The sequence below is a fragment of the Pseudomonas sp. P2S-1 genome (assembly GCF_057197725.1).
In genome coordinates this window covers 6,096,208-6,548,350 of the sequence record NZ_CM170068.1, presented here as the reverse complement: position 1 = coordinate 6,548,350, position 452,143 = coordinate 6,096,208, and the positions used below count along the sequence as shown (strand labels likewise).

414 protein-coding genes, 5 tRNA genes, 1 other RNA gene, 6 pseudogenes and 1 riboswitch (2 of these 427 running past the window's edge) are annotated in these 452,143 nt (G+C 63.5%); of the genes and pseudogenes, 170 read left to right on the top strand and 256 right to left on the bottom strand.

What is annotated here, in order from left to right; translation table 11 throughout:
- Nucleotides 1–96, bottom strand: the beginning of a protein-coding gene (locus tag AC2CQI_RS29535) for an electron transfer flavoprotein subunit alpha/FixB family protein (protein ID WP_484578680.1). It extends 834 nt beyond the left edge of the window; the window shows 96 of its 930 coding nt (coding positions 1–96); the start codon lies at nt 94–96; its stop codon lies beyond the left edge, outside the window.
- Nucleotides 97–846 (bottom strand): electron transfer flavoprotein subunit beta/FixA family protein, encoded by a 750-nt coding sequence (locus tag AC2CQI_RS29530; protein ID WP_075802521.1) that lies wholly within the window; start codon nt 844–846, stop codon nt 97–99.
- A gap of 544 nt (nt 847–1,390) precedes the next feature.
- Here AC2CQI_RS29530 and AC2CQI_RS29525 point away from each other — a divergent pair.
- Complete coding sequence (locus AC2CQI_RS29525) at nt 1,391–3,055, top strand: electron transfer flavoprotein-ubiquinone oxidoreductase (protein ID WP_484578679.1); 1,665 nt, start codon at nt 1,391–1,393, stop codon at nt 3,053–3,055.
- 181 nt (nt 3,056–3,236) lie between these two features.
- Here AC2CQI_RS29525 and AC2CQI_RS29520 read toward each other — a convergent pair whose 3' ends face one another.
- Both AC2CQI_RS29520 and AC2CQI_RS29515 read right to left on the bottom strand, forming a co-directional pair.
- Complete coding sequence (locus AC2CQI_RS29520) at nt 3,237–4,547, bottom strand: MFS transporter (RefSeq protein ID WP_484578678.1); 1,311 nt, start codon at nt 4,545–4,547, stop codon at nt 3,237–3,239.
- 89 nt (nt 4,548–4,636) lie between these two features.
- Nucleotides 4,637–5,122, bottom strand: coding sequence for a histidine kinase (locus AC2CQI_RS29515; protein WP_075802524.1), 486 nt, complete (start codon nt 5,120–5,122; stop codon nt 4,637–4,639).
- Nucleotides 5,123–5,467: 345 nt separating this feature from the next.
- On the opposite strand from AC2CQI_RS29515, the gene AC2CQI_RS29510 reads away from it, so the two are divergent.
- The 3 genes from AC2CQI_RS29510 to AC2CQI_RS29500 are packed head-to-tail and all read left to right on the top strand — an operon-like array spanning nt 5,468 to nt 10,006.
- Nucleotides 5,468–6,637 (top strand): efflux RND transporter periplasmic adaptor subunit, encoded by a 1,170-nt coding sequence (locus tag AC2CQI_RS29510; RefSeq protein WP_484578677.1) that lies wholly within the window; start codon nt 5,468–5,470, stop codon nt 6,635–6,637.
- A complete protein-coding gene (locus AC2CQI_RS29505; protein WP_484578676.1) occupies nt 6,638–8,602 on the top strand; it encodes a MacB family efflux pump subunit in 1,965 nt (654 codons plus the stop codon).
- A gap of 3 nt (nt 8,603–8,605) precedes the next feature.
- Nucleotides 8,606–10,006, top strand: coding sequence for an efflux transporter outer membrane subunit (locus AC2CQI_RS29500; RefSeq protein WP_484578675.1), 1,401 nt, complete (start codon nt 8,606–8,608; stop codon nt 10,004–10,006).
- 88 nt (nt 10,007–10,094) lie between these two features.
- Here the strand turns inward: AC2CQI_RS29500 and pvdP are convergent, their stop codons facing one another.
- The 3 genes from pvdP to AC2CQI_RS29485 all read right to left on the bottom strand — a co-directional run bounded on the left by pvdP (nt 10,095) and on the right by AC2CQI_RS29485 (nt 13,967).
- On the bottom strand, nt 10,095–11,714 hold the full coding sequence (pvdP, locus tag AC2CQI_RS29495; protein ID WP_075802528.1) for a pyoverdine maturation tyrosinase PvdP: 1,620 nt from the start codon (nt 11,712–11,714) through the stop codon (nt 10,095–10,097).
- A 250-nt stretch (nt 11,715–11,964) separates the two neighbouring features.
- Entirely contained in the window at nt 11,965–13,287 is a 1,323-nt protein-coding gene (locus AC2CQI_RS29490; RefSeq protein WP_484578674.1) for an ATP-binding protein, read from the bottom strand.
- Nucleotides 13,284–13,967 (bottom strand): response regulator, encoded by a 684-nt coding sequence (locus AC2CQI_RS29485; RefSeq protein ID WP_075802530.1) that lies wholly within the window; start codon nt 13,965–13,967, stop codon nt 13,284–13,286. The genes AC2CQI_RS29490 and AC2CQI_RS29485 overlap by 4 nt, the downstream gene beginning before the upstream one ends.
- A 168-nt stretch (nt 13,968–14,135) precedes the next feature.
- On the opposite strand from AC2CQI_RS29485, the gene dsbD reads away from it, so the two are divergent.
- The 4 genes from dsbD (at nt 14,136) to AC2CQI_RS29465 (ending at nt 18,304) form a co-directional block, all read left to right on the top strand.
- Nucleotides 14,136–15,848 carry a protein-disulfide reductase DsbD gene (dsbD, locus tag AC2CQI_RS29480; RefSeq protein WP_484578673.1) on the top strand — a complete coding sequence of 571 codons (1,713 nt, stop codon included), beginning with the start codon at nt 14,136–14,138 and terminating at the stop codon, nt 15,846–15,848.
- Entirely contained in the window at nt 15,848–16,693 is an 846-nt protein-coding gene (locus AC2CQI_RS29475; protein ID WP_484578672.1) for a TlpA family protein disulfide reductase, read from the top strand. Before dsbD ends, AC2CQI_RS29475 begins: the two co-directional genes overlap by 1 nt.
- Nucleotides 16,690–17,448 carry a thiol:disulfide interchange protein DsbG gene (dsbG, locus tag AC2CQI_RS29470; RefSeq protein ID WP_484578671.1) on the top strand — a complete coding sequence of 253 codons (759 nt, stop codon included), beginning with the start codon at nt 16,690–16,692 and terminating at the stop codon, nt 17,446–17,448. Before AC2CQI_RS29475 ends, dsbG begins: the two co-directional genes overlap by 4 nt.
- Nucleotides 17,449–17,758: 310 nt before the next feature.
- Nucleotides 17,759–18,304 (top strand): RNA polymerase factor sigma-70, encoded by a 546-nt coding sequence (locus tag AC2CQI_RS29465; RefSeq protein WP_075802533.1) that lies wholly within the window; start codon nt 17,759–17,761, stop codon nt 18,302–18,304.
- 24 nt (nt 18,305–18,328) lie between these two features.
- Here AC2CQI_RS29465 and AC2CQI_RS29460 read toward each other — a convergent pair whose 3' ends face one another.
- Nucleotides 18,329–19,081 carry a substrate-binding periplasmic protein gene (locus tag AC2CQI_RS29460; protein ID WP_484580684.1) on the bottom strand — a complete coding sequence of 251 codons (753 nt, stop codon included), beginning with the start codon at nt 19,079–19,081 and terminating at the stop codon, nt 18,329–18,331.
- Nucleotides 19,082–19,303: 222 nt separating this feature from the next.
- On the opposite strand from AC2CQI_RS29460, the gene AC2CQI_RS29455 reads away from it, so the two are divergent.
- Nucleotides 19,304–19,855: a 3'-5' exonuclease gene (locus AC2CQI_RS29455; protein ID WP_075802535.1), complete on the top strand. Its 552-nt coding sequence runs from the start codon at nt 19,304–19,306 to the stop codon at nt 19,853–19,855.
- Nucleotides 19,856–19,929: 74 nt separating this feature from the next.
- The gene (ppnP, locus tag AC2CQI_RS29450; RefSeq protein WP_009396232.1) at nt 19,930–20,214 is read left to right on the top strand and encodes a pyrimidine/purine nucleoside phosphorylase; all 285 of its coding nucleotides are present in this window, start codon (nt 19,930–19,932) and stop codon (nt 20,212–20,214) included.
- 105 nt (nt 20,215–20,319) lie between these two features.
- Here ppnP and AC2CQI_RS29445 read toward each other — a convergent pair whose 3' ends face one another.
- On the bottom strand, nt 20,320–21,009 hold the full coding sequence (locus AC2CQI_RS29445) for an alpha/beta family hydrolase (RefSeq protein ID WP_484578670.1): 690 nt from the start codon (nt 21,007–21,009) through the stop codon (nt 20,320–20,322).
- A gap of 49 nt (nt 21,010–21,058) precedes the next feature.
- On the opposite strand from AC2CQI_RS29445, the gene ccoN (AC2CQI_RS29440) reads away from it, so the two are divergent.
- The 14 genes from ccoN (AC2CQI_RS29440) to hemN all read left to right on the top strand — a co-directional run bounded on the left by ccoN (AC2CQI_RS29440) (nt 21,059) and on the right by hemN (nt 35,291).
- The gene (gene ccoN, locus AC2CQI_RS29440; RefSeq protein ID WP_075802537.1) at nt 21,059–22,483 is read left to right on the top strand and encodes a cytochrome-c oxidase, cbb3-type subunit I; all 1,425 of its coding nucleotides are present in this window, start codon (nt 21,059–21,061) and stop codon (nt 22,481–22,483) included.
- Nucleotides 22,484–22,493: 10 nt separating this feature from the next.
- Complete coding sequence (gene ccoO, locus AC2CQI_RS29435) at nt 22,494–23,102, top strand: cytochrome-c oxidase, cbb3-type subunit II (RefSeq protein ID WP_075802538.1); 609 nt, start codon at nt 22,494–22,496, stop codon at nt 23,100–23,102.
- 6 nt (nt 23,103–23,108) lie between these two features.
- Nucleotides 23,109–23,306 (top strand): cbb3-type cytochrome oxidase subunit 3, encoded by a 198-nt coding sequence (locus tag AC2CQI_RS29430; RefSeq protein WP_075802539.1) that lies wholly within the window; start codon nt 23,109–23,111, stop codon nt 23,304–23,306.
- On the top strand, nt 23,303–24,238 hold the full coding sequence (gene ccoP / locus AC2CQI_RS29425) for a cytochrome-c oxidase, cbb3-type subunit III (protein WP_075802540.1): 936 nt from the start codon (nt 23,303–23,305) through the stop codon (nt 24,236–24,238). Before AC2CQI_RS29430 ends, ccoP (AC2CQI_RS29425) begins: the two co-directional genes overlap by 4 nt.
- Nucleotides 24,239–24,730: 492 nt before the next feature.
- Entirely contained in the window at nt 24,731–26,173 is a 1,443-nt protein-coding gene (ccoN, locus tag AC2CQI_RS29420; RefSeq protein WP_484578669.1) for a cytochrome-c oxidase, cbb3-type subunit I, read from the top strand.
- Nucleotides 26,173–26,781 carry a cytochrome-c oxidase, cbb3-type subunit II gene (gene ccoO, locus AC2CQI_RS29415; RefSeq protein ID WP_075802542.1) on the top strand — a complete coding sequence of 203 codons (609 nt, stop codon included), beginning with the start codon at nt 26,173–26,175 and terminating at the stop codon, nt 26,779–26,781. The genes ccoN (AC2CQI_RS29420) and ccoO (AC2CQI_RS29415) overlap by 1 nt, the downstream gene beginning before the upstream one ends.
- Nucleotides 26,782–26,786: 5 nt before the next feature.
- Nucleotides 26,787–26,984 carry a CcoQ/FixQ family Cbb3-type cytochrome c oxidase assembly chaperone gene (locus AC2CQI_RS29410; protein ID WP_009396218.1) on the top strand — a complete coding sequence of 66 codons (198 nt, stop codon included), beginning with the start codon at nt 26,787–26,789 and terminating at the stop codon, nt 26,982–26,984.
- The gene (ccoP, locus tag AC2CQI_RS29405) at nt 26,981–27,961 is read left to right on the top strand and encodes a cytochrome-c oxidase, cbb3-type subunit III (RefSeq protein WP_484578668.1); all 981 of its coding nucleotides are present in this window, start codon (nt 26,981–26,983) and stop codon (nt 27,959–27,961) included. The genes AC2CQI_RS29410 and ccoP (AC2CQI_RS29405) overlap by 4 nt, the downstream gene beginning before the upstream one ends.
- 364 nt (nt 27,962–28,325) lie before the next feature.
- Entirely contained in the window at nt 28,326–29,744 is a 1,419-nt protein-coding gene (gene ccoG, locus AC2CQI_RS29400; RefSeq protein ID WP_484578667.1) for a cytochrome c oxidase accessory protein CcoG, read from the top strand.
- A gap of 12 nt (nt 29,745–29,756) precedes the next feature.
- Nucleotides 29,757–30,296 carry a FixH family protein gene (locus tag AC2CQI_RS29395; protein WP_484578666.1) on the top strand — a complete coding sequence of 180 codons (540 nt, stop codon included), beginning with the start codon at nt 29,757–29,759 and terminating at the stop codon, nt 30,294–30,296.
- Nucleotides 30,297–30,470: 174 nt separating this feature from the next.
- Nucleotides 30,471–32,924, top strand: a complete 2,454-nt coding sequence (locus AC2CQI_RS29390) for a heavy metal translocating P-type ATPase (RefSeq protein ID WP_484578665.1) — start codon at nt 30,471–30,473, stop codon at nt 32,922–32,924.
- A gap of 9 nt (nt 32,925–32,933) precedes the next feature.
- Nucleotides 32,934–33,149 (top strand): cbb3-type cytochrome oxidase assembly protein CcoS, encoded by a 216-nt coding sequence (ccoS, locus tag AC2CQI_RS29385; protein WP_075802547.1) that lies wholly within the window; start codon nt 32,934–32,936, stop codon nt 33,147–33,149.
- Entirely contained in the window at nt 33,142–33,825 is a 684-nt protein-coding gene (locus AC2CQI_RS29380; protein WP_484578664.1) for a sulfite exporter TauE/SafE family protein, read from the top strand. The genes ccoS and AC2CQI_RS29380 overlap by 8 nt, the downstream gene beginning before the upstream one ends.
- A gap of 83 nt (nt 33,826–33,908) precedes the next feature.
- A complete protein-coding gene (gene hemN / locus AC2CQI_RS29375) occupies nt 33,909–35,291 on the top strand; it encodes an oxygen-independent coproporphyrinogen III oxidase (protein ID WP_484578663.1) in 1,383 nt (460 codons plus the stop codon).
- Here the strand turns inward: hemN and AC2CQI_RS29370 are convergent.
- Entirely contained in the window at nt 35,288–35,743 is a 456-nt protein-coding gene (locus tag AC2CQI_RS29370; RefSeq protein ID WP_484578662.1) for a hypothetical protein, read from the bottom strand. The two genes, hemN and AC2CQI_RS29370, sit on opposite strands and share 4 nt — an antisense overlap.
- 157 nt (nt 35,744–35,900) lie before the next feature.
- Between AC2CQI_RS29370 and fnrA the strand changes: the two genes are divergently transcribed.
- Both fnrA and AC2CQI_RS29360 read left to right on the top strand, forming a co-directional pair.
- A complete protein-coding gene (gene fnrA / locus AC2CQI_RS29365) occupies nt 35,901–36,635 on the top strand; it encodes a Crp/Fnr family transcriptional regulator FnrA (RefSeq protein ID WP_009396203.1) in 735 nt (244 codons plus the stop codon).
- 56 nt (nt 36,636–36,691) lie between these two features.
- Nucleotides 36,692–37,240 carry an adenine phosphoribosyltransferase gene (locus tag AC2CQI_RS29360; protein ID WP_075802551.1) on the top strand — a complete coding sequence of 183 codons (549 nt, stop codon included), beginning with the start codon at nt 36,692–36,694 and terminating at the stop codon, nt 37,238–37,240.
- Nucleotides 37,241–37,363: 123 nt separating this feature from the next.
- On the opposite strand, the gene recR is transcribed toward AC2CQI_RS29360, so the two are convergent.
- From recR to AC2CQI_RS29340, 4 genes are all read right to left on the bottom strand, one after another.
- Complete coding sequence (gene recR / locus AC2CQI_RS29355; RefSeq protein WP_075802552.1) at nt 37,364–37,966, bottom strand: recombination mediator RecR; 603 nt, start codon at nt 37,964–37,966, stop codon at nt 37,364–37,366.
- Nucleotides 37,967–38,061: 95 nt separating this feature from the next.
- The gene (locus AC2CQI_RS29350; protein WP_075802553.1) at nt 38,062–38,388 is read right to left on the bottom strand and encodes a YbaB/EbfC family nucleoid-associated protein; all 327 of its coding nucleotides are present in this window, start codon (nt 38,386–38,388) and stop codon (nt 38,062–38,064) included.
- Between the two features lie 60 nt (nt 38,389–38,448).
- Entirely contained in the window at nt 38,449–40,500 is a 2,052-nt protein-coding gene (gene dnaX, locus AC2CQI_RS29345) for a DNA polymerase III subunit gamma/tau (protein ID WP_484578661.1), read from the bottom strand.
- Between the two features lie 194 nt (nt 40,501–40,694).
- Entirely contained in the window at nt 40,695–41,156 is a 462-nt protein-coding gene (locus tag AC2CQI_RS29340) for a DUF2938 domain-containing protein (protein WP_484578660.1), read from the bottom strand.
- A gap of 85 nt (nt 41,157–41,241) precedes the next feature.
- Here AC2CQI_RS29340 and AC2CQI_RS29335 point away from each other — a divergent pair, with 85 nt between their 5' ends.
- The gene (locus AC2CQI_RS29335) at nt 41,242–41,619 is read left to right on the top strand and encodes a helix-turn-helix domain-containing protein (protein ID WP_484578659.1); all 378 of its coding nucleotides are present in this window, start codon (nt 41,242–41,244) and stop codon (nt 41,617–41,619) included.
- A gap of 57 nt (nt 41,620–41,676) precedes the next feature.
- Nucleotides 41,677–42,021 (top strand): hypothetical protein, encoded by a 345-nt coding sequence (locus AC2CQI_RS29330; protein WP_484578658.1) that lies wholly within the window; start codon nt 41,677–41,679, stop codon nt 42,019–42,021.
- Nucleotides 42,022–42,303: 282 nt separating this feature from the next.
- Here the strand turns inward: AC2CQI_RS29330 and AC2CQI_RS29325 are convergent, their stop codons facing one another.
- Nucleotides 42,304–42,816, bottom strand: coding sequence for a hypothetical protein (locus tag AC2CQI_RS29325; RefSeq protein WP_484578657.1), 513 nt, complete (start codon nt 42,814–42,816; stop codon nt 42,304–42,306).
- A 345-nt stretch (nt 42,817–43,161) separates the two neighbouring features.
- Between AC2CQI_RS29325 and AC2CQI_RS29320 the strand changes: the two genes are divergently transcribed.
- The 4 genes from AC2CQI_RS29320 to AC2CQI_RS29305 all read left to right on the top strand — a co-directional run bounded on the left by AC2CQI_RS29320 (nt 43,162) and on the right by AC2CQI_RS29305 (nt 45,788).
- Nucleotides 43,162–43,941, top strand: coding sequence for a sulfite exporter TauE/SafE family protein (locus tag AC2CQI_RS29320; RefSeq protein WP_484578656.1), 780 nt, complete (start codon nt 43,162–43,164; stop codon nt 43,939–43,941).
- A gap of 508 nt (nt 43,942–44,449) precedes the next feature.
- Nucleotides 44,450–44,692 (top strand): hypothetical protein, encoded by a 243-nt coding sequence (locus AC2CQI_RS29315; protein ID WP_075802560.1) that lies wholly within the window; start codon nt 44,450–44,452, stop codon nt 44,690–44,692.
- A gap of 87 nt (nt 44,693–44,779) precedes the next feature.
- Complete coding sequence (locus AC2CQI_RS29310) at nt 44,780–45,064, top strand: TSUP family transporter (RefSeq protein WP_484578655.1); 285 nt, start codon at nt 44,780–44,782, stop codon at nt 45,062–45,064.
- Nucleotides 45,065–45,545: 481 nt separating this feature from the next.
- On the top strand, nt 45,546–45,788 hold the full coding sequence (locus AC2CQI_RS29305; RefSeq protein WP_075802561.1) for a hypothetical protein: 243 nt from the start codon (nt 45,546–45,548) through the stop codon (nt 45,786–45,788).
- 351 nt (nt 45,789–46,139) lie between these two features.
- Here the strand turns inward: AC2CQI_RS29305 and AC2CQI_RS29300 are convergent, their stop codons facing one another.
- From AC2CQI_RS29300 to AC2CQI_RS29265, 8 genes are all read right to left on the bottom strand, one after another.
- On the bottom strand, nt 46,140–47,561 hold the full coding sequence (locus AC2CQI_RS29300; protein ID WP_484578654.1) for a hypothetical protein: 1,422 nt from the start codon (nt 47,559–47,561) through the stop codon (nt 46,140–46,142).
- Nucleotides 47,562–47,695: 134 nt separating this feature from the next.
- The gene (locus AC2CQI_RS29295; RefSeq protein WP_484578653.1) at nt 47,696–48,004 is read right to left on the bottom strand and encodes a hypothetical protein; all 309 of its coding nucleotides are present in this window, start codon (nt 48,002–48,004) and stop codon (nt 47,696–47,698) included.
- Between the two features lie 414 nt (nt 48,005–48,418).
- The gene (locus tag AC2CQI_RS29290; RefSeq protein WP_484578652.1) at nt 48,419–49,501 is read right to left on the bottom strand and encodes a type I restriction endonuclease; all 1,083 of its coding nucleotides are present in this window, start codon (nt 49,499–49,501) and stop codon (nt 48,419–48,421) included.
- Between the two features lie 168 nt (nt 49,502–49,669).
- Nucleotides 49,670–49,766: signal recognition particle sRNA small type (gene ffs / locus AC2CQI_RS29285), an RNA gene on the bottom strand.
- Nucleotides 49,767–50,093: 327 nt separating this feature from the next.
- Entirely contained in the window at nt 50,094–52,451 is a 2,358-nt protein-coding gene (gene ligA / locus AC2CQI_RS29280) for an NAD-dependent DNA ligase LigA (protein WP_484578651.1), read from the bottom strand.
- 224 nt (nt 52,452–52,675) lie between these two features.
- Nucleotides 52,676–53,554 carry a cell division protein ZipA gene (zipA, locus tag AC2CQI_RS29275; protein WP_484578650.1) on the bottom strand — a complete coding sequence of 293 codons (879 nt, stop codon included), beginning with the start codon at nt 53,552–53,554 and terminating at the stop codon, nt 52,676–52,678.
- A gap of 201 nt (nt 53,555–53,755) precedes the next feature.
- On the bottom strand, nt 53,756–57,244 hold the full coding sequence (gene smc / locus AC2CQI_RS29270; protein ID WP_075802569.1) for a chromosome segregation protein SMC: 3,489 nt from the start codon (nt 57,242–57,244) through the stop codon (nt 53,756–53,758).
- Nucleotides 57,245–57,246: 2 nt separating this feature from the next.
- Nucleotides 57,247–57,906 carry a GntR family transcriptional regulator gene (locus tag AC2CQI_RS29265; RefSeq protein ID WP_075802570.1) on the bottom strand — a complete coding sequence of 220 codons (660 nt, stop codon included), beginning with the start codon at nt 57,904–57,906 and terminating at the stop codon, nt 57,247–57,249.
- 403 nt (nt 57,907–58,309) lie between these two features.
- Here AC2CQI_RS29265 and xdhA point away from each other — a divergent pair, with 403 nt between their 5' ends.
- The 4 genes from xdhA to guaD all read left to right on the top strand — a co-directional run bounded on the left by xdhA (nt 58,310) and on the right by guaD (nt 64,470).
- The gene (xdhA, locus tag AC2CQI_RS29260) at nt 58,310–59,764 is read left to right on the top strand and encodes a xanthine dehydrogenase small subunit (RefSeq protein WP_484578649.1); all 1,455 of its coding nucleotides are present in this window, start codon (nt 58,310–58,312) and stop codon (nt 59,762–59,764) included.
- Nucleotides 59,757–62,156: a xanthine dehydrogenase molybdopterin binding subunit gene (gene xdhB / locus AC2CQI_RS29255; protein WP_484578648.1), complete on the top strand. Its 2,400-nt coding sequence runs from the start codon at nt 59,757–59,759 to the stop codon at nt 62,154–62,156. Before xdhA ends, xdhB begins: the two co-directional genes overlap by 8 nt.
- A 150-nt stretch (nt 62,157–62,306) precedes the next feature.
- Complete coding sequence (gene xdhC, locus AC2CQI_RS29250) at nt 62,307–63,152, top strand: xanthine dehydrogenase accessory protein XdhC (RefSeq protein ID WP_484578647.1); 846 nt, start codon at nt 62,307–62,309, stop codon at nt 63,150–63,152.
- A gap of 10 nt (nt 63,153–63,162) precedes the next feature.
- On the top strand, nt 63,163–64,470 hold the full coding sequence (gene guaD / locus AC2CQI_RS29245) for a guanine deaminase (RefSeq protein ID WP_484578646.1): 1,308 nt from the start codon (nt 63,163–63,165) through the stop codon (nt 64,468–64,470).
- A gap of 146 nt (nt 64,471–64,616) precedes the next feature.
- On the opposite strand, the gene AC2CQI_RS29240 is transcribed toward guaD, so the two are convergent.
- Nucleotides 64,617–65,387 (bottom strand): GntR family transcriptional regulator, encoded by a 771-nt coding sequence (locus tag AC2CQI_RS29240; protein WP_075802575.1) that lies wholly within the window; start codon nt 65,385–65,387, stop codon nt 64,617–64,619.
- Nucleotides 65,388–65,855: 468 nt separating this feature from the next.
- Here AC2CQI_RS29240 and AC2CQI_RS29235 point away from each other — a divergent pair, with 468 nt between their 5' ends.
- Nucleotides 65,856–67,091 carry an NCS2 family permease gene (locus AC2CQI_RS29235; RefSeq protein ID WP_484580683.1) on the top strand — a complete coding sequence of 412 codons (1,236 nt, stop codon included), beginning with the start codon at nt 65,856–65,858 and terminating at the stop codon, nt 67,089–67,091.
- A 273-nt stretch (nt 67,092–67,364) separates the two neighbouring features.
- On the opposite strand, the gene uraH is transcribed toward AC2CQI_RS29235, so the two are convergent.
- Nucleotides 67,365–67,718 carry a hydroxyisourate hydrolase gene (uraH, locus tag AC2CQI_RS29230; RefSeq protein ID WP_009396156.1) on the bottom strand — a complete coding sequence of 118 codons (354 nt, stop codon included), beginning with the start codon at nt 67,716–67,718 and terminating at the stop codon, nt 67,365–67,367.
- Between the two features lie 386 nt (nt 67,719–68,104).
- Here uraH and puuE point away from each other — a divergent pair, with 386 nt between their 5' ends.
- The 7 genes from puuE (at nt 68,105) to AC2CQI_RS29195 (ending at nt 75,139) form a co-directional block, all read left to right on the top strand.
- The gene (gene puuE, locus AC2CQI_RS29225) at nt 68,105–69,034 is read left to right on the top strand and encodes an allantoinase PuuE (RefSeq protein WP_075802577.1); all 930 of its coding nucleotides are present in this window, start codon (nt 68,105–68,107) and stop codon (nt 69,032–69,034) included.
- The gene (gene uraD, locus AC2CQI_RS29220; RefSeq protein ID WP_484578645.1) at nt 69,031–69,546 is read left to right on the top strand and encodes a 2-oxo-4-hydroxy-4-carboxy-5-ureidoimidazoline decarboxylase; all 516 of its coding nucleotides are present in this window, start codon (nt 69,031–69,033) and stop codon (nt 69,544–69,546) included. Before puuE ends, uraD begins: the two co-directional genes overlap by 4 nt.
- A 71-nt stretch (nt 69,547–69,617) precedes the next feature.
- Nucleotides 69,618–70,121: an ureidoglycolate lyase gene (locus tag AC2CQI_RS29215; RefSeq protein ID WP_075802579.1), complete on the top strand. Its 504-nt coding sequence runs from the start codon at nt 69,618–69,620 to the stop codon at nt 70,119–70,121.
- A gap of 48 nt (nt 70,122–70,169) precedes the next feature.
- Nucleotides 70,170–71,540: a urate hydroxylase PuuD gene (locus tag AC2CQI_RS29210; RefSeq protein WP_075802580.1), complete on the top strand. Its 1,371-nt coding sequence runs from the start codon at nt 70,170–70,172 to the stop codon at nt 71,538–71,540.
- Nucleotides 71,541–71,722: 182 nt separating this feature from the next.
- Entirely contained in the window at nt 71,723–73,078 is a 1,356-nt protein-coding gene (locus AC2CQI_RS29205; RefSeq protein ID WP_484578644.1) for a nucleobase:cation symporter-2 family protein, read from the top strand.
- Between the two features lie 139 nt (nt 73,079–73,217).
- Nucleotides 73,218–74,006 (top strand): outer membrane protein OmpK, encoded by a 789-nt coding sequence (locus tag AC2CQI_RS29200; protein ID WP_075802582.1) that lies wholly within the window; start codon nt 73,218–73,220, stop codon nt 74,004–74,006.
- A gap of 350 nt (nt 74,007–74,356) precedes the next feature.
- Nucleotides 74,357–75,139, top strand: a complete 783-nt coding sequence (locus AC2CQI_RS29195) for an outer membrane protein OmpK (RefSeq protein ID WP_075802583.1) — start codon at nt 74,357–74,359, stop codon at nt 75,137–75,139.
- A gap of 92 nt (nt 75,140–75,231) precedes the next feature.
- Here the strand turns inward: AC2CQI_RS29195 and AC2CQI_RS29190 are convergent, their stop codons facing one another.
- Nucleotides 75,232–76,143 carry a DUF808 domain-containing protein gene (locus tag AC2CQI_RS29190; protein ID WP_484578643.1) on the bottom strand — a complete coding sequence of 304 codons (912 nt, stop codon included), beginning with the start codon at nt 76,141–76,143 and terminating at the stop codon, nt 75,232–75,234.
- A 190-nt stretch (nt 76,144–76,333) separates the two neighbouring features.
- Between AC2CQI_RS29190 and AC2CQI_RS29185 the strand changes: the two genes are divergently transcribed.
- Nucleotides 76,334–76,942 carry a TetR/AcrR family transcriptional regulator gene (locus AC2CQI_RS29185; protein WP_484578642.1) on the top strand — a complete coding sequence of 203 codons (609 nt, stop codon included), beginning with the start codon at nt 76,334–76,336 and terminating at the stop codon, nt 76,940–76,942.
- Nucleotides 76,943–77,010: 68 nt separating this feature from the next.
- On the top strand, nt 77,011–78,351 hold the full coding sequence (locus AC2CQI_RS29180) for a Fic family protein (protein ID WP_484578641.1): 1,341 nt from the start codon (nt 77,011–77,013) through the stop codon (nt 78,349–78,351).
- A 108-nt stretch (nt 78,352–78,459) separates the two neighbouring features.
- Here the strand turns inward: AC2CQI_RS29180 and AC2CQI_RS29175 are convergent, their stop codons facing one another.
- Nucleotides 78,460–78,900, bottom strand: coding sequence for a GlcG/HbpS family heme-binding protein (locus AC2CQI_RS29175; RefSeq protein WP_075802587.1), 441 nt, complete (start codon nt 78,898–78,900; stop codon nt 78,460–78,462).
- A gap of 256 nt (nt 78,901–79,156) precedes the next feature.
- On the opposite strand from AC2CQI_RS29175, the gene gcl reads away from it, so the two are divergent.
- The 9 genes from gcl to AC2CQI_RS29130 all read left to right on the top strand — a co-directional run bounded on the left by gcl (nt 79,157) and on the right by AC2CQI_RS29130 (nt 90,964).
- Nucleotides 79,157–80,932 (top strand): glyoxylate carboligase, encoded by a 1,776-nt coding sequence (gene gcl / locus AC2CQI_RS29170; protein WP_484578640.1) that lies wholly within the window; start codon nt 79,157–79,159, stop codon nt 80,930–80,932.
- A 57-nt stretch (nt 80,933–80,989) separates the two neighbouring features.
- Nucleotides 80,990–81,772 (top strand): hydroxypyruvate isomerase, encoded by a 783-nt coding sequence (gene hyi, locus AC2CQI_RS29165; protein ID WP_075802589.1) that lies wholly within the window; start codon nt 80,990–80,992, stop codon nt 81,770–81,772.
- 142 nt (nt 81,773–81,914) lie between these two features.
- The gene (locus tag AC2CQI_RS29160; protein WP_484578639.1) at nt 81,915–82,808 is read left to right on the top strand and encodes a 2-hydroxy-3-oxopropionate reductase; all 894 of its coding nucleotides are present in this window, start codon (nt 81,915–81,917) and stop codon (nt 82,806–82,808) included.
- 166 nt (nt 82,809–82,974) lie between these two features.
- On the top strand, nt 82,975–84,255 hold the full coding sequence (locus tag AC2CQI_RS29155) for a glycerate kinase type-2 family protein (RefSeq protein WP_075802591.1): 1,281 nt from the start codon (nt 82,975–82,977) through the stop codon (nt 84,253–84,255).
- Complete coding sequence (gene pyk, locus AC2CQI_RS29150) at nt 84,245–85,660, top strand: pyruvate kinase (protein ID WP_484578638.1); 1,416 nt, start codon at nt 84,245–84,247, stop codon at nt 85,658–85,660. The genes AC2CQI_RS29155 and pyk overlap by 11 nt, the downstream gene beginning before the upstream one ends.
- Nucleotides 85,661–85,792: 132 nt before the next feature.
- Nucleotides 85,793–86,662 carry an urea transporter gene (locus tag AC2CQI_RS29145; protein WP_484578637.1) on the top strand — a complete coding sequence of 290 codons (870 nt, stop codon included), beginning with the start codon at nt 85,793–85,795 and terminating at the stop codon, nt 86,660–86,662.
- Nucleotides 86,663–86,829: 167 nt separating this feature from the next.
- Nucleotides 86,830–87,654, top strand: a complete 825-nt coding sequence (locus tag AC2CQI_RS29140) for an ion transporter (protein WP_484578636.1) — start codon at nt 86,830–86,832, stop codon at nt 87,652–87,654.
- Between the two features lie 96 nt (nt 87,655–87,750).
- On the top strand, nt 87,751–88,752 hold the full coding sequence (locus AC2CQI_RS29135) for a sulfate ABC transporter substrate-binding protein (protein WP_075802595.1): 1,002 nt from the start codon (nt 87,751–87,753) through the stop codon (nt 88,750–88,752).
- Between the two features lie 193 nt (nt 88,753–88,945).
- Nucleotides 88,946–90,964 (top strand): mechanosensitive ion channel family protein, encoded by a 2,019-nt coding sequence (locus tag AC2CQI_RS29130; RefSeq protein ID WP_484578635.1) that lies wholly within the window; start codon nt 88,946–88,948, stop codon nt 90,962–90,964.
- A 107-nt stretch (nt 90,965–91,071) separates the two neighbouring features.
- Here AC2CQI_RS29130 and AC2CQI_RS29125 read toward each other — a convergent pair whose 3' ends face one another.
- Both AC2CQI_RS29125 and AC2CQI_RS29120 read right to left on the bottom strand, forming a co-directional pair.
- Nucleotides 91,072–91,980, bottom strand: a complete 909-nt coding sequence (locus AC2CQI_RS29125; protein ID WP_484578634.1) for a class I SAM-dependent methyltransferase — start codon at nt 91,978–91,980, stop codon at nt 91,072–91,074.
- A gap of 32 nt (nt 91,981–92,012) precedes the next feature.
- Entirely contained in the window at nt 92,013–92,915 is a 903-nt protein-coding gene (locus tag AC2CQI_RS29120; protein WP_484578633.1) for a DMT family transporter, read from the bottom strand.
- Between the two features lie 135 nt (nt 92,916–93,050).
- Between AC2CQI_RS29120 and AC2CQI_RS29115 the strand changes: the two genes are divergently transcribed.
- The 3 genes from AC2CQI_RS29115 to AC2CQI_RS29105 all read left to right on the top strand — a co-directional run bounded on the left by AC2CQI_RS29115 (nt 93,051) and on the right by AC2CQI_RS29105 (nt 96,264).
- Complete coding sequence (locus AC2CQI_RS29115) at nt 93,051–93,488, top strand: Lrp/AsnC family transcriptional regulator (RefSeq protein WP_075802599.1); 438 nt, start codon at nt 93,051–93,053, stop codon at nt 93,486–93,488.
- Nucleotides 93,489–93,950: 462 nt separating this feature from the next.
- On the top strand, nt 93,951–95,480 hold the full coding sequence (locus AC2CQI_RS29110; protein WP_484578632.1) for an NCS1 family nucleobase:cation symporter-1: 1,530 nt from the start codon (nt 93,951–93,953) through the stop codon (nt 95,478–95,480).
- 55 nt (nt 95,481–95,535) lie between these two features.
- On the top strand, nt 95,536–96,264 hold the full coding sequence (locus tag AC2CQI_RS29105) for an aspartate/glutamate racemase family protein (protein WP_075802601.1): 729 nt from the start codon (nt 95,536–95,538) through the stop codon (nt 96,262–96,264).
- Nucleotides 96,265–96,966: 702 nt separating this feature from the next.
- Here AC2CQI_RS29105 and AC2CQI_RS29100 read toward each other — a convergent pair.
- The 3 genes from AC2CQI_RS29100 to AC2CQI_RS29090 form a co-directional block, all read right to left on the bottom strand.
- A complete protein-coding gene (locus tag AC2CQI_RS29100; RefSeq protein WP_484578631.1) occupies nt 96,967–97,548 on the bottom strand; it encodes a hypothetical protein in 582 nt (193 codons plus the stop codon).
- Nucleotides 97,549–98,106: 558 nt separating this feature from the next.
- Nucleotides 98,107–98,784, bottom strand: coding sequence for a histidine phosphatase family protein (locus tag AC2CQI_RS29095; RefSeq protein WP_075802602.1), 678 nt, complete (start codon nt 98,782–98,784; stop codon nt 98,107–98,109).
- A 209-nt stretch (nt 98,785–98,993) separates the two neighbouring features.
- Nucleotides 98,994–99,341 carry an FKBP-type peptidyl-prolyl cis-trans isomerase gene (locus AC2CQI_RS29090; protein WP_075802603.1) on the bottom strand — a complete coding sequence of 116 codons (348 nt, stop codon included), beginning with the start codon at nt 99,339–99,341 and terminating at the stop codon, nt 98,994–98,996.
- Between the two features lie 166 nt (nt 99,342–99,507).
- On the opposite strand from AC2CQI_RS29090, the gene AC2CQI_RS29085 reads away from it, so the two are divergent.
- Nucleotides 99,508–100,014, top strand: a complete 507-nt coding sequence (locus AC2CQI_RS29085; RefSeq protein WP_484578630.1) for a M15 family metallopeptidase — start codon at nt 99,508–99,510, stop codon at nt 100,012–100,014.
- On the opposite strand, the gene AC2CQI_RS29080 is transcribed toward AC2CQI_RS29085, so the two are convergent.
- From AC2CQI_RS29080 to ccmA, 12 genes are all read right to left on the bottom strand, one after another.
- The gene (locus AC2CQI_RS29080; protein ID WP_484578629.1) at nt 100,007–100,417 is read right to left on the bottom strand and encodes a GFA family protein; all 411 of its coding nucleotides are present in this window, start codon (nt 100,415–100,417) and stop codon (nt 100,007–100,009) included. The genes AC2CQI_RS29085 and AC2CQI_RS29080 overlap by 8 nt on opposite strands.
- 153 nt (nt 100,418–100,570) lie before the next feature.
- The gene (locus AC2CQI_RS29075) at nt 100,571–101,509 is read right to left on the bottom strand and encodes a 2-hydroxyacid dehydrogenase (protein WP_484578628.1); all 939 of its coding nucleotides are present in this window, start codon (nt 101,507–101,509) and stop codon (nt 100,571–100,573) included.
- Nucleotides 101,510–101,551: 42 nt separating this feature from the next.
- Nucleotides 101,552–101,965 carry a hypothetical protein gene (locus AC2CQI_RS29070; RefSeq protein ID WP_484578627.1) on the bottom strand — a complete coding sequence of 138 codons (414 nt, stop codon included), beginning with the start codon at nt 101,963–101,965 and terminating at the stop codon, nt 101,552–101,554.
- A 14-nt stretch (nt 101,966–101,979) separates the two neighbouring features.
- Nucleotides 101,980–103,182 (bottom strand): c-type cytochrome biogenesis protein CcmI, encoded by a 1,203-nt coding sequence (gene ccmI, locus AC2CQI_RS29065; RefSeq protein WP_484578626.1) that lies wholly within the window; start codon nt 103,180–103,182, stop codon nt 101,980–101,982.
- Nucleotides 103,175–103,651 (bottom strand): cytochrome c-type biogenesis protein, encoded by a 477-nt coding sequence (locus AC2CQI_RS29060; protein WP_075802609.1) that lies wholly within the window; start codon nt 103,649–103,651, stop codon nt 103,175–103,177. Before AC2CQI_RS29060 ends, ccmI begins: the two co-directional genes overlap by 8 nt.
- Nucleotides 103,648–104,184 (bottom strand): DsbE family thiol:disulfide interchange protein, encoded by a 537-nt coding sequence (locus AC2CQI_RS29055; RefSeq protein ID WP_484578625.1) that lies wholly within the window; start codon nt 104,182–104,184, stop codon nt 103,648–103,650. The genes AC2CQI_RS29060 and AC2CQI_RS29055 overlap by 4 nt, the downstream gene beginning before the upstream one ends.
- On the bottom strand, nt 104,181–106,154 hold the full coding sequence (locus AC2CQI_RS29050; protein WP_484580682.1) for a heme lyase CcmF/NrfE family subunit: 1,974 nt from the start codon (nt 106,152–106,154) through the stop codon (nt 104,181–104,183). The genes AC2CQI_RS29055 and AC2CQI_RS29050 overlap by 4 nt, the downstream gene beginning before the upstream one ends.
- 11 nt (nt 106,155–106,165) lie before the next feature.
- On the bottom strand, nt 106,166–106,618 hold the full coding sequence (gene ccmE / locus AC2CQI_RS29045; protein ID WP_075802612.1) for a cytochrome c maturation protein CcmE: 453 nt from the start codon (nt 106,616–106,618) through the stop codon (nt 106,166–106,168).
- Entirely contained in the window at nt 106,615–106,791 is a 177-nt protein-coding gene (ccmD, locus tag AC2CQI_RS29040) for a heme exporter protein CcmD (RefSeq protein WP_484578624.1), read from the bottom strand. Before ccmD ends, ccmE begins: the two co-directional genes overlap by 4 nt.
- On the bottom strand, nt 106,788–107,558 hold the full coding sequence (locus AC2CQI_RS29035) for a heme ABC transporter permease (RefSeq protein ID WP_075802614.1): 771 nt from the start codon (nt 107,556–107,558) through the stop codon (nt 106,788–106,790). The genes ccmD and AC2CQI_RS29035 overlap by 4 nt, the downstream gene beginning before the upstream one ends.
- A gap of 42 nt (nt 107,559–107,600) precedes the next feature.
- Nucleotides 107,601–108,269: a heme exporter protein CcmB gene (gene ccmB, locus AC2CQI_RS29030; RefSeq protein ID WP_009399927.1), complete on the bottom strand. Its 669-nt coding sequence runs from the start codon at nt 108,267–108,269 to the stop codon at nt 107,601–107,603.
- Complete coding sequence (gene ccmA, locus AC2CQI_RS29025) at nt 108,266–108,898, bottom strand: cytochrome c biogenesis heme-transporting ATPase CcmA (RefSeq protein ID WP_484578623.1); 633 nt, start codon at nt 108,896–108,898, stop codon at nt 108,266–108,268. Before ccmA ends, ccmB begins: the two co-directional genes overlap by 4 nt.
- A 187-nt stretch (nt 108,899–109,085) precedes the next feature.
- Here ccmA and fliK point away from each other — a divergent pair, with 187 nt between their 5' ends.
- The 3 genes from fliK (at nt 109,086) to AC2CQI_RS29010 (ending at nt 114,153) form a co-directional block, all read left to right on the top strand.
- Entirely contained in the window at nt 109,086–110,654 is a 1,569-nt protein-coding gene (gene fliK, locus AC2CQI_RS29020; RefSeq protein WP_484578622.1) for a flagellar hook-length control protein FliK, read from the top strand.
- Entirely contained in the window at nt 110,651–110,986 is a 336-nt protein-coding gene (locus AC2CQI_RS29015) for an EscU/YscU/HrcU family type III secretion system export apparatus switch protein (RefSeq protein ID WP_075802617.1), read from the top strand. The genes fliK and AC2CQI_RS29015 overlap by 4 nt, the downstream gene beginning before the upstream one ends.
- A gap of 431 nt (nt 110,987–111,417) precedes the next feature.
- On the top strand, nt 111,418–114,153 hold the full coding sequence (locus tag AC2CQI_RS29010) for a dermonecrotic toxin domain-containing protein (protein WP_484578621.1): 2,736 nt from the start codon (nt 111,418–111,420) through the stop codon (nt 114,151–114,153).
- Nucleotides 114,154–114,303: 150 nt separating this feature from the next.
- Here AC2CQI_RS29010 and AC2CQI_RS29005 read toward each other — a convergent pair whose 3' ends face one another.
- The 70 genes from AC2CQI_RS29005 to flgB all read right to left on the bottom strand — a co-directional run bounded on the left by AC2CQI_RS29005 (nt 114,304) and on the right by flgB (nt 187,919).
- Nucleotides 114,304–114,696 (bottom strand): DUF2802 domain-containing protein, encoded by a 393-nt coding sequence (locus tag AC2CQI_RS29005; protein ID WP_075802619.1) that lies wholly within the window; start codon nt 114,694–114,696, stop codon nt 114,304–114,306.
- Between the two features lies 1 nt (nt 114,697).
- Nucleotides 114,698–115,177: a chemotaxis protein CheW gene (locus tag AC2CQI_RS29000; protein WP_042123150.1), complete on the bottom strand. Its 480-nt coding sequence runs from the start codon at nt 115,175–115,177 to the stop codon at nt 114,698–114,700.
- A gap of 67 nt (nt 115,178–115,244) precedes the next feature.
- Nucleotides 115,245–116,153, bottom strand: coding sequence for a CheW domain-containing protein (locus tag AC2CQI_RS28995; RefSeq protein WP_484578620.1), 909 nt, complete (start codon nt 116,151–116,153; stop codon nt 115,245–115,247).
- On the bottom strand, nt 116,153–116,944 hold the full coding sequence (locus AC2CQI_RS28990; protein ID WP_075802621.1) for a ParA family protein: 792 nt from the start codon (nt 116,942–116,944) through the stop codon (nt 116,153–116,155). The genes AC2CQI_RS28995 and AC2CQI_RS28990 overlap by 1 nt, the downstream gene beginning before the upstream one ends.
- Before the next feature lie 42 nt (nt 116,945–116,986).
- Nucleotides 116,987–117,877: a flagellar motor protein MotD gene (gene motD, locus AC2CQI_RS28985; RefSeq protein ID WP_075802622.1), complete on the bottom strand. Its 891-nt coding sequence runs from the start codon at nt 117,875–117,877 to the stop codon at nt 116,987–116,989.
- Between the two features lie 2 nt (nt 117,878–117,879).
- On the bottom strand, nt 117,880–118,620 hold the full coding sequence (locus tag AC2CQI_RS28980; protein ID WP_075802623.1) for a flagellar motor protein: 741 nt from the start codon (nt 118,618–118,620) through the stop codon (nt 117,880–117,882).
- Entirely contained in the window at nt 118,620–119,750 is a 1,131-nt protein-coding gene (locus AC2CQI_RS28975; protein ID WP_484578619.1) for a protein-glutamate methylesterase/protein-glutamine glutaminase, read from the bottom strand. The genes AC2CQI_RS28980 and AC2CQI_RS28975 overlap by 1 nt, the downstream gene beginning before the upstream one ends.
- 45 nt (nt 119,751–119,795) lie before the next feature.
- Nucleotides 119,796–122,042 (bottom strand): chemotaxis protein CheA, encoded by a 2,247-nt coding sequence (locus AC2CQI_RS28970; RefSeq protein ID WP_484578618.1) that lies wholly within the window; start codon nt 122,040–122,042, stop codon nt 119,796–119,798.
- Nucleotides 122,043–122,054: 12 nt separating this feature from the next.
- Nucleotides 122,055–122,843 (bottom strand): protein phosphatase CheZ, encoded by a 789-nt coding sequence (locus AC2CQI_RS28965; RefSeq protein WP_075802626.1) that lies wholly within the window; start codon nt 122,841–122,843, stop codon nt 122,055–122,057.
- A gap of 18 nt (nt 122,844–122,861) precedes the next feature.
- The gene (locus tag AC2CQI_RS28960; protein WP_178391976.1) at nt 122,862–123,236 is read right to left on the bottom strand and encodes a chemotaxis response regulator CheY; all 375 of its coding nucleotides are present in this window, start codon (nt 123,234–123,236) and stop codon (nt 122,862–122,864) included.
- 105 nt (nt 123,237–123,341) lie between these two features.
- Nucleotides 123,342–124,082, bottom strand: coding sequence for an RNA polymerase sigma factor FliA (gene fliA / locus AC2CQI_RS28955; protein WP_484578617.1), 741 nt, complete (start codon nt 124,080–124,082; stop codon nt 123,342–123,344).
- On the bottom strand, nt 124,079–124,912 hold the full coding sequence (fleN, locus tag AC2CQI_RS28950) for a flagellar synthesis regulator FleN (RefSeq protein ID WP_075802629.1): 834 nt from the start codon (nt 124,910–124,912) through the stop codon (nt 124,079–124,081). Before fleN ends, fliA begins: the two co-directional genes overlap by 4 nt.
- Nucleotides 124,913–125,032: 120 nt before the next feature.
- Nucleotides 125,033–126,346: a flagellar biosynthesis GTPase FlhF gene (gene flhF / locus AC2CQI_RS28945; RefSeq protein ID WP_484578616.1), complete on the bottom strand. Its 1,314-nt coding sequence runs from the start codon at nt 126,344–126,346 to the stop codon at nt 125,033–125,035.
- A gap of 11 nt (nt 126,347–126,357) precedes the next feature.
- Nucleotides 126,358–128,487: a flagellar biosynthesis protein FlhA gene (gene flhA, locus AC2CQI_RS28940; protein WP_075802631.1), complete on the bottom strand. Its 2,130-nt coding sequence runs from the start codon at nt 128,485–128,487 to the stop codon at nt 126,358–126,360.
- 192 nt (nt 128,488–128,679) lie between these two features.
- On the bottom strand, nt 128,680–129,816 hold the full coding sequence (flhB, locus tag AC2CQI_RS28935) for a flagellar biosynthesis protein FlhB (protein ID WP_075802632.1): 1,137 nt from the start codon (nt 129,814–129,816) through the stop codon (nt 128,680–128,682).
- A 2-nt stretch (nt 129,817–129,818) separates the two neighbouring features.
- A complete protein-coding gene (gene fliR / locus AC2CQI_RS28930; RefSeq protein ID WP_075802633.1) occupies nt 129,819–130,595 on the bottom strand; it encodes a flagellar biosynthetic protein FliR in 777 nt (258 codons plus the stop codon).
- A 7-nt stretch (nt 130,596–130,602) separates the two neighbouring features.
- Nucleotides 130,603–130,872, bottom strand: a complete 270-nt coding sequence (gene fliQ, locus AC2CQI_RS28925; RefSeq protein WP_075802634.1) for a flagellar biosynthesis protein FliQ — start codon at nt 130,870–130,872, stop codon at nt 130,603–130,605.
- A 16-nt stretch (nt 130,873–130,888) separates the two neighbouring features.
- Entirely contained in the window at nt 130,889–131,641 is a 753-nt protein-coding gene (gene fliP / locus AC2CQI_RS28920; RefSeq protein ID WP_075802635.1) for a flagellar type III secretion system pore protein FliP, read from the bottom strand.
- Nucleotides 131,641–132,102: a flagellar biosynthetic protein FliO gene (gene fliO, locus AC2CQI_RS28915; RefSeq protein ID WP_075802636.1), complete on the bottom strand. Its 462-nt coding sequence runs from the start codon at nt 132,100–132,102 to the stop codon at nt 131,641–131,643. The genes fliP and fliO overlap by 1 nt, the downstream gene beginning before the upstream one ends.
- Complete coding sequence (gene fliN, locus AC2CQI_RS28910; RefSeq protein WP_075802637.1) at nt 132,103–132,573, bottom strand: flagellar motor switch protein FliN; 471 nt, start codon at nt 132,571–132,573, stop codon at nt 132,103–132,105.
- A gap of 45 nt (nt 132,574–132,618) precedes the next feature.
- Nucleotides 132,619–133,587, bottom strand: a complete 969-nt coding sequence (gene fliM / locus AC2CQI_RS28905; protein ID WP_075802638.1) for a flagellar motor switch protein FliM — start codon at nt 133,585–133,587, stop codon at nt 132,619–132,621.
- A gap of 9 nt (nt 133,588–133,596) precedes the next feature.
- Nucleotides 133,597–134,097 carry a flagellar basal body-associated protein FliL gene (gene fliL / locus AC2CQI_RS28900; RefSeq protein ID WP_075802639.1) on the bottom strand — a complete coding sequence of 167 codons (501 nt, stop codon included), beginning with the start codon at nt 134,095–134,097 and terminating at the stop codon, nt 133,597–133,599.
- 187 nt (nt 134,098–134,284) lie between these two features.
- Nucleotides 134,285–135,574 (bottom strand): flagellar hook-length control protein FliK, encoded by a 1,290-nt coding sequence (locus AC2CQI_RS28895; RefSeq protein ID WP_484578615.1) that lies wholly within the window; start codon nt 135,572–135,574, stop codon nt 134,285–134,287.
- 98 nt (nt 135,575–135,672) lie between these two features.
- Complete coding sequence (locus AC2CQI_RS28890) at nt 135,673–136,020, bottom strand: Hpt domain-containing protein (protein ID WP_075802641.1); 348 nt, start codon at nt 136,018–136,020, stop codon at nt 135,673–135,675.
- Between the two features lie 27 nt (nt 136,021–136,047).
- Nucleotides 136,048–137,751 carry an ATP-binding SpoIIE family protein phosphatase gene (locus tag AC2CQI_RS28885; RefSeq protein WP_484578614.1) on the bottom strand — a complete coding sequence of 568 codons (1,704 nt, stop codon included), beginning with the start codon at nt 137,749–137,751 and terminating at the stop codon, nt 136,048–136,050.
- An 8-nt stretch (nt 137,752–137,759) separates the two neighbouring features.
- Nucleotides 137,760–138,065, bottom strand: a complete 306-nt coding sequence (locus AC2CQI_RS28880; RefSeq protein ID WP_075802643.1) for an STAS domain-containing protein — start codon at nt 138,063–138,065, stop codon at nt 137,760–137,762.
- Between the two features lie 94 nt (nt 138,066–138,159).
- Entirely contained in the window at nt 138,160–138,612 is a 453-nt protein-coding gene (gene fliJ / locus AC2CQI_RS28875) for a flagellar export protein FliJ (RefSeq protein ID WP_075802644.1), read from the bottom strand.
- 6 nt (nt 138,613–138,618) lie between these two features.
- Nucleotides 138,619–139,977, bottom strand: coding sequence for a flagellar protein export ATPase FliI (gene fliI / locus AC2CQI_RS28870; RefSeq protein ID WP_075802645.1), 1,359 nt, complete (start codon nt 139,975–139,977; stop codon nt 138,619–138,621).
- On the bottom strand, nt 139,967–140,758 hold the full coding sequence (gene fliH, locus AC2CQI_RS28865; protein WP_484578613.1) for a flagellar assembly protein FliH: 792 nt from the start codon (nt 140,756–140,758) through the stop codon (nt 139,967–139,969). Before fliH ends, fliI begins: the two co-directional genes overlap by 11 nt.
- Nucleotides 140,759–140,865: 107 nt before the next feature.
- Complete coding sequence (gene fliG, locus AC2CQI_RS28860) at nt 140,866–141,885, bottom strand: flagellar motor switch protein FliG (protein ID WP_075802647.1); 1,020 nt, start codon at nt 141,883–141,885, stop codon at nt 140,866–140,868.
- Complete coding sequence (fliF, locus tag AC2CQI_RS28855; RefSeq protein WP_484578612.1) at nt 141,878–143,662, bottom strand: flagellar basal-body MS-ring/collar protein FliF; 1,785 nt, start codon at nt 143,660–143,662, stop codon at nt 141,878–141,880. Before fliF ends, fliG begins: the two co-directional genes overlap by 8 nt.
- A gap of 15 nt (nt 143,663–143,677) precedes the next feature.
- Nucleotides 143,678–144,007 carry a flagellar hook-basal body complex protein FliE gene (fliE, locus tag AC2CQI_RS28850; protein ID WP_075802649.1) on the bottom strand — a complete coding sequence of 110 codons (330 nt, stop codon included), beginning with the start codon at nt 144,005–144,007 and terminating at the stop codon, nt 143,678–143,680.
- 118 nt (nt 144,008–144,125) lie between these two features.
- On the bottom strand, nt 144,126–145,523 hold the full coding sequence (locus AC2CQI_RS28845; RefSeq protein WP_075802650.1) for a sigma-54-dependent transcriptional regulator: 1,398 nt from the start codon (nt 145,521–145,523) through the stop codon (nt 144,126–144,128).
- Entirely contained in the window at nt 145,520–146,713 is a 1,194-nt protein-coding gene (locus AC2CQI_RS28840) for a sensor histidine kinase (protein WP_484578611.1), read from the bottom strand. The genes AC2CQI_RS28845 and AC2CQI_RS28840 overlap by 4 nt, the downstream gene beginning before the upstream one ends.
- Nucleotides 146,714–146,893: 180 nt before the next feature.
- Nucleotides 146,894–148,369 carry a sigma-54 dependent transcriptional regulator gene (locus tag AC2CQI_RS28835; protein WP_484578610.1) on the bottom strand — a complete coding sequence of 492 codons (1,476 nt, stop codon included), beginning with the start codon at nt 148,367–148,369 and terminating at the stop codon, nt 146,894–146,896.
- A gap of 169 nt (nt 148,370–148,538) precedes the next feature.
- Nucleotides 148,539–148,835 carry a flagellar protein FliT gene (gene fliT / locus AC2CQI_RS28830; RefSeq protein ID WP_075802653.1) on the bottom strand — a complete coding sequence of 99 codons (297 nt, stop codon included), beginning with the start codon at nt 148,833–148,835 and terminating at the stop codon, nt 148,539–148,541.
- A gap of 23 nt (nt 148,836–148,858) precedes the next feature.
- Complete coding sequence (gene fliS / locus AC2CQI_RS28825; protein WP_484578609.1) at nt 148,859–149,242, bottom strand: flagellar export chaperone FliS; 384 nt, start codon at nt 149,240–149,242, stop codon at nt 148,859–148,861.
- A gap of 125 nt (nt 149,243–149,367) precedes the next feature.
- A complete protein-coding gene (gene fliD / locus AC2CQI_RS28820) occupies nt 149,368–150,774 on the bottom strand; it encodes a flagellar filament capping protein FliD (RefSeq protein WP_484578608.1) in 1,407 nt (468 codons plus the stop codon).
- 79 nt (nt 150,775–150,853) lie between these two features.
- On the bottom strand, nt 150,854–151,225 hold the full coding sequence (locus AC2CQI_RS28815; protein ID WP_484578607.1) for a flagellar protein FlaG: 372 nt from the start codon (nt 151,223–151,225) through the stop codon (nt 150,854–150,856).
- Nucleotides 151,226–151,292: 67 nt separating this feature from the next.
- A complete protein-coding gene (locus AC2CQI_RS28810) occupies nt 151,293–152,147 on the bottom strand; it encodes a flagellin domain-containing protein (protein WP_484578606.1) in 855 nt (284 codons plus the stop codon).
- A 218-nt stretch (nt 152,148–152,365) separates the two neighbouring features.
- Nucleotides 152,366–152,626 carry a hypothetical protein gene (locus tag AC2CQI_RS28805; protein WP_075802657.1) on the bottom strand — a complete coding sequence of 87 codons (261 nt, stop codon included), beginning with the start codon at nt 152,624–152,626 and terminating at the stop codon, nt 152,366–152,368.
- Nucleotides 152,623–153,912, bottom strand: a complete 1,290-nt coding sequence (locus tag AC2CQI_RS28800; protein WP_484578605.1) for a motility associated factor glycosyltransferase family protein — start codon at nt 153,910–153,912, stop codon at nt 152,623–152,625. The genes AC2CQI_RS28805 and AC2CQI_RS28800 overlap by 4 nt, the downstream gene beginning before the upstream one ends.
- Nucleotides 153,913–153,967: 55 nt before the next feature.
- The gene (locus AC2CQI_RS28795) at nt 153,968–154,894 is read right to left on the bottom strand and encodes a ketoacyl-ACP synthase III (RefSeq protein WP_484578604.1); all 927 of its coding nucleotides are present in this window, start codon (nt 154,892–154,894) and stop codon (nt 153,968–153,970) included.
- Between the two features lie 517 nt (nt 154,895–155,411).
- A complete protein-coding gene (gene pseI, locus AC2CQI_RS28790) occupies nt 155,412–156,464 on the bottom strand; it encodes a pseudaminic acid synthase (protein ID WP_484578603.1) in 1,053 nt (350 codons plus the stop codon).
- A gap of 80 nt (nt 156,465–156,544) precedes the next feature.
- Nucleotides 156,545–157,585, bottom strand: a complete 1,041-nt coding sequence (gene pseG, locus AC2CQI_RS28785; RefSeq protein ID WP_484578602.1) for a UDP-2,4-diacetamido-2,4,6-trideoxy-beta-L-altropyranose hydrolase — start codon at nt 157,583–157,585, stop codon at nt 156,545–156,547.
- Complete coding sequence (gene pseF, locus AC2CQI_RS28780) at nt 157,582–158,298, bottom strand: pseudaminic acid cytidylyltransferase (RefSeq protein ID WP_484578601.1); 717 nt, start codon at nt 158,296–158,298, stop codon at nt 157,582–157,584. The genes pseG and pseF overlap by 4 nt, the downstream gene beginning before the upstream one ends.
- Nucleotides 158,295–159,449: a UDP-4-amino-4,6-dideoxy-N-acetyl-beta-L-altrosamine transaminase gene (gene pseC / locus AC2CQI_RS28775; RefSeq protein ID WP_484578600.1), complete on the bottom strand. Its 1,155-nt coding sequence runs from the start codon at nt 159,447–159,449 to the stop codon at nt 158,295–158,297. The genes pseF and pseC overlap by 4 nt, the downstream gene beginning before the upstream one ends.
- Nucleotides 159,446–160,447, bottom strand: a complete 1,002-nt coding sequence (gene pseB / locus AC2CQI_RS28770) for a UDP-N-acetylglucosamine 4,6-dehydratase (inverting) (protein ID WP_075802663.1) — start codon at nt 160,445–160,447, stop codon at nt 159,446–159,448. The genes pseC and pseB overlap by 4 nt, the downstream gene beginning before the upstream one ends.
- Before the next feature lie 210 nt (nt 160,448–160,657).
- Entirely contained in the window at nt 160,658–163,543 is a 2,886-nt protein-coding gene (locus AC2CQI_RS28765; protein WP_484578599.1) for a TIGR00180 family glycosyltransferase, read from the bottom strand.
- Between the two features lie 42 nt (nt 163,544–163,585).
- Complete coding sequence (locus tag AC2CQI_RS28760; protein WP_484578598.1) at nt 163,586–164,317, bottom strand: cephalosporin hydroxylase family protein; 732 nt, start codon at nt 164,315–164,317, stop codon at nt 163,586–163,588.
- Nucleotides 164,318–164,327: 10 nt separating this feature from the next.
- On the bottom strand, nt 164,328–165,197 hold the full coding sequence (locus tag AC2CQI_RS28755) for an NAD-dependent epimerase/dehydratase family protein (protein WP_484580681.1): 870 nt from the start codon (nt 165,195–165,197) through the stop codon (nt 164,328–164,330).
- A 5-nt stretch (nt 165,198–165,202) separates the two neighbouring features.
- Nucleotides 165,203–166,426, bottom strand: coding sequence for a methyltransferase domain-containing protein (locus AC2CQI_RS28750; protein ID WP_484578597.1), 1,224 nt, complete (start codon nt 166,424–166,426; stop codon nt 165,203–165,205).
- Complete coding sequence (locus tag AC2CQI_RS28745; protein ID WP_484578596.1) at nt 166,423–166,983, bottom strand: dTDP-4-dehydrorhamnose 3,5-epimerase family protein; 561 nt, start codon at nt 166,981–166,983, stop codon at nt 166,423–166,425. The genes AC2CQI_RS28750 and AC2CQI_RS28745 overlap by 4 nt, the downstream gene beginning before the upstream one ends.
- Nucleotides 166,980–168,062 (bottom strand): CDP-glucose 4,6-dehydratase, encoded by a 1,083-nt coding sequence (gene rfbG, locus AC2CQI_RS28740; protein WP_075802669.1) that lies wholly within the window; start codon nt 168,060–168,062, stop codon nt 166,980–166,982. Before rfbG ends, AC2CQI_RS28745 begins: the two co-directional genes overlap by 4 nt.
- Nucleotides 168,044–168,817, bottom strand: coding sequence for a glucose-1-phosphate cytidylyltransferase (gene rfbF, locus AC2CQI_RS28735; RefSeq protein WP_075802670.1), 774 nt, complete (start codon nt 168,815–168,817; stop codon nt 168,044–168,046). The genes rfbG and rfbF overlap by 19 nt, the downstream gene beginning before the upstream one ends.
- A 127-nt stretch (nt 168,818–168,944) precedes the next feature.
- Nucleotides 168,945–170,246 (bottom strand): transposase, encoded by a 1,302-nt coding sequence (locus tag AC2CQI_RS28730; RefSeq protein ID WP_484578524.1) that lies wholly within the window; start codon nt 170,244–170,246, stop codon nt 168,945–168,947.
- A 459-nt stretch (nt 170,247–170,705) separates the two neighbouring features.
- A protein-coding gene (locus AC2CQI_RS28725) for an IS3 family transposase (protein WP_484577124.1) occupies nt 170,706–172,057 on the bottom strand; the annotation gives its coding sequence in 2 pieces (ribosomal slippage) (nt 170,706–171,577 and nt 171,577–172,057; 1,353 coding nt in all).
- A gap of 335 nt (nt 172,058–172,392) precedes the next feature.
- Nucleotides 172,393–175,980, bottom strand: a complete 3,588-nt coding sequence (locus AC2CQI_RS28720) for a glycosyltransferase (RefSeq protein WP_484578595.1) — start codon at nt 175,978–175,980, stop codon at nt 172,393–172,395.
- Nucleotides 175,981–176,095: 115 nt separating this feature from the next.
- Complete coding sequence (locus AC2CQI_RS28715) at nt 176,096–177,667, bottom strand: flagellar hook-associated protein 3 (RefSeq protein ID WP_075802671.1); 1,572 nt, start codon at nt 177,665–177,667, stop codon at nt 176,096–176,098.
- A gap of 14 nt (nt 177,668–177,681) precedes the next feature.
- A complete protein-coding gene (gene flgK / locus AC2CQI_RS28710) occupies nt 177,682–179,730 on the bottom strand; it encodes a flagellar hook-associated protein FlgK (protein ID WP_075802672.1) in 2,049 nt (682 codons plus the stop codon).
- Nucleotides 179,731–179,740: 10 nt separating this feature from the next.
- Nucleotides 179,741–180,943, bottom strand: coding sequence for a flagellar assembly peptidoglycan hydrolase FlgJ (flgJ, locus tag AC2CQI_RS28705; RefSeq protein WP_484578594.1), 1,203 nt, complete (start codon nt 180,941–180,943; stop codon nt 179,741–179,743).
- 12 nt (nt 180,944–180,955) lie between these two features.
- The gene (locus tag AC2CQI_RS28700) at nt 180,956–182,065 is read right to left on the bottom strand and encodes a flagellar basal body P-ring protein FlgI (RefSeq protein WP_075802674.1); all 1,110 of its coding nucleotides are present in this window, start codon (nt 182,063–182,065) and stop codon (nt 180,956–180,958) included.
- Between the two features lie 12 nt (nt 182,066–182,077).
- Complete coding sequence (gene flgH, locus AC2CQI_RS28695) at nt 182,078–182,773, bottom strand: flagellar basal body L-ring protein FlgH (protein WP_484578593.1); 696 nt, start codon at nt 182,771–182,773, stop codon at nt 182,078–182,080.
- A 54-nt stretch (nt 182,774–182,827) separates the two neighbouring features.
- Nucleotides 182,828–183,613, bottom strand: a complete 786-nt coding sequence (gene flgG, locus AC2CQI_RS28690) for a flagellar basal-body rod protein FlgG (RefSeq protein ID WP_075802676.1) — start codon at nt 183,611–183,613, stop codon at nt 182,828–182,830.
- Between the two features lie 46 nt (nt 183,614–183,659).
- On the bottom strand, nt 183,660–184,400 hold the full coding sequence (locus AC2CQI_RS28685; RefSeq protein WP_484578592.1) for a flagellar basal body rod protein FlgF: 741 nt from the start codon (nt 184,398–184,400) through the stop codon (nt 183,660–183,662).
- Nucleotides 184,401–184,719: 319 nt separating this feature from the next.
- Entirely contained in the window at nt 184,720–184,902 is a 183-nt protein-coding gene (locus tag AC2CQI_RS28680) for a hypothetical protein (protein WP_075802678.1), read from the bottom strand.
- Nucleotides 184,903–184,976: 74 nt separating this feature from the next.
- On the bottom strand, nt 184,977–186,299 hold the full coding sequence (gene flgE, locus AC2CQI_RS28675; RefSeq protein ID WP_484578591.1) for a flagellar hook protein FlgE: 1,323 nt from the start codon (nt 186,297–186,299) through the stop codon (nt 184,977–184,979).
- Between the two features lie 27 nt (nt 186,300–186,326).
- Nucleotides 186,327–187,049 carry a flagellar hook assembly protein FlgD gene (gene flgD, locus AC2CQI_RS28670; RefSeq protein ID WP_075802680.1) on the bottom strand — a complete coding sequence of 241 codons (723 nt, stop codon included), beginning with the start codon at nt 187,047–187,049 and terminating at the stop codon, nt 186,327–186,329.
- Between the two features lie 15 nt (nt 187,050–187,064).
- Nucleotides 187,065–187,505, bottom strand: coding sequence for a flagellar basal body rod protein FlgC (gene flgC / locus AC2CQI_RS28665; protein ID WP_009402938.1), 441 nt, complete (start codon nt 187,503–187,505; stop codon nt 187,065–187,067).
- 3 nt (nt 187,506–187,508) lie between these two features.
- The gene (gene flgB, locus AC2CQI_RS28660; protein ID WP_075802681.1) at nt 187,509–187,919 is read right to left on the bottom strand and encodes a flagellar basal body rod protein FlgB; all 411 of its coding nucleotides are present in this window, start codon (nt 187,917–187,919) and stop codon (nt 187,509–187,511) included.
- Between the two features lie 337 nt (nt 187,920–188,256).
- On the opposite strand from flgB, the gene AC2CQI_RS28655 reads away from it, so the two are divergent.
- Entirely contained in the window at nt 188,257–190,854 is a 2,598-nt protein-coding gene (locus tag AC2CQI_RS28655; protein WP_484580680.1) for an autotransporter family protein, read from the top strand.
- Nucleotides 190,855–191,038: 184 nt separating this feature from the next.
- Here AC2CQI_RS28655 and cheR read toward each other — a convergent pair whose 3' ends face one another.
- Both cheR and AC2CQI_RS28645 read right to left on the bottom strand, forming a co-directional pair.
- The gene (cheR, locus tag AC2CQI_RS28650) at nt 191,039–191,866 is read right to left on the bottom strand and encodes a protein-glutamate O-methyltransferase CheR (RefSeq protein ID WP_075802683.1); all 828 of its coding nucleotides are present in this window, start codon (nt 191,864–191,866) and stop codon (nt 191,039–191,041) included.
- Nucleotides 191,867–191,918: 52 nt separating this feature from the next.
- The gene (locus tag AC2CQI_RS28645) at nt 191,919–192,851 is read right to left on the bottom strand and encodes a chemotaxis protein CheV (protein WP_075802684.1); all 933 of its coding nucleotides are present in this window, start codon (nt 192,849–192,851) and stop codon (nt 191,919–191,921) included.
- A 68-nt stretch (nt 192,852–192,919) separates the two neighbouring features.
- Between AC2CQI_RS28645 and flgA the strand changes: the two genes are divergently transcribed.
- The 4 genes from flgA (at nt 192,920) to AC2CQI_RS28625 (ending at nt 195,502) form a co-directional block, all read left to right on the top strand.
- On the top strand, nt 192,920–193,672 hold the full coding sequence (gene flgA, locus AC2CQI_RS28640) for a flagellar basal body P-ring formation chaperone FlgA (protein ID WP_075802685.1): 753 nt from the start codon (nt 192,920–192,922) through the stop codon (nt 193,670–193,672).
- A gap of 180 nt (nt 193,673–193,852) precedes the next feature.
- A complete protein-coding gene (gene flgM / locus AC2CQI_RS28635; protein WP_075802686.1) occupies nt 193,853–194,170 on the top strand; it encodes a flagellar biosynthesis anti-sigma factor FlgM in 318 nt (105 codons plus the stop codon).
- 45 nt (nt 194,171–194,215) lie between these two features.
- A complete protein-coding gene (locus AC2CQI_RS28630; protein WP_075802687.1) occupies nt 194,216–194,683 on the top strand; it encodes a flagella synthesis protein FlgN in 468 nt (155 codons plus the stop codon).
- 75 nt (nt 194,684–194,758) lie between these two features.
- Nucleotides 194,759–195,502 (top strand): flagellar brake protein, encoded by a 744-nt coding sequence (locus tag AC2CQI_RS28625; protein WP_075802688.1) that lies wholly within the window; start codon nt 194,759–194,761, stop codon nt 195,500–195,502.
- A gap of 48 nt (nt 195,503–195,550) precedes the next feature.
- Here the strand turns inward: AC2CQI_RS28625 and AC2CQI_RS28620 are convergent, their stop codons facing one another.
- The 3 genes from AC2CQI_RS28620 to bkdR form a co-directional block, all read right to left on the bottom strand.
- On the bottom strand, nt 195,551–196,894 hold the full coding sequence (locus AC2CQI_RS28620; RefSeq protein WP_484578590.1) for an MFS transporter: 1,344 nt from the start codon (nt 196,892–196,894) through the stop codon (nt 195,551–195,553).
- A 151-nt stretch (nt 196,895–197,045) separates the two neighbouring features.
- Complete coding sequence (locus AC2CQI_RS28615; protein WP_484580679.1) at nt 197,046–198,287, bottom strand: glutamine synthetase family protein; 1,242 nt, start codon at nt 198,285–198,287, stop codon at nt 197,046–197,048.
- A gap of 348 nt (nt 198,288–198,635) precedes the next feature.
- Nucleotides 198,636–199,127, bottom strand: a complete 492-nt coding sequence (bkdR, locus tag AC2CQI_RS28610; RefSeq protein ID WP_075802692.1) for a Bkd operon transcriptional regulator BkdR — start codon at nt 199,125–199,127, stop codon at nt 198,636–198,638.
- 199 nt (nt 199,128–199,326) lie between these two features.
- On the opposite strand from bkdR, the gene AC2CQI_RS28605 reads away from it, so the two are divergent.
- From AC2CQI_RS28605 to lpdA, 4 genes are read left to right on the top strand one after another with little or no spacing between them, the layout of a single operon-like run.
- Nucleotides 199,327–200,559: a thiamine pyrophosphate-dependent enzyme gene (locus AC2CQI_RS28605; RefSeq protein WP_484578589.1), complete on the top strand. Its 1,233-nt coding sequence runs from the start codon at nt 199,327–199,329 to the stop codon at nt 200,557–200,559.
- Nucleotide 200,560: 1 nt separating this feature from the next.
- Nucleotides 200,561–201,619 carry an alpha-ketoacid dehydrogenase subunit beta gene (locus AC2CQI_RS28600; RefSeq protein ID WP_484578588.1) on the top strand — a complete coding sequence of 353 codons (1,059 nt, stop codon included), beginning with the start codon at nt 200,561–200,563 and terminating at the stop codon, nt 201,617–201,619.
- The gene (locus AC2CQI_RS28595) at nt 201,620–202,888 is read left to right on the top strand and encodes a dihydrolipoamide acetyltransferase family protein (protein ID WP_484578587.1); all 1,269 of its coding nucleotides are present in this window, start codon (nt 201,620–201,622) and stop codon (nt 202,886–202,888) included.
- Nucleotides 202,889–202,890: 2 nt separating this feature from the next.
- The gene (gene lpdA, locus AC2CQI_RS28590) at nt 202,891–204,279 is read left to right on the top strand and encodes a dihydrolipoyl dehydrogenase (protein ID WP_484578586.1); all 1,389 of its coding nucleotides are present in this window, start codon (nt 202,891–202,893) and stop codon (nt 204,277–204,279) included.
- 167 nt (nt 204,280–204,446) lie between these two features.
- On the opposite strand, the gene AC2CQI_RS28585 is transcribed toward lpdA, so the two are convergent.
- On the bottom strand, nt 204,447–205,169 hold the full coding sequence (locus tag AC2CQI_RS28585; protein WP_075802697.1) for a TylF/MycF/NovP-related O-methyltransferase: 723 nt from the start codon (nt 205,167–205,169) through the stop codon (nt 204,447–204,449).
- Nucleotides 205,166–206,032 carry a 2OG-Fe(II) oxygenase family protein gene (locus tag AC2CQI_RS28580; RefSeq protein ID WP_075802698.1) on the bottom strand — a complete coding sequence of 289 codons (867 nt, stop codon included), beginning with the start codon at nt 206,030–206,032 and terminating at the stop codon, nt 205,166–205,168. Before AC2CQI_RS28580 ends, AC2CQI_RS28585 begins: the two co-directional genes overlap by 4 nt.
- Nucleotides 206,033–206,376: 344 nt before the next feature.
- On the opposite strand from AC2CQI_RS28580, the gene AC2CQI_RS28575 reads away from it, so the two are divergent.
- A complete protein-coding gene (locus tag AC2CQI_RS28575) occupies nt 206,377–206,979 on the top strand; it encodes a hypothetical protein (RefSeq protein ID WP_484578585.1) in 603 nt (200 codons plus the stop codon).
- 129 nt (nt 206,980–207,108) lie between these two features.
- Here the strand turns inward: AC2CQI_RS28575 and AC2CQI_RS28570 are convergent, their stop codons facing one another.
- The gene (locus AC2CQI_RS28570) at nt 207,109–208,296 is read right to left on the bottom strand and encodes an NAD(P)/FAD-dependent oxidoreductase (protein WP_484578584.1); all 1,188 of its coding nucleotides are present in this window, start codon (nt 208,294–208,296) and stop codon (nt 207,109–207,111) included.
- Nucleotides 208,297–208,448: 152 nt separating this feature from the next.
- On the opposite strand from AC2CQI_RS28570, the gene AC2CQI_RS28565 reads away from it, so the two are divergent.
- The gene (locus AC2CQI_RS28565) at nt 208,449–208,988 is read left to right on the top strand and encodes an RrF2 family transcriptional regulator (protein WP_075802701.1); all 540 of its coding nucleotides are present in this window, start codon (nt 208,449–208,451) and stop codon (nt 208,986–208,988) included.
- Nucleotides 208,989–209,114: 126 nt separating this feature from the next.
- Here AC2CQI_RS28565 and AC2CQI_RS28560 read toward each other — a convergent pair whose 3' ends face one another.
- Together AC2CQI_RS28560 and AC2CQI_RS28555 are read right to left on the bottom strand one after the other, a co-directional pair.
- A complete protein-coding gene (locus AC2CQI_RS28560) occupies nt 209,115–209,798 on the bottom strand; it encodes a TraX family protein (RefSeq protein ID WP_484578583.1) in 684 nt (227 codons plus the stop codon).
- A complete protein-coding gene (locus AC2CQI_RS28555) occupies nt 209,798–210,613 on the bottom strand; it encodes an AraC family transcriptional regulator (protein WP_086937209.1) in 816 nt (271 codons plus the stop codon). The genes AC2CQI_RS28560 and AC2CQI_RS28555 overlap by 1 nt, the downstream gene beginning before the upstream one ends.
- A gap of 85 nt (nt 210,614–210,698) precedes the next feature.
- On the opposite strand from AC2CQI_RS28555, the gene AC2CQI_RS28550 reads away from it, so the two are divergent.
- Nucleotides 210,699–211,589 (top strand): DMT family transporter, encoded by an 891-nt coding sequence (locus tag AC2CQI_RS28550; protein WP_075802704.1) that lies wholly within the window; start codon nt 210,699–210,701, stop codon nt 211,587–211,589.
- Nucleotides 211,590–211,697: 108 nt separating this feature from the next.
- Here the strand turns inward: AC2CQI_RS28550 and AC2CQI_RS28545 are convergent, their stop codons facing one another.
- A complete protein-coding gene (locus AC2CQI_RS28545) occupies nt 211,698–213,821 on the bottom strand; it encodes a TonB-dependent receptor family protein (RefSeq protein WP_484578582.1) in 2,124 nt (707 codons plus the stop codon).
- Nucleotides 213,822–213,954: 133 nt separating this feature from the next.
- Here AC2CQI_RS28545 and AC2CQI_RS28540 point away from each other — a divergent pair, with 133 nt between their 5' ends.
- Nucleotides 213,955–215,145 (top strand): MFS transporter, encoded by a 1,191-nt coding sequence (locus tag AC2CQI_RS28540; protein ID WP_484578581.1) that lies wholly within the window; start codon nt 213,955–213,957, stop codon nt 215,143–215,145.
- Here the strand turns inward: AC2CQI_RS28540 and AC2CQI_RS28535 are convergent.
- The 5 genes and pseudogenes from AC2CQI_RS28535 to AC2CQI_RS28515 form a co-directional block, all read right to left on the bottom strand.
- Nucleotides 215,142–215,441, bottom strand: a complete 300-nt coding sequence (locus AC2CQI_RS28535) for a hypothetical protein (RefSeq protein WP_484578580.1) — start codon at nt 215,439–215,441, stop codon at nt 215,142–215,144. The two genes, AC2CQI_RS28540 and AC2CQI_RS28535, sit on opposite strands and share 4 nt — an antisense overlap.
- 191 nt (nt 215,442–215,632) lie before the next feature.
- On the bottom strand, nt 215,633–216,400 hold the full coding sequence (locus tag AC2CQI_RS28530; protein WP_484580678.1) for a methyl-accepting chemotaxis protein: 768 nt from the start codon (nt 216,398–216,400) through the stop codon (nt 215,633–215,635).
- 87 nt (nt 216,401–216,487) lie between these two features.
- Nucleotides 216,488–217,573 (bottom strand): annotated as a pseudogene (locus AC2CQI_RS28525) (cache domain-containing protein); the annotation flags it as partial.
- A 121-nt stretch (nt 217,574–217,694) separates the two neighbouring features.
- Nucleotides 217,695–218,051 carry a Rieske (2Fe-2S) protein gene (locus tag AC2CQI_RS28520; RefSeq protein ID WP_075802709.1) on the bottom strand — a complete coding sequence of 119 codons (357 nt, stop codon included), beginning with the start codon at nt 218,049–218,051 and terminating at the stop codon, nt 217,695–217,697.
- Nucleotides 218,052–218,168: 117 nt separating this feature from the next.
- A complete protein-coding gene (locus tag AC2CQI_RS28515; protein WP_484578579.1) occupies nt 218,169–219,293 on the bottom strand; it encodes an FAD-dependent oxidoreductase in 1,125 nt (374 codons plus the stop codon).
- A gap of 144 nt (nt 219,294–219,437) precedes the next feature.
- On the opposite strand from AC2CQI_RS28515, the gene AC2CQI_RS28510 reads away from it, so the two are divergent.
- On the top strand, nt 219,438–220,361 hold the full coding sequence (locus AC2CQI_RS28510) for a LysR family transcriptional regulator (protein WP_484578578.1): 924 nt from the start codon (nt 219,438–219,440) through the stop codon (nt 220,359–220,361).
- A gap of 120 nt (nt 220,362–220,481) precedes the next feature.
- Here AC2CQI_RS28510 and AC2CQI_RS28505 read toward each other — a convergent pair whose 3' ends face one another.
- Complete coding sequence (locus tag AC2CQI_RS28505) at nt 220,482–221,192, bottom strand: methyl-accepting chemotaxis protein (protein ID WP_484580677.1); 711 nt, start codon at nt 221,190–221,192, stop codon at nt 220,482–220,484.
- 198 nt (nt 221,193–221,390) lie between these two features.
- Nucleotides 221,391–221,456: pseudogene (locus AC2CQI_RS28500) on the bottom strand (hypothetical protein); the annotation flags it as partial.
- Between the two features lie 1,227 nt (nt 221,457–222,683).
- Between AC2CQI_RS28500 and AC2CQI_RS28495 the strand changes: the two are divergent.
- Nucleotides 222,684–223,841 carry an alpha/beta hydrolase family protein gene (locus AC2CQI_RS28495; RefSeq protein WP_484578577.1) on the top strand — a complete coding sequence of 386 codons (1,158 nt, stop codon included), beginning with the start codon at nt 222,684–222,686 and terminating at the stop codon, nt 223,839–223,841.
- A 15-nt stretch (nt 223,842–223,856) separates the two neighbouring features.
- Nucleotides 223,857–224,792, top strand: a complete 936-nt coding sequence (locus tag AC2CQI_RS28490; RefSeq protein ID WP_484578576.1) for a VOC family protein — start codon at nt 223,857–223,859, stop codon at nt 224,790–224,792.
- A gap of 158 nt (nt 224,793–224,950) precedes the next feature.
- On the opposite strand, the gene AC2CQI_RS28485 is transcribed toward AC2CQI_RS28490, so the two are convergent.
- Genes AC2CQI_RS28485 through AC2CQI_RS28440 form a run of 10 tightly spaced genes read right to left on the bottom strand, consistent with a single transcriptional unit; the run spans nt 224,951 to nt 237,765 of the window.
- Nucleotides 224,951–226,570, bottom strand: coding sequence for an arylsulfatase (locus AC2CQI_RS28485; RefSeq protein WP_484578575.1), 1,620 nt, complete (start codon nt 226,568–226,570; stop codon nt 224,951–224,953).
- Between the two features lie 17 nt (nt 226,571–226,587).
- A complete protein-coding gene (locus AC2CQI_RS28480) occupies nt 226,588–227,376 on the bottom strand; it encodes a cyclase family protein (RefSeq protein ID WP_484578574.1) in 789 nt (262 codons plus the stop codon).
- Between the two features lie 11 nt (nt 227,377–227,387).
- Entirely contained in the window at nt 227,388–228,374 is a 987-nt protein-coding gene (locus tag AC2CQI_RS28475; RefSeq protein WP_484578573.1) for an NAD-dependent epimerase/dehydratase family protein, read from the bottom strand.
- Nucleotides 228,365–229,357 (bottom strand): fumarylacetoacetate hydrolase family protein, encoded by a 993-nt coding sequence (locus AC2CQI_RS28470; protein ID WP_484578572.1) that lies wholly within the window; start codon nt 229,355–229,357, stop codon nt 228,365–228,367. The genes AC2CQI_RS28475 and AC2CQI_RS28470 overlap by 10 nt, the downstream gene beginning before the upstream one ends.
- Nucleotides 229,354–229,926 (bottom strand): cupin domain-containing protein, encoded by a 573-nt coding sequence (locus tag AC2CQI_RS28465; RefSeq protein ID WP_484578571.1) that lies wholly within the window; start codon nt 229,924–229,926, stop codon nt 229,354–229,356. The genes AC2CQI_RS28470 and AC2CQI_RS28465 overlap by 4 nt, the downstream gene beginning before the upstream one ends.
- A gap of 13 nt (nt 229,927–229,939) precedes the next feature.
- On the bottom strand, nt 229,940–231,136 hold the full coding sequence (locus AC2CQI_RS28460) for an MFS transporter (protein ID WP_484578570.1): 1,197 nt from the start codon (nt 231,134–231,136) through the stop codon (nt 229,940–229,942).
- Nucleotides 231,126–233,546: an efflux RND transporter permease subunit gene (locus AC2CQI_RS28455; protein WP_484578569.1), complete on the bottom strand. Its 2,421-nt coding sequence runs from the start codon at nt 233,544–233,546 to the stop codon at nt 231,126–231,128. Before AC2CQI_RS28455 ends, AC2CQI_RS28460 begins: the two co-directional genes overlap by 11 nt.
- 5 nt (nt 233,547–233,551) lie before the next feature.
- Nucleotides 233,552–234,652 (bottom strand): WD40/YVTN/BNR-like repeat-containing protein, encoded by a 1,101-nt coding sequence (locus AC2CQI_RS28450; RefSeq protein ID WP_484578568.1) that lies wholly within the window; start codon nt 234,650–234,652, stop codon nt 233,552–233,554.
- 58 nt (nt 234,653–234,710) lie between these two features.
- On the bottom strand, nt 234,711–236,075 hold the full coding sequence (locus tag AC2CQI_RS28445) for a DUF1329 domain-containing protein (protein ID WP_484578567.1): 1,365 nt from the start codon (nt 236,073–236,075) through the stop codon (nt 234,711–234,713).
- Between the two features lie 10 nt (nt 236,076–236,085).
- Entirely contained in the window at nt 236,086–237,765 is a 1,680-nt protein-coding gene (locus AC2CQI_RS28440; protein WP_075802723.1) for a DUF1302 domain-containing protein, read from the bottom strand.
- 318 nt (nt 237,766–238,083) lie between these two features.
- Here AC2CQI_RS28440 and AC2CQI_RS28435 point away from each other — a divergent pair, with 318 nt between their 5' ends.
- From AC2CQI_RS28435 to AC2CQI_RS28425, 3 genes are all read left to right on the top strand, one after another.
- Entirely contained in the window at nt 238,084–239,016 is a 933-nt protein-coding gene (locus tag AC2CQI_RS28435) for a LysR family transcriptional regulator (protein WP_484578566.1), read from the top strand.
- Nucleotides 239,017–239,244: 228 nt separating this feature from the next.
- Nucleotides 239,245–240,594 carry a metal-dependent hydrolase family protein gene (locus tag AC2CQI_RS28430; RefSeq protein WP_484578565.1) on the top strand — a complete coding sequence of 450 codons (1,350 nt, stop codon included), beginning with the start codon at nt 239,245–239,247 and terminating at the stop codon, nt 240,592–240,594.
- Entirely contained in the window at nt 240,591–241,034 is a 444-nt protein-coding gene (locus AC2CQI_RS28425) for a GlcG/HbpS family heme-binding protein (RefSeq protein ID WP_484578564.1), read from the top strand. Before AC2CQI_RS28430 ends, AC2CQI_RS28425 begins: the two co-directional genes overlap by 4 nt.
- Here AC2CQI_RS28425 and AC2CQI_RS28420 read toward each other — a convergent pair.
- The 5 genes from AC2CQI_RS28420 to AC2CQI_RS28400 form a co-directional block, all read right to left on the bottom strand.
- The gene (locus AC2CQI_RS28420; protein WP_484578563.1) at nt 241,025–241,963 is read right to left on the bottom strand and encodes a LysR family transcriptional regulator; all 939 of its coding nucleotides are present in this window, start codon (nt 241,961–241,963) and stop codon (nt 241,025–241,027) included. The genes AC2CQI_RS28425 and AC2CQI_RS28420 overlap by 10 nt on opposite strands.
- Before the next feature lie 76 nt (nt 241,964–242,039).
- Nucleotides 242,040–243,317, bottom strand: a complete 1,278-nt coding sequence (locus tag AC2CQI_RS28415) for an OprD family outer membrane porin (RefSeq protein ID WP_484578562.1) — start codon at nt 243,315–243,317, stop codon at nt 242,040–242,042.
- 35 nt (nt 243,318–243,352) lie between these two features.
- Nucleotides 243,353–244,648 (bottom strand): MFS transporter, encoded by a 1,296-nt coding sequence (locus AC2CQI_RS28410; RefSeq protein WP_484580676.1) that lies wholly within the window; start codon nt 244,646–244,648, stop codon nt 243,353–243,355.
- A 157-nt stretch (nt 244,649–244,805) separates the two neighbouring features.
- The gene (locus AC2CQI_RS28405; RefSeq protein WP_484578561.1) at nt 244,806–245,885 is read right to left on the bottom strand and encodes a Rieske 2Fe-2S domain-containing protein; all 1,080 of its coding nucleotides are present in this window, start codon (nt 245,883–245,885) and stop codon (nt 244,806–244,808) included.
- Nucleotides 245,886–245,918: 33 nt separating this feature from the next.
- On the bottom strand, nt 245,919–246,872 hold the full coding sequence (locus tag AC2CQI_RS28400) for a PDR/VanB family oxidoreductase (RefSeq protein WP_484578560.1): 954 nt from the start codon (nt 246,870–246,872) through the stop codon (nt 245,919–245,921).
- Between the two features lie 256 nt (nt 246,873–247,128).
- On the opposite strand from AC2CQI_RS28400, the gene AC2CQI_RS28395 reads away from it, so the two are divergent.
- Complete coding sequence (locus tag AC2CQI_RS28395) at nt 247,129–247,593, top strand: MarR family winged helix-turn-helix transcriptional regulator (RefSeq protein WP_075802729.1); 465 nt, start codon at nt 247,129–247,131, stop codon at nt 247,591–247,593.
- Between the two features lie 13 nt (nt 247,594–247,606).
- On the opposite strand, the gene AC2CQI_RS28390 is transcribed toward AC2CQI_RS28395, so the two are convergent.
- The 5 genes from AC2CQI_RS28390 to AC2CQI_RS28370 all read right to left on the bottom strand — a co-directional run bounded on the left by AC2CQI_RS28390 (nt 247,607) and on the right by AC2CQI_RS28370 (nt 253,098).
- A complete protein-coding gene (locus AC2CQI_RS28390; RefSeq protein WP_075802730.1) occupies nt 247,607–248,362 on the bottom strand; it encodes an amino acid ABC transporter ATP-binding protein in 756 nt (251 codons plus the stop codon).
- Complete coding sequence (locus tag AC2CQI_RS28385; RefSeq protein ID WP_075802731.1) at nt 248,359–249,471, bottom strand: amino acid ABC transporter permease; 1,113 nt, start codon at nt 249,469–249,471, stop codon at nt 248,359–248,361. The genes AC2CQI_RS28390 and AC2CQI_RS28385 overlap by 4 nt, the downstream gene beginning before the upstream one ends.
- A 10-nt stretch (nt 249,472–249,481) precedes the next feature.
- Nucleotides 249,482–250,660 carry an amino acid ABC transporter permease gene (locus AC2CQI_RS28380; RefSeq protein WP_484578559.1) on the bottom strand — a complete coding sequence of 393 codons (1,179 nt, stop codon included), beginning with the start codon at nt 250,658–250,660 and terminating at the stop codon, nt 249,482–249,484.
- A gap of 63 nt (nt 250,661–250,723) precedes the next feature.
- Nucleotides 250,724–251,770: an amino acid ABC transporter substrate-binding protein gene (locus AC2CQI_RS28375; RefSeq protein ID WP_075802733.1), complete on the bottom strand. Its 1,047-nt coding sequence runs from the start codon at nt 251,768–251,770 to the stop codon at nt 250,724–250,726.
- Nucleotides 251,771–252,198: 428 nt separating this feature from the next.
- Nucleotides 252,199–253,098 (bottom strand): LysR family transcriptional regulator, encoded by a 900-nt coding sequence (locus tag AC2CQI_RS28370; RefSeq protein WP_075802734.1) that lies wholly within the window; start codon nt 253,096–253,098, stop codon nt 252,199–252,201.
- A 132-nt stretch (nt 253,099–253,230) separates the two neighbouring features.
- Here AC2CQI_RS28370 and glyA point away from each other — a divergent pair, with 132 nt between their 5' ends.
- From glyA to folK, 6 genes and pseudogenes are all read left to right on the top strand, one after another.
- Nucleotides 253,231–254,502, top strand: coding sequence for a serine hydroxymethyltransferase (gene glyA, locus AC2CQI_RS28365; protein ID WP_484578558.1), 1,272 nt, complete (start codon nt 253,231–253,233; stop codon nt 254,500–254,502).
- Nucleotides 254,503–254,565: 63 nt separating this feature from the next.
- Entirely contained in the window at nt 254,566–255,897 is a 1,332-nt protein-coding gene (gene dsdA / locus AC2CQI_RS28360; RefSeq protein ID WP_484578557.1) for a D-serine ammonia-lyase, read from the top strand.
- Nucleotides 255,898–255,950: 53 nt separating this feature from the next.
- Nucleotides 255,951–256,853: a bifunctional methylenetetrahydrofolate dehydrogenase/methenyltetrahydrofolate cyclohydrolase FolD gene (gene folD / locus AC2CQI_RS28355; protein ID WP_484578556.1), complete on the top strand. Its 903-nt coding sequence runs from the start codon at nt 255,951–255,953 to the stop codon at nt 256,851–256,853.
- A gap of 10 nt (nt 256,854–256,863) precedes the next feature.
- The gene (gene purU / locus AC2CQI_RS28350; protein WP_075802738.1) at nt 256,864–257,760 is read left to right on the top strand and encodes a formyltetrahydrofolate deformylase; all 897 of its coding nucleotides are present in this window, start codon (nt 256,864–256,866) and stop codon (nt 257,758–257,760) included.
- A gap of 165 nt (nt 257,761–257,925) precedes the next feature.
- Nucleotides 257,926–259,269, top strand: coding sequence for a GntT/GntP/DsdX family permease (locus tag AC2CQI_RS28345; protein ID WP_484578555.1), 1,344 nt, complete (start codon nt 257,926–257,928; stop codon nt 259,267–259,269).
- A gap of 14 nt (nt 259,270–259,283) precedes the next feature.
- A pseudogene (folK, locus tag AC2CQI_RS28340) lies at nt 259,284–259,613 on the top strand (2-amino-4-hydroxy-6-hydroxymethyldihydropteridine diphosphokinase); the annotation flags it as partial.
- Between the two features lie 85 nt (nt 259,614–259,698).
- On the opposite strand, the gene AC2CQI_RS28335 reads toward folK, so the two are convergent.
- Nucleotides 259,699–260,910, bottom strand: coding sequence for an aminotransferase-like domain-containing protein (locus AC2CQI_RS28335; protein WP_484578554.1), 1,212 nt, complete (start codon nt 260,908–260,910; stop codon nt 259,699–259,701).
- Nucleotides 260,911–260,991: 81 nt separating this feature from the next.
- Between AC2CQI_RS28335 and AC2CQI_RS28330 the strand changes: the two genes are divergently transcribed.
- Nucleotides 260,992–261,435 (top strand): MarR family winged helix-turn-helix transcriptional regulator, encoded by a 444-nt coding sequence (locus AC2CQI_RS28330; protein ID WP_075802742.1) that lies wholly within the window; start codon nt 260,992–260,994, stop codon nt 261,433–261,435.
- A 120-nt stretch (nt 261,436–261,555) separates the two neighbouring features.
- Here the strand turns inward: AC2CQI_RS28330 and AC2CQI_RS28325 are convergent, their stop codons facing one another.
- On the bottom strand, nt 261,556–262,938 hold the full coding sequence (locus tag AC2CQI_RS28325; protein WP_484578553.1) for an aspartate aminotransferase family protein: 1,383 nt from the start codon (nt 262,936–262,938) through the stop codon (nt 261,556–261,558).
- Between the two features lie 334 nt (nt 262,939–263,272).
- On the opposite strand from AC2CQI_RS28325, the gene AC2CQI_RS28320 reads away from it, so the two are divergent.
- The gene (locus tag AC2CQI_RS28320) at nt 263,273–264,622 is read left to right on the top strand and encodes an APC family permease (protein WP_484578552.1); all 1,350 of its coding nucleotides are present in this window, start codon (nt 263,273–263,275) and stop codon (nt 264,620–264,622) included.
- 12 nt (nt 264,623–264,634) lie between these two features.
- On the opposite strand, the gene AC2CQI_RS28315 is transcribed toward AC2CQI_RS28320, so the two are convergent.
- The 3 genes from AC2CQI_RS28315 to AC2CQI_RS28305 all read right to left on the bottom strand — a co-directional run bounded on the left by AC2CQI_RS28315 (nt 264,635) and on the right by AC2CQI_RS28305 (nt 266,944).
- Nucleotides 264,635–265,435, bottom strand: coding sequence for a helix-turn-helix domain-containing protein (locus AC2CQI_RS28315; protein WP_484578551.1), 801 nt, complete (start codon nt 265,433–265,435; stop codon nt 264,635–264,637).
- Nucleotides 265,436–265,634: 199 nt separating this feature from the next.
- Nucleotides 265,635–266,531: a LysR substrate-binding domain-containing protein gene (locus AC2CQI_RS28310; RefSeq protein WP_075802746.1), complete on the bottom strand. Its 897-nt coding sequence runs from the start codon at nt 266,529–266,531 to the stop codon at nt 265,635–265,637.
- Nucleotides 266,528–266,944, bottom strand: a complete 417-nt coding sequence (locus AC2CQI_RS28305; protein ID WP_484580688.1) for a hypothetical protein — start codon at nt 266,942–266,944, stop codon at nt 266,528–266,530. The genes AC2CQI_RS28310 and AC2CQI_RS28305 overlap by 4 nt, the downstream gene beginning before the upstream one ends.
- Here AC2CQI_RS28305 and AC2CQI_RS28300 point away from each other — a divergent pair.
- Genes AC2CQI_RS28300 through AC2CQI_RS28290 form a run of 3 tightly spaced genes read left to right on the top strand, consistent with a single transcriptional unit; the run spans nt 266,841 to nt 270,973 of the window.
- The gene (locus AC2CQI_RS28300; protein WP_075802747.1) at nt 266,841–268,157 is read left to right on the top strand and encodes an APC family permease; all 1,317 of its coding nucleotides are present in this window, start codon (nt 266,841–266,843) and stop codon (nt 268,155–268,157) included. The genes AC2CQI_RS28305 and AC2CQI_RS28300 overlap by 104 nt on opposite strands.
- Before the next feature lie 46 nt (nt 268,158–268,203).
- Complete coding sequence (locus tag AC2CQI_RS28295; protein WP_484578550.1) at nt 268,204–269,823, top strand: D-aminopeptidase; 1,620 nt, start codon at nt 268,204–268,206, stop codon at nt 269,821–269,823.
- Nucleotides 269,824–269,863: 40 nt separating this feature from the next.
- Nucleotides 269,864–270,973, top strand: a complete 1,110-nt coding sequence (locus AC2CQI_RS28290) for a polyamine ABC transporter substrate-binding protein (RefSeq protein WP_484578549.1) — start codon at nt 269,864–269,866, stop codon at nt 270,971–270,973.
- Between the two features lie 15 nt (nt 270,974–270,988).
- On the opposite strand, the pseudogene AC2CQI_RS28285 reads toward AC2CQI_RS28290, so the two are convergent.
- Both AC2CQI_RS28285 and AC2CQI_RS28280 read right to left on the bottom strand, forming a co-directional pair.
- Nucleotides 270,989–271,204 (bottom strand): annotated as a pseudogene (locus AC2CQI_RS28285) (Fic family protein); the annotation flags it as partial.
- A 706-nt stretch (nt 271,205–271,910) separates the two neighbouring features.
- Nucleotides 271,911–271,987 (bottom strand) — tRNA-Arg (locus AC2CQI_RS28280).
- A 296-nt stretch (nt 271,988–272,283) separates the two neighbouring features.
- Between AC2CQI_RS28280 and AC2CQI_RS28275 the strand changes: the two genes are divergently transcribed.
- Nucleotides 272,284–272,481, top strand: a complete 198-nt coding sequence (locus AC2CQI_RS28275; protein WP_484578548.1) for a hypothetical protein — start codon at nt 272,284–272,286, stop codon at nt 272,479–272,481.
- Here AC2CQI_RS28275 and phnN read toward each other — a convergent pair.
- The gene (phnN, locus tag AC2CQI_RS28270) at nt 272,469–273,071 is read right to left on the bottom strand and encodes a phosphonate metabolism protein/1,5-bisphosphokinase (PRPP-forming) PhnN (RefSeq protein ID WP_484578547.1); all 603 of its coding nucleotides are present in this window, start codon (nt 273,069–273,071) and stop codon (nt 272,469–272,471) included. The two genes, AC2CQI_RS28275 and phnN, sit on opposite strands and share 13 nt — an antisense overlap.
- Before the next feature lie 340 nt (nt 273,072–273,411).
- Between phnN and AC2CQI_RS28265 the strand changes: the two genes are divergently transcribed.
- Entirely contained in the window at nt 273,412–273,738 is a 327-nt protein-coding gene (locus tag AC2CQI_RS28265; protein WP_003254499.1) for an Arc family DNA-binding protein, read from the top strand.
- Between the two features lie 216 nt (nt 273,739–273,954).
- Here the strand turns inward: AC2CQI_RS28265 and mgtE are convergent, their stop codons facing one another.
- From mgtE to alaS, 8 genes are all read right to left on the bottom strand, one after another.
- On the bottom strand, nt 273,955–275,397 hold the full coding sequence (mgtE, locus tag AC2CQI_RS28260) for a magnesium transporter (protein WP_484578546.1): 1,443 nt from the start codon (nt 275,395–275,397) through the stop codon (nt 273,955–273,957).
- 377 nt (nt 275,398–275,774) lie between these two features.
- Nucleotides 275,775–275,851, bottom strand: a tRNA-Arg gene (locus AC2CQI_RS28255).
- 77 nt (nt 275,852–275,928) lie between these two features.
- Nucleotides 275,929–276,005, bottom strand: a tRNA-Arg gene (locus AC2CQI_RS28250).
- Between the two features lie 76 nt (nt 276,006–276,081).
- Nucleotides 276,082–276,158: transfer RNA gene (locus tag AC2CQI_RS28245), tRNA-Arg, on the bottom strand.
- A 108-nt stretch (nt 276,159–276,266) separates the two neighbouring features.
- Nucleotides 276,267–276,357, bottom strand: a tRNA-Ser gene (locus AC2CQI_RS28240).
- A 72-nt stretch (nt 276,358–276,429) separates the two neighbouring features.
- Nucleotides 276,430–276,618 carry a carbon storage regulator CsrA gene (gene csrA / locus AC2CQI_RS28235; protein WP_003175645.1) on the bottom strand — a complete coding sequence of 63 codons (189 nt, stop codon included), beginning with the start codon at nt 276,616–276,618 and terminating at the stop codon, nt 276,430–276,432.
- Nucleotides 276,619–276,788: 170 nt separating this feature from the next.
- Nucleotides 276,789–278,024, bottom strand: coding sequence for an aspartate kinase (locus AC2CQI_RS28230; RefSeq protein WP_075802752.1), 1,236 nt, complete (start codon nt 278,022–278,024; stop codon nt 276,789–276,791).
- A gap of 87 nt (nt 278,025–278,111) precedes the next feature.
- Nucleotides 278,112–280,736: an alanine--tRNA ligase gene (gene alaS / locus AC2CQI_RS28225; RefSeq protein WP_484578545.1), complete on the bottom strand. Its 2,625-nt coding sequence runs from the start codon at nt 280,734–280,736 to the stop codon at nt 278,112–278,114.
- A 227-nt stretch (nt 280,737–280,963) separates the two neighbouring features.
- Nucleotides 280,964–281,117, top strand: a riboswitch (FMN riboswitch).
- Nucleotides 281,118–281,211: 94 nt separating this feature from the next.
- Here alaS and AC2CQI_RS28220 point away from each other — a divergent pair.
- On the top strand, nt 281,212–281,718 hold the full coding sequence (locus AC2CQI_RS28220; protein WP_484578544.1) for a 6,7-dimethyl-8-ribityllumazine synthase: 507 nt from the start codon (nt 281,212–281,214) through the stop codon (nt 281,716–281,718).
- Nucleotides 281,719–281,852: 134 nt separating this feature from the next.
- On the opposite strand, the gene astE is transcribed toward AC2CQI_RS28220, so the two are convergent.
- The 13 genes from astE to acs all read right to left on the bottom strand — a co-directional run bounded on the left by astE (nt 281,853) and on the right by acs (nt 296,670).
- Nucleotides 281,853–282,863 (bottom strand): succinylglutamate desuccinylase, encoded by a 1,011-nt coding sequence (astE, locus tag AC2CQI_RS28215; RefSeq protein ID WP_484578543.1) that lies wholly within the window; start codon nt 282,861–282,863, stop codon nt 281,853–281,855.
- A gap of 10 nt (nt 282,864–282,873) precedes the next feature.
- Nucleotides 282,874–283,164: a topoisomerase II gene (locus AC2CQI_RS28210; RefSeq protein WP_075802756.1), complete on the bottom strand. Its 291-nt coding sequence runs from the start codon at nt 283,162–283,164 to the stop codon at nt 282,874–282,876.
- 14 nt (nt 283,165–283,178) lie between these two features.
- On the bottom strand, nt 283,179–284,528 hold the full coding sequence (gene astB, locus AC2CQI_RS28205) for an N-succinylarginine dihydrolase (RefSeq protein ID WP_484578542.1): 1,350 nt from the start codon (nt 284,526–284,528) through the stop codon (nt 283,179–283,181).
- 25 nt (nt 284,529–284,553) lie between these two features.
- Nucleotides 284,554–286,017 (bottom strand): succinylglutamate-semialdehyde dehydrogenase, encoded by a 1,464-nt coding sequence (astD, locus tag AC2CQI_RS28200; RefSeq protein WP_484578541.1) that lies wholly within the window; start codon nt 286,015–286,017, stop codon nt 284,554–284,556.
- Nucleotides 286,014–287,042 (bottom strand): arginine N-succinyltransferase, encoded by a 1,029-nt coding sequence (gene astA, locus AC2CQI_RS28195; protein WP_484578540.1) that lies wholly within the window; start codon nt 287,040–287,042, stop codon nt 286,014–286,016. Before astA ends, astD begins: the two co-directional genes overlap by 4 nt.
- Nucleotides 287,043–287,093: 51 nt before the next feature.
- A complete protein-coding gene (gene aruF, locus AC2CQI_RS28190; RefSeq protein ID WP_075802760.1) occupies nt 287,094–288,113 on the bottom strand; it encodes an arginine/ornithine succinyltransferase subunit alpha in 1,020 nt (339 codons plus the stop codon).
- 135 nt (nt 288,114–288,248) lie between these two features.
- Nucleotides 288,249–289,469 (bottom strand): aspartate aminotransferase family protein, encoded by a 1,221-nt coding sequence (locus AC2CQI_RS28185; protein WP_484578539.1) that lies wholly within the window; start codon nt 289,467–289,469, stop codon nt 288,249–288,251.
- Nucleotides 289,470–289,854: 385 nt separating this feature from the next.
- Nucleotides 289,855–290,835 (bottom strand): transcriptional regulator ArgR, encoded by a 981-nt coding sequence (gene argR, locus AC2CQI_RS28180; RefSeq protein WP_484578538.1) that lies wholly within the window; start codon nt 290,833–290,835, stop codon nt 289,855–289,857.
- Nucleotides 290,836–290,970: 135 nt separating this feature from the next.
- Complete coding sequence (locus tag AC2CQI_RS28175) at nt 290,971–291,735, bottom strand: ABC transporter ATP-binding protein (RefSeq protein ID WP_075802763.1); 765 nt, start codon at nt 291,733–291,735, stop codon at nt 290,971–290,973.
- A 66-nt stretch (nt 291,736–291,801) separates the two neighbouring features.
- Nucleotides 291,802–292,500 carry an ABC transporter permease gene (locus tag AC2CQI_RS28170; RefSeq protein WP_075802764.1) on the bottom strand — a complete coding sequence of 233 codons (699 nt, stop codon included), beginning with the start codon at nt 292,498–292,500 and terminating at the stop codon, nt 291,802–291,804.
- The gene (locus AC2CQI_RS28165; protein ID WP_075802765.1) at nt 292,497–293,186 is read right to left on the bottom strand and encodes an ABC transporter permease; all 690 of its coding nucleotides are present in this window, start codon (nt 293,184–293,186) and stop codon (nt 292,497–292,499) included. Before AC2CQI_RS28165 ends, AC2CQI_RS28170 begins: the two co-directional genes overlap by 4 nt.
- A gap of 89 nt (nt 293,187–293,275) precedes the next feature.
- Nucleotides 293,276–294,061 carry an ABC transporter substrate-binding protein gene (locus AC2CQI_RS28160; protein ID WP_484578537.1) on the bottom strand — a complete coding sequence of 262 codons (786 nt, stop codon included), beginning with the start codon at nt 294,059–294,061 and terminating at the stop codon, nt 293,276–293,278.
- 653 nt (nt 294,062–294,714) lie between these two features.
- Nucleotides 294,715–296,670 (bottom strand): acetate--CoA ligase, encoded by a 1,956-nt coding sequence (acs, locus tag AC2CQI_RS28155; RefSeq protein ID WP_075802767.1) that lies wholly within the window; start codon nt 296,668–296,670, stop codon nt 294,715–294,717.
- Nucleotides 296,671–297,074: 404 nt separating this feature from the next.
- On the opposite strand from acs, the gene AC2CQI_RS28150 reads away from it, so the two are divergent.
- A complete protein-coding gene (locus AC2CQI_RS28150; protein WP_484578536.1) occupies nt 297,075–297,335 on the top strand; it encodes a DUF2790 domain-containing protein in 261 nt (86 codons plus the stop codon).
- Between the two features lie 80 nt (nt 297,336–297,415).
- Here AC2CQI_RS28150 and AC2CQI_RS28145 read toward each other — a convergent pair whose 3' ends face one another.
- The gene (locus AC2CQI_RS28145; RefSeq protein ID WP_075802769.1) at nt 297,416–298,975 is read right to left on the bottom strand and encodes a sigma-54-dependent transcriptional regulator; all 1,560 of its coding nucleotides are present in this window, start codon (nt 298,973–298,975) and stop codon (nt 297,416–297,418) included.
- A gap of 273 nt (nt 298,976–299,248) precedes the next feature.
- Here AC2CQI_RS28145 and phhA point away from each other — a divergent pair, with 273 nt between their 5' ends.
- The 4 genes from phhA to AC2CQI_RS28125 all read left to right on the top strand — a co-directional run bounded on the left by phhA (nt 299,249) and on the right by AC2CQI_RS28125 (nt 302,005).
- The gene (phhA, locus tag AC2CQI_RS28140; RefSeq protein ID WP_075802770.1) at nt 299,249–300,034 is read left to right on the top strand and encodes a phenylalanine 4-monooxygenase; all 786 of its coding nucleotides are present in this window, start codon (nt 299,249–299,251) and stop codon (nt 300,032–300,034) included.
- 45 nt (nt 300,035–300,079) lie between these two features.
- Nucleotides 300,080–300,436 carry a 4a-hydroxytetrahydrobiopterin dehydratase gene (locus AC2CQI_RS28135; RefSeq protein ID WP_009405104.1) on the top strand — a complete coding sequence of 119 codons (357 nt, stop codon included), beginning with the start codon at nt 300,080–300,082 and terminating at the stop codon, nt 300,434–300,436.
- The gene (locus AC2CQI_RS28130; RefSeq protein ID WP_484578535.1) at nt 300,436–301,614 is read left to right on the top strand and encodes an amino acid aminotransferase; all 1,179 of its coding nucleotides are present in this window, start codon (nt 300,436–300,438) and stop codon (nt 301,612–301,614) included. The genes AC2CQI_RS28135 and AC2CQI_RS28130 overlap by 1 nt, the downstream gene beginning before the upstream one ends.
- Before the next feature lie 259 nt (nt 301,615–301,873).
- The gene (locus AC2CQI_RS28125; RefSeq protein WP_256721153.1) at nt 301,874–302,005 is read left to right on the top strand and encodes a hypothetical protein; all 132 of its coding nucleotides are present in this window, start codon (nt 301,874–301,876) and stop codon (nt 302,003–302,005) included.
- An 81-nt stretch (nt 302,006–302,086) separates the two neighbouring features.
- Here AC2CQI_RS28125 and arfB read toward each other — a convergent pair whose 3' ends face one another.
- The 7 genes from arfB to AC2CQI_RS28090 form a co-directional block, all read right to left on the bottom strand.
- Nucleotides 302,087–302,500: an alternative ribosome rescue aminoacyl-tRNA hydrolase ArfB gene (gene arfB / locus AC2CQI_RS28120; protein WP_484578534.1), complete on the bottom strand. Its 414-nt coding sequence runs from the start codon at nt 302,498–302,500 to the stop codon at nt 302,087–302,089.
- Nucleotides 302,501–302,661: 161 nt separating this feature from the next.
- Nucleotides 302,662–304,068, bottom strand: coding sequence for an amino acid permease (locus tag AC2CQI_RS28115; RefSeq protein WP_075804236.1), 1,407 nt, complete (start codon nt 304,066–304,068; stop codon nt 302,662–302,664).
- A 674-nt stretch (nt 304,069–304,742) separates the two neighbouring features.
- Nucleotides 304,743–305,801, bottom strand: a complete 1,059-nt coding sequence (gene rluB, locus AC2CQI_RS28110; RefSeq protein ID WP_484578533.1) for a 23S rRNA pseudouridine(2605) synthase RluB — start codon at nt 305,799–305,801, stop codon at nt 304,743–304,745.
- A gap of 150 nt (nt 305,802–305,951) precedes the next feature.
- Nucleotides 305,952–306,740: an SMC-Scp complex subunit ScpB gene (gene scpB, locus AC2CQI_RS28105; RefSeq protein ID WP_484578532.1), complete on the bottom strand. Its 789-nt coding sequence runs from the start codon at nt 306,738–306,740 to the stop codon at nt 305,952–305,954.
- 15 nt (nt 306,741–306,755) lie between these two features.
- Complete coding sequence (locus AC2CQI_RS28100; protein ID WP_178392016.1) at nt 306,756–307,454, bottom strand: segregation and condensation protein A; 699 nt, start codon at nt 307,452–307,454, stop codon at nt 306,756–306,758.
- Between the two features lie 128 nt (nt 307,455–307,582).
- A complete protein-coding gene (locus AC2CQI_RS28095) occupies nt 307,583–308,212 on the bottom strand; it encodes an L-threonylcarbamoyladenylate synthase (RefSeq protein ID WP_086937240.1) in 630 nt (209 codons plus the stop codon).
- 13 nt (nt 308,213–308,225) lie between these two features.
- The gene (locus AC2CQI_RS28090) at nt 308,226–309,089 is read right to left on the bottom strand and encodes a PHP domain-containing protein (RefSeq protein ID WP_484578531.1); all 864 of its coding nucleotides are present in this window, start codon (nt 309,087–309,089) and stop codon (nt 308,226–308,228) included.
- A 67-nt stretch (nt 309,090–309,156) separates the two neighbouring features.
- Between AC2CQI_RS28090 and AC2CQI_RS28085 the strand changes: the two genes are divergently transcribed.
- The 6 genes from AC2CQI_RS28085 to AC2CQI_RS28060 all read left to right on the top strand — a co-directional run bounded on the left by AC2CQI_RS28085 (nt 309,157) and on the right by AC2CQI_RS28060 (nt 313,208).
- Nucleotides 309,157–309,753 carry a septation protein A gene (locus tag AC2CQI_RS28085; RefSeq protein WP_484578530.1) on the top strand — a complete coding sequence of 199 codons (597 nt, stop codon included), beginning with the start codon at nt 309,157–309,159 and terminating at the stop codon, nt 309,751–309,753.
- A 1-nt stretch (nt 309,754) separates the two neighbouring features.
- A complete protein-coding gene (locus AC2CQI_RS28080; protein WP_075804243.1) occupies nt 309,755–310,054 on the top strand; it encodes a YciI family protein in 300 nt (99 codons plus the stop codon).
- 122 nt (nt 310,055–310,176) lie between these two features.
- Entirely contained in the window at nt 310,177–310,569 is a 393-nt protein-coding gene (locus AC2CQI_RS28075; protein WP_075804244.1) for an SH3 domain-containing protein, read from the top strand.
- Between the two features lie 7 nt (nt 310,570–310,576).
- A complete protein-coding gene (locus tag AC2CQI_RS28070) occupies nt 310,577–311,254 on the top strand; it encodes a response regulator transcription factor (protein ID WP_075804245.1) in 678 nt (225 codons plus the stop codon).
- Between the two features lie 126 nt (nt 311,255–311,380).
- Complete coding sequence (locus AC2CQI_RS28065) at nt 311,381–311,812, top strand: Spy/CpxP family protein refolding chaperone (protein ID WP_484578529.1); 432 nt, start codon at nt 311,381–311,383, stop codon at nt 311,810–311,812.
- 55 nt (nt 311,813–311,867) lie between these two features.
- Nucleotides 311,868–313,208: a sensor histidine kinase gene (locus AC2CQI_RS28060; protein ID WP_484580675.1), complete on the top strand. Its 1,341-nt coding sequence runs from the start codon at nt 311,868–311,870 to the stop codon at nt 313,206–313,208.
- Between the two features lie 128 nt (nt 313,209–313,336).
- Here AC2CQI_RS28060 and AC2CQI_RS28055 read toward each other — a convergent pair whose 3' ends face one another.
- Nucleotides 313,337–313,891: an NAD(P)H nitroreductase gene (locus AC2CQI_RS28055; RefSeq protein WP_484578528.1), complete on the bottom strand. Its 555-nt coding sequence runs from the start codon at nt 313,889–313,891 to the stop codon at nt 313,337–313,339.
- Between the two features lie 148 nt (nt 313,892–314,039).
- Here AC2CQI_RS28055 and AC2CQI_RS28050 point away from each other — a divergent pair, with 148 nt between their 5' ends.
- Entirely contained in the window at nt 314,040–315,494 is a 1,455-nt protein-coding gene (locus AC2CQI_RS28050) for a TrkH family potassium uptake protein (RefSeq protein ID WP_075804289.1), read from the top strand.
- Here AC2CQI_RS28050 and AC2CQI_RS28045 read toward each other — a convergent pair.
- Nucleotides 315,451–316,527: an AraC family transcriptional regulator gene (locus tag AC2CQI_RS28045; RefSeq protein WP_484578527.1), complete on the bottom strand. Its 1,077-nt coding sequence runs from the start codon at nt 316,525–316,527 to the stop codon at nt 315,451–315,453. The genes AC2CQI_RS28050 and AC2CQI_RS28045 overlap by 44 nt on opposite strands.
- A 145-nt stretch (nt 316,528–316,672) precedes the next feature.
- Here AC2CQI_RS28045 and AC2CQI_RS28040 point away from each other — a divergent pair, with 145 nt between their 5' ends.
- Nucleotides 316,673–316,984 carry an Mpo1-like protein gene (locus AC2CQI_RS28040; RefSeq protein ID WP_484578526.1) on the top strand — a complete coding sequence of 104 codons (312 nt, stop codon included), beginning with the start codon at nt 316,673–316,675 and terminating at the stop codon, nt 316,982–316,984.
- A 127-nt stretch (nt 316,985–317,111) separates the two neighbouring features.
- On the opposite strand, the gene AC2CQI_RS28035 is transcribed toward AC2CQI_RS28040, so the two are convergent.
- Complete coding sequence (locus AC2CQI_RS28035; protein WP_484578525.1) at nt 317,112–317,933, bottom strand: UDP-2,3-diacylglucosamine diphosphatase; 822 nt, start codon at nt 317,931–317,933, stop codon at nt 317,112–317,114.
- 131 nt (nt 317,934–318,064) lie between these two features.
- On the opposite strand from AC2CQI_RS28035, the gene AC2CQI_RS28030 reads away from it, so the two are divergent.
- Entirely contained in the window at nt 318,065–318,829 is a 765-nt protein-coding gene (locus AC2CQI_RS28030; protein ID WP_075804252.1) for a helix-turn-helix transcriptional regulator, read from the top strand.
- A gap of 77 nt (nt 318,830–318,906) precedes the next feature.
- Entirely contained in the window at nt 318,907–319,788 is an 882-nt protein-coding gene (locus tag AC2CQI_RS28025) for a DMT family transporter (RefSeq protein ID WP_075804253.1), read from the top strand.
- On the opposite strand, the gene AC2CQI_RS28020 is transcribed toward AC2CQI_RS28025, so the two are convergent.
- Nucleotides 319,785–320,066 (bottom strand): Rdx family protein, encoded by a 282-nt coding sequence (locus AC2CQI_RS28020; RefSeq protein ID WP_075804254.1) that lies wholly within the window; start codon nt 320,064–320,066, stop codon nt 319,785–319,787. The two genes, AC2CQI_RS28025 and AC2CQI_RS28020, sit on opposite strands and share 4 nt — an antisense overlap.
- A gap of 67 nt (nt 320,067–320,133) precedes the next feature.
- Between AC2CQI_RS28020 and AC2CQI_RS28015 the strand changes: the two genes are divergently transcribed.
- Both AC2CQI_RS28015 and AC2CQI_RS28010 read left to right on the top strand, forming a co-directional pair.
- Nucleotides 320,134–322,323 carry a patatin-like phospholipase family protein gene (locus AC2CQI_RS28015; protein WP_075804255.1) on the top strand — a complete coding sequence of 730 codons (2,190 nt, stop codon included), beginning with the start codon at nt 320,134–320,136 and terminating at the stop codon, nt 322,321–322,323.
- 69 nt (nt 322,324–322,392) lie between these two features.
- On the top strand, nt 322,393–323,694 hold the full coding sequence (locus AC2CQI_RS28010; protein ID WP_484578524.1) for a transposase: 1,302 nt from the start codon (nt 322,393–322,395) through the stop codon (nt 323,692–323,694).
- A 112-nt stretch (nt 323,695–323,806) separates the two neighbouring features.
- Here the strand turns inward: AC2CQI_RS28010 and AC2CQI_RS28005 are convergent, their stop codons facing one another.
- Together AC2CQI_RS28005 and recQ are read right to left on the bottom strand one after the other, a co-directional pair.
- Complete coding sequence (locus AC2CQI_RS28005) at nt 323,807–324,247, bottom strand: MarR family transcriptional regulator (protein ID WP_075804256.1); 441 nt, start codon at nt 324,245–324,247, stop codon at nt 323,807–323,809.
- A 113-nt stretch (nt 324,248–324,360) separates the two neighbouring features.
- Nucleotides 324,361–326,496 carry a DNA helicase RecQ gene (recQ, locus tag AC2CQI_RS28000; RefSeq protein WP_484578523.1) on the bottom strand — a complete coding sequence of 712 codons (2,136 nt, stop codon included), beginning with the start codon at nt 326,494–326,496 and terminating at the stop codon, nt 324,361–324,363.
- A 245-nt stretch (nt 326,497–326,741) separates the two neighbouring features.
- Here recQ and AC2CQI_RS27995 point away from each other — a divergent pair, with 245 nt between their 5' ends.
- Together AC2CQI_RS27995 and AC2CQI_RS27990 are read left to right on the top strand one after the other, a co-directional pair.
- Nucleotides 326,742–327,329, top strand: a complete 588-nt coding sequence (locus tag AC2CQI_RS27995) for a UPF0149 family protein (RefSeq protein ID WP_075804258.1) — start codon at nt 326,742–326,744, stop codon at nt 327,327–327,329.
- A gap of 10 nt (nt 327,330–327,339) precedes the next feature.
- Nucleotides 327,340–327,705 (top strand): YbaN family protein, encoded by a 366-nt coding sequence (locus AC2CQI_RS27990; RefSeq protein ID WP_075804290.1) that lies wholly within the window; start codon nt 327,340–327,342, stop codon nt 327,703–327,705.
- Between the two features lie 105 nt (nt 327,706–327,810).
- On the opposite strand, the gene AC2CQI_RS27985 is transcribed toward AC2CQI_RS27990, so the two are convergent.
- The gene (locus AC2CQI_RS27985; protein ID WP_484578522.1) at nt 327,811–338,562 is read right to left on the bottom strand and encodes a retention module-containing protein; all 10,752 of its coding nucleotides are present in this window, start codon (nt 338,560–338,562) and stop codon (nt 327,811–327,813) included.
- 516 nt (nt 338,563–339,078) lie between these two features.
- Between AC2CQI_RS27985 and AC2CQI_RS27980 the strand changes: the two genes are divergently transcribed.
- From AC2CQI_RS27980 to AC2CQI_RS27970, 3 genes are all read left to right on the top strand, one after another.
- Nucleotides 339,079–340,452, top strand: coding sequence for a TolC family outer membrane protein (locus AC2CQI_RS27980; protein WP_484578521.1), 1,374 nt, complete (start codon nt 339,079–339,081; stop codon nt 340,450–340,452).
- Between the two features lie 36 nt (nt 340,453–340,488).
- Nucleotides 340,489–342,642 carry a type I secretion system permease/ATPase gene (locus AC2CQI_RS27975; protein ID WP_484578520.1) on the top strand — a complete coding sequence of 718 codons (2,154 nt, stop codon included), beginning with the start codon at nt 340,489–340,491 and terminating at the stop codon, nt 342,640–342,642.
- A gap of 147 nt (nt 342,643–342,789) precedes the next feature.
- Complete coding sequence (locus AC2CQI_RS27970; RefSeq protein ID WP_075804261.1) at nt 342,790–344,136, top strand: HlyD family type I secretion periplasmic adaptor subunit; 1,347 nt, start codon at nt 342,790–342,792, stop codon at nt 344,134–344,136.
- 128 nt (nt 344,137–344,264) lie between these two features.
- On the opposite strand, the gene AC2CQI_RS27965 is transcribed toward AC2CQI_RS27970, so the two are convergent.
- From AC2CQI_RS27965 to AC2CQI_RS27950, 4 genes and pseudogenes are all read right to left on the bottom strand, one after another.
- A complete protein-coding gene (locus AC2CQI_RS27965) occupies nt 344,265–344,864 on the bottom strand; it encodes a tRNA-uridine aminocarboxypropyltransferase (RefSeq protein ID WP_484578519.1) in 600 nt (199 codons plus the stop codon).
- 78 nt (nt 344,865–344,942) lie between these two features.
- Complete coding sequence (locus AC2CQI_RS27960; protein WP_372239125.1) at nt 344,943–346,070, bottom strand: methyl-accepting chemotaxis protein; 1,128 nt, start codon at nt 346,068–346,070, stop codon at nt 344,943–344,945.
- Nucleotides 346,071–346,226: 156 nt separating this feature from the next.
- Nucleotides 346,227–346,508, bottom strand: a pseudogene (locus tag AC2CQI_RS27955) (PAS domain-containing protein); the annotation flags it as partial.
- A gap of 133 nt (nt 346,509–346,641) precedes the next feature.
- Nucleotides 346,642–347,538 carry a LysR family transcriptional regulator gene (locus AC2CQI_RS27950; RefSeq protein WP_075804264.1) on the bottom strand — a complete coding sequence of 299 codons (897 nt, stop codon included), beginning with the start codon at nt 347,536–347,538 and terminating at the stop codon, nt 346,642–346,644.
- Between the two features lie 223 nt (nt 347,539–347,761).
- On the opposite strand from AC2CQI_RS27950, the gene speB reads away from it, so the two are divergent.
- Together speB and AC2CQI_RS27940 are read left to right on the top strand one after the other, a co-directional pair.
- Nucleotides 347,762–348,712, top strand: coding sequence for an agmatinase (gene speB / locus AC2CQI_RS27945; RefSeq protein WP_075804291.1), 951 nt, complete (start codon nt 347,762–347,764; stop codon nt 348,710–348,712).
- A gap of 142 nt (nt 348,713–348,854) precedes the next feature.
- Complete coding sequence (locus AC2CQI_RS27940) at nt 348,855–350,234, top strand: sodium:solute symporter family protein (RefSeq protein ID WP_075804265.1); 1,380 nt, start codon at nt 348,855–348,857, stop codon at nt 350,232–350,234.
- A gap of 104 nt (nt 350,235–350,338) precedes the next feature.
- Here the strand turns inward: AC2CQI_RS27940 and AC2CQI_RS27935 are convergent, their stop codons facing one another.
- Both AC2CQI_RS27935 and ptrR read right to left on the bottom strand, forming a co-directional pair.
- Nucleotides 350,339–350,461 carry a PA1414 family protein gene (locus tag AC2CQI_RS27935; RefSeq protein WP_256721154.1) on the bottom strand — a complete coding sequence of 41 codons (123 nt, stop codon included), beginning with the start codon at nt 350,459–350,461 and terminating at the stop codon, nt 350,339–350,341.
- A 112-nt stretch (nt 350,462–350,573) separates the two neighbouring features.
- Complete coding sequence (gene ptrR / locus AC2CQI_RS27930) at nt 350,574–351,467, bottom strand: putrescine utilization regulator PtrR (RefSeq protein ID WP_484578518.1); 894 nt, start codon at nt 351,465–351,467, stop codon at nt 350,574–350,576.
- A gap of 110 nt (nt 351,468–351,577) precedes the next feature.
- Between ptrR and AC2CQI_RS27925 the strand changes: the two genes are divergently transcribed.
- Entirely contained in the window at nt 351,578–352,759 is a 1,182-nt protein-coding gene (locus AC2CQI_RS27925) for an MFS transporter (RefSeq protein WP_484578517.1), read from the top strand.
- Here AC2CQI_RS27925 and AC2CQI_RS27920 read toward each other — a convergent pair.
- Both AC2CQI_RS27920 and AC2CQI_RS27915 read right to left on the bottom strand, forming a co-directional pair.
- Nucleotides 352,704–353,636 carry a DMT family transporter gene (locus tag AC2CQI_RS27920; protein WP_075804268.1) on the bottom strand — a complete coding sequence of 311 codons (933 nt, stop codon included), beginning with the start codon at nt 353,634–353,636 and terminating at the stop codon, nt 352,704–352,706. The two genes, AC2CQI_RS27925 and AC2CQI_RS27920, sit on opposite strands and share 56 nt — an antisense overlap.
- 110 nt (nt 353,637–353,746) lie before the next feature.
- Nucleotides 353,747–354,142, bottom strand: a complete 396-nt coding sequence (locus AC2CQI_RS27915; RefSeq protein WP_484578516.1) for a transcriptional regulator — start codon at nt 354,140–354,142, stop codon at nt 353,747–353,749.
- A gap of 117 nt (nt 354,143–354,259) precedes the next feature.
- On the opposite strand from AC2CQI_RS27915, the gene AC2CQI_RS27910 reads away from it, so the two are divergent.
- The gene (locus AC2CQI_RS27910) at nt 354,260–354,529 is read left to right on the top strand and encodes a hypothetical protein (protein WP_075804270.1); all 270 of its coding nucleotides are present in this window, start codon (nt 354,260–354,262) and stop codon (nt 354,527–354,529) included.
- Nucleotides 354,530–354,645: 116 nt separating this feature from the next.
- Here the strand turns inward: AC2CQI_RS27910 and AC2CQI_RS27905 are convergent, their stop codons facing one another.
- Nucleotides 354,646–355,965, bottom strand: a complete 1,320-nt coding sequence (locus AC2CQI_RS27905; protein WP_075804271.1) for a DEAD/DEAH box helicase — start codon at nt 355,963–355,965, stop codon at nt 354,646–354,648.
- Between the two features lie 146 nt (nt 355,966–356,111).
- Here AC2CQI_RS27905 and AC2CQI_RS27900 point away from each other — a divergent pair, with 146 nt between their 5' ends.
- The gene (locus tag AC2CQI_RS27900) at nt 356,112–357,428 is read left to right on the top strand and encodes a mechanosensitive ion channel family protein (RefSeq protein WP_484578515.1); all 1,317 of its coding nucleotides are present in this window, start codon (nt 356,112–356,114) and stop codon (nt 357,426–357,428) included.
- 5 nt (nt 357,429–357,433) lie between these two features.
- Here the strand turns inward: AC2CQI_RS27900 and AC2CQI_RS27895 are convergent, their stop codons facing one another.
- Nucleotides 357,434–358,114 (bottom strand): GntR family transcriptional regulator, encoded by a 681-nt coding sequence (locus AC2CQI_RS27895; RefSeq protein ID WP_484578514.1) that lies wholly within the window; start codon nt 358,112–358,114, stop codon nt 357,434–357,436.
- A 197-nt stretch (nt 358,115–358,311) separates the two neighbouring features.
- On the opposite strand from AC2CQI_RS27895, the gene AC2CQI_RS27890 reads away from it, so the two are divergent.
- Together AC2CQI_RS27890 and AC2CQI_RS27885 are read left to right on the top strand one after the other, a co-directional pair.
- The gene (locus AC2CQI_RS27890) at nt 358,312–360,051 is read left to right on the top strand and encodes an IlvD/Edd family dehydratase (RefSeq protein ID WP_075806032.1); all 1,740 of its coding nucleotides are present in this window, start codon (nt 358,312–358,314) and stop codon (nt 360,049–360,051) included.
- A gap of 93 nt (nt 360,052–360,144) precedes the next feature.
- Nucleotides 360,145–361,494, top strand: a complete 1,350-nt coding sequence (locus AC2CQI_RS27885; RefSeq protein ID WP_484578513.1) for an MFS transporter — start codon at nt 360,145–360,147, stop codon at nt 361,492–361,494.
- A gap of 8 nt (nt 361,495–361,502) precedes the next feature.
- Here the strand turns inward: AC2CQI_RS27885 and AC2CQI_RS27880 are convergent, their stop codons facing one another.
- The 3 genes from AC2CQI_RS27880 to AC2CQI_RS27870 all read right to left on the bottom strand — a co-directional run bounded on the left by AC2CQI_RS27880 (nt 361,503) and on the right by AC2CQI_RS27870 (nt 363,669).
- Nucleotides 361,503–362,372, bottom strand: a complete 870-nt coding sequence (locus tag AC2CQI_RS27880; RefSeq protein WP_484578512.1) for a carboxylate/amino acid/amine transporter — start codon at nt 362,370–362,372, stop codon at nt 361,503–361,505.
- 267 nt (nt 362,373–362,639) lie between these two features.
- A complete protein-coding gene (locus tag AC2CQI_RS27875) occupies nt 362,640–363,239 on the bottom strand; it encodes an FMN-dependent NADH-azoreductase (protein WP_484578511.1) in 600 nt (199 codons plus the stop codon).
- A 100-nt stretch (nt 363,240–363,339) separates the two neighbouring features.
- Complete coding sequence (locus AC2CQI_RS27870) at nt 363,340–363,669, bottom strand: 3-phosphoglycerate kinase (RefSeq protein ID WP_075806036.1); 330 nt, start codon at nt 363,667–363,669, stop codon at nt 363,340–363,342.
- Between the two features lie 50 nt (nt 363,670–363,719).
- Here AC2CQI_RS27870 and AC2CQI_RS27865 point away from each other — a divergent pair, with 50 nt between their 5' ends.
- The 4 genes from AC2CQI_RS27865 to AC2CQI_RS27850 all read left to right on the top strand — a co-directional run bounded on the left by AC2CQI_RS27865 (nt 363,720) and on the right by AC2CQI_RS27850 (nt 367,921).
- Nucleotides 363,720–364,643 (top strand): PA3225 family LysR-type transcriptional regulator, encoded by a 924-nt coding sequence (locus AC2CQI_RS27865; protein ID WP_009405168.1) that lies wholly within the window; start codon nt 363,720–363,722, stop codon nt 364,641–364,643.
- 12 nt (nt 364,644–364,655) lie between these two features.
- Nucleotides 364,656–365,471: an alpha/beta fold hydrolase gene (locus tag AC2CQI_RS27860; protein WP_484578510.1), complete on the top strand. Its 816-nt coding sequence runs from the start codon at nt 364,656–364,658 to the stop codon at nt 365,469–365,471.
- Entirely contained in the window at nt 365,465–366,022 is a 558-nt protein-coding gene (locus tag AC2CQI_RS27855) for a peptidylprolyl isomerase (protein WP_484578509.1), read from the top strand. The genes AC2CQI_RS27860 and AC2CQI_RS27855 overlap by 7 nt, the downstream gene beginning before the upstream one ends.
- A gap of 63 nt (nt 366,023–366,085) precedes the next feature.
- The gene (locus AC2CQI_RS27850) at nt 366,086–367,921 is read left to right on the top strand and encodes an ABC transporter ATP-binding protein (protein ID WP_075806039.1); all 1,836 of its coding nucleotides are present in this window, start codon (nt 366,086–366,088) and stop codon (nt 367,919–367,921) included.
- A 9-nt stretch (nt 367,922–367,930) separates the two neighbouring features.
- Here AC2CQI_RS27850 and AC2CQI_RS27845 read toward each other — a convergent pair whose 3' ends face one another.
- Nucleotides 367,931–369,055 (bottom strand): GNAT family N-acetyltransferase, encoded by a 1,125-nt coding sequence (locus AC2CQI_RS27845; protein ID WP_484578508.1) that lies wholly within the window; start codon nt 369,053–369,055, stop codon nt 367,931–367,933.
- A gap of 159 nt (nt 369,056–369,214) precedes the next feature.
- Nucleotides 369,215–370,528, bottom strand: a complete 1,314-nt coding sequence (locus tag AC2CQI_RS27840; RefSeq protein WP_075806041.1) for an OprO/OprP family phosphate-selective porin — start codon at nt 370,526–370,528, stop codon at nt 369,215–369,217.
- A gap of 498 nt (nt 370,529–371,026) precedes the next feature.
- On the opposite strand from AC2CQI_RS27840, the gene AC2CQI_RS27835 reads away from it, so the two are divergent.
- From AC2CQI_RS27835 to AC2CQI_RS27805, 7 genes are all read left to right on the top strand, one after another.
- Nucleotides 371,027–371,734, top strand: a complete 708-nt coding sequence (locus AC2CQI_RS27835) for an SDR family NAD(P)-dependent oxidoreductase (protein WP_484580674.1) — start codon at nt 371,027–371,029, stop codon at nt 371,732–371,734.
- Nucleotides 371,735–371,738: 4 nt separating this feature from the next.
- Complete coding sequence (locus AC2CQI_RS27830; protein ID WP_484578507.1) at nt 371,739–372,938, top strand: hypothetical protein; 1,200 nt, start codon at nt 371,739–371,741, stop codon at nt 372,936–372,938.
- Complete coding sequence (locus AC2CQI_RS27825) at nt 372,938–374,167, top strand: hypothetical protein (protein WP_075806044.1); 1,230 nt, start codon at nt 372,938–372,940, stop codon at nt 374,165–374,167. The genes AC2CQI_RS27830 and AC2CQI_RS27825 overlap by 1 nt, the downstream gene beginning before the upstream one ends.
- A gap of 2 nt (nt 374,168–374,169) precedes the next feature.
- The gene (locus AC2CQI_RS27820) at nt 374,170–374,793 is read left to right on the top strand and encodes a 2OG-Fe(II) oxygenase (protein WP_484578506.1); all 624 of its coding nucleotides are present in this window, start codon (nt 374,170–374,172) and stop codon (nt 374,791–374,793) included.
- A gap of 66 nt (nt 374,794–374,859) precedes the next feature.
- Nucleotides 374,860–375,759 (top strand): DMT family transporter, encoded by a 900-nt coding sequence (locus tag AC2CQI_RS27815; RefSeq protein ID WP_075806046.1) that lies wholly within the window; start codon nt 374,860–374,862, stop codon nt 375,757–375,759.
- Nucleotides 375,760–375,824: 65 nt separating this feature from the next.
- Entirely contained in the window at nt 375,825–376,586 is a 762-nt protein-coding gene (locus tag AC2CQI_RS27810) for a class I SAM-dependent methyltransferase (protein WP_075806047.1), read from the top strand.
- 42 nt (nt 376,587–376,628) lie between these two features.
- On the top strand, nt 376,629–376,919 hold the full coding sequence (locus AC2CQI_RS27805) for a hypothetical protein (protein WP_075806048.1): 291 nt from the start codon (nt 376,629–376,631) through the stop codon (nt 376,917–376,919).
- Here the strand turns inward: AC2CQI_RS27805 and AC2CQI_RS27800 are convergent.
- From AC2CQI_RS27800 to hrpA, 3 genes are all read right to left on the bottom strand, one after another.
- Nucleotides 376,870–378,282 (bottom strand): aminotransferase-like domain-containing protein, encoded by a 1,413-nt coding sequence (locus AC2CQI_RS27800; protein ID WP_075806049.1) that lies wholly within the window; start codon nt 378,280–378,282, stop codon nt 376,870–376,872. The two genes, AC2CQI_RS27805 and AC2CQI_RS27800, sit on opposite strands and share 50 nt — an antisense overlap.
- A gap of 227 nt (nt 378,283–378,509) precedes the next feature.
- Nucleotides 378,510–379,631 carry a beta-ketoacyl-ACP synthase III gene (locus AC2CQI_RS27795; RefSeq protein ID WP_484578505.1) on the bottom strand — a complete coding sequence of 374 codons (1,122 nt, stop codon included), beginning with the start codon at nt 379,629–379,631 and terminating at the stop codon, nt 378,510–378,512.
- Nucleotides 379,632–379,833: 202 nt separating this feature from the next.
- Nucleotides 379,834–383,745, bottom strand: a complete 3,912-nt coding sequence (gene hrpA / locus AC2CQI_RS27790; RefSeq protein ID WP_484578504.1) for an ATP-dependent RNA helicase HrpA — start codon at nt 383,743–383,745, stop codon at nt 379,834–379,836.
- Between the two features lie 284 nt (nt 383,746–384,029).
- Between hrpA and AC2CQI_RS27785 the strand changes: the two genes are divergently transcribed.
- From AC2CQI_RS27785 to AC2CQI_RS27775, 3 genes are all read left to right on the top strand, one after another.
- A complete protein-coding gene (locus AC2CQI_RS27785) occupies nt 384,030–384,188 on the top strand; it encodes a hypothetical protein (protein ID WP_484578503.1) in 159 nt (52 codons plus the stop codon).
- An 80-nt stretch (nt 384,189–384,268) separates the two neighbouring features.
- Nucleotides 384,269–385,633 carry a glutamine synthetase family protein gene (locus AC2CQI_RS27780; protein WP_484578502.1) on the top strand — a complete coding sequence of 455 codons (1,365 nt, stop codon included), beginning with the start codon at nt 384,269–384,271 and terminating at the stop codon, nt 385,631–385,633.
- A 32-nt stretch (nt 385,634–385,665) separates the two neighbouring features.
- A complete protein-coding gene (locus AC2CQI_RS27775; RefSeq protein WP_484578501.1) occupies nt 385,666–386,973 on the top strand; it encodes an NAD(P)/FAD-dependent oxidoreductase in 1,308 nt (435 codons plus the stop codon).
- Between the two features lie 91 nt (nt 386,974–387,064).
- Here the strand turns inward: AC2CQI_RS27775 and fadD1 are convergent, their stop codons facing one another.
- A complete protein-coding gene (fadD1, locus tag AC2CQI_RS27770; RefSeq protein WP_075806054.1) occupies nt 387,065–388,762 on the bottom strand; it encodes a long-chain-fatty-acid--CoA ligase FadD1 in 1,698 nt (565 codons plus the stop codon).
- A 297-nt stretch (nt 388,763–389,059) separates the two neighbouring features.
- Nucleotides 389,060–390,748 (bottom strand): long-chain-fatty-acid--CoA ligase FadD2, encoded by a 1,689-nt coding sequence (gene fadD2 / locus AC2CQI_RS27765; RefSeq protein WP_484578500.1) that lies wholly within the window; start codon nt 390,746–390,748, stop codon nt 389,060–389,062.
- 199 nt (nt 390,749–390,947) lie between these two features.
- Between fadD2 and AC2CQI_RS27760 the strand changes: the two genes are divergently transcribed.
- Nucleotides 390,948–391,892, top strand: a complete 945-nt coding sequence (locus tag AC2CQI_RS27760) for a lysophospholipase (protein ID WP_484578499.1) — start codon at nt 390,948–390,950, stop codon at nt 391,890–391,892.
- A 38-nt stretch (nt 391,893–391,930) separates the two neighbouring features.
- Nucleotides 391,931–392,401 carry a MaoC family dehydratase gene (locus tag AC2CQI_RS27755; protein WP_075806057.1) on the top strand — a complete coding sequence of 157 codons (471 nt, stop codon included), beginning with the start codon at nt 391,931–391,933 and terminating at the stop codon, nt 392,399–392,401.
- A gap of 8 nt (nt 392,402–392,409) precedes the next feature.
- Here AC2CQI_RS27755 and AC2CQI_RS27750 read toward each other — a convergent pair whose 3' ends face one another.
- From AC2CQI_RS27750 to AC2CQI_RS27730, 5 genes are all read right to left on the bottom strand, one after another.
- Nucleotides 392,410–393,645: an RNA polymerase sigma factor gene (locus AC2CQI_RS27750; protein WP_075806058.1), complete on the bottom strand. Its 1,236-nt coding sequence runs from the start codon at nt 393,643–393,645 to the stop codon at nt 392,410–392,412.
- Nucleotides 393,645–394,136, bottom strand: a complete 492-nt coding sequence (locus tag AC2CQI_RS27745) for an SRPBCC family protein (protein ID WP_484578498.1) — start codon at nt 394,134–394,136, stop codon at nt 393,645–393,647. Before AC2CQI_RS27745 ends, AC2CQI_RS27750 begins: the two co-directional genes overlap by 1 nt.
- 18 nt (nt 394,137–394,154) lie before the next feature.
- Nucleotides 394,155–394,499, bottom strand: a complete 345-nt coding sequence (locus tag AC2CQI_RS27740) for a YciI family protein (RefSeq protein ID WP_484578497.1) — start codon at nt 394,497–394,499, stop codon at nt 394,155–394,157.
- A gap of 19 nt (nt 394,500–394,518) precedes the next feature.
- Nucleotides 394,519–394,944 carry a YybH family protein gene (locus AC2CQI_RS27735; RefSeq protein ID WP_484578496.1) on the bottom strand — a complete coding sequence of 142 codons (426 nt, stop codon included), beginning with the start codon at nt 394,942–394,944 and terminating at the stop codon, nt 394,519–394,521.
- A 97-nt stretch (nt 394,945–395,041) separates the two neighbouring features.
- Nucleotides 395,042–395,536: a GyrI-like domain-containing protein gene (locus AC2CQI_RS27730; RefSeq protein ID WP_484578495.1), complete on the bottom strand. Its 495-nt coding sequence runs from the start codon at nt 395,534–395,536 to the stop codon at nt 395,042–395,044.
- A 107-nt stretch (nt 395,537–395,643) separates the two neighbouring features.
- Between AC2CQI_RS27730 and AC2CQI_RS27725 the strand changes: the two genes are divergently transcribed.
- The gene (locus AC2CQI_RS27725; RefSeq protein WP_484578494.1) at nt 395,644–396,444 is read left to right on the top strand and encodes a helix-turn-helix transcriptional regulator; all 801 of its coding nucleotides are present in this window, start codon (nt 395,644–395,646) and stop codon (nt 396,442–396,444) included.
- Here AC2CQI_RS27725 and AC2CQI_RS27720 read toward each other — a convergent pair.
- From AC2CQI_RS27720 to AC2CQI_RS27710, 3 genes are all read right to left on the bottom strand, one after another.
- Nucleotides 396,422–397,066, bottom strand: a complete 645-nt coding sequence (locus AC2CQI_RS27720; RefSeq protein WP_484578493.1) for a LysE family translocator — start codon at nt 397,064–397,066, stop codon at nt 396,422–396,424. The two genes, AC2CQI_RS27725 and AC2CQI_RS27720, sit on opposite strands and share 23 nt — an antisense overlap.
- Nucleotides 397,067–397,186: 120 nt before the next feature.
- A complete protein-coding gene (locus AC2CQI_RS27715; RefSeq protein ID WP_484578492.1) occupies nt 397,187–397,363 on the bottom strand; it encodes a hypothetical protein in 177 nt (58 codons plus the stop codon).
- A gap of 82 nt (nt 397,364–397,445) precedes the next feature.
- A complete protein-coding gene (locus tag AC2CQI_RS27710; protein WP_484578491.1) occupies nt 397,446–398,402 on the bottom strand; it encodes a threonine dehydratase in 957 nt (318 codons plus the stop codon).
- Between the two features lie 91 nt (nt 398,403–398,493).
- Here AC2CQI_RS27710 and AC2CQI_RS27705 point away from each other — a divergent pair, with 91 nt between their 5' ends.
- The 3 genes from AC2CQI_RS27705 (at nt 398,494) to ada (ending at nt 401,785) form a co-directional block, all read left to right on the top strand.
- Nucleotides 398,494–399,855, top strand: coding sequence for an aminotransferase-like domain-containing protein (locus AC2CQI_RS27705; protein ID WP_484578490.1), 1,362 nt, complete (start codon nt 398,494–398,496; stop codon nt 399,853–399,855).
- Between the two features lie 5 nt (nt 399,856–399,860).
- Nucleotides 399,861–400,520 (top strand): DNA-3-methyladenine glycosylase family protein, encoded by a 660-nt coding sequence (locus AC2CQI_RS27700; protein WP_484578489.1) that lies wholly within the window; start codon nt 399,861–399,863, stop codon nt 400,518–400,520.
- 188 nt (nt 400,521–400,708) lie between these two features.
- On the top strand, nt 400,709–401,785 hold the full coding sequence (gene ada / locus AC2CQI_RS27695) for a bifunctional DNA-binding transcriptional regulator/O6-methylguanine-DNA methyltransferase Ada (protein ID WP_484578488.1): 1,077 nt from the start codon (nt 400,709–400,711) through the stop codon (nt 401,783–401,785).
- Between the two features lie 84 nt (nt 401,786–401,869).
- Here the strand turns inward: ada and AC2CQI_RS27690 are convergent, their stop codons facing one another.
- Nucleotides 401,870–402,115, bottom strand: a complete 246-nt coding sequence (locus AC2CQI_RS27690; RefSeq protein WP_075806068.1) for a DUF2790 domain-containing protein — start codon at nt 402,113–402,115, stop codon at nt 401,870–401,872.
- A 260-nt stretch (nt 402,116–402,375) separates the two neighbouring features.
- On the opposite strand from AC2CQI_RS27690, the gene AC2CQI_RS27685 reads away from it, so the two are divergent.
- Nucleotides 402,376–402,831: a GNAT family N-acetyltransferase gene (locus AC2CQI_RS27685; RefSeq protein ID WP_484578487.1), complete on the top strand. Its 456-nt coding sequence runs from the start codon at nt 402,376–402,378 to the stop codon at nt 402,829–402,831.
- Here the strand turns inward: AC2CQI_RS27685 and def are convergent.
- The 3 genes from def to AC2CQI_RS27670 all read right to left on the bottom strand — a co-directional run bounded on the left by def (nt 402,783) and on the right by AC2CQI_RS27670 (nt 404,602).
- Entirely contained in the window at nt 402,783–403,322 is a 540-nt protein-coding gene (gene def / locus AC2CQI_RS27680; protein WP_484578486.1) for a peptide deformylase, read from the bottom strand. The genes AC2CQI_RS27685 and def overlap by 49 nt on opposite strands.
- Nucleotides 403,312–404,286, bottom strand: a complete 975-nt coding sequence (locus AC2CQI_RS27675; RefSeq protein WP_484578485.1) for a YihY/virulence factor BrkB family protein — start codon at nt 404,284–404,286, stop codon at nt 403,312–403,314. Before AC2CQI_RS27675 ends, def begins: the two co-directional genes overlap by 11 nt.
- A 136-nt stretch (nt 404,287–404,422) precedes the next feature.
- Nucleotides 404,423–404,602, bottom strand: coding sequence for a CsbD family protein (locus AC2CQI_RS27670; RefSeq protein ID WP_075806071.1), 180 nt, complete (start codon nt 404,600–404,602; stop codon nt 404,423–404,425).
- Between the two features lie 297 nt (nt 404,603–404,899).
- On the opposite strand from AC2CQI_RS27670, the gene AC2CQI_RS27665 reads away from it, so the two are divergent.
- The gene (locus tag AC2CQI_RS27665) at nt 404,900–405,277 is read left to right on the top strand and encodes a hypothetical protein (protein ID WP_075806073.1); all 378 of its coding nucleotides are present in this window, start codon (nt 404,900–404,902) and stop codon (nt 405,275–405,277) included.
- Between the two features lie 21 nt (nt 405,278–405,298).
- On the opposite strand, the gene AC2CQI_RS27660 is transcribed toward AC2CQI_RS27665, so the two are convergent.
- On the bottom strand, nt 405,299–406,135 hold the full coding sequence (locus AC2CQI_RS27660; RefSeq protein WP_075806074.1) for a CvfB family protein: 837 nt from the start codon (nt 406,133–406,135) through the stop codon (nt 405,299–405,301).
- A gap of 165 nt (nt 406,136–406,300) precedes the next feature.
- On the opposite strand from AC2CQI_RS27660, the gene AC2CQI_RS27655 reads away from it, so the two are divergent.
- Together AC2CQI_RS27655 and AC2CQI_RS27650 are read left to right on the top strand one after the other, a co-directional pair.
- Nucleotides 406,301–407,167, top strand: coding sequence for a DUF6279 family lipoprotein (locus AC2CQI_RS27655; RefSeq protein ID WP_484578484.1), 867 nt, complete (start codon nt 406,301–406,303; stop codon nt 407,165–407,167).
- 133 nt (nt 407,168–407,300) lie between these two features.
- Nucleotides 407,301–407,924, top strand: coding sequence for a hypothetical protein (locus AC2CQI_RS27650; RefSeq protein WP_484578483.1), 624 nt, complete (start codon nt 407,301–407,303; stop codon nt 407,922–407,924).
- Nucleotides 407,925–408,271: 347 nt separating this feature from the next.
- Here AC2CQI_RS27650 and aceK read toward each other — a convergent pair whose 3' ends face one another.
- Nucleotides 408,272–410,002: a bifunctional isocitrate dehydrogenase kinase/phosphatase gene (gene aceK / locus AC2CQI_RS27645; RefSeq protein ID WP_484578482.1), complete on the bottom strand. Its 1,731-nt coding sequence runs from the start codon at nt 410,000–410,002 to the stop codon at nt 408,272–408,274.
- A 100-nt stretch (nt 410,003–410,102) separates the two neighbouring features.
- Here aceK and AC2CQI_RS27640 point away from each other — a divergent pair, with 100 nt between their 5' ends.
- Nucleotides 410,103–411,011 (top strand): DMT family transporter, encoded by a 909-nt coding sequence (locus AC2CQI_RS27640; RefSeq protein ID WP_484578481.1) that lies wholly within the window; start codon nt 410,103–410,105, stop codon nt 411,009–411,011.
- Here AC2CQI_RS27640 and AC2CQI_RS27635 read toward each other — a convergent pair.
- The 4 genes from AC2CQI_RS27635 to cysK form a co-directional block, all read right to left on the bottom strand.
- Nucleotides 410,968–411,837 carry a DMT family transporter gene (locus tag AC2CQI_RS27635; RefSeq protein WP_484578480.1) on the bottom strand — a complete coding sequence of 290 codons (870 nt, stop codon included), beginning with the start codon at nt 411,835–411,837 and terminating at the stop codon, nt 410,968–410,970. The genes AC2CQI_RS27640 and AC2CQI_RS27635 overlap by 44 nt on opposite strands.
- 95 nt (nt 411,838–411,932) lie before the next feature.
- A complete protein-coding gene (locus AC2CQI_RS27630; protein ID WP_484578479.1) occupies nt 411,933–412,067 on the bottom strand; it encodes a hypothetical protein in 135 nt (44 codons plus the stop codon).
- A gap of 148 nt (nt 412,068–412,215) precedes the next feature.
- A complete protein-coding gene (locus AC2CQI_RS27625; protein WP_075806080.1) occupies nt 412,216–413,151 on the bottom strand; it encodes an aspartyl/asparaginyl beta-hydroxylase domain-containing protein in 936 nt (311 codons plus the stop codon).
- A gap of 270 nt (nt 413,152–413,421) precedes the next feature.
- Nucleotides 413,422–414,396, bottom strand: a complete 975-nt coding sequence (gene cysK / locus AC2CQI_RS27620) for a cysteine synthase A (RefSeq protein ID WP_484578478.1) — start codon at nt 414,394–414,396, stop codon at nt 413,422–413,424.
- A gap of 127 nt (nt 414,397–414,523) precedes the next feature.
- Between cysK and AC2CQI_RS27615 the strand changes: the two genes are divergently transcribed.
- From AC2CQI_RS27615 to AC2CQI_RS27605, 3 genes are all read left to right on the top strand, one after another.
- On the top strand, nt 414,524–415,597 hold the full coding sequence (locus tag AC2CQI_RS27615; RefSeq protein WP_075806082.1) for a DUF748 domain-containing protein: 1,074 nt from the start codon (nt 414,524–414,526) through the stop codon (nt 415,595–415,597).
- A 139-nt stretch (nt 415,598–415,736) separates the two neighbouring features.
- Nucleotides 415,737–416,582 (top strand): AAA family ATPase, encoded by an 846-nt coding sequence (locus tag AC2CQI_RS27610; RefSeq protein WP_075806083.1) that lies wholly within the window; start codon nt 415,737–415,739, stop codon nt 416,580–416,582.
- Between the two features lie 19 nt (nt 416,583–416,601).
- A complete protein-coding gene (locus AC2CQI_RS27605; protein WP_075806084.1) occupies nt 416,602–417,780 on the top strand; it encodes a vWA domain-containing protein in 1,179 nt (392 codons plus the stop codon).
- A gap of 92 nt (nt 417,781–417,872) precedes the next feature.
- Here the strand turns inward: AC2CQI_RS27605 and AC2CQI_RS27600 are convergent, their stop codons facing one another.
- The 6 genes from AC2CQI_RS27600 to AC2CQI_RS27575 are packed head-to-tail and all read right to left on the bottom strand — an operon-like array spanning nt 417,873 to nt 422,066.
- Nucleotides 417,873–418,793, bottom strand: a complete 921-nt coding sequence (locus AC2CQI_RS27600) for a 5-oxoprolinase subunit C family protein (protein ID WP_484578477.1) — start codon at nt 418,791–418,793, stop codon at nt 417,873–417,875.
- Complete coding sequence (pxpB, locus tag AC2CQI_RS27595; protein ID WP_484578476.1) at nt 418,790–419,485, bottom strand: 5-oxoprolinase subunit PxpB; 696 nt, start codon at nt 419,483–419,485, stop codon at nt 418,790–418,792. Before pxpB ends, AC2CQI_RS27600 begins: the two co-directional genes overlap by 4 nt.
- Nucleotides 419,482–420,207, bottom strand: coding sequence for a 5-oxoprolinase subunit PxpA (locus AC2CQI_RS27590; RefSeq protein WP_484580673.1), 726 nt, complete (start codon nt 420,205–420,207; stop codon nt 419,482–419,484). The genes pxpB and AC2CQI_RS27590 overlap by 4 nt, the downstream gene beginning before the upstream one ends.
- 52 nt (nt 420,208–420,259) lie before the next feature.
- Nucleotides 420,260–420,781, bottom strand: coding sequence for a DUF2937 family protein (locus AC2CQI_RS27585; RefSeq protein WP_075806088.1), 522 nt, complete (start codon nt 420,779–420,781; stop codon nt 420,260–420,262).
- Nucleotides 420,782–420,791: 10 nt separating this feature from the next.
- Entirely contained in the window at nt 420,792–421,568 is a 777-nt protein-coding gene (locus AC2CQI_RS27580) for a class II glutamine amidotransferase (RefSeq protein WP_075806089.1), read from the bottom strand.
- Between the two features lie 15 nt (nt 421,569–421,583).
- Nucleotides 421,584–422,066, bottom strand: a complete 483-nt coding sequence (locus AC2CQI_RS27575; protein WP_075806090.1) for an MFS transporter — start codon at nt 422,064–422,066, stop codon at nt 421,584–421,586.
- An 82-nt stretch (nt 422,067–422,148) separates the two neighbouring features.
- Here AC2CQI_RS27575 and AC2CQI_RS27570 point away from each other — a divergent pair, with 82 nt between their 5' ends.
- Together AC2CQI_RS27570 and AC2CQI_RS27565 are read left to right on the top strand one after the other, a co-directional pair.
- Nucleotides 422,149–424,200, top strand: a complete 2,052-nt coding sequence (locus AC2CQI_RS27570) for a S9 family peptidase (RefSeq protein ID WP_484578475.1) — start codon at nt 422,149–422,151, stop codon at nt 424,198–424,200.
- Between the two features lie 84 nt (nt 424,201–424,284).
- Nucleotides 424,285–424,758, top strand: coding sequence for a Crp/Fnr family transcriptional regulator (locus AC2CQI_RS27565; RefSeq protein ID WP_075806092.1), 474 nt, complete (start codon nt 424,285–424,287; stop codon nt 424,756–424,758).
- Here the strand turns inward: AC2CQI_RS27565 and AC2CQI_RS27560 are convergent.
- Nucleotides 424,755–425,024: a hypothetical protein gene (locus AC2CQI_RS27560; RefSeq protein ID WP_075806093.1), complete on the bottom strand. Its 270-nt coding sequence runs from the start codon at nt 425,022–425,024 to the stop codon at nt 424,755–424,757. The genes AC2CQI_RS27565 and AC2CQI_RS27560 overlap by 4 nt on opposite strands.
- A 124-nt stretch (nt 425,025–425,148) precedes the next feature.
- On the opposite strand from AC2CQI_RS27560, the gene AC2CQI_RS27555 reads away from it, so the two are divergent.
- From AC2CQI_RS27555 to AC2CQI_RS27545, 3 genes are all read left to right on the top strand, one after another.
- Entirely contained in the window at nt 425,149–425,520 is a 372-nt protein-coding gene (locus tag AC2CQI_RS27555) for a YajD family HNH nuclease (RefSeq protein ID WP_075806094.1), read from the top strand.
- 61 nt (nt 425,521–425,581) lie between these two features.
- A complete protein-coding gene (locus AC2CQI_RS27550) occupies nt 425,582–426,052 on the top strand; it encodes an RNA methyltransferase (RefSeq protein ID WP_075806095.1) in 471 nt (156 codons plus the stop codon).
- 67 nt (nt 426,053–426,119) lie between these two features.
- Complete coding sequence (locus tag AC2CQI_RS27545) at nt 426,120–426,482, top strand: YgaP family membrane protein (protein ID WP_075806096.1); 363 nt, start codon at nt 426,120–426,122, stop codon at nt 426,480–426,482.
- Nucleotides 426,483–426,596: 114 nt separating this feature from the next.
- On the opposite strand, the gene AC2CQI_RS27540 is transcribed toward AC2CQI_RS27545, so the two are convergent.
- Nucleotides 426,597–427,817: a hypothetical protein gene (locus AC2CQI_RS27540; RefSeq protein WP_484578474.1), complete on the bottom strand. Its 1,221-nt coding sequence runs from the start codon at nt 427,815–427,817 to the stop codon at nt 426,597–426,599.
- Nucleotides 427,818–427,853: 36 nt separating this feature from the next.
- Entirely contained in the window at nt 427,854–428,303 is a 450-nt protein-coding gene (locus AC2CQI_RS27535; RefSeq protein ID WP_075806098.1) for a YcgN family cysteine cluster protein, read from the bottom strand.
- 155 nt (nt 428,304–428,458) lie between these two features.
- On the opposite strand from AC2CQI_RS27535, the gene AC2CQI_RS27530 reads away from it, so the two are divergent.
- Nucleotides 428,459–429,052, top strand: a complete 594-nt coding sequence (locus AC2CQI_RS27530) for a nitroreductase family protein (protein ID WP_075806099.1) — start codon at nt 428,459–428,461, stop codon at nt 429,050–429,052.
- A gap of 85 nt (nt 429,053–429,137) precedes the next feature.
- Here the strand turns inward: AC2CQI_RS27530 and AC2CQI_RS27525 are convergent, their stop codons facing one another.
- The 5 genes from AC2CQI_RS27525 to AC2CQI_RS27505 form a co-directional block, all read right to left on the bottom strand.
- Nucleotides 429,138–430,070, bottom strand: coding sequence for a D-2-hydroxyacid dehydrogenase (locus tag AC2CQI_RS27525; RefSeq protein ID WP_484578473.1), 933 nt, complete (start codon nt 430,068–430,070; stop codon nt 429,138–429,140).
- A gap of 62 nt (nt 430,071–430,132) precedes the next feature.
- Nucleotides 430,133–430,426, bottom strand: a complete 294-nt coding sequence (locus AC2CQI_RS27520; protein ID WP_484578472.1) for a YcgL domain-containing protein — start codon at nt 430,424–430,426, stop codon at nt 430,133–430,135.
- Nucleotides 430,423–431,556, bottom strand: a complete 1,134-nt coding sequence (gene rnd / locus AC2CQI_RS27515) for a ribonuclease D (protein ID WP_075806293.1) — start codon at nt 431,554–431,556, stop codon at nt 430,423–430,425. The genes AC2CQI_RS27520 and rnd overlap by 4 nt, the downstream gene beginning before the upstream one ends.
- A gap of 111 nt (nt 431,557–431,667) precedes the next feature.
- Complete coding sequence (locus tag AC2CQI_RS27510) at nt 431,668–433,302, bottom strand: phosphoethanolamine transferase (RefSeq protein ID WP_484578471.1); 1,635 nt, start codon at nt 433,300–433,302, stop codon at nt 431,668–431,670.
- A gap of 272 nt (nt 433,303–433,574) precedes the next feature.
- Nucleotides 433,575–433,940, bottom strand: a complete 366-nt coding sequence (locus AC2CQI_RS27505) for a 5-carboxymethyl-2-hydroxymuconate Delta-isomerase (RefSeq protein WP_075806103.1) — start codon at nt 433,938–433,940, stop codon at nt 433,575–433,577.
- A 113-nt stretch (nt 433,941–434,053) separates the two neighbouring features.
- On the opposite strand from AC2CQI_RS27505, the gene AC2CQI_RS27500 reads away from it, so the two are divergent.
- Nucleotides 434,054–434,284, top strand: coding sequence for an HP1242/YdcH family protein (locus AC2CQI_RS27500; RefSeq protein WP_075806104.1), 231 nt, complete (start codon nt 434,054–434,056; stop codon nt 434,282–434,284).
- A gap of 27 nt (nt 434,285–434,311) precedes the next feature.
- On the opposite strand, the pseudogene AC2CQI_RS27495 reads toward AC2CQI_RS27500, so the two are convergent.
- Together AC2CQI_RS27495 and AC2CQI_RS27490 are read right to left on the bottom strand one after the other, a co-directional pair.
- A pseudogene (locus tag AC2CQI_RS27495) lies at nt 434,312–435,093 on the bottom strand (aspartyl/asparaginyl beta-hydroxylase domain-containing protein).
- 157 nt (nt 435,094–435,250) lie between these two features.
- Complete coding sequence (locus AC2CQI_RS27490; protein ID WP_075806105.1) at nt 435,251–436,027, bottom strand: IclR family transcriptional regulator; 777 nt, start codon at nt 436,025–436,027, stop codon at nt 435,251–435,253.
- Nucleotides 436,028–436,194: 167 nt separating this feature from the next.
- Here AC2CQI_RS27490 and AC2CQI_RS27485 point away from each other — a divergent pair, with 167 nt between their 5' ends.
- The 7 genes from AC2CQI_RS27485 to AC2CQI_RS27455 all read left to right on the top strand — a co-directional run bounded on the left by AC2CQI_RS27485 (nt 436,195) and on the right by AC2CQI_RS27455 (nt 442,148).
- Nucleotides 436,195–436,953 (top strand): ABC transporter substrate-binding protein, encoded by a 759-nt coding sequence (locus AC2CQI_RS27485; RefSeq protein ID WP_484578470.1) that lies wholly within the window; start codon nt 436,195–436,197, stop codon nt 436,951–436,953.
- Between the two features lie 63 nt (nt 436,954–437,016).
- Nucleotides 437,017–437,673, top strand: a complete 657-nt coding sequence (locus AC2CQI_RS27480) for an amino acid ABC transporter permease (RefSeq protein ID WP_484578469.1) — start codon at nt 437,017–437,019, stop codon at nt 437,671–437,673.
- Nucleotides 437,670–438,413: an amino acid ABC transporter ATP-binding protein gene (locus tag AC2CQI_RS27475; RefSeq protein WP_075806108.1), complete on the top strand. Its 744-nt coding sequence runs from the start codon at nt 437,670–437,672 to the stop codon at nt 438,411–438,413. The genes AC2CQI_RS27480 and AC2CQI_RS27475 overlap by 4 nt, the downstream gene beginning before the upstream one ends.
- A complete protein-coding gene (locus AC2CQI_RS27470; RefSeq protein ID WP_484578468.1) occupies nt 438,410–439,687 on the top strand; it encodes an NAD(P)/FAD-dependent oxidoreductase in 1,278 nt (425 codons plus the stop codon). Before AC2CQI_RS27475 ends, AC2CQI_RS27470 begins: the two co-directional genes overlap by 4 nt.
- Nucleotides 439,688–439,704: 17 nt before the next feature.
- Nucleotides 439,705–440,040 carry a cupin domain-containing protein gene (locus tag AC2CQI_RS27465; RefSeq protein ID WP_484578467.1) on the top strand — a complete coding sequence of 112 codons (336 nt, stop codon included), beginning with the start codon at nt 439,705–439,707 and terminating at the stop codon, nt 440,038–440,040.
- A 67-nt stretch (nt 440,041–440,107) separates the two neighbouring features.
- Nucleotides 440,108–441,586, top strand: a complete 1,479-nt coding sequence (gene pdxR, locus AC2CQI_RS27460) for a MocR-like pyridoxine biosynthesis transcription factor PdxR (protein WP_484578466.1) — start codon at nt 440,108–440,110, stop codon at nt 441,584–441,586.
- Between the two features lie 100 nt (nt 441,587–441,686).
- Nucleotides 441,687–442,148, top strand: coding sequence for a GNAT family N-acetyltransferase (locus AC2CQI_RS27455; RefSeq protein ID WP_484578465.1), 462 nt, complete (start codon nt 441,687–441,689; stop codon nt 442,146–442,148).
- A gap of 172 nt (nt 442,149–442,320) precedes the next feature.
- Here the strand turns inward: AC2CQI_RS27455 and AC2CQI_RS27450 are convergent, their stop codons facing one another.
- From AC2CQI_RS27450 to AC2CQI_RS27435, 4 genes are all read right to left on the bottom strand, one after another.
- A complete protein-coding gene (locus AC2CQI_RS27450; protein ID WP_484578464.1) occupies nt 442,321–442,854 on the bottom strand; it encodes a hypothetical protein in 534 nt (177 codons plus the stop codon).
- Between the two features lie 176 nt (nt 442,855–443,030).
- On the bottom strand, nt 443,031–445,433 hold the full coding sequence (locus tag AC2CQI_RS27445; RefSeq protein ID WP_081430348.1) for a TonB-dependent siderophore receptor: 2,403 nt from the start codon (nt 445,431–445,433) through the stop codon (nt 443,031–443,033).
- A gap of 96 nt (nt 445,434–445,529) precedes the next feature.
- A complete protein-coding gene (locus AC2CQI_RS27440; RefSeq protein WP_484578463.1) occupies nt 445,530–446,477 on the bottom strand; it encodes a FecR domain-containing protein in 948 nt (315 codons plus the stop codon).
- Complete coding sequence (locus AC2CQI_RS27435; RefSeq protein WP_484578462.1) at nt 446,474–446,980, bottom strand: sigma-70 family RNA polymerase sigma factor; 507 nt, start codon at nt 446,978–446,980, stop codon at nt 446,474–446,476. The genes AC2CQI_RS27440 and AC2CQI_RS27435 overlap by 4 nt, the downstream gene beginning before the upstream one ends.
- A 1,004-nt stretch (nt 446,981–447,984) precedes the next feature.
- Between AC2CQI_RS27435 and AC2CQI_RS27430 the strand changes: the two genes are divergently transcribed.
- The gene (locus AC2CQI_RS27430; protein ID WP_484578461.1) at nt 447,985–448,233 is read left to right on the top strand and encodes a hypothetical protein; all 249 of its coding nucleotides are present in this window, start codon (nt 447,985–447,987) and stop codon (nt 448,231–448,233) included.
- 428 nt (nt 448,234–448,661) lie between these two features.
- On the opposite strand, the gene AC2CQI_RS27425 is transcribed toward AC2CQI_RS27430, so the two are convergent.
- Together AC2CQI_RS27425 and AC2CQI_RS27420 are read right to left on the bottom strand one after the other, a co-directional pair.
- Complete coding sequence (locus AC2CQI_RS27425) at nt 448,662–449,069, bottom strand: hypothetical protein (RefSeq protein ID WP_484578460.1); 408 nt, start codon at nt 449,067–449,069, stop codon at nt 448,662–448,664.
- Nucleotides 449,066–449,950: a ParA family protein gene (locus tag AC2CQI_RS27420; protein ID WP_484578459.1), complete on the bottom strand. Its 885-nt coding sequence runs from the start codon at nt 449,948–449,950 to the stop codon at nt 449,066–449,068. Before AC2CQI_RS27420 ends, AC2CQI_RS27425 begins: the two co-directional genes overlap by 4 nt.
- Nucleotides 449,951–451,235: 1,285 nt before the next feature.
- Here AC2CQI_RS27420 and AC2CQI_RS27415 point away from each other — a divergent pair.
- Nucleotides 451,236–451,979 carry a hypothetical protein gene (locus AC2CQI_RS27415; protein WP_484578458.1) on the top strand — a complete coding sequence of 248 codons (744 nt, stop codon included), beginning with the start codon at nt 451,236–451,238 and terminating at the stop codon, nt 451,977–451,979.
- 77 nt (nt 451,980–452,056) lie between these two features.
- Nucleotides 452,057–452,143: the beginning of a tyrosine-type recombinase/integrase gene (locus AC2CQI_RS27410; protein WP_484578457.1), read on the top strand. Its footprint extends 204 nt past the window's final position; 87 of the gene's 291 nt are visible here — the first part of the coding sequence; it begins with the start codon at nt 452,057–452,059; its stop codon lies off the right edge, out of view.

Genomic DNA, 452,143 nt, shown 5'->3' with positions numbered 1-452,143 from the left:
CACGTCGCCACCGATCTTGGCGGCAGCGGCAACGGTGTTCAGGGTAGCGGGTGCAACGGCACCGTTTTCGTGTTCAGCGATAACCAGGATAGTCATTTAGATTACCTTCGCCTCGTTCTTCAGTTTCTCGACCAGTTCAGCAACCGACTTGACCTTGATGCCCGCGCTGCGTGCAGCCGGCGCTTCGACTTTCAGGGTCTTGTTGGTCGAGGCGGTGGAAACGCCCAGCGCGTCCGGAGTAACGGTCTCCAGCGGCTTTTTCTTGGCCTTCATGATGTTCGGCAGCGACGCGTAGCGCGGCTCGTTCAGGCGCAGGTCGGTGGTGACGATCGCCGGCAGGTTCAGGGCAACGGTCTGCAGGCCGCCGTCGATTTCGCGGGTGACGTTGACCTTGTCGCCAGCCAGTTCGACTTTCGAGGCGAACGTGCCCTGGGCGTAGCCGGTCAGCGCAGCCAGCATCTGGCCGGTCTGGTTGTTGTCGCTGTCGATGGCCTGCTTGCCGAGGATCACCAGCTGAGGCTGTTCCTTGTCGACAACGGCCTTGAGCAGCTTGGCCACGGCCAGGGAGGTCAGCTCTTCGGCGGACTCCACCAGCACGGCGCGGTCGGCACCCAGGGCCAGGGCGGTACGCAGTTGTTCCTGGGCAGTGGCCGGGCCGACGGTAACGACGACGATCTCGCTGGCCACGCCTTTTTCTTTCAGGCGTACGGCTTCTTCGACGGCGATCTCGCAGAAGGGGTTCATGGACATTTTGACGTTGGCGAGGTCGACGCCGGAGTTGTCCGCCTTGACGCGAACCTTGACGTTGTAGTCGACCACTCGTTTGACAGCTACAAGAACCTTCATGGATTCCTCGTTACTCTCCGGTGAAAAGAATGTCGCCTGGGCCGAACCCGGCGATTGCGCGTGGGTACAAGGGCACCTCTTAAAAACGTTCGCAGCGGGAGAAAGTTAGACTGACTAGTCAGTCTCGTTTCGACCCTTCATCGCAAAACCCGTGAGTCATTTTTTGTGGTGACGTGTAAACTTCACTACAAACCCCGGTTTGGCGTAACTGCCCTGCTTGTAGCGAGGTCTTTAGGGGTGCTCCTGCATCCGACGGTCAGCCTACGGCGAGCGTAAAACCGCCCGTATCTTGACCGTAACGCCCAATCCGGTCAATACGGCAAAACCGCCAGCTTCAAGCCGCGCCTCTTTGATTTTACTGGGCTCCGGCAAATTCAAACAAACGTTTGTATTGGACCGCACAAGTGGTGTAGATATAATGCGCGGCCAAGAGAAAGCGGTGTAGTACGTCATCCCCCGAAGCTACAGAATCGCCCCCTTCGAAGTGACCGCCTTGCACCCACATTAGAAAGAAAAACCGAGAGCCTTGAGTAGGAGAGAACCTGTGGAACGCGAATACATGGAATTCGACGTGGTCGTCGTCGGCGCAGGCCCGGCGGGCCTGTCCGCTGCCTGCCGACTGAAGCAGAAAGCCGCCGAAGCCGGTAATGAAATCAGCGTCTGCGTGGTCGAAAAAGGCTCCGAGGTCGGCGCGCACATCCTCTCCGGCGCGGTGTTCGAACCCCGCGCACTGAATGAACTGTTCCCGGACTGGAAAGAGCTGGGCGCGCCGCTGAACACCGAGGTCAAGCGCGACGATATCTACGTGCTCAAGGACGGCAGCAGCTCGGTCAAGGTGCCCGACCTGTTCGTGCCGAAAACCATGCACAACCAGGGCAACTACATCATCTCCCTGGGCAACCTGTGCCGCTGGCTGGCCCAGCAGGCCGAGAACCTGGGCGTCGAGATCTACCCGGGCTTCGCCGCCCAGGAAGTGCTGTTCGACGACAACGGCGTGGTTCGCGGGATCATCACCGGCGACATGGGTGTCGACCGCGAAGGCCAGCCGAAGGACGGCATGTACACCCCGGGCATGGAACTGCGCGGCAAGTACACCCTGTTCGCCGAAGGCTGCCGTGGCCACCTGGGCAAGCAGCTGATCAAGCGTTTCAACCTGGACAGCGATGCGGACGTGCAGCACTACGGCATCGGCCTCAAGGAAATCTGGGAAATCGACCCGGCCAAGCACGAGCAAGGCCTGGTGGTGCACACCGCCGGCTGGCCGCTGGACGTGATGAAGAAGGACAACACCGGTGGTTCCTTCCTCTATCACCTGGAAAACAACCAAGTGGTGGTCGGCCTGATCGTCGACCTGTCCTACCGCAACCCGTTCCTGTCGCCGTTCGACGAATTCCAGCGTCTGAAGCACCATCCGGTGATCAGCCAGTACCTCGAAGGCGGCAAGCGCATCAGCTATGGCGCCCGCGCCCTGGCCAAGGGCGGCATCAACTCGCTGCCGAAGATGGTCTTCAACGGCGGCGCCCTGATCGGTTGCGACCTGGGCACCATGAACGTGGCCAAGATCAAGGGCAGCCACACCGCGATGAAGTCCGGCATGCTCGCCGCCGAAGCCGTGGCTGACGCCCTCCTCGCTGGCAGCGAAGGTGGCGACCAGCTCAACAGCTACGTCGAGGCGTTCAAGGCCAGCTGGCTGCATGAAGAACTGTTCGCCAGCCGCAACTTCGGCCCGGCCATGCACAAGTTCGGCCCGATGCTCGGTGCGGCGTTCAACTATGTCGACCAGAACTGGTTCGGCGGCAAGCTGCCGTTCACCCTGCACGACACCAAGCCGGACTACGCCTGCCTCAAGCTGGCGGCCGACTCGACCAAGATCGAGTATCCAAAACCTGACGGCAAGCTGAGCTTCGACAAGCTGAGTTCGGTGTTCCTCTCCAGCACCAACCATGAAGAAGAACAGCCGTGCCACCTGAAGCTGGCCGATGCCGGCATCCCGATCGGCACCAACCTGCCGCTGTACGACGAACCGGCGCAGCGCTACTGCCCGGCCGGGGTGTACGAAGTCGTCGCCCAGGAAGACGGCAGCAAGCGCTTCCAGATCAACGCGCAGAACTGCGTGCACTGCAAGACCTGCGATATCAAGGATCCGTCGCAGAACATCACCTGGGTTACCCCGGAAGGTGCGGGCGGGCCGACTTACCCGAACATGTAAGTCGCCAGCCATGAAAAAGCCCCTCTGCCGCAAGGCATGAGGGGCTTTTTATTGCATCTCGACAGAGCGACGCTGAACCCTGTGGGAGCTGGCTTGCCAGCGATGAGGCCAGCCGGAGCAATGATGTTGTCATGTCGGGCCCTATCGCTGGCAAGCCAGCTCCCACAGGGTCCGAGTCGCCTCAACTATTGGCGAGAGCCAGATCCTCTTCCGTACTCAGCCGCTCCCGCGCCCCGAAGTACATCGCCGTCAACACCCCGACCAACCCCATCGCCGCGCAGAACACCACGCATACCCACGGGCTCCACGGCATCAGCGCGATCAGCATCAGCGGCGTGGTACTCGCCCACAGCGCATAGGCGACGTTGTAGGTGAAGGAAATCCCCGACACCCGGATCCGCGCCGGGAACAGCCCGACCATCACCGACGGCACCACCCCCACCACGCCGCAGGCCAGGCCGGCCAGGGCATAGGCCACGCCCACCGTGTCCCAGCCCGCCACCAGACTGGCATACAGCGCGCCGATGCCCAGCGGCAGCAGCAGCGAATAGAGGATCAACGCACGCCAGGCGCCAATGCGATCCACCAGCATCCCGGCCAGCACACAGCCGATATTGAGGAAGACGATGCCGATACTGCTCAGGGCAAACGTGTGGCTGGCACTCATGCCGAAACGCTGCTGCATCACGGTCGGGGTGATCACCACCAGTACCACCACCGCCGAGGTCAGCACGCAGGTCAGCAACGCGGCGGGGATCAACGCCCGGCGATGCTCGCGCAGCACCGCACGCAGGGGAAACTCCACCGGCTTGTCATTACGCTGGCGTTCCAGGGCGAGGAAGATCGGGGTCTCGCTGAGCCAGCGGCGCAGCCATACGCCGATCACACCGAACACGCCGCCGAGCAGGAAAGGGTACCGCCAGGCGTAATCGAGGATCTCCTGCGGGGTGTAGATCCGCGCCAGCAGCGTCGCGGTCAGGGCCCCGAGCAGATAACCGAAGGTCAGGCCGGCCTGGAGAAAGCCTAGGGCGTAACCGCGCCGCCCGACCGGCGCATGTTCGGCAACGAAGGTCCAGGCACTCGGCACCTCGCCACCCACCGCCGCACCTTGCAGGATGCGCAGCGCCAGCAGGATCAGCGGCGCCGCATAACCGATCTCGGCATAGGTCGGCATCACCCCGATCAGCAGGCACGGCAGCGCCATCATCAGGATGCTCAGGCTGAAGACCTTCTTGCGCCCCAGGTGATCGGCGAAATGGGCCATGAGGATGCCGCCCAGGGGCCTGGCCAGGTAACCGGTGACGAAGATCCCGAAACTTTGCAGCAGACGCAGCCACTCGGGCATTTCCGGCGGGAAGAACAGCTGGCTCAGGGTCAGGGCGAAGAACACGAAGATGATGAAATCGTAGATCTCCAGCGCACCGCCCAGGGCCGCCAGGCCGAGGGTCTTGTGGTCGCCGCGCGAAAGCCGCGTGGAGTCGTTGGCAGTCATAGGGAGTTCCGCAGGAATGAACGGGGCCGCGCCAGGCGCGCCAGAACGAGGCGCAGAGCATATCAAAAATGCGCGAGGAAGCAGGTGCCTCAGGAAGGCCGGGAGAACACCGTCTGGCCGAGGTTCTGCAAGCGCTTCGCCGAGCCGCGCAGGCCGGGCTTGCCCTGTGGGCGCGGCAACTGGCCGATCACCCGCGGCCCATCCACCAGGGCCATGAAGGCATGCAGGGTTTCGTCATCGGGCACCTTGGGCAGGCTGATGCTCACCGCCTGGCGCTGCCCCGGAGGCACCACGGGCATCTTCAGGTGCTGGGATTCATACAGCAGCGCATGCTGGATCTGCACATTGACCCGACAGAACCGCTCCAGGTCCACCCCGGCATGGCTGGCCAGGTCGATATTGCCGATCAGCAGGTTGAACGGCAGCAAGGCGTTCTGCACCAGGTGCTGGAGGTCATCGAAGGACTGCACCGGGGCGATACGGAAGTAGCCCATGCGGTTGAGCATTTTCTCCAGTTGCAGAAGCTGCATCGGATGCGCGTCGGCGAGGAGGATTCGCAAGGACTTGTCGGGCATCGTCGGTGACCAGGGGCAGTGGTTGAAGGGCAACGATCCTTGGTCGATTAGCCGCAGGAAGCGGCTTTCCTTCGCAGCTCTCCTTGATAGTTGACGGGAAACCGTCGGAAATCAAGAAGGCGTCAATATATTGTTGAACTAGCCGATTCGCTTGTTGCTCCGAAACGCAAGATTATATCGGGCAACTGTAAATGACTCTCACATGCACTTAGCCCTTTCAGCCTAGTATTGCCCGCCCTCGCCCGCCACCGGCGGGTAAATCAGGGCACACGCCCTTCGTTTATCTGGGAGTCTCCCGTGCCGCCCCGGCGCCGCACGGGCCGAACCCATTGGCTGGAACCCCGCATGAGACGTCCGACATTCAAACGCCGCCTGCTGCTGTGCGCCCTTGGCCTGGCCAGCGTCGGCGCCCTGGTGGCCTGGAAAGCCCTGCCGGGCCACGACCCGCTGAGCACCGTCACCGTCACCCGCGGCGATATCGAAAGCAGCGTGACCGCCCTTGGCACCCTGCAACCGCGGCGCTATGTGGATGTCGGTGCCCAGGCCTCCGGGCAGATCCGCAAGCTGCATGTCGAGCCCGGCGACCAGGTCCGCGAAGGCCAGTTGCTGGTGGAAATCGACCCTTCGACCCAGCAGGCCAGGCTCGACGCCGGCCGCTACTCCATCGACAACCTCAAGGCACAACTGGCCGAGCAGCAGGCCCAGTACACACTCGCCGAGCAGCAGTTCAAGCGCCAGCAGAGCCTCGCCGCCGGCGGCGCCACCCGCGAGGAAGACGTGCAGACCGCCCAGGCCCAGCTCAAGGTGACCCAGGCGCGCATCGACATGTACCGTGCGCAGATTCTCCAGGCCCAGGCCAGCCTGCGCAGCGATGAGGCGGAGCTGGGCTATACGCGGATCTACGCGCCGATGTCCGGCACCGTGGTCGCCGTGGATGCCCGCGAAGGCCAAACCCTCAATGCCCAGCAGCAGACCCCGCTGATCCTGCGTATCGCCCGGTTGTCGCCAATGACCGTCTGGGCCCAGGTGTCCGAAGCCGATATCGGCCACGTCAAACCGGGCATGCAGGCCTACTTCACCACCCTGGCCGGCGGCAAGCGGCGCTGGGTCAGCACGGTGCGGCAGATCCTGCCGATCCCGCCCAAGCCCCTCGACCCGTCGATGCAGAGCAGCGGCGGCAGCACCTCCGGGAGCAGCAGCGGCGGCAAGGTGGTGCTCTACACCGTACTGCTCGACGTGGATAACCCGGACAACAGCCTGATGGCTGAAATGACCGCCCAGGTGTTCTTCGTCGCCGGCCAGGCCAGCGACGTGCTGACCGCGCCCCTGGCGGCCCTGGAGGAAGACGGTGACCAGCCCGACCAGCGCCTGGTCCAGGTGGTCGACCGCGACGGCCATGTGCAGCAGCGCCATGTGCGTACCGGGATCAGCGACCGCCTGCGGGTGCAGATCCTCGACGGCCTGGCCGAAGGCGATCACCTGCTGATCGGCGCACCTGTCGCCAGCGGGGGTTGAATGAGCACCCCGCTGATCGAACTGCGCGATATCCGCAAATCCTACGGCGGCATCGACACGCCGAAGGTCGAGGTGGTGCGGGGCGTGAACCTGGCCATCCACCCGGGTGAGTTCGTCGCCATCGTCGGTGCCTCCGGCTCCGGCAAATCGACCCTGATGAACATCCTCGGTTGCCTCGACCGTCCCACCAGCGGCCAGTACCTGTTCGCCGGCAAGGACGTTGCCGAACTGGACAGCGACGAACTGGCCTGGCTGCGCCGCGAGGCCTTCGGCTTCGTGTTCCAGGGCTATCACCTGATCGCCTCCGGGTCGGCCCAGGAGAACGTCGAGATGCCGGCGATCTACGCCGGCACCCCGGCCGACGAACGCCACGCCCGCGCCGCCGCCCTGCTGGAGCGCCTGGGCCTGGCCGGGCGCACCGGCAACCGCCCGCACCAGTTGTCCGGCGGCCAGCAGCAACGGGTGTCCATCGCCCGGGCGCTGATGAACGGCGGGCATATCATCCTCGCCGACGAACCCACCGGCGCCCTCGACAGCCAGAGCGGCGCCGAGGTCATGGCCCTGCTCGACGAGCTGGCCAGCCAGGGCCATGTGATCATTCTCATCACCCACGACCGCGAGGTCGCCGCCCGCGCCCAGCGGGTCATCGAGATCCGCGACGGCCTGGTGATCAGCGACTCGGTCAATGACCAGCATGAGCGCGAACCGGCCAGGGCCGGCCCCCAGGCCGAGGAATTGCGCCAGCACCTGGACCGCGGCGCGACCCAGACCGGCGCTTGGAAAGGCGAGCTGCTGGAAGCCCTGCAGGCGGCCTGGCGGGTGATGTGGATCAACCGCTTCCGCACCGCCCTGACCTTGCTCGGCATCGTCATCGGCGTCGCCTCGGTGGTAGTCATGCTCGCCGTTGGCGAAGGCAGCAAGCGCCAGGTGGTGGCGCAGATGGCCGCGTTCGGTTCGAACATCCTCTACCTCAGTGCCAAGTCCGCCAGCCTGCATGCGCCGGCCGGGCTGGTGACCCTCGACGATGTCGAAGCCCTGTCCGGGCTGCCCCAGGTGAAGAAGATCATGCCGGTGATCGGCAGCGAGCTGACCGTGCGCTACGGCAATGCCAGCAACAAATTCTACGTCGGCGGCAACAACACCTACTTTCCGGGGATCTTCAACTGGCCGGTGGTCGAGGGCAGCTTCTTCACCGATGCCGACGAGCGTGCCGGTGCCGCCGTGGCGGTGATCGGGCAGAAGGTCAGGGAAAAACTGTTCGCCGAGCGCAACCCCATCGGCGAATACATCCTGATCGGCAACGTGCCGTTCCAGGTGCTCGGCATCCTTGCCGCCAAGGGCGCCAGCTCCGGCGATACCGACAGCGACGGGCGCATCGTGGTGCCCTACTCCGCCGCCTCGGTGCGCCTGTTTGGCAGCCGCGACCCGGAATACGTGACCATCGCCGCCGTCGACTCGGCCCGGGTCAAGGAAACCGAACTGGCCATCGACCACCTGATGCGCAAGCTGCACCACGGCAAGCAGGACTACGAACTGACCAACTTCGCCGCGCTGATCCAGGCCGAGGCGCGCACGCAGAACACCCTGTCGCTGATGCTCGGGGCGATCGCGGCGATTTCCCTGCTGGTGGGCGGTATCGGGGTGATGAACATCATGCTTATGACCGTGCGCGAGCGGACCCGCGAGATCGGCATCCGCATGGCTACCGGGGCCCGCCAGCGCGACATCCTGCGCCAGTTCCTCACCGAGGCGGTGCTGCTGTCGATGGTCGGCGGGGTCACCGGGATCGGCCTTGCCGCGCTGATCGGCGGCGGCCTGATGCTGGCGGATATCGCCGTGGCCTTCTCCCTCGGCGCCGTGCTCGGCGCCTTTACCTGCGCCGTGATGACCGGCGTGGTGTTCGGCTTCATGCCGGCCCGCAAGGCGGCCCGGCTGGATCCGGTCAAAGCCCTGACAAGCGAATAAGCGATGAACTCCAGCCGTCTCAGTCTTCTTACCCTCAGCCTGCTGCTCGCCGCCTGCAGCAGCCAGGCGCCCGACAGCTCGCTGCCCGCCGCCCCTGCGCAATGGCAGGGCCAGCCGCAAACCAGCGCACCGATCGCCGATGGTCCGTGGTGGCAGGCGTTCGCCAGCCCGCAGCTCGATGCCCTGATCGAACAGGCTCGGGCCAATAGCTTCGACCTTGCTGCAGCCATGGCGAGGGTCCGCCAGGCCCAGGCCAGCGCGGTGATCGCCGGGGCGCCGTTGCTGCCGGAGGTGAAGTTCGGTCTCGATGCCAGCCGCCAGCGTCTGCTGCGAGGCAAAGGCTACGGCGGCATCGATGCGAGCAGCAGCGAGCGTACGTATACCTCCTACGGCACCGCCCTCAACGCCAGTTATGAAGTGGATTTCTGGGGTGGCAAGCGGGCGGCGCGGGACAGCGCCTTGCGCAGCCTCGATGCCAGCCGCTTCGACCGCCAGACCGTGGAACTGACCCTGTTCAGCGGCGTCGCCAGCAGCTACCTGCAAAGCCTGGCGCTGGTCGAACAGCTGGATATCGCCCGGCTCAACCTGACCAATGCCCGGGATGTGCTCAAGGTCGTGCAGACCCGGCATGACGCGGGTTCGGCCACGGCCCTGGAACTGGCCCAGCAGCGCAGCCTGGTGGCAGCGCAGGAGCGGCAGATTCCCTTGCTGGAGCAGCAACTGCAGGACACCCGCATCACCCTGGCGACCCTGCTGGGCGAGCCGGTGCAGCAATTGCCGGCCAGTCGCGAGCCCTTCGCGGCCATCCACTGGCCCGACATCGGCAGCGGCGTGCCCAGTGACCTGCTGGGGCGGCGGCCGGATATCGCGGCGGCGGAAGCGCGTCTGGCGGCGGCAAAAGCCAATGTCCAGGTGGCGCGGGCGGCGATGCTGCCAAGCCTGACCCTCGGGGCCAATCTCGGCTCGGGCGCGCAGGTGTTCGATCAGTTGCTGCGCAGCCCGTATTACAGCCTGACTGCCGGGCTGGCAGCGCCGATCTTCGACAATGGCCGGCTGGGGGCGGAGCGGGATAGAGCCCAGGCCGAGCAGGAGGAGTTGCTGGAGGTGTATCGCGGGAGCATCGTTTCTGCGTTCGGTGACGTGGAAAAGGCCCTGAACGGGATTGGCGGGGTGGATCGCCAGCGCCAGTGGCAGGATGAGGAAGTGCGTCAGGCACGGACGGCGTTCGAGCTGGCGGAAAGTCGTTACCGGGCGGGGGCGGAGACGCTGCTGACGGTGCTGGAGACGCAGCGGACCTTGTATCAGGCGCAGGATCAGCAGGTGCAATTGCGGTTGGCGCGGGTGCAGGGGAGCGTGGCGTTGTACAAGGCTTTAGGAGGAGGTTGGCAGATAGCTTCTCGCTAGGCTTCATGGCCTCATCGCTGGCAAGCCAGCTCCCACAGGGACTGCATGCACCGGACCTGTGGGAGCTGGCTTGCCAGCGATGAGGCCCTCAGGCAATTCCCTTCATCGACAGGTGCCGCGCATACCACGGCCGCTGCGGCACGCGCTTGAACAGCGGCTCCAGCAGGTCATCCTTGGCAAACACGATACGCAGCGCCAGCTTCATGGTCTCGATATCCATCTCCACCGACTTGCCCGGCAGCAGCCCCGGCGTGGTGCTGCAGCCGTGGGTATCCGGCCCCAGCCAGGGGTCGTCCACCTCGTTCCAGCGCCCCGGCGCGAACCAGTCCACACCACTGACCTGCAACCGCTGCACCTGCCCCGGATTGTGCCGCTCATGGGCGCGGTACCAGTCGTCGATACGGTCGTCGATCCAGCCATGGAAGCCCCAGAACACCGGGTTCACATGGGACGAGAAAGGATCACCGAGAAAGTCGTTTTCCGGCTCGTACCAACGCGCGGCGAAGTCCGCCGGATCGCGGGCGAACGGCACCGGTGCACCATTGGACGGATCACGCGGCACCGACGCCCAGCACATGTGCAGCCAGTCGTGCAGGTTCATCTCCAGCTCCGAGCCCAACTGGCCGAGGGTCATCTTCGACAGGTAGTGCGGGTCCTGGTACTGCGATTCCCAGACCTGGAAGTTGGAGCAGAAGGTCTCCTGCGCCTTGATCGCCGCAACCCACTGGGTGTAGTCGCTGTCGCCCGGCGCACGCCAGGTCGGCGGCACGCTGTAGCCGTCGTGGTTGTCGAAGTAGCGGGCAAAGCCATGGCGGTCATATTCCACGTTCGGCTGCGGCAGGGGGAAATGCGCCCAGGACTCGAGCGGCTGGATCCTGCGCGCGGCGTTGAGCATATGCCGGTGCATGAACAGGAAGTCCACACCCGAGCCATTGCGGTGCTTCTTCGGCCCCCGGGCATCGCGCTCCTTGTCCCTCGGCCCGGGCTGCCAGCCGAGGCCGCGCAGGGCACCATGACGCTCTTCGGAGAGGCGATGCCATTTGTCCCGGGTCGCGTGCCAGAGCTGGTGGAACAGGCGATGTTCGGCGCTGATCAGCCAGGCGTGCATTTCCGGGGTATAGGCGATGCGCTCGCGGGCCTCGGGGAACATCCGCTTGACCGCGACGAAATGGCTGTCCTGCAAGGGCAGCGCCAGGGAGCGGTCGAGGCGCTGCATGCGCCCGGTCAGGGTGCCGCTGCCGGCGTTGCCGTATTCGCCCCAGACCTCGTCGAGGGTGGCGATGCACTCGAAGCCGGGGCCGCCCTGGTTGCTCAGCAGACGCCAGCGCACCTCGGCGGTAGAGGCGCCGACCAGGTCGCCAAGCACGCGGTACATGGCCGGGCCGGGTTGTTCGAGGTTGTCCCGGGTGCCCAGCACGCCGCGCAGGCCACGGCCCTTGGCAGCGATGTCGAGGTAGAGCTGGATGCCGTCGCGGGGCAGACCGGGCAGGCCGCCGTCGGCGCCGGTGAAGCGGATATCCCAGACGCCGCGCAACTGGTTGCCCAGTTGCTGGCCGGCGATATCGGCCAGCTCGACGCTGGCTTCGCCAGGGGTGACGATGTCGTCCTCGGGGTCATGGGTCAGCTTCTGATGGGCGTAGTAGACGGCCGGCACCGCCGCACCCGTCACCGCCAGACCTGCCAGGAACCCTCGCCGCGATATCGTCATTCCCCACCCGTGTCAGCCATGGAAACTGCTTATGTCCAAGCTAGAACGTTGGGTTGGCAAAGAAATTTAGGCAGAAAGACCGAATAGTGAATGCACCACAAAACCCTGTGGGAGCTGCGGTGCGGCGATCCGACTTGCCGGCGATGAGGCCAGACCAGGCAACATCATTGCCCTTGCCGGCCCTATCGCTGGCAAGTCGGATCGCCGCACCGCAGCTCCCACAGGGGCCAGTCCCACAGGGAGATCCGGGTCAGGCAGAGGCCTTGAGTGGCATCCTCAGCAACACCCGCAGCCCGTCGCTGCGGCTGTCGAAGTTCAGCGAGCAGGCACAGCGCTGGACGATGGCCTGGACGATCGCCAGCCCCAGCCCACTGCCCTCGCTCTGCCCATTGCGCCAGAAACGCTGGGTCAGGTGTTGCAGGTCCTGCTCGGGGATCCCCGGTCCATGGTCACGAACCAGGAAGCCGACACCCTCCTCTTCCACCCGCACCTCCAGCTCCACCGGCGCCTCGCCGCTGCTATGGCGCAAGGCGTTGTCCAGCAGGTTGCGCAACGCCGCCACCGCCAGCGCCCCGGGCATGTCCAGCAGGGCCTTGCCCGCCTGCGCCGGGGCGTTGAGGACGATACGCCGGTCATCACCGGTATCCTGGATCGCCTGCCGCGCCACCTGGTCGGCACTGCACTGCACGCCATCATCGAACGACAGGCTGCCCTCGACCCGCGCCAGCAACAGCAACTGCTCCAGGGTCCGGTGCAGGCGATCGGCGCCCTCCTCGGCATGCGCCAGGGCCTGCTCGCGCACCCGCCCGTCAGTCATCCGCGCCACCTGAAGGTGGGTCTTGATCGCCGTCAGCGGGCTGCGCAGCTCGTGGGCCGCATCGCCGGTCAGGCGCCGCTCGCGTTCGATGGTCTGACCGATCCGCAGGAACAGCTGGTTCTGGGTATCCAGCAAGGGCTGCAACTCGCTGGGCACCGCCTTGATCTGCAACGGTTCCACCGAGTCCGGACTACGCCGGCGCAGGGCCTCGCGCATCCAGTTCAGCGGCGCCAGGCCCTTGCCGATGCCGATCCAGAGCAGACCGAGACTGCCGAGCAAGGCCACCAGCACCGGCGCCGAAGCGGCCAGCAGGATCGAACGGTTGAGCGCCTCGCGCTCCAGATGGCGATCCGCCGTGGTGATGCGGATATCGCCATGGGCAAAGGTAAAACTGCGCCAGCGCGCACCGTCGATGATCTGGTCGTGGAAACCGCCGCGACCGTCGTCCATATGCTGGTCGGCGTTCTGATGACTGCGGGCAAGGATCTCCCCGCGCAAGGAGGTAACCTGGCAGGCCATGCCGTCCGGCACGCTGAGCTGGTCGGCGCTGAGGTGGGTGCCGTCGCCCTTGCTGGTCAGGGGTTGCGGCAACTGGTCGATCAGCCCGGCGACCATGCGCGCCGAGGCGACCAGGCGCTGGTCGAGGGAAAACATCATCTGCTGGCGCAGGTCACGGAGCATCCAGGCCGCGGCCAGGGCCCAGATCAGGACGAAGGCGGTGCCGAGGATCAGGCTCAGGCGCAGGCGCAGGCTCATTGCCCGGACTCCTCGGGCAGCCGCGCGGGGCCGAGGCGATAGCCAAGGCCCCGCACGGTCTCGACGATGCCATTGCCCAGCTTGCGCCGCAGATGGTGGATATGCACGTTGAGGGCGTTGCTTTCCACCTCGTCGCCGAAGCCGTAGACGCTGTCCTTGAGCTGCTCGCTGGACAGCACCCGCCCCGGGTTGTTGAGCAGGGCCTGGAGCAGCGCCTGTTCACGGCGGGACAGGTCCACCGGCTGGCCGCCGAGGCTGGCGTCGCAACTGCTCGGGTCGAAACTCAGCGGACCGTGCTCGATGATGTTCACGCAGCGCCCGGCGCTACGCCGCACCAGGGTGTGCAGACGCGCCGCCAGTTCACGCAGGTCGAAGGGCTTGAGCAGGTAATCGTCGGCCCCCGCCTGCAGACCATCGACCCGGTCGGTCACCGCGTCGCGGGCGGTGAGGATCAGCACCGGCAGGCTGTGGCCCTGCTGGCGCAGGCGCTGCAGCAGTTTCAGGCCGTCTTCGTCGGGCAGGCCGAGGTCGAGCACCATCACGTCGAAATGCGCGGCCTGGAGCATGGCCCGCGCCGCGCTGGCGTTGGCCACGCGGTCCACGTTCAGGCCCTGGGCGCTCAGGCCGGCAATGATGCCGCTGGCGATCAGGTCGTCGTCTTCACAGAGCAGTACATGCATGGGCGCGCTTCGGTCACGGAAAGAGGAAAGCCTGCATTGGGCCTGAGCAGGATTAACCGGGGATTATGCCCTGCCCCGCAGGCCCCGTCGCCTGCCGGCCGACGGCTTAACAATGGGTTAATCCATGGGGGGCAGCCTTGGCCACTCATGAAATTGCAAGGCTTCGACATGCGTGCATTGATCCTGGCGCTTCTCTGCCTGTTCAGCTCCCTGAGCCTGGCGCAGAACTTCGCCAACCCCTTCGCCCAGAGCGACTTCCTGCCGGTGGAAAAGGCCTTCGTCTTTACCAGCGAACGCCTGCCGTCCGGCGAGACCCGCCTGCACTGGACGATCACCAAGGATTACTACCTCTATCAGAAGCGCCTGAAATTCGATGGCCTGACCCCGGAGCAAATCCCGCAACTGCCTCCCGCCGTCGATCACCATGATGAGTTCTTCGGCGACCAGCCGGTGTATCGCGGCGCCCTCGAACTGATCATCCCCGCCTCGGCCCAGGGCACCCTGCGCATAGGCTGGCAGGGCTGCGCCGATGCCGGGCTGTGCTACCCGCCGCAGACCTCGGTGGTCGAACTTGGCGGCACGGCCAAAAGCGCCACCCAGGCCGACGACCAGGCCCTGGCCGGGACCCTGCAACAGGGCCAGTTGGCCTGGGGCCTGCTGGTGTTCTTCGGCCTCGGCCTGCTACTGGCGTTCACCCCCTGCTCGCTGCCGATGCTGCCGATCCTCGCCGGGCTGGTGATGGGCAACAACGTCAGCAGCCGGCGCGGCTGGGTCCTGGCTGGCACCTACGTGCTGAGCATGGCGCTGGTGTATGCCGCCCTCGGGGTGATCGCCGCGCTGCTCGGTGCCAACCTCCAGGCCTGGCTGCAACAGCCGTGGTTGCTGGGCAGCCTGGCAGCGCTGTTCGTGTTGCTGGCCCTGCCGATGTTCGGTGCCTTCGAACTGCAATTGCCGATGTTCCTGCGCGATCGCCTGGAGCGTGCCGGCAGCAAGACCCGCGGCGGCAACCTGGCCGGCGCGGCCCTGCTCGGCGCGCTGTCCGGTTTGCTCATGGGCCCGTGCATGACCGCGCCACTGGCCGGTGCCCTGCTGTATATCGCCCAGAGTGGCAATGCCGTGCACGGCGGCCTGGTGCTGTTCAGCCTCGGCCTGGGCATGGGCCTGCCGCTGTTGCTGCTGGTCACCGTGGGCAATCGCTACCTGCCGCGCCCCGGGGCCTGGATGAACCTGGTCAAGGGCCTGTTCGGCTTCGTCTTCCTCGGCATGGCCCTGTACACCCTGCGCGTGGTCCTGGCACCGAGCCTGTGGCTGGCCCTGGCCGGCGCCTGGCTGCTGGCCCTGGCCTGGAGCGCCTGGCCGGCCTTGAAGCGCTTCCGTGCGCTGCAGCCGGTGATGCTGATCGCCGGGTTGTGGGGCGTGCTGGCGCTGGCCGGTGCCGCCGGTGGCGGTAGCGATCCGTGGCGCCCGCTGGCGCCGTTCAGCGGCGGCGGCACCCCGCTCGTGGCCCACGAAGACGCCTTCACCACGGTCAGCACCCCGCAGGCCTTGCAGGCCGAACTGGACGCCGCGCGCAGCCAGGGCCAATGGGTGTTCCTCGACTACTATGCGGACTGGTGCGTGTCGTGCAAGGTCATGGAGAAGCAGGTCTTCACCCGCCCTGACGTCCTCGCGGCCCTGGCCGGGGTCCGCCTGGTGCGCCTGGACGTAACCGCCGACGCCGCCCCCGCCCGCGAGCTGCTCAAGCGTTACCAGGTCCCGGGCCCACCGAGCATGCTGTGGATCGGCCCCGACGGCGAAGAGCGCCGCGCCCGGCGTATCGTCGGTGAAGTGGACGCGACCACCTTCCTGCAACACTGGAACGCCACCCGGAGCGAAGGCTGATGCTGACGGTGAATATCGGCCCGATCGCCGTGGCCCTCGACCACCTGCTGCTCCTGCTGGCCCTGGGCCTGGCGACCCTGGTCGGCTGGCGCGTGGCCAGGCGCGGTGGCGATAACCCCGAGTCGTCGCTGTTCAACCTGTTCATCCTCGGCCTGCTCTGCGCGCGGATCGGTTTCGTCATCGCCTACTGGCCGCTGTACCGCGACGACCTGCTGCAGATCGTCGATATCCGCGATGGCGGCTTCCTGCCCTGGGTCGGCCTGCTGACCGTGGTGCTCGGGGCGATCTGGGCCGGCTGGCGCAGGCCGGCACGCCGCAAGCCGCTGGGCTGGGGCCTGGCCAGCGGCGCGCTGTTCTGGATCCTCGCAAGCTGGGCCAGCCACCTGTACGAACAGGGCACGCAACTGCCCCACCTCACGCTGAAGAATGCCCAGGGCCAGGAAGTGGCGCTGGACAGCCATCGCGGCAAGCCGCTGGTGATCAATATCTGGGCCACCTGGTGCCCGCCGTGCCGGCGCGAGATGCCGGTGCTGCAACAGGCCCAGCACGAGTACCCGGACGTCACCTTCCTGTTCGTCAACCAGGGCGAGACGCCGCAGATCGTCACCAACTTCCTCGCCACCACCGGGCTGAACCTGTCCCACGTACTGTTCGACGCCGGTGGCCGGCTGGCCAGCGCGGTCGGCTCGATGGCCCTGCCCACCACGCTGTTCTACGACGCCGACGGACGCCTGGTGGGCAGCCACCTGGGCGAACTGTCCAGGGCCAGCCTGCACCATGCGTTGCAGTCCCTCGACGAGGACCTGCGCCGTGCCCCCACACCCGCAACAAGGAATGCACCATGAGGATCCCCCTGTACCTGAGCCTGGCCGCCGGCCTGATCGCCAGCCCGCTGGTCGTCGCCGAAGAACTGCCCGCCGCCGTGCGCCAGATCGAAGCCAAGGGCGCCAAGGTCGTCGGCAGTTTCGATGCGCCCAACGGCATGAAGGGTTATGCCGCGCAGTTCCGCAACCAGGGCGTGGCCATCTACCTGACTGCGGACGGCAAGCACGCGCTGGTGGGCAGCCTGTTCGACGAGCAGGGCCAGGACCTCAGCGAGCCGCAACTGGAAAAGCTGGTCTACGCGCCGATGGCCAAGGAGGTCTGGGCGAAGATGGAAAAGGCCGCCTGGATTGCCGACGGCAAGGCCGAGGCGCCGCGCATCGTCTACCTGTTCAGCGACCCCAACTGCCCGTACTGCAACATGTTCTGGGAGCAGGCGCGGCCCTGGGTCGAGTCGGGCAAGGTGCAACTGCGCCATATCATGGTCGGCATCATCCGCGCCGACAGCCCTGGCAAGTCCGCCGCCCTGCTCGCCGCCAAGGACCCGCAAAAGGCCCTGCTGGAGCATGAAAAGGCCGGCAAGGCGAGCACCCTCAAGGCGCTGGACAAGGTGCCCGCCGAGGTCCAGGCCAAGCTCGACGCCAACCAGGCGCTGATGGACGAGCTGGGCCTGTCCGCCACCCCGGCGATCTTCTATCTCGACGAGCAGCAGCGCCTGCAACAACAGCAAGGCGCGCCGCGTCCGGAATTGCTGGGCAAGATCCTCGGCAAGCGCTGAGACCGTCCTCCCGCCCGGAGCGAATTCAGCCCGCGCTCCGGGTTGCTTGACCGCCCATTGTGGCGGTCTTTTTTTGCCTGTGCGGCAGACCCCGATTCGTCATTTGCCTGTGCGATAAGGAAAGCCTTCCCCTGCCTGAGCGGCCCGATTCATGCGGCGCATCACAGACCGGGCCTTAGATCCAAATCGCAGGACGTCTCATCTACTTTCGCATTTGACAATAATTATCATTAATACTAGTTTGTCGCACGTCGCAGCGAATGGTCCCGTAAGGCCATTCGCTATCCACTTAGAGAAAAGGTGATTTTCCATGGCGGAACAACTATCCACAGGTAAGTGCGATTCACCGTTACTCCAAGCGTTCGTCGACAATCGCGGCATCCTCGTCAAGATCGCAGCCCGCATCACCGGCTGTCGCTCGCGGGCAGAGGACGTCGTCCAGGACGCTTTCTTTCGCCTCAATTCCGCGCCGCAGATCACCTCGTCGTTCAAGGCACAGCTGAGCTACCTGTTCCAGATCGTGCGCAACCTGGCCATCGACCATTACCGCAAGCAGGCGATGGAGATGAAGTATTCGGGAAGTGAAGAAGAAGGCTTGAACGTGGTGGTCCAGGGCGCTTCGCCCGAGGCCGCACATATCAACTTCGCCACCCTCGAGCACATTGCCGACGCGCTCACCGAACTGCCGCCACGTACCCGCTATGCCTTCGAGATGTACCGCCTGCACGGTGTGCCACAGAAGGATATCGCCAAGGAACTCGGCGTCTCGCCGACCCTGGTCAACTTCATGATCCGTGATGCCCTGGTGCATTGCCGCAAGGTCTCCAGCGCGCGCAGCGCCGGCCTGCCCCACTGATACCGCCAGGTGAGCCGGCACCGCTCAATGGGTATGCGGGCCGATCACCTGGATCTGGTACGGCTGGAAAATCCTCAGCAACTCGCCGCTTGCCCGCAACTGCTCCAGCAGCGCAGCGAACTCCTCGCCGCTGATCTTCGCCTGCGGGCGCAACAGCGCGTAATGGTGATAGACCTGATCGATGCGCTCCGAGGCCAGCAGCTCGGCGACGCTGCCCGGGTTGCGCTTCATGTAGTCACTCAGGTACGAGCGGGTAACCAGGGCGATATCGGCGCGATCGCGCTGGACCATCAGCAGATTGCTGTCGTGGGAATAGGTCAGGGTGGCGTTGTAGGTGGTGGCGAGATAGCGCGGGTCGGGATTGAAGTTGGCAAAGGCGTAGTGGTAACCGCTGAACAGGGCCAAGCGCTTGCCCTTCAGGTCTTCGAAGTAATGCTGGTCGCGTCCCTCGGAACGGTGGGTGACGAAGACTTCGGCATCTTCCAGGCCCATGTCGACGCTGACATGCTTGATGTTCTGCCAGCCCCAGTCGGGGTTCTCGAAGATCGCCATGTCCACCCGCCCCTGCTCGAAATCGCGAAAGCGCCGCGGAATCGAAGTGGGCACGAGCACGAAATGGAAGCGGTCCTGGGCCTTGTTCAACGCTTCGGCCAGTTGCGGCAACAGGCCGGTGTCGGCGCCCTGTTCGGGGCGCACGGTATACGGCGGGAAGTGCGCCGCGCCGATCCTGATGTCGACGCTTTCCACAGCGAAAGCCGCGTCTGCCTGCCAGGTCAGGAAAAGACACAGCAACGAAGGCAATACCCGTGGTATTGGCGCAAGAATCAAGGCAACACTCTCAAGGATTTCCAACCTGAATCTGACTAAGCTAGGTGTTTTCCCGGGGTAGCACAACCCGGGACAAGCGCCATTTTCGCGCACTGGGGGCAAAATGCCATGGGATACCGGCGACGGCCGGGTTTGGCTACGCTTGAGCCTCTACCTGTCAGGGAAACAATTATGGGCCATTGGTTGGTGATCGACCTGGAAGCCACCACCGACGACGGCGGTTGGCCGCTCACGGAAATGGAAGTGATCGAAATCGGCGCGAGCCTGGTCAATCGGGAAGGACGCGAGGTGGATCATTTCCAGCGCTTCGTCAAACCGCGGCGGCGTCCGCAACTGACGCCGTTCTGCCGGCAGTTGACCCACATCACCCAGGCCAACGTCGACAGTGCGGCGCCCTTCGCCGAGGTCTGGGGCCAGTTCGAGCGCTGGCTCGGCAACTACCAGCCGCGCCTGGAGGGCTGGACCAGCTGGGGCGACTACGACCGCAAGCAATTGCTGCAGGAATGGCAGGCCAATGGCATCGACAGCCTGCTGGCCCACGTGACGCATCTCAACCTCAAGCAGCGCTTCGCCAAGGCCCGCCACCTGAGCCGGCCGCTGGGGTTGAATGGTGCGCTGCAACTGGCTGGATTGCAGTTTCACGGGCAGCAGCATCGTGCCCTTGAGGATGCGCGCAACACCGCGCGTTTGCTGCCGCTGACCCTGCCGTTGCAGGGCACCTGAAAGCGGATGACGGGACCACGGGGGTTGGGCATACTGGCCGGCCTTTTTGGTCCCTTTCTTTTCAGGAGTCGCCCATGTTCAAAGTCAACGAGTACTTCGATGGCACGGTCAAATCCATCGCCTTCACCGGCGCTGAAGGTCCGGCCACTATCGGCGTCATGGCCCCGGGCGAATACGAGTTCGGCACTGCCCAGCGTGAAATCATGCACGTGGTCTCCGGCGCCCTGACCGTCAAGCTGCCGGACAGCGACAACTGGGAAACCTTCTCCGCCGGCAGCCAGTTCAATGTCCCGGCCAATGCCAAGTTCCAGCTGAAGGTCGCGGTGGATACCGCTTACCTGTGCGAGTACCGCGACTGACTCAGCGGCTTGCACAAGTCCCTGTGGGAGCTGGCTTGCCAGCGATAGGGCCCGAATCCTTGCCGGCCTCATCGCTGGCAAGCCAGCTCCCACAGGGTTCTCGGCTCACTTCAGGAATTGTGCAACCCGCTCTGCCGCCGTCTGCAAATGCCCGGAATGAGTAAACCCTGAAGCCTTCAACGGCTTGAGGTCATGGTCCCCCGCCTCCAGCCAGCACAGCTCGATCGCCGGCGACAGTTCATAGCCTTGCACCGTCTCCCGGTTGCCCAGCGCATCCCGCGTACCCTGGACAATAAGCGTCGGCGTCTTCAGCCCGGCCAGGTGCGCCACCCTTGGCTTCTCCGGCTTGCCCGCCGCATAGAACGGATACCCCAGACACACCAGCCCGTCCGCACCCAGCTCATCCGCCAGCAAACTGGCCATGCGCCCACCCATGGACTTGCCGCCAATCGCCAGCGGCCCAGCGACCAATGGTCGCACCTCCTGCCACACCTCCCGCCAGCACCCCAGCAAAACCGCCTGCGGATTCGGCGGCCTTTTGCCACCACTGAGCCGCCGTTCAGCCATGTACGGAAACTCGAAGCGCAGCACGCCAACCCCTTGCCCGGCAAGCCTTTGCGCCATGTCCTCCATGAACCCGCTGTCCATCGGCGCACCCGCCCCGTGGGCCAGGATCAGGCACCCGCGCACGCCGCCATCTGCCTGATTTTGCGGGGCATTCCATAGCCACCCCCGCACGTTCGCCCTGTTCGCCAGTTGATCCCCGTCAATACCGGCGATCTGCCCATTAATCATGCTTGCCTCGCTGTCTAGCCTGCCTATAACCGTGGATGGGAACCCATACATGAACACAACCAGCAGTACCGCCTACAACTACAAGGTGGTCCGCCAATTCGCCATTATGACGGTGATATGGGGAATCGTCGGGATGGGGCTCGGCGTTTTCATCGCCGCTCAACTCGCCTGGCCCGCCCTTAACTTCGACCTTCCCTGGACCAGCTTCGGGCGCCTGCGCCCGCTGCATACCAACGCGGTGATCTTCGCCTTCGGTGGTTGCGCGCTGTTCGCCAGTTCGTACTACTCGGTCCAGCGTACCTGCCAGACCACCCTGTTCGCGCCCAAGCTCGCGGCGTTCACGTTCTGGGGCTGGCAACTGGTGATCCTGCTCGCCGCCATCACCTTGCCGCTGGGCTACACCAGCTCCAAGGAATACGCCGAGCTGGAATGGCCGATCGACATCCTCATCACCATCGTCTGGGTGGCCTATGCCGTGGTGTTCTTCGGTACGCTGATCAAGCGCAATACCAAGCACATCTACGTCGGCAACTGGTTCTTCGGCGGGTTCATCCTGACCGTGGCGATGCTGCACATCGTCAACAACCTGGAACTGCCGGTCAGCCTGACCAAGTCCTACTCGCTGTACAGCGGCGCCACCGATGCCATGGTCCAGTGGTGGTACGGCCACAACGCCGTGGGCTTCTTCCTCACCGCCGGCTTCCTCGGGATGATGTACTACTTCGTGCCGAAACAGGCCGAACGTCCGGTGTATTCGTATCGCCTGTCGATCGTGCACTTCTGGGCGCTGATCACCCTGTACATCTGGGCCGGTCCGCACCACCTGCACTACACCGCCCTGCCCGACTGGGCCCAGTCCCTCGGCATGATCATGTCCCTGGTGCTGCTGGCGCCAAGCTGGGGCGGCATGATCAACGGCATGATGACCCTCTCCGGTGCCTGGCATAAGCTGCGCTCCGACCCGATCCTGCGTTTCCTGGTCGTGTCCCTGGCGTTCTACGGCATGTCGACCTTCGAGGGTCCGATGATGGCCATCAAGACCGTCAACGCCCTGTCCCACTACACCGACTGGACCATCGGCCACGTACACGCCGGTGCCCTCGGCTGGGTGGCGATGATCTCCATCGGCGCCCTGTACCACATGATTCCGAAAGTCTTCGGCCGCGCCCAGATGCACAGCATCGGCCTGATCAACGCGCACTTCTGGCTCGCCACCATCGGCACCGTGCTCTACATCGCCTCGATGTGGGTCAACGGTATCGCCCAGGGCCTGATGTGGCGTGCAGTCAACGCCGACGGCACCCTGACCTACTCGTTCGTGGAAACCCTGGTGGCCAGCCACCCCGGCTTCATCGTGCGCTTCGTCGGCGGTGCGATCTTCCTGACCGGCATGCTGCTGATGGCCTGGAACACCTGGCGCACCGTGCGTGCTCCAGCCCAGGCAACCGCAGACGCTTCCGCGCAGCTGGCCTGAGGAGTACGAGATGAAACACGAAGCCATTGAAAAGAACGTCTTCCTGCTGGTCCTGCTGATGGTGTTCGCCGTGAGCATCGGCGGCCTGACCCAGATCGTTCCGCTGTTCTTCCAGGACGTCACCAACAAGCCGGTGGAAGGCATGAAGCCCTACACCGCGCTGCAACTGGAAGGCCGCGATATCTACATTCGCGAAGGCTGCGTCGGCTGCCACTCGCAGATGATCCGTCCGTTCCGCGCCGAAACCGAGCGCTATGGCCACTACTCGGTCGCCGGTGAAAGCGTCTGGGACCACCCGTTCCTGTGGGGCTCCAAGCGTACCGGTCCTGACCTGGCCCGCGTGGGCGGCCGCTACTCCGACGACTGGCACCGTGCGCACCTGTACAACCCGCGCAACGTGGTACCGGAATCGAAGATGCCGTCGTACCCATGGCTGGTTGCCCAGCCAGTGGATACCAGCCACACCGAAGCCAAGATCAAGGCCATGCGCACCCTCGGCGTGCCGTACACCGACGACGACATCAGCGGTGCCGTCGCCTCGGTCAAGGGCAAGACCGAAATGGACGCCCTGGTCGCCTACCTCCAGGTGCTTGGCACCGCGATCAAGAACAAGAGGTAAGCAACCATGGAATTCAGCCTGGATATCGGCCAGTTGCGCGGCCTCGGCACCCTGATCGTGGCAATCGCCTTCATCGGCCTGTCGCTGTGGGTGTTCAACCGCCGCCGTGACCGCGAATTCGCCGAAGCGAGCCTGCTGCCCTTCGCCGATGAACGCCTGCCCAACGCCGAACAAGAAAACGCCACGAGGAGTAATCGGCAATGACCACCTTCTGGAGTACGTATATCAGCGTACTGACCATCGGTAGCCTGATCGGCCTGACCTGGTTGCTGCTGTCCACCCGCAAGGGCGAGACACCCGGCAGCACGGACCAGACCATGGGTCACGCCTTCGATGGCATCGAGGAGTACGACAACCCGCTGCCGCGCTGGTGGTTCTGGCTGTTCGTCGGCACCCTGGTGTTCGCCGCCGGCTACCTGGTGCTCTACCCGGGCCTGGGCAACTGGAAAGGCCTCCTGCCCGGCTATGAAAATGGCTGGACCGGCGCCAACGAATGGCAGAAAGAGATGGAGCGCGCCGACGCCAAGTACGGGCCGATCTTCGCCAAGTTCGCCGCCATGCCGGTGGAAGAAGTGGCCAAGGACCCGCAAGCGCTGAAGATGGGCGGTCGTCTGTTCGCCTCCAACTGCTCGGTGTGTCACGGTTCCGACGCCAAGGGTTCCTACGGCTTCCCCAACCTGACCGACAAGGACTGGCGCTGGGGCGGCGAGCCGGAAACCATCAAGACCTCGATCATGCTCGGGCGTCATGGTGTGATGCCGGCCTGGTCGGAAGTCATCGGTGAGCAGGGCGTGGCCGACGTGGCCGCCTTCGTCCTGACCAGACTGGATGGCCGCAGCGTGCCGGAAGGCACCAAGGCTGACCCGGCCAATGGCGAGAAGATCTTCGCCGCCAACTGCGTGGCCTGCCACGGTGCAGAAGGCAAGGGTACTCCAGCGATGGGCGCACCTGACCTGACCCACCCGCAAGCCTTCATCTACGGCTCGAGCTTCGCCCAGTTGCAGCAGACCATCCGTTACGGCCGCCAGGGCCAGATGCCTGCCCAGCAGGACATCCAGGGCAACGACAAGGTCCACTTGCTGGCCGCGTACGTCTACAGCCTTTCGCAGGAAGGCGACAAGACTTCTGCACAGTAAGACTTCAATCCATCTGAGGATTGACTGAAACCGCCGCATCCGACCCGGATGCGGCGGTTTTTTTTGCTGCTGCGACAGAGTGTCGCACCCCTCCGGCGTACCGCCTTGCACCCCCTCCGAACGGGACTAAGCTTGTTGCCTCATGCGGCTTCAGGCGATGTCGGCCCTACACCCCTGTTGGGTAATCTCACTTCGCCACACCCGCGCAAAGGCCGATGGCTCTTTGCTTTCCCCTATTTTTCGCAGGGAGAAAGCGCGGATTGTCGGCAGGTTTCCAAGCCTTGTTGAGCGTGCAATCCACAATAAAAATGGTGCACATAAATAATTGATTATTGTGTACAATTTGCGCGGTAGTTGGGTCGGAAGGGCCGGAACAAAGGCCCGGGAGAGCCGTGGGACGGTACCCCTTGCGTTGCAATACCCACACTCCCTGTAGATACTTGCGCCGATTTCTCTACCTACAAAAACACCTAAAAACCGTGGAACCTTAGAATGAGCACAGCAATCAGTCCGACTGCTTATAACTATAAGGTCGTCCGCCAGTTCGCCATCATGACGGTGGTCTGGGGGATCCTTGGCATGGGCCTCGGTGTCTTCATCGCCTCGCAACTGGTCTGGCCGCACCTGAACCTTGACCTGCCGTGGACGAGCTTTGGACGCCTGCGCCCCCTGCACACCAACCTGGTGATCTTTGCCTTCGGTGGTTGTGCACTGTTCGCCACTTCCTACTATGTCGTGCAGCGAACCTGCCAGACCCGACTGATCTCCGACAGCATGGCGGCCTTCACCTTCTGGGGTTGGCAAGCGGTCATCGTCGGTGCGCTGATCACCCTGCCCATGGGCTACACCACCACCAAGGAATACGCCGAGCTGGAATGGCCCCTCGCCATTTTGCTGGCCATCGTCTGGGTGACCTACGCGGTTGTATTCTTCGGCACCATCGTAAAGCGCAAGACCAAGCACATCTATGTCGGCAACTGGTTCTACGGTGCCTTCATCCTGGTCACCGCGATGCTGCACATCGTCAACCACATCTCGCTGCCGGTGAGCTTCTTCAAGTCGTACTCGGCCTATGCCGGCGCCACCGACGCGATGATCCAGTGGTGGTACGGGCACAACGCCGTGGGCTTCTTCCTGACCACCGGCTTCCTCGGCATGATGTACTACTTCGTACCGAAGCAGGCCGAGCGTCCGATCTACTCCTACCGCCTGTCCATCGTGCACTTCTGGGCGCTGATCACCCTGTACATCTGGGCAGGTCCGCACCACCTGCACTACACCGCCCTGCCGGACTGGGCCCAGTCCCTCGGCATGGTGATGTCGATCATCCTCCTGGCCCCGAGCTGGGGCGGCATGATCAACGGCATGATGACCCTCTCCGGCGCCTGGCATAAGCTGCGCACCGACCCGATTCTGCGCTTCCTCGTGGTGTCCCTGGCGTTCTACGGCATGTCGACCTTCGAAGGCCCGATGATGGCGATCAAGACCGTCAACTCGCTGTCCCACTACACCGACTGGACCATCGGCCACGTGCACGCCGGCGCCCTCGGCTGGGTCGCGATGATCTCCATCGGCGCCGTGTACCACATGATTCCGAAACTCTACGGTCGCGCGCAGATGCACAGCGTCGGCCTGATCAACGCGCACTTCTGGCTCGCCACCATCGGCACCGTGCTCTACATCGCCTCGATGTGGGTCAACGGCATCACCCAGGGCCTGATGTGGCGTGCGATCAACGATGACGGCACCCTCACCTACTCCTTCGTCGAAGCGCTGCAAGCCAGCCATCCGGGCTACATCGTCCGCGCCCTGGGCGGTGCGTTCTTCGCCTCGGGCATGCTGCTGATGGCCTGGAACGTCCTGCGCACCGTGCGCGAGTCGAAACCGGCCGAAGCGGCAGCCGCCGAACAGATCGTCGTCGTGGGAGCGCACTGATGAAGCACGAAGTAGTCGAGAAGAATATTGGCCTGCTGGCCTTCTTCATGGTCATCGCCGTGAGCATCGGCGGCCTGACCCAGATCGTTCCGCTGTTCTTCCAGGACGTCACCAACAAGCCGGTCGAGGGCATGAAGCCGCGTACCGCGCTGGAGCTGGAAGGCCGCGACGTGTACATCCGCGAAGGCTGCGTCGGCTGCCACTCACAGATGATCCGTCCGTTCCGCGCCGAGACCGAGCGTTACGGCCACTACTCGGTGGCCGGTGAAAGCGTCTGGGACCACCCGTTCCTCTGGGGTTCCAAGCGTACCGGTCCGGACCTGGCGCGGGTCGGCGGTCGTTACTCCGATGACTGGCACCGTGCGCACCTGTACAACCCGCGCAACGTGGTGCCCGAGTCGAAGATGCCGGCCTATCCATGGCTGGTGGAAAACAAGCTCGACGGCAAGGACACCGCGAAGAAGATGGAAGTCCTGCGCACCCTCGGCACCCCGTACACCGACGCCGACATTGCCGGCGCCCGTGACGCGGTCAAGGGCAAGACGGAAATGGACGCCCTGGTCGCGTACCTCCAGGGTCTTGGCACCATCATCAAAAGCAAACGGTGACTGCGATGGATATCGGGATGATTCGTGGCCTGGGCACCGTCGTGGTGATGGTGGCCTTCGTGGGCCTGGCGTTGTGGGTGTTCAGTTCTCGGCGCAAGTCCGAGTTCGACGAAGCGACCATGCTGCCCTTCGCGGATGATCCCGAGGCCAGCAAGCACGTCGAGCAAGCGCAAGAGAAAGCGTCTAGGAGTAACAACGAATGACTACCTTCTGGAGTCTGTACGTCACCGTTCTGAGTCTGGGCACCATCTTTGCCCTGACCTGGCTGCTGCTCTCCACCCGCAAGGGCCAGCGCAGCGAAACCACCGAGGAAACCGTCGGCCATTCCTTCGACGGCATCGAGGAATACGACAACCCGCTGCCGAAGTGGTGGTTCATGCTGTTCGTCGGCACCATCATCTTCGCCCTGGGTTACCTGGCGCTGTACCCGGGCCTGGGCAACTGGAAAGGCATCCTGCCGGGCTACCAGTACCTGGATACCGAGAAGCAAGTGCAGTTCGCCAACGGCCAGGCCGGCTGGACCGGCGTGCACGAGTGGGAAAAGGAAATGGCCCGGGCTGATGCCAGGTTCGGTCCGATCTTCGCCAAATTCGCGGCCATGCCAATCGAAGAAGTGGCGAAGGACCCGCAAGCGCTGAAGATGGGTGGCCGCCTGTTCGCTTCGAACTGCTCGGTCTGCCACGGCTCCGACGCCAAGGGTTCCTACGGCTTCCCCAACCTCACCGACAACGACTGGCGCTGGGGCGGCGAGCCGGAAACCATCAAGCAGACCATCATGGCCGGCCGTCACGGCGTGATGCCGGCCTGGGCCGAAGTGATCGGCGAGCAGGGCGTGGCGGATGTCGCCGCGTTCGTGCTGACCAACCTCGATGGCCGCACCCTGCCGGAAGGCACCAAGGCCGACCCGGCGGCCGGGCAGAAGATCTTCGCGGCCAACTGCGTGGCTTGCCATGGTCCGCAGGGCAAAGGCACGCCGGCCATGGGCGCGCCTGACCTGACCCACCCGCAGGCGTTCATCTACGGTTCCAGCTTCGCCCAGCTGCAGCAGACCATCCGTTACGGCCGTCAGGGCCAGATGCCGGCGCAGCAGGAAATCCAGGGCAACGACAAGGTCCACCTGCTGGCGGCCTATGTCTACAGCCTGTCGCACAAGGATGAGAAGCCGGCCGAGGCGCAGTAAGGCCCGGCGGTAGACAAGGCCCCGTCAGTGCAGGCTGGTGGGGCCTTTTTTCTTGGCGGGTGGATGCAGTGGTGTTCTTCAGGGCCCTATCGCTGGCAAGCCAGCTCCCACAGGGTGGTGCGACGCGGTCACTGTGGGAGCTGGCTTGCCAGCGATGAGGCCCGAAAGAACACCCTCAATTGACCTGCATCAATTGACATCGCCAATACACCATTGCCCGCCCCAAACCAACGCGACCTAAGGTCGCACCCGCGCCCCGGGGCCCCTGCACAGGCGTATGATGCGGGCCAGAGCAGCAACACTTCTGACTGCGGTTGGCATGCACTGGCCGCGGCATTTTTCCACTGCCGTGGGACTGTAAACGATGAGCAAACAGATTCCTGTACAAGACATCACCCCACCCGCCAAGAATAAAAAAGACACTGGCGTCGACCTCTACGCCGCCCGGGAAAAAATCTACACCCGGGCCTTCACCGGTATCTTCCGCAACCTGCGCATGGCCGGTGGCGCCCTGCTCTTCCTTCTCTATTTCGGCACCGTCTGGCTCAACTGGGGCGGGCACCAGGCCGTCTGGTGGAACCTGCCGGAGCGCAAGTTCTACATTTTCGGCGCAACCATCTGGCCGCAGGACTTCATCCTCCTCTCCGGCATCCTGATCGTCGCCGCCTTCGGCCTGTTCTTCATCACCACCTTCGCCGGACGCATCTGGTGCGGCTACACCTGCCCGCAGAGCGTGTGGACCTGGATCTTCATGTGGTGCGAAAAGGTCACCGAAGGCGACCGCAACCAGCGCATGAAACTCGACAAGGCGCCGATGAGCGCCAACAAGCTGGTGCGCAAGTCGGCCAAGCACAGCCTGTGGCTGCTGATCGGCTTCGTCACCGGGATCACCTTCGTCGGCTACTTCGCGCCGATCCGCGAGCTGCTGGTGGACTTCTTCACCGGCGAAGCGGATGGCTGGTCGTACTTCTGGGTCGGTTTCTTCACCCTCGCCACCTACGGCAACGCCGGCTGGCTGCGCGAACAGGTGTGCATCTACATGTGCCCGTACGCGCGCTTCCAGAGCGTGATGTTCGACAAGGACACCCTGATCGTCTCGTACGACCCGCGCCGCGGCGAGACCCGTGGCCCGCGTAAAAAGGACGCGGACTACAAGGCCCAGGGCCTCGGCGACTGCATTGACTGCACCATGTGCGTCCAGGTCTGCCCGACCGGCATCGACATCCGTGACGGCCTGCAGGTCGAATGCATCGGCTGCGCCGCCTGCATCGACGCCTGCGACAACATCATGGACAAGATGAACTACCCGCGCGGGCTGATCAGCTACACCACCGAGCACAACCTGTCCGGGCAGAAGACCCACATGATCCGGCCGCGCCTGATCGGCTACCTGGTGGTGCTGCTGACCATGATCGGCCTGCTCGCCACCGCCTTCTTCATGCGCCCGCTGGTCGGTTTCGACGTCAGCAAGGACCGCGTGCTGTACCGCGAGAACGCCCAGGGCTGGATCGAGAACGTCTACAGCCTGAAGGTCATGAACAAGGACCAGCACGACCACGTCTACGTCCTCGAAGCCAAGGGCCTGCCGAACCTGCGTCTCGATGGCGCCAGGGAAATCCGTGTCGCGGCCGGCGATATCGTCAGCCTGCCGGTGCAGTTGTCGGTCTCCCCCGAGCAGTTGCCGTCGACCACCAACGAAGTCATCTTCGTGCTTCGTGACGCTGACGACAGCGGTTCCGAAGTCGAAGCCAAGAGCCGGTTCATCGGCCCGCAAATCCGTTAAGAGAGCACGCCAATGCCTGCAACGCCCACCGTTCACAGCGTCTGGTACAAGAACCTCTGGCCCTGGATCATCATCGGCATCCTCGCCACCTCGGTGACCCTGAGCCTGACCATGGTCAGCATCGCGGTGAACAACCCGGACAACCTGGTCAACGACAACTACTACGAGGCGGGCAAGGGCATCAACCGCTCGCTGGACCGCGAGCTGCTGGGGCAGACCCTGAAGCTCAAGGCCGATGTGCACCTGGACGAGGTCACTGGTGAAGTGGAACTGCGCCTGAGCGGCGACAGCCAGCCGCAGACCCTGGAGCTGAACCTGATCTCGCCGACCCAGCCGGAGAAGGACCGCAAGGTGGCGCTGACCCTGAGCGGCGAGCCGGGGCGCTACCTGGGGCAACTGGAAGACAAGGTCGAAGGCCGGCGCTTCGTCGAACTGCTGGGCGCCGAGAAGGGGCAGACCTGGCGGTTGTTCGAGGAAGAGGATGTGGCCCATGGGGTGACCCTGGTGCTGGGTGATGAAGAGCTGAAGGGAGCCGAGCATCTGGACAAGTGAAATTGTGCTGTTGCTAATGGCCTCATCGCTGGCAAGCCAGCTCCCACAGGTTTTGTGTACACCGCGAACCCTCTGGGAGCTGGCTTACACAGGTTTTGTGCACGCCACGAACCCTGTGGGAGCTGGCTTGCCAGCGATTGGGGTCACCACCGAAAGACCTGCGATAAGACAGTCATGACGACCCTCACGCCTTGCTACCACTGCGCCCTGCCCGTCCCTGCCGACAGCCACTTCACCGCCGTCGTCCTCGGCGAGCCCCGGCCATTCTGCTGCCCCGGCTGCCAGGCCGTGGCCGAGGCCATCGTCGCCGGCAAGCTGGAGAGCTACTACCAGCACCGCAGCGAAGCCAGCGCCAACCCCGACGCCCTACCCCGCCAGCTCAGCGACGAACTGGCCCTGTACGACCGCGCCGACGTCCAGCAACCCTTCGTCCGCCATGAAGGCGAACTGGCGGAAACCACCCTGCTCATCGAAGGCATCAGTTGCGCCGCCTGCGGCTGGCTGATCGAGAAACACCTGCGCAGCCTGCCCGGCGTCGCCGAGGCCCGCCTGAACCTGTCCAACCACCGCCTGCTGGTGAACTGGGCCGACAGCCAGTTGCCCCTGTCCAAGCTGCTCGCCGAACTGCGCCAGATCGGCTACGCCGCCCACCCCTACCAGGCCGACCGCGCCGCCGAGCAACTGGCCAGCGAAAACCGCACCGCCCTGCGCCAGCTCGGCGTCGCCGGCCTGCTGTGGTTCCAGGCGATGATGGCGACCATGGCCACCTGGCCCGAATTCAATATCGACCTCAGCCCGGAGATGCACACCATCCTGCGCTGGGTGGCGATGTTCCTGACCACGCCCATCGTGTTCTACAGCTGCGCACCGTTCTTCCGTGGCGCCGCCCGCGACCTGCGCACCCGCCACCTGACCATGGATGTCTCGGTGTCCCTGGCCATCGGCCTGGCCTATGTCGCCGGGATCTGGACCGCCATCACCGGCAGCGGCGAGCTGTATTTCGATGCGGTGGGCATGTTCGCCCTGTTCCTCCTGGCCGGCCGCTACCTGGAACGCCGCGCCCGCGAGCGCACCGCCGCCGCCACCGCACAACTGGTCAACCTGCTGCCGGCCTCGTGCCTGCGCCTGGATGCCACCGGCAACAGCGAGCGCATCCTACTGCGCGAACTGCAGATCGGTGACCGCGTGCAGGTCCAGCCCGGCGCGGTGATGCCGGCGGACGGGCGCATCGTCGACGGCCAGTCGAGCATCGACGAGTCCCTGCTCACCGGCGAATACCTGCCCCATCCGCGGCAGACCGGTGACAGCGTCACCGCCGGCACCCTCAATGTGGAAAGCGTGCTGACCGTCGAAGTCCAGGCCCTCGGCCATGACACCCGACTGTCCGCCATCGTCCGCCTGCTGGAGCGGGCGCAGTCGGAGAAACCGCGCCTGGCCGAGATCGCCGACCGCGCCTCGCAATGGTTCCTGCTGTTCAGCCTGGTCGCCGCCCTCGGCATCGGCCTGCTGTGGTGGCAGATCGACGCTGAGCGGGCCTTCTGGATCGTCCTGGCGATGCTGGTGGCGACCTGCCCGTGCGCCCTGTCCCTCGCCACCCCGACCGCCCTGACTGCCGCCACCGGTACCCTGCACAGCCTCGGCCTGCTGCTCACTCGCGGCCATGTGCTGGAAGGCCTGAACCAGATTGACACAGTGATCTTCGACAAGACCGGCACCCTCACCGAAGGCCGCCTCACCCTGCGGGCGATTCGTCCGCTGGCCGGGCTGGATGCCGATCACTGCCTGCGCCTTGCCGCGGCCCTGGAAAACCGCTCCGAACACCCGATCGCCCGCGCCTTTGGCCGTACCGTGGCGGTGGCCGAAGCGGTCCAAAGCACGCCGGGGCTGGGCCTTGAAGGCCAGGTGGAAGAGCGCTTGCTGCGCATCGGCCAACCGGCCTTCGCTTGTGAATTGAGCGCTGCCGCAGTCCCGCCCATGCCCGACGAGCCCGGCCAATGGCTGTTGCTCGCCGACCGACAAGGCCCGCTGGCCTGGTTCGTCCTCGACGACCGCCTGCGCCACGACGCCGCCGACCTGCTCGACGCCTGCCGCGCCCGGGGCTGGCGGACCCTGCTGCTGTCCGGCGACAGTTCGCCGATGGTCGCCAGCGTCGCCGCCGAACTGAAGATCGACCAGGCCATCGGCGGCCTGCGCCCCGACGACAAGCTGCAACGCCTGAAAGCCCTGCAGGCCGAAGGCCGCAAGGTGCTGATGCTGGGTGACGGGGTCAACGACGTGCCGGTGCTGGCAGCAGCGGATATCAGCATCGCCATGGGCTCGGCCACCGACCTGGCCAAGACCAGCGCAGACGCTGTGCTCCTGTCCAACCGCCTCGACAGCCTGGTGCAGGCCTTCGTCCTGGCCCGGCGCACGCGGCGGATCATCATCGAGAATCTGTGCTGGGCCGCGCTCTACAATGGCCTTATGCTGCCCTTTGCCGCCCTTGGCTGGATTACCCCGGTGTGGGCGGCGATCGGCATGTCGGTCAGTTCGCTGATCGTGGTGCTCAATGCCCTGCGCCTGACCCGGCTGCGCGGCGCCGTGGCGGCGCAACCCGCACCCGCCGCGCCCCATGCCGCGACCGCCTGAGGAACTGCCATGCCCGCGCTCTATGTAATGATTCCCGCCGCCCTGGTCCTGGTCGGCATCGCCGTGTACATCTTCTTCTGGGCGGTGGACAGCGGCCAGTACGAGGACCTCGACGGCCCGGCCCACAGCATCCTGTTCGATGACCAGGACCCGAAGCACCAGGCTGCGGTGAAAGGCGAGGAAAGCGCCGAAGACGACCAGCCAGAGCCGCCTGCCCGTGGTTGAACTGCTGCCCCTGCTCAGTTCTGCCCTGATCCTCGGCCTGCTCGGCGGCGGCCATTGCCTGGGCATGTGCGGCGGCCTGATGGGCGCCCTGACCCTGGCCATCCCGCCTGAACAGCGTGGCCGCCGCCTGCGCCTGCTGATCGCCTACAACCTTGGCCGGGTGCTCAGCTATGCCAGCGCCGGTTTGCTGCTGGGTCTTGCCGGCTGGGCCCTGGCCGGCAGCCCGCTGGCCACGGCCATGCGCGTGGTCGCGGCGCTGCTGCTGATCACCATGGGCCTGTACCTGGCCGGCTGGTGGAGCGGCCTGACCCGCGTGGAAAAACTCGGGCGCGGCCTGTGGCGGCATATCCAGCCGGTGGCAACGCGCCTGCTGCCGGTCTCCAGCCTGCCCCGCGCCCTGCTGCTCGGTGCGCTCTGGGGCTGGCTGCCCTGCGGCCTGGTCTACAGCACCCTGCTCTGGGCGGCGAGCCAGGGCAGCGCGATCAACAGCGCCCTGTTGATGCTGGCCTTCGGCATCGGCACCTGGCCGATCCTGCTGGCCACGGGCCTGGCCGCCGAGCGCAGCAACGCCCTGTTGCGCAAGCGCGGGGTGCGGGTGGCCGGGGGGCTGCTGGTGATCCTGTTCGGCCTGTGGACCCTGCCCGGGCCGCACCAGCACTGGCTCATGGGCCACTGACGGCGGGCTTGATACAAATCAACACCCATGTACGTGTCGCTCCCTAGACTCCGGACACTGCCGTAATTCCTGGGACTGCCACCATGTACGACGCCCTCCAATGGGACTCTGACCTGATCCGCCGCTACGATCTGGCCGGCCCGCGCTACACCTCCTACCCGACCGCGGTGCAACTGCACAGCGAGATCGGCTCCTTCGACCTCCTCCACGCCCTGCGTGACAGCCGCCGCACGGCGCGTCCGCTGTCCCTCTATGTGCATGTGCCGTTCTGCGCCAACATCTGCTACTACTGCGCCTGCAACAAGGTCATCACCAAGGACCGCGCCCGCGCCCAGCCCTACCTGCAACGCCTGGAACAGGAAATCCAGCTGATCGCCTGCCATCTCGACCCGGGGCAGACGGTCGAGCAGTTGCACTTCGGCGGCGGCACCCCGACCTTTCTCAGTCACGTCGAACTGCGCGAGCTGATGGCCCACCTGCGCCAGCACTTCAACCTGCTGGATGACGACTCCGGCGACTACGGCATCGAGATCGACCCGCGCGAGGCCGACTGGTCGACCATGGGCCTGCTCCGCGAGCTGGGCTTCAACCGCGTCAGCCTCGGCGTGCAGGACCTCGATCCGGCCGTGCAGCGGGCGATCAACCGCCTGCAGACCCTGGAGCAGACCCGCGCCATCATCGAAGCGGCGCGCACCCTGCAATTCCGCTCGATCAACCTCGACCTGATCTACGGTCTGCCCAAGCAGACCCCGGAAGGCTTCGCCCGCACCGTCGAGGAAGTGATCAAGCTGCAACCGGACCGCCTCTCGGTATTCAACTACGCGCACCTGCCGGAGCGCTTCATGCCCCAGCGGCGCATCGACAGCGCCGACCTGCCGGCGCCGGCGGCCAAGCTGGAAATGCTCCATCGCACCATCGAGCAACTGACCAACGCCGGCTACCGCTACATCGGCATGGACCACTTCGCCCTGCCCGACGACGAGCTGGCCATCGCCCAGGAAGAAGGCACCCTGCAACGCAACTTCCAGGGCTACACCACCCACGGCCACTGCGACCTGATCGGCCTGGGCGTGTCGTCCATCAGCCAGATCGGCGACCTGTACTGCCAGAACAGCAGCGACCTGGCCGACTACCAGAACGCCCTCGACGCCGCGCAACTGGCGACCCGTCGCGGCCTGATCTGCAATCAGGACGACCGTGTGCGCCGAGCCGTGATCCAGGACCTGATCTGTCATTTCGAGCTGGATTTCGAGCGTATCGAACGAGCCTTCACCCTGGACTTTCGTGGCTACTTCAAGGACCTGTGGCCCGCATTGGAAGGAATGGCCAAGGACGGCCTGATCGAGCTGCGCAGCGATGGCATCAGCGTACTGCCGGCCGGGCGCCTGCTGGTGCGCTCGGTGTGCATGGTGTTTGACGCCTATCTGGACCTGACCAATCGCCAGCGTTTCTCGCGGGTGATCTAGGCTAGCAGCTTCATCGCCTTGCCCACCTGGTCCGGTGTCAGATCGGCCTGACTCATGGCCCGGACCAGTCCGAAGTTGACGGTGTTCAACGACGCGGACAAGGCGCTGACCCGGGCCTGCAGGGCCGCGGTCTTTTTCTGCATTTGTACCGGATCGAGGGATCGATCCCGCATCAACGCCTGGAGCTGGCGGTTGGCCTCGGCCAGTTCCTTTTGCAGTTTGCGAATCATCTTGAGCAACTGACGAACGGACTCGGGCAGCCCGCTTTCGTCGATATCGGCGTCGCCCGATTGTTTGCTGGCGACTTCCAGGCCCTTGAGGGACAGATCGACCTTGATTCCCTCGGACGGCACTGCACCGCTCTGCCGGGCGTCTTCAGCCTGATTGGCGCGGTTTTCCGCCTGATTGGCGAGGATCGCCTGGCGAGTGTTCTTGATATCGACGGTCAGCATGGCGAGGCCTGCCTGAGGTAAAGATCCATGAGGTTTTATCGGCAACAAACCCGCGAACTTGAGCGGAGCGCGCACCAGAACAGAGCAAGCTGGCCTACAGTAGCCCGGCTGGGTTACCCTTGCGTTCTATGTGTGCTTTCCCACAAGGATCGATGAAATGTCTGAGCCAGTTAAACTGCGTCCTCACAACCAGGCTCATTGCAAGGATTGCAGTCTCGCGCCCCTGTGCCTGCCCCTGTCGCTGAACCTGGAAGACATGGACGCACTGGATGAAATCGTCAAACGCGGGCGACCCCTGAAGAAAGGCGAGTTTCTGTTCCGGCAGGGTGACAACTTCGGCTCTGTCTACGCGGTGCGCTCCGGCGCCCTGAAAACCTTCAGCCTCAGCGATGGCGGCGAAGAGCAGATCACCGGCTTCCACCTGCCCAGCGAGCTGGTCGGGTTGTCCGGCATGGACACCGAGGCCTACCCGGTCTCCGCCCAGGCCCAGGAAACCACCTCGGTCTGCGAGATTCCCTTCGAGCGCCTGGACGAACTGTCGGTGCAACTGCCGCAACTGCGCCGCCAGTTGATGCGAGTGATGAGCCGGGAGATTCGCGACGACCAGCAGATGATGCTGCTGCTCTCGAAGAAAACCGCCGACGAACGGATCGCCACCTTCCTGGTCAACCTCTCCGCACGTTTCCGTGCCCGGGGGTACTCGGCCAACCAGTTCCGCCTGAGCATGTCGCGCAACGAGATCGGCAACTACCTGGGCCTCGCGGTGGAAACCGTGTCCCGGGTGTTCACCCGCTTCCAGCAGAACGGTTTGATCGAAGCCGAAGGCAAGGAAGTGCGGATCCTCGACCCGATCCAGCTGTGTGCGCTGGCCGGTGGTGCACTGGAAGCCTGACCCTCGCGACAAACGGGTATACTGACGGGCGTTTTGCCCATCAGGATACCCGCTCCATGCCCAGCGAAAGCTTTGACCTCAAATCCCTCATCCGCCCGGTCGTGGACTTCCCCAAGCCCGGCGTGATCTTCCGTGACATCACCCCGCTGTTCCAGTCGCCGCGCGGGCTGCGTCATGTCATGGACCAATTCATCGAGCGCTATGTCGAAGCCGATTTCAGCCATATCGGCGCGATGGATGCCCGCGGCTTCCTGATCGGCTCGATCATTGCCCATGAGCTGAACAAGCCGCTGATCCTGTTCCGCAAGCAGGGCAAGCTGCCGGCCGACGTGATCAGCCAGGGGTACCAGACCGAGTACGGCGAGGCGTTTCTGGAAGTGCATGCGGACAGTCTGTGCGAAGGGGATCAGGTGCTGATCTTCGACGACCTGATCGCCACCGGCGGGACCTTGCTGGCCGCGGCGAGCCTGGTGCGGCGCATGGGCGCGGCGGTGTATGAAGCGGCGGCGATCATCGACCTGCCGGAGCTGGGTGGCTCGCAGAAGCTGCGGGATGCGCAGGTGGAGACGTTCTGCCTGACCGAGTTTTCGCTTAGCGAATACTGATTGGCTTCAGGGCCTCATCGCTGGCAAGCCAGCTCCCACAGGTTCACTGCAAGGCTCTGGCCTGAGGTGATCCCTGTGGGAGCTGGCTTGCCAGCGATAGGGCCCTGAAGAGCAACACAAGACTCAGAGAGAGATTGGTTTACGCCCGGCAAACGAGTGAGCCAAAGTCCCACCATCCACCAACTCCAGCTCCCCACCCAGCGGCACCCCATGGGCAATCCGCGACGCCACCAGCCCCTTGTCCGCCAGCAACTGCGCGATGTAATGCGCCGTCGCCTCGCCTTCCACCGTCGGATTGGTCGCCAGGATCACCTCGGCAAAGGTCCCCTGCTCCTCGATCCGCGCCATCAGTTGCGGAATCCCGATCGCCTCAGGCCCCAGGCCATCCAGCGGCGACAGATGCCCCTTGAGCACGAAATAACGCCCGCGATAGCCGGTCTGCTCCACCGCATACACGTCCATCGGCCCTTCCACCACGCACAGCAGCGTGTCGTCACGGCGTGGATCGGCGCATTGCGGGCACAGCTCCTGCTCGGTCAGGGTGCGGCACTGGCGGCAATGCCCGACCCCTTCCATGGCCTTGGTCAACGCCTCGGCCAGGCGCGTGCCGCCGCTGCGGTCGCGCTCCAGCAGTTGCAAGGCCATGCGCTGGGCGGTTTTCTGACCCACGCCCGGCAAGGTGCGCAGGGCGTCGATCAACTGGCGAATCAGGGGACTGAAGCTCATGGTAAAAGGCCCGGCAAATCATCGAATGGGAGAAACGACGATGGGAGCGACAGCCTCGCGGCCGTGCTCCCACCGTGGGTACAACGGATACTGTCTTAGAAAGGCATCTTGAAGCCAGGCGGCAACTGCATGCCAGCGGTCATGCCGCCCATCTTTTCCTGGCTGCTCTGCTCGACCTTGCGCACGGCGTCGTTGACGGCAGCGGCGATCAGGTCTTCCAGCACTTCCTTGTCTTCCTGCATCAGGCTGTCGTCCAGGCTGATGCGCTTGACGTCATGACGGCCGGTCATCACCACGCTGACCAGACCGGCGCCGGATTGACCGGTCACTTCGGCGTTGGCCAGTTCTTCCTGCATCTTGGCCATCTTTTCCTGCATCTGCTGCGCCTGCTTCATCAGGCCGGCCATGCCACCTTTCATCATGAGAATCACCTCGGTAGTTGTCTGACGCACCACGCGCGAAGCGCGGCGCTGGATATAGGGTTATGCGCCTTGGGTCACCACGGCGTCGACAGGTTCAATAGTATCGTGGCGCACGCTGGCACCGAACTTCTGGATCATCTGCTGGATGAACGGGTCGTTGTCGATCGACTCCTCGGCCTCGCGCTGGCGGTTGGCCCGCTTGCGCGCCGCAGCCTGGGCCGGGGTTTCCTGCTCGGGACGGATCAGCTCGATGCTCAGGTTCAGGGTGCGGCCCAGGTGCTGGTTCAGCGCCTCGTTCAGGCGGCGCTGCTGGGTGGCGTTGAACAGGGCACTGTGGTTCGGGTCCAGGTGCAGCAGCCAGTTGTCGCCTTCGGCGCTGATCAGCGTGCAGTTGGCCGCGATGCTCCCGGTCATGCCGGAAATCGGCAGGTGCGGGAACAGCTCCAGCCATTGCAGGGCCAGGCCGGTGGCCGGCTGTGCGGCCGGCTCGGGCTCAGGTTCGGCAACCGGCTCGTCGCTGAGTTCGGCGGCGTGCTCGGTGGCCAGCTCGTCCAGGTAGCTGTAGCCCGCCGGGTCGGCTTCGCCCATGTAGTAATCGTCGTCCGGCGGCGGTTCGTCGTCACGGTCCATGCCGGCCGGGGCGTAGGCCTGGTCGTCGTGGGGCGGTTCTTCACGCGGGGCGGCAGGCGGCGCGGCGGCGACAGGGGCCGGGGCGGGCTCGGGCTCTGGGGTAGCGACAGGCGCGGGAATCGGGTCTTCCCAGGGCAGGTCGGTGACTTCCTCGATTTCCGGCTCTGGCTCAGGCTCAGCTGCGACAACGGGCTCGGGTTCCGGCTCGGGCTCAGGTTGCGGCGCAGGCTCAGGCTCAGGCTCGGGCACCGCCTCGACAACCGGCACGGGAGCTGGTGCTGCGACGGGCTCCGGGGCGGGTGCGGCGATCGCCGCCGGGGCCACCGGTGCCGGGGAATCAGTCGTGGCCTGGCTGATCCCCACTGGCTTTAGCGTCGTGCCCGGGGCATCGCCGCTGTCGGCCGGACGGAAGGCCAGCATGCGCAGCAACACCATCTCGAAGCCGCCCCGCGGGTCCGGCGCCAGGGGCAGGTCGCGGCGACCGATCAGGCCCATCTGGTAGTAGAACTGCACATCCTCGGCCGGCAATGCCTGGGCCAGGGCCAGCACGTTCTCGCGATCGCCCTGGCCGTTGTCCACCGCCTCCGGCAGCGCCTGGGCGATGGCCACGCGGTGCAGCACGTTGAGCATTTCCGACAGCACGCCATTCCAGTCCGGCCCCTGCTCGGCCAGATGGCGCACGGCCTCCAGCAGCGCCCGGGCATCGCCTTCCAGCAGGGCCTGGAGCACGCCGTAGACCTGGCCATGGTCGAGGGTACCGAGCATGGCCCGCACATCGGCGGCCAGGACCTTGCCCTCACCGAAGGCGATGGCCTGGTCGGTCAGGCTCATGGCGTCGCGCATCGAGCCGTCGGCGGCGCGGCCCAGCAGCCACAGGGCGTCGTCCTCGAACGGCACGTTCTCCACGCCGAGCACATGGCTCAGGTGCTCGACCACGCGCTCGGGGGTCATGTTCTTCAGGGAGAACTGCAGGCAGCGGGACAGGATGGTTGCCGGCAGTTTCTGCGGATCGGTGGTCGCCAGGATGAATTTGACGTAGGGCGGCGGCTCTTCCAGGGTCTTCAGCAGGGCGTTGAAGGAATGGCTGGACAGCATGTGCACTTCGTCGATCAGGTAGACCTTGAAGCGCCCGCGGCTTGGTGCGTACTGCACGTTATCCAGCAGTTCGCGGGTGTCTTCGACCTTGGTCCGGCTCGCGGCGTCGATCTCGATCAGGTCGACGAAGCGGCCCTCGTCGATCTCCCGGCACACCGAGCAGGTGCCGCAGGGGGTCGAAGTGATGCCGGTTTCGCAGTTCACGCACTTGGCGATGATCCGCGCGATGGTGGTCTTGCCGACCCCGCGGGTCCCGGTGAACAGATAGGCGTGGTGCAGGCGCTGGTTGTCCAGCGCGTTGATCAGGGCCTTGAGCACATGGGTCTGGCCGACCATTTCGCGGAACGAGCGCGGACGCCATTTACGTGCAAGGACCTGATAACTCATGAAAAACGTCGCAACCTGAACGAGCGGGGAGAGACCGCTAATGCTAGCGGAGCGGGGGCAAAATTGCATCCTGCCATTCAGGGGCCGGATCTGCGACCGCTGACCCTGTGGGAGCTGGCTTGCCAGCGATTGCGATGGTGAATTCACTACAGCAATCGCTGGCAAGCCAGCTCCCACAGGGTTCGCGGTGCTCTTCAGAGAAGGTATGCCGCCAGGAACAGCCCACAGCCAAACACCGCGTGCGTCACCAGACTCCGCCCCCGGTTCCGCCAGGGCGTCGGTGTTTTACTGGCAAAGAACCCCGCCCCCATGGCCGGCTGCATCACGCACCAAGGCGCCAGCACGGTCACCACACCAAAGACCAAGGCGGGAACCAGCGTCGGCTCGCGCAACCACCCTTCCCCCGCCAGCCCCACCAACCCGGCCGCGAACACCAGCCCGATGGCGTAATGCAGCACCCAGCCCCACACCCGCTCATTGGCGATCGGGTCACTTTTGGCGATCCCCTGATGATGCACACGTACCTTCAGCAGATGCCCGGCCCAGCGCCCGAGCATCGCGTAGTTCAAGGTCACGACCCCAAGCCGCTTGAGCAACAGCGTCCACAGGTCCATGAGCAGCGTCGCGCCCACTCCGATCAACACAATGGAAAACATGGCAAAAACCCTCGGCACGTTGACGAAATCGAAACATGCCGCGCAGGATAGAAGTTGAAGTCAACTTCAAGTCAAGGGTCAGCCCATGGACATTGCCGATGTCGCCAAACGCACCGGAGTACCGGCTTCGACGCTGCGTTACTACCAGAAGATAGGTTTGCTCCAGTCCCTCGCCGGGCATGGCCAGCGCCGCCAGTTCGCGGCGGATGTGGAGGACCGTCTGGCATTGATCGCGCTGGGCCAGGCGGCGGGGTTTTCCCTGGATGAGGTCGGGGCGATGCTGGTGGATCTGCAGGTGGATCGGCAGATGCTGGTGGCCCGGGCGGAGGAGATCGATATGCAGGTGAAGCGGCTGCAGGCGATGAGCAAGGGGTTGCGGCATGCGGCGCAGTGTCCGGAGAAGGATCACCTGGCGTGTCCGACGTTTCGGCGGTTGATGAAGGTGTCGTTGCTCAAGCGCTGAACCGAACCTGTCAAACCAAGTCGAAACGGCAGACTCGACTTTGGATGGACCCAACCAATGCCTACCCGTTTTGCCGCTCTACTCCTGCCCCTGCTCCTGACCGCCTGCACCCACTACCGCTACATCGACCCCCAGACCCCGGAAGGGCTTGAATGCCTGCGTAAGCTCGACGCCAAGGTCAGCGCCTGCGAAGCCAAGGTCAAGGCCCAGCAGGACAACTTTGACGGCCTCCACGAGTTCCAGGTCAGGAACAACCAGCAGTGCGAGCACTTCAACAGCAACAACACGCCTAACGCCTGTGTGCCTGCGCCGCCGCCAACCACGGTGGCGAACTATTGTCGCAGTGGGTATGACGACAAATATGTCGCCTGCGGTGGCAGGATCGAGGAGATCAAGGATTAGCGCCTCCAAGTACTGCTAATGGCCTCATCGCTGGCAAGCCAGCCCAGATAGAACACAACTCTGTGATTTTGCGGGGACCTTGTGGGAGCGAGCTTGCTCGCGAACGGCGGCGAAGCCGTCGTAAAACCTGAGTCCGGGCCTTACCTGACACACTGAAGTGGATGGGTTTACGGCCCTGCGCGACGGTTCGGCGCTCCGACAAGCCCGCTCCCCCAGCGATTGCGGCGAAACTCAATAACTGTTCTCTGCGCGACAGTGCAGCCTGGAAGGTTTAGCGGACTCTCATGGCTTTCCTTTAGAGTCACGTAAAGCATGAATCTCGGTAGTAATCCCAGCCTGCTTGGATTCACCCCACGCCCTCAGCATCCTTCGCGTGGTGCTGTCGCTCAGCGAAATGGGGTTGTGTTCGAAGATCGTAAGCGTTGGCGTCTTGTCACATTTGCCTTTAGTACACTTATTGCTTATGACCGCTGCGCCGAGCACTTTACGATCCTGATAAACGACAGCCGCTTTTTCTGGACATGAGTGTGGCCTGCACCCCTGAAGAAGTTTCAGCGGACCGACGTCAGAAAAAGTGGGGATCGGAGCATCATTGGCATTTCCAGGATGCAGCAGGGCTTGGTAAACCTGCCGGGATAACGGCCATCCAGGAACGACATAATCGCCCCTCTCATTCCCAAAGTATTGCTTGATCCCGTTTTCGAGCCTTGGCGCTGCACTGGGGTCATACACCTCGGAAGCAAAAACAGGCGCAGCGACCAACAAGGCGGTGAAGGCAAGAATGAAGTAACGCATATTTTTCCCTTGGCAGGAGGTTGAGTGGTGCTGAAAGCTTGAAGCCACCTTGCTCTTCTTTCAGCAGTCCAGCCTTTCTCAGCGTTCGTGCCCCATACTTATCACCGAACTCCTGCAGACGTGCCAAAGCATCGCTCCAGACTTAAAAATTTCATATTTATCGGCAAGATCTGCACGATTTCCGGAGCTGCTGTAGGCAACTTCTGTGCGTGTGGGCACCTTAGGGTGCGCCGGGTTGCCAATGTCCTGGTCTGCTAACTCACGTACAGTCGCCACCCCTCGTTCAGCAGCGCCGCGCGCACTGCAAAACCGGCACCGCAACGCCCACCATTGGACGGTACCTACATGCTCGACCTCGACACCACCTTATTGATGCTCGCCCTCTTCGCCTTCTGCGGCGGCCTCATCGACGCGGCCGTCGGCGGTGGTGGCCTGGTCCAGGTTCCCGCCCTGCTCCACGCCCTCCCCCAGCAAAGCGTCGCCACCGTCCTGGGCACCAACAAACTGGCCGTGCTGGGCGGCAACCTCGCCTCGATCTTCAGCTACGCGAAGCGCATCCGCATCGTCTGGAAACTGATGTTGCCGACCATGCTCTCAGCCTTTCTATTCGCCTTCCTCGGCGCCTGGTCGGTGTCCCTGATTCCCAAGTCGGTCATGGAGCCGGTGGTCTTCGTCATCCTGATCGCCATGGCGGTCTACACCTTCGCGAAAAAGGACCTGGGCCAGACCCATGCGGATCTGACGCTGGGCAGCAAGCAGGTGATCCTGGGCGTGTTGATGGGTGGCCTGATTGGTTTCTACGACGGCCTGTTCGGCCCCGGCAGCGGCAGCCTGCTGCTGTTCGCCTTCGTCAAATGCTTCGGCTTCGACTTCCTCAATGCCTCCGCCTCGGCCAAGCTGGTCAACCTCGCCACCTTTACGGCGGCGCTGCTGTTTTTCATTCCGGCAGGTCATGTGCTGTGGGCCATTGGTGGGCTGGTTTGCCTGAGCAATATGGCCGGGTCCGTGACCGGGACCTTTCTCGCGCTGCGCTATGGCAGCGGGTTTATTCGGGTGTTCTTTTTGATCCTGTTGGTTTTCCTGATTGGGCGAATGGCGCTGTCGATTTTCGGTGTCACTGCATGACCCGCTGCAGACAGAACTGCAGCGACGCGGAATTCACCCAAATCATGGATGCCGCTCAACGCGTACTGATCGGGTGACAACCCAGCGCCGAACAGCAACCGGTGGAGGAAAAACTGGTCAAGCTGATGCAGGAGCGATTCAAGGGGCGGACCACCTGAATAGCTGATTCCGATCGCCAGAAGATGTCGCATTTAGCGGCAAAACTTCCTCGATTTCCGACTTTCTTGTAGGCAATTTCCCAAGCATACTCCCCGACCCATCTTGGTGGTTGCGTCCCGTGGAAACGGTGCCTAGTCTGCGTCAGTCGTCGCTCATCGACGACACGGATTAGCAGTCCGTCGAAATGATGAAACCACCAGCAACCAGTTAATGGCGGCTGTGCGTGTGGGCACCCTCGGGTGCGCCGGGTTTTCTCATTTCACCGGTCTGCTAACCCACGTGCAGTCGCCACCCTTCGTTTAGCAGCGAATCAAGTGGCGAATTCATCGATGAAATGAGGAAACACGCCATGAAAAAGCTCGTACCCGATCCACCGCCCGTACTCTGCGTCGGCCCCGGACTCTCCCATGAAGAAGCCATCAAGCGCGCAGCGGAGCATCTCAACAGAGCCATTCTTGACTCTGCTTATCTCCCCGACCCTCCCGGTGCTCGCCACAAGGAAATGCTCGACAGCGCACGGCTGAACATGAGGATTACCAAGGCGTTGCTGGCGCTTGCAGTGGCGGCGTCACCGGTGACCGTGGCTGTATAAGTAAAGGCCGCGGAGCTCAGCTCTGCGGCTTTCTTGCGTCTCCGCTCGGCCCAAACGAAGGACCATGGCTGAGAGGGAAAAGGGTTAATGTTCCAACTGAAAGTAAATCTGTCCCCGTTTTCTGTGATCGGTTTCTACGACGGCCTGTTCGGCCCCGGCAGCGGCAGCTTGCTGCTGTTCGCCTTCGTCAAATGCTTCGGCTTCGACTTCCTCAATGCCTCCGCCTCGGCCAAGCTGGTCAACCTCGCCACCTTTACGGCTGCCCTGCTGTTCTTCATTCCGGCGGGTCATGTGCTGTGGGCCATTGGTGGGCTGGTGTGCCTGAGCAATATGGCAGGGTCGGTGACCGGGACCTTTCTCGCGCTGCGCTAAGGCAGCGGGTTTATTCGGGTGTTCTTTTTGATTCTGCTGGTTTTCCTGATTGGGCGGATGGCGTTGTCGATTTTCGGTGTCACTGCATGACCCGCTGCAGACAGAACTGCAGCGACGCGGAATTCACCTAACTGATCCTGGATAGCTAATCCCGATCTGCAAAAGATGTCGCATTTAGCGGCAAAACTTCCTCGATTTCCGACTTTCTTGTAGGCAATTTCCCAAGCATACTCCCCGACCCTTCTTGGTGGTTGCGTCCCGTGGAAACGGTGCCTAGTCTGCGTCGGTCGTCGCTCATCGACGACACGGATTAGCAGTCCGTAATGTGGACGCAGCAGCACGCCTGTCATGGCGGCTGTGCGTGTGGGCACCTTCGGGTGCGCCGGTTTCCATGTTCCGGTCTGCTAACCCACGTACAGTCGCCACCCTTCGTTTAGCAGCGATCCGTGGTGCATCCATCCACCAACATGGAGATTCACCATTGAAAAAGCTCGTACCCGATCCACCGCCCGTACTTTGCGTCGGCCCCGGACTCTCCCATGAAGAAGCCATCAAGCGCGCAGCGGAGCATCTCAACAGAGCCATTCTTGACTCTGCTTATCTCCCCGACCCTCCCGATGCTCGCCACAAGGAAATGCTCGACAGCGCACGGCTGAACATGAGGATTACCAAGGCATTGCTGGCGCTAGCAGTGGCGGCGTCGCCGGTGACCGTAGCTGTATAAGTCAAGGCCGCAGAGCTCGCCTCCGCGGCTTTCTTGCATCCCCGCTCGCATCCAACCAAGGACCATGGTTGAAAAGGGAAGGGTTAATTTTCCAACTGAAAATGAATCTGTCCCCGTTTCCGAAAATGAATCTGTCCCCGTTTCCGCTGAGTTAAATCCCTCACAGTTTCCGCAGGCTTTTGATCGACATAAGTACAAGCGGGAGCAACATCATCCGAACGCATATTAGGCTAGCCCAAAGAGAACCGCGGGATCATAATGCGCATCGACAAGCTTACGAAACGCCACACCATGATGGTCTCACTGGCTTGTTCCATGCAATGTTTTCGGCATCTCTTTCTCATACAAAGCCTATGAAAGCTTTAGCTGACGCAGGTGGTAAGATGTGATTTCCTTGGAGAACCATTCATAATTTCTTGAGGGTTTGATTTGCCATGTTTCATTAGCGCACTTCAGCTCGATCAAGGGCCTATAGTTGAAACCTTGAAGCTTACCAACAAAGCATTCTAATCTTGCGTAGACTTCATCGTACCCGAGGACGTAGACATAATCGTTTAGCTGCTCTAATGCCGAGCTCCCAAGACCTGTTTTTAAAGGGCAATGACGTTTTTCTTTAAGAGCCTGCTGGCGAATACCAATTAGAAGTTGTTGTAGCTCTGCCTCCTTCCCATTAAAACAGGCTGTGCGAGAAACCTTATCCCAAGTTTTAAGCTCACTAAGATCAAGCTTAGCAAACGCTATAAACCTGGTTATTTTATCGCGAAGCTCGACCGAACTGAAAGACAAGGCCATACGAGTGCTCAGGTTTTTTCGCGCATTGGCTTCGGAGATTGTAGTGCCTAGTGATTTAGCAAAAGCTTCCTGATACACGTCAACAGCTCGATCTTCATCCCACCACGCCCAAAAAAAACATACAATTATAGCAATTCCGGGCGATTCATTGCTAAATAGATCGACGACATCTTGAACGTTAAACGTGGGAAATATATCTGAAATTCTGAGTTCGTTTGCTGGACAGGCTTCCCAGTAGGCGAAACAGGTCGGCCATTCTTGAGTGATCTCCGTTAACACCTTGGCAAAAAAAAGCTCATTAAGGGCGAGGGTGATCGAATCGTTTGCGTGCCCGAGAAGTTCGTTTACTCTAACTATTTTTTCTTCTTCGCTGCTGTAGGAGGTGGTACCCCCTCCTGGATAAGGTAGTTCTAGCCGGCCATGCAAACTGTCATCGACATCATCGAACTTGTAGTGATTGATCGGCTGGAGAAAACGTTGAAACAATCTCACAAAAGACATTTGAAAATAGCGCGCTGCTAAAAACCAACCTTTTCCGTTATCGGCAGATAAAAGATTGCTTTCTATTCGTGCACTGTTGAAAATCTCAAACTTGAATTTCTCACTGTAACGCTCTATATCGAGCAGAGTCCGCTGGAGAGAGGCCGTAGCGATATGGGAATAGAAGCACACAAAAACATCAGCACCTGAGGCTGCAAAACGATCGGAAATATTTCTCTCTTCCTCTCCGACAGCATTTCCTGAATGCGCCGTATGCTTACAACTAACGACCCACTTCTGCTTATTCCCCCCGATGACAATTTCGAATAGTAGATCCCTTCCACCATCCGGTCCTCGTGACGCCACCTCTATAAAGCGCGCACCAAATATTTCTGAGAAGAACTCTTGTGCAAATTTTTCGAAATCATCGAGACATCCCCCATAATCTTTTTTGGTAGGCTTGGTGGGTGGTGCAATTTCACGAAAATCCAAGATTGCCAATTAAATATCCTTTACCTGAGATTTTAGACCTAAAGACGAAAAATCTATTTTCAGTTATGTTGCGTGCATGCCTAGAAATAAATCCCTTCCCCTGCCTCCCCATTTCCCCCGGCCGGCCCTCACCGGAAGCCTCACTAGCGACTGACTTCCCCCGAGTACACGTTGAGGTACAACCGGTTCGCTAAGGTCATACCACCGCAGTACATGAAATACACGCCCTTACCTTTAGCGGGAGAAGACATCCACCCGCCGACCTCTTCAAAGTCACTTGCTGTGCAAGCGCCCTTGCTTATTAGCTCACGAGCTGCTTTTGCAAACTGGATACGATAGAGACGGTAATCGTCCGAGCCTTTGACCAGCGCATCGTCACCAGTTGCTCCTTCGCCAGGATCAGCGGGCCTGTTTCTCACGAGCGACTTTTTAGGCACCCATTCTGCGAACATACCATTGCTAATTCCATTACTCGCAATACAGCTAGCGTTTCCGCTCTTTACATATTCACTAACACCACCGACACAAGACGCTGAGTAAGGTTTTGTTATGCGAACCCAGCCACCTTTCTCTTCAAGTATCTCAACTCCCTCCCGGAACATAAGCTGACCAGCAACTCCACATTTTTCCGATGGACAAGTATGGCGCGCGACCCGATCAGTAGACACCCAAAGATCCGGATTCGCCAAGGCAGTATTGACGACCACCAACAATGCGAACGCAGCCAAGACACTGAGCTGACGGGGGTGTTGAAAATTTGTTCCTCTGATCACACTCCAACCTCTTGCTTGGTGAACAAGAACTAAATATCAGCGCAGTAAGCAGAGTGATTGCTTTTCACGACCATCGCTCTGGCCTGTGGAAGCTTACTCGTATAAAGAAATAGTTCCCTTTAGCTGCTCTGCAAAACCGTAAATATCATCAACCGACTCAATCGGATGTCGCGTTTCTTTTTTCTCTGGATCAAAAATACCAATATATTTCTGACCTCTATTGAAGTGCAAACGGCATATCGGCTTACGATTATTATCATCAAGCAATATCCCAAAATAGCTTTGAGTATCACGATGAACAATCCGCTTCGCATCAACAATGGCACGGACAATTGCCTTGACGATATGGAATCCCTCCAATTCCTCTAGCGTCGTCTGAATACGGTCCTCACCACTGTCTACAGCCGACTCACTTTGGGCTTCTGCCTGGACAGGAGCCATCGCAAATGAAAGCTCCGGAGCCCCACTCATCGCCGACTTCAAGCGATCATTTACCTGGTCACCCAAAAACTGAATAGCAGCCTTTCGCGTCAGGGAGGTGAACTGGTCCCTGACCTTCTGAGTGATCATTCCTTCATAGACCCGAGACGCAAAGAACTTAACAAAGTCCTCATTAGGCTGACTGAACTGAGCAGCCATCTCTTTCTTGATCTGCCCAACATACTTCAACTCCCCCGCCGCGTTGATAATCGAATCAACATCAAATGCGGACTTGGTAAGCTTCTGAAGCTCAGGAAGCGCATGCTCATCCACATCAAGCAGATCGAGTTCCAGAAACGGCTTCTCGTCCATCTTGTTGGGCGCATCAAGGTCGGTGAAGAATTTATAAACCTGACCGTTAGTCAGAATCGAGATACGAGCACTGGTGACATGGAAATACCGGAAAAGCTGGCTCGCGTGATTGATATTCAGCGGCTCACCAATCTTCTTACACTCGATCAAGATCTGGATTTCGCCCCCTTTGCGGATGGCGTAGTCGATCTTCTCACCCTTTTTCGTGCCGACGTCGCACACATACTCAGGCGTCACCTCGGACGGGTCGAAGACGTCGTACCCAAGGACGGAGCTGATGAAAGGCATGACAAAGGCGATCTTGGTCGCCTCTTCTGTCTGGATTGCGAGTCCTTGCTGGCGGATCTTTGCCGATAACGCGTTCAGTCGCTCTACGAATTCCATATCTAGCTCCTTGCACAGAAGCCTCATCGTAGTAGCAGCGTCACGCTGCTGGCAATTGCAAATCACAGGGAAACGAGCACCCCAAATAAACGGGCGCAAGAGAAATGGACGTAGAAGCGAGGAGATACAGCAGCTGAGGCGATTTTCCAACCCCAGAAATGGAGGCAGCCCCAGCAGCCACACCCCGGCACACAATGTTCCCGCTATGGCTGCTCCCTTCCGGGCCTGACCAGGTTTACGGGTAATCGTTGCGGGGGGACCGATGGGGCCACCATTACGCAGCTCGCCATCTGGTGACGAGCCGCGCCATTGTACCGGTCTTAGGCAGAGTTACAACCTTTGGGTGAGAAAAAATCATCATTTCTCAAGGACTTGTCCGAAGCCAGGGGCCAACTGCGGGTCTTTTTGCAATGGGTGACGACGCTGTCGGAGAGCCTGAGCGCCAGTTGTGTCAGGCATACCGAAAGGGGGGCTGACTGTGAGGTCGGCGGAGCGCTGCGATTACGAGGCTAAATTCACCGACGCAATCGCTGGCAAGCCAGCTCCCACAGGGTCCGCGTCGCCCATGGGAACGCGGACACCGCGAGGGGTCTTAGATAGCGATGCCCTGCCCCGCCAGAAACTCGATGAACGCATCCTCATCCAGCACCTTGACCCCCAGCTCATTGGCCTTGGTCAGCTTGGACCCCGCACCCGGCCCCGCCACAACACAATGCGTCTTGCCCGAGACCGAACCCGCCACTTTGGCACCCAGGCTTTCCAGCTTGTCCTTGGCGATATCCCGGTTCATGCGCTCCAGCGTACCGGTGAGCACCCAGGTCTGGCCGGCCAGGGGCAGACCTTCGGCAACCTTTTCCTCGCTGGTCCAGTGCATGCCGAACTCCAGCAACTGCGCTTCGATCGCTCGGGCCAGGTCGCGGTTGGCCTCGATGAGGAAGAATTCGCGCACCGCTTCGGCTTGCTTGGCCGCCAGGGCCTGGCGCAGGTCGATGCCGTCGGCGGCGAAAATCGCGTCCAGGCTGTCGAGCTTGGCCACCAGCTTTTCCGCGCCAGTCGGGCCGACAGAGGAAATATCCAGCTTGGCAATCAGGCCAGCCAGGGTGGTGCTGCGGGCGAACTCGGCCGCCAGGTCGCCTTCGTCCTGCAGGACCATGCCGCAGTCCAGCAGTTGCTGGATGACGCTGCGGTTGTGCTCGTCCTCGAAGAAGTTGTGAATCTCGTACGCCACTTCCAGCCCGATATCCGGCAGGTAGGTGAGCACCTGCGGCAAGGCCTTCATGACCCGCTGCAAGGAGCCCAGCGAGCGAGCAAGGACCTTGGCGGTCTCTTCGCCAACATCCGGAATACCAAGCGCGTAGATGAAGCGAGCAAGGCTCGGACGCTTGCTGGCTTCGATGGCAGCCAGGAGCTTGTTGCTGGACACCTCGGCAAAGCCTTCCAGCTCGACCACCTGCTCGAAGGTGAGCCGGTAGAGGTCCGCCGGAGAGGCAATCAGACCTTCATCCACCAGTTGCTCAACGCTCTTTTCACCCAGACCTTCAATGTCCATAGCCCGACGCGAGACGTAGTGGATGATCGCCTGCTTGAGCTGCGCGGCACAGGCAAGACGGCCGACGCAGCGATACACGGCACCCTCACTGACGGTTTCCTTGCCCTTGCTGCGCTTGACCAACTGCGTGCGCTCGACCTGTGAACCACACACCGGGCATTCGGTAGGAATCTGCACCGGCCGCACCGCCTCGGGGTCGCGGCGCTCCAGCACCACCTGCATGACCTGCGGGATGACGTCGCCAGCACGGCGGATGATCACGGTGTCGCCGATCATCACGCCCAGGCGCGCGACTTCGTCCATGTTGTGCAGGGTGGCGTTGGCGACGGTGACGCCGGCGACCTTGACCGGCTTGAGCCGCGCCACCGGGGTGACGGCGCCGGTGCGGCCGACCTGGAATTCGACGTCGAGGACTTCGGTGAGCTCTTCCATGGCCGGGAATTTGTGGGCGATGGCCCAGCGCGGTTCGCGGGCGCGGAAGCCGAGCTCGCGCTGCGAGGCGAGGCTGTTGACCTTGAAGACCACGCCGTCGATTTCATACGGGAGGTCGTTACGCCGGGCGCCGATGTCGTGATAGTAGGCCAGGCATTCTTCGATGCCGGCGGCGTGCTTGAGCTCGCGGCTGATGGGCATGCCCCAGGCCTTGAGCTGTTCGAGGATGCCGATATGGGTGTCGCCCACCGGTGCGGACACCTGGCCGATGCCGTAGCAGCAGAATTCCAGCGGGCGGCTGGCGGTGATCTTCGAGTCGAGCTGGCGCAGGCTGCCGGCGGCGGCGTTGCGCGGGTTGGCGAAGGTCTTGCCGCCGAGCTCGGCCTGGGAAGCGTTGAGCTTTTCGAAACCGGCCTTGCTCATGAAGACTTCGCCGCGCACTTCGAGCACGTCCGGCCAGCCTTCGCCCTGCAGCTTGAGCGGGACGTTGCGGATGGTGCGGACGTTGACACTGATGTCTTCGCCGGTGGTGCCGTCGCCGCGGGTGGCGCCCTGGACCAGTTGGCCGTTGCGATAGAGCAGGCTTACGGCGAGGCCGTCGAGCTTGGGTTCGCAGCTGTAGTCGACCGGGGCGCCGCCGCCGAAGAGGTCGCCGGCCGGGAGGTCGAGGCCTTCGACGACGCGGCGGTCGAATTCGCGCAGGTCGGTTTCCTCGAAGGCGTTGCCGAGGCTGAGCATGGGGATTTCATGGCGGACCTGGGTGAAGGCCGAGAGCGCCGTGCCACCGACGCGCTGGGTCGGGGAGTCCTCGGTGACCAGCTCCGGGTGCTCGGCTTCCAGGGCCTGGAGTTCGCGGAACAGGCGGTCGTACTCGGCGTCGGGGATGCTGGGTTCGTCGAGCACGTAGTAGCGATAGTTGTGCTGGTCGAGTTCGGCGCGCAGTTCGAGGATTCGGGTTTCGGCATTCATGGTTCTGGGTCTCTTGCTATGAAGAGCAGTCGGGCGATGGTCGGTTGAAATGGAAAACCAGAGAACGGCGCTGACCCTGTGGGAGCTGGCTTGCCAGCGATTGCTGTGGTGAATTCACTGCCGCTATCGCTGGCAAGCCAGCTCCCACAGGGTTCATCGGTGCTCGCACCAGCGCAACAAGCACAAGGGCCGCTAAGCGGCCCCTGTGGTATCAACTGCGTGTTTCAGCGTTTCTGGGTCAGCGCGCGGCGCTCGAATTCGACGATGCGCTGGCGGTAGTGTTCGATGGTCTGCGCGGTCATGACGCTGCGCTGGTCATCCTTGAGTTCGCCATTGAGTTCGTGGGCCAGCTTGCGTGCGGCAGCCACCATCACGTCGAAGGCCTGCTTCGGATGACGCGGGCCCGGCAGGCCGAGGAAGAAGCTGACGGCACGGGTGCTGAAGTGATCGATGTCGTCCAGATCGAAGACGCCCGGCTTGACGGCGTTGGCCATGGAGAACAGGACCTCGCCATTGCCGGCCATGCTTTCGTGACGGTGGAAGATGTCCATCTCACCGAAACGCAGGCCGCTTTCCAGGATGTTCTGCAGCAGCGCCGGGCCCTTGAAGCCACCTTCGTCACGGGAGATGACGCTGATCACCAGCACTTCTTCAACCGGTGGCAGTTCCTTGCCTTCAGCCGCAGTGCCGTAGCCGGTGGTCGTGGTGGTGCGGGTGTTCTCGGCCGGGAAGTCGTCTTCTTCATCGGCGAACAGGTCCGGCTCGCGCTCGCGCGGTTCGGCGCTGAGGTTGAGGTCGCCCTGTTGCGGCTCGCCGCGCTTGCCACGCTTGCTGGCCTTGCCCGCCTTGGGCTCGCGAGCCGGGGCGCTCATCGACGGCAGGTCGTCCTCGTCGAGTTGCGGCTCCTGGTGCGTATCCAGCACGCGGGACGGGCCGAGCACTTCGGCGTTGCTTTCTTCGTCAGGAAGATTGGAGAAACTGCGGTCCAGACGGAATTTCAACTTGCCCTTGCCACCGCGCATGCGGCGCCAGCCGTCGAAGAGAATACCGGCGATAACTATGATGCCGATGACGATCAGCCATTCGCGCAGACCGATTTCCATGTAATCCCGTGCCTCTGTAAAAAATGCTGAAAAATAAAAGGGTTAAAACCCTTTAAAACGTGGCGCCAACTCTATGTTCTGACTGACGTTTTACCCACGCACGAAAAATTGACATTAAGCTAGCACGACCAAAGATAACTTTACACCGTCTATGACACTTGACCGGTGCATTTGCCCGAAGATCGTGCACTGATTCCCCTCTCAGGCGTCGACCATGGCCATCGCCTCCTCCACATCCACCGCCACCAGCCGCGAACAGCCGGGCTCGTGCATGGTCACCCCCATCAGTTGATCGGCCATCTCCATGGCGATCTTGTTGTGGGTGATATAGATGAACTGAACGGTCTGACTCATCTCTTTCACCAGTCGCGCGTAGCGGCCGACGTTGGCATCGTCCAGCGGCGCGTCGACTTCATCGAGCATGCAGAACGGTGCCGGGTTCAATTTGAAAATGGCAAATACCAGGGCCAGGGCCGTCAGCGCTTTTTCACCGCCGGAGAGCAAATGAATGGTGCTGTTCTTCTTGCCCGGCGGGCGCGCCATGATCGTCACCCCTGTATCGAGTAAATCTTCGCCCGTCAGTTCCAAGTAAGCGCTGCCACCACCGAAAACTTTCGGGAAAAGTGCCTGCAATCCGGCATTTATCTGATCGAAGGTATCCTTGAAGCGGTTGCGGGTTTCCTTGTCGATCTTGCGAATGACGTTCTCGAGGGTGTCCAGGGCTTCCACCAGGTCGGCGTCCTGGGCATCCAGATAGCGCTTGCGCTCGGATTGCTGCTGGTATTCCTCGATGGCCGCGAGGTTGATCGCGCCGAGACGCTGAATACGACCGTCAAGGCGCTCCAGTTCGGCTTCGGCCTCCTGCTCGTTGGCTTCCGCGGTCAGGGTGGCGATCACGCCGTCGAGGTCGTAGCCGTCGGCGTGCAGTTGTTCGTGCAGGGTCTTGCGCCGCACACTGAGGCCCTGCCATTCCATGCGGTGCTGTTCGAGCTGGCCGCGCAGCAGTTGTGATTGCTGCTCGGCCTGGCTGCGGCGCTTCTCGGCGTCGCGCAGTTCGCGGTCGGCGTCTTCCATATGCAGGCGCGCCTGACGCATTTCCTCGTCGACGCTCATGCGTTTTTCCAGCAGCTCTTCCAGCTTCAGGCGCAGCTCTTCCAAGGGGGCTTCGCCCTCCTCCAGGTTGAGGCTGAGCTGCTCGCGCTTTTCGGTGAGGCGTTCGGATTGCAGCTCCAGGCGCTCGAGGGCCTGGCGCGTGGAGTCGTGCTGGGCGCGCAGCGAGCCAAGGCGCACGGCGAGCTGGTGGGCGTGGTCCTTGTGCTGGCGGGCTTCCTGGCGAACGCGGTCGAGGTGCTCGCGCAGGCCGTCGCGCTTGGCCAGCAGCAGCTCGCGCTGTTCGGTGTCCTGGGCCATGAGGTCCAGGGACTCCTGCAGGATCAGCCGGGATTCGCCCAGTTGCTCCTGTTCGATGGAGCGCTGTTCGGCGGCTTCGGTGAGTTCGTCTTCGAGACGCTGGCGACGCAGGTTGAGCTGTTCGGCGCGGGCCTTGCCGGCGGACAGCTTGGCTTTCAGTTCGCCCTGTTGACGAGCCTCTTCCTGAGCCCGGCGACGCAGTTGCTCGCGGCTGTCTTCGAGATGACGCTGCTGCTCGCGGACATCGTTCAGTTGCTCGTCGAGCTGGGCCAGACGGGCTTCCTGCTCTTCCTGCTCCAGCCCGAGACGCTCCAGCTCCTGACCACGGGCCAGCACGCCGCCCTGGGCATCGCTGGCGCGGCTGACCCGCAGGAAATGCCGGCCGACCCAGTAGCCATCACGGCTGACCAGGCTTTCGCCCTCGCCCAGTTGGGCACGCTGCGCCAACGCCTGGTCCAGGGTTTCCACCGGACGCACCCGGCCCAGCCATGGCGCCAGGTCCACCGCGCCCTCGACCTTGTCCAGCAGGCTGCCCGGCAGGCGGGGCGCGCCGGCCTTGGCGTCGAGCAGGCGCAGTTCGCCCTGGTCGAAACCGTCGAAGGCCAGCCCGTCGAAGCCATCCACCAGCACCGCTTGCAGATCGGCGCCGAGCACGGTTTCCACCGCCAGTTCCCAGCCGGATTCGACCCGCAGGCCCTCGGCCAGACGCGGGCGCTGTTCCAGGCCATGCTCGCGCAGCCACTCGGCGGCGCCCTTGCCCGGTTCCAGCGCGGCTTGTTGCAGGGCTTCGAGCGAGGCCAGACGCCCGCCCAGGCGCTGCAATTCGCCCTGGGCCTGCTGCTGGGCCTGGGTGGCCTGCTGCAGTTGCTCACGCAGCGTGTCGAGACGCTCCGCAGCCTGTTGTTCTTCCAGTTGCAGGTCTTCCAGCACAAGTTCGCTGCTGGCGACCTGTTCGGCCAGTTCGAGGATGGCCGCGTCTTCCGGGTCGGCGCTGAGCTGGTCACGCTCTTCATTCAGCTTGCGCTGGCGCTCGGACAGCCGCTCGATACTGTTTTCCAGTTGCTGGATCCGCGACTGCTGCACCTCGGCCTGACGCCGCGGTTCGGCGGAGCTGGAGTTGAAGCTGTCCCACTGCTCCTGCCAGCCGTGCATGGTGGTTTCCGCTTCCTCAAGGGTCGCGGAGGCTTCCTCGGCGGCGGCCAGGGTCATTTCCTGTTCCGGCTCGAGCATTTCCAGCTCTTCGCCGAGGGTCGCCAGCAGCGTGCGGTCGTGGCCGAGGTGGGATTCGGTTTCCTGGCGCGAGCGCTCGGCTTCCTTGAGGTCGTCCTGCAACTGGCGCAGGCGCTGCTGGCCGTGCTGGATGCTCTGCTCGATCCGGGCGATATCGCCGCCCACCGAATAGAAGCGGCCTTGCACCAGATTGAAGCGCTCGGACAGCTCATGGTGCCCGTCACGCAGCCTTTCGATGCTCGCGTCGGCGTTGCGCTGATCGGCCACCAGTGCCTCAAAGGACACTTCCTGGTCGCCGATCACGCTTTCGCGCTGACGCACCTGCTCGTCCAGCGCGCGCCAGCGCAGGGCCGACAGTTGCGCCTTGAGCTGGCGCTCCTCGGCCTTGTATTCCTTGTATTTCTCCGCCGCCTGGGCCTGGCGGTGCAGGCGCTCCAACTGGCGCTCCAGCTCTTCGCGCAGGTCGGTCAGGCGCTCGAGGTTTTCCTGGGTGCGGCGGATGCGGTTCTCGGTTTCGCGGCGGCGCTCCTTGTACTTGGAGATGCCTGCGGCTTCCTCGATGAAGTTGCGCAGCTCTTCCGGCTTGGCCTCGATCAGCTTGGAGATCATGCCCTGCTCGATGATCGAGTAGCTGCGCGGCCCCAGGCCGGTGCCGAGGAAGATGTCGGTGATGTCCCGGCGCCGGCACTTGGTGCCGTTGAGGTAGTAGGTGTTCTGCCCGTCGCGGGTGACCTTGCGACGGATCGAGATCTCGGCGTAGGCGGCGTATTCACCCACCAGGGTGTTGTCGCTGTTGTCGAAGACCAGCTCGATGCTCGCCTGGCTCACCGGCTTGCGGCTGGTGGAGCCATTGAAGATGACGTCGGTCATCGACTCGCCGCGCAGGTTCTTCGCCGAGCTTTCGCCCATCACCCAGCGCACCGCGTCGATGATGTTGGACTTACCGCAGCCATTGGGCCCGACCACGGCGGCCATGTTGCTGGGGAAGTTGACCGTGGTCGGGTCGACGAAGGACTTGAAGCCCGCCAGGCGGATGCACTTGAGGCGCATGGTCAGTCAGTCACCAGGGCCGAGAGCACCAGTTCGCAGCTGCGGCTGCAATAGGTGCTGAGCACTTCGCGGACCTGGCCCAGGTCGCGGGCGACCACGGCCTGCAGCAACTGCGCGAAGAGCACGAGGAAGTCGTTCATTTCCGCCTTGCGTCGGTCCAGCGCCAGGTAATAGGCACGGCTCATGGCCGGCTGGAGGTTCTCGACGGTTTCCTGCAGGTACGGGTTGTTGGCGAAGGGATAGGCGGCGCGCATCACGGCGAAGCTTTCTTCGACGAAGGCCTGGATGTCCTTGCGCTCGCAGGCGCTTTTCAGGCGCTGCTGGATGGCCAGGAACGGCGCCAGGTCGGCCTGGGTCTGGTAGCCGGTGGCCACGGTGTTGCCGAGCAGGATGTACAGCTCGCCCATCAGCGCGCAGAGGCTGCGCAGGTGGTGCTCGTTGAGCACGGTCACGTGGGCGCCACGGCGCGGCAGGATGGTCACCAGGTGACGGCGTTCGAGGATCAGCAGGGCTTCGCGCACCGAGCCGCGGCTGACATTCAGGGCCTGGGTGACCTTCTGTTCCTGGATGCGTTCGGCAGGCTTGAGTTCACCCCGGATGATCCGCTCGGCCAGGTAGTGGGCAATTTGCTCGGAGAGGCTGTCCGGCGCCTTGAACGTCATGGTTTTCCTTCGCAATCGTTGAACGGCTAAAAACCCGGAAGTGTACCGCAAATGCCGGGTGTCAGCATGAAAGGCGCCGTCAACTCGCACGAGCGTTTGCTGTCTGGCGTACGACTTTTCATGCGATTAAGCGCATTCCTCAGCGTACGCCCAACTCCCCGCGAAGGTTTCAGTCAAGGCTAGTCGATGATTGGGCATGTTGCTTGCAGCTGTTCACTCATCCATCTCAGGGTTTTCCTACATGATCAGTGCTTAACTGAAGACAGGGGAAAGCGCTGCGGATGACCGACCGTGGAAAATTTCCTGACCCTTAGGTCAGAAAATCATTGACCGGAAAGTCAAGGCTGAATACATTCCGCCTCAGTCCGCTCAACAACAATAAATTCGCTTGTGAGGCCCTTCCGTGATCCAGTTTCTCTTGAACCAGGAATTGCGCAGTGAGCATGCCCTGGACCCCAACATGACGGTGCTTGAGTACCTGCGTACGCACCTGGGAAAAACCGGTACCAAGGAGGGCTGCGCCAGCGGTGACTGTGGTGCCTGCTCGGTGGTGGTCGCCGAGCTCGATGCCAATGCCGACGGCAGGGAGAGCCTGCGCTATCGCAGCCTGAACTCCTGCCTGACCTTCGTTTCCTCCCTGCACGGCAAGCAATTGATCAGCGTCGAAGGCCTGAAGCACCAGGGCCAGCTGCACAGCGTGCAACAGGCCCTGGCCGACTGCCATGGCTCGCAGTGCGGCTTCTGCACCCCGGGCTTCGTCATGTCGCTGTTCGCCCTGCAGAAGAACAGCGACGCCCCGGACCTGCACAAGGCCCAGGAAGCCCTGGCCGGCAACCTCTGCCGCTGCACCGGCTACCGCCCGATCCTCGCCGCCGCCGAACAATCCTGCTGCCAGGCCAAACCTGACCAGTTCGATGCCGCCGAGGCGCAGACCATCCAGCGCCTGAAAGCCATCGCCCCGAGCGAAACCGGCGAGCTGAACAGCGGCGACAAGCGCTGCCTGGTGCCACTGACCGTGGCCGACCTGGCCGAGCTCTACGGCTCGCATCCGGAAGCCCGGCTGCTGGCCGGCGGCACCGACCTGGCCCTGGAAGTGACCCAGTTCCACCGCACCCTGCCGGTGATGATCTATGTGGGCAACGTCGCCGAACTGAAGCGCGTCGAACACTTCGACGACCGTATCGAGATCGGCGCCGCCACCCCGCTGACCGACTGCTACGAAGCGCTGAGCGCCGAGTACCCGGACTTCGGCGAGCTGCTGCACCGCTTCGCCTCCCTGCAGATCCGCAACCAGGGCACCCTCGGCGGCAATATCGGCAACGCCTCGCCCATCGGCGACTCGCCGCCCCTGCTGATCGCCCTCGGTGCGCAACTGGTGCTGCGCAAGGGCGACAGCACCCGCACCCTGAAGCTGGAAGACTATTTCATCGACTACCGCATCACCGCCCGCCAGGACAGCGAGTTCATCGAGCGCATCATCGTGCCGAAGGCCCGCAACAACTGGACGTTCCGCGCCTACAAGGTGTCCAAGCGCCTGGACGACGATATCTCGGCGGTGTGCGCGGCGTTCAACCTGCGCATCGAGAACGGTGTGATCGAGCAGGCCCGGGTCGCCTTTGGCGGCATGGCGGCGATCCCGAAACGTGCCCGCGCCTGTGAAGCGGCGCTGACCGACAAGCCGTTCAACCAGGCGACCCTTGAGAAGGCCTGCCAGGCCCTGGCCGAGGACTTCACCCCGCTCTCGGACTTCCGCGCCAGCAAGGAATACCGCCTGCTGGGCGCGCAGAACCTGCTGCGCAAGTACTTCATCGAACTGCAAACACCGCACATCGAGACCCGGGTGACCGCTTATGTCTAACCATCATCACGTGGCCAAGAGCCAGGCCGAATTGGCCGAACTGTTCAGCCAGGACCTGACCACCGGGGTCGGTCGCAGCGTCAAGCACGACAGCGCCGACAAGCAGGTGTCCGGTGAAGCGGTGTATATCGATGACCGCCTGGAATTCCCGAATCAACTGCACGTCTATGCCCGTACCGCCGACCGTGCCCATGCGCGGATCCTCAAGGTCGATACCAGCCCGTGCTACGCCTTCGAGGGTGTGCGCATCGCCATCACCCACGAGGATATTCCCGGCCTCAAGGACATTGGCCCGGTGGTCGCCGGCGACCCGCTGCTGGCCAGCGACAAGGTGGAGTTCTTCGGCCAGCCGGTGATCGCCGTGGCCGCCCGCGACCTGGAGACCGCACGCCGTGCGGCGATGGCGGCGATCATCGAGTACGAGGACCTGGAGCCGGTACTCGACGTGGTCGAGGCCCTGCGCAAGAAGCATTTCGTGCTCGATAGCCACACCCACCAGCGCGGCGACTCGGCCAGCGCCCTGGCCAGCGCCCCGCACCGCCTGCAGGGCACCCTGCACATCGGCGGCCAGGAACACTTCTACCTGGAAACCCAGGTGTCTTCGGTGATGCCCACCGAAGACGGCGGCATGATCGTCTACTGCTCGACCCAGAACCCCACCGAGGTGCAGAAGCTGGTGGCCGAGGTACTGGACGTGCCGATGAACAAGATCGTCCTCGACATGCGCCGCATGGGTGGCGGTTTCGGCGGCAAGGAAACCCAGGCGGCCAGCCCGGCCTGCCTGTGCGCGGTGATCGCTCGCATCACCGGCCAGCCGACCAAGATGCGCCTGCCGCGGGTCGAAGACATGACCATGACCGGCAAGCGCCACCCCTTCTACGTCGAATATGACGTGGGCTTCGACGACAGCGGCCGCCTGCACGGGATCAACTTCGACCTGGCCGGCAACTGCGGTTATTCGCCGGACCTGTCCGGCTCGATCGTCGACCGCGCCATGTTCCACTCCGACAACGCCTACTACCTGGGCGATGCCACGGTGCACGGTCATCGCTGCAAGACCAACACCGCGTCGAACACCGCCTACCGCGGCTTCGGTGGCCCGCAGGGCATGGTCGCCATCGAGGAAGTGATGGACCGCATCGCCCGCCACCTGGCGCTCGATCCGCTGGAGGTGCGCAAGGCCAACTACTACGGCAAGACCGAGCGCAACGTCACCCATTACTACCAGACCGTCGAGCACAACATGCTCGAAGAGATGACCGCCGAGCTGGAGGCCAGTGCCGACTACGCCGAGCGCCGCGAGTCGATCCGCCGCTTCAACGCCAACAGCCCGGTGCTGAAGAAGGGCCTGTCGCTGACCCCGGTGAAGTTCGGGATCTCGTTCACCGCCACCTTCCTCAACCAGGCCGGTGCGCTGATCCATATCTACACCGACGGCAGCATCCACCTGAACCATGGCGGCACCGAGATGGGCCAGGGCCTGAACACCAAGGTGGCGCAGGTAGTGGCCCAGGTGTTCCAGGTGGATATCGACCGTATCCAGATCACCGCGACCAACACCGACAAGGTGCCGAACACCTCGCCGACCGCAGCTTCCAGCGGTGCGGACCTGAACGGCAAGGCGGCGCAGAATGCGGCCGAGATCATCAAGAAGCGCCTCGTCGAGTTCGCTGCGCGGCACTACAAGGTGACCGAGGAAGACGTCGAGTTCCGCAACAACCATGTGCGGGTGCGGGAGGAAATCCTCACCTTCGAAGCGCTGATCCAGCAGGCGTATTTCGCCCAGGTGTCGCTGTCCAGCACCGGCTTCTACCGCACGCCGAAGATCTTCTACGACCGCAACCAGGCGCGGGGCCGGCCGTTCTACTACTTCGCCTTCGGTGCGGCGTGCTGCGAGGTGATCGTCGACACCCTGACCGGCGAGTACAAGATGCTGCGCACCGACATCCTGCATGACGTCGGCGCCTCGCTGAACCCGGCCATCGATATCGGCCAGGTCGAGGGCGGTTTCGTCCAGGGCATGGGCTGGCTGACCACCGAGGAACTGGTGTGGAACGCCAAGGGCAAGCTGATGACCAACGGCCCGGCCAGCTACAAGATCCCGGCGGTGGCGGACATGCCGATCGACCTGCGGGTGAAGCTGGTGGAGAACCGCAAGAACCCCGAGGACACGGTGTTCCATTCCAAGGCCGTGGGTGAGCCACCGTTCATGCTCGGGATTGCGGCGTGGTGTGCGATCAAGGACGCCGTGGCGAGCCTGGCGGATTATCGCGAGCAGCCGAATATCGATGCCCCGGCTACACCGGAGCGGGTGTTGTGGGGTTGTGAACAGATGAGAAAGAAGGTGGCGCAGCAGCAGGCCTCGGTCGAGGTCGAGGCGGTCACCGAGTAACAGGCTGGCCTGTTTGTGAAGGCTGCTGGCCCTATCGCTGGCAAGCCAGCTCCCACAGGTATCGCGTACACCGCCGAACCTTGTGGGAGCTGGCTTGCCAGCGATGAGGCCAGCACAAGCACCACAAGATTCCTGGAGAGGACTCACATCATGCACCAATGGATCAACGCCCTCGCCGACCTGCAAGCCCAGGGCGAGCCCTGCGTCCTGGTGACCATCATCGAGGAGCGCGGCTCGACCCCGCGCAACGCCGGTTCCAAGATGGTGGTCAGCGCCTTCCAGCTGTTCGACACGATCGGCGGCGGCCATCTGGAATTCAAGGCCATGCACATCGCCCGGCAGATGCTCGCCGAAGGCCGCGAATCCCCGCACCTCGAACGCTTCAGCCTCGGCGCCAGCCTCGGCCAGTGCTGCGGCGGCGCCACCGTGCTGCTGTTCGAACCCATGGGCGCGGTCCAGGCCCAGATCGCGGTGTTCGGCGCGGGCCATGTCGGCCGCGCTCTGGTACCCTTGCTCGCCGCCCTGCCCTGCCGGGTGCGCTGGATCGATTCCCGCGAGCAGGAGTTCCCCGACACGCTGCCCGCCGGGGTCAGCAAGATCGTCGCCGAAGAGCCGGTGGACGAGGTCGACGAACTGCCCCCGGGCAGCTACTGCATCGTCATGACCCACAACCATCAGCTCGACCTGGAACTGACCGCCGCCATCCTCAAGCGCAATGACTTCACCTGGTTCGGCCTGATCGGCTCGAAGACCAAGCGCGCCAAGTTCGAACACCGCCTGCGCGACCGCGGCTTCGATGCCGAACGCATGCAGCGCATGCGCTGCCCGATGGGCCTGGCCGAGGTCAAGGGCAAGCTGCCGATCGAGATCGCCGTGTCCATCGCCGCCGAGATCATCGCCACCTACAACGCCAGTTTCGGCCAGCACAACCCGGCCGTGAACGCCGAACCCATCGCCCAACTGCTGCCGCCGTCGCGGCGCAGCCACGCCATTTGACGAGACCGTTATGAGCGCAACCCGCAAAGCCTACCGTTCCGCCATCCTGCACAGCATCGCCGACCCCGCCGAGGTGGGCATCGAGGCTTCCTTCGAGTATTTCGAGGACGGCCTGCTGGTGGTGGACAACGGCAAGATCAGCCGCGTCGGCCACGCCGCCGACCTGCTGCCGACCCTGCCCGCCGATATCGAGGTGGAGCACTACCACGACAAGCTGATCACCCCGGGCTTCATCGACACCCATATCCATTTCCCGCAGACCGGCATGATCGGCTCCTACGGCGAGCAGTTGCTGGACTGGCTGAACACCTACACCTTCCCGTGCGAGAAGCAGTTCGCCGACAAGGCCCATGCCGACAAGGTGGCGAAGATCTTCGTCGAGGAACTGCTGCGCAACGGCACCACCACCGCCCTGGTGTTCGGCAGCGTGCACCCGGAATCGGTGAACGCCTTCTTCGAGGAAGCCGAGCGCCTCGACCTGCGGATGATCGCCGGCAAGGTGATGATGGACCGCAACGCCCCGGACTACCTGACCGACACCGCCGAGTCGGGCTATGCCGAAAGCAAGGCACTGATCGAGCGCTGGCACGGCAAGGGCCGCCTGCACTACGCGGTCACCCCGCGCTTCGCGCCGACCAGCACACCGGAGCAACTGCAACTGGCCGGGCAACTGCTGAGCGAGCATGACGGCCTGTACATGCACACCCACCTGAGCGAGAACCTCAAGGAAATCGACTGGGTGAAATCGCTGTTCCCGGAGCGCAGTGGTTACCTGGATGTGTACGACCACTTCAAGCTGCTCGGCGAGCGCTCGGTGTTCGCCCATGGCGTGCACCTGTGTGATGCCGAGTGCCAACGCCTGGCGGAGACCGGGTCGGCGGTGGCGTTCTGCCCGACGTCGAACCTGTTCCTCGGTAGCGGGTTGTTCAACCTGCCGCAGGCCGAGCAGTTCAAGGTCAAGGTGGGCCTGGGGACCGACGTTGGTGCCGGCACCAGCTTCTCGCTGCTGAATACGCTGAACGAGGCGTACAAGGTGATGCAGTTGCAGGGCGCGCGGTTGCATCCGTTCAAATCGCTGTACCTGGCGACCCTGGGTGGCGCGCGGGCTCTCAGTCTGGATGACAAGATCGGTAGCCTGAAGGCCGGCAACGATGCGGACTTCGTGGTGCTGGACTACAAGGCGACGCCGTTGCTGGATTACCGCCTGCAGCAGTCCAACAGTATCGAGGAGACCCTGTTCGTGCTGACCACCCTGGGTGACGACCGCACCATCAGCCAGACCTTTGCGGCGGGCGTCTGCGTCCATCAGCGAGGCTGAACACTGAACCTGTGGGAGCTGGCTTGCCAGCGATAGCTATGGTGAATTCACCACTGCAATCGCTGGCAAGCCAGCTCCCACAGGGTTACTCATTGCCCACAAAAAAGGGGCTCATTCATGAGCCCCTTTTCGCATCTGTGCAGTTTTCAGCCCTTGGCTGACACCGCCCCGCCGCGCTTCTTGCTCTGCAACAAATGCGAAAACACCGCATGCAGATCATCCGAAGCACTTTCCTCATCCAGGTTCAGCTTGCTGTCGATGTGGTCCATGTGGTGCATCATCAGGTCCACGGCCTTGGCCGCATCCCGCGCTTCCAGGGCATCGATCAATTGCATGTGCTCGTCATAGGAACAATGCGAGCGGTTGCCGCTTTCGTACTGGGCGATGATCAGCGAGGTCTGCGACACCAGGCTGCGCTGGAAGCTGATCAGCGGCGCATTGCCCGCCGCTTCGGCCAGCTTGAGGTGGAACTCACCGGAAAGACGGATACCGGCACCACGATCGCCACGGGAGAAGCTGTCGCGCTCCTCGCGGACCATCTCGCGCAGTTCGTTCAGTTGCTCGGCAGTGGCGTGCTGGATCGCCAGCTCGGTGATCGCGCGCTCGACCATGCGACGGGAGAAGAACACCTGGCGCGCTTCCTCGACCGTCGGGCTGGCCACCACTGCACCGCGATTCGGCCGCAGCAGGACCACGCTTTCATGGGCCAGGCGGGACAGGGCGCGGCGAATGATGGTGCGGCTGACGCCGAAGATCTCGCCCAGTGCTTCCTCACTCAACTTGGTACCCGGGGCCAATCGCTGTTCGAGAATGGCTTCGAAGATATGCGCGTAGACAATATCGTCCTGGGTGCCGCTGCGACCGCCGGTCTTGCCGGCTCGCGGGGCTTTCTTGAGGGGTTGTAACTGTTCGTTCATGGGCACTCGCGCACGAAGATTCACCTATCGGGCCTCGACTGTAATACCAGCCAGTGGGGCGATGGCAAGTCCTGGGTAGAAAAATGACGGCATAAGGTATTGCCGCATTGTACACAGCAATCGGCATTTCTGCAGGCGCCATCATTCGTTATAGCCCTTGTGACAAACAAACTGCGCACATCCAATAAAACAGTATTTGCATTCTTTGTATACAAAAGCATAATCCACCGGGCAACTTCCTGACCCAAAAGTCAACTCGCGGTCCGGAGTCGCCGACAACCTTCCCTCGCAGAGCCCCCAGTGATCGTGCAGGACCAGCTCTGAAAAACAAGAAAGACTTGAGGAGTACACGCTGTGGAAAGCCGCAAATCCGACGCCCCTACGCTGGATCTTGCTCCACCGCTCGAAACGAGCTGGCTGGAACGGATTTTCAAACTCAAGCAACACGGCAGCACCGTCAAGACCGAGATGATCGCGGGCCTGACGACCTTCATCACCATGGCCTACATCATCTTCGTCAACCCCAACATCATGGCCGATGCCGGCATCGATCACGGGGCGGCGTTCGTCGCCACCTGCATCGCCGCCGCCCTTGGCTGCCTGTTGATGGGGCTGTACGCCAACTGGCCGGTGGGCCTTGCCCCGGGCATGGGCCTGAACGCCTTCTTCACCTATACCGTGGTCGGGACCATGGGCTACACCTGGGAAGCCGCGCTGGGCGCGGTGTTCGTCTCCGGGGTGCTGTTCATGTTCCTGACCCTTTCCCGCGTGCGCGAATGGCTGCTCAACAGCATCCCGGTCAGCCTTCGCCACGCCATGGGCGCCGGCGTCGGATTGTTTCTCGGACTGATCGGCCTTAAAACCGCGGGCATCGTCGTCGACAGCCCGGCCACCCTGATCAAGCTCGGTCACCTCAACGAGCCCGGTCCGCTGCTCGCGGCGCTGTGCTTCCTGATGATCGCGGTACTCAGCTACCACCGGGTGTTCGGCGCAATCCTCATCAGCATCATCACCGTGACCCTGGCCGGCTGGGGCCTGGGCCTGGTGGAATACGGCGGAGTGTTCTCGCTGCCTCCGAGCCTGGCACCGACCTGGATGGCCATGGATGTGGCCGGGGTGTTCAACGTCAGCATGATCGCCGTGGTCCTGGCCTTCCTCTTCGTGCATATGTTCGACACCGCCGGCACCCTGATGGGCGTGGCGCAACGTGCCAACCTGGTGAATGCCGACGGGCGTATCGAAAACCTGTCGCGGGCGTTGAAGGCGGACAGTGCCTCGAGCGTGTTCGGTGCCGTGGTCGGTGTGCCGCCGGTGACCAGCTATGTGGAAAGTGCCGCGGGCGTCGCGGCAGGTGGTCGTACCGGTTTGACGGCGGTGGTGGTCGGCTTGCTGTTCGTCGCGGCGATGTTCTTCGCCCCGCTGGCCGGCATGATCCCGGCCTATGCCACCGCGGGTGCGCTGATCTACGTGGCGATGCTGATGATGGGCAGCATGGCCCATATCGAATGGGATGACGCCACCGACAGCATTCCGGCGATCGTCACGGTGATCATGATGCCGCTGACCTTCTCGGTCGCCGACGGTATCGCCCTGGGCTTCATCACCTTCGTGGTGCTCAAGGCCTTCACCGGCAAGCACAAGGAGATCTCGGCCAGCCTGTGGGTGCTGTGTGCGATCTTCATTGCCAAGTTCATCTTCCTGTAAAGGGCAGATACTGGGCAGAGAGCCTCACCTTCGGGTGGGGCTTTTTTGTGGATCAGACACTGCAAACCAGGTAGGAGCGTGGCTTGCCCGCGAAGGAGTGCGAAGCGCTCCCGAAAATGGTGCTGCCATCGAAATCCTGGGACCGCTGCGCGGTCCTTCGCGGGCAAGCCACGCTCCTACGGGGCCTTATACAGCCTTTGAAAAACAGCAGACGAAAAAAAGCCCGCCAGTGTGAGCGGGCCAAAGACCTACGAAGATTCTTCTAGCGACCAACTAGCTTCCGCGATAGGTCGAGTAACTGTAAGGCGAGATCAGCAGCGGTACGTGGTAGTGGTCCTGCTTGTCGTTGATGCCGAAACGCAGCACCACCACATCCAGGAACGCCGGTTCCGGCAGTTGCACACCACGGGCGCGGTAGTAGTCGCCAGCGCTGAATTGCAGCTGGTACACACCGCTGCGGTAGTCATCGCCCTGCAGCAGCGGCGCGTCGACCCGGCCGTCGCTGTTGGTCAGCGCGGTGGTCACCAGCTCCAGCTGCTGGCCTTCGACCCGGTACAGCTCGACCTTGATCGAGCTGCCAGGGCAGCCATGTGCGGCATCCAGTACATGCGTGGTCAAACGTCCCATTGCTCGATCGCCTCTTGTTCACTCTATGGGCAAAAAATACCCGCCTGCACCAGAGGGAAACACGGCAGCAAGCGGCTGTGAAAGCATTAAGACACTTTATCGAAAAATTGTACACAATTTTTCTGGCAATTTTACGATTCAGCGCTACGGGCCGCCGTGAATCCCCCATTAGTCGCAAAGCCAGGGCCCATAACGACGCCAACGTCATTAGCTGACCAATCAGGCAGGTTTCTTGCTAGGCATATAGAGGCACGCACGACGAAGAAATGGAAAAAAACAGGCTTACAAATCGTAAATAAAGTTGTATACAATTGCTTCATCGTCGTGGCCCAACGCAACCTGCGCATTCGCCACCCCCGCATTCACGTACAAGAAGGAAGACTGCAGTGAGCGCTGATTATCCTCGCGACCTGATCGGTTATGGCAATACCCCTCCCCATCCGCACTGGCCGGGGAATGCGCGCGTCGCGTTGTCTTTCGTGCTCAATTACGAAGAAGGTGGCGAGCGCAACATCCTCCACGGTGACAAGGAATCCGAAGCCTTCCTGTCCGAGATGGTCGCTGCCCAGCCGCTGCAGGGCGCGCGCAACATGAGCATGGAATCGCTCTACGAATACGGCAGCCGCGCCGGCGTGTGGCGCCTGCTCAAGCTGTTCAAGGACAGCGGCGTGCCACTGACCATCTTCGCCGTGGCCATGGCCGCCCAGCGCCACCCGGACGTGATCCGCGCCATGGCCGAGGCCGGCCACGAGATCTGCAGCCACGGCTACCGCTGGATCGACTACCAGAACATGGACGAGGCCCAGGAGCGCGAGCACATGCTCGAAGCCATCCGCATCCTCACCGAACTGACCGGCGAGCGCCCGGTCGGCTGGTACACCGGCCGCACCGGCCCGAACACCCGCCGGCTGGTGATGGAGGAAGGCGGCTTCCTCTACGACAGCGACACCTACGACGACGACCTGCCCTACTGGGAACCGAACAACCCGACCGGCAAGCCGCACCTGGTGATCCCCTACACCCTGGACACCAACGACATGCGCTTCACCCAGGTCCAGGGCTTCAACTGCGGCGAGCAGTTCTTCCAGTACCTGAAGGACGCCTTCGACGTGCTCTACGAAGAAGGCGCCACCGCCCCGAAAATGCTCTCCATCGGCCTGCACTGCCGCCTGGTCGGCCGTCCGGCACGCCTGGCTTCGCTCAAGCGCTTCATCGATTACGCCAAGAGCCATGACCAGGTCTGGTTTGCCCGTCGCGTGGACATCGCCCGCCACTGGCACGCCACCCACCCTTTCCAAGCCGAGATTTCGAAATGACCGCTTTCAAGACCCTGACCCCTTCGTCCCTGGACCGTGCCGCATTCATCGAGGCGTTCGCCGACATCTACGAGCACTCGCCGTGGGTGGCCGAGAAGGCCTACGACCTGGGCCAGCTCGGCGAAGTGGACCAGATCGAGAACCTGCACCAGCGCATGAGCGACATCCTCCTCAGCGCCGATCACGCCGCCCAGCTGGCGCTGATCAACGCTCACCCGGACCTCGCCGGCAAGGCCGCGATCAAGGGTGAACTGACCGAGTCGAGCACCAACGAGCAGGCCGGCGCCGGCATCCACCAGTGCACCGCCGAAGAGTTCGAGCGCTTCACCTCGCTCAACGACGCCTACAAGGACAAGTTCGGCTTCCCGTTCATCATGGCGGTCAAGGGCAGCAACCGGCACCAGATCCTCGCCGCCTTCGAAACCCGCATCCACAACGATGCCGAAGCCGAGTTCAAGGAAGCCCTGGCGCAGATCAACCTGATCGCCCTGTTCCGCCTGCTGCAACTGTAAGACCCGCGCCGGCCCGGCCGGCGCCACACAGCCTGACGATTTGAACAACACAGAATTCAGAGAATAAAAGCATGCGTACTCTAGTGATCGAGCCCCTGACCAAAGAAGCCTTCGCCCCCTTCGGTGACGTGATCGAAACCGACGGCAGCGACCACTTCATGATCAACAACGGCTCGACCATGCGCTTCCACAAGCTGGCGACGGTGGAAACCGCCCAGCCGGAAGACAAGGCGATCATCAGCATCTTCCGCGCCGACGCGCTGGACATGCCGCTGACCGTACGCATGCTGGAACGCCATCCGCTGGGCAGCCAGGCTTTCATCCCGCTGCTCGGCAACCCCTTTCTGATCGTGGTCGCGCCAGTTGGCGATGCACCTGTATCAGGTCACGTCCGTGCCTTCATGAGCAATGGCAGGCAGGGCGTCAATTACCATCGCGGCGTCTGGCACCACCCGGTGCTGACGATCGAAAAGCGGGATGACTTCCTGGTGGTTGATCGCAGTGGTTCCGGCAACAACTGCGACGAGCATTTCTTTACCGAGGATGAGCAGCTGATCCTCAATCCCCACCAATAAGAGAAGGCTGGCCACCGGATTCCGGTGACCGGCAAGAGGTACAAGACTGTGGAAGCACATCTGTTGGAATGGCTGAACCTGAGCGTGCGCTGGGTTCACATGATTACCGGCGTGGCCTGGATCGGCGCGTCGTTCTACTTCGTCTGGCTGGAAAACAACCTGAACCGCGCCAACCCGCGCGAAGGGCTGTCGGGTGACCTTTGGGCGATCCACGGTGGCGGTATCTACCACCTGGAGAAGTACAAGCTGGCACCGCCGAAAATGCCGGACAACCTGCACTGGTTCAAATGGGAAGCCTACTTCACCTGGATGTCCGGGATCGCCTTGCTGTGCCTGGTGTTCTACTGGCAGCCGACCCTGTACCTGCTGAAACCGGGCAGCACCCTGACCGGCTTCGAAGGCGTGACCATCGGTGTCGCCTCGCTGATCGCCGCCTGGTTCATCTACGACTTCCTGTGCGACTCGCCACTGGGCAAGCACCCTGCCCTGCTCGGCCTGGTGCTGTTCGTCCTGGTGATCGCGGCGTGCTTCGGTTTCAGCCAGGTGTTCAGCGGTCGTGGTGCGTACCTGCACACTGGCGCCATCATCGGCACCATCATGGTCGGTAACGTATTCCGCATCATCATGCCGGCCCAGCGCCAGCTGGTGGCGGCGATCGAAGCCAACACCACCCCCGATCCGGTCCTGCCGGCCAAGGGCCTGTTGCGCTCGCGCCACAACAACTACTTCACCCTGCCGGTGCTGTTCATCATGATCAGCAACCACTTCCCGAGCACCTACGGCAGTGAATACAACTGGCTGATCCTGGCCGGTATCGCCATCGCTGCGGTGTTGATCCGTCACTACTTCAACACCCGCCACGACAGCAACAAGTTCGCCTGGGCCCTGCCCGCCGGCGCACTGGCGATGATCTGCCTGGCCTACGTCACAGGTCCTGCGCGCATGCCGAGCACTGCACCGGAACAGGCCGCGGCCAAGATCGAGTACCAGCCGCTGCCGGAAACCGCGCTGGGTGGCAAGACTGCCGCCGAGAAGGAAGAGGAAGCCAAAGCCGCCGCCTGGCAGGCCGCCCAGGCCAAGCCCGCCGAACCGGCTGCGCCTGCCGCCCCGGCCGCTGCCGCCGAAGCCCCGGCGCAAGCGACCGCTGCCGCGACCGGCGGTGGTTTCGAGAAGATCCACAGCGTCATCCAGGAGCGTTGCACCGTGTGCCATTCGGCCAAGCCGACCAGCCCGCTGTTCAGCACCGCGCCGGCCGGCGTGATGCTCGACACCGCGCAGCAGATCCAGGCCATGGCCCCGCGTATCCAGGCCCAGGCCGTCGCCAGCCAGATCATGCCGCTGGGCAACATCACCCAGATGACTGCCGAAGAACGCAAGCTGGTCGGTGACTGGATCGCCAGCGGTGCCAAGGTGAATTGAGCTTCAAGCTTTAAGCCATAAGCTGCAAGTCAGAGCGGTTTTGCTTCGTCTGGAAGTGCGTCGTTCTGGCTTGCGGTAGTGACAAGCAAAAAAACTGCAAGTCCGGTGCACGCGGCTTCTTCTTGAAGCTTGCGGCTTGAGGCTTGCAGCTAAAAACAAGAACAAAACCGTAGAGGTGCTGCATGTCCGAGTCTCGCAAGGCGTACATCCCCGATGCGCCGCCACGACAGCCCCTGCCCCTGCTGCAACTCATCCTGGTGGGTCTGCAACATGTGCTGCTGATGTACGGAGGCGCCATCGCGGTGCCGCTGATCATCGGACAGGCTGCCGGACTCTCCCGAGAAGAAGTCGCTTTCCTGATCAATGCCGATCTGCTGGTCGCCGGTGTCGCCACCATCGTCCAGTCGTTCGGCATTGGTGCTGTGGGTATCCGCATGCCGGTGATGATGGGTGCCAGCTTTGCCGCCGTGGGCAGCATGGTGGCCATGGCCGGGATGCCCGGCGTCGGCCTGCAGGGGATCTTCGGCGCGACCATCGCCGCCGGGTTCTTCGGCATGCTGATCGCACCGTTCATGTCCAAGGTCGTGCGGTTCTTCCCGCCGCTGGTCACCGGTACGGTGATCACCTCCATCGGCCTGTCGCTGTTCCCCGTGGCGGTGAACTGGGCCGGCGGCGGTGCCGAGGCGACCACCTTCGGCTCGCCGATCTACCTGACCGTCGCCGCCCTGGTGCTGGCCACCATCCTCCTGGTCAACCGCTTCATGCGCGGGTTCTGGGTCAATGTGTCGGTGCTGATCGGCATGGGCCTGGGCTATATCCTCGCCGGCTCCATCGGCATGGTCGACCTGTCCGGCCTGGACGAAGCACCGTGGCTGCAAGTGGTCACCCCGCTGCACTTCGGCATGCCGACCTTCAGCCTGGCGCCGATCCTGTCGATGTGCCTGGTGGTGGTGATCATCTTCGTCGAGTCCACCGGCATGTTCCTCGCCCTGGGCAAGGTCACCGACCGTGAAGTCACTCCGGGCATGCTGCGTCGCGGCCTGCTGTGCGATGCCGGTGCGTCCTTCGTCGCCGGGTTCTTCAACACCTTCACCCACTCCTCCTTCGCCCAGAACATCGGCCTGGTGCAGATGACCGGGGTGCGCTGCCGTTATGTCACGGTGGTGGCGGGTGGCCTGTTGATCCTCTTGAGTCTGCTGCCGAAAGCGGCCTTCCTGATCGCCTCGATTCCGCCGGCGGTACTGGGCGGCGCGTCGATCGCCATGTTCGGCATGGTGGCCGCTACCGGGATCAAGATTCTCCAGGAAGCCGATATCAGCGACCGGCGCAACCAGTTGCTGGTGGCGGTGAGCGTCGGCATGGGCCTGATTCCGGTGGTCCGTCCGGAGTTCTTCGCGCAGATGCCGCAATGGATGGAACCCATCACCCATAGCGGTATCGCCATGGCAACGGTCAGCGCGCTGGTGCTGAACCTGTTGTTCAACATCCTCGGCGGCGCCGAACGCGCCTCGCACAACGAAGCCGCCGCGCACCATTGATGCCTTTTGGGTGGTCCCATGACCACCCGGCAGACCCCGAGCAACATGCAGTACCGCCGACCCGTGGGAGCGGGTCGGTCGGGGCGCTTCGCGCCAAAGAAAGCGCAACGAACAACAATAATTAGCCGGGAATCACAACATGAAACGCACCACCACTTCCCTCCTCCTGGGCAGCAGTTTGCTGGCGAGCCTTCCAGCGGTAGCGGGGGATCTTTTGCTGTGGCAATCCAACAGCCTCAGCTATTTGTACGGCAAGGACTTCCAGGTAAACCCTGCGATCCAGCAGACCATTACCTTCGAACACGCCAACAAGTGGAAATACGGCGACACCTTCCTGTTCGTCGACAAGATCTTCTACAACGGCCAGGCCGACCGCGGCAAAGGCTATCGCACCTACTACGGCGAGTTCACCGAGCGCTTCTCGTTCGGCAAGATCTTCGACAAGAAGATCGAGCTGGGCCCGATCAAGGACGTGCTCCTGGCGGTGAGCTACGAATCCGGCGAAGGCGACAACGAGGCCTACCTGATCGGCCCGGGCTTCGACCTGGCAATTCCCGGCTTCAACTACTTCACCCTGAACATCTACAACCGCCATACCGAGGGCAGCCGTCCGGGCGACAACGTCTGGCAGATCACCCCGACCTTCTCCTACACGATTCCCGTGGGTTCGTCCGACATCCTCATCGATGGCTACATGGACTGGGTGGTGGACAACGACGAGACCAAGCGTCGCGGCACCTACCACGCCAACCTGCAGTTCAACCCGCAGGTCAAGTACGACCTGGGCAAGGCCCTGAAGCTCGGCGCCAAGCAGCTCTACGTGGGTATCGAATACAGCTACTGGAAAGACAAATACGGTATCGAGAACAGCAGTCGCCTCGACACCAACCAGAGCGTCACGAGTGCGTTGGTCAAAGTGCACTTCTAAAAAAACCTGATCTGCGTCAGGTGCTCCCTGGAAGGAGTACTTGAGGGCCAGCGCGCAAGTCAGTAATCTGCGCGCCCCCTCGACCCGGGCGGAGGGATTCCGCCCGCGTTTGCTGACCGTCCAGTCAATGAATACGGGCGGTTGGCACGCGCAAGCGCTAACAGTCGTAACCGTTTGAACTGTTCAGAAAGATGTCGAGCAGGATTGCTGCACCCTTCCGGGAAGGTTGGCTCAGCTCTTGCCATTTTGCTGTGGCCGGTCGCAAAAACCTGACCCGAAAGACAAACCTTTCATACCGACGGCGCCAACCCAAGAGCGCCGCAAACAGAATCAATCAAGGGAGCAACGCGATGCGTTTCAACAACAGCCTGATCCTCGCCGGGGGCCTGCTGGCCGCCAGTTCCGCGATGGCCGACGACCTGCTGCTGTGGCAGAACAACAGCCTGACCTACCTGTACGGCAAGGATTTCGCCGTCAACCCGGAAATCCAGCAGACCTTCACCTTCGAGCACGCCGATGCCTGGAAGTACGGTGACAACTTCCTGTTCATCGACAAGATCTTCTACAACGGCCAGAAGGACGCCAACAACGGCCCGAACACCTACTACGGCGAATTCAGCCCGCGCCTGTCGTTCGGCAAGATCCTCGGCCAGGACCTGTCGTTCGGCCCGGTCAAGGACGTCCTGCTGGCCATGACCTACGAGTTCGGCGAAGGCGATACCGAGTCGTACCTGATCGGCCCGGGCTTCGACCTGGACGTGCCGGGCTTCGACTACTTCCAGCTGAACTTCTACAACCGTCAGACCGAAGGCAGCCGTGCCGGCGACAACGTCTGGCAGATCACCCCGGTGTGGGCCTACACCATTCCCGTGGGCAAGTCCGACATCCTGATCGACGGCTTCATGGACTGGGTGGTCGACAACGACGAGAACAAGAACGGCACCTACCACGCCAACCTGCACTTCAACCCGCAGATCAAGTACGACCTGGGCAAGGCCATGAGCCTCGGCGAGAAGCAACTGTACGTCGGTATCGAGTACGACTACTGGTCGGACAAGTACGGGATCAAGGACAGCAAGTTCTTCGATACCAACCAGAACACCGCCAGCCTGCTGGTGAAAGTGCACTTCTAAGTGCATGAGGGTCCGCATCCGGACCCTGGGTTGTTGCTGATGGCCTCATCGCCGGCAATCGGATCACCGGCGATGGGGACATCAGCGGCAACTCAGCTTCCCCGAACCGCTTTCCACAGCTTGCCCACCCCACTGACCACCGCCAGCACCACGGCCCCGGCCACCACGCCCAGCACACCGTTGATCAAGGCAGCGGTCACCGCTCCGCCATTGGCATCGCTGAAGCCCTGCACCGCATGATGCAGCGGCTCGATGCCATGCACGAGAATGCCACCACCGACCAGGAACATCGCCGCCGTGCCCACCACCGACAGGGTCTTCATCAGGTACGGCGCGGCACGCAGGATGCCGTGGCCGATGCTTTTGCCGACACCCTTGCAGGTCTCGGTCATCCACAGCCCCAGGTCATCCAGCTTGACGATCCCGGCCACCAGGCCATACACGCCGATGGTCATGACCAGGGCGATGCCGGACAGCACGATGATCTGCTGGGTCAGTGGCGCATCGGCGACGGTGCCGAGGGTAATGGCAATGATTTCGGCGGAGAGGATGAAGTCGGTGCGGATCGCGCCCTTGATCTTGTCCTTCTCGAAGGCCACCAGGTCCACGGCCGGGTTGGCGGCGGCTTCACTCAGCGCCGCATGATCGGCCTGCTTTTCCTCGGCGCCATGCAGGTACTTGTGCGCCAGCTTCTCGAAGCCCTCGAAACACAGGTAGGCACCGCCAAGCATCAGCAGCGGCGTCACCGCCCAGGGAATAAAGGCGCTGATCAGCAGCGCCGCCGGCACCAGGATCAGCTTGTTGAGCAGTGAGCCCTTGCACACCGCCCACACCACCGGGATCTCCCGCTCGGCGCGCACGCCGGAGACCTGCTGCGCGTTGAGCGCCAGGTCGTCACCCAGTACACCGGCGGTTTTCTTGGCCGCCACCTTGGTCATCACGGAAACGTCATCGAGTACTGCGGCGATATCGTCGATCAGTAAAAGAAGGCTGCTTCCTGCCATGTTCTGTGACTCTCGTGTAAGGGGATGTTGCCAAAGAATAGCTGCTTGCCTGACTGAAAACATCCGCTATTACTGGCACAGACGTGCTGCAAGCCCCCGCCTTGAGCGCCCTGCGAGCCCGGTGCTACCATGCGCCACCGCCTGCCCGGGCCTGCCTGGGGCGGGCCGAGACCAAGGAACAGCGCCAACCATGAGCAGCATTCGCGAGCGCAACAAAGAACTGATCCTGCGCGCGGCCAGTGAAGAATTCGCCGACAAGGGTTTCGCCGCCACCAAGACCAGCGATATCGCGGCCAAGGCCGGCTTGCCCAAGCCCAACGTCTACTACTACTTCAAGTCCAAGGAAAACCTCTACCGCGAGGTGCTCGAGAGCATCATCGAGCCGATCATGCAGGCCTCGACGCCGTTCAATGCCGAAGGTGATCCGGAAGAAGTGCTGAGCGCCTACATCCGCTCCAAGGTGCGCATCTCCCGCGACCTGCCCTTCGCCTCCAAGGTGTTCGCCAGCGAGATCATGCACGGCGCCCCGCACCTGAGTACGCGCCAGGTCGAGCAATTGAACGTCCAGGCCCGGTACAACATCGCCTGCATCCAGCGCTGGATCGACAACGGCCAGATCGCCCCGGTCGACCCGCACCACCTGATGTTCAGCATCTGGGCCGCGACCCAGACCTACGCCGATTTCGACTGGCAGATCTCGGTGGTGACCGGGAAGGCGAAGCTGGACGAGAGCGATTATGAGGCGGCGGCGCAGACGATCATTCGGCTGGTGCTGAAAGGTTGTGCGCCGGACGCCTGACCGCGCTTTTTGACGCTATTTCCCTCCTGATATAGGCTCAACTCAATTTTCCAGAAATTGAGTTGAGCATGCCCCGGATCAACAGACCCAAGCCCTACACGGAGATTTTCGCGCGCCATGCCGGCGAGATTCTGGGGCTCATCTCGACATTTTCCGCCGTCGACGACAAGGGCCGTTATCTGCACTGGCACGACTTCCGCCACCGGGTGCCCTCCGGCATCAACGCGGAAGCGGCCTGGTGCACGGTGAAGCTGTCCAGAACCCTGATGCAGAAGTTCATCGGCCTGCGCGCCGAGGATGACTCCCCGTTCAAATACTGCCTCCCGGAATACGCCCAGACGGTCATCCACGCCATCGAGCACATCAACGCCAGGCTCGGGCTGGTGGTGTCGAAAGACTCGCCCGTCAACGAGAACAACCTGTTCCTGGTCGAGTCACTGATGATGGAAGAAGCGATTTCCAGCGCACAGTTGGAGGGGGCTGCGACCACCAGGAAGGTCGCCAAGGAAATGCTCGAAAAGGAACGCGAACCGGTCAACGACGACGAGCGGATGATCTTCAACAACTTCCTGCTGATGAAGCTGGCCAAGCACAGCAGCGAGATGCCCCTGTCCCTTGAGCTGATCAGGCGCTTCCACGCCGAAGCCACCCGGGACATTCAGGAAGAGCACGCCTGCCCGGGAGAAATCAGAAGGACCAATGACATCCACGTCAAAGACCGTGACGAGGAAATCGTCCACCAGCCGCCGGATGCCGCCCTGCTCCTGGAACGCCTGGAAAGACTCTGCGATTTCGCCAACCAGAAGCATGACGGCCACGACGGGCGAACCTTCATCCACCCCGCCGTGAAGGCGATCATCCTGCACTTCATGATCGGCTACGAGCATCCCTTCAACGATGGCAACGGCAGGACGGCAAGGTGCCTGTTCTACTGGTACATGCTGAAAAGCGGCTATTGGGCGTTCGAGTACATCTCGATCAGTACGCTGTTGAAGCAGGCGCCGGTGCAGTATGGCGAGTCGTACCTGTTCACCGAGACCGATGAGTTCGACCTGACCTATTTTGTGTACCACCAACTGAAAATCATCGAGCGGGCGATGGACGGGTTCCTGGTCTACATCGAGAACAAGCGCAACGAGCTGCGTGACGTCATGGGGCTGCTGATGCAGTCCGGCTTCGACAAGGACCTGAATTTCAGGCAGGTGCAGTTGCTGAAAAAGGTACTGCGAGACCCCGGTCGGCTGTTCGTCGCCAAGGAAGTGAAGAATGACTTCGAGGTTTCGGAGGGGACTGCCCGGGCTGATCTGGAGAAGCTGGTGAAGCTGAAGCTGCTGGCCAAGGTCAGGGAGGGCAAGACCTGGTGCTATGTGGCTAGAGGGGACGCAGCGGACCAGATCAGAAAAAAGTGAGGGCCCCATCGCTGGCAAGCCAGCTCCCACAGGGTTCAGCGGCGCTGCGGACACTGTGGGAGCTGGCTTGCCAGCGATGAGGCCAGTGGTTACACCACAAGCTTCAGATCAAGCAGCAACCCCCGCATCCGCCCGCAGCCCCGCCTCTTCGATCGCACTGATCGCACACTGCTCATCGATATCCGAGGTATCCCCGCTGATCCCGATCGCCCCCAGCACCACGCCCGCCTCGTTGCGAATCAGCACGCCACCCGGCGCTGGCACCACCGGGCTCTGACCCAGGCCATTCAGCGCGGCAAAGAACGCCGGCCGCTGCTGGGCGTCCAGCGCCAGCAGGCGCGAGCCCTTGCCCAAGGCAATCGCACCCCACGCCTTGCCCATCGCCACCTGCGGCCGCAGCAGGCTGGCGCCATCTTCCCGTTGCAAGGTCAGCAGGTGACCACCGGCATCCAGCACCACCACGGTCAGGGGCGCGGCGGAGATCTTGCGACCTGCGGCCAACGCGCCATTCACCAGGCTGACGGCGACTTTCAAGCTCAATGCGTTCATCAAAAGGTCCTCTTGTTGTTATGAAGCCCTGTGGGCAAGTGAAAAATTGATAGACCAAATAGAACACAATGGCGAATATTTTTGTATACAATAATTCGATTCCAGCCACCTGATCGTCCGCCGAGCCCGTTTCCACGGCATTTCGACGAAAGCGCAGGCCACGGACGAAAATGGATTGACCAGAGCTGCATCCCGTGAATACACTCTGGCAAAAGCTGTTTTGTATACAATTACAACATCGATGAGGCACAAAGCCATGAGCAAAATGAGAGCAATTGATGCAGCCGTTCTGGTGATGCGCCGCGAAGGTGTGGAAACCGCGTTTGGCATTCCGGGTGCAGCGATCAACCCGCTGTATTCGGCCCTGAAGAAAGTCGGCGGTATCGATCACGTCCTCGCTCGCCACGTTGAAGGCGCCTCGCACATGGCCGAGGGTTACACCCGTACCAAGGCCGGCAATATCGGCGTGTGCATCGGCACTTCCGGCCCTGCCGGCACCGACATGGTCACCGGCCTGTACAGCGCCTCCGCCGACTCCATCCCGATTCTCTGCATCACCGGCCAGGCTCCACGTGCCCGCCTGCACAAGGAAGACTTCCAGGCCGTGGACATCACCAGCATCGTCAAGCCGGTGACCAAGTGGGCAACCACCGTTCTGGAACCAGGCCAGGTGCCTTACGCCTTCCAAAAAGCCTTCTATGAAATGCGCACCGGCCGCCCAGGCCCCGTGCTGATCGACCTGCCGTTCGACGTGCAGATGGCCGAGATCGAATTCGACATCGATGCCTACGAGCCCCTGCCGGTCACCAAGCCAGCCGCGACCCGCAAGCAAGCGGAAAAAGCCCTGGCCATGCTCAATGAAGCCGAGCGTCCGCTGCTGGTCGCCGGTGGCGGCATCATCAACGCCGACGCCAGCGCCAAGCTGGTCGAGTTCGCCGAACTGACCGGCGTGCCGGTAGTCCCGACCCTGATGGGCTGGGGCACCATCCCTGACGACCACGAGCTGATGGTCGGCATGGTCGGCCTGCAGACCTCGCACCGCTACGGCAACGCGACCCTGCTGAAATCCGACCTGGTGTTCGGTATCGGCAACCGCTGGGCCAACCGTCACACCGGTTCCGTCGACGTCTACACCGAAGGCCGCACCTTCATCCACGTCGATATCGAACCGACCCAGATCGGCCGCGTGTTCACCCCGGACCTGGGCATCGTGTCCGACGCCGGCTCCGCACTGGATGCCTTCCTCGAAGTGGCCCGCGAGTGGAAAGCCGCCGGCAAGCTGAAATGCCGCGGCGAATGGCTGAAAGACTGCCAGGCCCGCAAGTCGAGCCTGCAGCGCAAGACCAACTTCGACAACGTTCCGGTCAAGCCACAGCGCGTGTACCAGGAAATGAACGAAGTGTTCGGCAAGGACACCACCTACGTCAGCACCATCGGTCTGTCGCAGATCGCCGGCGCCCAGTTCCTCCACGTGTACAAGCCACGCCACTGGATCAACTGCGGCCAGGCCGGCCCGCTGGGCTGGACCATTCCGGCTGCCCTGGGCGTGGTCAAGGCCGACCCGAGCCGCAAGGTCGTCGCGCTGTCGGGCGACTATGACTTCCAGTTCATGATCGAAGAGCTGGCCGTGGGCGCGCAGTTCAACCTGCCGTACGTCCACGTCCTGGTGAACAACGCCTACCTGGGCCTGATCCGCCAGGCGCAGCGTGGTTTCGAGATGGATTACTGTGTACAACTGGCGTTCGAGAACATCAACTCGCCAGACCTCAACGGCTACGGCGTCGATCACGTGGCCGTGGTCGAAGGCCTGGGTTGCAAGGCGCTGCGCGTGTTCAACCCGTCCGAGATCGCCCCGGCGCTGCTCAAGGCCCAGAAAATGGCCGAAGAGTTCCGCGTACCGGTGGTGGTCGAGGTGATTCTCGAGCGCGTCACCAACATTTCCATGGGTACCGAAATCAACGCGGTCAACGAGTTCGAAGACCTGGCGCTGGTCGGCAACGACGCGCCAACCGCGATTTCGCTGCTCGACTGATTGCCTGTGCGGCCCCGCGCTTCACCGCGCGGGGCCCAACCCAGCAAGGAGACACACATGCCACGCTTTGCCGCCAACCTGTCCATGCTGTTCACCGAACAGGACTTCCTGCCGCGCTTCAAGGCGGCTGCCGACGCCGGCTTCAGCGGTGTCGAGTACCTCTTCCCGTACGACTACGCCGCCACCGAGATCAAGCAGCAGCTCGACGCCCATGGCCTGACCCAGGTGCTGTTCAACCTGCCGGCCGGCGACTGGGCCAAGGGTGACCGCGGCATCGCCTGCGACCCGGCCCGGGTCGAGGAGTTCCGCAGCGGTGTCGACCTGGCCATCGCCTACGCGCAAGTGCTGGGCAACACCCAGGTCAACTGCCTGGCCGGTATCCGTCCACAGGGTCCGGACTGCGCCACCGTGCGCAAGACCTTCGTGGAAAACCTGCGCTTTGCCGCCGACAAGCTCAAGGCTGCCGGGATCAAGCTGGTCATGGAAATGATCAACACCCGCGACATCCCGGGCTTCTACCTGAACACCACCCAGCAGGCCCTGGAGATCCAGGCCGAAGTGGGCAGCGACAACCTGTTCCTGCAGTACGACATCTACCACATGCAGATCATGGAGGGCGATCTGGCCCGCACCATGGAAAGCAACCTGGCGAAGATCAACCACATCCAGCTGGCCGACAACCCGGGCCGTCACGAACCGGGCACCGGCGAGATCAACTACCGCTTCCTGTTCGAGCACCTGGACCGCATCGGTTACCAGGGCTGGGTGGGCGCGGAGTACAAGCCCAAGACCACCACTGAAGAAGGTCTGGGCTGGTTGAAGACCCATAACGCGATCTAACAAGCACCGCCCTCCCCTGTGGGAGCTGGCTTGCCAGCGATAGGGCCGGCAGCAGCAATGATGTTGTCAGTTCTGGCCTCATCGCTGGCAAGCCAGCTCCCACAGGGACTGCGGTGACCCCAATTACAAGAGGCAAATTCTCATGGCTAAAATCGGTTTCATCGGCACCGGCATCATGGGCCGCCCAATGGCGCAGAACCTGCAGAAAGCGGGTCACAGCCTGTTCGTTTCCACCCACCACGATGCCGCCCCGGCCGACCTGATCGCCGCTGGCGCCGTGGCCCTGGAAAATCCGAAGGAAGTGGCCCAGGAAGCCGAGTTCATCATCGTCATGGTCCCGGACACCCCGCAGGTCGAAAGCGTCCTGTTCGGTGACAACGGCGTGGCCCAGGGCGTTGGCCCGAACAAGGTGGTGATCGACATGAGCTCGATCTCCCCTACCGCTACCAAGGCCTTCGCCGAGAAGATCAAGGCTACCGGCGCTGCCTACCTGGACGCCCCGGTCTCCGGCGGCGAAGTCGGGGCCAAGGCCGCGACCCTGAGCATCATGGTCGGTGGCTGCCCGAAAGCCTTCGAGCGCACCCTGCCGCTGTTCCAGGCCATGGGCAAGAACATCACCCGCGTCGGTGGCAACGGTGACGGCCAGACCGCCAAGGTCGCCAACCAGATCATCGTCGCCCTGAACATCCAGGCCGTCGCCGAAGCCCTGCTGTTCGCCGCCAAGAACGGCGCCGATCCGGCCAAGGTCCGCGAGGCACTGATGGGTGGCTTCGCCTCGTCGAAGATCCTCGAAGTGCACGGCGAGCGCATGATCAAGGGTACCTTCGATCCAGGCTTCCGCATCAGCCTGCACCAGAAGGACCTGAACCTGGCCCTGCAAGGCGCCAAGGAGCTGAACATCAACCTGCCCAACACCTCCAACGCCCAGCAAGTGTTCAGCACCTGCGCGGCCATCGGCGGTGCCAACTGGGACCACTCGGCGCTGATCAAGGGCCTGGAACACATGGCCAACTTCTCGATCCGCGACGAGAAATAAGCTTCAAGCCGCAAGCTTTAAGCTGCAAGACAAAGCAGTTCCGCTTTTTCTTGCGGCTTGTAGCTTAAAGCTTGCAGCTGCGAAGAGCGCCCCTGGTTCAGCCTGCACGGAGGCCGTTCCAGGGGCGTTTTTGATTCTGCAGAACAATAAGATTTGGAGGCCTGAGATGTCGGTCGATCCGCAACACTTTCTCCGCGACCTGTTCGCCACGGCCATCGACGCCGCGCACCCGCGTCAGGTTCTTGAAGCCCATCTGCCCGCCGACCGCACCGGTCGGGTGATCGTCATCGGCGCCGGCAAGGCGGCCGCCGCCATGGCCGAAGTGGTCGAGCGCGCCTGGCAGGGCGAAGTCCGCGGCCTCGTCGTGACCCGCTACGGCCACGGCGCCAGCTGCTCGAAGATCGAAGTGGTGGAAGCCGCCCACCCCGTCCCCGACGCCGCCGGCCTGGCCGTGGCCAAGCGCGTGCTGGAGATGGTCAGCGACCTGAGCGCCGACGACCGGGTGATCTTCCTCCTGTCCGGCGGCGGCTCGGCCCTGCTGGCCCTGCCTGCCGAAGGCCTGACCCTGGCCGACAAGCAACAGATCAACAAGGCCCTGCTCAAGTCCGGCGCAACCATCGGCGAGATGAACTGCGTGCGCAAGCACCTCTCGGCGATCAAGGGCGGCCGCCTGGCCAAGGCCTGCTGGCCGGCCACCGTGTACACCTACGCGATTTCCGATGTGCCGGGCGACCTCGCCACGGTCATCGCCTCCGGCCCCACCGTGGCCGACCCGAGCACCTCGGCCGAAGCCCTGGCGATCCTCAAGCGCTACAACATCGACGCGCCCAAGGCCGTGATCGACTGGCTGAACAACCCGGCTTCCGAGACCGTCAAGGCCGACGACCCGGCCCTGGCCCGCAGCCACTTCCAGCTGATCGCCCGGCCCCAGCAGTCGCTGGAAGCCGCTGCGGTGAAAGCCCGACAAGCCGGCTTCAGCCCGCTGATCCTCGGCGACCTGGAAGGCGAATCGCGGGAAGTGGCCAAGGTCCACGCCGGCATCGCCCGCCAGGTGGTCCTGCATGGCCAGCCGCTGGCCGCGCCCTGCGTGATCCTCTCCGGCGGTGAAACCACCGTGACCGTGCGCGGCAATGGCCGTGGCGGGCGCAACGCCGAGTTCCTCCTGAGCCTGACCGAAAGCCTCAAGGGCCTGCCTGGGGTGTACGCCATCGCCGGCGACACCGACGGCATCGACGGTTCCGAAGACAACGCCGGCGCCCTCATGACCCCGGACAGCTACGCCCGCGCCGCGGCCCTGGGCCTGTCGGCCACCGACGAGCTGGACAACAACAACGGCTACGGCTACTTCGCCGCGCTCGACGCGCTGATCGTCACCGAGCCGACCCGCACCAACGTCAACGATTTCCGCGCCATCCTCATTCTTGAGACTGCCCACCATGACGCCTGACAAAAAAGTCAAAATCCTCGCCACCCTCGGCCCTGCGATCAAGGGCATCGACGATGTCCGCCAATTGGTGGAAGCCGGGGTGAACATCTTCCGCCTCAACTTCAGCCACGGCGAGCATGATGACCATGCGATGCGCTACCAGTGGATCCGCGAAGTGGAGGCCCAGCTCAACTACCCGCTGGGCATCCTCATGGACCTGCAAGGGCCGAAGCTGCGCGTTGGCCGCCTGGCCGAAGGCAAGGTCATGCTCCAGCGTGGCCAGGCCCTGCGCCTGGACCTCGACCCGACCCCGGGCGATGCCACGCGGGTCAACCTGCCGCACCCGGAAATCATCGCCGCGCTGGAGCCGGGCATGGACCTGCTGGTGGATGACGGCCGCCTGCGCCTGCGGGTGACCGCCAAGCACGCCGACGCCATCGACACCGAAGTGCTCAACGGCGGCGAGCTGTCCGACCGCAAGGGCGTGAACGTGCCACAGGCAGTGCTGGACCTCAGCCCGCTGACCGCCAAGGACCGCCGCGACCTGACCTTCGGCCTGGAACTGGGCGTGGACTGGGTGGCGCTGTCGTTCGTCCAGCGTCCCGAGGACATCGCCGAAGCCCGCGAGCTGATCGGTGACCGTGCCTTCCTGATGGCCAAGATCGAGAAGCCGTCGGCGGTGACCCAACTGCGCGAAATCGCCGAACTGAGCGACGCGATCATGGTTGCCCGTGGCGACCTGGGCGTGGAAGTGCCGGCCGAAGCCGTGCCGCAGATCCAGAAGAACATCATCGCCACCTGCCGCCAGTTGGGTCGGCCGGTGGTTGTGGCGACGCAGATGCTCGAATCCATGCGCTTCTCCCCTGCCCCGACCCGCGCCGAGGTCACAGACGTGGCCAATGCCGTGGCCGAAGGCGCCGATGCGGTGATGCTGTCGGCGGAAACCGCCTCCGGCGACTACCCGCTGGAAGCCGTGCAGATGATGAGCAAGATCATCCGCCAGGTCGAAGCCGGCCCGGACTACCAGACCCAGCTCGACGTCGGCCGGCCGAAAGCCGAAGCCACCGTCTCCGACGCCATCAGCTGCGCGATCCGCCGGATCAGCGGCATCCTGCCGGTGGCGGTGCTGGTCAACTACAGCGAATCGGGCAACTCGACCCTGCGCGCCTCCCGCGAGCGGCCACGGGCGCCGATCCTCAACCTGACCCCAAACCTGGGCACCGCCCGGCGCCTGAGCGTGGTCTGGGGCGTGCACTCGGTGGTCAACGACCGCCTGCGCCAGGTCGACGAGGTGTGCTCCACCGCGCTGGAAATCGCCCAGGCCCAGGGCATGGCCAACCGCGGCGACACGCTGCTGATCACCGCCGGTGTGCCTTTTGGCCAGCCGGGATCGACTAACTCGCTGCGTATCGAAACCCTGCTTTGACGTCTTCGCGAGGCAGGTTGGCGGCCATCGATTCATCCGCGTGAATCCGTGATCACCCGCCTGCTTCGCGATCCATAACCGTGGGACAAGACCCGCCCAAAGAGGCGACCCACTTCATTCAGACCTACTGCCATGTACACGAAAAACTTCGTCAATCCGTGCCCGGACTGGGCGACCGCGTTGCTCAACGGGTTCAGTCAGGTGTTGCTCCAGCGTAATCCGCTGTGCGGCCTGTGCTGCCTGCTGGCAATCCTTATCACGGCTCCACAACTGATCGGTGGCGCGCTGCTCGGCGCCCTCGCCGGCCTGCTCACCGCCCAGCGCCGCGGCTACAACCGCGCCGACCGCCAGGCCGGGCTGTACAGCTACAACGGCGTGCTGATCGGCGTGCTGTTCAGCTACCTGCTGCCCTGGTCGCCGATTCTCCTGCCGCTGATCATCGCCGTTGCCGGGCTGAGCAGCATGCTGGTGCATCAATGGCTCAAGCGTGGCGGGTCGGTGTTGTTGCCGGCCTATACCCTGCCCTTCGTCCTGGCGGGCTGGGCCTTGCTGCTGGTGGCCGAACCAGCCGCGCAGGCCAGCGCACCGGTGCAGGCCAATGCCCTGGATGCCCTCGCCCGGGGGCTGGGGCAGATCTTCCTGCTGGACCAGCCGCTGGCCGGGTTGCTGATTGCCCTGGGGCTGCTGCTCTCGGACCGCTATGCGGCGGCCTGGGCCTTCGTCGGCGCGGCGATTGGCGGCAGCGTTGCGCTGATCGGCGGGGAAGCCACGGCGGCGTATATGGGGCTGCATGGCTTCAATGCGGCGCTGGCGGCCCTGGCCTTCAGCGGCACCCGTGCACAACCGTGGAAGCCGTTGCTGGCGATCGCCCTGGCGATCGCGGTGCAGCCGCTGTTCAATATGTTGCCGATTCCGGGGCTGACGGCGCCGTTTATCGTGGCGTGCTGGGTGGTGCGGCTGGGGGATGTGAAAGGGACCGGGGTGCAGAGTCGCTGCATCTGAAGTCATCGCTGCGGTTCGGCGCTCCGACAAGCCAGCTCCCACAGGTTCGGCAGCGACGCGGACACTGTGGGAGCTGGCTTGCCAGCGATTAGGCCCTGGAAACTTGCACAACTGCCGGATCCCACCCTAGGCTTCGCATCACCACCCGCCTCGGAACCACCACCTTTATGGACACCCCCCAGAGCCTGCGCCAGCGGCTCTTCGTCATCGTCTTCCAGACCGACACCGTCGCCGGACGCCGCTTCGATACCATCCTGCTGCTGATCATCCTCGCCAGCCTGGTCACCGTGATCCTCGACTCCATCGACGAGGTGCACCAAAGCTACGCCGGCCTGCTCGCCGCCATCGAGTGGGGCTTCACCGCGGTGTTCCTGGTCGAATACCTGCTGCGCCTGTACTGCTCGCCCAAGCCGCTGCGCTATGCCTTCAGCTTCTACGGCCTGGTCGACCTGCTGGCGATCGTGCCGGGGATCATCGCCCTGTACTACAGCGATGCCCAGTACCTGCTGATCGTCCGGGTCATCCGCATGCTGCGGATCTTCCGCGTGCTCAAGCTCAGTCCGTACCTGAAACAGGCCCACTACCTGCTCGACGCCCTGCGCGGCAGCAAGCAGAAGATCATCGTGTTCCTGGTCAGCGTGTCGACCCTGGTCACCGTGTTCGGCACCCTGATGTATGTGGTCGAAGGCCCGGAGCACGGCTTTACCAGCATCCCCAAGGGCATCTACTGGGCCATCGTCACCCTGACCACCGTCGGCTTCGGCGATATCGTGCCCAAGACCCCGCTGGGCCAGGTGATTTCCTCCCTGGTCATGATCACCGGCTACTCGATCATCGCCGTGCCCACGGGTATCTTTACCGCCGAACTGGCCAATGCCATGCGCGGCGAACAACTGCGCCACGACTGCCCGGTATGCCGCAAGAACAGCCACGAACACGGCGCCGCCTTCTGCTCGCGCTGTGGTAATGCGCTGTTCCCGAAGCAGGAATAAGCAAAGTCGTTTTTAATCTTTTTGTGCCTAAGGGCCATTGGCTATAGTCGCTGGCACAATGCTTTCAATCCAACCAAGTCCAACAAGGAATGCACAGTGAAAAAACTCTTTGGTGCCTCGCTCCTCGCCGCGAGCCTGGTCGTGGGCAATATCGCCCAGGCCGCGCCCGCGCCGCTGCTGAACGTCTCCTATGACGTGATGCGCGACTTCTACAAGGACTACAACGTCGCCTTCCAGAAGCACTGGGAAGCCGAGCACAAAGAGAAGATCACCGTGCAGATGTCCTTCGGCGGTTCGAGCAAGCAGGCGCGCTCGGTGATCGATGGCCTGCCGGCGGATGTCATCACCATGAACATGGCCACCGACATCAACGCCCTGGCCGACAACGGCAAGCTGGTCCCGGACAACTGGGTCACGCGCCTGCCGAACAACAGCGCGCCGTTCACCTCGGCCACGGTGTTCATCGTGCGCAAGGGCAACCCGAAAGCCCTGAAGGACTGGCCGGACCTGCTCAAGGATGGCGTCCAGGTGATCGTGCCGAACCCGAAGACTTCGGGTAACGGCCGCTACACCTACCTGTCGGCCTGGGGCTATGTGCTGAAGACCGGTGGTGACGAGGCCAAGGCCAAGGACTTTGTCGGCAAGCTGTTCAAGCAGGCGCCGGTGCTGGATACCGGTGGCCGGGCCGCCACCACTACCTTCATGACCAACCAGATCGGCGACGTGCTGGTGACCTTCGAGAACGAAGCGGAAATGATCGCCCGCGAGTTCGGTCGTGATCAGTTCGAAGTGATCTACCCGAGCGTTTCCGCTGAAGCCGAGCCACCGGTGAGCGTGGTGGACAAGGTGGTCGACAAGAAGGGCAGCCGGGCTACCGCCGAGGAATACCTGAAGTTCCTGTGGTCGCCTGAGGCCCAGGAGATCGCCGCCAACAACTACCTGCGTCCGCGGGACCCGGCGGTGCTGGCCAAGTACACCGACCGCTTCCCGAAAGTGGAATTCCTCTCGGTGGAGAAGACCTTTGGTGACTGGCGTACCGTGCAGAAGACCCACTTCAATGATGGCGGGGTGTTCGACCAGATCTATACCGGCAAGTAAGCCCGGCATCGAGGCCTGACTTTCGGGCCTCATCGCTGGCAAGCCAGCTCCCACAGGGTCCGTGGTGCACGCAAATCCCTGTGGGAGCTGGCTTGCCAGCGATAGGGCCCTCACAGATTGCAAATCCCTCGCAGAAAAACCCCAAAGATCATTGTCTACCCTTTCCGTCACCCCACGGCTGAAGGAGTACCCCGTGATCCGCCCCCTGCTCACTCTCCTCTTCTGCACCCTGCTGAGCCTGCCGGCACTGGCCGGCCCGCTGGCCGCCGTCACCGAGGAACAACCGGCCAAGGAGCCGGAACCGGTCGTCCAGGGCGGTCTGCTCGGCACCCTCGCCAGCGGCCTCGACGACGTTTCCCAGGAACTCAATATCGACCACCACCTGCTCGACAGCTGGCGCCTGCGCACCGACCGTGCGGCGAAGGAGGTCAACCAGCTGGTCACCCGCCATGACGCCGGCGACCTGATGTCGATGACCTGGGACTTCCTGATCCTCACCGCCACCTGGGCCGCAACCTTCGCCGTGCTCTGCTACCTCGGCCGCCTCGCCGCCCGCGCCAGCCAGCGCAGCCGCCTGCTGCGCGAGCGCCCGCGCCCGCAAAAGCTCCTCGGTTACCTGCTGCCCTACACCCTGCCGGCCATCGCCAGCCTGCCCGCCGCGCTGTTCATCAGCCGCCAGCTCGACCCGTCGGTGGGCCGCGCCCTGGGCATGAGCCTGGCCTATGCCACCAGCAGCGGGATCTTTTCCACCACCCTCATCCTGTGCCTGATCACCCTGTTCGACGTCGGCCACAAGCGCACGGCGGTGCGCATCATCCGCGAGGCCGCGCCGCGGCCGCTGTTCATGATCGGCTTCCTCGCCGCCTGGAGCGACGCCCTGACCAGCCCGCAGATTTCCCGTCAGATCGGCGGCAACCTGACCAGCAGCATCGCGGTGATCACCGGCCTGCTGGCGACCCTGATCTTCGCCGTGGTGGTGCTGCGTTCCCGGCGCCCGGTGGCGCACCTGATCCGCAACCGCAGCCTCAAGGACCGCCTGCAACACCGCGCGGTGCAGGAGACCCTGCGGATCTTCTCGGCGATCTGGTACCTGCCGATCCTGATGATGATCATGGTCTCGGGGATCAACCTGATCGGCGCCGGCGAAGAAAGCCAGCGCGCCCTGCAAAAGGCCCTGCTGACCACGGTGCTGCTGATCGGCACGGTGTTCCTGAGCATCACCCTGCAGCATTTCCTCAACCCGCCGCGCAACCCGGAACAACGCCTGCGCCCCTACAAGGAGCTGCTCTACAGCCTGGCCCACGCCCTGCTGCGCATCGCCATGGCGGTGGCCTTCATCGAACTGCTGGGGCGTATCTGGGGCTTCTCGGTGCTGGACTTCGCCTTGCGCAACAGCTTCGGCCGGGCGATCAGTGATTCGCTGAGCAGCATCGGCCTGATCCTGCTGGTGACCTGGCTGCTCTGGGTGGTGATCGACACAGCGATCCAGGAAGCGCTCAAGCCGACACCGGGCCGGCGCAACACGCGCCAGCCGAGCACCCGCACGCGGACCATCCTGCCGATGCTGCGCAACGCCACCAAGGTGGTGCTGGTGGTGATCTGCACCATCACCACCATGGCCAACCTGGGGATCAATGTCGCGCCGTTCCTCGCCGGTGCCGGGGTGGTCGGCCTGGCCATCGGCTTCGGCTCGCAGCAACTGGTGCAGGACGTGATCACCGGGCTGTTCATCCTGATCGAGGACACCATCGCCATCGGCGACTGGGTGGTGCTCGACTCCGGGCATGCCGGTACCGTGGAAAGCCTGACCATCCGCACCCTGCGCCTGCGCGACGGCAAGGGCTTCGTGCACTCGGTGCCGTTCGGGCAGATCAAGGCCGTCACCAACCAGTCGCGGCAGTTCGCCTATGCGTTCTTCTCGGTGCAGTTCAGTTATGACTCGGACGTGGATGCGGCGCTCAAGCTGATTCGCGAGGCGGGGCAGTCGATCAGCGAGGACCCGATCCTGCGGCACAATTTGCAGGGGCCGTTGCAGGTGTTCGGGGTGGACAGCATGAACCTGAACGGGATGACCCTGACGGCGCAGTTCAGGACGACTTCGGGCGGGCAGTACGCGGTGAACCGGGCGTTCAACGAGCGCTTGAAGAAGCTGGTGGACAAGACGGACGAGGTGAGTTTTGCGCAGTACAGTCCGGTGCCGGCAACCCAGTAATTGATGGTGCTCTCAAGGGCCTCATCGCTGGCAAGCCAGCTCCCACAGGTTTCGCGGCGCACACATACCCTGTGGGAGCTGGCTTGCCAGCGATAGGGCCCTCAAACTCACCGAAAAACCAGGGCCTTGAGCCCCCCAGCCACATCCACATCCGGAAACTCCGGCGCATTCTCCAGCCGCTCGACGAACTTCAACCCCGGCGCCTGCTCCGCCATCCCCTCGATCAGAAACTCCGCCCCGATCCCCGGATCATTGACACAAGCCAGCACCGTCCCGCCCTCGCTCAACAGCTCCGGCAGACGGCGGAGGATCTTCGCGTAGTCCTGGGTCAGGGCAAAGCTGCCCTTCTGGAAGCTCGGCGGGTCGATGATGATCAGGTCATAAGGCGCCGTCTTGCGCACCTTGCCCCAGGACTTGAACAGCTCATGCCCAAGGAAGCCGACCTTGCCCAGGTCATGCCCGTTGAGCCGGTGATTGTCCCGCCCGCGGGACAGCGCCGCCTTGGACATGTCGAGGTTGATCACCTGCTCCGCCCCGCCGGCAATCGCTGCCACCGAAAAGCCGCAGGTATAGGCGAACAGGTTGAGCACCCGCTGCCCCGCCGCCTGCGCACGCACCCAGCGCCGGCCGTAGCGCATGTCGAGGAACAGGCCGTTGTTCTGCTTCATGCCCAGGTCAAGCTGGTAGCGCAGGCCATCCTCGTCGATGACCTTGTGTGTGCAAGGCTCACCCAGCAGCCAGTAACCGGGACGGTCCGGCAGATAACGATGCTGGATCAGCACCGCCATCTCCCCCGTCGCCAGCCCGCGCAGCATGGTTTGCAGTTCGTCCTGTTGGCCCTCGGGCGGCTCGCGGAACAGCGCCACCAGCAGCACGCCCTGCAGCCAGTCCACGGTGATCTGCTCCAGCCCCGGCCAGCAGCGCCCGCGGCCATGGAACAGCCGCCGGGTTTCAGCCGGCGGCGGGTTCAGGGCGGTGAGCAGGTGGCGGTGCAGGGTTTCGATGGCGGAGGTCATGGCGGGTTTTCGGTGAACTAAAGCGGCGCATTCTACGCTTTTGCACCGCTGGCGCGGGCAGCGGATTTGAACCACCAGCCCCGCTGCATCCCGGCCGCCGCCAGCAGGATCGCCGCCACGCCCAGCCATTGCAGAGGCTCCAGGCGATGGCCGAAGGCGACCCAGTCCACTGCGATCGCCGCGATCGGGTAGATGAACGACAACGCGCCGGTCAGCGCCGTCGGCAGTTTCTGGATGGCGCCGTAGAGCAGCACGTACATCACGCCGGTATGCACGATGCCCAGGGTGACCAGGCTACCCAGTTCACCCGGCACGGTGGGCAGGCCGCCGAGATTGGCGAACGGCGCCAGCAGCAACACCCCGGTACTCACCTGGACCAGCGCGATCAGGTGCGGTGGCGTGCCACTCAGGCGCTTGATGATCAGCGCGGCCACCGCATAGAGGAACGCCGCACCAAGGGCCAGGGCGATGCCCATCAGGTAGTCCTCGCCACTTTCGCCCTGGCTGCCATGGGCACTGACGATGGCCAGCATCCCGGCGAAGGAAACACCAAGCCAGAACAGCTTGGGCACGGTGATCTTCTCGCCGAGGAACAGCGCCGCCAGCCCCACCAGCATGAACGGCTGGACGTTGTACACCGCCGTGCCGATGGCGATGGACGCCCGCGAGTAGGAGGCGAACAGCAGCACCCAGTTGCCGACGATGGCCACGCCGCTGAGCACGGCCAGGGCGAAGGTCATGCGGGTCAGGAGGCCCGGGCGCAGGAAGCCCATGGCGGCGCAGATCAGCAGCAAGGTCCCGGCGCCGAACAGGCAGCGCCAGAACACCACGTCCAGCACCGGTTGCCCGGATACCAGGACGAACCAGCCAATGGTGCCGGAAATCAGCATGGCGCCGATCATTTCCAGGGAACCGCGACGTATCGAATTGTCCATCACTCACCTCCAGGCAGATGTGACAAAGTATGCCGAGGGTGCCTGGGACCATTCCAGTGGATAAATCAGGCAGGAATGACCTGCGACCTTTCTTATCAAGGTGATTTCATTGAATCGCCTAACCGGAGCCTTTTCATGACCGATGCCATCGACCAACTGCTGCTCAATGCCCTGATGGAGGATTCGCGGCGCTCGCTGAAGGCGCTGGCGAGCCTGACCGGGTTGTCCTCACCCAGCGTCAGCGAGCGCCTGCGCCGCCTGGAAGAACGCGGTGTGCTCAAGGGCTACACCGTGGAAGTGGATGCCCGCAGCTTCGGCTACCAGTTGCAGGCCATCGTGCGCATTCGCCCGCTGCCGGGGCAGTTGCATGAGGTGGAGCGGCAGATCATCGCCATTCCCGAGTTCACCGAGTGCGACAAGGTGACCGGGGATGACTGCTTCATCGCGCGCCTGCATGTGCGCTCGATGGAGCAGCTGGACACCTTGCTGGACAAGCTCAACAGCCAGGCCGAGACCAGTACGGCGATTGTGAAGAAGACCCCGGTGAAGCGGCGGTTGCCGCCGATGGATTGAGATCTGGAAGCTGGACGCGAACCCTGTGTGTCCAATCCAATATCCATACAAACAAAAAGTGTACACAAGCATGTAACCGAAAGTGCCTTTTTTGTGTGCAATCACCCCACACCCTGCCCCATATCGTTACATCCTCCCGCTCTATTAACTTGACCAATCAATCAGAATTTAACTAAGCGAAAAAATAAAACCTGTTTAATTGGTCAATTTATAAATTCCAGCTTTCAATAACTTACAAAAATACTAAGCAACTTCAACAAGATACGACTTCTGCCTACGAACTTCCCGTGGCATGGATCTGGCTTGAGTGGTCTCGCTCTTTGTATACAACTCAACGAAATCAAGAGCACACTTCAGATCCGCCCACCTGCCGTCGCCGGGTAGCGGAATGCCCCTAACCAATTGGTTCTCGTGGTTGATGACCAGGCTTCCCCACGCCACGAGTATCAGGAGCACGCCGGAATGAGCATGAGTCTCTACAACAAGACAGAACTGGACTTTTCCTCGGCTATACCCGAATCGACGACGCAACCGCAGCAACCCGTGACCCTGAGCCCGCGCCTGCACAACCACGACCTCGCCCCGACCAAGGCCGAGGGGCGCCGCTGGGGGCGCTACAGCATCTTCGCGTTGTGGACAAACGATGTGCACAACATCGCCAACTACTCCTTCGCCATGGGTCTTTACGCCATGGGCCTGGGCGGCTGGCAGATCCTCCTCTCGCTAGGGATCGGTGCCGCACTGGTGTACTTCTTCATGAACCTGTCCGGCTACATGGGCCAGAAGACCGGCGTGCCGTTCCCGGTGATGAGCCGGATCGCCTTCGGTATCCATGGTGCGCAGATCCCGGCGCTGATTCGCGCAGTGATCGCCATCGCCTGGTTCGGCATCCAGACCTACCTGGCCTCGGTGGTCCTGCGGGTGCTGCTGACGGCCGTCGCGCCGGGCATGGCCGCCTATGACCAGGACTCGATCCTCGGCCTGTCGAGCCTGGGCTGGGTGTGCTTCGTGGCGATCTGGCTGGTGCAGCTGGTGATCCTCGCCTACGGCATGGAGATGGTCCGGCGCTACGAAGCCTTCGCCGGCCCGGTGATCCTGCTCACCGTGACCTGCCTGGCGGCGTGGATGTACGTCCAGGCCGACTTCGCCATCGCCTGGTCGGTGCGCGAACCACTGACCGGCGCGGCCATGTGGCACAACATCTTCGCCGGCGGCGCGCTGTGGCTGGCGATCTACGGCACCCTGGTGCTGAACTTCTGCGACTTCGCCCGTTCCTCGCCGTGCCGCAAGACCATCCGCTCCGGCAACTTCTGGGGCCTGCCGGTGAACATCATCGCCTTCGCGGTGATTACCGTGCTGCTGTGCGGTGCGCAGTTCAAGATCAACGGCCAGATCATCGACAGCCCGACCCAGATCATCGCCAGCATCCCTAGCACCTTCTTCCTCGTACTCGGCTGCCTGGCCTTCCTGATCGTCACCGTGGCGGTGAACATCATGGCCAACTTCGTCGCCCCGGCCTTCGTCCTCAGCAACCTGGCGCCACGCCTGCTCAACTTCCGGCGCGCCGGGCTGATCAGCGCCACCCTGGCCGTGCTGATCCTGCCGTGGAACCTCTACAACAGCCCGCTGGTGATCATGTACTTCCTCTCCGGCCTCGGCGCCCTGCTCGGCCCGCTGTACGGGGTAATCATGGTCGACTACTGGCTGATCCGCCGCGGTCGCATCAACGTGCCCGAGCTGTACAGCGAAGACCCCAAGGCGGCCTATCACTACCGCCGCGGCGTCAACCCGCGAGCACTGATCGCCTTCGTCCCGGCCGCGCTGCTGGCCATTGTCCTGGCCCTGGTGCCCAACTTCGAAACCATCGCACCGTTCTCCTGGATGATCGGCGCCGGTATCGCCGGCCTGCTCTACCTGCTGTGCGCCCCGCGCAACCAGCAGTACCAGGACGTGAGCGGCGAATCCATCGCCGTCGACAGCGTCAGCCACTGATTGCCTCTTGCGACCCGGCGCTGCCGGGTCGGTCTACTGCCTAGCGAGTCCCGATATGCGAATCCTGATAGTCAACGTCAACACCAGCGAAGCCATTACCGAAGCCATCGCCCGCCAGGCCCAGGCCGTCGCGGCGCCGGGCACCGAGATCATCGGCCTGACCCCGTACTTCGGCGCGGAATCGGTGGAAGGCAATTTCGAAAGCTACCTGGCGGCCATCGCGGTGATGGACCGCGTGCTCGCCTACGACGGCCCGTACGACGCGGTGATCCAGGCAGGTTACGGCGAGCACGGCCGGGAAGGCCTGCAGGAACTGCTCGACGTACCGGTGGTGGATATCACCGATGCCGCCGCCAGCACTGCCATGTACCTCGGTCATGCCTACTCGGTAGTCACCACCCTGGATCGCACCGTGCCGCTGATAGAAGACCGCCTGAAGCTGTCCGGCCTGCTCGACCGCTGCGCCTCGGTGCGCGCCAGCGGCATGGCCGTGCTGGAGCTGGAAGCGGAGCCGGAGCGCGCCCTGGAAGCCATCGTGCGCCAGGCCGAACTGGCGGTCAGCGAAGACAAGGCGGAAGTGATCTGCCTGGGCTGCGGCGGTATGGCCGGGCTCGACGAGAAGATTCGCCAGCGCACCGGTGTGCCGGTGGTGGATGGGGTCAGTGCGGCGGTGAAGATGGCCGAATCGCTGGTGCAGCTCGGGCTGTCCACCTCGAAGACCCGCACCTACGCCAAGCCGCGGCCCAAGCGCGTGATTGGCTGGCCGGCGCAGTTCGGCCGGTAAAACGTTAGTCCCTTTTGCGAGGCGCGATCAACGGTGCCAGGACCTGAACAGGTCATCTCCCCTGGTACCCGCGCCTCGGTTTTTTTCCAGCAGCAACCCGGTCACTCTGTAGGAGCTGGCTTGCCTGCGATGGACCGCATAGCGGTCCCAAAACCTGCCACACCGAATATCTGACTGGATGCGGTCTACCCGGCGCTGAATCAGAAATATCCACCAACCATCGCTCGTGCTGGATGGTTTTGGGACCGCTACGCGGTCCATCGCAGGCAAGCCAGCTCCTACTGATCTGTGCCATCGCCTTTGGAACACCGACGTGACATAACTGACCCTCAAATGGAAATTAAAGGAGTTCATGGTCCTGATCGATGAGCCAACATAAAGCAGGTAAAGAAGCTTCCAGCCATAATTATAAAAATCAAAAAACCCACTAGTAGAAATAACAGACCGACAGCCCAAGACGGCAGGAGGTCCCTCCCCGACTCATCTCGCTTGCTGGCAAGCCATCCCAAAATAAGAATCCCGACAACAACAATAATAGCGAAAAAGACAAACAGGCCTGGACCAAACTGTAAGATATCGATACACAGATAATCTACCAAACCACCCATACCCACCTCCGAAACAAGTCAAGCTAAAGCACAGGCTCTCCAACCAGCCAACTCGAGCAACATTCAAGACTTTCCAACTACAGAAAAGCCAAAGTCAAAAGCCTCTCATAGCCCACCAAAACAAAAACGACAAGAAAAAAACAAACAAATACATCAACCAAAAAACCCCTCCAAGAAGAGTAATCGCCCGCTCATTGAAAGACAGTCTAAAATTGATTTTCTTACCCTCGGGATCTCCCTCACAAAAATTTATCGCATGTTGAACAACACCCAGCAGATAAACTCCAACCGAAAACACTATTACCGGGAGCGCCAAAGTTCGCAGCAAAGCGTCCGAATTAGCTTTTGCATTCCCCCAGCGACCCAGGCTGGGATGGTTGCTCGTAAGCCATTCTGGAATCAGCACCCAAAGTGCGACTGCGCTGGCCATGACCAAGATAAAACCAATGCTCAACGACAACGGCGACCAATCATAAACTCGTCGGGAACTACTTATTTCCAAATCAATCTTTCTCATCAATGAATAGAGAAAAACTGGCATCAACAACGATCGTACTGCTGGGTTAATTTCAGTTTTGCCATGTGCTCTATAAGCCTGCCAGTTCCGGTAAGCCCAATAAAAACCATATCCCCCCAGGGAGCAGTAGCTCAATAGGGTGAGCTTTTTGACCGACACTACATAAAACCTCATACCACCTCCAAATTCAGATCCTATTTGTACTTCTGATTAGCGAAACATCAAGTAGCAGACCACAAGGAGGGCTAACATCAGCACGGGAATCAAAAAATTAGAAATACAGCCAGCAGAAAACCACCCAGAGGTGATAGAAGCTTTTCCCCAGAAGCCATTTTCCTATCATCAATCCTGGAAAACACCCACTTGGCACCAATAGCCAAAAAGGTAAAGACGACGAGCCACGCTACAGCATCAAAACACAACCACCCCAATGATCCACCTCAGACAGCCATTAAATAATTAGATCTCGCTTATCGCGAGGCGCAATAAAACCCTGAGACCGAAATAAATGATGTAGTCCAATTCCGATACAGAAGGCGGAGATTTCGACTATTAGCGAAAGATAAGACAGCGACAGCCATCAGAAGACTGGGCGACGGAGATGAGATTGGGGCGCGCCGAAGCCCCGCGATCACATCGGTGAATTCCATATTGCAATCGCGGAAAGAAACTACAGCCTCTGCGTGGAGCTCTATTTGAGGGTTTGGGTGGTTGAGATCAACCCTGAGAGAGGGTATGCGGACAACTCAAGTCCCCGCCATCCAGCCCCTGCTTCACATTCCGGCTCAGCATCGTCGCCTTGCCGTCGCGCCAGGTCAGGGTCAGCACATACAGCGAGTCGAAATCGCTGTTCTCCCAATCCTCGGTAATCACCCGCTCCTCGCCCAGGGCCTTGCCGGCCACGGCGTTGATCAGTTCGGGCAGATAGCCGTGGGACCAGGCAGTATACACGGTCGAATTCCGGTACTTGTTGCTGGTCAGCTCGCGGGCCAGGGCGTTGGTGTCATTGGCGCCGTATTCGATATTCACCGGCAAGCCGAGCTTGATCGCGCTGGGGCTGATGGTCATCAACGGCCGCAGGTAGCTGTAGCTGTCGTCATTGGCGCCCTCTTCCACTTCACGGGTCGGGTCGGCGGCGAACACGTAGTCGGCGTCGCCGAACTTCTCCGGGAGCAAGGTCGCCAGGTCGAGGGCGCGATTGAGGCCCTGGCAGTTCAACTGGCCGAGACCTTCACCGGGCTTTTCCGCATGGCGCAGGAAGACCAGGGTCTGGGTGCCATCGACCGGTTTGGCCAGGCTGTCGAAGGTGGTGAATCCAAGGAGGGCGGCGCCTGCTACGAGCACGGTGCCGAGCAGCGCCTGACGGCGCGAAGGCAGGAATGCGGGGAACTTCATGATCAACCCTTAAGGACAAAAGACTGTGAACCAACCCGCCAGTGCTGCCCCGCGGCCGGAGCCGCGGAGCATCCCTGTCTATCACTCCATCCGTGGATACGGGCGTCCTTGAGAGTGCAGCAAGCCCGATTGGTTCTGTCCTTGGGGTGCTTGTCCTTAAGCTGGGAGTGAATCTACCGCTCCCCTGTTACGAAATTAAGACGGCGTTTTCAGTCGTCGCGGGTCAGCACTTCCAGTACTTCGATCTCGAAATACAGGTCCGAGCCCGGCGGGATGGCGCCCACGGCACGCGTGCCATAGCCCAGATGCTGGGGCACGAACAGCTTGCGCTTGCCGCCGACCTTCATGCCCATCAGGCCGAGGTCCCAGCCCTTGATCACCCGCCCGGTGCCGATCACGCACTGGAACGGCTTGCCGCGCCGGTGCGAGGAATCGAAAACCGTGCCATCGGCCAGGGTGCCGGTGTAATGGGTGGTGATCAGGGCGCCCTTGACCACTTCCTTGCCGTCGCCGAGCTGGACGTCGGTGACCAGGAGTTCATCGTTCAGGATATTCATGACAACCTCTTTTGCGCAGCTGTGACCTAAGTCGCAGCGTTTTCTCAGGATTATCAGTAATTTGCAACAAGAGCATGGACAAACTCCGACCGTTGGGAACCTGCGTCAAAGCAGATTCATCGCAATCAGCTAGGATCACCCGGACAAGCGTCACAAGGACATAACAATGAACGAAAAAAGCAAGGCGCTGTGTGAAGAGCTGGGGATCAGCGAGGAACTGCTGATTGCCCGTGGCTTCGTCGAGTACCCGGAGGCACGGGTGCTGGCCACCGCCGAGGTCGATGAGGACGGGCGCCGCTTCGAGCTGGAACCGGAGGCGGCGGCCGCCTGGAAGCAACTGCGGGCAGCGGCGGCGCGGGATCATGTGGAACTGCGCCTGGTGTCGGCATATCGCAGTGTCGAGTACCAGGCCGGCATCGTGCGGCGCAAGCAGCAACGCGGGCAGAGCCTGGAGCAGATCCTCGCGGTCAATGCGCCACCCGGCTTCAGCGAGCATCACACCGGCCGGGCGGTGGATATCAACTCACTCGAAGCCGAATTCGAGCACAGCGGGGCCTATGCCTGGTTGCTGCTCAATGCCGAACGCTTCGGTTTCCACCTCTCCTACCCGCGAGATAACGCCCAGGGCTATGCGTTCGAGCCCTGGCACTGGTGCTACCGGGCAACTAGCTGAACTGCGCGACCACTTCGGCGCCAGTCATGTTTTTCGTCTGGTTGGAGAAGCAGTAGAAGGACGGTTTTTCGTCGATATAGACCTGCAGGTCCAGGCTCCAGGCCTGCTCGCCGTCCAGCAGGCCCACCGGGATGGCGAAGAAGTTGCCGCCCTTGAGGCGATAGAACAGATGGCTACCGCATTTGGCGCAGAAGCCGCGCTCGGCCCAGTCGGAGGAGCCGTACACCGCAGGCGTGGCGCCGCTGAACTGCGGGGCGCTGCTGCTGTGCACGGTGAGCAGCGGGCCACCGTTCCACTTGCGGCACATGCTGCAATGGCAGGCGCCGACGCTGGCGTCGTCGAGGGTGACGCTGAGCTGGATGGCGCCGCAGAGGCAGGTGCCCTGATGGGTTTGGCTGGACATGGGGGGAGCTCCTTGCAGGCTGAGGTTGCTGAGTGTAGCCAAGATCCATCGAACACCCGAGAACCCTGTGGGAGCTGGCTTGCCAGCGATTGCTGTAGTGAATTCACCATAGCTATCGCTGGCAAGCCAGCTCCCACAGGGTATGCGGGGCTCTTAAGCATTCACCGGGGTCAGCACCGGTTCACCGGCGAAGAAGGCCTGCAGGTTCTTGAGCACCAACGCCACCATATCCCTGGCCGCTTCCGGCGTCTGCGCCGCCACATGCGGCGTCAGCACCACATTGTCCAGCGTCTTCAACTCATCCGGCACCGACGGCTCGTCATCGAACACATCCAGCCCCGCCCCGGCGATCCGCCCTTCGCGCAGCGCCGCGACCAGCTCGGCCGTGGACACCACGCTGGCCCGCGAGATATTCACCAGGAACCCCTGCGGCCCCAGCGCATCCAGCACCTCGCGCCCGACCAACGCACGGGTATTGGCCCCACCCGGCGTGGCGACGATCAGGAAATCCGACACCCGCGCCAGCTCCAGCACGCTCTCGCAGTACTGATACGGCACGCCCTCGCGCGGCGAACGGTTGTGATAACGCACGTCCATGTCGAAGCCAAGCGCGCCACGCCTGGCAATCGCCATGCCCACCGCGCCTAACCCGAGAATCCCCAGGCGCTTGCCCGCCAGTGACGGGCTGATCACCCGGTTCCACTGGCCTTGCCGAGTGGTGCTGTCAGCCCGGCAGATATCCCGGACCACGGCGAACAACAGGGCCATGGTGTGATCCGCCACCGCCGAGGCATTGGCCCCGGCACCATTGGTGACGACGATGCCCCGCGCCGCAGCGGCGGCCAGATCCACGGCCTCGTAGCCGGCACCGATCACACAGATCAGCCGCAGCAACGGCAGCGCAGCGATTTCCTCGGCGGTGATGCCCAGCGGCCCCCGGGTCAGCACTACATCGATCTCGCCAGCATGCCGGGCAATCGCCTCGGCGCGCAGCGCCGGCGTCTTCGCCCGGATCAGTCGGTATCCGTGGTCTTCCAGCAAGGGCAGGTAGTCATCGACCGTTTCGACCAGCACCAGTACCGTCTTCGTCATCTCATGCTCCCAGGCGTTCAGCGAGGGGGCATTATGCCGGCATTACTGGGCGAACGCGCGGCCCAGACCGCCCGGGACGCCACTGGAGTCGGTGTCCTGCCACGGCCCTTCGGGGTTGGTGGCCCAGCTCCAGCCGTTGTTCCAGCGGTAATAGGTGCGCTGGCGGTAGAAGGTGTTGGTCTTGCCTTCGAGCACGTAGACCCCGAGTTTCGGGTCCCAGTGGCTGGCGCCACCCGGTGGCGGGGCGAAGCTGGCGGAGGTGCGCGGCATGGGTTTCGGCGTCGGGGTGACGGTAGGCTTGGGTACGCTTGGGCCCGGCTTGATCACCGGGCCCGGCGGGGGGGCAGTCTCGATCGGCGGCAGCGGTTCTCGCTCCGGCTCCCGAGGCTGATGCACCGTACATGCGCTCAACCCCAGGGCCAGTGAAATCAGGGTCAGGCGTACGGTGCTGTTCATGGGGTCGCTCTCTTCTACTGGTCCGGACTGTCGATGGTGAGGTGTTGCGGCGCCTGGGTGTCATTCGCCAGCGGCGAACCGCGGCCGATCCATTCGCCCTTGCCGGGCTGACCGGCACGGGAGACGCGCGCCATCAGTTGGACTTCAGGGAAGTTCGACAGTTTCATGTTCGGCATCATCGCGTCGCTGTCACTGAGCACCACCTCGATCGGCAACTGCGCCACGGTGATGCGCTTGGCCGCCAGCGGCAGGCTCGGACCGGACGCAGCACGGGCGAAGATGAACACCACATCGTCCGGCTTGACCTTGTCCTTCAGCGCGTCGGCCAGTTCGACCTTGACGGTGAGCTTCGCACCCGAAGGTGCGGTGGCCGCCGTGGAAGCCTTGCCCTCGCCCGCCGCGAGCTTCTCCTTGGCCCGCTCGATACCGCCCACCAGGGCATTGCGCGAGCTGTCCCCCTCCGGCAACTGCACCAGCAGACGGTTCCAGTAGTCCACGGCGTCCTGGTAGCGCTCATCCTCGAAGGCGGCGATACCCAGCAGGCCGAGGCTGGTGACTTCGTTCGGGTCGCCTTTCAACGCCTCGTCGGTCAGCGCCTGGATCTGCGGCGTCCACTGCTTGTTGTTGGCGAAGTAGCGCGCCTGGGCCAGTTGCCCCAGCAGCTCCGGTGCGCGACCGGCCACCACCGTGGCGCGCTCGAAGACCCTGGCCGCATCCGCCGCGCGCTCCTGGGCCATGTAGGCACGCCCGAGGAAGTACAGGCCTTCGGCATTGTCCGGCTGGGCCTCGACACTACGCTCCAGGCGCGAGGTCATCTCTTCGATGGACTGCGGCGCACTGGCGAACTCCTGGGTCAGGGCGACCTTGTCGCTGGCGCCGAAATGCAGGTACAGCCCCACCGCCATGGCCGGTACCAGGAATGCCGCGACGATCGGCAGCGCCTTGCCCAGCCGCGCACTGCGCGCCGGCTCGGCATTCTCGGTGTCGTCGAGCAGTTCGCGGGCCGCTTCATCGCGGCCACGGGCCAGTTGCACGGCGTTGAGCACACCGGCGGCCTCCTGGGCCTGGAGTTCGGCAACACGCTCCTGATAGAGCGCAACGTTAAGGGCAGTACGGTCTTCTTCCTGCTGCGCACGACGGCCACGCAACACCGGAATCAGCAAAAAGCTCAGGGCTACCAGCAACAGCAGGCCTGAAGCGAGCCAGAAATCAGTCATGGGTCTGTTCTTTGTCCAGCAGTTTGGCGAGGCGCTCACGCTCCTCGGGGGAAAGGTCGGCCGAGGTGGCGCCCGCCGGCACGCGGCGCTTGCGCACGATCACCGCCATGACGCCGATACCGCCCAGCAGCAGCGCCGCAGGGCCGAACCAGAGCAGCCAGGTTTTCGCGGTCAGGGCCGGCTTGTAGCGGACGAAATCACCGTAGCGATCGACCATGAAATCGACGATCTGCTGGTTGCTCTTGCCTTCGCCAAGCATGCGGAATATTTCCCGGCGCAGGTCGGCGGCAATCGGCGCGTTGGAGTCGGCAATGTCCTGGTTCTGGCACTTGGGGCAGCGCAGTTCCTTGGTCAGCTCGCGGTAACGCTCGCGCTCGGCATCGTCGGCGAACTGGTAGGTGTCGATGGCCGCCTTGGCCACGCCGGTCAGGCTCAGGCCGAGGACGGCGGCAGCAAGCCAGCGCTTCATTGTTTGGCCTCGTCCACCAGGCCTTGGTAGACCGGCGCCAGCTTCTCGCGCCAGACGGTTTCGTCGATCACCCCGACGTACTTGTCGCGGATCACGCCCTTGGCGTCGATGAAGAAGGTTTCCGGCGCACCGTACACACCCAGGTCCAGGCCGAGGGTGCCCTGCTCGTCGCGGATGTCCATCTGGTAGGGGTTATGGAACTCGGCCAGCCATTTCAGCGCCGAGGCGTTCTCGTCCTTGTAGTTGACCCCGTAGATGGCCACGCCCTGCTGGGCCAGCTTGTTCAGCACCGGGTGCTCGACCTTGCACGAGATGCACCAGGTGGCCCAGACGTTGACCAGCGCCGGCTTGCCCTTCAGGTCCGCCTCGGTGAGGGTGCGGTCACCCTGCACATTGGCCAGGGAGAAGGCCGGGAACGGCTTGCCGATCATCGCCGAGGGCAGCTCGGCCGGATCGAGGAACAGGCCGCGGTAGAGAAACACCGCCACCAGCAGGAACACTGCCAGCGGCAGCACCATGATCCAACGCTTCATGCAGTGGCTCCTTGCAGACCGAGGACATCACGCACCTTGGTCCTGACCTTGATTCGATAACGCCGATCCAGTGCCGCGAGGAAACCGCCGAGGCCGGTCAGCAGACCACCCAGCCAGATCCAGCGAACGAACGGCTTGACGTGCACCCGTACCGCCCAGGCGCCGTTTTCCAGGGGCTCGCCGAGGGCGACATAGAGGTCGCGGGTGAAACCGGCGTCGATACCGGCTTCGGTCATCATCGACTGCTGCACGGTGTACAGGCGTTTTTCCGGGTGCAGCACGCTGATCTCGCGGCCGTCCTTCAGCACCCGGACGGTGCCCTTGTCGGAGGTGAAGTTCGGGCCTTCATGGTGCTTGGCGCCCTCGAAGACGAAGTGATAACCGGCCAGCTCCACCGACTCGCCCGGCGCCATGCGCAGGTCGCGTTCGGCGCTGTTGTTGCTCGACAGCACCACGCCCATGGCGCACACCGCCAGGCCCAGGTGGGCGACGTGCATGCCCCAGTAGCTGCGGTTCAGGCCGCGAAGGCCCTTGAGCAGGCCCTTGTGGCGGGTCTTGTCGAAGATATCGCGCAGTCCGCCGAGGATGATCCACGCCGCCAGGGCGAAGGTGGTCAGCACCTGCCAGTCGAAGTCGTCCACCAGCAGGCCGCAGATCGGCGCCAGCACCGCGCTGCCCACCAGCACCGGGGTCAGCATGCCGGCCAGCCAGCGGCCGGGGGTGTCTTTCCAGCGCACCAGCACGCCCACCGCCAGCACTACCATCAGCAGGGCCATCAGCGGGATGAACAGCGCGTCGAAGTACGGCGGGCCGACCGACAGCTTGGCGCCGCTCAGGGCATCGAGAATCAGCGGGTAGAGGGTGCCGAGCAGGATCATCGAGGCCGCCACCACCAGCACCAGGTTATTGGCCAGCAGCAGGGTCTCGCGGGACCACAGGGCGAAGCCGACCTGGCTCTTGACCACCGGCGCGCGCAGGGCGAACAGGGTCAGCGAGCCGCCGACCACGATCAGCAGGAAGAACAGGATGAAGATGCCGCGCTCAGGATCGGAGGCGAAGGCATGCACCGAGGTCAGTACGCCGGAGCGGACCAGGAAGGTGCCGAGCAGGCTGAGGGAGAAGGCGGCGATGGCCAACAGCACGGTCCAGCTCTTGAACACGCCACGTTTTTCAGTGACCGCCAGCGAGTGGATCAGCGCCGTGCCCACCAGCCAGGGCATGAACGAGGCGTTTTCCACCGGGTCCCAGAACCACCAGCCGCCCCAGCCGAGTTCGTAATAGGCCCACCAGGAGCCGAGGGTGATACCGATGCCGAGGAAGGCCCAGGCAACGATGGTCCACGGCCGCGACCAGCGCGCCCAGGCAGCATCGAGGCGACCGCCAAGCAGCGCGGCGATGGCGAAGGCGAAAGCCACCGAGAAGCCGACATAACCCATGTACAGCATCGGCGGGTGAACGATCAGGCCGATGTCCTGCAGCAGCGGGTTGAGGTCGCGGCCATCACCCGGCATCTGCGGCAGCAGGCGGCTGAACGGGTTGGAGGTGACGATCAGGAACGACAGGAAGCCGACGCTGATCATGCCCATCACCGCCAGCACCCGGGCGAGCATGACCTGCGGCAACTGCCGGGAGAAGATCGACACGGCGAAGGTCCAGCCGCCGAGGATCAGCGCCCAGAGCAGCAGCGAGCCTTCGTGGGCGCCCCACACCGCACTGAACTTGTAGTACCAGGGCAAGGCGCTGTTGGAGTTGCTCGCGACATAGGCAACCGAGAAGTTGTCGGTCATGAAGGCGTGGGTCAGGCAGGCGAAGGCAAAGGCCAGGAAGGCGAACTGCCCCCAGGCCGCCGGGCGTGCCAGGCTCATCCACAGGCTGTCGCCGCGCCAGGCGCCGAGCAGCGGGACCGTGGCCTGCACGCAGGCGAAGCAGATGGCCAGGATCATCGACAGTTGGCCGAGTTCGGGAATGATCAGTGCAGCATTCATTGCGCTTGTGCTCCGCTGGCCGCTTGCCCGCTTTCCTGGAGAGCCTTGGTGACCTCCGGCGGCATGTATTTCTCGTCGTGCTTGGCCAGCACTTCATCGGCCACCACCACGCCCTCGGCGTTCAGCTTGCCGAGGGCGACGATGCCCTGGCCTTCGCGGAACAGGTCGGGAAGGATGCCGCGGTAGGTGATCGGCACGGACTTGTTGAAGTCGGTGACCACGAAGCGCACGTCCAGCGAGTCGCCGGAACGCTGCACCGAGCCCTTCTCGACCATGCCGCCGGCACGGATGCGCGTGTCCAGCGGCGCTTCGCCGTTGGCGATCTGGGTCGGGGTGTAGAACAGGTTGATGTTTTCCTGCAGCGCGCTCAGGGCCAGGCCCACGGCGACACCGAGGCCGGCGAGCAGGCCGAGGATGATGAACAGGCGCTTCTTGCGTTGCGGATTCACTTGGCGTTCTCCCGGCGCAGGCGGCGCGCCTCTGCTTGCAGGTAACGACGACGGGCCATCAGCGGCGCGGCGACGTTGATGGCCAGCACCGCCAGGCTGATGCCGTAGGCCGACCAGACATACAGGCCGTGATGGCCCATGGCGAGAAACTCGCCGAAGCTTGCGAAGCTCATCGGGTCCCTCCCAGGCTGTTCAGCACTTCGTCGCGGACCCAGCTGGCGCGGGCTTCGCGCTTGAGCACTTCGAGGCGCATGCGCATCAGCAGCACGGCGCCGAAGAAGCAGTAGAAGCCCAGCACCGTGAGCAGCAGCGGCAACCACATCTCCGCCGGCATCGCCGGTTTCTCGGTGAGGGTGAAGGTCGAGCCCTGGTGCAGGGTGTTCCACCACTCCACCGAGTACTTGATGATCGGGATGTTGATCACCCCGACGATGGCCAGCACCGCGCAGGCCTTGGCCGAGCTCTCACGATTGCTGATGGCGTGGCCGAGGGCAATGAGACCGAAGTACAGGAAAAGCAGGATAAGCATGGACGTAAGGCGGGCATCCCAGACCCACCAGCTGCCCCAGGTCGGCTTGCCCCAGATGGCCCCGGTGACCAGCGCCACGGCGGTCATCCAGGCGCCGATGGGCGCGGCGCTCTGCAGGGCGACGTCGGCGATCTTCATCTTCCAGACCAGGCCGACCACACCACAGACCGCCAGCATCACGTAGCAGGACTGGGCCAGCATGGCCGCCGGCACGTGGATGTAGATGATCCGGAAGCTATTGCCCTGCTGGTAGTCCTGCGGGGCGAAGGCCAGGCCCCAGACCACGCCGGTGCCGATCAGCAGCACGGCGGCGACCGCCAGCCAGGGCAGCATGCGCCCGCTGATGGCATAGAACCATTTGGGGGAACCGAGCTTGTGAAACCACGTCCAGCTTATTGCGCTGCTTTTCATCACGGTACATCCAGGGTCTTTCTGGGCGTGGCCCAGACCTCATTATTCGCCGACGCTGATCTTCAGGCCGGCGGCTATCGCGAAAGGTGCAAGGGTGACTGCCAGGGCGGCCAGACTGCCGAGCCAGAGCAGATATCCGGTTGCGGGCATAGCTTGCACTGCTGCTTGTAAGGCGCCACTGCCCAGGATCAATACCGGGATATATAACGGCAGAATCAGTAGCGCCAGAAGCAGACCACCACGTTTCAAACCAACGGTCAGGGCCGCTCCCACGGCGCCCAACAGACTCAATACCGGGGTACCGAGCAAGAGCGATGCCAGCAAAACCGGCAGGCATTCCACTGGCAGGCCAAGCATCACCGCCAGCAGCGGCGACAACAATACCAGCGCAAGCCCGGAAAAAATCCAGTGTGCCAGCACCTTGGCCAGCACCAGAAGCGGCAGGGGGTGCGGCGAAAGGACCCACTGTTCGAGGGATCCATCCTCGAAATCACTGCGAAACAGCCCGTCCAGCGAGAGCAGGACCGACAAAAGTGCGGCGACCCAGACTAACCCTGGAGACAAGATTTGCAACAATTGTGTCTCAGGACCGACCGCAAGTGGAAACAATGCGATGACGATCGCGAAGAAAACCAGCGGATTGGCCAGTTCTGCCGGACGTCGGCAGAGCAGACGCGCTTCGCGGCGCAACAACAGGACGAAAACACTCATGCGGCCCACTGCCCCAGGTTGATATCGCGATAGCCGGAGGGCGTGCGCTCCAGCGTGTGGTGGGTGGTCAGCACGACCATGCCGCCCTGCTCGCAATGCTGCGCCAGGTGCGCTTCGAGCTGGGTCACGCCCTGTTTATCGAGGGCGGTGAAGGGTTCGTCGAGGATCCACAGCGGCGGGCTGTCCAGGTACAGCCGGGCCAGGGCCACGCGGCGCTGCTGGCCGGCGGACAGGGTGTGGCAGGGCACGTCCTCGAAACCGCGCAGGCCGACCGCTTCCAGGGCCTGCCAGATCGCCTCGCGGGAGGCTGGACGGTGCAGGGCGCAGAGCCAGGTGAGGTTTTCCTCGGGGGTGAGCAGGTCCTTGATCCCGGCGGCGTGGCCGATCCACACCAGGCTGCGGGCCAGTTCCGCGCCCTGCTCGGCCAGCGGCTTGCCGTTGAGCAGGATCTCGCCCTGGGTCGGTTGCATCAGGCCGGCCAGCAGGCGCAGCAGGCTGGTCTTGCCGCTGCCGTTGGGACCGCTGATCTGCAGCATGTCGCCGGCTGTCACCTGCAAGTGCAGGTGTTCGAAGAGCATTCGCCAGTCGCGCTCGCAGGCCAGGCCCACGGCTTGGAGATGAGGAGTCACAGATTCGCCTTATTGGTTCGGGACTGTCTCAAGTCGGTTCGACCCTGGCCGTTATAGAGACAACGAAAACCTGGCCGACCGGTCTGGTCGCGCGCGCCCGGATCCTGCGCTCGCGAAAGAAATCGGGCGGCATTATACATGCCATGTCCTACTGTAAAGAGGGCTATTTGAACAGGTCGCAAGAGCAATGACGGGCGAAATCAACAGCCTTGGCCCACAGGCATCGGCCAACCCGCAGGTCCGCGCCGCGGCCATGACCGGCGAGATGGTCAAGCTGCTGGAAACGCAGCCGGACCTGCTGGCAAAGGGCGAAACGGCCAAGGGTGAAGTGGTGTCCCTGCGCCAGGTGGGCGAGGAGTTCCAGATGCTCCTGCGCCTGCTGCGCGCCGGTGGCCAGCAGACCCTGGTGCAGGCCAGCGCCAGCCAGCCACTGCCCCTGGGCACCCAGGTCACGGTCAGCCAGCCCAATGCCAGCCAGTTGAACCTGGCGGTGCAGCAAGCGGCGGCCAACAACGTCAACACCCTGACCAGCCTCGATACCAAGCAACTGCCGGTCGGCACCTTGCTGCAAGGCAAGGTGCTGACCACGCAACTGCAAGCCCAACCGGGCAACCTGCCGCCGGTGTACCGTTCGCTGGTGACCCTGCTCAACACCTTGCAGGCCGGCGCCACCCTGAGCATCGACTCCCCTCGCCCGCTGCCGCTGGGCAGCCTGCTCAGTGCCCGGGTCATGGGCGACCAGCAGATCGCCTTCGTGCCGCTCAGTGGTCGCCAGGACCAGATGGCCATTGCCCAGAACCTCAGCGTCCAGCAGAACCGCCAGGCGTCCTTGCAGAACCTGCTGGCGGCGATGCAGCAGCTCAGCCGCAGCGACGACTCGCCGGCGAATGTGCGCGCCAGCGTCGACAAGCTGCTGGCCAGCCTGCCGGATATCCGCCAGTTCAGTGATTCACGCTCGGTGGCCCAGGCCCTGAACAACAGCGGTGCCTTTCTCGAAGCGCGGTTGCTCAGCGGTGCAGGCAGCCAGCTGGCCCCGGACATCAAGGCGCAAGTGGTGCGGCTGATCGCGCAACTGCTGCCCAACGTGCCGGGGGGCACGCCGTTTTCCCCGACTATCCAGACCAGCCTGGCCCAGGCCTTGCCGGGGATGGTCCGCAGCTACCTTGGCGCCCTCGGCCAGGTCGCGCCCAAGCCGCACCCGACGGGCTTCCCGCTGCCAACCCGGCTATTGCAGGCGGCCGAGGAAGAAGGCGACCTGCAACACCTGTTGCGTCTTGCCGCAGCCGCCATCTCGCGGATGCAGAGTCATCAATTGGCGAGCCTCGACCAGACCGGCAGCACTCCGGACGGTAACCTGCAGACCACCTGGCAACTGGAAGTACCGTTGCGGGTCGGGCCGGAGTTCATGCCGCTGCAGGTCAAGGTACAGCGCGAGGAGACCAGGGAACAGCAGGCCGACCCCGAACGGGAGCGTCGTGATCCGCTGGAGATGCTCTGGTGCGTGGACCTGGCGTTCGACCTGCATCCGCTGGGGCCGCTGCAGGTGCAAGCGCAGATTGCCCGGGGCAGCCTGTCCAGCCAGCTCTGGGCCGAGCGGCCGGAAACGGCCGAGCTGATCGAGCGGGAACTGGGTGGCCTGCGGGCGCGGCTGGTGGCGCGCGGGGTCAATGTCGGCGAACTGCATTGCCATCAGGGTGTGCCACCGCAGGGTCCGAGGACGCATCTGGAACAACGCTGGGTGGATGAAAACGCATGAGCAAACGACCACCGCGCCAGGCCATCGCTCTCAGCTACGACGGCGCCCAGGCCCCGACCCTCACCGCCAAGGGCGACGACGACCTGGCCGAAGCCATCCTCGCCCTCGCCCGCGAGCACGAAGTACCGATCTACGAGAATGCCGAGCTGGTCCGGTTGCTGGCGCGCATGGAACTGGGGGACAGCATTCCCGAGGCGCTGTACCTGACCATTGCCGAGATCATCGCCTTCGCCTGGCAGTTGAAGGGCAAGATGCCCATGGGCTTCCATGACGAACCGATCGCAGAGCGGGATATCACGCCGGAGCTGAAAAGGTTGCCCGGGCCGGAGTGATCGGGCGCCTTCGAGGGCCTCATCGCTGGCAAGCCAGCTCCCACAGGTTCCTCGACCAGCCGCAGGTTTTATGTTCGATGCGGTCACTGTGGGAGCGGGTTTACCCGCGATTGCGATGCTGAAGCCACTACTGCAATCGCGGGTGAACCCGCTCCCACAGGTTTCTCGGCCAGCCGCAGGTTTTATGTTCGATGCGGTCACTGTGGGAGCGGGTTTACCCGCGATTGCGATGCTGCAGCCACTACTGCAATCGCGGGTAAACCCGCTCCCACAGGTTCCTCGACCAGCCGCAGGTTTTGTGCCCGGCACGGACCCTGTGGGAGCTGGCTTGCCAGCGATGAGGCCCGGATGAACGACAAATAACTAACACTGCTGCACAGGTGCAAGCCCCTACCTTGACCGGCCCCACCGCCAACACGAGGCAGGCAACCATGCGCCATCCGCAGATCAATCCCCAGGGCCGACTCTTCGCCCGCGAACACTTCAACCACTTCCCGCGCCCCGACCAGGCCGCCAACCACGCCCTCATCCAATGGGCCAGCCAGCACGGGCTGGACATCGACCCTGGACAACTCGACGTGGTTACCCTGCGCTACCAGTGGTGGCCCAGACGCGGCTGGCAAGGCGTGATCATGCAGAAACTCGGGCTGACCGACGCCATGCTGAGCAACTGGCAAGGCGAGTCGGCCAACAACTGGCTGGGCGCGCTGGTCCACCAACCCTGGGGCGGCCACCTGCCGGGGCGCATCAACCTGGTGGATGCCCTGCTTCCCGGCCCCTATTCGGTGTACAACGGCCTGTTCCAGCGCAGCGATCCGCAGCAGTACGGGCCCGAGACCCGGGTCAACGTCGCCATCGAGACCCTGCAGCGCTTTATCTGGAACCTGGATTTCCACGCCACCTACCGCACCCAGCTGGACCAGTACTGGGCGCAAGCCCGCAGCGGCCACCGCAGCCTGGCGCTGATGGCATTCATCGCGGCCTGCAACCATCAGGTCGTCGAAGGCACGCTCGACGAGCCCGGCCGCCTGCTGGCCTGGCAGGCGGCGGACCTGTTGCCGCGCAACCAGGGATTCCACGCCCGGCCCCTGAATATCTATGGCTACGCGGCCACCGACATCCTCTGCCTGCAAGACGGGCAGTCGCCACACGTCTTGCTGTACATCCCGGGCAATGCCTCGCCGCTGCACAGCTTCGCCAGTGAAGACGCGCTGAAGACCTGGGTCGCCCGGCAGTGCCAGGCACCGGCGCGGCGCGACAGCCTCGCCCGCCACTTCGCCCTCGCCGACCAGCCCGACGGCCTGGATTTCAGCGGCCTGCACACCGCCCTCGAAGGCCTCGGCGCCTGGCCCGCCATCCACCACCTGTCACCCGACCGGCCGGGCTTCACCACCGACGGCCGCTGGTCTCCGGCCGATTACGTCAACTACCGTCCAGACACCTATAGCCCGCTGCTTGGCGACGACCTGTTCGCCGCCCTGACCGAGCGCCAGCACCAGCGCACCCTGGCCGACGCCGGCAGCCTGATCACCACCCGCAGCGATGTGCGCAAGGCCAACTGGCGCGACTACATGGTCTGCACCAGCAACATCCTGGCGCCATTGGTGATCGTGGTACCGGAACTCGGCCTGCTGTTCGCCTCCAGCAGCCTGGCGCAGTTTTCCCTGGCCCTGGACCGGGTGGTCAACGGACACAACCTGGAAGATCAGGCCGACAACGTGGAAATCGCCACCTACGGCCTGCTCAATGCGCAGCCACTGATCCTCGACGGCGCACGCCGGGCCAGCGCGCTGCTGCGTCTGTATGCACCGGAGTTCGTGGTGCCTGGGCGCGTCAACGGGCGCCCGGGCTACCGCCTGAGCCCCCTGAAACCGCCGCACCTGCGCCCGGAGCCGGCACTCGACTACTTCCACATCCCCGCCGACATTGCGCCCCTCGCCGAGTGCGACAGCGCCATCGCCGGCGCAGTGATCCGCACCCCGCGCTTCGATGGCGGGCTCGACCTGCTGCGCGCCAGCGTCAATGGCTACCTGTCCGAAGTGGTCTACGACCTGGAGAGCGACGGGTTCTTCTGCGCCAGCGACCTGAACCAGATCGACCCGCCGGCCTACGTCGCCCGCCCCGGTAGCCGGGCGCTGGTGCCGGCGCCGGAAGGACGCCTGATCGACCACTCGACCCGCACCGCCAGCCTGCGTGCGCTGGGCGTCGACCTGCCGTTGCCGGTGGCCATCCCCGCGCCCTTGCCCGCCGCGCAACTGCGCGAGATTCCGCGCCACGCCATGAGCCTCTGGCTCGGCCACAAGACCCTCGGCGAAGAACTGCTGGCCAATATCGCCAACAATGCCGAGCGCCTGCACGAAGCCGGCTATGCCTACCGCTTCTACCTGTCGCGGGCCTGGCCCGAGGCCTTCGAGGAAAACCTGCGTTTGCTCAGGCAGCGGGCACCGACCCTGACCGTGCTGCCGCTGGAGGACCAGGCCGTGTACGAGTCCTTCACCCGCACGCCCGGCTTCGAGCAGTACCAGGCGGCGATCGATGGCAATGGCGGCCTGGCCCGCAACTACTCGGCAGCGTCGGACGTGCTGCGTTACCACCTGCTCTATCACGAGGGCGGGCTGTACATGGACGTGGATGACACGCTGCTGGCGGAAGGCTTGCGCAGCGTGCTGATCGCCGGCGTCGAGCAGCAGGTACACGGCGAGTCGCTGCGCACGGTGCCGCTCAGGACCACGGCAGATGGCCTGCTGCTGCACCCGCCGGTCTCCAATGAACTGCTGGGAATGAACATCGAATACAACGGCAGCATGATCGGCAGCCATCCCGGCAATCCGGTGCTGGTGGAGGTCATGAAGGAACTGCGTAGCCGCTACCTGGCCAACCCGACGTTCTTCGACAGCCGCCCGGACCGGGCGCTGGACCCACAGGCCTTCCACCAGTACAGCACGACCCTGAACCGCCTGTGCGGGCCGGGCATGTTGTCCGATACGGCGATGCGCGAGCTGCCGGTGTTGCGGCGCCTGCGGGAGATCAACAACTTCTTTGTGATGCCGAACTTCAATGCCACGCCGTTCATCGATTTGCCGGCGTATGAAGCGGCGGTGCGGGAATGGCTGCCGCTGAACCGCATTGCGCGGATCGGCAGTGCCAATACCTGGGTGAACACCTGAAGAGTACTGCCGTCCCCTGTAGGAGCGTGGCTTGCCCGCGAAGGAGTGCGAAGCGCTCCCAAAATGGTGTTGGCAATGAGATTTTGGGACCGCTGCGCGGTCCTTCGCGGGCAAGCCACGCTCCTACAAGGTTCAGTGCAGGAATCGCTATCAGCTTTTGTGCAACTTGCGCATCAACTCCGCCTCCGCCTGGGTCAAGCCACAGGTCTGGGTCAGTTCGTCGACGCTCGCGCCCATCCCCACCAGCCGCGCCGCCTGAGCAAACGACAGGCTGTTGGGATCACGCTGTTCCAGTTGCAGCAACTTCTCCGGCAACGGCGAAACCGTCGCGCGCAGTTCGTGCAAGGCATCGCCCATGGACACCGACAGGTTCTGGTAATCGTCCAGGCGTTTGTGCAGGTCCTTGATGCGCTGGTCGCGCAGCGCATCACCCTGGGCCTGTTGCGCGGCGATCTCGCGCTGGCGCTTGCTGTAGTTCAGGAACAACCAGGCACTGGCTGCCCACAGCACCGCCAGGAATACGACCGCAACCTCCAGGATCAACTCAGATGTTCTCCAGCTCGGACCATTCTTCCTCGGTCATCATCTTGTCCAGCTCGACCAGGATCAGCAGCTCGCCGTTCTTGTTGCACACGCCCTGGATGAACTTGGCCGATTCCTCGTTACCGACGTTCGGCGCGGTTTCCACTTCGGACTGACGCAGGTAGACCACTTCGGCCACGCTGTCGACCAGGATACCCACCACCTGCTTGTCCGCCTCGATGATGACGATGCGGGTGTTGTCGGTGACGTCGCTCGGCACCAGGCCAAAACGCTGGCGGGTGTCGATCACGGTGACCACGTTGCCGCGCAGGTTGATGATGCCCAGCACGTAGCTCGGCGCGCCCGGGACCGGAGCGATCTCGGTGTAGCGCAGCACTTCCTGGACCTGCATCACGTTGATGCCATAGGACTCGTTGTCCAGGCGGAAGGTAACCCACTGCAGGATCGGATCTTCGGAACCTTGTCCAGACGTCTTTTTCATTCCCCTAACCCTCAAAAACCGCCGTCGGCGGAGTGCTCAGTGCGATCGCGCCGGTAGGCACGACCGATCATTTATGTCCCAGTTGCATGTTCTTGACGGCGCCACTGGCGATCAGCTCGGCCAGCTCGGCGACATCCAGCAACGCGCACATGTGTTCGATGACGGTGCCCGCCAGCCATGGCCGCTGGCCACGCTGGGAACGCCATTTGATCTCGCTCGGGTCCAGGCGCAGCGAGCGGCTGACCTGATGCACCGCCAGCCCCCATTCGTAGCCCTGCACCGAAATCACGTATTGCAGGCCTTCGCGGAAATCGTCGCGATAGCGCTCGGGCATGACCCAGCGCGCCGTGTCCAGCACCTTCAGATTGCCGGCATGGCTCGGCAGGATGCCGAGGAACCAGTCCGGCTGGCCGAACAGCGGGGTCAGTTCCTGGCCGGCCAAGGCATAGATCGAGCCCAGGCACACCAGCGGCACCGCCAGGGTCAGCCCGGCGACGTCGAACAGCAGGCACTCGAACGGCTCGGCAGCCCATTCCGGACGGCCATCGACCGTCTTCGGCGGCTGCGGTGGTGCCGGCAGGTGGACTTCCACCAGCGGCTCGACCTTGGCAATCACCGGCTCGGCGATCTTCTCTACCACCGGTTCGACGACAGGCGCTACCTTCAGCACCGGCGGCGCCACCGGCACGCGAACCGGCGCCGGCTCGGCGAAGATCACCGGCGCGCTACGCGCAGCAATGGTTTCGCGGCGGGCATCACGGGCCTGCTCTTCCAGCACGGCGGCCTGGAATTCGTCGAGGACTTCGCTGGTGACCGGTACTTCCACCGGCTTGACGACGACCGGTGCAACGACAACAGGAGCCGGTGCAACCACCGTCTCCACGACACTTTCTTCGGTGGCCTCCTGCAGCAGTCCGTCGAGGTAGGACTGCAGGGCCAGTTGCGGCTTGGTCGCCAGGGGTTGCGGTCGATTCATCAAGCCACCTGCGCCACGGCTTTCTGCTGGGTCAGCAGGTGCTTGAGCAGCGCCCGGTAGGCCACCACGCCGCGGCTCTTCGGATCGTACTGCGACGGCGTCACCCCGGCCCGGCTGGCATCGCGCAGGCGGGTATCGACCGGGATATAGCCCTGCCAGATGTTTTCCGGATAGGCGTCGCGCAGCACCTTGAGGGTGCCCATGGACGCCTGGGTACGGCGGTCGAACAGGGTCGGCACGATGTGGTACGGCAGCGCCTGGCGGCGCGAGCGGTTGACCATGGCCAGGGTACTGACCATGCGCTCCAGGCCTTTCACCGCGAGGTATTCGGTCTGCACCGGGATCACCAGTTGCTGGCTGGCGGCCAGGGCGTTGACCATCAGCACGCCAAGCAGCGGCGGGCTGTCGATGATGGCGTAGTCGAAATCCTGCCAGAGCTGCGCCAGACTCTTGGCGATCACCAGGCCCAGGCCGTTCTGCCCCGGGGACTGGCGCTCCAGCACCGCCAGCGCGGTGCTGGACGGCAACAGCGAGATCTTTTCGTTGCTGGTGGGCAGCAGCAGTTGCCCGGGCAGGCCGTCGGGCACCGTGCCCTTGTGCTGGAACAGGTCGAAGCTGCTGTGCTCCAGGGTGTCAGGGTTATGGCCGAAATAGCTGGTCATCGACCCGTGCGGGTCGAGGTCGACGACGACCACGCGCCGGCCGGCGTCGGCCAGCAGGCCTGCCAGGGCGATGGACGTGGTGGTCTTGCCTACGCCACCTTTTTGATTGGCTACTGCCCAGACTCTCATGCGCTGCTTCCTCCCGGTCAGACCGTGGCCAGCCGGGATCGATTAAAAGGTCGACGACGACGGGGTTTTGACGCTGTTGTTGCCCGAGGTCGGTGATACCGTGGGCGGTGCAGTTTGTGTGCCAGCCCGCTTCAATGCCGCATCCGGCTGCGCATTGGCGGTCCCGGTGCCGGTCAGGCTGCGACGCACATCCAGGTTGCGCGAGATCACCAGCACCACCCGGCGGTTCTTCGCCCGGCCATCGGCGGTGGTGTTGCTGGCGATCGGCTGGAACTCACCGTAGCCCACGGACGCCAGTCGCGCCGGGTTGACCCCTTCCATGGCCAGCAGGCGGACGATGCTCGCCGCCCGGGCCGACGACAGCTCCCAGTTGGTCGGGTACTGCGCGGTGCGGATCGGCTGGTCGTCGGTAAAGCCTTCGACATGCACCGGGTTGGCGAACGGCTTGATGATGTTCGCCACCTTCTCGATCAGGTTGAACGCGATATCGCTGGGCATGGCATCGCCACTGCCGAACAGCAGCGAGGAGTTGAGCTCGATCTCGATCCACAGCTCGTTGCCGCGCACCGTCATCTGGTCGCTCTTGATCAGGTCGCCGAAGGCTTCCATGACCTGGTCGGTGATGGTCTTCAGCGGATCGGCGGTGGACTGGGCGAGACCTGCGTCGGTCTGCTCGCTGTCCTTGACCAGCGGCTGCGCCGGCCGGGTGCTGAGCGGGCGCTCCTCGCCGATGGGGATCGGCCGGGTGCTGCGCTCGGACTCGCTGAACACCCCGATCAGCGCCTGCGACATGATCTTGTACTTGCCCTCGTTGATCGAGGAAATCGAGTACATCACCACGAAAAAGGCGAACAGCAGGGTGATGAAGTCCGCGTAGGACACCAGCCAGCGTTCGTGATTCTCGTGTTCCTCGACCTTGCGACGACGGGCCATGCCTACTCCATGAAGCCTTGCAGCTTCAGTTCGATCGAGCGCGGGTTCTCGCCTTCGGCGATGGACAGCAGCCCTTCCAGGAGCATTTCCCGGTAGCGCGACTGGCGCATGACCTGGGCCTTGAGCTTGTTGGCCACCGGCAGCAGGATCAGGTTGGCACTGGCCACGCCATAGATGGTCGCGACGAAGGCCACGGCGATGCCGCTACCCAGCTGGGACGGATCGGCCAGGTTGCCCATCACGTGGATCAGGCCCATCACCGCACCGATGATGCCGATGGTCGGCGCGTAGCCGCCCATGCTCTCGAACACCTTGGCCGCCTGGATATCCCGGGATTCCTGGGTCAGGAAGTCCACTTCGAGGATGCTGCGGATGGCCTCCGGCTCGGAGCCGTCCACCAGCAGTTGCAGGCCCTTGCGCGCATACGGATCGGGCTCGGCGTCAGCCACCCCTTCCAGGCCCAGCAGGCCTTCCTTGCGCGCGGTGAGGCTCCAGTTGACGACACGATCGATGCCACCGGCTAGGTCGACCCGTGGCGGGAAGAGGATCCAGCCGACGATCTGCAGGGCGCGCTTGAACGAGCTCAGCGGCGATTGCAGCAGTGCCGCCGCCAGGGTACCGCCGAGCACGATCAGAGCCGCCGGGCCGTTGACCAGGGCGCCGACGTGACCGCCTTCGATCAGGTTGCCACCGATGATCGCGACGAAGGCCAGGATAATGCCGAGAAGGCTGAGAACATCCATCAGACGCAGGCCTCGACCAGGTGACGGCCGATATCGTCGAGCCCGTAGACCGCGTCGGCCAGGTTGGCCTTGACGATGGCCATGGGCATTCCGTAGATCACGCAGCTGGCCTCGTCCTGGGCCCAGACCTGGCTGCCGCCCTGCTTGAGCAGGCGCGCGCCTTCGCGGCCATCGGCGCCCATGCCGGTGAGGACCACCGCCAGGACCTTGTCGCCGAAGGACTTGGCCGCCGAACCGAAGGTGATGTCCACGCAGGGCTTGTAGTTGAGACGCTCGTCACCCGGCAGGATCTTCACCATGCCACGGGCGTCGACCATCATCTGCTTGCCGCCAGGGGCCAGCAGGGCCAGGCCGGGACGCAGCATGTCGCCGTCCTCGGCTTCCTTGACGTTGATCTTGCACAGTTTGTCGAGGCGTTCGGCGAAGGCCTTGGTGAAGGCCGCCGGCATGTGCTGGATCAGCACGATGGGCGCCGGGAAGCCGGCCGGCAGTTGGGTCAGGACCCGCTGCAGGGCCACCGGACCACCGGTGGAAGTACCGATGGCGAGCAATTTGTAGGCCTTGCGCTTGGGCGCCGGCGAGTGGCTGGCCGCCGGGGCTGGCGCGGGTGCCGGAGCGGCGCTGCGGGTCGGCAGCGGCGACGGTGCACGGGCCGAACCCAGCGACGACACCGGGCTGGACGAGGTGGTGCTGACCGCGGGCAGCGCGCTGGAATAGCTGCTGAAACGGCGGTTGCTGCGGGAGATGGTGTGGACCTTCTCGCACAGCAGTTGCTTGACCTTGTCCGGGTTGCGCGAGATGTCCTCGAAGTTCTTCGGCAGGTAATCCACCGCACCGGCGTCCAGGGCATCCAGGGTCACCCGGGCGCCTTCGTGGGTCAGCGAGGAGAACATCAGCACCGGGGTCGGGCAGCGCTGCATGATGTGGCGAACCGCGGTGATGCCGTCCATGGTCGGCATCTCGTAGTCCATGGTGATGACGTCGGGCTTGAGCGCCAGGGCCTGGTCGATCGCTTCCTTGCCGTTGGTGGCGGTACCGACCACCTGGATGGTCGGGTCCGCCGAGAGAATTTCCGAGACGCGGCGGCGGAAGAAACCGGAATCATCCACCACCAGGACCTTGACTGACATAAACACTCCATTAGGCGGCGCAACCGCGAGGTCGCGCCGCCGGGATCAGATTCGCCGAGCGGCGTAACGCTTGAGCATGCTCGGTACATCGAGGATCAGCGCGATGCGCCCGTCACCGGTGATGGTGGCGCCCGACATGCCCGGGGTGCCCTGGAGCATCTTGCCCAGCGGCTTGATGACCACTTCTTCCTGGCCCACCAACTGGTCGACGACGAAGCCGATGCGCTGGGTGCCGACGGAAAGGATCACCACGTGGCCTTCATGCTGCTCTTCGTGAGCGGCGGAACTGACCAGCCAGCGCTTGAGGTAGAACAGTGGCAGCGCCTTGTCGCGGACGATCACCACTTCCTGGCCGTCGACCACGTTGGTGCGCGACAGGTCGAGGTGGAAGATCTCGTTGACGTTGACCAGCGGGAAGGCGAAGGCCTGGTTGCCCAGCATCACCATCAGGGTCGGCATGATCGCCAGGGTCAATGGCACCTTGATGACGATCTTCGAGCCCTGGCCCTTGGCCGAGTAGATGTTGATCGAGCCGTTGAGCTGGGAAATCTTGGTCTTCACCACGTCCATGCCGACGCCACGGCCGGACACGTCGGAAATCTCGGTCTTGGTCGAGAAGCCCGGGGCGAAGATCAGGTTGTAGCAGTCCGACTCGCTCAGGCGGTCGGCCGCATCCTTGTCCATCAGGCCCTTTTCCACGGCCTTGGCGCGCAGCACCGCCGGGTCCATGCCCTTGCCGTCGTCGGAGATGGACAGGAGGATATGGTCGCCCTCCTGCTCCGCCGCCAGGATCACCTTGCCGCCACGGGGCTTGCCCGAGGCTTCACGTTCTTCAGGCGTCTCGACGCCGTGGTCGACCGCGTTGCGCACCAGGTGGACCAGCGGGTCGGCCAGGGCCTCGACCAGGTTTTTGTCGAGGTCGGTTTCTTCGCCGACCAGCTCCAGGGCGATCTCCTTCTTGAGCTGGCGGGCCAGGTCGCGAACCAGGCGCGGGAAGCGCCCGAAGACCTTCTTGATCGGCTGCATGCGGGTCTTCATGACCGCGGTCTGCAGGTCGGCGGTGACCACGTCGAGGTTGGACACGGCCTTGGACATGGCCTCGTCGCCGCTGTTCAGGCCCAGGCGGACCAGGCGGTTACGCACCAGCACCAGCTCACCGACCATGTTCATGATCTCGTCCAGCCGCGCGGTATCGACGCGCACGGTGGTTTCTGCCTCGCTGGCCGGCGGGTGCTTGTCGCCACCGGCTGCGGCGGGCGCGGCAGCCTGGCGCGCAGGTGCAGCGGCAGGCGCCGGCTTGGCCACGGGCGCCGGAGCGGGCCTGGCGGCCGGCTTGGCCACGGCCGCAGCCGCAGGCGGCGCCGCGACCGGCGCAGCAGTGCCGCCCAGCGCATCGGCGGCGAACTTGCCCTTGCCGTGCAACTGGTCGAGCAGTGCTTCGAATTCGTGTTCGGTGATTTCGTCGCCACCCGCGGCAGCGGCAGGCAACGCGTCGACCGCGGCGACAGCGACCGCGTCCGGCAGCGCATCGGCAGAGAACGAGCCCTTGCCGTGCAACTGGTCCAGCAGGGCCTCGAACTCGGCATCGGTGATTTCGTCGCTCGGCTCGGCGCTGGCCTCGCTATTGGCTTCGGCAACCGGTGCCGGCGTGCTGGCCGCCGACAGGTTGTCGGCAGCGAACTGGCCCTTGCCGTGCAACTGGTCGAGCAGGGACTCGAATTCGGCGTCGGTGATCTCGTCGCTGCCGGCGTCGGCGGCAGGCGCCTCGTCAGGCATGGCGCCGAGGGAATCGAGCAACTGCTCGAACTCGCTGTCGGTGATATCACCCGAGGCCGCCACCGGCTCCGCGGCGGCGACCACGACAGGCTCGGGCGCGGCGACCGGCGCCGCCGGCGCGGCACCCGCAGGTTCGGCCAGGCGCGCCAGGGCGCCCAGCAACTCAGGGGTGGCCGGGGTGATATCGGTGCGCTCGCGCACCTGGCCGAACATGCTGTTGACCGTGTCCAGGGCTTCCAGGACCACGTCCATCAGTTCGGAATCGACCCGGCGCTCTCCCTTGCGCAGGATGTCGAAAACGTTCTCGGCGATATGACAGCACTCCACCAGCTCGTTGAGCTGGAGGAAGCCGGCGCCCCCTTTTACAGTGTGAAAACCGCGAAAGATTGCATTGAGCAGGTCCGCATCGTCCGGACGGCTTTCCAGCTCGACCAGTTGTTCGGACAGTTGCTCAAGAATTTCGCCGGCCTCTACCAGGAAATCCTGAAGGATTTCTTCATCGGCGCCGAAGCTCATCAAACGTGCTCCCTAAAAACCCAGGCTGGACAGCAGATCATCGACATCGTCCTGACCGGACACGACATCTTCACGTTTATCGGCATGAATCTGTGGTCCTTCACCCCGAGTCGGATGTTTACTTTCGTCTTTTTCAGCATGTAGCTCGCGGCGGTCATGCTCGATCCCGGCGAAGCGATCGACCTGGCTGGCCATCAACACCAGCTTGAGCAGGTTCTTCTCGACTTCGGTGACCAGCGAGGTCACCCGCTTGATCACCTGGCCGGTCAGGTCCTGATAGTCCTGGGCCAGGAGAATATCGTTGAAGTAGCCACTGACGGTGTGACTGTCCTCGACGCTGCGCGCCAGGAACCTGTCGACACGCTGGACCAGATCACGGAACTCCGACGCTGCCACTTCCCTGCGCATGAAGCGCTGCCAATCGGCGTGCAGCGCCTTGGCTTCGTCACCCAGCTCGTGGAGCACGGGTGTCCCTTGTTCGACCAGGTCCATGGTGCGGTTCGCCGCCGCCTCGGTGAGCTTGACCACATAGGCCAGGCGCTCGGTGGCGTCGGTGATCTGGGATATTTCCTCGGCCTGCGGCATGTGCGTGTCGATCTGGAAACTGACGATCGCACTGTGCAGCTCGCGCGTGAGCTTGCCGACTTCCTGGTACAGGCCGCGGTCACGGGTCTGGTTCAGCTGATGGATCAGTTGCACCGCGTCGCCGAACTGGCCTCGCTCGAGGCTCTCGACCAGCTCCTGGGCATGTTTCTTCAGGGTGACTTCGAAGTCGCCCAAAGATGATTCTTTATGGTCCATAGCGCCCCCGTTCACGCATCAAGCGTTGACGCGTTCGAAGATCTTTTCGATTTTCTCTTTCAGCACCTGGGCGGTGAAAGGCTTCACGACGTAGCCGTTGACCCCGGCCTGGGCGGCTTCGATGATCTGCTCGCGCTTGGCTTCGGCGGTCACCATCAGCACCGGCAGGTGCTTCAGGCGCTCGTGTGCACGGACGGTGCGCAGCAGGTCGATACCGGTCATGCCCGGCATGTTCCAGTCGGTGACCAGGAAGTCGAAATTACCGCTTTCAAGCATGGGTAGCGCGGTCGTGCCGTCATCCGCCTCGGACGTGTTGGTGAAGCCCAGGTCACGCAGCAGGTTCTTGATGATCCGCCGCATCGTCGAAAAGTCGTCGACGATGAGGATTTTCATATCTTTGTTCAATTAGACCTCCAAGCAGTCTTTAACGCGCCCAGCGCTGAGCGCGCATTCAATCAATTCCGGCTACCACGTTGTCACGACTGCATCGAACCAGGTTCAACGCGCCCGCCACTCCCCCAGCCGGCTGCGCAGACGGGCCGCGCACTGGCTATGCAACTGGCTGACGCGCGATTCGCTGACCCCCAGGACCTCACCGATTTCCTTGAGGTTCAGCTCTTCGTCGTAGTACAGGGCCAGGACCAGACGCTCGCGTTCCGGCAGGTTGGCGATGGCATCGGCCAAGGCTGCCTGGAAGCGCTCGTCTTCCAGATCGCGCGAAGGCTCGAGCTGGGCACTGGCGCCATCCTCGTGCAGTCCTTCATGCTCGCCGTCCTGCAACAGGTCGTCGAAGCTGAACAGGCGACTGCCCAAGGTATCGTTCAAAATCCCGTAGTAATCATCGAGACTCAATTGAAGTTCGGCAGCAACCTCGTGATCTTTAGCGTCACGGCCGGTTTTTGCTTCAATTGCACGAATCGCGTCGCTGACCATGCGGGTATTGCGGTGTACCGAGCGCGGTGCCCAGTCGCCTTTACGGACTTCGTCGAGCATGGCGCCGCGGATACGGATGCCGGCATAGGTCTCGAAACTGGCGCCCTTGCTCGAGTCGTACTTGTTCGAGACTTCGAGCAGGCCGATCATCCCGGCCTGGATCAGATCCTCCACCTGCACACTGGCCGGCAAGCGCGCCAGCAGGTGGTAGGCGATACGCTTGACCAGCGGTGCATAGCGCTCGATCAGCTCGTACTGGGCGTCACGCGAAGACTTGCTGTACATCCGGTAGCCGCTGGCGTTCATAGCACGGGTCCTGCACTGGTCGGCTGTACCAGACGCTCGACGAAGAACTCCAGGTGGCCGCGCGGGTTGGCCGGCAGCGGCCAGGTATCGACCTTCTGGGCGATCGCCTTGAACGCCAGCGCGCACTTGGAACGCGGGAAGGCTTCATAGACCGCTCGCTGCTTCTGCACAGCCTTGCGCACGCACTCGTCGTAGGGCACGGCACCGACGTATTGTAGGGCGACATCGAGGAAGCGATCCGTGACCTTGGTCAACTTGGCGAACAGGTTGCGCCCTTCCTGCGGGCTCTGCGCCATGTTGGCGAGGACGCGGAAACGGCTCATGCCGTAGTCGCGGTTGAGCAACTTGATCAGGGCGTAGGCGTCGGTGATCGAGGTGGGTTCGTCGCAGACCACCAGCAGGACTTCCTGGGCCGCACGGACGAAGCTGACCACCGAGTCACCGATACCCGCGGCGGTGTCGATCACCAGCACGTCGAGGTTGTCGCCGATTTCGCTGAAGGCCTGGATCAGGCCGGCGTGCTGGGCCGGGGCCAGGTGCACCATGCTCTGGGTGCCCGAGGCCGCCGGAACGATGCGCACGCCGCCGGGCCCCTGCAGGAGCACGTCGCGCAGCTCGCAGCGGCCTTCGATGACGTCGGCCAGGGTGCGTTTGGGGGTGAGCCCGAGCAGTACGTCGACATTGGCCAGGCCAAGGTCGGCGTCCAGCAGCATGACGCGACGGCCGAGCTCGGCCAGTGCCAGCGAGAGGTTCACCGACACGTTGGTCTTGCCAACGCCACCTTTGCCGCCGGTCACGGCGATCACCTGTACGGGATGCATGCTACCCATATTTGTTCTTTACCTTGTCTTGCTTAGACCGAGGCCACATGACGGGACGCGCTGGCGACAACCTTGAGCTGCCACGCGAACCCTGTGATGTAGGTACTTTGCAACTGATACATCTCCACCTCAGCCGACTCGCTTGCCGTCACTGTGGTACAGGTCGGCGAACATGTCGGCCATGGCCTCCTCGCTCGGATCGTCCTGCATCTGCACACTCACCGCGCGGCTCACCAACTGGTGCCGCCGCGGCAGGTGCAGGTCGTCAGGAATGCGCGGGCCATCGGTGAGATAGGCCACCGGCAGTTCCTGGTTGATCACCAGGCTGAGGACTTCTCCCAGGCTGGCGGTTTCATCGAGTTTGGTCAGGATGCAACCGGCCAGGCCGCAGCGCTTGTAGCTGTGGTAGGCGGCGGTCAGCACCTGCTTCTGGCTGGTAGTGGCCAGGACCAGGTAGTTCTTGGCATGGATGCCACGGCCAGCCAGGGTTTCCAGCTGCATGCGCAGGGCCGGGTCGCTGGCCTGCAGGCCGGCGGTGTCGATCAGTACCACGCGCTTGCGCAGCAGCGGCTCCAGCGCCTGGGCCAGGGACTGGCCGGGGTCGACGTGGGTCACCGAGACGTTGAGGATGCGGCCCAGGGTCTTGAGCTGCTCCTGCGCGCCGATGCGGAAACTGTCCATGCTCACCAGGGCCAGGTTCTGCGCGCCGTACTTGAGCACGTAGCGTGCGGCGAGCTTGGCCAGGGTGGTGGTCTTGCCCATGCCGGCCGGGCCGACCATGGCGATCACCCCGCCCTCCTCGATCGGTTCGACTTCCGGGACGTGGATCATCCGCGCCAGGTGCGCCAGCAACATGCGCCAGCCGTGGCGTGGGTCGACGATCTCCTGGGTCAGGTCGAGCAGGTCGCGGGCCAGCGGACCGGACAGACCGATGCGCTGCAGGCGGCGCCAGAGGTTGGCCTGGTGTGGCTTGGCGCCTTGCAGCTGGGTCCAGGCCAGGGAGCCGAGCTGGACTTCCAGCAGCTCGCGCAGGCCCGACAGCTCGGAGCGCATGGAATCGAACAGGCGCCGGTCGATGGCCGAAGGCGCCGGGGCCGCCGGAGCCGGTGCGGGCTCTTCGCGGCGCGCCTCGACCAGCGGCTCGGAGGCGGTCAGCGGCAAGCCGGCGAACAACTGGCGATTGCCGGTCTCGGTATCGTCGCGGGTGTTCAGCTCGGCCTGGGCGGTGGCGATGCGCGACTGGGTCTTGCGCAGCTCGTCTTCCAGCTCGGCGTTGGGCACCCGTGGCGCCAGGGCGGACAGCTTGTAGTCCAGCGCAGCCGTCAGCTCGACACCGCCAGCAATCCGTCGGTTGCCGATGATGGCGGCGTCGGCCCCCAGCTCATCGCGAACCAGCTTCATGGCCTGACGCATATCGGCGGCGAAAAAACGCTTAACTTGCATAACCCACTACCTCAGCCGTTGGGGCCCACTGTGGCAACGATGGTGACTTGCTTGTTGTCAGGTATTTCCTGATACGCCAAAACATGCAAATTCGGTACGGCCAGGCGACCGAAACGCGAGAGCATCTGCCGGATCGGTCCTGCTACCAGCAGGATGGCCGGCTGACCTTGCATCTCCTGACGCTGGGCAGCCTCGATCAGCGAACGCTGAAGCTTTTCAGCCATGCTTGGCTCAAGAAGAACACCGTCTTCCTGACCTTGCCCGGCCCTTTGCAGACTATTGAGCAAAATCTGTTCCAACCTTGGCTCAAGGGTGATCACAGGCAGCTCGGACTCAGTGCCGACAATGCTTTGCACGATAGCGCGACACAATCCGACGCGGACTGCGGCGACCAGCGCGGCGGTATCTTGACTCTTGCTCGCATTGTTGGCGATCGCCTCGGCGATACTGCGGATATCCCTGACGGGAACCTGTTCCGCCAACAGGGCCTGGAGCACTTTCAACAGGCCGGACAGGGGCAGGACCCCCGGGACGATTTCTTCCGCCAGTTTCGGCGAGCCCTTGGCCAGCACCGCCAGCAACTGCTGGACCTCTTCATGGCCGATCAGCTCGTGGCAGTGCTTGTAGAGAATCTGGTTGAGGTGAGTGGCGACCACGGTACTGGCATCCACCACCGTGTAGCCCAGGGACTGCGCCTGGCTGCGCTGGGCCACGTCGATCCACACCGCCTCCAGGCCGAAGGCCGGGTCCCGTGCGGCGATGCCGTTGAGGGTGCCGAACACCTGGCCCGGGTTGATGGCCATTTCCCGCTCGGGGAAGATCTCCGCCTCGGCCAGGATCACGCCCATGAGCGTCAGGCGGTAGGTACTCGGCGCCAGGTCGAGGTTGTCGCGGATATGCACGGTGGGCATGAGGAAGCCGAGATCCTGGGAGAGCTTCTTGCGCACGCCCTTGATCCGCGCCAGCAACTGACCGCCCTGGTTGCGGTCGACCAGGGGAATCAGGCGGTAGCCCACTTCCAGGCCGATCATGTCGATCGGGGTCACGTCGTCCCAGCCCAGTTCCTTGGTTTCGGCGGCGCGCGACGGCGACGGCAGGGCTTCCTGCTGGCGCTGGAGCTCCTGGGCGACCTTGACCTTGACCTGGTTCTGCTTCTTCCACACCAGGTAAGCGCCGCCGGCGGCCATCAGGCCGAGGCTGAGGAACGCGATATGCGGCATGCCCGGGACCAGACCCATGACGATCATGATCGCCGCGGACACCGCCAGGGCCTTCGGCGAATCGAACATCTGCCGGTTGATCTGCTTGCCCATGTCTTCCGAGCCGGAAGCACGGGTCACCATGATCGCCGCAGCGGTGGACAGCAGCAGCGATGGCAGCTGCGCCACCAAACCGTCGCCGATGGTCAGCAGGGCGTAGACCCGGCCGGCATCGCCGAAGGTCATGCCGTGCTGGACCATGCCGATGGCCATGCCGCCGATCAGGTTGATGAAGAGGATCAGCAGGCCGGCGATGGCGTCACCGCGAACGAACTTGCTGGCACCGTCCATCGAGCCGTAGAACTCGGCCTCCTGGGCCACTTCGGCGCGCCGGGCCTTGGCCTGGTCCTGGTTGATCAGACCGGCGTTGAGGTCGGCGTCGATGGCCATCTGCTTGCCGGGCATCGCATCGAGGGTGAAGCGCGCGCTCACCTCGGAGATGCGTCCGGCACCCTTGGTCACCACCACGAAGTTGATGATCATCAGGATCGCGAACACCACGATACCGACCACGTAGTTGCCGCCGATGACCACGTCACCGAAGGCCTGGATCACCTTACCGGCAGCGGCGTGACCGTCGTGGCCATGGAGCAGAACCACCCGCGTGGAGGCGACGTTCAGCGCCAGGCGCAACAGGGTCGCCACCAGCAGGATGGTGGGGAACGCGGCGAAGTCCAGGGGGCGCAGGGCGTAGACGCAGACCAGCAGGACCACGATCGACAGGGCGATGTTGAAGGTGAAGAACACGTCCAGCAGGAACGGCGGGATCGGCAGCATCATCATGGCAAGCATGATCAGCAGCAGTACCGGCACCCCGATATTGCCCCGGCCCAGGCTGCCAAGGTTGCTGCGCGCGCTGTTGATTAACTGAGAGCGGTCCACCGGTCTTCCTCTTCAAGCAAAACTTTGACGCCACGCAGGCGCTTGGCGCTGCTCTTTGCAAGAAGCTTTCCAACTTTGCGGTGAACATGAGGGCCCCATCGCTGGCAAGCCAGCTCCCACAGTGTCCGCGGCGCTGCAGAACCCTGTGGGAGCTGGCTTGCCAGCGATGAGGCCCGAAAGAACAGCAGAGAATCAGGAATCGCGCCGCAGGTCCGGCGGAATCGGCAGGTCCTTGAGCGGCTCCGGCGCCTTGCCCTTGCCCGCCTGGTACTGGCGGATCTGGTAGACATAGGCCAGCACCTGGGCCACGGCGAGATACAAGCCCGCCGGAATCTCCTCCTCCAGCTCGGTGGAGTAGTAGATCGACCGCGCCAGCGCCGGCGATTCCAGCAGCTGGATATTGTTCTGCACGGCGATCTCGCGGATCTTCAGGGCAATGAAATCCGTACCCTTGGCCAGCAACAACGGCGCCGAGCCCTTCTCCGGGTCGTACTTGAGCGCCACCGCATAGTGGGTCGGGTTGGTGATGATCACGTCGGCCTCGGGCACCGCCGCCATCATCCGCCGCTGGGAAATCTCGCGCTGCACCTGGCGAATGCGCTGCTTGACCTCGGGCTTGCCCTCGGTGTCCTTGTACTCGTCGCGCACTTCCTGCTTGGTCATCATCAGCTTCTGCTTGGCCTGCCAGAGCTGGATCGGTACGTCCACCGCAGCGATCAACAGCAACCCGCAGGCCATCCACATGGCGCTCCAGCCGACCACCTGGACGCTGTGGATGATCGCCTGGTCGATCGGCTCGTTGGCGATCGCCAGCAGGTCGTCGCGATCGGCCGAGAGCACCGCCAGCGCCACGATCAGGATCACGCTGAACTTGGCGATGGCCTTGAGCAACTCGACCAGCGAGTGCACCGAGAACATCCGCTTGATCCCCGCCAGCGGGTTCATCCGGCTGAATTTCGGTGCCAGGGTGCCGGTGGCGAACAACCAGCCGCCCAGGGCGATGGGCCCGAGCAACGCAGCCAGCAACAGCACCAGCAGCACTGGCTGGGTCGCGAGGATCGCCAGCTTGCCCGAAGCGAGCAGGAAGATGCCCATGTAGCGCTCGTCCATCAGCACTTCGCGGGACAGGCTGAAGTTGCTGCGCATGATCTCCATCAGCGCCTCGGCCAGGTAGCCGCCGAACGCCAGCAGCCCCCCTGCCCCGGCAATCATCACGGCAACCGTGTTGAGCTCCTTGGAACGGGCGATCTCGCCCTTCTCCCGGGCGTCCGTCTTGCGCTTGTCCGTGGGGTCTTCTGTCTTGTCCTGACCGCTATCGCTTTCTGCCATGCTCAGCGCGCCCGTGCCAGTTCACGCAGCCATTGCAGCGCTTCGGACGCCAACGACTGGTAGTGGGAAAGAATGTCCGCCAGGCCGACCCAGAACAGCACCATGCCGATCACCAGGGTCAGCGGGAAACCGATGGAGAAGATGTTCAATTGTGGCGCGGCCCGGGTCATCACGCCAAAGGCGATGTTGATCACCAGCAGCGAGGTGATCACCGGCAGCACCAGCAGCAGCGACGCGCCGAGCACCCAGCCCATGCGCCCGACCAGGTCCCAGAAGTGGTTGACCATCAACCCGCTGCCCACCGGCAGGGTGGTAAAGCTTTCGGTGAGCACTTCGAAGACCACCAGATGGCCGTTCATCGCCAGGAACAGCAGGGTCACCAGCATGGTCAGGAACTGGCTGATCACCGTGGTGTTGACGCCGTTGGCCGGGTCGACCATGGAGGCGAAGGCCAGGCCCATCTGGATCGCGACGATCTGCCCGGCGATCACGAAGGCCTGGAAGAACAGTTGCAGGGACAGGCCGAACAGCGCGCCGATGATGATCTGCTCGCCCACCAGCAGCATGGCGCTCATGTCCAGCGCCTCGACCGGCGGCATCGGCGGCAGTGCCGGAACGATGACCACGGTAATGGCCACGCCGAAATACAGGCGGATGCGCTGCGGCAACAACGAGGTGCCGAACACCGGCATGGTCATCAGCACTGCCAGCACGCGAAACAGCGGCAGGATGAAACTGGCCACCCAGGTGGAGATCTGCGTGTCGGTCAGTTCGAGCACGGTGCGATCAGCCGATCAGCTGCGGGATGCTGCCGTACAGGTTCAGGATGTACTCCATGAACTTCTGCACCAGCCAGGGCCCGGCGACGATCAGGGTGACCAGCATCACCAGCAGGCGCGGGAGGAAGCTCAGGGTCTGTTCGTTGATCTGGGTGGCGGCCTGGAACATCGCCACGATCAGGCCCACCAGCAGGCTCGGGATCACCAGCACCGCCACCATCAGGGTGGTCAGCCACAGGGCATCGCGGAACAGGTCGACTGCGACTTCTGGGGTCATCTTGTTCTCCCGGGCGCTAAACGCCGCCGAAACTGCCGGCCAGCGTGCCGATGATCAAGGCCCAGCCATCCACTAGGACGAACAGCATGATCTTGAACGGCAGGGAAATGATCAGCGGCGACAGCATCATCATACCCATGGCCATCAGCACACTGGCCACCACCAGGTCGATGATCAGGAACGGGATGAAGATCATGAAGCCGATCTGGAACGCGGTCTTCAGCTCCGAGGTGACGAAGGCCGGGACCAGGATGGTCAGCGGCACCTGGTCGGGCCCGGCGATGTCGGTGCGCTTGGACAGGCGCATGAACAGGTCGAGGTCGCTTTGCCGGGTCTGCGCCAGCATGAAGTCCTTGAGCGGCACCTGGGCCTTTTCCAGGGCCTGTTGCGCGGTCAGGGTTTCGGACAGGTAGGGCTGCAGGGCATCGCGGTTCACCCGGTCGAACACCGGGCCCATGATGAACATGGTCAGGAACAGCGCCAGGCCGATGAGGATCTGGTTCGACGGGGTCTGCTGCAAGCCCAGGGCCTGGCGCAGGATCGAGAAGACGATGATGATCCGGGTGAAACTGGTCATCAGGATGACGAACGCCGGGATGAAGCTCAGCGCGGTCATGATCAGCAGGATCTGCAGGCTGACCGAGTACTCCTGCTGGCCGTTCGCCCCGTTGGACAGGGTGATCGCCGGGATCGACAGCGGATCGGCAGCCAGGGCCATTGGCGCGGCCAGCAGCAACAGCAGCGTCAACATCGTTCGCAATGCGGCCATCAAGGCTTGTCCTTCTGGTCCTTGCCCAGCAGTTCCATCAGGCGCTGGGCGAATTCCGGGGTGGCCGGACGGGTGCTGGCCGGCGCCGCGACGGGCGCGCTCATGACATGCAGGGTGGTCAGGCTGCCGGGGGTATGGCCGACGAGGATCTGCTCATCGCCCACCTGCACCAGCAACAGGCGGTCACGGGGGCCGACCTGGCGGCTGCCGACCACCTGGATCAACTGGTTGGCGTTGGGCGCGGCGTTCTGCACCCGGCGCAACAGCCAGGCGAGGAAGAAGATCAGCCCCAGCACCAGCAGCAGGCCGAGGACCAGTTGGGTCAGTTGGCCGGCCACGCTACCGGAAGTCGCCGGCGCCACCGGGGCCGCCGCCGGGGCAGCCCCCACGGTGGCGGCCAGGCCCAGCGGCAGCCAGCACAGGCTGGCTGCGGCCGTCAGCAGAGCAAGAAAACGCTTCACTCAGCGCAGCTTCTTGATACGTTCGCTCGGGCTGATCACGTCGGTCAGGCGGATGCCGAACTTCTCGTTGACCACCACCACCTCGCCATGGGCGATCAGCGTGCCGTTGACCAGCACGTCCAGCGGCTCGCCGGCCAGGCGGTCGAGCTCGATCACCGAGCCCTGGTTGAGCTGCAGCAGGTTGCGGATGCTGATTTCGGTGCTGCCCACTTCCATGGAGATGTTCACCGGGATGTCAAGGATCACGTCCAGGTTCGGACCTTCGAGGCTGACCACCTCGTTCGGACGCGGCGAGCTGCCGAACTCTTCCATCGGCAGACGGCTCGCGCCGCCGCCGGAGGCACCGCTGTCGCCGGCCATCAGCGCGTCGATATCGGCCTGGCCGCCGTCGCCGCTTTCGTTCAGGGCAGCGGCCCACTCATCGGCCAGCGCCTGCTCTTCCATCGAAGTAATGTCGTTTTCGTTAGCCATCTTGTCCTCGACAAGCAATCAAATCGGTTAATGAGGGTCGGGCGATCAGCGCCGCTCGATCGGCGCCTTGATCTGCAGGGCCAGGGTGCCTTTGTGCGAGCCCAGGCTGGCCTTGAACGACGGCACGCCGTTGGCGCGCACCACGAGATCTTCCGGCAGTTCCACGGGAATCACGTCACCCGGCTGCATGTGCAGGATGTCGCGCAGCTTCAACTGGCGACGGGCAACGGTCGCACTGAGCGGCACGCTGACGTCCAGGACGTCTTCGCGCAGGGCCTTGACCCAGCGCTCGTCCTGGTCGTCGAGGTCGGACTGGAAACCGGCATCGAGCATCTCGCGCACCGGCTCGATCATCGAATACGGCATGGTCACGTGCAGGTCGCCGCCGCCGCCGTCGAGTTCGATATGGAAGGTGGACACCACTACCGCCTCGCTCGGGCCGACGATGTTGGCCATGGCCGGGTTGACCTCGGAGCTGATGTACTCGAAGTTGACCGGCATGATCGCCTGCCAGGCTTCCTTGAGGTCGACGAAGCACTGGTCGAGGACCATGCGCACCACGCGCAGCTCGGTCGGGGTGAACTCGCGGCCCTCGATCTTGGCGTGACGGCCGTCGCCGCCGAAGAAGTTGTCCACCAGCTTGAACACCAGCTTGGCGTCGAGGATGAACAGCGAGGTGCCGCGCAGCGGCTTGATCTTCACCAGGTTGAGGCTGGTCGGCACGTACAGCGAGTGCACGTATTCGCCGAATTTCATCACCTGCACACCACCCACCGCCACGTCGGCGGAGCGCCGCAGCAGGTTGAACATGCTCACGCGGGTGTAGCGGGCGAAACGCTCGTTGATCATTTCCAGGGTCGGCATGCGACCACGGACGATCCGGTCCTGGCTGGTCAGGTCATAGCTTTTGACGCTGCCGGGATCGGCACTGGATTCGGTTTGCACCAGGCCATCGTCGACGCCATGCAAGAGGGCATCGATCTCATCCTGGGACAGCAGGTCCTGCACGGCCATCTTCGGCTCCTACTGCAATACGAAATTGGTGAACAGCAACTGGTCGATGACCAGCTTGCCGACTTCCTTCTGCGCCACTTCCTGGACACTGGCGGTGGCCTTCTGACGCAGCATTTCCTGGCCGACCGGCGTCGCCAGCGTCTCGAAGGACTGCCCGGAGAAGAGCATGACCAGGTTGTTGCGGATCACCGGCATGTGCACCTTCAGGGCATCCAGTGCGGCCTGGTCGCGGGCCTGCATGGTGATGCTCACCTGCATGTAGCGCTGGCGGCCGTTCTGGTTGAAGTTGGCGACGAAGGCCGGCGCCATCGACTCGTAGATGGCCGGCTGCTTGACGTTGGCCGCAGCGGCAGCCGGCTCCGCGGCCGGTTTGCTGTCGGACTTGTGCAGGAAGAACCAGGTCGCGCCCACGGAAAGGCCGATCGCCAGCAGCAGCGCCAGGACCAGCAGCAGGATCAGTTTCAGTTTGCCTTTAACGGCGGGGTCTTTGACTGCTTCGCTCTTCGCCATGCCAATAATCCGTCACTTACAGGAGGTTTGTTCCACTATGGCGTGTGGGCGAGCAAGTGTTATGCCAGTTTCAGGAAGCAACGGGCCGCCACGGACCCTGTGGGAGCTGGCTTGCCAGCGATGACGGCGGTGAATTCACCATCGCAATCGCTGGCAAGCCAGCTCCCACAGGGCTCCGCGTCAGCTTTTAAACGACGTAGTCGACGGTGCTGGAGCCGATGACGGTCTGCGGTTCTACCGCAGCAACATCACTTTCCACGGTCTCGGCATTGCGCCGCCCCGCTACGCCACTCATCTTCGGCGAATCATCCTGGGTGCCGTTCTGCTGCTGGCGTTGCTGGTCGGCGACGTTCACGTCCGGCTGGGCCAGGCCCTGCTGGTTGAACAGCTCGCGCAGGCGGTGCACCTGGCCTTCGAGGGCATCGCGCACCCCGGCGTGACCACTGGCGAAAGTGATCTGGGTCGCGTCGGCGGCCATGTTCACCTTGATATCCAGCCGCCCGAGTTCCTTGGGCTCCAGCTGGATATCGGCGGACTTGAGGTTCTGGCTGGACAGGTACATGACCCGGTTGACCAGGCCCTCGGTCCAGCCGCCCTGATTCATCGCCAGCGGCTGATGCAACGGCGCAGGCGCCACGGCATTGGCGGTCTTCGGCGTGGCGGCCTGGGTCAGGCTGGCCAGGCGGTTGGCGAAATCATCGACCCGGGTGTCACCGCTGGCGCCCTTGAGGTCCTTGAGACCATCGTCGATCAGGCCGGCAAAGGCCTTGTCGCCGCTTTCGGTCTGCCCGGCATCGGCGTCAGCCGACTGCAGCATCTGCGCCAGTGTATTGACAGCCGGTTGCTGGGCCTGGGCGCCCTCCTGGCCCGAGGTCTTGCTGGCATGGGCGGACGTGGTGCCCTGGGCCTGGGCATTCTGCTCCAGGGCCAGGCGCAGCACCGGCAGGTCGGCCAAAGCATCGCCATCCGGATCAAAGCTTTCCTCGTCGGCGGCAGGTGACGCGATGGCCGGCAGCGGCGACTGGGTGGCGGCCTGGATCACCGGCGCCATGGTCTGCGCCTGGGCCTGGAGCAATTGCGCGCCCTGGGTCGCGTCGGTCAGTTGACCGGCAACCAGGCTGGCATCCAGCGACGGCTGGGCATCGGCGACATCGCCAGCGTCGTCGGCCGGGTCGGCAGACCCGGCCTGGACGTCGCGCTCGTCAGGCAATTGTTTGCCGCCATCGGCAACCCTGGCGGAATCATGGCCATCTGCCTTGCCGCTGTTTGCCGCCGATTTGTCGACGCCATCACGCTCCCGGGCCGGCGTGTCGACCTTGTTGCCGGCTACGTCGCGGGATTGCTGCGAGTAGACCTTGGAAAAGTCCGGGCCCTTGTCGGTCAGGCCTTGCGTGGCCTTGTCCAAGGTGCTGGCCTGGCTCCGCGTGCTCTTGGCGGCGGCACTGGATTGCAGCAACGGGTTTGATGCGACGGGCATGAAAAAGGTCTCCGCTACAGAAGCTCGTCATCACGAATAGCGAAGCCTACGCAAAAGTCGCGCCAGGTTGCTCCCGACGCGACCTTGGGGAAAGGAATTCAGCTGACCTGCACCCGCTTGCATTCATCGCGGAAGATCTTGCGAACCTCGACGAACTCACGGCGGACCTCGTTGATCAGGTGTTCGATGGCAAACAGCGAATGGTTGTGCACCCGCTCCTCCACCTGCCGGCACAGCTCGGCCAGTTCATGGGCGCCCATATTGCTGGCGCTGCCTTTGAAGCTGTGCGCCGCCAGGCGCAACCCCTCGGCATCGCGCGCGCGATAAAGACTTTCCAGCCGCCCTTCGGAATCGTAAAGGAAGGTTTCCAGCAGTTTGAGATAGTCGTCCCCCATGACGTCCTGGAGGTCGCTCAACACCTTGCGGTCAACATGAGAATCGGACACTTGTTCACTCCTTGATCAAGGTTGCGATTATGCCAGAGCATCCCAGGCGAACTCCACGCGCGCCCGCCGCCCGCCATCGCTCCATTCGGCATGCCGGCTCAGGCGCCGGACCAGATTCAGGCCACGCCCGCTCAGGCGCTGTTCGGCAGCCGGCGGTCCCTGCACTTTACCCATATCGAAGCCAACACCGCTGTCTTCGACGTCAATAATGAGACGCCCGCCTCCCTTCCAGGGTTCCACCCGCAGATTCAGCCGGACATAACCGCTGTCCAGGACCTGCAGGCGTCGGTTGCGCTCTTCGTAATAGGCGGTGAAACCCAGGGCATCGCGCTTGAGCGCGGAGTCCAGTTGCAGCACGCCATGTTCGAGGGCATTGGAGTACAACTCGGCGAGCACGCTGTACAGGGCGCCACTCTGCTTGCGCAGGCCATGTACTTCCTGCAGCACCTGCATCAACCAGGGCAGCGGGTTGAACCGTTTCAGGGTCTGGGCGCGAAACTCGAAGGACAGCGACCAGTCCAGCGGGCTCGACTGGCCGCTGTCGGAGTAGATCAAGGGCGGCGGCAACACCTGCTCCGGGGCGACCACGCTGATCTCCAGCATGCTGACGTCGTCCCGCGAGCGCCCGCGGAAACCTTTCAGGGCCTGCAGCACATCCTCGAACAGATGCTGCGGGTCGAGGTTGTCGGCGAATACCTGCTTCAGACGCTCCACCCCGAACAACTGATCGTTGTCGTCGCAGGTATCCACCACCCCATCGGTCAGCAGGAACAGACGGTCGCCCATGGCCAGGGGCAGGACATCGGTACGCTCGTCGAAGCGCTCGGCCGACAGTACGCCCAGCGGCAGGTGCCGCGACACCAGGGGCAAGGGTTTGCCACCGGCCACCGGCAACAGGTAACCATCCGGCATGCCGCCGTTCCACACCTCCACCAGGCGCCGCTCGAAGCTCAGGTTGAGCAGCAGCGCGCAGCAGAACATGTCCACCGGCAGGATGCGCTTGAGCTTGGCATTCATCTCGCGCAGGATCGCCGGCAGGCCGTAGCCCTTGGCGGTCATGCCGTGGAACACCTCGGCCAGGGGCATGGCCCCCACCGCCGCCGGCAGGCCATGGCCGGTGAAATCGCCGAGCAGCACATGCATCTCCCCGGTCGGGGTATAGGCAGCCAGCAACAGGTCGCCGTTGAACAGCGCATAGGGCGATTGCAGGTAGCGGATATTCGGCGAGCCGAGGCAGCCGGCATGGGCGATCTGGTCGAACACCGCCTTGGCCACGCGCTGTTCGTTAAGCAGATGATTGTGATGCAAGGCGATCTGGTCGCGCTGCTCCAGCACCGTGGCCTGCAAGCGCCGCAGACGATCCATGGCCTTGATCTTGGCAGCCAGCACCACCGGGCTGTAGGGCTTGGCGAGAAAGTCGTCGCCGCCCGCCTCCAGGCAGCGTACCAGGGCGGCGTCTTCGGTCAGGGAGGTGAGGAAGATGATCGGCACCAGCTCTTCGCCGGCCAGCGCCTTGATTTGCCGCGCCGCCTCGAAACCGTCCATCACCGGCATGACCGCGTCCAGCAACACCAGTTGCGGGCGCTGCTCGGCGAACAGGGCCACGGCCAGCTTGCCGTTCTCCGCGGTCAGCACCTTGTGCCCCTGCTTGCGCACGATGGTCGCCAGCAACAGGCGGTCGGTGGCGCCATCCTCGGCGATCAGCACAGTCAGGGTATGCCCGTCGCTCATGCTGGCGCTCAAGTGATATCGAAGAGTTTTTCGAAGTTGGAGATCGCCAGGATCTTGCGCACATCGGAGTTGGTGTTGATCACCCGGATATCGGAATTGTCGCCGCCGGCATGGTCGCGCAGCAGCAGGAGCATGCCCAGGGCCGAGCTGTCGAGGTAGGTCGCGTCGCGAAGGTCGACATCGAAGCTGTCGGGGCGCACCGACGTGCGCTCGTAGGATTCGCGAAATTCCTGATGCTTGCCGAAATCGAAACGGCCCTTGATGCGGATCGTCAGCTTTTTCCCGTCCTGGGACAACTCGGTTTCAACAGCCATGTCGGCGCTTCCTTCGAAGGTGGCGAGTGCGGTCCTCTAGAAGGTTTAGCAGGCACTGCCAAGGGCGGCAAGGCGCGCCGACCAGTGCGCGGGGTCAGAAGCGGTCGTGCCGTGGCAGACGCTGCGAGAGCTCGTCGAGCAGCTTCTGCTCGCGCTTGTCCTCGAGCATCCGGGCTTCCTCGATATAGCGCTGGACCAGCTTGCGCAGGCCCTCGACCCGGGCGTAGGCCTCCTGCCAGGTGCCACGGGCGCTGTTGAGGTTGTTCTGGTGCCAGACCAGGCTCTGGTGCTGCTGCGCCACCGCCGTGTCGAGCTGGCCGAGAAAGCGCTGGAAACCCACCAGCCACTTGCCCGACACGCCCTGGCTGCCGCGCTGCATCCATTGCTGCTGGTAATCGCTGCGGAACTGGTCGAGTTCGGCGAGCTTGGCCTGGGCCTGGTTGACCTGCTGCTGGAAGTGCCCGAGGCGCTGGGCGGCCTTGCGCTCGGCGTCCTCGGCCATTTCCACTACCGGGGCCAGGCGGGCAGCACGACTGGGCTGGGCCATGGTCTATCAGCCCGCGGTCAGCGGGGTGAACACCGCTGCCAGTTGCTCGCGGCTCTGCTCCTGGCTGACGTTTTCGTTCAGCCCCTGGCGCAGGTAATGCACGAGGCGCGGTTGCAGGGAAATGGCCAGGTCGGTTTCCTTGTCGCCGCCGGCGACATAGGCGCCGACGCTGATCAGGTCGCGGCTCTGCGACAGGCGCGACCACAGCTGCTTGAACGACTGGGCCTGAGTCATCTGCTCGGGCGTGACCACCTGCGGCATGACCCGGCTGATGGACGCCTCGATATCGATGGCCGGGTAGTGCCCCTCCTCCGCCAGGCGCCGCGACAGGACGATATGGCCGTCGAGCACACCCCGCGCCGAGTCGGCGATCGGGTCCTGCTGGTCATCACCCTCGGACAGCACGGTATAGAAAGCGGTGATCGAACCACCACCGGCCTCGCCGTTACCGGCGCGCTCCACCAGCTTGGGCAGCTTGGCGAACACCGAAGGCGGATAACCCTTGGTCGCCGGCGGCTCGCCGATGGCCAGGGCGATTTCCCGCTGGGCCTGGGCGAACCGGGTCAGGGAGTCCATCAGCAACAGGACATTCTTGCCCTTGTCGCGGAAGTACTCGGCGATCCGCGTGCAGTACATCGCCGCACGCAGGCGCATCAGCGGCGCATCGTCCGCCGGCGAGGCCACCACCACCGAGCGCTTGAGGCCCTCGGTGCCGAGGATGTGCTCGATGAACTCCTTTACCTCGCGACCCCGTTCGCCGATCAGCCCGACCACGATGATGTCGGCCTCGGTAAAGCGGGTCATCATGCCCAGCAACACCGATTTACCCACACCGGTACCGGCGAACAGGCCGAGACGCTGGCCGCGGCCGACGGTGAGCAGGCCGTTGATGCTGCGGATGCCGACGTCCAGCGGCTGGCTGATGGGGTCACGGTTCAGCGGGTTGATGGTCGGGCCGTCCATCGGCACCCAGTCCTCGGCCTTCATCCCGCCCTTGCCGTCGAGGGCGCGGCCGGCGCCGTCCAGTACCCGGCCGAGCATGCTCATGCCCATGGGCAGGCGGCCGCTGTCGTCCAGCGGCACCACCCGCGCCCCCGGGGCGATCCCGGCGACGCTGCCCACCGGCATCAGGAACACCTTGCCGCCGGCAAAGCCCATGACTTCGGCCTCGACTTCCACCGGGTGGTAGCTGTCGTCGTTGATGACCATGCAGCGGCTGCCAATGGCGGCGCGCAGGCCCTCGGCCTCCAGGGTCAGGCCGACCATGCGTAGCAGGCGGCCTTCCACCACCGGCTGGCCGGGCAGGCGGATGGCGTCGGCGTAGGTGCCCAGACGCTTGGCGAAACTGGTGCGATCAAGGCGCATCGCTGGTTTCCGTTTCCCCTGCCGGTACCTTGGCCGGGTCCTGCAGTTCGATATGCAGGTCCGGCTCGGCCGGGTGCAGGCCCTGGTCGTGCAACTGGTCGAACAGTTGCTTCACCGCCTTCTCGACACGGGTTTCCATGGTCGCGTCGATACGACTGTGGGCGGTTTCGATCCAGCAGCCACCCGGCTGCAGGGAATCGTCTTCGAGCAGGCGCCAGTTTTCCTCATGGCGGGCACGCAGGGCCTTGGCCAGTTCGAAATCCTGGGGATTGAGGTGAATGCGGATGTTCTCGGCGCCCATGGGCAGCAGCTTCAGGGCTTCGCGCAGGACATGGGTGATCTGGCTGGAATCGGTCTTCAGTTCGCGACCGATGACTTCCCGGGCAATGTGGTTGACCAGGTGCACCAGGTGCTTCTCGATCTGCGCATCCTGCTCGGCGATAGGCTCCAGCAGATGCCCCATCAACTGCTCCAGGCTTTGCAGGCGGGCATTGAGGGCTGTCTCGGCTTCCTGGCGGACCTTGAGCTGGGTGCTGTGGAAACCCTCGCGCTCGCCGGTGGCGAAGCCTTCGTTGTAGGCCTCCTGGCGGATGCTTTCGAGCTCTTCGAGGGTCAGCGGCTGGACTTCCTCCAGCGGGACTTCCTCGACCACTTCTTCCGGCTCGGGCTCGGGTTCCGGCGCAGGCTCCGGCTCCGGGTCGAAACTGGGCAGCGCCCAGCGGTCGAACCCCTCGAGGTCGCGGGCGCGGATCAGTTCACTGAGATGTTCGTTGGTCGACATGATTCCATGCGCTCAAAAGTCGGTTTACGGATGATCCAAGCCCAGGCGGGCCACGGCAAGGGCTGCCTGGCAATCGGCGCCGACCCGCAAGGGCCGGCGCCGATGCATCAGATCATCTCTTCGGCACCTTTGCCGCCCAGCACGATCTCGCCGGCTTCGGCCATGCGGCGGGCGATGGTGAGGATTTCCTTCTGCGCGGTCTCGACGTCGCTGACACGAACCGGGCCCTTGGCCTCCAGATCGTCGCGCAGCAGCTCCGAGGCACGCTTGGACATGTTCTTGAAGATCTTGTCCTTGACCTTCTCGTCGGCGCCCTTGAGCGACACCACCAGCACATCGGAAGACACTTCGCGCAACAGCGCCTGGATACCGCGGTCGTCGACATCGGCCAGGTTGTTGAAGACGAACATGAGGTCTTCGATCTGCTCGGAGAGGTCGCCGTCGATCTCGCGGATCGAGTCCATGAGCTGGCCTTCGACCGAACTGTCGAGGAAGTTCATGATGTCTGCAGCGCGCTTGATACCGCCCAGGGTGGTACGGGCGGCATTCGAGTTGCCGGAGAACTGCTTCTCGAGGATCTGGTTGAGTTCCTTCAGCGCCGCCGGCTGCACGGTGTTCAACGACGAAACGCGCAGGATGATGTCCAGGCGCACCTTATGGTCGAAGTTGCCGAGGACTTCACCGGCCTGGTCCGGATCGAGGTACGCGACGACGATCGCCTGGATCTGCGGGTGCTCGTAACGAATCACGTCGGCGACGGCGCGGGGCTCCATCCACTTCAGGCTGTCCAGGCCGCTGGTGTTGCCACCCAGCAGGATCCGGTCGATCAGGCCGTTGGCCTTGTCCTCGCCGAGGGCCTGGGTCAGCATCTTGCGAATGTAGCCATCGGAGCCGACGCCCAGGCTGGTCTGGTCGCCGACGATCTCGACGAACTCGCTCATCACCTGCTCGACCTGCTCGCGATGGACGTTGCCCATCTGCGCCATGGCCACGCCCACGCGCTGGACCTCTTTCGGCCCCATGTGCCGCAGTACCTGCGCGGCGTCGGTCTCGCCCAGCGACAGCAACAGGATGGCTGCCTTGTCGACGCGGGTGAGCTTGGAAGTCAGGGCTCGATTGTCACTCATCGGCGTTGATCCACTCTTTCACGACCTGGGCCACGCGACCCGGGTCTTCTGCCACCAGACTCTTGATAGCGTTGAGCTGGGCGTCATAACCCTCGCTCGGACTAGGCAAGAGGATGCTTTGCGGACCACCCAGGCTGACACGGTCGCTCGGCATATCGCCGTCCAGACCGATCATGCCGCCCAGCTCCATGTCGCTGTCGCTGCCACTCGACTGCCTGCCGCCGCCGGTGATGTTGTTGAGCACCGGACGCAGCACGCCGAACACCAGAACGAGGATGAACAGCACGCCGAGCACTTGCTTGACGATGTCCCAGAACCACGGCTGCGAATAGAACGGGATCTCGGCGATGGCCTCGCCACGGTCGGCGGCAAACGGCACGTTGATCACGCTGACGCTGTCGCCACGGCTGGCATCGAAGCCCACCGCGTCCTGGACCAGGCGGGTGAAGCGCGAGAGGTCCTCGGCGCTCCACGGCACCGTGGTGGTGTTGCCGTTGGCCGGGTCGATCTTGACCTGGTCATCGACCACCACCGCCACCGACAGGCGGGTCAGGCGACCCTGCTGCTGGCGGGTGTGGCTGATGGAGCGGTCAAGCTCGAAGTTCTTGGTCGACTGCACGCGCTTGTCCGACGGATACGGCGCGAGCATCGGCTGGCCGGTGGCCGGGTCCATGACCTGCTGGCCATTGGCGTCGAGCAGTGGCTGGCCGGGCTGGATCGCTGCAGTTGCACCCGCAGCACCACCACCGGTGGTCTGCGGCGCAGTGGCCGGACCTGGCGGCTGGTTGCTCAGGGCGCCCGGCACACCTTGCGGGCCGGAACTGCTGGAACGCTGTTCGTTGACCGACTGCTCGCTGCGCAGGGCCGGCTGGTCCGGGTTGAACTGCTCGGCGGTGGATTCGACGGCACTGAAGTCCACGTCGGCGGACACTTCGGCCTTGTAGCGGTCGTTGCCCAGCACCGGCTGCAGGATGTTGTGCACCCGCTGGGTCATCAGCCCTTCCATGCGCCGGGTGTAGTCGAACTGCTTGCCGGCGACGGTGAGCTCGGTGTTTTCCAGCTGGCTGGAGAGCAGGTTGCCCTTCTGGTCGACCACGGTGACCTGGGACTTGTCCAGTTCGGGAACGCTGGTCGCCACCAGGTTGACGATGGCCATGACCTGGCCGGCTTCGAGGGCGCGACCTGGATACAGCTCGACCAGAACCGAGGCACTCGGCTTGCGCTCGTCGCGCACGAACACCGAGCTTTTCGGGATGGCCAGGTGCACGCGGGCTGCCTTGACGTTGCTCAGGGAGGACACGGTACGCGCCAGTTCGCCTTCCAGGCCGCGACGGTAGCGGGTGGCTTCCATGAACTGGCTGGTGCCGAGACCCTGTTCCTTGTCGAGGATCTCGAAGCCGACGTTGCCGTCGCTCGGTGCCACACCGGCGGCGGCCAGCTTCAGGCGGGCACGGGAAATGTCCTCGGCCTTGACCAGCAATGCACCGGAATTGGGCTCGACGTTGTAGGGGATGTCTGCGGCGGCCAGGGTTTCCATGACCTGCTTGGTGTCCATGCCGGAGAGGCTGCCGTACAGCGGACGGTAGTCCGGCTGCTGCGACCAGAGGACCACGGCGAAGCCGATGGCCACGCTGGCGGCCAGGCCGACCAGCAGGCCGATCTGGCGCAGCATGGGCATCTGCGAAATGTTTTCCAGGAACGACATGCCGAACAGCGGCGGTTTGGGCGCTGGCGGGCTGCCCTTGGCGGGCACGTTATCGACGACTGCATCGGCCATGAATCAAATCCCGCCTTAAACCGGCATCTGCATGATGTCTTGATACGACTGGACCAGCTTGTTGCGCACCTGCGTCAGGGCCTGGAACGAGACGCTGGCTTTCTGCGAGGCGATCATCACGTCGGTCAGGTCGACGCCGCTCTTGCCGATTTCGAATGCATTGGCCAGTTGGGTGGAGGCCTGCTGGGTCTCGCTGACCTTGTTGATCGCCTGGCCGAGCATATCGGCGAAGTTGCTCTGCCCCAGTTCCGCTGGCGCCTGCACGGCCTTCGGTGCCGACATGGCTTCCGCCTGCATGGCACGCATGTCCAGCATCAACCGATTGAATTCAACACCTTGGCTCATGAACTTCTCTCTCCGGGGGCCCGCATTTTTTTGACACTCACGCTGCGGCTGGTACAGGACATAGCAACAAGAGTGCCAGCTAGGCCCGACGATTATGCAAAACGATCAGCGACATCCTTCAAAGCCCCGTGGCATAAAGGCTGGCCTCGACATCCAGGCCCGCATCACGCATTTGTGCCAATTTGTAACGCAAGGTCCGCGGGCTGATGCCCAAACGCTCGGCGGCCTCCTTGCGGCGACCACGCTCGGCGCGAAGGGTGTCGATGATCATCTGGAATTCATGCCGGCGCAAGTCGTCTCCGAGCCCGCCAGCGTCCTCCGTTGCCGCCACCGCCGGCATCGCCGCAGGCCGCGCAGGCTGTGACGTTGGCGCCAGCGCGGGAAGCACACCGGCGAGGCAGAAATCCGCCGCCGCGATCACCCCGCCCTGCTGCAGGATCAGCGCCCGCTGGATCGCATTGTCCAGCTCGCGCACGTTGCCCGGCCATGGATAACCCTGCAGGCAGGCCTTGGCTTCATCGGAGAGCCTAACCGGTGCGTGCTTCATTTTATTGACGTGGCGCAAGAGCAGGCGCTCGGCCAATGGCAAAATATCGGCGCTCCGTTCTCTCAACGGCCGCCAGGCCAGGGGGAACACCGACAGGCGATAGAACAGGTCTTCACGGAAACGCCCTGCCGCCACTTCGCCAGCCAGGTCGCGGTTGGTGGTGGCGACCACCCGGATATCCAGGGGTATCGGCTTGCGACCGCCGACCCGCTCCACTTCCCTCTCCTGCAGAACCCGCAGCAGCTTGGCCTGCAGGCCCAGGGGCATCTCGGAAATCTCGTCCAGCAGCAACGTGCCACCGTCGGCCTGCTCGAACTTGCCCGCCTGGGCGGCGATAGCCCCGGTGAACGAACCCTTTTCATGGCCAAACAGCGTGGCTTCGAGCATGTTGTCGGGGATCGCCGCGCAGTTGATGGCGACGAAGGCCTGCTCGGCCCGTGGCGACTGCTGGTGAATGTAGCGGGCAAGGACTTCCTTGCCGGTGCCCGACTCGCCGGAAATCAACACCGTGGAATCACTGCGGGCGACCCGCGCGGCCAGTTCCAGCAACTGCGCGCTGGCCGGCTCCCGGGCGACCGGGCCTTCGGCATCAGCGCCACTGGCAGCGCCGAGGGCGTGGCGGGCGACCAGCTCCAGCAGCGCCTTCGGCTCGAACGGCTTGACCAGGTAATCGGCGGCACCCTGGCGGATCGCATCCACTGCCCGCTCTACGGCCGCGTGGGCGGTCATCAGCAGTACCGGCAAGTGCGGCTGGCTGGCACGCAGCCGGGCAAGCAACTGGTGGCCGTCCATGCCCGGCATGTTGACGTCGCTGACCACCAGGCTGAAGGACTCGCCGGCCACCATCTCCAGCGCTTGCTCGGCGGAGCCCGCAGCACGCCAGGTGAAACCGCCCAGTTCCAGGGTGTCACCCAGCGCCTCGCGTAGCGCACGGTCGTCCTCGACCAGCAGTACCTTGATCCGGCTCATGCGTCACCGCCAATCAGCGGCAGACTGACGATGGCGCAGGTTCCGCGCCCCTTGCGCGAACGCAGGTGCAACTCGCCCTGGTGGGCCCGGGCCACCGCCGTGACCACCGCCAGGCCAAGCCCGGTGCCGGTGGCCTTGGTGGTCAAAAACGGTTCGCCGAGTCGGCGCAGCAGGTCGGTGTCGATACCACTGCCGGCATCGCTGATGCACAGGCGCAACGTGGTACCACGACGGTACAGGTGGATCTTCAGACGGGCGCAACCGGCGCTGGCCTGCAAGGCGTTTTCCAGCAGATTGAGCAGCGCGCCAACCAGGGTGTCGCGGTTGCACAGCAACTCGCCCAGGTGACTGTCGCACTGCCAGCGCACATTGTGCCCATGAACCTGGGTCTGCGCCGCCTGCTGCAGGGCCTGGAACAACGCCTTCGGGGTCAGGCGGTCGGTCAGCGGCAGCTCGCCACGGGCGAACACCAGCATGTCGCGGACCTGGTGCTCCAGCTCGTGCAGGCGCTCCTTGAGGCTGCCGGCGAAACGCTGGCGGGTCTCCAGCGGCAGGTCCTGCTCGCTCAGATGACTGGCGTAGAGCATGGCGGTGGAGAGCGGCGTGCGGATCTGGTGGGCCAGCGACGCGACCATCCGGCCCAGGGTCGACAGGCGTTCGTGGCGGGCCAGTTGGTCCTGCAGACGGCGGGTTTCGGTCAGATCGTTGAGCAGCACCAACTGCCCCGGCTCGGCATCCAGCGAGCGCGTTGAAATCGACAGCCGGCGCCCATCGCGCAGGGAGATCTCGTGACCGTCATCTTCGCGGGGGGCAAAACTGCGGGCGATCACCTGCCGCCACAGCTCGCCGACCAGGGGCTCGCCCAGCAGCTCGCAGGCCGCCGGGTTGGCTTCACGCACCAGCCCGTGGCCATCGATCACAATGACGCCGCCTGGCAACAGGTCCAGCAGGTTCTGCAGACGGTTGGCCAGGCGCTCCTTCTCTGCCAGCTCGGTCATGCGCTGGGCACTGACCACTGCCAGCTCGCCCTTGAGCTCGGTGACCCGGGCTTCGAGCAGGTTGTAGGACTGGCTGAGCTGGCTGGACATCTGGTCGAACAGGGCAAACGCCTGCTCCAGGCCGACACGGCTCTGCTGCTCGGCAGCATCCGCGCGTTGCGGCTCGGGGGAATTGATGGCGGCGTGGGGCATCGTGCTCTCTCGCATGGCTTACCGTCATAAAACGGTATGTTGAGAGGGGTATAGCAATAGCCATGCCGGAAACTTTTCCGGCAGACCCGCCGAAACCGACAAGGCCCGCAGATGCGGGCCTTTACCGGACAAAAACAAGGGTTTTATGACAGCGAACGAACGGGCCGCCAACAGCAGGCGTCAATCCTCCGCCTGCTCGTCCCCTTCGCGGCGGCTCATGCCGTACTTGCGCATCTTTTCCACCAGGGTGGTGCGACGGATGCGCAGGCGCTCGGCGGCGCGGGCGACGATGCCGTTGGCGTCGTCCAGCGCCTGCTGGATCAAGCCCTGCTCCAGGCTGCCGAGGTAGTCCTTAAGGTCGAGACCCTCGGGCGGCAGCATGGCGTTGGTCGGGAAGCTCGGCGCATGACCGTTGATCACCACCCGCTCTTCCAGATCGGAACGCAGGCTGTCCACCAGTTGCTCGTCTTCATCGTCCACGTAGCGGAATTTCTTCGGCAGCTCGGCCACGCCGATCACGCCATAGGGATGCATGATCGCCATGCGCTCCACCAGGTTGGCCAGCTCACGGACGTTGCCCGGCCAGCCGTGGCGGCACAGCGACATGATCGCCGCCGAGTTGAAACGGATCGAGCCGCGTTTCTCGTGCTCCATGCGCGAAATCAGTTCGTTCATCAGCAGCGGGATGTCTTCCACGCGCTCACGCAGTGGCGCCATCTCGATGGGGAATACGTTAAGGCGGTAGTACAGGTCTTCGCGGAACGAACCCACCTCGATCATGCTTTCGAGGTTCTTGTGGGTCGCGGCGATGATGCGCACATCGATACTCTGGGTCTTGTTGCTGCCGACCCGCTCGAAGGTGCGCTCCTGCAGCACGCGCAGCAGCTTGACCTGCATCGGCAGCGGCATGTCGCCGATCTCGTCGAGGAACAGGGTGCCGCCGTTGGCCAGCTCGAAACGCCCGGCGCGGCTGGTAATGGCGCCAGTGAAGGCACCCTTCTCGTGGCCGAACAGCTCGCTTTCCAGCAGCTCTGCCGGAATCGCCCCGCAATTGACCGGGACGAACGGCGCTTCGCGGCGCTTGGAGTGATAGTGCAGGTTGCGCGCCACCACTTCCTTGCCGGTGCCGGACTCGCCGAGGATCAGCACGCTGGCGTCGGTATCGGCGACCTGCTGCATCATCTGGCGCACGTGCTGGATGGCCCGACTGGTACCGACCAGGCTGCGGAACAGGTTGGGCTCGCGCTGCCGGCCGCGCTCGCGGGCCTGGTCGTACATCTCGCGATAGACCTGGGCACGGTGCAGCGAATCCAGCAGGTTGCTGTAGCTCGGCGGCATTTCCAGGCTGGAAAGCACACGACGACGCAGCTCTTCCGGAAGTTCGAGCGAAGAAAATTCGCCTAAAAGCAGAACCGGAAGGAACTCATCCCAGGCAGCCACTGTCTTAAGCAAGCCCAGAAGCCCGGACGGCGCATCGACAGTGCCGATCAGGACACACAGGACTTCACGACTGGACGATAACGACCCGACAACCTGCTCCCAGTCATGACTGGAGCACGGCAGATTTTCTTCCCCAAGAAAATTCAACACCACCGCCAGGTCACGGCGGCGAGCACTATCGTCATCGATCAGGAGAATTTTGGTTTCACGCCACATGCAATAGCAACTTCCCTAGTCAACTCGAGGCCCTTCGAAGGGCATGCTCGACATCATTCCGACTGAACGGTCAGTGTTCCGACGTCTGAAATTAGAAAACAGCCACTAGTTAAGTCAAAAAACGCTTAATAGTCAAATTTATGGCGCGCGACTGATTTTCGATCAACCGTCAGCGGTACAGATGGTATACCTTTGTCGCCTGTTGCGCCTGTTTGATCTTTGACATCTCGTCGGCAATCGCCTGACGCTCTTCCGTCGCCACGTCGATCAATTGCCGGTAAACGCCCAGCAGGTCCTGCAGGTTGTCCCGCAGCGCCTCCTCGTCGAGCACTTCGGCATTCATCACTTCGTCCATGCAGGCGCGGCAAGCCTGGTCCAGCTCGCCCACCGCTTCCCAGTCGCGATTGGCCAATGCGCCAACCAGTGCCTCCCGGGTTTCCTCGATTCGCTTGAGTACCGCACTCATCACGAAATCCTCATCGCAACTGGTTATTGTGGAGCGACCGCGTCCCAGCCTTCCTTGACCGTGGTCAACAGATCGGTCACTTCATCGAGGGCAGCGATATCGTTCTTCACGTTGGCGTCGCTCAGGCGACGGGTCATGTACAGGTAGAGCGAGTCGAGACGCTCGAGTTCCGGAGTCATGTTGTCGCGATCCAGGCCTTCGCGCAGGCCACCGATGATGCCGATGGCCTTGCCGATAGCGATGCCCTTACCGGCCAGGTCCTTGCGCTCCAGGGAGCCCTTGGCCTGTGCGACGCGATCAAGGCCGCCTTCCATGAGCATCTGCACCAGGCGGTGCGGACTGGCTTCGGAGGTCTGCGCCTGGGCGCTGATCTTCTGGTACTGACGAAGGGCCAACATCGGATTCATGTTCATACCTCAACACAATTGCTGTATGACCGGGCTATCGACCCGGCGTCAAAAAACTTTAGTAACCATGAAAAAAGCCCGACATGCGGGTAAGGCACTGTCGGGCTTTTGGCGTCAGCAGAAAATCAGGAGTTCTTCTGCTGCGCTGCCATGGCACTGAAGATGGACGTGATGTTATCACGCTGGGCATTCAGCTGACCCACCAGGGTGTCCATGGTGTTGTACTTCTTGGTCAGCGAGGCGGTCATCGAGGTGATACGCGCATCCAGGCTGGACTGCTGGGTCGCCAGGGTCTTCTTGGCACTTTCGAGGACCTTCGAACGGTCGGCCAGCAGGCCATCGGTAGCGGTGAAGGGCTCCAGCGCTGTCGTCAGGCGCTTGGACAAGCCATTGTCACCGGAGAACAGGCTCTGGATTTCGCCACCCAGCTTCTGGGTATCCAGGGCGGCGGTGAACTTGGTGCTGTCGAGCTCCAGCAGGCCGGTACTCTGCACGGTGTTGATACCGAGCTGTGACAGGACCTTGAGCGAACCGTTGCCACCGGTGCTGGTCGTCACCAGTTCGTTGCGAACCGCCGTCAGCATCCCGCGAACCATCGAGTCGCCAGCCAGTGCCGGTGCGGTACCCAGGGTGCCGTCGGCATTCTTCGGCGTCTGGCTCAGGCCGTTGATGGTGGTCACCAACGCGTTGTAGGCGTCGACGAAGCTCTGCACCGACTTCTTCAGGCCATCGTTGTTGGTGGTGACATTGACCGTAGCCTTGGAGTTTTCGGCAATCAGCTCGAAGGTCATACCACTGACGGCATTCTCGACCTTGTTGGATTTGCTGGTCAGCGACATGCCGTCAATCTTGAACTCGGCATCCTGGGCCAGGGCGGAAATGTATCCGGCGCCGGTACCCGCCATCGCGGTAGTGCCGTTGATTTCCAGCTCGCTGATGCCGCTGACGGAGATGTCCGAGCCCGCACCGGTGTTGGTCGAGGTCAGGACCAGACGCGAGCCGGTGCCATCGTTGATGATGTTGGCGGTGATGCCCTTGGCGGTCAGGGTGCTGTTGATCGAGTCACGCACCGACTGCAGGGTGGCGCCAGCGGCGATCTCGACCTTGAACTTTTCACCATTGACGCCCTGCGATATCTCCAGGGTGCCTTCGCTGATCGCTGCGGTGTTGTCGGCAAAACGCTGGCTGGCCACCTTGGAGGCTGTCGCCAGCTTCTGCACTTCGACGGAGTAGCTGCCATTGACCGCGAACTGGTTCGCCGTGGCCTTGACGTTCTTGTCGTCGGAGGAGGTCGCCGAATAGCCGATGAATTGCGGCGTAGTGGTGCTACCAAGCTTCTCCAGCGCAGTCTTGAAGGTCGCCAACGCGCTCTTCAGGCTGCCAATCGCCGAGATGGAGCTGGTATTGGCCTTGGTCTGGCGATCGAGCTGGTTCTGCTTTGGCGTTTTTTCGGCGTCAACCAGGGCTTTGACGATCGCAGAGGTATCCAGACCACTGCCAAGGCCCAGGGCCGGTAGAATTGGACTTGCCATCACTCTCTCCTTTTCGGCTCACGCCAAACGCTTGACCATTACCGCACGAAGCGAAAATGTATCAATTTTCGTACCGCTTTCAGACTTTTTCGTCGAAAAGCAGACTGTTGACGTCCTGCAGGCTCTTCGCCAGTTCCAGGGCGGTTTCGGACGGAATCTGCCGAATCACCTCGCCACTGTCACGGGCGACCACCTTGACGACGGTCGTTCCGGTGGACTCGTCCACCGAAAATTCCAGGTTGCGCTGCAACGACTGGACGTAATCCTGTAGACCCTTCACCGCCTCCTGAAGATCGGTGTCGGACTTTTTCTGATCCTGCCTGTCCACAGCCGCAAGGCTCGGCTTGCTGTAGACCTTGTCGGACGCACCCTGGTCAGCAGTTTTGTCCTGCTGGGCCGCAGCTGCCGCCGGAGCCGGGTAAGACGCGTTCAATCTGACGCTCATGTCCATCGTCCATCACCTCCAAAGTAAAAAGCGAGGGAATGCTCGCGCACGCCCTCGCTCTTCATCGTAGCTGTTACTGAAGCAGTTTCAGTACGGCGGATGGCAGTTGGTTGGCCTGGGCCAGAACTGCGGTCGACGCTTGCTGCAGGGTTTGCTGCTTGGTCAGCTGAGCGGTTTCTGCGGCGAAGTCGGTGTCCTGAACACGGCCCATGGCGGCAGCCGAGTTCTCGTTCATGCTCTGCAGGTTGTTGATGGTGGACTGGAAGCGGTTCTGGATAGCACCCAGCTCGGACTTCTTGTCGTCAACTTTTTGCAGTGCTGCGTCGATCGCGGTGATCGCGCCGTCGACAGCGGTGTGGACTGCGGAGTCCGAAGTACCGGAGATCGCCAGGGCGCCGGTACCAACAGCCAGGGCGGTCGCCACGAAGCTGGAGGTCATCGAAACGCTGAGGATCTGGCTGGTACCGGTCATCGCACCGACCTGGAACTCCATGGTGCCAGCGGAACCGTTCAGCAGTTGCTTGCTGGTGCCGTAGGTGGTGGAGGTGGCGATACGGGTGATTTCGTCGGACTTGGCCGCGAACTCTTTGTTCAGCGCCGCACGTTCAGTGGTGCCGTTCGAGTCGTTACGCGATTGCAGAGCCAGCTCACGCATACGCTGCAGGATGTTGGTGATTTCCGACAGAGCGCCTTCAGCGGTCTGGGTGATCGAGTTACCGTCGTTGGCGTTCTTGATCGCAACGGTGGTACCGGTGACCATGGTTTGCAGCTTGTTGGCGATCTGCTGACCAGCGGCGTCGTCTTTAGCGCTGTTGATACGCAGGCCGGACGACAGGCGGGTCATCGAGGTGCTCAACGCGTCGGAAGCTTTGTTCAGGTTCTTCTGCACGCCCAGCGAAGTGGAGTTGGTGTTAACGGTTAAAGCCATGACGAATTCCTCGTTGGATGGATACTTCGGCTTCCGGCCCTGGCATCCGCCGGGTGTGGCCTAGAGAACCTACGTAATGTTTATCGCCGGGTTCGAGGAATGCTTTAGGGATTTTTCAAAAAAAAATGCCATCACGCCGCCACCCCTTGTAATTCAGGCACTTGCCGGGAGAAAGCGCAGCGGCAAGGCAAAAGCCTGATGTGATGGCCATCACAGTTTCAGCGTGAAGCTGCCTGATCGATCAGCTTCACCAACTCATGCTCGAGGCTGTCGGCCAGACCGATCCAGTCCTGGCGCTGCTGGGCGGCGAGCATTTCCCCGAGCAGCGCGGCGAATTGCGCCTGCACGGCCCCGGGCGCCCCGGTGAACAGCCCGGGAGCCGCTTCGAACAGCTCGACCATGGCCACCGCCGCCTCGACATCCCTGCCCAGGCGAAACAGTCCGGCACATTGGCGAGCGTTGTGCTGCAAGGTACTCATTGGCAGAACTCCCCATCGAACGTGGTACCGGCGATCAGCGCTCCGGCGCGGCTGGTGTTATGGAAGGTCACCTCGGGATGACGGGCGATAAAGCGCTCCAGCTCGATCAGGTAGCCGCGGAAATTCAGCTGGGTGCGCACCCGCTGGCCGCTGCCATCCAGCACCCAGTGCCGGGCCACGGACACCTGCGGGCCGAGCACGCCATCATCCCAGCCGGTATGGGTGCGATTGCCGGGGAAGGCGAAATCGGCGCCGAACAGGGTGATGCGGCGCATGCCCATCTTCACCGCCAGGTCCGCCGCCGGATGAATGACGCTGCCGCCGACGAATAGATGGCCTCGCGGGATATCGCCACGCACCCGATCGTACAGGGCGCTGTCGGAATAGGCGGCATAGCGAGGGCCACGCCAGCCCGCGACGGTCTCGACATCGAGCATCGGCATGTACACCAGCGCAGTGTTCGCCGAAGCCTCGGGCGGCAGGTGGTGCAGGCGGATCTTGTGGTCGACGCTGACCACGATATCCGGCTCGATACCGGCCGCCAGCAGCGGTTTGTAGGCGGTGTCCACGGCGATGAACAGCGGACGCCCGGGCTGCCCGTGGATGCGCTTGAGCGCCGCCAGGTGGCCTTGCAGGGTCGGCCCGGTAGCGATGACGAAGGCGTCCTGCCCTGCCCGGCTGCCGAACAGTTCGGCAACATCCCGGTCGGCCCGCAGCAGCGGCAGGCTCTTGTCCAGCAACTCCACCAGATGGGGATCGGTCACGTCGAAGTGGGTGTTGTTGAAGGTCAGGTGGGTTTCGCTGACCAGGCGATCGCGGATCTTCGCATTGAAGTCATCAGCCAGCACCAGCTCCGCCGGCAGGGCGAAATAGGGCAAGGCGATTTCCCCGGCATCGCCGGCATAGGCGAGCTCGACCCGCGGGTCGGCCAGCCATTGCCCCTGGTCGAGCAGGTGCAGGACCAGGGCGAACAGGGCGCCATTGAGGATATGGACCTGCAGGCGCTGCAGATCGGAGCGCTGCAGCAGGGCGTCCTGCAGGTCGCCCAGGCCGGTACCGTAGAGATTCAGGCACGCGCTCCGTGGCATGCTGTCGGCCTGGAACTGCGCCTCGGCCAGGCGATCATGCCGGCTGCTGAGCTGGATGCCGTCGACGCTCAGGGTCGAGCCCTGCCCTTCGACCAGCACCGCCTCGATAGCGCCGTGATCCTCCCGCACCAGGCGCTCGAACAGCGCCGGCCAGCGGGCCTGGATAATCTGGGCGTTGCGCTGGAAAAACTCGCTCATGATGAGCATCCCTTGCCTGCGAAACGCCCGAGATTACCTCGGGATGCGCATCAGGTCACGGGCGATGGAGAATCGCCGAACCCCACGACAGGCCAACGCCGAAGCCGCTCACCGCTACCCGCTTCCAGGTGCTGTCCAGGGCGTGCTTCTCCAGCAGCAGCGGAATGCTCGACGACACGGTATTGCCGGTCTCGACCATGTCCTTGACGAACTTCTCCGGCTTGTCTTCGAAGCGCCGCGCCACGGCATCGACGATTGCCGCACTACCCTGGTGGATGCAGAAGGCGTCGATATCGTCTGCCGCCAGGCCGGATTGCTCCAGCAGTTCGTGCAGGTGCGCCGGCACCTTGAGCAGGGCGAAGTTGAACACCTGGCGACCGTTCATGAAGAACACGCCGTCGCTGACCTTCAGGTGCGGCGCGCCGGAACCGTCGGTGCCGAACGCCGACTTGCCCAGGGCCCAGACCGGGTCTTCGCCCATCCAGGTGGCGGTGGCGGCGTCGCCGAAGAGCATGGTGGTGTTGCGGTCTTCCGGATCGACGATCTTCGAGTACGGGTCGGCGGTGACCAGCAGGCCGTTCTTCAGGCCGGTGGCTTCCATGAAGCCTTTCAGCGCGTAGATGCCGTAGACGTAGCCGGAACAGCCCAGGGAGATATCGAAGGCCGCGACATGGGTCGGCAGGCCGAGCTTGTCCTGGACGATGGCGGCGGTGTGCGGCAGGCCTTCGGCGTCGCCGTTCTGGGTGACCACGATCAGGGCGTCGATGGAGTCGCGGGACAGGCCGGGGTTGGCGGCGAACAGGGCGTTGACCGCTTCGACGCACAGGTCCGAAGTTTCCTGTTCGTCGGATTTGCGAGGCAGGAAGGCCGAGCCGATCTTGCCGAGGATGAATTCCTCATCCTTGCCGAATTTCGCGCCTTGTGCGTAGTTGTCCAGGCCGGCGGCCGGAACGTAGCTCGCAATGCTTTTTATGCCAATCATCATGGCTTCCCAATAAAAAACTGCTGAAGATCGCCGCTCGCATGATTCGAGGGGCGCCAGAAAACAGGGATTTCCGCCATCCGCTGAACTGGATGGCAGAGGCAATGACGGTGACACGGCCCGTCACGCCCGGTAACGATAGAGACACAGATGCCCGTCATGACCGATAGGTCACGGATTTTCACAGACAATGGGACATTTTCCTAGGGCCCGGGCTGGATTGCGGGCCCTGTGGGGGCGGGTTTACCTGCGATTGCAGTGGTGAACTCGCTACAGCAATCGCGGGTGAACCCGCTCCCACAGGTTTCTCGGCCAGCCGCAAGGTTTGCGCCCGACACGGTCACTGTGGGAGCGGGTTTACCCGCGATTGCGGTGGTGAATTCACTAAAGCAATCGCTGGCAAGCCAGCTCCCACAGGGTTCTCGGCCAGCCGTAGGGTTTGCGGCCGACACGGTCACTGTGGGAGCTGGCTTGCCAGCGATAGCGGTGGTAAGGCCAACATCACTCTCGCAGTGCGCTACTCGACCAACGACCAATCCAGCGCCGTGCCGCGCTTCAGCGCCTGCCGGGCCTTGCGCCCGAGCAGGGAATCGAGGTGCTTGGGCGCCAGGCCCAGCCCCGGACGAATGGCGCGCACATTGATCGCATCGAACACCTCGCCAGCGGCCATGTCGCGCACCACGTAGAGCGACCGGCGGAAGCGCTTCGACGCCTGTTCGGCCTGGGTCGCGCCATAGCGCACCTGGCCCAGGGACTGCCAGGCCCTCTCGCTCTCCACCACCAGGCTGGCCAGCTCCGCCGGCTCCAGGGAGAACGCGGCATCCACCCCGCCTTCAGCCCGATTCAAAGTGAAGTGCTTTTCCACCACGCTGGCTCCCAGCGCCACCGCCGCCACCGAAGCCCCGACCCCAAGGGTGTGATCGGACAAGCCCACCTCGCAGCCAAACAGCTCGCGCAGATGGGGAATGGTCCGCACATTGCTGTTCTCCGGGCTGGCCGGATAGGTGCTGGTGCACTTGAGCAGGACCAGATCACGGCAACCCGCCTCCCGTGCCGCGCGCACCGTCTCGTCCAGTTCGGCAAGGCTGGCCATGCCGGTGGAGATGATCATCGGCTTGCCCGTGGCCGCCACCTTGCGGATCAGCGGCAGGTCGGTGTTCTCGAAGCTGGCGATCTTGTAGGCCGGTACGTCGAGGCTTTCCAGGAAGTCCACCGCGCTCTCGTCGAACGGCGTGGAAAACGCCAGCATGCCCAACTCGCGGGCGCGGCGGAAAATCGGCGCGTGCCATTCCCAGGGGGTATGCGCCTTCTCGTACAACGAATACAGCGAGGAACCGGCCCACAGGCTGGCAGGGTCCTCGATGAAGAACTCACCATGGCTCAGGTCCAGGGTCATGGTGTCGGCAGTGTAGGTCTGCAGCTTCAGGGCATGGGCTCCGGCCCGCGCCGCCGCCTCGACGATCTCCAGGGCGCGGTCCAGCGACTGGTTGTGATTTCCACTCATCTCGGCGATCACGAAAGGCGCGGCATCGACGCCGATACGCCGACCACCCAGGTCAAAACTGCTCATGCTGCGAATCCTTCAATAACCGTTCGAAATGACACTCGGACTGCGTAGACCCGGCGCCACGAAAAAGCCCGAGGGAGACCTCATTGTCCGCCAGCAACTGCATCGCCCACGCCCTGCCCCGCCAGTGCCACGGCTACCCGTCGGGCACCCAGCCCATCCACCAGCTCGCGACTGCGGGCAGTGAACTGCTCGCGCAACGGCAGGTTGTCCAGCAGCAGGGCAATGGCCTGGCGCAACGCCTCGACGTCGACCTGCCCGGCAGCGCCCAGATACAGATGCACACCGGCCCGGGCCAGGGCCTCGGCATTGGCCACCTGGTTGTCGGCGACGCTCACGCACAGGCTGGGCACCCCTAGGGCGGCACGTTCCCAGGTGGTCCCGCCGCCCGCTCCGACGAACAGCGTGGCCTGGGCCATGCGCTGCGGCAGGTCCTCGACGAAGGGCAGCAAGGTCCAGCCCGGACGCTGCCCGACCAGGGCCTGCAAGACCGGCAGGTCCGGACTGGACTGCCCGGCGATGCACTGCACCTGGATATCATCGATAGCCAGCAGTGCCTGAAGGGTTTTCAGGGTCATGCCGGCCTGGTCGAAACCGCCAAAGCTGACCAGCACCCGGCGCGCAGTATCGGCCTGCGCCGCCCTGCCCTGGCAAAACGCCGGGCGCAGCAGGGCGTAGCGAGGCCCTGCCAGCAGGCGACAGGCAGAAGGCAGCAGCGGCTGGTACAGCGCCGCGCTGGCCGTGAAATTCTGGTCCAGCAGCAGATCGCAATCGTGGGCGCGATCGGCCAGGTCATCGATCACCATGACCCGCCGCGCCCATTGCCGCGCCGCGCTTTCCCAACGGACATCGAGGCCGTAATGGTCGACGATGACCCAGTCGAACAGCGTTCCGGCCGGCAACAACACAGCCAATGCAGCGATCTCGTCATCGGCCTCCGCCGGCAAGGCCAGCACCTCATGCCCCTCGGCGGCGATCCGGGCCATCTGATGCCCCGGCACATCACGGCAGGCAAAGGTCAGCGCAGCCCCCTGGCCCACCAGTTGCTGCGCCAGGGTCAGGCAGCGCGCCACATGCCCGATGCCCATCACGGCACCGGCATCGGCCCGTACCAGCACCTTCACCCCCGCAACTCCCCGGCGGCGAGCAACGCGGCATACAGGAACTCGGCGCGGCGCCAGTCCTCCTCGGTGTCGATGTCCTGCACCAGATGACGCGGCAGGATCACCGGCAGGCTGCACTCGGAAAAGATCACCTCCCCGCGCATCCAGGCTTCGGTACGCCCCCAGTAGAACTGGCCGGCGTCCTGGAAGGCGGCCGGCAAATCCTGGGAGCGGGTCTGCCGATACTGCGGGTATAGCGCCGTGAGCGCGCCGTCCTCGGTCAGGCCGAGGGCGCGCTGCACCGGGAAGCCGAACCCGCACACGGAAAACGCGAAGGAATGTCCGGGGTGGCTGCGCAACAGCTCGAAGCCCTCGCGCAGATAGCGCGCCTGCAACAGTGGCGCAGTGGCGTAGATGCAGCAGGCCAGCCCGGCGTGGTAACCCTGCTCCTGCAAGGCGCCCAGGGCATGCGCGATCACCGCCGCAGTGCTGGCGTGATCGTCGGCCAACTGCGCCGGGCGCATGAACGGCACCTCGGCCCCCAGGGCCCGGGCCAGGCCGGCGATCTCGTCATCATCGGTGCTGACGATCACTCGCTCGAACAGACCGCTGTCCAGGGCGGTGCGAATCGAATGGCGGATGATCGGCTCGCCGTGGAACGGCTTGAGGTTCTTGCGCGCGATACGCTTGCTGCCGCCCCGGGCCGGGATGATCGCGACCGCGCCGCGGTTCATGCCAGCACCCGGCGCAACGTCTCGACGACCTGGTCCTGCTGGGCCTCGGTCAGGTCCGGGAACAGCGGCAGGCTGATGGCCTGGCGGTAATAGCGCTCGGCTTCGGGGAAGTCACCGTCGTTGAAACCGAGGTCACGGTAATAGGGCTGCAGATGGATCGGAATGTAGTGCAGGTTGACACCGACGCCCGCGTCACGCAGGCCCTGGAAAATCTCGCGGTGCCGTGCCTCCAGAGCCTCGTGCAGGCGCACCACGTACAGGTGCCAGGCCGAAACGGCCTGCTCCTGCGCCGCAGGCAATTGCAGTGGCAGGTCGCTCAACAGCTGCTGGTAGCGGGCCGCCAGCTGGCGACGCCGGCCAAGGAAATCATCCAGCCGCTGCAACTGCGACAGCCCCAGCGCCGCCTGGATATCACACATGCGGTAGTTGAAGCCCAGTTCGGTCTGCTGGTAGTACCAGCCGCCGTGGCTCGCCTCGGTCATGCGCGCCGGGTCGCGGGTGATGCCGTGACTGCGCAGGTCGCGCAGGCGCTGGGCCATGTCCGGCGAATTGCACAGCACCATGCCCCCCTCGCCGCTGGTGATGATCTTCACCGGATGAAAACTGAACACCGTCAGGTCGGCATAACGACCACTGCCCACCGGCTCGCCGGCATAGCTGGCGCCAAACGCATGGGCGGCGTCCTCGATGACCCGGAAGCCGTACTCCCGGGCCAGCCGGGCAATCTCGCGCATAGCGCAGCTCTGCCCTGAAAACGCCACCGCCACCAGCACCTTGGGCAGCCGTCCGGCGGCCCGCGCACGCTCCAGCTTGTCGGCCAGGGCGCGGACGTCGAGGTTCCAGGTCAGTGAATCGATATCGACGAAATCCACGTCGGCGCCGCAATAGCGCGCGCAGTTGGCCGAGGCAACGAAGCTGTTGGGGCTGGTCCAGAGCAGATCGCCCTCGCCCAGCCCGGCAGCCAGGCAAGCCAGGTGCAGGCCGGCGGTGGCATTGCACACTGCGACGGCGTGGACCGCGTGGCAGCGCTCGGCCACGGCGCGCTCGAAGCGTTCCAGGGTCGGGCCCTGGGTCAGCCAGTCGGAACGCAACACCTCGACCACCGCGTCGATATCGGCCTGGTCGACGTTCTGCCGGCCATAGGGAATCATACCGGCAGCCGCGCGTGCAGCTCGGCGATCCCTTCGACGGACAGGAACTCCGGGTTGGTATCGGAGCGGTACTCGAAGTCCTCGGCCACCCGCCGGCCCTGCTCGCCCACACCATCGATGGCGAAATCGGCATCGACATTGTTGAAGCGGATCGACGGCTGGATGGTGAAGTGGTCGGCGAATTCCAGGGTCATCCGTGCATCGTCCAGAGGGATCATCAGCTCGTGCAGCTTCTCGCCCGGGCGGATGCCCACCACCTTGTGCGGCAGCTCCGGGGCCATGCCACTAGCGAGGTCGACAATGCGGATCGACGGAATCTTCGGTACGAAGACCTCCCCGCCGTGCATGCGCGCGAAGCTGTCGAGAACGAACTGCACGCCATGGTCGAGGGTGATCCAGAAGCGGGTCATGCGCGGGTCGGTGATCGGCAGCTCGTCGGCGCCCTCGCCGATCAGCTTGCTGAAGAACGGCACCACCGAACCTCGCGAGCCGGCCACGTTGCCATAGCGGACCACGGCAAAGCGGGTCTGCTGGCTGCCGGCGACATTGTTGGCGGCGACGAACAGCTTGTCCGACAGCAGTTTGGTCGCGCCGTACAGATTGATCGGGCTGGCGGCCTTGTCGGTGGACAGGGCGACGACCTTTTCCACGCCATTCTCGATGGCGGCGGCAATGATGTTCTCCGCGCCGTTGACGTTGGTGCGGATGCATTCGGTGGGGTTGTATTCGGCGGCGGGCACCTGCTTCAGCGCAGCGGCGTGGACCACGTAGTCGATGCCGCGCATGGCCTGGCGCAGACGCTCGGCGTCGCGCACATCGCCAAGGAACCAGCGCATGCAGGGGGCGGTGAAGCTCTGCTGCATCTCGTACTGCTTGAGCTCGTCGCGGGAAAACACCACCACGCGGCGCGGCGTGTACTGACTCAGCAGACGCGTGATGAACGCGCGACCGAAGGAGCCGGTACCGCCGGAGATGAAGATGGACTTGTCGTCGAACATGCCTGGATCCTGGAACTCGCCGTGGGTGGGGTCGGGAAACCAACGGATTTCTGACCCCGGCCCTGTTTAGGCAAGCTCGAAGCAAGATGCAGGCCAGTGGCGGCCTCATCGCTGGCAATGCCAGCTCCCACGGCGTAATCCCTGAGGGAGCGAGCTTGTCGGAGCGCCGAACCGTCGCGAAGGGCCGCACGGCGGCCCCCCAGCGGCGCCCTAGCCGATCAGGGCCGTCCAGTCGAACGTCGCCTTCGCTGGCTCCAGGCGCCGCCCGTGCGCCGCACTGCCCCACAGGCCGGCCCACTTGCTGCGCAAGGCCGCGAGGGCAGCCTCGTCTTCCGGCAACTGCCCCGGATGCACCACCTGCACCTGCGGCGTCCACACCGTCAGCAGACCGGCTTCAGCCACCTTCAGGCACAGGTCGACATCGGCCCAGGCATTGGCGAAGTCGCCTTCGTCCAGGCCGCCCAGGGCACGGAAGACTTCGGTACGAACCATCAGGCAGACTCCCGATACCGCCGGGTAGCCCTGCTCGACCAAGGCCTGGCCAAGATAGCCGCCCTCGTCCTTGCCCAGCCCGACATGGGCCGCCTGCACCCGACCATCGGCGCCGAGCATCAAGCCGCCCTGGCTGACCTTGCCGGCAGCATCCAGCAGCTTGGCACCGACCACACCGACCTCCGGCCGCTGCGCCTGGTTGAGCAACAGCTCCAGCCAGTTGGCGTTGACCACTTCGGCATCGGCATCCAGCAGCACCAGGTACTCACCCGCGGCCTCGGCACTGGCGGCGTTGATCAGGGCCGCCTCGCTCAGGCGCTGCGGGCTTTGCAGGACGCGCACGCGCCCGCCGAGTTGCTGCAGTTGCTCCAGCCATTGAAGGTGCTCAGGGGCCTGGCTGGCGTTGTCCGCGATCAGCACTTCATAGCGCAAGTAGCGGGTGCGCTGGAGAACGCTTTCCAGGCAACGCTGCAGCACCGCCTGGTTATCCTCGCTGCGCAGGATGATCGACACCTGCGGACGCTCCAGGTGGCGGTAGTCGATGCGCAGGGCACCCGGCTGCGGCGTGCTGACCTGGGCCTTGTAGCCACGGGCCGAGAGGTGCCGGGCCAGGGCCTGGCGCGCGTGATCGTTGTGTTCCAGCTCCGGGGTACGGCTGATCAGCACGGGCTCGTCGAGGTGGGCCAGGCCGTTCAGGCCACCCTTCTCGACCAGGCGCAGGAGCAGTTCGTATTCCAGGGCCTGGCTGAACTCGCTGGCGTAGCCACCGGCCTCCACCAGCACTTCGCGGCGCACCAGCCAGTGCCGCGCCATCAGCGCCGGCAGGCTTTGCAAAAGGTCCAGGTTGATCCCCGGGCGCAGCATTTCGCGCCAGGCACCACCGGCCACCTGCTGGATTTCATCCACGGCCACCGCGCGACAGTCCGGCGCGTCCAGCAATTCCAGGCCGGCACGCAGCAGGCCGGTAGCGGTGAACTCATCACCGGCCTCGGCCAGCATCAGCCAGTCGCAGGCGGTCTGGCGGGCGATCTGGTTGAGCTTGTCGACATAGTCGTCCTCGCTCACCCGCACGAAGTGCAAGGTGTTCTGCAAGGTCGTCGTCGCCGGCAGCGGCCCGGTGGTGAAGACAATGATGCGGAACGAACGGCTGATGCCGGACAGCAGGCTGTCGAAGGTCGCTTGCAGCTTGCTTTCGTCATTCTTCAGGTTGAGCAGGAGGATGCCGATCTGCGGCCCGCCCTGGTGCTGTTGCAGGTGCGCCAGGGCCGCCTCGCGGCTGGCTTCGTCAGGCTGGCGTGCCTGCAGCCAGTCGAGCAGGCGCCCGGACGGCTGGGCAGCGAGCAACTTCCGGCCGCCGTCGCTGTGCACGGCTTCCAGGCGACGTATCCATGCCTGCAGGATGGCAACGGCCTCGGATTCGTCCTGCTCATCCAGCAGGCCGGCGAGACGCTTGACCGCGGCCAGGTTGAACGGTGCCAGTTGCACCGCTTCGCGGGCCCGGGCGAGCTGGCTGCGCGGGGTGTCGTCGACCCGCCCTTCCAGCAGGCGCTCCTGCTTGAGCCAGATCGACTCCAGCTCTTCCAGTTGCAGGCGCCCCGCCGGCATGGCGTGCAGAAGAAACTCGATGTCATCCAGGTGATCGAAGAACGGCTTGTTGTAGAACGGCAGCTCGACGTACTGGTTGGCCAGGAACGAACGCTTCGGCGTTGCGCCCGGCCCGCTGATGGTGGACGAGAACAGTTGCTCGGCAGTCAGCGAGCGGCCGGCAGCCAGGCCTTCGTACATGAGCGCGAAGCACTGGTGGGCGAAGGCGCGCAAATCCTCGTGCTCGCCCTTGAGCGGGGTGTCCAGCCCGGCCAGCACACTGGCGAACTTCTCGCGGCCGGCCACCGACTCGGGGTCCGGCATGGCCAGGGCGAAGGTCACTTCGGTGTTGTGCTCGGAGGCCCCGTAGTTGGCCTCGCGCACCACGTAGGGAATCGCCAGCATGCGCGCCTTGGCGCTGGCCAGCAGGAAGTACACATGGCTGACTTCCAGCCACTCGAAACTCAGTTCGTCGGGAATCTGCCGGGCCCAGTCCTGCAGCAGCGCGGTGCGGGTCACGGCGTAGAACGGCGGGATGAAGGCATAGAGGTAATCGAGCACGCGCTGGCGCGGGTTGTCGCTGCCAAAGTCCTCGCGTTCGAGCTTCTTGTCACGGCGGTAGTAGCTGGTGAACCGGCCGGTCGCCAGGTACATCAGGTTGTAGCCGTGGCACATGCCGTAGTCCGGGTTCGCCTCGAGGAAGTCCAGGGACTGCCCGATGCCATCGGCCAGGATGAAATCGTCATCGGCCGCGAGGACCACGTAGGGCGTTGTGACCAGGCCCAGGCCATGCTTGATCTTGGCCTGGAAGCCGCGGTAGTTGAACTGCGGCAGGTGCCGGTAATCGACGTTCGGGAAGCGCGCGGCGATATCGCTGGCAGGCTCGGGCGACGAATCCAGGACCAGCAGCGTGCCGGGGAAGTCCTGGTAGTACTGCAGGGCACGACGCAGGAAGGCCGGGCGCTTGTGGGTCAGCATGACCAGGGTGAACTGGGGATTCGGGGCAGTGCTTGCGTGCATGGGGGTACCTGACAGGAAATTCTCGGTAAAGGTCGAAGGGCTTCAGCGCACCCGGCGCAGATAACCGTCCCGCGCCACGGTGATCAGCAGCTTGTCCTGCATCTGCTGGTCGATCTCGAAGTCGCTGGTTTCCTTCAGGTAGGCCCAGACCGCGGTTTTCGGGTTGTCACCGACGCCCCATGGACGATCCGGGAAGGCATCGGCCGGCATGTCCTCGACCACGGTGTCCATGACCACGCAGTAGCTGCCCTGCGACACCAGCGGCGCGTAGGCGCGCAGCTCGGCGAGCACGTGCTCGTGGGTGTGGTTGGAGTCCAGTACCACGATGACCTTCCTGCCCTCGGCCAGCGCGCGCACCTGCTCGATGATCGCCGGGTCGATGCTGGAACCCTGGATCATGCTGACGCGCTTGAACATCGGGTGGCTCTCGATGGCCTCGCGGTTGTGCGGGCGGATATCCAGGTCGATGCCCAGCACTTCGCCGTGGCCCTGCAATTCCAGCAGCGAGGCGTAGTAGAGGATCGAACCGCCGTGGGCGATGCCGCACTCGATGACCAGGTCCGGCTTGACCTGCCAGATGATTTCCTGCATCGCCAGCATGTCCTGGGGCAGCTGGATGATCGGTCGGCCCATCCAGGAGAAGTGGTAGGTGTACTTGTGTTTGGCCGACTTGTTGTAGAAGTCCTGGGCCAGATCCTTGAGCTGCTCGTCCTGGCCCTGGGCGGCGATTCCGGCCTGGCATTCGGCTTCGAAGGCTTTGATAACGTCAGTCATGATGCAGTCTCTATGGAAAGTCTTTGGAAAGCGTTGCGTCTGCCAGCAACGCCTGCAGGCGCCGGGCATCACCCCAGAACGCCATCGGCTCGTGGGCCGGATAAGGGTAGTGACCGAGGTTCAGGGCAATCGCCGAATGCCGGGCGGCGCAATGGCGCTCCACCAGGCTACGAACCGCTATCGGCTGGCCGCTGCAAATGTTGACCACGCCGCTGAAATCCGCGTGCTGCAACAGGGTCGCGAGATGCCCGGTGGCGGTCTCGATCGGCAGGAAGTCCCGCAGTTGCTCGCCACCGGACATGTCGAAGCGTTCCTGCCCGCCATCGATGGCCCGGTCCAGCGCCGCCAGCAAGCTGTTGGGGTTTTGCCCCTCGCCGTACAGGTAGAACAGGCGCGCCCACTGCAAGCGGAACGGCAACTGCTGGCGCAGGGTGTCGAGGAACAGGTGCAGGCTGTGCTTGGCCAGGCCGTAGGCGTTGCCAGGCCGGCATTCCAGGGTTTCGCCCAGCGGGCCGCTCTGCATGCCGTACTCGAAGCAGGTACCGGTGACCTGCACCCGCCCTACCCCGGCCTCGACGGCACGCTTGATGAAGGCGTAGTCGGCCATCAGGTTGTGTTCGAAGTGGAACAGGCCCTGGTAGTTGGGCAGGCCCGGCCAGGCCAGGTGGACCAGGGCGTCGATACCCTCGCACAGGGCGGCGACATCGGTGGCCGGATCATGGATATCGGCCGCGACGAACTCGACCTGGTCGAACCACGGCAGGGCCCGCGCCGGTTCTTCACGCCGGGCGACTGCACGCACCTGGCAGCCCCGGCCCAGCAATGCGGCGACCAGATGCCGGCCGACGAAGCCGGTGGCGCCGGTGACCAGCACATTCAGAGCGCTCACAGGACGGTCAGCTCTGGCACGGCGATCACGAAGCGTCCGCCCCACTCACGCACCAATGCCTGTTGCTCGCTGACTTCCTTGAGCAGGTTCCACGGCAGCACCAGCACGTAGTCCGGCTGCTCGATGGCCAGGCGCTCCGGGGCAACCACGGGAATGCGGCTGCCCGGGAGGAACTTGCCCTGCTTGTGCGGGTTGGCGTCGGCGACCCAGGCCAGCAGGTCGCCGCGCACGCCGGCGTAGTTGAGCAGGGTATTGCCCTTGGCTGCGGCACCGTAGCCGACCACGCGCTTGCCCTCGGCTTTGGCCTGAAGCAGGAAGCGCAGCAATCCGTGCTTGATCCGCTCGGCCGCCGGAGCCAGGGTCGAGTAGAAGTCGGCACGGGTCACGCCGATCCTGTCTTCCATCTCCAGCAAGGCCTGAACAGCCGGCAGCAGGGTTTGCGGACCGCCGTCGCGCTGGACGAAGACCCGCAACGAGCCACCATGGGTCGGCAGTTCCTGGACGTCGAAGATCTCCAGGCCGTTGCGCTGGCACAGGGTGCGTACCGCGGTCAGCGACAGGTAGGAATAGTGTTCGTGGTACAGGGTGTCGAACTGGTTCTCGGCCATCAGGCTGAGCAGATGGGGGAACTCGAAGGTGGCCACGCCGTTGGGCTTGAGCAGCGTGGCAAAACCACGGAGGAAATCGTTGATGTCCGGCACATGGGCGAGCACGTTGTTGGCCGCCATCAGGTCGGCACTCCAGCCCTCTTCCACCAGTTGCGCGGCGCTCTGCTCACCGAAGAACACCTCGCGGATCTCCAGGCCCTTGTCCCGCGCCGCCTGGGCGGTGCTGCGGGTCGGCTCGACACCGAGGCAGGGAATGCCGCGCCCGGCCACGTACTGCAACAAATAGCCGTCGTTGGCGGCAATCTCCACCACCCGGCTGTGTCCGTCGAGGCCGAAGCGCGCGCTCATCTCCTCGACGTACTGGCGGGCATGGGCCAGCCAGGAACTGGAGTAGGAGCTGAAATAGGCGTAGTCGGCATCGAACAGCGTGTCGGCGCGGGTGTAGTCCTCGGTCTGCACCAGCCAGCACTGCTGGCAGACGCCGACCTTGAGCGGCACCCAGGCCTCGGCGGCGGCCAACTGGTCGGCACGCAGGTAGGCGTTGGAAGGCGGCGCGGTGCCCAGGTCGATCAGGGGCAGGCTCAGCGCTGCGCCACAGCCACGGCAATTCATGCAGGCACTCCGGTGAAATGATGATCCAGCCAGGGATGGCTTTCATCCCGGGCCGACAGATTCTTGACAGGCAGCGGCCAGGCAATCGCCAGGCGCGGGTCGTGCACCGACAGCCCGCCCTCGCGACCCGGCGCATAGTCGGCGCTGTGCAGGTAGAGCAGCTCGGCCTCCTCGCTCAGCACCTGGAAGCCGTGGGCGAAACCGGCGGGGATCAGCAGGCTGCGACCGTCACCTTCCTTGAGGTGTTCGGCATGCCAGTGCAGGAAGGTCGGCGAGCCGGCGCGCAGGTCCACCGCCACATCCCAGACCTCGCCACGCAGGCAGGTGATCAGCTTGGCTTCCGGCTGCTCGCCCTGCTGGTAGTGCAGGCCGCGGACCGAGCCCGCGCCGAGGGTGCGCGAGTGGTTGATCTGGCGGATATGGAACGGCGTACCGAGGCCGTCCAGGCTGCCTTCGCAGAACAGCCGGGAAAACTGCCCGCGGGCATCGCCATGGCGCTTGTGCTGCACGTTGAACAGGCCGGCCAGCGGCAGGGCCTGGAGTTGCAGGTCGCTCACGACAGCTCCGCGTACAGGTTCAACTGATCGAGGGTGACCGCGCGCAGGTCGTCGCCGCGCTTCCACGCCAGATGCCATTGCAGGGTGTGCTCCAGGCATTCGCGCAGCGACCAGCGGGTGCGCCAGCCGAGCAATTGCCGGGCGCGGCCGCTGTCCAAGCGCAGCACGCCGGCTTCATGCAGGTCACTTGGCTCGACACGCATGCCCGGCGAATCCGGCCACTGCCGCGACAGGTGGGAGACCACATCGCCGACGCTGCACATATCGCCTTCGGCCGGACCGAAGTTCCACGCCCCGGAGAACGCCGGGCCTTCGGTGTACAAGCGGTGCGCCAGCAACAGGTAACCGGCCAGCGGCTCCAGGGCGTGCTGCCAGGGGCGCACGGCCTGTGGATAACGCAGGGTCACCGGGTGCCCGGCATCCCAGGCCTTGAGGACGTCGGGAATCAGCCGTTCGGCAGCGAAATCGCCACCGCCGAGCACGTTGCCGGCCCGCGCCGTGGCCAGGGCCAGACCGTGCTCGCCGTGGCTGGCCGGCGGGAAGAAGGATGCGGTATAGGACTGCGCCAGCAGCTCGCAACAGGCCTTGCTGCTGCTGTACGGATCGTGGCCACCCAGCGCCTCGTTCTCACGGTATGGCCATGGCCATTCCTGGTTGGCGTAGACCTTGTCGGTGGTGACCAGCACCACCGCACGCACGCCGCCCACCTGGCGGATCGCTTCGAGCAGGTTGAGGGTGCCCATCACGTTGCTGGAATAGGTGCCCAGCGGGTCGCGATAAGCCTCGCGTACCAGCGGTTGGGCGGCCAGGTGCAGGACGATTTCCGGCTGCGCCTCGGCGACCACTTCGAGCAGGGCGCCGAGGTCGCGCAGGTCGCCGCGGGCGTCCTTGATATCGCGACCGACCTGGGCCAGTTCATAGAGGTTCGGGCCCGCTTGCGGATCGAGGGCGAAGCCGGTGACTTCGGCGCCCATCTCGCGCAGCCAGAGGGCCAGCCAACTGCCCTTGAAACCGGTATGGCCGGTCAGCAGGACGCGCTTGCCTTCCCAGAAATCGGCGTTCAGTCCCACTGTTTCCATGGAGCCTCCCCACTCTGCCAGAGTTGTTCGAGATGGTTCTTGTCGCGCAGGGTATCCATCGGATGCCAGAAGCCATCGTGCTGGAAGGCGTTCAATTGGTCTTCGGACGCCAGTTGCGCCAGGGGCTCGGACTCCCAGGAGGTCTGGTCGTCGGCGATATAGGGCAGCACTTTGGGCGAGAGGACGAAGAAGCCGCCATTGATCCAACCGCCGTCGCCGCGGGGTTTCTCGATGAAGCCGGTAACCTTGTCGCCGTCACGCTGCAGGGCGCCGTAGCGGCCGGGCGGCTGCACGGCGGTGACCGTGGCGAGCTTGCCGTGGGCCATGTGGAAGTCCACCAGGGCACCGATATTCAGGTCGGAAACGCCGTCACCGTAGGTGAAGCAGAAGGCCTTTTCGTCCTCGACATAGCGTGCGGCGCGGCGCAGGCGGCCACCGGTCATGGTTTCCTCGCCGGTGTCGATCAGGGTCACGCGCCACGGCTCGCTGTAGTTCTGGTGGACGTCCATGCGATTGGCACGCATGTCGAAGGTGACGTCGGAGGTATGCAGGAAGTAGTTGGCGAAGAAATCCTTGATCGCGTAGCCCTTGTAGCCGAGGCAGATCACGAAGTCGTGGATCCCGTGGGCCGAGTACTGCTTCATGATGTGCCAGAGAATTGGCTTCCCGCCGATTTCGATCATCGGCTTCGGCTTCAGGTGCGACTCCTCGCTGATGCGGGTGCCCAGTCCACCGGCCAGAATTACTGCCTTCATGTCCTTCCCTCTCGTCGCGCCTGGCTACAGCGCGGGATTTATGGCGATGGGAGGGGGACTTGCAGGAAACGCGCCAGATTTGTACCGACTTTTCGGGCCTCATCGCTGCATGGGTATCTACACATCTCTAACGCCTTTGCCTCGGTAGCCAGCCAACAGCTTCATTTGCAAACGCGGCAAGCTCCTGAGGACTGTACTGCTCCAGCGTTTCTGTCATGGCTAACAGCATGTACAGCCCTGCCAATAACGCTGAAGCAGTCACAGGCTGGGATCGTTTCATCTGGCGGCCAGATAATCGCACCAGGAATGTTCGGGTTTGCTCGGCAAACTGACCCTCGGCACGCATCAATCGCCAAGCCACTGCACAGGCCTGACTTGCGATAAGCAGTCGTTTGAACACAGCCTCACCACTTTCCTGCTGCCAGCTTTCCAGCTGTTGCCCACCTTCCTTGAGCAGTTTGAAGTAGGACTCGATTCGCCACCGCCAGTAGTACCAAAGCGCAATCTGCTCAGCACTGGCTTTCCCGCCCACATTGCTCAGCAGATACCAAGTGGCTAAGAGTTCTCCCGATTCGCTCATGACCCGGCTGACAACCAGGCGCGCAGGAAGAGGATCTCCTGGCTGGCGGAGCTTGAATCGTTCTGCCCTGCTTTTGGCAGTTGGTTGGGCTTTTCGGGTCAGCACTACGTCTGTTTCTGCGACCCACTGTATCGCCGGCTTTCCCTTGAAAACGACGTCCCGAGCGGCTCTAAAGGACAGGTCTTCAGCGATGAGCTTCACTGAGCGCGATCGATCCTGGTACTTAGCCGTGGAGTTCATCCTGGCTCGCACCAGCCAAAGATGGTTGCCAGCTTGCAGTTGCCTCAGATGCCCCACCGAGTCTGCTTCTCGATCGACGATATGCACCAAAGGTTTGGCAAAGCCTTGCTGTTCAAGCCATGCAGCACGGTCCACCAACTCGTCCATGTGCTTGCCATGAGCAATGAGTTCATCAGTCCGGGTGCTGAGTATTCCATCCTTGAACGACAGGTTTTGAGCGGGTGTGCAGATGGGTGATCCATCACGATCACTCACCAGCAGGCTGCTTTGCAGTTCGTAACCGACATCGCCCTTATGGGTCATCTGCAGGCGATCAGTCTTGCTGTGGTGGTGCATGAAATTGATACGCGACCAGTCATGCATGACCAGTGCGTACTCATCGCAATCCTCGCTGCATCCCTCATGAGCCAATGCCAGCAAGGGTTTCACCAGATCACTGGGTTTAACCCGGTCGTTTCCCAGAAACCGCCACATGGCCTGTGTTTGCGAAAAGGCCCTGTCGCTACGCGGCAGGGCCTTCATTCCGGCGGCCAAGCCCGCCAGTGCGTTGGTATGTCCCATCACTAACTCGTCGTACCGCTTGATCAGTCGGGCATCGAGCCCGGTCATTTCGAATCCATGCGGTTCTTTTATAGACCATGATGGGAGTTGTGTAGATACCTATGCTCATCGCTGGCAAGCCAGCTCCCACAGCTCAACCGCGCCAGGCACAAATCCTGCGGCTGACTGAGGAACCTGTGGGAGCTGGCTTGCAAGCGATGAGGCCGGCACAGGCAATGCAAGTGCCCGCTCGGGCCAATCGCTGGCAACGCCAGCTCCCACAAGGTCCGTGTCGGGCGCAAATCCTATGGTCGACTCAGCTCCCACAAGGTCCGCGCCGGGCGCAAATCCTGTGGCCGACTCAGTAACCTGTGGGAGCCGGCGTTGCCGGCGATGAGGCCAGCACAGGCAATGCAGGTGCCCGCTCGGGCCAATCGCTGGCAACGCCAGCTCCCACAAGGTCCGTGTCGGGCGCAAATACTATGGTCGACTGAGGAACCTGGACTGCCCCCGAAAAGTTGGACAGCTTTAGCCAGCGGCCTGAGCCCTGTAATCGACGGGGCTTAGGCCATTTAGCCTCAGCTTGATGCGGTCATGGTTGTAGTAGCGGATGTACTCATCTAGGCCGGTGATCAGCTCTTCGACGCTCTCAAACCGTTTCAAGTAGAAAAACTCCGACTTGAGCGTGCCGAAGAAGCTTTCCATAGCGGCGTTATCCAGGCAATTCCCTTTGCGCGACATGCTCTGCTTTACGCCGCGCTGCTCAAGCTTTTCTCGGTATTGGCGCTGCTGATAATGCCACCCCTGATCAGAGTGAATGACCAGCTTCGGCTCCTTTCCCAAGCTACTCAGGGCTTTTTCCAGCATGTTCCCCACCAGCTCATAGCTGGGCCGGCGAGCGATCTCGTAGGCCACGATCTCACTGTTGTACAGGTCCATCACTGGTGAGAGGTAGAGCTTTTGCTGAGCCACTTTAAACTCGGTTACGTCAGTTACCCACTTCTGATTGGGCCGCTGGGCGATGAAGTTCCGCTCCAGCAGATTCTCGGCAATCCTGCCTACCTCTCCTCGATAGGACCGATATTTTTTAGGCCGCACTACCGCCTGCAAACCTTGGTCTGCCATCAGTCGCTCCACAACCTTCTTGTTCACCAGGACGCCTTGATTCTTGATCGCCAGCGTCACGCGCCGATACCCATAGAGCCCTTTTTCCTTGTGATAGACCTGACTCACTAGTTCTTTCAGATGGGCGTGTTTATCCGGCCTTTGAAGGCTTTTGAGCTGGTAATAGAAGGTGCTGTTCGACAACTCAACCAAGTCCAGCAACGCTGACAGCGGGAACCGGGTTCGGAGTCTGGAAACGATCAGCGTTTTTTCTCTTGCCTTCGCTCCTTCTCCTCTCTCAAAGCCTTCAGCTCCTTTAGGACAGCGTTCTCCATGCGCAGATACTCGAGTTCCGCCATGAGCTGATCTCGTGGCTTCAGCGCGTCGTCGGTATCAGTGGGTTTGAGTGGCTTAATCTTCTTGGACACGTCGGTAGGCTTTTTTCGTTGAGAGGCAGAGGAGGCAAGGTTGCCACTGTAGTACTGGTCCTCCCAAATGCCTATCCGAGAGGACTGGCCCAAGCCAAAATGCGCTGCCGTTTGACGCAGGGAAAGCCGGTGCTCGCGCATGTGCTGCACAACTCTGCGCTTGAAGTCGATGTGGTAGCGCTGACTATGAGGTATGGAACTGATAGTGGAGCGAGCTTTGTAGCTGGCCACCCAGCGCCTCAGCAGGCTGAAATCGATGTTGAAATGCTGGGCTACCTTTCGAAAACCATCACTGCCCTCTAGATAGGCAGTGATGGCTGCCAGCTTGAACTGTTCGGTGTACTTCATAACTCCCCCAAGGGTTGGATTAGTCTCCAATTTCTTGGGGGCAGTCCAACCTGTGGGAGCCGGCGTTGCCGGCGATGAGGCCAGCACAGGCAATGCAGGTGCCCGCTCGGGCCAATCGCTGGCAACGCCAGCTCCCACAAGGTCCGTGTCGGGCGCAAATACTATGGTCGACTGAGGAACCTGTGGGAGCCGGCGTTGCCGGCGATGAGGCCGGCACAGGCAATGCAAGTGCCCGCTCGGGCCAATCGCTGGCAAGCCAGCTCCCACAAGGTCCGTGTCGGGCGCAAATCCTGTGACCGGCTCAGTACGGCAATGAGGCCATCAACAGCACCCCATCACCCCGGCATCCAGCCGTCATACCAGACCTGCACATGCTCCGGCCGCAACACATAGTTGCGCATCACCTCGTCATGCAACTGGTCACCCATGCGGTAGCTGGCCTCGGGGTCGGCCAGGTGCATGCGGATCGCCTCCAGCCATTCCTCGGTGGAGTTGCTCTTGACCCGGGTACACGGCAGGTAGCCCCGATAGGCCGCGGTGTCGGTGACGATCACCGGATAGCCGCAGGCACCATACTCCAGCAGCCGCAGGTTGCTCTTGCAGTCGTTGAAGATGTGGAATTCCAGCGGCGCCAGCGCCAGGTCCAGGTTGAGGCTGGACAGCTTGGCCGGATAGGCACCCAGGCCCACCGGCGCGTGGAACTCATGGATATACGGACGCAACGCCGGCGGGCACATGCCGAAAAAGACCCACTCCACTTCGTTGGCCAGGGTCTTGATCACCTCGGCAATCACTTCCAGGTCACCGGTGTGGCTGGTCCCGCCACCCCAGCCGACCCGCGGCTTGCTGGACGTGCGGCGCTGGGCACGGCGCCCGACCCAGAGCTCCTCGGCGAGCATGTTGGGCAGTACGCGGATGTCCTTGTGGGTATCGCTCAAGGCGTCGGCCAGTGGCTCGGTCGAGACGACGAGACGGTCACAACGGGCGATACCGCGACGCAACGAGCCTTCGAGATCGCGCGGGGTGTGCTTGAGGTGGCCGTTCTTCTTCGGCACCTTGATCACGTAGTCATCCAGCTCGTAGATCACGAAGCCCTTGGAGTAGGTCTTCAGGCGCTCGATTTCCTTGATGAAACCTTCGGTGTAGCGCCCCTGCAGAATCGCCACGTCCGGCGCGCTGCGGGCCAGTTCGACGTTGCTGGGGATCTCGAAGTATTGGTGCTGGGTCACCCAGCCCGCCGCTTCCAGCTCGGTCAGCGGCTTGATCACCCGGTAATGCCCGACCGCGGTCTTGTTCATCGGCAAGGCGAGGATATGCGGCAGCGAACGGCCGACGAAAGGCATCCAGCCCTCCCTGAGCCCCGGCTCCAGGCGGAAAGCCGATTCCTTCAGCGACAGGTTGACGTTGTACGCCGGGTCGCGGGCAATCATCGGCATCCACGCCTGCTGGAAGGCCTGGTGCTGCTCGACCAGTTGCACCTGGCGCTGCGCCTCCTCCTCCGCGTCCGGGGCCGGCCCGGCCGGGCGGTCCAGGACCAGGCGCGCGCGGGGCGTCCAGACACTGAGATAACCGGCCTGACGCATGCGCAGACCCAGGTCGACATCGCTGAACGCAATGCTGAAGGCGGCGTCATCGAGCCCGCCCAGTTCGAGGAACAGTTGCTTGCGCACCAGCAGGCAGTCGGCACCCAAGGCGGAATAGCTCTGCGCCACCTGCAACCGTTGCATATAGCCGCCGGCCTCGGTCGGCTCGCCCATGAACGGCGAATGGACCGCGCCGCGCAGGCCGAGAATGCCGCCGGCATTGACCACCAGGCCGTGGGCGTTGACCAGTTCGCCGCCCACCATGCCGACCTCCGGGCGCTGGCCATGGGCAAGCAGTTCGTCCAGCCAGTTTCCATCGGTGACCACGGTGAAGACGTCGAGCATCAGCAGGTAGTCGCCCGCAGCTTCCCGGGCAGCCAGGTTCTGCTGGGCCGCGAAGGAGGTTTGCGCTTCCAGCGTCAACACCCGCAGGCGCGCGCCCATCTGCGCCATGGCCGCCAGCCAGGCACGGGATTCCTCGCGCTGGCTGGCATTGTCGATCACCAGCACCTCGTAGTTGGCGTACGCGGTGTTGCCAAACACGCTTTCCAGGCAGCGTTCCAGCGCTGCGACCTGGTCGCGGAAGCTGAAGACCAGAGTCACCAGTGGCCGGGTCGGGTGCAGGTAGCGAATCTGGTTGATCGCACTGCCCGCCTCGTTCTCCAGGCGGTAATCGCGGCCCAGGCGCCGCAGATGCGCGTCCAGCACCCGAGGGTTTTCCGCAATCACCGCCGGCGAGGACAACCATGCGGCGAAGCCGAAGGCCGACTCCACCAGCACCTCGGGCACATGCTCGATCACCTGCGGACCGTGGCTTTCGACCAGGCGCCAGAGCAGGTCGTGGGGCGCCAGCTCCTGGTAACCACCAGCAAAACCGCCCGCCGCCAGGTAGTGGTCACGGGAGAAGGCCAGAGCGCGACCGGTGAACGGATAAGCGCGCTGCAGATCGAGGTTGAAATCGGGCTTGAACACCGGCCCGCTGGAAACCCCTTCATCATCCAGACAGCCCTCGTCACCATACAGGCAGGCGATATCGCCGATCCGCACGATGCGCTCGGCCATCAGCATGAGGCTGAACTCGCTGAGACGATCACCCGCCCGCAGCAGATAGAACCAGTCGATGCCCTCCAGTTCGGGGAGCAGTTCGTTGAGCTGCTGCGCCCAGTCGTCGTGGAGCTGGCGACTGATCAGGCGTTCGTCGAGGTCCGCCGGCAGCCGGCCGGTGCCCAGCAACAGGGTACTGGCGGCGCCATAGCTTTGACGCTGAATGCTGTCGAGGGTGCGCTGGCGTGCCTGGCTGTCGCCCTCGGCGTCGAGCACCACCACGGCGATGCGCGGACGCGATGGCCAGTGCTCGCTGAGGCGCATCAGGCGCGTCAGTACCAGCGGATCCTGACGGCAACCGAGCCATTCCTGGTACAACTCGCCGAAAGTATCGCTGTTGTTGCCGACATGGGATTCCTGGATCGCCTGCAGGCTACGCAGGACATGGACCAGGTACAGGTTTTCCCAAACCCGCTCGGCCCGCTGGCTGTCCACCGGCAGCACATGGATCCTGACCCAGCCGGAGAAGGTCTCGGTCGCTGGCGGACGCGCGGCGAACATGCTGCGCAGCCATTGCATTTCGGTGGCACGGGCCGTTTGCAGATCGGCCTGGCGGCTCAACTGGTCCGGATGGATGCGCTCGATGCAGTTGACCTGGGCGGTCACCGCGAGGTTGCCACGCCGCAGCAGGCAGACGAACAGGGCGAAGTGGATATGGCCATGGAAACCCGCCTCGACCAGCGCCGGCAGCAGTTCGCCAAGGTCGTTGGCGCGCATCAGGGTGTTGCTGAACCCGCCGATGAAATTCAGCGGGTTGCTTTCGAAGAAGTCCAGCAGGTCATTGCCGTGATAGACCGTGGCGCCCAGGGTGAACCAGCTGTTTTCCAGGCGCTGGGAAAGGGAGAAATCCTCGCCGTCGAGCAGACTGCGGCGCGTGGTGACCAGGCTCACATCGTCGTTGGCGAGGAACAGTTGCAGCTCGCTGCTGACGCAGTCGGCCATCAGCCGGTCGTCATCGCAAAGGAACTGCACATACTCGCCCCGCGCCAGCTCCAGCCCCGCCAGCAGGTTGCGTGGCAGGCCCAGGGGCTGCGGGTTGCGCTGGTAGTACAGCGGGCAACGGGCCAGGGGCTCCAGTTCGTCGACGATGGCCTTGATCTCGTCGTCACTGCCTTCGTCGCAGACGATGACTTCGAGGTTGTCGTGGTTCTGCGCCATGGCGCTGACCAGGGCCGCCCGGAAATAACGGGCGTTGTTGGCGAGGAGGACGAGGCTGACAAGGGGCGCTGGATTCACGATCAAGACTCTCGACCAGTGACTGCCCTCGGTTGGATCGGAACAGCCTGGCACGTGGGGAATGGCGGCTGTGCCGCGCCGCGCACGTCAGGGCGTGCGCGGCGCCAGCGCAGGTTTACAGGCTGTTGAACAGGCTCAACTGGCTGATCCGGCTGAAGGCCATCTGCGAGGCCTGGAGCATGGTTTGTTGCAGGGTCAGGCGGGTCATCACCTCGGCCGGATCCGAGTCCCGGATCGACGACTGGGTGCTGGAGTTGGCGATGCTCAGGCTTTCGTTGGCCAGCTCCTGCAGGTCCAGGGCCTTGCCCCGGGCACCGATGGAGGTGACGGTGTAGCCCAGCTGGTCCTGGCCACTGGTGATGTTGGCGAGGGCCGAATCGAGGCTGGCGCGCAACTGCTGCTGGGCCACCGGGTTGCCGTCCACGGGTGTCGACAGGGCCTGGCGCAACTGGCTGACGGTGTCCAGGATGTTCTGGGTCTGGTGCTTGTTCACCGTGACGCTGTACTGGTCGCTGTCACTCGGGGTGGCGTTGAAGTTGAAGGTGACGCCGGCCGCGGTAAGGCTGGTGGCCCCCGCGGCCAGGGTACCTTCGGCCACCGGACGGCTGTCGGCGCTCATCGGCTGGGCATACAGCGCGTAGGCGCCGCCGGTGCCGAACTTGATAACCGCGCCGTTTTCCGGGAAGGCCTTGGCGTACAGCGCCGGGTCAGCCACCGAAGTGCCGGTGATCTGGGTGCTGGAAGTGTTGCCCGGGCTGCGGGTGCCGTTGACCTCGTCAGGCTTGGAGGCCAGGGTGAAGCTGTGCCCGGTCAGCAGCGCGGTGCTCTCGCCATCCTTGAGGTTGACGTTGAGCTTGAGGTCGACACCACGGAAGGTCACGGCGATGCTGCCGGTGGTGTTCGGATCGATCACCCCGGCGGCGGTGGCTTCACTGGTGTAGTCGTTGCCGGCCGCGTCCTTGATCGAGAACTGGGTCGGGCTGACCATGGTGATGGTGTACGGCTCGTTGGCGCGGAACGCGTCGTTGTACCCGGTGTTGGCCGAGACCTGGCCATTGGACAGGGTCATGCGCACGTCGGCGGCATTGGCCGGGGCGGTCAGGGTGGTCTGGGTACGACTGGTGTTGATCGCCTGCTGGAAGGTCGAGAAGCCGGTGTCGTTGCTGGCCATGGTCAGCATGTCACCGACCTGCAGTTGCAGCTGGGTGTTGTCGCCCTGGTAGGCGTAGGTGCCATCGCCATTGCGCACGAACGGCTGGGTCTCGCCCTTGGACCCGGAGAACAGGTACTGGCCGTTCTCGTCGCGGGTGTTCATCAGGCTGAACAGCTGTTCTTCCAGCTTGCCCAGCTCGGTGGCGGTGGCCTTGCGCTCGGTGTCGCCGTAGGTGGCGTTACCGGCCGCCAGCGCCAGCTCGTTGACGCGCTGGAGAATGGTGTTGATCGAGCCCAGAGTGGTCTCGGCCTGGCTCAGGCTGTTGCGCACCGAGGTGGTGTTGGTCGCGTACTGGCCAAGCAGCGAGCTCTGGTGTTCGAGCTGCAACAGGCGCGCCGCGCCCACCGGATCGTCGGCGGCGGTGCGCACGCGGATCAGGTCGCTGGCTTCCTCGCCGGTCTTGACGACGTTGGAATAGTTGCGCGAGTAGTTGGCGGTACTGGATTCGTAGTACTGGGAAGTGGAAATACGCACGGTCTACGTCTCCTTTAAAGTGAACCGATCAAGGTGTCGAACATTTGCTGCGCCGCCTTGATGATCTGCGACGATGCCGTGTAGTACTGCTGGTACTTGACCAGGTTGGCGGCCTCTTCATCCAGCTGCACACCGGACAGGGAATCGCGGGAAGCCTTGGCCTGGGTCAGGATGGCCGAAGTGGCCGCGCTGTCCATTTGCGCCTGCTGGGTCTTGGCACCGACGCTTTCCACCAGCTTGCCGTAGGCATCGGTGAGGCTGACGCCCTTGGTGGCGCTGCCGACGTCGACGGTCTGCTTGTTCTGCAGCTCCAGCAGGCTCAGGCCGTTGCGGTTATCCGAAGACGCCGCGCCGGTCAGGGCCACGCTGAAGCTGTCGTTGGTCTTCGGCGCGCCGCTGACCTCCATGGTGAAGCTGAAGGTCTTCTGCACATTGTTGCCGTCGAGCACGGGTGCGCCGCTGGCATCGACCATCGGCACATTGATCTGCAGCTTGTTGCTCTGCCCCGGCAGGAAGGTACCGTTGCCGATGGAGTTACCCTTGGAATCCACCACCTGGTAGGTCTGCGGGGTGACACTGCTGTCGCCGAAGACCAGGCGTACCGGGCTCGAATACTTGATGCCGTTCTGCAGTTCCAGGCGCTGGGCCGGGTCGGCAACGTCGAGGACCGAGGTCAGCACCGGCTGGGTGATGACGCCGGTGCCGGTGTTGCTGCCGCCAGCGGTGGCGGTCAGCGGCGCGGCCATGGCCAGTTTCTTCGAGTCGGTCATGACCACGTCGAGTTTGGCCGCGCCATTGCGGGTCGGGGTGATCTTGAAGCTGTCACCGGCACTCAGCGCGCCGCCGTTGAGATTGAGGCTGAAGCCGTCGATCACCGGGGCCGGGTCGGTAGTCAGGTCGAAGGTGCCCATGCTGGTGTTGTCCGGCAGCTTGCGCACGGTGTAGCTGGTGGCGCTGGTGAAGGTCACCTGGTAGTCGCTGGTGCTGAGCAGGCCGGTGTCCTTGATCACCACATTGAGGTTGCCCGAACCGGCGCTGTTGCCGGCCATGGCCAGGCTGCGCCCGGCCATGTCGGCGGCGCTGTTGATATCGTTGAACAGGGCCGAGCCGAACTCGCCGTTCTTGTCGATACCCTGGGCCAGCTGGGTATTCATCCTGTCGGCCATGACCAGGGCCAGGCGACCGATCTCGTTCTGCGCCGGGATCAGGGTTTCCTTGCGATAGCGCAGCAGGCCGCCGATCTCGCCACCGGTGAGGGAGTTGGTCACGTCCACGGTGGTGTTGTTGTAGGCCAGCTTGATCGACACCTGGGTCGGGTCGGTAGTGCTGGTCACCACGCTCAGGGCGTTGACGCTGGTGCCAAGGACCAGCGACTGGCCGTTGGCCAGGGTCACGTCGATATTGCCGTTGCGGTTGGTGGTCTGCACCCCGACCAGCTCGTTGAGCTGGCGGATGGTTTCGTCACGCTGGTCCATCAGGTCGTTGGGCTGGCCATTGACCGCGCCGACCTTGGCAATCTGTTCGTTCAACGAGGCAACGGTCTTGGCCAGATTGTTGACCTGCTCGCTCATCGACTTGAGGTTGCCGTTGATGTTCGCGTTCTGTTCCTTGAACTGCGCGCTGATGGTGTTGAAGCGGTTGGCCAGGGCTTCGGCGTTGGTCAGCAGCAGTTGGCGCGAGGCATCGTCGTTGGGCTTGGCGGACAGGCCCTGCAACGCCGTGAAGAAGTTCTTCAGGGCTCCGGTGACGCCGGTGTTGGCGTCGGACAGCAGGTTGTCCACCGAGGTGATCTGGCTCAGGTAGGACGCGGCATCGCTGTTCAGCGAGGTGCTGGTCTGCAACTGGTTGTCGAGGAAGGCGTTGTACACCCGGCGCACGTCGGCCAGGGTGGTACCCGAGCCAATGAACACCTGGCCATAGCGGATCGAGCCGGCCGTGGTCTGGACGTTCTGCTGGCGCGAGTAGCCGGCAACATCGGCGTTGGCAATGTTGTTACCCGTGGTATGCAGGCCCGACTGGGCGGCCCCAAGTCCCGACATCCCGATGCTGATCAAACTGGCCATGGTTCAAACCTTATAGTTTCGTCGTTGGGCTGATCGCCGCGTAGCTTTCGTACGACTTCATCTGTTTTGCGATCTGCGAGATCTTGCTGGCGTAGTTCGGGTCGGTGGCGTACCCGGCTTTTTGCAGCTCTCGCACAAACTGTTCCGGGTTATCGGCAGACTTCACCGCTTCTTGATAGCGACTGTTGTTCTGCAACAGGCTGACCAGGTCGTGGAAGCTGTCCTGGTAGGAATCGTAGGAACGGAACGCTGCCGTCTCCTTGACGAACTGGCCGTCGCGGAACTCGCTGGTGATCGCCCGCGCCGAATCCCCTTCCCAGTTGCCGGTGGCCTTGATGCCGAACAGGTTGTGGCTGCTGCTGCCGTCGGAGGCGCGCATGACCGACTTGCCCCAGCCGGTTTCCAGGGCGGCCTGGGCCACCAGGTAGCGCGGATCGATACCGATCCGCCTGGCCGCCTGCTCGGCCATCGGCAGCATGGTGGCGACGAAGTCGTCGCTGGAGTCGAAGGCTTTCTTCGCCGGGGCCAGCGGTGGCTGGGCCACGGCACGGCCGTAGATGCGCGTGGACGAGCCGGCGCCGAAGCTCTGCGCCGGCTCCCAGTCGCCCTTCACCACAGCGTCGGTCATGGCCGTGGTACGGCTCGGAATCGCGGCCGTGTTGGTGGTCGCGGCATTGGCGTTGGCCGACGGCACGATGCCCGCCAGCAGGCGGTCGGTGAGCTTGCCCGGCAAGGCCAGGCGCCGTGAGTTCAGTGCGGCGACATCGTTGCGCGTGCTGGCGGTGGACTCGCCGTTGCGCGCAGGCTCGGCGACCTTGCTCGCCCACAGGGCCTTCTGCTCGGTGTCGATGCGTGGGAACGGACTGGTGTTCGGCGTGCTGGATTTCTGCTTGGACAACTGGCGCATCAGCACGTCCTGCAGGCCGATACCCCCACCCTCGCGGGACAGGCTCACCGCCAGTTGCTGGTCGTACATCGACTGGTACTGCTTGGTGGTCTCGGTATTGAGCGGGTTGTCCTTGGCCAGCACGTCGGTGGCCGAACGCACCGACTTGAGCATTTCGTTGAGGAACAGCGACTCGAATTCCTGGGCCACCTTGCGCAGGTTGGCCTCGCTGTCGCGGTCACCGACCTTCAGCGAGTTGAGGCGATTGAGGTCGGTGTAGGCACCGCTGTCGGTGGCGCTGAACTGGGTGCTCTTCGGCAGATCCATGGCTGGCCTTCCTCAGATCACGATGAGGTCGGCTTGCAACGCGCCGGCCTGCTTCAGTGCTTCGAGGATCGCCATCAGGTCGCTGGGCGCAGCGCCCACCTGGTTGACGGCACGGACGATCTCGTCAAGCGTGGTGCCCGGGCCGAACTTGAACATCGGCTTGGCTTCCTGCTGGGCGTTGACCCGGGAACGCGGGACCACGGCGGTCTGGCCGCCCGAGAAGGCGCCCGGCTGGCTGACGATCGGGTCTTCGGTGATGGTCACGGTCAGGCTGCCGTGGGTCACTGCCGCCGGCGAAACCTTGACGTTCTGACCGATGACGATGGTCCCGGTACGCGAGTTGATGATGACCTTGGCCACCGCCTGGCCCGGATCGATCTCGAGGTTCTCGAGGATCGACAGGTAGTCGACGCGCTGGCCCGGATCCATCGGCGCGGTGACCCGCACCGAACCGCCGTCCACCGCCTGGGCAACACCCGGACCGAGCAGCTCGTTGACCTTGTCGACGATACGCTTGGCGGTGGTGAAGTCCGGACGGTTGAGGTTCAGGGTCAGGCTGTTGCCCTGGTTGAAGCCGCTGGGTACGGCGCGCTCCACCGAGGCACCGCCGGGAATCCGCCCGGCCGACGGAACGTTGACGGTGATCTTCGAACCGTCACGCCCCTCGGCGTCGAAGCCGCCCACCACCAGGTTGCCCTGGGCGATGGCGTAGACGTTGCCGTCGATGCCCTTGAGCGGGGTCATCAGCAGGCTGCCGCCGCGCAGGCTTTTCGAGTTGCCGATGGACGAGACGGTGATATCCACCACCTGGCCCGGCTTGGCGAACGCTGGCAGGTCGGCATGCACCGAGACCGCCGCGACGTTTTTCAGCTGCACGTTGCCCGAACCCGCCGGCACCTTGATGCCGAACTGCGAGAGCATGTTGTTGAAGGTCTGCAGGGTGAACGGAGTCTGGGTGGTCTGGTCACCCGTACCGTTGAGCCCCACCACCAGGCCGTAGCCGATCAACTGGTTGGAACGCACGCCGGAAATGCTGGCGATGTCCTTCAGGCGTTCGGCCTGGGCACTGAGTGCCGCGCCCAGGAGAAGGGTCGCGACAACGATCTGCTTGAACTTGAGCATGGTCACCCGAACCTAGAACGGGAACAGCGGACTGAGGAAGAAGCGGTCGAACCAGCCGGGCTGGCTGGCATCGGCGAAGGCCCCGGTTCCGGAATAGGTGATGCGCGCATCGGCGACCCGGGTCGACGGCACGGTGTTGTCGGTGCTGATGTCATCGGCACGGACCAGGCCGGCGATGCGCACCAGCTCGTCGCCGGTATTCAGGGTCATCCACTTCTCGCCGCGCACGGCGATGATGCCGTTGGGCAGCACGTCGGCCACGGTCACGGTGATCGAGCCGGTCAGGGTGTTGCTCTGCGCCGACTTGGCGTCGCCCTTGGTGCCGCGCTCGCCACTGTAGCCGGCGCTGAGGCTGAGGTCGTTGCTGCCGATCGGGTTGTTGGTGGTCAGGCTGGAGCCGAACAGCGAGGTCAGGCCGATATTCGCGTTGCTGTCCTTGTCGATCTGCGAGTTGGCATTCTTGCTCGCCTGGGTCCGCTCGTTGAGGGTGATGGTGATGATGTCACCGACCCGGAACGCCTTGCGGTCGCTGTACAGGTTCTGGTCGAACCCGGCCTGGTAGATCGAACCGTTGTTGGCGGCCGCCGGCAGGGGCGTACGCGGCAACACTGGCGCGTAATACGGATCGTTGGGCTTGGGCGTCGGCGCGACGCAACCAGCCAGCAACACCACCCCCCCCAGGGCGACAACGGACAACAAACGGCTCATGACTCTGACCTCACGGTGTAACGGGTAGCGAAGAAGCGACCTTGATCACGTCAGTTACAGGTTCTGGGTAACGTACGAGAGCATCTGGTCGGCGGTGGAAATCACCTTGGAGTTCATTTCGTAGGCACGCTGGGTGGTGATCATGTTGACCAGCTCTTCCACGGTGCTGACGTTGGAGTTCTCCAGGGTCTGCTGCATGGTGGTACCGAAGCCGTTGAGGCCCGGGGTACCGATCTGCGGCGCGCCGCTGGCGGCGGTTTCCAGGAACAGGTTGCCGCCTTGGGCCTGCAGGCCGGCCGGGTTGATGAAGTCGGCGGTCTGGATGTTGCCGATGATCTGCGCGGCCGGGTTGCCGGCGGTGGTGATCGACACGGTGCCGTCCTGGCCGACGGTGAAGGTCTGCGCATCCGGCGGCACGACGATGGCCGGCTCCAGGGCGAAACCGTTGGCAGTCACGATCTGGCCGTCGGAGTTCAGGTGGAAGGTACCGTCACGGGTGTAGGAGACGGTGCCGTCCGGCTGCAGGACCTGGAAGAAGCCACGACCGTTGACCGCGAGGTCCAGCGGGTTCTCGGTGGTCTGCAGGCTGCCGGTCATGAAGTTTTTCTGGGTACCGACGATGCGCACACCGGTACCGACCTGCAGACCCGACGGCAATTCGCTGTCCTGGGTCGACTGGGCGCCGGGCTGGCGTTTCACCTGGTAGAGCAGGTCCTGGAACTCGGCGCGATCACGCTTGAAGCCGGTGGTCGAGACGTTGGCCAGGTTGTTGGAAATGACGGTCAGGTTGGTGTCCTGGGCGGACAGACCGGTTTTACTGACCCAAAGAGCCGGAAGCATGCTGTTCTCCTCGTACGCCTGTTTTACGGCGCAACGCCTAAGTCAATTAGCTGATTTGCAAAACCCGAGCCATGGCTTCATCGCCTTCCTTGGCCGTGTTCATCATCTTTACGTGCAATTCGAACTGCCGGGCCAGGGCCAGCACCGAGGTCATTTCTTCCACGGCGTTGACGTTGCTGGCCTCGAGGAAACCGGACACCACCTGCACGTTGGCATCGGCATCGGCGGGCTGGCCGCTGCGGGTGTGGATCATCCCGTCCAGGCCCTTGGTCATGGTCTTCAGGTCGGGGTTGACCAGCTTGATCCGGTCGACCTCGGCCATCACCCGCGGGCCTTCGCCCATCGCACGAATGCTGATGGTGCCGTCCTGGCCGACTTCGACCTTCTGCTCCGGCGGTACGGCGATCGGACCACCGTTGCCCATCACCGGCATTCCGTTGCCGGCGCGCAGGACACCGAGCGCGTCGATGTTCAGGCTGGCGGTGCGCACGTAGGCTTCGCTGCCGTCCGGCGCCTGCACGGCAATGAAGCCGTCGCCGCCGATGGCGATATCCAGGTCGCGACCGGTTTCCTGCAGGGCACCGGGGCTGAAATCGGTAGCCGGACGCTCGGTCATGGCATAGGCCCGCGCCGGAAAGCTGTCACCGAACACCGGCATCGAACGCGCCTGCTCCAGGTCGCGCTGGAAACCGCTGGTGGAAATGTTCGCCAGGTTGTTGGCATGGGCCTTCTGCGCCAGCGCGTTCTGGCTGGCGCCGGTCATGGCCACGTAAAGCATCTTGTCCACAGTCTTCCTCCGCTGGGCCTGGCGAACACTTGCCGTTCACCGCTGCTGTCGTGCGATGGAAGCAATTTTCGAACCAGATTCTGAGGAGGAGGGAAAAGGCCCGTGTTTTCGGGGCTTTACTGCTTTTGCGAAGAGGTATGGCGTAGGGGAAAGACAAATTATCGGCGGTGGATTTGCCGGGTGGCGGCAAGATCCCGCCCCTTGCATAGCTCTTTCGGGCCCTATCGCTGGCAAGCCAGCTCCCACAGGTTTGGCGGTGCACGCGATCCCTGTGGGAGCTGGCTTGCCAGCGATGAGGCCCGAGAGAACACAGCAAGGCTCAAGGCCGGCACCCGGCATTGTTGAACGGCCCGGCAAACCGTCGCCAGCCCTCACCCGGCGCATGCTGGGAACAGACCAGGCGCCCGTCGGCCTGGCTTTCCCAGCGGTACCACGGCGCCATCGCCGCCACCGCCTGGCTTGCCAGCACGAACACCATTCCAGCCAGCACAAAACGCTTCATTTCCACCTCGCTGAAACCACAAGCCCCCGCCCGGATCGGGAAGGGGCTCGCGTGATCACACTATCCAGCCAGCATCAGGTCATCTGGATGATGGTCTGCATGATGGAGCTCTGGGTGGAGATGGTCTTGGCGTTGGCCTGGTAGTTGGACTGCGCCTTGACCAGCTCGACCAGTTCCTGGGTCAGGTTGACGTTCGACTCTTCCAGGGAGTTGGAGGAGATCGAGCCCAGGGTGCCGGTCTTCGGCGTGTCGATGCCCGCACTCCCCGAAGAGAAGGTTTCCTTCCAGCGCGTCCCGCCCATCTGCTCCAGCCCCTGCTCGTTGGCGAAGCTGGCGATCGCCACCTGGCCAATGGCACGGGACTGCTGGTTACTGAAGCTGGCGAACATCACGCCACTGGAGTCGATGCTCAGACTGGACAGCAGGCCGGTGGCATAACCGTCCTGGGTTGGCGGCAGGCGGGCGGTATCGGTGTTGTAGGACGTGGTCGAGCTCATGTCCAGGCGCACACCGCCAGGATTGGCAGCGGATCCATTGGAACCCCAGGTGCCGGTCGTGGCGTTGTAGGTCGCCGGAATCCAGCCCTTCACGGTAAAGACGTTGTTGACCACGGAGAAACTGTCGTCCGGCGCCACCGAGCCAGTCATGGTGTTGATGCTGCCGTCGGACTTGAAGGTCATGCTGCCGACCAGCGGCGCATCACTGGCCGGGTTCTGCGGATTGCGACCGTCGATCAGGGAGTACATGGTCCAGGTGTTCTGGTCGGTCTTGCGATAGTACTGCTCCAGGGTGTGCTTGTTGCCCTGGGTATCGTAGATCTCGGTCGAGAACTTCTTGGTGTAGGTGGTTTCGTCGGTCGGAACGAAGGTCGGACCTGTCGGGGCCAACGGAATCGGGGTCGCCTCGGAGTTCAGGTTGATCCCCTGGGTGACCAGGCTGGTGGCCTTCGGCGGCTGCGACAGAGTGTCGATCTTCAGGTCGGTCAGGCTGGACGTCAGGATCTTGCCGTTTTCGTCGGCGGCGTAGCCCTGCAGGCGCAGGCCGTCGGAGGTCACGACATAGCTGTCCTTGCTGGTCTGGAACGCACCGGCGCGGGTGTAGCTGAGCGAGCCGTTGTCGCTGAGCACGAAGAAGCCCTGACCCTGGATCGCCATGTCCAGCACGTTGCCGGTGTTGTTCACGTCACCCTGGCCGAACTGCTGGGAAATCGCCGCCAGGCTCACGCCGTTGCCGACGGTCTTGCTGCCCACGCCCAGCTTGCTCGCCGAGTACACGTCCTGGAATTCCGCACGGGAAGACTTGAAGCCGTTGGTGGCAACGTTGGCGATGTTGTTGCCGGTAACGTCCAGCTGCTTGCTGGCTGCATAGAGACCGCTAAGGCCGATATTGAAGGACATCTTTCACTCCTGTGCCGTTAGCCGGCTCTATATACCGATGGTTTGCACTTTGGACAGCGCGACGCTGCCCAGACCGGCGAGGTTGAGCATCATCTCGCCCCCTGTCTGACTGATGGTGACGCTGCTGACCGTGGCCGGCAGCAGGGTGTACATCTCCGCCTCCTTGCCATCGACCGTGGTGGTGGCCTTGAACGAGTAGGTGCCCGGCTCCATGACCTCGCCTTTCTCGTTCTTGCCGTCCCAGACGAAGGCGGCGTTGCCGGCTTTCTGCTCGCCCAGTTGCAGGGTACGCACGGCATTGCCGTCCTTGTCCTTGATGGTTACGGTGACGCTGCTCACCGACTGCGGCACCACCACGGAGCCGTTCAGGCTTTTCGACGTATCGACCACCGCCTTTTCGCTCTGCGCGATCACCGAGCGACCGACCAGGGACGAGGCCTGCAGGGCCTGGGACGATTTGTAGTTGCTGGAAATCGCAGTGACCGACTCGTTCAGCGAGGTAATGCCTTCCAGGCTGCTGAACTGCGCCAGCTGGGCGACGAATTCGCTGTTGTCCTGCGGATCCAGGGGGTTCTGGTGCTGCATCTGGGTGACCAGCAGTTGCAGGAACGCATCCTTGCCCAAGGTCTGGCCACCGGTGGAACTGTTGGTGGCGGAGGCGACGCCGGATTGCGAGGCGTTCTTGACCCCGGACGCCTTGATGACGTCGTTGAGGTTCACCGCTGCTGTCGTATCGTTGACGCTAGCCATTGGCGTGGTCCCTTATCACTGACCCAGGGTCAGGACTTTCTGCATCATGGTCTTGGCCGTGTTCATCAACTCGGCGTTGGTCTGGAACGAGCGGCTGGCCGAGATCATGTCGGCCATTTCCTCGACCACGTTGACGTTCGGGTAGTAGACGTAGCCGTCCTTGTTCGCCGCCGGGTGATTCGGCTCATAGCGGGCTTCGAGGTTGCTCTGGTCCTCGACCACGCCGAGTACCTGCACGCCCTGCCCCGCCGCGTCCTGATCCTGGAACAGCGACTGGCTGCCGTTCTGCGCCTGCTGGAAGGTGGTGGCGAACACCGGGTGACGGGCACGGTAGGTCTGGTCGATGCTCGACGAGACGGTCTCGGCGTTGGCGATGTTCGAAGCGACGGTGTTCAGACGGGTGGTCTGGGCGCTCATGCCGCTACCGGCGATGTTGAAAACACTGGCGAGGGACATGGATTACTCTCCGCGCAGGGCCGACACCAGCCCTTTGAATTTACTGTTGAGCAGCGTGAAGCTGGCCTGGAAACCCACGGCGTTTTCCGCGTAGTTCGATTGCTCGAGCTGGGCATCCACGGTGTTCTGGTCGATCGACGGCTGCATCGGCGTGCGGTATTGCAGCGACTCGTCGCTGAGGGTCACGCCCTCGGCGTCGATATGCCGGGCATTGGTGCGGTCCAGGGCGAAATGGCCGCCCTTCTGGGTCTTCTCGGTTTCGGCGGCAAGCACCTTGGAGAAGTCCATGTCCCGCGCCTTGAAGTTCGGCGTGTCGGCGTTGGCAATGTTGTTGGCCAGCACCTCGGCGCGCTGGGCGCGGAAGCTCAGGGCCTTTTCGTGGATACCGAGCGCTTTGTCGAAACTGATGCTCATGTCGGGGAAACCTTCGGAGGTTGACCGGATATTCTGTTGGCAATGGGAGAGCAAGTCCCATGCCAACAAGCAAAACCCCAGTAAAACCGGGGTTTGCGCTTTTTTGCCGGGGGCGGCAATGACGGAAAAGCGGCAATGGCTTTCCGCTGGGTGCCGCTGGCGGCAGAAAAAAGCGGCAGAGCGCAGGAAAAACCGGCGCCAAAAAGATGCCATTTTGACATTGAGTCCGTTAACATCCGCTCGCTTCGTGGCACTTGGCCATTACTCGAATTGCCTCGTGCCGCGCAAGGACCTCATCGTGATATCTACGACGTTTAAGGACTGAACCGTGGCTTCCATGCTTTTCCGCAAGACCCTGCTCGCCCTGGCGGTCACCGCCACCGCCCTCCCCGCCCAGGCCCAGACCGTGCAACTGACCAATGCCGGCTTCAAGAGCGAAAACCAGACCTATGCCGAAGCGCTGGAGATCACCGGGAGCTTCACCGGCACCAGCAAGGACGACCCTGTCGAGTTCAATGGCAGCCATCTGCAAAAGGACCTGATCCTCAACGCGACGATCAATAGCACCGGCAACTTTGCCGGCAGCGTGGACATGGATGTCTACGAGACTCCGACGACCTGGGTCAACAACCGCATCGACGGCAACCTGATCAACAAGGGCAGCATCAGCGCGGTGGGTGGTGGCGCCAACGCCCTGCGCATCGACCCGGCGATCATCGGCGGCAGCGTCATCAACGAAGGCCTGCTCTCGGCCAAGGGCGAACCGCTACAGGACGGCAACTCGGTCGATATCGCCACCGGCCTCGACATGAGTGGCTCGACCCGTATCAAGGGCGACCTGATCAACGCTGCCAGCGGCAGGATCATCGTGGAAGGCGAAGACGCTACGGGCATCTACCTGACCGGCGGCGAGATCGTCGGAAACGTCATCAACAACGGCGAGATTCAAGCCCACGGCGAAGACGCGGTCGGCCTGGAAGTCGCCGGTGGCTTCAACGGTAGCAACTATGCCCCTACCAAACTGCTCGGCATCGAAAACAACGGCACCATCACCGCCACCGGCGCGGATGCCAACGGTATCCGCATCACGAGCGCCAGCTTCAAAACCATCGCCAACCATATCGTCAACACTGGCACCATTCAGGCCACCGACGCAGCTATTCACATCACTGCGACTGATGTGGACGGACAGCCAGGCGAGTTCGCGGGCATGCGCATCGTAAACAGCGGCACGCTGGTTTCCGAGGACGAAGCCATTGACGCCAGCGACAGCAAAAGCAGGGTGTATGTACGCTTGCTGGACGGCAGCAAGGTGACCGGCAACCTGATCAACCTGCATGACCTCTACATCACTGGCAATGTGGAGTTCACCGGCACCGACAGCCAGGCCGACGGCGCGAATATTCGCCTGTACAACGAGTACAGCGCCGTCGATCTCGGTAACCCGACCTTCGGCCACACCCAACTCAACCTGCTCAGCCCACACACCAGTATCGACGGCAGGGTTTATGTGGCGAACGACACCACCCTGGTCCTCAATCTCTCCAGTGCCACCAAGCCTGAAACGCCGGTACTCAGCGTTTCCGACTTCATTAAATTCAACAAGGATTCGCAGATCCAGCTGGCCGCCCAGGGCAGCGATTTCTCCGCCAACGCTGTGCAGTACAAGCTGATCCAGGCTGGAGAATTGGTTGTCGTGGACGACAAACTGGAAGTCGACCCGAACGGCAAGCTCAACCTGACGAGCTCGTCGGCCCTGCTCAACATCGACAGCTACAAGCTGGAAGACAACACGCTGGTCGCCACCGTGACTGCCAAAGGCCAGGAAGAGGCCGAGGAAGTCGTGGTCGGCAACGGCGGCTCGGCCAACAGCCAGAAAGCCATCGGCCGCCTGGTCAACGACGGCGTGATCAACCGCATCCGCGAGCAGAACCCGAACGATCCGTTCCTGCAGGCCCTACTCAACACCAGCGAAGCCGACCTGGCCCGCATTGCCGAGCAACTGGCCCCGGAAACCAACGGCGGCGCCACCCAGGCGGCCACCACCAGCCAGAACCTGGTCAGCAGCGTGACCGGCAGCCGTACCAGCAGCCTGCGCGGCGCCTCGTCCGGCGAAGCCTTCAAGGAAGCCGGCATCTGGGTCCAGAGCCTGTACAGCGACGCCACCCAGGACCTGCGTGACGGCGTGGCCGGCTACAACGCCTACAGCCGCGGTATCGCCGTGGGTGCCGATGGCAAGCTCAACGACCAACTGACCCTCGGCCTGGCCTACAGCTTCATCAACACCGACGTGAACGGCAAAAGCGGCAACAAGACCGAAGTCGACAGCCACGCCTTCACCCTGTACGGCGGCTACGAGCTGGGTAACTACTTCGTCGACGGCAGCCTGACCTACGGCGTCAACGACAACGACAGCAAGCGCCAGATTGCCGGCACCCAGGCCAAGGCCAGCTATGACAGTGACCTGCTCGGCCTGAACCTGGTCGGTGGCTACAGCTGGAAGATCAACCCGCAGGTCCTGGTGGAACCACGCCTGGCGGCGCGCTACAGCCTGGTGAACATCGACGGCTACCGCGAGAAGGGTTCGTCTGCGGCACTGAAAGTCGAAGACCAGCGCTACGAAGCCATCGAACTGGGCGCCGGTGTGCGCGTGGCCGGCAGCTTCAACCTCGGCGCCGGGACACTGGAACCGCAGGTCAAGCTGATGGCGTACCACGACTTCGCTGCGGACCAGGCCAGCAGCACCTCGACCTTCCTGCTGGGCAACACCCCGTTCGTCACCAGCGGCGCCAAGGCCGTGCGCAACAGCTATGAGGCCGGTATCGGTACCGACTACAAGCTGGGTGCGGTGACCCTGGGCGTGAACTATGACTACATCGGCAAATCGGGCTTCGATGCGGATGTGTTCAGTGCCAAGGTGCGGTACGACTTCTGATTGCGGTTTGATCGGTTAGCGTGAAATGAAAAGCCCCCGGTCGTGAGATCGGGGGCTTTTTTATGGCTCTTGCAGTGTTCTTGAGGGCCTCATCGCTGGCAAGCCAGCTCCCACAGGTATTGCGTGCGCCGCCGAACCTGTGGGAGCTGGCTTGCCAGCGATAGGGCCCCCAAGGGCACCGGAATCATTTGGCCTGGTAGATGATCCCCGGACTGCACTGAACCATCTGGTACAGATCAGGCAACCCGTTCAGCGCCTCGGAAGCCCCGAGGAACAGATACCCGCCCGGCTTCAGCGTGGCATGGATGCGGGTGAGGATGTCCTTCTTGACCTGCGCCGAGAAATAGATCAGCACGTTGCGACAGAACACGATGTCGAACTTGCCGAGCGCCGCATAGCTGTCCAGCAGGTTGAACGAACGGAACTCGACACGGCTGCGGATCGGCGCCTTGATCGCCCAGCGCCCCGGCCCCTTCGGCTCGAAGTAGCGCTGCAGACGCTCCTGCGACAGGCCACGGGCAATCGCCAGGCTGTCGTACTCGCCGGTCTTGCAGTTGGCCAGCATCGCCCCGGAAAGATCGGTGGCGACGATCTGCGCCCCCATCTTCAACTGGCCGATATTGCTCCGCTCGTACTCGTCGAGGGTCATGGAAATCGAATAGGGCTCCTGGCCGGACGAACAGGCGGCCGACCAGATGCGCAGGCGCTGCCCCGGACTGTTGCGCAGCATCTCCGGCAAGACCTTGCTCTTGAGCACCTCGAAAGGATAGGTATCGCGGAACCAGAGGGTTTCGTTGGTGGTCATGGCGTCCACCACCTGCTCGCGCAAACCGCTGCGCGGCTGGCTCTGGATGCGCTGGACCAGTTCGGTCAGCGTCTTGATGCCCTGCTGTTCCATCAGCTTGTTGAGACGGCTGGAAACCAGGTACTGCTTATTTTCGCCCAGCAGGATGCCACAGGCTTTTTCCAGGAAGACCCGGAACTGTTCGAAATCCAAATTACCCGTAGACAATGCTGCCGCCTCTTAAATCGTGTGCAACGCCAGGGGCCTGCGCCCCCGGCCATTAGTGTGTGGCATTGATCCGGTCAACCACCCGCTGAGCCAGGTCGTCCGGCCTGAACTTGGCCAGGAAGTCGTCGGCCCCGACCTTCTTGACCATGGCCTGGTTGAACACCCCGGACAGCGAAGTATGCAGGATGATATGCAGGTTTTGCATGCGCGGGTCGTTGCGGATCTCCGCGGTCAGCGTGTAACCGTCCATCTCCGGCATCTCGATGTCGGAGATCATCATCAGGAACTCCTCTTCCGGACGCTTGCCCTCATCGACCAGATTCCTAAGGTAGTCCAGCGCCTGGCGTCCGTCATTGAGCGCGATCACCTCGACGCCGACGGTCTGCAGGCAGCGACTCACCTGCTTGCGCGCCACCGACGAGTCATCCACGGTCAATACCCGCAGCGAAACCGCCTTGCTGTGCACCTCGGCATTGACCACGCCGGTGGACACCGACTCGGACGCCGGCGCCACCTCGGCGAGGATCTTCTCGACGTCGATGATCTCGACCATCTTGTTGTCGACCCGGGTCACTGCCGTGAGGTAGTGATCGCGTCCGGTCCCCTTGGGCGGCGGATGGATCTCTTCCCAGTTCATGTTGACGATGCGTTCCACCGAGTGCACCAGGAAACCCTGGGTCTTGGTGTTGTACTCGGTAATGATGACGAAACTCTTGCTCGGGTCCTGGTTCTCCAGGGGAGGCAGACCCGTCGCCATCGCCAGATCCAGGATCGGGATGGTCGCCCCACGAATATTCGCGACACCGCGCACGACCCGACTGGCCTTGGGCAGAAGTGTCAGGCTCGGGCATTGCAGCACTTCCCGTACCTTGAACACGTTGATCCCGTACAGCTGTTCGCCGCGCAGGCGGAACAACAGCAGTTCGAGACGATTCTGTCCTACCAGTTGCGTGCGCTGGTTCACCGAATCCATTACACCAGCCATGCCAGACTCCTCAAACGAAGCTTTTGGGCAGCGCGCTCGATCGGCACGCGCCTTGCTTTTCAACTTTCATGATTACGAAAACGACATTTTTCCGACGCCTGCACCGCCATCTGCCCGGCTTCCTTGCTGCGCTGTGCCTGTTGACTCCCGGCGCTCGAACTCTGGCTGACACATTCACCTTGCCTGAAGTGCTTATCGGTGTCACCCAGGGCTTTCTTGAGTTCTCCGTCGAAGACTATTTGCAAAAGACCCAGACCGAAGGCCGCTACGAGATCCAGGTCAACAACCTCGACCCGCGCCTGCGCATGCCGCTGTGCAGCGAGCAGCTCGGCGCCAGCCTGGAAAGCCCGGCCCAGCCACTGGGCCGGGTGACCGTGCGGGTGCGCTGCGATGGCAGCTCGCCATGGACGGTCTTCGTACCGGCCCAGGTCAAGCTGTTCCGCGACGTGGTGGTGGTCAGCCGGCCGCTCAAGCGTGATGCCGTGGTCGAGGAACAGGACGTGGCGCTGCGCGAGCGTGACGTCGGCCTCCTCAACCAGGGCTTTCTCGCCAGCCTTGACCAGGCGGTAGGACAAAAAGTCGTCCGACCGATGGTCATCGACCAGATCATAACGCCCGTTCATCTGGAACAGGCGGAGGTGATCCGCAAAGGCGATCACGTGGTGATCATCGCCCGCAGCGGCTCGCTGGCCGTGCGCATGCCCGGTGAAGCACTGAGCAAGGGCGGGATGAGCGAGCAGATCAGGGTACGCAACCTGAATTCCAAACGCGTGGTCAAGGCCAGGGTAACCGGTCCTGGCGAAGTGGAGGTTTCCATGTGACCTTGTGACACAGCCCACCGGATCGACGATGAAAGGTGGCGATCAGGAAGCGCATTTTCTAGACTATGCGTATTACGGAATGACGACCTTGTCACGAATGTCTGCTAATTCGTGTCTAAAGTTTTTTTCGGAATGGCCGAAAAAAGGGCAAGCGTCCTATTTCCGAGAGGTTTTCTGATCATGGTCATCGACTTCAGTCGTTTGAATAACTCCCCGTCCGTGACGGGTGGCCTGCGCACTGGCACCAGCCAGGAAAGCGCGGCCAGCAACCGCAGCGGCCAGTCCGAAGCGGCGGCGGCCACCACCCAGAGCGGGGAGACCGTACACCTCAGCCATGAGGCCCAGCAGTTGCAACAGGTCAGCGACAAGCTGCGCGACCAGCCCATCGTCAACAGCGACCGCGTGGCCGCGTTGAAGCAGGCGATCGCCGACGGTAGCTACCAGGTCGACGCCAACCGCGTGGCCAGCAAACTGCTCAATTTCGAAGCCCAGCGCTAGCCCTCGGCGCGCTGACTTCAAGGACGCTTAGACCAAGAGCCAGCCATGCACGACACGACCCTGCTGCAACTGATCGAAGAAGATATCGGCCCGGCCGAGCAACTGCTGCAGCTGCTGCGGGACGAATACGTCGCCCTGCACGGCCGTGACATGCCGGCGCTGGAAGACATCCTGGCCTACAAGCAATCGCTGGTAGTTCTGCTCGATCAGCACGGGCGTCGGCGCAGCGAGCTGCTCGCCAGCCTCGGCCTGACCCCGGATCGCGCCGGTGTCGAGGTCCTGGCCAGCCAGTCGCACCTTGGCCCGCAAATCCGCCAGCAACTCGACGTACTGGGCAACCTGCTCAACGAGTGCAGGGCGGTCAATGAACGCAACGGCGAATCCATCGTCCTGCAGCAGGCCACCACGGCCAACCAGATCCGGATCCTCAACGGCGGCGAAGCGCCTTCGCTGTACGACAGCCGCGGCTCGACCTCGCCGCTCTCCAAGCCTCGTGCACTCAGCCAGGCGTGACCCTCTATCAAGCCACAGCGCATGCTGGCAGAATGCCGGCTGCGTGTGTCGTTTTTGCCTGGAGATTCATCAACCGTGTTCAATGACGTAGAAGCTCCGCAGCCTCCGAAGGTGTTCACCACACCTCTGGAAATTGCCGCCAACCTGCGGATGCTGCAAGAGAGCCATGATCCGCTGATCATTACCTTCCATGAGCGCAGTCAGCGTTTCCAGAGTTACGTGGTCGAGGTCGACCGTGACAACAACGTCCTGGCCCTGGATGAAATGATCCCTCGCGACGGCGAGCGCTTCCTGGAAAACGGCGAACCCTTCCGCGTCGAAGGTTTCCATGACGGCGTGCGGATCGCCTGGGAATGCAACCAGCCACTGACCGTCGACTCCTCCGGTGACGTGCGCTGCTACCGTGGCACCCTGCCCACCGAAGTCACCTACCACCAGCGTCGCAATGCCTTCCGTGCCGCCCTCAAGCTCTCGCAACTGGTCGATGTCGTGCTCGACGGCGACAAGCTCAAGGGTGCCGGCGGGATTCGCGGCAAGCTCCTGGATATCTCCGCCACCGGCTGCAAGCTGCGCTTCGAGGGCGATATCGAAGAGCGGCTGCAACTGGGCCAGGTCTACGACAAGTTCGCCGCCAGCAACCCGCTGGGCCTGAGCCAGATGTCGGTCGAGCTGCGCCACCTGCACTTCGAGGAGCGCCTGGGCGCCACCTTCGCCGGCGTGCGCTTCCACAACCTGACCGGGCAGATGCAGCGCAAGATCGAGAGTTTCGTCTATCAGTTGCAGCGTGAAGCGCGGCGCTTCGACAAAGACGATTATTGATAGACCGCTGGAAAGAAAACGGGGACCGCATGCGGTCCCCGTTTCGTTTCAGAGCGGCTTGGCCGGCGCCTCGACCGTCTCCCCTTCCCTGCTATTCACCGCCTCGTCCTCGGCCTCGGTATCCTCGGCCGCCACCGGCGCCTGCATCTGGTCCTGCACCACCTGCTCGGCGACCCGTGGGTCGAGGGCCGCCGCCAATGGCGAACTGGCTGCCGGCATGGCGACGTGGGACAGTGGCGCATCTTCCACCTGGTGCAGCCCGGTGACCGCATCCGGACGAATGCGCCAGACCAGCACCAGGGCGAAGAAGGTGAAGAAGGCATAGAGCATCTGGTCGCCGAACACCTTCATCAGCACCCCTGCCGCCAGCGGCCCGATACTCGCGCCCACGCCGTAGGTGACCAGCAGCATCGCCGTCAGTGACACCCGCCGCTCGCTTTCCACGTGGTCGTTGGAGAAGGCCACCGCCAATGGGTACAGGCAGAACTGCAACAGCGACACCAGGAAGCCGGCCGCGAACAGCACCAGCATCGGCACCCCGGGGAGGATCGCCAGGGGCAGCGAGGCGATCGCCAGGCCGATGGCCACGCTGCGGATCAGCACGGCGCGGTCGTAGCGGTCGGAGAGCCAGCCCAGCGGCCATTGCACCAGCAGGCCGGCGAAGATGCACACGCCCATGAAGATACCCACCTGCTCGGTGCTCAGGCCCTGCTTCGAGGCGTACAGCGGCGCCAGGCCGTAGAACGAACCGACGATCAGCCCGGAACCGAGCACCGTACTCAGCGACTGCGGCACGCGCTTGATGAAGAAGCGTGGCTCCATCGGCGCCGGACGCAGCGGCGCCGGGTGGATGCGCCGGGTCAGGGCCACCGGCACCAGGCACAGGGCGAAGCACATGGCGACCAGCATCAGCAGTTCAGGGCCGAGCTGCGGATGCACCACCAGGATCAACTGCCCGAGCACCAGGCCCAGGTAGGACGCGATCATGTAGCCGCTGAACACCGCCCCGCGCTGCTTGGCGTCGGCCTGCTCGTTGAGCCAGCTCTCGATGACCATGTACTGGCACATCATCCCGAGGCCGACGATCACCCGCAGGAACAGCCAGGCCGGGAGGAAACTCACCAAGCCGTGCCCGAGCACCGCCGCCCCGACGATCCCGGCGCAGGTGGCGTAGGCGCGGATATGCCCGACCCGGGCAATCAGGCGGTGGCCGATCTTGCCGCCCAGGGCCAGGCCGAAGTAGTTGGCGGCCATCAAGGCACCGACCCACAGGCTGTCGACCTGGTCGGCGCTCAGGCGCAGGGCCAGATAGGTACTCAACAGGCCGGAGCCGATCAACATCATCAAAGCGGCGAAGTACAGCGCGCGAAAAGACTTCCAGATAGTGCGCATCAGCGTCCCGAACGGCCTCTTGAGCTGGTGGAAAAACTGCCTGAAAGCATAAGTGATTATTCCCGCCGCGCGGCCGGCCGGAAGGAAAAAAACAAAAGGCCGATTACGCCATGAAACAGCGCAATCGGCCTTCTATTCCGCGGTTTGCCGATCAGGCCTGGGCCGCCAGCACGCGCCGCTCCCAGGGCGTGATCTCATCGAAGAAGCTGGTCAGCTCCTGGGTCTTGGTAGCGATGTAGCCCGAGATGAACTCGTCGCCGAACAGTTCCCGGGCCAGGTTGCTGCGCTTGAGCCGGTCAATGGCCGCATGCAGGGTGCAGGGCAGCGACAGGTGATCCGGCACCTCGAACTCGCCCTGGATCGCCGCGGTGGGTTGCAGGCCCTGTTCGATTCCGTACAGGCCGGCAGCGAGGCTGGCGGCAATGGCCAGGTACGGGTTGGCGTCGGCGCCCGGCAGACGGTTTTCCACCCGTCGCGCCACCGGCGAACTGGCCGGGATGCGCAGGCCGGCGGCGCGGTTGTCCTCGGACCAGCAGGCATTGTTCGGCGATGCGTAGGGATGGCACAGGCGCTGGTAGGAATTGACGTTGGGCGCGAACAGCGCGGTGAAATCCGCCATGCACGCCTGCTGGCCACCGATGAAGTTGAAGAAGGTGCCGGTGGGCTGGCCGTCGGGGGCGCTGAAGACGTTCTGACCGCTGGCGATGTCTACCACGCTCTGGTGGATATGCATCGAGCTGCCCGGCGTCTTCGCCAGCGGCTTGGCCATGCACACCACGGTCAGGCCGTGCTTGAGCGCGACTTCCTTGAGCAGGTGCTTGAACAGGAAGGTCTGGTCGGCCAGCAGCAGCGGATCGCCGTGCAGCAGGTTGATCTCGAACTGGCTGACGCCCATCTCGTGCATGAAGGTATCGCGGGGCAGGCCCAGCGCCGCCATGCAGCGGTAGACTTCCTGGAAGAACGGGCGCAGGCCGTTGTTGGAACTGACGCTGAAGGCCGAGTGACCCTCTTCGCGGCGACCGTCCAGGCCCAGGGGCGGCTGGAATGGCTGAGTCGGGTCGGGATTGGCGGCGAAGACGAAGAATTCCAGCTCGGTCGCCACCACCGGCGCCAGGCCACGGGCGGCGTAGCGGGCGATCACCGCCTTGAGCTGGCCGCGGGTGGACAGGCCGGAGCTTGTGCCGTCCAGTTCATCGGCATCGCAGATGGCCAGGGCGCGGGGTTCGGCGCTCCAGGGCAGGCGGTGGATCTGCGTGGGGTCGGCGATCAGGGCCAGGTCGCCGTCGTCGCCGCCGTAGAAGCGTGCCGGCGGGTAACCGCCCATGATGCACTGCAGCAGCACCCCGCGGGCCAGTTGCAAGCGCCGGCCTTCGAGGAAGCCCTCGGCGGTCATCACCTTGCCGCGCGGCACGCCGTTGAGATCTGGCGTGACGCATTCGATTTCATCAATGCCCGTCAGGCGCTCTTCCAGGGAACGCTGAACATTGGTCGTCATGACTCTGTCCTTGTTGTTTTTCGCATGCCGGAAACGGCGACAGGGACAACATACTCAGGGGCTGTTCAAAATATCAAGCGGAGATGGTGGTGATTGATCGTGATTTTCTACACCCTTGGAGATTTATCGCTCTCAGGGGCCTCATCGCTGGCAAGCCAGCTCCCACAGGGTTTTGTGTTGACCACAGGATTGATGGCCGACGCGATCCCTGTGGGAGCTGGCTTGCCAGCGATGAGGCCCTAAAAATCAACGAGGCTCGTGCAGGGTCAAGCCATTGGCCGGCAACGGCAGCGCCGTCTTGTACCTCACCTGCTTCAAGGCAAAGCTCGACCTGATATTCGCCACCCCCGGCAGCCGGGTCAGGTAATCGAGAAACCGCTCCAGCGCCTGGATGCTCGGCAGCAACACCCGCAGCAGATAGTCCGGGTCCCCGGTCATCAGGTAGCACTCCATTACCTCGGGTCGCTCGGCGATTTCCTCCTCGAAGCGGTGCAGCGACTGCTCCACCTGCTTCTCCAGGCTGACATGGATGAACACGTTGACATCCAGCCCCAGCACCTCCGGCGCCAGCAAGGTCACCTGCTGGCGAATCACCCCCGACTCCTCCAGGGCCTTGACCCGGTTGAAACAGGGCGTCGGCGACAGGTTCACCGAGCGCGCCAGCTCGGCGTTGGTTATCCGCGCATTTTCCTGAAGGCTGTTGAGAATGCCGATGTCGGTACGATCCAGTTTCCGCATGAGATAAATCTTCCTGCCTATTGTTCTTTTGCAGAATATTTATCCGCGCGCCCGAACAAAGGCAATCAACATCAGAAAAATATTCTTCCGGGGCCGGAATATCATTAAGACAAGACTGACTTCCTGGTCACAAGCCGGGTCTCAGTAGCTACCGCTTCAAAGCTCAACAAAAACACAAGACAGAGCGAGCGTAAAAAGCATGAACGAGTACGCCCCCCTGCGTTTGCATGTGCCCGAGCCCACCGGCCGGCCAGGCTGCCAGACCGATTTCTCCTACCTGCGTCTGAACGACGCCGGTCAGGTGCGTAAACCCGCCATCGACGTCGAACCTGCCGATACCTCGGACCTGGCCTACAGCCTGATCCGCGTTCTCGATGCCGAAGGCAACGCCATGGGCCCCTGGGCCGAAGACATTGACCCGCAAATCCTGCGCCAGGGCATGCGGGCCATGATGAAGACCCGCCAGTTCGACAGCCGCATGGTGGTCGCCCAGCGCCAGAAGAAGATGTCCTTCTATATGCAGAGCCTGGGCGAGGAAGCCATCGGTAGCGCCCAGGCCCTGGCTCTGAACCGCACCGACATGTGCTTCCCGACCTACCGCCAGCAGAGCATCCTGATGGCCCGGGAAGTGTCCCTCACCGAGATGATCTGCCAGTTGCTGTCCAACGAGCGCGATCCGCTCAAGGGCCGCCAGCTGCCGATCATGTACTCGGTGCGCGAAGCCGGCTTCTTCACCATCAGCGGCAACCTCGCCACCCAGTTCGTCCAGGCCGTCGGCTGGGCCATGGCCTCGGCGATCAAGGGCGATACCAAAATCGCCTCGGCCTGGATCGGCGACGGCGCCACCGCCGAATCCGACTTCCACACCGCCCTGACCTTCGCTCACGTTTACCGCGCCCCGGTGATCCTCAACGTGGTCAACAACCAGTGGGCGATCTCCACCTTCCAGGCCATCGCCGGCGGTGAAGCGACCACCTTCGCCGGGCGTGGCGTAGGCTGCGGCATCGCCTCGCTGCGGGTCGACGGCAACGACTTCGTCGCGGTCTACGCCGCCTCGCGCTGGGCCGCCGAACGCGCCCGCCGCGGCTTCGGCCCGACCCTGATCGAGTGGGTTACCTACCGTGCCGGCCCGCACTCCACCTCCGATGATCCATCCAAGTACCGCCCGGCCGACGACTGGATCCACTTCCCCCTCGGCGACCCGATCGTGCGCCTGAAGCAGCACCTGATCGCCAACGGCCATTGGTCCGAGGAAGAACACCAGCAGGTCAGCGCCGAACTGGACGCGGAAATCATCGCCGCGCAGAAGGACGCCGAGCAGTACGGCACCCTCGCCGGCGGACAGATGCCGAGCCCGGCCTCGATGTTCGAGGACGTCTACAAGGAGATGCCGGAGCACCTGCGCCGGCAGCGCCAGGAACTGGGGATCTGACATGAACGATCACAACACCTCCATCCAAGTGGAAAACGCCATGTCGACCACCAACATGACCATGATCCAGGCCCTGCGCTCGGCGATGGACATCATGCTCGAGCGCGACGACAACGTGGTCATCTACGGCCAGGACGTCGGCTACTTCGGCGGCGTGTTCCGCTGCACCGAGGGCCTGCAGAACAAGTACGGCAAATCCCGGGTATTCGATGCGCCGATCTCGGAAAGCGGCATCGTCGGCACTGCCGTGGGCATGGGCGCCTACGGCCTGCGCCCGGTGGTGGAAATCCAGTTCGCCGACTACTTCTACCCGGCCTCCGACCAGATCGTTTCCGAGATGGCCCGCCTGCGCTACCGTTCGGCCGGCGAATTCGTCGCCCCGCTGACCCTGCGCATGCCCTGCGGTGGCGGCATCTATGGCGGCCAGACCCACAGCCAAAGCCCGGAGGCGATGTTCACCCAGGTCTGCGGCCTGCGCACGGTGATGCCGTCCAACCCCTACGACGCCAAGGGCCTGCTGATTGCCTCGATCGAGAACGACGACCCGGTGATCTTCCTCGAACCCAAGCGCCTGTATAACGGCCCGTTCGACGGCCACCACGACCGCCCGGTAACCCCCTGGTCGAAACACCCGGCCAGCGCCGTGCCGGACGGCTACTACACGGTGCCGCTGGACAAGGCGGCGATCACCCGCCCGGGCAACGACGTCACGGTGCTGACCTATGGCACCACGGTCTATGTGTCCCAGGTTGCCGCCGAGGAAACCGGTGTCGACGCCGAGGTCATCGACCTGCGCAGCCTGTGGCCGCTGGACCTGGAGACCATCGTCGAATCGGTGAAGAAGACCGGCCGCTGCGTGGTCGTGCATGAAGCCACGCGCACCTGCGGCTTTGGCGCCGAACTGGTGGCGCTGGTCCAGGAACATTGCTTCCACCACCTGGAAGCGCCCATCGAGCGCGTCACCGGCTGGGACACCCCCTACCCGCATGCGCAGGAGTGGGCGTACTTCCCTGGCCCTTCGCGGGTCGGTGCGGCATTGAAACGGGTCATGGAGGTCTGAATGGGCACGCACGTCATCAAGATGCCGGACATTGGCGAAGGCATCGCGCAGGTTGAACTGGTGGAATGGTTCGTCAAGGTCGGCGACACCATTACCGAGGACCAGGTGGTGGCCGATGTCATGACCGACAAGGCCACGGTGGAAATCCCTTCGCCGGTGTCCGGCAAGGTGCTCGCCCTGGGCGGCCAGCCCGGCGAGGTCATGGCGGTGGGCAGCGAGCTGATCCGTATCGAAGTGGAAGGCGCTGGCAACCATCAGGAAAGTGCCAGTAAACCGGCCCCGGTGGTTGCAGCAGCACCCGACCCGAAACCGGCACCGGTCGAAGTACCGGCGGCCAAACCACAAGTCGCTGCCGCGCCTGTCGAAAGCGCGCCGATCGTACCCCGTGGCGCCAATGAAAAACCCCTCGCCTCCCCCGCCGTGCGCAAGCGCGCCTGGGATGCCGGGATCGAACTGCGTTACGTCCACGGCAGCGGCCCGGCCGGGCGCATTCTCCATGAGGACCTCGACGCCTTCCTGACCCAGCCGACCCGCAGCAGCCACGGTGCGCCGAGCGGCTATGCCAAGCGCGAGGACAGCGAACAGATCCCGGTGATCGGCCTGCGCCGCAAGATCGCCCAGCGCATGCAGGACGCCAAGCGGCGCGTCGCCCACTTCAGCTACGTGGAAGAGATCGACGTCACCGCCCTGGAAGAGCTGCGCCAGCACCTCAACGGCAAGTTCGGCGACAGCCGCGGCAAGCTCACGCTCCTGCCGTTCCTGGTTCGCGCCCTGGTCGTGGCCCTGCGCGACTTCCCGCAGATCAACGCCACCTACGACGACGAAGCCCAGGTCATCACCCGCCACGGCGCGGTGCACGTGGGCATCGCAACCCAGGGCGACAACGGCCTGATGGTGCCGGTGGTACGCCATGCCGAAGCCGCCAGCCTGTGGGCCAACGCCAGCGAGATCGCGCGCCTGGCCCATGGCGCGCGCAACAACAAGGCCAGCCGCGAGGAACTCAGCGGTTCGACCATTACCCTGACCAGCCTCGGCGCCCTCGGCGGCATCGTCAGCACACCGGTGGTCAACACCCCTGAAGTGGCGATCGTCGGAGTCAACCGCATGGTCGAACGGCCGATGGTGATCAACGGCCAGATCGTCATCCGCAAGATGATGAACCTCTCCAGCTCCTTCGATCACCGGGTGGTCGACGGCATGGACGCCGCACAATTCATCCAGGCCGTGCGCGGCCTGCTCGAACAACCCGCCAGCCTGTTCGTGGAGTGAGCATGCAGACTCTGGACACTACCCTCCTCATCATCGGTGGCGGCCCCGGCGGCTACATCGCCGCGATCCGCGCCGGGCAACTGGGCATTCCGACCATTCTGGTGGAAGGCCAGGCCCTCGGTGGCACCTGCCTGAATGTCGGCTGCATCCCGTCGAAGGCGCTGATCCATGTCGCCGAGCAGTTCCACCAGACCGAGCAGCACAGCCGGAAATCCAGCCTCGGCATCAAGGTTGCCGCGCCGAGCCTGGATATCGGCCAGAGCGTGGCCTGGAAGGACGGCATCGTCGACCGCCTGACCACAGGCGTGGCCGCCCTGCTGAAGAAAAACGACGTCAAGGTGATCCATGGCTGGGCCAGGGTCATCGACGGCAAGCTGGTGGAAATCGACGGCCAGGACCTGCGGATTCGCTGCGAGCACCTGTTGCTTGCCACCGGTTCCAGCAGCGTGGAACTGCCGATGCTGCCGCTGGGTGGCGCGGTGGTTTCCTCCACCGAAGCGCTGTCGCCCAAGGCGCTGCCCAAGCGCCTGACCGTGGTCGGTGGCGGCTATATCGGCCTGGAGCTGGGCATCGTCTATCGCAAGCTCGGCGTTGAGGTCAGCGTGGTGGAAGCCCGGGATCGCATCCTGCCGACCTACGACGCCGAACTGACCCAGCCGGTGGCCGAGTCGCTGAAGAAACTCGGGGTGCAGCTGTACCTCGGGCACAGTGTGGAAGGCTTCGATGCAGCGGAAAAACGCCTGAAGGTGCGCAAGCCGGATGGCGAGGAACTGGCGCTGGAGACGGACCAGGTGCTGGTTGCGGTTGGCCGTCGTCCGCGGACCAAGGGTTTTAATCTCGAAGCCCTGGAATTGAAGATGAACGGTGCCGCGATTGCCATCGACGAGCGTTGCCAGACCAGCATGCGCAATGTCTGGGCTATCGGTGACGTGGCGGGCGAGCCGATGCTGGCGCACCGGGCCATGGCCCAGGGCGAGATGGTTGCCGAGCTGATCGCCGGCAAACAGCGGGCGTTCACGCCGGCGGCCATTGCGGCGGTGTGCTTTACCGATCCTGAGGTTGTGGTGGCAGGCAAGACCCCTGAAACTGCCAAGGAAGAAGGCCTCGATTGCCTGGTCGCGCAGTTCCCCTTCGCCGCCAATGGCCGGGCCATGACCCTGGAATCGAAGAGCGGTTTCGTGCGGGTGGTGGCGCGGCGGGACAATCACTTGATCGTCGGCTGGCAGGCGGTCGGGGTGGGGGTTTCGGAGCTGTCCACGGCGTTTGCCCAGTCACTGGAGATGGGCGCGCGACTGGAGGATGTGGCGGGGACCATTCATGCCCATCCGACCTTGGGTGAGGCGGTGCAGGAAGCGGCACTGAGAGCACTGGGCCACGCCCTGCATATCTAGAACCGAAAGCACGACGCTGCACCCTGTGGGAGCTGGCTTGCCAGCGATTGCGATGGTGAATTCACCAAAGTCATCGCTGGCAAGCCAGCTCCCACAGGGTCCGCGCTCTCCATCAGAAACCAAGAAGGCCGCTCAGTGAGCGGCCTTCTTGTGTTTCAGCAGTCCATTCAGACGCGGAAATAACCCACGGTCGAATCGAACGGCAGACGCTTCAGCTCGATCTTGTTCAGATCCAGCACATCACGCAGTGCTGCGGTCTCACCTGGGAAGTTGCGGTAGGCAACTTCGTCCAGGACCACGATGGCACCCTTCGGCATGTACGGCAGGAAGGTTTCCAGCGCCACCTTGGTCGACGAGTACAGGTCGGTGTCGAGGATCAGCATCGCCACCACCAGGTCCGGACGGGTCTTGACGAAGGCCGGGACGGTTTCGAGGATGTCGCCCTTGACGATCTCGCAACGCGGGATGCGGTTGACGGGACGGATCAGGTCGTTGGCGTCGATCATGTCCTGGATCAGGGTCTCGTCGGTGTCGGAGAACATCTTCTCGTTGATGTCCGCCGGGTCTTCCTTCTCGTCGATGCTGGCAAAGCCCTGGAAGGTGTCGAAACCGATGATCGAGCGGTTGATCGCATACGGCTCGAGAATCATCGACAGCTGCATGTAGAGCATCAACGAGTTGCCCTTGTACACGCCGCATTCAACGATGGCGCCCGGTACGTCCTGGACCATCTTGAACAGTTCGATCCGCGACAGCGCCGCGGTCACGGCGATGCGGTTGGCGAAGACGAAGGGGGCGTCGGCCACGTATTGGGCATCGACACGGCTCAGCACGCTGGCACGCTTTTCGTTGTACTCGACCTCGGCAGCGGTCAGACGACGCTTGGTCATGGATTAACTCCCTGGAATTGCGAAAAGTCGCTGGCATGGAAAAGGTCTTTGAAGCCGGCTTCCACGTCGAAACAGCCGTTGTCGACATTGGGCGCGCCGCGCTTCTGAATCAGGTCCTGCAGGTGGATCAGGCGGAAGTCCACGCTGAAACGGATACGGTCGGTGCGGTTGGCCACGGTGCCGTGCAGGTGCGAACCGGAGAAGGTCAGGATCTCGCCGCTGTTGCCGGCCACGCGGATTTCCGAGGAGTCGTCGACCTCTTCCAGCGGCACCGGGTGGATGCGGGTTTCCTGGGTGATGTTGTCCTTGGCCTTGATGCGCTGGTTGGTGATCCAGTCGGTCAGGCTCCAGCTATGGGACGAGTTCTCCACCGGCCGGGTGAAGTAGGCCGGGTTGATCATCATGGTCTGGTCGGGCTCGATGGTGTAGATCGGCATCCAGGTGTTGATCTGGCAATCGACGTTGCCGTACCAGGTGTCGCGGTGCGGCTTGTAGGCGTAGCTGACGCCGGCGTGCAGGTAGTCGTAGTTGGGCACGACACGGATGCGCGGCACGTCGAACAGGTAGTCGTCCGGGTTGGCGCCGATTTCCAGCACGTAGTCGCGGATCAGCGCCTTGGCCTGCGGGCCGTTGGTGAACTGGCGCTTGAGCCGGGTGACGTGCTCGACGAAGGTTTCCACCGGCATCTGCTTGTGCAGCGACAGGTGGTCGGTCTCGCCGTCGAAGGCGTCGGTGATGCTGTGCCGAGCCAGGGCGCAGAGCTCGTGGGCGCTGCGCAGGTTGGTATCGAGGAAGATATCGCCCGCATAGACCTGCTCGCGGAATGCCGGCTTCTTCTGCAACTGGTTGATGTAGAGATTCATTGGTGCCTCTTCCTCATAAAGACTGATGCCCGCCGGGCGGGCCATGAATTGAAGTGGACGCAAGGCGACGCCCCCCTGCCCCTCGGCAGGCAACTCCAACCGCATGGGCTACCGGGTCATGAGCCCGGTTCTAGTGATCTTGTGATCGGCATCAGGCGGGCAAACTTTAATACCGCCGGGAAGGTTACAAGGCTTGCCGCGGGCGGCAAGGGGTTTCCGCCCGGAGGCAAGGCGACACACCGCTTCGTTGCTGGAAGCCCCGTAACACGGGACCTGGATCAAGCTGGCACAGCTATTGCCCTGTATCCCGGAGCATTGTCGCCCCACTCAAGGAGGTTGATCCCGTGAGCATCATCAATGGTCATGGCTGGCAGAACGCCGCCATCCAGCAACATCGCACCCTGCCCGCCGTTTCCGGCGTGGACGGGCAAGCCTATCAGGCCGAGACCGCGACGGCCTCGTCGGTTGCCACCGTTGCCAGCGCGGCAGCGGCGAGCAGTGCGTCCGGCTCCACCTACCAGGATGCCAAGGATGCGCAGGACGAGGCGTTCGCCAAGCTCAAGGTGGCGTTGCAGAACACTGACGGCAGCAGCGTCAGCGAGTCGGACGAGGGCACCTCGACCACCCGCAGCGCGGCCCAGGAATTCCGTGACTACATGGCGTTGTCCCCGGAAGAGAAGATCCGCCTGAAGATGCTCAACGAGCTGGGGCTGACCGAGGAAGACTACGAGGCGTTGCCGCCGGAGAAGAAGGACGCGATCGACAAGCAGATCGCCCAGCGCCTGAAGGACGAGAGCGAGGTCAAGTCCATGGCCAGCCTGCAGCCACAGATGCAGGTGGCGATGGCGGCACAGGGCCTGATCAAGCCGGTGAGCGAGGTCGAGGCGGCGGATCCGGCGCAGGTGCGCAAGGACCGGGAGGACCGGGAAGATCCGTTTAAAGTCTGAGATTTTGGGGCCGCGTTGCGGCCCTTCGCGGGCAAGCCACGCTCCTACGGGAAAACGCGTAATCCTGTAGGAGCGTGGCTTGCCCGCGAAGGGCTGCAAAGCAGCCCCAAACCAGGCGACTCAGGCCTGTCAGGCAATCGGAATCATCGGATCCGCCGCCGCCAATGCCACCGCCCTGTCAGCCACCGGCGGATAGATCCACTGGGTATTGATCTGCCGCTTCAGCGCCTTGCCCTCTTCGCGCACCAGCTTCACCTGGCGATCCCAGCCCTCGGTGAACACCGCGCCCCAGCCGCCCAGATCGAGGCAGGTCACATACTTGGGCTGGCGATACACCACCGGCTCCACCCCGATCAACCGCGCCGCCGCATTGTTGCCGGCATGCCGCCCCAGCGGAATCGCGTGCTGGCAGGTCATCAGCGCATGGTTGCCGAGATCGTCGGTCGCGGCATAGGCGGTGTCCCCTGCCGCGAACACCGCGTCCTGACCGATCACCCGCAGATGTTCGTCCACATGCAGGCGCCCCATACGGTCGCGCTCGCCGGGAACCTGCGCAGTCAGCGCACTGGCCTGCACACCGGTGGTCCAGATCACCGTACTGGCCTCGATTCGCTGGCCATCCGACAAGGTCACGCCCTCGGCATCCACCACTTCCACCGAAGCGTTCAGGCGCCACTCCACGCCCAGTTCCGCACTCGCCTCGGCAATCGAGTGGGCGATCTCCTCACCCTGCGAAGCGCCAATGGCCTGGCCGCGATCGACGACGATCACCCGCACCTCGGCAGCGTCACCCAGCACCTCGCGCAGACGAGCCGGCATCTCGGTCGCCGTCTCGATTCCGGTGAAACCACCACCAGCCACCACCACGGTATTACGTGCCGCCGAGTATGGGCGCTGGGCAAGGGATTTCAGGTGCTGCTCAAGACGCACCGCCTCCTCGATCCGGTCAACATCGAAGGCATGCTCGACCGAGCGCGCCAGCCCGCTGCCGGTGGCCAGCACCAACTGGTCATAGTGCGCGACCGCGGCATTGCCCTGCCCATCCACATACTCGACACGCTTGCCGGATACATCGATGTGCTGCGCGGCGCCCTGGATAAAGCGTACGCCGGTCACGGCGAACAACTCGCCCAGCGGCGCCATCAGGCTGGCTGCATCCGGCTCATAAAAGCGCGGACGGATACGCAGTTCGGCCTGGGGCGCCAGGACGCTGACCATGACGTCCGAACGGCCATGCATCTCCAGCAGGCGGGTGGCGCTCAGGGCGCTCCACAGACCGCCGAAACCGGCGCCAAGAACAAGAATGTGCTGCTTCATCGTGCTGCTCCGCATCAGTGAGGTTCGACTCAATAACTACGACTGTATTAGTCGCAGTTAATAAAATCAAGCCACCATTGGTCGGCGAGCGGCTTTGCCTGATCCCTGATGAAGCGCTAACATTGGCGACCAGTTCAGTCGGAGATAGGCAGATGTCGTTGTACAGCGCGGGGGTCGAATACGGCATTCATTGCCTGATATTCCTGGTGGGGGACGGCGGTGAAAGCCGTGACGCCAGCGTGCGCGACCTGGCCGAATTGCAGGGTGTGCCCCAGGATTACCTGGCGAAGATCTTCACCAAGCTGGCCAAGGCGAAACTGGTCGCGGCCACCGAGGGCGTGCGCGGCGGTTTTCGCCTGGCGCGGCCGGCGGATGAAATCACCCTGCTGGATATCGTCACGGCCATCGACGGGCAGAAGCTGATCTTCGACTGCCGCGAGATTCGTGGGCGTTGTGCGCTGTTCGAAGGCGAGCCACCGGGCTGGGCCATCGAAGGGCCGTGTGCCGTGCATGCGGCGATGATCACTGCGCAGAAGCGCATGGAAGAGGCGCTGGCCCAGCAGACCGTGCTGGACCTGGCGCGAAGGGTCGGGCGCAAGGCGCCGGCGGGGTTCGGGGCGCAGGTGGATGACTGGATGGGGGGACGGCGGGAAAAGAAGGCGGCTGGAGACATTCCCCTCACTGAAGTCTGATCAAGAATCCAAAGAGCGACCGAGGACCCTGTGGGAGCTGGCTTGCCAGCGATTGCAATAGTGAATTCACCATAGCTATCGCTGGCAAGCCAGCTCCCACAGGGTCCTCGGTCGCTCTTTCGGTATCTACAGGAGGCTGAAGAGTTTGATTGCAGCCAAGTGCACCGGATAGAACCACCATCCCCAGCGCCCCACCGGCAGCACCCGGCCAGGCCATTCCCGGCGTAACAGTTCCAGCCCGATGAACACCGCCATGAACGCAGTCCCCGCCACCATCACCGACACCGGCGCCAGCGGATGCTGGAACAACCAGCTATTGGTGAAATTCCCCGCCATCGCCAGAAACCCCGCCAGCCAGGCAAAACGCCCGTCCTTCAAAGCCACCAGCAACGCCGCCGGCAGCAACACGCCGGGCAAACCGTACATCAGCCATCCACTCCCCAAGGTCGCCGTGATTGCTGCCAACAGCGCCATGGCCGCCGTGGCGCGGGTACGCAAATGCACACCCCAGGCGACCAGTAGCCCGAGGCCCAGCGTCGGCATCACGTTCAACGTCAGCGATCCATTATCGAGCCAGCGATAAGGCACTTCGGACAGCAGGGAAAACCCGACGAACCACCCAAGATACCGCCACCTGACCACCGCCGAACGCGCCACATTGGCCGCCAGCGCCAGGCAGAACCACGGAAACGCCAGGCGCCCGCTGACAAACAACCAGTCCTGGGCCGGCCACAGAAACCTCAGGTGATCGCCGATCATGGTGACGATCGCCAGCCACTTGAGCAGATCGAGGGACGCCGAGCGGGCCATCAGCGCGAGCGGAACGCGGCGGGTGTCACCCCGACGACTTTCTTGAACGCCCGGGCCATATGGCTCTGGTCGAAGAAGCCGCAGGCCACCGCCGCCTCGGCCAGATCCATACCGGTGCGCAACAGCGCCTGCACCCGCGCCACGCGCTTCTGGATCTGGTAGCTGTGCGGCGCCACCCCGACCTCGCGCTTGAACACCCGGATCAGGTAGAGCGGGTCCATCCCCGCCTCCAGGCCGAGGGTTTCCAGGGACAGGTTATGCTCCGCCTCGCTGTCCAGGCGGCTGCGGATACGCCGTACCGCATCACGCTCCGGGCGAGCGGAGCGGGCCAGCTCATGCCCATGCTGTTCGAACAACCCGGCAAGCATCTCCACCAGCAGCGTCTCGCGCTCCAGCGGCAAGCGCGACTCGGCAATGGCTTGATGGGTCAGCAACAGGCGCCGGGCGAACCGCGGATCATCGGTCATCGGCTGGCGAAACAGATGCACATGCTGACTGCCGTAGCGCCCTTGCAGCACCAGGTCGTTCAGCCAGCACGGATCGACGTAGAGCATGCGATAGACCCAACCGGCATTGTCCACTGGCACGCCATCATGGATTTCCCCCGGGCTGAGGGTCACCACCGTGCCAGCGCCGCCGAAGTGATGAGCGCCCCGGTAATAGAGCTTCTCGACCCCCTGGGTGATCACCCCGAAGGCATAGCGGTCGTGGCTGTGCCGGCCGAAATGCTGCTGGCTGTAGCGCGCGCTGAGCAGTTCGCAGCCACCTTCGGGGATGCGCAGGAACTGCGAGAAGTCCTTCTCTTGTGGCGTCATGGGTTGTCCAGTTTCGTCCAATCGTTGTGCCGACGGGCTTGATAGGTTCTGTGTTCCTACGCAAACCTGCAAGCGATGCAACGACATGCACACTCGAAAAGCCCTGCTCGAACTTACCCTGGGTGGCCTGATGCTCAGCCTCTCGGCACTGGCCGTGGCCTTTGCCGATATCGGCGCAGGCGGTGCCGGTTTCTACCGGATGCTGTTCGCCTCGGTCCTGTTCTACCTCAGCCTGAAATGGCGGCGGATCCCGGTGCGCCTGCCGTCGGCGGCTGCGGTGCGCCTCACCGCGCTGGCCGGCCTGTTCCTGGCCATCGACCTGATTCTCTGGCACCACAGCATCTACATCGTCGGCCCCGGTATCGGCTCGATCCTGACCAACTGCCAGGTGTTCTTCATGACGTTGCTCGGCCTGTGGCTGCTCAAGGAAAAACCGTCGCTGAATTTCAGCCTGGCCATCGGCCTGGCGTTCTTCGGTCTGTACCTGCTGCTGGCGCCGGAAATGAGCAGCGAAGTCGGCGTGCGCGGCGTGCTGTTCGGGATTGCCTCGGGGCTGGCCTATGCGGTCTGTGTCTACTACCTCAAGGCCGCCAGCCAGTTGCCCTGTGGCGGCGGCGACAAGCTCGCGCAGATGCTCAACCTGAGCCTGTGGGCCGGGCTGGTGATGCTCGGCTATGCGCTGCTGCGTGGGGAAAGCCTGGCCATCGGCGACGGGAAAACCCTGCTGATGCTGGTGATCTACGGGGTGATGGTGCAGTTCGTCGGCTGGCTGCTGGTCAATCGCTCGATCGGGCAGATCAGCCTGGGGCTGGCGGGGTTGATCCTGCTGCTGGAGCCGGTGATTACCTATTTCGTCGATGTGACGTTCCTGGGCAAATCGAGCTCGGCAGTGCAGATCGGCGGGGCGTTGCTGACGGTGGTGGCGGTGTATATCGGGTCGTTGCGGCCGCCTGAAAAGGTATGTGTCACGCAGTGACCTTACTGGCCTCATCGCTGGCAAGCCAGCTCCCACAGGTTCGGCAGCGACGCGGACACTGTGGGAGCTGGCTTGCCAGCGATGAGGCCATCAGCAACAACACATCAGCTAGAAGCGGTACTCCACTCCAGCCCCCGCATACCACGACCGCCCCGGCGCCGCCTCGTAATAACGGCCATTGCCGTCACCCACGATCACCGACCCCACATACTGCCGGTCCAGCAGGTTATCCAGGCGCACCATCTCATACACCGTGAAGCGCTCGAGCTGCTGCTCCATCCGCGCCCGCCAGTTGAACACCGCATAACCCGGCGCGGCGTGCTGCTGGTTGCTGTCCTCGACATACACCTCGCTGCGGTACTGCCCTTCCAGCGCCGTGCTCAGCCCGGCCACCGGTTTCCATACCAGTTCGCCGAACAGGCTGGTTTTCGGCACGCCCGGCAGGCGGTTGCCCTTGTCGATCTGGCCGACCTTGTCCCGGTAGCTCGCCTCCAGCCGGGTGTAGGCCAGGTTCAGCTCCCACTGTTCGGCCAACTGATGCTGCAACCCGACTTCCAGGCCACGACGCAGAGTCTTGCCGGCGTTGTAGTAGCTGGTGCGCCCGGCGTTGGAGCCAGCCACCACGATCTCGTCCTCGGTATGGATCTCGAACACCGCCACGTTCAAGCGGCTGCGCTCGTCGAGCCGGGCTTTCAGGCCGACCTCGTATTGCGTGCTGGTGGCCGGTTTCAAGCCGAAGTTGAAGCTCTCGCTGCCCCCCGGTGCATAGGCCATCTCCGCCTGGGTCGGGGTTTCGAAGGCCTTGCCGGCACTGACATAGCCATGCAGGTCCGGGGTGAAGGCGTACATGGCCGAGAAGCTCGGCGTGGTCCGCGAGTACGTTTTCGAACCGCTGGAATCGCCGTTGGACAGGTAGTGATCATCCACTTCCATTTCCATGCTGCTGCGACGCAGGCCGGCATCGAAGGTCCAGCGTTCCAGTTCCCAATGGGCCTGGATATAGGGATCGAGACTGGTGGCAGTGTCGATCTCGTCGCGGCGCAGTTCACCCTTCACGCCGAGCACGCTGCCGCTGTAGTTCTGGTACCCACGGCGGTCGTCACGGCTCTGGTCGTAGTCGGCACCGACCGTCACGGTCAAGGCACCCGGCGCCGCGCTGATCGGCTGGATCCAGCGCAAGGTACCGCCATGGAACTCACGGTCGAAATCCACCACGCCGCCACCGCGTTCGTTGGCCGGATTAGGGACGTTGTTGCCGATGGTCCTGGGAATCGACAGGTACTGGATCACGCTGCGCTGCCCGGCATAGGCATTGAACTGCAAGGTCGCCTCGCCGAAATCACGCTCGTAGTTCAGGCCGACCTGCTGGTGATGGATGCTCTTGCGCGTGTTGTATTCCTCGGCCCGCGAACTGACCGAGCGCGGGTCGTGCTGGTAGGCATCCCAGCTCTGCCCCAGCGGGTCCTGGGTGCCGTTCTGCTCAAGCGTATTGAAGATCAGCGCCATCCGGCTGTCGTCATCCGGCCGGAAATGCACCTTGGCGAACGTCTGGTCACGCCGCGCCGAACTGTGGTCGCGATAACCGTCGGTGTCCATGCGCGAGGCATCCAGCACGAAGCCGGCCTGGTCATTGCCGCCCTGGCTGTACAGGTGGTTCTTGAGGAAGCCGTCGCTGCCGAACAACGTGCTCGCGCCAATGGTTGCCGGGCCGCTGCCGTCCTTGCTGAACATCTGGATCACCCCGCCGGCATTGCTGCCGTACAGGGCCGAAGCCGGGCCGCGCAGCACTTCGATGCGCTCGGCCACGTCCAGATTCAGCGAAGCCGCCTGCCCCTGGCCGTCCGGGGTGCTGGCGGGAATGCCGTCGCTGAGCACCTTGATCCCGCGAATGCCGAACGCCGCGCGGGCGCCGTAGCCACGGGTGGACACCTGCAGGTCCTGGGCATAGTTCTGGCGGTTCTGCACCACCACGCCGGGTACGCGGCCCAGGGCTTCGGAGAGGTTGACCCCGGCCTGGCCATCGCTGATCTGCTCACGGCTGACGATATCCAGGGAGGCCGGGACATCGAAGGTCGAGGACGGGACGTAGGTGCCAGTGACGGCCAAGGGTTCAAGGGTAATGCCCGGCTCGTCGGCCATGACCGCCGTGGTGCCGGCAAGGCAAACAAAACAAAGGGACGCCGGGGTGCCGAAGGACAGGAAACGGCTGCGGCGGAGGAACGGAACAAACATAGGAAGTCTAAAAAACCTGGCAAAGCCCACGCGAATCGGTGGCCTGTGAAAACGACTGCGGGTCGACGCTGACGCTTGGGATTGTCTAAGATCGCAACTTTATCGTTTCAGCGTATTTCAGTCGAGGAGTCCCATGTCCATTCAGGAAGCACCGCCGCCACTCGCCGCATCCAAAAGCACCGTCGCGAAAATGGAGGCGGCCATGGCGTTGGGCAGCTTCGCCATCGGTACCGGCGAGTTCGCCATCATGGGCCTGATGCCGGATATCGCCAGCAACCTGCACCTCAGCGAGCCCGAGGTGGGTCATGCCATCAGCGCCTATGCCCTGGGCGTGGTGGTGGGTGCGCCGGCCCTGGCGATCCTCGGTGCCAAGTTGCTGCGCAAACATATGCTGCTGGTGCTGATGGCCCTGTACGCCCTCGGCAACCTGGCCACCGCCTTCGCCCCCTCCTTCGCCAGCCTGGTGGGCTTCCGCTTTATCAGCGGCCTGCCCCATGGCGCCTATTTCGGCATCGCCGCCGTGGTGGCGTCGAGCATGGTGCCGAGCAACCAGCGCGCCGGCGCGGTGGCCCGGGTGATGATGGGCCTGACCCTGGCGATGCTGCTGGGCAACCCCATCGCCACCTGGCTCGGGCAGTTCTTCGGCTGGCGCTCGGCCTTCGTGCTGGTGGGCGCGATTGCCCTGTGCACCATCGCCCTGGTCTGGCGCTTCGTGCCGCAACCCAAGGACGAGCCGCGCAGCGATCCGCGCAAGGAACTCCAGGCTTTCCGCCTGCCCCAAGTGTGGATGGCCCTGGGTATCGCGGCCATCGGCTTTGCCGGGATGTTCTGCGTGTTCAGCTACCTGGCGCCGACCATGCTCGAAGTGACCAGGGTTTCACCGCAGTGGATTCCCTTTGGCCTGGCGGCCTTCGGCGTGGGCGGGATCATCGGCAATATCGCCGGCGGCAAGCTGTTCGACCGCCTGCAGTTCCGCGCCGTGGGGCTGGTGCTGGTGTGGTCGGTCGCGGTGCTGCTGTTCTTCACCTTCGCGGCCCAGGCGCTGTGGTCGATCCTGCTGGGCATCGGCCTGGTCGGCACCATGATCGCCCTCGCCGCGCCATTGCAGATTCGCCTGATGGATATCGCCCATGAAGCGCCGAGCCTGGCCGCGGCGTCGAACCATGCCGCGTTCAACCTGGCCAATGCCCTCGGGCCGTGGCTGGGCGGCATGGCGATCACCGCCGGGCTGGGCTGGACCAGCACCGGGTATATCGGTGCGGCGACAGCGCTGGCGGGGTTGGGGATTTTCCTTATCGCGCGGCGGATGAAGGACGGGCATTAACGCCTGGCGATACGGTTGCGTTCGTGGTGGATGCAACCGTCGTAGTAGGTCTTCTTCACCGACGCCGGTGGCAGGCGACTGCGGCTGGCGTAGGTCTGCTCGGTGATGCCGCGGGCCATCTTCGGCATCCAGCGTTCCGGGTACTTGCTCGTCTTGAGGTTCTCCCGGGCCCGCCACAGGGTGGTCCCGGAGAGTTTCGAATGCTGCGCCGAGCGGGCCACTTCCGATCCCCAGCGGCACATCTCGACCTGTTTCCTGTTCAAGCCCTTGGCCTGGGCCGACGTCATCACTGTCATCAGCACCAGCGCTGCCACACCTGCATATCCGAATCGCATCTGGAAAAAGGTCCCACTGTCCAAGAAGCGAAAAATGCTATGCGAAAACAAAGGGTTGAAAGGGCCATCAGTTTGGATTCTTGTTTAGGGGCTGATGGCCTCATCGCCGGCAACGCCGGCTCCCACAGGTTATGTGAAGGCCACGGGTGCCCTCAGGACTTGAACCGCCCTACCAACTGATGCAGCTCCTGCGACAGCTCCGACAACCGTCCCGAATCCTCCCGCGCCGAGCCGGCAAGCTGCTCCACCACCCGCGCCTCGTCGTAGATCTGCTGGATATGCCGGTTGATCTCCTCGGCGACGCTGTGCTGCTCCTCAGCGGCCGCAGAGATCTGCAGGTTCTGGTCGCGGATTTCATTCACCGACAGCTGGATGCCCTCGAAGCTGTCCCGCGCGCTTTCGATGGACGACACGCTGGCCCGGGACAGGTCCAGGCAGCTTTCCATCTTCTCCGAGACTTCCTGGGTCTTGCTGCCCAGGCTGTTGAGCAACTGGTCGATTTCCCCGGTGGAGTCCGAGGTGCGCTTGGCCAGCGCGCGCACCTCGTCCGCGACCACGGCGAAACCACGGCCCTGGTCACCGGCCCGCGCCGCCTCGATGGCCGCGTTGAGCGCCAGCAGGTTGGTCTGCTCGGCAATCCCGCGGATGGTGCCGAGGATCTGGTTGATGCTGCGGCTGCCGGCTTCCAGTTCGAGCATGGCCTGGGACGACTCGACCAGGCGGCTGCCCAGGCGATTGACGTTCTCGGTGGTCTGCTCGATCTGCTGCTTGCCCTCGGCGACACGGCGATGACCGCTCTCCGCCGAATCGGCAGCACTGCTGCAGGAACGCGCCACTTCGTTGGCCGTGGCGACCATCTCGTTGAACGCCGTGGACACCAGCTCCACCGCTTCACGCTGACGACCGGCCGCTTCGTTCATATTGCCGGCCATCTCGCTGTTGGCCCGCGAGGCGTCATGCAGGTTGGTCGACGCCGCGCCGATACGCTGGATCAACTGGCGAATGGCGGCGAGGAATTTGTTGAACCAGCCCGCCAGCTCGGCGGTTTCATCCTTGCCCTGGACGTGCAGGTCCTGGCGCAGGTCGCCCTCGCCTTCGGCGATCGACTGCAGGCCGCTGCTGACCTGGCCGATGGGCTTGACGATAACCCGCGAGAACGCCGCCGCGATCACCGCGAACAGCAGGCCCAGGACGATGACGATGCCGGCGGTGAGCCAGGTCATGCGCGTGGCCGTGGCCATCACTTCCTTCTGCTCGATCAGGCCGACGAAGCGCCAGCCCAGGCCAGGGGACGTCCAGACATTGGCCATGTAGCGGGTGCCATCGATTTCCACCTCGGTCGAGCCCTGGGTGGTCGCGGCCAGCTTGGCATAGGGCTCGCCCAGGTCCTTGAGCGGCTTGAAGCTGTGGGCGCTGTCCCGCGGGTCGACGAGGACGATGTCGTTCTCGATCAGCATCACATAGCCGCTGTCGCCCAGCTTGATGCTCTTGACCAGTTCGGTGAGGTTCTTCAGCGACACGCTGACCACGAACACGCCCTTGGCCTTGCCGGCGTCGTCGAGCATGGCGCGGGCGGTGCCGACCAGGGCCACGTCGTCCTTGTCGTAGTAGTAGGCGGTGGTGCGCACGGTCTTGCCCGGGCTGGCCATGGCCGCCTTGTACCAGGGGCGGGTGCGCGGGTCGTAGTTGGCCAGCTTCGGATCGTCTGGCCACTTGGCGTAGCTGCCGTCTTCCAGGCCGATGGAGAGGATCGCCGCCGCCGGGTGGGTTTCACCGTACTGGGCGAACTGGGCGATGACCTGCTTGGCCGACTCCGGCAGCGGCTGCTGGGCAGCGTCGGGGCCTTCGTAATGTTTCAGGCTGGTTACAGCGGTGTATACAGGATCCTTGGCCATCTGATCGACGTTCTGCAAGGTGCCGTCGAAGAACTGGCGCATATTGCCGTCGATCTGGCGAATTTCGCGGGTGCTGCTGTCGAGGAACTGGCTGACCGCGTCAGTCCTGGTATTGCTCACGGAGATGATGCCGACCAGGCTGACCGGGAGGATGGCGACAGATATGAAGGCAAGGGCGAGCTTGGTTTTTATTTTCATACGGGGTCACGATCCGGGACGAAGTTGATTCATTGGTCAAGTAATGGCTACTTGCCATCTATTGGTTTTCGGCAGGATCGTAACGAATCTTTAGGGATAGTTTTGTGTACAAGTTATCAATCTAGTGAATCCACAGGTTGAGTTGCTCGTCGCGGTGGATGACCAGGGCCTGGAGGGCCTGTCCCAGGCAGGGGCCGAGCAGGCAGTTGCCGTCGGCGGGATCGAACAGCGCGCCGTGGGCGAAGCAGACGATGTGCTGGCCGTCGCCGGACATGAAGCGGTCCTTGCGGTATTGCATGGCGACGTCGAGGTGGGGGCAGAGGTTGCGGTAGGCCTTGATCTGGCCTTTCCATTTCAAGGCCAGGACGGTATCGCGGCCTTGCTGCCAGGGGTCGAAGCCAAGGGCCTGGCCTTCTTGCAGGTGGTGTTCGTGGCATAACAGAACAGGAACGTTCGACACGCTTGTTTTACTCCACATGATTCATGGCTTTGCACGAACCTGTGGGAGCTGGCTTGCCAGCGATTGCTGCCGGGAATTCACCATAGCTATCGCTGGCAAGCCAGCTCCCACAGGGTAGGCGTCGTGCTCTTGATCTCAGATCGGCTCGGCCGTACGCGCCAGCATCGCCTTGGTCAGCCCGATCCGGTCGAACCCGGCATCCCGGGCCATCTCCCGCTCCCCGGCCATGATCGAGTTCTCGGCGATGTACTTGCAGCGATCGAAGCGGCGCATCATGAAGCGCTGCAAGCGCGTGCGCAGGTCACCCTCGCCGAACAGTTCCTCGCTCAGCACCAGCGCATCCTCGATGGCCATCCCCGCGCCCTGCCCAAGGTGCGGCGTGGTGGCATGGGCCGCATCGCCGATCAGGATCACCCGCCCCTTGAACCACGGATCATCGACGAACAGTACCTCCATCGGCTTGTAGACCACCTGGCTGTCGTCGGTGATCTGCTCGCGCAGTTCGCCCACCAGCCCGCCGATCCCGGCGATGCGGTCGCGCATGGTGGCGGCCAGCTGGTCCTTCTCGAACCAGGGATTGTTCGGCTCGTGGGAGGTGGAGAACATGTACATCAGGTCGTCCGCCAGCGGCACCAGTCCGGCATTGCCTTCGGCGCCGGTGTAGCTGGCCAGGTGGTCGATGGACGGGTGCCGCGGGAAGTTGTAGCGCCACACCGCCTGCCCGGTGAAGCGCGGGGTGTAGGTGTCGCCATAGAGCAGGCCACGAATCTTCGAGTACACGCCGTCGGCACCGACCATCAGGTCGTAGCGGCCGCTGGAGCCGTCGGTGAAGCTGACGTTGAGGTCGAGGGGGAATTCTTCATAGGACTCGACACTCACCCCGAGGCGCACCCGGGTGCCGAGCTCGATGGCGGTATCGCTGAGCACCTGGTGCAGGGCCAGCCGCGAGATGCCGACGTTGGCCGGGTACTGCGGGCCCGCCAAGCGCTGCCCGGGGATGCGCGCCAGGGCCTTGCCCTGCAGGTCGTAGATGCCCACGTCCTCGAAGGCGTAGGCGGCATCGAGGTAGCGGTCGAGCACGCCTAGGCGGGCCATTTCCCGGACCACGTTGCTCTGCTGGATGATGCCGACGCCGTACACCGTCCACTCCGACTTGATCTCCACCAGGTCGACTGCCACCCCCTGGCGGCGCAGCGCGATCGCCGCGCACAGGCCGCCGATGCCGCCGCCCACGATCAGTACTCTGTTGATATCGCTCATGCGTGATTCCCTTGTTCTTGTTGTGTGGATCAGCCCTCCGGCGGGAGGCTGGAAGCACAGGCTAGGAACCGGGGAAGAATTTGACTAATCGTTACTGGGGATGCAGGGTATCGCGAAAATAAATACAACAACGAGATGCCTGCCATGCGCTTCAAACACCTGGATCTGAACCTCCTGGTGGCGCTGGATGTCCTGCTCGAAGAGCAGAACATCACCCGAGCCGCCGAACGTCTGCACATGACTCAATCGGCCACCAGCGGGGTACTCGGGCGGTTGCGTACATACTTCGAGGACGACCTGCTGGTCCAGGTCGGACGCAAGATGATGCTCACGCCGCTGGCCCGCGACCTGGAGATCCCGGTGCGCGAAGTGCTGCTGAAGATCCAGACCTCGATCACCGCCAAACCGGTGCAGGACATTGCCGAAAGCAAGCGGCATTTCCGCATCATGGCCTCCGACTACCTGATCAGCGTGCTGTTCGCCGAAGTGATCCGCGAGGTCAACCAGCAGGCGCCGCTGATGACCTTCGAACTCATCAGCCCTGGCGAGACGGCCCGGGAAATGCTGATGCGCGGCGAGGTCGACCTGATGATCGCGCCGGACCACTACATCGTGAAGGAACATCCGTCGCAGTTGCTGTTCGAAGAACAGCACGTCTGCGTGGTGTGCCAGGACAACCAGGCAGTGGGCGAGCGCCTGACCCTGGAGCAGTACCTGGAGCTGGGGCATGTCTCGGTGGTGTTCGGGCGCAACCGCACGCCGGGGATAGAGGAATGGTTCATGAGCGAGTATGGCTGCAAGCGCCGTCTCGAAGTGATCACCCATGACTTCAACACCCTGCCGCAACTGGTGATCGGCACCCAGCGCGTGGCCACGGTGCATGGCCGCCTGGCCCGGCTGTATGCGCGCAACCTGCCGCTGCGCATCGTCCCGCCGCCGGTGAATCTGCCGGCGATGCAGGAATACATGAGCTGGCACCGCAGCCTGGACCGGGATCCGGTACTGGCGTGGTTGCGGGGGAAATTGCTGGAGATGGCGAGTAGGCCGGCTGCGCCGTTGGCGGCTTGAGACACTCCTGAGAGCAACTCTGCCCCTGTGGGAGCTGGCTTGCCAGCGATTGCTTCAGTGAATTCACCATAGCTATCGCTGGCAAGCCAGCTCCCACAGGGTTTGCGTCAGCCCCTCAAATCAGCGCTCGGCGCGAAATACACCCAGCGCCTCCCCAAGCCCCGCACTAAGCCGCTGCAACCCCTCACTCGCCGCCTCCAGCCGCGCACACTCCGCCGCATTCTGCTCCACCACCCGCTCCACTTCCCCCGCCGCGCCATCCACCCGCCAGGCGAGATCCTGCTGGGTCCGCGCCGCCTCGGCGATATGCCCGGCAGCACTCTCCACCTCGACAATGCTCGCCGTGATCGCCGCCAACACCGCACTGGCCCGCGCCGTCAGTTCTACCCCTTCCCCCGTCAGGCGCTGGCTGTCATCCAGGCTCGCCGCCGCCGCCCGCGTCACTTCACCGAGTCGCTGGATCATCCCGTCGATCTCCCCGGTAGACGCCCGGGTCCGGCTCGCCAAACCGCGCACCTCGTCCGCCACCACGGCGAACCCACGCCCATGCTCACCGGCCCGCGCCGCCTCGATCGCCGCATTCAACGCCAGCAGATTGGTCTGCTCGGCCACCGCACTGATCACATCCAGCACGCCGGTAATGGCTTCGCTCTGGCTTTGCAGCAGTTGCATGGCCGCAGTCCCCGCCCCCATCTCCCCGGACAACCGCTGAAGACTCTGGCTCGCCTCGCGCACCAGCCGATCGCCCTCATGAATCAACGAACTGGCCTGCCCGAGGCTGGCCTGGCTGGCATCGACCCGCTGATTGACCTGCACCGTGGCCTGGGTCATCAACTGCATGGCCTGCATCACCTCGCCGGTCTGCCGCCGCTGCGCCCGCACGCCCTGCCCTGTGCGCTCGACCATCCCGGCCAGGGTGTCAGCCGCGACATCCAGCTGGTCGGCATCCCCTCCAATGCGCCCGACCAGATCCCGCAGCGCCTGCAGCATCACCCCGATCGCCTCGTTCAGTTGCCCCAGCTCATCACTGCGTCCCAGCCGTGGCAGATGCCCGTGCAGATCCCCGGCAGCAACCTGCTGCGCCAGCGCCAGCATCTGCCGGACCGGCACGGCAATGGAGCGACGAATCAGCACGCAGGCTGTGACGCTCGACAGCAAGGCCAGCCCGAGCATCAGGGCCAATTGCAGGTCCAGGTGCCGACGCTGCGCCTCCCAGGCCAGGGCCGCACGCTCGCGCTCGCCATCGAGGACGGCGATCACCTGCTGCGCCGTATTGTTCATCGCCGCCTGCTGGACCAAGGCCTGCTCGCCGCTGTCGCTGTAACGCAGGAAGGCCTGGCGATACTCCTCCAGCGCCGCCGTGGCCTCATCCAGAGCATGACGACGTTCGCCTTCCAACCGGCCGGCAAGGCTGCTTAATGCGCTGCCCAGTTCATTGACCCGGTTGATCCAGTCATCGCGGTAGCGCTGCTGCGGATCGAGGGTGAAATACAGCTCGCTGTCACGCAGGTTGGTCAGGCGCTCACGCAGCGCGGCGGCATCTTCCAGCAGTTGCATGGCCGCCGCGTCGGGTGACTGGTCCTGCTCCAGCCCGGCATTGATGTCATCCAGTTGATCAAGGAACACCCCAGCAAACCGCTGCCCGGCACCCTGCGCCAGTTCCTGCATGCGCAGCCGGGCATCCTGGGCCTGAAGACGGGCCCTGGCATAGGCCGTGAAGCCCTGCAGATACTCCGTGCCAAGCCTGGCGAAGTCCCCGTCGACCGACTCGTCGCGCAGCTTCTGCAAGGCCATGCTCACCTGCCCGGCGGACTCGTCAGTGACCAGCAAGGCGAATGCCTTCTCCGCCTGCCGCGCCTCGGCCAGGTGATTCTGCAAACGCTCCAGTCCGCGCAAACGCTCGCTGTTGGCCTGGCTCACCTGCAACGCATACCAGGCCGCCAGCCCCATGCCGAGGGTGCAGACCAGCACCAGGGCAAAGCCCAGCGACAGCTTGCCGCCCACGCTGAGGCGACCGAACGGGCCGGTGGACTGAATGGTTTCGAACACGCTGGAAACGGACAAGGGCACCCTCCTCGGAAAGCCGCGCGTCGTGCGCGGCCGCCCATCCTGCCCGCCTCCTTCACCACCCCACCAATCGCATCTGGCGATGCGACGCATCGGCCCGCGCCATGTATCGCGTGCCCGGATAGCTGGCATCCGAACAAGCGATTTGTCCGATTCACAAGGCCCGTGCGAGCGTGCAACAGCTGCCCGAAGGGTGGCCGTCGCCCCATGCCTGTGCAGTTGCCGGCGATGTGCATAACAAGAAGGAAACCAACCATGTTCCGTTACTTCCCGAGCAACTACGTGTGGAACCTCTCGGTCAACCTGGCCATCGAGATGGGCGCGCGCATCGGCGAGATCGTCGAGATGTGCGAGCCGTTGCAAGAGGCCGCCAGGCAGCCTGATGCCGAAGGCACCCGGGCCTTCCGCGAGACCTGGGCGAAGATGGCCGACAAGCTGAGCGAGATGGCCGGCGAGGATGAAGCCCTGGGCCGGCTGCTGTCGGCCGGCGAAAAATATAACCGTGCGGCCACCTACTACCTGACCTGCGAACGCCTCCAGGCCCATGGCGCTCCCGGCCGCCTGGCCCTGTACCAGCGCTTCCTCGACACCTTCGCCCGCGGCGTCGCGCTGTCGAAGGAGAACTGCGAGCGGGTCGAGATCCCCTACGAGGGCAAGGTCATCTCCGGCCTGTATGTGCGCGCCGAAGGTGTCAGCGGCCCGGCGCCGATCCTGGTCCAGCTCAACGGCCTGGACTCCACCAAGGAAATGAAATACCGCGTCGGCCTGCCCGCGTGGCTGGCCAAGCGCGGCATCGCCTCGCTGCTGATCGACCAGCCCGGCACCGGCGAAGCCCTGCGCCTGCATGACCTCAAGGCACGCTACGACGCCGAGCACTGGGCCAGCCGGGTGGTCGACTGGCTGCAGGACCGGGCGGACATCGATCCCCAGCGCATCGGCTGCGAAGGCGTATCCCTCGGCGGCTACTACTGCCCCCGGGCGGTGGCTTTCGAACCGCGCTTCGCCTGCGGCGTGGTGTGGGGCGCCAACCATGACTGGCGCGATGTGCAGAAGCGTCGCCTGGAGCGCGAAGGCAGCTTCCCGGTGCCGCATTACTGGGAGCACGTGCGCTGGGTCTGGGGTGGCAAGGACATCGAGGAGTTCATGCAGATCGCCGAGAACGTCCACCTCGATGGCGTCGTCGAGAAGATCCGCGTGCCCTTCCTGGTCACCCATGGCGAGCAGGACTCGCAGATCCCGCTCAAATGGGCGCACCGCACCTACGAGCAACTGGTCAACAGCCCCAAGCGCGAACTGAAGATCTTCACTTCCCGCGAAGGTGGCGTGCAGCACTCCAGCTTCGACAACTCCATCAATGCGGGCCAGTACATCGCCGACTGGGTCGCCGAAACCCTCGGCGGCCGCACCGCCTGACTTCTGGACACGATCATGAACATCATCGGACCCGATTACCTGGTCTTCGGCGTGGACAACGTCGCCGACTGCGTGCAGTACATGACCGACTACGGTCTCAAGCCTTGTGATATCGATGACAGCGGCGGCTGGCTGGAAGCCCTTGACGGCACCGGCGTGCTGATCCGCCCACGCCACGACCCGCGCCTGCCGCCGGCCATGGAAACCGCCACCACACTGCGCGAAACCGTATACGGCGTCGCCGACGAAGCCACCCTGCAGGCCATCGAGGCCGAGCTGGGCAAGGACCGCGAAGTGCGTCGTGGCGAGGATGGCGTGCTGCGCTGCGTGGACGACATGGGCTTCGCCCTGGGCTTTCGCATCACCCAGCGGCGCACCCTCGACCTCCCCGGCGAAGCCAGCCATGCGCCGGGTGCGCAGGCGGCACGACCGGTCAATGCGCTGGGCGCCAGCAATGACATGCCGGCGCTGCCGCGCAGCCTGTCCCATGTGGTGTATTTCGTGCCGGATCCGGACCGGGCCGAGGCGTTCTATACGCGCCTGGGCTTCGTCTGTACCGACCGTTTTGCCGAGACCGGGCCATTCCTGCGTCCGGGCGGCACCCTGGACCACCACACCCTGTTCCTGATCCAGACCCCGCCGTTCATGAAGGGCATCGAGCACTTCACCTTCCACATGGGCGGGCCGACCGAAGTGCTGGTGGCCGGGACGCGCTTCGTCGAGAAAGGTTATGAATCGTTCTGGGGGCCTGGGCGGCATCAACTGGGATCGAACTGGTTCTGGTACTTCAACAGCCCCATGGGCTGCCATGTGGAATACGACGCGGACATGGACCTGCATGATGAGCAATGGACCGCGCGGGTAGCGGCGCCGGGGGCGGATAACTCGCAGTATTTCCTGTTCCACTATCAGGAGAAATGGTTCCCGGGAGGGCCGCCGGCCAAGCATTGAGGGAATGCAGAAGGGGGTGTCATTGACACCCCTTTTTTTGCTTTGTTGCTGATGGCCTCATCGCTGGCAAGCCAGCTCCCACAGGGATCGCGTGGACAACACTGACCCTGTGGGAGCTGGCTTGCCAGCGATTGGGCCATCAAAAGCAACATCCATTTTCAGTCCTTCTGCGGTGGCACAACCACCCCAACCTCCTTCGCATACACCTGCCACTGCCGCTTCAACCGCTCGAACACCTCCGGCTCCCGCGCCGCCAGGTCCTCCACTTCGCCCCGGTCCCGCGCCACATCGAACAACTGCCAGCGCGTCGCCTGCGGTGCCTGCCCCGGCATCGCCCAGGGCCGCAGCCCCAGCAGCTTCAGATTGCCCTCGCGGTAATACAGGCTGCCAAACAACTCCCCGGCCAACGGCCGCTCCACCGCACCCTTGCCCTCCAGCATCGGCAGCATCGAACGCCCGGTGATCGGATGCTTGCCCTGCCCCTGCGGAAGCGCCAATCCGGCAATCTCCAGGAAGGTCGGCGCCAGATCATCCACCCGTGCCACCCCGCGCTCCACACCCTGACGCGCCAGCGCACGGGGCATATGCACGATCGCCGGCACACTGATCCCGCCCTCCGCCGTGCTGCCCTTGAACAGCCGCAACGGCGCCGCACTCACCTCGGCCCAGCGCAAGCCATAGTCGATCTGCGAGCCTCGACGCCCAAGGTTCTCCAGGCTGTTATCGGTATTCGCCCCCGCCGGATAGAACTGCTCGTGCCGCTCCCCTGCCGCGCCATTGTCGGACATGAACACCACCAGGGTGTTGTCGTACTGCCCGGTGCTTTTCAGGTAGTCCAGCAAGCGCCCGATGTTGTAGTCGAGGTTGCCGACCATGGCCGCATAGATCTCCATCTTGCGCGACTCGACCCGCCGCTGCTCCGGGCTCAACTGCTCCCAGCCCGGCAGGTCCGCCGCCACCGGCAGACGCTGGGCGGCGACGAAGTCCTCGGGCAGCAGGCCCTTCTCGCGCTGACGCTCGATCCGTGCCTGGCGGACCTTGTCGTAACCCTGGTCATACAGCCCGCGGAACTTCTCCAGCCAGGCTTCCGGCGCCTGCAGCGGCCAGTGCGGCGAGGTGTAGGCGGCGTAGGCGAAGAACGGTTTGCCGCTGTCCTGGCCCTTGCGCAGGTAGTCGATCAGCTTGTCGGTGTAGAAGTCCGACGAGTAGAAATTCTCCGGCAACTCCACCGGCTGGCCGTTCTCGCGGTAGGTGATGCGCTCGATCTTCGCCGTGGGTTGCGCAGGCGGCTTGAAATGCACGCCACCGCCTTCGAGGAGGGTGAAGGACTGCTCGAAACCACGCCGGTCAGGGCCCTGGTCAGACCCCAGGCCAAGGTGCCATTTGCCGACCATGCTGGTGCGATAGCCGCCCTCGCGCAGCAGCTCGGCAATCGAATGGGACTGCGGGTTGAGATAGCCCTCGTAGCCCGGCTTGCCGCGCTGGAACGGCTGGATCGCCTCTTCCATGGTGCCCAGCCCGGCCAGGTGGTTGTCGGTGCCGGACATCAGCATCGCCCGGGTCGGCGAGCAGGTCGGCGCGGCGTACATATGGGTCAGTTGCAGGCCATGGGCAGCCAGCTCGTCGAGGTTGGGCGTGGCGATTTCACCGCCAAAGGAACCCAGGTCGGAGTAGCCGAGGTCATCGGCGAGGATCAGCAGGATATTCGGCCGCTCGGCAGCCACGGCAGCGCCGGACACCAGACAGGCCAGCGCAGTCAGCAGGAAGGGAAAACGCACGGGGAACCTCGCTGTTCCTATTCTTCGAAGATCGCCACGGCACGGACGAAGCCGGCGGACGCATGCCTGATCTTGTACGGGAAGCAGGACACCAGGAAACCACTGGCCGGCAGGCTGTCGAGATTGGCCAGCTTTTCCATCTGCCCGTAGCCGATATCCCGCCCGGCCTTGTGCCCTTCCCAGATGATCGAGGCATCGCCGCTTTCGGCGAAACGCTGGCGGGTGAAGCTGAACGGCGCATCCCAGCTCCAGGCATCGGTGCCCACCACCCGCACGCCGCGATCGAGCAGGTACAGGGTGGCCTCGCGGCCCATGCCGACGCCGGCATCCAGGTAGCCCGGCTGGCCGAACAGGCTGCCGGCGCGGGTGTTGACCAGGACGATATCCAGCGGCTGCAGGTCGTGCCCGATGCGCTGCAACTCGGCCTCGACCTCGGCGGCGCGGACCACGTGGCCATCCGGCAGATGACGGAAGTCCAGCTTCACCCCCGGTTGCAGGCACCATTCCAGCGGCAGCTCGTCGATGCCGAAGGCCGGCTTGCCGCCATCGGTAGTCGAGGCGTAGTGCCAGGGCGCGTCCATATGGGTGCCGCTGTGGGTGGTGATGGACAGGCGCTCGGCAGCCCAGGACTCCTGCCCGGGCATCTGCTCGATGGCCAGTCCGGGGAACATCGCGGCCATCTCCGGCCAGCCCTGCTGGTGGTCCATGTAGTCGATCTTCGGCAGCAACGGTGGCGGATCGGTGTAAGGGTTGTTGTCCAGGGTTACCGACAGATCGACCAGGCGGCGCGTGGGTCTTGCAGTCATTGGGTTTCCTCTCAGGCAGGTGTCGCGAGCGCCCGCGCAGGGCGGACGCGATGAGTAAGGTCGAGGGCATTGCGCACCAGGGCGCGCGCCGTGCCGTCATGGCGAAAGCCGCGGACCCGGGCCAGCGGCGTGCGCAATGGCGGTAAGCGCCCGAACAGGGCTTCCAGTGCCGCGTCCGGCTGGTAGTCGATCAGGGCCCGGCGCTCTTCGCCGAACACCTCCGCCAGGGCATCCACCACGGCGGCGATGGACAGCTGCAGCACCGGCAGTTGCCAGACCCGGCATGGCGCATCAACGGGCAGATCGAATTCGGCGGCATGCAGCAGGTTGTCGACGCAGCAGGCGGCGGACATCCACCAGGCGGTGGCCTGGGGCGAGACCGGACAGGTGTAGGGCTGACCCGCCGCGAAGCGTTGCAGCAGGTCGCTCATGAATGCCGAACGCAGCCCGGCGCCATCTCCCGGCCGGGCGACGATGCCGGGCAGGCGCAAGGCGCGGCCATCCACCTCGCCACGCCGGGCCAGGTCGCCCAGCTGCTGCTCGATCATCAGCTTGTGCGCACCATAGGACAGCGCCGGGCGCGGGCGCTGGTGCTCGTCCATGCGCAGCGGCAGGTCGCCGCCGTAGACCGCGACACTGCTGGCATACACCAGCACCGGCGGGCGCTGGGCGTTACGCAGCAACTCAAGCAACTGCAGGCTGGCGAGCAGGTTCACCTGGCGGCCCAGGGCGTAGTTTTCCTCGGCCGCGCCGCCGGCGATGCTGACCAGATGAAAGACCACATCCACCCCGTCGGCCAGCCCCCGGCGCAGCAGCGCCGGGTCGGTGATGCTGCCGGTGAGATGGCGCAGACGCGGGTCTTCGGGAAAGCCATCGAGACGCTGGTCGAGCAGGATCAGCGCCTCGATCCGCCGCCCGCGCAGGTGCCCGAACGCCAGCAAGCGCTGGACCAGCTGACGGCCCAGGAACCCGGCCGCCCCGGTGACCATCACGCGCATGATTCACCTGCCCGGACCACCTGCTGGTCGATGGCGCCGAACAGCGGCGAGCCGTCCCGGCCACGGGCCTCCATGCGTACCCGCTCGCCGAACTGCATGAAGGCGGTACGGGGCGAACCGTGCTCGATCATTTCCACGGCGCGGCGTTCGGCAATGCAGGCCGAGCCGACGCTGCGGTCGGCATTGGACACCGTACCCGAACCGATCACCGTGCCCGCCGCCAGACGCCGGGTCAGGGCCGCATGGGCGATCAGTTGATGGAAGCCAAAGTGCATGGCACCGCCATGGGGATGGCCGAACCACTCGCCATTGCGCTCCACGTTCAGCGGCAGGTGCACCCGCCCCTCGCGCCAGTCCTCGCCCAGCTCGTCCGGGGTCACCGCGACCGGGGCGAAGCTGGACGACGACTTGGCCTGGATAAAGCCAAAGCCGGTCTTCATTTCCCGGGGCGCCAGGGCGCGCAGGCTGACGTCATTGAGTTGCAGGACCAGCCGCACATGCCCGAGCGCCTGTTCGGCGGTGCAGCCCATGGGCACCTCGTCCAGCAGCACGGCGAACTCGCCTTCGAAATCGATGCCGTGGGCTTCGCTGGGCAGCGGGATGTCCTGGCACGGACCGAGGAAGTCGTCACCCGCGCCCTGATACATCAAAGGCGTGTCCTCGACACCTTCGATGGGGTCGAGGCGGAAGGCGCGCTGCATCAGCTCGCCATGGCTGAGGAAGCAGGAACCGTCCAGCCATTGCCAGGCGCGCGGCAACGGTGCCATGACCTGCTGCGGATCGAAGTCGAAGGCGTCGTCGAGCGCGTTGCCGTTCAAGGCCGCGTAACGCACCTGCAAGCGCGGTTCAACCTCCACCCAGTTATCGATGGCCACCTGCAGGGTGGCGGCGATATCGCCGGCTTCCACCGCCCGGCGCAGATCCCGGGACACCAGCAGCAGACGCCCGTCGCGGCTGCCATCGGCCAAGGTCGCGAGCTTCATGCCAGCACCTCCTGCAACTGCTCGGCATAGCGCCCGTCAAGGAGGATGAAGACCATCCGCGCCATCGCCTCGGTGCGATTGCTCCAGGCATGGTTGGTGCCACGCTGGACCACGATATCGCCGCGCTTGAGGTGTACATCTTCATCGTCCAGCACCAGCCAGACCTCGCCCTCGGTGACGATGCCGTAGTCGAGGGTTTCGGTGCGGTGCATCAGCTTGTGCCGAGATTCGCCGGTGCCGGTGCCGGCATGGGACTCGCCGATCTCGGCGAACGCCGCCGCAGCGGCCGCGTCGCTGACCTGGTTCTGCACGCTGTCCGGCGGGATATCCACTACGCGGATCAGGCTGCCGAGAGCCGACGGGCTCAACACCAGCGGCCTGAGGGTCGGGTCGCTGCCGTTGTCGATCAGCGCCGGGCTGGCATCGCTGCTCCACACCTCATGGAACACCGTGCCGGGCACGGCCTTGAGTTCGAGGCTGGTGGGCACGGCGCCGACCAGGGCCGCCAGGGCCTTGCCGGCAGCGCTATGGCCGGTGACGACGCGCTTGAAGGGGGGAAGTGCTTGCATGGGGACTCCGCTATCAGATCTTGTTCGGGGACGAAGGCAGGGCCGGCATCGGGCTGATGCGCGGCAAGGCGAGGCAGGCCAAGGCCAGCAACAGTTGCCCTAAGGCGATCAGGGCCAGGGCACCGGGCAGCGCCTGCGGGTTGCCGGACGTCAGCGCCAGCACCACCAGCGGGCTGGCGAACTCCCCGGCGAACAGCGCCGCCGTGAATCCGCCCGTAGCCCGGCCACGCTGGGCCGCACCGGCACGGGACATGACCCAGGTGATCAGGGTTGGCAGCATCAAGCCGATGCCCAGGCCATTGAGGGCCACGGCCGGGGTCAGCCACAGTGCATCCGGTGCCAGCGCCATCAGCCCGCCACCGAGACCCGCCGTGATAAAGGCCAGCCCCAGCAGGTACTGCCGGGCCAGGCCATGCAGCAGGCGGAAGCTCAAGGCACCGAGCATCACGCCGAGCTGGTTGGCGCCCATGACCATGCCGATCTGCTGCGGTGAATCGACGTGCAGCAGGCCGAGCAGGAAGCCCGCCTGCACCGGCACGACAAACAGGCTGACGCCCGCCAGCAGGCTGAACAGGTACAGCGGCAGCAGGGCCCGCCAGGGGAAGCCGGCGCTGTCGTTTTCGACCTGCACCTCGCCCGCCTGGCGCTCCCACAGCAGCCATGCCATCAACGGCAGGAACAGCAGGCCGACGCCGTAGAGCATGTACGGCGTGCGCCAGTCGTCCTGCCCGAGCGCCCCGCCCACCGAGATGAACAGTGCCGCCGACAACGAGGTGCAGACCATCTGCAAGGCGAACAGCCGCTCACGCCGGGCGCCCTGGTAGTAGTCGCCGATCAGGGTGGTGCAGCAGGTCATGATCCCCGCCTCCGCCAGGCCGAGCCCGGCACGGCTGGCGACGATCGCCGGCAGCGATTCCAGCCACAGCGGCAACAGGCCGAACAGGCTGTAGAGCAGCATCGAGCCAAGCAGCAGCGGCTTGCGCCCGAGGCGGTCGGCGATCATTCCGGCGAAGGGCGCGAGCACGGCGATCACCAGTGCGGGAATGGTCAGGCTGACCGGGACCAGCACCGCAACCAGCGGATCATCGCCGAAGTGCGCCTGCATTCGTGGCAACACCGGCGCCAGCAGCACCGCGCCAAGAACCGGCAGGCAACTGCCGAGCAGCAGCAACAGGGATTGCGGCAAACCCGCCTGGGCTTCACGACGCATGGGAGATCTCCTGGCGTACGGACGATTCGCTGTGCAGGGGCGCCGGACGCACCGGCAGGAGGAAGCGCGCCAACGCCGGCAGCAGCACCAGCGCGCCGACCATGTTCCAGACGAACATGAAGGCCAGCAGCACGCCCATATCGGCCTGGAACTTGATGGGCGAGAACATCCAGGTGCCGACGCCGATGGCCAGGGTCACGCCGGTCAGCATCACCACCTTGCCGGTGGACACCAGGGCCCGGTAATAGGCCTCGGACAGGCTCGCGCCCTGGCGCAGGTGGGCGAGCAGGATGCTCATCACGTACAGCGCGTAGTCGACGCCGATGCCCACGCCCAGGGCGATCACCGGCAGGGTGGCAACCTTGACCCCGATGCCCAGCCAGACCATCAGCGCCTCGCAGAGGATCGAGGTGAGCATCAGCGGGATCACCGCGCAGACCGTGGCGCGCCAGGAACGGAAGGTCAGCAGGCAGAGGAGGATCACCGCGCCGTAGACCCAGAACAGCATCTCGCGGTTGGCCTCGCGCACGACGATATTGGTCGCCGCCTCGATCCCGGCATTGCCGGCGGCCAGCAGGAACTTCACCTCGGCGGTGTCATTGGCCGCGGCGAAGCCCTCGACGTGCTGCACCAGGCGGGTCAGGGTCTCGGCCTTGTGGTCGGTGAGGTAGACGTACAGCGTCAGCAGGTTGCAGGACTCGTTGTACAAGCCGCGCGGGGCACTGGCGGTGATCATGTTGAGCATCGCCTGGTTGTTCTGCAGCTCGTACCACTTGGGGTTGCCCTCCGACAGGCCGACCAGCATGCGCCGGTTGAGCAGGGCCAGGGAGTTGGTCGAATCCACCCCCGGCAGGCTGCGCAGTTGCCAGTCCAGTTCGTCGACCTTGCGCAGCACGTCGTAGCGCGCGCAGGCCCCGGCCGGGGTCTGCACCATGATCGCGAACAGGTCGCTGCTGGCACCGTAGGCCTGGGTCATGAAGGCGTCGTCGCGGTTGTAGCGCGAGTCGGCGCGCAGTTCCGGGGCGCCGGCATCGAGGTCGCCGATGGCCAGGTGCAGGCTGACCAGGAAGCCCAGCACCGCCAGCACCAGGCTGACGCCGATGCACGCCCGCGCCCAGGGCTTGCGGGTGAACAGGTCGAGCAAGCGCCAGAACGGATGGCGGGCCTTGCCACGCTCCTCCGCCCGCTCGCTGCGCAGGCTGATCTCGGCGGCCTTCGGGCTGACGCCGAAGTAGGAGAGCAGCACCGGCAGCAGGATCAGGTTGGTGAAGATCAGCACCGCCACGCCGATGCTGGCGATGATCGCCAGGTCCTGGATCACCTTGATCTGGATGATCATCAGCACGGCGAAGCCCACCGCGTCGCAGAGCAAGGCGGTCAGCCCGGCGAGGAACAGGCGGCGGAAGGTGAAGCGTGCGGCGACGACGCGGTGCATGCCGCGACCGATGTCCTGCATGATCCCGTTCATCTTCTGCGCGCCGTGGCTCATGCCGATGGCGAAGACCAGGAACGGCACCAGCACCGAGTAGGGGTCGAGCTGGAAGCCGAGCAAGGGCAGCAAGCCCAGTTGCCAGACCACCGCCACCAGCGAGCAGATCACCACCAGCAGGGTGCTGCGCACGCAGCGGGTGTAGGCATAGAGCACTGCCGTGGTGATCAGGATGGCTACGGCGAAGAACAGCAGGATCTGTTGCAGGCCCTCGATCAGGTCACCGACCTTCTTGGCGAAGCCGGTGATATGGATGTCGATGCCGTCGCTGGCGAACTCGGCGCGCAGGGCTTCCAGTTGCCCGGCCAGCACGGTGTAGTCCAGCGCCTTGCCGTCCGGGGTGCGGGCCAGCAGCGGCACCTGGATGATGCTGGAGCGCTGGTCGAAGGCGACAAGCTGGCCGATCTCGTTGGACAGCTGAACATTGCGCCGCAGTTCGGCGAGGGACTCGGGGCTGCCGTTGTAGTCGTCGGGAATCACCGGGCCGCCGTCGAGGCCGTCCTCGGTCACCGAGACCCAGCGGGTCGCCGGGGTCCACAGCGACTTCATGTAGGCGCGGTCGACGCCGGGCAGCAGGTAGATGCGTTCGCTGAGCTTCTGCAGGGTGCCCAGGTAGGCCGCGTCGTAGATTTCGCCTTTGCTATTGGCAACGGCGATGCGCAGGGTGTTGCCCAGGCCGGACAGCTCCTTCTGCCGCTCCAGGTAGTTGGCGATATAGGGATGCCCGGTGGGGATCATCTTCTCGAAGCTGGCATTGAGTTCCAGGCGCGTGGACTGCCAGCCCAGCACCAGGGTAGTCAGCAGGCATAGCAGCAGGACCCAGTGCCGGTGGTTGAACAGGGCCCGCTCGGTCAGCGAACCGGAACGCGGGTCGAACCCGTCCGGGCTGCCGGGCTCGGGGTGACGGCTAGCGCAATTCATGGGGATCACTCCGAAGCGGAAACGGTGGGCTGGACGACGCGGGACAGCCCGGTGAAGCCGGCAACCACCAGGCTGCCGTCGGCGGCCTGGACCACGGCGGCGACCGGCTTGCGCTGCGGCGCGAAGGCCGGGGCCAGGCCGTCGGGCGTGCTGGTGAACAGGCCGCCGGACTGGTTGCTCAGCAACACCCGGCCATCGCCGAGGGTGATGGCATCGCTGAAGGACACCGGGGCCAGGGTCGGCAGGGCCTGCGCCTCTTGCGCGCCTTCGGCCAGGACGAAGGCATTGCCCTTGAGCCCGCCGATCAGCAGCGCGCCATCGGCACGGGTGGCGAGGGTGAACAGGCTGCCGTGATAGGGGCTGGGCAACTGCTGGAAGTCTTCGCCGTTGTCGGAACGGGCCAGGTAGCCCTGCTCGCCGGCCAGTACCCAGGCCTCGCCTTGGCGGGCCACGGCGTACAGGTGCAGGCCCTCCGGGTTGTCGATGCGGCCCATCAGCGAATGCCAGCTGGCGCCGCCATCGTCGCTGTGCAGGGCCAGGCCATAGGCGCCCACCACCAGCACGTTGCGCGCATCGCTGGCGGCGACGGCGAGGAAGGGTTTGTCGGCGGCTTCGCCAGCAATCCGCTCGGCGGTGTCCAGGCGAGTGGCGGCAGTGTCGTCGTCCGGCATTTGCTGTGCAGCGCGGCGAGCCTCTTCCAGCTCCACCTGGGCGGCGCGTTCGCCGTCCAGTTGCAGGCTCCAGTGCTCGCCGCCATCGCGGGTCGCCAGGACCACCCCGGAATGCCCGGTCACCCAGCCGTTCTGTGCATCAGCGAAGGCCACGGCGGTCAGGCCTACCGAGACCGGCACCGCGACCTGGCGCCAGCGCTGGCCGTTGTCGTCGGACAGCAGGATCAGCCCGCGTTCGCCCACCGCCACCAGCCGTTCGCCGGCCCGGGCCAGGGCGGTGTACACCGCGCGTTGCGGATTGACGACCTGCATCGCCGGGCTTTGCAGGACATCACCGACGGCACGGTGCTGCAGCATGGCCTGGGCCTGGCAGGTGGAAGCCAGCGGCAAGGCGAGGGCCAGCAGCAGGCCGCCCGACTGAAGCAATCTGTTCATGTCTACCTCGAAATCCAGTACCGATCGGGAGGGCAGCACCTGCCCTCCTCCTTCGCGGTCAGCGCACGCCGCGGCCGGCCATCGCCGCCGGGGAGAACTCGGCGGCCTTGTAGCGATCGACCACGGCGTATTGCTGGTCCTTGCCGGCGTAGAGGTTCTGGATGAACCAGGCACCGGAGACCAGGTCGTAGAAGCCCGAGGACAGTTGGGCCACGGCCGGCAGGTCAGGCATCACCGAGGGCAGCGACCAAAGGGTCTTGGCCAGCTGGCCGTTGGCGTCCCAGCGGTCGCCGAGCATGGCTTGCCAGGTGTCTTCGTCGAGGTAGTAGCGGCCCTTCGGCAACTGGTGGCGCTTGCCCGGCGCCAGGTCGGCTTCCACCACCCAGACCCGGTGCAGTTCCCAGCGCACGTAGTCGGGGTTGAGGTGGTGCTTGGCGAACAGGTCTTCGGGCCTGGCGGCGGTCTGCACCTTGTTGGTGTTGTAAGGGATGTACATCTCCTGCTTGCCCACCAGCTTCCAGTCGAAGCGGTCCATGCGGCCCTGGAACACGCTCAGTTCATCGAAGGACATGACCCCGGCGGTAGCCGGCGTCGGCGTGTCGCAGCAGGCGTTGGGCAGCTTGCGCACGCGGCGCTGCCCGGTCAGGTAGACATGGGCCTGGGACTTGTCGCCGTTGATATTGGTACGGCCCATGATCTGCTCGCCAGCACGCAGGGCCGGGCCGACGTTGAGCAGGCGGAACAGCCAGTAGTCACCGTCGAAGTTCGCTGCGTTGCCGTCCTGGTAGTAATAGGGCATTTCCTGCACGGCCTTGCCGTCGGTGGTCATCACCTGGGCGCCATCGGCGGTCATCAGGTAATGGCGGAAGTCCATGGCCAGGGACACGCCACGCCAGTTCAGCAAATGGTTCCACATGGCCTCGGCGCCGTTCTTCGGCACCGGGAACGGGATGCCGCCATAGGCCCCCTCCGGCACCGGGCCGGCACTGCTTTGCACCAGCTTCGCCTCGCGGGCGTTCTTCAGGGTGTTGTCGTAGACCCACTGCGGCGCGGCGGCCGTGCGGCGGGTCGGGTAGACATCGATGCGGTAGCTCTCCGGGTAGCGCTTGAACATGGCCTTGGTGCCGTCGCTCAGTTTGGCGGAGTACCGGTCGAGGTTCTTCGCGGTGATGCTGTACAGCGGCTTGTCGGCGGCGAACGGGTCATTGCGCTTGCCACCCTGCTTGAACGCCGGGTCGACCTTGGTGTAGCCGCCCTCCCAGGCCGGGATGCTGCCGTCGGCATTGGCGGCACGCTCGGCGCCCAGCGGGGTGAGTTGCTTGCCGAGGTCGTCGGCACCGGCGGCCAGCACCGGCTGGACACTCAGGACGGCGGTGGACAGCACGGCGGCACAGAAGGTCTTGAGAGCAAAAGGAATGTTCACGGAGATCCCCTCAGAATGTTGTTTTAACCGAGAAGGCCAGGAAGTCCCGGTCTTTCAGTGCTTGTTTGAAGGTGAATCGGGAGGCGGCATCGAGGTTGGTGTCCTCGGGGCCGTAGTAGTGGGTGTAGGTCAGGCCGAAGGTGACCCGGTCGAGGTAGGTGGCGCTCACCCCGACGTTGAAATCGCCGCCGCGGTCCGGGCCGAAACTGCTGACCACCGCCGACTTGCCCATGGGGAAGTAGCTGATGCCCAGCGGCACGCTGAGGTCGATGCCGGGGAACACCTGGCGGTAGGTGGGGGTGTAGACCAGCTTGAGGCCGACGCCGTCGTCGGTGGCGCCCGGGTCGAGGGCGGCGCGGTTCTTCGTCACGCTGAGCAGGCGGTTCCAGGCCACCTCGCCGACCAGGCTGGCCTCGTTGGCAACGAAGGACGGGCCGAGGGAGGCGATCATGTTCAGGTTGAGGTGCGCGGTGCGGCCGACGGCGTAGAGCGGGTGGTCATCGTTGTCAGCCACGACGCCGGCGGTGACGGTCTGGCCATTGGAGACCAGGGGCATGTTCCAGCGCATCGAGGCTTCACCGGCGAAGCTGTATTCGTCGATGCTGGTGGCGAAGCTGGCGCCCAGGGCGCGGATGTTTTCCGGATAGACCCAGTAGTACTCGCCGATCTGCCCGGTGGCGAAGTTCGGCCCGGTGGTGCTGGGCTTCAGGTACAGCTTGGGCGACTTGTCGTGGTACTGGATGGCGTACAGGCCGTACTCGACGGTGTCGGCGGTGTAGCGCAACTGCAGGCCGCCCTGCCCCGAGCTTTTCGCGTCCTTGTCCTTGCCGTGGAAGAACGCGGCCGGGCTGTCCGGGTTGCCGCCGAGGAAGACCGGGAAGGGCTCGCCGACGATCAGGCGCTCGTTGCCCTGGCCGATGGTGTCGCTGACCGAGAAGTAGCTGCCGGCACCCGGCAGGCGGGTTTCTTCCCATTCGAACTGGTAGTAGGCGCCGAGCGAGACGGCGTCGGTGAGCTGGTAGGTGCCGGACAGCTGGCTGACCGGGCGGGTGATTTCCTTGAACTGGGTGTTGGGCACCGACACCGCCTTGACCACGTCCACCGGGGCCATGCCGCCGGCAATGCCGTTGGCGCCGAAGAACAGGCTTTCGCCCCAGATCAGGCCATGGCGGCCGAGGCGCACCGAAGCGGCGCGATCGGCGACCTCGCCGTTCCAGTAGACGAAGGCATCCAGCAGTTCGCCATCGCCGCCGTGCAGGTGCCGGGTGTCGTCGCTGAACTGGTCGTAGGCCACCGAGCGCACGTTGGCCCGGGACGGGTCGTTGTTGTCGTTGTCCTTCTGGTACTCGGTGTCGTACCAGGCCGCGCCGCTGAGACGGGCGCCGAAGTCGCGGTAGCCGATATCCAGTTCGGAGAGGATGTCCAGGCGGTTGGAGATCAGGCCCTTGGCGAAGGCGCGGTCACCGTCGTCCTGGTTGCGCGCGACTTGGCCGCTGGTGAGCTTGCTGCTTGGGTCCTGGGTGCGCCAGGCGGCGCTGTACTTGAGTGTGTTGTCCCAGCGCAGGCTCAGGTCGGGATTGCCGGTCTGGATCTCGAATGCCTGGGCGCCGGGAATGCCCATGACCAGCGCCGCAGCGAGCGTCAGGGTGGAAGGCGCACGCCGCGATGCGGCGATGGAGCGAATAGCCATCGAACGAACCCTCTTTTATTGTTTTTGTTGGCATCTTTTCTGGGCCACCACCGGCCGGTAAGGCAGCCGGACCGGTTCTGGGTCGTATGCCAGGGGTGGCGCCACCCGGCGGGATAGACCGGGCGACGGGCACAGGTTGACCTGCAGGGCTGTCTCTGACTAATCGCTTGTCGGGATGCGACCTATCGAGCGGCGCGATACCTCGAAGGCATCGCGAGGCGGGATATCAGGCATCGGCAAATGCGATACCCGGGTGCATTGACGGGGTGCGGAGGGGACGGGAAGGTATCGGCAAAACAACTACAAGAAGCCTGAGCCATGCGTTTTCACCATCTGGACCTCAACCTGCTGGTTGCCCTGGATGTGCTGCTGGAAGAGCAGAACATCACCCGCACTGCCGAGCGCCTGCACATGACCCAGTCCGCCACCAGCGGGGTGCTGGGGCGCCTGCGGACCTTCTTCGAAGACGAGTTGCTGGTGCAGGTCGGGCGGCGCATGCAGCCCACGCCCTACGCCCTGGAACTGGCCGGACCGGTGCGGGAAGTGCTGCTGACCATTCGCTCGTCCATCACTGCCCGGCCGGTGTTCGACCCGGCGGCCAGCAAGCGGCACTTTCGCCTGGTGACCTCGGATTACCTGATCAGCGTGCTGTTCGCCCAGGTGATCCAGCGGATTCACCAGGAGGCGCCGGGGATCACCTTCGAGATGCTCAGCCCGGGGGATAACAGTGCCGAATTGCTGATCCGTGGCGAGGTGGACCTGATGATCGTGCCCGAGCGCTACCGGCTTGATGATCACCCGGCGCAGTTGCTGTTCGAGGAGGATCATGTCTGCGTGGCCTGGCGGGGCAACCTGGAGGTGGGAGACAGCCTGAGCCTGGAGCAGTACCTGGCGATGGGGCATATCTCGGTAGGTTTCGGGCGCAACCGGCACCTGAGCATCGAGGACTGGATCATGAACCAGTACGGCGTGAAGCGGCGGCTGGAGGTGATCACCAATGACTTCAACACCCTCGCGCAATTGCTGGTGGGCACGCCACGGCTGGCGACCATGCACCGGCGGCTGGCGCAGTTGTATGCGCGGTATCTGCCGCTGCGGATATTGCCGACGCCGATGGAGATTCCGCTGATGGGGGAATACATGCTCTGGCACCGGAGCATGGAGGGGGATCCGATGTTGAAGTGGCTGCGGGGGCGGATTGGGAATTGCATCCAGGACATCAATGCCCCGGATGAACGCGCGGCCCTGTAGGAGCGTGGCTTGCCCGCGAAGGACCGCGCAGCGGTCCCAAAATGGTGTGGTCAGTGACATTCCGGGACCGCTGCGCGGTCCTTCGCGGGCAAGCCACGCTCCTACAGGATTACTCCGGGTTCCGGACCTATCCAGGGCGTCGATGGCAGTCCATCGACAGCATCTGATAGTCCCTACCCTCACAGCCCCCTAGCCTCCGTCACAACCAACAAGACGAGGCTCCACCCCATGACCGCCCTGCACCTCCACTGCACCACCCTCTTCGACGGCACCGGCCTCGACCCCCTTCACCACCAGACGCTGATCATCGAAAACGGCCAGATCCGCCACGCCGGACCCAGCGCCCAGTCCCCCCGCCCACAACCCGGCGACCGCGAAGCCCATGGCCATTTTGTCATGCCCGGCCTGATCGACGTGCACACCCACCTGGCCTTCGGCAACGCCCAGAGCGAGGAAGACATCGATATCTGGACCAGCGACGAATTCCGCGCCCTGCGCGGCCTGTTCTTCGCCCAGCACGTACTCGCCGCCGGGGTGACGTCGATGGTCTGCCCCGGCGATAGCGGCCAGCTCAGCATCGCCGTGCGCAATACGCTCAACGCCGGCCTCTTCGAAGGCCCGCGCATCGCCGCCAGCAGCCGGGTGATCACCAACCGCCAGAGCCTCAACGACTGGTTCCCCAGCCGCGTCGGCGCCCCGGAATACTTCACCGCCGCCCTGGTCACCAGCCGCACCGAGGCCATCGCGGAAATCCGCAAGCAGGCCAAGGACGGCGTCGACCTGATCAAGATCGCCATGGACGGCACCCAGCGGCGGGCCAACGGCGAGATCATCGCCGCCTTTACCGCCGAGGAAACCCGCGAGATGGTCGAGGAAGCCCATCGCCTCGGCTGCCGCGTGGCCACCCATGCCTACGGTCGCGAGGCGGTGATGTATGCCGCAAAAGCCGGGGTCGACCTGGTCTTCCACGCCTTCTACATGGACGACGCCTGCATCGAGGCATTGCTCGAAGCCGGCAGCATCCTCGCCCCGACCATGACCTTCCCGCAGAACACCGTGGACTTCTGCCAGCCCCACGATCCCGCCATCGCCACCGGCTATGCCGGCTACTGCGCGCGCACCCTGGAACTGGGCACGCCGGTCCTGAAACGGGCCAAGGCCGCCGGCATCCCCTTCGCCTGCGGCAGCGACAGCGGTTTTGCCGTGACGCCCTACGGCGAGTGGCATGCCCGGGAACTGGAACTGCTGGTGCGGCGCCTGGACTTCACCCCGGCCGAAGCCCTGTTCGCCGCCACCAATGTCGGCGCCCGCCTGATGCCCCGCGGCGAAACCCTCGGCACGCTGGAGCCGGGCAAGCAGGCCGACCTGCTGATCCTCGACGGCTCGCCGCTGGACGATATCCGCATCCTCCAGGACCGCAGCCGCCTGCAGGCCGTGTACAAGGCCGGCGAGCCGGTGAAGCTGCAACGCACTGCCTACAACCCCAAGCAGGTTTCGGACTTCAACAGCCTGAAGTGGACCGATCTCTACACCCGCGACCGGGTCACGGAACTGGGCAAATGGAGCCTGCCGGCATGACCGCCCTCGACTTCGAACTGGCCACGCGCCTGGCCGCTGCCACCCTGCGTCAGGCCCGCACGCTGGGCATTCGACCACTGGCCGCCGCCGTGCTGGATACCGCCGGCCATCCGCTGGCGGTCCTGCGCGACGAGCAGGCCAGCTTCCTGCGCCCGCGCATCGCCAGCGGCAAGGCCCGTGGCTGCCTCGGCATGGGCATGGGCGGCCGGGAACTGGCACGACGGGCGCAGGCGATGCCGGCGTTCTTCGATGCGATCAACAGCCTGACCGACGGCGAAGTGATTCCGGTGGCAGGCGGGATCCTGTTGCGCGATACCGAGGGCCGTCTGCTCGGCGCCATCGGTGTCAGCGGCGATACCTCGGACAATGATGAGCGCTGCGCCCTGCTGGCAATTGCCGAGGTCGGACTAAGGGGTGATACCGGCGATCCTCAGAGCTGAGCCGCCTGCTCCAGCAGCAACTGGCGAAACCATGCCAGCATCGGATCACTGGCCTGCTGCGGATGCCACTGCAGGGCCTGGGCCGCCGGCGGGAAGGCAATGGGCGCCGGCAGCACCCGCAACGGATAACGCCGCGCCAGCGCCTCGGCCTGGCGACGGAACAGCGTGGCGATACGCGGGGTGCCGATCACGAATTCGGCCATCAGCACGAAGCTCTGCACCGTCGCGACCACACGGCGCTCCAGGCCGATATCCTTGAGGTGCTGGGTATCCAGGGACAGGGTCTGCCCGTCGGCGAATTCGCGCAGAACGTGTTGCCCTTCGCGGAAGCGGGTGAGATCCAGGGTTTGACCTTCCGGCCAGTGCTCGGCGCACACGATGCAGCGCAGCTCATCATCAAGCAGCGCAGCGTGGGGATAGGCGGTGTTGATCCGCCGTTGCGGGACGATCGCCAGGTCGCTGCGCCGGTACTCCAGGGCTTCGGCCACCTGGTCGCCATCGCGGGATAGGGACAGGTCGCGCACCACCAGGGAGGCCTCGGGCGCCAGGCAGCTCAATGCACGGCTGACCGCGGGGATCAGGGTCGCCGCCACATAGTCCGAGGCCACCAGGGTGAAGCAGCGCTCGCAGCGGGCGGGGTCGAAGTCGGCGGTGGTTGCCACCAGCTCGTCGGTCATGGCCAGCAGTTCGCGAACCCGGGGCGCCAGTTGGCGGGCCAAAGGGCTGGGTTGCAGGCCGCGGCCTACGGGGAGCAGCAGCGGGTCCTGGAAGTGCTCACGCAGGCGCCCGAGCGCCGCACTGGTCGCCGACTGGCCCAGGTTCAGGCGCTCGGCGGCCCTGCTCACGCTGCTTTCTTCGAGCAGGGCGTTCAGGGCGACGAGGAGGTTGAGGTCGAGACGGCGGTAGCGCATGCAGGGGTTATAACCCACGGGACATCCGTGAACCTGGCGCTTTTCACACTGCCAGGTATCGCCCCGGACGATACCTCCCCGAGGCGACGCAGGCTCACCAGATCTTCAGCGTGTAATCGATATTGATCCGGGTCTCGTTGTCGCTCCTGAAGGATGAAGCCGCGCCCTGCTGGTTGCGGTAGAACGCTTCCCTGATGCGCAGCACCAAGCCTTTTGCCGGCCCCGATTGCACGACATACGCCAGCTCGAAATCCTTGGAAGACTCCGTCAGCCGACTGCCGCCCAGTGCCGGCAGGTCGATGCTGTCGCCGTGCAGGTAACGCACCATGCCCGTGAGCCCGGGCAGGCCAATGCCGGCAAAGTCATGGTCATAGCGCACGGCCCAGGTCCGTTCGCGCGGGTTGACGAAGTCCGCGCTCATCGTGCCGTCGCTGAGCACCGACGGCTCCCCTCCGGCGATATAGGGAAAGGCACTGTCGCCGAACTGGCGCATGTACCCCACCCCCAGGCCATGGACACCCCACAGGTAGGTGAACATAGCGCCGACATTCAGGTTGTCGATGCTGCCGGCCTTGGCCCGCCCGTCTTCACGGCTGTTGAAGATTCGGACATCCGACCTGAACCTCCCCGTGCCCAGCGGCGCCATATGCAGCACGCCGAGAAAGTCCTGGGTGTAGATGTCGTCCAGCTCGGCTCGCAGCAGACGCAAGGTCAGGCCGGACGTTGGCCGATACTCGCCACCATAGAAGTCGAAACGCTCGGAGGTCGCCCCCGCCTTGAAGCGACCATTGGGCGACGCCAGCCCGATGGGCTCGTAGTCGGTGGAGTCGCGCAGGTTGACCCGGTCCATGCGTCCGGCATGCAGGGTCAGGTCGTCCCACTCATCGGACACCAGCGAGACTCCGCGAAAGGACTGCGGCAGCAAGCGGGCCGGGCTTGCGGTGATCACCGGCAGCGAGGGGAACTGCGTTCCCAGGGAGAGCCGGGTCTTCGAGACCCTGGCCTTCAGGGTCAGGCCCAGTTCCGAGTACTCGTCCCTGGCCTCACGGGTCCTGGGGTTGTAGGCGAGAAGCTGGGTCGCGGTACGCTCAGGCGAGGAATCAAGCTTCAGCCCCAGCAGGCCGGTCAGGTCCAGGCCGAAACCGACGGTGCCTTCGGTGAACCCGGAGTTGGCCTTGAGGATGAAACCCTGCGCCCACTCCCGCGCCGCCGGGTAAGGCGTGTCGCCCTTGTAGTCACGGTCCAGGTAGAAATTGCGGGCCGTCAGCGTTGCGCTGCTGTCTTCGATAAGACCGGCTGTAGCACCCTGGGCGGCCAGGCCCAGGAGAATGCCCCAAGCCAATGGCTTGAGGCGGGTCATGAACAGGCTCATTCAGCGTCACCTTGTTGTTGTTATTGGCGATGTGTTCAGGAAGCCAGGGGCCGGGCGGCCGGCAGCGGTGCCTGGCTGCGCATCAGGCGCACGGCCAGGGCCGCGAGCAGGAACGCCCCGGCGAACAGCAGATACAGGTCGGCAGGCTGCCAGTGGGCGTCGATCAATCCGCCGGCGACCAGCGGCGAGAGGATCGCGCCGATGCGCCCGACGCCAATGCCCCAGCCGAGCGCCGTGACCCGTTGTTCGGGGGCATAGATGCCCGGCGTCAGCGCATAGAGGCCGGCGACACAGCCATTCACCAGGACGCCGATCAACAGCACGAGGACGAAGGCCAGGCTCAGGTGGGCGGTGAAATGGACGAAGATCGCCAGCAGCAAGGCGTTGAGCAACAGGTAGCCCACCAGGATCCGGGACAGCCGGTACTTCGCCGCGAGCAAGCCGATCAGCGACGTGCCGACGATCCCGCCAAGGTTCAGGAGCACCCCTCCGGTAATGCCCTGCTGGTTGGACAGGCCGGCCGATACCAGCAACTTGGGAGTCCAGCTCATGACGAAGTAGAAGCCGAACATGACCAGGAAAAAGCCGGCCCAGACCAGCAGCGTCGAACGCAACAGCGGGCCCGAGAACAACGTCGCGAAACCTTGCCCTGGCGACTTCCGCTCCAGCGCCTGGGGTGTCGGCAACGCCTCGACCGGCTCCACGCCCATCCGCCCCAGCAGTCCGTTGACCCTGCCCAGCGAACCCCGGGGCTGGCGCGCCAGCAGGTAGGCGATAGACTCCGGCAACAACAGGAACATCACCGGCAAGGTCATCAGGGTGGCGATCCCGCCGTACAGGAACACCGAACGCCAACCGGCCTCGGGAATGACCTGCGCCGCGAACAGACCGCCCAGGGTTGCGCCCAGGGCATAGGCCGTGGACTGCAGGCTGATCGCCAGGCTGCGCCATTTACGGTTGGCGTATTCACCGGCGATCACATAGCTGCTCGCAAGGATCCCGCCGATCCCCAGCCCGGTCAGGAAGCGCAGCGCGCCGAGCATTTGCACCGAAGGCGCCCGGGATGACAGGAGCATGCCCAGTGCAGCGATCGCCAGGCACAGCAGGATCAATGGTCGGCGCCCGAAACGATCGGCCCAGGGCGCAATGAACAGAGAGCCCAGGGCCATGCCGACCAGGCCGGCACTCAGCAGGTAGCCGATCTCTATCCCGCTGAGCCCCCACTCGGCGGCGACCGATGATGCGGTGAAGGCCATCACCAGCACATCGAAGCCATCGAGCATGTTGATCAGGAAACACAGGGACACGACCTGCCACTGGAAGCGGCCCATGGCCTTTTCATCCAGGCGCTGGACGATGGAAACGGCGGTGTAATTGCGCGCAGCCGCCTGCGCGCTGCCGGAAGGGGAGCGTGGAAATTGCATTGGATACCTTCTTGTTTTTGTTAGTCGTGCAACGCAAGGACGACCCGGAGGTCGCGGAACGAAATCAGGCCGAGGCCTGGCGCAACTGCTCGATGATCTTGCGCGCGCGGTTGGCCCCGACATCGACGTGGATATCGATCATCGGCCTGGGCCCGAATTCGAGCATGTTGCGGTACTGGGCCTCGATCACCACCTTGTCTTCATCGAAGGTCATCGCGGTCTGCTCGACGACCTTGGCCTTGATCGCCTCGACGTCGCTTTTCGGGTTGGTCGCGATGGTCCAGAAGTAGTGACTGGTGGTCTCGGTTTCAGGCGTCACACCGTGGAAACCACGCATGTGGAAACCGCCGCGCCGCGGGTCGTCGAGCGGCTCGGTCCCGGCATCGACCGCACCTGTCCAGATGCGCAGGTGGGACACCAGGAATTCGATTTCCTGCCAGCGATCGACCTTGCCCTGGAACGGGTATGCGGCGCTGTAGGTCGGTGGCGGCTCGGAACCCGGCATATGACGGATGACCCTGACCGAACCCTCGTCGCTTTCGACCCGCATCTGCGCGTTCATATGGATGCTGGCATTGCCGCCGATGGTGCGCAGGTGCACGTAGCCCAGGTGGCTCAGGTCGAGCAGGTTGTCGTGGATCAGCTGGTAGGGCGCATCGTAGTGATAGATGCCCCCTTCGAAGACGTACTCGCCACTGCTGTGGACCTCGTAGGCCGGCGGCTCGGACGATGGCTGCGGCTGCTCGGGGCTGCCGAACCAGATCCAGATGATCTGGTCGCGCTCCTGCACCGGCCAGGCCTGGACCCTGGCCTTGCTCGGGACCTTCGCCTGGCCGGGCACCTCCAGGCACTGGCCCGTCGCGTCGAACAGCAGGCCGTGATAACCGCAGCGCAGGCCCTGCCCTTCCAGGGTCCCGCTGGACAGCGGCAGCGCCCGGTGGCAGCAACGGTCTTCCAGGGCGGCAACCTGGCCCTCGGCGGTGCGGAACAGCACCAGGGGTTTGCCCAGCAATGTGCGCCCCACCGGCTTGTCCTTCAGCTCCCAGGCAAAGCCGGCCACATACCATTGGTTCAGCGGGAATTTCGGTAGTGCGGCCGGCGCGCCGACCTCATAGGCAAGTGCCTGGGCATTCGATGTACTCATCACAGTCTCCTCTCAGGGTTTTCTTGTTGGGGTTCAGAGATCCAGCACCAGCCGCGGGCTGCGCGAGCGCGAGCAGCAGGGGGTGAAGCAGTCGTTGCGGGCATGCTCGGCGGCCGTCATGAACTGGTCGCGGTGATCGGGTTCGCCACCCAGCACGCGGGTCGTGCAGGCACCACAGATGCCCTGTTCGCACGAGCTCTCGATATCGACGGCGTTCGCCAGGAGGACGTCGAGCACGGTCTGCCCGGCGGGAATGGCGAGCACACGACCGGAGCGCGCCAGCTCGACTTCGAAGGCACGGTCACCGTCCTGCACCTGGGGCTGGGCGGCGAAATCCTCCCGGTGGATCTGCCCGTCGCTCCAGCCACAAGCCCTGGCGGTGGACTGCACATGGTTCATGAACCCGCCGGGCCCGCAGACATACAGCTGGTCGGCGCCCGAGGGATTCGCCAGCAGCCGCGCGGCATCCAGCCGCTGTTCGGCCGGGCCATCGTCGACATGGATACGCAACTGCTGGCCGAACAGCGGGCCGTTCAACAGGTCGAGAAATGCCAGGCGCCCGAGGGAACGCCCGCAGTAGTGCAACTCGAAATCCTTGCCGGCGACGACCAGGGCATGGGCCATCGCCAGGATCGGCGTGATCCCGATCCCCCCGGCGAACAGCAGGTAGCGTTCCCCGCTCAGGTCGAGATCGAAGAGGTTCCTGGGCGGGCCGATCATCAGCCGCGCGCCCGCCTCGATCTGCTCGTGCATGCCCCGGGAGCCGCCACGGGAAGCCGGCTCGTGGAGGACGGCGATCAGGTAGCGATCGCTGTCCTCGGGGGAGTTGCACAGCGAGTACTGCCTGACCACGCCGGGCGCCACCTGCACGTCGACATGCGACCCTGCGGTAAACCCAGGCAAGCGCTCGCCATTGGCCGCGAGCAGTTCGAAACTGCAGACGCCCTCGGCTTCGATGATTTTCTGTGACACACGAACTTCGAGCATGAGCCTGCCCTCACCACGGTTATGCAGTGTTTGAAAAATGAAGGTGGGAATGCCGGGTTTACCGGCGCAACGACGGTCTTACGGGTCGGCGGGGAGAGATTTACGCAGGCAGGTCATGACACGGGGCCTCTGGTTTTTATTGTAATGTCGCGTGCGCTTATGATGCGCACGCAGAATCCTCAAGTGATTTTCATCCTAGTCATTTTAGTTGCGATGTCAACCAATTTTCCAAGAACGCACAGGTGCCCTTCCTGCCATGTCCCATACGCCGCTGAATCTGGATCGCTATGTACCGGCCCTGCTCACCTTCCTCACCAACAAGATGTCGAGTGGTGCGTCGGCCTGCTACCGCAAGCATTACGGGATCGGCATCGTCGAATGGCGGCTGCTGGCAATGCTCGCGGTGGAGGACAACATCAGTGCCAACCGCATGGTCCAGGTCATCGGGCTGGACAAGAGCGCCATCAGCCGGGCGCTGCAGACCCTGGAGCGCGACGGGTACGTCTCGACCCGGGTCGATGCGAAGGACGCCCGGCGCTATACCGTCTCGCTGACGGAGCCAGGCCAGGCGCTGCATGACCGGGTGCTGGTCACGGCCCTGGAACGGGAGCGCCTGTTGCTGGGCAATCTGGATGAGCAGGAAATCGAAACGCTGATCGGCTTCCTGCACCGGATGACGGCCCAACTGGACCAGGTCAATGCGGTTGAACCGCAGGCGTGAGGGAGGCCAGGCCTCAGTGCAGTATCTGGCTTAGGAAACTCCGCGTCCGCGGATTGCGCGGGTTGTCGAAGAACTCCCCGGGCGTGGCCTGCTCGACGATCTCGCCCTTGTCCATGAAGATCACCCGGTCCGCCACGGTGCGGGCAAAGCCCATTTCATGGGTGACGCAGAGCATGGTCATGCCGTCCTCGGCGAGGCCGACCATGGTGTCCAGTACCTCCTTGACCATCTCCGGATCCAGCGCCGAGGTCGGCTCGTCGAAGAGCATGATCTTCGGCTTCATGCACAGCGCCCGGGCAATCGCCACGCGCTGCTGCTGGCCGCCGGAAAGCTGCCCGGGATACTTGTGCGCCTGGTCCGGAATGCGCACCCGCTCCAGGTAGTGCATGGCGATGTCCTCGGCCTGGCGCCTGGGCAGCTTGCGTACCCACATCGGCGCCAGGGTGCAGTTCTGCAGGATGGTCAGGTGCGGGAACAGGTTGAAGTGCTGGAACACCATCCCGACTTCACGACGGATGGCTTCGATCTGCTTGAGGTCGTTGGTCAGTTCCACGCCATCCACGACGATGCGCCCTTGCTGGTGTTCCTCCAGACGATTGAGGCAGCGGATGGTGGTGGACTTGCCCGAGCCGGACGGCCCGCACAGGACGATGCGCTCGCCCTGACGTACCTCCAGGTTGATCTGCTTGAGCACATGGAACTGCCCGTACCATTTGTTCATGTCCTCGATGCGGATGATCGGTGCGGACGACGGATTTGCCTGGGTCATGCTTGACGCTCCTGACGCGTGTGGCCGGTATCGAGCTTGCGCTCCAGGCCTCGGGAGTAATGGGACATACCGAAACAGAAGATCCAGAACACCAGGGCCGCGAACACGTAGCCCTCGGTGGCCATGCCCAGCCAGGCCGGGTCGGCGGCGGCCTGCTTGACGCTGTTGAGCAGGTCGAAGAGGCCGATGATCACCACCAGGCTGGTGTCCTTGAACAGGGCGATGAAGGTGTTGACGATGCCGGGGATCACCAGCTTCAGGGCTTGCGGCAGGATCACCAGGCCCATGGCGCGCCAGTAGCCCAGGCCCATGGCCGCAGCGGCTTCATATTGCCCCTTGGGAATGGCCTGCAGACCACCACGTACCACCTCGGCGATGTACGCCGACTGGAACAGGATCACCCCGATCATGGCCCGCAGCAGCTTGTCGAAGCTCATGCCCTCCGGCAGGAACAGCGGCAGCATCACCGAGGACATGAACAGCACGGTGATCAGCGGCACGCCGCGCCAGAACTCGATGAAGGTCACGCAGACCACCTTCACCGCCGGCATCCGCGAACGTCGGCCCAGGGCCAGGAGAATGCCGAGGGGCAAGGCGCCGGCAATACCGACGGTGGCGATGACCAACGTCAGCAGCAGGCCGCCCCATTGGCTGGTGGGCACCTTCACCAGACCGGCCATGCCGCCGAACAACAGCACGTAGGCCAGCAGCGGATACAGCAAGAGGAAGCCGGCGCCATAGAGCGCCTTGCGCGGCAGGCGTTTGAGAAACAGCGGCAGCACGCCCAGCAGCGCCGCCAGCACCACCAGGTCGACCCGCCAGCGCTGTTCGCCCGGGTAGTAGCCATACATGAACTGATCGAAACGCTGATGGATGAACACCCAGCAGGCGCCCTGCCCGCTGCAGTCGGCGCGGCTGGTGCCGAGCCAGTCGGCCTTGAACACGGCCCATTGCAACAACGGCGGAACGATCAGCCAGACCAGGTAGAGCGCACCCAGGGTCAGCAGGGTATTGAACCCGCTGGAGAACAGGTTGGCCCGCAGCCAGGCAACGACCCCGACGGTCTTCACCGGCGGCGGCATATCGGGTTTGAAGACGAAGGCATTCATGCTCGGCTCCTCAGCGCTCGATCAGCGCGATGCGCTTGTTGTAGGCATTCATCAGCAAGGAAATGCCGATGCTGATGACGAGGTACACGCTCATGGTGATGGCGATCACTTCGATGGCCTGCCCCGTCTGGTTCAGCACGGTGCCGGCGAACAGCGACACCATTTCCGGGTAACCGATACCGGCCGCCAGCGAGGAGTTCTTCGCCAGGTTCAGGTATTGGCTGGTCAGCGGCGGGATGATCACCCGCATGGCCTGGGGAATGATCACCTTGCGCAGGGTCGGGCCTTCACGCAGGCCGAGGGAACGGGCGGCTTCGGTCTGGCCGTGGCTGACCGAGCGGATCCCGGAACGGACGATCTCGGCGATGAACGCCGCGGTATAGATCGTGAGGGCCAGGGTCAGCGCCAGCAGCTCGGGGATCAGTACCCAGCCGCCAGCGAAGTTGAATCCTTTCAATTCCGGCAGTTCCCAGCTCAGCGGATTGCCGAACAGCAGCACGCTCAGGCCCGGGATCACCAGCAGCAGGCCGAGGGCGGCCCAGAACTTGTGGAACGGCTCGCCGGTCGCCTCGAAGCGGCGGTTGGCCCAGCGCACCATGAACACCACGGCGGCGATCGCCAGCAGCACGGCGACGGCGAACGGCCAGAAGCCCTCGGCAGCCGAGGCCCCGGGCATGTTCAGCCCGCGGTTGCTGATGAAGAAGGTGTCGTTGATGTTGATGCTGCCCCGCGGTCCCGGCAGGGTCAGGAACACCGCGAAGTACCAGAAGAGGATCTGCAAAAGCGGCGGGATGTTGCGGAACGTCTCGACGTAGACGGTGGCCAGCTTGTTGATCATCCAGTTCGGCGACAGCCGCGCCACACCGATGATGAAGCCGAGCAGGGTCGCCAGGACGATGCCGATGAAGGTCACCAGCAGCGTGTTGAGCAGGCCGATGACGAAGACCCGCGCATAGGAGTCGGATTCGGTGTAGGGAATCAGATGCTGGGCGATGCCGAAGCCGGCGCTGCGTTCGAGGAAGTCGAAGCCGGAGGTGATACCCCGGTGTTGCAGGTTGGTCTGGGTGTTGTGGAACAGGTAGAAACCGACCGCCAGGACGACGGCGACGGTGACGAGCTGGAAGAGCAAGGCGCGCAGGCGCGGATCGCCCAGCGAGAATTTACGCGAGGCAGGAGCAGTGGTTTGCATGGTTCGACTCTACCGGACAGGCAATCAGGCCATTGCCCGGCGCCAGGCCGGGCAACTCCAGGTTCAGCGCACAGGGGGACCGTATTGCAGGCCGCCCTGGCTCCAAAGCGCATTGAGGCCGCGCTTGATCTTCAGGTCGCTGCCGGTGCCGAGGTTGCGCTCGAAGGACTCACCGTAGTTGCCCACCTGGGCGACGATGTTCACCACCCAGTCGTTGGGCAGGTTGAGGTCCTTGCCCAGGCTGCCTTCGACGCCGAGCAGGCGGGCCACGTCGGGGTTCTTCGCGCCCTTGGTCAGGTCCTTGACGTTGGCCGAGGTCACGCCCAGTTCCTCGGCATTGAGCATGGCGATCTGGGTCCAGCGCACTACCGAATACCACTCCTCGTCGCCACGGCGCACCGCAGTGGTCAGCGGTTCCTTGGAGATCACTTCGGGGAGTACGGCGTAGTCGTCGGGGGACGCCAGCTTCAGGCGCTGGCCATAGAGTTGCGACTGGTCAGCGGTGAGCACGTCGCAGCGCCCTGACTCCAGGGCCTTGAAGGACTCATCGGAAGTGTCGAAGGAGATCGGCGTGAACTTCAGGCCGTTGGCGCGGAAATAGTCGGCCAGGTTCAGTTCGGTGACGGTACCGGCCTGGATGCAGAAGGTGGCGCCGTCCAGTTCCTTGGCGCTGTTGACGCCAAGCTTCTTGTTCACCAGGAAGCCCTGGCCGTCGTAGTAGGCGACCCCGGCGAAGAGGATGCCCATGGAGCCGTCACGGGAGGAGGTCCAGGTGGTGCTGCGGGAAAGCAGGTCGACTTCGCCGGATTGCAGGGCGGTGAAGCGTTCCTTCGCCGTGAGCTGGGTGTAGCGGACCTTTTCCGAGTCGCCGAAGATCGCCGCCGAGACGGCCCGGCAGACATCGACATCGAAGCCGTGGAAGCTGCCCTTGGCGTCGGTGAAGGAAAAGCCCGGCAAGCCGTCGCTGATGCCGCACTGGATAAAGCCTTTCTTCTTGATGTTGTCCAGGGTGGTGCCAGCCATGGCGCTGGTCGAGAGCAGGGAGGCCAGGGCCAGCCCTGCGACGCTGAGTGCCAGGGTGGAGAGGTTGTTTTCTTTTTTCATTTTTATCGCCCTTGTTTATTGCAGCAGAAACCCTCCGCCCGGGCGGGATGCACGGCAGGCGGAAATTCGAACAGCAGAAAGAGGCAGAAAACAGCGAACGGGCGTCAGGGCCCGGGGACAAGGTGGTGCACAGGTACGAGTGGCATCGTCGGCCCTCTCTTTATTGTTTTGAAAAGGCCCCCGTGTGCAGGGGGCGAAGTGTGAAACGCCGTCAGAGCAGGACAACGAGGTGATCGCTATCGGCCCTGGGAGAACCGTAGCGCCAGTGGAAGGAGAGAAAAAGCGAATAATTCTGCAAGTATGGGTAAGGGAAACTTACTGATTGAACTGCAAAGCCTGACGCGGACCCTGTGGGAGCGGGTTCACCCGCGATTACGATGGTGGATTCACTATTGCAATCGCGGGTGAACCCGCTCCCACAGGGTCCGCGTACATCAGCGAAATGCCAGGGCATGCTCCTCAAGGCACTGAATGAACACCCGCAACGCCGGGCTCTTCTTTTCTCCCTTGCGATAAGCCACCGAGATCCGCCGGCGAATCTCCGGCACCAGCCGGCTGACCCGGACACCCTGCATCTCGGTATGCGCCCGCAGTCCCGGGAACATGGCAATCGCACAACCCTCGCGAATCAGCGCACTGGTCACCTCGGCGCCCTTGCAACGGGCAATGATCTTCGGCACATACCCCGAGCGCTGGCAGGCCTCGCTGAGCATCCGCGTATAGGTGCCCGACGCCGTATCGATCACCCAGTGCTCACCCTCCAGCTCCGCCCAGCTCACTTCATCCCGGCCAGCCAGCGGATGATCCGGCGCCATCATCACGTGGAAGACATCCTCGATCAGCGGCGTCAGCTCGATCCCGGGGTCGAGCAGCCCCGGCGGGATATTCAGGTCGTCGATCAGGGCCACGTCGGTCTGCCAACTGCGCAGGGCATTCAGGCCCTCCTCCGGCTCCATCTCCTCGAACAGCACCTCCAGCCGTGGATAGGCCGTGCGCAAGGCACGCATGGTCCTGGGCATCAGCGCCGAGGCCACCGAGGGAAACGCCGCCACGCGCAGATCCCCGGCCACCACCTTCTTCAGCTCGGCCATATCGGCCCGCGCCGACTCCAGCTCGGCGAAGATGCGGTTGGCCCGCTCCACCAGGGTGCGCCCGGCAATGGTCAGCTCGACGCCACGTCCGCGCCGCTCCACCAGATCGATACCCAGCTCCTGTTCCAGCAGCGAGATCTGCTGCGAGACCGCCGACGGCGAAACGTGCAGCGCCTCGGCCACCGCCGCCATGGTCTTGCGCACCGCCAGCTCGCGCAGGGCGCCCAGTTTGCCGATATCCATCGCGCTTCTCCCCCTCGCCCCAATCGTTAAGTTCGGCTTACGTATCCTTGAAATATTATTCGCTTTTTTTGAGTTTTTGCAGGCGATAGGCTGAAAAAAACCCAAGAACAACCCGATAAAGGTACCGCCGCCATGACGCATTCCTACTTCAACGACAACCTTGCATTGCGCGACCCGCTGATCTTCAAGGCGCTGGACGACGAGAAAAAACGTCAGCAGGGCCAGATCGAGTTGATCGCCTCGGAGAACTCGGTCAGCCGCGCCTCCCTCGAAGCCCTCGGCTCGGTGATCACCAACAAGACCGTCGAAGGCTACCCGGGCAAGCGCTTCCACGGCGGTGCCGATTTCGCCGACGTGGTCGAGCAGGCCGCGATCGACCGGGCCAAGGCGCTGTTCGGTTGCGAGTACGTGAATGTCCAGCCGCACTCGGGTACCCAGGCCAACCAGGCGGTGTTCTTCGCCCTGCTGCAACCGGGCGACGTGGTCCTGAGCCTGGACCTGGCCGCCGGCGGCCACCTGAGCCACGGCGCCAAGCCCAACCAGTCGGGACGCTGGTTCAGCATCGTGTCCTACGGCGTTGACCGCGAAAGCGGGCGCATCGACTACGAGAACGTCGAGGCCCTGGCCCTGGAGCACAAGCCGAAGCTGATCATCTCGGGCGGCTCGTCCTACCCGCGGGAAATCGACTTCGCCCGCATGCGCGGCATTGCCGACAAGGTCGGCGCCACCTACCTGGTGGACATGGCCCACTTCGCCGGCCTGGTCGCCGCCGGGGTGCATCCGTCGCCGATTCCCCATGCCGACTTCGTCACCTGCACCACCACCAAGACCCTGCGCGGCGCCCGTGGCGGCCTGGTCATGACCAACCGCGAGGACCTCTTCAAGAAGCTCCAGCCCGCCGTGTTCCCCGGCGTGCAGGGCAGCGCGCACCTGGCGACCATCGCCGGCAAGGCGGTGTGCCTGGGCGAAGCGCTGACCGATGAATTCAAGACCTACGGCGCCAATGTGAAGGCCAACGCCCGCCTGCTGGCCAAGGTCCTGCAGGAGCGTGGTGTGCGCATCGTCAGCGGCGGCACCGATACCCATGTGGTGCTGGTGGATGTGTCGTCCAAGGACCTCACCGGCCAGCACGCCCAGGATGCCCTGAGCAGCATCAACATCACCTCGAACAAGAACCCGATCCCCTTCGACAGCGCCCGCCCTTCGGAGTGGAAAGGCCTGCGCCTGGGCTCGTCCGCCGGCACGACCCGTGGCTTTGGCGCCAAGGAGTTCGAGGCCATCGGCCATCTGATCGCCGATATCTTCGAAGCCCAAAGCGCTGATGAGGCCAGCCGTGCCAAGCTGATCGAGAAGAGCCGCGCCGCCGTGACCGAGCTGTGCGCAGCGTTCCCTATCTATGCCTGAGACGTGGCGGCGGGCACCGGCCATGGTGCCCGCCGCACTCTCCCCTGCTTCAGGAAAACAACGATGAGCGTCGAACTCCCCAATGATCCCGCCCGCGAAGACGTCCTGGCCGCACGCCCGGCGCTGTGGCTGAACCCCGGCCTGAAGGACAACGGCATCGCCGATCCGGCCCTGCCGGTGCGCGCCGCCCAGGTCGAGGAAGCCGAGCAGAACTGGCAGGCCCTGGCGCCGCTGCTGCAACGCTGCTTCCCGGAACTGGCCGCCGCCAAGGGCCGCATCCAGTCGCAACTGATCGAGACCAAGGCCTTGCGCGACGCCCTCGGTTACCAGGACGCCGACTACGGTCGCGTGTTCGTCAAGGCCGATGGCGACCTGCCCGTGGCCGGTTCGATCAAGGCCCGTGGCGGTGTCTACGAAGTCTTCATGCATGCCCGCAAGATGGCCGAGAAGCGCGGCATCCTCACCCCGGGCGGCGATATCACCGTATTGGCCGGCGAGCAGGCCCGGGCGCTGTTCGCCCAGCACACCATCGCCGTCGGCAGCACCGGCAACCTGGGCCTGAGCGTCGGTATCGCCGCCCGCGCCCTGGGCTTCCGCGCCGTGGTGCACATGTCCGCCGATGCCAAGCAATGGAAGGTCGATCGCCTGACCCGCCTGGGCGTGGAAGTGGTCCGCCACCAGGCCGACTACACCACTGCCGTGGAGCATGCGCGGGTGGATGCCGAGGCCGACCCGAGCATCTATTTCGTCGATGACGAGCGCTCGCAGATGCTGTTCTTCGGCTACAGCGCGGCCGCCAGCGAACTGGCCACGCAGCTGGCTGCCGCCGGGGTGCAGGTGGACGCGGAACATCCGCTGTTCATCTACCTGCCCTGCGGTATCGGCGGCGCGCCGGGCGGCGTGGCCTACGGGCTCAAGGCGATCTTCGGCGATGCCGCCCACACCTTCTTCGTCGAGCCGGTGCAGTCGCCCTGCGCCTTGGTGCACATGATGAGCGGCGCCGAAGAGCTGGTCTCGGTCTACGACGTCGGCCTGAACAACCGCACCGAGGCGGACGGCATGGCCGTGGCGCGCATGTCGGCCTTTGTCGCCGAGGTGATGAAACCGCTGCTGGCCGGAGTCTTCACCGTGGCCGACGACGATCTGTTCCGCTGGCTGTGGATGGCCGAGACCACCCAGGCGATCCGCCTGGAGCCGTCCGCCACCGCCGGTTTCGCCGGACCGCAGTTCATCGTGCGCAGCCCGCGCGGCCTGGCCTATCAGCAGGCCCAGGGCCTGACCGGCAAGCTCGCCAACGCCACCCATGTGGTGTGGACCACCGGCGGCGCCTTCGTGCCCGAAGAGCAGTTCCAGCAGTTCCTGCAACGTGGCGCCGCCCTGGTGGCCGGCAACTGAACAGCAGCACCTGCGCCCCGCCAAGAACAATAACGATGTCGAGGTAACGCTCCATGAACACACCTTTTCTGGCCGAACGCATCGACGGCAAAGGCTTTGCCGCCGATCTGGTCGAACGCCTGGCCGACGATGTCCGCGATTTGCAGGCACGCACCGGCATCACCCCGGGCCTGGCCGTCGTGCTGGTGGGCGAAGACCCGGCCAGCGCGGTCTATGTCAGCGCCAAGCACCGCCAGACCCTGGCCGTCGGCATGCAGTCCTTCGTCCACCGTCTGCCGGCCAGCACCAGCCAGGCCGAACTGATGGACCTGCTGGCGCAGCTGAACGCCGCCCGCGAGGTCAACGGCATCCTCGTGCAACTGCCGCTGCCGGCGCACCTGGACAGCAACGCGGTGATCAACGCCATCGATCCGGACAAGGACGTGGATGGCTTCCATATTCTCAATGCCGGTCGCCTGGCCACCGGCCAGGACGCCCTGGTGCCGTGCACGCCGCTGGGCTGCCTGCTGATGTTGAAGGATCGCCTGGGCAGCCTGTCCGGCCTGAATGCGGTGGTGGTGGGCAAGTCCAATATCGTCGGCAAGCCCATGGCCCAGTTGCTGATGGCCGAGAACTGCACGGTGGCCGTGGCCCACTCGAAGACCCGCGACGTCCCGGCCCTGTGCCGCAGCGCCGACATCCTGGTGGTCGCCGTGGGCCGTCCGGAGCTGGTCAAGGGCGACTGGATCAAGCCGGGCGCGGTGGTGATCGATGTCGGCATCAACCGCATCGAACGCGACGGTCGCTCACGCATCGTCGGCGACGTGGCCTTCGCCGAAGCCGGGCATGCCGCCGCGATCACCCCGGTGCCCGGTGGCGTCGGCCCGATGACCATCGCCTGCCTGCTGGCCAATACCCTGACCGCGTTCAAGCGCCAGCACCCCCTCGTAACCCAACCCGCCGCCGCAGCCGTTTAAGGTGACCCCGATGAGCCAGAACAAACCCAACTACGTCCTGCGCGTGAGCTGCCCTTCGATCCGCGGGGTGACCGCCGATATCACCGCGTTCCTCTCCGGGCGCGGCTGCAATATCCGCGACAGCGCGCAGTTCGACGACGAAAGCACCCGGCGCTACTTCATGCGCATCACCTTCCGCTCCGAGGAAGGCCGCTCGCTGGTGGACCTGGACAACGAATTCCGCGAGATCGCCACGAAGTACCGGATGGACTACGAGTTCTTCGACGAACGCACCAAGCGCAAGGTCATCCTCATGGTCTCGCGCTTCGGCCACTGCCTGAACGACCTGCTGTACCGCTGGGGCATCGGCGTGCTGCCGATCAATATCGTCGGGGTGATCTCCAACCACCTGGACTTCCAGAAAGTAGTCGAGGGCCATGGCATTCCCTATCACCACATCAAGGTGACCAAGGAGAACAAGGCCGAGGCCGAAGCCGAGCAGATGCGCATCGTCCGCGACACCGGCGCCGAGCTGATCGTGCTGGCGCGCTACATGCAGATCCTCTCCGACGAGATGTGCCAGCAGATGTCCGGACGGATCATCAATATCCACCACTCGTTCCTGCCTTCGTTCAAGGGCGGCAGCCCGTACCGGCAGGCGTTCGACCGCGGGGTGAAGCTGATCGGCGCGACCTCGCACTTCGTCACCGCCGACCTCGACGAAGGCCCGATCATCGAGCAGGACATCGTCCGCATCACCCACGCCCAGAGCCCGGACGACTATGTGTCGCTGGGCCGTGACGTGGAGAGCCAGGTGCTGGCCCGGGCCATCCACGCCTATGTGCATGGCCGGGTGTTCCTGAACGAGAACAAGACCATCGTGTTCCCGCCTTCGCCGGATTCCTATTCGTCCGAGACCATCGGTTGACGCCAGCGCGTCAACCCTGGTGCCTGCGTGTTTGACCAAACCCAAGCAGGTGCAACACCCCTCCCGGAGTTCCGCTCCGGGAGGCCCCTCATTCACGCCGGATCACGGCGACAGGCCGAACCGGCGTCGCTGCACCAAAAAAACAACAAGGTGCGAGACCTCGACATGCAAGAGACTACCTGGCTGCTGGGGGTGCTGTTCGCCTCCATTGCACTGATCATCTTCCTTATCATGAAAGTCCGCCTGCACGCCTTCATCGCCCTGGTGATCGCCTGCTTCGTGGTCGGTTTCGGCTCGGGCATGGAACCGGCCACCATCGTCAAATCCCTCGAGGCCGGCTTCGGCGGCACCCTCGGCTTCCTGATCGCGATCATCGGCCTGGGCGGCATCCTCGGGAAAATGCTCGAGGAGTCCGGCGGCGCCGAGCGCCTGGCCAAGACCCTGCTGGCGAAACTCGGCTCGACCCGGGCCCATTGGGTCATGGCCATCGTCGGCGCCATCGCCGGGATCCCGGTGTTCTTCGAAGTGGGTTTCGTCCTGCTGATTCCGCTGGTCTACGTGGTCGCCCGGGAAACCCGGATCAACCTGATGTACCTCGGCATCCCCCTGGCCATTTCCCTGCTGACCATCCACTGCATCCTGCCGCCGCACCCGGCGGCCATGGCGATCACCGGGATGCTGCATGCCGATGTCGGCATGGTGATCCTGTATGGCTTGCTGGTCGGCATCCCGACCATGATCGTCGCCGGGCCGATCTGGGTCAGCCTGTGCTGCGGCCGCCAGGCGAGCGAAGCGCAGCAGGTGTTCCTGCAATCCCATGGTGCGCGGGTCGCCAGTGATCGCGCGCTGCCGGGGATCGGCATCACCCTGTTCACCATCGCCCTGCCCCTGCTGCTGATGGTGCTCAAGACCGCCACCGCCGGCTTGCCCGAGACCTCGCCGGTCCAGCATGTGGCGCGCTTCGTCGGCAACCCGCTGACCGCCCTGCTGATCTCGGTGGCCTTCGCCTACTGGTCCCTCGGCCTGCGCCAGGGGCGGAGCATGGCGCAGTTGCTGGAGGTCACCCAGCGCAGCTTTCCGCCGCTGGCCAATATCATCTTCGTCATCGGTGCCGGTGGCGCCTTCAATGCGGTGCTGATCGAAAGCGGCGTGGGCAAGGCGATCTCCGGGCTGCTGGCCGGGACCGATATCAACCTGATCATCCTCGCCTGGTTCATTGCCTGGCTGATGCACTTCGCGGTGGGTTCGGCCACGGTGGCGATGGTCAGTGCCGCGAGCATGATCAACCCGATGCTGGCGGCCGACCCGCACCTCAAGCCGGAGATCCTGGTGATCGCCATCGGTGCCGGCTCCATCGGCTGGGCCCATGTCACCGATTCGGCGTTCTGGGTGGTCAAGGAGTACCTGAACGTGTCGCTCTCGGAAGCGCTGAAGAAGTTCACCGGCGGTACCGTGGTGGCCTCCATCGTCGCCCTGCTGGCGACCCTGGTACTCGATTACTTCATCTGACGGTGACCCCACGCATGACCCAGCATCGGATTTTTCTCGGCCTTGGCAGCAACGTGGAACGGGAGACGCACCTGCAGATCGCCCTGCACATGCTGGATGAGCACCTGCGGGAGATCCGCTGCTCGCCTATGTATGAAAGCGTCTCCCTGGAGGGCGACCAGCCGCCCTTCTACAACCTTGTCGTGTCGGCGCTGACCACGCTGTCGGTGGGCGAGCTGATTGCCTGGCTCAAGGAGATCGAGCACCTGCACGGACGGGACAGGAGCCGGCAGCAGTTGATCGCGCTGGATATCGATCTGCTGCTGTTCGATGACCTGCGGGGCGTGGTTGACGGTGTCGAGTTGCCCCGCGGCGAAATCCTGACCCGCTCCTTCGTGCTCTACCCGCTGCAACTGCTGGCGCCCGGGCTGCTGCATCCGCTGACCGGGGTCAGTCTTGCCCGGCACTGGCAAGCGCTGCGACCGGGGCCGGCGTTGCAGCCGGTGCGCTATCCGTTGCTGCACGTATCACCTGCGCCAGACGGCGCAGGCCTTCGTCCAGCAATGCGGGATCGACATGGCTGAAGTTCAGCCGCAAGTGGCCGTGGTTCGCCTCCGGGTCCGGGAAGAACGGCTCGCCGGGCATGAACGCGACATCGACCGCGAGGGCGGCGTCGAGCAGCTTGCGGGTATCCAGCGGCTGCTTGAGGGTCAGCCAGAAGAACAGGCCACCACTGGGCAGGTTCCATTCGGCCAGGTCGGCGAAGTGGGTTTCCAGGGCTGACTGAAACGCATCGCGGCGCACGCGGTAGTAGCTGCGCAGCTCGCCCAGGTGCTGCTTGAGCCGGTCAGTGCCCAGCCATTGCAGGGCCTGCCACTGGCCGACCCGGTTGGTGTGCAGGTCGGCCGCCTGCTTGAGGCGCAGCAGGTGTGGGAACAGGTCCGGGCTGGCGATCAGGTAGCCGACCCGAAGGCCCGGCAGCAGGGTCTTGGACACGGTGCCGGTGTAGATCCAGCTGGCACGCTGCAGGCGGCTGACGATGGGGCGCGCATTGACACCATCGAAGGTCAGTTCGCGGTAGGGCTCGTCCTCGATCAAGGTCACGCCGAACTCGTCGAGCAGCGCGGCGACGGCATCGCGTTTGGCCTCGCTGTAGCAGACCCCGGACGGGTTCTGGAAGGTCGGAATCAGGTAGATGAAGGCCGGGCGGTGCTGCTCCAGGCGGTCGCGCAAGGCGGCCAGGTCGGGGCCGTCGGCGTGCAGCGGGACGCAGATGCAGTCGGCGCCAAAGAACTGGAAGATCTGCAACGCGGCCAGGTAGGTCGGTGCTTCCAGAAGGATCTCGGTGCCCTTGTCGATATACAGCTTGCCGGCCAGGTCCAGGGCCTGTTGCGAACCGCTGACCACCAGCACCTGGCTCGCCTCGCAGGGGATGCCCAGCGCCCGCGCCTCAGCGGCCAGCACCTCGCGCAGCGCCGGCTCGCCTTCGCTCATGCCGTATTGGCCCATGGACACCGGCATGGCGCTCCAGTCCACCGCCGGCAGCATGGCTTCGGCCGGCAGCCCGCCGGCAAAGGACATCACTTGCGGACGCTGGGCAGCGGCGAGGATTTCACGGATCAGGGAACCTTTGAGGCGGGAAGCACGTTCGGAGAAAGGCATGGGCGGCACCAATGGCGAAGCGTGGGGAAATAAGTCAAACTGCTTGACCGAAATTACGTCAGCCTCTCAGGAAGTGTCAACATGATTGACCTAAAAAACACCGCCGCGCAGCAGATGGCCATGGAAGCCTTTTTCTTCGGCTACCTGGCCTTTACCGGCAAGGCGGACGAGATGCTGGAGCGCCGGGGCTTGAGTCGGGTGCACCAGCGCATCGTGTTCTTCATCGCCCGCTATCCGAACCTGAGCGTCAAGGAACTGCTGGGGGTGCTGGGGGTGAGCAAGCAGGCACTGAACACGCCGCTGCGGCAGTTGATGGAGATGCATCTGGTGAACAGCGTGGCGTCCGAGAGCGACAAGCGAAAGCGTCTGCTGGAACTGACGGCGGAGGGGGTGAAGCTGGAGCAGATGTTGCGCAAGGAGCAGGTGAAGCTGCTGGAGCGGGCGTTCGATGAGGCGGGGGAAGAGGCGGTGATGGGGTGGTTGGCGGTGAATCAGGCGCTGGGTGGAGTGCCATCAGTGGATTAACGCAGACCCTGTGGGAGCTGGCTTGCCAGCGATGAGGTCGGCACAGGCAATGATGTTGCCAGGCCGGGCCCAATCGCTGGCAAGCCAGCTCCCACAGGGGTCTGCGGTGTCCCTCGGATCTTAGAGTTTGCCCAAGGCCTGCGCCGTGCGATCTACCGCCCGACGAGTCTTCTCCACTAGCTCATCCAATTCGCTGTGGTTGGCGATCAGCGCCGGCGCCATGATCATCCGCCCCAGGGTCGAACGGATGATCACGCCCTCCTCGAAACCATAGGTGCGGCATTGCCAGGCCAGGTCATTCTCGTTGGCGTAGCGCTTGCGGCTGCCCTTGTCCTCGGCGAACTGCAACGCCGCCACCAGCCCCGCCCCCTGCACCTGGCCAATCAGCGGGTGATTCTCGAACACCTCGCGCAGGATGCGTTGCAGGTAAGGCCCGGTATCTTCCTTGACCTGACGCACGATACCTTCATCGCGCAGCGCCTTGAGGTTGGCGATGGCCACCGCCGCCGCCACCGGGTGCCCGGAATAGGTCAAGCCGTGGGCAAATACACCACCGCGCTCGACCAGCGCCTCGGCAATACGCTTGCTCAGCACCAGGCCACCCATCGGCACGTAACCCGAGGTCAGGCCCTTGGCGATGGACAGCGTGTCAGGCTCGAAGCCGAAGTATTCATGGGCGAACCATTCGCCGGTACGACCAAAACCACCGATCACTTCGTCGGCACACAGCAGCACATCGTACTGCCGGCAGATGCGCTGGATTTCCGGCCAGTAGCTTTCCGGTGGGAAGATCATCCCGCCCGCGCCCTGGAACGGCTCGGCGATAAAGCCGGCGACGTTCTCGGCACCCAGTTCAAGAATCTTCTCTTCCAGTTGCAGCGCGCAGCGACGGCCGAACTCGGCCGGGGTCAGCTCGCCACCCTCGGCGTACCAGTAAGGCTCGTCGATATGCGCGACATCCGGGATCAGCCCGCCCATCTCGTGCATGAACTTCATCCCGCCCAGCGCCGTGGCCGCCAGGGTCGAACCGTGGTAGCCGTTCCAGCGGCCGATCATGATCTTCTTGTTCGGCTGGCCGACCACCTGCCAGTAGCGGCGCACGGTACGGATCAACACCTCATTGGCCTCGGAGCCGGAGTTGGTGTAGATCGCGTGGCTGTAGTGTTTGGGCAGCAGGCTGAAGAGCAGTTCGGAGAGCTCGATCACCGCCGGGTGGGTGGTGTGGAAGAACATGTTGTAGTAGGCGAGCTGGTCCATCTGCGCTGCGGCGGCGGCGGTCAGGTCCTTGCGTCCGTAGCCGAGTTGGGTACACCACAGGCCGGACATGCCGTCCAGGTAGCGCTTGCCTTCGCTGTCCCACAGGTGCAGGCGCTCGCCACCGACGATCACCCGCGGCCCTTCGGCGTTGAGCGCCTTCTGGTCGAGGAAGGCGTGGATGTGGTGGGCGGCATCGGCAGCCTGGTAATCGCGGGTCTGGCGCTGGGGGACGAAAGGCGCGTTCATGGACGGTGTTCCTCTTTTTTGTCGTTTGGGTACTGCACTGCCCGGAGAGCTTGACCCAGTGCGGCCCGCGCCGAAATCACCCTTCGGGGTGATGCCCGCGCCTCACCCCAAGGGGTGATTCCGCCAGCCGATCGGGCTGTGGGAGCATCCGTCCAGGCCCGAACGTGGCCTTGTCCTTCGTGCCAGATCAATAAAGAGAACAACGTCATGAAGCAGCCGTCCTTGCGTTCCCCTTAGCGATTCCCTCCAGCTCCCTCCTCCCTCTAAAGCCTTCGCAGGGACCCGCTCCCACAGGGTCCGCGTCGCTCTTTGAAACTGTTTTCAGGAGTCAGCAATGCATACAACAACTACAACCGCTGCGCATTCCACCTCACGCTTTCGCAAATCCATGGGCATGACCGCTCTCGTGCTTTTCGGCCTCGCCTACATGGTGCCCCTGGCGGTGTTTTCCGCCTACGGGCTGGTCGCCCAGACCACCAAGGGCCACCTGCCCACTGCCTACCTGCTGACCCTCGGCGCCATGCTGTTCACTGCCTACAGCTACGGGCGCATGGTCCAGGCCCATCCCTACTCCGGCTCGGTCTACACCTACACGCGCAAGGCCTTCGGCGCCCACGCCGGGTTCATGGCCGGCTGGACCCTGCTGCTCGACTACATCTTCCTGCCGCTGCTCAGCTACCTGCTGATCGGCATCTACATGTCCGAGTACTTCCCTAACATCCACGCCTGGGTCTGGGTGCTCGGCTCGATCAGCGTGGTGACCTTCCTCAACCTGATCGGCATCGAGTCGGTGACCCGGGTCAACTGGATACTGGTGGCGGCGCAATTGGTGTTCATCGTGGTGTTCGTCGCGCTGTCGATCAACAGCGTGGCGGCCCAGGCCGAGCCCGTGTCGCTGACCGCGCCCTTCTACCACGAAGGCTTCAGCGGCTCGGCGATCATGGCCGGCGCTGCGGTGCTGTGCCTGTCGTTCGTGGGCTTCGACGCGGTGTCGACCCTGGCCGAGGAAACCACCGACCCGACCCGACGCATTCCCCGGGCGATCATGGCGGTGTCCCTCAGCGGCGGCCTGCTGTTCCTCGTGGTGTCCTACTTCGCCCAACTGGTGCACCCGGACTGGAACAGCTTCGCCGACCCCGACTCGGCGCCGGTGGATGTGATGAAAAGCGCCGGCGGTCAGATCCTCGCCAACGCCTTCACCGCCACTTATGTCGCCGGCTGCTTCGCCTCGGCGATGGTCTCCCAGGCCAGCGTCTCGCGGGTGCTGTTCGCCATGGGCCGCGACGGCGCCCTGCCCCGTGTCTTCGGCCAGTTGGTAACGAAAAAGCGCGTACCGGCCTTCGCCATCATGGTGGTCGGCCTGGTCTCGTTGAGTGCGCTGGTGATCAGCCTGGATACGGTCGCCAACATGATCAGCTTCGGCGCGCTGTTCGCCTTCTCGGCGGTCAACCTGGCGGTGGTCAAGCACTACCTGGCCGACCAGAAACTGCGCGGCACGGCGAACTGCCTGCGCTATGGAGTGATTCCGGGGCTGGGCTTCCTCAGTACGCTGTGGTTGTGGACCAGCCTGTCGAGCATGTCCTTCGCCATCGGCCTGTGCTGGATGGGGCTGGGCGTGGTGTTCTTGCTGGGGCTGACCCGGGCGTTCCGGGTCAAGCTGCCGGAATTGCAGATGGCGGACTGAACCGGGAAAAACCTAGCGCTTGGTCATATAGCCTTCGAGCGGATCCTGGCCAAGCACGCCCTGGGCATTGGCCAGGGCGTCGATGAACAGGGAAAACAACTCGGACTGGGTGCCGATATCGAGCTTGGCGTAGACATGCTTGCGATGGGACTTGATGGTGTCTTCCGACACACCGAGGCGCTCGGCCAGGGAGCGGGTCGAGTGGCCACGGAGGATCATCTGGGCGATCTTGCATTCGCGCTCGGTCAGCAGGGACGAACCGAAGTTGCTCAGGGCCGCATGGACGCGTTGCTCCCAGACCTTCTCGACCCGTCCGCCACGGCCCTGGTAACCGTCGAAATGCTTGGCCAATACCGCCAGGATCCAGGGGCTGATGCATTTGAAGCGGGCTTTCACCGACTCGTCCAGCTCGTCGGTAAACGCCAGGGACACGGCCAGGCACAGATCGTCGTTCAACTGCAGGATGTAGTTGATCTCGTCCTCGAGGTGGGAGTGGCGGTAGAAGGCCAGGTAGTACTCGCTGAGCTTGAAATGATCGGGGGCGACATCGGCCAGGGCGTAGCAGCCCGAAGGCGTGTTCTCGATGCAGGCCTGGTGGAACGGATCGAGCAGGTAGAAGCCGGAAAGGTAGCGCCGGACATTGCCTTCCGGGCGCCAAGGGCCGGGGCCGTCGCCTTCGAACCAGGCCGAGGGCAGGCCTTCGCGGGGGTAGAGATAGACGGTCGTGGCCTTGATCGGGCCGACCAGCGCCAGGGCCTCGAACAACGCCCTGGCGAAGCCGGACGCGCCGAGGGCACTGGTCACCTTGGCCATCGCCGCGAACCAGGGGGGTGATGAGAGCTGATCGATCTGCACGTGTGTCGTCGTCCGAACTGGGCTTCAGGCATCCGGCCAGGGTAGTAGTTCCGCTGGGGTGGATGGTGACATGGGTGGGGATGGTGGGGGTATCACCCGTTGGGGTGAGGTTCGGTCGGGCTACGCAGACTCACATCCCGGATCCCCTGGCCTGCGGTCAACGTTGGGTACTCTCGGCGACTTTCACCCTCAACCAGTGAATGAACGCACGAACGACCGGACGCTCAAGCCTGTCCGGCTCGGCCACGATGTAATAGCTGCGGTTGGCCGGAATTTCGATTTCGAACGGGCGGACCAGCGTTCCTTGATCCAGCGCGTCCCCGCATAACAGAACATCCCCCATCGCAACGCCTTGTGCCGCGATGCAGGCCGAAATCGCAGACGTTGCATCAGCGAAGATGACCCCGGCATCCGCCTGGACCTCCCCTGCACCAGCCACTGTAAGCCAGCGCCGCCAATCGACGGAGTCCTTCATGTGAAGCAACGGGAACGACGCCAGATCCGCAGCCTCCTTGAGTCGCCCCATGCTATTGAACAAGCGCGGACTGCAAACAGGAAAGTCCCGCAGCGCAATCAACAGCTCACTGACCTGTCCAGGCCAGTCGCCAGTACCATAAGCGATGAAGAGATCGGCATCGCTTGCACTGGTATCGTCCATGGCTCTTGGCGAAAGAATCTGCAACTGGACCTTGGGGTTCTGCCTGGCGAACTCGCCGATGTAGCGACAGAGCCAGAAATTGGAAAACCCCGGCGTACAACTAACGCAGAGGCGCCCCGCAACAACGTCGTCATTTCGGTTTTTTCCCGCGAGCAGCAATTCAGCGAGGATCTCGCGGATGTCGAGGGCGTACTGTTCGCCCCTGGGTGTCAATTTTATTCCCCGCCCTGAGCGCTCGGTCAGCTCGAAATCGAGCCTCTCTTCAAGCAGCGTGATGCTTCGGCTGACGGCTCCGCGGGTCAGGCTCAGGGCCTGCGCGGCTTCAGCCACCGAACCCAGCCGAGCTACGGCATCCAAGGCCCGCAGCGCGGTGATGGACGGATAATGGACACTCATTTCAGGCTCCCGGAAGCAATGCTGCCGCCTCTTCCCATCGACAATTGTTGATAAAAACTGACCTGGAACACCCAGTTTTTTTCGATTGTAGTGTTAAAAAAATCAACAATACTAGGCCTTGTCCCCCGCCGCGAGTCAATCAACCGCACAAGCGATAACAACAACAAATCAAGACTTCCCTGCCCTCCAATGTCGATCGCCCAGTGCGGGCGGATGGGCACCGTTTCCCTGATTTTCAAGAATAAATAACGAGAAACATTCATGAGCGCTACATCTGCGTCCAATGGCGCACTCAAAAAAAGTCTCGGCGTGACAGATGCCGTTGCCATTACGGTTTCCTCGATCACCCCTGCCAGTTCGCTCTTCGTGATCGCACCTTTTGCAATACAAGGAGCGGGAAGCGGCGCATTCATGTCCTTCGCCCTGGCCGGTGTGCTCGCGCTGATGTTCGCCTGGTGCTATGCGGAACTGGGCCGCGCCCATAACTCTGCGGGCGGCGAATACGTGTATGCCAAGCGGGTATTCGGTGGTCTGGCGGGCTACTGCACTTTCATCACTGTGATCGTGATGCTGCTGTTCATTCCGCCGGTGCTGGCAACCGGCGCAGCGACCTACCTTAATTCAGCGCTTGGCACCCAATTCGAAACGACTTCGACGGGACTCGTCATCGTTGTTGCGAGTTACTTGCTGGGCATTTTGAACATCCGCGTGAATGCCTGGATCACCGGGGTATTTCTCGCCACCGAAATCATCGCCCTGGCCGTGATCGTCATGCTTGGCTTTGCCAATGCGTCCCAGCCGGTCAGCGTGCTGATCACGCCCCAGATCGTCGAGGGCGGACTCCTGTCGCCAGCCAGCTGGACCCTGGTGCTTGGGGCCATGGGTACCGCCCTGTTCGCCTACAACGGGTTCGGCGGGGCAGTTCTTCTCTCGGAAGATATGAAATGTGGCGGCCGGCAAGTCCATCGAGCGGTGCTGTGGTCATTGGCCCTGGTGCTTGGCATCGAGCTCCTGCCCATGGCAGCCCTGCTGATCGGTGCACCATCGCTCGAGGCACTGATCGCCAGTCCTGATCCTATCGGCTACCTGCTGGCGGCCCACGGTAATCCGACACTGTCGAAGCTGATCGCGGCCGCGATCTTTCTGTCGGTGTTCAACGCCATCGTGGCCATCGTCGTGCAATCCAGCCGGGTGATTTTCAGCAGCGGCCGGGACGAACTCTGGACACCAGCGCTGAACCGCGCATTTACACGCATCCATCCACGCTGGGATTCGCCTTGGCTGGCCACGCTGTTTCTGGGTGTTCCGTCGGCCGCACTGACATTTTCCTCGAACCTGGAAGAGCTGACCTCCTTCACCGTACTGCTGCTGATAGCGGTCTACCTGATCGTGGGGCTGGCCGCACTTTTCAGCCGCGCCGTATGTGCCGATCGCGAGCACCCCTACCGCATGCCGCTCTGGCCGATTCCCGCAGTACTTGCGGTCGCAGGTTCGGCCGCCTTGCTGCTGCAGCTTCTGCTCGGAGCGTCAGCGCACGACATCATGATCATGGTCGCAATGCTTGCCGCCTCGGTGATTCTCTACAGCGCCTATGGACGCTTCAGCCCTGCGTTCCAACAACTCTAGCGCCGCTGGCGTGCGCTCCCGAAAAATGCCGAGAGACCTGGATTCAATGCCGAACATCGAACACCTGTTGCAGACACTCCCCAGCGCTTTTCGTGGTCCCGGCGGCACCGTCGCGGTCGTGCGCGACGGCAAGATCCTGGGGAAACACGCATGGGGCATGGCCGACATCGATCGACGCGTCGCAATGACCGAAGAGACACTGATGCCAATCTGTTCGATTTCAAAACAGATGGTGTGTGCCGTTCTCAAATCCCTGGAGCGGCAACCCACCCTCGAAATGCAAAAACAGGGACTCGACGCTGGCGCTTTTACGGCCGCCCTGCCGGCACTGCTTGCGATGGACAGCGCTGCCCATCCCGACCTGGCGCATCTGTGCAACAACCAGTCGGGCATCCGCGACTACTGGGCGATGTCAATGCTCTGGGGTGCTCATCCAGAGGGGCGCTTCACCCTCGATGAGGACGCCAGGCACGCAATGGCCAGGATCGGGGAGACTCATTTCGCCCCTGGAGCCCAATACGCCTACTCCAATACCAACTTCCATATCCTTGCCCGGCTCGTCGAAACGGTGAGCGGGCAAACCCTTGCCAGCCTGCTGGCAGAACGGATCTTTGACCCCGCAGGCATGAAGACTGCGCTCTTTTGCTCCACTACGGCGGAGCATCCCCGACCTTGCGTAGGTCATGAAGGTGATGCGCAACAGGGCTATGTACCAGCGCGCAACCAGGTCCAGTGGTCAGGAGACGCCGGCGTGGTGGCGTCTCTGATGGACATGATCGCCTACGAACAGTACCTGCACCGAGAGTGGACAGCCCCTTCGAGCCTCTATCGCCAACTCGCCGAACGACCCGTTTTCAATGACGGCAACCCCGCGCCCTACGGCAATGGATTTGCTCACGTCGATATCGAGGGCAGAAAAACCCTCGGGCATGGCGGAGCGCTGCGTGGCTATCGGCTGCATCGGTTGCACGCCCCGGACGAGCACCTGTCCATCATCGTCATGCTGAACCATCAGGCCGATGCCACGGCGCTCGCGGAGCATCTGCTGCGTCAGGTTCTGGAAATCGGGCAAGCCGAGGCAACATGCCTGACCGCCGACTCTCGGTGGACAGGCATCTACCTGGATCCCTACTCGAAGCTGGCAATCAGCGCAGTGGTCGGCAGCGACGGAACACTATCGATTACCTATGCGGGTTTTGCCGAGTCGTTGGTCTTCGAGACTCCTTATCGGGCCCGCTCACGGGAAATGATCGCCGAGCTCAAAGGAGACCGGATCGTTCTGTACCGTCTGGAAGACAACCAGATCCTCCACGCCGACAGATTGCCAGAGCCCGCGGTGCAGGAATCAACCGAAGAACTCGTCGGCGTCTACCGTTGCGCGGAGATCGACTCGATGCTCCTGTGCGACGCCGCGGGTGGCGTGTTGTTCGGTGCATTCGAAGGTTTTCTGGGCTCCGGCCCCGCCCATCTCATGCACCCGCTGGGCCACGACACCTGGGCGCTGAAATGCCCGCGTGGCATGGATGCGCCCGCACCGGGCGACTGGACCCTGGTATTCGAACGCGATCCGGACGGCAGCATTGCAACGGTCACCGTTGGCTGCTGGCTAGCCCGCCAGCTCAAGTACGTTCGAACCCATTCGGCGGCGCCCCCCGCCAGGTACTGAAACACCACGCACACCCCACATCGATACCAGGAGCATCACTATGAAACCCTACAAGTTCATGAAGCTCGGACTGGCCCTGCTGCTGCCCGTAACCATGGGCGTCGCGGTCGCGGCCGAGGCTGCCAAGCCAAGCGTCCACCTCTATAACTGGTACGACTTCATCCACCCCGACACGCCCAGAAAATTTGAGCAGGAGACTGGAGTGGGCGTGTTGCTCGACTCATTCGACAGTTCCGAAGTCATGCAGAGCAAGGTCATGGTGGGCAAAACCGGTTACGACGTGGTTGTTGCGACTGACTACACGCTGCCCAACATGATCAAGGCAGGCGCCTTGAAAGCCCTGGACCGCAACCAGCTTGGCAACTGGAGCCACATGGACCCGGCGCTTATGAAGAAAATGGAGGTCAACGACCCCGGCAACCGCTATGCCGTACCCTATCTGGTGGGCACTACAGGCATCGGTTACAACGCCGAACTGGTGAAGAAAGCCCTTGGCCCGGATGCACCGGTGAACTCATGGGACCTGATCTTCAAGGAAGAGAACATTGCCAGGCTCGCCCAATGCGGTGTTGCGGTGCTGGACTCTCCCAGCGAGATCATCCCGATCGCGTTGCACTATCTAGACCTGCCCCCCGAGAGCGAAAACGCCGACGACTACAAAAAGGCGCAGGCACTGCTCTTGAAGATTCGTCCCCATATTCGCTACTTCGACTCTTCGAAGTTCGTTACCGACCTGTCGAATGGCGACATCTGCGTGGCAATCAGCTGGAGTGGCGGCGTGCATGATGCGCAAGTCGCGATCGAACATGCCGGCAGCGATCGCAAGGTGGAATACAGCATTCCCAAGGAAGGTGCGCCAATCTGGATGGAAAGCCTGGTCATGCTCAGCGATGCCCCCCACCCGGACCAGGGCCTTGCCTTCATCAACTACATGATGAAGCCCGAAGTCATCGCCAGCAGCTCCAATTTCCTCGGCTATCCCAATGCCAATTTGGATGCCAGGCCTTTGCTGGATCTGAAACTGCGCGAGAGCCAAACGGCCTATCCTTCGGCGCAGGTGATGGAAACCCTGTTCCCGCTGCATCCCCTGCCCCTGAAGATCGAGCGCATTCGGACACGGGTATGGAGTGCCATCAAGACGGGGGTTTGAGATACACCCGTACTGTTCGAAATCGATCCAGTTGACCTGCCAGAACTCCCGGACCGGCCTGGAGAACGCCTGCAGCGCCTCCAGGTACATACGCTCCTCACGCTTCATCGCTACCGAGACCGGGAGCAGCAGCCCGTTCTCCAGGGCAGCGCTTTGGCAGAGAGCGTGATGGATCAGAAAGCGGGACAATCGCCCGTTGCCATTCATGAAAGGTTGAATGAACACGAAGCCGAGTCATCCTCTGCAGGTGCTCGTCGCTGGGAGCATGGGTATCTACACATCTTTTCCGAAGACCAGTGGTGACCCCAGGTCGCTTGTCGAGAGACCGCATGATGGCTACCAGACGCAAGCCGATAGATCTTCAGCGTTCTCCAGATCGAGCGCCGCCCGCGCGGCGCTTCGCGAGCAAGCTCGCTCCCACATTTGTTGCAACGCGCCATGGCCTGTGAGATCTCCATTGTCAGCCTTTGGAGGCTCGGCGATGTATCGTGGGGAGGCTGTTGGGGTCGACCCGGTATTGCGTCGAACCAACAAGGCAGTCAACCATGGCCTGACAGGCATAGGTACGTTGCAACAAATGTGGGAGCGAGCTTGCTCGCGAAGCGCCGTGCGGACGGCGCTCGATCTCAAGGGCGCCAGAAAAGTCATGACAAGCACTGTCAGACCTGATGCGATCTACTGACGGGCCTTCTCTCCTCAGAAGAGGTGTAGCTGCCCCTGCTTTGGGGGACGGCTAGCGCATGGATTATTTCCTTCAATCAACTTGGGCACGCAGATATTTTCGTCAGCGCACGACGAAAATGTTCAGATTTCGCGAATATGCCGATTTTTTCTGAAGTTTCCAGCGCAGGGCGAAGGTGGGGACCAAGTGTGGGGACCAAACAGATATCGCTGTCGAGACAGCCAGAGAAAAACCAGGCTAGCTGCCTGATTGTAGTGGTGTCCCAGGGCAGGTTCGAACTGCCAACCTTCCCCTTAGGAGGGGGATGCTCTATCCAATTGAGCTACTGAGACCCTGAGCCGGCAACGGGCGTCGCGCGGCGGAAGGCGTGCATGTTAACCAGCGGGGAGGCATTTGTCATTCCGTGGATCGGGCTTTTTGCCTGCCAGAATCGAGGGGGCGCCGCGTGGCCTCGTGCAATTTGCAATGGGGCATGAGACCATCATTGCACGATGCACGGACACACCCTCCGCAAAAACACATAACTAATTGATTTTAAAAGATAAAATAAAATGAACCGAATGGCATGGCCCGTGCTGCATAGAGATCAACGGAATGCACACGACCCAACAGCCCCGGAACCTCGACCATGACCCACGCCCTGCTCGCCCTGAACGCCCTGGCCCTGACTGCCGTGCTCGCCATGGGACTGATGCCTGCCAAGACTCCGGTGCATTCCGTGGACTATCGCACGTCGATGCAAGCGCGCCCCGCTGTGATGGGTCAGGCGACCGAAGTCCGGGCCCAGCCCGCACCCATGCACGAGCAGGAACGCTATTCGTTCTGAGCCGGCAAGCCCGCTTCCCTTAGCAAGACCAACAGGCGCTGCGCCGCCTCGGCGAGGGTGGTGGAGTTGTCGAGGTAACGCACATCGCCTCCCAGGTCACCAGAAACCCGTTGATTCCGGGCCAGACGCTCCTCGATCTCGGCTTCCGACTCCCGACCACGAACTGTCAGCCGATGGCGCAGGACATCCGCGGTAACAGTCATCAGGATCGGTAACAGGTCGGAATACTTTTCCCGGGCCTCCTGCAGATGCCCCCGGGAGCCATTGACCAGCACCCAGCGCCCTTCGGCCAGCCAGGCGTCGATTTCGGCAGGAATGCCATAACGCAGCCCGTTGGCCTCCCAATCGAGGGCGAACGCGCCCTGTTCACGTAGCGAAAGGAACTGCGCAAGCGTTACACTATGCGCCTCTTCGCCGATCGCCTCGGCGGAGCGCGTAATGACCCGCCGCACGACCGCCACGCCAAGCCCCGCAAGGGCCGGTCTGGAGTGATCGATCACGCTGTCCTTGCCGGAACCCGAAGGCCCCATCAGGAATATCAGCCTGCCACGAGAGTGCGACGGGGCCGCGGAGCTTGCGTCATGCTGCATAGCCACTATGCTCATAGATAGGAAAAGCGCAGGTATTTTAGGCGGTTTCCGTTACCTTTTCGCTGGTCGGTTTCGACAGTCAAAAAGGTGGCTGAATCAGGCCAGAGGGCGAATTTCAACTTTTCAAACCAGTGCTCATTTCTGATAATTGGTACTGGCAAAAAGCCTCCACCCGGTTCAATATTTGTCACAGAATTGACGCCAAGGAACCGGCGACAATGAGGCATCATTGCGACCTCATTCACAATTCAGGTTGAACATTTGACCGCTCCGATGGTCCTAGTCTCATCGCGCGGCCAACTTCAAGAACCGCTTCCCCTGAACTAAACCGGTCAATTATATGCGCCCAATGAAACAGGCTATCTACTCAAGCCGCACCGCAGACAAATTCGTCGTCCGCCTCCCAGACGGAATGCGTGAGCGCATTGCCGAGGTTGCGCGTAACCACCACCGCAGCATGAACTCCGAGATCATTGCCCGCCTGGAACAGAGCCTGATCCAGGAAGGCGCACTGGGCGACGAGTTGAGCATGCGCCTGGACAGCCCGGAACTGTCCCTGCATGAGCGCGAGCTGCTGCAACGCTTCCGCCAACTGTCCCACCGCCAGCAGAACGCCCTGGTTGCCCTGATCGCCCATGACGTCGAGATGGCTGCGGACGCTTCCTGATCTTTCTTCGCTGAACTCGATTCAGAGCAAAACGCCCGGTGCAAGTGATTGCACCGGGCGTTTTGCTTTTTGGGGAGCTATAAGCCTCAAGCTTTAAGCGGCAAGAAAAAGCAGTCCGCGTCACCACAGGCTTCTTCTTATGACTTGCAGCTTGTAGCTTGAAGCCCAAGCACAAAAAAGCCAGCGCGAAGCTGGCTTGTCTGATTGGACGATGGCTTACAACAGGAACAGCGTGGCCAAGCCCAGGAAGATGAAGAACCCGCCACTGTCGGTCACAGCCGTAATCATCACACTGGACCCCATCGCCGGGTCGCGCCCCATCCGCACCAGGGTCATCGGGATAAACACCCCCATGAACGCCGCCAGCAGCAGGTTGAGGGTCATGGCGGCGGTCATCACCACTCCTAGCGACCAACTGCCATAGAGCAGGAAGGCCACCACCCCGATCACCCCACCCCAGATCAGGCCGTTGATCAGCGAGACAGCCAGTTCCTTGCGCATCAGGCGCGTGGTGTTGCCGGGGCTGACCTGGTCCAGCGCCATGGCGCGGACGATCATGGTGATGGTCTGGTTGCCCGAGTTGCCGCCGATACCGGCAACGATCGGCATCAAGGCCGCCAGGGCCACCAGCTTCTCGATCGAGCCTTCGAACAGGCCGATCACCCGAGAGGCGACGAAGGCGGTGATCAGGTTGATCGCCAGCCACGCCCAACGGTTGCGCAGCGAACGCCAGACCGAGGCGAAGATGTCTTCTTCCTCGCGCAGACCGGCCATGTTCAGCACTTCGGTTTCGCTTTCTTCACGAATCAGGTCGACCATTTCGTCGATGGTCAGACGGCCGATCAGGCGGTCGTTCTTGTCGACCACCGGGGCCGATACCAGGTCGTAACGTTCGAAGGCCTGGGCGGCGTCGTAGGCGTCTTCGTCGGGGTGGAAGCTGACCGGATCGTCGGCCATGACCTCGGCGACCTGCTTGTCCGGGTCGTTGACCAGCAGACGCTTGATCGGCAGCACGCCCTTGAGGATGCCGTCGTAGTCGACGACGAAGAGTTTGTCAGTGTGGTTCGGCAGCTCCTTGAGCCGGCGCAGGTAGCGCAGGACCACTTCCAGGCTGACGTCTTCGCGGATGGTGACCATCTCGAAGTCCATCAGCGCACCGACCTGCTCCTCGTCATAGCTCAGCGCCGAGCGCACACGCTCGCGTTGCTGGGCGTCGAGGGTTTCCATCAGCTCGTGGACGACGTCCCGCGGCAGCTCGGGGGCGAGGTCGGCGAGTTCGTCGGCGTCCATCTCCTTGGCGGCGGCGAGCAGTTCGTGATCGTCCATGTCGGCGATCAGGGTCTCGCGGACCGAGTCGGATACTTCGAGGAGGATGTCGCCGTCGCGCTCGGCCTTGACCAACTGCCATACGGTCAGACGGTCATCCAGGGGCAGCGCTTCGAGAATGTGGGCAACGTCGGCAGAGTGCAGGTCATCGAGCTTGCGTTGCAGCTCGACGAGGTTCTGCCGGTGGACAAAACTCTCTACGTGATCGTTATGCGCGCCTTCCTGACGGTGGGTCAGGTCTTCGACCAGGCGCTGACGCTGCAGCAGTTCGACCACCTGGGCGAGGCGGTCCTGCAGGCTTTCCTGCGTTTTCTTTGCTTCTACTTCAGTCATAGGCGAACTCCACTCCCAGCAGCAGAGCACGCCGGGAGGATCAATCAGTCACATCGTGATTGGCAAGACAGGCTTTTAAGTAACTACTGGGTAAGTCCATGGTGGTATTCCACAAGCCCCGGCGGGGCTGACGGGCGCAATCATACACCGCTTGAGCTGTCTGAGGGCTGAAAATATCGGTGAAAACAATCGTTTGCGAAAACGCCGTAGGCAAACGCGCGAATCCATCAATGCGACGGCGAGCGCCCAGGAAAAAGCACACGCACTACTGAAAAATTAGCACGCGCCGGCTGGCATTGAGTGACAAATTATTTATCGGGATCAACAAATCGCGGAAAACAAAAAGCCCGCCATGTAGGCGGGCTCTTCGTTTTGTATGGTGCACTCGACAGGATTCGAACCTGTGACCGCTCGGTTCGTAGCCGAGTACTCTATCCAGCTGAGCTACGAGTGCAGGGTTGGTATTTGATAAACCAGATCACCACTGGTTGAAGCTGAAGCAACTTTCAGCGAAACTTGCTTCGTCTTGTATGGTGCACTCGACAGGATTCGAACCTGTGACCGCTCGGTTCGTAGCCGAGTACTCTATCCAGCTGAGCTACGAGTGCAGGGTTGGTACTTGATGGACCAGATCACCTCTGGTTGAAGCTGAAGCAACTTTCAGTGAAACTTGCTTCGTCTCTATGGTGCACTCGACAGGATTCGAACCTGTGACCGCTCGGTTCGTAGCCGAGTACTCTATCCAGCTGAGCTACGAGTGCATTTGAAGCCGCGCATTATAGTTCGCTAAATCGTTTTTGCAACCACTTTTTCGTTTAATTTCAACGACTTAGTGATTCATGCCAGATTACAGCGCCCTACATGAATAATGGCGGAGAAGGGGGGATTCGAACCCCCGATACCCTTGTGAGGTATACTCCCTTAGCAGGGGAGCGCCTTCGGCCACTCGGCCACCTCTCCGCAACACGGGGCGTATAATAACCAGAGCCTTCCCCGTTTGCAAACTCTTTTTTGAAAAAAAACTGAGAAAAATTAAAGGCTTGGTTCTTCGTCCTTCTCTTTCTTGATCCGCAGGTAGATTTCCTCGCGGTGTACAGCCACTTCCTTCGGTGCATTGACGCCAATGCGCACCTGGTTTCCTTTGACGCCGAGCACGGTCACGGTGATTTCGCCATCGCCAATGATCAGGCTTTCGGCACACCTACGAGTCAGAATAAGCATACGTTACTCCTCAGGGGATTCAGTTCAGGGACAACAGTCTGTGGGTGAAACAGGCTTCGGACTGCAACCAGGACGGCTACGGGCCTACGCCAGAGTATTGACTAGGTGAAGGGAGGCACCCGGCTCAAATAAAGAGGGGCGCGGCATGGCCGCGCCCCAGGGGACAACGCTTACTCGCCCGAACGCGCCGGAGCGTCCAGCTCGAAGGCGGTATGCAGAGCGCGTACAGCCAGCTCCAGGTACTTCTCTTCGATGACCACCGAGACCTTGATCTCGGAAGTGGAGATCATCTGGATGTTGATGCTCTCCTTGGCCAGGGCTTCGAACATGCGGCTGGCAACACCCGCATGGGAGCGCATGCCGACACCGACGATGGAGACCTTGGCGATCTTGGTGTCGCCAATCACTTCACGGGCGCCGATCTCGGCAGCGGTGCTCTTCAGCACGCCCATGGCCTTCTCGTAGTCGTTGCGGTGCACGGTGAAGGTGAAGTCGGTGGTGTTATCGTGCGAAACGTTCTGCACGATCATGTCGACTTCGATGTTCGCGGCGCTGATCGGGCCGAGGATCTTGAAAGCCACGCCCGGGGTATCCGGTACGCCACGGATGGTCAGCTTGGCTTCATCGCGGTTGAAGGCGATGCCGGAAATGATCGGCTGTTCCATGGATTCCTCTTCATCAATGGTAATGAGGGTACCCGGACCCTCCTGGAAGCTGTGCAGCACGCGCAGCGGAACGTTGTACTTGCCGGCGAACTCGACGGCACGGATCTGCAGCACCTTGGAACCGAGGCTGGCCATTTCCAGCATCTCTTCGAAGGTGATCTTGTCCAGGCGCTGGGCCTGGGACACCACGCGCGGGTCGGTGGTGTAGACGCCATCCACGTCGGTGTAGATCTGGCACTCGTCAGCCTTCAGGGCCGCCGCCAGGGCCACGCCGGTGGTGTCGGAACCACCGCGACCGAGGGTGGTGATGTTGCCTTGCTCGTCGACGCCCTGGAAACCCGCGACCACGACCACACGGCCGGCCTTGAGGTCGCCACGGATCTTCTGGTCGTCGATTTGCAGGATGCGCGCCTTGTTGTGCGCGCTGTCGGTGAGAATCCGCACCTGGTTACCGGTGTAGGACACCGCCGGAACGCCACGCTTCATCAGTGCCATGGCGAGCAAGGCGATGGTCACCTGCTCACCGGTGGACACGATCACGTCCAGTTCACGCGGAACCGGCTGATCGCTGATCTGCTTGGCCAGGTCGATCAGGCGGTTGGTTTCGCCGCTCATCGCCGACAGTACAACCACCAGGTCATCGCCAGCTTCGCGGAATTTCTTGACCTTTTCGGCAACCTGCTCGATTCGCTCGATTGTGCCGACCGAGGTGCCGCCAAATTTCTGTACGATCAACGCCATTTCAAAGCCGCCTCAGCCCGTGAAGGGCACCCAATAAACAAAACACAACGCCGACGGCCCGTCACTAGACGACGGGCCGTCGGCGCCTCAGACACCCTGCTCTGCGAATGGCACGGCCAGGGCCAGTGCAGTGTCCAGCGCTGCGGCGTCCACGCCACCGCCTTGCGCCATGTCCGGACGACCGCCACCCTTGCCACCCACCGCCGCAGCGGCTTGCTTCATCAAATCCCCGGCTTTGAGTTGGCCGGTGAGGTCCTTGGTCACGCCGGCGACCAGTACGACCTTCTCTTCGTGGACACTGCCGAGCAGGATCACTGCGCGGCCGAGCTTGTTCTTCAATTGGTCGACCAGGGCCAGCAGGGCCTTGCCGTCCTGACCGTCCAGGCGCGCAGCCAGGACCTTGACGCCCTTGACGTCCACCGCGCTGTTGGCGAGGTCGTCACCGGCGGCACTGGCGGCCTTGGCCTGCAGCTGCTCCAGCTGTTTCTCCAGCTGGCGGTTGCGCTCCAGCACGGCCGAGAGCTTGTCGATCAGGTTGTCGCGGCTGCCCTTGACCAGTTGCGCAGCTTCCTTGAGCTGCTCTTCGGCGGCGTTCAGGTAGGCCAGTGCCGCTGCACCGGTGACCGCTTCGATACGGCGCACGCCGGAAGCCACGCCACCTTCGCTGACGATCTTGAGCAGACCGATATCACCGGTACGCTTGGCGTGGATACCGCCGCACAGCTCGACCGAGAAGTCGCCGCCCATGCTCAGGACCCGCACGCTGTCGCCGTATTTCTCGCCGAACAGCGCCATGGCGCCCTTCTGCTTGGCGGTGTCGATATCGGTCTCTTCGGTCTGCACTTCGGAGTTCTTGCGCACTTCGCGGTTGACGATCTCTTCCAGTTGCTTGATCTGCTCTGGCTTGACCGCTTCCGGGTGGCTGAAGTCGAAACGCAGGCGCTGGCTGTTCACCAGGGAGCCCTTCTGTTGTACGTGCTCACCCAGGACCTGACGCAGCGCAGCGTGCAGCAGGTGGGTGGCGGAGTGATTCAGCGCAGTGGCTTTCTGCACGTCGGCATCGACCTTGGCCTCGACCTGGGCGCCCACCACCAGGTTGCCGCTGGCGATCACGCCGTGGTGCAGGAAGGCACCACCGGTCTTGGTGGTGTCGCGCACGTCGAAGCGTGCAGCGCCGGCCTGCAGGTAACCGGTGTCACCGATCTGGCCGCCGGATTCGGCGTAGAACGGGGTGCGGTCGAGGATCACCACGCCCTCCTCGCCTTCACCCAGTTGCTCGACGGACTGGCCGTCCTTGTACAGGGCGACGATCTTCGCGTTGCCTTCGGTGGCGCTGTAGCCGAGGAACTCGGTGTCGACGTCGACCTTGACCAGGCTGTTGTAGTCCAGGCCGAAGGCGCTGGCGGAACGGGCGCGCTCGCGCTGCGCTTCCATTTCACGCTCGAAGCCTGCCTCGTCGATGCTCAGCTCGCGTTCGCGGGCGATGTCGGCGGTCAGGTCCATCGGGAAGCCGTAGGTGTCGTACAGCTTGAACACCACTTCGCCCGGGATGACGCTGCCTTTCAGCTCGGTCAGGTCCTGCTCGAGGATCTTCAGGCCCTGTTCCAGGGTCTTGGCGAACTGTTCTTCCTCGGTCTTCAGCACGCGCTCGATGTGCGCCTGCTGGGATTTCAGCTCAGGGAAGGCTTCGCCCATCTCGGCCACCAACGCGGCGACGATCTGGTAGAAGAAGCTGCCCTTGGCGCCGAGCTTGTTGCCGTGACGGCAGGCGCGACGCACGATGCGGCGCAGCACGTAGCCACGGCCTTCGTTGGACGGCACCACGCCGTCGGCGATCAGGAAACCGCAGGAACGGATATGGTCGGCCACCACTTTCAGCGAAGGCTGGCCTTCGTCGGTGCAGCCGATGGCCTTGGCCGAAGCGGCCAGCAGGCTCTGGAACAGGTCGATCTCGTAGTTCGAGTGGACGTGCTGGAGGACCGCACTGATGCGTTCCAGGCCCATGCCGGTGTCCACCGATGGCGCCGGCAGCGGGTGCAGGACGCCGTCCGCGGTGCGGTTGAACTGCATGAAGACGTTGTTCCAGATCTCGATGTAGCGGTCGCCGTCTTCTTCCGGCGAGCCGGGTGGGCCGCCCCAGATGTCGGCGCCGTGGTCGTAGAAGATCTCGGTGCACGGGCCGCACGGGCCGGTATCGCCCATGGTCCAGAAGTTGTCGGAGGCGTATGGCGCGCCCTTGTTGTCGCCGATGCGAACCATGCGCTCGGCTGGCACGCCGACTTCCTTGGTCCAGATGTCATAGGCTTCGTCGTCGCTGGCGTAGACCGTGACCCAGAGCTTCTCCTTCGGCAGGTTCAGCCACTTGTCGGAGGTCAGGAAGGTCCAGGCGAAGGTGATGGCGTCGCGCTTGAAGTAGTCACCGAAGCTGAAGTTGCCCAGCATTTCGAAGAAGGTGTGGTGACGCGCGGTGTAGCCGACGTTTTCCAGGTCGTTGTGCTTGCCGCCGGCACGCACGCACTTCTGGCTGCTCACGGCGCGGGTGTAGGCGCGCTTTTCCTGGCCCAGGAAGCAGTCCTTGAACTGGTTCATCCCGGCGTTGGTGAACAGCAGGGTCGGGTCGTTGCCCGGAATCAGGGAGCTGGAGGCGACTCGGGTGTGTCCCTGCTCTTCGAAGAATCGAAGGAAGGCTTCACGGATTTCTGCGCTTTTCATAGGTTCTTCCACGGAAACGGCGGCCTGAGGCAAATGTGCGCGTCAAATGACGAAAACGACGGCAAAGGGCCGCATTATAGCCAGCCTGCGTGCCAGTTGTAGTGGGTTTATACGCTGCAAACCGCCATTGACGGATGAAAAGAAGGTTAATCGGGGCGATTTGATTAGCAGGCTATGCGTTCCGGCAAAATCTATGTTACAAAATCCCCCGCCATCACCCATGATGGCAACGTTCTCAGGGCGGGGTGCAATTCCCCACCGGCGGTAATTGCGCCCAGCGCGCATAGCCCGCGAGCGCTTGCAGGCAAGGCTTTGCAAGGTCAGCAGACCCGGTGTGATTCCGGGGCCGACGGTCACAGTCCGGATGAAGAGAGAACGGGATAGGCACCTTGTGTCCGTTCGTCCGCATTTTCGCGAACGACCATCCCTTTCGATCCAGATGCCCTGTTTCTCATACAAACAGGAGTCCGTTTCAATGCAAGCAACCCCAATCGACAGCAAAGCCCACGGCAACGAGCGTATCGCCTTCGTCCAGGCTTGCTGGCACAAGGATATTGTCGATCAGAGCCGCAAGGGCTTCGTCGAGCAGATGGCCAAGCATGGTTATCAGGTGGGCGATATCGATTTCTATGAGGTCGGTGGCGCCTTCGAGATCCCGCTGCATGCCAAGTTGCTGGCACGTAGTGGCCGCTATGGCGCGATCGTCGCCGCTGGCCTGGTGGTGGATGGCGGGCTGTACCGCCATGAGTTCGTCGCCCAGTCGGTGATCAGCGGGCTGATGCAGGTGCAACTGGAGACCGAAGTGCCGGTGTTCTCTGTGGTGCTGACCCCGCATCACTTCCATGCCGGTGACGAGCATCAGAAGTTCTTCTTCGAGCATTTCGTGCTGAAGGGCGAGGAAGCGGCGAATACCTGTGCCGATACCCTGCTGAAGCTGCGGGCGTTGCGCCGCAGTGAAGTGCCGCAGAAGGTGGCGGTGTAAACAAGAAGGCCGCGGTTGATACCGCGGCCTTTTTGGTTGTCTGTTCCGGCCTCATCGCTGGCAAGCCAGCTCCCACAGGGTCCGAGTCGCTGCAGAACCCTATGGGAGCTGGCTTGCCAGCGATGAGGCCGGTACTACTGGCCTAGTCCTTCAGCCGAAGCCGGAACGATCAGGATCCCCGCCCGCAATCCATTCTTCACCTTGGGATTGGGGAAAATGATCCTCGCCCCCTCCTCCTCCACGATCCAGCGGGTTTCCGCCAGGTCCTCCGCCAGCAGATACCCCTTGGCCAGCTCCGAGAAGTTCTCGATATCCGCCGGCAAATGCAGGTGGAAGCTGTCACTGTGCTTGATGATCTCCCGGGCCACGCTGAACAGTTGCAGGCCATCCAGCTCATCAGCCTGCTCCGGCTCCTTGCCTTCGATGATCTGGATCAGCCGCGCCTCCAGGCGCTCCAGATTGACCTGCTGGTTCTGCCCGAACGGCCGCGCCTTGCCCAGCTCCAGGGTGAAGGCCTCGGCCCCCAGCTGTTCATAGGTGTAGGCGGTGAAGGTGATCGAGGTCTTGCTTTGCAGCAGCACCGCTTCCATCCCGGCGGCGCGCAAGCGCGCCAGCTCGCGACGGGAATGCTGGCGCCCTTCTTGGTAGGGATAGAGGGCGAACTGCTCGATCCTGGAGCCGCGGATCGCGGTGTGCAGGTCGTAATGCAGCCGGGTGCGTCTTGGCTCGCGGAAGAAGGTCGCCGCCAGATGCTCGAGGTCCCCGGCACGCAGGGCCTCCGCACCACTGGACAGCTCGTGCCGGCCATTGAACAGGCGGTTCACGTCCTGCTCGATATACCGCTCGCCCTTGCGCATCGCCTCGGGGTTGCCGAACAGGAACAGGATCCGCGCCCTTGGATGAACTTCACCCTTGGCAATCCGCCCGATCAGATCGTCGAGCAGCTCGATGGGCGCGGTCTCGTTACCATGGATGCCGGCGGACAACAGCAAGTCCAGCCCGTTGTCCCGGGCCTGCGGCGGGCAGACTTCCAGCGCCCCCTCGGCCAGCCAGCGCAAGCGTACCCCCTGCACCGTCACCTGGGTCTTCTCGGCCGGTTCGCGACCGGCCAGGGTCAGATCAAGCAGTTTGCCGAGGGAGAGCATGGGCGTTTCCTTAGTGATGATGTCCGCAATCGGGACCGTGGACGTGATCGTCATCGTCGCCGGCATCCGCCGGCTCCATTTCCAGTTGCAGGCTGACCAGGTTGGTCGCCAGCGGACGCAGCAGCAGGTTGGCGTATTCGCTGTCGCCTTCCTCGACGTCGACGCCGATCAGCAACTGACCGCGGCCGTCCTGCTGGATCCACACTTCCTTGCCCTGCCAGATCACCGCAAAGCGGCTGGTGGAGGCTTCGCGCTGGTTGCCATCTTCGTCTTCAAGGATCAGTTGCAGGGCGTCGGACATTTTCAGGTGCTCTTTCAGGGGTTGAGTTGGAACGGATAGACCGAGCCCAGCTTGAGAATCCGGGTCAGCTCATCCAAAGCCGTACGGCACTCCACCAGCAGTTGCGGATCGGCCAGGTCGCTTTCGACGAGGCGGTCGCGGTAGTGCTTGTCGACCCATTGGGTCAGGGTGTCGTACAGCGGGGCAGTCATGATAACCCCTGGATTGACCGCCGCCAGTTCCGTTTCATTCAGCGCGACACGCAGCCGCAGGCAAGCCGGGCCACCGCCGTTCTGCATGCTCTGCTTGAGGTCGAAGACACGCACCTCGGAAATCGCCCCGTTCTGGCCGGTCAGGCCGTTCAGGTAGGCCCAGACCCGCTCGTTGTTGCGGCATTCTTCCGGCACCACCAGCAGCATCGAACCGTCATCGCGGGACAGCAGCTGGCTGTTGAACAGGTAGGAACGCACCGCGTCCTCCACCGTCACCTGGGCCCGTGGCACGCAGATGGCCTTGAAGTTGACGCCCCGCTTGGCCAGCTTGTCCTTCAGCTCGGCAAGAACGCGCTCGGTCTCGAGGAAGGCGTCCTCGTGATAGAACAGCACCTCGCCGTTGCCTACGGCGATCACGTCGTTATGGAACACGCCCTGATCGATCACTGCCGGATTCTGCTGAGCATAGACCACGCCGTCATCGCTCAGGCCGTGCAGGCGGGCCACGGCTTGCGAGGCTTCCAGGGTCTGGCGGGCAGGGTATTTCTGCGGCGCCGGGTAGCGGGTGTCGAAGGCGCTGCGACCGAAGACGAAGAACTCGACCCCAGGCTCACCGTAGGCACGGCAGAAACGGGTGTGGTTGGCCGCGCCTTCGTCACCGAACTGCGCCACCGCCGGCAACGCGGCGTGGTGGGCGAAGTGCTGCTGATTGGCGAACATGGCGCCCAGCACGCGGCTGGTGGTCGGGTGCTCGATGCTGCGGTGGTACTTGCAGTTCAGGTTGGCGGCGGTGAAATGCACGCGGCCGTCGGCGGTGTCGGCGCTCGGGCTGACGGTGGCGGCGTTGGCCACCCACATGCTCGATGCCGAGCAGCTGGCGACCAGCAGCGGCATGGCTTCTTTTGCCGCACGCTGGATCACTTCGGCATCGCTGCCGCTGAAGCCCAGGCTGCGCAGCGCTGCCACGTCCGGGCGCTCCTGCGGCGCCAGCACGCCCTGCTGGAAGCCCATGTCGGCCAGGGCCTTCATCTTGGCCAGGCCCTGCAGCGCCGCTTCACGCGGGTTCGAGCCCTGCTGGCTGTTGCTCTGCGAGGCCACGTTGCCGTAGGACAGGCCACCGTAGTTGTGGGTCGGTCCGACCAACCCATCAAAATTCACTTCAAACGATTTCATCGGTCAAGGCTCCGTGAACCTGTTGTTATAGGGCGACGCCGGGCGTCAGCGTGGCGGGCAGGACCAGGCTGGCGGTTTCCAGCGAGGCGACCGGGTAGGCGCAGTAGTCCGCCGCGTAATAGGCACTGGCGCGGTGGTTGCCGCTGGCGCCGACGCCACCGAACGGTGCGCTGCTGGCGGCGCCGGTCAGTTGCTTGTTCCAGTTGACGATGCCGGCACGGCTTTCCAGCCAGAACTGCTGGTAGCGCGCATGGGAGTCCGACAGCAAGCCAGCGGCGAGACCGTACTGGGTGTTGTTGGCTTCGGCGATGGCGGCCGGGAAGTCCGCATAGCGAATCACTTGCAGCAGCGGGCCGAAGAACTCTTCGTCCGGGCGCTCGGCCACGGCGCTGACATCGAGGATGCCCGGGGTCAGCAGTGCTGCGGTGGACTGCGGCTGGGTCATCTCCAGCAGCGCGGTCGCGCCGTTGGCCAGCAGGTTCGCCTGAGCGTCCATCAACGCCTTGGCCGCACCGAGGGAGACCACGGAGCCCATGAACGGCGCCGGTTGCTGGTCGAAAGCACCTACGGAAATGTTCTTGCTGACTTCCACCAGACGCGCCAGCAGGCGATCGCCCCAGGCGCCTTGCGGCACGAGCAGGCGGCGTGCACAGGTGCAGCGCTGGCCGGCGGAGATGAAGGCCGACTGGATGATGGTGTAGACCGCCGCGTCCAGGTCCTTGACCTCGTCCACCACCAGCGGGTTGTTGCCGCCCATTTCCAGGGCCAGGATCTTGTCCGGGCGCCCGGAGAACTGCTGGTGCAACAGGTTGCCGGTACGGCTGGAGCCGGTGAAGAACAGGCCGTCGATACCCGGATTGGCCGCCAGGGCCACGCCGGTTTCACGGGCGCCCTGGACCAGGTTCAGCACACCTGCCGGCAGGCCGGCGTCGATCCAGCATTTCACCGTCAGCTCGGCGACCTTCGGGGTCAGTTCGCTCGGTTTGAACACCACCGCGTTACCCGCCAGCAGCGCCGGAACGATATGGCCGTTGGGCAGGTGGCCGGGGAAGTTGTACGGACCGAACACCGCCACCACACCATGGGGCTTGTGGCGCAACACGGCGGTGGCATCGGCCAGCGGGCCGCTCTTCTCGCCGGTACGCTCGCGGTAGCTCTGCACGGAAATGGCGACCTTGTTGACCATGCTGGTCACTTCGGTGGCGGCTTCCCACAGTGGCTTGCCGGTTTCCTCACCAATGCAGCGGGCCAGTTCGTCAGCGTTGGCTTTCAGTTGTGCGGCAAAGGCTTCCAGCACGGCGATGCGCATGTCCAGCGACTGCCGCGCCCAGCCCGGGAATGCCTGGCGTGCGGCGGCAACCGCCTGCCCGACCTGCCCGGCATTGGCGCCCTGCCCTGCCCAGACCACCGCCTGGGTCACCGGGTTGAGGGATTCCAGGGCGTCGCCCTGACCGGCCTGCCATTGGCCTGCGATGAAGTGAGTGGTCATTGGTTGGCCTCCCGGGGCGCGGACAGTGCAACGGCGCGGACCTGGTCGCCAGCGCTCAGGCGCAGGCGCTTGGCGGTCTGTGGATCGACCACCAGGGTGCCGGCCGCCAAGCGCGCAGGCGCTGCGGCGATGCGGCAGTCCTCACGCTTGCGGTTGTGAATGATGAACGGCGTGGCGTCGTCGCCCGGAGTGCCGATCGCCAGCACCAGCGGCTGGCTGTCGCGCACCGCGCGGATGCGGCGGGTTTCGCACTCGATGGCCGGGCCGGCGTCGAAGATGTCGACGTAGCCCTGGTAGCTGAAACCTTCGCTCTTGAGCATCGACAGCGCCGGTTCGGTGTCGGTGTGTACACGACCGATGACTTCGCGCGCCGCCTCGGAAAGGAAGCAGGTGTACAGCGGGAACTTGGGCATCAGCTCGGCGATGAAGGCCTTGTTGCCGACGCCGGTCAGGTAGTCGGCCTGGCTGAATTCCATCTTGAAGAAGTGCCGGCCCAGGCTTTCCCAGAACGGCGAACGACCCTGCTCGTCGGACATGCCACGCATCTCGGCGATGATCTTGTTGCCGAACAGCTCGGGGAACTCGGCGATGAACAGCATCCGCGCCTTGGACAGCAGACGGCCGTTGAGGCCGGTGCGGCTGTCGGCCCGCAGGAACAGCGAGCACAGTTCGGAGTTGCCGGTCAGGTCGTTGGCCAGGAACAGGGTCGGGATTTCCCGGTAGATATTCAGCTCCTGGGAGGCGCTGACGGTCAGGCCGACCCGGTAGTTGTACCAGGGCTCGCGCAGGCCGACGGCGCCGGCGATGGCGGAGATGCCGACCACTTCGCCGGCATCGTTCTCCAGCACGAACAGGTAGTCGGCATCGCCACGCTCGGCCTCGCCGCGGAAGGTCTTCTCGGCCCAGCCGACCCGGTGGGCCAGGCGTTCCTCGTTGGCCGGCAAGGTGGTCAGGCCGGTGCCGGTGCTGCGCGCCAGCTCGATCAGCGCGGGCAGGTCGCTGCTGCGTACGGGACGAACGATCATGCTATCTCCTCGGGCAGGCGCGCCATGGGCGCCCGCGAAACTCAGTCAGTATCAAACCGCGACCAGGCGCACGCTGGCGCCCTCGCCGACACCCAGCGCCTCGACGGCTTCCGGGCTCAGGTAGACCGGCTTGCCCGGCACCCAGTCCAGCTCCAGCAGTACCGCGCGGTAATCCTGCAACTGGCCGTTGGTTACCAGGTACTGACGGCCGCCCTTGGTCGGCTGCTCCTGCAGCTTGACCGGCACGACCCGGCTCTGGGCAATGGAACGGATGCCGGACACCCGCGCATGCAGGGTCGGGCCGCCGTCGAAAATGTCGATGTAGTGATCGGTCTCGAAGCCTTCGCGCATCAGGATGTCGAAGGTGATCTGCGCCCGCGGGTGGACCTGGCCCATGGCTTCCTGGGCTTCGTCCGGCAGCAGCGGCACGTAGATCGGATAGTGCGGCATCAGCTCGGCGAGGAAGGTACGGCTCTTCAGGCCGCACAGGCGCTCGGCCTCGGCGTAGTTGAGATCGAAGAAGTTGCGCCCGATGGCGTCCCAGAACGGCGAGTCGCCGTTTTCATCGCTGTAGCCGACGATCTCGGTGACCACCGACTCGGCGAAACGCTCCGGGTGCGAGGCCATGAACAGCAGGCGACCACGGGAGTTGAGCTCGGCCCAACCGGTGTTCACCAGCTCGGGCAGCACGTAGAAGCTGGTCAGCAGGCTGTTGCCGGTGAGGTCATGGCACTGGGAGAGGACGTGGATCTTGTTGTGGATCTTCAGCTCGCGGGAAGCGTGGACGAAGGTCTCGTTGCGAAAGCTGTAGAACGGCTCGGAATAGCCGGCCGAGGCGACGATGGCCGAGCAGCCGACCAGCTTGCCGGTGGCCGAGTCCTCGAGGACGAAGAAATAGCTCTCCTCGCCGTTGAAACTCACTTCGGCGGCGAAGGAGGTTTCCGAGGCGGAAATCTTGTCGCCCAGGCGACCGGCATCGTCCGGCAGGGACGTGACACCAATGGGACTGTCCGCAGCCAGGCGCTGTACTTCATCCAGGTCAGCCATTTGCGCGGGTCGCATCACCAGCATGGTGTCACTCCTTTCGGGTATACGGGCCGACATGGCGTCGGCGCAAAAAAAGCGGCGTGTGCGGGTCGGGGCACAGGCCACGGGAATCGGTTCGCTGGCCGAGTCAGCGGCCAGCGAAGGTGCAGCGGGGGCGAATCAGGCCTGGGTCAGCTTGGCGGCAGCGCGCTCGAAGCGGTCCAGACCTTCGTCGATATCGGCATCCTCGACCACTAGGCTCGGGGCGAAGCGGACCACGTCCGGACCGGCCTGCAGGACCATCAGGCCCTCTTGCTCGGCAGCGTTGAACACGTCCTTGGCCTTGCCTTTCCAGGCGTCGGTCAGCACGCAGCCGATCAGCAGGCCGCGACCGCGGACCAGGCTGAACAGGCCGTACTTCTCGCCGATCTGCTCCAGGCGCGACTTGAAGCGCTCGTGCTTGGCCTTGACGCCGTTGAGCACTTCAGGGGTGTTGACGATATCCAGCACGGCGTTGGCGACGGCGCAGGCCAGCGGGTTGCCGCCGTAGGTGGTGCCGTGGGTGCCGACGGCCAGGTGCTTGGCCAGTGCGTCGGTGGTCAGGATCGCGCCGATCGGGAAACCGCCGCCCAGGCTCTTGGCGCTGGAGAGGATGTCCGGGATCACGCCGTAGTGCTGGTAGGCATACAGCTCGCCGGTACGGCCGACGCCGGTCTGCACTTCGTCGAAGATCAGCAGCGCGTTGTACTGGTCGCACAGGGCGCGGGCGCCTTCCAGATAGGCCTGGTCGGCCGGGACCACACCGCTCTCGCCCTGGATCGGCTCGATCACCACGGCGCAGGTCTTGTCGGAGATCTGGGCTTTCAGGGCTTCCAGGTCGTTGTACGGCACATGGCTGATGCCGGTGATCTTCGGACCGAAGCCGTCGGAGTACTTCGGCTGGCCGCCGACGCTCACGGTGAACAGGGTGCGGCCGTGGAAGCTGTTGACGGTGGCGATGATCTCGTGTTTTTCCGGACCGAAGCGGTCATGGGCAACACGACGGGCCAGCTTGAACGCGGCCTCGTTGGCCTCGGCGCCGGAGTTGCAGAAGAACGCGCGGTCGGCGAAGGTCGCGTCGACCAGCTTGCGTGCCAGTTGCAGGGCCGGCTCGTTGGTGAAGACGTTGGATACATGCCACAGCTTGTTGGCCTGTTCGGTCAGCGCGCTGACCAATGCCGGATGGGCATGCCCCAGCACGTTAACGGCGATGCCGCCGGCGAAATCGATCAGCTCACGGCCCGACTGGTCCCAGACTCGGGAACCGGCGCCGCGCACGGGAATGAAGGCGGCTGGCGCATAGTTGGGAACCATTACCTGGTCGAAATCGGCGCGTTGCACCGGAGCTTGCTCAACGGACATCGGAGTCTCCTGAAGAGGAACGCCTGCCTGGAACTGGCGAGCGATGGGGGGATTGTAAGGAGAGATGAACACTTGGCCTTGTCGCCAAGCGACAACTTCTTATAGCGCCAAACCCTGTTTTTCCAAGGCTTTCGGCAATGCGACAAATAGCTTCGCAAAGGCGCAGTTTAAACGGTGCGGGGGGCTGGCGGGGAGTGGCTTGGGGGCGGGAAAGGCAGGAAATTCAAGGTGTTCGATGATTGACAGGGTGCCAGATGGTTTTTCTGTGGATTTGAGGGCCCTATCGCTGGCAAGCCAGCTCCCACAGGGTTTTGTGCTGGCCACAGGATTTGCGGCCGACGCGATCACTGTGGGAGCTGGCTTGCCAGCGATGAGGCCCTGAAGGTCAACCGCGCTCGGCAGGAACAGAGGAGAGTTCAAAGGGCGAACTGCTGCGCCGCTGGTTCCGGTCTTCCCGCGGCGTCGCACCGAAGAAGTTGCGGTAGGCACTGGAGAAATGCGGCCCCGACGAGAACCCGCAGGACAGCCCGATCTGGATGATCGACTTGCTGGTCTGCATCAGCATCTGCCGCGCCTTGTTCAGGCGCAGTTCCAGGTAGTATTGGCTCGGCACCCGGTTCAGGTACTGCTTGAAGATCCGCTCCAGTTGACGGCGGGACACACAGACATGCTGGGCAATCTCGTCGGTGGTCAGCGGCTCCTCGATATTCGCTTCCATCAGCAGCACGGCCTGGGTCAGCTTCGGATGGCTTGAACCGAGACGATTCTGCAGCGGAATACGCTGGCGCTCGCCACCCTCGCGAATGCGCTCGACCACCAGTTCCTCGGACACCGCCCCGGCCAGCTCGGCCCCGTGATCCCGGGCCAGCACCGCCAGCAACAGGTCCACCACCGACATCCCGCCGCACGCAGTCAGGCGATCGCGATCCCAGTCGAACAAGTGGCTGGTGGCAATCACCTTGGGGAAGCGCTCGGCGAAATCATCCTGCCAGCGCCAGTGCACTGCCGCCCGATAGCCATCCAGCAAACCCAGTTGCGCCAGCGGATAGACCCCCGCCGACAAACCGCCGACCACACAACCGGAACGCACCAGTTGCTTGAGCGCCGCGCCCAATGCCGCGCCCACCGCCAGCGGGGGCTCGTCGGCCAGCAGGAACAGCTTCTGGCAATTCTCCAGACGCCCGATCCACGGCTCGCCCGGCAGGCGCCAGTCACCCTCGACCGGCGTTTCGGCCTGGAGGAAAGCCAGTTCGTAAGCCACCTCCGGGTGCACCTTCTGCGCCACCCGCAATACCTCTTCCGCCAGCGCCAGGGTCAGGGCCTTGGTGCTGGGCCAGATGAGAAAACCGATTCGCTGGGTGGTCATGAGCTGAGGTCCGAAACCTGAGGTGAGTCTGATGCCCGCAAGGATAGGCGGACTGGAGCAAATGTGGCGCAGGCTGCGCGGGTGGCGCAGCATGACCTATTTTGGTGCAAAGCGGCAGTCTTAACCCAAGACCACTTATTTCAGGCTGCCGGAAAGGAACTGCTGCAGACGCTCGGACTGCGGGTTGACCAGCACTTCACGCGGGTCGCCACGCTCTTCCACCAGGCCCTTGTGCAGGAACACCAGTTGGTTGGACACCTCGCGGGCAAAGCCCATTTCGTGGGTCACCACCACCATGGTCCGGCCTTCCTGGGCCAGGGACTGCATGACTTTCAGGACGTCACCCACCAGCTCCGGGTCCAGGGCCGAAGTCGGTTCGTCAAACAGCATCACCTCGGGCTCCATGGCCAGGGCCCGGGCGATCGCCACGCGCTGCTGCTCGCCGCCGGACATATGGCCCGGATAGGCGTCCTTGCGATGAGAGACGCCGACCTTGGCCAGGTAATGCTCGGCCTTCTCCAGCGCTTCCTTCTTGCTCACGCCGAGCACGTGCACCGGCGCTTCGATGATGTTTTCCAGGGCGGTCATGTGCGACCACAGGTTGAAGTGCTGGAACACCATCGACAGCCGCGAACGCATGCGCTGCAGCTGCTTGGGATCGGCGGCCTTGAGCGCGCCGTCCTTGTTGGCCACCAGCTTCAGCTCTTCGTTGTTCAGCAGGATCTTGCCGGCGTGGGGCTGCTCCAGCAGGTTGATGCAGCGCAGGAAGGTACTCTTGCCCGAGCCGCTGGAGCCGATGATGCTGATCACGTCGCCGGCCTTGGCGGCCAGGGACACGCCCTTGAGCACTTCATGGCTGCCGTAGCGTTTGTGCAGGTCCTGGATTTCGAGTTTGTACATGCTGTCGGTTCTCACAAGGCCCGGGGCGTGACGGCACGCCCTGGGCGAATCAGTTAGCCGCGGGCATCAGCCCTTGCGCGGCGCCAGGTAGCCGAGCCAGCGGCGTTCGGCGAGCTTGAACAGGCGGACCAGGATGAAGGTCAGGCACAGGTAGAACACGCCGGCGGTGATGTAGGCCTCGAACGGCAGGTAGTACTGGGCATTGACGGTCCGCGCGGCGCCGGTGATGTCGATCAGGGTGACGATGGAGGCGAGACTGGTGGTCTGCAGCATCATGATCACTTCGTTGCTGTACTGCGGCAGCGCCCGGCGCAGGGCCGACGGCAGGAGGATGCGGCGATACATCTTGTAGCGCGACATGCCCACCGCCTTGGCCGCCTCGATCTCGCCATGGGGCGTGGCCTTGAGGCTGCCGGCGATGATTTCTGCGGTGTAGGCGCTGGTGTTGATGGCGAAGGCCAGGCAGGCGCAGAAAGTCGCGCTGGACAGCCACGGCCAGAGGAAGCTCTCGCGCACCACGGCGAACTGGGCCAGGCCGTAGTAGATCAGGAACAGCTGGACCAGCATCGGCGTGCCGCGGATCACGTAGGTGTAGAGCCAGGCGGCGAAGTTCACCAGCGGCTGTTTCGAGACCCGCATCAAGCCCAGCGGAATCGCCGTGAGCAGACCGAAGAACAGGGAAATCGCCAGCAGCTTGAGGGTGGTCAGCAGCCCGCCCCAGTACAGCGGCAGCGCCTCCCAGATGACGTTGTAGTCGAAGATCATAGTTCAGCCGCCTTTACGCCAACCGAGTAGCGCTTTTCCAGGTAACGCAGGGCCAGCAGCGAGACGCTGGTGATCACCAGGTACATCGCGGCCACCGCCAGGAAGAAGGTGAAAGGCTCGCGGGTGGCGTCGGCCGCCTGCTTGGCCTTGAACATCATGTCCTGCAGGCCCACCACGGAAATCAGCGCGGTGGCCTTGGTCAGCACCAGCCAGTTGTTGGTGAAGCCGGGAATCGCCAGGCGGATCATCTGCGGCACCAGCACGCGGAAGAACACCTGCACATTGCTCATGCCGTAGGCCATGCCGGCCTCGGCCTGGCCTTTCGGGATCGCCATGAAGGCGCCACGGAAGGTTTCCGAAAGATAGGCCCCGAAGATGAAACCGAGGGTGCCGATACCCGCGACCAGCGGGTTGAGGTCGATGTAGTCGTCGTAGCCCACCAGAGGAGCGACGCGGTTGAGGATGTCCTGGCCGCCGTAGAAGATCAGCAGGATCAGGACCAGATCGGGAATGCCGCGGATCACCGTGGCATACAGATCGCCGAGCCAGGCGAGCCAGCGCACCGGCGACAGACGCAGGGCCACCCCGATCAGGCCAAGCACGATGGCCAGGGCCATGGACGACAAGGCGAGCTGTAGCGTCAGCCACGCTCCATCGAGGATGACTGCCCCGTAGCCTTTCAACATGATGAGGTCCTCGACCTTAGGGATGAAAAAATGGTGCAAGCCTCAGCGCTTCTGCTGCTTGCACCATTGAACAGGTGACACGACGCCGGTTAGTTGGTTTCCGGGCCGTAGATATCGAAGTTGAAGTACTTGTCCTGGATTTCCTTGTACTTGCCGCTGGCGCGGATGCCGTCGATGGCGGCGTTGATACGCTCCAGGTTTTCCTTGTCGCCCTTGCGCACGGCGATGCCGATGCCGTCGCCGAAGTACTTGGCGTCGGTGAAGGCCGGGCCGGTGAAAGCATAGCCCTTGCCCGCGTCAGTCTTCAGGAAACCGTCTTCCAGCAGCGTAGCGTCAGCCACGGTGCCGTCCAGGCGGCCGGCGGTGATGTCCAGGTAGATCTCGTTCTGGGTGCCGTAAGGAACGATGGTGGCGCCTTTCGGGGCCAGGACTTCCTTGGCGAAGCGGTCGTGGATCGAACCGCGCTGCACGCCGATCTTCTTGCCTTGCAGTTCGCTCAGGCTGTCGCTGACGGTGGTGCCGTCCTTCATCACCAGGCGGGCCGGGGTCAGGTAGTAGCGCTTGGTGAAGTCGACCGATTTCTTGCGGTCGTCGGTGATCGACATGGACGACAGGATGGCGTCGATCTTGCGCACTTTCAGCGCCGGGATCAGGCCGTCGAACTCCTGCTCGACCCAGGTGCACTTGACCTTCATCTGCTCGCACAGGGCGTTGCCGATGTCGTAGTCGAAGCCGACGATACTGCCGTCCGGGGCTTTCGAGGCGAAGGGTGGGTAGGCGGCTTCGATGCCGATGCGCAGCGGCTTCTCGTCGGCCACGGACACCAGGGAGAACATGGACAGCGCCAGTGCGCCAAGCAATGCGAGTTTCTTCATCTGGGAACTCCAATCGGTAAAGGGCAATGCCAGGCAGTACGACTGCCCACTATGCGAATGAGTACAACGCAGAGCTGCGCGGGACCGGACCACAGGCCAGGTGTCACGAGCGAGTGATCGGCATTTTAACGACAGCTCGGAAGCCGATATTTCTTCAAAGCGACAAGTAGTTACAGAAGCCTTTGAAGAGCGGCCGGGAGATATTGACAGCTTCGGAGGAATATGCAAAAGCGGAAAACAAATAACCCATGACTGAAGCAATAACCGGGCCCATTATTGGCAAACCCTTGTATCACGGCAAGTCCAGCCGTTTGGGTGTGGGAAATTTCATCTTTCGCCGCACCATTTTTGAGCATAGCCGTTTCCTTACGCCCCGTTTTTGTACGAAAGACCTGTGGGAAAGGTTACCGATGAAAGTCGAAGTAACAAAAAAGCCCAAGGCCCCGGAGGCGGGTTGCCTACGGGGCCTTGGGCTGATTTCTTTGATCTTTGTGTTGGAACTGATGGCCTCATCGCTGCGGTGCGGCGGTCCGACAAGCCAGCTCCCACAGTGACCGCGTCGGCCACAGGTCTTGCGATCAACACAAAACCTGTGGGAGCTGGCTTGCCAGCGATTGGGCCATCAGCAACACAGCCAAATCCGGCTCAGTACATCAAGCCACATTCATGGTCTTGTGCGTCTCCACCAGATGCGCCACCACACCCGGGTCGGCCAGGGTCGAGATATCGCCCAGGGAATCGTACTCGGCCGTGGCGATCTTGCGCAGGATACGGCGCATGATCTTGCCCGAACGGGTCTTCGGCAGGCCCGGCGCCCACTGGATGACATCCGGCGAGGCGATCGGACCGATCTCCTTGCGCACCCAGTTCTTCAGCTCGATGCGCAGCGCTTCGCTCGGCTCCTCGCCACCGTTGAGGGTGACGTAGACATAGATGCCCTGCCCCTTGATGTCGTGCGGCACGCCAACCACCGCGGCCTCGGCGACTTTCGGGTGGGCGACCATGGCGCTTTCGATCTCGGCGGTACCCATGCGGTGCCCGGAAACATTGAGCACGTCGTCCACGCGACCAGTAATCCAGTAGTAGCCGTCCTCGTCGCGACGGGCACCGTCACCGGTGAAATACATGCCGCGGAAGGTCTTGAAGTAGGTGTCGACGAAGCGGTCGTGGTCGCCGTACAGCGAACGCGCCTGGCCCGGCCACGAATCGAGGATTACCAGGTTGCCCTCGGCAGCCCCTTCGATCAGGTTGCCCAGGTTATCCACCAGGGCCGGCACCACGCCGAAGAACGGACGGGTCGCGGAACCTGGCTTCAATGCGGTAGCGCCTGGCAGCGGGCTGATCAGGATGCCGCCGGTCTCGGTCTGCCACCAGGTGTCGACGATCGGGCAACGCTCCTTGCCGACGGTCTGGTGGTACCAGTTCCAGGCTTCAGGGTTGATCGGCTCGCCCACCGATCCAAGCAAACGCAGGCTGGAGCCATCGGCACCGGCAACAGCGGCCTGACCTTCGGCCATCATGGCGCGGATCGCGGTCGGTGCGGTGTAGAGGACGTTGACCTTGTGCTTGTCGACGATCTTCGACACGCGGGTGATATCCGGATAGTTCGGCACGCCTTCGAACAGCAGGGTGGTCGCGCCGTTGGCCAGCGGGCCGTAGACGATGTAGCTGTGGCCGGTGACCCAGCCGACGTCGGCGGTGCACCAGTAGACTTCGCCCGGACGGTAGTCGAAGACCCGCTCGTGGGTCATCGAGGCGTAGACCAGGTAGCCGCCGGTGGTGTGCAGCACGCCCTTCGGCTTGCCGGTGGAACCGGAGGTGTAGAGGATGAACAGCGCTTCCTCGGCGCCCATTTCCTTCGGCGCGCAGACGCTGCCGGCCACTTTCATCAGGTCTTCGTACCAGATGTCGCGGTGCTGGTTCCACTTGATGTCGGCACCGGTGCGCTTGCACACGATGACCTTCTGGATGCTGTTGGTCTCGGGGTTGGTCAGGGCGTCGTCGACGTTGGCCTTGAGCGCGGTACGGCGACCGCCACGCAGGCCTTCGTCGGCGGTGATCACCACCTTGGACTTGCAGTCGATGATGCGGCCGGCCAGGGCTTCAGGGGAGAAGCCGCCGAAGACCACGGAGTGGATCGCGCCGATCCGGGCACAGGCCAGCATGGCGACCACGGCTTCGGGGATCATCGGCATGTAGATGGTGACCACGTCACCCCGGTGCACGTCCTGGCCACGCAAGGCGTTGGCGAACTTGCACACTTGCTCGTGCAGCTCGCGGTAGGTGATGTTGCGGTGCTCGGAAGGGTCGTCGCCTTCCCAGATGATTGCGACCTGATCGCCACGCTCTTCCAGATGACGGTCGAGGCAGTTGTAGGAAACGTTCAGGGTGCCATCGGCGAACCACTTGATATCGACATGGTGGTCGTCGAAGGAGGTCTGCTTGACCTTGGTGAAGGGCTTGATCCACTCGAGGCGCTGGGCCTGCTCACGCCAGAAGCCGTCCGGGTTGACCACCGACTTCTGGTACATGGCCTTGTAGGTGGCCTCGTCGGTCAGGGTAGTCGCCGCAACCTCGGGACGAACGGGGTACAGGGAAGCCGCACTCATCTTTGTTACCTCGGTGTAATAGTTGTTTTTGTATGACCTCGTTTTAACTGTACCAGAGCCATCAGGGCCATTCGACGTTGGTAGTAACGCCATGGTCTTTTGGCCACCTATGGCAGAAAAGCCGCTCTGGCACGGGCGTTCCGCATTATCGACGGGAAATCGCGACGCATTTTCGCAGCGATTGTTACGGATTCTGCCAACAGTGTTTATCAAAACATCGACTGTTTCAGTTTGATGTCAGGCCCTAGAATTCACCTCGCCAGCAACGGCAACGAGATTAACTTCAGGTAACAGCCCCCACGAAGGCATGTTAATCCCGGGATAACTTTCCGCTTTTACTTTGCAGCAACGTAGCGCCACAAGCGCTACGCCCCCTTATTCGACCTTGAACAGGTGATTTTAAGATGAAAGCTTTACTGGTTTTGGTACTCGGCAGTGTTTGCGGTGCGGCCACGGCCGACGACCTGGCAAATAACGGCGCCGAGCAGATTCCGGTTGAACAGTACAGTTACTCGCAGCATCTGGATATCGCCAAAGTCCTCTCCATGAGCGAGATTCCAAACGTTTGCGAAGTCGTCCCGGCGCGTATGACCTACGAGGACTCGCAAGGCCGGAAGCACATTCTCGAATACCGTGTCATGGGTAACGGCTGCTCCAACGGCTAACTTTCTCTTCGTGGCTGTCGCGCCTCTTGATAGTTAACAAGAGGCGCCACGCCCGACATAATGTTCTCTTAACTTTCGAACTATTCAGCCGACTTGCCAACTGCATAATCCCGCAACTTGTTGGCAATGGTCGTATGGGAAACACCCAGCCGTTTTCCCAATGCCCGGCTGGTTGGATATTCGCCCTGCAAGGCTTCAAGTACCGCCTTCTCGAAACGCCCGACAATCTGTGCCAGATCGCCTTCCAGGGAGAACTCGCCCAGAGGCTGGCGCGCGCCGTAATCCGGCAGGCGGATATGCTCGGCCTTGACCACACCCCCATCGCACAACGACACCGCCTGGAACAGCACGTTTTCCAGTTGCCGCACGTTGCCCGGCCAGTGGTACTGGCTCAGGCGCTCCAGCGCTGCCGGCGCCAGGCGCGGTAGCGGGCAGCCGATCTGGCGGCTGGCCTGGTCGAGGAAATGCTCCACCAGTGGCGGCAGGCCATCGAGGCATTCGCGCAGCGGCGGGATATGCAGGGACAGCACGTTGAGGCGGTGGTACAGGTCCTGGCGGAATTCGCCACGGGCGCACAGCTCGGACAGGTCCACCTGGGTCGCACAGATCACCCGCACATCCAGATACACCTCTTCGTCGCTGCCGACCCGGCGGAAGCAGCCGTCCTGCAGGAAACGCAGCAGTTTCACCTGCAGGCGCGGGCTCATCTCGTCGACACCATCAAGGAACAGCGTACCGCCGGCAGTCAGCTCCAGCAGCCCCAGCTTACCCTCGGCGCGGGCGCCCTCGAAGGCTCCCGGCCCGTAACCAAAGAGTTCGGTCTCGGCCATCGACTCCGGCAGACCAGCACAATTCAGCGCCATCAGCGGCGCCTGCCCGCGCGGGCTGGCCAGGTGGCAGGCGCGGGCCAGCAACTCCTTGCCGGTGCCGGTCTCGCCCTCGATCAGCAGCGGCGCATCCAGTGGCGCCATGCGCCGCGCCTCGCGGACCACTGCGGCCATCACCCGCGAACTCTGGAAGATGCTGTCGAAGCCGCGCAGCTCCTGCTTGCGCACGTTGTAGATGCGCTCACCGATACGATCGGCGCGGTGCAGGGTCAGCACGGCGCCGGCCAGGGCCTCGCTGTCGTCATGCTCGGATTGCAGCGGGGCGATATCGGCGAGGAACACATCATTCTTGACCTTCACCCGCAAGCCATTGATCCGCGCCTTGTTGGCCCGTACCAGCTCCGGCAGGTCAAAGTCCTCGGCGTAGCGCGACAGCGGAATCCCCGGCACCTCGTCGACCCGCACCCCGAGCAACTGGGCGGCGGCACGGTTGGCCGCGACAATCGAGCCGCCCATGTCGATGGACAACACCGGGAAATCCAGGGCACCGAGCAGCGCATTCAGCTCCATATGCCGCCGCTCGCTGGGCATCAGCCCGACCCGTTTGACCCCGAACACCCCGGTGATCGACTCGAACTTCGGTCGCAGCGCCTGGAACTGCAGGTTGATCAGGTTCGGGCAGTGCAGGTAGATGGCATTGCCGTGCTCCCCGCCCACCTCGCCGCGAGCGACGTTGATGCCGTACTCCACGAGCAGGTTGAGGATGTCCCGCAAAATGCCGATGCGGTTCTGGCAGTGCACTTTGATACGCATGAAAGGTCCTACAAAGAGGTGAGAGCGGCGAATTTTCTGTTGGCGCGCCGGAATTTTTGTAAATAATACGTTACAAAAACCGGCTTTCCCAGCGCTTCGCGAGGGCGGATTTGCGCGACAGGGTCTTTTTCGTAAAGTCTGCGTTACAAAAACCACCCACCTCACCCCTCTTCCACCCCCGCCACCCAGCTGCAATTCCCGGTGTCAGGGGCTATCTCTAAGGGCATGGCGCAAGCCGCACACAACAATAAAAGCCCTCAGCAGGAGAGCAGCATGAAACAGACGCAGTACGTGGCCCGCGAGCCCGATGCGAACGGTTTTATCGATTACCCGCCGCAGGAACATGCGGTGTGGAACACCCTGATCACCCGTCAGTTGAAAGTGATCGAGGGCCGCGCGTGCCAGGAATACCTGGACGGCATCGAACAGCTCAACCTGCCCCACGACCGCATTCCGCAACTCTCGGAAATCAACGCAGTGCTGGGCGCCACCACCGGCTGGCAAGTCGCCCGGGTGCCGGCGCTGATTCCCTTCCAGACCTTTTTCGAACTGCTGGCGAGCAAGCGCTTCCCGGTCGCTACCTTCATTCGTACCGAAGAAGAGCTGGATTACCTGCAGGAACCGGACATCTTCCACGAGATCTTCGGCCACTGTCCGCTGCTGACCAACCCCTGGTTCGCCGAATTCACCCACACCTATGGCAAGCTCGGCCTGGCCGCGACCAAGGAACAGCGCGTGTACCTGGCGCGCCTGTACTGGATGACCATCGAGTTTGGCCTGATGGATACCCCGCAAGGCCGGCGTATCTATGGCGGGGGCATCCTGTCGTCGCCGAAGGAGACCGTCTACAGTCTCTCCGACGCGCCCGAGCACCAGCCGTTCGACCCGCTGGAAGCCATGCGCACGCCGTACCGCATCGACATCCTGCAACCGGTGTACTTCGCCCTGCCGAACCTCAAGCGCCTGTTCGACCTGGCCCACGAAGACATCATGGGCATGGTCGAGCACGCCATGCAGCTTGGCCTGCACGCCCCCAAGTTTCCACCCAAGGCGGCCTGAGCCGCCCTGTACTCCTATAACAATCCATCTGGAAAGCCATTACCTATGAACGCCTTGTCCCAAGCCCACTGCGAAGCCTGCCGCGCCGATGCGCCGAAAGTCAGCGACGAAGAACTGCCGGAACTGATCCGCATGATTCCTGACTGGAACATCGAAGTCCGCGACTCGATCATGCAGTTGGAGAAAGTCTTCCTGTTCAAGAACTTCAAGCACGCCCTGGCCTTCACCAACGCCGTCGGCGAGATCTCCGAAGCCGAAGGCCATCACCCGGGCCTGCTGACCGAATGGGGCAAGGTCACCGTGACCTGGTGGAGCCACTCGATCAAAGGCCTGCACCGCAACGACTTCATCATGGCAGCGCGCACCGACGAGGTCGCCAAGACTGCCGAAGGGCGCAAGTGATGCATTTCCAGGCCATCACCCGGGTTCCGGGTGATCCCATCCTCGGGTTGATGGAGGCCTATGCCAAGGATCCGAATCCGGCGAAATTCGACCTGGGCGTCGGCGTATTCAAGGACGCCCAGGGCCTGACGCCGGTGCCCCAGGCGGTGAAGATCGCCGAGCAACGCCTGGTGGAGCGTCAAGCGAGCAAGAGTTATGTCGGCGGCCATGGCGATGCCGCCTTTGGCCGCCTGCTGTGCGAGCTGGTGCTGGGCGAGGTATCGCCGCTTGCCGGGGCTACCCAGACCCCGGGCGGCACCGGCGCCCTGCGCCTGGCCGCCGAGTTTATCCAGCGCTGCCTGCCGGGGCGCGGGATCTGGCTGAGCAATCCGACCTGGCCGATCCACGAGACCATCTTCGCCGGCGCCGGGCTCAAGGTCGGGCATTACCCCTATGTCGGCGCGGACAACCGCCTCGATGTGGCGGGTATGCTTGCCGCCCTGGAAACCGCGCCGCAAGGCGATATCGTCCTGCTCCACGCCTGCTGCCATAACCCGACCGGCTTCGACCTGTCGCGGGATGACTGGGGCAAGGTGCTGGAGGTGGTGAAGCGGCGTTCGTTGCTGCCGCTGATCGACTTCGCCTACCAGGGCTTTGGTGACGGGCTGGACGAGGACGCCTGGGCGGTGCGCCTGTTTGCCGCCGAAGTGCCCGAGTTGCTGATCACCAGTTCATGCTCGAAGAACTTCGGCCTGTATCGCGAGCGTACCGGCGCCCTGCTGGTGCGCTGTGCCGATGCGGAAAAGCTGCTGGATGTGCGTAGCCAACTGGCGTTTATCGCGCGGAACCTGTGGTCGACGCCGCCGGATCATGGCGCGGCGGTGGTGGCGGAGATTCTTGGAGATCCCGAGCTGAAGAGCTTGTGGATCGGCGAGGTCGAGGCCATGCGCCAGCGGATTGCGCGGTTGCGCAGCGGGTTGGTGGAGGCCTTGGCGCCCCATGGGTTGAGCGAGCGATTTGCACATATTGCCGAGCAGCGTGGGATGTTTTCCTACACCGGGTTGTCGCCGGCGCAGGTCGCGGCGCTGCGCGAGCGGCATAGCGTGTATATGGTCGGGACCGGGCGGGCCAATGTGGCAGGGGCGGATGAAGCCCGGCTGGATACGTTGGCTGCGGCTATTGCCGACGTCTGTCGCTGAATCTTCACTGCTGCTGATGGCCTCATCGCCGGGAACGCCGGCTCCCACAATTATCGGCGGCGTACGCGAAACCTGTGGGAGCCGGCGTTGCCGGCGATGAGGCCCTCAAGACCCGCTAATGTTGTAAATTTCCTACCAATCAGCAGGAAAAACTCAATCTGTCATCCAGACTGCTGTATCCTGCCCCCGGCTTCACCGGAGCCATACGCGCTTTTGGCGTGAACTTCCCACCTACGACCACCTTGCGAGGAACGACGAGATGCACGAAATCCCGAATCTTCCCTTCCCAAGCCTGAATCATGTCGAGCAGAAGCCGGCCCCCATCAACGCTGAGCCCGCCCAGTCGGCGGATCAACAAGGCGATGAATCGCCAAGCGCCGACCAGGAATAAACGCGCACTACAGGGAGTGTGAAAACCTTGGTTGTCCAACCGGTTTTCACACACTCAAGCCCCCTTCTCGCTTCACCCCCTTCAGTAATCCACCTTTCCGCGCCCGGCCTTGATCACGCCGCGCTTGCTCTTGCCTTCCAGACGGCGGGTTTTCGAGCCCAGGGTCGGCTTGGTCGGACGGCGTTTCTTTTCCACTTTCACGGCTGACAGGATCAGTTCGCGCAGGCGCTCGAGAGCGTCCGTGCGGTTCTGTTCCTGGGTGCGGTATTGCTGGGCCTTGATGATGACCACACCGTCGCGGGTGATGCGGCTGTCGCTGAGCTGCAGCAGGCGCTCCTTGTAGAACGGCGGCAGGGAAGAAGCCTGGCTGTCGAAGCGCAGGTGCACGGCACTGGAAACCTTGTTGACGTTCTGCCCACCGGCGCCTTGGGCGCGGATGGCGTTCAATTCGATTTCTTCGTCGGGGATGTGGACGGTGTTGGAGAGTTGGAGCATTCGGAGGGGACCGGGATAAAGAGGCAGTCAGGATACCCGGTGTTGTCTGGATTGGGGCCGCTTTGCGGCCCTTCGCGGGCAAGCCACGCTCCTACAGATGGATGCGGTCGTCTGTAGGAGCGTGGCTTGCCCGCGAAGGACCGCAAAGCGGTCCCGGATGTTTACTTGGCCAAAGCAGCCCCAGCCGCCACCCGCTTGCTCTTGAGCTGGTAGCAGACCCACATCACCCCGAGCCAGACCGGCATGGCATACACCGACACCTGGATCCCCGGGATCATCAGCATGATGCCGAGGATGAACACCACCCAGGCCAGGCAGAAGTAGTTGCCGAACGGATACCATAGCGCCTTGAACAGCGGCTTCTGCCCGGTACGGTCCAGATGCTGGCGGAATTTCAGGTGCGAGTAGCTGATCATCGCCCAGTTGATCACCAGGGTCGCGACCACCAGCGACATCAGCAGCTCCAGGGCATTCTGCGGCATGAAGTAGTTGAGCAATACCGCCACGAGAGTCACCGCCGCCGAGACCAGGATCGACCGCACCGGCACGCCGCGCTTGTCGATCTTCGCCAGGCTGGCCGGGGCATCACCCTGCTCGGCCATGCCGTAGAGCATGCGGGCGTTGCAGTAAGTGCCGCTGTTGTACACCGACAGCGCCGCGGTCAGGACCACGAAGTTGAGGATGTGCGCCGCCACATCGCTGCCCAGCATCGAGAACACATGGACGAACGGGCTGCCGCTATAGGAGCCGCCGGCCGCGTCGATATTGGCCACCAGGCTGTTCCATGGGGTCAGCGAGAGCAGGACCACCAGGGCACCGATATAGAAAATCAGGATGCGGTAGATGACCTGGTTGATCGCTTTCGGGATCACGGTCTTCGGCTTGTCCGCTTCAGCTGCGGTGAAACCGAGCATTTCCAGGCCGCCGAAGGAGAACATGATGATCGCCAGGGCCATGACCAGGCCGCTCACGCCATTGGGGAAGAAGCCGCCGTGTTCCCACAGGTTGCCGATCGAGGCTTCCGGACCACCGCTGCCACTGACCAGCAGGTAGCTGCCGAGGCCGATCATGCCGACGATGGCCAGGACCTTGATGATCGCGAACCAGAACTCGGCCTCGCCGAACACCTTGACGTTGGCCAGGTTGATCGCGTTGATCAGGATGAAGAACGCCGCCGCCGAAGCCCAGGTCGGGATCTCCGGCCACCAGTAGTGGATGTACTTACCGACCGCGGTCAGTTCCGACATGCCCACCAGGATGTACAGCATCCAGCAGTTCCAGCCCGACAGGAAGCCGGCGAAACCGCCCCAGTACTTGTGCGCGAAATGGCTAAAGGAGCCGGCCACCGGCTCTTCGACGATCATCTCGCCGAGCTGGCGCATGATCATGAAGGCGATGAAGCCGCAGATGGCGTAGCCGAGAATCATCGACGGACCGGCCGATTTCATCACCCCGGCCGAGCCGAGGAACAGGCCGGTACCGATGGCGCCACCGAGGGCGATCAGCTGGATATGGCGATTCTTCAGGCCGCGCTTGAGCTCACCTGAATGCGGAGTTGTTCCACTCATGAACGAAGTCACCTGTTGTTTTTATCTGTGACGGGATCGGACCCGCCTCGCTCGTGGCGCGGCGGAATGGGCAAGGTGGTTACCTTGGGCCGGACGCGGCGGTTTCCGCGGACAAGCCCGGAAGATCAGCCTGGCGTCAGCCAGAATGCGCGGTACGCAGAAGGGTCACAGGTAAAACGCGGCGCACTGTATACCCTTGCATTGACGCAGGGGTCAACACACCGCGTAACGTTTTGATAACGGCACGCAGCGTTCCCGCGGGAGAAATGAAGCCTGGGGGAGTGAATGGCGTACATCGCGCCCTCCGTTTTTGTTCTGTTTTCTGTCCCGCTCTGCGGCGGGTCAGGCACTTGGCTGTCGGCGACATCAAGCCCGGTTTGCGGGGGGTTGGGCAAGGTGTTGACGTAAGCGTAAAGGGGAATTCGGGAGGGATTGCGGCAAGGAATGTTTACAGGTTTTGGCGGGGGCTGGATTGGGTGGGGAAAGGGACGTCTGTCGTAAGGATTTTTTTACAAGGTGGTTCAAATTGTTTCCAGGGGAGCTGCAAGCTTTAAGCTCCAAGCTACAAGAAAAAGCCGCGTCGCTTCGATCTGCTCTTTCTTGTCGCTTACAGCTTGAAGCTTGAAGCCAAAAAAAAGCCAACCCGAAGGCTGGCTCTTTGTACAACGGGGCCCTTACTCGGACCGAGGCTTGCCGCGACCCGTACCCGGCCCGGAACGCTTCGGCGCCCCCGCCGGCTTGCGCCGCACATCGCTCGGACGCTCGGCCACGGTGGTGCGGCCTTTGCGCGGAGCCTCTTCACGCGGCTTGCGTGACGGACGCTCGGAGGTTGCACCCTCCGCAGCCGGACGCAAGGTCCGCACGCGCTCGCCACGCCCCACCGGCTTGCTGGATTTACGCTGCATGCGCTCCAGCTTGTCCTTGGTCTTGGCGTTCATCGCCGGCATCGCTACCGGGGTCAGGCCCACTTCCGCCGCCAGGATGTCGATCTCGCCCTGGCTCATTTCGCGCCAGCGGCCCATCGGCAGGTCGGAGTTGAGGAACACCGGACCGAAACGCACGCGCTTCAGGCGGCTGACCACCAGGCCCTGGGATTCCCACAGGCGGCGAACCTCACGGTTGCGGCCTTCCATCACCACGCAGTGGTACCAGTGGTTGAAGCCCACACCGCCCGGCGCTACCTGGATATCAGTGAAGCGCGCCGGACCGTCTTCCAGCACCACGCCTTCTTTCAGGCGGGCGATCATGTCGTCGTCGACTTCACCGCGCACACGTACCGCGTACTCACGGTCCATCTCGAAGGACGGGTGCATCAGGCGGTTGGCCAGCTCACCATCGGTGGTGAACAGCAGCAGGCCGGTGGTGTTGATGTCGAGGCGGCCGACGTTGATCCAGCGCCCCTCTTTCGGACGCGGCAGGCGGTCGAACACGGTCGGACGGCCTTCCGGGTCGTCACGGGTGCAGATCTCGCCGTCGGGCTTGTTGTACATGATCACGCGGCGCACGGACTCGGCGCTTTCTTCACGCTTGATCAGGCGACCGTCGACGGAAATCGCGTCGTGCAGGTCGACACGCTGGCCAAGGGTCGCGGCCACGCCGTTGACCTTGATGCGGCCTTCGCCGATCCAGGCCTCGACGTCGCGGCGCGAGCCAACGCCAATGCGCGCGAGTACTTTTTGCAGTTTTTCCCCGGCCGGACGTGGCGGGCTGTCTTGCAGGTCTTGTTCACTCATCTGGGCACCTCCCGGTGTAAAAAGTCGAATCTGGGTTTCTGGTGCAGCGGGCACCAAAAAGGCCGCGAATCATACGCTGATCGCGGCGCAAACGCACCAGAGAGTAGACCGATATCGTGTAGCGCGCCGGGCTTTGCGCCCGGCGGTGAGTCAATCCTTGGGTTGTTCCGGATCCGCCTCGACCGGCTCGGCCTCGTCACCGGCTTCGGGGAGGTCCCGCAGAATATCGTCGAAGTCGGTCTTCAGGCCTTCTTCCATGGCATCCAGCTCCGTCAGCAAGGTACGGAAACTGGTTTCCTCGGCCGGCGGCTGCTCGTCCGGATCGGCGCTGGCGTCGGCCATGGCTTGCAGATGGGCCGGGACCGGCAGGTCGTCGAGGTCCACCGGCGGCAGCGGCGAGGGCTCCATTTCGCGCAGTTCGGCCAACGGCGGCAACTCGTCGAGGCTTTTCAGGTTGAAGTGGTCGAGGAACGCCTTGGTGGTCGCGAACATCGCCGGGCGCCCGGGTACCTCGCGGTAGCCGACGATCCGCACCCACTCGCGCTCGAGCAGGGTCTTGACGATGTTGCTGTTGACCGCCACGCCGCGCACATCCTCGATCTCGCCACGGGTGATGGGCTGGCGGTAGGCGATCAGCGCCAGGGTTTCCAGCAAGGCGCGGGAATAGCGCTGCGGGCGTTCTTCCCACAGGCGGCCGACCCAGGGGGCGTAGTCCTCGCGGATCTGCAGGCGATAGCCGGAGGCCACTTCCTTGAGTTCGAAGGCCCGGCCCTCGCAAGACTCGCGGAGCAGTTCCAGGGCTTCCTTGAACACCTCGGGCTCGGGACGCTCGGTTTCTTCGAACAGCTCGAACAGGCGCTCCAGGGATTGCGCTTTGCCAGAGGCCAACAGGAAGGCTTCCAGCAGCGGCGCCAGGTCGTGGGGGTCAGTCAGGTTCATTGGGGTGCTCGTGGATTACTCTGCCCGGGCCCGGACATGGATCGGCGCAAAGGGCTCATTCTGCACCAGTTCGACCAGTTGTTCCTTGACCAGCTCGAGAATCGCCATGAAGGTCACCACCACGCCGAGCTTGCCCTCCTCGGCCTTGAACAGCTCGCCGAAGGCCACGAAGCCGGCGCCGCGCAGGCGCTCCAGCACTTCGCTCATGCGCTCGCGGGTGGACAGCGCCTCGCGGCTGACCTGGTGGCTCTCGAACAGGTCGCTGCGCCGCAGCACTTCGGCCATGGACATCAGCACTTCCTCGATGATCACTTCCGGCAGCAGCTTGCGCGCCTTGGCCTGGGGGGCCTCCAGACGCGGCACGATGACGTCGCGGCCGACCCGGCTGAGCTGGTCGATATCCTCGGCGGCAGCCTTGAAGCGCTCGTATTCCTGCAGGCGGCGGATCAGTTCGGCGCGCGGGTCGTCCTCCTCTTCCTCGGCAGTCTCGGCCCGGGGCAGGAGCATGCGCGACTTGATCTCGGCGAGCATGGCGGCCATCACCAGGTATTCGGCGGCCAACTCCAGGCGCACGGTCTTCATCAGCTCGACGTAGCCCATGTATTGGCGGGTGATTTCCGCCACGGGGATATCGAGGATGTCGACGTTTTGCTTGCGGATCAGGTAGAGCAGCAGGTCCAGCGGGCCTTCGAAGGCCTCGAGGAAGACTTCCAGGGCGTCCGGCGGGATGTACAGGTCCACCGGCATTTCGGTCAGGGCCTGGCCGTAGACCATCACCAGCGGCAGTTCCTGCTGGGCGCCAGCCTGGGGATCGACGGGCGCCTCGACGGTTTCGACCGCGCTCACGCTTCGACCATGAACGGGGTCGGGTCACCGCAGCCGACCCGCACCACTTCTGGCTCGCCGTCGGCCAGGTTGATCACGGTGGAGGCCTTCAGGCCGCCGAAACCGCCATCGATGATCAGGTCGACGTGATGCTCCAGGGCCTGGCGCATTTCGTAGGGATCGGTCATCGGCTCTTCGTCGCCAGGCAGGATCAGGCTCACGCTCATCAGCGGCTCGCCCAGTTCTTCGAGCAGGGCCAGGGTGATCGGGTGATCCGGGACGCGCAGGCCGATGGTGCGGCGCTTTTCGTGCATCAGCAGGCGCGGCACTTCGCGGGTGGCATTGAGAATGAAGGTGTAGGGCCCCGGCACATGGGCCTTGAGCAGGCGGAAAATGCCGGTGTCGGTCTTGGCGAACAGCCCCAGTTGCGACATATCGCAGCAGATCAGGGTGAAGTTATGGTTCTTGTCCAGTTGGCGCAGGCGGCGTACCCGCTCGATGGCGCCCTTGTCGCCGATCTGGCAACCCATGGCGTAGGACGAGTCGGTGGGAAACACCACCACCCCGCCCTTGCGGATGATCTCCACCGCCTGCTTGATCAGGCGCAGCTGTGGATTCTCCGGGTGTATCTGGAAAAATTGACTCACGTTGTCTTCCTGTTCAGGCGTCCGCGGATGGCTGCTCATGTTTGAATCGACGCCACAGAGGTGGCAGATCCTCCGGCAAAGGCCGGTAGACACCGATTTCCGACCAGGTGCCCGGGCCATGGAAGTCGCTGCCGGCACTGGCCAGCAGACCGAACTCGCGGGTCAGGATGGACAAGGTGCCGACCTGTTCCGCCGGCTGCATACCGTTGACCACCTCCAGAGCCTGGCCCCCCGCTTGAATATAGTCGGCAATCAGGCGACGGCGCTTGCTGCGGGTGAGTTCGTAATGCATCGGATGGGCCAGGCTGACCCAGGCGCCGGACTTGCGCAGGGTCTCTACGGTGTCGTCGAGGGTCGGCCAGTGCAGCTTGACGTCGCCCAGCTTGCCGGCACCGAGCCACTTGCGGAAGGCTTCGGCGCGATCCTTGACGTGGCCGGCCTGGATCAGGAAATCGGCGAAATGCGGACGGGCCGGCGCATTGCCGCTGTCGCCCAGGGCCTGCTGGATCGCCCGCGCGCCTTCCAGCGCGTCCGGCATGCCCTTGGCCGCTAGGCGTCGGGAGATTTCCTCGGCCCGCAGCCAGCGGCCGCGGTGCAGGGACTCTACCGCTTCGAGCAAGGGCGGCGCATCCAGCGGGAAGCCATAGCCCAGCACATGAATGGTGGCGCCCGACCAGGTGCACGACAGTTCGATGCCGCTGACCCACTGCATGCCCCGCTCACGCATGGCCTGGCGGGCCTCGAGCTGGCCTTCGAGGGTGTCGTGGTCGGTGAGCGCCATCACCCGTACGCCCTGCTCATAGGCGCGGGCGACCAGTTCGGTGGGGGTCAGCGAGCCGTCCGACGCGGTGCTGTGGCAGTGCAGATCAACATTCATGGGGTGAAGCTTTTCCTCTCATTGAGGTTTGTTATTATGCCGGGACATCCCGCTCCTGGCTGCTACCGTGAAACAATTCATCGATTTCATCCCGCTGTTGCTGTTTTTCATCGTCTACAAGATCGAACCGCGCCTGGTCGAGATCGCCGGTCAGAGCTTCAACCTGGGCGGCATCTACAGTGCCACCGCGGTGCTGATCATCAGCTCGCTGGTGGTCTACGGTGCGCTGTTCATCCGCCAGCGCCGCCTGGAAAAAGGCCAGTTGCTGACCCTGGTGGCCTGCCTGGTGTTTGGCGGCCTGACCCTGGCCTTCCACAGTGAAACCTTCCTCAAGTGGAAGGCGCCGGTGGTCAACTGGCTGTTCGCCCTGGCCTTCCTCGGCAGCCACTTCATCGGCGACAAGGTGCTGATCAAGCGCATCATGGGCCATGCCCTGACTCTGCCGGACACTGTCTGGAGCCGCCTGAACGTGGCCTGGATCGCGTTTTTCCTGTTCTGCGGCGCGGCCAACCTGTTCGTCGCGTTCACCTTCCAGGACTACTGGGTCGACTTCAAGGTGTTCGGCAGCCTGGGCATGACCGTGCTGTTCCTGGTCGCCCAGGGCGTCTACCTGTCCCGGCACCTGCACGACAGTGATCCCACCACTCCCAAACCCGAGGAATGACATGCTCTACGCCATCATCGCCACCGATGTCGCCAACTCCCTGGATGCCCGCCTGGCTGCCCGCCCGGCGCACCTGGAGCGCCTGCAGCAAATGAAGGCCGAAGGCCGCATCGTCCTCGCCGGCCCGCACCCGGCCATCGACAGCAACGACCCGGGCGCCGCCGGTTTCAGCGGCAGCCTGATCGTCGCCGAGTTCGACTCGCTGGAGGCCGCCAAGGCCTGGGCCGATGCCGACCCGTACATTGCCGCCGGCGTCTACGCCAACGTCATCGTCAAACCGTTCAAGCAAGTCCTGCCGTAATGCATTGGCGCGCCGCCCGGCGGCGGCGCGCCATCCAGGCTTTAAATCCCTCCCGTTGCTCATTATTCTCATCGCCCTGCCGACAACGTCCTGAACATTCGTCTTGAATTACAGGAGTTAAAATGCGTCAAGGTCCGTTGTCCCTGCTGCTGTGCCTGTTGTTGCTGAGCCCCATGGCCAAGGCCGAAGAATCCACCCCGCTGTCGCTGAGCGCCGGCAGCCAGATCACCGAATTGCAGCAGCGCCTGCAGGAAAGCGAACGCCAGCGCGAAGCCCTGGCCCAGCAACTGCAGAACGCCGACAACGAACGCGAAAGCGCACAACTGGGCCGCCTGCGCCAGGAAAACCAGCGCCTGAAGCTGGCGCTCAAGGAAGCCCAGGCCAGTGTCAGCCCACGCCTGCTGAGCGATCAGCAGCAATGGTTCGTCACCGGCGGCGGAGTCGCCCTGATCGCCGTGCTTTGCGGTATCTTTGCCAGTGGCAGCCACAGACGGCGCAAGCAATGGTTGAACTGAGTAAGAAATGAGCGAACTGCTACTGATTGACGATGACCAGGAACTCTGCGAACTGCTTGCCCACTGGCTGGGCCAGGAGGGGTTCCAGGTCCGCGCCTGCCACGACGGCCTGAGCGCCCGCAAGGCCCTGGCCGAGCAGGCCCCCGCTGCCGTGGTGCTGGACGTGATGCTGCCCGACGGCAGCGGCCTGGAGCTGCTCAAGCAGTTGCGCAACGACCACGCCGAGTTGCCGGTATTGATGCTGTCTGCCCGCGGCGAGCCGCTAGACCGCATCCTCGGCCTGGAACTGGGCGCCGACGACTACCTGGCCAAGCCCTGCGACCCCCGCGAGCTCACCGCCCGCCTGCGCGCCGTGCTGCGCCGCAGCCACGCCCCGGCGGCACCGACCCAGGTGGAGCTGGGCGACCTCAGCTTCAGCCCGGCCCGCGGCGTGGTCGAGATCGACGAGCGCGAGCTGACCCTGACCCTGTCCGAAAGCCGCATCCTCGAAGCCCTGCTGCGCCAGCCCGGCGAACCGCTGGACAAGCAGGAGCTGGCGCAGATCGCCCTGGGCCGCAAGCTGACCCTGTACGACCGCAGCCTGGACATGCACGTCAGCAACCTGCGCAAGAAGATCGGCCCCCATGCCGACGGCCGGCCGCGCATCGTCGCGCTGCGCAGCCGCGGGTACTACTACAGCCTGTAAGCGCTTTGTCAGCACGGTCACCGAGCCTCTTTACCCAAGCTTTACCGATGGCTGACCGCCGCTGACCTTGATCTCCCTAAACTGGCCACATCCGGTAACGACCGGCCTTCAGAAAGGAGATACACCATGCGCAAGACCCTTATCGCCCTGATGTTCGCTGCCGCCCTGCCGACCGTCGCCATGGCCATGCCGGACGCCGGCCCGGGTCCTGACCACGGCCCACGCTTCAGCGAACACCACCGCGGTGGCGACCCGCTGGCCAAGCTGGACCTGACCCGCGAACAGCGCCAGCAGATCGGCAAGCTGATGGGCCAGGAAATGAAAGACCGTCGCGACGTCACCCGCAAATACCTGGACAAACTGCCTGCCGCTGAGCAGAAGGCGATGAAAGACGAACTGAAAGCCAAGCAGGACAAGAACCAGGCCGATATCCGCGCCCTGCTCAAGCCTGAACAGCAGAAGCAGTTCGACGAAATGAAGAAAAAACGCGAGGAACGCCGTGCCGAATGGCAAGAGTTCCAGGCCTGGAAAGCCGAACATGGCAAAAAGGCCCAATAATCCATGAACCCCGCCCGGCCTGCGCACGCAGGCCGGGCTTTTCCTGTTTGAGGAACTGCCCTTGCGCTCACTGTTCTGGCGTATCCTGGCCAGCTTCTGGCTGGCCATCGCCCTGGTCGCCGGCCTGTCGATCCTGCTTGGGCACATGCTCAACCAGGACAACTGGATCCTCAGCCGCCATCCGGGCCTCAACACCCTGGCGAAGAACTGGACCGAGCGCTACGAGACCCTGGGTCCGCAAGCGGCGCAAAAGTACCTGGAACAGCGCAAGCGGCGTTACCACATCGATACCCAGGTGCTCAACGAAGCCGGTGACTCCGTGGTGCCCGGGACCTTCCCGCGCCGTGCGGCGGACTTCGAAGCCCGTCAGGGCAACGATCACCGGCCGCTGCCCTGGCGCCGCCTGACCGAGGAATACACCAGCCCCGGCAGCGGCGAGACCTACCTGCTGATCTACCGCATCCCGCACCCGGAACTGGACGCCTGGCACCGCGACAGCCTGATCTGGCCGCTCAGCGCCCTGGGGATCGCCCTGGTGGTGCTGACCCTGTTCAGCCTGCTGGTGACACTGTCCATCACCCGCCCGCTCAGTCGCCTGCGCGGCGCGGTGCATGACCTTGGCCAGGCCAGCTACCAACAGAACAGCCTGGCCCGCCTGGCCGCGCGCCGGGATGAATTCGGTGTGCTGGCCAATGATTTCAACCGCATGGGCTCGCGCCTGCAGAGCCTGATCGGCAGCCAGCGGCAACTCTTGCGTGATGTGTCTCACGAACTGCGCTCCCCCTTGGCCCGTCTTCGTATCGCCCTCGCTCTGGCCGAGCGCGCCGAACCGGAGCAGCGCGATACCTACTGGCCACGCCTGACCCGCGAATGCGACCGCCTGGAAGCGCTGATCAGCGAGATCCTCGTGCTGGCCCGGGTCGATGCCGAGCAGGCGCATGCCGAGCCCGTGGATGTGAATGCGGTGGTCAACGGGGTGTGCAAGGACGCACAACTGGGTGCGCCGGAGCAGTTGATCAAGCTGGAGGAAATGCCGGGGCTGAGCCTGCAGGGCTGGCCGACCCTGGTGGAGCGGGCGCTGGACAACCTGCTGCGCAATGCGCTGCGTTTCAATCCCGAGGGTGAACCGATCGAGGTAGTGGCGCAGCGGGATGGCGAAAGGATCGTGCTCAGCGTGCGTGACCACGGGCCGGGCGTGGCACCGGAGCATCTGGAGCAGTTGGGCGAGCCGTTCTTCCGCGCGCCGGGGCAGACGGCGGCAGGGCATGGGCTGGGATTGGCGATCGCGCGCAAGGCGGCGGAGCGGCATGGCGGGGTGTTGCAGTTGGACAATCATCCGCAGGGTGGGTTTGTGGCTACCCTGGTGCTACCGGTCCAGGGGAGTGTCAGTGGTTAATACTGGGAGGCTGATGGCCTCATCGCTGGCAAGCCAGCTCCCACAGGGTCAGCACAAGTCTCGAGGCCTGTGCTGTACCTGTGGGAGCTGGCTTGCCAGCGATAGGGCCATCAGCCCCACTGAAGATTTCAGCCCCAGGCGCTGACAAAATCCTCGGTCTTCAGCACCGGCGCCGTACGCGGCTCACCCATCGGCGTGCCCAGGTACAGGAAGCCGATCAGCTCCTCACCTTCTTCCAGCCCCAGCCCCTTGGCCACATGGGCCGAATAGGCCATCTCGCCAGTACGCCACACCGCACCAATCCCCTGGGCATGCGCCGCCAGCAAAATCCCGTGGGCCGCACAACCCGCGGCCAGCACCTGCTCCGACACCGGCACCTTGAAATGCTCGCGAGTCCGGGCAATCACCAGCACCAGCAGCGGCGCACGCAACGGCATGGCCCGGGCCTTGTCCAGCGCGGCCTGGTCGGCATCGCCCTTCTGTGCCACCACTTCGGCGAACAGCTCACCCAGCCGGTTGCGCCCTTCACCTTCGACGGTGATGAAGCGCCATGGCCGCAGTTGCCCATGATCCGGCGCGCGCAAGGCCGCCTGGAACAGGCCCTCGCGCTGCGCGGCATTGGGCGCAGGCTCGGTCAGGCGCGGAACGGATACACGGTTGAGCAAAGCGTCGAGAGCCTCCATCGGCTACCCTCCAGTGGAAAAATGAACGACCATTCTAGGGTGCTCTTCGGCAAAGCGCACAGCGCCGTTTACTTAACAGCGCCGTTTACTTAAAAAGGGTCGCAGGTAGAATGGCGCCCTTCCGTTTCGAGTCAGGACTCAGTACATGGTGGCGTTGCCGACCCTCAGGATCATCGGTTTCATTATCGGCATCTTCCTGATCACCCTGGCGATCAGCATGACGGTCCCCATGGCCACGCTGATCATCTTCGAGCGCACCGGCGACATGCCGTCGTTCCTCTGGTCGAGCCTGATCACCTTCGTCGCCGGCCTGGCCCTGGTCCTGCCCGGGCGCCCCGCGCACGTGCACCTGCGCCCGCGGGACATGTACCTGCTGACGGTAAGCAGTTGGCTGGTGGTGTGCATCTTCGCCGCCCTGCCGTTCCTGCTGACCCAGCACATCAGCTACACCGATGCCTTCTTCGAGAGCATGTCGGGGATCACTGCCACCGGTTCCACCGTGCTCAGCGGCCTGGACAGCATGTCGCCGGGCATCCTCATGTGGCGCTCGCTGCTGCACTGGCTCGGCGGCATAGGCTTCATCGGCATGGCGGTGGCGATCCTGCCGCTGCTGCGCATCGGTGGCATGCGCCTGTTCCAGACCGAATCCTCGGACCGCTCGGAAAAGGTCATGCCGCGCTCGCACATGGTGGCCAAGTACATCGTCCTGGTGTACGTCGGCATCACCATCCTCGGCAGCCTGGCGTTCTGGTGGGCGGGGATGAGCCCGTTCGATGCGATCAACCACGCCATGTCGGCGATTTCCACCGGGGGGTTCTCCACCTCTGACCTGTCCTTGGCGAAATGGGACGCGCCGGCGGTGCATTGGGTCGCGGTGGTAGTGATGATCGCCGGCAGCGTGCCCTTCACCCTGTACGTCGCAACCCTGCGCGGCAACCGCAGGGCGCTGATCCGCGACCAGCAGGTGCAGGGCCTGCTGTTCCTGCTGGTGGCGACCTGGGTGGTGCTCGGCACCTGGTACTGGGCGACCACCAAGCTGCACTGGCTGGACGCCTTCCGCCATGTGGCGCTGAACGTCACCTCGGTGGTCACCACCACCGGCTTCGCCCTCGGCGACTACAGCCTGTGGGGCAACTTCTCGCTGATGCTGTTCTTCTACCTGGGCTTCATCGGCGGCTGCTCCGGCTCCACCGCCGGCGGGATCAAGATCTTCCGCTTCCAGGTCGCCTACATCCTGCTCAAGGCCTCGTTGAACCAATTGATCCACCCGCGCGCGGTGATCAAGCAGAAGTACAACGGTCACCGCCTCGACGAAGAAATCGTGCGCTCGATCCTGACCTTCTCGTTCTTCTTCGCCATCACCATCTGCGTGATCGCCCTGCTGCTGTCGCTGCTTGGCGTCGACTGGATGACCGCGTTGACCGGTGCCGCCAGTACCGTGTCCGGTGTCGGCCCGGGCCTGGGCGAGACCATCGGCCCGGCGGGCAACTTCGCCACCCTGCCGGATGCGGCCAAGTGGATCCTGGCAGGCGGCATGCTGCTCGGCCGCCTGGAGATCATTACCGTATTTGTTCTGTGTATGCCGGCGTTCTGGCGGCATTGACGGCGTCTGCCTCGGCCTCGGTCTTCAGGCCGTGGCGGCGGGCGCGGTATTCGCCGGGGGTGAGGTCGAACCAGCGGCGGAACGCGCGGAAGAAGTTGCTCGGGTCGGCGAAGCCCAACAGATAGGCGGTTTCCAGCAGGGTCATGCCCGGTTGCGACAGATACTGCTCGGCCAGCTCGCGGCGGGTATCGTCGAGCAGCGCCTGGAAGCTGGTGCCCTCCTCCTGCAAGCGGCGCTGCAGGGTGCGCTGGGACAGGTGCAAGGCCTGGGCCACCAGTTCGCGCTTGGGCTCGCCCTGGGGCAGCACGCGGCACAGCACCTGACGGGCCTGGTGGGTCACCCGGCTTTCCGAAAAGCGCGCCAGGTATTCTCCGGCAAACCGGTCGTGCAGCACCGCCATCGCCTCGTTGGCGGTGGGCAGCGGGCTTTGCAGGTCGGAGGGTTCGAAGATCAGCGCATCATAGGGTGCGTTGAACACCAGCGGCGAATGGAAGGCGATGCGGTAGGGCTCGATATCCTCGGGCTGCGGCCCCTGGATCAGTACCCGACGCGGCTGGATGGTCCGCCCGCTGAGCCAGCTGCACAGGGACAGCGCGCAGGCCAGCGAGGCCTCCGAGCTGTGCCGGGTCGGCGGCAGATGGTCGCCGTGCACGGTGAGGATCAGCGCATGGCCTTCCGGGCCGAGCTCCAGGCTCAGGTCCGAACTCTCGGCGATGATCCGCTGGTAGCGCACCAGGCGCCCGAAGCCCTCGGCCAGGGTGCGGCTGGACATCAGCGCATAGCCGACCACGTGAAAGGACGCCGGGCGCACCACCCGGGCCATGTTCAGGCCGATGGCGCGGTTGCCCGACAGCTCCTCGGCGAGTTGCCAGAGGCAGGTCATGGAATCCTGGGTGAAACGTGCATCGGGGTCGCTCAGCGCGGCGAAGTCCAGGCCAAGCTTGTGGAACAGGGCCGCGCAGTCCAGCCCTTCGAGTTCAAGCGCCTTGACAATGCCCGAGGCCCAGCTTGCTGACGTGGTTCTCTCGTTCATGGGCGGGCTCTGAAATGGGATAAGGCGCAAGGATACTAAAGTGGCGCTTATTGTCACTTGCTGATACAGCTAATGACTCTAGACTGGGTTCAGGCTCCACGCCGTATCCGTTGACGATCGACAAGAACAAGGAGGCCCAAGCCCCGTGGAAAGCCCTCGACGATTCAGCAGTTTTGCGCAGTTCTACCCCTACTACCTGAACGAACACGCCAACCCCGCCTGCCGTCGCCTGCACTTCGTGGGTACCACCCTGGTCATCGCCCTGCTTGCCTACACGATCGGTAGCGGCAAATGGTTGCTGCTGCTGGCCGTGCCGTTCGCCGGTTACGGCTTTGCCTGGATCGGGCATTTCTTCTTCGAGAAGAACCGGCCGGCGACCTTTCAGCATCCGTTCTATAGCTTGCTGGGGGATTTCGTGATGTATCGCGACATGTTGCGCGGGAAAGTCAGCTTCTGAGGCAGGTTCAGGAATTTGCTTTGCTCTTCAGGGCCCTATCGCTGGCAAGCCAGCTCCCACAGGGTCAGCACAAATCTTGAGGCCTGTGCTGTACCTGTGGGAGCTGGCTTGCCAGCGATGAGGCCCGTCAGCCTTGCACGGACTCGGTCACCCTGGCGGCCTCTTCCTCCGCCATCCGCGCCTGATCCTCGGCCAGCCTGTATAACTCGATACTCCCGTCCCAGTGCTCGATCAACGCCGTGCACGATTCCACCCAATCCCCACAGTTGAGGTAATCCACCTCCCCCACCTTGCGGATCTCGGCATGGTGGATATGCCCGCAGACCACCCCGTGATAGCCCTGCTTCACGCACTCGTGGGCAATGGCTTCCTCGAAATCACTGATGAAGTTCACCGCCGTCTTGACCTTGTGCTTCAGGTACGCCGACAGCGACCAGTAGCCATAGCCATAACGCGCCCGCCAGTGGTTGAGCCAGCGATTGAGGGTCAGGGTGAATTCGTAGGCCGAGTCGCCGAGGAAGGCCAGCCAGCGGTGGTAGCGGGTGATCACGTCGAACTGGTCGCCATGGATCACCAGCAACCGGCGACCATCGGCGGTGAGGTGCTCGGCCTGGTCCACCAGGTGGATATTGCCGAGGATCAACTTGGAATAGCGACGCAGGAATTCGTCATGGTTGCCGGTGACGTAGATCACCTCGGTGCCGCGCTTGCTCATGGTCAGCAGGCGGCGGATCACGTTGGTATGGGCCTGCGGCCAGTACATGCCGCCGCGCAGTTTCCAGCCGTCGATGATGTCGCCCACCAGGTAGATGCGGTCGGCGTGGTAGCGCTTGAGAAACTGCGAGAGATGCTCGGCCTGGCAATCCCGGGTGCCCAGGTGCACGTCGGAAATCCACAGGGTGCGGACACGCCGCTTGCGCGTGGGCTTGAGAAACGCGGCACTGTTCATGGGCGAGGCTCCAGTGAATTTGCTCGACCTTGCCAGCCAGCGGTTAATCCGACATGACAGCCCTGCGGCAGTCCCATGACAGCCGCCGAGGCGTACAATGGCCCCCTTCGCCCAGCCGGACAGCACGCCAGATGAGCAACGGCCCGATTCTTTCCCTGCGCCATTACCGCGACGACCTGATCGCCCATGCCCACGACCACCCGCAACTGGTGTTCGGTCTCGGCGGGCGCCTGGATTTCGAGGTGGACGGCCGTGGCGGACGGGTCGAACGCCAGGACCTGATGGTGATTCCCGCTGGCGCCCATCACACCTGCGGCAGCCCTGTCGGCAGCCACTGCCTGGTGCTGGATGTGCCGGCGGAAAATTGGCTGGCGCAGAGTCTCGGCGAGCGCAGCAGCGACTGCCTGCGCCTGCTGGAGCGCCCCGGCCCGCTGCTGCTGGACAGCCGCCAGCAACAGTTGGTGGACTGGCTGGCGCACAGCCCGATGGACGATGCCCTGATCACCCGCCAGGGCGCGGTCCTGTTGCTGGCCAGCCTGAATCCGGGCAACAGCCCGCTGCCGCCGTCGCGGGAACTGCCCTATGCGTCCTTCGACGCGCATATCGAGCAATACGCCGCTTATCCCTTGCAAGTCGCCGACCTCGCCCGCCTGGCCGGCCTGTCCAGCGCGCGGCTGCATGCGCGCTTCATGGCCGAGCGCGGGATCACGCCGATGGACTACATCCGCCAGCACCGCCTGCTGCGCGGCCGCCAGTTGCTGCAAGGCAGCCGCCTGCCCATCGGCGAGATCGCCAGCCGGGTCGGCTACAGTTCCCAGAGCGCCTTCGCCGCCGCCATGCTCAAGGCTTTCGGACGCAGCCCCGGTGCGCTGCGCCGCGAGTCCGGCGACAACTGACGCGAGTCCGGCGACAGACGCCGGGGCCCGGGCGCCGTAGACTGGCCGCGTCGCTCCCCGACCCTGCAAGGACTTCCATGAACCACCGCACCGCCCTCGGCGCCCTGCATATCGGCGCGCTGTTCTTCGGCCTGACCGGCGTCTTCGGCAAGCTGGCCAGCGCCTCGCCCTCGATCATCGTCTTCGGTCGCGCCGCCTTCGCGGTGCTCGCCCTGGCCCTGTTCGCCCGCCTCGCCGGGCCGGGCTGGAAAGCCCTGCAAGCCCAGGACTGGCGCCGCCTCGGCCTGGGCGGCGTGCTGCTGGCCGGGCACTGGGTGAGTTTCTTCATTTCGGTGAAGGTCGGCGGCGTGGCCATCGCCACCCTCGGCTTCGCCAGTTTCCCGGCCTTCACCGTGATCCTCGAAGGCCTGCTGTTCCGCGAGCGGATTCGCGGCAACGAGCTGGTCCTGGTGGGATTGGTCAGTGTCGGCCTGATCCTGGTCACCCCGGAATTCAACCTGGCCAGCGAGGCCACTGGCGGTCTGCTCTGGTCCTTGCTGTCCGGCCTGCTGTTCTCGCTGCTGTCGCTGACCAACCGCGCTGGTTCGGGACGGGTTCCGGCGGTGCAGGCGGCGATGTGCCAGAACCTGGTGGTCGCCCTGTGCCTGCTGCCCTTCGCCGCGCCAGGCCTGAGCCAAGTGCCGGCGCTGGACTGGCTGTGGATCGGCCTGCTCGGGGTGTTCTGCACCGGCGTCGCCCACAGCCTGTTCGTCGCGGCGCTCAATGTGATCAAGGCGCGCACCGCCGCCGTGGTCTTCGCCATGGAGCCGATCTATGGCATCGCCGTGGCCTGGATGCTGTTCGCCGAAACCCCGACACCACGCATGCTGCTGGGCGGCGTGCTGATCATCTTCGCCATCGTCATTTCCAGCCGCCTGGCGGCCAGCAACGCGTCACGCAAGACAGCGGCGGAACATTAGCGGTCGTTGTGCCCCAGGTCGCGCTGAGGATCGATCTGGTCGCGTACCCGCTGCTTCAGCACCTTGGCCTCCGGGAAGCCACCATCGGCCTTGCGCTCCCAGATCTGCACGCCGTCGCAGGTGATGCGGAAGGTGCCGCCGGTGGCCGGCTCCAGGGCCACCCGGGCGAGTTCGTCACTGAAGGTGCTGAGCAGTTCCTGGGCCAGCCAGGCGGCGCGCAGCAGCCATTGGCACTGGGTGCAGTAGGTGATGACGATTTCCGGCTTCGACGCGCTCACGGTAACGACCTCAAACAAAATAAGTGGCGCTTATACTAGCGGTTTGCCCCTGGCTTCGAGAATCGCGATGCGCCGCCTGCTGCTGTGTTTGCTCTTCCTGCTCCCGTCCCTGCAACTGTTCGCCGCCGAGGCCACCCGGCCCAAGGTCGGCCTGGTGCTGTCCGGCGGCGCCGCCCGTGGCCTGGCGCATATCGGCGTGCTCAAGGCCCTGGAGGAACAGGGGGTGAAGATCGATGCCATCGCGGGTACCAGCATGGGCGCGGTGATCGGCGGGCTGTATGCCTCGGGCTACAAGGTCGAGGAACTGGAAAAGCTGGCGCGCAGCATCGACTGGCAGCAGGCGCTGTCCGATGCCCCGCCGCGCAAGGACGTGCCCTTCCGGCGCAAGCAGGACGACCGCGACTTCCTGGTGAAACAGAAGATCAGCTTCCGCGACGACGGCAGCCTCGGCCTGCCGTTGGGGGTGATCCAGGGCCAGAACCTCGCCCTGTTGCTGGAAAGCCTGCTGGCCCATACCAGCGATACCCGCGACTTCGACAAGCTGCCAATACCCTTCCGCGCGGTGGCCACCGATATCGCCAGCGGCGAGAAAGTGGTGTTCAGCCGCGGCCACCTGCCCCAGGTGATCCGCGCCAGCATGTCGATCCCGGCGGTGTTCGCCCCGGTGGAGCTGGATGGCCGGCTGCTGGTGGACGGCGGCATGGTCGACAACATTCCCCTGGATATCGTGCGGCAGATGGGGGTCGACGTGGCGATCGTCGTCGATATCGGCACCCCGCTGCGCAACCGCAAGCAACTGGGCACGGTGGTGGATGTGCTCAACCAGTCCATCACCCTGATGACCCGGCGCAATTCCGAGGAACAACTGGCGGCCCTGCACCGCGACGACATCCTGATCCAGCCACCGCTGGCCAGCATCAGCGCCACCGACTTCGGCCGCGCCGAGGAAATGATGGACGCCGGCTACCGCGCCACGCGCATCCTCGACAGCCGCCTGGCCGCCCTGCGTCCGCCCGCAGGCAGCGACATCGAACTGGCGGTGGCGCGCTCGCCGGACCAGCGCACGCCGGTCATCACCGCGATCAAGGTGGAGAACGACTCCAAGGTCAGCGACGACGTGATCCGTTACTACATCCGCCAGAACATCGGCCAGCCGCTGGACCTGGACCGCCTGCAGACCGACATGGGCACCCTGTACGGCCTGGACTACTTCGACCGGGTGCAGTACCGCGTGGTGCACAAGGGCCAGGACCACACCCTGGTGATCAACGCCCGTGGGCGCCGCGGGGGCACCGACTACCTGCGCCTGGGGCTCAACCTCTCCGACGACATGCGCGGCGACAGCGCCTTCAACCTCGGCGCCAGCTACCGGGTCAACGGCATCAACAAGCTGGGCGCGGAATGGCTGACCCGGGCGCAGATCGGCGATGTGCAGGAGCTGTACAGCGAGTTCTACCAGCCGCTGGATGCGGGATCGCGCTACTTCGTCGCGCCCTATCTGGAACTGGGCTCGCAGAACATCGACGTGGCGCTGGATGAGGATCCGGTCGCGGAGTACCGCCTGGAGCGCTATGGCTTTGGCCTGAACGTCGGCCGGCAGATCGGCACCAGCGGTGAGGTACGCCTGGGTGTGGGCCAGGCGTGGGGCCGGGCACGGGTCAGGATCGGCGACCAGGACCTGCCGGACGTCAGCCTCACCGAAGGTTATTACGACCTGAAGTACTCCTTCGACAGCCTCGACAACGTCTACTTCCCTCACAGCGGCGAGGATTTCCGCCTGACCTTGCGCCAGTTCGAGCCGGCACTGGGTTCGGACCAGCGTTATCAGCAGTGGGAAATGAAACTGGACAAGGCGCTGAGCAGCGGCCCGAACACCTGGGTGCTGGGCGGGCGCTATGGACGCACGCTGGATGACGCGGATGCGGTGGTGTCGGCGATGGTGATGGGCGGAGCACGGCAGCTATCGGGCTTCCGGCAGAACTCGCTATCGGGGCAGAACCTGAGCCTGGCGCGGATGGTGTACTACCGCCGCCTGACCCCGCGGGCCTACCTGCCGCTGGACTTCCCGCTGTACCTGGGCGGCTCGCTGGAACGCGGGCGGGTGTGGAACAACGACAACGAGTTCGACAGTGGCTATATCAATGCGGCGAGCATCTTCGTCGGCTTCGATACGCCGCTGGGGCCGTTGAGCTTCAGCTATGGGTTCAACACCGAGGATCAGAAGGCGGTGTATCTGAATCTGGGGCAAACATTCTAGGGCCTCATCGCTGCATAGGTATCTACACAACTCCCATCATGGTCTATAAAAGAACCGCATGGATTCGAAATGACCGGGCTCGATGCCCGACTGATCAAGCGGTACGACGAGTTAGTGATGGGACATACCAACGCACTGGCGGGCTTGGCCGCCGGAATGAAGGCCCTGCCGCGTAGCGACAGGGCCTTTTCGCAAACACAGGCCATGTGGCGGTTTCTGGGAAACGACCGGGTTAAACCCAGTGATCTGGTGAAACCCTTGCTGGCATTGGCTCATGAGGGATGCAGCGAGGATTGCGATGAGTACGCACTGGTCATGCATGACTGGTCGCGTATCAATTTCATGCACCACCACAGCAAGACTGATCGCCTGCAGATGACCCATAAGGGCGATGTCGGTTACGAACTGCAAAGCAGCCTGCTGGTGAGTGATCGTGATGGATCACCCATCTGCACACCCGCTCAAAACCTGTCGTTCAAGGATGGAATACTCAGCACCCGGACTGATGAACTCATTGCTCATGGCAAGCACATGGACGAGTTGGTGGACCGTGCTGCATGGCTTGAACAGCAAGGCTTTGCCAAACCTTTGGTGCATATCGTCGATCGAGAAGCAGACTCGGTGGGGCATCTGAGGCAACTGCAAGCTGGCAACCATCTTTGGCTGGTGCGAGCCAGGATGAACTCCACGGCTAAGTACCAGGATCGATCGCGCTCAGTGAAGCTCATCGCTGAAGACCTGTCCTTTAGAGCCGCTCGGGACGTCGTTTTCAAGGGAAAGCCGGCGATACAGTGGGTCGCAGAAACAGACGTAGTGCTGACCCGAAAAGCCCAACCAACTGCCAAAAGCAGGGCAGAACGATTCAAGCTCCGCCAGCCAGGAGATCCTCTTCCTGCGCGCCTGGTTGTCAGCCGGGTCATGAGCGAATCGGGAGAACTCTTAGCCACTTGGTATCTGCTGAGCAATGTGGGCGGGAAAGCCAGTGCTGAGCAGATTGCGCTTTGGTACTACTGGCGGTGGCGAATCGAGTCCTACTTCAAACTGCTCAAGGAAGGTGGGCAACAGCTGGAAAGCTGGCAGCAGGAAAGTGGTGAGGCTGTGTTCAAACGACTGCTTATCGCAAGTCAGGCCTGTGCAGTGGCTTGGCGATTGATGCGTGCCGAGGGTCAGTTTGCCGAGCAAACCCGAACATTCCTGGTGCGATTATCTGGCCGCCAGATGAAACGATCCCAGCCTGTGACTGCTTCAGCGTTATTGGCAGGGCTGTACATGCTGTTAGCCATGACAGAAACGCTGGAGCAGTACAGTCCTCAGGAGCTTGCCGCGTTTGCAAATGAAGCTGTTGGCTGGCTACCGAGGCAAAGGCGTTAGAGATGTGTAGATACCCATGCTCATCGCTGGCAAGCCAGCTCCCACAGGGTCCGCGTGCACCGCCGAACCTGTGGGAGCTGGCTTGCCAGCGATGAGGCCCTCAAGAGCACAATCAAACCTTGGACTTGTCCAGATTCGCCAGAATCCGCGTATGCACCCGCATGCACACCGCCAGTTCCTCTTCATCTACCCCGGTGAACAGCTCTACCCGCAGGGCATTGGCGATGGTTTCGATCTGCTCGATCAACGGCGTGGCCGAAGGGCACAGGACGATCTTCTTGGCCCGACGGTCTTCCAGCACCGCATGGCGCTTGACCAGCCCCTGGGATTCGAGACTGTCCAGCAAGCGGGCCAGGGTCGGGCCTTCCACGCCCACGCTCTGGGCCAGTTCACGCTGGGTCGGGGCTTCGTCGAAACGGGCAAGGTGCAGCAGCACCAGCCAGCGCGCCTGGGACAGGTTGAGGCCCGCCAGGCGGCGGTCCAGCTCGGCGCGCCAGCCTCGGGACATATGGGCAAGTTGCATCCCGAAGCGGTGTTGATCGGTCAAAGGCATGGAAAACTCATGGTCAGAACTAATTATTAGTCAGCTAACCATGCCCATTGCGCTTAGGCAAGGTTCATCTGGGCGACGATCTTGACCAAACGTAAGAAATAGTGACAACCCCATTACATCTCGAACTCGGCGGCCAGGGCCGCACGCACGCAATAGAGCACCCCTTCCGGCACCCGCGAGGCGAACAGCGGGAGGATTTCCGAGACCGGAGGCAGTTCGCCTTCGCCGTCGAGGAAGGCGTCCTGCACTTCCATCATCAGGTCTTCCGGCAGGTCCAGGGCCTGCTCCAGCGACAGTTCCTGGCGACCAATGGCCTCGGCCAGCAGGCTGTAGACGTTCTTTTCGCTGCATTTCAACTGCCCGGCGATCTGCGCCGGAGTCATGCCGGCACGGGCCAGGCTGACCAGTTCGTGGCGCAGGTCGGTGACCACCGGCGGCGCCTCGGCCTCGCCGCCCAGCACTTCGAGGAAGGCCTCGCCATAGCGCTCCAGCTTGCGCGCGCCGACACCGCTGACCCGGGCCATCTCGGCCAGGCTGGTGGGCTGGCTGCGGAGCATTTCCAGCAGGGTCGAGTCGGGGAAGATGACGTAGGGCGGCACGCCATGCTCTTCGGCCAGCTTGCGCCGCAGGGTGCGCAGGGCTTCCCACTGCTCGCGCTCGTCGCCGCGCACCAGCTGGCTGGCCGGGCTGCCGCCACTGCTACTGCCCTTGCTGGTGGTCTGCGGCTTGAGATCGCGGCGCAGTTCCAGGGTCACCTCGCCGCGCAGCAGCGGCCGGCAGCTATCGGACAGGCGCAGGCCGCCGTAGCCATCCAGGTCCACATCCACCAGGCCGCGGGCGACCATCTGGCGGAACAGCGAGCGCCATTCGCCCTCGGCGCGGCCCTTGCCGACGCCATAGACGGAAAGCTTCTCGTGGCCGAAATTGCGGATCTTCTCGTTGTCCTTGCCCAGCAGCACATCCACCAGGTGGCCGACGCCGTAGCGCTGGCCGGTGCGGTAGATCGCCGACAGGGCCTGGCGGGCCGGCTCGGTGGCATCCCAGGTCTGCACGCCGTCGACGCAGTTGTCGCAGTGACCGCAGGGGTTGGGCAGTTCTTCGTCGAAGTAGCGCAGCAGGGCCTGGCGGCGGCAGCGGGTTTCTTCGCAGAGGGCGAGCATGGCGTCGAGCTTGTGCTGCTCGACGCGTTTGTGCCGCTCGTCGCCTTCGGAGTTCTGCAGCATCTGCTTGAGCATCACCATGTCCTGCAGGCCGTAGGCCATCCAGGCATCGGCGGGCAGGCCGTCACGGCCGGCGCGACCGGTTTCCTGATAGTAGGCTTCCAGCGACTTGGGCAGGTCGAGGTGGGCGACGAAACGCACGTTGGGCTTGTCGATGCCCATGCCGAAGGCAATGGTCGCGACCATGATCAGCCCTTCCTCGTTGAGGAAGCGGCGCTGGTTGGCGGCACGGGTCTCGGCGGGCAGGCCGGCGTGATACGGCAGGGCCGGGAAGCCCTCGCCGCAGAGGAACGCGGCCACCTCGTCGACCTTCTTGCGCGACAGGCAGTAGACGATGCCGGCGTTGCCGCGACGTTCGCCGAGGAACGCCAGCAACTGCTTGCGCGGCTGCTCCTTGGGCACGATGCGGTAGAAGATGTTCGGGCGGTCGAAGCTGGAGAGGAAGCGCTCGGCCTCCTGCAGGTGCAGGCGGGTGACGATCTCTTCGCGGGTGCGCATGTCCGCCGTGGCGGTCAGGGCGATGCGCGGGACATGGGGGAAGAGCTCGGCCAGTTGGCCCAGTTGCAGGTATTCCGGACGGAAGTCGTGGCCCCATTGCGAAACGCAGTGGGCCTCGTCGATGGCGAACAGGGCGATGTCCAGCTCGCGCAGGAAATCCAGCATGCGCGGCTGCACCAGGCGCTCCGGTGCGAGATAGAGCATCTTCAGCTCGCCACGGCGGATGCGTCCGGCCAGTTCGCGCTGCTGCTCGGCGCTCATGGTCGAGTTCAGCGAAGCCGCGGCGACGCCCAGTTCATCGAGGGTCGCGACCTGGTCTTCCATCAGCGCGATCAGCGGCGAAACCACCACCGCCAGGCCGTCACGCAGCAGCGCCGGGACCTGGAAGCACAGCGATTTGCCACCGCCGGTCGGCATCAGCACCAGCGCATCGCCGCCCTTGGCCACGCGTTCGATGATCGCCCCCTGGCGACCGCGGAAGCTGTCGTAGCCGAAGATATCGCGAAGGACGCGCTGAGCCTGTTCGAGCATAACCACTCCAAAAATCGTGAACCCATCCTGGCCATACAGGCTGGATGAAAATCCCTCGCGACTCACGTAAAAAAACGCAAGCAGCTTTTACCGGGGGAAAACCCGCACCCGGCGGAAAAAAGCCGAGAGTATACCCGAGCGCCCACCCGCGCAGGGCGACCGCGCGATAGAGCGTCATCCTTTGCCTTGCAGGGCCCCCACAATGCTAGAATTCAATATTGAACCACTTCCAAGGTAGCCCCTAAATGTCCTTCGCCGAGCAATTGACCCGCCTGCAAGCCTTCCTCGACGCCGACGAGCTGCATGAAGAGGCGCTGGACTACGTGGCCGCCTGCGGTTACCTGACCGCGCTGTCGATCTGCGCCGAAGAAGTACCGGAGCGCGAGTGGATCGACGCCCTGTTCTCCGAGGAGCCGCACTACGCCAGCGACGCCCAGCGTGCCGAGATCGAAGCCACCCTGGTCCAGCTCAAGGGCCATATTGCCCGCCAACTGGCCAGCGACGAGGAATTCGAGCTGCCATGCGACCTCGACCTCGGCGAAGAGCCGGACGACTCCGACCTGCGCGGCTGGTGCATCGGTTTCATGGAAGGCGTGTTCCTGCGCGAGGAAGCCTGGTTCGAAAGCGCCGAGGAAGAAGTCAGCGAGATGCTCCTGCCGATCATGGTCGGTTCCGGCCTGTTCGACGAGCAGCCTGAATTCGCCGATATCGCCAGTGATGCCAACCTGATGGACGACATGATCGTGCAGATTCCGGAAGCGCTGACCGCCCTGTACCTGCTGTGCCACGCGCCAGACGAAAAACCGGCCCTGCTCAAGCCGCGCCACCACTGATTGCGTGGTGGTGCGCTACCTGCTGCTGGCCGTCGGCTGGCTCAGCGTCGCGTTGGGGGTGATTGGCATTTTCCTTCCGGTACTGCCAACCACCCCTTTTCTATTGCTCGCGGCCGCCTGTTTTGCCCGCAGCTCTCCCCGCTTCCATGACTGGCTGGTGAATCACCCGCGGCTCGGGCCGTGGATTCGTGATTATCTCAGTGGCGAAGGCATTCCCCTCAAGGGCAAGGTCTACGCCATCGGCCTGATGTGGGCGAGTATCGGCTTTTCCTGCTACCTGGTGCCGTCGCCCTGGGCCCGGGGGTTCATGCTGACCAGTGCGGTGCTGGTTTCGATCTATATCCTCAGGCAGAAGACCCTGCAACGACCGGACTAGGTTGTTGTCTTCAGGGCCTCATCGCTGGCAAGCCAGCTCCCACAGGGTTCGGCAGCGCCGCGAACCCTGTGGGAGCTGGCTTGCCAGCGATAGGGCCCTGAAGCCTTACACGGTATCCACCTTCAACGAATGATCATTGAGCATCCCGTTGATGATGGTCGCCGTATCCGCCCCCGCCGCTATCACCCCGCCCGACCCTGCCGTCACCCCGTAGTGCTGGGCCAGGTCCACCCCCGCCAGGTCGATGGTCTGGCTCGGCGCCGCCCCGGCTACCGAACTGACCTCGATGGTCGAGACCACGCTGGCCCCGCTGCCGGTTACCTTGAAGTGCAGGTAGTCATCCAGCGACGCACTGGTAGCATTCTCGCCCTGCAACAGTTGCGACAGGTCCAGCCGGTCGGTGCCCGGGGTGAAGTCGGTCACCACGTCATGCCCGGTATCGCCAAGCTGCCACAGGAAGGTATCGGCTCCCGGGCCACCGGTCAGGATGTCATCCCCGCGCCCGCCTATCAGCACATCATCCCCGCCCCCACCATTGAGCACATCGTTGCCCAACCCGCCGTTCAACACGTTGGCATTGCTATCACCGGTGAGGGTGTCGTTGTAGTCCGAGCCGATCAGGTTCTCGATCGACACCAGGGTATCCAGCCCGGCACCGACGGTGTTCTGCTGCCCGGCGAGGGACAGGTTGACCGTGACCCCGGCCGTGGCGCTGGCATAGCTGGCGGTATCGATGCCGGCGCCGCCATCCAGCAGGTCGTTGCCCGGGCCACCGATCAGCAGGTCAATGCCGTTGCCGCCATACAACGAGTTGTTGCCACCCCCACCAATCAGCACATCATTGCCGTCACCGCCATTGAGGGTGTCGTTGCCATTGCCACCGAGCAGGACGTCGGCATTCACCGTCCCGGTCAGGATCGAGCTGTCCTGGTAGTTGATATCCACCGACCCGGTCGCCGTGCCGCTATGGCCGTCGCTGACCGTGTAGCTGCCGTTGTACTGCGGCGTGTTGTTGGCGGCGCCGGAGTAATCGATGGTCATGGTCAGCTGGTAGTTTTCCGCGTTATTGGCGCTGCTCCCGCCACCGCTGTTGGTGAGGTTGACCACATGGATGCTGTAGACCCCGTCGTGGCTGGCGACGAAGGTGCCGCCATCGGCGATGGTCTGGTAGCTGCCGGTCGCGTCCTTCCACTCCATCAGCACGTTGCCGGCAGGCCGGTCATGGTTCAGGTTGAGGGATTCGCCCTGCTTCAGGGTCACGGTGATGGTGTCTTCGTCGTTGGCATTGGCGTTGGTCACCGCGCCCAGGTAGCCAGTGACCAGCACCGCCGCCGTCATGCTGTTGGCCGCTCCGGTGAAGGCGCTGCGGGCGATGTCCTTGAGCTGGTTCGCCGTGCTGTTGCCGACGCCGTTGAACACTACCGTTGGCGTTGTGTTGCCCACGGTGAAGTCCGCTCCGCGGGCCGTCCAGCCGGTATTGAAGGTAATCGGCGTGGCACTCAGCCGGTCGTTGTTGGCATCGGTGTCATTGGCCACCAGCGCCTCGGAAGGGACCGTGATAGTGCCGGAGAGGATATTGGTGATCACATGGTCCGCACCGGCCACAGGTGCGGCGTTGGTGTAGACATTGACGACCAGGGTGGCGTTGCTCAGGTCGCCATCGTTGTCACTGACCACGAAGCCGATGTTCTCAACCTGGCTGCTGCCATTGTCCTTCGGCGGCGTGTAGGTGAATTCCCCAGTGTCCATGTCGACCACGATCGAACCGCCGAGCAGCGTTTTCACCGTGATGCTGTTGCTCAGGGTATCGAACATGCCGCGATCGGTCCCCCCCGTGGCTACATAGGAGCCCTGGTTGGAATTGCCCTTCGGATCGTAGGTGTAGGTGGTGCCATCAATCACCAGGGACTTGATGAAACCGCCGTCGGCACCGAAATAGCCCCCCGTCATCAGGCTGCCGGTGACCGGCGCGCCCTGCACGGTGTCGGAGAGCACCGAGTTGAGCTGGTTGAGGTCGGTGACCACGGTGGAGTTGGTGTCGGTATGGGTGCTGCCGTCGTAGGCCAGCGGGTTGAGGTTGCTGGTGTTGACGCCGCTGCCCAGGCCGATGGCGTAGGATTTGATCCCGTTGGTATCGAGGAAGTTGGTCCAGGTGGTTTCCCGGGTGCCGGAAATGGCATGGCCGGACGTAGGCTCACCGTCCGAGAAGAAGTAGGTGATGTTCTGCGCACCTGTGATCTTGCCTGCCGTGGCGAAGGCTGACTGGGCCAGGGTGGTGGCCGAGTCATAGTAGGTGTTGCCGCCCGCGCTGAGGCCATTGACGATGGTCTTGGCATCCGCCACCGAGACCCACACCGAAGACGGCTGGGACGCGCCGCTGGAGAAGGTGACGATCTGCACCTTCACATCGCCGAGGTCGTCGTACTTGTCCAGCAACTGCGCGATCGCCTGCTTGGCCAGCTGGATACGGGTCAGCCCCGGCACCCCGGAAGCGTCGTTCATGCTGCCGGACACGTCGATCACCAGCAGCAGGTTGGAGTCCAGTTGCCCCGGAGTGACCGACCGGGTCGCGCCCACGGCCTGGGGCACGTCATCGACGATATTGATCTGGAGGGTGCTGGTGGTGAAATTGCCGAGCGCATCGGTCGCCTTGTAGGTGAACGACTCGCTCATCACGTTGGCGCCATCGTTGGCACCGCCGGACGTCTTGGGTGCCGAGGTCAGGGTGTAGGTGTAGGAACCGTTGGCCAGCAGTTGTATCTGACCATAGGACCCGGTCGAACTGCTCACCAGGCTGTAAGTAATGGCGCCGGAACCACCTGACACGGAACCCACCAGGCTCCCACTGCCGGTTTCTCCGCTATTGGTCGGATCGCTGCCGATCACCGTCCCTGCGGCGAGGTCCTGACCGTCTTTCGTCAGGTCCAAGGCCTTTTCGTACACCGTGATGTCCTGATCCTTGCCGGCGACCAGGCCGCAATCCTGCACGTTGATCGTCAGGGTCGTGGTGCTTTCATCGCCATCGGCATCGCGGATGGTGTAGGTGAACACATCCTGGGCCCCGGCCGGCGCCACCGAGTTGGGGTTGGCGTGATACACCGCATTGCCGGCGGCATCCAGGGTCAGGGTGCCGTAGGTGCCGGCGACATTGGTGTTCAGCGAGCCGATGGACGAGGTGGAAGTATTGGAGCCGGCGCGTACCCCCACCACCACGTTGCTGCCCGGATCGTCGGCGCCCTTGGTGTCGTTGATCAGCACGTTGCCGCTGACGGTGCCGCCCTCGACCACCGAGTTCGAGTCCGGCCGCGCCGTCGGCACGTCGTCGACGATATTCACGTCCAGGCTGCCACTGTTGGTGCTGCCGTCGGTGTCCGTTGCGGTGACCGTGAAGCTTTCGGTCAGGCTGTTGATGCCGCCGCCCGTTGGATGGGTTTCGTTGTCCAGCAAGGTGTAGCTGTAGGACACGACACCCGTGCTCGCGTTATAGCCGGTGACCGTCAGTGTATTGCCCAACGGGGTGGTAACGGTTTGCGGGAAGGTGGCTGCGGTGCCACCACTGATCACGTTGATACCACCCACGCTCAGGGTTTGCAGGCCGTCCGGTGCGGTCACGGTGAAGGTGCCGGACTGGGTCAGGGCCGAGGCATTCGGGCTGCTGCCGTCGCTGAGGTTTTTCTCGTAGACCGACAGCTCGCCGCCCGCGACATTCAGGCCGTTGAGGGTGACCGGGTCGTTGAGGTTCTTGATGTTCAGCACCAGGTTGGCAGTGCTGGTGTCGCCGTCGGCGTCCTTCAGGGTGTACGTGAAGGTCTCGGTGCCTGTACCTCCCCCGTGCAGGTTGTAGAAATCCGGGTCTGCTGGGTTCAGGGTGTAGGTGTAGGAGCCGTCAGCCGCCAGGACCAGGGTGCCGTAGGTTCCGGTGAAGGTGCTTGCGGTGATCGGTCCGGTGATGCGGTCGGCGCCTTGGGTGTCGTTGGTCAGCACATTCCCGGTCAATACTGTTGCCGCTTCCGTCGCCACAGAAGCATTGGTATCAGCAACCGCCGTAGGCACGTCGTCGACGATATTCACGTCCAGGCTGCCACTGCTGGTACTGCCATCCGTATCGGTGGCCGTAACCGTAAAGCTCTCGGTCAGGCTGTTGGCACCTGCGCCCGTTGGGTGAGCATCGTTATCCACCAACGTATAGCTGTAGGAAACGACACCCGTACTAGCGTTGTATCCCGTGACGGTCAGCGTATTACCCAAGGCCGTCGTGACGGTTTGCGGGAAGGTCGCCGCCACGCCACCGCTGATTACGTTGATACCACCCACGCTCAGGGCCTGCAGACCATCCGGTGCAGTCACGGTGAAGGTGCCGGACTGGGTCAGGGCCGAGGCATTCGGGCTACTACCGTCGCTCAGGTTTCTCTCATAGACCGACAGCTCCCCACCTGCGGTGTCGAGCCCGGTCAACGTGACCGGATCATTGAGGTTCTTGATATCCAGCACCAGGTTGGCCGTGCTGGTGTCTCCGTCCGCATCGGTCAGGGTGTAGGCAAAGGTCTCGGTGCCCGTCCCGCCACCGTGCAGGTTGAAGAAGTCCGGATCCGACGGATTCAGCGTATAGGTGTAGGAACCGTCCGCCGCCAGCACCAAGGTGCCGTAGGTACCGACAAAGGTCCCCGCAGTGATCGGTCCGACAACCCGGTCAGCCCCCTGTACATCGTTGGTCAGCACATTACCGGTCAGCACGGTCGCGACTTCAGTGGCCACCGAGGCATTGGTGTCGGCCACTGCCGTCGGCACGTCGTCGACGATATTCACGTCCAGGCTGCCACTGCTGATGCTGCCGTCGGTGTCCGTTGCGGTGACCGTGAAGCTTTCGGTCAGGCTGTTGATGCCGCCGCCAGTTGGGTGGCTCTCGTTATCCAGCAAGGTGTAGCTGTAGGACACGACACCGGTACTGGCGTTGTAGCCGGTCACCGTCAGCGTATTGCCCAACGGGGTGGTAACGGTTTGCGGGAAGGTGGCTGCGGTGCCACCACTGATCACGTTGATACCACCCACGCTCAGGGTTTGCAGGCCGTCCGGTGCGGTCACGGTGAAGGTACCGGACTGGGTCAGCGCCGAAGCATTCGGGCTGCTGCCATCGCTGAGGTTTTTTTCGTAGACCGACAGTTCGCCGCCCGCGACATTCAGGCCGTTGAGGGTGACGGGGTCGTTGAGGTTCTTGATGTTCAGCACCAGGTTGGCGGTGCTGGTGTCGCCGTCGGCGTCCTTCAGGGTGTAGGTGAAGGTCTCGGTGCCTGTGCCGCCGCCGTGCAGGTTGTAGAAGTCCGGGTCTGCTGGGTTCAGGGTGTAGGTGTAGGAACCGTCTGCGGCCAGGACCAGGGTGCCGTAGGTTCCGGTGAAGGTGCTTGCGGTGATCGGTCCGGTGATGCGGTCGGCGCCCTGGGTGTCGTTGGTCAGCACGTTGCCAGTGAGGACCGTCGCTGCTTCTGTCGCCACACCTGGGTTGGTATCGGCCACGGCGGTAGGCACATCATCGACGATGTTGACGTCCAGGCTGCCGCTGTTGGTGCTGCCGTCTGTGTCCGTTGCGGTGACCGTGAAGCTTTCGGTCAGGCTGTTGATCCCGCCGCCCGTTGGATGAGCTTCGTTGTCCAGCAGGGTGTAGCTATAGGAAACCACGCCAGTGGCCGGGTTGTAGCCAGTGACTGTCAGTGTATTGCCCAACGGGGTCGTGACAGTTTGCGGGAAGGTGGCGGCAGTACCGCCGCTGATCACGTTGATACCGCCCACACTCAGGGTTTGCAGACCGTCCGGCGCTGTCACGGTGAAAGTGCCGGACTGGGTCAGGGCACCTGCGTTCGGGCTGCTGCCGTCACTCAGATTTTTTTCATAAACCGACAGTTCACCGCCGCTCGCATCGAGGCCGTTGAGGGTGACCGGGTCGTTGAGGTTCTTGATATTCAGCACCAGGTTGGCGGTGCTGGTGTCGCCGTCGGCGTCCTTCAGGGTGTACGTGAAGGTCTCGGTGCCTGTACCTCCCCCGTGCAGGTTGTAGAAGTCCGGGTCTGCTGGGTTCAGGGTGTAGGTGTAGGAGCCGTCAGCCGCCAGGACCAGGGTGCCGTAGGTTCCGGTGAAGGTGCTTGCGGTGATCGGTCCGGTGATGCGGTCGGCGCCTTGGGTGTCGTTGGTCAGGACATTCCCGGTCAGCACCGTCGCCGCCTCCGTCGCCACGGACGCATTGGTGTCCGCTACGGCTGTCGGAACATCATCGACGATATTCACGTCCAGGCTGCCGCTGGTGCTGCTGCCGTCCGTATCGGTGGCGATAACGCTAAAGCTCTCGGTCAGGTTGTTGATGCCGCCGCCGCTTGGATGGGCTTCGTTGTCCAGCAGGGTGTAGCTGTAGGAGACGACACCGGTGCTGGCGTTGTAGCCAGTGACCGTCAGGGTATTGCCCAGCAATGTCGTGGTGCTTTGCGGGAATGTCGCCGCCACGCCACCGCTGATCACGTTGATACCGCCCACACTCAGGGTCTGCAGGCCGTCCGGTGCCGTCACGGTGAAGGTACCGGACTGGGTCAGGGCTGCTGCGTTCGGGTTGCTACCGTCGCTGAGGTTCTTCTCGTAGACCGACAGCTCACCGCCGGCAGTATCGAGGCCATTGAGGGTGATCGGGTCGTTGAGGTTCTTGATGTTCAGCACCAGGTTGGCCGTACTGGTGTCACCATCCGCATCGGACAAGGTGTAGGTGAAGGTCTCGGTACCCGTACCGCCGCCGTGCAGGTTGTAGAAGTCCGGGTCGGCAGGATTCAGGGTGTAGGTGTAGGAGCCATCCGCAGCCAGGACCAGGGTGCCGTAGGTTCCGACGAAGGTCCCGGCGGTGATCGGTCCGGTGACGCGGTCGGCGCCCTGGGTGTCGTTGGTCAGGACGTTGCCGGTCAGCACCGTTGCCGCTTCCGTCGCCACAGAAGCATTGGTATCAGCGACCGCCGTCGGCACATCGTCAACGATGTTCACGTCCAGGCTGCCGCTGCTGGTGCTGCCATCCGTATCGGTGGCGGTGACGGTGAAGCTTTCGGTCAGGCTGTTGGTGCCAGCGCCGGTTGGGTGAGACTCGTTATCCAGCAGGGTATAGCTGTAGGACACAACACCCGTGCTGGCGTTGTAGCCGGTCACCGTCAGCGTATTACCCAAGGCCGTCGTGATGGTTTGCGGGAACGTAGCCGCCACGCCACCGCTGATTACGTTGATACCACCCACGCTCAGGGCCTGCAGACCATCCGGTGCAGTCACGGTGAAGGTGCCGGACTGGGTCAGGGCCGAGGCATTCGGGCTACTACCGTCGCTCAGGTCTCTCTCATAGACCGACAGCTCCCCACCTGCGATGTCGAGCCCGGTCAACGTGACCGGATCGTTCAGGTTCTTGATATCCAGCACCAGGTTGGCCGTGCTGGTGTCCCCGTCCGCATCGGTCAGGGTGTAGGCAAAGGTCTCGGTACCCGTCCCGCCGCCGTGCAGATTGAAGAAGTCCGGATCCGACGGATTCAGGGTGTAGGTGTAGGAACCGTCCGCAGCCAGCACCAGAGTGCCGTAGGTACCCACGAAGGTCCCGGCAGTGATCGGTCCGGTAACCCGGTCGGCCCCCTGGACATCGTTGGTCAGCACATTCCCGGTCAGTACGGTTGCAGCCTCGGTAGCCACCGAGGCATTGGTGTCGGCCACTGCCGTCGGCACATCGTCGACGATATTCACGTCCAGGCTGCCGCTGCTGGTGCTGCCATCCGTATCGGTGGCGGTGACGGTGAAGCTTTCGGTCAGGCTGTTGGTGCCAGCGCCGGTTGGGTGAGACTCGTTATCCAGCAGGGTATAGCTGTAGGACACAACACCCGTGCTGGTGTTGTAGCCGGTCACCGTCAGCGTATTACCCAAGGCCGTCGTGACGGTTTGCGGGAACGTAGCCGCCACGCCACCGCTGATTACGTTGATACCACCCACGCTCAGGGCCTGCAGACCATCCGGTGCAGTCACGGTGAAGGTGCCGGACTGGGTCAGGGCCGAGGCATTCGGGCTACTACCGTCGCTCAGGTTTCTCTCATAGACCGACAGCTCCCCACCTGCGGTGTCGAGCCCGGTCAACGTGACCGGATCGTTCAGGTTCTTGATATCCAGCACCAGGTTGGCCGTGCTGGTGTCCCCGTCCGCATCGGTCAGGGTGTAGGCAAAGGTCTCGGTACCCGTCCCGCCACCGTGCAGGTTGAAGAAGTCCGGATCCGACGGATTCAGCGTATAGGTGTAGGAACCGTCCGCCGCCAGCACCAAGGTGCCGTAGGTACCGACAAAGGTCCCCGCAGTGATCGGTCCGACAACCCGGTCAGCCCCCTGTACATCGTTGGTCAGCACATTACCGGTCAGCACGGTCGCGACTTCAGTGGCCACCGAGGCATTGGTGTCGGCCACTGCCGTCGGCACGTCGTCGACGATATTCACGTCCAGGCTGCCACTGCTGGTACTGCCATCCGTATCGGTGGCCGTAACCGTAAAGCTCTCGGTCAGGCTGTTGGCGCCTGCGCCCGTTGGGTGAGCATCGTTATCCACCAACGTATAGCTGTAGGAAACGACACCCGTACTAGCGTTGTATCCCGTGACGGTCAGCGTATTGCCCAAAGCAGTCGTGACGGTTTGCGGGAAGGTGGCCGTCACACCGCCACTGATCACGTTGATACCACCCACACTCAGGGCCTGCAGTCCGTCCGGTGCGGTCACCGTGAAGGTGCCGGACTGCGTCAGGGCAGCCGCGTCCGGACTGCTGCCATCGGCAAGGTTCTTCTCGAAGACCGTCAGTTCACCGCCGGCGTTATCAAGGCCGCCGAGGGTCACCGGATCGTTGAGGTTCTTGATATCCAGCACCAGGTTGGCCGTGCTGGTGTCCCCGTCCGCATCGGTCAGGGTGTAGGCAAAGGTCTCGGTACCCGTCCCGCCGCCGTGCAGATTGAAGAAGTCCGGATCCGACGGATTCAGGGTGTAGGTGTAGGAACCGTCCGCGGCGAGCACCAGGGTGCCGTAGGTACCGACAAAGGTCCCGGCAGTGATCGGTCCGGCAACCCGGTCAGCCCCTTGCACGTCGTTGGTCAGCACATTACCGGTCAGCACGGTCGCGGCTTCAGTGGCGACCGAAGCATTGGTATCAGCCACAGCGGTAGGCACATCATCGACGATATTCACGTCCAGGCTGCCACTGCTGGTACTGCCATCCGTATCGGTGGCCGTAACCGTAAAGCTCTCGGTCAGGCTGTTGGCACCTACGCCCGTTGGGTGAGCATCGTTATCCACCAACGTATAGCTGTAGGAAACGACACCCGTACTAGCGTTGTATCCCGTGACGGTCAGCGTATTACCCAAGGCCGTCGTGACGGTTTGCGGGAAGGTCGCCGCCACGCCACCGCTGATTACGTTGATACCGCCCACGCTCAGGGTCTGCAGACCATCCGGCGCAGTCACCGTGAAGGTGCCGGACTGCGTCAGGGCAGCCGCGTCCGGACTGCTGCCATCGGCGAGATTGCTCTCGAAGACCGTCAGTTCACCTCCGGCGTTATCGAGGCCGCCGAGGGTCACCGGATCGTTGAGGTTCTTGATATCCAGCACCAGGTTGGCCGTGCTGGTGTCGCCATCCGCATCGGTCAGGGTGTAGGTGAAGGTCTCGGTCCCTTTGCCGCCGCCATGAAGATTGACGAAGTCCGGATCCGACGGATTCAGGGTGTAGGTGTAGGAGCCGTCCGAAGCCAGGACCAGGGTCCCGAAGGTCCCGACGAAGGTCCCGGGAATGATCGGGTTGGCCACGCGGTCGGCGCCCTGGATATCGTTGGGCAGCACATTGCCGGTCAGCACCGTCGATACTTCGGTTGCAACCGACGGGTTGCTGTCGTCCACTGCCCGCGGCACGTCGTCGAGGATGGCGATATCCAGACTGCCGCTGGTGACATCACCATTGCTGTCGCTGGCCGACACCGGGATGCTTTCGCCCAGCGCGCTGCCGGCGGTGGTGAGGGTGTAGCTGTAGCTGACCACACCGCTGGCCGGATCATAGCCGGTGATGGTCAGGACATTTCCGAGGCCGGTGCTGAAGGACTGCCCTACACCGGTAACCGTACCATTGGTCAGGACATTGATGCCGCCGACATTCAGGTTGAACACCCCGTCCGGGGCCACCACGCTGAAGGTGCCGGTCTGGGTCAGCGCGCCGGGGTTGCTGGCCGAACCCAAAGGCAGGTTGGCTTCGTTGACGGTGAGTTCGCCGCCTTCCACCGCCAGTCCGAGAAGCGTGATCGGGTTATTGACCGCCGGGATCGGCTCGTTGTGGTCGATAAGTCCGATATCCTGGTCAGGCAGTTCAAAGGCAAAGGGTAGTCCGACCGTAGGAAAACCTATCACCGGATCGACATGCCCGCCCACCTCGGTCAGCAGCACGAAGCTGTGTCCACCACCCAAGGCGCCTGGCGCACCGTTCGTGGGCCCGGCCGCCGTGGCCTCGGCATCCTGGGTCGGGTCAGCGCCGGCGGCGATGGCTTGCTGGAGTTTTTCCACTTCGGTGAGCTGCGCTTCGCTCGGGGTGATGATCTCCGGCGTCTGCACATGGGGCGCCTGGTGGGCCAGCAGAGCATTGGAGAGGGTGAGGCTGCTGTCACGCCCCAGGGTCAGCTCGCCGCCATTGGCCAGGTGCACCGCCACTGCACCTGTGGCACCGGTTTCCAGTTGCTCGCCGACAAACACACGGTCTCCCTCGACCAACAACCGCCGGGTTCCGTCAGCCTCGACCGCAAATACCTGACCGATCACCTTGCTGACCACACCGATTGACTTAGCCATCTAGCCACTCCTCTCCACTGCCGACGTTCTTTTGCAGGAAAGCCTGTGGTGTTTCGTGGGCGGGCACCTGGGGAAAGTGCCCGCTTCGAAGTAGCTGCGACCGTCAGGAACGCGGGTTGTACATGCAAACCCGACTGCCTGGCGAGGATCGCCGCGGCGGGGTGACAACGATTACCGGCGATTTACTTAGTGCCAAATTTCTGTCGCCATTATTTGCGTTGTCCTTCTCCCTCCACTCTCTTTCTTGCCCTATGTCGAAAACCGACCTGAAATTTTTCTGACGCCAGTAAAAAAGCGCCTAAGCGCCGAATTACATGGCCTGCGGGTTAAACAATGTGCTGCTTTCCTTAGAACGCATAAGTTTTTTTTCGCATAACACTTATGAAAATTTCTTCTTAGCTTTCCGCCCAAATGTTCTTAGCTCTGTTGTTACAAGCCTGAAACGGTTTGCACCTAATTTTTCGTCAGTTTATTGACGATGCAAGACCAAAAAATGGAATCAGGGAGAAGTAACCCATGCGCGTTTTGACCCCCCTCACCAGTGCAGTTTTATTGGCCGTCGCCTGCGCCAATGCACAGGCCATGTCCTTGCAGGAAGCCGTGCAAAGCGCCGTGGATTACCACCCGGAAATCAAGGCGGCAAGCAGTGGCCGGCTGTCCGCCGATGAGGACGTGAAAATGGCCCGTGGTGGTTACTACCCGACTGTCGACCTGGTCGCAGGCTATGGCCGGCAACGCTCGGACAACCTCAATACACGGGGTCTCAACCTCGACGGCACGCGTAACCACAACAAAGAAACACTGAACTACACCCAGTCGGAGCTGCGGCTGCGGCAAATGCTGTTCGACGGTTTCAACACCGCCAACGAAGTGGATCGCCTGCAATCCACAGCCACGTCCCGCGCCTATTACACCCAGGCAACCGCGCAGACCGTCGCGCTGCGGACCATCGAGGTCTACCTGGAAGTGCTCAAGCGTCGCGAGTTGCTGAGCCTGGCGAAGAACAACCTCCAGGCGCACCTGCGGGTCAACGACCAGATCGGGCTGCGCAGCGAACGCGGCGTCGGCAGCACCGCCGACCTCGACCAGTCCACCGCCCGCCGCGCCCTGGCGGAAAACAACCTGAATACCGCCGAAGTGGATCTTCAGGACGCCGAGGCCAACTTCTACAGCGTGGTCGGCCGTATGCCGGATGAACTGGAAAGCCCGGCGTCGATCAAGGGCTCGCTGCCCGCCAATCTGCAGGATGCCCGTACCGCCATGCTGCAGGACAACCCCTACCTGAAATCGGCCCAGGCCGATATCGAGGCGGCGGAGAAGCAATATGAAGTGGCCAAGTCGCCGTTCTATCCACGCTTCGATGCCGTGGTGTCCACCAGCGCCAACAACAACATCGGTGGCGAACCGGGCCATAGCAACACCGACTGGAGCGTCGGCGTGGAGATGAACTACAACCTGTTCCGCGGCGGCACCGACAAGGCACGCTTGCAGTCGGATGCGTACAAGATCAACCAGGCCATGGACATCCGCAACAACGCACTGCGCCAGCTCACCGAAGACTTGTCCCTGGCCTGGAACGCGCAGCAGAACGCGGTCAAGCAGACACCCTCGGCCAGGCAATACGCGGAAACCACCACCCGCGTGCGCGCCGCCTACCAGGACCAGTTCGGCCTTGGCCAACGTACCCTGCTCGACCTGCTGGACAGCGAGAACGAGCTGTATAACGCCAACCGGCGCTATGTCGAAGTGCGCTATATCGAAGAGTTCTCCGGCTACCGCCTGCTGGCCAACATGGGCGACCTGCTGACCCGGCAAAGGATCTCCCTGCCACCTGAAGCCATCGCCCAGAGCGAAGTGCGTACCAACGTGCAGTTACCCGATATGCGTTGACCGTGTTCCGCCACCTCGGCGGAGAGGTAGGCCATTGTGACCAGCATGCAACCGGCGAGCTCGGCGGACCAGCGCCAGAGTTTCGATGATCCGTTACTCGATGGGCTGTTGATTCTCTGCAAGCTCCACGGTTGCACGGCCAGCCGCGCCAGCCTGAGCAGCGGCCTGCCCCTGCCGCAGCAGCGTCTGGACCTCGACCTGCTGCCCCGGGCAGCGGCCCGTGCCGGTTTGCAGGCGCGGGTGCTGCGGCGCGAGCTGGAAGCGATTTCCGCCCTCAACCTGCCGGTGCTGCTGCTGTTCAAGGACGGCCGCTGCGCCGTGCTGCGGCGCTGGAAGGATGACGACCAGGCGCTGATCCTGCCCTGCGAAGCCGACGGCGGCGAACAGTGGGTCAGCCGCCAGGAATTGGCCGAGTCCTACGCCGGCCACGCCCTCTTCGCCCGCCCCCGGCATGAACTGGAACACCAGCGCGACCCGCTGGTGCCGCGGGTCCACGCCTGGTTCCGCGATACCCTGCGCCAGTCCCGCTGGCTGTACAGCGACGCCCTGCTGGCCAGCCTGCTGATCAACCTGCTCGGCCTGATGGTGCCGTTGTTCGTGATGCAGACCTACGACCGCGTGGTGCCCAACCAGGCCACCTCGACCCTGTGGGTGCTGGTCATCGGCCTGCTGATCGGCACGTTGTTCGAACTGGTGCTGCGGGTGGTCCGCGCGCACCTGCTGGACCAGGCCGGGAAGAAGACCGACCTGATCCTCTCGGCGACCCTGTTCGAGCGCATCACCGGGATGTCGATGAAGGCCCGCCCGGCCACCATCGGCGGCTTCGCCCAGAGCATCCATGACTTCCAGGGCCTGCGCGAATTTCTCACCGCGGTGACCCTGACCAGCGTCATCGACCTGCCCTTCGTGGTCCTGATGCTTGCCGTGATCGGCCTGCTCGGCGGCTGGCTGGTGCTGATCCCGCTGATCGCCTTTCCCCTGACCATCATCTTCGCCCTGCTGATCCAGGTGCGCCTGCGCGACACCGTGCAGAAAAGCCTGGCCCTCGGCTCGGTACGCCAGGCCCTGCTGATCGAAACCCTCGGCGGCCTGGAAACCCTCAAGGCCTGCGGTGCCGAAAGCGAGCGCCAGTACCAGTGGGAAAGCACCCACGGCGCCCTGACCCAACTCGATGCCCACGCCCGCCAACTGTCCGCCCTGGCCACCAACGGCACGCTGTTCGTCCAGCAATTCTGCGGCATGGCCACCATCGTCGCCGGGGTGTACAGCATCATCGCCGGCAACCTCAGCGTCGGTGCCCTGGTCGCCTGCTACATGCTCGGCAGCCGGACCCTGGCGCCGCTGGGGCAGATCGCCGGGCTGATCACCCGCTACCAGCAGGCGCAACTGACCATGCGCAGCACCGATGCGCTGATGGCCCTGCCGCAAGAGCGCCGCGCCGACCAGCAGCCGCTGGAGCACACCCGCCTGCAAGGGGCGCTGGAGCTCAACCGGGTGACCTTCCGTTACCCCGGCCAGGCCAACCCGGCACTGAACGGCGTCGGCTTCAGCGTCAAGCCAGGCGAACGCGTAGGGATCATCGGCCGCAGCGGATCGGGCAAGAGCACCCTGGCGCGGCTGGTGATGGGCTTCTACGAACCGGATGACGGCCAGGTCCTGTTCGACAACCTCGACCTGCGCCAACTGGACATCGCCGACCTGCGCCAGCAGCTGGGCTATGTCGCCCATGACCTGCCGCTGCTGGCCGGCAGCCTGCGCGACAACCTGACCCTTGGCGCGCGTTATGTCAGCGATGCGCGGATGCTCGAAGTCGCCGAGCTGACCGGCGTGAGCGAACTGGCCAAGCAGCATCCGCGGGGCTTCGACCGGCCCCTGGGCGAGCGGGGCCAGTTGCTCTCCGGCGGCCAGCGTCAGGCCGTGCTGCTGGCCCGGGCGATGCTGCTGGAACCGCCGATCATGGTCCTCGACGAGCCCACCAGCCATATGGACAACAGCAGCGAAGAGCAACTGCGCCAGCGCCTGCACGGCTGGATCGAAGGCAAGACCCTGCTGCTGGTGACCCACCGCACCTCGATGCTCAGCCTGGTGGACCGGCTGGTGGTGCTGGACAACGGCAAGATCGTGGCGGACGGGGCCAAGGATGCGGTCATCGATGCGCTGCGCAAGGGCCGGATCGGGCAGGCCCTGTAAAAACCAAAGCACACCGCGAACCCTGTGGGAGCTGGCTTGCCAGCGATTGCAATAGTGAATTCACCATGGCTATCGCTGGCAAGCCAGCTCCCACAGGGTTCGCGCTGAACCGACGATCGATGTTTTGCTACACAAGAGGCGCACCCCATGTCCTCGCTCCGCAGCTACTTCCACAGCTTCAACAAGACCGCCGAGCACGACTACCTGCCGGACCTGTCCAGGGCCACCCTGCAGGACTCGCCACGCCGCTCGCGGCTCACCGTATGGCTGGCGGCGGCATTGCTGCTGGTGGCACTGGTCTGGGCCAGGTTCGCCGTGCTCGATGAAGTGACCGTCGGCGAAGGCAAGGCCATCCCGTCGAGCAAGGTCCAGGTGATCCAGAACCTCGAGGGCGGCATCGTCACCGAGATCTTTGTCCGCGAAGGCCAGATGGTGAACAAGGGCGATACCCTGCTGCGCCTCGACGACACCCGTTTCCAGTCGAACAAGGGTGAAAGCGAAGCCGACCGCTACGCCCTCACCGCCCAGGTCGACCGCCTCGCGGCGGAGGCCGAAGGCAGGCCGTTCCAGGTTTCCGCGGAGGTGCGCAGCAAGGCGCCGCAGGTGGCCGAGGACGAGATGGCCCTGTACCAGTCGCGCCAGCGCCGGCTGGCCAGTGAGAAACAGACCCTCAATGAACAACTGCGGCAAAAGACCCAGGAACTGGCCGAGTTCCGTTCCAAGGTCGAGCAGTACCGCTCCGGGCTGGCCTTGCTCCAGCAGGAGCTGGACATGTCGACGCCGCTGGTCAAGACCGGGGCCATCTCGCCGGTGGAAATCCTTCGCCTCAGGCGCAATGCCGTGGAAGCCCGTGGCTCGCTGAACGCCACCAGCCTGGCGATCCCCCGGGCCGAGGCGGCGATCGCCGAGATCAAGAGCAAGATCGAGGAAACCGACGCCAGCTTCCGCTCCGAAGCGGCCAAGGAGCTCAATGAAAAACGCACCGATCTGTCGAAGATCACCGCCACCAGCGTCGCCATCGACGACCGGGTCAAGCGCACCACGGTGGTGTCGCCGGTGCACGGGATCATCAAGCAGCTCAAGGTCAACACCATCGGCGGCGTGGTCCAGCCGGGCAGCGACATGGTGGAAATCGTCCCGGTGGAGGACAACCTGCTGATCGAGGCCCGGGTACGGCCGCAGGATGTGGCCTTCCTGCATCCGGGGCAGAGTGCGATGGTCAAGTTCAGTGCCTATGACTACTCCATCTATGGCGGGCTGAAGGCCAAGCTGGAACTGATCGGGGCGGACACCATCACCGATGACAAGGGCAATGCCTTCTACATGATCCAGGTGCGCACGGACAAGAATCACCTGGGCGGGGACAACAAGCCGCTGCTGATCATCCCGGGGATGGTGGCGACGGTGGACATCATCACCGGGGAGAAGAGTGTGCTGGATTATCTGCTGAAGCCGGTGCTCAAGGCGCGGACCGAGGCCTTGAGAGAGAGGTAATGCCCGGGAATCTCCTGTGTTGCTGATGGCCCAATCGCTGGCAAGCCAGCTCCCACAGGTTCACCGGTGTCTGCAAGAGCACTGCTGTACCTGTGGGAGCTGGCTTGCCAGCGATGAGGCCATCAGCATCAGCGCAGATGATTGCGCTCGAACGTCTCCAAACCCATCGCCGCAATCTGCCCCTCGATCAACACCTCGAACGGCCGCAGCAACGCATCGAAGCGCCCCGCCCCCTCCAGCACGTTCAGCGCCTGGGTCACCGCTTCCACCGTCGACAGCGCCCCTTCCTCCGGCGCCTTGCGCAGCCGGTAGCGGGAAGGCTGCACCTGGGCCAGGGTCACCCGCGGCAACCCTTCCAGCAGCGGATTGAGGTACAGCAGCTTGCGCGCCTTGCGCCAGGTTCCGTCCGGCACGATCAGCAGCCACGGCCGCTCATCCGCCGAACCGGAATAGGCCGTCAACGCCTGCGCCTCGTCTCCCGGAAACAGCAGCCCCACCCGATACCCCGGCGTGGCGATCAACCCGGAAAGATCCTCGAACACCTCCCCCACCCGCAGCTCGGCATTGCGCAGCCCCAGCGCCGCCAGCCGCGCCGTATTCAGCGCATGGCGCACTTCATCGGGATGCTGCAACAGCACCACCCGGGTCCGGCTATCAAGGGACGGGATCGAGGGGCAAAGGCAATGGCTTTGTGGACGCAGGCAGCGTTCGCACTGGATTCTGGACATCGGGTTCTCCTGGGGCGATGAATTTTGCCACAGCAGTCCCGGAAAGCACCCACATCCTTGTGGGCCGGTGAAGGGAAGCTAACGATTAAAGCGTTCGGCGAGGTCGTGCAGGTAGCCGGCCATGCGCTCCAGTTCCTGGCTGATTTCCGCGCCTTCGCGGGCCTGCCCGGCGCTGCGGTCGCAGAGCTGGGCGATGCGCACGATCTGCTGGTTGATGTCTTCCACCACATGGCTCTGCTGCTCGGACGCCGTGGCGATCTGCTGGCTCATGCCGGTAATCCGGCTCACCGCCTCGCGAATTCCGCCCAACGCCTGCTGCACCGCCTCGACGCTGTGCACGCTGTCGCGGGAGATCTGCTCGCCCTTGCTGGCACTACTGACCGCCCGGTCGGCGCCGGCGCGCAACGAAGCGATGATCTGGTGGATCTCCTCGGTGGACGCCCGGGTACGCTGGGCCAGCGAGCGCACTTCATCGGCCACCACGGCGAAGCCCCGTCCCTGCTCCCCGGCCCGGGCCGCCTCGATGGCGGCATTGAGGGCCAGCAGGTTGGTCTGCTCGGCAATCGAGGTGATCACATCCACCACGCTGCCGATGGACTGGGTCTGCTCGGCCAGGGCATTGACCGCCTGGCCGATCTCGTGGACCGCCTCGGTCATGCTGCCCATGGCCTTGAGGCTCTGCTGGGCAAGATCACTGCCCTGGCGGGTAAGCTCGTCGGCGTCAGACGCGGCGTGGGCCGTGCTCTGCACGTTGTGCGTGACTTCCTGGATGGTCGCCGCCATCTGCGCCACGGCGGTGGCCGACTGATCCGTCTCGCTGCGCTGGCGGTCGAGCATCTGCGCCTGGGAGTCAGACAGTTCCGAGGACTGCGAAGCCCGGGTTTTCACGCTGACACCGGCGTCCACCAGGCGGGTCAGCGCCGTCTGCAGGCGCGCTTCCTCGCTGATCATCGCCAGATCGAGCTGACCTTGCGGTCCGAGATTTCGGCTGTAGGTCAGGGCCACCAAGGGGCTGGTGAAGGCTTTCGGATGTTCTGCCAGGGTACGGCGGATAATCCGGTTCTGGCGGTTTTCCAGAAGAAACCAGGCGCCCAGCAAACTGGCCATGAGCAAGCCGAGGGCGGCGTACTGGGGCAAGGTCAGGTAGCCGATCACCGAGACCAGCCCGGCCAGCAGCAACGGCCAGCCATGTTCCAGTACATCCATGGCCCTGGCAGCCAGCGGTGTCGGCGAGCGTCCGGCACGTAATCGGGCGTACAAGGCCGAGGCCCGGCCCACCTGCTCGCGGGTCGGCAACGAGCGCACCGACTCATAACCACTGATCCGGCCGTTTTCGTAGATCGCCGTGACATAGGCGCTGACCCAGTAGTAATCGCCATTCTTCGCGCGGTTCTTGACCACGCCCATCCACGGCCGGCCTTCCTTGATCGTCTCCCACATATGGCCGAACACCGCCGGCGGCATATCCGGATGGCGCACGATGTTGTGGGGCTGGCCGATCAGTTCTTCGCGGGTGAAACCGCTGATGGCGACGAAGGCATCGTTGCAGTAGGTGATCCGACTGCTCAGGTCGGTGGTGGAGATCAGTCGCTGTTCCTGGGGGAAGGTTCTTTCCTGCTCGGTGACGGGCAAGTTGTTACGCATCTTGCGATCCCTGCTGATGAGAGTGTGGGAAATTTCATCACAGCAAGAAAAGGTCTAGCAGAGCATTCATCCGGGTGTAGGCAATGAGCCAGTATTTTTACCATAAGCACAAAGTATTGCTGGCCATTTGCCTTTACCCGCTGGGGGTCAATTGCGCGCGCAACAGGTCGCGGAAGGTCTGGATCAGTGGCTCGCGGCTACGGCCCCGGCGGATGATCATGGAAAATGGCGCCTGGTAACCGAAGGTCGCTGGCGACAGCACCCGCAGGTCACCCTTGTCGGCCCAGGCCTGGGCGTAGTGTTCGGGCAGGTAGCCGATGTAGGCGCCAGACAGCACCAGGATCAGTTGCGCCTCCATACTTTCCACGGTCGCCGCACTGTGCTTGAAGCCATGCCGGGCCAGTTCCGCCTGGCTCCAGTAACCGCGCCCGACCATGCGCTGCTGGGTGATCACCTGCTCGGGAATGCGCCGCTCGTGGTACAGCGGGTGTCGGTTGCTGCAATACAGCCAGTGCTGCTCGCGGTACAGCGGCTGGTAGACCAGGCCACTCATTCGCGTGGAGAACGCACCGATGGCCAGGTCCAGGCGATTATCCTGCACGCCCAGCTGCAATTCGTAGGGACTCGACACCGACAGGTGCAGGTGCACCGCCGGGTGTTCCTGGCTGTAGGCGCCGATGGCCTCGGCCAGGGGCAAGGCGCGGTCGCCGACGGTGGAGTCGATCACGCCCAGGTTGAGGGTGCCGCGCAACTCGCCCTTGAGCGCCGCCGCATATTGCTCGAAGCCATCCAGTTCGGCGAGCAGGCGCAGGGTCTCCTGGTGGAACAGCTCGCCCTTGCTGGTCAGGCTGAATCCGCCACGGCCGCGATGGCAAAGGACGATCCCCAGCGCCCCTTCCAACTGGCTCATGTAGGTACTGATGGCCGACGTGGACAGGTTGAGGTCACGCTGGGCATTGGCGAAACCCTGGTGGCGCACCACGCTGGCAAAGATGCGCAGCAACTTCAGGTCGGGCAGGTTCGAGGCCATGGCAGGGGCGTCCGCAGGTCGGAAATCGCCACAGTCTAAACGCGCTCGGGCTAATAGTTTAGAAAAACCTGAACTAAGTATTTGCCGGTAGCGATTCTTCCCGGGCACTACCTTTTGCAGACTGCGCCGCACAGCAACTGTTCCAGGACACTTTCGGCTGGCTGGCCGGTGTCGAGAACAGATATCAACAACTAGAACAATCGAATCGATGAGGCCCGAAACCGTGGACAAGATTCTGCACCAACCACTGGGCGGCAACGAAATGCCGCGCTTCGGCGGCATCGCTACCATGCTCCGCCTTCCTCACCTGCAAAGCCCGGCCGGCCTGGACGCTGCCTTTATCGGCGTGCCGCTGGACATCGGTACCTCCCTGCGCTCCGGCACCCGCTTCGGCCCGCGGCAGATCCGCGCCGAATCGGTGATGATCCGCCCGTACAACATGGCCACCGGCGCTGCGCCGTTCGACTCGCTGTCGGTCGCCGATATCGGTGACGTGGCAATCAACACCTTCAACCTGCTCGACGCCGTGCGCATCATCGAAGAAGCCTACGACGAGATCGTCGCGCACAACGTGATCCCCCTGACCCTCGGCGGCGACCACACCATCACCCTGCCGATCCTGCGCGCCCTGCACAAGAAGCACGGCAAGATCGGCCTGGTGCATATCGATGCCCACGCCGACGTCAACGACCATATGTTCGGCGAGAAGATCGCCCACGGCACCACCTTCCGCCGCGCCGTGGAAGAAGGCCTGCTGGATTGCGATCGCGTGGTGCAGATCGGCCTGCGCGCCCAGGGCTACACCGCCGAAGACTTCAACTGGAGCCGCAAGCAGGGCTTCCGCGTGGTCCAGGCCGAAGAGTGCTGGCACAAGTCGCTGGAACCGCTGATGGCGGAAGTCCGCGAGAAGGTCGGTGGCGGCCCGGTGTACCTGTCCTTCGATATCGACGGCATCGACCCGGCCTGGGCGCCGGGTACCGGTACTCCGGAAATCGGCGGCCTGACCACCATCCAGGCCATTGAAATCATCCGTGGTTGCCAGGACCTCGACCTGATCGGCTGCGACCTGGTGGAAGTCTCCCCACCCTACGACACCACCGGCAACACCTCGTTGCTGGGTGCCAACCTGCTCTACGAAATGCTCTGTGTGCTGCCCGGCGTAGCCCGTCGCTAACCGCCATGGCAAGGAGCGTCATGCGGCAGGAGCCATGACGGCGACCCGTTGAGCACGGGTCGCGCTACTACGAAGAAAAGACCCGTGGCGCCTTGCCGCGCCCGGGATCGATCTCACATAAAAAAGATAATTGGAGACACCCATGGCCTTGGACATATTCGTTGTACTGATATACGCCGCCGGCATGCTGTTGCTGGGCTGGTACGGCATGCGCCGCGCCAAGACCCACGAGGAATACCTGGTGGCAGGACGCAATCTGGGCCCGACCCTGTACATGGGTACCATGGCCGCCACCGTGCTGGGCGGAGCTTCCACCGTCGGCACCGTCAAGCTGGGCTATGTCCACGGCATCTCCGGTTTCTGGCTGTGCGCCGCGCTGGGCCTGGGCATCATCGCCCTCAACCTGTTCCTCGCCAAACCCCTGCTGCGCCTGCGCATCTTCACCGTGACCCAGGTCTTGGAGCGCCGCTACAACCCGATGGCGCGCCAGGCCAGTGCGGTGATCATGCTCGCCTACGCGCTGATGATCGGCGTGACCTCGACCCTGGCCATCGGCACCGTGCTGCAGGTGCTGTTCGAACTGCCGTTCTGGGCGGCGATCCTGCTCGGTGGCGGCGTGGTGGTGGTGTATTCGACCATCGGCGGCATGTGGTCGCTGACCCTGACCGATATCGTCCAGTTCGTGATCAAGACCGTGGGCCTGATGTTCGTCCTGCTGCCGATCTGCCTGTACCGCGTCGGCGGCTGGGACCAACTGGTGGCCAAGCTGCCGGAAGCCAGCTTCAGCCTGACCACCATCGGCTGGGACACCATCATCACCTACTTCCTGATCTACTTCTTCGGCATCCTGATCGGCCAGGACATCTGGCAGCGGGTGTTCACCGCCCGTGACGAGAACGTCGCCAAGTACGCCGGCACCACCGCAGGTATCTACTGCGTGATCTACGGCCTGGTCTGCGCGGTGATCGGCATGGCCGCCCATGTGCTGCTGCCGGACCTGGGCAATGCCAACAACGCCTTCGCCGCGATCGTCAAAACCGCACTGCCGGACGGCATCCGTGGCCTGGTGATCGCTGCGGCCCTGGCTGCGATGATGTCCACTGCCAGTGCTGGCTTGCTGGCGGCGTCCACCGTATTGACCGAAGACCTGCTGCCGAAGCTGCGTGGCGGCAAGCAGTCGAGCCTGGCGATCAACCGCCTGTTCACCCTGCTGACCGGTATCGCCGTGCTGGGCATTGCCCTGGTGGTGGAAGACGTGATCAGCGCCCTGACCCTGGCCTACAACCTGCTGGTGGGTGGCATGCTGGTGCCGCTGATCGGCGCGATCTACTGGAAGCGCGCAACCACTCGCGGCGCCATCGTCAGCATGAGCCTGGGCTTCGTGACCGCGCTGGCGTTCATGATCAAGGACGGGATGGATGCGAACACGCCGATCTACTACAGCCTGGCGATCGGGCTGGTCAGTTTCGTGGTGGTGAGTTTGCTGTCGCGGCCGGCGGTGAATGCGGCCAAGCTGGCTTGATGGGAAGCTGCAAGCTTTAAGCTTCAAGCTGTAAGAAAAAGCCGGCCAGTGGCACGAATGCTTTTTCTTGCAGCTTAGGGCTTACCGCTTGCAGCTCGACTCCCTCAGCGCCGCGGCTGACGCCTGCGCTTCTCTTCATCGGCAGGAATCGGTACCGGTTGCATCGGCGGGATCAGGCCCAGGGCCACCGCCAGGTCGTGGAGCCAGTTCATCATCAGGTTTTTCATAAGGTCCCCCTTGAGGGTCATCGTGGCAATCCAATGGCAACGATGTTTCCCAGTCATCATAGGACGAAATCCTACATGCCGCTTGTAGAATTCAACAGCTTTCTGATCCGGATCAAGCGCTGAGCGCCTGGCCGACGGACGGTGCTTTCCGCTCCTGCTCCTGCAAGCTCACCCAGGCATCCAGATTCGCCCCACGCATGCCACGGCGCCAGACCAGCCAGGTGGTCGCCTGGTCGAACGGCGTCTGCAAGCGATGCACCGCGACATTCTCCCGACCCGGCAAGCTGTCGAGCATCGACTGCGACATCAGCGCCACCCCGGAGCCCGCCACCACGCAGGCCAGCATGCTCGGGTAGGACTCGATCTCCATGGCCCGGCCCATGGCCGCATGGTCATGGGCGTACCAGGCTTCCAGGCGCATGCGGTAGGAACAGCCCTTGCGGAAGGTGAACACCGCCCGCCCCGCCACATCCCTCGCACTGCGCACCGGAGGATGGTCAGGCTCGGTGAGCAGGACCAGGGTTTCCTCGCACAGCGGCACACCATCCAGGCCCGCCAGCGACAGCGGGCCGTCCAGCAACGCGGCGTCGAGGCGACCGGCCAATAAACCTTCAAGCAATTCGCCACTGGGCGCGGTCTGCACCTGCAGGTTCACCGCCGGATAAGCCTTGTGGTACCGGGCGAGCAAACCCGGCAGATGAATCGCCGCCGTGCTGTACATGCTGCCGAGAACGAATTCGCCAGCCGGCTGCCCGCCCTGCACGGCCGCGAAAGCCTCGTCATGCAGCGCCAGCATGCGCCCGGCGTAGTCCAGCAACACCTTGCCGGCCGGCGACAATTGCAGGCGCTGGCGCTCGCGATGGAACAGCTCGACACCCAGCTGATCCTCAAGCTGGCGCAGACGGGTCGAGAGGTTGGACGGCACGCGGTGCAACTGTTCGGCAGCGCGGGTCACCGAGCCGGTCTCGGCCACGGCCTGGAAAATGCGCAGTTGGCTCAGCTCCATAACCGTTCTCCAAAATTGAACAAGTCGCTCATTATTATTCAATTTTTATGAATGACAACCACCGGTAGTCTGACGGCATCGAACGCATCCTTCTGACAGGAGTACCGGACATGTCGCCCACCCTGCGCTTACTCGCCAGCTTTGTAGCCTTGATGATGGCCATGGGCATCGGCCGCTTCGCCCTCACCCCGCAACTGCCGCACCTGGTCGGCGAAGGCCAGTTGAGCCTCACCGCCGCCGGCCTGGTGGCCGCCGCCAACTACCTCGGCTATCTGCTCGGTGCGCTGGATGCGATGTTCGCCCGCCGCCCGCAGCAGGTGCGCCTGCGCCTGAACCTCGGCCTGTGGCTGTGCGTGCTGCTCACTCTGGTGTCGTACAGCGCCGACGGACTTGTCAGCCATGCCTTGCTGCGCTTCGGCACCGGTGTCGCCAGCGCCTGGGTGATGGTGATGATCACCAGCCTCAGCCAGCCACTGGCGGCGCGCAGCAATCTGCCGCGACTCGGCGCACTGGTATTCGCTGGCCCAGGCCTGGGGATCATGCTGACCGGCCTGCTGGCCCTGGTGTCCAACCTCTTCGGCCTGGGCTCGGCGCCGCTGTGGCTGATCTATGCCGCCACGGCGCTGATCATGCTGCTGGCCGTGCGCCCGCTGCTCCCTCAACCTGAAGAAAGCCCGCTGCAACCCGCCAGTGGCCTGACCACCCACCCGAACCGGGGTATCGCCCGCCTCGGCCTGATCTACGGTCTGTACGGCATCGGCTACATCATCCCGGCTACTTTCATGTCGCAGATGGCGAATGCGCGCTTCCAGGGACAGTGGATGGCCGACCTGTTCTGGCCCGGTTTCGGGCTGGCGGCGGCGATTGGCGTGATGCTGCTGAGCCTGCGTCGGCCGACGACGAACAGCACACCGCGCTGGCTGATGCTGACCCTGTGGCTGCAAGCGGCGGGTGTGTTCGCCTGCCTGATGGGCGACGGCCTCGGCCTGGCCTTGGGCGTAATCCTCTGCGGCACGCCGTTCCTGGCCTGCATGCAACTGGTGATGCAGCGCTCGCGGGAACTGGCGCCCCACTCGACGCAACGCAATGCCGGCCTGCTCACCGCCTGCTTCGCCGTCGGCCAACTGTGCGGCCCGTTGCTGGCCGCACTGAGCAATCAGTTCGCCGGCAGCCTGCAACCGGCGCTGATGGTGGCCGGCAGCGGCTTGCTCCTGGCCGGCCTGCTGACCCTGCGGCCTAACGCTGTCCCAGCATTGTGCGCAACCGCCTGCGCACCCACTGCTCGGCGCTGACCAGGACGATCCCCAGCAGCACGCAAACCGCGCCGAGGATGAAGTTCAGGCTCAGGGGCTCATCCAGCAGCAGCACACCGAAGGTCACGCCGAAGATCGGCGTGACGAAGGAGAACACCGCCAGGTTCGAGGCCAGGTATTTGCGCAGCAGCCAGAACCAGGTCAGGTAACTGAAGAACGACACCACCAAGGCCTGGAACAGCACGCTGCCGATGGCGATAGGGGTCAGGGAGACGTGGGTGATCTTGCCGCTGAACGCCGCGATCAGCAGCAGACCGACGAAGCCCACCGCCAACTGGTAGAACAGGGTCAAGGTCGCCGGCGCCTCGGACAGCCGCGAGCAGCGCACCACCACGGTGGTCGCGCCCCAGGCCGCGCCGGCCAGCACGCCGAAGGCATCGCCCAGCAGCATCGGGCCATTGAGATCATCCAGCGACACGCCGCCGGCGAAGGCCACGGCGATCCCGCAGAACGACAGAAGGATGCCCAGCCACTGCAACGGCCGCAGGCGCTCGCTGGGCAGGCTGAAATGCAGGCCGAGGGCCGTGAAGACCGGGGCGGTGTAGAGGAACACAGACATATGCGCCGCCGAAGTGCGCAGCAGGCCCTCGGCGATAAACAGGAACTCCAGGCCGAACAACGCACCGGCCAGCAAGCCCGCGCGCCAGGTCGTCCCGACCTGCTCCCAGCCGCCGCGCCAGCACATCAGCAGGCCGACCAGCAGCGCAGAGATGCCGGAACGGGTCGCCGCCTGCATCACCGGGGCGATATCGGCGGCGGCCCATTTCACCATGACCTGCTGGACACCCCAGATCAGGCACAGGCCCAGCATGACCTGGAAGGCGAAGGCATCGGGATTGCGACGGGTAGCGCTCATCGCTCACCCCCGAACTCTGGCAACGGCATGACTACCTCTTGGCAGCTACGAATTGGCGCCAATTATTGATGACGGTGGTCAGGTATTACCAGATATGTCTTGCACCATTTTCAGGCAATCTGCGCTTTCGAGGCCACCTCCTCGAAGGTCGCTTCGTCCAGGGCGTCGGCCTGGTCGTTGAGGACCTGGCGCGGGTGATCGTTGCCCGGGATGCTGCTGTCGATCAGGCTCAGCAGGCGCGAGCCGCGTTCGGTCAGCACGTAGTTCTCGCCGTTGCCGCCTTCTTCTTCCGGGCGATCGGCGATATAGCCGCGCTCCAGGAGCAGGCGTTCGTAGTCGCAGGCGCGGGTTTTCAGGTGGTCGACGTCCGGTACCGGCTCGCCGGCGGCCGCCAGTTGCGCGGCGTGCTGTTCGGCGTAGGGGCGCGGGGTGAAGTGTTGGTCGGCGCTGTTCTGCACTTCGTGGAGCAGGCGTTCGATCAGGTCCCAGTCATACACAGTGCTCATGGCAAAGGCCTCGCGTGGTGACAGTCAAGGTTGTGACCGGCCCGGTTCGCCGCGGTTCGACTGAACTTTCCCGGCGGTGCCGTCCTCAACCGGAAACCTGGACAAGGAGGCTCGACCATGAAGACCCTGATGATGCTGACCGCCACCGCCAGCCTGCTGTTCGCCCTGCCAAGCTGGGCCTGCACGCTGGAAGAAGCGACGGAGAAACGTGAGGAACTGGCCAAGGAAGTGACCCGGCTGACGGAGCAGAATCCGCAGAAGGCCAAGGAGATCAATGAGGAATTGCGCGGGATGAAGCTGGGGACCGAGTCGAAGGATCTGCCGGACAAGTGCCAGTTGATCGACAAGCGGTTGCAGGAGTTGCGGGAAGCCGAGAAGAAAACCTGATCTTGCAGTGGATTTGAGCGCCTCATCGCTGGCAAGCCAGCTCCCACAGGGATCGCGTGCACCGCTGAACCTGTGGGAGCTGGCTTGCCAGCGATGAGGCCCTCAAGGGCGACAGATTACTCGGCCGCCGGAGCCCGCTTCTTCAGCGGCGCCAGACCATCCGAACTCGCCAGCGGCGCATTCGGCCGCGGCTTGGCAGTAGGCTTGCGCTTGGCCACAGCCTTCTTGTCACCCTTCTTGTCGGTCTTTTTCTTCTTCGCCCCAGCCGCCTTGCCCGAAGCCTTGACCTTCTTCGGCCCGCTGTAGGTACCCTTCACTTCCTTGATCACCCGGCGCTCGAAACTCTGCTTCAGGTAGCGCTCGATGCTCGACATCAGGTTCCAGTCGCCGTGGCAGATCAGCGACACCGCCAGGCCATCGGCGCCGGCACGGCCGGTACGGCCGATACGGTGCACATACTCGTCACCACTGCGCGGCATGTCGAAGTTGATCACCAGGTCCAGGCCGTCCACGTCCAGGCCACGGGCCGCCACGTCAGTCGCCACCAGCACTTTCGCGCCGCCGGTCTTGAAGCGCTCGATGGCCAGCTTGCGGTCCTTCTGGTCCTTGTCGCCGTGCAGGACGAAGGCCTTCATGTCCTTGGCCACCAGGTGACCGTAGATACGGTCGGCCATGACCCGGGTGTTGGTGAAGATAATGGCCTTTTCGTAGGTCTCGTTGGCCAGCAGCCACTGGGCGATCTGCTCTTTGTGCTGGTTGTGGTCAGCGGTGATGATCTGCTGGCGGGTGGTTTCGTTGAGCTGGCTGACCGCGTTGAGCATCAGGTGCTCGGGGTCCTTCAGGACCTTGTCGATCATCTCGCGCAGGCCGGCACCGCCGGTGGTGGCGGAGAACAGCATGGTCTGCTGGCGGTTCGGGCACTCGCCGCACAGGCGCTCGACGTCTTCGGCGAAGCCCATGTCCAGCATGCGGTCGGCTTCGTCCAGCACCACGACCTGCACATGTTCCAGTTCCAGGTTGCCGGCGTTCAGTTGCTCCAGCATGCGTCCCGGGGTGCCGACGAGGATGTCCGGCACCTTGCGCAGCATGGCGGCCTGTTCCTTGAAGTCTTCACCGCCGGTGATCATGCCCGACTTGATGAAGGTGAACTGGGAGAAGCGCTGGATCTCCTTCAGGGTCTGCTGCGCCAGCTCGCGGGTCGGCAGCAGGACCAGGGCGCGGATCTCGACGCGTTTCTGGTTCAGGTCGACCAGGCGGTTGAGCAGCGGCAGGACGAAGGCCGCGGTCTTGCCGCTACCGGTTTTCGCCGTCACCCGCAGGTCACGCCCTTGCAGGGCCAGGGGAATGGCCGCGGCCTGCACCGGCGTCGGCTCGACAAAGTTGAGTTCGGCGACGGCTTTGAGCAGGCGTTCGTGCAGGGCGAATTGGGAGAACACGGATGTAACCTCGGGCATGTGCAGAAATTCAGCCACATAGGGTAACGTTTTCCGCCGCCGGAGCCGAATTTCTTTTTGCCCGCAGGGTGCTCGCAAGGCTCTAATGGACCGCCTGTTTTCCCCTTCGCGAGATTTTCCGTACTCCCATGGCTATTCAACAGTTCTGGCAAGACGCCCTCGACCTCTGGGGCACCCTCGACCAGCACCCCTTGCTGCACGCCGGTATCGGCCTGGTCGTGCTGTTGCTCGTCGCCCTGCTGATGGGCCGGGTGGCGCGCTTCGTCATCCTTCACGCGGTCAAGCTGCTCAGCCGACAGCCGGCATTGCACTGGCTCAAGGACCTGCTGCAAAACAAGGTGTTCCACCGCCTGGCGCAGATCACCCCGTCGCTGGTGGTGCAGTTCGGCCTCAAGCTGGTGCCGGAGCTGAGCGTCACCAGCCAGCATTTCCTCGGCAACCTGGCGCTGGCCTTCACCATCCTGTTCCTGCTGTTCGCCGTCGCCGCGCTACTCGATGCCCTGCTGGACATCTATGCACGCACCGAACACGCGCGGACCCGCTCGATCAAGGGTTATGTGCAACTGGCGAAGATGGTGTTGTACGTATTCGGCGCGATCATCATCGTCGCCACCCTGATCGACCGCTCGCCGCTGTTGCTGCTGTCCGGTCTGGGTGCCATGTCGGCGGTGATCCTGTTGGTCTACAAGGACACCCTGCTGTCCTTCGTCGCCAGCGTACAGCTGACCAGCAACGACATGCTGCGGGTCGGCGACTGGATCGAGATGCCCCAGGTCGGGGCTGATGGCGATGTGGTGGATATCACCCTGCACACGGTCAAGGTGCAGAACTTCGACAAGACCATCGTCTCCATCCCCACCTGGCGCCTGATGAGCGAATCCTTCCGCAACTGGCGCGGCATGCAACAGTCCGGCGGACGGCGGATCAAGCGCAGCCTGTTCATCGATGCCGGCGGCGTACGCTTCCTCACCGCCGAAGAACAGCACCGCCTCAGCGATGTGCGCCTGCTCAAGGACTACCTCGCGCAAAAGCGCAACGAACTGCACACCTGGAACGAATCCCAGGGCCAGGTCGCCGAGCTCTCGGCCAACCGCCGCAAGCTGACCAACATCGGCACCTTCCGCGCCTTCGCCCTCGCCTACCTGAAGAACCACCCCGACGTGCAGCAGGGCATGACCTGCATGGTCCGGCAGATGCAGACCACTGCCGAAGGTGTGCCGCTGGAGATCTACTGCTTTACGCGGACCACGGTGTGGGCGGAGTACGAGCGGATTCAGGGGGATATTTTCGATTATCTGCTCGCGGTGTTGCCGGAGTTTGGGTTGGCGTTGTACCAACAGCCCAGCGGCAGCGACCTGCGCGCCGGGCTGGATGCCCTGTCGACCGGCCTGGCCGGCGAGCGCCGACCGCTACATGCCGAGGCGACCGCCCACGAACAAGCCTGACGTACCTACTGGTTCTTCTGACTATCGCGAAGCTGGTAATGAGACACATAGGTGTCTCTCGAAGGCTTGAGATGGTCGCTGCACAGTTGAACCAGTTTATCCACGTCGCCAGCCCTCAAGGCGTCGATGATCAGCCAATGCTCGCGCCGTGCCCGTTCCAGCTGATCGCTTATGACCAGGGAGGACGAGCGAATGGAATGGGCACGCTGGGCATGGTCCTGGGTCGCCGCCACCAGCACTGGGTTGTCCGAGAGGCCGAACAGGACTTTGTGAAACTGCATGTTGGCGCGGAAGGCGCCACGAAGGTTTTCTGACGCGACCATCTCGTCGTGGTTGTCCTGAATGGCAATCAACCGGTTCAGGTCGCTCTCGCCGACCGGAAACCTGATCAGCCGCACACACTGGCATTCAAGCAGCTCGCGCACGGCATAGAGATCTTCCACTTCCTTCGCCGTATAGGCGCGAACGAGCGCACCCACGTTGCGCTTGCGCTCCACCAGCCCCATGCGCTCGAGCTCCACCAGCACCTGCCTCACCACGTGCCGCTTGAGGCCGAAACGCTCGAGCAGGTCATCCTCGACCAACCGCTCCCGTGGATGAAGAAAGCCCAGGACAATCTCCTCCTCGAGTATGCGCACAGTCTGTTCGAGGCCGCTGGCCTGGGTTTGCGAATCGATGAGTTGCATGACGCTGCCTTAAGAACGGGTGGTGCGGACGGGAGAAAGACTGCCACAAAACCACGCGTGCCGCAGCTTCATCGACGGCCAGCCACCTCGCCGAGGAGCGGTGCTTGCACAAGCACCGTGATCGTGTTCTTATCGCCTCACCAGATTATCAATAATCTGATCGACAATTAATTCAATAATAACGCGGTAGGTGATCCATGCCTGACACTCCTCCTGTCATCAAGCCCACTGGCATTCGCAAAGGGCTGACCAACTACGGCGATACCGGTTTCGCCCTGTTCCTGCGCAAGGCGTTCATCAAAGGTGCCGGCTACAGCGACGATGCGCTGGATCGCACGATCATCGGCATCGCCAACACGGGCAGTGGCTACAACCCCTGTCACGGCAATGCGCCGCAGCTCATCGAAGCCGTGAAGCGCGGGGTGATGATGGAGGGTGGCCTGGCGATCGATTTCCCGACCATTTCCATCGCTGAAAGCTTCTCCCAGCCGACCAGCATGTACCTGCGCAACCTGATGGCCATCGACACGGAGGAGATGATCCGCGCACAACCCATGGACGCCGTGGTGCTGATCGGGGGCTGTGACAAGACCGTGCCGGCTCAGTTGATGGGGGCCGCATCAGCCAATGTGCCGATGATCCAGTTGGTGACGGGCTCCATGCTCACCGGCGGCCACCGTGGCGAGCGCGTCGGCGCGTGCACCGACTGCCGGCGCTTCTGGGGACGCTATCGTGCCGAGGAGATCGATGAGCAGGAGATCACCGAGGTCAACAACAAGCTGGTCGCGAGCATTGGCACCTGCTCGGTGATGGGCACTGCCAGCACCATGGCGTGCATCGGCGAGGCACTGGGCATCGTGATGCCGGGTGGCGCAACGGCGCCGGCCGTCACCAGCGACCGGATACGCATTGCAGAGGAAAGCGGTCGCCAGGCGGTACGCAACGCGCGCAATGGGCTGACCCCGGACAAGATCCTGACCGCGAAGGCCTTCGAGAACGCTTTGCGCGTCCTGCTGGCCATTGGCGGGTCCACCAACGGCATCGTTCACCTGACCGCGATCGCCGGGCGCATGGGCTTCGAGATCGATCTCGAGGCGTTCGACAACATGAGCCGCGAAACCCCGGTACTGGTCGACCTCAAGCCTTCAGGCCAGCACTACATGGAGGACCTGCATCGCGCAGGCGGCCTGCAGTCCGTTCTGCGTGAACTGAAACCGCAATTGCACCTGGACGCGATGACCGTCAGCGGGCGCAGCCTGGGTGAAGAGCTCGAGGATTTCCCCGAACATAAACAGGATGTGGTTCGCAGTTTCTCCAACCCGATCTATCCAGCGGGCGGCATCGCGTTCCTCAAGGGCAACCTGGCGCCTGATGGCGCGATCATCAAGCAATCCGCCGCCAACCCCGAGCTGATGGAGCACGAAGGTCGGGCCGTGGTCTTCGAGAACTCCGAAGACATGGCGGCACGCATCGACGATCCGGACCTCGATGTGCAGGCCGACGATGTCCTGGTACTGAAGAACATCGGCCCGATCGGTGCGCCGGGCATGCCCGAGGCCGGCTACCTGCCCATTCCCAAGAAGCTCGCCCGACAGGGCGTAAAGGACATGGTGAGGATTTCCGATGGACGCATGAGCGGCACCGCGGCCGGCACCATCGTGCTCCACGTCACCCCGGAAGCGGCGCTGGGCGGGCCGCTGGCACTGGTCAGGAGCGGTGACCGGATTCGCCTGAGCGTCAGCGAGCGCAGCCTGGAACTCAAGGTTGACGACGCAGAGCTCGCCGCTCGCCGCGCCAGCCTGGTCCTGCCGAAACCCGTCGATGCCGAGCGGGGCTATCGCAAGCTGTTCTACGAGCAGATGACCCAGGCCGACAAAGGGTGCGACTTCGAATTCCTGCGCCCTCCGCAAATGATCGCCCGCGTACCGATGAAGTAAGGCCTGGCAAGACAGTAACGCTTCATTGAAGGCCGGTCGCGTCCAGGCGTTTCTGGCGCTCCCGGCTCACTGACAATAACAAGAGGTGTTCGAATGAACGCGCGCCCTACCCGCATTCGCTATTTCATTCTGCTGTTACTTTTCCTGGTAACAACGATCAACTACGCCGACCGCGCGATACTTTCCATCGTCGGCTCATCGATGCAAAAGGAACTTGGCATCACGCCGGTGCAGATGGGCTTCCTGTTCTCGGCATTCGCCTGGGCCTACGTGGCCGGCCAGATTCCCGGAGGGTGGTTGCTGGACCGGTTCGGCACCAAGCGCGTCTACGCGTGGAGCATCTTCCTCTGGTCGTTGTTCACAATCCTGCAGGCCACCGTCGGCTGGTACAGCGTGTCGGTCGCCGTGGTCGTCATGTTCGCCCTGCGCTTTCTGGTCGGGCTCGCCGAATCGCCCTCCTTCCCGGGTAACAGCCGCATGGCTGCCGCCTGGTTCCCCTCCGCTGAACGCGGCACGGCCGCGGGCATCTTCACCTCCGCCCAGTACTTTGCAACCGTGCTGTTCGCGCCATTCATGGCATGGATCGTCTACCGGTTCGGCTGGCACTACGTGTTCGTGGTGATGGGCGTCCTGGGCATGGCGATGGCCGCTATCTGGATCAAGACTGTCTACTCGCCAAAGCAACACCCGCGCATCAATGCAGAAGAGCTCAGGCATATCGCCGAGGGCGGCGGCATCATCGACATGGACCAGACCGGGGCCAAGAGCGATGCCGTCAAGCCCAGCCTCTCGGCGTTCAAGCAGCTGTTGAGCAACCGCATGATGCTGGGTGTATTCGTCGGCCAGTACTGCATCAATACCCTTTCCTACTTCTTCCTGACCTGGTTCCCGGTGTATCTGGTCCAGGACCGCGGGATGTCGATCCTCAAGGCGGGTTTCATCGCGTCCATTCCGGCGATCTGCGGGTTTCTGGGCGGTGTGCTGGGTGGAATCATCTCCGATGGCATGATCCGCAGAGGACAAAGCCTGACCTTTGCACGCAAAGCCCCGCTGGTACTGGGCATGCTCATGTCCACCAGCATGGTTGCCTGCAACTATGTCGACACTGAATGGGTGATCGTGGCGATCATGGCGCTTGCCTACTTCGGCAAAGGCTTCGGCGCCATCGGCTGGGCAGTGGTGGCCGACACCGCGCCCAAGCAAATCGCCGGGCTGTGCGGCGGCATGTTCAACGCGTTCGGCAACACGGCCGGCATCACCACGCCCATCATCATCGGGCTGATCCTGCAGGCGACCGGCTCCTTCGAGAGCGCCCTGGTATTCGTGGCTGCCAATGCCCTGGTCGCGATGTTCTGCTACCTGGTCATCGTCGGGAAGATCGAACGTATGGAATACAAGTCCGATGACACCCAGCAGCCACTTGCAAAGAGCGTTTCAAGCTGATGGCTCAGCTACGTTGCATTGAGCGCCGGGCGCTGCGTACCCAGGCGACTGAGCCACAGTGACGCCAGAATGATGGTCCCACCGAAGAACAACCGCCCCAGCGGCTCGTCCTGATTCCAGATCAGCAGGTTGAGCAGCAAGCCCACCGGGACATGCAGGTTGTTCATCACCGCGAGGGTGCCGCCGGAAACCAGGCAGGCGCCCTTGTTCCACCAGTACAGGCCCAGCGCCGTCGGACACAGCCCGAGGAACAGCAACACGCCCCATTGCACGTTGGTGGTGGGCAGGTGCTGGGCGTTGCCGAAGGCGAGGAAGGCCGGCAGTACGACGATCAATGCACCCAGGTAGAAGTAGCCGAAACGCCGGTAATGCGGCAGGTCGCTGGGGTGGCGGGCGACCAGGTGCTTGTACAGGACCTGGCCGGCGGCGTAGGTGAAGTTGGCCAGTTGCAGGAGCAGGAAGCCGATGAAGAAGTCCGGGTTGATGCTGTCGAAACGGATCACCGCCGCGCCGGCCACGGCCACCAGGGCAGCGAGCAGCGCCCAGGGGTTGAAGCGGCGGTTCAGGGCGTCTTCGATCAAGGTCACGTGCAGCGGGGTGAGGATGGTGAACAGCAGCACTTCCGGCACCGTCAGCACGCGGAAGCTGAGGTAGAGGCAGACGTAGGTGATGCCGAACTGCAGGGCGCCGATCACCAGCATGGCGCGCATGAAGCGCGGCTCGACCTGGCGCCAGCGGGTCAGGGGCAGGAAGACGATCAGGGCCAGGACGACCCGGGCCAGTACCGCAAAGTAGCTGTCGACGTGGCCGGCGAGGTATTCGCCGATCAGGTTGAAGGAATACGCCTGGATCAGCGCGACGATCAGTAGGTAGCCCATGGTTGCCTCTCGGGGATCAAGGCGGCGACCTTAGCGGGTTGGAGTATCCCAGTGCAATTCTCGGGATTCTTTATTGCTCTTGAGGGCCTCATCGCTGGCAAGCCAGCTCCCACAGGGTTCTGCAGCGACTCGGACCCTGTGGGAGCTGGCTTGCCAGCGATGAGGCCCTGAGAGGCAATAAAAAAACCCGGCCGAGCGCAGGGCTTCGACCGGGCAGTACACCCAAAGGAGCAAAAAGGGGTGTCAGTCAGGGAATGTTCTTTGGCCTCAGGCCACCGCGGCCAACTTGGCCTTGGCCTGGTTCAGGCCCTTCTCATGGAAGTCGCCGCCCATGTTCAGGCCTTCGGCGTGGATAAAGGTCACATCATGGATACCGATGAAGGCCAGCACCTGACGCAGGTACGGTTCCTGGTGATCGCTGGCCGCACCGGCATGGATGCCGCCGCGGGCGGTCAGCACGAAGGCGCGCTTGCCGGTCAGCAGGCCTTGCGGGCCGGTGTCGGTGTACTTGAAGGTCACGCCGGCACGCAGCACATGGTCCAGCCAGGCTTTCAAGGTGCTCGGGATGGTGAAGTTGTACATCGGTGCCGCCAGGACCAGCACATCGGCCGCCAGCACTTCGTCAGTCAGTTCATTGGAACGCGCCAGGGCCTGCAGCTCTTCGGCGCTGCGCTGCTCTTCGGGCTTCATCCAGCCGCCCAGCAGGTTGGCGTCCAAGTGCGGCACCGGGTTCTGTGCCAGGTCACGCAGGGTAACGCTGTCGGCGGGGTTGGCGGCCTGCCACTGGGCAACGAAATCACGGGTCAGTTGACGGGAAATCGAATCCTGCTGGCGGGCGCTGCTTTCGATGATCAGTACGCGGGACATTGAATTTTGCCTCCATCGGCAAGGTCGCTAAGTCGATGGAGACAAGATTAATGATTGACCTATCGATAAAAAAGCGTAAAAACTCGGTCAAATCTATCAGTTAATTTGCTTGTTGCGCCTTGCAGTCCACCAGGATGCGCATCTTGATGATCTGCTTGTTGAAGTTGGCCGTGACATCGAGGCTCTTCTTCGCCGGCACGTCGACCCGGCGTACCCTTGGGGTTTCCGGGCCATTGCGGAACGTCACCCGGCACGAAGCGGCGGTGTCGCCATAGTTTTCGAGGGTGATGGTGCTCATGTCGTTGGCGGTGTCGTAGGCGGTGGTGTCGAGCTTGATACCCTCGCCCAGCTCCTTCGTCACTTCGATGGGATACGCCGCCAGCACGGTCAGCGGCAGCAGGGCCAGCAACGCAACAGAATATTTCTTCATTCGGCGCTCTCCTTGAGAAGAGCGCCAGCTTAGGACAACAGGAGCCGAAGATGAAAGCGCCGCGCGTTACCCTGGATCAGTGGCGAACCCTGCAGGCCGTGGTCGATCACGGCGGCTTCGCCCAGGCCGCCGAGGCCCTGCACCGTTCGCAGTCCTCGGTGAGCTACACCGTGGCCCGGATGCAGGATCAACTCGGTGTGCCGCTGCTGCGCATCGACGGGCGCAAGGCGGTGCTGACCGATGCCGGCAACGTGTTGCTGCGCCGTTCGCGGCAACTGGTCAAGCAGGCCAGCCAGCTGGAAGACCTCGCCCACCATATGGAACAGGGCTGGGAAGCCGAGGTGCGCCTGGTGGTGGACGCCGCCTACCCCAACGCCCGCCTGGTCCGCGCGCTGAGCGCGTTCATGCCGCAGAGCCGCGGCTGCCGGGTGCGTCTGCGCGAAGAGGTGTTGTCCGGGGTCGAGGAAGTGCTGCACGAAGGTATCGCCGACCTGGCCATCAGCAGCTTCAGCATCGCCGGCTACCTGGGTGCCGAGCTGAGCGCGGTGGAGTTCGTCGCCGTGGCCCACCCGGAACACCCGCTGCACCGCCTCGGCCGGGTCCTGAACTTCCAGGACCTGGAAAGCCAGCTGCAAGTGGTGATCCGCGACTCCGGCCGCTCCCAGCCCCGCGACGTCGGCTGGCTCGGCGCCGAACAGCGCTGGACCGTGGGCAGCCTGGCCACCGCCGCGACCTTCGTCAGTAGCGGACTGGGCTTTGCCTGGCTGCCGCGCCACCTGATCGAGCGCGAGCTGCGCGAGGGCGTGCTCAAGCCTTTGCCGCTGGATCAGGGTGGCAGTCGCCATCCACTGTTCTACCTTTACTCGAACAAGGACAAACCCCTCGGCCCCGCGACGCAGATCCTCATCGAGTTGCTGCGCAACTTCGACACCGCGCCGCTGGACGTCCCCTTCGCCGCCCCGGCCCAAGCCTGACAGGAACCGCCCATGGCCTACTTCGAACATGAAGGTTGCTCCCTGCACTACGAAGAATACGGCCGGGGCGAACCCCTGGTACTGCTGCACGGCCTCGGTTCGAGCTGCCAGGACTGGGAAATGCAGATCCCGGAACTGGCCGCCGACTATCGCCTGATCCTCCTCGACCTGCGTGGCCACGGACGCTCCGACAAGCCCCGCGAACGCTACAGCATCGCCGGCTTCAGCGCCGACCTGATGGCCCTGCTGGAACACCTGAACACCGGCCCGGTGCATTTCGTCGGGCTGTCCATGGGCGGCATGGTCGGTTTCCAGTTCGCCGTCGACCACCCCGAATGGCTGCGCAGCCTGACCATCGTCAACAGCGCCCCGGCGGTGAAGGTGCGCACCCGCGACGATTATTGGCAGTGGGCCAAGCGCTGGGGCCTGGCGCGGATCCTGTCCCTGGGCACCATCGGCAAGGGCCTGGCGGCGCGCCTGTTCCCCAAACCGGAGCAGGCCGAGCTGCGGCGCAAGATGGCCGAACGCTGGGCCCAGAACGACAAGCGCGCCTACCTCGCCAGCTTCGACGCCATCGTCAACTGGGGCGTAGAGGAACGCCTGGGGCGGATCACCTGTCCAACCCTCATCATCTGCGCCGACCACGACTACACCCCGGTGGCGCTCAAAGAGAAATACACCGCACTGATCCCCGGCGCCCGACTGGCGGTGATCGCCGATTCCCGGCACGCTACGCCGCTGGACCAGCCCCACGTCTTCAACCAGACCCTGCTGCAGTTTCTCGCTGCGGCCTCAACCACCTCTCAAGGATCATTGAGTACATGCTGAAGAAAATCCTCATGGCCGCCTGCTCGGTCGCCTTCGCTACCGGCGTCATGGCTTCGGACAAGACCCCGCACGTCGAACTGACCACCAGCTTCGGCAAGATCGAGATCGAACTGAACGCCGAGAAGGCACCGGTCAGCACCAAGAACTTCCTGCAGTACGTGGACAGCGGCTTCTACAACAACACCATCTTCCACCGCGTGATCCCGGGCTTCATGGTCCAGGGCGGTGGTTTCACCGACCAGATGGTGCAGAAGGACACCAAGGACCCGATTGCCAACGAAGCGCGCAACGGCCTGCTGAACACCCGCGGCACCCTGTCCATGGCCCGCACCAGCAACCCGAACTCGGCCACCAGCCAGTTCTTCATCAACGTCGCCGACAATGACTTCCTCAACCCGGGTCGCGACGCCGGCTACGCGGTATTCGGCAAGGTGACCAAGGGCATGGAAGTGGTCGACCAGATCGTCAACTCGCCTACCACCATGAAGAAAGGCATGCGTGACGTGCCCGCCGATCCGGTCTACATCAAGTCGGCCAAGCGCATCGACTGACCGGGGTGTCACAGGGACGTGACCCCTCGGGCGAAGCGCCCGCCATCCTTACAGGAGTGCTGCATGCTGTTCCGTCGTTTCGAGCAATTGATCGACATCTTCCGCGAGGCGCCCACTGCGGCGCCTCCTTCGCGGGTCCTGCCCTTCTACCTTTACTACCTGCGCCAGGTCTGGCCGGCGTTCGTTGCCCTGATGGTGCTGGGCCTGATCGTCGCCCTGATCGAAGTGGCGCTGTTCAGCTACCTGAGCCGGATCATCGACCTGGCCCAGGGCACGCCGAATATCAACCTGTTCAGCGAACATGCCGGCGAATTGATCTGGATGCTGGTGGTGGCATTGGTGCTCAGGCCGGTGTTCGTCGGCCTGCATGACCTGATGGTGCACCAGGCCATCAGCCCGGGCATGACCAGCATGATCCGCTGGCAGAACCACGCCTACGTGCTCAAGCAGAGCCTGAACTTCTTCCAGAGCGACTTCGCCGGGCGCATCGCCCAGCGCATCATGCAGACCGGCAACTCCCTGCGCGACTCGCTGGTGCAGGCCATGGACGCGCTGTGGCACGTGAGCATCTACGCCATCAGCTCGCTGGTGCTGTTCGCCGAGGCCGACTGGCGCCTGATGATCCCGCTGCTGACCTGGATCGCCTGCTACGTCGTGGCCCTGCGCTACTTCGTGCCGCGGGTGAAGGAGCGCTCGGTGGTGTCGTCGGAGGCGCGCTCCAAGCTGATGGGGCGGATCGTCGATGGCTACACCAATATCGCCACCCTCAAGCTGTTCGCCCATACCGATTTCGAACAGCAATACGCCCGCGAAGCGATTCGCGAGCAGACCGAAAAGACCCAACTGGCCAGCCGGGTCATCACCAGCATGGACGTGGTCATCACCAGCCTCAACGGCCTGCTGATCGTCAGCACCACGGGCCTGGCCCTGTGGCTGTGGACCCAGTCGCTGATCACTACCGGCGCCATCGCCCTGGCCACCGGCCTGGTGATCCGCATCGTCAACATGAGCGGCTGGATCATGTGGGTGGTCAACGGCATCTTCGAGAATATCGGCACCGTGCAGGACGGCCTGGAAAGCATCGCCCAGCCGGTCAGCGTCACCGATAAACCGAACGCCCCGGACCTCAAGGTCGATCGCGGCGCGGTGCGTTTCGAGAACGTGGATTTCCACTACGGCAAGAGCGGCAGCCGGATCATCAGCAACCTCGACCTGGATATCCGCCCCGGCGAGAAGATCGGCCTGATCGGCCCGTCCGGTGCCGGCAAGTCGACCCTGGTCAACCTGTTGCTGCGCCTGTATGACCTGGAAGGCGGGCGCATCCTCATCGATGGCCAGGATATTGCCGAGGTCACCCAGCAAAGCCTGCGCGGGCAGATCGGCATGATCACCCAGGACACTTCCCTGCTGCACCGCTCGATCCGCGACAACCTGCGCTACGGCAAGCCCGATGCCAGCGACGAGGAACTGTGGAACGCGGTGTGCGGCGCACGGGCCGAGGAATTCATTCCGCTGCTCAGCGATGCCCAAGGCCGCACCGGCTTCGATGCCCATGTCGGCGAGCGCGGGGTCAAGCTCTCCGGTGGCCAGCGCCAGCGCATCGCGATTGCCCGGGTACTGCTGAAGAACGCGCCGATCCTGATCATGGACGAGGCCACTTCGGCACTGGATTCGGAAGTGGAAGCCGCCATTCAGGAAAGCCTGGAAACCCTGATGCAGGGCAAGACCGTGATCGCAATCGCCCACCGTCTCTCGACCATCGCCCGGATGGATCGCCTGGTGGTCCTGGAGAACGGCCGCATCGCCGAGATGGGCAGCCACAGCGAGCTGCTGGCCCAGCGCGGGCTCTATGCCCGGCTCTGGCATCACCAGACCGGCGGTTTCGTCGGGGTCGACTAAGAGCCTCGCTCAGCCCTGTCGATACGGCAGGGCCGAGCGGGCATCTTCCGCATAGGCCAGCACGCCGAGACGTTCCTGGCGCAGGAAATCCTCCACCGCCGTGCGCAGGCCCGGGTGCAGCAGGTAATGCCAGGAGCGGGTGATCACCGGCTCGAACCCTCGAATCAGCTTGTGCTCGCCCTGGGCGCCGGCGTCGAAGCGCTGCAGGCCTTCGGCGATGGCGTAGTCCATGCCCTGGTAGAAACAGGTCTCGAAGTGCAGGCGATCGAACTCGGCCAGGCAGCCCCAGTAGCGGCCATAGAAACTGTCGCCGCCGACCAGGCTGAAGGCCATCGCCACTTCGCGCCCGCCCTGCAGGGCCATGACCACGCGGATCGCCTCGGGCATGCGCTCGGCCAGCAGGCTGAAGAATTCCCGGGTCAGGTACGGTGCGCGACGGCGCACCGCGTAGGTGTTGGCGTAGCAGGCGTAGACGAAGTCCCACTGCGCCTCGCTCAGTTCGGCGCCGCGATACCAGCGGAACTCGATGCCCTGCCCCGCCACCTGCTCTCTCTCCTTGCGCATCTGCTTGCGTTTGCGCGAAGCGAGGGCGTCGAGGAAGTCCTGGAAATCCCGGTAGCCCTGATTGCGCCAGTGGAACTGGCAGCCGAGGCGTTCCAGCCAGCCTTCGCGATGCTGCAGGGCGGCGTCGGCGGCGGGGTCGGTGAAGTTCACGTGCAGGCCGGACTGGCCTTGTTCCAGCAGTGACTCCTCGACCTCCTCCAGCAAGGTTGCCAGCGCCTGGGGTTCACCCAGCAGGCGTGGTCCGCCCACCGGCGAGAAGGGCACGGCGCAGAGCAGTTTCGGGTAATAGCCGATCCCGGCCCGCTCGCAGGCATCGGCCCAGCCGTGGTCGAACACGTACTCGCCGAAGGAGTGGGTCTTGGCGTAGGCCGGCATGGCGGCGAGCAGCTTGCCGTGGTCGTCGGTGAGCAGGCGGTGGGACGGGGTCCAGCCGGTGCGCGGGCTGACGCTGCCGCTGTCTTCCAGGCTGCTGAGGAAGGCGTGGCGCAGGAAGGGTTGGTCCGCCGGGACCAGGGCGTCCCAGGTGGCGGCATCGAGCTGGGCGAGGTGGTTCAGGGTGAGAGTCGGCATTGCGGGAGTTTGCCGGGTTGTGTGCAGGAAAAGAAGATTTGTGTTGTAGCGGGTGGCCTCATCGCTGGCAAGCCCACAATGACCACGTGAGCAACCAAAGGAAAAAAAAGCCCCACCGAAGTGGGGCTGAAAATTTAACGGATGAAGGAGCGTCTTTGCTTAGAAAGCGTACTGTGCGCGCAGTACGAAACCGTCGCCTTTGTCGTCGCCGTTAGCATTCTGGGCGTTGTCGACCTTGGCCTTGACGTAGGTACCGCTGATACGGACGTTTTCGTTGGCGTACCAGTTCAGACCCAGGTTATGCACCTTACCTTCGATGTCGCCGACGTTGGCGAAGGCGCCGTTGTCGTCTTCAGCTTCGATGTGATCGTAGCGGTAGAACACTTCCCAGGCACCGATCTGCTTGTTCTGAGGCTTGACAGCGTCGAACTTGCCGAGCTTGTAGGCACGGGCTTCACCGGTGATGGTGTAGGCAACCTGAGCGTAGTAACCGGTGGCCTTGATGTCCTGGTAGGCAGCAGCGTCAGCTTCGACCTTGCGCTTCAGGTACTCACCCTGTACCGAGAAAGGACCGGTAGCGAAGGCAGCTTCCAGACCCCAGGCGCGGTCGGTGTCGTAGGCACCGGCTGGAGTGTTGTTGGCGCCACCGAGGGTCAGGCGGTTGCCGTTGGTGCCAGCGTCCTGACCACCGTCGGTGCTCACGCCACGCATGCCCAGGCGGCTGCGGATACGGCCGTCGAAGGAGGTGTCGGACAGGTCGCGCTGAGCGACGTTCAGGCCGAAGTGCAGGACGTTGCCGTCGCTGTGCATCGGCGCGAAGACGCCACGGAAGTTGAACTGCTTGGTGCTGTCGCCGTCTTTGTCAGCGTTGGTGGCGTCTTTGGCGAACATGCCGCCGGACAGGTAGACGGAATCACCGATGTTGCTCGAAGCCTGGATACCCAGGCCGCCGTTGTGACCGTTGACCCAGTCGGCCAGGTCGTAGGCAGCGGTACGCTCGGGAGCGGTTACCCACTTGGAGCTGGTGGCTTTTTCCAGACCGAATTCTGGGTCGAAGCGACCTACCTTGATCGACACTGGCTTGAAGCCGTTGTAGGCCAGCGAGGCCTCGTCGAAGTAGCCGTCTTCGCTACGGTTGTCACCACCGGAGTTGTGGGAGAAGTCGTAGTTGATCTGGTAAGCCCAGTCGGTAGCCAGAACACCACCGATTTCCAGGAATGCACGACGGAAGTAGCCAGCGTCAGCGCGGTTGCCGTTGACGGTGTAGAACTCGTCGAAGCTGCTGTAGTCAGCCTGGACACGACCGCCGACCTTGAAGCTGTATTGCTTGTCAGTAGTAGCGACCTCGAGGCCACCCTTGGTCTTGACTACGATATCGGCGCCGTCGGTGGTCACGGTACCCGCGAAAGCCTGGGCGGTAACGGCCATGGCCAAGGCGCTGGCTACGAAACCTGCGAAGTGCTTACGGATCATCGATGAAGCTCCCCTAACGTTTTATGGTCTTGATTACGTTGAAAAAACACGTGGACAGGGCCACTTGTGCTGGGGAGGAATCTTGGCGGGGGGTTATTTCAGATCAGTGGCTTTTATATAAATGTTTTGTGACAGCGGAACTTTTTTACTCCGTTCAGGAATATGGCAAAACGCCCGTTTTTCGGCGTGATTGACATCAATCTGCTATCGCTCGACCGTCCTTGCGACAAAAGCGCACAGCAGCACAGCCTTCCCTCTTCTACCTGCCTGCACCTCGCCGCACTGTCCTGAGCTTCCTTCGCAAACTGTCATGGTCCGGCGACCAGACAGTTTGGTGCGCAGCGCCCCGGCTGTACCGGTACATCCCCCGACGCTCTTTCTAATCTGACCCCGTTCATCAGGCACGGACGCTTCCAGGTAGCAACACCACCTCACCTCACAAGTGCAAGTAAGAAGGAGCAGCAATTGAAAACTGATGAAACGGTCGTCGTCACCGGAGTGACGTCTGGCATCGGGCTGGCTTGCGCCAGAATTTTGCTAAAGCAGGGAAGCAACGTTATCGGAATCGGCCGTCGGGAAGAGCGCCTGAATGCATTGAGCGATGAATTCCACGGAAGTTTCCACGCAATAAGTTGTGATGTTCGCGACAGCCAGACATTCAATGAACGGATCAATGAACTGCCGGAGCAATTCGCAAGTATCGACAAACTGGTCAATGGCGCCGGTCTGCTGCAAGGTCACGGCAAGTTGCTGGACATTACCGACGAACATATTCAAACCATGCTCGACACCAATGTCCACGGCCTGATCAACGTGACCCGCGCGGTATTGCCCCGGCTGATCGCCAGCGGCCGCGGCCACGTGGTCAACCTGAGCTCCATCGGCGCCCATGTGCATTACCAGGGCGGGCATGTGTACGCCGCCTCCAAGGCCTTCGTCGAGCACTTCGGCCGCTGCCTGCGCACCGAACTGGTGGGCAGCCGGGTACGCCTGACCACCGTCGCCCCGGGCAAGACCCGCTCGGAGTTCGCCCTCGTGCAGAACAACGGCGACCAGGCCCGGGCCGACCAGGTGTACAGCAGCCTGACCCCGCTGGAACCGGAGGATGTCGCCAATGCGGTGGTCTGGGCCCTGCGCCAGCCAACGCACGTGAATATCAACCTTATCGAACTCACGCCTGCTGACCAGGAACTTTCGTACCGGTGATGCCATGAGCCAGACTCTCGCGAAGTATTACGTCAGAAACAAACTTACCCATAAGTTGATCAGCAAGCGTGTGTTGTCGCCAATCTCGTTGTCGCAACAACCACCGGCGGATCTGGTCAAGGCCTTGTGCATCGAGGAAGAAGTCTCCCGGCTGTCCGCCGTGTATGCCAACTTCCAGCGTGATGACGATGAACAGACCGGACTTCCACGTTATATGCCGTTCTATCGCTTTATCCAGTCGAAGTTCCCGGGTTTCCAATGGCAAGTTCGCCATGAAGAAGGCCGCAAGACCCTGATTCTGGATAAACCCTATATCAACCAAAGTCGCCCTTCGTTGCTCAACCTGCTGCTCTGCGCGGTCAACGACAACACGGTGACCACCCCGGCGCTGAAGGTCCGCTATCCCACCATGACAGTGCTACCAGACGCTTTGGTGATCGACCTGGAGAAGGCCTTCGAGCGCCTGTCCTTCACCACCTCGGCGCCGCACTTCATGGCGCGCTTCGCCGAAACCCTGGCCAAGGGCCTGGCCGGTGAAACCATCACCCTGGTCTCGCCGGTGTGCCCGGACTACGGCTACGAAAGCAAGAACGGCCGCCTGCGCTACACCTTCGAGCACCTGGGCGAAGGCATCGGCCTGGTGGCCGGGCGGGTGGTCAAGACCCTGCCGGTGCTGCAGGCAGTATTGAAGAAGCACGGTATCGATGCACGGATCGCCATCGGCGCCGGCGACTTCGAGGGCTTCGATGCCTCGACCCTCAACCGCCTCAAGGAAACCCGCGAGGGCTTCGCCCGCAAGCTGCGCATCAGCCAGCAGAAGATCCTCGACATCCTCGGCCCGGACACCGAGTCGATCATGATCGCCGAGGCTGCCGGTGGCGAAGCGCAGTGGCATGCCCTGACCGCCGAGGCCGAACGGCGCCTGGCCAGTCGCGACAACGGTTGCATCGTCGAAAGCGACCTTGACTACGCCGGGATCTTCAATGCCCGCCTGCCGCTGTACCAGGCCTGGCACCAGCAGCGCAGCAATGAGGAACTGATGCAGATCCTCTACGCCCAGGGCGCGGAGTACGCGGCCATCGGCCAGGTCTTCGCCGCGCAATGGCAGAACCCGATCGTGATCGGCGCCGACCATAACCGCATGCAGCCGTTCTACTGGTTGTACAGCGACATCCCGGTCCTTTACCTGACGCGGGTGTACTGATGAACCAGCACGACAACGCCACCCACTACTGCCAGTACGGCCCGCAGGGCAACCTGCGCGCGGCGTATGGCCGGCTGCCGTTGCAGCCGCTGTGGACCTGGCTGACCGGCAAGGGCCTGGTGCAACCGGCCGAGGCCTTGAAGGCGAAGATGGACAAGACCGGCGAGCGCTTCCTGCTGGTCCACCTGCTGTTCACCTGGACGGTGATGATCGGCCTGGTGCTGCTCGGCAAGGCGGTGCTGGACGGTGCTTTCCATCCGCTGCTGTCGGTGCTGCTGGTGATCGCGGCCTGGGTGCTGATGGTCAACCGCCTGCGCAGCATGCAGGCGACCTTCCATTACCTGACCCACGGCGCGGTGCTCAAGGACAAGGCCCGGGCCCAGCGTTACGCGCGGTTCTTCCTGACCACGCCGCTGCTGTACCAGGACTGGGACACCTACAACCAGAGCCATGTCCGTGAACACCACAACATCCATGTGCTGTGCACCGACATCGACCCGGACCAGCGCTTCATCCAGGCCCAGGGCTTCTACCCGGGCATGCCGGAGCTGGCCTACTGGTGGCGGGTGATCTGCACGCCGTTCCGCCCGACCTACCTGCTGCGCCAGTGGCGCGCGACCCTGAACGACTGCTTCGTGCGGCCGCCACGGGACGAGGTGCGCTTCCGCCTGGTGTTCTGGGCCGTGTTACTGGTGCTGCTGTGGGCCACCGACAGCCTGATGGCCTTCGCCCTGATCTACGGGATCCCGCGGGCGGTGCTGTTCGAGCACTCGATGTGGCTGCAACTGTTCACCGAACACCTGTGGTTCTACCAGCGCGAGGAAGGCAGGGCCGACAAGCCGCATTACGGCCGCCTGACCTGGGGCCGCTTCCAGGGCCGCACGCCGCCAAGCGGTGGTGTCGCTGCCTGGACCGGCTGGGTGCTCAAGGCGCTGCTGCTGGATGTACCGGTGCGCCTGTACGTCTACCCGCAGGACCTGCCCAACCACGACGCTCACCACCGCCGGCCTAACGTGCATTACCGGCATATTGCCAACTACCGCGCCAGCATCGAGGGCCAACCGTCCAGCTACGGTCCCTTCCTCGAAGTCTGGGGCTTCATGTCCGGCCTGTACCTGATTCGCGACCACATGTGCCGCGGCGTGCGCGAGCCCTTCGGCCCGCTGCAGAACGCTGCGACCCAACCCCAAGACATGCTGTACCCCACGCCCAGTTCTCAAGGAGCCTGATCATGCAAGAGACGATTCAAGCGGCAAGCCAGCAACTGAACAGCAGCGCCTACGCAGCCCTGAACGCTGCCCAGCTGTTCTCCCGCGAAGACCTGGCCTACATGGAAGAAGCCTGCCAGGTGATCCCCAAGACCATCATCGAGATCGGTGACGTGGGCGAGCAGAACTTCCTCTCGGTCGGCCGCTTCATGGAAGACCAGAAAGGCCAATTGCCGGTGTACCGCAACGATCCGTGGGGCAAGCGCGTGGTGGAGATCCTCTCCTCCGGCAAGAGCCGCGAGTTCTTCAACGGGATCATGGGCGGCGAAAGCTACATCCGCCGTTGCCAGGCCAACCAGCTGGAAGAAGGCAACTTCATCGGCAAGCACATCGACACCTACAGCAACCTGGAATACCGCTACTCGGTGGTCATCCAGTTCGGCAAGGACTACGGCGGCGGCGAGTTCTTCGTCGACTACGAGGGCAAGGAAGCCCTGCTCAAGACCGGCTACGCCGACGTGCTGATCAACCGCTGCGAGATCCCCCACGGCGTGCGCAAGGTGGAAAGCGGGACCCGCACGTCCCTGGTGTTCTTCCTCAGCACCAGCCCGCTGGACAAGCCGAACCTGAACAACAAACAGATCTGACCGGCGTGCGCATCCGCCCATGGAGGGCGGATGCCTTACCGGTAAAGCCAGAAAGGAACCGCTGCAATGACGCAAAGTACAGTCGCCAGTTTTCAAGACACCAAGAACCAGGACATGCAGGCCTACTTCCTCGGCCTGATTTCCGTGGCCGCCTTCGCCATGACCCTGCCGGCGGCGAAGATGCTCGCCGGCGACCTGAGCGCCCTGCAGGTCGGCTTTTTCCGCTCGGTGCTGGCGGCGCTCGCAGCCATTCCGTTCCTGATCATCGGCCGCGCCAAGCTGCCCAACGGTTCCCAACTCAAGCGCATGCTGCTGACCTCCACCGGCATCGTCTACGGCTTCCCGATCCTCACCGCGCTGGGCATGCAGTACGTGCCGGTCAGCCACGGCGGCGTGGTCCTGGCGGCACTGCCACTGTCCACCGCGATCTTCGGCACCCTGATCACCGGCACCCGGCCATCGAAGATGTTCTGGCTGGTGTCGAGCCTGGGCTTCCTCACCGTGTTCGCCTACACCGTGATCAAGTCCGACGTGCAGGACATCTATATCGGTGACCTGGCCCTGCTCGGCGCCGTGGTCCTGGCCGGTTTCGGCTATGCCCAGGGTGGCGCCCTGTCCAAGGAACTGCCGGGCTGGCAGGTCATGTGCTGGACCCTGGTGGTCAGCCTGCCCGTGCTGCTGCCAGTGAGCCTGTTCCTGTATGACGGCGAGACCATCGCCAACCTGCCTGGCCAGGGTGTCGCGGCCCTGCTGTTCCTGGCCCTGATCAACTCGCTGCTGGGCTTCTTCTCGTGGAACCGCGCCCTGGCCCTGGGTGGTATCCAGCGCATCAGCCAACTGCAGCTGCTGCAACCCTTCTTCACCTTCGCCTTCTCCATCTGGCTGATGGGCGAAGCCTGGAACTGGCTGACCCCGGCGGTGTGCGCCGTGGTGATCGTCCTGGTCTGGCTGTCCAAGCGTCTCTGAACCTTTGCGCGTGTCGGGCGACCGGCACGCGCCTTTTTATCCCGCAACAACACGGAAACATCGAGATGAGCGCTCCGAGTTTTTTCCGCCCCGGCAGCGAACCGCCGGACACCCCCACGCACTGCATCGCCCGTTATGTGGATGGGGTGCTGGGCCTGCTGGCGCTCAAGTCCGGCGAGCAGGTGCTGGACATCGGCTGCGGCGACGGCTGCCTGACGGCGCAACTGGCCAGCCAGGGCGCCGAGCTCACCGGCTTCGACATCGATCCGGAACGGGTGGTGGCGGCCCGGGCCCGTGGCCTGGAGGTGAAACGCGGCAACGCCGAGGAGCTGTATTTCCATCAGGATTTCGACGTGGTGTTCAGCCATGACGCCCTGCACGAGATGCACCAGGCCGACGAGGTCGCGACCGGCGCCTACATGGCGCTCAAGCCGGGAGGACGCTTCGTCGGCGAGTTCGCCGGCAGCGCCCACGCCGCGCTGATCCGCCGGGCCCTGACGGGGGCGCTGGAGCGCCGCTCGATCGACTGGACCGACCTGGAACGCTGGTATCTGCCCAGCGCCCACGAGTACCAGCAGGTGCTGGAGCAGGCCGGGTTCCATGTCAGCCATATCAGCTGGTTCGAGCAGCCGCTGGTGCTGGAGGTGCCGATCACGGAGTGGATCGAGGGTTGCTGCGGTCATTACCTGCAGGCAGTGCCGGCAGACATGCGCGCCGCCTTCCTCGAAGAGGTCACGGAAGACCTGGCCCGCGACCTGCTGGACAGCAACGGGCGCTGGACCGTGGATGCGACACGCCTGCGGTTTCGGGCACACAGGAAGGCCTGAGCCATGGCCAACCCTTCAATCAGTCGAAGCAGGATCAACGTCATGCCCATGCAAACCAATGGATTGGCCCTGAAGTCCTTTTATGCCGATAGCCGCATCTGGGCGGGAAAGGATGGCAAGCCGCTGTACTGGATCGATGACCTGAGCCTGGCGGTGAATGGCCTGGAGATCCTCGAGGACTCGTTCATCCCGACCCTGCGCGACAACGATATCGTGCAGATCCTCAATGGCGTGATCTATTCCTATGAGGACCTGGGCCAGGTGAGCACCTTCGCCGACTACTTCAAGCGCTGGCAGTTTCGCTGCATAGATGGTCAGCGACAAATTGTCTGAAACGCAGGTCGTTGCAATGACTGACGTTCAGGCGGATGTACTGGTCGTACTCGCGGGTATTGCTGAACAGTGAACCCGGGGCCAGGAAAATCCGGGCATCGTGCGCCTCCTCGATCAGGCGGCGAAGATCCACGTGCGCAGGGAAGCGCGCCCAGATGAACAATCCCTCCACCACGCCCTCGTCGACTTCCACGCCGACCTTGGTCAGCCACTCCCGTGCGCGGATGCGCTCGTGCATCACCCGCTGGCGCAAGGCATCCAGATGATGCTGGTAGCGCCCGGACTCCAGGGTGTAGGCGACGATCGTCTCGTCCAGGGATGACCCACACAGCACGTTGTACATCTTCTGCTCCACCAGGCGTTCGACGAACTCTGGCGGCGCCACCACGTAGCCCAGGCGCAGCGCCGGGCTGAGCACCTTGCTGAAACCACTCAGGTAGAAGGTCCGGTTCCACTCGTCGAGGCTGCTCAGGCGCAGGGTCTGGCGGGTGCACAGGGCGCCGAAGATATCGTCCTCGACGATATGGAAATCGTATTTCTGCGCCAGTGAGAGAATGCGGAAGCCCTTGGCCGGCGAGGTGTTGCCGCCGGTGGGGTTGTGGATCAGGGTCTGGGTCAGGAACAGCTTGGGCCGGTATTTGGCGACCATCTCCTCCATGATGTCCAGGTCCGGGCCGTCGTGGGTACGCGGCACGGTGATGATGTTGAAGTCGCGATCCTTGATCAGCTTGAGCTGCAGCAGCAGGTAGCTGGGGTCTTCCACCAGCAGGTAATCGCCGGCCTCGAGCATCATGTTGCGGATCAGCGAAAAGGCGTGGGTGGCACCGATGGTCACCACGATCTGCGTGCTGGAGGCGTTGATCTGCAGTTCGCGCAGCTTCTTGGCGATCACCGAGCGCAGCTCCTGGCTGCCGGCGGCCGGGGCCGGGACGCTGCACGACAGGGTGTTGCGGATCAGCCGGCCGGTCACCGAGGCGGGGACCGCGTCGGCCAGCCACGACGGCGGCAGGTAGCCGGAACTGACCGGGAAATCGTATTGCGACGGGTCCAGCGCACGGTAGAGGAAACCGGCATGCAGGCTGGAAGGCGGGATCATCCGCTCCGAATCCTTGCTGGTGTCAGCGGGGCCGGAAGCGAGGATGTAATAGCCGGCGCCGGGGCGGGACTCGATGATCTGTCGGGCGACCAGGTCTTCGTAAGCGCTGCTGACCGTGAAAATGCTCACGCCCAGCTGTTTGGACAGGGCCCGGACCGAGGGCAGTCGACTGCCGCGAACCCACTGGAAGGCTTCGATGCGGCTGATGATTTCGTTGCGAATCTGGTCCACCAACAGCACTTTGCTGTTGCGATCTATCTCGAACATTTTGCTTAACCCTGTTGAAGCCGATGCCGCCTGGAAAGCTTATGGCTTTTTGCCGGCAGATTACACCAGTCCTCCTGGATTCCGGATCAATGACGCTTCATGCGTTGTCCACACGACCGTCATCGCTGGCAAGCCAGCTCCCACAGGTTCTGCGGTGCATGCAATCCCTGTGGGAGCTGGCTTGCCAGCGATGAGGCCGGCAACAACAACATAAATGCCTGGAAAGATCAGCGCTTGCGCAGGATCACGCTACCGATCGAATAACCGGCACCGAACGAACTGAGCACACCCAGCGCGCCTTTCGGCAGGTCATCCTGATAGCTGTGCAGTGCGATCACCGAGCCCGCCGAGCTGGTGTTGGCATAACGGTCAAGAATCACCGGTGCCTCTTCTTCCAGCACGTCACGCCCGCGCAGCTTCTTGACGATCAGGTGGTTCATGCTCAGGTTGGCCTGGTGCAGCCAGAAACGCTGAACATCACTGACGTTGAGGTTGTTTTCCGCCAGGTGCGTGCCGATCAGCTCGGCGACCATCGGGCATACCTCGCGGAACACCTTGCGGCCTTCCTGGACGAACAGCTTGTCCGCCGCATCCACGCCCTCTTCCGCCGCGCGGTTGAGGAAGCCGAAGTTGTTGCGGATGTTGTTGGAGAACTGGGTCAGCAGCTTGGTGCTGACGATATCGAACTGATGCTCGGAGGTGGCCAGGTCGGCGCGCTCCACCAGCACGGCAGTGGCCGCGTCACCGAAGATGAAGTGGCTGTCGCGGTCGCGGAAGTTGAGGTGGCCGGTACAGATTTCCGGGCTGACCACCAGCACTGCACGGGCCTGGCCCAGTTGCACGCTGTTGCAGGCGACCTGGATGCCGAAGGTGGCCGAGGAACAGGCGACGTTCATGTCGAAGCCGAAGCCGTTGATCCCCAGGGCCTGCTGCACTTCGATGGCGATGGCCGGGTACGGGCGCTGCAGGTTGGAGCAGGCGACGATCACCGCATCGACATCGGCAGCCGTGCGCCCGGCGCGCTTCAGGGCCTGCTCGGCGGCGGCCACGCCCATCTGGCAGAGGATCGACGGCTCGTCGTTGCTGCGCTCCGGCAGACGCGGCTTCATGCGCTGCGGGTCAAGAATGCCGGCCTTGTCCATGACGTAGCGGCTCTTGATCCCCGAGGCCTTCTCGATGAAGGCAGCGCTGGACTCGGCCAGGGCCTGGACCTCGCCACGCTCGATGGCAGCGGCGTTGTCGGCGTTGAACTGGGTGACGTAGGTGTTGAAGGATTCCACCAGCTCTTCGTTGGAAATGCTGTTGGCCGGGGTGTACAGGCCAGTGCCGCTGATGACGACGTTATGCACGATCGATCCTCTGTTGGGTTCTTCGAACTGGCACCAAGGTGCCAAGTCGTGATTGCAACACCCCCGCGTGGCAGAGCTGTTGCAGGCTGTTCGGAAGTCGGTTGCCGCGACCGGAACGGGCGTCCGATGGCGGTAAATATCGCCAAGTGTGCCACAACTGCGCCGGGTTGGCCCCTGTCGGGCACAACCCGGCGCCCGCCGGTCAGGCTTCGACCTGGCTCCACTGCTTGCTCAGGCGCTTGTCGGAAATCGGCACCTTGGTCCCCAGTTGCTGGGCGAACAGGGAAACCCGGTATTCCTCCAGCCACCAACGGTACAGCTGCAACTGCTCGTCGCGCTTGCCTTCCTGGGCATGCTTGTCGGCGCGGGCCTTGTACTGCGCCCAGGCGTTGCTCAGCTCGCCGCTCCAGACCCGGTCCTTCTGCACCTGCGCGCCGAGTTTTTCCAGGCGCAGCTCCACTGCCTTGAGGTAGCGCGGCAGTTCCTTGAGCCAGACGCCCGGGGTCTCGCGGACGAAGCCCGGATAGACCAGGTTGCCCACCTGCTGCTTGATATCGTTGAGCGCCACGGCCTGGGCCAGGTCGATCTTGCCCTTGAAGCGCTTTTGCAGGCCGTGCCACAGCTTGAGGATTTCCAGGACCAGCCGCGCCAGGCGCTCGGCGTGATCGGTCCAGTCGCCGCGCTTGCGCTCGGCCAGGGACGCCAGGGCCGCGCCGTCACGCGGCAGCACGCTTTCGCCTTCCAGCACGCAGCTGTCGAGGCTGGCCAGGAGAATATCCTCGACCAGCGAATCGATCCGGCCCAGTTCGCGATAAAGCAGGCCCAGCTCGGTCAGGCCCGGCAACTTGCCACGCAGGAACTTCGCCGGCTCGGCCAGTTGTTGCAGGAGCAAGCGCTGCAGGGCGCGGCGATGCTGGAAGCTGGCCTCGGCCTGGGTCGAGAAACGCCCTTCCTTGACCGTACCGCCCTCCTCCACCAGCGCCGGATAGACCGTCATCGACAGCCCGGCGATCTTCTGCTGGGCGGTCTGCTCGACCTTGCCGAAGCCCTTGGCCTCCACTGGTTTCTGGGTTTTCTCCGACTGCGGCACGGCCAGTGCGGCCTGGCTGGCCGCAGCAAAACGGGCGGTCAGCTCCGCCAGATCGCGGCCTTCGCCGAGGAACTTGCCCTGGCCGTCGACCACTTCGATATTCATCTTCAGGTGGTTTTCCACCTGTTCCGCCGCCTCGGCCCAGGCTTCGTCGCTGACCCGAGCACCGGTCATGCGCAGCAGTTCCCGACCCAACGCCAGGGGCAGCGAGCCTTCGGCGAAAGTCATGCGCGCCATGGCCGCCTTGACGAAGTCCGGCACCGGCACGAAGTTCTTGCGCAGGGCCTTGGGCAGGTTGCGCACCAGGGCGATGCACTTGGCTTCCAGCAGGCCCGGCACCAGCCATTCCAGACGCTCGCCCGGCAGGCTCGGCAGCAGTGGCGCCGGCACCCGGACGGTCACGCCGTCACGGGGATGGTTGGGTTCGAAGTGGTAGGTCAGCGACAGCTTCAGGTCGCCCAGGCGCAGGGTGTCCGGGTACTGTGCGGCGGTGACTTCGCTGGCCTCGCGGGCCAGCACGTCCTCGGCGCGCATGATCAGCAGCTGCGGGTCCTTCTGGCTGTTGGTCTTGTACCAACTGTCGAAGGTCGCGGCCTGGTGGATCTCCGCCGGCAGGCGTTCCTCGTAGAAGCCGTAGAGGGTTTCCTCGTCGGCCAGGATGTCGCGGCGGCGGGCCTTGGCTTCCAGCTCGTCGAGTTCTTCCAGCAACTTCTTGTTTGCCGCCAGGCAGCGGGCGCGGGAGTTGATTTCGCCGCCCACCAGGCCCTCGCGGATAAACAGCTCGCGGGAAACCTGCGGGTCGATCGGCCCGTAATGCACCGGACGCCGGCCGACCACGATCAGGCCGTACAGGGTGACCTGTTCGAAGGCCACCACCTGGCCGCGCTTCTTCTCCCAGTGCGGCTCGAAGTGGTTCTTCTTCAGCAGGTGTCCGGCCAGCGGCTCGATCCAGTCGGAATCGATCTTCGCCACCATGCGCGCATAGAGCTTGGTGGTTTCCACCAGCTCGGCGGTCATGATCCATTGCGGACGTTTCTTGCCGATGCCCGAGGACGGATGCACCCAGAAGCGCCGCTGGCGGGCACCGAGGTAATCGCCTTCCTCGGTCTTCTGGCCAATCTGGCTGAGCAGGCCGGAGAGGATCGCCTTGTGCAGGCGCGGGAAGTCCGCCGGCTCCTTGTTGACGCTCAGTTGCAGGTCGCGGCAGATCAGCCCGAGCTGGCGATGGGCATCGCGCCATTCGCGCAGGCGCAGGTAGTTGAGGAAGTTCTTCCGGCACCAGTTGCGCAGCGGGCTGGAGGTCAGTTCCTGGCGCTGCTCTTCGAAACCACGCCACAGGTTGACCAGCGCGGCGAAGTCCGAGTCGGCGTCCTTCCACTGCGCGTGGGCCTGGTCGGCGGCCTGCTGGCGCTCCGGCGGACGTTCACGCGGGTCCTGCACCGAAAGGGCACTGGTGACGATCAACACTTCCTGCAGGCTGCCCTGCCTGGCGCCTTCCAGCAGCATGCGGCCCAGGCGCGGGTCCACCGGCAAGCGGGCCAGTTGGCGGCCCAGCGGGGTGAGCTGGTTCTCGCGGTTGACCGCCGAGAGCTCCTGCAACAGGTTGAAGCCATCACTGATGGCCTTGCCATCCGGCGGCTCGATGAACGGGAAGGCATCGATCTCGCCAAGGCGCAGATGGAGCATCTGCAGGATGACGGCGGCGAGGTTGGTACGCAGGATCTCCGGGTCGGTGAAGGCCGGCCGCGCGTTGAAATCCTCTTCGCTGTACAGGCGGATGCAGATACCCGGCTCGACCCGGCCGCAACGGCCTTTACGCTGGTTGGCGCTGGCCTGGGACACCGCTTCGATCGGCAGGCGCTGGACCTTGGCGCGGTAGCTGTAGCGGCTGATGCGCGCGGTACCGCTGTCGATCACGTAGCGGATGCCGGGCACGGTCAGCGAGGTTTCGGCGACGTTGGTCGCCAGTACGACCCGACGCCCCGGATGGGACTGGAAGATGCGCTGCTGCTCGGCCGGCGACAGGCGCGCATACAACGGCAGGATCTCGGTATGACGCAACTGCGCCTTGCGCAGCACCTCGGCGGCATCGCGGATCTCGCGCTCGCCCGGGAGGAATACCAGCACGTCACCCGGGCCCTTGCCGACGCTACGCTCATGGGCAGCGATTTCGTCGAGGCTGGCGAGGATCGCCTGGTCGACGGTGAGATCGTCCTCGACCCGGTTGCCCTCCTCGTCCTGCTCGCTGGTCAGCGGGCGGTACCAGGTTTCCACCGGGAAGGTGCGCCCGGAGACCTCGATGATCGGCGCCTTGTCGAAGTGTTCCGAGAAGCGCTCCAGGTCGATGGTCGCCGAGGTGATGATCACCTTCAGGTCAGGGCGGCGTGGCAGCAGGGTCTTCAGGTAGCCGAGCAGGAAGTCGATGTTGAGACTGCGCTCGTGGGCCTCGTCGACGATGATCGTGTCGTAGCGTTCGAGGAAACGGTCGTGCTGGGTTTCGGCGAGGAGGATACCGTCGGTCATCAGCTTGACCAGGGTATTGGCGTCGCTCTGGTCCTCGAAGCGCACCTGATAGCCGACCAGCGCGCCCAGCGGCGTGCCCAGCTCCTCGGCGACCCGGCTGGCGACGCTGCGCGCGGCGATCCGCCGCGGCTGGGTATGGGCGATCAGGCCGAACTGGCCGCGGCCCAGTTCCAGACAGATCTTCGGCAACTGGGTGGTTTTCCCCGAGCCGGTCTCGCCGGCGATGATCACCACCTGGTTTTCTGCCACCAGCTTCTTGATCTCGTCGCGCTTGGCGGCGATCGGCAGGCTGTCGTCGTAGCGCACGGTGGGCACGCTGGCCTTGCGCGCGGCGGCCTGGTCGCACGACGCCTGGACCCGCTGCGCCCACTGGGCCAGCTTGGCCTCGTCGGGGCGCTTGCGCAGTTCGTGCAGTTGCCGGCGCAGGCGATGGCGCTCGGCAATCATGGCGTGATCGAGGTTTTTCAGCAGTTGCCCGATGGCGGCGTTCTGGTCAGTCATGAGGTCTTTGGCGGCGCAGGCGTGTCCTGCGGGAGATGATCGGCTTGGAATAGCGGGGGATTGTCGCAGATTTGCCGATTCTAGGCATCGCCGATGACCCTGTGGGAGCTGGCTTGCCAGCGATGAGGCCGGCCTGGGCAAAGATGTTGCCTGGTCGGGCCCTATCGCTGGCAAGCCAGCTCCCACAGGGTTCTGTGTTGAACACACTATGTTTAGTTAAACCTTGACTGAAGTTACACAAACACCAATTTAATGAACCATCGCCAGCATGGGAGTATCAAGGCATGACCCTGCCCACCAGCATGCCCCGCCCACTCCTGGCCCCTTCGTTCCCGAAGGTGCGGGCCCGTCGTGGGGAAAACCCGCTGGTGCATATCATCCTCGCCTTCTGGGCCCTGTGGCATTGCCGTCACGCCCGCCCACCAGATACCGCTTTCGCCTGACCGATAACCCTGGCCGTGCATTTGCATCGGCCCACTTGTCGATTCATTGCGCGCCGAACACGGCGCAAGCGAGAGCACCCATGCACTTTGCCCCCATCGAGCAGGCCCGCGCGTTCCTGGACGCCAACCCCGATATCGAAATGATCGAGCTGTTCATCCTCGACGCCAACGGCATGCCCCGCGGCAAGCTGCTGCACCGCGAGGAGCTGCTGGCGATCTATGAAAGCGGCCGGCCCCTGCCCAGCACCATCCTCGGCCTGACCCTGCACGGCGAGGACGTGGAAAACTCCGGGCTGGTCTGGGACGTCGGCGATATCGACTGTCGCGCCTACCCATTGGAGGGCAGCCTGGTGCGCCTGCCCTGGCGGCAGATCCCGACCGCTGCGGTGCAGGTCAGCATGCACCCCGAACAGGGCCTGCCCGCCGCCAACGCCGATCCGCGCCATGTACTGGTGCGCGTGGTCGAAGCACTCAAGGCCGACGGCTATCACCCGGTGATGGCCTGCGAACTGGAGTTCTACCTGCTCGACCAGAAGCGCGACAGCAACGGCCGACCACAACCGGCTCTCGACGCCGACGGCGGGCGACCGCGAAGTACGCAGGTCTATGGCCTGCGCGAACTGGAACAGATCGAACCCTTCCTCGCTGACCTCTACGCCGCCTGCAAGGCCCAGGGTATTCCGGCGCGCACGGCGATTTCCGAATACGCCCCGGGCCAGGTGGAAATCACCCTGGAACACGGCGACGCCCTGCTGGCCATGGACCAGGCCGTACGCTACAAACGCATCGTCAAGGGCGTGGCGCACAAGCACGGCATGCAGGCCTGCTTCATGGCCAAGCCCTTCGCCGACCTGGCCGGCACCGGCATGCACCTGCATGTGAGCCTGGCCGATGCCGAAGGCCACAACCTGTTCGCCAGCGAAGACCCGGCCGGCACGCCGCTGCTGCGCCAGGCGGTGGGTGGCATGCTCGACGCGCTGCTGGATTCACTCTTGCTGTTCTGCCCCAACGCCAACTCCTACCGGCGCTTCCAGGCCAACAGCTACGCGCCGCTGGCACCGACCTGGGGCATCGACAACCGCACCGTGAGCCTGCGCGTGCCCGGCGGCCCGGCCCCCACCCGGCATATCGAGCACCGCATCTGCGGCGCCGACGCCAACCCCTACCTCGCTGCCGCCGCCCTGCTCGGCGCAGTGCATCACGGCCTGCGCCTGCAGCTCGATCCCGGCGCACCGGTGGAAGGCAACGGCTATGCCCAGGCCACCACGCTGCTGCCCACCGACTGGCTCAGCGCCCTGACCGCCCTTGAACAGTCGAGCTGGGCCCGGGACACCCTGGGCAGCGAATTCCTTGGCGTCTACCTCGCGGTCAAGCGTGCCGAATACCGTCAGTTCATGGCCGAAGTCGGCGAGCAGGACTGGCGCTGGTACCTGACCCAGGCCTGAACCCTTTTCTCTTTTTCCGAAGGACCTGAATCATGAATGCAGCCCTGAACCGTGGCAGCGCCCAGCGCGCCGCGTCCTATTACAGCGCCACCCTGAACGACGCCACCCAGTACCCGACCCTCGAAGGCACGGTGGAAGCCGACGTGGCGATCATCGGTGGCGGCTTCACCGGCGTCGCCAGCGCCGTGGAACTGGCCGAGCGCGGCCTGAAGGTGGCCATCGTCGAGACCAACCGCATTGGTTGGGGCGCCAGCGGGCGCAATGGCGGGCAGGTTACCGGCAGCCTGTCCGGCGACGAAGCCATGCGCAAGCAGATGCGCGCCCGGCTGGGTGATGACGTCGACGACTTCATCTGGCACCTGCGTTTTCGCGGGCACCAGATCATCGAGCAGCGGGTCGAGCGCTACGGCATCGAGTGCGACCTCAAGCGCGGTCACCTGCATGCGGCGATGAAGCCGTCGCACATGAAGGAACTGCGCGGGTTTGCCGAGGAAGCGGAACGCCGTGGCATGGGCGACCAGGTGCAGCTACTCGACCGTGACGGCGCCCGCCGGTATATCGACTCGCCGCTGTACCTCGGCGCACTGAAGAACCAGCGCAACCTGCACCTGCATCCGCTCAACCTGTGCCTGGGCGAAGCCCGTGCGGCCCACAGCCTGGGCGCGCTGATCTTCGAGAACTCGGAGGTACTGGAAATCGTCCATGGCCCGCGTCCGGCGGTGGTCACCGCCAAGGGCCGGATCGAGGCGAAGCAGGTGATGCTCGCCGGCGATGTCTATCACAAGCTGGAAAAGCGCCAGCTCAAGGGCAAGATCTTCCCGGCCATGGGTGGCATCGTCACCACGGCGCCGCTGGGGGACCTGGCCCGTCAGCTCAACCCCCATGACCTGGCGGTGTACGACTGCCGCTTCGTCCTCGACTACTACCGCATGACGGCGGACGGCCGCCTGCTGTTCGGCGGCGGCGCCAATTATTCGGGACGGGATTCGCGGGATATCGCCGGGGAACTGCGGCCGTGCATCGAGCGCACCTTCCCGGCGCTCAAGGATGTGCCGATCGAGTTCCAGTGGAGCTGTGCCATGGGCATCGTGGTCAACCGCATTCCGCAACTGGGCAAGCTGTCGGAGAACGTCTGGTACTGCCAGGGCTATTCAGGGCACGGCATTGCCACCAGCCATATCATGGGCGAGATCATGGCCGAGGCGATCACCGGGACGCTGGAGAAATTCGACACCTTCGCCGGCTGCAGCCATGTACGGGTGCCGATGGGGGATCTGCTGGGGAATCCGCTGTTGGCGGCGGGGATGTGGTATTACCAGGTGCTTGAGAAATTGCGTTGATCTTTAGGGCCCTATCGCTGGCAAGCCAGCTCCCACAGGTTACGCGGTTCCCTGTGGGAGCTGGCTTGCCAGCGATGAGGCCCGAAAGAACTCAGGCGATCTTCTTGAGACCCAGCTTCTTCAACTCTTCATCCCGCAACTCACGCCGCAGGATCTTGCCGACGTTGGTCGTCGGCAGCGCATCACGGAACTCGACGAAACGCGGCACCTTGTAGCCGGTGACATTGGCGCGCATATGCTCCATCACCTGCTCGCGGGTCAGGGTCACCCCCGGACGGGCAACGATGAACACCTTGATCACCTCGCCCGACTTCTCGTCCGGCACGCCGATGGCCGCGCATTGCAGCACACCCGGCAGGGTCGCCAGCACGTCTTCCAGCTCGTTCGGGTACACGTTGAAACCGGAGACCAGGATCATGTCCTTCTTGCGATCGACGATACGCATGTAGCCGTCCGCCTGGATCACCGCGATATCGCCGGTCTTCAGCCAGCCCTCGGCATCGAGGATCTCGTCGGTGGCGTCCTGGCGCTGCCAGTAGCCTTTCATGACCTGCGGGCCCTTGATGCACAGCTCGCCGATCTCGCCGAACGGCAGCTCGTTGCCGGCATCGTCGATGACCCGGCACAGGGTCGAAGGCACCGGAATGCCGATGGTCCCGACCTGGATATTCTGCGCCGGGTTGACCGAGGCTACCGGGCTGGTTTCGGTCATGCCGTAGCCTTCGCAGATAGCGCAGCCGGTGACTTCGCGCCAGCGCTCGGCCACCGAGAGCTGCAGGGCCATACCGCCGGACAGGGTGACCTTCAGCGCCGAGAAGTCCAGGCGACGGAAGTCCTCGTTGTTGCACAGGGCAACGAACAGGGTGTTGAGCCCGACGAAGCCGCTGAACTTCCACTTCGACAGTTCCTTGACCATCGCCGGCAGGTCGCGCGGGTTGCTGATCAGGATGTTGTGGTTGCCGATCAGCATCATCGCCATGCAATGGAAGGTGAAGGCGTAGATGTGATAGAGCGGCAGCGGGGTGATGAGGATCTCGCAACCTTCATTGAGGTTGGAACCCATCAGCGCCTTGCACTGCAGCATGTTGGCGATCAGGTTGCGGTGGGTGAGCATGGCGCCCTTGGCCACCCCGGTGGTGCCGCCGGTGTATTGCAGCACGGCGACATCGTCGTGGGACGGCGAGGCTTCCTTCACCGCCTTGCCCTGCCCCTTGGCCAGCGCGTCGTTGAACTTCACCGCGGTCGGCAGGCTGTAGGCCGGGACCATCTTCTTCACGTACTTGATGACGCTGTTGATCAGCAGGCGCTTGAGCGGCGGCAGCAGATCGGCGACCTCTGTGACGATAACGTGCTTGACCGACGTCTTGGGTACTACCTTCTCCGCCAGGTGCGCCATGTTGGCCAGGCACACCAGCGCCTTGGCACCGGAGTCGTTGAATTGGTGTTCCATTTCCCGCGCGGTGTAGAGCGGGTTGGTGTTGACCACGATCAGCCCGGCGCGCATGGCACCGAAGACCGCGACGGGGTATTGCAGGACGTTCGGCAGTTGAACGGCGATGCGGTCACCGGGTTGCAGGTCGGTGTGCTGCTGCAGATAGGCAGCGAAGGCACCGGACAACTCGTACAGCTCGCCATAGGTCAGGGTCTTGCCCAGATTGCTGAATGCCGGTTTATCGGCGAAACGCTGGCAGGACTGCTTCAGTACCGCCTGGATATTCGGGTACTCGTCCGGGTTGATTTGCGAGGCAACCCCGGCCGGGTACTTATCCTTCCAAAAATTTTCGATCATGGAAGCCCACTCCTCCAGCAACAGCGAATTCTTCACCGCATCAATGCGATTATTATTGATATTAGATGTCGATTTATTGCAAACCGACTGATCCGAAGCGCGCCGAGAGTAACAGCTTTGCCAGGGGTCGCCTAGAGCTAAAGCGGCCCGATTGGTCACTAAAATGACTCAAGATAAATAGTTGGTCATTTTTAGAGTAAAGGGTCTAAAAGGCGCTGCAAGCTTTAAGCTTCAAGCTGCAAGAGAGAGTTCGCGACCGCTCTATCTTGCAGCTTTCGGCTTATAGCTTGTAGCTGCTCAAGCGGGTTCGCGCAACTCGCGACGCAGGATCTTTCCTACGGGCGTCATCGGCAGCGAATCCCGCAGCACGATGTGCTTGGGCACTTTGTAGCCGGTGAAGTTGGCCTTGCAGTAGGCCTTGAGCTCCTCCAGGGTCACGCCGCCCTCCCTCGCTACCACGAACAGCTTGACCGCCTCGCCGGAGCGCTCGTCCGGCACACCGATGGCGGCGCACGCGGCGACTTTCGGGTGGGCCATGACCACGTCCTCGATCTCGTTCGGGTACACGTTGAAACCCGAGACGATAATCATGTCCTTCTTGCGGTCGACGATGCGGGTAAAGCCGTCCGGGTCGATCACCGCGATATCCCCGGTCTTGAACCAGCCTTCGGCATCGAGGGCCTCGGCACTGGCGTCCGGCCGCTGCCAATAGCCCTTCATCACCTGCGGACCCTTGATGCACAGCTCGCCGCGTTCGCCCAGGGGCATCTCGTTGCCGTCGTCATCGGTGACCTTGAACGCCGTGCCCGGCACCGGGATGCCCACGGTGCCCAGGCGCGCCAGCTGGCCGTAGGGGTTGGTGCTGGCCACCGGCGAGGTTTCGGTGAGGCCGTAGCCTTCGACGATGCGGCAACCGGTGATCTGTTCCCAGCGCTCGGCGGTGGCCTTGACCAGCGCGGTGCCGCCGGAGTTGGTGACCTTCAGCGCGGAGAAATCCAGGTCCTTGAACCCGGGGTTGTCCATCAGCGCGACGAACAGGGTGTTGAGCCCGAGCAGCGCGGAGAAGCGCCACTTCTTCAGTTCCTTGACGAAGCCGGCGATATCCCGCGGGTTGGTGATCAGCACGTTGTGGTTGCCGGTGACCATCATGCACATGCAGTTCGCGGTGAAGGCATAGATGTGATAGAGCGGCAACGGCGCGATCATCACCTCCTGGCCGTCCTTGAGCAGCTTCTGCCCGTCCGGGCCGAGCTGGGAGAAGCAGGCCAGGACCTGGAGCATGTTCGCCACCAGGTTGCCGTGGGTGAGCATCGCGCCCTTGGCCACCCCGGTGGTGCCGCCGGTGTATTGCAGCACGGCGATATCCTCGTGGCTGGCCGTCACCGGCTTCAGCGCATGGCCCTTGCCCTGGCGCAGCACCTGCTTGAACGACAGCGCCTGGGGCAGGTGGTACTCGGGGACCATCTTCTTGACCTTGGCGACGATGGTGTTGACCAGCCAGCCCTTGGCCGTTGGCAGCATGTCGCCCATCTTCGCTTCGATCAGGTAGTCCAGGCCGGTGTCCGGCAGCACTTCCTGGACCAGCTTGCCGAACATGTTCAGGTAGACCAGGGCGCGGGCGCCGGAGTCCTTGAACTGGTGACGCATCTCCCGGGCGGTGTACAGCGGGTTGGTGTTGACCACGATCAGCCCGGCGCGCAGGGCACCGAACACGGCGATGGGGTATTGCAGGACGTTGGGCATCTGCACCGCGATGCGCTCGCCCGGCTTGAGGTCGGTGCATTGCTGCAGGTAGGCGGCGAAGGCCGCGGAGTAGCGGTCCAGCTCGGCGTAGGTCAGGGTCACGCCCAGGTTGCTGAAGGCCGGTCGGTCGGCGAACTTCTTGCAGGAGCGTTCGAATACCTCGATCACCGACTTGTAGGTGCTCATGTCGATCTGCGAAGGGACGCCCGGCGGGCGCTTGTCGTTCCAGAAATCGGCGTGCATTTATTATTGTCCTCGGTCCTGAGCCTGTACGGTCCGGATTGCTGCTTGCAAAACGGCGTTCTGCCGACGTTAGCAGCTCTGCCACAGGTGGCAAATATGCCAAGGCTCGTCATAGATCCTGTGAATCTCCATCTACCGGGCTAGCCGATTCGGCAAGCGGCTATACACTCAGGGGCATCCATTGCCCTGGAAAATCACCATGCTCCACGATGCCTTCTGGCTGCCCGCCAGCCACCATTGCAGCCTGTACGTCCACCAGTGGCTGCCGGCCACGCCGGTACGCGCGGTGGTGCTGCTGGCCCACGGCATGGCCGAGCATGCCGGGCGCTACCAGCGGCTTGGCGAGGCCCTCAGCGGCGCCGGCTTCGCCCTGTATGCCCATGACCAGCGTGGCCACGGCCGCACGGCGGAGCACGGCACGCTTGGCCTGTTCGCCACCGAGAACGGCTGGAATACCGTGGTCAACGACCTCGGCCTGCTCAACCAGCACATCGGCCAGCAGCATCCGGGCGTGCCGGTGTTTCTCTTCGGCCACAGCATGGGCAGCTATATCGCCCAGGCCTACCTGCTGCACCACAGTGGCAGCCTGCAGGGGGCGGTACTCAGTGGCTCGAATTTCCAGCCGCCGGCGCTGTACCGCACGGCGCGGCAGATCGCCCGCCTGGAGAGCTGGCGCCAGGGCCCGCTGGGGCGCAGCGCCTTGATCGATTTCCTGTCCTTCGGCTCGTTCAACAAGGCCTTCAAGCCGAACCGCACGGCGTTCGACTGGCTCAGCCGCGACCCCGCCGAGGTCGACAAGTACGTGGACGACCCACTGTGCGGCTTTCGCTGCTGCAACCGCCTGTGGATCGATCTGCTCACCGGGCTGGAGCAGATCAGCCGCCCGCGCAACCTGGCGCAGATCGATCCGAACCTGCCGATCCTGGTGATCGGCGGCGAATGTGATCCGGTCAGTGCCGGCAAGCGTCTGAAAGATCTGACCGGCGCCCTGCGCCTGTCCGGGAACCAGCACGTGCACCTGCGACTCTATCCGCAGGCCCGTCACGAGCTGCTCAATGAAACCAACCGTGACGAGGTCACCGCGCAGTTGCTCGACTGGCTCGAAAGCACCCTGGCCCTTGGCCGGCCAGTGCGCAGCGAGTGATACTGCGTCCCCCGTCGTGTAGCGAAGGAAACCCCTGAATGACCCAGGTCACCAACACGCCTTACGAATCCCTCGAAGTCGGCCAGAAGGCCAGCTTCAGCAAGACCGTCGAAGAACGTGACATCCAGCTGTTCGCCGCGATGTCCGGTGACCACAACCCGGTCCACCTGGATGCCGAGTTCGCCGCCAGGAGCATGTTCAAGGAGCGTATCGCCCATGGCATGTTCAGCGGCGCGCTGATCAGCGCCGCCGTGGCCTGCGAGCTGCCTGGCCCGGGCACCATCTACCTCGGCCAGCAGATGAGCTTCCAGAAGCCGGTGAAGATCGGCGACACCCTGACCGTGCGCCTGGAAATCCTCGAGAAACTGCCGAAATTCCGCGTACGCATCGCCACCCGCGTGTTCAACCAGAACGAAGAGCTGGTGGTGGACGGCGAAGCCGAAATCCTCGCCCCGCGCAAGCAGCAGACCGTCGAGCTGGTCAGCCCGCCGCCGATCACCTTCGGCTGATTCGCTGCCTATAAAGCCTGGAGGCGGCGCTCGATGAAGCGCCGCTCGGGCGCCTGCCGGGTCAGGCCGAGCGCGATGCGATACGCCTCGCGCGCCTGATCCTGGCGCCCCAGCTGCCGACACAGCTCGGCCAGCGCGCAATGCGCTGGCTGGTAATCGCGCAGTTCGCCCCGCTGCAGAATGCCCTCGACCAACGCCAGCCCCGCCTCGGGACCGTCCCGTTGCGCCACGGCGGCGGCGCGGTTGAGCTCGATCACCGGCGACGGCCAGCCACGCAACAGTACCTCGTAGAGCCCGACTATCTGCGCCCAATCGGTGGCCTCGGCACTCGGCGCCTCGGCATGCACGGCAGCGATAGCCGCCTGCAGGCTGTACGGCCCGGCACCGCGGCTGCGCAGCGCCCGCTGCACCAGCGCGCAACCTTCGGCAATCAACGCCTGGTCCCATAACCCGCGATCCTGCTGATCCAGCAGCACCAGCTCGCCCGCCCCGGCATTGCGCGCCCGCGAGCGCGAGGCCTGCAACAACATCAATGCCAGCAGGCCAAGCACCTCGGGATCGGGCAACAGCTCGCCCAGCAACCGCCCAAGGCGAATCGCCTCGGCGCACAGTTCGTCGCGCACCACCGTCTCGCCTGACGACGCTGAATACCCTTCGTTGAACACCAGGTAGATCACCCGCAGCACACTGTCGAGGCGCTCCGGCAATTCGTCGAACGCCGGCACCTGGTAAGGAATGCCGGCATCACGGATCTTGGCCTTGGCGCGAACGATGCGCTGGGCGATGGTGGCCGGCGCCAGCAGGAAGGCCCGGGCGATTTCCTCGGTGGTCAGGTCGCAGACTTCGCGCAGGGTCAGCGGCACCTGGGCGTCGGCGGCCAGGGCCGGGTGGCAACAGGTGAAGATCAGGCGCAGGCGGTCGTCTTCCAGTTCCTCCACGTTCATGTCATCGGCCTCCAGCCGCTCGAGGGCCTGGCGCAAGGCCTCCGGCGAACGTTCGAAACGGGCACGCCGACGCAGGCCGTCGATGGCCTTGAAGCGTCCGGTGGACACCAGCCAGGCCCTCGGGCTGGCGGGAATGCCGTCACGCTGCCAGCGCTCGACGGCAATGAAGAAGGCTTCATGCAGCGCCTCCTCGGCCAGATCGAAATCCCCCAGCAGGCGAATCAGGGTGGCGAGGATCCGTCGCGATTCGTCCCGGTACACCTGATCGATAACGGCACGCACCGCCTCGCTGTCCGGCATCAGGCCTCCAGTGGAGCGGTGACCAGTTCCACCAGGCGGTCGAGGCTCTCGCCCCAGCCGCGGTGGAAGCCCATCTCCTCGTGGGCCTGGCGGTCTTCGGCGCTCCAGTGCCAGGCGCGGGCGGTGTAGAGCGTCTTGCCGTGGATATCGTCGAGGGTGATCACCGCGGTCATGAAGGCCCTGGCCGCCGGCACCCAGCCGGGGCCGAAGGCGTCGGTGAAGACGATCCGCTCCGGCGCGACGATCTCCAGGAACACGCCCTGGTTCGGGTACTCGCTGCCGTCCGGCGCACGCAGCACGGTGCGAAACAGGCCGCCGACCCACAGCTGCATTTCGCACACCGGAGTGCTCATGCCGTGAGGGCCCCACCAGCGGCTGAGCAGTTGCGGGTCGGTCCAGGCGCGGAACACCCGGGTGCGTGGCGCGTCGATCAGGCGGCTGAGCGACAGTTCATGCCGCGCCGCGCCCGTGCCGGATTGCTGAGGATTCATGGGTATTGTTCTCCTCGTTCAGGGTTGCAGCTCGCGCACCGGCCGGACCTCGACGCTACCGACCCGCGCCGCCGGAATGCCGCGGGCGATGTTCAGCGCTTCGTTGAGGTCGCGGGCTTCCACCAGATAGAAGCCGGCCAGTTGCTCCTTGGTTTCGGCGAAAGGGCCGTCGGTCAGGCTCATCTGCCCGCCCCGTACCCGCACCGTGGTGGCGGTCTGCACCGGCTTGAGCGCCTCGGCGGCGAGCATCCGGCCACTGTCGAAGATGGCGCTGGCGTAGGCCATGCACTCGGCATCGGCAGGGCTCTCGGGCAGACCGTGCAACAGGGTTTCATCACAGTAGACCAGGCACAGGTATTTCATGGCGTTCTCCGACACGGGGTCAGGGCTTGAGGTCGAACAGGGCTTTCTGGGTCTGCATGTCGAAGGGTGCGGACCAGTGTTCGTGGATCACCTGCCACTGCCCGCCGCTGCGGCGATACGCGACGGTCGCGCGCATGAAGCCACATTGGCTCTCGTCATCCGCCGGACCGCAGCGGTTGAGCCAGTGGGCCAGGGCCAGGTCACCCTCGGCGTGTACGGTCAGTTGCGCGACTTCGAAGACCATCGGCCCGCTGCACATGCCCATGCACATTTCCCAGTGTGCCTGGTAGTCGGCCTTGCCCTTGAATTGCAGGGCCTGGATCGCATCGAAGGCCACGACATCGTCGGCATAGACCGCGACGATGGCCGGCAGGTCGCGCTCGCGCACGGCCTGGATCCAGTGATCGATGAGTTGACGGATTTCCTGTTCGGCTGCGCTGTTCATCGGTACGTCCTCGTGCAGTGATGGGCGCCGGGAAACTCCGGCGCCTGCATCACTGGTCGAACGGGCGCATGCTGGATCGACAGCCCTGGGAAAAAATTCAGGCGGATTCCAGTGGGATCCAGATTTCCACAATGCCACTGCCCGATTGCGCATCGAAGGCTTCGCCATAGCGCTCGAACTCGGGCGCATCGGCGGCGCGCTCGCCGGAGGCCGGGAGCCATTGCTTCCAGATCTTCTCGAAGGTATGACCCAGGCCACTGATCTCGCCATGGTGCTCGAACACCGCGTATCGCCGGGGCTTCAAGGTGTGCCGGGTGAATTCCGCCGGCAATTGGCTGGTCTGCCTGACCTCCACGCCCGCGATATAGAAAAAGCCGCCACGGTCGTCGAAGTTGCAGGACACGCCATAGGTGTCCTCGCCCACCTGCCCCGGCACCTTGCCGATATGCGGGATGAAGCGCTGCCAGAGCGCGGGAATGGTCTTGTTGTTCTGCTGGTTGTACTGCCCGCCCAGACCGGCGATGGTGAACGCGCGTCCATATTCGATTCTGACCGGTGCAAAACCGGTATCCATCCGGGTCGACATATCCATGCCTCGCAAGTCGTTGAAAAGGGCCAGCCAGACAGCATTTATCGATTGCCGTCCTTGCTGGCACTCGGCTAGCGTAGCCGCGTTGCATGTTTCGGGGAACCCGCCAAATGGGATTAATCAGCCAACCTTTGCGCGCCTGTGGACTGGTCGAATCGTCCTGGGTCCGGGCCACGGGCGCCGCCCGTTTCGAGCGCCACACCCACGACGAATATGTGCTGGGCGCGAACCTGTGGGGAAATGAGCGGATCTGGCTGGATGGACGCACCCTGGAGGTGCCGGTTGGCGCGATCACCCTGTACAACCCGCTGGCGGTGCAGGCCTCGGAATTCGCGGTGCAAGGGGTGGAATACATCAGCCTGCACCTGGCGCCCGAGGCGCTGGAACGGGTTGCGCGGGAAAATAACCTGAAACACTTTTCCGGGCTGCCCTGCTTCGATCAGGGCGTTTTCGAGGATACAAGGCTGTATCGCGCCATCCTCGATTTCGCCGCTACCGAACATGAGGCCCCTCGCGAAGAAGCGCTGCTGGCCCTGCTCGGTCAATTGCTGGAGCGCCCGACCGGGCCGGTCGACGAGCAGAGCGACAGCTTGCGCCTGGCCTTGCAATGCATGCGCGACACCCCGCACGCGCGCCTGGCCCTGGAAGAGCTGGCGGCCGTCGCCGGGCTGAGCAAGTACCATTTCGTGCGTTGCTTCAAGCAAGCCACCGGGCTCACGCCCCTGCAGTACCACATGCAGTTGCGCCTGAGCGAAGCGCGTCGGCGCTTGCGGGCGGGCATGCATCCTGTCGAAGTGGCCCTGGGCCTGGGCTTCTATGACCAGAGCCACTTCATCAATGCCTTCCGCCGGGTCATGGGCATGACCCCCAATCATTACTGGCAGGCTTTCAGAGCGTCGGGGCGAGGATGAATTCGCGGTAGCCAGACAGGATCACGTAGACCGCGAAGTAGCAGAAGATCCCTGCCGACGCCAGGTAGGACCAGGTCAGCAGGCGATCGCCCAGCAGTTTTCCGCCGTGGCTGGCGACGCCGCACAGGGTCACGCACCAGACCACGCCAGCGCTGAAGAAGCCACCGAGGAACAGCCCGGCTTCCAGCGGCCCGCCTGCTCCGGAACGGGAAATCAGCACCCCGCCCACCGCCGCGAACCAGAGGATCGCGCTGGGCGAGGACATGGCCAGGAAGATCCCGCGCAGGAACTCGCGCCAGGGTGATTCGCGCACCACCTCGCGACTGGTGTCCAGGTGAGCGTTGCCACGCAGGGCCGCCAGCAGCATCTTCACCGCGAACCACACCAGCAGCAGCGAGCCGCCGATCCACAGGCCCCAGCGCACGCTTTCGAATTGCAGCAGCACGGTCATCCCGGCCAAGGCAGCCAGGGCGTAGAGCAGATCACCCACGCAGGTCCCCAACCCCAGCCACATGCCCTGCCAGAAGCCACGCTGCATGGCCAGGGTGATCATGGCGATATTGGCGATACCGATATCGAGACAGAGGGAAAGGCTGAGGAGGAAACCGTTGGAGAAAGGCATGAAGAGAAGGGTCCGCTACCGGCTGTTGATCGAGGCAGCCGGTATTTAAGCGGATTGGGGATGGGGGTGTATTGGAAGAAATTGCGGGGTCGTATGTTTTGAGGGGATTGCAGTCTCAACTCAATCCCCAGCCAGGTAGTCCTCGAGCGCCTGCTGAAACGCCTCATGCAGAGCACTGATCGAATCGGCATGAAAACTGATGATCGCTGGCACCCCCAACATCCGCCCCACAAAAATCCTGTCACGCGAATCGTATTCGACCCGGGCGGAATACCCCAAATAGCTGATGCAATTCATGCTTGAGCTCTCCTCGATGGAACGCGCGAGAAGCCTAGCAAAGCCAGGCTGCAACTCCTGGGCAGAGTTCATTCAAGACTTTTCAGCCCTCCCCCAACACCCGCGCATACCGCTCCCTGTCGATATTCGCCCCGCTCAACACCACCGCCACCTTGCGCCCCTGCTGCCGCTCGCGCTCCTGGTACAGCGCCGCCAGGCCCGCCGCGCCAGCACCTTCCGCCGTGTTGTGGGTATCCTCGTGATAGATGCGGATCGCCTGCCCGATCTCCTCATCGGTCACCCGCACGATCCGCGCCGCGCCCTGGCGGATGATCTCGAATGCCTCCGGCTGCGGAATCCGGCAGGCCATGCCGTCGGCGAAGGTATCGGCGGTCTCGGTGGTGACGATCCGTCCTTCCTCGACACTGCGGGCAAAGGCGTCGGCCTCGCTGGAAACCACGCCGATGATCTGCGTGTCCAGCCCGAGCAGGTCACGGGTGCGGATCAAGCCGCAGATCCCCGAGCCCATGCCGATCGGCACATACACCGCATCCAGCCCGGCCACCGCCTCGAACAGTTCCAGGGCATAGGTGGCGACGCCGCGGATCAGGTCCGGATGAAACGGCGGCACGCTTTCGAAACCTCGGGCCTGCGCTATCCGCGCGGCTTCGGCGCGAGCCAGGTCGAAGTCGGCGCCATGCTCGATCAGCTCCGCCCCCAGGGCACGCATCGCCGCGTTCTTTTCCGGCGAATTGCCCAGCGGCACGACGATCACGATCGGTACTCCGGCATTGCGCGCCGCCAGGGCCATGCTCTGCCCGTGATTGCCCCGAGTGGCGGTGACCAGGCCCCGGGTCTGCGGCGCCCGGGCCAGCAGCGACTGCACGTAGAGCAAGCCGCCACGCACCTTGAAGGCTCCGGTCGGCGCATGGTTCTCATGCTTGACCCACACCTCGCAGCCCAGCCGTTCGGCCAGGCGCGGCCAGGCATATTGCGGGGTGGCGGGGACTTCGGCGCGGACCAGACGGGACGCTTCGCGCAGGGCAGGCAGGTCGAACATGGAACACCTCGGATCAGGTTGACGTTGACCCGATCCTGGGCGCCGCGCATTGTATGGGTCAAACCTTATATTGCATGGCCAACAATAAATCATGTGGACCCCGCCCCTCCCTGACGACGGACAACCGCGCTATCTCGCCCTGGTCGAGGCCATCGCCCGGGCCATTGAATACGGCGAACTAAAGGTCGGCGAACGCCTGCCGCCACAACGCCGTCTGGCCTGGGCTCTGGGCCTGAATCCGAGTACGACCCAACAGGCTTACCGCGAGGCCGCGGCGCGGCATCTGGTGTCCGGCGAGGTCGGGCGCGGTACCTATGTGCTGGCGGGGAGCAAGGAGGCGACGCTGTTTCGCTTGAAACAACGCGATCAGGACAGCACCTGCATCGATCTGTCGACCAATGTGCCGGTGGTGGACGAACACGGACAGGACCTGGAAAACGCGCTGCGCCATGTCCTGCACCAGGGGCCAGCCCACGGCCTGGAACACTATCTCGGCGCCGAGCAACTGCTGCTGGGCCGCCTGCAAGGTGCGAGCTGGCTCAACCTGCGCGGTCTGCAACTGACAGCCAGCCAGGTGCTGCTTTGCGGCGGTGCGCAACAGGGGCTGTTCAGCGTGCTGCTATCGCTCTGTCAGCCCGGCGAGGCGGTGATGGTCGAGGCCCTGACCGCGCCCGGGATCAAGGCCGCCTGCCGGCAACTGCGCCTGCCGCTGCACGGCGTCGCCATGGACGACCAAGGCATCCTCCCCGACGACCTCGACCGCGTGGCCCGGGCCAGTGGTGCGCGGCTGGTGGTGCTGACTCCGGCGCTGCACAACCCCACCGGCGCAAGCATGGGCGAGCAGCGCAGGCAGGAGATTGCGGCGGTGGTCGAGCGCCTGGATTTGCTGCTGGTGGAGGACGATGTCTATGGTGCCCTGGGCGACCAGCCGCCATTGCTGCCGCTGCTCGGCGCCCGTGGATTGCTGGTCAGCAGCCTGTCGAAAACCGTCTGTGCCGGCCTGCGCCTGGGCTGGATCGCCGGCGACGAAAACCTGCTGGCGCAGATCGATCCCCATGCCCAGGCGACTCACTGGCAAATCGCCCCGCTGATCCTCGGCATCGCCGGACGCTGGATCGACGATGACACCGCCGCGCGCAAGCTGGCCTGGCAGCGCGATGAAGTGACCCAGCGCTGGCGCCTGGCCCAGCGTATTCTGGGACCGGGGATACAACCGGCCACACCGTCACCGCATATCTGGCTGAACGGCCCGCGCCCCGGCGATGTGCTGGCTGCGGCCTGTCGTGCCAAGGGTGTCGAGGTAGTGCCGGCTCAGGTGTTCGCGGTCAAGCAGGGCCAGTTGCCCGCCGTGCGCGTCAGCCTGACCGCAGCGCGCAGCCGGGCCGAACTGAAACAGGCACTGGAGCGCATCGCCACGGTGCTCGACGAATTCACAACGCAGGATTCGGAGTGACAAGCATGCCCACCCGCCTACACTCCAGCGCCATGAACGAACGTGAAGCTTTCTACCAGCAGGCCAGTGAGCATCTGCGCCAGCAGAGTCCGGCCTGGGCTGCCCTTATCGGGGCTATCGGCCCCTGCCTGCATGTGCCGCTGCCGACCCGCGATCCGTACCAGGCGCTGGTGCGTGCGATTGCCTACCAGCAACTGCACGCAAAGGCCGCGGAGGCGATTCTCGGGCGCTTCATGGCCTTGTTTCCCGGGCAGGATTTTCCATCGCCCGAACAGTTGCTGGCGACCACGCCGGAACAACTGCGCGCCTGCGGGTTTTCCGGGCGCAAGATCAGTACGGTGCAGGCCTTGGCTCAGGGCCGGCTGGACGGCCTGGTACCGGATCATGCCGAGGCCCGGCAACTGGAACACGAGGTGCTGATCGAGCGCCTGACCCGGCTGCCCGGCGTGGGCCGCTGGACCGTGGAGATGCTGCTGATCTACACGCTGGAGCAGATGGATATCCTGCCGGTGGATGATTTCGGGGTGCGTGAAGGGTATCGGCGGCTGCATGGGCTGGAGGCGCAGCCGACACGCAAGCAGTTGCTGGAGGTGGGGGCGGCGTGGAGTCCGTATCGGACAGTGGCGGCATGGTATCTGTGGCGGGTGCCGGTGAAGGGAATTTGAAAGCAAGAGGCGGAGTTTCCGGCAAATGAAGGTCCTTCAGACTTCAAGCCAGTTACATCCCTGAAGCACGACCGCATTCCCTGTGGGAGCTGGCTTGCCAGCGATTGCAACGGTGGATTCACTATTGCAATCGCTGGCAAGCCAGCTCCCACAGGGACGGTGGCGGTCTGATCATTGGAGACAGGTCCATGCACCGCAAGAAAACCGCCATCAAGGAATCCGACCCCCGCTGGCAAGCCCTGCTCGCCCGCGATGCCTCCGCCGACGGCACCTTCGTCTACGGCGTGCGCACCACCGGCGTGTACTGCCCGCCGTCCAGCTCCGCGCGCCGGCCCAATATCGAGAACGTGGAATTCTTCGACACCGCCGCCGACGCCGAAGCCGCCGGCTACCGCCCAAGCAAACGCCGCGGCACCGATCCGAGCGAACTGGCCCGCCAGCACGCCGCCCAGGTCACACAGGCCTGCAAGCTGATCGAGAGTGCGGAGGAAGAGCCCAGCCTGAACCAGCTGGCCGAACAGGTGAACATGAGCCCGTATCACTTTCACCGGGTGTTCAAACGCACCACCGGCCTGACGCCCAAGGCCTACGCCAGCGCCCACCGTGCACGCAAGCTACGCACACAGCTGGGCAATGCCGAATCCATTACCGAGGCGCTGTATGAAGCCGGCTTCAACTCCAACAGCCGCTTCTACGAATCGAGCAATGCCCGCCTCGGCATGACCCCCGGCGCCTACCGGGATGGCGGCGCACAGACCGATATCCACTTCGCCATTGCCCAGTGCTCGCTGGGGGCGATTCTGATCGGGCAAAGCGCCAAGGGCATCTGCGCGATTCTCCTTGGCGATGATCCGCAAGCCCTGCTGCAGAACCTGCAGGACAAATTCCCCAAGGCCAACCTGATCGGCGCCGATGCCGGCTTCGAACGCCTGGTGGCGCGGGTGGTAGGTTTCGTCGAAGCACCGGCCATTGGCCTCGACCTGCCCCTGGACCTTCAGGGCACGGCGTTCCAGGAGCGTGTATGGCAGGCGCTGCGGGAAATCCCGGCGGGCAGCACGGCCAGCTATGCCGAGATCGCCGAACGTATTGGCGCACCCAAGGCGGTGCGTGCCGTGGCCCAGGCCTGCGCGGCCAACAACCTCGCGGTGGCGGTGCCCTGCCATCGGGTAGTGCGCAGCGACGGCAATCTGTCCGGCTATCGCTGGGGTGTTGAGCGCAAGCAGCAATTGCTGCAAAGGGAGAGGGAATCGAGCGGCAAGCTTTAAGCTATAAGCGGCAAGAAAGAGCAATCAGCGGTGACGCCAATTGCTCTTTCTTATGACTTGCAGCTTGAAACTTAAAGCCTTGATTCAACCCTGGCTGCAACCATCACCCATCACCCGATATTCAACGGTGTGACGCTCGCCTTGATGATCTTCATACACCATGGTGGCCGGAACCACTTCACAGACATTTGGAACTTTCGACAGGCTGATGACCTTGGCGATATCCAGCTTGGTGCCGTAGCTGTACTGCTCGACCTGCGGCTGTACGGCCTGGTCGGCAAAGGCGAACGAAGAGACGGCAAGCAGGGCGGCTGCAACTAATGCTTTCATGATATTTGGGCCTTTAAAGCAATCGAACCAACAGATTGACTTCATATGCCGAAGTGGCGCGGAGAAGTTGTTATATCAGTGACATAACACGAAGTACCGATCCCGTTGGAACTTGTTGAGTGGGGATGCGCTTAGTTTACTGATCTGCTAACTTCGTTGAATCATCGAGCCTGACATTCACTATTACCATTCCTGCAACAATAGACACAAACCCTTACCCCACGGGAAATGCTGAAAAAGCCCGTTCCAGAGCCATCGCCGTGCCAAAAACCGACCCAATTCGCTGTGCCTGCCTCTCAGCCACCGAGCGGCCACTGCTGAACAAGTTCTACAAAATCCATGGCTCGGCGATGCGTACCAGCGATGCCGGCGAGGTCTGGGTGGCGCGTGCAGGAGAAATCATCGGCGGTTTGAGCCTGACGCCTGTGCCAGACGGACAATGGCTGACCGGCCTGCTGGTAGCGCCGGACTGGCGCGGGAAAGGTGTGGCGCGGTTGCTGATCGACCACGCCTGCGGGGCGGAGCGGACCTGGCTGTTCTGCCACCCGGACCTGCAAGGCTTCTACGAGCGTCTCGGCTTCGTGGTGAACGAGGATCTACCGCAGACCCTCGCCGATCGCCTGGCCCGCTATCGGCGCAGCAAGCCGCTACTGGCGATGGTTCGCGATCAGCCGTCGGCAGCCGGGTCCAGCCCGGGGAACAGCACCTCGGTGTAGCCGAAGCGGCTGAAGTCATGAATCCGCGACGGGTACAGGCGCCCGATCAAATGATCGCACTCATGCTGCACCACCCGCGCATGGAAGCCATCGGCGGCACGGCGGATCGGCTGCCCCTGCGGATCGACCCCTTCATAGAAAATATGCTTGTAGCGGCTGACCACGCCGCGTAGCCCCGGCACCGACAGGCAACCTTCCCAGCCCTCCTCCAGCTCGGTGCTGGTGGGTGTGATCAGCGGGTTGAGGAGGATGGTCTGCGGCACCGGCTCGGCGTCCGGGTAGCGCTCGCTGCGCTCGAAGCCGAAGATCACCAGTTGCAGGTCGACACCGATCTGCGGTGCGGCCAGGCCGACACCGCCGACATGGCGCATGGTCTCGAACATGTCGTCGATCAGTTGCTGCAACTCGGCACTGCCGAACAGGTGCTCGGGCACCGGCGGGGCGATACGCAGCAGGCGCTCGTCGCCCATCTTGAGGATTTCACGAATCATGGGGGGTCCGGCTCACAGGTTCTGCCTCGGCGGCCGGGGCATGATCGCGGCCCAGCCCGGAAACCTGGTTTGTAGCACGTTCCGGGGCGCCATCACCGGGTTCTTTTTCCCCGGGATCCTTGCCCTCTGCCGACATATGTTCGATCACCGCATTCATTTCCGCCCCCAGCAGCAGCACCGCCGCAGAAATGTAGAAGTACAGGAGCAGGACGATGATCGCCCCGATGCTGCCGTACATGGCGTTGTAGTCGGCGAAGGTCTTCACGTAGTAGCCGAAGCCCAGGGACGCGATGATCCACACCACCACCGCCAGCACCGAACCGGGGGTGATGAAGCGGAATTCCTGCTTCACATCGGGCATCACGTAGTAGATCAGCGCCACCGCTACCATCATAAGCGCCACGATGGCCGGCCAGCGCGCCACGGTCCAAAGGGTGACGATGATGTCCTCCATGCCCACTTGCGAGGCCACCCAGCCCATCACCTGCGGCCCCAGCACCATCAGCGCGGCAGCGGCCAGGAGCATGCCGGCGATGCCCACGGTGTAGAACACCGACAGCGGAATGCGCTTCCACACCGGGCGCCCCTCGACCACGTCGTAGGCAGCGTTCATCGCGCTCATCATCAGGCGTACGCCGGCCGAGGCGGTCCACAGGGCGATAACGATACCCACCGAAAGCAGGCCGCCCTTGGATTGCTGGAGCTGGTCGATCACCGGGTTGACCTGTTCCAGCGCCTGCGGCGGCAGGACCAGTTCCGATTGCAGGCGCAGCCACGAGAAGAAGTCCGGCAGGTGCAGGAAACCGATCAGGGCGATGAGGAACAGCAGGAAGGGGAACAGCGAGAACAGCATCTGGTAGGCCAGCGCCGACGCATAGGTGGACATCTCGTCGTCGAGGAATTCCTTGACGGTTCGCACCAGTACGCGGTGGACCGGCAGACCGCGTAGATGGGTAAGTCTCATTGGCGTCTCCTTGCGCAGCCTGAAGCTCGTTTACAAAACAGTCTAATAGACCCTGCACACAAGGTTGCGATTCCCTCCTGCGTGCAAAAAAAACGGCCATCCATGGATGGCCGTCTTCGTCTGGCCCGCGGGCCGGTCAAGGCTTCTTCACGGCATCCTTGACCTTGCCCACGGTTTGCTGGGCTTCGCCCTTGAGCTCCTGGGCCTTGCCTTCGGCACGGAGTTTGTCGTTGTCAGTCGCCTTGCCGACGCCTTGCTTGATATTGCCGACCGCTTCGTTGGCCATGCCTTTGACTTTGTCTTTGGTGCCACTCATGGGATTTCTCCTTAACGGGATAGTCGGAATCGACAATGAGTGGAGTGCCTGGCGAAGCGGGGAGTTTCATTTATTTTCAGCAGGGTAGATCAAGAGCACGCTGCGCCCCTGTGGGAGCGGGTTCACCCGCGATTACGGTAGTGAATCCACCATAGCAATCGCGGCGGTTCGGCGGTCCGATAAACCCGCTCCCACAGGGTCAGCGACATGCCCAGCCATTGCGAACAGCGGCTTTATGTTTCAGCCCATTCCCCGCAAAATAGCCGACCTTTCCAAGCGTCACTGCAGGACACCCGCATGAAACTCGACAAGACCACCGCCATCGCCCGCCGCAACGAGGCGCTGGGGACTCCCGTGCTGAACAGCGACAACACCCTGTTCGCCGTGCTCGACAGCAAGCGCAGCCTGTGGTGGTTCGATGTTCCGGTGGCCTGGCTGCGCAAGAACAGCGACTTCGTCAACCTGCTGCTGCACACCCCCGAGACCGACAAGCTGCAGCACCTGAAGGTGCCGGTGCGCGACCTGCGGACCCACCAGGAAAAGCTGGAAGTACGCAACGCCGGCAAGCGCCGCGCCACAATCAGCCTGGCGCTGTCGGCCGACCGTGACTCGCTGCTGCGCGACCTGCGCCCGGGTGGCGACAACCTGGACTTCTCCGGTTATCGCCAGCGCTGAGGCGTTCTTGCGAACCTGAAATCAGGCCAGTTCGATGCGGTTGTCGTGAATCACGATCTGACCGCTCTTGTACAAGGCGCCAATGGCCTTCTTGAAGTTGCCCTTGCTGACCCCGAACATGTCGCTGATCACCTGCGGGTCGCTCTTGTCGTTGAGCGGCAGCACGCCATTGGCGGCCTTCAGCTTGGCCAGGATCTGCTCGTGCAGGCTGCTGGCCGCACCCTCGCCGATCGGCTGCAGGCTCAGGGCGATCTTGCCGTCATCGCGGATTTCCTTGATGTAGCCCTTCTCCTGCTTGCCCGAACGCAGGAACTTGAACACTTCGTTCTTGTGGATCAGGCCCCAGTGCTGGTTGTTGATGATGGCCTTGAAGCCCATCGGGCTCTCTTCCACCACCAGCAGATCGACCTGCTGGCCGACCCGGTAGTTGGCCGGGGCCTTGTCCAGGTAGCGATCCAGCTTGGCGGTCGCGGTGATGCGGCGGGTGCGGCGGTCGAGGTAGACGTGCACTACGCAGTACTCGCCGGCGCGCATCTGGCGCTTTTCCTCGGAGTACGGCATCAGCAGGTCCTTGGGCAGGCCCCAGTCGAGGAAGATGCCGATGCTGTTGATCTCGACCACCTTGAGGCTGGCGAACTGGCCGACCTGGACCTTGACCTTCTCGGTGGTGGCGATCAGCTTGTCCTCGCTGTCGAGGTAGACGAAGACGTTCAGCCAGTCCTCGATCTCGCTCGGTGCATCCTTGGGGATATAGCGCTTGGGCAGGAGGATCTCGCCCTCCGCGCCGCCATCCAGGTACAGACCGAAGTCCGTGTGCTTGACCACCTGCAAAGTGTTGTAACGCCCAACTGAAGCCATGTTCGAAATCCTCGCTGCGAGGCGCGCATTCTACACGCGATCCGTGACGATCACCCTGCGCTTCGGCAGTTTTGCCGCCGAATCCGGCGAATTGGCATCGGCTTGAACCCCATCGGCCGAACCTGCTCTATAAACACTGAGTACGCCACTGCAAGGACGCTGATCATGTCCGTTCGTCTATTCCGCTGCTTGCGCCCGGTCCTGCTGATGCTTGCCAGCCTCGTGCTGCTGTCCTGCACGCGCCTGGACTTGGCCTACCGCAACCTCGACGTACTGGTGCCCTGGTCGCTCAGCGACTACCTGGACATGAACCGCCAGCAGAAGAACTGGCTGAACCAGCGCGTCAAGGAAGAACTGTCCTGGCACTGCAAGACCCAGTTGCCCGGCTACCTCGGCTGGCTCGACAACATCCGCCAGATGGTTGCCAGCAACCAGGTCACCGACCAGCAACTGCAGGCGCGCACCGAGGAAGCCCGCGCGGCCGTCAGCCGGGTCGCCGAGCAGATCACCCCATCGGCGGCGCAATTGCTGCGGGGCATGGACGATGAGCAGGTGCGCGAGATGCGCGAAAACTTCGCCAAGGACATCGAGGAGCGCCAGGCCAAGTACGTGAAGACCCCGCTGGCGCAGCAGATCGCCGAGCGTGGCGAACGCATGGAGAAACGCCTGTCGCCCTGGTTCGGCGGCCTCAGCCCGCAACAAAAGGACCGGGTCGCCTCATGGTCGGCGCAACTGGGCGAACAGAACCGCGCCTGGATCGCCAACCGCGCTCATTGGCAGGCTCAGTTCAGCAACCTGATGGACCAGCGCCACAGCGACAACTTCGAACCGCGCCTGGGCGAGCTGCTCAAGGACCGCGAGCGCTTCTGGACCCCGGAATACCGCATCGCCTTCGCCAATACCGAACAGCAGCTGCGCAGCCTGCTGGTAGACCTGATGGCCCAGAGCAGCGAGCAGCAGCGCCAGCAGCTGGATCAGCGGCTGGGCAAGGTGCGCAGGGACTTCAGTGAGTTGAAGTGCCTGAAGAGCTAGAAAGCCGTCATCAGCCTGATTCAGGAGCCTTTGAGGACCTCTTGTCTTGTTGACTAATTGACAAATTGACCATTAAGTCATTTCTTTGTAGCCTTGAGTCATCCCTTCTGATGAGTCCTCTCGGAGGCTTCACATGGTCACTGCTACTGCCCAGGCGATAGAGCCATCCAGAAAAACACTGGAGGCAGATCTGCTCCGCCGCTTCAAGCAACACCTTGCAAAATTGCCGGAAACGGTACTGGCAAAGGCGGCTGCACTTTCCGACGACAAGGCTTTTGTCGAGGTCGCCAAGGTAAAGCGTGAAAAGACCCGTAGCGTGGCGACGCGCAATCAGGAAGCAATGGCACGCATGAAAGCCCGGGCATTTTCCCGAGTGGAAGAGCGCTGTGATCTGCTTGAGAGCAAAGAAGCCTATGAAATATTGGGCATATCCAAGCAGGCATTGAGCCAGAAGGCCCAGACCGGCCAACTTGCCGTCTACACCAACACCGGCAACCGTCGAAAATACTACCCGGCCTTTCAGTTCGAGAAAAACAACGTCAGACCTGTCATTGCCAAACTGATTGCAGAACTCAATATCGACCCGGCGGACGTCGAGGCCATGAATCTATTTGTTCAGCATCTGGTTTCGAAGGTGGATTACTCCAACCCTGGCGAGCCAGACAATGTGCTGCCGCGCTTCGAGCTTTTGGGGGACGAGAACGCCCTTGAGATCATCAAGCGGGACTATCTGAATGCGTTTGAGCAAGGCCAATAAAAGCGGGCCTTCCTGACTCCTGCACAGATATCTATCCATTTTGCGTCGACGCGCAGATCTACGACCGACGCAGTTCCGGTAGCGGTAGGAGCGTGGCTTGCCCGCGAAGGGCCGCAAAGCGGCCCCAAAACCTTCCTGCACAAGCTATGTACGGGCCGATGTTCTGCATTCAGCGCCTGCTTGACCTCAGTACCCCAAATGCTCGGCGTGGCAGGTTTGGGGACCGCTAACGCGGTCCTTCGCGGGCAAGCCACGCTCCTACCAGCCCTGCCTACCGGTGCAGGGAACCATTGTTCGGTCCAAGCATAGGCTTGCATCGAAGAACGCTTCGCAAAGTCATACGGGCGCTAAGCACCAACCTCATCCCGCTCCTTGCGCCGATACGGAAACACATCGATCACCTTCCCCGCGCGGATCTTGTCCTGCAGCCCCTTCCAGTAATCGGCGTCATACAGCTCGCCATGCAACTGGCTGAACAGCCGGCGCTGGCCGAAATCGGCGAAGAGGAACGGCGGGAATTCTTCGGGGAACACATCATGCGGCCCGATGGAATACCACGGTTCACTGGACATCTCTTCCTCGGGGAAGCGCGGCGGCGGGATATGGCGGAAGTTGGCCTCGGTCAGGAAGGTGATCTCGTCATAGTCGTAGAACACCACCCGGCCATGACGGGTGACGCCGAAGTTCTTCAGCAGCATGTCGCCCGGGAAGATGTTCGCCGCCGCCAGTTGCTTGATCGCCAGGCCGTAGTCATCCAGCGCCTCGCGGACCTGGGCGTCGTTGGCGTTTTCCAGGTAGAGGTTGAGCGGGGTCATGCGCCGCTCGGTCCAGCAGTGGCGCACCAGCACGGTATCGCCCTCCAGGGCCACCGTGGACGGCGCGACCTCCAGCAGTTCCGCCAGACAATCCGGCTCGAACTTGCTCACCGGGAAGCGGAAATCGGAGAACTCCTGGGTATCGGCCATGCGCCCGACCCGGTCGACACTCTTCACCAGACGGTATTTCTCGATCACCGTGGCGCGGTCGACGTTCTTCGACGGCGAGAAGCGGTCCTTGATGATCTTGAATACGGTATTGAAGCCCGGCAGGGTGAACACGCTCATGACCATGCCGCGCACGCCCGGGGCCATGATGAAACGGTCATCGGTGCTCGCCAGGTGGTTGATCAGCGCCCGGTAGAACTCGGACTTGCCGTGCTTGTAGAAACCGATCGAGGTGTACAGCTCGGCAATGTGCTTGCCCGGCAGGATGCGCTTGAGGAAGCCGACGAACTCCGCCGGCACCGGCACATCCACCATGAAATAGGAACGGGTGAAGGAGAAGATGATCGACACATCGGCTTCGTCGGTGATCAGCGCGTCGATCTCGATGCCCTGGCCTTCGCGGTGCAGCAGCGGGATCACCAGCGGCCATTGTTCGTCGCGGGTGAAGATGCGTCCGACCAGGTAGGCGCCCTTGTTGCGGTACAGCACCGGGGAAAACAGTTCGACCTGCAATTCCGGGTCCTTGCACACCCAGTCCGGCAGGTGCTCGCGCAGTTGCGCTTCCAGGCGCGCCAGGTCGCCAGGCAGGTCGGCGTAGGGCACGTCGAAGCGGTAGTCCTCGAAAATCTTCGCCAGCAGCGCGGATAGCTGCCCGTCGGGGCGGTAGATGCGGGTCTGCGCTGCCCGCTCATGAGCCCGCAACGACGGCCGGGTGGTGTGGATGAACATGCAGCCGTCGCTGATCAGGTCATGGCTGAACAGGCTGCAGAAGATCGAGTTGTACCAGGTCTCCGACAGCTCATCGTCCAGGCGCGGGTCGATCAGCTTGATATAGGCGCTTTTCACCAGTGGCCACAGCGATACGTCCAGCAGCACCTCGTCCTCGAAGGCCTTGCGCAGGCCCTCGGTGACCTCGGACACCTTCTCTTCATAGAGATTGATCCGCGCCGCCGCGGCGCTCTGGATCTGCTGCCAGAGGGCCTTTTCGAAGCGTTCGCGGGCGCCGTCGGTAATCTGCCGGAAGTGCTCGCGGTAGTTGTCGAAACCCTCGAGGATCATCCGGGCGATATCGGTGGCCGGCCATGGCTGGGGCATATCAGGACCTCTGGCAGAAGGACGAAAGCCTGAGAGTACCCGCAGCCAATTGCGCTGCACAGGGGTACACTCCCTTCCCCGTTCCTGCCCGGAGAATCCCGTGAGTCCCATCGCCCTGTCCCGTCTGCTGATCCTCGCCGCAGTCTGGGGCGCCAGCTTTCTGTTCATGCGCATCATCGCGCCGGTGCTGGGCACGGTGCCGACCGCGTTCTTCCGGGTGACCATCGCCTGCGCCGGCCTGCTGGTGATCCTCGCCCTGATGCGGGTGCGCTGGGATTTCCAGGGCAAGTTCAAGGTGGCCCTGGTGCTGGGGATGATCAACTCGGGGATTCCCGCGACCCTGTACTCGGTGGCCGCCCAGGTGCTGCCGGCTGGCTATTCGGCGATCTTCAACGCCACCACGCCGCTGATGGGCGTGCTGATCGGCGCACTGTTCTTCCATGAGGCGATGACCCTGCCCAAGCTGGCGGGGATCTTCCTCGGCCTTCTCGGCGTGGGGATCCTCAGTGGTGCAGGCCCGGTGGCCTTTGACATGAAGCTGCTGCAAGGCGCCCTCGCCTGCCTCGGCGCGACCACCTGCTACGGTTTTTCCGGCTTTCTCGCCCGGCGCTGGCTGGACCAGCGCGGCGGCCTCGACAGCCGCCTGTCCGCGCTGGGCAGCATGATGGGCGCCAGCCTCCTGCTGACGCCGCTGTTCGCCTGGAGCGTCGCCAGCCAGCCACCGGCCAGCTGGGGTGGCTGGTCGGTATGGCTGTCGCTGCTCGGCCTGGGCCTGCTGTGCACCGCCTTCGCCTACATCCTGTACTTCCGCCTGATCAGCGAGATCGGCCCGGTGAAATCCTCCACCGTGACCTTCCTCATCCCCGCCTTCGGCGTGCTCTGGGGTGCCTGGCTGCTGGACGAACCGCTGTCCACCGCACACCTCTACGGTGGACTGCTGATCGGCCTGGCCCTGTGGCTGGTGCTCAAGCCCGCGCGGGCTGGCGGAACACGAACAGCAACCCGATAACGATCAGGGCCATGCCCAACAGGCTCAGGGCCGCGAGGCGGTTGCCGAAGATCAGGTAGTCCATCACCGCGGTCACCGCCGGCACCAGGTAGAACAGGCTGGTGACATTGACCAGGTTGCCGCGGGCGATCAGGCGGTACAGCAGCAAGGTCGCCAGCACCGAGACCACCAGGCCCATCCACGCCACGGACAGCAGGAACTGCGGGTTCAGGTTCACCTCAAGGGGCTGGAACGGCGCGAACAGCGCGCACAGCAGCAGCCCCGCCAGGTACTGCAGCGGCAGGGTGCCGAGGGGCTCGCGGGTGATGCGCTTCTGCATGATCGAGCCGCCGGTCATGCTCGCCAGCGCCAGCAAGGCGAAGAGCATCCCGGACCAGGACATCCCGCCCAGGCCGATGCCCTGCCAGACCACCAGGATCAGCCCCGTCAGGCCCAGGCACAGGCCGAACAGCCGGCTCCAGGAGCGCCGGCGCTCCATCAGGACCACGGTCAGGATGGGTTGCACGCCCATGACCGTGGCCATGACCCCGGGGGTGACCCTCATGTCCAGCGCCAGCAGATAGAAGATCTGGTAGGCACCGAGCAGGATCGCGCCGGTCAGCAGGGCCTGGCGGATGGCCGCAGGCTCGCGGGGCCAGCGCAGCTTGAGCAATGGGCTCAGGAGCACGAGGGCGCCAAGGGCCAACAGGAAGCGGATCAGCAGGAAGGCGAAGGGTGTCGCCTGGGCCAGCCCCAGTTTCGAAACGATCGCGCCGCTGCTCCAGAGCAGGACGAACAGGCTGGTGGTGGCCGCCGAGGCCACGGAAGTTTTGTGCAGGAAAGACATGGATTTGCCACCTGTATTCGGGCAAGAAAGCCGAACGGACGGACTGCGGGGAGCAGCCGGCCGGATTCAGAAACGTTGGGGATGTGCAGCGGGCTTCAGCCCACTACCACCACGGCCACGACGGTTCCGACAGGTGGATACTGGCTGGTTGCCAACTGCTGGAACCCGCGCACGGCAACCACCGCGTCGGGCGCGGTAGGCAGTACTGGGGTTACAGGGGAAGCTGGCATGAGCGAGTCTTCGGGTGAGATGCAGAGGATCGGGACTATAGGCCTGGCATTTTGATAGTGCAAGCCTCGAGGGCCTCATCGCTGGCAAGCCAGCTCCCACAGGGTTTGTGGGAGCTGGCTTGCCAGCGATGAGGCCCTCGAAGTCGAATCAGAACAACCAGCGGTACAACAAATAAGCCACCACCACGGCCAACACCGGCCGCAACACCCGGTAAGCCTTCGGATTGGCCCGCTTGAAGGTCTTCACCCGGGCACTGATGACATTGCTGAACTTCTTGCTCCAGGCATACGCCTGGTTGATCCCGCCAACCCGCTCGTCATCGGTGTTCTGCGGCGCGGTGGCGCGGCCGAGGAAGGCACTGACCTTGCGGTTGACCTTGGTCATGAACGGGCTGCTCAGCGGACGCTCGACGTCGCAGAACAGGATCACCCGGGTCACGTCGGTCTCGTTCTTGACCCAATGCACGTAGGTCTCGTCGAACATCACGTCCTCACCGTCGCGCCAGGCGTAAGGCTGCCCGTCGACGTAGATCCGGCAGTTGTCCGAGTTCGGCGTGGTCAGGCCCAGGTGATAGCGCAGCGAACCGGCGAACGGATCGCGGTGCGGGTTCAGGTGGCTGCCACCCGGCAGCAGGGCAAACATCGCGCCCTTGACGTTGGGAATGCTGTTGACCAGTTCGACGGTCTTCGGGCACAGCGCCTCGGCCGAGGGCAGGGCCTTGTCGTACCACTTCAGGTAGAAACGCTTCCAGCCCTTCTTGAAGAACGAACCGAAACCGGCGTCGTTGTCCTTCTCGGCGGCGCGGATGTAACCCTCGTCGAACAGGTGCATGGCCTCTTCGCGGATGGTTTCCCAGTTGTTCTTCAGCACGTCCAGCTCAGGGAAGCGCTCGCGGTCCAGGTACGGCTTGGACGGCACGCCGGAGAACAGGTACATCAGCGAGTTGTACGGGGCGAACAGCGCCGAATGGTTGACGAACTGGCGCAGCACCGGCAACCGGGCCTTGCCGCGCAGGTGCACGTACAGGACGCTGCCGAAGAACAGCAGCAGCACGCCTGCCTTGGCGACAAAGGAAAAAGTCATTCAATGCTCCTGGAAATCTCGTTCAGGCCGGGGGCCGGAAATCGTCCATGATAAACCGAACAGGCCCCGACAAGAACAACCGGGGCCTGATAGACAGTGTTGGGGATTTTGTAACAACCGTCGGGAGGGTGCATTGTCCCGGGTCAAGCTGTGAACTCACCGGCCTCATCGCTGGCAAGCCAGCTCCCACAGGGATCGCGTGCACCGCTGAACCTGTGGGAGCTGGCTTGCCAGCGATGAGGCCATCAGCCACAACACAAAGGCTTGTGCTTACTGCTGGTTCTCCTGCTCGGTGAACAGGTCACTGAACAGCATGCTCGACAGATACCGCTCACCCGAGTCCGGCAGGATCACCACGATCGTCTTGCCCTGCATCTCCGGCTTCTCTGCCAGGCGCACGGCCGCCGCCATGGCCGCACCGCAGGAAATCCCGCAGAGAATCCCCTCTTCCTGCATCAGGCGCAGGGCCATGGCCTTGGCCTCGTCGTCGCTGACCAGCTCGACCTGGTCGACGATCGACAGGTCGAGGTTCTTCGGCACGAAACCGGCGCCGATGCCCTGGATCTTGTGCGGGCTCGGCTTGATCTCTTCACCGGCCAGCGCCTGGGTGATCACCGGCGAGGTGATCGGCTCCACGGCCACGGACAGGATCGCCTTGCCCGCAGTGTTCTTGATGTAACGCGAAACACCGGTGATGGTGCCGCCGGTACCGACGCCAGCCACCAGCACATCCACCGCACCATCGGTGTCGTTCCAGATCTCCGGGCCGGTGGTCTTCTCGTGGATCGCCGGGTTGGCCGGGTTGTCGAACTGCGCCGGCATGAAGTACTTCTCCGGATCGCTGGCGAGAATCTCCTTGGCCTTCTCGATCGCGCCCTTCATGCCCTTGGCCGGCTCGGTCAGAACCAGTTCCGCGCCCAGCGCCTTGAGCACCTTGCGCCGCTCGATGCTCATCGACGACGGCATGGTCAGCACCAGCTTGTAGCCACGGGCCGCAGCGACGAAGGCCAGGCCGATACCGGTGTTGCCCGAGGTCGGCTCGACCAGGGTCATGCCCGGCTTGAGCTTGCCGCTGCTTTCGGCGTCCCAGACCATGTTCGCGCCGATCCGGCATTTGACCGAATACCCGGGGTTGCGCCCTTCGATCTTGGCCAGGATGGTTACCCCGCGCGGGGCGATGCGGTTGATCTGCACCAGCGGCGTATTGCCGATGGAATGGGCGTTGTCAGCGAAGATACGGCTCATGGCAGGGGGTCCTTTTGGCACCGAGCGAAAAGCTCAAGGGTAAGCCTGCCATGGGGGTGCGTCTACCCCGGTAGAACTCCGTGCAACTGACTGCGGTCAACCTTTCATCCGGGATCTGGAGCATCCGATGAAACGTCGCTATCGCTGGCCACTGGCAGGCCTGGCCGGCCTTCTCCTGCTGCTGCTCGCCCTGCACCTGTCACTGCCCTGGCTGGTGCGCGACTACCTCAACGGCAAGCTCGCCGACATGGGCGACTATCGCGGCCAGATCGCCGACGTTGACCTGGCCTGGTGGCGCGGCGCCTACAAGATCAACGGCCTGACCATCGTCAAGACCAGCGGCAAGGTGCCAGTGCCGCTGCTCGACGCGCCGGTGATCGACCTGTCGGTGAGCTGGCATTCGCTGTGGTACGACCATGCCGTGGTCGGCGAGGTGACTTTCCTGCGCCCCGAACTGAACTTCGTCGACGGCGGCAACCAGCAGGCCTCGCAGACCGGCCAGGGCACCAACTGGCGGCAACAGTTGGAGAAACTGCTGCCCATCACCCTCAACGAAGTGCTGATCCAGGACGGCACCCTGACCTTCCGCAACTTCAACTCCAAGCCGCCGGTGGACCTCAAGGCCAGGCAGCTCAACGCCAGCATCCACAACCTGACCAACGTGGTGGACAAGGAAGGCCGGCGCGACGCCAGCTTCGACGGCAAGGCCCTGCTCTTCGGCGATGCCCCGGTGGAAAGCAATGCCACCTTCGACCCGCTGAGCAACTTCGAGGACTTCCAGTTCCGCCTGCGCGCCACCGATATCCAGTTGCGCCGCCTCAACGACTTCGCCAGCGCCTATGGCAAGTTCGACTTCAAGGCCGGCCATGGCGACGTGGTGATCGAGGCCCAGGCCGAGAAAGGCCGGCTGACCGGCTATATCAAGCCGCTGCTGCGCGATGTCGAAGTGTTCGACTGGCAGCAGGACGTGGAGAACAAGGACAAGAACATCTTCCGCTCGGTCTGGGAGGCGCTGGTCGGCGCCACCGAGACGGTGCTGAAGAACCAGCCGAAAAACCAGTTCGCGACCAGGGTCGAGCTGTCCGGCAGCGTGCACCAGAGCGACGTCAGTACCTTCGAGGCCGTCCTGCAGATCCTGCGCAACGGCTTTATCCAGGCGTTCAACGCACGGTACGAGCGTTCGCCGCCCAAGTCTGACTGAGTCACCGAGTGACGGCCCATTCAGAGACTGAATGGGCCGTCTGCGTTCCCACTCCCGTAGGAGCGCGGGTATAGTCGCGTATGACATTTTTCTGCCGGATGGGTCATTGCCCGGCATCCGTATTCATGAGGATGGACAGATGAAGTTCGAAGGCACCAGCGCATACGTCGCCACAGACGACCTGAAACTGGCGGTCAACGCGGCGATCACCCTGGAGCGGCCACTGCTGGTCAAGGGCGAGCCAGGCACCGGCAAGACCATGCTCGCCGAGCAACTGGCGGCCTCCTTCGGCGCAAAACTGATCACCTGGCACATCAAGTCCACCACCAAGGCCCACCAGGGCCTCTACGAATACGATGCGGTCAGCCGCCTGCGCGACTCGCAACTGGGCGTGGACAAGGTCCACGACGTGCGCAACTACCTGAAGAAGGGCAAGTTGTGGGAGGCCTTCGAGGCCGAGGAGCGGGTGATCCTGCTGATCGACGAGATCGACAAGGCCGATATCGAGTTCCCCAACGACCTGCTGCAGGAACTCGACAAGATGGAGTTCTACGTCTACGAGACCGACGAGACCATCAAGGCCAAACAGCGCCCGATCATCATCATTACCTCGAACAACGAGAAAGAGCTGCCGGACGCGTTCCTGCGCCGCTGCTTCTTCCACTACATCGCCTTCCCCGACCGCGACACCCTGCAGAAGATCGTCGACGTGCACTACCCGAACATCAAGAAGGACCTGGTCAGCGAAGCGCTGGACGTGTTCTTCGACGTGCGCAAGGTCCCGGGCCTGAAGAAAAAGCCGTCCACCTCCGAACTGGTCGACTGGCTCAAGCTGCTGATGGCCGACAACATCGGCGAGGCGGTGCTGCGCGAGCGTGATCCGACCAAGGCCATCCCGCCGCTGGCCGGCGCGCTGGTGAAGAACGAACAGGACGTGCAACTGCTCGAGCGCCTGGCCTTCATGAGCCGCCGCGGCAACCGCTGAGGCCACGGGGGCGATCGCCATGCTGCTCAATCTGTTCAATGAAATGCGCGCGGCCAAGGTGCCGGTGTCGGTGCGTGAACTGCTCGACCTGATCAATGCCTTGCAGAAGCGCGTCACCTTCGCCGACATGGACGAGTTCTACTACCTGTCGCGGGCGATCCTGGTCAAGGACGAACGGCATTTCGACAAGTTCGACCGGGCCTTCTCCGCCTACTTCAAGGGCCTGGAGAACCTCGATCAGCATCTGGAAGCGCTGATTCCGGAAGACTGGCTGCGCAAGGAGTTCGAGCGCCAGCTGACCGATGAGGAGCGCGCGCAGATCCAGTCCCTGGGCGGGCTGGACAAGCTGATCGAGGAATTCAAGAAGCGCCTGGAAGAACAGAAAGGCCGCCACGCCGGCGGCAACAAATGGATCGGCACCGGCGGTACCAGCCCGTTCGGCTCGGGCGGTTTCAACCCTGAGGGCATTCGCGTCGGCGATGCCGGCAAGCGCCAGGGCAAGGCGGTCAAGGTCTGGGACCAGCGCGAGTACAAGAACCTTGACGACCAGGTCGAACTGGGCACCCGCAACATCAAGCTGGCCCTGCGCCGGCTGCGCAAGTTCGCCCGCCAGGGCGCGGCGGACGAGCTGGATATCGACGGCACCATCGACCACACCGCCCGCGATGCCGGCCTGCTCAACATCCAGATGCGCCCGGAACGGCGCAACAGCGTGAAGCTGTTGCTGCTGTTCGATATCGGCGGCTCGATGGATGCCCACGTGAAGATCTGCGAGGAGCTGTTCTCGGCATGCAAGACCGAGTTCAAGCACCTGGAGTACTACTACTTCCACAACTTCGTGTACGAGTCGGTGTGGAAGAACAACCTGCGCCGCACCTCGGAGCGCACCTCGACGATGGACCTGCTGCACAAGTACGGCGCCGACTACAAGGTGGTGTTCGTCGGCGATGCGGCCATGGCGCCCTACGAGATCACCCAGCCGGGAGGCAGCGTCGAGCACTGGAACGAAGAGGCGGGGTATGTGTGGATGCAACGCTTCATGGAGAAATTCAAGAAGCTTATCTGGATCAACCCGTATCCGAAGGACACCTGGAACTACACGTCATCGACCAATATCGTCCGCGAGCTGATCGAGGACCGGATGTACCCGCTGACCTTGCGGGGGTTGGAGGAAGGGATGAGGTTCCTCTCCAAGTAGGAGGGTATTCTTGAGGGCCTCATCGCTGGCAAGCCAGCTCCCACAGGGATCGCTGAACCTGTGGGAGCTGGCTTGCCAGCGATGAGGCCCTATCAGCCAGCAAACCTCTTGAGCCATGCCTGCATTTCAGCCCAGGCCAATTCCTGCACCACCGCCCTGAACCTCACCCGCTCCCCGGGCAAGCACTGCGCCAGCCGCGCCAGCGCCAACGGCGTCAACGCCCCCAGCCGCGGATACCCGCCAATCGTCTGCCGGTCATTGAGCAACACGATCGGCTGCCCGTCGGGCGGCACCTGCACCGCGCCCAGTGGAATGCCCTCGGAGATCATCGGCCGGCCCTGATAACGCAACGCCGGCCCAAGCAACCGAATGCCCATTCGATCCCCACGACTGTCCAGCTCCCAGGGATTGTTGAACGCATCGAACAGACCCTGCCCGCTGAACTCGCCCAACTGAGCGCCCATCACCAGATCCAGGCACGGCTCGCCATCCAGTCGCGGACGCAGCACCTCAGGCACTTCCCCACGCCCCGCCGAAGCTCCGGCAAAGCGCAATTCATCACCCTTTACCAGCGCCCGCCCTGCCCCATCCGGCCCGCCCAGCTCCTCGCGAACCACGGTGGCAGCACTGCCCAGCACCCGGGGGGCCTCGAAACCACCCGGCGCCGCCAGATAGGCCCGCGCACCGAGTAATGGCTGGCTGAATTGCAGGCGCTGGCCCTTGCGCAGGACGAAACTGCGCCACGGTTTCAACGGCTCGCCATCGACCCGCACATCCAGATCAGCCCCCGCGAGCGCCAGGCAGCAATCCGCTTCAGCCACCACGGCAAACCCGCCCAGGGTGATTTCCACCACCGCGGCCTGCGCCGGATTATTCAGCAGCCAGTTGGCCCAGCGCGCCGACACCCAGTCCAGCGCACCGCCCTGGGTAACGCCGAGATGGCGCACACCGAAACGCCCCTGGTCCTGTAGCTGGCACAACGGCGTGCTGGCCTCGATCCGCAGACGGCTCATGGCTGTTCCTCCAGCGGCGAGTCGTCACCACCCAGCTTGATGAATTCATCCCGCTCAATGGCCACGAAGCGCACCCGGTCACCCGGTTGCAGCAGGCTGTAGCCATCGCGCTCGCGATCGAACAGCGGCGCCGGGGTACGCCCGATCAGGTTCCAGCCGCCCGGCGACAAGGCCGGATAGGCCGCCGTCTGCCGCTCGGCAATCCCCACGCTGCCCGCCGCCACGCGCTTGCGCGGTGTGGCCAGGCGCGGAGAGGCGAGGGATTCCTCGACCAGGCCCATGAAGGCAAAACCCGGCGCGAAACCCAGGGCGAAGACCTGATACTCGCGCCCGGTATGACGCCGGACGATCTCGCTTTCCGTAACCCCGCAGCGCGCCGCCAGGACCTTGAGTTCCGGGCCGACGCTGGCGTCGTACCACGCCGGGATCTCCATCAGGCGCCCCGCCCCGCCGCTGTCCGGCTGCAGATCGCGCAGCGCTTCGCCGATCAGGCTGCGGGCCTCGGCAGGCGAGCAGTCGAACTGGATCATCAGCGTGGTATAGGACGGCACCAGCTCCACCAGCCGCTCGCCGAACACCGCGCGTACCCGCTGGCTGGCAGCAAGCATCCACGGCATATGGGCTTCGTCGATGGCGTCGAACAGACGCAGCATCAGGCAGTCGATGGCGACCGCTTCGATCCTTGGCTTCATGGGGTTTTCAGGGCATCCAGGGCCTGACGGATCTGGCGCACGGCGGCCAGGGAGCTGGCGTTGTCGCCATGCACGCAGAGGGTCTGGGCCTGCAGGGTCACGGCGCTGCCGTCATTGGCGGTCAGCGCTTCGCCACGGGCCAGGCGCAGGGCCTGTTCGACGATCAACGCCGGGTCGTGATGCACCGCTCCCGGCAGGCGTCGGGAGACCAGATGGCCGGCAGAATCATAGGCACGGTCGGCAAACGCTTCGAACCACAGCGGCACACCGATTTCAGCGCCCAACGCCCGAGCCGCACTGTCGTCGGCGGTTGCCATCAACATCAGTGGCAGTTGCGGATCATAGGCCGCCACGGCCTCGAGCATGGCGCGCAGCTTGCCGTGGTCGGCCATCATGTCGTTGTACAGCGCACCATGGGGTTTGACGTAGGCGACGCGGGTGCCCTGGGTCCGGCAGATACCGTCCAGCGCACCGATCTGGTAATGCAGCAGGTCGCGGATTTCCTCGTGGCTGCAGGCCATGGAGCGGCGGCCGAAACCGGCCAGGTCCTGATAGGCAGGATGGGCGCCGATATTCACCTGGTGCTTCACCGCCAGGGCCACGGTCTGGCGCATGATCCCGGGGTCGCCGGCATGGAACCCGCAGGCGATATTGGCGCAATCGACGAAAGGCATGACCTCGGCATCCAGACCCATGGTCCAGTTGCCGAAGCTTTCGCCCATATCGCAGTTCAGTAGCAGACGGCTCACGGCGGGCTCCCGTCAGATGTTGAAGTTAGCGCCAGCTCGGCTGCACGGCCTTGCGCCGGCCACCCATGATCACCCAGCCGATCAGCAGGAGGACGCTTTCCACCACCAGGGCGAAGAGCAGCGCACAGCTCAGCCCCCAGGTCGCGGCCTCGGGGGTGAGCAGAATCTGGTAGCTGTAGCCCTTGAACGTCTCTTCGCGGATCGCCGGGTCCGGCTGGGTCAGCACATGCAGGGTGCGACCGAACCAGCCGCCTTGCAGCGCCTGCCATTCGCTTTCGAGCATGCGGTTGCGGCTGACCAGGCTGTCGATGCTCTCGGCATCGCTCTGGAACACCGGGTCTTCACTGGCGCGGTAATGCCGCACCAGGGCCTGGAGGTCGCCATTGAAGAAGCGCTGGGCAGTCTGCTGGAAGCCCTTCAGGCCTTCGCGGGACTCCAGCAGATGGGCTTGCACCCGCTGGCTGTAGTCATTGATCAGGCCGGGCACCTGGACGCCCAGCAACAGACCACAGGTGAACAACATCAACCGCAGGTAGCTTCTGAGCATCGGCTCGTCCTTAGCTGGTCTGGCCCTTGGCGATGCATTCGCCTTTGCGCCACAGGCCCCACTGGCCAGGCTCGTAGCGGTTCCAGGTTTCGTTTTCGGTCAGCGCTTCGGTGGTGATGACCGTGACCACGTCGTTGGGCGTGGTTTCGGCATGGAAGTCGACGATCATGTCCACATCCTTGAGCCGCGCCGGGCCGAACGGTGCCCGCCGGGTGATCTGCACCAGCTTGGTCGAACAGAAGCAGAACAACCAGTCGCCGTCGCTGAGCAGGCAGTTGAACACGCCCTTGCCGCGGTATTCGGCGCAGGCCTGTTCCAGCACCGGCAACAATTCTTCCACTTCCACAGGTTCCGGGAAGGCTTCGCGGATGCGGTTGAGCAAATCGCAGAAGGCCGCTTCGCTGTCGGTGTCGCCAATCGGCCGGTAGAAGCTGGTCAGGCCGTTGAAGTCGGCGAGCTGGCCGTTGTGCGCGAAGCACCAGTTGCGCCCCCACAGCTCGCGGACGAACGGGTGGGTGTTGGACAGGCAGACCTTGCCGACGTTGGCCTGGCGGATATGCCCGATCACCACTTCGCTCTTGATCGGGTAGCGCTGCACCAGGTTGGCGACTTCCGACTCGCAGCTCGCTGCCGGGTCCTGGAACACCCGCAGGCCACGGCCTTCGTAGAAACCGATGCCCCAGCCATCGCGGTGCGGGCCGGTCCGCCCGCCGCGCTGCATCAGGCCGGTGAAGCTGAAGACGATGTCGGTGGGGATATTGGCACTCATGCCGAGGAGTTCACACATGCTCGGTCGCTCCGGTTACAGACGCGGTTCGAGACGCTGGCGCGGGCCACCCTGCGGCGGCTCGGGCGGCTCGTTGCGATAGCGGTCACGGCTGTCCACAGGCTCGGCCAGGACTTCCTCGGCCTCGCGCTTCTTCGCCGCTTCGGCCCGCTCGCGACGCGCCCGGGCCCGGGACTCCAGGGGCAGGCGGATGGCGACGAAGATCAGGTACAGGGCAAAGGCGATCATGCCGTACATGGCCAGGTCCGCCGCGGCACGCCAGACGTTGTTGCCGACCTTGAAGGCCAGGTCCAGGGCGCTGATGGCGATGGCCGGGGCGAAGATGTCCTTGGCCGGGTCGACGATGGTCGGGGTGAACAGCAGCACGGCGACCAGCACCCGCAGCGGCTCGCGCAGCCAGCGCCACATCCAGCTGGTCATGCGCAAGCTCACCCACAGGCAACCCAGGGCGGCCAGGGCATACAGGCCCCAGGCGAGCAGATAGTCGTTTTCGGTCATGGCGTCCGTGGAAGGTAGGCAAACAGGCGCTTATGATAACGATTTTTCCGCGCGCAGGCGCCCCCCAGCCAAGGAACCGCATATGTCCTCTTCCGCCCCAGTCCTTTCCGCCCCCCTCGCCCGCCGGGACGAAGGCGCGGATCCCTATGCCTGGCTGCAGGAACGCGACGCCCCCGAGGTGATGGCCTACCTCGAAGCCGAGAACGCTTTCCAGGAGGCGCAACTGGCCGACCAGGCCGCATTGCGCGAAACGCTGTTCGAGGAAATCAAGGGCCGCATCCTCGAAACCGACCTGTCCCTGCCCTCGCCCTGGGGCCCGTATCTCTACTACACCCGCACCACGGCCGGCGACGAATACCCAAGGCATTACCGCTGCCCGCGTCCGGCCGACGACTCCAATACCGTCGACCAGGACCGCGAGGAACTGCTGCTCGACCCGAACGAACTGGCGGCAGGCGGCTTCCTCAGCCTCGGCGCCTTCAACATCAGCCCGGACCACCAGCGCCTGGCCTACAGCCTGGATACCAGCGGCGACGAGATCTACACCCTGTACGTCAAGGAACTGGCCAGCGGCGCGATCAGCGAGCTGCCGTTCGACGACTGCGACGGCAGCATGACCTGGGCCAACGACAGCCAGACCCTGTTCTTCACCGAACTGGACGATACCCACCGGCCGTTCCGCCTGTTCCGCCACCGTCTGGGCACGGACCAGGCCGAGCAGGTCTTCGAGGAAGCCGACGGGCGTTTCTTCCTGCACTGCTACCGTTCCAGCTCCGAGCGCCAGCTGGTCCTGCTGCTCAACAGCAAGACCACCAGCGAAGCCTGGGCGCTTGATGCCGACACCCCGGAAGGCGCGTTCGCCTGCCTGGCGCCACGGGTCGAAGGCCATGAATACGACGCCGACCACGGCAAGCTCGACGGCGAATGGCGCTGGTTCGTGCGCAGCAACCAGGACGGCATCAACTTCGCCCTGTACCACGCCCCCGGCGACCGCGTGCCGACCCGCGACCTGTGGCAGGTGCTGGTGCCGCACAGCGACACGGTGATGATCGAAGGCCTGACCCTGAATGCCGCCGCCCTGACCCTGAGCCTGCGCGAAGGCGGCCTGCCGATCATCGAAGTGCGCCCGGCGGGCCTGCCGGCCTACCGCGTGCAACTGCCGGACGCCGCCTACAGCCTGTACGTGCAGGACAGCCTGGAATTTGCCAGCGCGCGCATCCGCCTGCGCTACGAGGCGTTGAACCGCCCGGCCCAGGTGCGCCAGCTGGACCTGGCCGATGGCGCCCAGGTGGTGCTCAAGCAGACCCCGGTGCTCGGCGAGTTCGATGCCGACGCCTATGTCAGCCAGCGCCTCTGGGCCCGTGCTGGCGACGGCACCCTGGTGCCGATCAGCCTGGTCCAGCGCCGCGCCGATGTCGGCAAGCCGGTACCGCTGTACCTCTACGGCTATGGCGCCTACGGCGAAAGCCTCGACCCGTGGTTCTCCCACGCACGCCTGAGCCTGCTCAATCGCGGCGTGGCCTTCGCCATCGCCCATGTACGCGGCGGCGGCGAGCTGGGCGAAGCCTGGTACCGCGCCGGCAAGCAGGAGCACAAGCACAACACCTTCAGCGACTTCATTGCCTGCGCCGAGCACCTGATCGCCTCCGGCATCACCCGCGCCGAGCAACTGGCGATCAGCGGCGGCAGCGCCGGCGGCCTGCTGATCGGCGCAGTGCTCAACCAGCGGCCCGAGCTGTTCAAGGTGGCGATTGCCGAAGTGCCGTTCGTCGATGTGCTCAACACCATGCTCGATCCGGAGCTGCCGCTGACAGTCACCGAGTACGACGAGTGGGGCAACCCGGAGGAGCCTGAGGTCTACGAGCGGATCAAGGCCTACGCGCCTTATGAAAACCTCAGCGCCCAGGCCTATCCGTCAATGCTGGTGATCGCCGGCTACAACGACAGCCGCGTGCAGTACTGGGAAGCGGCCAAGTGGGTGGCGAAGCTGCGGGTGACCAGGACCGACACTCATCCACTGCTGCTGAAGACTGAACTGGGCGCTGGCCATGGCGGCATGAGCGGGCGCTACCAGGGCCTGCGCGATGTGGCACTGGAATACGCCTTCGTCCTGAATGAGCTGGATGTGGTGTAAATCTCGTTTTTCGTTGTCTGAGCTTGCGCCGCGACCCGAGTCGCGGTGCGATCTCCCTCGAACCGACAACAAAGACAATATCCGATGCAAGAACCCAGCTTCCTCAACAATGAAATCCGCGACCTGCTGATGGACTGCGGCCTGTTCGACCAGCTCCAGCCCGGCGACTTCGCCGCCGCTGCCGGCTACTTCGCCCTGAGCAGCATGGCCGCTGGCGAAGTGATCTTCCGCGAAGGCGATGCCGGGACCTTCATGGGCATCATCGTTGCCGGCCAGGTGGCGGTGCGCAAGACCGATGCCGAGGGCCACGAAGTGGATATCGCCGTGCTGCGCAAGGGCCGTGCCTTCGGCGAGATGGCCGTGCTCGACGGCGAGCGCCGCTCGGCATCCTGCGTCGCCGCCAGCGACTGCCAGTTGCTCAGCCTGGGCAAGGACGCGCTGGAGAAGATGCTCAACGACGCCCCGAAGATCGCCGCCAAGGTCATCCGGGCCCTGGCGGTGGCGCTGTCGAAACGCTTGCGCATGGCCGACGGGCAACTGCTGGCGCAGCAGGTTTAATTCTTCGGCTTGTCCTTGTCCGGCGGCGGGGTCAGCCCCGGCAGCGGCTGGTCCCTGGGCGGCGCAGGCAGCGGCATGGGCGGCAGCAGGGGGGCACCCGGCTTGCCGTCCGCCCGTTGCGGCGGTGGATTGATTTGCGGATAGGGTGTGGGCGTCGCGGTACCTGGCGCCCCGGGCACCGGCGCGATAACCCGTGGTTGCAGGTCATCGGCCTGCGCCGTGGCCAGGCTGGCAACGCAATACAGCAGGATGCTCGTCAGACGCATGTAAGGCTCCTGGTCGAGGTCATGTCCTACAGACTACTCCGCCATGTAGCGGATTGCCTGCCCAGGACGCAGGACTGGCGCTAAACTGACGGCGAAACCGTGCCAAGCCTGATTAGGTATAAAAATGACTGACGCCTCCTCCGCCGCCGCCACTGCGCGGCTCGACCGCATCCTCGCCGACGCCAAGCGCGACGACGAACGTGGCTATCGCCAGAAAGCCCTGCGCATGTACCCGCACGTCTGCGGCCGCTGCGCCCGGGAGTTTTCCGGCAAGCGCCTGAGCGAACTGACCGTGCACCACCGCGACCACAACCACGACAACAACCCCCAGGACGGTTCCAACTGGGAGCTGCTGTGCCTGTACTGCCACGACAACGAGCACTCGCGCTACACCGACCAGCAGTACTTCAGCGAAGGCTCGCTGAGCACGCCGTCCATCGCCAAGGCCACCCACAACCCCTTCGCCGCCCTCGCCGGGATGCTGAAGAAGGATTGAGGTCGCCCGCCCGTGTCGCCGAGCCCGTATAATCGCGTCTTTTTTGCGAAGGGCCCGGCACGTGGCGAACAAAAGGTACAGCTGCATCGGCCTGTACAACCCCAAATCCCCTGAAAACGTCGGCTCGGTGATGCGCGCCGCCGGCTGCTATGGCGTCAACTCGGTGTTCTACACCGGCAAGCGCTACGAGCGCGCCCGCGACTTCGTCACCGACACCAAGCGGGTGCACTACGACATCCCGCTGATCGGCATCGACGATTTGCAGAAGATCATTCCCCTGGGCTGCACCCCTGTCGCCGTGGAACTGGTGGACGGCGCCCGCCCGCTGCCGGAGTACACCCACCCGGACCGTGCCATCTACATCTTCGGCCCCGAGGACGGCAGCCTCGACGACGACGTGCGCGCCTGGTGCGAAGAAACCATCTACATCCCGACCAATGGCTGCATGAACCTCGCGGCCACGGTCAACGTGGTGCTTTACGACCGCATGGCCAAGGGGCTGAACACCCGTTCCGGGCCGCGCTTCAAGTAAGCGATGGAACGCCGGCCGCGGGCTGGCGGTCTGTTGGCTATCACATCACTCAAGAGGAGAAGCGCTTATGCGCCAGAAGCCAGAGATTCCGGCAACGCCCTTTCAGAGCAATCCGGAACACAATGTCCAGGGCTGGGAACGCGCCGGTTCGGTGTTCACCGGGGTGGTGATGGTGGGCAAGGGCCTGCGTCGCGGCGGGTTGTTCGGGCTGGTCCAGATGGCCATCGGCGGCGCCGTGCTGGCCCGCGGGGTGACCGGGCATTGTTCGGCCAAGAGCCTGCTGGAGAAGGGGCGTCAGGATCTGGACGGGATCCGCGCACGGATCGAGCGTACCGGGAGTGAGCTGAAGTCGTTGAAGGATGCCGCGGAGGCAGCGACCAAGAGTGCCACGGTGACCGGGAATGATTCGCTGGTCAGTCCCAAGCCCTGAGAGTTGCTGTGTTCTCCAGGGCCTCATCGCTGGCAAGCCAGCTCCCACAGGTTTCAGCGGTGTACGCGATACCTGTGGGAGCTGGCTTGCCAGCGATAGGGCCCTGACGGTCGATCACTGAAGCAGCGGACTACGCAAAACCTCGGACTCCCGCCCGATCACACTGTCCGCCAACTGCACGAACTCCGCCGTACTGACACTGTTCATCCGCATCAACGCCCGCACCAGATCATCCAGCGACTGCTTGTTATGGGTATGAATGCGGATCTCCCGGTCCAGCGCCTGCAACAGCAACACCGCACGGGCGATGGTCGCGCTGCTGACCTGATCGCCGCGCAGGCTGGTCACCGCCTTGCCTTCCTTATTCAAACGCGCCTGCAAGGCCTGGTAGCGATCATCACTGAGGCCCCCGGCCCGGCGCAGCAGCTCGGTCGCGTAGTACTCCGCCAGCCCCTCGGTAATCCAGTCACTGCCCTCGCGATCGTTGACCTGGGCAAACACCCGCACCAGTTCGCGCAACAACGGACTGCTGCCGTTCTCGCTGACCAGCGGGCTGGCACTGTTGAGGTAGATCGAGTTGTTCGCCGCCCACGCGCCACGCCACAGGTGCTCACGGGCGCCCACCAGCAGCAGCTTCGGCGGGTTGCGCGGGAACACCGCCTGGTACTGCGGCCAGACGAAGGTCAGCAGCGTGAGTACGTCCATGCGCCGTTGCCCCTGCCCTACCGGTCCGGCCACGCTGACCTCGGTCTCGCCTAGCCGGGCACGCCGGGCCCCGACTGTCCCGGCCAGCATCCAGCCCGTGGGCCGGTCGAACAGGCGCGAGACGTTATCGATACGGAAACGCTGCTTGCCGATCCGCGGCCAGGCGGTCTCGATACTGCCCCAGCCGCTGGGCAGGTCGACCATCAGACGGGCAACCAGTTCGGTGCCGTCCTGCTGGTCCAGGCGTGCCGGCGGCACCAGGTCATCACCACGGAACAGCGCCCAGTTCGCTGCAATACGGCTGTCGTAGCTGCCATTCTTCAGCTTGTGGTTGAGGCGCACCTTGTAGCTCAGGCTGGCCTTGCCCGGCGCCGGCTGCCAGACCCCACGCTGGCTGTCCACCGCCTGCTGCCACGGGCCATCGGCCTTGAAGTCGCTGTACAGACCTTCCTTGCCCAGATCGAAATCCAGGCTGCGCACCTGGGCACCATCGGCCAGGGTCACGCGCACTTCGGCCTGGCCGCTCTGCGGCAACAGGCGCACGTGGTAATCCAGATCGACTTTTTTCGCCCAGGCAGCATTGCTTGCCAACAGCAACACAGCCCATGCCAGAGGGTGACGCACCAGCATTGCCCGACTCCTTGCACGAACGCGGAACGCGCCAGATCAGCTGGCGCGGAATATCAGATAGTCTTCCCAATCATCTTCGGCGACGCTGTTCTCGCTGAGCATCCGCCCGGATTGCGAGATGCGCCGCTTGTGCACCTGCTCGCGGTCACCGCACACCAGATGGTGCCAGTCCGGCAGGTCCTTGCCTTCGCTGACCAGGCGGTAACCGCAGGTCGGCGGCAGCCATTTGAACTGGTCGGCCTTGCCCGGGGTGAGCTGGATGCAGTCCGGCACGTGCTCGAAACGGTTCGGGTAGTCGCTGCACTGGCAAGTCTTGAGGTCCAGCAATTTGCAGGCGATCCGCGTGTAGTAGACGCTGTTGTCGTCTTCGTCTTCGAGCTTTTGCAGGCAGCACAGACCGCAGCCATCGCACAGCGACTCCCATTCGACGGAATCGAGCTGATCGAGGGTCTTGCGGGTCCAGAACGGCGCGGAGCTTGCCAGCATGTTGCGGTGATCCTGTATCAAAATTCTTCGGCCCTGTCGGGCGGCGCCAGTCTAGGACGTGCGCTGCGGCTTTTCCAGACCGCTTGTCAGGGCCGGGGTGACAGTTGTAGTTTTGCAAATCATTTCAATTCTCGTCCCCTGTCCAGGAACCCGCCATGAGCGCCAATCCTCGTATCGCTGACTACGCCATCCATGAACAGTTCATCCAGCGCTGGTCGCCGCGTGCCTTTACCGGCGAGGCGATTTCCGAAGAAACCCTGCTGAGCTTCCTCGAAGCCGCACGCTGGGCGCCGTCGGCCTACAACTCGCAGCCTTGGCGTTTCCTCTACGCTCGCCGCGACACGCCGAGCTGGGAGCGTTACCTGGGCCTGCTCAACGAATTCAATCGCAGCTGGGCGCAGCATGCCTCGGCGCTGGTGATCGTGATCTCCAAGACCACCTTCACCGCCCCGGGCGCCAGTGAAGAAACCCCGGCCCTGTGGCACACCTTCGACACCGGCTCGGCCTGGGGCCACCTGGCGCTGCAGGCCAGCATCAGCGGCTGGCACACCCACGGCATGGCCGGTTTCGATCAGGAACTGACCCGCAAGGAGTTGAAGATTCCCGAAGGCTACGACCTGCACGCGGTAGTGGCGATCGGCAAGCTGGGTGACAAGGCGACCCTGGCTGAATACCTGCAGGCCCGTGAAGTGCCGAGCCCGCGCCGGCCGCTGAACGAGCTGGCGGCCGAGGGTGATTTCACCCTGTAAGCCTCAAGGGCCTCATCGCTGGCAAGCCAGCTCCCACAAGGACCGCGTGCACCCTGTGGGAGCTGGCTTGCCAGCGATAGCGGTCTCAATAGCCCCGCGAAAAATCGACCTCTCCGCGCAATTCATCGCCCCGCCGATAAGCCCCCAGATTCCCCACGAACAACCGCACCATCGCCGTCGGCGAAGTCGGCGCCGAACTGTGCCCGGTCAACAGCAACCCCAGCGCCGTCCAGAACGGATGATTCCTCGGCAACGGCTCCTGCCGGCACACATCGATCACCGCCCCGGCCAGATGACCCTTGGTCAGCGCCGCCACCAGGTCGCCATCGACCACCGCCACGCCACGCCCGGCATTGATGAACAGCGCATCCGGATTGAAACGCTCGAACAGCGCCGCGTCGTAGATATCCCGGGTCGCCGGGGTATCCGGCAGCAGGTTGATCACGTAATCCACCTGCCCCACCAGCCGGCCAACTTCGTCCAGCCCGGCCACTTCGACGAAGGGCTCCAGCTCGCGGGGTGAACTGGCGACGCCGTACAGCGTGCAGCCGAACGGTACGAGGAAACGCGCAACCTCGCAGCCGATATCACCGGTGCCGACGATCAGCACCCGGCGCCCTTCAAGGCTGCGGCCAGGCCGGCCGTCCCACTTGCGCTCGACCTGGCTCATCAGGCGGGTCAGCACCTCGCGCTCGTGGCCGAGCATATAGGTCAGCACATACTCGGCCATCACCTGACCGAAGATACCCACGGCCCGGGTCAACCGGTATTCGCGGGGCAGCCCTTCGGCCAGCAGCGGAGTAATCCCGGCCCAGGTCGACTGCACCCAGTCCGGGCGGTGGCCCTGGCGCAGCAGGGTTGCCAGCAGGTCCGGCTGGCCCAGCCACACCGGGCATTGCGCAGCCAGCTCCGACAGTTCGGCGGAATCACCACTGGTCAGCACTTCGAGTTCGGGCAATGCCTCGCGCAGCAGGCGGGCATAGAGGGCGTGATCCTGTTCGGCGATCAGAACGCGCATATCGATTACAACCTTGCAGAACGGCGGGAGGGCCGGTCAGGACCGGCCCTGCGGAGACGGGATCAGACCGGATCGTTGCGGCGCAGCAATTCTTCCGGCAGGTGCTCGATGTACTCCTCTTCGGCCGGCGGCATCTGCAGGTGGAAGCCCTGGCTGTCGAGGTTTTCCAGGACCTTGCCGATGTCTTCGCTGGCCAGGGTGCGCTCCGGGGTCAGCACCACGTCGAAGGCGTGCTGCGGGGTGCCGAACAGCGGCAACAAGGCATCCGGCACCTTGTTCAGGCCATCGGCCTTGAGCAGGTAGAGGTACATGCCCTGCTTGCGCGGGCTGCGGTAGATCGAACAGATACGTTTCAAGAGGCTTCTCCAGCGTCGGCCAGGCAATCCAGCAGGGCCTGGCCCATTCGCTCGCGACGCCAGCCGCGCAGCGAGTCGGGCAATTGGTACGGTCCGTCGGGGTAGCCGCTCTTGAGCAGTGCCTCGAGGGTTTTCTTGCGCAGCATCAGCTCGGGGGCGATGTTCAGGCGCTCGCCTTCGGCCTGGCCGATGGCGCGCAGTTTTTTCAGCAGCGCCGCGGCTTCGATCGGCAGCGGCTCGGGCACCGCCGGCGGCCACTCGTCTGGCGGCAGGTTGCCGTGGCGCTTGATCAGGTCGAGGAGGAACTCGCCATCCTGGCGGATGGTGCGCGGATGCATGTCCTCGATGCGGGCCAGGGCCACCAGGTTGTCCGGCTGGGTCCGGGCAATCGGCCACATGGCATGTTCACGCAGCACGCGGTTGCGCGGCACGTCACGCTCGCGGGCCTCCAGCTCGCGCCAGGCGCACAGTTCGCGCAGCACGGCGAGCTGGGCGCGGGACAGCTTCCAGGCCAGCTTGGCCTCGCGATACAGCTCCCAGGGATCGATCTCCCGGCACAGCTGCACCACCAGTTCGGCACCGTCTTCCAGGACCCAGGCGTTCTTGTCGTCGCTCAGTTGCGGACGCAGGCGCTCGTACAGCTCGGCCAGGTGCACGGCGTCTTCCGCGGCGTAGCTGACCTGGGTCTCGGAGAGCGGACGCTGCAGCCAGTCGGACCGGGTTTCGCCCTTGGGCAACTCGATGCCGAGGACTTCCTGGACCAGGCGCGAGTAGCCCATGGAGAAACCGAGATTGAGGTAACCGGCCGCCAGTTGCGTATCGAACAGCGGCGCCGGCAGGCTGCCGGTGAGGCGCGCAAGGACTTCGAGGTCTTCGCTGCAGGCGTGCAGGACCTTGATCACCGCCGGGTCTTCGAGCAGGCCGGCCAGGGGCTGCCAGTCGTTGATCAGCAGCGGATCGACAAGGAAGGCGCGTTGACCATCGCCGACCTGGATCAAACCGGCTTTGGGGTAGAAGGTATCGACCCGCATGAACTCGGTGTCGAGGGCCACGAAGGGCAGTTGACGCCAGTGCCGGCAATGTTCCGCCAGGGCGCTGTCGTCGGTAATCCAGTGAATATCGATGGCCACAAGGCTCTCCCACATACAATGGCGCGCAGTATATACGGCACAGGCCACCGCCGGGAAACCGCTCGACGGTAGCCTTTCCAGAGTAGGTGGCGCGAGCCCGTGCCGCGTTTTTTAAAGTGATGCCTGGGCGGGACGGCAACCGGCGAACAGGTCCAGTTGCGGGTTGTACAGCGAGGTCTTGACCTGCAGCAGGCCGAGCATGGAGTGGAACAGGTTGTCCTGGCTCAGCGGCCGCTCGCGACCCTGTTGCAGGCAGTCGGTATCGACGCCGAAGCTCTTGCGGTAGTTGTCCGAGAACCAGGCCAGCATCGGCACGTGCTTCTGCTGTTCCGGCGCCAGCATGTACGGGGTGCCGTGGAGGAACAGGTTGTACTCGCCCAGGGACTCGCCATGGTCGGAGAGGTAGATCATCGCGGTGTCGACCTGGTCCTGCTTGCTGCGCAACACATCGATCAGCGAGGCCAGTACGTGGTCGGTGTACAGCAGGGTATTGTCGTAGCCGTTGACGATGCTCTGCCGGTCGCACTGGTTCAGCGCGTTGCTGTGACACACCGGGGTGAAGCGTTCGAAGCTGGCCGGGTAGCGCTTGTAGTAGTCCGGCCCGTGGCTGCCCATCTGGTGCAGGACCAGCACGGTGTCTTCCTTCAGGTCATCGATGCGCGCGGCGAGGTCCTTGAGGAGGATCTCGTCATGGCATTCGTTGTCGGCGCACAGCCCGGGCTCTTTCAGGTTGCTGACATCCTCGAAGTGCACCCGGTCGCAGGTGCCCTTGCAGCCTGACTGGTTGTCGCGCCAGTACACCGCCAGGCCGGCACGCTGGAGCATGTCCAGCAGGCCCTCCTGGTTCTTCGCCCTGGCGGCGTCGTAGTCCTTGCGGGTCATGCCGGAGAACATGCAGGGCACCGACACGGCGGTTTCGGTCCCGCAGGAGGTGACATTGCTGAAGCTCACCAGGCCCTGTTCCTTGCTCAGTTCGGGGTTGGTATCGCGGTTGTAGCCGAGCAGGCCGAAGTTCTCCGCCCGGGCACTCTCACCCACCACCAGCACGGTCAGGGATTTACGCGGATGCGCCGACCAACTGGAAGCGAGCGTGGCGTCTTCGCCGATCTTGCGGAACGGCTGCGAGGCGACACCGACTTTCTCCTTGGCATAGTTCACCGAGGCGCCGATGTAGTTGCTCGGCACGATCATCAAGCGCAGCTCATGGTGGTTGCGGAACAGCGAGGACAGGCCCTGGTAGTTGACCATCGCCACCACCGCCAGCAACGCCGCGCTGCCCAGCAACACCAAGACTTTCTGCAGCAGTTCCCGCGGCAGGCTGCGGAACTTCACTGGAATCCTGAACAAAACAAAGGTCGGGACTATCCCGAGCAGGAAGATATAAACGAACAACTTCGGCGAGAGCAGGTCGCGCACTTCGGTGACATTGGTCTCCAGGGTATTGCGCAACATGCCGATATCGATCAGCACGCCGTATTGGCTCATGAAGTAGGCAACACCGGCGCTGATAATGAATAGCGTTGCCAATACCGGCTTGAGCACTTTGCGAAACGCCAGCAAGGTCAGCACGATATTGAAGGCGCACAGCAGCAGCACACCGAAGGCAACGCGCAGCACCAGGGCCTTGGCATCGCCTTGAAGTACGGTGGTGAGGTGCCCCCACAGCACCGAGTTGAAGCCGATCAGCAGATAGGCGCTGGCAAGCAGCGTCACCCATTCGGGACGCAACGACTTTATTTTCAGCATGACGATTCGCTTTTAAAAAGATCCATCCACTGATGCCTTTGCGACATCAGGTTGTTCGCGGGGTGGACTTTAAGCAGGCGCTCATCAATTTTCCGTGAAAAAAATGGCAACAAACGATGGCGAAAATGAACCTTTGTTAATCCGCATCGTTTTATTCAGCCGCCGTTCAGCTTTCTCAGCTTCAAGCCGTAAGCTGCAAGCTACAAGTAAAGGCCAGAGCCGCGCTGGCTTGGCTGTTTCTTGCAGCTTGCAGCTTATGGCTTGGAGCTTGGTCACCCGGGGAAGCGTACCTTGGAATAGGAATCGCGATCGATATCCAGAATCTCCACGCACAACTGGGTATCGATCCCGGCCGGTATCGTCAGCACATCCTTCAGGGCTTCCAGCAGGCTGGCGGACAACTGACGCTTGATCTCCGGAGAACGCCCGCTGAGCAGCGCCAGCTTCACATGGACAAAAGCGCGCTCGACGGGCGCCACGCCGATACGGAAGGTTTCATGGGCGACAGCGCGGCTCTTGATATCCACCTCGTCGCTGAACTGGCCGCTGGCGACCAGGGCGCTGTTCAGGCGCAGCAGGGCCTTGTCGGTATCGAGGTCACGCAGGTTGGCGCTGTATTCCAGATGAAGCTGGGGCATTGGGGATTACCGGTCGCGGAAAAAAGAGCCGACAGACTAACCCCGCCTACCCAACCCGGCAAAGGCATCTACGCTGAAGGTTCATGCCCCGACCTGACTGAGGAGTTGAAGCTATGCCGGTCAAGCACAATCTGTACGCCGACCTGGGAGTGACCGCGGAAGCATTCGAGGCGCTGAAGAAAAGCAGCCCCCATCTGGGCGAGCTGGAAAACCGCTACCTGCAGAAGGACAAGGAAGTCGTCGAAGCCGAACAGAGCGCCAGCGCGGATGACATCGTCACCCGCCTGCGCAAGGAACGCCTGGACATCAAGGACAAGATCGCTGGCTTGCTGAAACCCGCCTGATCCCTCCAACGCGCTGACGCTTCGACGTCAGCGCACCACCTGGCGCTGCCGCCGCAGCGCCGCCCGCACCTGGTCCGCGCCGAACACGAAACCCTGTGCCTGGCCCAGTTCCAGCGTCCTGCTGATCAAAGCCTCGCGATCCTGCAGCGGATCGAGCGCTTCGATGGTCTCCGAGCGCTGTTCCAGCCAGCGACTGAACCCGGCATAGGCGACATTGAAACGCCCCTCCCCCGCCGCCGGCGTGGTCGCCAGCCCGGCGGCGATCGCCGCGTCCACCCAAGGGCCGGGACGACAGTCGATAACCAGATGGATACGCGGCTGGTCGCCGTGGTTGTTGACGCTGTGCGGCCGGTACAGACCCAGGAACCAGCACTCCCCGGCGCGCATCGGCACGCGCTGGTCGTCCAGCATGAAGTCCACCTCTTCCGGCGCCAGCAAGGGTACATGCAGGCGCATATCGGCATCTGCGCCACCGAGGTCGTAGTCGCGGTGCTCGCGGATATGGCTGCGGGGCCCGAGGCGCAGCAGGCGGGTGTTGCGGATATCCACCTCGAGCCCGCCCAGCCCCTGCGCCCAGCGCGGGTCGCTGAGCCATGGCTGACGCTTGATCGCCGGACCGTCGCCATGCGCCAGGGCGACCTGGGACTCGGTGGTGATCAGCGCCACGCCGCTCCAGTCGCCCTGGTAGTAATCGCGGTTGAATGGGGTTGCCAGAGGGTCTCGTCGAGATCCGCAAGGGCAGCCAGCAGCGGGGCCGGGTCGATGGTCAGGGGAAGACGGGAAAAAGCCGGGCGGTGCGATACTTCCATGAATCGGGCTCCAATTCCATTGACTGGCACGAACCCTGTGGGAGCTGGCTTGCCAGCGATAGGGCCCGACCAGGCAACAACGTTGTCCATGCCGGCCTCATCGCTGGCAAGCCAGCTCCCACAGGGTTCGCGCATGACCTCTGATCGGGGTCTGATCCTACAACGTTCTGATCGAAGTGCTGATAGCCCGCGCACATTCCAGCGCAGCCGGCGCCAGGCGGCGCTCGGCCTCTTCACGAGTCCAGCGGCTGGTAGGCGCCACCACATGCACCGACGCCACCGGCCGCCCCTGGCTGTTGCGCACCACCGCCGCCACTGCCATATCGCCGAGGAACAGCTCCTCGCTGTTGATCGCATAGCCCTTGCGGCGGATCTCCGCGATTTCACCGAGTATCGCCTCCATCGAGGTCCGGGTGAACTGGGTATGGCTGGCGATATCGCTCTGCTCCAGCAAGGCCATGACCTCGTCATCCTCCAGCGCACTCAGGTAGGCACGCCCGGACGCCGTGCAGTACATGGGAATGCGACTGCCGATCGGCAGGTGGATGGGGATGAACTTGGGCCCGACGAAACGCGCAACATAGAGCATGTCACTGCGCACCGGCTCGGTCAGGTTGGTGGTCTCGCCGGTGGTCTGCGCCAGCTCGGCGAGGAACGGGTTGGCGACGTCCACCAGGGTATCGGCAGCCAGGTAGTTGTAGCCGATCTCCATCACGTGCGGGGTCAACTGGAAGCGCTTGGTCACCGGATGCTTGCTGACATAACCCAGTGCTTCGAGGGTGTGGATCATCCGTTGCGCGGAGCTTTTGTTGATGCCGGCCGCTGCCGCCACCTCGGCCAGGTTCATGGTGCGATTGCGTGCGTTGAAGGCCCGCAGCACCGCCAGGCCTTTCTCCAGGGACTGGTTGAACAGGCTGTTGTCGTTGTCGCTCATGTCGCGTCCTTGGTAAAAAACAGGCTTTGAATATCGATAGTCGATACTTATAAATCTCTTTACGATTTATGTAAATCACATTATGGTGAATTTACCGCCTCCTGCCGCTTCATGAGGCATCCATAACGCACAACTATAAAAAACCGCGTCAAATGGGAGTATTCGCCATGCATCCTCGCTTTCGTGTGTTGACCTGCGCCCTTGCCCTGGTGGCCAGTTGCGCAACCTCGCTGGTCGCCAATGCCGACACCTACAAGGTCGGCGCCACCGCCACCGGCATTCCCTTTACCTTCCTCGACGTCAAGAGCAACAGCATCCAGGGCATGATGGTCGACTCGGCGCAGGCCGTGGCCAAGGCCGCCGGTTTCGAAGTGGAGATCGCCCAGACCACCTTCGCCGCCCTGATCCCCTCGCTGACCGCGCGCAAGATCGACCTGATCTCCGCCGCCATGCTGCGCACTCCGGAGCGCGAGAAGGTGGTGCAGTACTCCGACCCGGTGTTCGAGTACGGCGAGGGCCTGATCGTGCGCGACGACGATACCGGCGCCTACACCAGCATGGATGACTTCAAGGGCGAAGTGGTCGGCGCCCAGGTCGGCACCATCTTCATCGACGAGTTGAACAAGCGCGGCATCTTCAAGGAAGTGCGCGGCTACGACTCCCTCGCCGACCTGACCCGCGACCTGGCCCTGGGCCGGATCAAGGCCGGCTTCGGCGACCATCCGATCCTCGCCTACCAGATGTCCAAGGGCACGCTGAAGAAGGTCCGTCTCGTGGACAGCTACGCCCCGCAGATCAAGGGCGAGGTGTGCATCATCCTGCGCCAGGGCGACCGCGACATGCTCAGCCGGGTCAACCAGGGCATCGCCAGCATCAAGGCCGACGGCACCCTGGCGGCGATCATCGACAAGTGGCACCTCGACTGACCGTCGATTCTCACGCGCCCCGTGCGGGCGCGCTTTCCTGATTCGCACTCACGGACATTTCCCATGTTTCTCCAGAACGCCCTGGACTTCCTGCCCATTCTCCTGAGTGGCGCGGTGGTCACCGTGCAGGTCACGATCGCCTCGTTCCTGCTCAGCTCGATCATCGGCCTGGCCTTCGCCCTGATGATGGTGTCGAAGGTCCGCGCCATCGCCCTGTTCGGCATCACCGTGGTCAACATCATCCGCGGCCTGCCGATCATCGTGCAGCTGTTCTACATCTACTTCGTCCTGCCGGAGTTCGGCGTGCAGCTCAGCGCCCTGCAGGCCGGCATCATCGGCCTGGGCATCGCCTACTCGGCGTACCAGGCGGAGAACTTCCGCGCCGGTATCCAGGCCATCCAGCAGGGCCAGATCGAGGCCGCCGAGTCCATCGGCATGCGCGGACCGATGATCATGCGCCGGGTGATCCTGCCCCAGGCCTTCCGCATCGCCTTGCCGCCCTACGGCAACACCCTGGTGATGATGCTCAAGGACTCGTCGCTGGTGTCGACCATCACCGTCGCGGAAATGACCCGCGCCGGCCAACTGATCGCCTCCTCGACCTTCGAAAACATGACCGTCTACACCCTGGTGGCCCTGCTCTACCTGGCCCTGAGCCTGCCGCTGTCGTATGCCCTGCGCCGCCTCGAAGCGCGGATCGCCACGAGGAAGAACGCATGATCAGCATTAAGTCCCTGCATAAAAGCTACGGCAGCACCCGGGTTCTGGAAGGCATCGACCTGAACGTCGAAAGCGGCCAGGTGGTGTGCCTGATCGGCCCGTCCGGCTCGGGCAAATCCACCCTGTTGCGCTGCATCAACGGCCTGGAAACCTACGAGGGCGGCGACATCCTGGTGGGCAGCGAGCGGGTCGACCGGCATGCAAAGAGCATCCACGAGATCCGCACCCAGGTCGCCATGGTGTTCCAGCGCTTCAACCTGTTCCCCCACCGCACCGCCCTGCAGAACGTGATGGAAGGCCCGGTGTACGTGAAGAAGGAAGACCCGGCCGCGGCCCGCGAACACGCCCGCGCCCTGCTGGAAAAGGTCGGCCTGAGCCACCGCATGGACGCCTACCCGGACGAGTTGTCCGGCGGCCAGCAACAGCGTGTGGCCATCGCCCGCGCCCTGGCCATGCGACCCAAGGCAATCCTGTTCGACGAACCGACTTCGGCCCTCGACCCGGAGCTGGTCGGCGAGGTACTGACGGTGATGCGCACCCTGGCCGCCGAGGGCATGACCATGGTGGTGGTGACCCACGAAATGGGCTTCGCCCGCGAGGTGGCCGACAAGGTCTGCTTCCTCTATGGCGGGCGGATCGTCGAGGAAGGCGCGGCGAAGGACGTACTCGGCGCACCGCAGCAGCCGCGCACCCAGGAATTCCTCCGGCGCCTGCTCAACACCGAAGGAGGCCAGGCATGAGCCTGCAACTGCCCCCTTCACTGTGGGCCGCCACGGCCATCGAGGCCCCGGCCACCCCGCCGCTGCGCGACAACCTGCGGGTCGATGTGGCGGTGGTCGGCGCCGGCTATACCGGGCTGGTCACCGCCCTGCACCTGGCCCGCGGTGGCGCCCGGGTCTGCGTGCTGGATGCCGGCGAGCCGGGCTGGGGCGCTTCGGGGCGCAATGGCGGCCAGGTGATCCCCGGGCTCAAGCACGACCCCGACGACCTGCGCCGGATGTTCGGCGGCGACCGCGCCGAGCGCCTGATCGATGTGGTCGGGCACGCCGCCGATAACGTCTTCGAACTGATCGAGCGCTACAACATCGACTGCGAGGCGACCCGCCACGGCTGGATCCAGCCGGCTGCCTCCCCCACCGCCATGCGCGCCATCGAACGCCGAGCGCAGCAATGGCGGCAACGCGGCGTGCCGGTGGAAATGCTCGACCAGGCCAGCGTCACCCGGCGCATCGGCAGCACCGACTACCTCGGTGCCTGGGTCGACCCCCGGGCCGGCAGCGTGCAGCCGCTGAGCTACGCCCGCGGCCTGGCCCGAGCAGCGATTGCCGAGGGCGTGCAGATCCACGGGCATAACCGCGTCACCGACCTGTGTCAGGAAGACGGGCGCTGGCGGCTGACCACCGATCAGCAGCACAGCGTGCGTGCCGAGCATGTGGTGCTCGCCACCAATGGCTACACCGACAACCTCTGGCCGAACCTGCGCCAAACCCTGCTGCCCGCCAACAGCTTCATCGTCGCCACCCGCCCCCTGCCGGAAGACCTGCGGCGCAGCGTGCTGCCCGGTGGCGAGGTATGTTCCGATGCGCGACGGCTGCTTCTCTACTTCAAGCAGGACGCCAGCGGCCGCCTGTTGCTCGGAGGTCGCGGCCCGTTCGCCGAACCGCGTTCGGCAGAGGACTGGAATCACCTCAAGCGCTCGATGCTCGGGCTGTTCCCGCAACTGGCCGGGGTCGAGTTCGAGTACCAGTGGGCCGGACGCGTCGCCCTGACCCAGGACTTCATGCCACGCCTGCACGAGCCGGCGCCGAACCTGAGCATCCTGCTCGGCTACAACGGTCGCGGCATCGCCATGGCCAGCACCCTCGGGCGGCATCTGGCGCAGCGCTTGCTCGGCAAGGAAAAGGAGTTTCCGTTCCCGGTCACGCCGATCCGCCCCATTCCGTTCCATGGCCTGCAGCGCCTTTACCTGGGCGTCGGAATCGCCTGGTACCGGCTGCTCGATGCCGTTTTCTGATGCGAGGAGATCACCTGATGAAACCTGTCGTACTAGCCGCCGTTAGCGAAGAACAATTCAGCGAACCCGCTCCGGTGGGGGATTCCGGAGCCCACAGCCGCAGTGCCGGGCAGTACAGCCTGCAAGGCGCGAACGCGGAAACCGGTATCTGGGAGTGCACACCCGGGAGTTTTCGCCGGGGCGTGAAGGAAGCAGAGTACAGCTACATCATCAGTGGAGAAGGCAGCTTCACACCGGATGGAGGCGAGCCGCTGGAGTTCCGGGCAGGCGATACCCTGTGTTTTCCGCCGGATACCCAGGGGCTGTGGACCATTCGCGAGACGGTGCGCAAGAGCTACGTGATTTTCGGCTGATCGCGGACTTCGGGCGGTCGTAGAATGGCGGGATTTTCCCGTCCATTCACGGATGAAGAGCAGACCAATGTTCAAGACCGCCCAGTTGGAATCGGTAAAGGCCTGGATCAGTGACCCGGCCCACGGCGTGCTTTCACTGCATGTGCGCATCCAGCGCGGGATTCGTCAATTGATCCTCGATGGCGCGCTGGCCGTAGGCAAGCCGCTGCCGGCCACGCGACCACTGGCAGTGTCCCTGGGTGTATCGCGGGACACGGTCGAGGCGGCTTACAGCCAGCTGCATGCCGAAGGGTTTATCGAGCGCCAGGTCGGCAGCGGCAGTTTCGTCTCGGAACGTGCCCGCCATCTGCCGCCGCGCAAGCGCCAGCCTGCGAAGGCGAATACCGGACCGGCTGAACTGAGTCGTCGCGGAGCCGCCGTGTTTCGCGACGGCGGTGTGCACAACTTCCAATACCCGCTCCCCTTCGCGCCCGGCGTTGCCGAAACGCGGAATTTTCCGCTGCCGGTCTGGGAAAGACTGGAACGCCAGGTCATCAAGGAGCATGGCACCCGTGCCCTGCTGCACAGCGCGCCACAGGGCATGGAGGTGCTGCGAAGTGCGATCGCCGATTACCTCAACCTCGAACGTGGTGCCCAGGCCAGCGCCGAGCGGGTGCTGATCCTGACCAGCTCGCAGCAGGCCCTGAGCCTGTGCTCGACGGTGCTGATGGATAGCGGCGAGCGGGTGCTGGTGGAGGACCCCATGTATCACGGCGCACGCAAGGCGATTGGCGCTGCGGGCCTGGAAGCTGTCCCGGTGCCCGTCGATGAACATGGCATGCAGGTCGAGGCCATGGCCGCCCTGGCCCCGGATGCCCGGGCGGTGTTCCTGACCCCGTCCCATCAATTTCCCAGTGGCACCACCCTGTCCCTCGACCGGCGCCTGGCCGCCATCGAATGGGCGCGCCAGCAACGGGCCTGGATCATCGAGGACGACTACGACAGCGAGTTCCACTACGAAGGGCGGCCCACCGCCTGCGTGCAGGGGCTGGATGCCCATGAGCGGACGCTCTATATCGGCACCTTCACCAAATCCATGTTCCCCGGCCTGCGCATCGGTTACATGGTCCTGCCGCCACAACTGGTCGGTCCGATGACGGCGGCGCGGACGTTGCAGGACGGACATAACCCTTCACTTTCGCAACTGACCCTGGCGCGCTTTATCGAGGGCGGGCATCTCGGTGCCCATGTCAGGACCATGCGTGCGCTGTACAAGGCTCGCCGGGATATCCTCGCCGAGCTGGTACACCGGCATCTGGCGGATTTCCTCGTGCCACAGGTTCCCGCTGGCGGCATGCAGATGCCCTGCTTCTTTACCCGGCCCATGGATGAACGGGCGCTGGTCGCTGCCGCAAGGGCAGTGGACGTGGACTTGCTGGGGATGGGCAGCCTGTATGCGCGACCGCGCAACGACGTGGGCTTCCTGATGGGCTTCGCGGCGCATACGCCGGCGGAACTGACGGCTGCAGTGAGCAAGCTGAAGAAGCTGCTGCGCAAAATGGTCTGACTGGCTATCGGTAATTGGCCGGCTATTTCAGGCCATTCCAGGACTATAAATCGCAACCGGGCACACGCCCGTTTCGATCGGTCCAGACAGGAGCCTTTCCATGGCAGCAGTAGAACAATCGATAGTGATACGTCCCTTGGCGCAAGGTGATATGGAGCAGTGGTGCGAATACTGGAGTAGCTACCAGACCTTCTACCAGGTGGACCTGGGCATGGAACTCACCGGCGTCACCTGGGAGCGCTTCTTCGACCCTGCGGAGCCGGTGCATTGCGCGGTGGCTGCGGACAACAAGCGGATCTACGGTTTCGTGAATTGGGTATTTCACCGTTCCACCTGGGGCAGGAACGACTTCTGCTACCTCGAGGACCTCTACGTCTGCCCGAGCGCACGCGGGCAGATGATCGGCAAGCAGTTGATCGAATACGTGCAGGAGCAAGCGCGGGAAAAGGCCTGCGACCGGCTCTACTGGCATACCCAGGAAAGCAATCGCACGGCGCAGCGGTTGTATGACTGGATCGCGGAGAAGCCGGGGGTGATCGAGTATCGGATGGGGTTAGGTTGACGATACGGGTGACATTGATTAGATTGGCGAGGTCGAAGCGACTGACCGGATGAGATCGAGCGCTTCCCAGCGGCGAAAGCCGTAATCGCGCAAGGCGGTTCGCAAGTGGTGTCCGGGTCTGCTGTACCAAACGTAAAAAAGACGCTCAAAGCGTCTTTTTTCGTTTCTGTGGCTACCGCTTTGTCGAAACGGGCTTGCGTAGCCAGGTATTTGTACAAAGCATCCAGAAGCCCATACGCCCCAATAGCTGAGGCCCATTATTCGTCTCGTGATACGCGCTCTCGATCATCACATCGATATCCTGGGCTTTGCCCCTGGCAGCGCGGTTCACACTGAGGAAGACATGATAGGGGCCCGCAGGATCATCGATTCGCACGCTATAAGCCCAGTTGCGACGTGCGTGAGTCTGCCAGACCTTGCATTGTGCTGTATTCAATTGCTCCACGATTGCCGGCAAGCCTTTGGAGAGCCGATAGCGCACTTCGCAAAACGTTCGTGGCCGACCACCACCATCCTTTAGAACCGGCTGCCCTTCAGGGTGAGAAGACTCACACCAGCCTGAAGTGAAACAGTGGTTGGAATAGGTGACATGAATCCGTAGGTCACGATTTACCGCCTGACTGAAGAAGCAGAGCGTCACGGGTTCCAGATGACTGAACGAATAGACTCGCCCATCAATCTTTAGCGGCTTGAAATAGCGGGTCACGCGGCCTCCATTCCAGAATTCCTCCGCGCCGGCGGAGCTGGATCGGCCATTTTCCACGTTGCGATGGAAAACCACTCACCTTCAATGATTCAAGATATTGAAAAACAAGGCCCTGGAGCCGTTGTAGCCTCCGAGGCCTTGTATGTCTGGATTGACATGAAGAAACGAGCGGAGCGTCAGAAATCCCCGCGCAACGACACCATGTAACTCCGTGGCGTCCCGTACGTCGTCCCCCGGGTCCAGTACCCCGTCGAGTCGAAGTACTTGCGGTCCAGCAGGTTCTCGATGTCCACCCCCACCGTCCAGTGCTGGTCGACCTTGTACGCCGCCCGCGCATCGAACAGCGCCCGGCCGCTGTTGCTCACGCCGTTGTAGGCGTCGTAGTAGGCATTCTGCGCCGAGACACCACCACCGACACTGAAGCGGTTCCACTCACCCGGCAGGGTGTAGTTGGTGTTGGCCCGCAGCATGTGCTTCGGCGTTTGCGCAGAAATCGGCCCGCCATCCTGGGAGCTGGTGGTGTTGAAGGTGTACCCCGCTGCCACTTGCAGGCCCGGCAGCACCTCGCCACTGGCCTCGGCCTCGAAGCCCTTGCTGCGGTTGATGCCCTCGCTGTTGAGGTAGCAGCGGCCGGCGACATCCTGTGGGCAATTTCCGGTATTGGCGTAGTCCCGCGCCGCGACATCTTCCTGCTCGATGTAGAACACCGCGAAGGACACGTTCAGGCGCTTGTCGAGCAGTTCACCCTTGATCCCGGTTTCGTAGTTGGAGCCGATGGCCGGGTCGAGCATGCCACCCGCGGCGGTGCGATAACTGGCCTGAGGCATGAAGATATCGGCGTAACTCGCGTACCAGGACCAGTCCTGGTCAAGGTCGTAGATCACCCCGACAAAGGGCGTGAACTCGTGCTTCTGCTCGTTGGTCGCCACCAGGTCATCGCTCCAGGCCTCGGTCTTGTACCAGCTCAGGCGCGCACCGAGGACCAGGCTCAGGTCCTCGGTCATGTGCAGGCGGGCATTCAGGTAGGTGCCGTAGCGGGTGTCGAAGGTGTCGTCCTTGGCGGCCCAGGCCGGTCGCGCGGGCTCCGGGAACAGGTGGTGATCGGGTGCGTAGACGTTGAGCGGCAGGGGGCTGTCCAGGCGTGCCGTCGCATCCTTGTCGTTCATCTTGCGCTTCGACCAGTTGGCGCCCAGGGAGATCTGGTGGCTGAGGCCGAAGGCCTCGAAGTCGCCATCGAGATGACCATCGATGGCATTGGCGGTGACATCGAACTTGTGGAAGTTGGTCCCGGAAATCATCGGTCCGGTCGGGCTACCGTATTCCAGGGTGTCCTCGGCGCTCCATTCGATGGCGCTGCGATTGAACGCACTTTCGGAATGGGACAGGGCAAGCTTGCCGTTCCAGTTTTCATTGAAGCGATGGCTGAGGTCGGCAAAGACTTCATCGGTACGGGTTTGCAACTTGGCCCAGTCCTGACCGAGGAAGGTCGAGCGCTTGAGGTGCGGATTGCTGCCATCGGGGTTGTTTGGCAAGCCGAGGACACTGTAGCCATCGATGCGCGAAGTCTGCCGGCGCAGGCCTACACCGAGGGTGGTGGCGTCGCTCAGATCGCCTTCGACGATGCCGTACAGCAGCGGGCGCTTGCTCTCGGTCACGTCGATGAACGAGTGCTTGTCCTCGTAGGACGCGACCATGCGACCGCGCAGGGTGCCTTCAGCATTCAGCTTGCCGCTGGCATCGAGATCGAGACGGTAGTTGTCCCAGGAGCCGGCGCGGGTGGTGACGGAGAATCTCGGTTCTGTGGTCGGGCGCTTGCGCACCAGATTCACCGCCCCGCCAGGACCGCCCGCCCCCACCAGCAGGCCGGCGGCGCCACGCAGGACTTCGACGCGGTCGAACACCGCCATGTCCGGAATCATCCAGCCGGTGTAGGCGAAGGCCTGCCCGGCCACGCCATCGACCATGTAGCTGTCGTCGGTCAGGTCAAAACCGCGGGAGCTGAAATGGTTGTTGCCATAGCCGCGGTTGGCCCGGGTGATCCCGGGGGTCTGGGCCATCACCTGGTCGAGGGAGACCAGGTTCTTGTCGTCCATCAGCTTGCGGGTGACCACGGTGACCGACTGCGGGGTATTGCGCAGCGACTGCGGGGTCTTGCCGATGGTCACGGCTCCGGTGGTGTAGGAGCCGCTGCCCTCGGTGGTTTCGCCCAGGCCGACGCCGTTGATGCTGGTGGCACCCAGCTCCAGTGCCCCCTCGGTTTCGACCCGGGGTATGACGCTGAGCGTGCCGCTGCCGGTGACTATCACTTGCAGACGGTTGCCCGCCAGCGCTTGCTGCAAGGCCTGCAACGCACTCATCTCGCCACGGATCGCCGCAGCCTGCTTGCCCGCGACCAATGCGGGATCGAGGGAAATCACCTGCCCGCTCTGCCGGGCGATGGCATTCAGGGTTTGCGCCAGGCTGGCGGCGGGCAGATCGAAACGCAGCAGCTGTTGCTGCTGCGCACCTTCAGCCCGGGCGAAGGCCGCGGGCGCGGCGGCCAGGGCGATGGCAAGGGCGAGAGGCCAGGGTTTGAACACGTGGATGCTCCTGATGATATTGGTGTTGTCAGGAGAGAGGTGCAACGAGCGGAAAAAACCGGACACGAATGAGAAAGATTTTTTCTTGCAACCGCGTCACCTTGCCTCGATCAGGGTCAGCCACGGGCCGTAGTGCTTGATCCGGATCGGCAGGGTTTCCGCCAGCGCGGCCAGGGTACGTTCGCTGTCATCCAGCGGGAACACGCCCTGTACACGCAGATCACGCACCTGCGGGCTGACCCGGATGAAGCCGGAGCGATAAGGACGCAGCGCGTCGATCAGGGTCGCCAGGGGTTCGTCGAGAATACTGAGCCGGCCATCGACCCAGTCGGCGCGGTACGCCTGCCCGGCTGGCAGCGGCTCGATGCGCTGTGGGTACAGCATCGCGGCCTGGCCTTGCGTCAGGTCCCTGATTTCGCCGGTCGGCAAGGAAGTCCGCACAGCGTGCTCCAGCACCACGACCCGGGTGCTGCCCTCCAGTTGTTCGACCAGGAAGCGCGTGCCCAGGGCACGGATGTCGCACTGGTCGCTGCGCACGATAAAGGGCCGGTTCGGATCCGCCGCCACCTGGACCACCAGTGCACCGCGATACAGGCGCAAGCGTCGGCGCTCGGCGGAGAAATCGCAGTCCACGGCGCTGCCGGCATTCAGGGTCAGGCGACTGCCATCGTTCAACGTCAGGCTGCGGCGCTCGCCGGTGCCGGTGCGCAGATCGGCCAGGAAGCTCCGGCCGCTCTCGCTGCGCCCGCCCAGCCACAGGCCGCCGCCGAGCAGGCCAAGCCCGAGCATTCCGCGCAAGACGTCGCGGCGAGCGGTTTCCGGCTGCAGCAAGGTCTCGCGCAAGGCGCCGGGTGCGCGGCGCACGACGTCATAGTGCCGACCCAGCCCGCGCTGCAATTGCTCCCAGGCGGCGCTGTTCGCCGGGCTTTGACCCAGCCACTGATGGAAGCGGGCCTGCTCCCGGGCGCTGTCCTGTCCGGAGCGCAGGCGGACCATCCAACCGATCGCCTCTTCGGCGACCGGATCCAGTGCCTGGCGACTCATGGCTGTGCCCCGCTCAGGTAGCACTCACGCAGGGCCACAGTCATATAGCGGCCGATGGTGCGCTGGCAGACATCCAGGCGACGGCCGATCTCGGCGTAGCTCAAGCCGTCGAGCTGGCTCATCAGGAAGGCTTTTTTCACGATCAGGGGCAGGCCGGAAAGGGTCTGGTCGATGGCGTGCAAGGCTTCCAGCAACAGGTGGGTTTCTTCCGGCGACGGCGCCAGCGCTTCCGGCAGCAACATCAGTCGCTCCAGATAGGCCTGTTCCAGCCGGCGACGACGATGGCGGTCGAAGATCAGGCGGCGGGCGATGGTGGAAAGGTAGGCGCGGGGTTGCTCAATGGTACCGGGATCGACGCGGGAGCTGAGGATCTGGCAGAAGGTCTCCGCCGCAGTGTCTTCCGCGTCCGCACGATTGCGCAGGTGGCGCTGGACGTGCTGCAACAGCCAGCGATGGTGGTCGCTGAAAAGGAAACCCAGTTTGTTGGTGTTGGAGGCGGGCACGGAGAGGGAGACCTGAAGCGAATGAGAAAGAGTCGCAATCTTATAGAGGTGATGGCGATTCCCGCAATGCTCTCGTTTTTTCGAAACAGTCTTTGCCTTGACCTTTCATACGATAACCTGCCCATCCGTCCCGAGTCCTGGGACACGGGACACGGGACACCAAGGACATGAAGTTACCTGTACCGCAAGACAAAAAATATGGAGCCTGCATCCCCAGAAACGACAAAGCCCCTGAAACTTCACAGTTTCAGGGGCTTTGACATCTATGCGGAGAGATGGAAATTTGAACCCGCCTGCAATGCCATTAAGGTGCATCAGGCCCTATTTTGGAACGACACGAAGAATAAAATGGCCTTAAGCGCATGATGCGACCCCAAAATTTCCCTACGCCAGCCAAATGGGGCTTCAGATTCATCCGTAGCGCTCAAGCCAGAAAATCCTTGGTTGGACGGTCTTTCGTTGAGCGGCGCAGATGCTCTTGACGCTTTGAGACCGCCTGTAAGTAGCACTGATCGCAACATGCATCCTCGGCAGAACTGACTATGGCCGAGCTGCTCCGCACGGAATAACGACCACAGACGCACCGACATACCCAACGCCCTTTTTTGTCGGCCGAAAGGCCCATCACCGTGAAGCGTCCAAATCGGTCCCCGGCATGGTTTCTGAAAGATGGGTTTGCTCTAGTCGCATGCGGTACTGGTTTGATCGCCAGGGGGAGATCGGAATCCAGACTGGTAGCGCTTGCCTGATATTCGAATTGCTCACCCTTTGCGACAACCCGTGCCGCTACCGCGTCGATTGGTTTTTGGTGACCAGCTTTCATTGAGGGCTTCCATGCGTGCGTGCTCGATACTAGCGCAATCATCACGTGTTCGGCAGGGTGCAAATCCCAGATTGTGCTGAAGCTATGACAGAGGAGGGCTCCACCTCGAGGAGCACACCGAGTGCCACCATTGTGCTACTGTCTACTTTCACATGTAATCTGTGTAGGAGAACCTGTACTGATGGAAAAAGTACCAATTGAGTATGACGTCGACGGAATATCGATGACCCTCGACACATGGCGATCCCTGCAAGAGGTGCGCGGCACCCAAATTTTTAACGATATTGAGAAGCTAGCCACGAGAGTAGTCGCCGAGAACAAATTTTTCCTGATTTACGATCCCCACCACAACAGCGAGGTTGTAGAGCGATGCGACAACACTAAGCAGGTCGACAACCTATTTCATCCGCCGACCATCGATGCTACCTGACAACACCCCGATTGTGCTGCATGGATAGTAAAAGGCGCCCAAGCCCTGAGCCCAGGGACTTGGGCGCCTTTATGCGGTCAAGCAAAGGTGCATAGCTCGGTATGAGATGGCGTCGGCTTGCCTCATTATTACCCACTCCGAACACTCAGAAGGCCGTGTATGGGGAACGCGACCGAGTCTTTCCAGTGAGCCAAATTGAGGCACGATCAAGGATTGGGCATATGCTACCTAAGACCCAAAACACACTGGCATCAGCGAGACCACCATTAATCTGTTCCATTTTTTTGCCATCTACTGTAGCCACCAAGTATTTCGCTGCTCCTCAGCTGTTCCATAGGCGCATCCTCCTCCAGAGAGAGGGCAACGGTACCGCTCCGCCCTCTTTCCCTGTAACCAAAAGCCAATTTAACTAATCCGCTTTTATCGCCCTACACTTCGTTATTTCTACCATGAGCAACTCTCTGAAAGCGGCCTATTTCGCTTATTTCTCTCGCAGCAAAATCATTCAGCTTCTTTCTTGCCTCACCACTCGGCCTAATGTCCATAGTCTCCAGTAAACCTAGCAACTCTTGCTTACTAAACCTATACTCGGAAAAATACGACTTAAGCGAATCAACGTCCATCTCCATCAACTCTTCAGGCTTCTTATAAATCTGCTGACGTGTCAACTCCACAACAGCTTCAATTGCCTCAATACGCTTAACCCTACTACTCAATGACGGCTTTTTTCCATGCGCCAAATCCAGTATCTCAGCGATAGTGAGGTCACTTTTATCCAAACCAGCTTTAGCGCCATCTACGCCAAGCCAAGAGATCAATTGTTTTAATTCAATCATGGGCACGTCCGCATGAATTCAAGAGTAAGCTGTTTAAACTGGTTGGCTTGCTTAGCCGCGTTCGAGCCATTAACATCGTAAACGGCCTGTCGTCTAGCAGCAGCCATTCTCAAACCATCGCCTTCCGTAACATAACTTGCGAAAACAGGACCCGCTCGACGTAACAGCTTGTACTCCGAGTCCTCAGTGTATTTAAGAACCGATGCATACTCCCGCGCCATCATACCAATCGCACCAGCAAAAATTGTGTCGCGGTACGAATCCTCAATACTCAACGCACTCCTAATCATAGCAATATCCGAATTCACATTCGAAATTTCAGCCATCACGGACGCTACACCTATAGCAGACTGGCGATCCAGCTTAACGGGAGAAACACAATAATCAGAAGCATAGATGATAGACTTCAGCACATCCGATATTTCCGGATGAGAATCAATCAAAACATAGTCATATTCATCTTGTAGAGGACGCAAAACAAACTCTATCGTTTTCATATGCGCCAACAAGGAAGCGTTGTTTGCCCGGATATTATTTGTACTGGGAAGCTTATTAACTGAAACCGTAGCCAAGCGATAATCCGCAGGAACGACATCTAAGCCATCACTAAATTCAAATATATCAATATCTGAAGTTTGCGGCGCAGCACTATAAAGCTGCTGGAATTTTTGATATAGCGTTATATCTGGCGGCACCTCCTCACCAAAGTTTTCGATCAACCTCGGAAAGAACCTCCCTGAAATACCGCCCCGTTGATAGTCAGCATCAATCACAAGCACGCGCTTATTATGATACCGATTTAATGCCACAGCCACATGATAGCAGGAAGTCGTTTTTCCAACTCCACCCTTTTCGCTAATGAAACCCACTACTGTTGCCATTAACTGCTCCTATCGACTTATGCGAGATGCTTGCAATCGAGATTTCCACATCATCCGCTCCTTTTGTGTCCTATTCTTGCACAAGCACGCTGGCTGTACCATCTGGACCTCAGCTCCATTAATCGATGGCTACCACGCCTGTTGCTGATTGATCTCGTGAACATAGCTCTGAATGGCAGCTATGCTCTCAACCCGTCGTCGCCGTCACCAGTGATGCCGATAATTCGTTGAGCATGTGTCGGGGGAAGGTCAGCGTGTATGACTCCATGCACCACGCGTCCGGCGCCGGGGGGGGGGCGGTAGCGGCGAGTACGACTGACAACCGCAGATCAGCAGTAGCAAGCCTGTCACGCAGGCGAGCGTGAGCTGGTAGAGCATCACTCATCTCCTTCCAGTAGATTTCGGCCGTCGGCTTGAGACGTTCCTCATCCTCAAGACTGCTAGGCGAGCTTGCTCTTCGCCTGCCAGTCAAGGCCAGTGCGGCGCGTTCACGCTCGCACGGATTTGGCCGGCCTGTTCAGCCAGCGCTGTTTCGTAATGGTTTGCTTGCCAAAACCAAGCACCATGACCGCGGATGTAAGAACTGTTCAATGCCTAGGTCTGTCGCTGCTACGTCATGCAAACTTGCAAAGAACGGCCCTCCTGCACCTGCGGGCGTGTACCATTCACCTCTCAGGCTGCCTTCAGGTGTCAGTGCTGCCTGACCGTCAGCTCAGCGTATTCAACCCCCTCAGTTTCTGTTATGGCCTTGCCAGTCAGCACCACTTTTCGTTATACGTGCCTTCTATTTGGTAGGTGACGAGCCCGTATTCGCCCTCACGGAAACGGGCTGTACATTCTAGCTCTTACCCGTCTTTTTCAAAGCAATTGAATGATTTCCTGTGTTTGTTCCGAATGCTCATCCCGTCCGCAGCTTCCCCAAATTCGCCATAGAGTAGCCCCTTATACTTCCTGGATCATTGGCTCAGTGTAGTCGCATCCGCCGAACGTTTACGGGCACCAAACTCGATGGCATGATGCCACCCCAAACTATGGATATTGCAACGGAGTGCAGCAATGAAAGACATCGTAATCACAGTTGTGGACTTCTTTTCGTGGCCAGAATCATCATCACAACCTAGACCGGGCTGCACCTCATGCAGGGCAATCTTGAGCACCTTGGTACCCTGATTCGATCGCGGTCGGCTGTCTGTCGTCGGGCCTGTGGCTTGCACTCTCAGCGATTCACCGTAACCTACAGACCATCCATGACCTTGCAGTCAAACAAGCCGAAGGATGACCTTCAATGCAAAATCCATGGAAGTATTCTGTTACAGAGATCTACGCAAGCCACTATGGAAGCGTTGTGCAGGACTATTTGTCATTGGTTGTTGAGCCTTCGCTACAGGCACTCCAACGTAGACGAGAAGAACTGAAAGAAGATCCTGACCCTACCGTGGCGGCGTTTCAAACGTTGGATTATATTAGTCTGGAACAAAAGGCAGCTATGGCCTTTTGTCTTGGTATTCAGTCCCTGTGGGAACAGCAGATACGCACATACATGGTCAGCTGTATCCGGCAGCGTTCCCCCCACGACATTGAACCGTCAGAAGCCCGTAACAAAAGTGAAAAAATGGCTGAAAAGGCACGCAAGGTTTATTGGGGGAAGGATTTTAACAAGATGTTTATGTTAGCGCGCGGGCTTGACTTGGCATCTTTTGACTCGTACACCCAACTCGACCTACTAATGCGTCTTGGAAACGTCTGCCGCCATGGAGAGGGGCCGGAGGCTACAAAACTGTACGAGGATTACCCCGATCTATGGCCCAAATCAATCAAGGCGGGTACGTTTCACATTGATGATATGAAATTCCAACTTGATCGGAAGGTCACTGATATGCAGCTTTCATTTGATCTGCTTCAGTCACTGGTGATTGCCGTTGTGTCGTTCTGGCGTGACCTGGAGCGTCATGGCTTGAAGAGCGTCATGCACGGCAGGGCGGATGCAGAGATTGAAACACTTCTGTCCAACCGTATCCGTGAGAAATAGGCTATAGGCCATCTCGGCCATCTCGGCCATCTCCAACTATCGTCCAGCGCGACAACATCACCAAGAAGAACGAGAAGGTGCGCTTTCTGTTCCAGCGCTCTACATGCGGCCTGCTATGGAACGGCAGGGTGCTGAGCGACTGGTTCACCGAGCACCTCCTTAAA

Excerpts from the sequence above, each read along its gene's own strand:
- AC2CQI_RS28965 (WP_075802626.1), bottom strand. The coding sequence starts at position 122,843 with ATGGACCATAAAGAATCATCTTTGGGCGACTTCGAAGTCACCCTGAAG.
- AC2CQI_RS27655 (WP_484578484.1), top strand. The coding sequence starts at position 406,301 with ATGTCCGTTCGTCTATTCCGCTGCTTGCGCCCGGTCCTGCTGATGCTT.
- AC2CQI_RS27840 (WP_075806041.1), bottom strand. The coding sequence starts at position 370,528 with ATGATCCGTAAGCACTTCGCAGGTTTCGTAGCCAGCGCCTTGGCCATG.
- AC2CQI_RS27555 (WP_075806094.1), top strand. The coding sequence starts at position 425,149 with ATGACTGACGCCTCCTCCGCCGCCGCCACTGCGCGGCTCGACCGCATC.
- AC2CQI_RS27480 (WP_484578469.1), top strand. The coding sequence starts at position 437,017 with ATGTTTCTCCAGAACGCCCTGGACTTCCTGCCCATTCTCCTGAGTGGC.
- AC2CQI_RS27705 (WP_484578490.1), top strand. The coding sequence starts at position 398,494 with ATGTGGACCCCGCCCCTCCCTGACGACGGACAACCGCGCTATCTCGCC.
- AC2CQI_RS28145 (WP_075802769.1), bottom strand. The coding sequence starts at position 298,975 with ATGCGTATCAAAGTGCACTGCCAGAACCGCATCGGCATTTTGCGGGAC.
- xdhC (WP_484578647.1), top strand. The coding sequence starts at position 62,307 with ATGCACCAATGGATCAACGCCCTCGCCGACCTGCAAGCCCAGGGCGAG.
- AC2CQI_RS27850 (WP_075806039.1), top strand. The coding sequence starts at position 366,086 with ATGCTGTTCCGTCGTTTCGAGCAATTGATCGACATCTTCCGCGAGGCG.
- AC2CQI_RS28030 (WP_075804252.1), top strand. The coding sequence starts at position 318,065 with ATGAGCAACGGCCCGATTCTTTCCCTGCGCCATTACCGCGACGACCTG.
- AC2CQI_RS29110 (WP_484578632.1), top strand. The coding sequence starts at position 93,951 with ATGAGCATGAGTCTCTACAACAAGACAGAACTGGACTTTTCCTCGGCT.
- AC2CQI_RS29475 (WP_484578672.1), top strand. The coding sequence starts at position 15,848 with ATGCTGACGGTGAATATCGGCCCGATCGCCGTGGCCCTCGACCACCTG.
- dsdA (WP_484578557.1), top strand. The coding sequence starts at position 254,566 with ATGAGCGTCGAACTCCCCAATGATCCCGCCCGCGAAGACGTCCTGGCC.
- AC2CQI_RS28815 (WP_484578607.1), bottom strand. The coding sequence starts at position 151,225 with ATGGACATGAGCGTCAGATTGAACGCGTCTTACCCGGCTCCGGCGGCA.
- AC2CQI_RS28435 (WP_484578566.1), top strand. The coding sequence starts at position 238,084 with ATGCGTTTTCACCATCTGGACCTCAACCTGCTGGTTGCCCTGGATGTG.
- AC2CQI_RS28620 (WP_484578590.1), bottom strand. The coding sequence starts at position 196,894 with ATGCGCACTATCTGGAAGTCTTTTCGCGCGCTGTACTTCGCCGCTTTG.
- ccmD (WP_484578624.1), bottom strand. The coding sequence starts at position 106,791 with ATGAGCTTCGCAAGCTTCGGCGAGTTTCTCGCCATGGGCCATCACGGC.
- ccoS (WP_075802547.1), top strand. The coding sequence starts at position 32,934 with ATGCCCGCGCTCTATGTAATGATTCCCGCCGCCCTGGTCCTGGTCGGC.
- AC2CQI_RS27910 (WP_075804270.1), top strand. The coding sequence starts at position 354,260 with ATGAAGACCCTGATGATGCTGACCGCCACCGCCAGCCTGCTGTTCGCC.
- AC2CQI_RS28170 (WP_075802764.1), bottom strand. The coding sequence starts at position 292,500 with ATGATCTTCGACTACAACGTCATCTGGGAGGCGCTGCCGCTGTACTGG.
- AC2CQI_RS27580 (WP_075806089.1), bottom strand. The coding sequence starts at position 421,568 with ATGTGTGAACTCCTCGGCATGAGTGCCAATATCCCCACCGACATCGTC.
- fliK (WP_484578622.1), top strand. The coding sequence starts at position 109,086 with ATGACGGGCGAAATCAACAGCCTTGGCCCACAGGCATCGGCCAACCCG.
- pxpB (WP_484578476.1), bottom strand. The coding sequence starts at position 419,485 with ATGAAGCCAAGGATCGAAGCGGTCGCCATCGACTGCCTGATGCTGCGT.
- AC2CQI_RS28015 (WP_075804255.1), top strand. The coding sequence starts at position 320,134 with ATGCGCCGCCTGCTGCTGTGTTTGCTCTTCCTGCTCCCGTCCCTGCAA.
- AC2CQI_RS28320 (WP_484578552.1), top strand. The coding sequence starts at position 263,273 with ATGCATACAACAACTACAACCGCTGCGCATTCCACCTCACGCTTTCGC.
- dsbG (WP_484578671.1), top strand. The coding sequence starts at position 16,690 with ATGAGGATCCCCCTGTACCTGAGCCTGGCCGCCGGCCTGATCGCCAGC.
- AC2CQI_RS27560 (WP_075806093.1), bottom strand. The coding sequence starts at position 425,024 with ATGCGTCTGACGAGCATCCTGCTGTATTGCGTTGCCAGCCTGGCCACG.
- AC2CQI_RS27475 (WP_075806108.1), top strand. The coding sequence starts at position 437,670 with ATGATCAGCATTAAGTCCCTGCATAAAAGCTACGGCAGCACCCGGGTT.
- AC2CQI_RS29060 (WP_075802609.1), bottom strand. The coding sequence starts at position 103,651 with ATGAAGCGCTGGCTTGCTGCCGCCGTCCTCGGCCTGAGCCTGACCGGC.
- ccoN (WP_075802537.1), top strand. The coding sequence starts at position 21,059 with ATGAACACAACCAGCAGTACCGCCTACAACTACAAGGTGGTCCGCCAA.
- AC2CQI_RS28970 (WP_484578618.1), bottom strand. The coding sequence starts at position 122,042 with ATGAGCTTCGGCGCCGATGAAGAAATCCTTCAGGATTTCCTGGTAGAG.
- AC2CQI_RS29520 (WP_484578678.1), bottom strand. The coding sequence starts at position 4,547 with ATGACTGCCAACGACTCCACGCGGCTTTCGCGCGGCGACCACAAGACC.
- AC2CQI_RS29080 (WP_484578629.1), bottom strand. The coding sequence starts at position 100,417 with ATGTCCAGCCAAACCCATCAGGGCACCTGCCTCTGCGGCGCCATCCAG.
- AC2CQI_RS28210 (WP_075802756.1), bottom strand. The coding sequence starts at position 283,164 with ATGTCCGACGCCCTGCAACTGATCCTTGAAGACGAAGATGGCAACCAG.
- AC2CQI_RS28275 (WP_484578548.1), top strand. The coding sequence starts at position 272,284 with ATGACCCACGCCCTGCTCGCCCTGAACGCCCTGGCCCTGACTGCCGTG.
- flhF (WP_484578616.1), bottom strand. The coding sequence starts at position 126,346 with ATGCAAGTTAAGCGTTTTTTCGCCGCCGATATGCGTCAGGCCATGAAG.
- AC2CQI_RS28615 (WP_484580679.1), bottom strand. The coding sequence starts at position 198,287 with ATGACCGCCGAGGGCTTCCTCGAAGGCCGGCGCTTGCAACTGGCCCGC.
- AC2CQI_RS27505 (WP_075806103.1), bottom strand. The coding sequence starts at position 433,940 with ATGCCCCAGCTTCATCTGGAATACAGCGCCAACCTGCGTGACCTCGAT.
- AC2CQI_RS28605 (WP_484578589.1), top strand. The coding sequence starts at position 199,327 with ATGAACGAGTACGCCCCCCTGCGTTTGCATGTGCCCGAGCCCACCGGC.
- glyA (WP_484578558.1), top strand. The coding sequence starts at position 253,231 with ATGACGCATTCCTACTTCAACGACAACCTTGCATTGCGCGACCCGCTG.
- AC2CQI_RS27940 (WP_075804265.1), top strand. The coding sequence starts at position 348,855 with ATGGCCTTGGACATATTCGTTGTACTGATATACGCCGCCGGCATGCTG.
- rfbF (WP_075802670.1), bottom strand. The coding sequence starts at position 168,817 with ATGAAGGCAGTAATTCTGGCCGGTGGACTGGGCACCCGCATCAGCGAG.
- AC2CQI_RS29320 (WP_484578656.1), top strand. The coding sequence starts at position 43,162 with ATGCTCGACCTCGACACCACCTTATTGATGCTCGCCCTCTTCGCCTTC.
- AC2CQI_RS27600 (WP_484578477.1), bottom strand. The coding sequence starts at position 418,793 with ATGAGCCGTCTGCGGATCGAGGCCAGCACGCCGTTGTGCCAGCTACAG.
- fliF (WP_484578612.1), bottom strand. The coding sequence starts at position 143,662 with ATGGCCGATGCAGTCGTCGATAACGTGCCCGCCAAGGGCAGCCCGCCA.
- motD (WP_075802622.1), bottom strand. The coding sequence starts at position 117,877 with ATGGCCCGTCGTCGCAAGGTCGAGGAACACGAGAATCACGAACGCTGG.
- AC2CQI_RS29485 (WP_075802530.1), bottom strand. The coding sequence starts at position 13,967 with ATGCATGTACTGCTCTGTGAAGACGACGACCTGATCGCCAGCGGCATC.
- AC2CQI_RS27775 (WP_484578501.1), top strand. The coding sequence starts at position 385,666 with ATGAATGCAGCCCTGAACCGTGGCAGCGCCCAGCGCGCCGCGTCCTAT.
- AC2CQI_RS27895 (WP_484578514.1), bottom strand. The coding sequence starts at position 358,114 with ATGCAACTCATCGATTCGCAAACCCAGGCCAGCGGCCTCGAACAGACT.
- flgJ (WP_484578594.1), bottom strand. The coding sequence starts at position 180,943 with ATGGATCTGCCGAAGAGCACCCAGTTCAGCGCCACCGACAGCGGTGCC.
- AC2CQI_RS27455 (WP_484578465.1), top strand. The coding sequence starts at position 441,687 with ATGGCAGCAGTAGAACAATCGATAGTGATACGTCCCTTGGCGCAAGGT.
- AC2CQI_RS27430 (WP_484578461.1), top strand. The coding sequence starts at position 447,985 with ATGGAAAAAGTACCAATTGAGTATGACGTCGACGGAATATCGATGACC.
- rluB (WP_484578533.1), bottom strand. The coding sequence starts at position 305,801 with ATGAGTGAACAAGACCTGCAAGACAGCCCGCCACGTCCGGCCGGGGAA.
- AC2CQI_RS28390 (WP_075802730.1), bottom strand. The coding sequence starts at position 248,362 with ATGACCCAGGCAAATCCGTCGTCCGCACCGATCATCCGCATCGAGGAC.
- fliP (WP_075802635.1), bottom strand. The coding sequence starts at position 131,641 with ATGGCCGCATTGCGAACGATGTTGACGCTGCTGTTGCTGCTGGCCGCG.
- AC2CQI_RS28440 (WP_075802723.1), bottom strand. The coding sequence starts at position 237,765 with ATGGCTATTCGCTCCATCGCCGCATCGCGGCGTGCGCCTTCCACCCTG.
- dsbD (WP_484578673.1), top strand. The coding sequence starts at position 14,136 with ATGCGTGCATTGATCCTGGCGCTTCTCTGCCTGTTCAGCTCCCTGAGC.
- AC2CQI_RS29265 (WP_075802570.1), bottom strand. The coding sequence starts at position 57,906 with ATGACGTTCAAGGCGCCGGACAGCCTCTCCGAGCAAATTGCCCACTAC.
- AC2CQI_RS27590 (WP_484580673.1), bottom strand. The coding sequence starts at position 420,207 with ATGGGCGAAAGCTTCGGCAACTGGACCATGGGTCTGGATGCCGAGGTC.
- AC2CQI_RS27420 (WP_484578459.1), bottom strand. The coding sequence starts at position 449,950 with ATGGCAACAGTAGTGGGTTTCATTAGCGAAAAGGGTGGAGTTGGAAAA.
- aceK (WP_484578482.1), bottom strand. The coding sequence starts at position 410,002 with ATGCCCCAGCCATGGCCGGCCACCGATATCGCCCGGATGATCCTCGAG.
- AC2CQI_RS28265 (WP_003254499.1), top strand. The coding sequence starts at position 273,412 with ATGCGCCCAATGAAACAGGCTATCTACTCAAGCCGCACCGCAGACAAA.
- AC2CQI_RS28520 (WP_075802709.1), bottom strand. The coding sequence starts at position 218,051 with ATGTGGAGTAAAACAAGCGTGTCGAACGTTCCTGTTCTGTTATGCCAC.
- acs (WP_075802767.1), bottom strand. The coding sequence starts at position 296,670 with ATGAGTGCGGCTTCCCTGTACCCCGTTCGTCCCGAGGTTGCGGCGACT.
- AC2CQI_RS27845 (WP_484578508.1), bottom strand. The coding sequence starts at position 369,055 with ATGCCGACTCTCACCCTGAACCACCTCGCCCAGCTCGATGCCGCCACC.
- AC2CQI_RS27440 (WP_484578463.1), bottom strand. The coding sequence starts at position 446,477 with ATGAGTCGCCAGGCACTGGATCCGGTCGCCGAAGAGGCGATCGGTTGG.
- AC2CQI_RS29465 (WP_075802533.1), top strand. The coding sequence starts at position 17,759 with ATGGCGGAACAACTATCCACAGGTAAGTGCGATTCACCGTTACTCCAA.
- AC2CQI_RS28290 (WP_484578549.1), top strand. The coding sequence starts at position 269,864 with ATGAAACCCTACAAGTTCATGAAGCTCGGACTGGCCCTGCTGCTGCCC.
- AC2CQI_RS29510 (WP_484578677.1), top strand. The coding sequence starts at position 5,468 with ATGAGACGTCCGACATTCAAACGCCGCCTGCTGCTGTGCGCCCTTGGC.
- recR (WP_075802552.1), bottom strand. The coding sequence starts at position 37,966 with ATGAGCTTCAGTCCCCTGATTCGCCAGTTGATCGACGCCCTGCGCACC.
- ccmB (WP_009399927.1), bottom strand. The coding sequence starts at position 108,269 with ATGAGTGTTTTCGTCCTGTTGTTGCGCCGCGAAGCGCGTCTGCTCTGC.
- scpB (WP_484578532.1), bottom strand. The coding sequence starts at position 306,740 with ATGAACCTGACTGACCCCCACGACCTGGCGCCGCTGCTGGAAGCCTTC.
- AC2CQI_RS28895 (WP_484578615.1), bottom strand. The coding sequence starts at position 135,574 with ATGCCCGTCGCATCAAACCCGTTGCTGCAATCCAGTGCCGCCGCCAAG.
- AC2CQI_RS27800 (WP_075806049.1), bottom strand. The coding sequence starts at position 378,282 with ATGTTCGAGATAGATCGCAACAGCAAAGTGCTGTTGGTGGACCAGATT.
- fliD (WP_484578608.1), bottom strand. The coding sequence starts at position 150,774 with ATGGCAAGTCCAATTCTACCGGCCCTGGGCCTTGGCAGTGGTCTGGAT.
- AC2CQI_RS27565 (WP_075806092.1), top strand. The coding sequence starts at position 424,285 with ATGCAAGAACCCAGCTTCCTCAACAATGAAATCCGCGACCTGCTGATG.
- flgG (WP_075802676.1), bottom strand. The coding sequence starts at position 183,613 with ATGCTTCCGGCTCTTTGGGTCAGTAAAACCGGTCTGTCCGCCCAGGAC.
- flgB (WP_075802681.1), bottom strand. The coding sequence starts at position 187,919 with ATGAGCATCAGTTTCGACAAAGCGCTCGGTATCCACGAAAAGGCCCTG.
- flgC (WP_009402938.1), bottom strand. The coding sequence starts at position 187,505 with ATGTCCCTCGCCAGTGTTTTCAACATCGCCGGTAGCGGCATGAGCGCC.
- AC2CQI_RS29175 (WP_075802587.1), bottom strand. The coding sequence starts at position 78,900 with ATGAACGCATTGAGCTTGAAAGTCGCCGTCAGCCTGGTGAATGGCGCG.
- AC2CQI_RS27585 (WP_075806088.1), bottom strand. The coding sequence starts at position 420,781 with ATGCTCAGAAGCTACCTGCGGTTGATGTTGTTCACCTGTGGTCTGTTG.
- AC2CQI_RS28990 (WP_075802621.1), bottom strand. The coding sequence starts at position 116,944 with ATGAGAGTCTGGGCAGTAGCCAATCAAAAAGGTGGCGTAGGCAAGACC.
- AC2CQI_RS29090 (WP_075802603.1), bottom strand. The coding sequence starts at position 99,341 with ATGAATATCCTGAACGATGAACTCCTGGTCACCGACGTCCAGCTCGGC.
- AC2CQI_RS28295 (WP_484578550.1), top strand. The coding sequence starts at position 268,204 with ATGCCGAACATCGAACACCTGTTGCAGACACTCCCCAGCGCTTTTCGT.
- AC2CQI_RS28760 (WP_484578598.1), bottom strand. The coding sequence starts at position 164,317 with ATGACTGACGTTATCAAAGCCTTCGAAGCCGAATGCCAGGCCGGAATC.
- AC2CQI_RS29140 (WP_484578636.1), top strand. The coding sequence starts at position 86,830 with ATGGACACCCCCCAGAGCCTGCGCCAGCGGCTCTTCGTCATCGTCTTC.
- AC2CQI_RS27540 (WP_484578474.1), bottom strand. The coding sequence starts at position 427,817 with ATGCTGGTGCGTCACCCTCTGGCATGGGCTGTGTTGCTGTTGGCAAGC.
- pdxR (WP_484578466.1), top strand. The coding sequence starts at position 440,108 with ATGTTCAAGACCGCCCAGTTGGAATCGGTAAAGGCCTGGATCAGTGAC.
- AC2CQI_RS28385 (WP_075802731.1), bottom strand. The coding sequence starts at position 249,471 with ATGAATGCCTTCGTCTTCAAACCCGATATGCCGCCGCCGGTGAAGACC.
- AC2CQI_RS28415 (WP_484578562.1), bottom strand. The coding sequence starts at position 243,317 with ATGAGCCTGTTCATGACCCGCCTCAAGCCATTGGCTTGGGGCATTCTC.
- AC2CQI_RS29490 (WP_484578674.1), bottom strand. The coding sequence starts at position 13,287 with ATGAGCCTGCGCCTGCGCCTGAGCCTGATCCTCGGCACCGCCTTCGTC.
- AC2CQI_RS28090 (WP_484578531.1), bottom strand. The coding sequence starts at position 309,089 with ATGAATGTTGATCTGCACTGCCACAGCACCGCGTCGGACGGCTCGCTG.
- AC2CQI_RS28115 (WP_075804236.1), bottom strand. The coding sequence starts at position 304,068 with ATGAGTGGAACAACTCCGCATTCAGGTGAGCTCAAGCGCGGCCTGAAG.
- fliI (WP_075802645.1), bottom strand. The coding sequence starts at position 139,977 with ATGCGCCTTGATCGCACCAGTTTCGCCAAGCGTCTGGGCACCTACGCC.
- AC2CQI_RS28700 (WP_075802674.1), bottom strand. The coding sequence starts at position 182,065 with ATGCTCAAGTTCAAGCAGATCGTTGTCGCGACCCTTCTCCTGGGCGCG.
- AC2CQI_RS28335 (WP_484578554.1), bottom strand. The coding sequence starts at position 260,910 with ATGCCTTTCTCCGAACGTGCTTCCCGCCTCAAAGGTTCCCTGATCCGT.
- AC2CQI_RS28530 (WP_484580678.1), bottom strand. The coding sequence starts at position 216,400 with ATGAACGAAGCGGCCGGTCGTCAGCGTGAAGCGGTGGAGCTGGTGTCC.
- AC2CQI_RS28655 (WP_484580680.1), top strand. The coding sequence starts at position 188,257 with ATGCTTTTCCGCAAGACCCTGCTCGCCCTGGCGGTCACCGCCACCGCC.
- fliT (WP_075802653.1), bottom strand. The coding sequence starts at position 148,835 with ATGAGTGCGGTACTCAAGCGAATCGAGGAAACCCGGGAGGCACTGGTT.
- ccoO (WP_075802542.1), top strand. The coding sequence starts at position 26,173 with ATGAAGCACGAAGTAGTCGAGAAGAATATTGGCCTGCTGGCCTTCTTC.
- astD (WP_484578541.1), bottom strand. The coding sequence starts at position 286,017 with ATGACCACTCACTTCATCGCAGGCCAATGGCAGGCCGGTCAGGGCGAC.
- argR (WP_484578538.1), bottom strand. The coding sequence starts at position 290,835 with ATGACCACCCAGCGAATCGGTTTTCTCATCTGGCCCAGCACCAAGGCC.
- AC2CQI_RS27630 (WP_484578479.1), bottom strand. The coding sequence starts at position 412,067 with ATGCCAGCTTCCCCTGTAACCCCAGTACTGCCTACCGCGCCCGACGCG.
- AC2CQI_RS27865 (WP_009405168.1), top strand. The coding sequence starts at position 363,720 with ATGAAAGCGCCGCGCGTTACCCTGGATCAGTGGCGAACCCTGCAGGCC.
- ccoN (WP_484578669.1), top strand. The coding sequence starts at position 24,731 with ATGAGCACAGCAATCAGTCCGACTGCTTATAACTATAAGGTCGTCCGC.
- AC2CQI_RS28845 (WP_075802650.1), bottom strand. The coding sequence starts at position 145,523 with ATGAGCCGGATCAAGGTACTGCTGGTCGAGGACGACCGTGCGCTACGC.
- def (WP_484578486.1), bottom strand. The coding sequence starts at position 403,322 with ATGATTCGTGAAATCCTCAAGATGGGCGACGAGCGCCTGCTGCGTATC.
- AC2CQI_RS27735 (WP_484578496.1), bottom strand. The coding sequence starts at position 394,944 with ATGAACAGCGCAGCCGAACAGGAAATCCGTCAACTCATCGATCACTGG.
- AC2CQI_RS28305 (WP_484580688.1), bottom strand. The coding sequence starts at position 266,944 with ATGAATGCGCCGCTTCCCGCTCCTTGTATTGCAAAAGGTGCGATCACG.
- fliG (WP_075802647.1), bottom strand. The coding sequence starts at position 141,885 with ATGAGTGACAATCGAGCCCTGACTTCCAAGCTCACCCGCGTCGACAAG.
- AC2CQI_RS27815 (WP_075806046.1), top strand. The coding sequence starts at position 374,860 with ATGACGCAAAGTACAGTCGCCAGTTTTCAAGACACCAAGAACCAGGAC.
- AC2CQI_RS29120 (WP_484578633.1), bottom strand. The coding sequence starts at position 92,915 with ATGGACAATTCGATACGTCGCGGTTCCCTGGAAATGATCGGCGCCATG.
- AC2CQI_RS27995 (WP_075804258.1), top strand. The coding sequence starts at position 326,742 with ATGTCCTTCGCCGAGCAATTGACCCGCCTGCAAGCCTTCCTCGACGCC.
- folD (WP_484578556.1), top strand. The coding sequence starts at position 255,951 with ATGAACACACCTTTTCTGGCCGAACGCATCGACGGCAAAGGCTTTGCC.
- flgD (WP_075802680.1), bottom strand. The coding sequence starts at position 187,049 with ATGGCTAGCGTCAACGATACGACAGCAGCGGTGAACCTCAACGACGTC.
- AC2CQI_RS28185 (WP_484578539.1), bottom strand. The coding sequence starts at position 289,469 with ATGTCCGTTGAGCAAGCTCCGGTGCAACGCGCCGATTTCGACCAGGTA.
- ptrR (WP_484578518.1), bottom strand. The coding sequence starts at position 351,467 with ATGGAGCTGAGCCAACTGCGCATTTTCCAGGCCGTGGCCGAGACCGGC.
- AC2CQI_RS27635 (WP_484578480.1), bottom strand. The coding sequence starts at position 411,837 with ATGTCTTTCCTGCACAAAACTTCCGTGGCCTCGGCGGCCACCACCAGC.
- AC2CQI_RS29445 (WP_484578670.1), bottom strand. The coding sequence starts at position 21,009 with ATGATTAATGGGCAGATCGCCGGTATTGACGGGGATCAACTGGCGAAC.
- AC2CQI_RS28580 (WP_075802698.1), bottom strand. The coding sequence starts at position 206,032 with ATGAATCTCTACATCAACCAGTTGCAGAAGAAGCCGGCATTCCGCGAG.
- AC2CQI_RS27500 (WP_075806104.1), top strand. The coding sequence starts at position 434,054 with ATGCCGGTCAAGCACAATCTGTACGCCGACCTGGGAGTGACCGCGGAA.
- AC2CQI_RS27885 (WP_484578513.1), top strand. The coding sequence starts at position 360,145 with ATGAACGCGCGCCCTACCCGCATTCGCTATTTCATTCTGCTGTTACTT.
- dnaX (WP_484578661.1), bottom strand. The coding sequence starts at position 40,500 with ATGAGTTATCAGGTCCTTGCACGTAAATGGCGTCCGCGCTCGTTCCGC.
- AC2CQI_RS27665 (WP_075806073.1), top strand. The coding sequence starts at position 404,900 with ATGAAACTCGACAAGACCACCGCCATCGCCCGCCGCAACGAGGCGCTG.
- AC2CQI_RS27535 (WP_075806098.1), bottom strand. The coding sequence starts at position 428,303 with ATGCTGGCAAGCTCCGCGCCGTTCTGGACCCGCAAGACCCTCGATCAG.
- AC2CQI_RS27490 (WP_075806105.1), bottom strand. The coding sequence starts at position 436,027 with ATGAGCGACAACGACAACAGCCTGTTCAACCAGTCCCTGGAGAAAGGC.
- AC2CQI_RS28025 (WP_075804253.1), top strand. The coding sequence starts at position 318,907 with ATGAACCACCGCACCGCCCTCGGCGCCCTGCATATCGGCGCGCTGTTC.
- mgtE (WP_484578546.1), bottom strand. The coding sequence starts at position 275,397 with ATGACTGAAGTAGAAGCAAAGAAAACGCAGGAAAGCCTGCAGGACCGC.
- AC2CQI_RS29015 (WP_075802617.1), top strand. The coding sequence starts at position 110,651 with ATGAGCAAACGACCACCGCGCCAGGCCATCGCTCTCAGCTACGACGGC.
- AC2CQI_RS28450 (WP_484578568.1), bottom strand. The coding sequence starts at position 234,652 with ATGAACAGATTGCTTCAGTCGGGCGGCCTGCTGCTGGCCCTCGCCTTG.
- AC2CQI_RS28470 (WP_484578572.1), bottom strand. The coding sequence starts at position 229,357 with ATGAAGCTCGCGACCTTGGCCGATGGCAGCCGCGACGGGCGTCTGCTG.
- AC2CQI_RS27880 (WP_484578512.1), bottom strand. The coding sequence starts at position 362,372 with ATGGGCTACCTACTGATCGTCGCGCTGATCCAGGCGTATTCCTTCAAC.
- AC2CQI_RS29290 (WP_484578652.1), bottom strand. The coding sequence starts at position 49,501 with ATGGAATTCGTAGAGCGACTGAACGCGTTATCGGCAAAGATCCGCCAG.
- AC2CQI_RS29145 (WP_484578637.1), top strand. The coding sequence starts at position 85,793 with ATGTACACGAAAAACTTCGTCAATCCGTGCCCGGACTGGGCGACCGCG.
- AC2CQI_RS27755 (WP_075806057.1), top strand. The coding sequence starts at position 391,931 with ATGACCCAGGTCACCAACACGCCTTACGAATCCCTCGAAGTCGGCCAG.
- AC2CQI_RS27625 (WP_075806080.1), bottom strand. The coding sequence starts at position 413,151 with ATGACTTTTTCCTTTGTCGCCAAGGCAGGCGTGCTGCTGCTGTTCTTC.
- AC2CQI_RS29160 (WP_484578639.1), top strand. The coding sequence starts at position 81,915 with ATGGCTAAAATCGGTTTCATCGGCACCGGCATCATGGGCCGCCCAATG.
- xdhB (WP_484578648.1), top strand. The coding sequence starts at position 59,757 with ATGTCTAACCATCATCACGTGGCCAAGAGCCAGGCCGAATTGGCCGAA.
- AC2CQI_RS29195 (WP_075802583.1), top strand. The coding sequence starts at position 74,357 with ATGCGTTTCAACAACAGCCTGATCCTCGCCGGGGGCCTGCTGGCCGCC.
- AC2CQI_RS29235 (WP_484580683.1), top strand. The coding sequence starts at position 65,856 with ATGATCGCGGGCCTGACGACCTTCATCACCATGGCCTACATCATCTTC.
- AC2CQI_RS28315 (WP_484578551.1), bottom strand. The coding sequence starts at position 265,435 with ATGGCCAAGGTGACCAGTGCCCTCGGCGCGTCCGGCTTCGCCAGGGCG.
- AC2CQI_RS27720 (WP_484578493.1), bottom strand. The coding sequence starts at position 397,066 with ATGCCTTTCTCCAACGGTTTCCTCCTCAGCCTTTCCCTCTGTCTCGAT.
- ccoP (WP_484578668.1), top strand. The coding sequence starts at position 26,981 with ATGACTACCTTCTGGAGTCTGTACGTCACCGTTCTGAGTCTGGGCACC.
- AC2CQI_RS28960 (WP_178391976.1), bottom strand. The coding sequence starts at position 123,236 with ATGAAAATCCTCATCGTCGACGACTTTTCGACGATGCGGCGGATCATC.
- AC2CQI_RS27830 (WP_484578507.1), top strand. The coding sequence starts at position 371,739 with ATGAGCCAGACTCTCGCGAAGTATTACGTCAGAAACAAACTTACCCAT.
- AC2CQI_RS28325 (WP_484578553.1), bottom strand. The coding sequence starts at position 262,938 with ATGAACGCGCCTTTCGTCCCCCAGCGCCAGACCCGCGATTACCAGGCT.
- AC2CQI_RS28510 (WP_484578578.1), top strand. The coding sequence starts at position 219,438 with ATGCGCTTCAAACACCTGGATCTGAACCTCCTGGTGGCGCTGGATGTC.
- AC2CQI_RS29095 (WP_075802602.1), bottom strand. The coding sequence starts at position 98,784 with ATGAAGTTCCCCGCATTCCTGCCTTCGCGCCGTCAGGCGCTGCTCGGC.
- gcl (WP_484578640.1), top strand. The coding sequence starts at position 79,157 with ATGAGCAAAATGAGAGCAATTGATGCAGCCGTTCTGGTGATGCGCCGC.
- AC2CQI_RS28505 (WP_484580677.1), bottom strand. The coding sequence starts at position 221,192 with ATGACCCAGGCCACGGTGCAGGTCAATCAGCGGGTCGATGCCAGCCAG.
- ccmI (WP_484578626.1), bottom strand. The coding sequence starts at position 103,182 with ATGACTGATTTCTGGCTCGCTTCAGGCCTGCTGTTGCTGGTAGCCCTG.
- AC2CQI_RS29155 (WP_075802591.1), top strand. The coding sequence starts at position 82,975 with ATGTCGGTCGATCCGCAACACTTTCTCCGCGACCTGTTCGCCACGGCC.
- AC2CQI_RS28045 (WP_484578527.1), bottom strand. The coding sequence starts at position 316,527 with ATGAACGAGAGAACCACGTCAGCAAGCTGGGCCTCGGGCATTGTCAAG.
- purU (WP_075802738.1), top strand. The coding sequence starts at position 256,864 with ATGAGCCAGAACAAACCCAACTACGTCCTGCGCGTGAGCTGCCCTTCG.
- AC2CQI_RS27660 (WP_075806074.1), bottom strand. The coding sequence starts at position 406,135 with ATGGCTTCAGTTGGGCGTTACAACACTTTGCAGGTGGTCAAGCACACG.
- AC2CQI_RS28230 (WP_075802752.1), bottom strand. The coding sequence starts at position 278,024 with ATGGCGTTGATCGTACAGAAATTTGGCGGCACCTCGGTCGGCACAATC.
- AC2CQI_RS29190 (WP_484578643.1), bottom strand. The coding sequence starts at position 76,143 with ATGGCAGGAAGCAGCCTTCTTTTACTGATCGACGATATCGCCGCAGTA.
- fliM (WP_075802638.1), bottom strand. The coding sequence starts at position 133,587 with ATGGCCGTGCAGGACCTGCTGTCCCAGGATGAGATCGATGCCCTCTTG.
- AC2CQI_RS28220 (WP_484578544.1), top strand. The coding sequence starts at position 281,212 with ATGCAAGCAACCCCAATCGACAGCAAAGCCCACGGCAACGAGCGTATC.
- AC2CQI_RS27615 (WP_075806082.1), top strand. The coding sequence starts at position 414,524 with ATGAAACGTCGCTATCGCTGGCCACTGGCAGGCCTGGCCGGCCTTCTC.
- AC2CQI_RS28430 (WP_484578565.1), top strand. The coding sequence starts at position 239,245 with ATGACCGCCCTGCACCTCCACTGCACCACCCTCTTCGACGGCACCGGC.
- uraD (WP_484578645.1), top strand. The coding sequence starts at position 69,031 with ATGACCGCTTTCAAGACCCTGACCCCTTCGTCCCTGGACCGTGCCGCA.
- astE (WP_484578543.1), bottom strand. The coding sequence starts at position 282,863 with ATGCTCTCCCTCGGCAAACTGCTTGATCTGACCCTGGCCGGTCGCGAA.
- AC2CQI_RS28600 (WP_484578588.1), top strand. The coding sequence starts at position 200,561 with ATGAACGATCACAACACCTCCATCCAAGTGGAAAACGCCATGTCGACC.
- AC2CQI_RS29075 (WP_484578628.1), bottom strand. The coding sequence starts at position 101,509 with ATGACGAAGACGGTACTGGTGCTGGTCGAAACGGTCGATGACTACCTG.
- AC2CQI_RS29125 (WP_484578634.1), bottom strand. The coding sequence starts at position 91,980 with ATGACCTCCGCCATCGAAACCCTGCACCGCCACCTGCTCACCGCCCTG.
- AC2CQI_RS29390 (WP_484578665.1), top strand. The coding sequence starts at position 30,471 with ATGACGACCCTCACGCCTTGCTACCACTGCGCCCTGCCCGTCCCTGCC.
- AC2CQI_RS27675 (WP_484578485.1), bottom strand. The coding sequence starts at position 404,286 with ATGAGACTTACCCATCTACGCGGTCTGCCGGTCCACCGCGTACTGGTG.
- AC2CQI_RS28130 (WP_484578535.1), top strand. The coding sequence starts at position 300,436 with ATGCATTTCCAGGCCATCACCCGGGTTCCGGGTGATCCCATCCTCGGG.
- aruF (WP_075802760.1), bottom strand. The coding sequence starts at position 288,113 with ATGCTGGTGATGCGACCCGCGCAAATGGCTGACCTGGATGAAGTACAG.
- AC2CQI_RS28400 (WP_484578560.1), bottom strand. The coding sequence starts at position 246,872 with ATGCTCGAAGTTCGTGTGTCACAGAAAATCATCGAAGCCGAGGGCGTC.
- AC2CQI_RS29180 (WP_484578641.1), top strand. The coding sequence starts at position 77,011 with ATGCCCCGGATCAACAGACCCAAGCCCTACACGGAGATTTTCGCGCGC.
- fliN (WP_075802637.1), bottom strand. The coding sequence starts at position 132,573 with ATGGCTAACGAAAACGACATTACTTCGATGGAAGAGCAGGCGCTGGCC.
- flgE (WP_484578591.1), bottom strand. The coding sequence starts at position 186,299 with ATGTCCTTCAATATCGGCCTTAGCGGTCTCTATGCAGCCAGCAAGCAG.
- AC2CQI_RS27715 (WP_484578492.1), bottom strand. The coding sequence starts at position 397,363 with ATGAATTGCATCAGCTATTTGGGGTATTCCGCCCGGGTCGAATACGAT.
- ccoG (WP_484578667.1), top strand. The coding sequence starts at position 28,326 with ATGAGCAAACAGATTCCTGTACAAGACATCACCCCACCCGCCAAGAAT.
- flhB (WP_075802632.1), bottom strand. The coding sequence starts at position 129,816 with ATGGCAGAAAGCGATAGCGGTCAGGACAAGACAGAAGACCCCACGGAC.
- AC2CQI_RS29395 (WP_484578666.1), top strand. The coding sequence starts at position 29,757 with ATGCCTGCAACGCCCACCGTTCACAGCGTCTGGTACAAGAACCTCTGG.
- AC2CQI_RS28765 (WP_484578599.1), bottom strand. The coding sequence starts at position 163,543 with ATGCACGCAAGCACTGCCCCGAATCCCCAGTTCACCCTGGTCATGCTG.
- pyk (WP_484578638.1), top strand. The coding sequence starts at position 84,245 with ATGACGCCTGACAAAAAAGTCAAAATCCTCGCCACCCTCGGCCCTGCG.
- ligA (WP_484578651.1), bottom strand. The coding sequence starts at position 52,451 with ATGAATGCCGAAACCCGAATCCTCGAACTGCGCGCCGAACTCGACCAG.
- AC2CQI_RS29310 (WP_484578655.1), top strand. The coding sequence starts at position 44,780 with ATGTTCCAACTGAAAGTAAATCTGTCCCCGTTTTCTGTGATCGGTTTC.
- flgA (WP_075802685.1), top strand. The coding sequence starts at position 192,920 with ATGATTACGAAAACGACATTTTTCCGACGCCTGCACCGCCATCTGCCC.
- AC2CQI_RS27670 (WP_075806071.1), bottom strand. The coding sequence starts at position 404,602 with ATGAGTGGCACCAAAGACAAAGTCAAAGGCATGGCCAACGAAGCGGTC.
- fliA (WP_484578617.1), bottom strand. The coding sequence starts at position 124,082 with ATGAACGCCAGCGGCTACCGGATGTACAGCAAGTCTTCGCGTGACGCC.
- lpdA (WP_484578586.1), top strand. The coding sequence starts at position 202,891 with ATGCAGACTCTGGACACTACCCTCCTCATCATCGGTGGCGGCCCCGGC.
- AC2CQI_RS28630 (WP_075802687.1), top strand. The coding sequence starts at position 194,216 with ATGCACGACACGACCCTGCTGCAACTGATCGAAGAAGATATCGGCCCG.
- AC2CQI_RS28885 (WP_484578614.1), bottom strand. The coding sequence starts at position 137,751 with ATGAGCGACGGGCATACCCTGACTGTGCTGATCGCCGAGGATGGCGCC.
- AC2CQI_RS29455 (WP_075802535.1), top strand. The coding sequence starts at position 19,304 with ATGGGCCATTGGTTGGTGATCGACCTGGAAGCCACCACCGACGACGGC.
- fliL (WP_075802639.1), bottom strand. The coding sequence starts at position 134,097 with ATGGCGAAGAGCGAAGCAGTCAAAGACCCCGCCGTTAAAGGCAAACTG.
- alaS (WP_484578545.1), bottom strand. The coding sequence starts at position 280,736 with ATGAAAAGCGCAGAAATCCGTGAAGCCTTCCTTCGATTCTTCGAAGAG.
- AC2CQI_RS27610 (WP_075806083.1), top strand. The coding sequence starts at position 415,737 with ATGAAGTTCGAAGGCACCAGCGCATACGTCGCCACAGACGACCTGAAA.
- AC2CQI_RS29000 (WP_042123150.1), bottom strand. The coding sequence starts at position 115,177 with ATGAAAAAGACGTCTGGACAAGGTTCCGAAGATCCGATCCTGCAGTGG.
- fliQ (WP_075802634.1), bottom strand. The coding sequence starts at position 130,872 with ATGACCCCAGAAGTCGCAGTCGACCTGTTCCGCGATGCCCTGTGGCTG.
- AC2CQI_RS28005 (WP_075804256.1), bottom strand. The coding sequence starts at position 324,247 with ATGCCTTTGACCGATCAACACCGCTTCGGGATGCAACTTGCCCATATG.
- astA (WP_484578540.1), bottom strand. The coding sequence starts at position 287,042 with ATGATCGTTCGTCCCGTACGCAGCAGCGACCTGCCCGCGCTGATCGAG.
- AC2CQI_RS27780 (WP_484578502.1), top strand. The coding sequence starts at position 384,269 with ATGCACTTTGCCCCCATCGAGCAGGCCCGCGCGTTCCTGGACGCCAAC.
- AC2CQI_RS27470 (WP_484578468.1), top strand. The coding sequence starts at position 438,410 with ATGAGCCTGCAACTGCCCCCTTCACTGTGGGCCGCCACGGCCATCGAG.
- AC2CQI_RS27690 (WP_075806068.1), bottom strand. The coding sequence starts at position 402,115 with ATGAAAGCATTAGTTGCAGCCGCCCTGCTTGCCGTCTCTTCGTTCGCC.
- AC2CQI_RS27525 (WP_484578473.1), bottom strand. The coding sequence starts at position 430,070 with ATGCGCGTTCTGATCGCCGAACAGGATCACGCCCTCTATGCCCGCCTG.
- pseB (WP_075802663.1), bottom strand. The coding sequence starts at position 160,447 with ATGTTCGACGACAAGTCCATCTTCATCTCCGGCGGTACCGGCTCCTTC.
- astB (WP_484578542.1), bottom strand. The coding sequence starts at position 284,528 with ATGAAATCGTTTGAAGTGAATTTTGATGGGTTGGTCGGACCGACCCAC.
- AC2CQI_RS27810 (WP_075806047.1), top strand. The coding sequence starts at position 375,825 with ATGAGCGCTCCGAGTTTTTTCCGCCCCGGCAGCGAACCGCCGGACACC.
- AC2CQI_RS27760 (WP_484578499.1), top strand. The coding sequence starts at position 390,948 with ATGCTCCACGATGCCTTCTGGCTGCCCGCCAGCCACCATTGCAGCCTG.
- AC2CQI_RS29010 (WP_484578621.1), top strand. The coding sequence starts at position 111,418 with ATGCGCCATCCGCAGATCAATCCCCAGGGCCGACTCTTCGCCCGCGAA.
- AC2CQI_RS28535 (WP_484578580.1), bottom strand. The coding sequence starts at position 215,441 with ATGACAGTGATGACGTCGGCCCAGGCCAAGGGCTTGAACAGGAAACAG.
- fleN (WP_075802629.1), bottom strand. The coding sequence starts at position 124,912 with ATGGGTAGCATGCATCCCGTACAGGTGATCGCCGTGACCGGCGGCAAA.
- cysK (WP_484578478.1), bottom strand. The coding sequence starts at position 414,396 with ATGAGCCGTATCTTCGCTGACAACGCCCATTCCATCGGCAATACGCCG.
- AC2CQI_RS28460 (WP_484578570.1), bottom strand. The coding sequence starts at position 231,136 with ATGCGTCGTGAAGCCCAGGCGGGTTTGCCGCAATCCCTGTTGCTGCTG.
- AC2CQI_RS27710 (WP_484578491.1), bottom strand. The coding sequence starts at position 398,402 with ATGTTCGACCTGCCTGCCCTGCGCGAAGCGTCCCGTCTGGTCCGCGCC.
- AC2CQI_RS28515 (WP_484578579.1), bottom strand. The coding sequence starts at position 219,293 with ATGAGCGATATCAACAGAGTACTGATCGTGGGCGGCGGCATCGGCGGC.
- AC2CQI_RS28750 (WP_484578597.1), bottom strand. The coding sequence starts at position 166,426 with ATGAATTGCCGTGGCTGTGGCGCAGCGCTGAGCCTGCCCCTGATCGAC.
- AC2CQI_RS28730 (WP_484578524.1), bottom strand. The coding sequence starts at position 170,246 with ATGACCGGGCTCGATGCCCGACTGATCAAGCGGTACGACGAGTTAGTG.
- AC2CQI_RS29505 (WP_484578676.1), top strand. The coding sequence starts at position 6,638 with ATGAGCACCCCGCTGATCGAACTGCGCGATATCCGCAAATCCTACGGC.
- AC2CQI_RS28495 (WP_484578577.1), top strand. The coding sequence starts at position 222,684 with ATGTTCCGTTACTTCCCGAGCAACTACGTGTGGAACCTCTCGGTCAAC.
- AC2CQI_RS28545 (WP_484578582.1), bottom strand. The coding sequence starts at position 213,821 with ATGTTTGTTCCGTTCCTCCGCCGCAGCCGTTTCCTGTCCTTCGGCACC.
- AC2CQI_RS28370 (WP_075802734.1), bottom strand. The coding sequence starts at position 253,098 with ATGGATATCGGCAAACTGGGCGCCCTGCGCGAGCTGGCGGTGCGCAAG.
- arfB (WP_484578534.1), bottom strand. The coding sequence starts at position 302,500 with ATGCTCCAACTCTCCAACACCGTCCACATCCCCGACGAAGAAATCGAA.
- AC2CQI_RS28975 (WP_484578619.1), bottom strand. The coding sequence starts at position 119,750 with ATGTCAGTCAAGGTCCTGGTGGTGGATGATTCCGGTTTCTTCCGCCGC.
- AC2CQI_RS28560 (WP_484578583.1), bottom strand. The coding sequence starts at position 209,798 with ATGGCCCGCTCGGCGTCCCTCGATCTGCTCAAGTGGCTGGCGATCGTC.
- AC2CQI_RS28330 (WP_075802742.1), top strand. The coding sequence starts at position 260,992 with ATGATTGACCTAAAAAACACCGCCGCGCAGCAGATGGCCATGGAAGCC.
- AC2CQI_RS29295 (WP_484578653.1), bottom strand. The coding sequence starts at position 48,004 with ATGTTCGCAGAATGGGTGCCTAAAAAGTCGCTCGTGAGAAACAGGCCC.
- AC2CQI_RS28135 (WP_009405104.1), top strand. The coding sequence starts at position 300,080 with ATGAACGCCTTGTCCCAAGCCCACTGCGAAGCCTGCCGCGCCGATGCG.
- fliH (WP_484578613.1), bottom strand. The coding sequence starts at position 140,758 with ATGTCGACCAACGAACATCTCAGTGAACTGATCCGCGCCCGCGACCTC.
- AC2CQI_RS28980 (WP_075802623.1), bottom strand. The coding sequence starts at position 118,620 with ATGGATGTTCTCAGCCTTCTCGGCATTATCCTGGCCTTCGTCGCGATC.
- AC2CQI_RS28490 (WP_484578576.1), top strand. The coding sequence starts at position 223,857 with ATGAACATCATCGGACCCGATTACCTGGTCTTCGGCGTGGACAACGTC.
- AC2CQI_RS29105 (WP_075802601.1), top strand. The coding sequence starts at position 95,536 with ATGCGAATCCTGATAGTCAACGTCAACACCAGCGAAGCCATTACCGAA.
- AC2CQI_RS28550 (WP_075802704.1), top strand. The coding sequence starts at position 210,699 with ATGCACACTCGAAAAGCCCTGCTCGAACTTACCCTGGGTGGCCTGATG.
- AC2CQI_RS28175 (WP_075802763.1), bottom strand. The coding sequence starts at position 291,735 with ATGTACAAACTCGAAATCCAGGACCTGCACAAACGCTACGGCAGCCAT.
- AC2CQI_RS28425 (WP_484578564.1), top strand. The coding sequence starts at position 240,591 with ATGACCGCCCTCGACTTCGAACTGGCCACGCGCCTGGCCGCTGCCACC.
- AC2CQI_RS27730 (WP_484578495.1), bottom strand. The coding sequence starts at position 395,536 with ATGGATATGTCGACCCGGATGGATACCGGTTTTGCACCGGTCAGAATC.
- pseI (WP_484578603.1), bottom strand. The coding sequence starts at position 156,464 with ATGAGCAGTTTTGACCTGGGTGGTCGGCGTATCGGCGTCGATGCCGCG.
- AC2CQI_RS27510 (WP_484578471.1), bottom strand. The coding sequence starts at position 433,302 with ATGCTGAAAATAAAGTCGTTGCGTCCCGAATGGGTGACGCTGCTTGCC.
- AC2CQI_RS29360 (WP_075802551.1), top strand. The coding sequence starts at position 36,692 with ATGCCCAGCGAAAGCTTTGACCTCAAATCCCTCATCCGCCCGGTCGTG.
- AC2CQI_RS27890 (WP_075806032.1), top strand. The coding sequence starts at position 358,312 with ATGCCTGACACTCCTCCTGTCATCAAGCCCACTGGCATTCGCAAAGGG.
- fnrA (WP_009396203.1), top strand. The coding sequence starts at position 35,901 with ATGTCTGAGCCAGTTAAACTGCGTCCTCACAACCAGGCTCATTGCAAG.
- AC2CQI_RS27725 (WP_484578494.1), top strand. The coding sequence starts at position 395,644 with ATGGGATTAATCAGCCAACCTTTGCGCGCCTGTGGACTGGTCGAATCG.
- AC2CQI_RS28540 (WP_484578581.1), top strand. The coding sequence starts at position 213,955 with ATGTCCATTCAGGAAGCACCGCCGCCACTCGCCGCATCCAAAAGCACC.
- AC2CQI_RS28585 (WP_075802697.1), bottom strand. The coding sequence starts at position 205,169 with ATGACCAAGCGTCGTCTGACCGCTGCCGAGGTCGAGTACAACGAAAAG.
- AC2CQI_RS29530 (WP_075802521.1), bottom strand. The coding sequence starts at position 846 with ATGAAGGTTCTTGTAGCTGTCAAACGAGTGGTCGACTACAACGTCAAG.
- csrA (WP_003175645.1), bottom strand. The coding sequence starts at position 276,618 with ATGCTTATTCTGACTCGTAGGTGTGCCGAAAGCCTGATCATTGGCGAT.
- AC2CQI_RS28480 (WP_484578574.1), bottom strand. The coding sequence starts at position 227,376 with ATGACTGCAAGACCCACGCGCCGCCTGGTCGATCTGTCGGTAACCCTG.
- AC2CQI_RS27570 (WP_484578475.1), top strand. The coding sequence starts at position 422,149 with ATGTCCTCTTCCGCCCCAGTCCTTTCCGCCCCCCTCGCCCGCCGGGAC.
- AC2CQI_RS29240 (WP_075802575.1), bottom strand. The coding sequence starts at position 65,387 with ATGAACGAACAGTTACAACCCCTCAAGAAAGCCCCGCGAGCCGGCAAG.
- AC2CQI_RS27920 (WP_075804268.1), bottom strand. The coding sequence starts at position 353,636 with ATGAGCGCTACCCGTCGCAATCCCGATGCCTTCGCCTTCCAGGTCATG.
- AC2CQI_RS29215 (WP_075802579.1), top strand. The coding sequence starts at position 69,618 with ATGCGTACTCTAGTGATCGAGCCCCTGACCAAAGAAGCCTTCGCCCCC.
- ada (WP_484578488.1), top strand. The coding sequence starts at position 400,709 with ATGCACCGCAAGAAAACCGCCATCAAGGAATCCGACCCCCGCTGGCAA.
- AC2CQI_RS29115 (WP_075802599.1), top strand. The coding sequence starts at position 93,051 with ATGACCGATGCCATCGACCAACTGCTGCTCAATGCCCTGATGGAGGAT.
- fadD1 (WP_075806054.1), bottom strand. The coding sequence starts at position 388,762 with ATGATCGAAAATTTTTGGAAGGATAAGTACCCGGCCGGGGTTGCCTCG.
- fliE (WP_075802649.1), bottom strand. The coding sequence starts at position 144,007 with ATGAGCCAAGGTGTTGAATTCAATCGGTTGATGCTGGACATGCGTGCC.
- AC2CQI_RS27415 (WP_484578458.1), top strand. The coding sequence starts at position 451,236 with ATGCAAAATCCATGGAAGTATTCTGTTACAGAGATCTACGCAAGCCAC.
- AC2CQI_RS27925 (WP_484578517.1), top strand. The coding sequence starts at position 351,578 with ATGTCGCCCACCCTGCGCTTACTCGCCAGCTTTGTAGCCTTGATGATG.
- AC2CQI_RS28010 (WP_484578524.1), top strand. The coding sequence starts at position 322,393 with ATGACCGGGCTCGATGCCCGACTGATCAAGCGGTACGACGAGTTAGTG.
- AC2CQI_RS27855 (WP_484578509.1), top strand. The coding sequence starts at position 365,465 with ATGCTGAAGAAAATCCTCATGGCCGCCTGCTCGGTCGCCTTCGCTACC.
- AC2CQI_RS29325 (WP_484578657.1), bottom strand. The coding sequence starts at position 42,816 with ATGCGTTACTTCATTCTTGCCTTCACCGCCTTGTTGGTCGCTGCGCCT.
- AC2CQI_RS28645 (WP_075802684.1), bottom strand. The coding sequence starts at position 192,851 with ATGGCTGGTGTAATGGATTCGGTGAACCAGCGCACGCAACTGGTAGGA.
- AC2CQI_RS29205 (WP_484578644.1), top strand. The coding sequence starts at position 71,723 with ATGTCCGAGTCTCGCAAGGCGTACATCCCCGATGCGCCGCCACGACAG.
- zipA (WP_484578650.1), bottom strand. The coding sequence starts at position 53,554 with ATGGAAATCGGTCTGCGCGAATGGCTGATCGTCATCGGCATCATAGTT.
- AC2CQI_RS28805 (WP_075802657.1), bottom strand. The coding sequence starts at position 152,626 with ATGAGTACCTTGCAGCACAACGCTCGCCAATGTGCCGGACTGTTTCGC.
- AC2CQI_RS28570 (WP_484578584.1), bottom strand. The coding sequence starts at position 208,296 with ATGAAGCAGCACATTCTTGTTCTTGGCGCCGGTTTCGGCGGTCTGTGG.
- AC2CQI_RS28565 (WP_075802701.1), top strand. The coding sequence starts at position 208,449 with ATGTCGTTGTACAGCGCGGGGGTCGAATACGGCATTCATTGCCTGATA.
- AC2CQI_RS28405 (WP_484578561.1), bottom strand. The coding sequence starts at position 245,885 with ATGAGTACATCGAATGCCCAGGCACTTGCCTATGAGGTCGGCGCGCCG.
- AC2CQI_RS28555 (WP_086937209.1), bottom strand. The coding sequence starts at position 210,613 with ATGACGCCACAAGAGAAGGACTTCTCGCAGTTCCTGCGCATCCCCGAA.
- AC2CQI_RS28680 (WP_075802678.1), bottom strand. The coding sequence starts at position 184,902 with ATGAAGCGTTTTGTGCTGGCTGGAATGGTGTTCGTGCTGGCAAGCCAG.
- uraH (WP_009396156.1), bottom strand. The coding sequence starts at position 67,718 with ATGGGACGTTTGACCACGCATGTACTGGATGCCGCACATGGCTGCCCT.
- AC2CQI_RS29430 (WP_075802539.1), top strand. The coding sequence starts at position 23,109 with ATGGAATTCAGCCTGGATATCGGCCAGTTGCGCGGCCTCGGCACCCTG.
- guaD (WP_484578646.1), top strand. The coding sequence starts at position 63,163 with ATGAGCGCAACCCGCAAAGCCTACCGTTCCGCCATCCTGCACAGCATC.
- AC2CQI_RS28150 (WP_484578536.1), top strand. The coding sequence starts at position 297,075 with ATGAAAGCTTTACTGGTTTTGGTACTCGGCAGTGTTTGCGGTGCGGCC.
- AC2CQI_RS28080 (WP_075804243.1), top strand. The coding sequence starts at position 309,755 with ATGCTCTACGCCATCATCGCCACCGATGTCGCCAACTCCCTGGATGCC.
- AC2CQI_RS28075 (WP_075804244.1), top strand. The coding sequence starts at position 310,177 with ATGCGTCAAGGTCCGTTGTCCCTGCTGCTGTGCCTGTTGTTGCTGAGC.
- AC2CQI_RS29335 (WP_484578659.1), top strand. The coding sequence starts at position 41,242 with ATGGACATTGCCGATGTCGCCAAACGCACCGGAGTACCGGCTTCGACG.
- AC2CQI_RS28035 (WP_484578525.1), bottom strand. The coding sequence starts at position 317,933 with ATGAACAGTGCCGCGTTTCTCAAGCCCACGCGCAAGCGGCGTGTCCGC.
- rfbG (WP_075802669.1), bottom strand. The coding sequence starts at position 168,062 with ATGGAAACAGTGGGACTGAACGCCGATTTCTGGGAAGGCAAGCGCGTC.
- flgH (WP_484578593.1), bottom strand. The coding sequence starts at position 182,773 with ATGAGCCGTTTGTTGTCCGTTGTCGCCCTGGGGGGGGTGGTGTTGCTG.
- AC2CQI_RS28395 (WP_075802729.1), top strand. The coding sequence starts at position 247,129 with ATGTCCCATACGCCGCTGAATCTGGATCGCTATGTACCGGCCCTGCTC.
- ccoP (WP_075802540.1), top strand. The coding sequence starts at position 23,303 with ATGACCACCTTCTGGAGTACGTATATCAGCGTACTGACCATCGGTAGC.
- AC2CQI_RS29330 (WP_484578658.1), top strand. The coding sequence starts at position 41,677 with ATGCCTACCCGTTTTGCCGCTCTACTCCTGCCCCTGCTCCTGACCGCC.
- AC2CQI_RS27575 (WP_075806090.1), bottom strand. The coding sequence starts at position 422,066 with ATGACCGAAAACGACTATCTGCTCGCCTGGGGCCTGTATGCCCTGGCC.
- smc (WP_075802569.1), bottom strand. The coding sequence starts at position 57,244 with ATGCGCCTCAAGTGCATCCGCCTGGCGGGCTTCAAGTCCTTCGTCGAC.
- AC2CQI_RS27785 (WP_484578503.1), top strand. The coding sequence starts at position 384,030 with ATGACCCTGCCCACCAGCATGCCCCGCCCACTCCTGGCCCCTTCGTTC.
- AC2CQI_RS28800 (WP_484578605.1), bottom strand. The coding sequence starts at position 153,912 with ATGAGCGAGTTTTTCCAGCGCAACGCCCAGATTATCCAGGCCCGCTGG.
- AC2CQI_RS29340 (WP_484578660.1), bottom strand. The coding sequence starts at position 41,156 with ATGTTTTCCATTGTGTTGATCGGAGTGGGCGCGACGCTGCTCATGGAC.
- ppnP (WP_009396232.1), top strand. The coding sequence starts at position 19,930 with ATGTTCAAAGTCAACGAGTACTTCGATGGCACGGTCAAATCCATCGCC.
- pvdP (WP_075802528.1), bottom strand. The coding sequence starts at position 11,714 with ATGACGATATCGCGGCGAGGGTTCCTGGCAGGTCTGGCGGTGACGGGT.
- AC2CQI_RS27820 (WP_484578506.1), top strand. The coding sequence starts at position 374,170 with ATGCAAGAGACGATTCAAGCGGCAAGCCAGCAACTGAACAGCAGCGCC.
- hemN (WP_484578663.1), top strand. The coding sequence starts at position 33,909 with ATGTACGACGCCCTCCAATGGGACTCTGACCTGATCCGCCGCTACGAT.
- AC2CQI_RS29055 (WP_484578625.1), bottom strand. The coding sequence starts at position 104,184 with ATGAAGCGTTGGATCATGGTGCTGCCGCTGGCAGTGTTCCTGCTGGTG.
- AC2CQI_RS28840 (WP_484578611.1), bottom strand. The coding sequence starts at position 146,713 with ATGCCCCACGCCGCCATCAATTCCCCCGAGCCGCAACGCGCGGATGCT.
- flgM (WP_075802686.1), top strand. The coding sequence starts at position 193,853 with ATGGTCATCGACTTCAGTCGTTTGAATAACTCCCCGTCCGTGACGGGT.
- AC2CQI_RS29350 (WP_075802553.1), bottom strand. The coding sequence starts at position 38,388 with ATGATGAAAGGTGGCATGGCCGGCCTGATGAAGCAGGCGCAGCAGATG.
- AC2CQI_RS28345 (WP_484578555.1), top strand. The coding sequence starts at position 257,926 with ATGCAAGAGACTACCTGGCTGCTGGGGGTGCTGTTCGCCTCCATTGCA.
- AC2CQI_RS27915 (WP_484578516.1), bottom strand. The coding sequence starts at position 354,142 with ATGAGCACTGTGTATGACTGGGACCTGATCGAACGCCTGCTCCACGAA.
- AC2CQI_RS27980 (WP_484578521.1), top strand. The coding sequence starts at position 339,079 with ATGCGCGTTTTGACCCCCCTCACCAGTGCAGTTTTATTGGCCGTCGCC.
- flgK (WP_075802672.1), bottom strand. The coding sequence starts at position 179,730 with ATGGCCAGTTTGATCAGCATCGGGATGTCGGGACTTGGGGCCGCCCAG.
- AC2CQI_RS28310 (WP_075802746.1), bottom strand. The coding sequence starts at position 266,531 with ATGAGTGTCCATTATCCGTCCATCACCGCGCTGCGGGCCTTGGATGCC.
- AC2CQI_RS28160 (WP_484578537.1), bottom strand. The coding sequence starts at position 294,061 with ATGAAGAAACTCGCATTGCTTGGCGCACTGGCGCTGTCCATGTTCTCC.
- AC2CQI_RS29185 (WP_484578642.1), top strand. The coding sequence starts at position 76,334 with ATGAGCAGCATTCGCGAGCGCAACAAAGAACTGATCCTGCGCGCGGCC.
- AC2CQI_RS27950 (WP_075804264.1), bottom strand. The coding sequence starts at position 347,538 with ATGGCCTCGAACCTGCCCGACCTGAAGTTGCTGCGCATCTTTGCCAGC.
- AC2CQI_RS29200 (WP_075802582.1), top strand. The coding sequence starts at position 73,218 with ATGAAACGCACCACCACTTCCCTCCTCCTGGGCAGCAGTTTGCTGGCG.
- fadD2 (WP_484578500.1), bottom strand. The coding sequence starts at position 390,748 with ATGCACGCCGATTTCTGGAACGACAAGCGCCCGCCGGGCGTCCCTTCG.
- bkdR (WP_075802692.1), bottom strand. The coding sequence starts at position 199,127 with ATGCGGAAACTGGATCGTACCGACATCGGCATTCTCAACAGCCTTCAG.
- recQ (WP_484578523.1), bottom strand. The coding sequence starts at position 326,496 with ATGCTCGAACAGGCTCAGCGCGTCCTTCGCGATATCTTCGGCTACGAC.
- AC2CQI_RS27465 (WP_484578467.1), top strand. The coding sequence starts at position 439,705 with ATGAAACCTGTCGTACTAGCCGCCGTTAGCGAAGAACAATTCAGCGAA.
- AC2CQI_RS28465 (WP_484578571.1), bottom strand. The coding sequence starts at position 229,926 with ATGCAAGCACTTCCCCCCTTCAAGCGCGTCGTCACCGGCCATAGCGCT.
- AC2CQI_RS27875 (WP_484578511.1), bottom strand. The coding sequence starts at position 363,239 with ATGTCCCGCGTACTGATCATCGAAAGCAGCGCCCGCCAGCAGGATTCG.
- AC2CQI_RS28380 (WP_484578559.1), bottom strand. The coding sequence starts at position 250,660 with ATGCAAACCACTGCTCCTGCCTCGCGTAAATTCTCGCTGGGCGATCCG.
- AC2CQI_RS27860 (WP_484578510.1), top strand. The coding sequence starts at position 364,656 with ATGGCCTACTTCGAACATGAAGGTTGCTCCCTGCACTACGAAGAATAC.
- AC2CQI_RS28165 (WP_075802765.1), bottom strand. The coding sequence starts at position 293,186 with ATGTTGAAAGGCTACGGGGCAGTCATCCTCGATGGAGCGTGGCTGACG.
- AC2CQI_RS28835 (WP_484578610.1), bottom strand. The coding sequence starts at position 148,369 with ATGTGGCGTGAAACCAAAATTCTCCTGATCGATGACGATAGTGCTCGC.
- AC2CQI_RS29070 (WP_484578627.1), bottom strand. The coding sequence starts at position 101,965 with ATGAACAGCACCGTACGCCTGACCCTGATTTCACTGGCCCTGGGGTTG.
- AC2CQI_RS27740 (WP_484578497.1), bottom strand. The coding sequence starts at position 394,499 with ATGAAATACCTGTGCCTGGTCTACTGTGATGAAACCCTGTTGCACGGT.
- AC2CQI_RS29315 (WP_075802560.1), top strand. The coding sequence starts at position 44,450 with ATGAAAAAGCTCGTACCCGATCCACCGCCCGTACTCTGCGTCGGCCCC.
- AC2CQI_RS27965 (WP_484578519.1), bottom strand. The coding sequence starts at position 344,864 with ATGTCCAGAATCCAGTGCGAACGCTGCCTGCGTCCACAAAGCCATTGC.
- AC2CQI_RS27530 (WP_075806099.1), top strand. The coding sequence starts at position 428,459 with ATGAGCGCCAATCCTCGTATCGCTGACTACGCCATCCATGAACAGTTC.
- AC2CQI_RS29035 (WP_075802614.1), bottom strand. The coding sequence starts at position 107,558 with ATGAAAAGCAGCGCAATAAGCTGGACGTGGTTTCACAAGCTCGGTTCC.
- AC2CQI_RS28410 (WP_484580676.1), bottom strand. The coding sequence starts at position 244,648 with ATGGGCCGCTTCCAGTGGCAGGTCGTGTCCCTGTGTTTCCTGATCAAC.
- hyi (WP_075802589.1), top strand. The coding sequence starts at position 80,990 with ATGCCACGCTTTGCCGCCAACCTGTCCATGCTGTTCACCGAACAGGAC.
- AC2CQI_RS28795 (WP_484578604.1), bottom strand. The coding sequence starts at position 154,894 with ATGATTGGCATAAAAAGCATTGCGAGCTACGTTCCGGCCGCCGGCCTG.
- AC2CQI_RS29410 (WP_009396218.1), top strand. The coding sequence starts at position 26,787 with ATGGATATCGGGATGATTCGTGGCCTGGGCACCGTCGTGGTGATGGTG.
- AC2CQI_RS27485 (WP_484578470.1), top strand. The coding sequence starts at position 436,195 with ATGCATCCTCGCTTTCGTGTGTTGACCTGCGCCCTTGCCCTGGTGGCC.
- AC2CQI_RS27425 (WP_484578460.1), bottom strand. The coding sequence starts at position 449,069 with ATGATTGAATTAAAACAATTGATCTCTTGGCTTGGCGTAGATGGCGCT.
- AC2CQI_RS29515 (WP_075802524.1), bottom strand. The coding sequence starts at position 5,122 with ATGCCCGACAAGTCCTTGCGAATCCTCCTCGCCGACGCGCATCCGATG.
- AC2CQI_RS28595 (WP_484578587.1), top strand. The coding sequence starts at position 201,620 with ATGGGCACGCACGTCATCAAGATGCCGGACATTGGCGAAGGCATCGCG.
- AC2CQI_RS28055 (WP_484578528.1), bottom strand. The coding sequence starts at position 313,891 with ATGGAGGCTCTCGACGCTTTGCTCAACCGTGTATCCGTTCCGCGCCTG.
- phhA (WP_075802770.1), top strand. The coding sequence starts at position 299,249 with ATGAAACAGACGCAGTACGTGGCCCGCGAGCCCGATGCGAACGGTTTT.
- AC2CQI_RS29085 (WP_484578630.1), top strand. The coding sequence starts at position 99,508 with ATGAACGAAAAAAGCAAGGCGCTGTGTGAAGAGCTGGGGATCAGCGAG.
- AC2CQI_RS27605 (WP_075806084.1), top strand. The coding sequence starts at position 416,602 with ATGCTGCTCAATCTGTTCAATGAAATGCGCGCGGCCAAGGTGCCGGTG.
- AC2CQI_RS27985 (WP_484578522.1), bottom strand. The coding sequence starts at position 338,562 with ATGGCTAAGTCAATCGGTGTGGTCAGCAAGGTGATCGGTCAGGTATTT.
- phnN (WP_484578547.1), bottom strand. The coding sequence starts at position 273,071 with ATGCAGCATGACGCAAGCTCCGCGGCCCCGTCGCACTCTCGTGGCAGG.
- AC2CQI_RS28125 (WP_256721153.1), top strand. The coding sequence starts at position 301,874 with ATGCACGAAATCCCGAATCTTCCCTTCCCAAGCCTGAATCATGTCGAG.
- AC2CQI_RS27935 (WP_256721154.1), bottom strand. The coding sequence starts at position 350,461 with ATGAAAAACCTGATGATGAACTGGCTCCACGACCTGGCGGTGGCCCTG.
- AC2CQI_RS27960 (WP_372239125.1), bottom strand. The coding sequence starts at position 346,070 with ATGGATGTACTGGAACATGGCTGGCCGTTGCTGCTGGCCGGGCTGGTC.
- fliJ (WP_075802644.1), bottom strand. The coding sequence starts at position 138,612 with ATGGCCCAGCCCAGTCGTGCTGCCCGCCTGGCCCCGGTAGTGGAAATG.
- AC2CQI_RS27650 (WP_484578483.1), top strand. The coding sequence starts at position 407,301 with ATGGTCACTGCTACTGCCCAGGCGATAGAGCCATCCAGAAAAACACTG.
- AC2CQI_RS27805 (WP_075806048.1), top strand. The coding sequence starts at position 376,629 with ATGCCCATGCAAACCAATGGATTGGCCCTGAAGTCCTTTTATGCCGAT.
- AC2CQI_RS27700 (WP_484578489.1), top strand. The coding sequence starts at position 399,861 with ATGCCCACCCGCCTACACTCCAGCGCCATGAACGAACGTGAAGCTTTC.
- AC2CQI_RS27750 (WP_075806058.1), bottom strand. The coding sequence starts at position 393,645 with ATGCCGGACAGCGAGGCGGTGCGTGCCGTTATCGATCAGGTGTACCGG.
- AC2CQI_RS27745 (WP_484578498.1), bottom strand. The coding sequence starts at position 394,136 with ATGAATCCTCAGCAATCCGGCACGGGCGCGGCGCGGCATGAACTGTCG.
- AC2CQI_RS28065 (WP_484578529.1), top strand. The coding sequence starts at position 311,381 with ATGCGCAAGACCCTTATCGCCCTGATGTTCGCTGCCGCCCTGCCGACC.
- AC2CQI_RS29370 (WP_484578662.1), bottom strand. The coding sequence starts at position 35,743 with ATGCTGACCGTCGATATCAAGAACACTCGCCAGGCGATCCTCGCCAAT.
- AC2CQI_RS27900 (WP_484578515.1), top strand. The coding sequence starts at position 356,112 with ATGGCTATTCAACAGTTCTGGCAAGACGCCCTCGACCTCTGGGGCACC.
- AC2CQI_RS27825 (WP_075806044.1), top strand. The coding sequence starts at position 372,938 with ATGAACCAGCACGACAACGCCACCCACTACTGCCAGTACGGCCCGCAG.
- pseF (WP_484578601.1), bottom strand. The coding sequence starts at position 158,298 with ATGAACCGCGGCGCGGTCGCGATCATCCCGGCCCGGGGCGGCAGCAAG.
- AC2CQI_RS27970 (WP_075804261.1), top strand. The coding sequence starts at position 342,790 with ATGTCCTCGCTCCGCAGCTACTTCCACAGCTTCAACAAGACCGCCGAG.
- AC2CQI_RS28810 (WP_484578606.1), bottom strand. The coding sequence starts at position 152,147 with ATGGCTTTAACCGTTAACACCAACTCCACTTCGCTGGGCGTGCAGAAG.
- pseC (WP_484578600.1), bottom strand. The coding sequence starts at position 159,449 with ATGATTCCCTATGGCCGGCAGAACGTCGACCAGGCCGATATCGACGCG.
- AC2CQI_RS27870 (WP_075806036.1), bottom strand. The coding sequence starts at position 363,669 with ATGAAGAAATATTCTGTTGCGTTGCTGGCCCTGCTGCCGCTGACCGTG.
- AC2CQI_RS28455 (WP_484578569.1), bottom strand. The coding sequence starts at position 233,546 with ATGAATTGCGCTAGCCGTCACCCCGAGCCCGGCAGCCCGGACGGGTTC.
- ccoO (WP_075802538.1), top strand. The coding sequence starts at position 22,494 with ATGAAACACGAAGCCATTGAAAAGAACGTCTTCCTGCTGGTCCTGCTG.
- AC2CQI_RS28070 (WP_075804245.1), top strand. The coding sequence starts at position 310,577 with ATGAGCGAACTGCTACTGATTGACGATGACCAGGAACTCTGCGAACTG.
- AC2CQI_RS28995 (WP_484578620.1), bottom strand. The coding sequence starts at position 116,153 with ATGAATCGACCGCAACCCCTGGCGACCAAGCCGCAACTGGCCCTGCAG.
- AC2CQI_RS27545 (WP_075806096.1), top strand. The coding sequence starts at position 426,120 with ATGCGCCAGAAGCCAGAGATTCCGGCAACGCCCTTTCAGAGCAATCCG.
- hrpA (WP_484578504.1), bottom strand. The coding sequence starts at position 383,745 with ATGACTGACCAGAACGCCGCCATCGGGCAACTGCTGAAAAACCTCGAT.
- AC2CQI_RS28880 (WP_075802643.1), bottom strand. The coding sequence starts at position 138,065 with ATGGCTGTTGAAACCGAGTTGTCCCAGGACGGGAAAAAGCTGACGATC.
- fliS (WP_484578609.1), bottom strand. The coding sequence starts at position 149,242 with ATGAATCCGATGTTGGCCCTTCGTCAGTACCAGAAGATCAGCGCCCAG.
- AC2CQI_RS29500 (WP_484578675.1), top strand. The coding sequence starts at position 8,606 with ATGAACTCCAGCCGTCTCAGTCTTCTTACCCTCAGCCTGCTGCTCGCC.
- AC2CQI_RS28475 (WP_484578573.1), bottom strand. The coding sequence starts at position 228,374 with ATGCGCGTGATGGTCACCGGGGCGGCCGGGTTCCTGGGCCGTCAGCTG.